Origin of the sequence: Streptomyces camelliae, from assembly GCF_027625935.1 — a bacterium.
Lineage (GTDB): Bacteria > Actinomycetota > Actinomycetes > Streptomycetales > Streptomycetaceae > Streptomyces > Streptomyces camelliae.
The window spans coordinates 57,121-518,493 of the sequence record NZ_CP115300.1 but is presented as its reverse complement, the minus strand read 5'-3'; the positions used below and the strand labels follow the sequence as shown (position 1 = coordinate 518,493).

Annotated in this window: 390 protein-coding genes and 50 pseudogenes (2 of these 440 cut by a window edge); 214 read left to right on the top strand and 226 right to left on the bottom strand. The window is 69.4% G+C overall.

Annotation, left to right across the window (positions count from 1 at the left end):
• Both O1G22_RS02465 and O1G22_RS02460 read right to left on the bottom strand, forming a co-directional pair.
• Window positions 1-496, bottom strand: the 5' portion of a protein-coding gene (locus O1G22_RS02465; RefSeq protein WP_270079744.1) for a response regulator transcription factor. It extends 173 nt beyond the left edge of the window; the window shows 496 of its 669 coding nt (coding positions 1-496); the start codon lies at window positions 494-496; the stop codon falls past the left edge of the window.
• Window positions 493-1,692: a sensor histidine kinase gene (locus O1G22_RS02460; protein WP_270079743.1), complete on the bottom strand. Its 1,200-nt coding sequence runs from the start codon at window positions 1,690-1,692 to the stop codon at window positions 493-495. Before O1G22_RS02460 ends, O1G22_RS02465 begins: the two co-directional genes overlap by 4 nt.
• Window positions 1,693-1,846: 154 nt before the next feature.
• Here O1G22_RS02460 and O1G22_RS02455 point away from each other — a divergent pair, with 154 nt between their 5' ends.
• Genes O1G22_RS02455 through O1G22_RS02445 form a run of 3 tightly spaced genes read left to right on the top strand, consistent with a single transcriptional unit; the run spans window position 1,847 to window position 5,096 of the window.
• Window positions 1,847-2,785 (top strand): ATP-binding cassette domain-containing protein, encoded by a 939-nt coding sequence (locus O1G22_RS02455; RefSeq protein WP_270079742.1) that lies wholly within the window; start codon window positions 1,847-1,849, stop codon window positions 2,783-2,785.
• Window positions 2,782-4,308: an ABC transporter permease subunit gene (locus tag O1G22_RS02450; protein WP_270079741.1), complete on the top strand. Its 1,527-nt coding sequence runs from the start codon at window positions 2,782-2,784 to the stop codon at window positions 4,306-4,308. Before O1G22_RS02455 ends, O1G22_RS02450 begins: the two co-directional genes overlap by 4 nt.
• Complete coding sequence (locus tag O1G22_RS02445) at window positions 4,305-5,096, top strand: ABC transporter permease subunit (RefSeq protein WP_270079740.1); 792 nt, start codon at window positions 4,305-4,307, stop codon at window positions 5,094-5,096. Before O1G22_RS02450 ends, O1G22_RS02445 begins: the two co-directional genes overlap by 4 nt.
• A gap of 544 nt (window positions 5,097-5,640) precedes the next feature.
• On the opposite strand, the gene O1G22_RS02440 is transcribed toward O1G22_RS02445, so the two are convergent.
• The gene (locus tag O1G22_RS02440; RefSeq protein ID WP_270086299.1) at window positions 5,641-5,925 is read right to left on the bottom strand and encodes a HEAT repeat domain-containing protein; all 285 of its coding nucleotides are present in this window, start codon (window positions 5,923-5,925) and stop codon (window positions 5,641-5,643) included.
• Between the two features lie 121 nt (window positions 5,926-6,046).
• The gene (locus O1G22_RS02435) at window positions 6,047-7,012 is read right to left on the bottom strand and encodes a DUF1152 domain-containing protein (protein WP_270079739.1); all 966 of its coding nucleotides are present in this window, start codon (window positions 7,010-7,012) and stop codon (window positions 6,047-6,049) included.
• A 668-nt stretch (window positions 7,013-7,680) separates the two neighbouring features.
• On the opposite strand from O1G22_RS02435, the gene O1G22_RS02430 reads away from it, so the two are divergent.
• Complete coding sequence (locus tag O1G22_RS02430) at window positions 7,681-8,088, top strand: winged helix-turn-helix transcriptional regulator (protein ID WP_270079738.1); 408 nt, start codon at window positions 7,681-7,683, stop codon at window positions 8,086-8,088.
• 256 nt (window positions 8,089-8,344) lie between these two features.
• Window positions 8,345-8,599 (top strand): helix-turn-helix domain-containing protein, encoded by a 255-nt coding sequence (locus tag O1G22_RS02425; RefSeq protein WP_270086298.1) that lies wholly within the window; start codon window positions 8,345-8,347, stop codon window positions 8,597-8,599.
• 29 nt (window positions 8,600-8,628) lie between these two features.
• Here the strand turns inward: O1G22_RS02425 and O1G22_RS02420 are convergent, their stop codons facing one another.
• A complete protein-coding gene (locus tag O1G22_RS02420) occupies window positions 8,629-9,819 on the bottom strand; it encodes a cytochrome P450 (RefSeq protein WP_270079737.1) in 1,191 nt (396 codons plus the stop codon).
• A 377-nt stretch (window positions 9,820-10,196) separates the two neighbouring features.
• The gene (locus O1G22_RS02415; protein WP_270079736.1) at window positions 10,197-11,267 is read right to left on the bottom strand and encodes an ABC transporter substrate-binding protein; all 1,071 of its coding nucleotides are present in this window, start codon (window positions 11,265-11,267) and stop codon (window positions 10,197-10,199) included.
• 664 nt (window positions 11,268-11,931) lie between these two features.
• On the opposite strand from O1G22_RS02415, the gene O1G22_RS02410 reads away from it, so the two are divergent.
• Window positions 11,932-12,888: a hypothetical protein gene (locus O1G22_RS02410; protein ID WP_270079735.1), complete on the top strand. Its 957-nt coding sequence runs from the start codon at window positions 11,932-11,934 to the stop codon at window positions 12,886-12,888.
• A gap of 9 nt (window positions 12,889-12,897) precedes the next feature.
• Here O1G22_RS02410 and O1G22_RS02405 read toward each other — a convergent pair.
• Window positions 12,898-13,787: pseudogene (locus O1G22_RS02405) on the bottom strand (ABC transporter substrate-binding protein); the annotation flags it as partial.
• Window positions 13,788-14,546: 759 nt separating this feature from the next.
• Here O1G22_RS02405 and O1G22_RS02395 point away from each other — a divergent pair.
• Window positions 14,547-14,813: a GNAT family N-acetyltransferase gene (locus O1G22_RS02395; protein ID WP_333492475.1), complete on the top strand. Its 267-nt coding sequence runs from the start codon at window positions 14,547-14,549 to the stop codon at window positions 14,811-14,813.
• Between the two features lie 250 nt (window positions 14,814-15,063).
• Here O1G22_RS02395 and O1G22_RS02390 read toward each other — a convergent pair whose 3' ends face one another.
• From O1G22_RS02390 to O1G22_RS02380, 3 genes are all read right to left on the bottom strand, one after another.
• Window positions 15,064-15,888: an MOSC domain-containing protein gene (locus O1G22_RS02390; RefSeq protein WP_270079734.1), complete on the bottom strand. Its 825-nt coding sequence runs from the start codon at window positions 15,886-15,888 to the stop codon at window positions 15,064-15,066.
• A 407-nt stretch (window positions 15,889-16,295) separates the two neighbouring features.
• Entirely contained in the window at window positions 16,296-16,805 is a 510-nt protein-coding gene (locus O1G22_RS02385) for a hypothetical protein (protein ID WP_270079733.1), read from the bottom strand.
• Window positions 16,792-16,965 (bottom strand): hypothetical protein, encoded by a 174-nt coding sequence (locus O1G22_RS02380; RefSeq protein ID WP_270079732.1) that lies wholly within the window; start codon window positions 16,963-16,965, stop codon window positions 16,792-16,794. The genes O1G22_RS02385 and O1G22_RS02380 overlap by 14 nt, the downstream gene beginning before the upstream one ends.
• Before the next feature lie 406 nt (window positions 16,966-17,371).
• On the opposite strand from O1G22_RS02380, the gene O1G22_RS02375 reads away from it, so the two are divergent.
• On the top strand, window positions 17,372-18,307 hold the full coding sequence (locus tag O1G22_RS02375) for a LysR family transcriptional regulator (RefSeq protein WP_270079731.1): 936 nt from the start codon (window positions 17,372-17,374) through the stop codon (window positions 18,305-18,307).
• A gap of 51 nt (window positions 18,308-18,358) precedes the next feature.
• Here the strand turns inward: O1G22_RS02375 and O1G22_RS02370 are convergent, their stop codons facing one another.
• Window positions 18,359-18,691: a hypothetical protein gene (locus tag O1G22_RS02370; protein WP_270079730.1), complete on the bottom strand. Its 333-nt coding sequence runs from the start codon at window positions 18,689-18,691 to the stop codon at window positions 18,359-18,361.
• Between the two features lie 332 nt (window positions 18,692-19,023).
• Between O1G22_RS02370 and O1G22_RS02365 the strand changes: the two genes are divergently transcribed.
• The gene (locus tag O1G22_RS02365; RefSeq protein WP_270079729.1) at window positions 19,024-19,371 is read left to right on the top strand and encodes a hypothetical protein; all 348 of its coding nucleotides are present in this window, start codon (window positions 19,024-19,026) and stop codon (window positions 19,369-19,371) included.
• Window positions 19,372-19,804: 433 nt separating this feature from the next.
• Here O1G22_RS02365 and O1G22_RS02360 read toward each other — a convergent pair whose 3' ends face one another.
• The 7 genes from O1G22_RS02360 to O1G22_RS02330 all read right to left on the bottom strand — a co-directional run bounded on the left by O1G22_RS02360 (window position 19,805) and on the right by O1G22_RS02330 (window position 31,242).
• Window positions 19,805-22,237, bottom strand: a complete 2,433-nt coding sequence (locus O1G22_RS02360) for a DUF3376 domain-containing protein (RefSeq protein ID WP_270079728.1) — start codon at window positions 22,235-22,237, stop codon at window positions 19,805-19,807.
• A gap of 236 nt (window positions 22,238-22,473) precedes the next feature.
• Window positions 22,474-22,995, bottom strand: coding sequence for a hypothetical protein (locus O1G22_RS02355; RefSeq protein WP_270079727.1), 522 nt, complete (start codon window positions 22,993-22,995; stop codon window positions 22,474-22,476).
• A 314-nt stretch (window positions 22,996-23,309) separates the two neighbouring features.
• A complete protein-coding gene (locus O1G22_RS02350; RefSeq protein WP_270079726.1) occupies window positions 23,310-24,476 on the bottom strand; it encodes a substrate-binding domain-containing protein in 1,167 nt (388 codons plus the stop codon).
• A gap of 69 nt (window positions 24,477-24,545) precedes the next feature.
• Entirely contained in the window at window positions 24,546-25,640 is a 1,095-nt protein-coding gene (locus tag O1G22_RS02345; RefSeq protein WP_270079725.1) for an ABC transporter permease, read from the bottom strand.
• Window positions 25,637-27,187 (bottom strand): sugar ABC transporter ATP-binding protein, encoded by a 1,551-nt coding sequence (locus O1G22_RS02340; RefSeq protein ID WP_428986310.1) that lies wholly within the window; start codon window positions 27,185-27,187, stop codon window positions 25,637-25,639. The genes O1G22_RS02345 and O1G22_RS02340 overlap by 4 nt, the downstream gene beginning before the upstream one ends.
• 127 nt (window positions 27,188-27,314) lie before the next feature.
• Entirely contained in the window at window positions 27,315-30,188 is a 2,874-nt protein-coding gene (locus O1G22_RS02335; RefSeq protein ID WP_270079723.1) for a SpoIIE family protein phosphatase, read from the bottom strand.
• An 85-nt stretch (window positions 30,189-30,273) separates the two neighbouring features.
• Window positions 30,274-31,242, bottom strand: a complete 969-nt coding sequence (locus tag O1G22_RS02330; protein ID WP_270079722.1) for a cyclase family protein — start codon at window positions 31,240-31,242, stop codon at window positions 30,274-30,276.
• A 250-nt stretch (window positions 31,243-31,492) separates the two neighbouring features.
• Here O1G22_RS02330 and O1G22_RS02325 point away from each other — a divergent pair, with 250 nt between their 5' ends.
• Both O1G22_RS02325 and O1G22_RS02320 read left to right on the top strand, forming a co-directional pair.
• Entirely contained in the window at window positions 31,493-32,743 is a 1,251-nt protein-coding gene (locus tag O1G22_RS02325; protein WP_270079721.1) for a PP2C family protein-serine/threonine phosphatase, read from the top strand.
• Window positions 32,744-32,879: 136 nt separating this feature from the next.
• Window positions 32,880-33,755: a PhzF family phenazine biosynthesis protein gene (locus tag O1G22_RS02320; RefSeq protein ID WP_270079720.1), complete on the top strand. Its 876-nt coding sequence runs from the start codon at window positions 32,880-32,882 to the stop codon at window positions 33,753-33,755.
• Here O1G22_RS02320 and O1G22_RS02315 read toward each other — a convergent pair.
• The gene (locus O1G22_RS02315) at window positions 33,748-34,410 is read right to left on the bottom strand and encodes a DUF1963 domain-containing protein (RefSeq protein WP_270079719.1); all 663 of its coding nucleotides are present in this window, start codon (window positions 34,408-34,410) and stop codon (window positions 33,748-33,750) included. The two genes, O1G22_RS02320 and O1G22_RS02315, sit on opposite strands and share 8 nt — an antisense overlap.
• A 202-nt stretch (window positions 34,411-34,612) precedes the next feature.
• On the opposite strand from O1G22_RS02315, the gene O1G22_RS02310 reads away from it, so the two are divergent.
• Complete coding sequence (locus O1G22_RS02310) at window positions 34,613-35,821, top strand: PP2C family protein-serine/threonine phosphatase (RefSeq protein ID WP_270079718.1); 1,209 nt, start codon at window positions 34,613-34,615, stop codon at window positions 35,819-35,821.
• Here the strand turns inward: O1G22_RS02310 and O1G22_RS02305 are convergent.
• Complete coding sequence (locus tag O1G22_RS02305) at window positions 35,806-36,519, bottom strand: AAA family ATPase (protein ID WP_270079717.1); 714 nt, start codon at window positions 36,517-36,519, stop codon at window positions 35,806-35,808. The two genes, O1G22_RS02310 and O1G22_RS02305, sit on opposite strands and share 16 nt — an antisense overlap.
• A gap of 348 nt (window positions 36,520-36,867) precedes the next feature.
• Here O1G22_RS02305 and O1G22_RS02300 point away from each other — a divergent pair, with 348 nt between their 5' ends.
• The 3 genes from O1G22_RS02300 (at window position 36,868) to O1G22_RS02290 (ending at window position 41,362) form a co-directional block, all read left to right on the top strand.
• Complete coding sequence (locus tag O1G22_RS02300) at window positions 36,868-38,550, top strand: serine/threonine-protein kinase (protein ID WP_428986473.1); 1,683 nt, start codon at window positions 36,868-36,870, stop codon at window positions 38,548-38,550.
• A 378-nt stretch (window positions 38,551-38,928) separates the two neighbouring features.
• Complete coding sequence (locus O1G22_RS02295) at window positions 38,929-40,152, top strand: glycoside hydrolase family 3 N-terminal domain-containing protein (RefSeq protein ID WP_270079715.1); 1,224 nt, start codon at window positions 38,929-38,931, stop codon at window positions 40,150-40,152.
• Between the two features lie 595 nt (window positions 40,153-40,747).
• Entirely contained in the window at window positions 40,748-41,362 is a 615-nt protein-coding gene (locus O1G22_RS02290) for a TetR/AcrR family transcriptional regulator (RefSeq protein ID WP_270079714.1), read from the top strand.
• Between the two features lie 39 nt (window positions 41,363-41,401).
• Here the strand turns inward: O1G22_RS02290 and O1G22_RS02285 are convergent, their stop codons facing one another.
• From O1G22_RS02285 to O1G22_RS02265, 5 genes and pseudogenes are all read right to left on the bottom strand, one after another.
• A complete protein-coding gene (locus O1G22_RS02285; RefSeq protein ID WP_270079713.1) occupies window positions 41,402-41,629 on the bottom strand; it encodes a hypothetical protein in 228 nt (75 codons plus the stop codon).
• A 142-nt stretch (window positions 41,630-41,771) separates the two neighbouring features.
• A pseudogene (locus tag O1G22_RS02280) lies at window positions 41,772-42,404 on the bottom strand (ABC transporter substrate-binding protein); the annotation flags it as partial.
• A gap of 257 nt (window positions 42,405-42,661) precedes the next feature.
• Entirely contained in the window at window positions 42,662-43,303 is a 642-nt protein-coding gene (locus O1G22_RS02275; RefSeq protein ID WP_270079712.1) for a histidine phosphatase family protein, read from the bottom strand.
• Between the two features lie 51 nt (window positions 43,304-43,354).
• Window positions 43,355-43,708: a DUF6002 family protein gene (locus O1G22_RS02270; RefSeq protein WP_270079711.1), complete on the bottom strand. Its 354-nt coding sequence runs from the start codon at window positions 43,706-43,708 to the stop codon at window positions 43,355-43,357.
• A 229-nt stretch (window positions 43,709-43,937) separates the two neighbouring features.
• Window positions 43,938-44,633 carry a type 1 glutamine amidotransferase domain-containing protein gene (locus O1G22_RS02265; protein WP_270079710.1) on the bottom strand — a complete coding sequence of 232 codons (696 nt, stop codon included), beginning with the start codon at window positions 44,631-44,633 and terminating at the stop codon, window positions 43,938-43,940.
• Window positions 44,634-44,817: 184 nt separating this feature from the next.
• On the opposite strand from O1G22_RS02265, the gene O1G22_RS02260 reads away from it, so the two are divergent.
• Window positions 44,818-45,765 carry a LysR family transcriptional regulator gene (locus tag O1G22_RS02260; RefSeq protein WP_428986309.1) on the top strand — a complete coding sequence of 316 codons (948 nt, stop codon included), beginning with the start codon at window positions 44,818-44,820 and terminating at the stop codon, window positions 45,763-45,765.
• A 63-nt stretch (window positions 45,766-45,828) separates the two neighbouring features.
• On the opposite strand, the gene O1G22_RS02255 is transcribed toward O1G22_RS02260, so the two are convergent.
• A complete protein-coding gene (locus tag O1G22_RS02255; protein WP_270079709.1) occupies window positions 45,829-47,250 on the bottom strand; it encodes a protein kinase domain-containing protein in 1,422 nt (473 codons plus the stop codon).
• Between the two features lie 12 nt (window positions 47,251-47,262).
• Here O1G22_RS02255 and O1G22_RS44715 point away from each other — a divergent pair, with 12 nt between their 5' ends.
• The 4 genes and pseudogenes from O1G22_RS44715 to O1G22_RS02235 all read left to right on the top strand — a co-directional run.
• Complete coding sequence (locus tag O1G22_RS44715; protein WP_428986308.1) at window positions 47,263-47,652, top strand: acyl carrier protein; 390 nt, start codon at window positions 47,263-47,265, stop codon at window positions 47,650-47,652.
• Between the two features lie 588 nt (window positions 47,653-48,240).
• Complete coding sequence (locus tag O1G22_RS02245; RefSeq protein ID WP_270079708.1) at window positions 48,241-48,690, top strand: DUF4395 domain-containing protein; 450 nt, start codon at window positions 48,241-48,243, stop codon at window positions 48,688-48,690.
• Between the two features lie 7 nt (window positions 48,691-48,697).
• The gene (locus tag O1G22_RS02240; RefSeq protein ID WP_270079707.1) at window positions 48,698-49,126 is read left to right on the top strand and encodes a thioredoxin family protein; all 429 of its coding nucleotides are present in this window, start codon (window positions 48,698-48,700) and stop codon (window positions 49,124-49,126) included.
• A gap of 306 nt (window positions 49,127-49,432) precedes the next feature.
• Window positions 49,433-50,000: pseudogene (locus O1G22_RS02235) on the top strand (transposase); the annotation flags it as partial.
• A 232-nt stretch (window positions 50,001-50,232) separates the two neighbouring features.
• Here the strand turns inward: O1G22_RS02235 and O1G22_RS02230 are convergent.
• Window positions 50,233-50,580: a cupin domain-containing protein gene (locus O1G22_RS02230; RefSeq protein WP_270086295.1), complete on the bottom strand. Its 348-nt coding sequence runs from the start codon at window positions 50,578-50,580 to the stop codon at window positions 50,233-50,235.
• Between O1G22_RS02230 and O1G22_RS02225 the strand changes: the two are divergent.
• Window positions 50,563-50,703, top strand: a pseudogene (locus O1G22_RS02225) (helix-turn-helix domain-containing protein); the annotation flags it as partial. The gene O1G22_RS02230 and the pseudogene O1G22_RS02225 sit on opposite strands and share 18 nt — an antisense overlap.
• Before the next feature lie 212 nt (window positions 50,704-50,915).
• Entirely contained in the window at window positions 50,916-51,863 is a 948-nt protein-coding gene (locus O1G22_RS02220; RefSeq protein ID WP_270079706.1) for a serine hydrolase, read from the top strand.
• A 550-nt stretch (window positions 51,864-52,413) separates the two neighbouring features.
• On the opposite strand, the gene ilvY is transcribed toward O1G22_RS02220, so the two are convergent.
• The gene (gene ilvY / locus O1G22_RS02215; RefSeq protein WP_270079705.1) at window positions 52,414-53,298 is read right to left on the bottom strand and encodes an HTH-type transcriptional activator IlvY; all 885 of its coding nucleotides are present in this window, start codon (window positions 53,296-53,298) and stop codon (window positions 52,414-52,416) included.
• Between the two features lie 74 nt (window positions 53,299-53,372).
• Here ilvY and O1G22_RS02210 point away from each other — a divergent pair, with 74 nt between their 5' ends.
• The 4 genes from O1G22_RS02210 to O1G22_RS02195 all read left to right on the top strand — a co-directional run bounded on the left by O1G22_RS02210 (window position 53,373) and on the right by O1G22_RS02195 (window position 58,395).
• Complete coding sequence (locus O1G22_RS02210) at window positions 53,373-54,089, top strand: class I SAM-dependent methyltransferase (protein WP_270079704.1); 717 nt, start codon at window positions 53,373-53,375, stop codon at window positions 54,087-54,089.
• Window positions 54,090-54,367: 278 nt separating this feature from the next.
• Window positions 54,368-55,162: a PIG-L deacetylase family protein gene (locus O1G22_RS02205; protein ID WP_270079703.1), complete on the top strand. Its 795-nt coding sequence runs from the start codon at window positions 54,368-54,370 to the stop codon at window positions 55,160-55,162.
• Between the two features lie 900 nt (window positions 55,163-56,062).
• Entirely contained in the window at window positions 56,063-56,683 is a 621-nt protein-coding gene (locus O1G22_RS02200; RefSeq protein ID WP_270079702.1) for a hypothetical protein, read from the top strand.
• A gap of 341 nt (window positions 56,684-57,024) precedes the next feature.
• Complete coding sequence (locus O1G22_RS02195; RefSeq protein WP_270079701.1) at window positions 57,025-58,395, top strand: (2,3-dihydroxybenzoyl)adenylate synthase; 1,371 nt, start codon at window positions 57,025-57,027, stop codon at window positions 58,393-58,395.
• A 465-nt stretch (window positions 58,396-58,860) separates the two neighbouring features.
• Here the strand turns inward: O1G22_RS02195 and O1G22_RS02190 are convergent, their stop codons facing one another.
• Both O1G22_RS02190 and O1G22_RS02185 read right to left on the bottom strand, forming a co-directional pair.
• Complete coding sequence (locus tag O1G22_RS02190) at window positions 58,861-59,973, bottom strand: acyltransferase family protein (RefSeq protein WP_270079700.1); 1,113 nt, start codon at window positions 59,971-59,973, stop codon at window positions 58,861-58,863.
• Between the two features lie 381 nt (window positions 59,974-60,354).
• Window positions 60,355-60,450: pseudogene (locus O1G22_RS02185) on the bottom strand (IS5/IS1182 family transposase); the annotation flags it as partial.
• Window positions 60,451-60,602: 152 nt separating this feature from the next.
• Here O1G22_RS02185 and O1G22_RS02180 point away from each other — a divergent pair.
• Window positions 60,603-61,841 (top strand): IS256 family transposase, encoded by a 1,239-nt coding sequence (locus tag O1G22_RS02180; RefSeq protein WP_270079380.1) that lies wholly within the window; start codon window positions 60,603-60,605, stop codon window positions 61,839-61,841.
• 619 nt (window positions 61,842-62,460) lie between these two features.
• Window positions 62,461-62,700, top strand: coding sequence for an aldolase/citrate lyase family protein (locus tag O1G22_RS02175; RefSeq protein WP_333492210.1), 240 nt, complete (start codon window positions 62,461-62,463; stop codon window positions 62,698-62,700).
• On the opposite strand, the gene O1G22_RS02170 is transcribed toward O1G22_RS02175, so the two are convergent.
• The 5 genes and pseudogenes from O1G22_RS02170 to O1G22_RS02155 all read right to left on the bottom strand — a co-directional run.
• Complete coding sequence (locus O1G22_RS02170) at window positions 62,642-62,971, bottom strand: putative quinol monooxygenase (RefSeq protein WP_270079698.1); 330 nt, start codon at window positions 62,969-62,971, stop codon at window positions 62,642-62,644. The two genes, O1G22_RS02175 and O1G22_RS02170, sit on opposite strands and share 59 nt — an antisense overlap.
• An 82-nt stretch (window positions 62,972-63,053) precedes the next feature.
• Window positions 63,054-63,632, bottom strand: a complete 579-nt coding sequence (locus O1G22_RS02165; protein ID WP_270079697.1) for a TetR/AcrR family transcriptional regulator — start codon at window positions 63,630-63,632, stop codon at window positions 63,054-63,056.
• 1,031 nt (window positions 63,633-64,663) lie between these two features.
• Window positions 64,664-68,734, bottom strand: a complete 4,071-nt coding sequence (locus O1G22_RS02160) for a beta-galactosidase (protein WP_428986307.1) — start codon at window positions 68,732-68,734, stop codon at window positions 64,664-64,666.
• Between the two features lie 755 nt (window positions 68,735-69,489).
• Window positions 69,490-69,588: pseudogene (locus tag O1G22_RS44475) on the bottom strand (helix-turn-helix domain-containing protein); the annotation flags it as partial.
• A 2-nt stretch (window positions 69,589-69,590) separates the two neighbouring features.
• A pseudogene (locus tag O1G22_RS02155) lies at window positions 69,591-70,073 on the bottom strand (SDR family NAD(P)-dependent oxidoreductase); the annotation flags it as partial.
• Window positions 70,074-70,079: 6 nt separating this feature from the next.
• Between O1G22_RS02155 and O1G22_RS02150 the strand changes: the two are divergent.
• Both O1G22_RS02150 and O1G22_RS02145 read left to right on the top strand, forming a co-directional pair.
• A pseudogene (locus O1G22_RS02150) lies at window positions 70,080-70,456 on the top strand (AraC family transcriptional regulator); the annotation flags it as partial.
• 764 nt (window positions 70,457-71,220) lie between these two features.
• Window positions 71,221-71,994 (top strand): polysaccharide deacetylase family protein, encoded by a 774-nt coding sequence (locus tag O1G22_RS02145; RefSeq protein WP_270079695.1) that lies wholly within the window; start codon window positions 71,221-71,223, stop codon window positions 71,992-71,994.
• Window positions 71,995-72,280: 286 nt separating this feature from the next.
• Here the strand turns inward: O1G22_RS02145 and O1G22_RS02140 are convergent, their stop codons facing one another.
• From O1G22_RS02140 to O1G22_RS02120, 5 genes are all read right to left on the bottom strand, one after another.
• A complete protein-coding gene (locus tag O1G22_RS02140) occupies window positions 72,281-72,412 on the bottom strand; it encodes a hypothetical protein (protein ID WP_270079694.1) in 132 nt (43 codons plus the stop codon).
• Window positions 72,413-72,526: 114 nt separating this feature from the next.
• On the bottom strand, window positions 72,527-72,718 hold the full coding sequence (locus O1G22_RS02135; RefSeq protein ID WP_270079693.1) for a helix-turn-helix domain-containing protein: 192 nt from the start codon (window positions 72,716-72,718) through the stop codon (window positions 72,527-72,529).
• 392 nt (window positions 72,719-73,110) lie between these two features.
• A complete protein-coding gene (locus tag O1G22_RS02130; RefSeq protein ID WP_270079692.1) occupies window positions 73,111-74,562 on the bottom strand; it encodes an amidase in 1,452 nt (483 codons plus the stop codon).
• Window positions 74,563-74,922: 360 nt separating this feature from the next.
• Window positions 74,923-75,588 (bottom strand): nitroreductase, encoded by a 666-nt coding sequence (locus O1G22_RS02125; protein WP_270079691.1) that lies wholly within the window; start codon window positions 75,586-75,588, stop codon window positions 74,923-74,925.
• A gap of 235 nt (window positions 75,589-75,823) precedes the next feature.
• A complete protein-coding gene (locus tag O1G22_RS02120) occupies window positions 75,824-77,035 on the bottom strand; it encodes a serine/threonine protein kinase (RefSeq protein WP_270086294.1) in 1,212 nt (403 codons plus the stop codon).
• 746 nt (window positions 77,036-77,781) lie between these two features.
• Between O1G22_RS02120 and O1G22_RS02115 the strand changes: the two genes are divergently transcribed.
• Window positions 77,782-78,090, top strand: a complete 309-nt coding sequence (locus O1G22_RS02115; protein ID WP_270079690.1) for a hypothetical protein — start codon at window positions 77,782-77,784, stop codon at window positions 78,088-78,090.
• 215 nt (window positions 78,091-78,305) lie between these two features.
• Window positions 78,306-79,490, top strand: a complete 1,185-nt coding sequence (locus O1G22_RS02110; RefSeq protein ID WP_270079689.1) for a beta-ketoacyl-[acyl-carrier-protein] synthase family protein — start codon at window positions 78,306-78,308, stop codon at window positions 79,488-79,490.
• A gap of 174 nt (window positions 79,491-79,664) precedes the next feature.
• Here O1G22_RS02110 and O1G22_RS02105 read toward each other — a convergent pair whose 3' ends face one another.
• The gene (locus tag O1G22_RS02105) at window positions 79,665-81,827 is read right to left on the bottom strand and encodes an ATP-binding SpoIIE family protein phosphatase (RefSeq protein ID WP_270079688.1); all 2,163 of its coding nucleotides are present in this window, start codon (window positions 81,825-81,827) and stop codon (window positions 79,665-79,667) included.
• Between the two features lie 752 nt (window positions 81,828-82,579).
• Window positions 82,580-82,846 carry a hypothetical protein gene (locus O1G22_RS02100; protein ID WP_270079687.1) on the bottom strand — a complete coding sequence of 89 codons (267 nt, stop codon included), beginning with the start codon at window positions 82,844-82,846 and terminating at the stop codon, window positions 82,580-82,582.
• A gap of 121 nt (window positions 82,847-82,967) precedes the next feature.
• On the opposite strand from O1G22_RS02100, the pseudogene O1G22_RS02095 reads away from it, so the two are divergent.
• Window positions 82,968-83,360, top strand: a pseudogene (locus O1G22_RS02095) (TetR/AcrR family transcriptional regulator); the annotation flags it as partial.
• 120 nt (window positions 83,361-83,480) lie between these two features.
• Here the strand turns inward: O1G22_RS02095 and O1G22_RS02090 are convergent.
• Complete coding sequence (locus tag O1G22_RS02090) at window positions 83,481-83,657, bottom strand: hypothetical protein (RefSeq protein WP_270079686.1); 177 nt, start codon at window positions 83,655-83,657, stop codon at window positions 83,481-83,483.
• A 331-nt stretch (window positions 83,658-83,988) separates the two neighbouring features.
• Between O1G22_RS02090 and O1G22_RS02085 the strand changes: the two genes are divergently transcribed.
• The 6 genes from O1G22_RS02085 (at window position 83,989) to O1G22_RS02060 (ending at window position 87,932) form a co-directional block, all read left to right on the top strand.
• A complete protein-coding gene (locus O1G22_RS02085; RefSeq protein WP_270079685.1) occupies window positions 83,989-84,423 on the top strand; it encodes a hypothetical protein in 435 nt (144 codons plus the stop codon).
• 71 nt (window positions 84,424-84,494) lie between these two features.
• Window positions 84,495-84,722, top strand: coding sequence for a hypothetical protein (locus O1G22_RS02080; RefSeq protein WP_270079684.1), 228 nt, complete (start codon window positions 84,495-84,497; stop codon window positions 84,720-84,722).
• Window positions 84,723-85,037: a hypothetical protein gene (locus O1G22_RS02075; RefSeq protein WP_270079683.1), complete on the top strand. Its 315-nt coding sequence runs from the start codon at window positions 84,723-84,725 to the stop codon at window positions 85,035-85,037. It begins immediately after the preceding gene.
• A gap of 70 nt (window positions 85,038-85,107) precedes the next feature.
• The gene (locus O1G22_RS02070) at window positions 85,108-86,640 is read left to right on the top strand and encodes an ISKra4 family transposase (protein WP_270079682.1); all 1,533 of its coding nucleotides are present in this window, start codon (window positions 85,108-85,110) and stop codon (window positions 86,638-86,640) included.
• 73 nt (window positions 86,641-86,713) lie between these two features.
• Window positions 86,714-87,562, top strand: coding sequence for an alpha/beta hydrolase (locus O1G22_RS02065; RefSeq protein WP_270079681.1), 849 nt, complete (start codon window positions 86,714-86,716; stop codon window positions 87,560-87,562).
• Complete coding sequence (locus O1G22_RS02060) at window positions 87,525-87,932, top strand: discoidin domain-containing protein (RefSeq protein ID WP_270079680.1); 408 nt, start codon at window positions 87,525-87,527, stop codon at window positions 87,930-87,932. The genes O1G22_RS02065 and O1G22_RS02060 overlap by 38 nt, the downstream gene beginning before the upstream one ends.
• 323 nt (window positions 87,933-88,255) lie before the next feature.
• On the opposite strand, the gene O1G22_RS02055 is transcribed toward O1G22_RS02060, so the two are convergent.
• The 3 genes from O1G22_RS02055 to O1G22_RS02045 all read right to left on the bottom strand — a co-directional run bounded on the left by O1G22_RS02055 (window position 88,256) and on the right by O1G22_RS02045 (window position 90,698).
• A complete protein-coding gene (locus O1G22_RS02055; RefSeq protein WP_270079679.1) occupies window positions 88,256-88,417 on the bottom strand; it encodes a hypothetical protein in 162 nt (53 codons plus the stop codon).
• A 488-nt stretch (window positions 88,418-88,905) separates the two neighbouring features.
• A complete protein-coding gene (locus O1G22_RS02050; RefSeq protein WP_270079678.1) occupies window positions 88,906-89,556 on the bottom strand; it encodes a hypothetical protein in 651 nt (216 codons plus the stop codon).
• A gap of 422 nt (window positions 89,557-89,978) precedes the next feature.
• Window positions 89,979-90,698 (bottom strand): hypothetical protein, encoded by a 720-nt coding sequence (locus O1G22_RS02045; protein ID WP_270079677.1) that lies wholly within the window; start codon window positions 90,696-90,698, stop codon window positions 89,979-89,981.
• A gap of 371 nt (window positions 90,699-91,069) precedes the next feature.
• Between O1G22_RS02045 and O1G22_RS02040 the strand changes: the two genes are divergently transcribed.
• Entirely contained in the window at window positions 91,070-91,558 is a 489-nt protein-coding gene (locus tag O1G22_RS02040; protein WP_270079676.1) for a DUF2269 domain-containing protein, read from the top strand.
• Between the two features lie 255 nt (window positions 91,559-91,813).
• Here the strand turns inward: O1G22_RS02040 and O1G22_RS02035 are convergent.
• Window positions 91,814-92,588: pseudogene (locus tag O1G22_RS02035) on the bottom strand (transposase); the annotation flags it as partial.
• A gap of 17 nt (window positions 92,589-92,605) precedes the next feature.
• Here O1G22_RS02035 and O1G22_RS02030 point away from each other — a divergent pair.
• Window positions 92,606-93,052 (top strand): glutaredoxin domain-containing protein, encoded by a 447-nt coding sequence (locus tag O1G22_RS02030; RefSeq protein WP_270079675.1) that lies wholly within the window; start codon window positions 92,606-92,608, stop codon window positions 93,050-93,052.
• 49 nt (window positions 93,053-93,101) lie between these two features.
• Here the strand turns inward: O1G22_RS02030 and O1G22_RS02025 are convergent, their stop codons facing one another.
• A complete protein-coding gene (locus O1G22_RS02025; protein ID WP_270079674.1) occupies window positions 93,102-95,084 on the bottom strand; it encodes a CASTOR/POLLUX-related putative ion channel in 1,983 nt (660 codons plus the stop codon).
• Window positions 95,085-96,008: 924 nt separating this feature from the next.
• On the opposite strand from O1G22_RS02025, the gene O1G22_RS02020 reads away from it, so the two are divergent.
• A complete protein-coding gene (locus O1G22_RS02020; RefSeq protein ID WP_270079673.1) occupies window positions 96,009-96,803 on the top strand; it encodes an SAM-dependent methyltransferase in 795 nt (264 codons plus the stop codon).
• A gap of 233 nt (window positions 96,804-97,036) precedes the next feature.
• On the opposite strand, the gene O1G22_RS02015 is transcribed toward O1G22_RS02020, so the two are convergent.
• Entirely contained in the window at window positions 97,037-97,969 is a 933-nt protein-coding gene (locus O1G22_RS02015) for a DUF6262 family protein (protein WP_270079672.1), read from the bottom strand.
• 29 nt (window positions 97,970-97,998) lie between these two features.
• On the opposite strand from O1G22_RS02015, the pseudogene O1G22_RS02010 reads away from it, so the two are divergent.
• Window positions 97,999-98,131 (top strand): annotated as a pseudogene (locus tag O1G22_RS02010) (2-phosphosulfolactate phosphatase); the annotation flags it as partial.
• Between the two features lie 14 nt (window positions 98,132-98,145).
• Here O1G22_RS02010 and O1G22_RS02005 read toward each other — a convergent pair.
• Window positions 98,146-98,871: an alpha/beta fold hydrolase gene (locus O1G22_RS02005; protein ID WP_270079671.1), complete on the bottom strand. Its 726-nt coding sequence runs from the start codon at window positions 98,869-98,871 to the stop codon at window positions 98,146-98,148.
• Window positions 98,872-99,025: 154 nt separating this feature from the next.
• Here O1G22_RS02005 and O1G22_RS02000 point away from each other — a divergent pair, with 154 nt between their 5' ends.
• The 10 genes from O1G22_RS02000 (at window position 99,026) to O1G22_RS01955 (ending at window position 112,397) form a co-directional block, all read left to right on the top strand.
• Window positions 99,026-99,832, top strand: a complete 807-nt coding sequence (locus O1G22_RS02000; protein ID WP_270079670.1) for a PaaX family transcriptional regulator — start codon at window positions 99,026-99,028, stop codon at window positions 99,830-99,832.
• 143 nt (window positions 99,833-99,975) lie between these two features.
• Window positions 99,976-101,043 carry a cupin domain-containing protein gene (locus O1G22_RS01995; protein WP_270079669.1) on the top strand — a complete coding sequence of 356 codons (1,068 nt, stop codon included), beginning with the start codon at window positions 99,976-99,978 and terminating at the stop codon, window positions 101,041-101,043.
• Window positions 101,040-101,873: a fumarylacetoacetate hydrolase family protein gene (locus O1G22_RS01990; protein WP_270079668.1), complete on the top strand. Its 834-nt coding sequence runs from the start codon at window positions 101,040-101,042 to the stop codon at window positions 101,871-101,873. Before O1G22_RS01995 ends, O1G22_RS01990 begins: the two co-directional genes overlap by 4 nt.
• A gap of 2 nt (window positions 101,874-101,875) precedes the next feature.
• On the top strand, window positions 101,876-103,486 hold the full coding sequence (locus O1G22_RS01985; RefSeq protein WP_270079667.1) for an FAD-dependent monooxygenase: 1,611 nt from the start codon (window positions 101,876-101,878) through the stop codon (window positions 103,484-103,486).
• Window positions 103,483-105,606 carry an acetate--CoA ligase family protein gene (locus O1G22_RS01980; RefSeq protein ID WP_270079666.1) on the top strand — a complete coding sequence of 708 codons (2,124 nt, stop codon included), beginning with the start codon at window positions 103,483-103,485 and terminating at the stop codon, window positions 105,604-105,606. Before O1G22_RS01985 ends, O1G22_RS01980 begins: the two co-directional genes overlap by 4 nt.
• Complete coding sequence (locus tag O1G22_RS01975) at window positions 105,587-107,257, top strand: (2,3-dihydroxybenzoyl)adenylate synthase (protein ID WP_270079665.1); 1,671 nt, start codon at window positions 105,587-105,589, stop codon at window positions 107,255-107,257. The genes O1G22_RS01980 and O1G22_RS01975 overlap by 20 nt, the downstream gene beginning before the upstream one ends.
• Entirely contained in the window at window positions 107,254-107,973 is a 720-nt protein-coding gene (locus O1G22_RS01970; RefSeq protein ID WP_270079664.1) for a maleylpyruvate isomerase family mycothiol-dependent enzyme, read from the top strand. Before O1G22_RS01975 ends, O1G22_RS01970 begins: the two co-directional genes overlap by 4 nt.
• 959 nt (window positions 107,974-108,932) lie before the next feature.
• Window positions 108,933-109,424, top strand: coding sequence for a beta-class carbonic anhydrase (locus O1G22_RS01965; RefSeq protein WP_270079663.1), 492 nt, complete (start codon window positions 108,933-108,935; stop codon window positions 109,422-109,424).
• 945 nt (window positions 109,425-110,369) lie between these two features.
• Complete coding sequence (locus O1G22_RS01960; RefSeq protein WP_270079662.1) at window positions 110,370-110,888, top strand: transglycosylase SLT domain-containing protein; 519 nt, start codon at window positions 110,370-110,372, stop codon at window positions 110,886-110,888.
• A gap of 639 nt (window positions 110,889-111,527) precedes the next feature.
• Complete coding sequence (locus tag O1G22_RS01955; RefSeq protein ID WP_270079661.1) at window positions 111,528-112,397, top strand: helix-turn-helix transcriptional regulator; 870 nt, start codon at window positions 111,528-111,530, stop codon at window positions 112,395-112,397.
• Between the two features lie 189 nt (window positions 112,398-112,586).
• Here O1G22_RS01955 and O1G22_RS44470 read toward each other — a convergent pair.
• From O1G22_RS44470 to O1G22_RS01920, 7 genes and pseudogenes are all read right to left on the bottom strand, one after another.
• A pseudogene (locus tag O1G22_RS44470) lies at window positions 112,587-112,799 on the bottom strand (IS630 family transposase); the annotation flags it as partial.
• A 164-nt stretch (window positions 112,800-112,963) separates the two neighbouring features.
• Complete coding sequence (locus O1G22_RS01945) at window positions 112,964-113,317, bottom strand: antibiotic biosynthesis monooxygenase family protein (protein WP_270079659.1); 354 nt, start codon at window positions 113,315-113,317, stop codon at window positions 112,964-112,966.
• Window positions 113,318-114,052: 735 nt separating this feature from the next.
• Window positions 114,053-115,093 carry a vWA domain-containing protein gene (locus O1G22_RS01940; protein WP_270079658.1) on the bottom strand — a complete coding sequence of 347 codons (1,041 nt, stop codon included), beginning with the start codon at window positions 115,091-115,093 and terminating at the stop codon, window positions 114,053-114,055.
• 413 nt (window positions 115,094-115,506) lie between these two features.
• Window positions 115,507-115,902, bottom strand: a complete 396-nt coding sequence (locus O1G22_RS01935; RefSeq protein WP_270079657.1) for a hypothetical protein — start codon at window positions 115,900-115,902, stop codon at window positions 115,507-115,509.
• A gap of 617 nt (window positions 115,903-116,519) precedes the next feature.
• Window positions 116,520-117,434, bottom strand: a complete 915-nt coding sequence (locus O1G22_RS01930; protein WP_270079656.1) for an RNA repair domain-containing protein — start codon at window positions 117,432-117,434, stop codon at window positions 116,520-116,522.
• Window positions 117,435-118,574: 1,140 nt separating this feature from the next.
• Entirely contained in the window at window positions 118,575-119,369 is a 795-nt protein-coding gene (locus O1G22_RS01925; RefSeq protein WP_270079655.1) for a DUF1259 domain-containing protein, read from the bottom strand.
• 1,210 nt (window positions 119,370-120,579) lie between these two features.
• A complete protein-coding gene (locus O1G22_RS01920) occupies window positions 120,580-121,242 on the bottom strand; it encodes an alpha/beta fold hydrolase (RefSeq protein WP_270079654.1) in 663 nt (220 codons plus the stop codon).
• 388 nt (window positions 121,243-121,630) lie between these two features.
• Here O1G22_RS01920 and O1G22_RS01915 point away from each other — a divergent pair, with 388 nt between their 5' ends.
• Both O1G22_RS01915 and O1G22_RS01910 read left to right on the top strand, forming a co-directional pair.
• Window positions 121,631-121,786, top strand: a complete 156-nt coding sequence (locus tag O1G22_RS01915) for a DUF6131 family protein (RefSeq protein WP_225102647.1) — start codon at window positions 121,631-121,633, stop codon at window positions 121,784-121,786.
• Between the two features lie 733 nt (window positions 121,787-122,519).
• Window positions 122,520-122,676, top strand: a pseudogene (locus tag O1G22_RS01910) (IS5/IS1182 family transposase); the annotation flags it as partial.
• Window positions 122,677-122,713: 37 nt separating this feature from the next.
• On the opposite strand, the gene O1G22_RS01905 reads toward O1G22_RS01910, so the two are convergent.
• The 12 genes from O1G22_RS01905 to O1G22_RS01850 form a co-directional block, all read right to left on the bottom strand.
• On the bottom strand, window positions 122,714-124,432 hold the full coding sequence (locus tag O1G22_RS01905; RefSeq protein ID WP_270079653.1) for a DEAD/DEAH box helicase: 1,719 nt from the start codon (window positions 124,430-124,432) through the stop codon (window positions 122,714-122,716).
• Window positions 124,433-124,518: 86 nt separating this feature from the next.
• Window positions 124,519-124,722, bottom strand: a complete 204-nt coding sequence (locus tag O1G22_RS01900; RefSeq protein WP_069778038.1) for a cold-shock protein — start codon at window positions 124,720-124,722, stop codon at window positions 124,519-124,521.
• 333 nt (window positions 124,723-125,055) lie between these two features.
• Window positions 125,056-126,180: a PP2C family protein-serine/threonine phosphatase gene (locus tag O1G22_RS01895; RefSeq protein WP_270079652.1), complete on the bottom strand. Its 1,125-nt coding sequence runs from the start codon at window positions 126,178-126,180 to the stop codon at window positions 125,056-125,058.
• Between the two features lie 383 nt (window positions 126,181-126,563).
• A complete protein-coding gene (locus O1G22_RS01890) occupies window positions 126,564-127,061 on the bottom strand; it encodes a hypothetical protein (protein ID WP_270079651.1) in 498 nt (165 codons plus the stop codon).
• 479 nt (window positions 127,062-127,540) lie between these two features.
• Window positions 127,541-128,059: a histidine phosphatase family protein gene (locus tag O1G22_RS01885; RefSeq protein ID WP_270079650.1), complete on the bottom strand. Its 519-nt coding sequence runs from the start codon at window positions 128,057-128,059 to the stop codon at window positions 127,541-127,543.
• A gap of 344 nt (window positions 128,060-128,403) precedes the next feature.
• The gene (locus tag O1G22_RS01880; protein ID WP_270079649.1) at window positions 128,404-128,982 is read right to left on the bottom strand and encodes a hypothetical protein; all 579 of its coding nucleotides are present in this window, start codon (window positions 128,980-128,982) and stop codon (window positions 128,404-128,406) included.
• A 213-nt stretch (window positions 128,983-129,195) separates the two neighbouring features.
• Window positions 129,196-130,107, bottom strand: a complete 912-nt coding sequence (locus tag O1G22_RS01875) for an NAD-dependent protein deacetylase (protein WP_270079648.1) — start codon at window positions 130,105-130,107, stop codon at window positions 129,196-129,198.
• 167 nt (window positions 130,108-130,274) lie between these two features.
• Window positions 130,275-130,430 (bottom strand): DUF6131 family protein, encoded by a 156-nt coding sequence (locus tag O1G22_RS01870; protein ID WP_270079647.1) that lies wholly within the window; start codon window positions 130,428-130,430, stop codon window positions 130,275-130,277.
• Window positions 130,431-130,533: 103 nt separating this feature from the next.
• Window positions 130,534-131,022, bottom strand: coding sequence for a hypothetical protein (locus tag O1G22_RS01865; protein ID WP_270079646.1), 489 nt, complete (start codon window positions 131,020-131,022; stop codon window positions 130,534-130,536).
• 38 nt (window positions 131,023-131,060) lie between these two features.
• Window positions 131,061-131,618, bottom strand: coding sequence for a hypothetical protein (locus O1G22_RS01860; protein WP_270079645.1), 558 nt, complete (start codon window positions 131,616-131,618; stop codon window positions 131,061-131,063).
• Between the two features lie 538 nt (window positions 131,619-132,156).
• Window positions 132,157-132,321, bottom strand: a complete 165-nt coding sequence (locus O1G22_RS01855; protein ID WP_270079644.1) for a hypothetical protein — start codon at window positions 132,319-132,321, stop codon at window positions 132,157-132,159.
• Between the two features lie 295 nt (window positions 132,322-132,616).
• Window positions 132,617-133,519: an FG-GAP repeat domain-containing protein gene (locus tag O1G22_RS01850; RefSeq protein ID WP_270079643.1), complete on the bottom strand. Its 903-nt coding sequence runs from the start codon at window positions 133,517-133,519 to the stop codon at window positions 132,617-132,619.
• Between the two features lie 737 nt (window positions 133,520-134,256).
• Here O1G22_RS01850 and O1G22_RS01845 point away from each other — a divergent pair.
• Window positions 134,257-134,427, top strand: a complete 171-nt coding sequence (locus O1G22_RS01845) for a hypothetical protein (RefSeq protein ID WP_270079642.1) — start codon at window positions 134,257-134,259, stop codon at window positions 134,425-134,427.
• Window positions 134,428-134,437: 10 nt separating this feature from the next.
• Here O1G22_RS01845 and O1G22_RS01840 read toward each other — a convergent pair whose 3' ends face one another.
• Window positions 134,438-134,845, bottom strand: coding sequence for a hypothetical protein (locus O1G22_RS01840; protein WP_270079641.1), 408 nt, complete (start codon window positions 134,843-134,845; stop codon window positions 134,438-134,440).
• Between the two features lie 437 nt (window positions 134,846-135,282).
• Complete coding sequence (locus tag O1G22_RS01835) at window positions 135,283-135,807, bottom strand: hypothetical protein (protein WP_270079640.1); 525 nt, start codon at window positions 135,805-135,807, stop codon at window positions 135,283-135,285.
• Window positions 135,808-136,204: 397 nt separating this feature from the next.
• Here O1G22_RS01835 and O1G22_RS01830 point away from each other — a divergent pair, with 397 nt between their 5' ends.
• From O1G22_RS01830 to O1G22_RS01820, 3 genes are all read left to right on the top strand, one after another.
• Entirely contained in the window at window positions 136,205-137,272 is a 1,068-nt protein-coding gene (locus O1G22_RS01830; protein WP_270079639.1) for a polysaccharide deacetylase family protein, read from the top strand.
• Between the two features lie 72 nt (window positions 137,273-137,344).
• Complete coding sequence (locus O1G22_RS01825) at window positions 137,345-137,497, top strand: hypothetical protein (RefSeq protein WP_270079638.1); 153 nt, start codon at window positions 137,345-137,347, stop codon at window positions 137,495-137,497.
• Window positions 137,498-137,916: 419 nt separating this feature from the next.
• On the top strand, window positions 137,917-139,125 hold the full coding sequence (locus O1G22_RS01820; protein ID WP_428986306.1) for an ABC transporter ATP-binding protein: 1,209 nt from the start codon (window positions 137,917-137,919) through the stop codon (window positions 139,123-139,125).
• A 1,060-nt stretch (window positions 139,126-140,185) separates the two neighbouring features.
• Here O1G22_RS01820 and O1G22_RS01815 read toward each other — a convergent pair.
• Window positions 140,186-141,325: a sensor histidine kinase gene (locus O1G22_RS01815; RefSeq protein ID WP_270079637.1), complete on the bottom strand. Its 1,140-nt coding sequence runs from the start codon at window positions 141,323-141,325 to the stop codon at window positions 140,186-140,188.
• Window positions 141,318-142,013 (bottom strand): response regulator transcription factor, encoded by a 696-nt coding sequence (locus tag O1G22_RS01810; protein ID WP_270079636.1) that lies wholly within the window; start codon window positions 142,011-142,013, stop codon window positions 141,318-141,320. Before O1G22_RS01810 ends, O1G22_RS01815 begins: the two co-directional genes overlap by 8 nt.
• A 144-nt stretch (window positions 142,014-142,157) precedes the next feature.
• Here O1G22_RS01810 and O1G22_RS01805 point away from each other — a divergent pair, with 144 nt between their 5' ends.
• Both O1G22_RS01805 and O1G22_RS01800 read left to right on the top strand, forming a co-directional pair.
• The gene (locus tag O1G22_RS01805; protein ID WP_270079635.1) at window positions 142,158-142,607 is read left to right on the top strand and encodes a M15 family metallopeptidase domain-containing protein; all 450 of its coding nucleotides are present in this window, start codon (window positions 142,158-142,160) and stop codon (window positions 142,605-142,607) included.
• A gap of 23 nt (window positions 142,608-142,630) precedes the next feature.
• Window positions 142,631-143,704, top strand: coding sequence for an endonuclease/exonuclease/phosphatase family protein (locus O1G22_RS01800; protein ID WP_270079634.1), 1,074 nt, complete (start codon window positions 142,631-142,633; stop codon window positions 143,702-143,704).
• A 573-nt stretch (window positions 143,705-144,277) separates the two neighbouring features.
• On the opposite strand, the gene O1G22_RS01795 is transcribed toward O1G22_RS01800, so the two are convergent.
• The 4 genes from O1G22_RS01795 to O1G22_RS44710 all read right to left on the bottom strand — a co-directional run bounded on the left by O1G22_RS01795 (window position 144,278) and on the right by O1G22_RS44710 (window position 147,753).
• Window positions 144,278-144,949: a pyridoxamine 5'-phosphate oxidase family protein gene (locus O1G22_RS01795; protein WP_225101811.1), complete on the bottom strand. Its 672-nt coding sequence runs from the start codon at window positions 144,947-144,949 to the stop codon at window positions 144,278-144,280.
• Window positions 144,946-146,241 (bottom strand): globin domain-containing protein, encoded by a 1,296-nt coding sequence (locus O1G22_RS01790; protein ID WP_270079633.1) that lies wholly within the window; start codon window positions 146,239-146,241, stop codon window positions 144,946-144,948. The genes O1G22_RS01795 and O1G22_RS01790 overlap by 4 nt, the downstream gene beginning before the upstream one ends.
• A 793-nt stretch (window positions 146,242-147,034) precedes the next feature.
• Window positions 147,035-147,421 (bottom strand): site-specific integrase, encoded by a 387-nt coding sequence (locus O1G22_RS01785; protein WP_270079632.1) that lies wholly within the window; start codon window positions 147,419-147,421, stop codon window positions 147,035-147,037.
• A 140-nt stretch (window positions 147,422-147,561) separates the two neighbouring features.
• Window positions 147,562-147,753 carry a hypothetical protein gene (locus tag O1G22_RS44710; protein WP_428986305.1) on the bottom strand — a complete coding sequence of 64 codons (192 nt, stop codon included), beginning with the start codon at window positions 147,751-147,753 and terminating at the stop codon, window positions 147,562-147,564.
• Between the two features lie 212 nt (window positions 147,754-147,965).
• Here O1G22_RS44710 and O1G22_RS01775 point away from each other — a divergent pair, with 212 nt between their 5' ends.
• Complete coding sequence (locus O1G22_RS01775) at window positions 147,966-149,192, top strand: LPXTG cell wall anchor domain-containing protein (protein WP_270079631.1); 1,227 nt, start codon at window positions 147,966-147,968, stop codon at window positions 149,190-149,192.
• 363 nt (window positions 149,193-149,555) lie between these two features.
• Here the strand turns inward: O1G22_RS01775 and O1G22_RS01770 are convergent, their stop codons facing one another.
• Both O1G22_RS01770 and O1G22_RS01765 read right to left on the bottom strand, forming a co-directional pair.
• Window positions 149,556-150,467 carry a hypothetical protein gene (locus O1G22_RS01770; RefSeq protein ID WP_270079630.1) on the bottom strand — a complete coding sequence of 304 codons (912 nt, stop codon included), beginning with the start codon at window positions 150,465-150,467 and terminating at the stop codon, window positions 149,556-149,558.
• Window positions 150,464-150,868 carry a hypothetical protein gene (locus O1G22_RS01765; RefSeq protein WP_270079629.1) on the bottom strand — a complete coding sequence of 135 codons (405 nt, stop codon included), beginning with the start codon at window positions 150,866-150,868 and terminating at the stop codon, window positions 150,464-150,466. The genes O1G22_RS01770 and O1G22_RS01765 overlap by 4 nt, the downstream gene beginning before the upstream one ends.
• A gap of 96 nt (window positions 150,869-150,964) precedes the next feature.
• Here O1G22_RS01765 and O1G22_RS01760 point away from each other — a divergent pair, with 96 nt between their 5' ends.
• Entirely contained in the window at window positions 150,965-154,315 is a 3,351-nt protein-coding gene (locus tag O1G22_RS01760) for a CHAT domain-containing protein (protein ID WP_270079628.1), read from the top strand.
• A 48-nt stretch (window positions 154,316-154,363) separates the two neighbouring features.
• Window positions 154,364-155,569 carry a tetratricopeptide repeat protein gene (locus O1G22_RS01755; protein ID WP_270079627.1) on the top strand — a complete coding sequence of 402 codons (1,206 nt, stop codon included), beginning with the start codon at window positions 154,364-154,366 and terminating at the stop codon, window positions 155,567-155,569.
• A gap of 141 nt (window positions 155,570-155,710) precedes the next feature.
• Here the strand turns inward: O1G22_RS01755 and O1G22_RS01750 are convergent, their stop codons facing one another.
• The 3 genes from O1G22_RS01750 to O1G22_RS44460 all read right to left on the bottom strand — a co-directional run bounded on the left by O1G22_RS01750 (window position 155,711) and on the right by O1G22_RS44460 (window position 157,131).
• On the bottom strand, window positions 155,711-155,956 hold the full coding sequence (locus O1G22_RS01750; RefSeq protein WP_270086693.1) for a hypothetical protein: 246 nt from the start codon (window positions 155,954-155,956) through the stop codon (window positions 155,711-155,713).
• A gap of 354 nt (window positions 155,957-156,310) precedes the next feature.
• Window positions 156,311-156,772: a lyase family protein gene (locus tag O1G22_RS44465; protein ID WP_333492474.1), complete on the bottom strand. Its 462-nt coding sequence runs from the start codon at window positions 156,770-156,772 to the stop codon at window positions 156,311-156,313.
• Window positions 156,739-157,131, bottom strand: a complete 393-nt coding sequence (locus O1G22_RS44460; protein WP_333492495.1) for a hypothetical protein — start codon at window positions 157,129-157,131, stop codon at window positions 156,739-156,741. Before O1G22_RS44460 ends, O1G22_RS44465 begins: the two co-directional genes overlap by 34 nt.
• 136 nt (window positions 157,132-157,267) lie before the next feature.
• Here O1G22_RS44460 and O1G22_RS01740 point away from each other — a divergent pair, with 136 nt between their 5' ends.
• The 3 genes from O1G22_RS01740 to O1G22_RS01730 are packed head-to-tail and all read left to right on the top strand — an operon-like array spanning window position 157,268 to window position 160,053.
• Window positions 157,268-158,614, top strand: a complete 1,347-nt coding sequence (locus O1G22_RS01740; protein ID WP_270079626.1) for a dicarboxylate/amino acid:cation symporter — start codon at window positions 157,268-157,270, stop codon at window positions 158,612-158,614.
• The gene (cuyB, locus tag O1G22_RS01735) at window positions 158,611-159,342 is read left to right on the top strand and encodes a cysteate racemase (protein ID WP_270079625.1); all 732 of its coding nucleotides are present in this window, start codon (window positions 158,611-158,613) and stop codon (window positions 159,340-159,342) included. The genes O1G22_RS01740 and cuyB overlap by 4 nt, the downstream gene beginning before the upstream one ends.
• 24 nt (window positions 159,343-159,366) lie before the next feature.
• A complete protein-coding gene (locus O1G22_RS01730) occupies window positions 159,367-160,053 on the top strand; it encodes a GntR family transcriptional regulator (protein WP_270079624.1) in 687 nt (228 codons plus the stop codon).
• 73 nt (window positions 160,054-160,126) lie between these two features.
• Here O1G22_RS01730 and O1G22_RS01725 read toward each other — a convergent pair whose 3' ends face one another.
• Window positions 160,127-161,107, bottom strand: coding sequence for an SMP-30/gluconolactonase/LRE family protein (locus O1G22_RS01725; RefSeq protein WP_270079623.1), 981 nt, complete (start codon window positions 161,105-161,107; stop codon window positions 160,127-160,129).
• A 168-nt stretch (window positions 161,108-161,275) separates the two neighbouring features.
• Between O1G22_RS01725 and O1G22_RS01720 the strand changes: the two genes are divergently transcribed.
• Window positions 161,276-161,716, top strand: a complete 441-nt coding sequence (locus O1G22_RS01720; protein WP_270086293.1) for a MarR family winged helix-turn-helix transcriptional regulator — start codon at window positions 161,276-161,278, stop codon at window positions 161,714-161,716.
• A 494-nt stretch (window positions 161,717-162,210) separates the two neighbouring features.
• On the opposite strand, the pseudogene O1G22_RS01710 reads toward O1G22_RS01720, so the two are convergent.
• Window positions 162,211-162,462 (bottom strand): annotated as a pseudogene (locus tag O1G22_RS01710) (transposase); the annotation flags it as partial.
• A gap of 131 nt (window positions 162,463-162,593) precedes the next feature.
• Between O1G22_RS01710 and O1G22_RS01705 the strand changes: the two are divergent.
• Window positions 162,594-162,848, top strand: a pseudogene (locus O1G22_RS01705) (transposase); the annotation flags it as partial.
• A 264-nt stretch (window positions 162,849-163,112) separates the two neighbouring features.
• Complete coding sequence (locus O1G22_RS01700; RefSeq protein ID WP_270079622.1) at window positions 163,113-163,736, top strand: hypothetical protein; 624 nt, start codon at window positions 163,113-163,115, stop codon at window positions 163,734-163,736.
• 296 nt (window positions 163,737-164,032) lie between these two features.
• On the opposite strand, the gene O1G22_RS01695 is transcribed toward O1G22_RS01700, so the two are convergent.
• From O1G22_RS01695 to O1G22_RS01680, 4 genes and pseudogenes are all read right to left on the bottom strand, one after another.
• A complete protein-coding gene (locus O1G22_RS01695; RefSeq protein WP_270079621.1) occupies window positions 164,033-164,461 on the bottom strand; it encodes a hypothetical protein in 429 nt (142 codons plus the stop codon).
• Window positions 164,462-165,035: 574 nt separating this feature from the next.
• Window positions 165,036-166,295 carry a PP2C family protein-serine/threonine phosphatase gene (locus O1G22_RS01690; RefSeq protein ID WP_270079620.1) on the bottom strand — a complete coding sequence of 420 codons (1,260 nt, stop codon included), beginning with the start codon at window positions 166,293-166,295 and terminating at the stop codon, window positions 165,036-165,038.
• Window positions 166,296-166,751: 456 nt separating this feature from the next.
• Window positions 166,752-167,329, bottom strand: a pseudogene (locus O1G22_RS01685) (carbonic anhydrase).
• Window positions 167,330-167,449: 120 nt separating this feature from the next.
• Window positions 167,450-167,752, bottom strand: coding sequence for a DsbA family protein (locus tag O1G22_RS01680; RefSeq protein ID WP_270079619.1), 303 nt, complete (start codon window positions 167,750-167,752; stop codon window positions 167,450-167,452).
• A gap of 30 nt (window positions 167,753-167,782) precedes the next feature.
• Here O1G22_RS01680 and O1G22_RS01675 point away from each other — a divergent pair.
• The 5 genes and pseudogenes from O1G22_RS01675 to O1G22_RS01650 all read left to right on the top strand — a co-directional run.
• Window positions 167,783-168,122, top strand: a pseudogene (locus O1G22_RS01675) (LLM class flavin-dependent oxidoreductase); the annotation flags it as partial.
• A 255-nt stretch (window positions 168,123-168,377) separates the two neighbouring features.
• Window positions 168,378-169,328, top strand: a pseudogene (locus O1G22_RS44705) (IS701 family transposase); the annotation flags it as partial.
• A gap of 170 nt (window positions 169,329-169,498) precedes the next feature.
• Window positions 169,499-170,743 (top strand): cytochrome P450 family protein, encoded by a 1,245-nt coding sequence (locus O1G22_RS01660; RefSeq protein WP_270079617.1) that lies wholly within the window; start codon window positions 169,499-169,501, stop codon window positions 170,741-170,743.
• A gap of 65 nt (window positions 170,744-170,808) precedes the next feature.
• A complete protein-coding gene (locus tag O1G22_RS01655; RefSeq protein ID WP_270079616.1) occupies window positions 170,809-170,961 on the top strand; it encodes a hypothetical protein in 153 nt (50 codons plus the stop codon).
• A gap of 416 nt (window positions 170,962-171,377) precedes the next feature.
• Window positions 171,378-171,911 (top strand): DinB family protein, encoded by a 534-nt coding sequence (locus tag O1G22_RS01650; RefSeq protein WP_270079615.1) that lies wholly within the window; start codon window positions 171,378-171,380, stop codon window positions 171,909-171,911.
• Between the two features lie 7 nt (window positions 171,912-171,918).
• Here the strand turns inward: O1G22_RS01650 and O1G22_RS01645 are convergent.
• Both O1G22_RS01645 and O1G22_RS01640 read right to left on the bottom strand, forming a co-directional pair.
• A pseudogene (locus O1G22_RS01645) lies at window positions 171,919-172,155 on the bottom strand (IS5/IS1182 family transposase); the annotation flags it as partial.
• Window positions 172,143-172,409: pseudogene (locus tag O1G22_RS01640) on the bottom strand (transposase); the annotation flags it as partial. The pseudogenes O1G22_RS01645 and O1G22_RS01640, both read right to left, overlap by 13 nt.
• Window positions 172,410-172,550: 141 nt before the next feature.
• On the opposite strand from O1G22_RS01640, the pseudogene O1G22_RS01635 reads away from it, so the two are divergent.
• The 3 genes and pseudogenes from O1G22_RS01635 to O1G22_RS01625 form a co-directional block, all read left to right on the top strand.
• Window positions 172,551-172,964 (top strand): annotated as a pseudogene (locus O1G22_RS01635) (transposase); the annotation flags it as partial.
• Window positions 172,965-173,475: 511 nt separating this feature from the next.
• Window positions 173,476-173,643 (top strand): hypothetical protein, encoded by a 168-nt coding sequence (locus tag O1G22_RS01630; protein WP_270079614.1) that lies wholly within the window; start codon window positions 173,476-173,478, stop codon window positions 173,641-173,643.
• A 57-nt stretch (window positions 173,644-173,700) separates the two neighbouring features.
• Window positions 173,701-173,952, top strand: coding sequence for a hypothetical protein (locus O1G22_RS01625; RefSeq protein ID WP_270079613.1), 252 nt, complete (start codon window positions 173,701-173,703; stop codon window positions 173,950-173,952).
• Window positions 173,953-174,258: 306 nt separating this feature from the next.
• Here the strand turns inward: O1G22_RS01625 and O1G22_RS01620 are convergent, their stop codons facing one another.
• On the bottom strand, window positions 174,259-174,393 hold the full coding sequence (locus O1G22_RS01620) for a hypothetical protein (RefSeq protein ID WP_270079612.1): 135 nt from the start codon (window positions 174,391-174,393) through the stop codon (window positions 174,259-174,261).
• 482 nt (window positions 174,394-174,875) lie between these two features.
• On the opposite strand from O1G22_RS01620, the pseudogene O1G22_RS01615 reads away from it, so the two are divergent.
• Window positions 174,876-174,995, top strand: a pseudogene (locus tag O1G22_RS01615) (restriction endonuclease); the annotation flags it as partial.
• 57 nt (window positions 174,996-175,052) lie between these two features.
• Here the strand turns inward: O1G22_RS01615 and O1G22_RS01610 are convergent.
• The 7 genes and pseudogenes from O1G22_RS01610 to O1G22_RS01580 form a co-directional block, all read right to left on the bottom strand.
• Complete coding sequence (locus tag O1G22_RS01610) at window positions 175,053-175,484, bottom strand: hypothetical protein (RefSeq protein ID WP_270079611.1); 432 nt, start codon at window positions 175,482-175,484, stop codon at window positions 175,053-175,055.
• Window positions 175,485-176,010: 526 nt separating this feature from the next.
• A pseudogene (locus O1G22_RS01605) lies at window positions 176,011-176,286 on the bottom strand (transposase); the annotation flags it as partial.
• 219 nt (window positions 176,287-176,505) lie between these two features.
• Window positions 176,506-177,195 carry a LysM peptidoglycan-binding domain-containing protein gene (locus O1G22_RS01600; RefSeq protein WP_270079609.1) on the bottom strand — a complete coding sequence of 230 codons (690 nt, stop codon included), beginning with the start codon at window positions 177,193-177,195 and terminating at the stop codon, window positions 176,506-176,508.
• A 767-nt stretch (window positions 177,196-177,962) separates the two neighbouring features.
• Window positions 177,963-178,805, bottom strand: a complete 843-nt coding sequence (locus tag O1G22_RS01595) for a transposase family protein (protein ID WP_428986304.1) — start codon at window positions 178,803-178,805, stop codon at window positions 177,963-177,965.
• A 226-nt stretch (window positions 178,806-179,031) separates the two neighbouring features.
• The gene (locus O1G22_RS01590; protein WP_270079607.1) at window positions 179,032-179,679 is read right to left on the bottom strand and encodes an NADPH-dependent F420 reductase; all 648 of its coding nucleotides are present in this window, start codon (window positions 179,677-179,679) and stop codon (window positions 179,032-179,034) included.
• A gap of 24 nt (window positions 179,680-179,703) precedes the next feature.
• Window positions 179,704-180,204: an MBL fold metallo-hydrolase gene (locus O1G22_RS01585; protein ID WP_270079606.1), complete on the bottom strand. Its 501-nt coding sequence runs from the start codon at window positions 180,202-180,204 to the stop codon at window positions 179,704-179,706.
• Window positions 180,201-180,479, bottom strand: coding sequence for an MBL fold metallo-hydrolase (locus O1G22_RS01580; RefSeq protein ID WP_270079605.1), 279 nt, complete (start codon window positions 180,477-180,479; stop codon window positions 180,201-180,203). Before O1G22_RS01580 ends, O1G22_RS01585 begins: the two co-directional genes overlap by 4 nt.
• A 169-nt stretch (window positions 180,480-180,648) precedes the next feature.
• Between O1G22_RS01580 and O1G22_RS01575 the strand changes: the two genes are divergently transcribed.
• Complete coding sequence (locus O1G22_RS01575; protein ID WP_270079604.1) at window positions 180,649-181,002, top strand: winged helix-turn-helix transcriptional regulator; 354 nt, start codon at window positions 180,649-180,651, stop codon at window positions 181,000-181,002.
• Between the two features lie 42 nt (window positions 181,003-181,044).
• Here the strand turns inward: O1G22_RS01575 and O1G22_RS01570 are convergent.
• Window positions 181,045-181,449: pseudogene (locus O1G22_RS01570) on the bottom strand (chorismate synthase); the annotation flags it as partial.
• A gap of 228 nt (window positions 181,450-181,677) precedes the next feature.
• Here O1G22_RS01570 and O1G22_RS01565 point away from each other — a divergent pair.
• Both O1G22_RS01565 and O1G22_RS44700 read left to right on the top strand, forming a co-directional pair.
• Entirely contained in the window at window positions 181,678-182,919 is a 1,242-nt protein-coding gene (locus O1G22_RS01565) for an IS110 family RNA-guided transposase (RefSeq protein ID WP_270086292.1), read from the top strand.
• Window positions 182,920-182,957: 38 nt separating this feature from the next.
• Window positions 182,958-183,054 (top strand): annotated as a pseudogene (locus tag O1G22_RS44700) (IS5/IS1182 family transposase); the annotation flags it as partial.
• Between the two features lie 28 nt (window positions 183,055-183,082).
• On the opposite strand, the gene O1G22_RS01560 reads toward O1G22_RS44700, so the two are convergent.
• Together O1G22_RS01560 and O1G22_RS01555 are read right to left on the bottom strand one after the other, a co-directional pair.
• Window positions 183,083-183,571, bottom strand: a complete 489-nt coding sequence (locus tag O1G22_RS01560) for a DUF5959 family protein (protein WP_270079603.1) — start codon at window positions 183,569-183,571, stop codon at window positions 183,083-183,085.
• Window positions 183,572-183,669: 98 nt separating this feature from the next.
• Window positions 183,670-184,545 (bottom strand): helix-turn-helix transcriptional regulator, encoded by an 876-nt coding sequence (locus tag O1G22_RS01555; RefSeq protein ID WP_270079602.1) that lies wholly within the window; start codon window positions 184,543-184,545, stop codon window positions 183,670-183,672.
• 138 nt (window positions 184,546-184,683) lie between these two features.
• Here O1G22_RS01555 and O1G22_RS01550 point away from each other — a divergent pair, with 138 nt between their 5' ends.
• Window positions 184,684-185,463 carry an NAD(P)H-dependent oxidoreductase gene (locus O1G22_RS01550; RefSeq protein ID WP_270079601.1) on the top strand — a complete coding sequence of 260 codons (780 nt, stop codon included), beginning with the start codon at window positions 184,684-184,686 and terminating at the stop codon, window positions 185,461-185,463.
• A 476-nt stretch (window positions 185,464-185,939) separates the two neighbouring features.
• Here the strand turns inward: O1G22_RS01550 and O1G22_RS01545 are convergent, their stop codons facing one another.
• Complete coding sequence (locus tag O1G22_RS01545) at window positions 185,940-186,182, bottom strand: hypothetical protein (RefSeq protein WP_270079600.1); 243 nt, start codon at window positions 186,180-186,182, stop codon at window positions 185,940-185,942.
• A gap of 18 nt (window positions 186,183-186,200) precedes the next feature.
• Between O1G22_RS01545 and O1G22_RS01540 the strand changes: the two genes are divergently transcribed.
• The 3 genes from O1G22_RS01540 (at window position 186,201) to O1G22_RS01530 (ending at window position 187,574) form a co-directional block, all read left to right on the top strand.
• Window positions 186,201-186,557: a hypothetical protein gene (locus tag O1G22_RS01540; protein WP_270079599.1), complete on the top strand. Its 357-nt coding sequence runs from the start codon at window positions 186,201-186,203 to the stop codon at window positions 186,555-186,557.
• Window positions 186,517-187,334, top strand: a protein-coding gene (locus O1G22_RS01535) for an IS5 family transposase (protein ID WP_270079598.1) whose coding sequence is annotated in 2 segments (ribosomal slippage) — window positions 186,517-186,868 and window positions 186,868-187,334 — 819 coding nt in all. Because the reading frame shifts where the segments join, the coding sequence is not laid out codon by codon here. The genes O1G22_RS01540 and O1G22_RS01535 overlap by 41 nt, the downstream gene beginning before the upstream one ends.
• 117 nt (window positions 187,335-187,451) lie before the next feature.
• A complete protein-coding gene (locus O1G22_RS01530; RefSeq protein ID WP_270079597.1) occupies window positions 187,452-187,574 on the top strand; it encodes a hypothetical protein in 123 nt (40 codons plus the stop codon).
• Between the two features lie 214 nt (window positions 187,575-187,788).
• On the opposite strand, the gene O1G22_RS01525 is transcribed toward O1G22_RS01530, so the two are convergent.
• Window positions 187,789-188,730, bottom strand: a complete 942-nt coding sequence (locus O1G22_RS01525) for a phosphotransferase family protein (protein ID WP_270079596.1) — start codon at window positions 188,728-188,730, stop codon at window positions 187,789-187,791.
• Between the two features lie 469 nt (window positions 188,731-189,199).
• Between O1G22_RS01525 and O1G22_RS01520 the strand changes: the two genes are divergently transcribed.
• A complete protein-coding gene (locus O1G22_RS01520) occupies window positions 189,200-189,922 on the top strand; it encodes a pentapeptide repeat-containing protein (protein WP_270079595.1) in 723 nt (240 codons plus the stop codon).
• A 90-nt stretch (window positions 189,923-190,012) separates the two neighbouring features.
• Here the strand turns inward: O1G22_RS01520 and O1G22_RS01515 are convergent, their stop codons facing one another.
• Window positions 190,013-190,414: a transposase family protein gene (locus O1G22_RS01515; RefSeq protein WP_270079594.1), complete on the bottom strand. Its 402-nt coding sequence runs from the start codon at window positions 190,412-190,414 to the stop codon at window positions 190,013-190,015.
• Entirely contained in the window at window positions 190,311-190,838 is a 528-nt protein-coding gene (locus tag O1G22_RS01510; protein WP_270079593.1) for a helix-turn-helix domain-containing protein, read from the bottom strand. Before O1G22_RS01510 ends, O1G22_RS01515 begins: the two co-directional genes overlap by 104 nt.
• 237 nt (window positions 190,839-191,075) lie before the next feature.
• Here O1G22_RS01510 and O1G22_RS01505 point away from each other — a divergent pair, with 237 nt between their 5' ends.
• The 3 genes from O1G22_RS01505 (at window position 191,076) to O1G22_RS01495 (ending at window position 194,561) form a co-directional block, all read left to right on the top strand.
• The gene (locus tag O1G22_RS01505) at window positions 191,076-191,438 is read left to right on the top strand and encodes a hypothetical protein (protein ID WP_270079592.1); all 363 of its coding nucleotides are present in this window, start codon (window positions 191,076-191,078) and stop codon (window positions 191,436-191,438) included.
• A gap of 160 nt (window positions 191,439-191,598) precedes the next feature.
• A complete protein-coding gene (locus tag O1G22_RS01500) occupies window positions 191,599-193,605 on the top strand; it encodes an AfsR/SARP family transcriptional regulator (RefSeq protein WP_270079591.1) in 2,007 nt (668 codons plus the stop codon).
• A gap of 815 nt (window positions 193,606-194,420) precedes the next feature.
• On the top strand, window positions 194,421-194,561 hold the full coding sequence (locus O1G22_RS01495) for a hypothetical protein (protein ID WP_270079590.1): 141 nt from the start codon (window positions 194,421-194,423) through the stop codon (window positions 194,559-194,561).
• 19 nt (window positions 194,562-194,580) lie between these two features.
• Here O1G22_RS01495 and O1G22_RS01490 read toward each other — a convergent pair whose 3' ends face one another.
• Both O1G22_RS01490 and O1G22_RS44455 read right to left on the bottom strand, forming a co-directional pair.
• The gene (locus tag O1G22_RS01490) at window positions 194,581-195,264 is read right to left on the bottom strand and encodes a hypothetical protein (RefSeq protein WP_270079589.1); all 684 of its coding nucleotides are present in this window, start codon (window positions 195,262-195,264) and stop codon (window positions 194,581-194,583) included.
• On the bottom strand, window positions 195,249-195,371 hold the full coding sequence (locus O1G22_RS44455) for a helix-turn-helix domain-containing protein (RefSeq protein WP_333492473.1): 123 nt from the start codon (window positions 195,369-195,371) through the stop codon (window positions 195,249-195,251). Before O1G22_RS44455 ends, O1G22_RS01490 begins: the two co-directional genes overlap by 16 nt.
• A 192-nt stretch (window positions 195,372-195,563) precedes the next feature.
• Here O1G22_RS44455 and O1G22_RS01485 point away from each other — a divergent pair, with 192 nt between their 5' ends.
• A complete protein-coding gene (locus tag O1G22_RS01485; RefSeq protein WP_270079588.1) occupies window positions 195,564-196,073 on the top strand; it encodes a hypothetical protein in 510 nt (169 codons plus the stop codon).
• A gap of 571 nt (window positions 196,074-196,644) precedes the next feature.
• Window positions 196,645-196,854, top strand: a complete 210-nt coding sequence (locus tag O1G22_RS01480; protein WP_270079587.1) for a hypothetical protein — start codon at window positions 196,645-196,647, stop codon at window positions 196,852-196,854.
• A 234-nt stretch (window positions 196,855-197,088) separates the two neighbouring features.
• Here the strand turns inward: O1G22_RS01480 and O1G22_RS01475 are convergent, their stop codons facing one another.
• Entirely contained in the window at window positions 197,089-198,327 is a 1,239-nt protein-coding gene (locus O1G22_RS01475) for an IS256 family transposase (protein ID WP_270079380.1), read from the bottom strand.
• A gap of 652 nt (window positions 198,328-198,979) precedes the next feature.
• Between O1G22_RS01475 and O1G22_RS01470 the strand changes: the two genes are divergently transcribed.
• From O1G22_RS01470 to O1G22_RS01370, 21 genes are all read left to right on the top strand, one after another.
• Window positions 198,980-200,458: a sugar transferase gene (locus O1G22_RS01470; RefSeq protein WP_270079586.1), complete on the top strand. Its 1,479-nt coding sequence runs from the start codon at window positions 198,980-198,982 to the stop codon at window positions 200,456-200,458.
• Between the two features lie 100 nt (window positions 200,459-200,558).
• On the top strand, window positions 200,559-201,884 hold the full coding sequence (locus O1G22_RS01465; RefSeq protein WP_270079585.1) for a nucleotide sugar dehydrogenase: 1,326 nt from the start codon (window positions 200,559-200,561) through the stop codon (window positions 201,882-201,884).
• Complete coding sequence (locus O1G22_RS01460) at window positions 201,874-203,139, top strand: glycosyltransferase family 4 protein (RefSeq protein ID WP_270079584.1); 1,266 nt, start codon at window positions 201,874-201,876, stop codon at window positions 203,137-203,139. Before O1G22_RS01465 ends, O1G22_RS01460 begins: the two co-directional genes overlap by 11 nt.
• The gene (locus tag O1G22_RS01455) at window positions 203,136-204,506 is read left to right on the top strand and encodes a Wzz/FepE/Etk N-terminal domain-containing protein (protein WP_270079583.1); all 1,371 of its coding nucleotides are present in this window, start codon (window positions 203,136-203,138) and stop codon (window positions 204,504-204,506) included. Before O1G22_RS01460 ends, O1G22_RS01455 begins: the two co-directional genes overlap by 4 nt.
• A complete protein-coding gene (locus tag O1G22_RS01450) occupies window positions 204,503-206,023 on the top strand; it encodes a Wzz/FepE/Etk N-terminal domain-containing protein (RefSeq protein WP_270079582.1) in 1,521 nt (506 codons plus the stop codon). Before O1G22_RS01455 ends, O1G22_RS01450 begins: the two co-directional genes overlap by 4 nt.
• 3 nt (window positions 206,024-206,026) lie before the next feature.
• Window positions 206,027-207,961, top strand: coding sequence for an asparagine synthase (glutamine-hydrolyzing) (asnB, locus tag O1G22_RS01445; protein ID WP_270079581.1), 1,935 nt, complete (start codon window positions 206,027-206,029; stop codon window positions 207,959-207,961).
• Window positions 207,962-207,980: 19 nt separating this feature from the next.
• Entirely contained in the window at window positions 207,981-210,167 is a 2,187-nt protein-coding gene (locus O1G22_RS01440; RefSeq protein WP_270079580.1) for a bi-domain-containing oxidoreductase, read from the top strand.
• Window positions 210,164-212,122: a heparinase II/III family protein gene (locus O1G22_RS01435; RefSeq protein WP_270079579.1), complete on the top strand. Its 1,959-nt coding sequence runs from the start codon at window positions 210,164-210,166 to the stop codon at window positions 212,120-212,122. The genes O1G22_RS01440 and O1G22_RS01435 overlap by 4 nt, the downstream gene beginning before the upstream one ends.
• 8 nt (window positions 212,123-212,130) lie before the next feature.
• Window positions 212,131-213,666, top strand: a complete 1,536-nt coding sequence (locus O1G22_RS01430) for a right-handed parallel beta-helix repeat-containing protein (protein ID WP_270079578.1) — start codon at window positions 212,131-212,133, stop codon at window positions 213,664-213,666.
• A gap of 1 nt (window position 213,667) precedes the next feature.
• Window positions 213,668-214,924, top strand: a complete 1,257-nt coding sequence (locus tag O1G22_RS01425; RefSeq protein WP_270079577.1) for an O-antigen ligase domain-containing protein — start codon at window positions 213,668-213,670, stop codon at window positions 214,922-214,924.
• 2 nt (window positions 214,925-214,926) lie between these two features.
• Window positions 214,927-216,135 (top strand): glycosyltransferase, encoded by a 1,209-nt coding sequence (locus tag O1G22_RS01420; RefSeq protein WP_270079576.1) that lies wholly within the window; start codon window positions 214,927-214,929, stop codon window positions 216,133-216,135.
• Window positions 216,132-217,367: a class I SAM-dependent methyltransferase gene (locus O1G22_RS01415; protein ID WP_270079575.1), complete on the top strand. Its 1,236-nt coding sequence runs from the start codon at window positions 216,132-216,134 to the stop codon at window positions 217,365-217,367. Before O1G22_RS01420 ends, O1G22_RS01415 begins: the two co-directional genes overlap by 4 nt.
• Complete coding sequence (locus O1G22_RS01410; RefSeq protein WP_270079574.1) at window positions 217,364-218,158, top strand: glycosyltransferase family protein; 795 nt, start codon at window positions 217,364-217,366, stop codon at window positions 218,156-218,158. Before O1G22_RS01415 ends, O1G22_RS01410 begins: the two co-directional genes overlap by 4 nt.
• Complete coding sequence (locus tag O1G22_RS01405) at window positions 218,155-218,802, top strand: PIG-L deacetylase family protein (protein ID WP_270079573.1); 648 nt, start codon at window positions 218,155-218,157, stop codon at window positions 218,800-218,802. Before O1G22_RS01410 ends, O1G22_RS01405 begins: the two co-directional genes overlap by 4 nt.
• Before the next feature lie 3 nt (window positions 218,803-218,805).
• Window positions 218,806-219,831 carry an NAD-dependent epimerase/dehydratase family protein gene (locus O1G22_RS01400; protein ID WP_270079572.1) on the top strand — a complete coding sequence of 342 codons (1,026 nt, stop codon included), beginning with the start codon at window positions 218,806-218,808 and terminating at the stop codon, window positions 219,829-219,831.
• A gap of 20 nt (window positions 219,832-219,851) precedes the next feature.
• A complete protein-coding gene (locus tag O1G22_RS01395; protein ID WP_270086291.1) occupies window positions 219,852-221,126 on the top strand; it encodes a DUF4910 domain-containing protein in 1,275 nt (424 codons plus the stop codon).
• 5 nt (window positions 221,127-221,131) lie between these two features.
• Window positions 221,132-222,421: an MATE family efflux transporter gene (locus O1G22_RS01390; protein WP_270079571.1), complete on the top strand. Its 1,290-nt coding sequence runs from the start codon at window positions 221,132-221,134 to the stop codon at window positions 222,419-222,421.
• Window positions 222,418-223,365, top strand: coding sequence for a glycosyltransferase family 2 protein (locus O1G22_RS01385; RefSeq protein WP_270079570.1), 948 nt, complete (start codon window positions 222,418-222,420; stop codon window positions 223,363-223,365). The genes O1G22_RS01390 and O1G22_RS01385 overlap by 4 nt, the downstream gene beginning before the upstream one ends.
• Window positions 223,362-224,582 carry a polysaccharide pyruvyl transferase family protein gene (locus O1G22_RS01380; RefSeq protein ID WP_270079569.1) on the top strand — a complete coding sequence of 407 codons (1,221 nt, stop codon included), beginning with the start codon at window positions 223,362-223,364 and terminating at the stop codon, window positions 224,580-224,582. Before O1G22_RS01385 ends, O1G22_RS01380 begins: the two co-directional genes overlap by 4 nt.
• On the top strand, window positions 224,579-225,130 hold the full coding sequence (locus O1G22_RS01375) for a dTDP-4-dehydrorhamnose 3,5-epimerase family protein (RefSeq protein WP_270079568.1): 552 nt from the start codon (window positions 224,579-224,581) through the stop codon (window positions 225,128-225,130). Before O1G22_RS01380 ends, O1G22_RS01375 begins: the two co-directional genes overlap by 4 nt.
• Before the next feature lie 7 nt (window positions 225,131-225,137).
• Window positions 225,138-226,481: a glutamate-1-semialdehyde 2,1-aminomutase gene (locus tag O1G22_RS01370; RefSeq protein WP_270079567.1), complete on the top strand. Its 1,344-nt coding sequence runs from the start codon at window positions 225,138-225,140 to the stop codon at window positions 226,479-226,481.
• Window positions 226,482-226,488: 7 nt separating this feature from the next.
• On the opposite strand, the gene O1G22_RS01365 is transcribed toward O1G22_RS01370, so the two are convergent.
• From O1G22_RS01365 to O1G22_RS01355, 3 genes are all read right to left on the bottom strand, one after another.
• Window positions 226,489-227,175, bottom strand: a complete 687-nt coding sequence (locus tag O1G22_RS01365; protein WP_270079566.1) for a phosphatase PAP2 family protein — start codon at window positions 227,173-227,175, stop codon at window positions 226,489-226,491.
• A 433-nt stretch (window positions 227,176-227,608) separates the two neighbouring features.
• Window positions 227,609-227,890 carry a hypothetical protein gene (locus tag O1G22_RS01360; protein WP_270079565.1) on the bottom strand — a complete coding sequence of 94 codons (282 nt, stop codon included), beginning with the start codon at window positions 227,888-227,890 and terminating at the stop codon, window positions 227,609-227,611.
• A 245-nt stretch (window positions 227,891-228,135) separates the two neighbouring features.
• Window positions 228,136-229,047: a LysR family transcriptional regulator gene (locus O1G22_RS01355; protein WP_270079564.1), complete on the bottom strand. Its 912-nt coding sequence runs from the start codon at window positions 229,045-229,047 to the stop codon at window positions 228,136-228,138.
• Window positions 229,048-229,194: 147 nt separating this feature from the next.
• On the opposite strand from O1G22_RS01355, the gene O1G22_RS01350 reads away from it, so the two are divergent.
• The 3 genes from O1G22_RS01350 to O1G22_RS01340 all read left to right on the top strand — a co-directional run bounded on the left by O1G22_RS01350 (window position 229,195) and on the right by O1G22_RS01340 (window position 232,013).
• Entirely contained in the window at window positions 229,195-230,313 is a 1,119-nt protein-coding gene (locus O1G22_RS01350) for a PrpF domain-containing protein (RefSeq protein WP_270079563.1), read from the top strand.
• Window positions 230,310-231,707 carry a C4-dicarboxylate transporter DctA gene (gene dctA, locus O1G22_RS01345; RefSeq protein ID WP_270079562.1) on the top strand — a complete coding sequence of 466 codons (1,398 nt, stop codon included), beginning with the start codon at window positions 230,310-230,312 and terminating at the stop codon, window positions 231,705-231,707. The genes O1G22_RS01350 and dctA overlap by 4 nt, the downstream gene beginning before the upstream one ends.
• 171 nt (window positions 231,708-231,878) lie before the next feature.
• The gene (locus tag O1G22_RS01340; RefSeq protein WP_270079561.1) at window positions 231,879-232,013 is read left to right on the top strand and encodes a hypothetical protein; all 135 of its coding nucleotides are present in this window, start codon (window positions 231,879-231,881) and stop codon (window positions 232,011-232,013) included.
• A 198-nt stretch (window positions 232,014-232,211) separates the two neighbouring features.
• On the opposite strand, the gene yicI is transcribed toward O1G22_RS01340, so the two are convergent.
• The 9 genes and pseudogenes from yicI to O1G22_RS01295 form a co-directional block, all read right to left on the bottom strand.
• Complete coding sequence (yicI, locus tag O1G22_RS01335; protein WP_270079560.1) at window positions 232,212-234,494, bottom strand: alpha-xylosidase; 2,283 nt, start codon at window positions 234,492-234,494, stop codon at window positions 232,212-232,214.
• Entirely contained in the window at window positions 234,491-235,906 is a 1,416-nt protein-coding gene (locus tag O1G22_RS01330; RefSeq protein ID WP_270079559.1) for a GH1 family beta-glucosidase, read from the bottom strand. Before O1G22_RS01330 ends, yicI begins: the two co-directional genes overlap by 4 nt.
• A gap of 215 nt (window positions 235,907-236,121) precedes the next feature.
• On the bottom strand, window positions 236,122-237,105 hold the full coding sequence (locus tag O1G22_RS01325) for an acetylxylan esterase (RefSeq protein WP_270079558.1): 984 nt from the start codon (window positions 237,103-237,105) through the stop codon (window positions 236,122-236,124).
• A gap of 133 nt (window positions 237,106-237,238) precedes the next feature.
• Window positions 237,239-237,475, bottom strand: coding sequence for a carbohydrate-binding protein (locus O1G22_RS01320; RefSeq protein WP_270079557.1), 237 nt, complete (start codon window positions 237,473-237,475; stop codon window positions 237,239-237,241).
• Between the two features lie 69 nt (window positions 237,476-237,544).
• Window positions 237,545-238,119 (bottom strand): annotated as a pseudogene (locus O1G22_RS01315) (beta-galactosidase); the annotation flags it as partial.
• Between the two features lie 129 nt (window positions 238,120-238,248).
• Window positions 238,249-238,968 carry a GH12 family glycosyl hydrolase domain-containing protein gene (locus tag O1G22_RS01310; RefSeq protein ID WP_270079556.1) on the bottom strand — a complete coding sequence of 240 codons (720 nt, stop codon included), beginning with the start codon at window positions 238,966-238,968 and terminating at the stop codon, window positions 238,249-238,251.
• A gap of 135 nt (window positions 238,969-239,103) precedes the next feature.
• On the bottom strand, window positions 239,104-241,446 hold the full coding sequence (locus tag O1G22_RS01305) for a sialidase family protein (RefSeq protein ID WP_270086290.1): 2,343 nt from the start codon (window positions 241,444-241,446) through the stop codon (window positions 239,104-239,106).
• 1,287 nt (window positions 241,447-242,733) lie between these two features.
• Window positions 242,734-243,495, bottom strand: a complete 762-nt coding sequence (locus O1G22_RS01300; protein WP_270079555.1) for an ABC transporter permease subunit — start codon at window positions 243,493-243,495, stop codon at window positions 242,734-242,736.
• Window positions 243,496-243,772: 277 nt separating this feature from the next.
• Window positions 243,773-245,260, bottom strand: coding sequence for an ABC transporter substrate-binding protein (locus O1G22_RS01295; RefSeq protein WP_270079554.1), 1,488 nt, complete (start codon window positions 245,258-245,260; stop codon window positions 243,773-243,775).
• A gap of 433 nt (window positions 245,261-245,693) precedes the next feature.
• Between O1G22_RS01295 and O1G22_RS01290 the strand changes: the two genes are divergently transcribed.
• Together O1G22_RS01290 and O1G22_RS01285 are read left to right on the top strand one after the other, a co-directional pair.
• Window positions 245,694-248,636 (top strand): glycoside hydrolase family 3 C-terminal domain-containing protein, encoded by a 2,943-nt coding sequence (locus tag O1G22_RS01290; protein WP_270079553.1) that lies wholly within the window; start codon window positions 245,694-245,696, stop codon window positions 248,634-248,636.
• 384 nt (window positions 248,637-249,020) lie between these two features.
• A complete protein-coding gene (locus tag O1G22_RS01285) occupies window positions 249,021-250,265 on the top strand; it encodes a condensation domain-containing protein (RefSeq protein ID WP_270079552.1) in 1,245 nt (414 codons plus the stop codon).
• 475 nt (window positions 250,266-250,740) lie between these two features.
• Here O1G22_RS01285 and O1G22_RS01275 read toward each other — a convergent pair whose 3' ends face one another.
• Window positions 250,741-251,535: an AraC family transcriptional regulator gene (locus O1G22_RS01275; RefSeq protein ID WP_270079551.1), complete on the bottom strand. Its 795-nt coding sequence runs from the start codon at window positions 251,533-251,535 to the stop codon at window positions 250,741-250,743.
• Between the two features lie 73 nt (window positions 251,536-251,608).
• Here O1G22_RS01275 and O1G22_RS01270 point away from each other — a divergent pair, with 73 nt between their 5' ends.
• Window positions 251,609-252,427: a phytanoyl-CoA dioxygenase family protein gene (locus O1G22_RS01270; protein WP_270086289.1), complete on the top strand. Its 819-nt coding sequence runs from the start codon at window positions 251,609-251,611 to the stop codon at window positions 252,425-252,427.
• On the top strand, window positions 252,424-252,699 hold the full coding sequence (locus tag O1G22_RS01265; RefSeq protein ID WP_270079550.1) for a hypothetical protein: 276 nt from the start codon (window positions 252,424-252,426) through the stop codon (window positions 252,697-252,699). The genes O1G22_RS01270 and O1G22_RS01265 overlap by 4 nt, the downstream gene beginning before the upstream one ends.
• Before the next feature lie 465 nt (window positions 252,700-253,164).
• On the opposite strand, the gene O1G22_RS01260 is transcribed toward O1G22_RS01265, so the two are convergent.
• The 3 genes from O1G22_RS01260 to O1G22_RS01250 form a co-directional block, all read right to left on the bottom strand.
• Window positions 253,165-253,950: a hypothetical protein gene (locus O1G22_RS01260; RefSeq protein WP_270079549.1), complete on the bottom strand. Its 786-nt coding sequence runs from the start codon at window positions 253,948-253,950 to the stop codon at window positions 253,165-253,167.
• On the bottom strand, window positions 253,947-254,477 hold the full coding sequence (locus O1G22_RS01255) for a SigE family RNA polymerase sigma factor (RefSeq protein ID WP_270079548.1): 531 nt from the start codon (window positions 254,475-254,477) through the stop codon (window positions 253,947-253,949). Before O1G22_RS01255 ends, O1G22_RS01260 begins: the two co-directional genes overlap by 4 nt.
• 146 nt (window positions 254,478-254,623) lie before the next feature.
• Window positions 254,624-255,592 (bottom strand): expansin EXLX1 family cellulose-binding protein, encoded by a 969-nt coding sequence (locus tag O1G22_RS01250; protein WP_270079547.1) that lies wholly within the window; start codon window positions 255,590-255,592, stop codon window positions 254,624-254,626.
• A 219-nt stretch (window positions 255,593-255,811) separates the two neighbouring features.
• Between O1G22_RS01250 and O1G22_RS01245 the strand changes: the two genes are divergently transcribed.
• Window positions 255,812-256,267 (top strand): VOC family protein, encoded by a 456-nt coding sequence (locus O1G22_RS01245; protein ID WP_270079546.1) that lies wholly within the window; start codon window positions 255,812-255,814, stop codon window positions 256,265-256,267.
• Between the two features lie 21 nt (window positions 256,268-256,288).
• Here the strand turns inward: O1G22_RS01245 and O1G22_RS01240 are convergent, their stop codons facing one another.
• Together O1G22_RS01240 and O1G22_RS01235 are read right to left on the bottom strand one after the other, a co-directional pair.
• Window positions 256,289-257,164, bottom strand: a complete 876-nt coding sequence (locus tag O1G22_RS01240) for an IS5 family transposase (RefSeq protein WP_270079545.1) — start codon at window positions 257,162-257,164, stop codon at window positions 256,289-256,291.
• A 45-nt stretch (window positions 257,165-257,209) separates the two neighbouring features.
• Window positions 257,210-257,458: a poly-gamma-glutamate hydrolase family protein gene (locus O1G22_RS01235; protein ID WP_270086288.1), complete on the bottom strand. Its 249-nt coding sequence runs from the start codon at window positions 257,456-257,458 to the stop codon at window positions 257,210-257,212.
• A gap of 362 nt (window positions 257,459-257,820) precedes the next feature.
• Between O1G22_RS01235 and O1G22_RS01230 the strand changes: the two genes are divergently transcribed.
• Entirely contained in the window at window positions 257,821-258,357 is a 537-nt protein-coding gene (locus O1G22_RS01230) for a DUF4240 domain-containing protein (protein ID WP_270079544.1), read from the top strand.
• A gap of 9 nt (window positions 258,358-258,366) precedes the next feature.
• Here O1G22_RS01230 and O1G22_RS44695 read toward each other — a convergent pair whose 3' ends face one another.
• Window positions 258,367-258,966 carry a transposase gene (locus tag O1G22_RS44695; RefSeq protein WP_270079543.1) on the bottom strand — a complete coding sequence of 200 codons (600 nt, stop codon included), beginning with the start codon at window positions 258,964-258,966 and terminating at the stop codon, window positions 258,367-258,369.
• A 4-nt stretch (window positions 258,967-258,970) separates the two neighbouring features.
• Complete coding sequence (locus O1G22_RS01220) at window positions 258,971-261,079, bottom strand: WD40 repeat domain-containing protein (RefSeq protein ID WP_225101932.1); 2,109 nt, start codon at window positions 261,077-261,079, stop codon at window positions 258,971-258,973.
• A 444-nt stretch (window positions 261,080-261,523) separates the two neighbouring features.
• Here O1G22_RS01220 and O1G22_RS01215 point away from each other — a divergent pair, with 444 nt between their 5' ends.
• The 4 genes from O1G22_RS01215 (at window position 261,524) to O1G22_RS01200 (ending at window position 266,880) form a co-directional block, all read left to right on the top strand.
• A complete protein-coding gene (locus O1G22_RS01215) occupies window positions 261,524-263,491 on the top strand; it encodes a WD40 repeat domain-containing protein (RefSeq protein WP_270079542.1) in 1,968 nt (655 codons plus the stop codon).
• A 409-nt stretch (window positions 263,492-263,900) separates the two neighbouring features.
• The gene (locus O1G22_RS01210; protein ID WP_270079541.1) at window positions 263,901-265,940 is read left to right on the top strand and encodes an outer membrane protein assembly factor BamB family protein; all 2,040 of its coding nucleotides are present in this window, start codon (window positions 263,901-263,903) and stop codon (window positions 265,938-265,940) included.
• A 117-nt stretch (window positions 265,941-266,057) separates the two neighbouring features.
• Window positions 266,058-266,249, top strand: a complete 192-nt coding sequence (locus O1G22_RS01205) for a transposase (RefSeq protein ID WP_270079540.1) — start codon at window positions 266,058-266,060, stop codon at window positions 266,247-266,249.
• Window positions 266,194-266,880: an IS5 family transposase gene (locus O1G22_RS01200; protein WP_270079539.1), complete on the top strand. Its 687-nt coding sequence runs from the start codon at window positions 266,194-266,196 to the stop codon at window positions 266,878-266,880. The genes O1G22_RS01205 and O1G22_RS01200 overlap by 56 nt, the downstream gene beginning before the upstream one ends.
• Here O1G22_RS01200 and O1G22_RS01195 read toward each other — a convergent pair.
• Together O1G22_RS01195 and O1G22_RS01190 are read right to left on the bottom strand one after the other, a co-directional pair.
• A protein-coding gene (locus O1G22_RS01195; RefSeq protein WP_270079538.1) for an IS5 family transposase occupies window positions 266,849-267,666 on the bottom strand; the annotation gives its coding sequence in 2 pieces (ribosomal slippage) (window positions 266,849-267,315 and window positions 267,315-267,666; 819 coding nt in all). The genes O1G22_RS01200 and O1G22_RS01195 overlap by 32 nt on opposite strands.
• Window positions 267,667-267,843: 177 nt before the next feature.
• Complete coding sequence (locus O1G22_RS01190; RefSeq protein ID WP_270079537.1) at window positions 267,844-268,299, bottom strand: VOC family protein; 456 nt, start codon at window positions 268,297-268,299, stop codon at window positions 267,844-267,846.
• A 133-nt stretch (window positions 268,300-268,432) separates the two neighbouring features.
• Here O1G22_RS01190 and O1G22_RS01185 point away from each other — a divergent pair, with 133 nt between their 5' ends.
• The 4 genes and pseudogenes from O1G22_RS01185 (at window position 268,433) to O1G22_RS01170 (ending at window position 271,848) form a co-directional block, all read left to right on the top strand.
• Window positions 268,433-270,226, top strand: coding sequence for an LPXTG cell wall anchor domain-containing protein (locus tag O1G22_RS01185; protein ID WP_270079536.1), 1,794 nt, complete (start codon window positions 268,433-268,435; stop codon window positions 270,224-270,226).
• 496 nt (window positions 270,227-270,722) lie between these two features.
• The gene (locus O1G22_RS01180; protein WP_270079535.1) at window positions 270,723-270,848 is read left to right on the top strand and encodes a hypothetical protein; all 126 of its coding nucleotides are present in this window, start codon (window positions 270,723-270,725) and stop codon (window positions 270,846-270,848) included.
• A 462-nt stretch (window positions 270,849-271,310) separates the two neighbouring features.
• Window positions 271,311-271,508 (top strand): annotated as a pseudogene (locus tag O1G22_RS01175) (fic family toxin-antitoxin system, toxin component); the annotation flags it as partial.
• Window positions 271,509-271,626: 118 nt separating this feature from the next.
• On the top strand, window positions 271,627-271,848 hold the full coding sequence (locus O1G22_RS01170) for a hypothetical protein (protein ID WP_270079534.1): 222 nt from the start codon (window positions 271,627-271,629) through the stop codon (window positions 271,846-271,848).
• Window positions 271,849-271,918: 70 nt separating this feature from the next.
• On the opposite strand, the gene O1G22_RS01165 is transcribed toward O1G22_RS01170, so the two are convergent.
• Window positions 271,919-272,497 carry a TetR/AcrR family transcriptional regulator gene (locus O1G22_RS01165; protein WP_270079533.1) on the bottom strand — a complete coding sequence of 193 codons (579 nt, stop codon included), beginning with the start codon at window positions 272,495-272,497 and terminating at the stop codon, window positions 271,919-271,921.
• 91 nt (window positions 272,498-272,588) lie between these two features.
• On the opposite strand from O1G22_RS01165, the gene O1G22_RS01160 reads away from it, so the two are divergent.
• Together O1G22_RS01160 and O1G22_RS01155 are read left to right on the top strand one after the other, a co-directional pair.
• Entirely contained in the window at window positions 272,589-273,035 is a 447-nt protein-coding gene (locus tag O1G22_RS01160; RefSeq protein ID WP_270079532.1) for a DUF1772 domain-containing protein, read from the top strand.
• Window positions 273,036-273,247: 212 nt separating this feature from the next.
• On the top strand, window positions 273,248-273,673 hold the full coding sequence (locus O1G22_RS01155) for a DUF4267 domain-containing protein (protein WP_270079531.1): 426 nt from the start codon (window positions 273,248-273,250) through the stop codon (window positions 273,671-273,673).
• A gap of 507 nt (window positions 273,674-274,180) precedes the next feature.
• On the opposite strand, the gene O1G22_RS01150 is transcribed toward O1G22_RS01155, so the two are convergent.
• The gene (locus O1G22_RS01150; RefSeq protein WP_270079530.1) at window positions 274,181-274,414 is read right to left on the bottom strand and encodes a hypothetical protein; all 234 of its coding nucleotides are present in this window, start codon (window positions 274,412-274,414) and stop codon (window positions 274,181-274,183) included.
• Window positions 274,415-275,039: 625 nt separating this feature from the next.
• Here O1G22_RS01150 and O1G22_RS01145 point away from each other — a divergent pair.
• Together O1G22_RS01145 and O1G22_RS01140 are read left to right on the top strand one after the other, a co-directional pair.
• On the top strand, window positions 275,040-275,834 hold the full coding sequence (locus tag O1G22_RS01145) for an NADP-dependent oxidoreductase (RefSeq protein WP_270079529.1): 795 nt from the start codon (window positions 275,040-275,042) through the stop codon (window positions 275,832-275,834).
• A 132-nt stretch (window positions 275,835-275,966) separates the two neighbouring features.
• On the top strand, window positions 275,967-276,128 hold the full coding sequence (locus O1G22_RS01140) for a hypothetical protein (RefSeq protein ID WP_270079528.1): 162 nt from the start codon (window positions 275,967-275,969) through the stop codon (window positions 276,126-276,128).
• A 417-nt stretch (window positions 276,129-276,545) separates the two neighbouring features.
• Here O1G22_RS01140 and O1G22_RS01135 read toward each other — a convergent pair whose 3' ends face one another.
• The gene (locus O1G22_RS01135; protein WP_270079527.1) at window positions 276,546-276,929 is read right to left on the bottom strand and encodes a GNAT family N-acetyltransferase; all 384 of its coding nucleotides are present in this window, start codon (window positions 276,927-276,929) and stop codon (window positions 276,546-276,548) included.
• 110 nt (window positions 276,930-277,039) lie between these two features.
• Here O1G22_RS01135 and O1G22_RS01130 point away from each other — a divergent pair, with 110 nt between their 5' ends.
• Together O1G22_RS01130 and O1G22_RS01125 are read left to right on the top strand one after the other, a co-directional pair.
• A complete protein-coding gene (locus tag O1G22_RS01130; RefSeq protein WP_270079526.1) occupies window positions 277,040-277,333 on the top strand; it encodes a hypothetical protein in 294 nt (97 codons plus the stop codon).
• A gap of 273 nt (window positions 277,334-277,606) precedes the next feature.
• A complete protein-coding gene (locus O1G22_RS01125) occupies window positions 277,607-278,269 on the top strand; it encodes a class I SAM-dependent methyltransferase (protein ID WP_270079525.1) in 663 nt (220 codons plus the stop codon).
• A gap of 205 nt (window positions 278,270-278,474) precedes the next feature.
• Here the strand turns inward: O1G22_RS01125 and O1G22_RS01120 are convergent, their stop codons facing one another.
• From O1G22_RS01120 to O1G22_RS01110, 4 genes and pseudogenes are all read right to left on the bottom strand, one after another.
• Entirely contained in the window at window positions 278,475-278,774 is a 300-nt protein-coding gene (locus tag O1G22_RS01120) for a Ku family protein (RefSeq protein WP_270079524.1), read from the bottom strand.
• Between the two features lie 43 nt (window positions 278,775-278,817).
• Window positions 278,818-279,198, bottom strand: a pseudogene (locus tag O1G22_RS44690) (Ku protein); the annotation flags it as partial.
• A 924-nt stretch (window positions 279,199-280,122) separates the two neighbouring features.
• A complete protein-coding gene (locus tag O1G22_RS01115) occupies window positions 280,123-281,397 on the bottom strand; it encodes a glycoside hydrolase family 6 protein (RefSeq protein WP_270079523.1) in 1,275 nt (424 codons plus the stop codon).
• A 168-nt stretch (window positions 281,398-281,565) separates the two neighbouring features.
• Complete coding sequence (locus tag O1G22_RS01110; protein ID WP_270079522.1) at window positions 281,566-282,531, bottom strand: glycoside hydrolase family 6 protein; 966 nt, start codon at window positions 282,529-282,531, stop codon at window positions 281,566-281,568.
• Between the two features lie 285 nt (window positions 282,532-282,816).
• On the opposite strand from O1G22_RS01110, the gene O1G22_RS01105 reads away from it, so the two are divergent.
• Window positions 282,817-283,830, top strand: coding sequence for a LacI family DNA-binding transcriptional regulator (locus O1G22_RS01105; RefSeq protein WP_270079521.1), 1,014 nt, complete (start codon window positions 282,817-282,819; stop codon window positions 283,828-283,830).
• A 9-nt stretch (window positions 283,831-283,839) separates the two neighbouring features.
• Window positions 283,840-284,095 (top strand): annotated as a pseudogene (locus tag O1G22_RS01100) (GntR family transcriptional regulator); the annotation flags it as partial.
• Here O1G22_RS01100 and O1G22_RS01095 read toward each other — a convergent pair.
• Together O1G22_RS01095 and O1G22_RS44440 are read right to left on the bottom strand one after the other, a co-directional pair.
• On the bottom strand, window positions 284,079-285,119 hold the full coding sequence (locus O1G22_RS01095) for a LacI family DNA-binding transcriptional regulator (RefSeq protein ID WP_270079520.1): 1,041 nt from the start codon (window positions 285,117-285,119) through the stop codon (window positions 284,079-284,081). The pseudogene O1G22_RS01100 and the gene O1G22_RS01095 sit on opposite strands and share 17 nt — an antisense overlap.
• 239 nt (window positions 285,120-285,358) lie before the next feature.
• Window positions 285,359-285,625 carry an RICIN domain-containing protein gene (locus tag O1G22_RS44440; protein WP_333492208.1) on the bottom strand — a complete coding sequence of 89 codons (267 nt, stop codon included), beginning with the start codon at window positions 285,623-285,625 and terminating at the stop codon, window positions 285,359-285,361.
• 976 nt (window positions 285,626-286,601) lie between these two features.
• Between O1G22_RS44440 and O1G22_RS01085 the strand changes: the two genes are divergently transcribed.
• From O1G22_RS01085 to O1G22_RS01030, 12 genes and pseudogenes are all read left to right on the top strand, one after another.
• A complete protein-coding gene (locus O1G22_RS01085) occupies window positions 286,602-288,098 on the top strand; it encodes an arabinofuranosidase catalytic domain-containing protein (protein WP_270079519.1) in 1,497 nt (498 codons plus the stop codon).
• Window positions 288,099-288,116: 18 nt separating this feature from the next.
• Window positions 288,117-288,668, top strand: coding sequence for an RICIN domain-containing protein (locus O1G22_RS01080; RefSeq protein ID WP_333492207.1), 552 nt, complete (start codon window positions 288,117-288,119; stop codon window positions 288,666-288,668).
• Window positions 288,669-288,724: 56 nt separating this feature from the next.
• Window positions 288,725-289,852, top strand: coding sequence for a ricin-type beta-trefoil lectin domain protein (locus O1G22_RS01075; RefSeq protein WP_270079518.1), 1,128 nt, complete (start codon window positions 288,725-288,727; stop codon window positions 289,850-289,852).
• A 71-nt stretch (window positions 289,853-289,923) separates the two neighbouring features.
• Window positions 289,924-291,390, top strand: a pseudogene (locus O1G22_RS01070) (glycoside hydrolase family 10 protein); the annotation flags it as partial.
• Between the two features lie 397 nt (window positions 291,391-291,787).
• Window positions 291,788-293,206 (top strand): arabinofuranosidase catalytic domain-containing protein, encoded by a 1,419-nt coding sequence (locus O1G22_RS01065; RefSeq protein ID WP_270086287.1) that lies wholly within the window; start codon window positions 291,788-291,790, stop codon window positions 293,204-293,206.
• A 43-nt stretch (window positions 293,207-293,249) separates the two neighbouring features.
• Complete coding sequence (locus O1G22_RS01060; RefSeq protein WP_270079517.1) at window positions 293,250-294,902, top strand: glycoside hydrolase family 27 protein; 1,653 nt, start codon at window positions 293,250-293,252, stop codon at window positions 294,900-294,902.
• A 70-nt stretch (window positions 294,903-294,972) separates the two neighbouring features.
• Window positions 294,973-296,520, top strand: a complete 1,548-nt coding sequence (locus O1G22_RS01055; RefSeq protein ID WP_270079516.1) for an arabinofuranosidase catalytic domain-containing protein — start codon at window positions 294,973-294,975, stop codon at window positions 296,518-296,520.
• 102 nt (window positions 296,521-296,622) lie between these two features.
• Window positions 296,623-298,455: an RICIN domain-containing protein gene (locus tag O1G22_RS01050; protein WP_270079515.1), complete on the top strand. Its 1,833-nt coding sequence runs from the start codon at window positions 296,623-296,625 to the stop codon at window positions 298,453-298,455.
• A gap of 54 nt (window positions 298,456-298,509) precedes the next feature.
• Window positions 298,510-300,918 (top strand): ricin-type beta-trefoil lectin domain protein, encoded by a 2,409-nt coding sequence (locus tag O1G22_RS01045; RefSeq protein ID WP_270079514.1) that lies wholly within the window; start codon window positions 298,510-298,512, stop codon window positions 300,916-300,918.
• A 52-nt stretch (window positions 300,919-300,970) separates the two neighbouring features.
• Entirely contained in the window at window positions 300,971-302,953 is a 1,983-nt protein-coding gene (locus O1G22_RS01040) for an alpha-L-fucosidase (protein WP_270079513.1), read from the top strand.
• A gap of 122 nt (window positions 302,954-303,075) precedes the next feature.
• Window positions 303,076-304,398 carry a ricin-type beta-trefoil lectin domain protein gene (locus O1G22_RS01035; RefSeq protein ID WP_270079512.1) on the top strand — a complete coding sequence of 441 codons (1,323 nt, stop codon included), beginning with the start codon at window positions 303,076-303,078 and terminating at the stop codon, window positions 304,396-304,398.
• Window positions 304,399-304,784: 386 nt separating this feature from the next.
• On the top strand, window positions 304,785-304,919 hold the full coding sequence (locus O1G22_RS01030; RefSeq protein WP_270079511.1) for a hypothetical protein: 135 nt from the start codon (window positions 304,785-304,787) through the stop codon (window positions 304,917-304,919).
• Window positions 304,920-305,175: 256 nt separating this feature from the next.
• Here the strand turns inward: O1G22_RS01030 and O1G22_RS01025 are convergent.
• The 4 genes and pseudogenes from O1G22_RS01025 to O1G22_RS44685 form a co-directional block, all read right to left on the bottom strand.
• A pseudogene (locus O1G22_RS01025) lies at window positions 305,176-306,539 on the bottom strand (ISL3 family transposase).
• 376 nt (window positions 306,540-306,915) lie between these two features.
• Window positions 306,916-308,331 carry a non-reducing end alpha-L-arabinofuranosidase family hydrolase gene (locus O1G22_RS01020; RefSeq protein WP_270079510.1) on the bottom strand — a complete coding sequence of 472 codons (1,416 nt, stop codon included), beginning with the start codon at window positions 308,329-308,331 and terminating at the stop codon, window positions 306,916-306,918.
• Window positions 308,332-308,950: 619 nt separating this feature from the next.
• The gene (locus O1G22_RS01015) at window positions 308,951-309,289 is read right to left on the bottom strand and encodes a hypothetical protein (RefSeq protein WP_270079509.1); all 339 of its coding nucleotides are present in this window, start codon (window positions 309,287-309,289) and stop codon (window positions 308,951-308,953) included.
• Window positions 309,290-309,397: 108 nt separating this feature from the next.
• Window positions 309,398-309,655 carry an integrase core domain-containing protein gene (locus tag O1G22_RS44685; RefSeq protein ID WP_428986472.1) on the bottom strand — a complete coding sequence of 86 codons (258 nt, stop codon included), beginning with the start codon at window positions 309,653-309,655 and terminating at the stop codon, window positions 309,398-309,400.
• 185 nt (window positions 309,656-309,840) lie between these two features.
• Here O1G22_RS44685 and O1G22_RS01005 point away from each other — a divergent pair.
• A pseudogene (locus O1G22_RS01005) lies at window positions 309,841-310,038 on the top strand (integrase core domain-containing protein); the annotation flags it as partial.
• A gap of 404 nt (window positions 310,039-310,442) precedes the next feature.
• Here O1G22_RS01005 and O1G22_RS01000 read toward each other — a convergent pair.
• From O1G22_RS01000 to O1G22_RS00975, 6 genes and pseudogenes are all read right to left on the bottom strand, one after another.
• Window positions 310,443-311,978 (bottom strand): glycoside hydrolase family 43 protein, encoded by a 1,536-nt coding sequence (locus tag O1G22_RS01000; protein WP_270079508.1) that lies wholly within the window; start codon window positions 311,976-311,978, stop codon window positions 310,443-310,445.
• A gap of 97 nt (window positions 311,979-312,075) precedes the next feature.
• Window positions 312,076-312,534: an acetylxylan esterase gene (locus tag O1G22_RS44435; RefSeq protein WP_333492206.1), complete on the bottom strand. Its 459-nt coding sequence runs from the start codon at window positions 312,532-312,534 to the stop codon at window positions 312,076-312,078.
• 64 nt (window positions 312,535-312,598) lie between these two features.
• Entirely contained in the window at window positions 312,599-312,892 is a 294-nt protein-coding gene (locus tag O1G22_RS00990; protein ID WP_270079507.1) for a transposase, read from the bottom strand.
• 100 nt (window positions 312,893-312,992) lie between these two features.
• A complete protein-coding gene (locus O1G22_RS00985; protein ID WP_270079506.1) occupies window positions 312,993-313,181 on the bottom strand; it encodes an N-acetyltransferase in 189 nt (62 codons plus the stop codon).
• Between the two features lie 513 nt (window positions 313,182-313,694).
• Window positions 313,695-315,388, bottom strand: a pseudogene (locus O1G22_RS00980) (ISAzo13 family transposase).
• A 278-nt stretch (window positions 315,389-315,666) separates the two neighbouring features.
• Window positions 315,667-316,515 (bottom strand): LysR family transcriptional regulator, encoded by an 849-nt coding sequence (locus O1G22_RS00975; RefSeq protein WP_270079505.1) that lies wholly within the window; start codon window positions 316,513-316,515, stop codon window positions 315,667-315,669.
• Window positions 316,516-316,613: 98 nt separating this feature from the next.
• On the opposite strand from O1G22_RS00975, the gene O1G22_RS00970 reads away from it, so the two are divergent.
• From O1G22_RS00970 to O1G22_RS00955, 4 genes and pseudogenes are all read left to right on the top strand, one after another.
• Window positions 316,614-317,357 carry an SDR family oxidoreductase gene (locus O1G22_RS00970; protein ID WP_270079504.1) on the top strand — a complete coding sequence of 248 codons (744 nt, stop codon included), beginning with the start codon at window positions 316,614-316,616 and terminating at the stop codon, window positions 317,355-317,357.
• Window positions 317,358-317,642: 285 nt separating this feature from the next.
• Window positions 317,643-317,759, top strand: a pseudogene (locus O1G22_RS00965) (IS5/IS1182 family transposase); the annotation flags it as partial.
• Between the two features lie 422 nt (window positions 317,760-318,181).
• Window positions 318,182-318,382 (top strand): site-specific integrase, encoded by a 201-nt coding sequence (locus O1G22_RS00960; RefSeq protein ID WP_270086692.1) that lies wholly within the window; start codon window positions 318,182-318,184, stop codon window positions 318,380-318,382.
• A gap of 191 nt (window positions 318,383-318,573) precedes the next feature.
• Window positions 318,574-318,708 (top strand): hypothetical protein, encoded by a 135-nt coding sequence (locus O1G22_RS00955; RefSeq protein WP_270079503.1) that lies wholly within the window; start codon window positions 318,574-318,576, stop codon window positions 318,706-318,708.
• Between the two features lie 259 nt (window positions 318,709-318,967).
• Here the strand turns inward: O1G22_RS00955 and O1G22_RS00950 are convergent, their stop codons facing one another.
• From O1G22_RS00950 to O1G22_RS00940, 3 genes are all read right to left on the bottom strand, one after another.
• Window positions 318,968-319,402: a DUF2267 domain-containing protein gene (locus tag O1G22_RS00950; RefSeq protein WP_428986303.1), complete on the bottom strand. Its 435-nt coding sequence runs from the start codon at window positions 319,400-319,402 to the stop codon at window positions 318,968-318,970.
• A gap of 68 nt (window positions 319,403-319,470) precedes the next feature.
• A complete protein-coding gene (locus tag O1G22_RS00945; protein ID WP_270079501.1) occupies window positions 319,471-319,866 on the bottom strand; it encodes a DUF2267 domain-containing protein in 396 nt (131 codons plus the stop codon).
• A 104-nt stretch (window positions 319,867-319,970) separates the two neighbouring features.
• Window positions 319,971-320,402: an Hsp20/alpha crystallin family protein gene (locus O1G22_RS00940; protein WP_270079500.1), complete on the bottom strand. Its 432-nt coding sequence runs from the start codon at window positions 320,400-320,402 to the stop codon at window positions 319,971-319,973.
• A gap of 128 nt (window positions 320,403-320,530) precedes the next feature.
• Between O1G22_RS00940 and O1G22_RS00935 the strand changes: the two genes are divergently transcribed.
• Window positions 320,531-321,187 carry a type III effector protein gene (locus O1G22_RS00935; RefSeq protein WP_270079499.1) on the top strand — a complete coding sequence of 219 codons (657 nt, stop codon included), beginning with the start codon at window positions 320,531-320,533 and terminating at the stop codon, window positions 321,185-321,187.
• Window positions 321,188-321,290: 103 nt separating this feature from the next.
• Here O1G22_RS00935 and O1G22_RS00930 read toward each other — a convergent pair whose 3' ends face one another.
• Window positions 321,291-322,118, bottom strand: a complete 828-nt coding sequence (locus tag O1G22_RS00930; protein WP_270079498.1) for a hypothetical protein — start codon at window positions 322,116-322,118, stop codon at window positions 321,291-321,293.
• Between the two features lie 277 nt (window positions 322,119-322,395).
• On the opposite strand from O1G22_RS00930, the gene O1G22_RS00925 reads away from it, so the two are divergent.
• Both O1G22_RS00925 and O1G22_RS00920 read left to right on the top strand, forming a co-directional pair.
• The gene (locus O1G22_RS00925) at window positions 322,396-322,890 is read left to right on the top strand and encodes a DUF6461 domain-containing protein (RefSeq protein ID WP_270079497.1); all 495 of its coding nucleotides are present in this window, start codon (window positions 322,396-322,398) and stop codon (window positions 322,888-322,890) included.
• 72 nt (window positions 322,891-322,962) lie between these two features.
• Complete coding sequence (locus O1G22_RS00920) at window positions 322,963-323,094, top strand: hypothetical protein (RefSeq protein ID WP_270079496.1); 132 nt, start codon at window positions 322,963-322,965, stop codon at window positions 323,092-323,094.
• A gap of 170 nt (window positions 323,095-323,264) precedes the next feature.
• Here the strand turns inward: O1G22_RS00920 and O1G22_RS00915 are convergent.
• The 3 genes and pseudogenes from O1G22_RS00915 to O1G22_RS00905 all read right to left on the bottom strand — a co-directional run.
• A pseudogene (locus O1G22_RS00915) lies at window positions 323,265-323,387 on the bottom strand (IS481 family transposase); the annotation flags it as partial.
• Window positions 323,388-323,395: 8 nt separating this feature from the next.
• Window positions 323,396-324,241, bottom strand: a complete 846-nt coding sequence (locus O1G22_RS00910) for a hypothetical protein (RefSeq protein WP_270079495.1) — start codon at window positions 324,239-324,241, stop codon at window positions 323,396-323,398.
• Window positions 324,242-324,828: 587 nt separating this feature from the next.
• Window positions 324,829-325,899, bottom strand: a complete 1,071-nt coding sequence (locus O1G22_RS00905) for an NAD-dependent epimerase/dehydratase family protein (RefSeq protein WP_270079494.1) — start codon at window positions 325,897-325,899, stop codon at window positions 324,829-324,831.
• Between the two features lie 162 nt (window positions 325,900-326,061).
• Between O1G22_RS00905 and O1G22_RS00900 the strand changes: the two genes are divergently transcribed.
• Window positions 326,062-326,958 (top strand): helix-turn-helix domain-containing protein, encoded by an 897-nt coding sequence (locus O1G22_RS00900; RefSeq protein ID WP_270079493.1) that lies wholly within the window; start codon window positions 326,062-326,064, stop codon window positions 326,956-326,958.
• 175 nt (window positions 326,959-327,133) lie between these two features.
• Here O1G22_RS00900 and O1G22_RS00895 read toward each other — a convergent pair whose 3' ends face one another.
• Window positions 327,134-328,084 carry a GlxA family transcriptional regulator gene (locus O1G22_RS00895; RefSeq protein ID WP_428986471.1) on the bottom strand — a complete coding sequence of 317 codons (951 nt, stop codon included), beginning with the start codon at window positions 328,082-328,084 and terminating at the stop codon, window positions 327,134-327,136.
• Between the two features lie 176 nt (window positions 328,085-328,260).
• Between O1G22_RS00895 and O1G22_RS00890 the strand changes: the two genes are divergently transcribed.
• Window positions 328,261-328,983, top strand: coding sequence for a DJ-1/PfpI family protein (locus O1G22_RS00890; RefSeq protein WP_270079491.1), 723 nt, complete (start codon window positions 328,261-328,263; stop codon window positions 328,981-328,983).
• Window positions 328,984-329,382: 399 nt separating this feature from the next.
• Here the strand turns inward: O1G22_RS00890 and O1G22_RS00885 are convergent, their stop codons facing one another.
• A complete protein-coding gene (locus O1G22_RS00885) occupies window positions 329,383-330,267 on the bottom strand; it encodes an SDR family oxidoreductase (protein WP_270079490.1) in 885 nt (294 codons plus the stop codon).
• Window positions 330,268-330,384: 117 nt separating this feature from the next.
• On the opposite strand from O1G22_RS00885, the gene O1G22_RS00880 reads away from it, so the two are divergent.
• The gene (locus O1G22_RS00880; protein ID WP_270079489.1) at window positions 330,385-330,960 is read left to right on the top strand and encodes a TetR/AcrR family transcriptional regulator; all 576 of its coding nucleotides are present in this window, start codon (window positions 330,385-330,387) and stop codon (window positions 330,958-330,960) included.
• Between the two features lie 100 nt (window positions 330,961-331,060).
• On the opposite strand, the gene O1G22_RS00875 is transcribed toward O1G22_RS00880, so the two are convergent.
• The 4 genes from O1G22_RS00875 to O1G22_RS00860 form a co-directional block, all read right to left on the bottom strand.
• Window positions 331,061-332,665, bottom strand: coding sequence for an alpha/beta hydrolase (locus tag O1G22_RS00875; RefSeq protein WP_270079488.1), 1,605 nt, complete (start codon window positions 332,663-332,665; stop codon window positions 331,061-331,063).
• A gap of 482 nt (window positions 332,666-333,147) precedes the next feature.
• Window positions 333,148-333,840 carry a response regulator gene (locus O1G22_RS00870; RefSeq protein WP_270079487.1) on the bottom strand — a complete coding sequence of 231 codons (693 nt, stop codon included), beginning with the start codon at window positions 333,838-333,840 and terminating at the stop codon, window positions 333,148-333,150.
• Window positions 333,837-335,048: a sensor histidine kinase gene (locus O1G22_RS00865; RefSeq protein WP_428986302.1), complete on the bottom strand. Its 1,212-nt coding sequence runs from the start codon at window positions 335,046-335,048 to the stop codon at window positions 333,837-333,839. The genes O1G22_RS00870 and O1G22_RS00865 overlap by 4 nt, the downstream gene beginning before the upstream one ends.
• A 388-nt stretch (window positions 335,049-335,436) precedes the next feature.
• Window positions 335,437-336,165, bottom strand: a complete 729-nt coding sequence (locus O1G22_RS00860) for a S8/S53 family peptidase (RefSeq protein ID WP_270079485.1) — start codon at window positions 336,163-336,165, stop codon at window positions 335,437-335,439.
• 127 nt (window positions 336,166-336,292) lie between these two features.
• Here O1G22_RS00860 and O1G22_RS00855 point away from each other — a divergent pair, with 127 nt between their 5' ends.
• Together O1G22_RS00855 and O1G22_RS00850 are read left to right on the top strand one after the other, a co-directional pair.
• Complete coding sequence (locus O1G22_RS00855) at window positions 336,293-337,246, top strand: IS481 family transposase (RefSeq protein WP_270079484.1); 954 nt, start codon at window positions 336,293-336,295, stop codon at window positions 337,244-337,246.
• 83 nt (window positions 337,247-337,329) lie between these two features.
• The gene (locus O1G22_RS00850; RefSeq protein WP_270079483.1) at window positions 337,330-338,451 is read left to right on the top strand and encodes an IS630 family transposase; all 1,122 of its coding nucleotides are present in this window, start codon (window positions 337,330-337,332) and stop codon (window positions 338,449-338,451) included.
• 72 nt (window positions 338,452-338,523) lie between these two features.
• On the opposite strand, the gene O1G22_RS00845 is transcribed toward O1G22_RS00850, so the two are convergent.
• From O1G22_RS00845 to O1G22_RS00830, 4 genes are all read right to left on the bottom strand, one after another.
• Window positions 338,524-338,901 carry a hypothetical protein gene (locus O1G22_RS00845; RefSeq protein WP_030825962.1) on the bottom strand — a complete coding sequence of 126 codons (378 nt, stop codon included), beginning with the start codon at window positions 338,899-338,901 and terminating at the stop codon, window positions 338,524-338,526.
• 79 nt (window positions 338,902-338,980) lie between these two features.
• Window positions 338,981-339,214 (bottom strand): hypothetical protein, encoded by a 234-nt coding sequence (locus tag O1G22_RS00840; protein WP_270079482.1) that lies wholly within the window; start codon window positions 339,212-339,214, stop codon window positions 338,981-338,983.
• Between the two features lie 167 nt (window positions 339,215-339,381).
• Window positions 339,382-339,708 (bottom strand): hypothetical protein, encoded by a 327-nt coding sequence (locus tag O1G22_RS00835; RefSeq protein ID WP_270079481.1) that lies wholly within the window; start codon window positions 339,706-339,708, stop codon window positions 339,382-339,384.
• Between the two features lie 26 nt (window positions 339,709-339,734).
• The gene (locus O1G22_RS00830) at window positions 339,735-340,298 is read right to left on the bottom strand and encodes a hypothetical protein (RefSeq protein ID WP_270079480.1); all 564 of its coding nucleotides are present in this window, start codon (window positions 340,296-340,298) and stop codon (window positions 339,735-339,737) included.
• Between the two features lie 211 nt (window positions 340,299-340,509).
• Here O1G22_RS00830 and O1G22_RS00825 point away from each other — a divergent pair, with 211 nt between their 5' ends.
• Entirely contained in the window at window positions 340,510-341,151 is a 642-nt protein-coding gene (locus tag O1G22_RS00825; protein WP_270079479.1) for a hypothetical protein, read from the top strand.
• Window positions 341,152-341,253: 102 nt separating this feature from the next.
• On the opposite strand, the gene O1G22_RS00820 is transcribed toward O1G22_RS00825, so the two are convergent.
• Together O1G22_RS00820 and O1G22_RS00815 are read right to left on the bottom strand one after the other, a co-directional pair.
• Window positions 341,254-341,406: a hypothetical protein gene (locus O1G22_RS00820; protein ID WP_270079478.1), complete on the bottom strand. Its 153-nt coding sequence runs from the start codon at window positions 341,404-341,406 to the stop codon at window positions 341,254-341,256.
• Window positions 341,403-342,191 (bottom strand): DUF3152 domain-containing protein, encoded by a 789-nt coding sequence (locus tag O1G22_RS00815; RefSeq protein WP_270079477.1) that lies wholly within the window; start codon window positions 342,189-342,191, stop codon window positions 341,403-341,405. The genes O1G22_RS00820 and O1G22_RS00815 overlap by 4 nt, the downstream gene beginning before the upstream one ends.
• A 412-nt stretch (window positions 342,192-342,603) precedes the next feature.
• On the opposite strand from O1G22_RS00815, the gene O1G22_RS00810 reads away from it, so the two are divergent.
• From O1G22_RS00810 to O1G22_RS00800, 3 genes are read left to right on the top strand one after another with little or no spacing between them, the layout of a single operon-like run.
• On the top strand, window positions 342,604-343,299 hold the full coding sequence (locus tag O1G22_RS00810) for a response regulator transcription factor (protein WP_270079476.1): 696 nt from the start codon (window positions 342,604-342,606) through the stop codon (window positions 343,297-343,299).
• 8 nt (window positions 343,300-343,307) lie between these two features.
• Window positions 343,308-344,831: a sensor histidine kinase gene (locus O1G22_RS00805; protein WP_270079475.1), complete on the top strand. Its 1,524-nt coding sequence runs from the start codon at window positions 343,308-343,310 to the stop codon at window positions 344,829-344,831.
• Window positions 344,828-345,361, top strand: coding sequence for a hypothetical protein (locus O1G22_RS00800; RefSeq protein WP_270079474.1), 534 nt, complete (start codon window positions 344,828-344,830; stop codon window positions 345,359-345,361). The genes O1G22_RS00805 and O1G22_RS00800 overlap by 4 nt, the downstream gene beginning before the upstream one ends.
• A 715-nt stretch (window positions 345,362-346,076) precedes the next feature.
• Here the strand turns inward: O1G22_RS00800 and O1G22_RS00795 are convergent.
• The 4 genes and pseudogenes from O1G22_RS00795 to O1G22_RS00780 form a co-directional block, all read right to left on the bottom strand.
• Complete coding sequence (locus tag O1G22_RS00795; RefSeq protein WP_270086286.1) at window positions 346,077-346,892, bottom strand: class I SAM-dependent methyltransferase; 816 nt, start codon at window positions 346,890-346,892, stop codon at window positions 346,077-346,079.
• Window positions 346,893-346,995: 103 nt separating this feature from the next.
• A pseudogene (locus O1G22_RS00790) lies at window positions 346,996-347,265 on the bottom strand (XdhC family protein); the annotation flags it as partial.
• A gap of 50 nt (window positions 347,266-347,315) precedes the next feature.
• Window positions 347,316-347,582 (bottom strand): annotated as a pseudogene (locus O1G22_RS00785) (transposase); the annotation flags it as partial.
• A gap of 116 nt (window positions 347,583-347,698) precedes the next feature.
• Complete coding sequence (locus tag O1G22_RS00780) at window positions 347,699-348,271, bottom strand: GNAT family N-acetyltransferase (RefSeq protein ID WP_270086285.1); 573 nt, start codon at window positions 348,269-348,271, stop codon at window positions 347,699-347,701.
• Window positions 348,272-348,508: 237 nt separating this feature from the next.
• Between O1G22_RS00780 and O1G22_RS00775 the strand changes: the two genes are divergently transcribed.
• A complete protein-coding gene (locus O1G22_RS00775) occupies window positions 348,509-349,036 on the top strand; it encodes a hypothetical protein (RefSeq protein ID WP_270079473.1) in 528 nt (175 codons plus the stop codon).
• A 942-nt stretch (window positions 349,037-349,978) separates the two neighbouring features.
• Here O1G22_RS00775 and O1G22_RS00770 read toward each other — a convergent pair.
• The 3 genes from O1G22_RS00770 to O1G22_RS00760 form a co-directional block, all read right to left on the bottom strand.
• The gene (locus O1G22_RS00770) at window positions 349,979-351,985 is read right to left on the bottom strand and encodes a DUF8189 domain-containing protein (RefSeq protein ID WP_270079472.1); all 2,007 of its coding nucleotides are present in this window, start codon (window positions 351,983-351,985) and stop codon (window positions 349,979-349,981) included.
• Window positions 351,986-352,159: 174 nt separating this feature from the next.
• Complete coding sequence (locus O1G22_RS00765) at window positions 352,160-352,429, bottom strand: hypothetical protein (protein WP_270079471.1); 270 nt, start codon at window positions 352,427-352,429, stop codon at window positions 352,160-352,162.
• A 7-nt stretch (window positions 352,430-352,436) separates the two neighbouring features.
• Complete coding sequence (locus O1G22_RS00760) at window positions 352,437-352,637, bottom strand: hypothetical protein (protein ID WP_270079470.1); 201 nt, start codon at window positions 352,635-352,637, stop codon at window positions 352,437-352,439.
• 277 nt (window positions 352,638-352,914) lie between these two features.
• Between O1G22_RS00760 and O1G22_RS00755 the strand changes: the two genes are divergently transcribed.
• Both O1G22_RS00755 and O1G22_RS00750 read left to right on the top strand, forming a co-directional pair.
• The gene (locus O1G22_RS00755; protein ID WP_270079469.1) at window positions 352,915-353,904 is read left to right on the top strand and encodes a helix-turn-helix transcriptional regulator; all 990 of its coding nucleotides are present in this window, start codon (window positions 352,915-352,917) and stop codon (window positions 353,902-353,904) included.
• A 183-nt stretch (window positions 353,905-354,087) separates the two neighbouring features.
• Window positions 354,088-354,808, top strand: a pseudogene (locus tag O1G22_RS00750) (IS5 family transposase); the annotation flags it as partial.
• On the opposite strand, the pseudogene O1G22_RS00745 reads toward O1G22_RS00750, so the two are convergent.
• From O1G22_RS00745 to O1G22_RS00730, 5 genes and pseudogenes are all read right to left on the bottom strand, one after another.
• Window positions 354,735-355,140, bottom strand: a pseudogene (locus O1G22_RS00745) (iron chaperone). The pseudogenes O1G22_RS00750 and O1G22_RS00745 overlap by 74 nt on opposite strands.
• 142 nt (window positions 355,141-355,282) lie before the next feature.
• A complete protein-coding gene (locus O1G22_RS00740) occupies window positions 355,283-355,966 on the bottom strand; it encodes a VOC family protein (RefSeq protein ID WP_270079467.1) in 684 nt (227 codons plus the stop codon).
• A pseudogene (locus O1G22_RS44430) lies at window positions 355,966-356,049 on the bottom strand (AraC family transcriptional regulator); the annotation flags it as partial. The pseudogene O1G22_RS44430 and the gene O1G22_RS00740, both read right to left, overlap by 1 nt.
• Before the next feature lie 45 nt (window positions 356,050-356,094).
• Window positions 356,095-356,385, bottom strand: coding sequence for a hypothetical protein (locus O1G22_RS00735; protein WP_270079466.1), 291 nt, complete (start codon window positions 356,383-356,385; stop codon window positions 356,095-356,097).
• Between the two features lie 645 nt (window positions 356,386-357,030).
• Window positions 357,031-357,435: an ATP-binding protein gene (locus tag O1G22_RS00730; protein WP_270079465.1), complete on the bottom strand. Its 405-nt coding sequence runs from the start codon at window positions 357,433-357,435 to the stop codon at window positions 357,031-357,033.
• Between the two features lie 357 nt (window positions 357,436-357,792).
• Between O1G22_RS00730 and O1G22_RS00725 the strand changes: the two genes are divergently transcribed.
• The 4 genes from O1G22_RS00725 (at window position 357,793) to O1G22_RS00710 (ending at window position 361,081) form a co-directional block, all read left to right on the top strand.
• Window positions 357,793-358,659, top strand: a complete 867-nt coding sequence (locus O1G22_RS00725; protein ID WP_270079464.1) for a helix-turn-helix domain-containing protein — start codon at window positions 357,793-357,795, stop codon at window positions 358,657-358,659.
• Between the two features lie 29 nt (window positions 358,660-358,688).
• A complete protein-coding gene (locus O1G22_RS00720) occupies window positions 358,689-358,907 on the top strand; it encodes a DUF397 domain-containing protein (protein ID WP_428986470.1) in 219 nt (72 codons plus the stop codon).
• Window positions 358,908-358,989: 82 nt separating this feature from the next.
• Window positions 358,990-359,805 carry an SAM-dependent methyltransferase gene (locus tag O1G22_RS00715; protein WP_270079462.1) on the top strand — a complete coding sequence of 272 codons (816 nt, stop codon included), beginning with the start codon at window positions 358,990-358,992 and terminating at the stop codon, window positions 359,803-359,805.
• Window positions 359,806-360,118: 313 nt separating this feature from the next.
• A complete protein-coding gene (locus tag O1G22_RS00710) occupies window positions 360,119-361,081 on the top strand; it encodes a phosphotransferase family protein (RefSeq protein ID WP_270079461.1) in 963 nt (320 codons plus the stop codon).
• Window positions 361,082-361,312: 231 nt separating this feature from the next.
• Here O1G22_RS00710 and O1G22_RS00705 read toward each other — a convergent pair whose 3' ends face one another.
• The 5 genes and pseudogenes from O1G22_RS00705 to O1G22_RS00685 form a co-directional block, all read right to left on the bottom strand.
• Window positions 361,313-362,047: a carbonic anhydrase gene (locus O1G22_RS00705; protein WP_270079460.1), complete on the bottom strand. Its 735-nt coding sequence runs from the start codon at window positions 362,045-362,047 to the stop codon at window positions 361,313-361,315.
• 407 nt (window positions 362,048-362,454) lie between these two features.
• Window positions 362,455-363,266: pseudogene (locus O1G22_RS00700) on the bottom strand (IS5 family transposase); the annotation flags it as partial.
• Window positions 363,267-363,281: 15 nt separating this feature from the next.
• On the bottom strand, window positions 363,282-363,518 hold the full coding sequence (locus tag O1G22_RS00695; RefSeq protein WP_270079459.1) for a DUF2283 domain-containing protein: 237 nt from the start codon (window positions 363,516-363,518) through the stop codon (window positions 363,282-363,284).
• Window positions 363,519-363,730: 212 nt separating this feature from the next.
• Window positions 363,731-364,870, bottom strand: a pseudogene (locus O1G22_RS00690) (IS1182 family transposase); the annotation flags it as partial.
• Window positions 364,871-365,004: 134 nt separating this feature from the next.
• Complete coding sequence (locus O1G22_RS00685; RefSeq protein WP_270079458.1) at window positions 365,005-365,502, bottom strand: nuclear transport factor 2 family protein; 498 nt, start codon at window positions 365,500-365,502, stop codon at window positions 365,005-365,007.
• A 220-nt stretch (window positions 365,503-365,722) separates the two neighbouring features.
• On the opposite strand from O1G22_RS00685, the pseudogene O1G22_RS00680 reads away from it, so the two are divergent.
• Window positions 365,723-366,034, top strand: a pseudogene (locus O1G22_RS00680) (transposase); the annotation flags it as partial.
• A gap of 478 nt (window positions 366,035-366,512) precedes the next feature.
• Here O1G22_RS00680 and O1G22_RS00675 read toward each other — a convergent pair.
• The 3 genes from O1G22_RS00675 to O1G22_RS00665 form a co-directional block, all read right to left on the bottom strand.
• On the bottom strand, window positions 366,513-367,025 hold the full coding sequence (locus O1G22_RS00675) for a nucleotidyltransferase domain-containing protein (RefSeq protein ID WP_270079457.1): 513 nt from the start codon (window positions 367,023-367,025) through the stop codon (window positions 366,513-366,515).
• A 68-nt stretch (window positions 367,026-367,093) separates the two neighbouring features.
• Window positions 367,094-367,894 carry an IS21-like element helper ATPase IstB gene (gene istB, locus O1G22_RS00670; protein WP_270086284.1) on the bottom strand — a complete coding sequence of 267 codons (801 nt, stop codon included), beginning with the start codon at window positions 367,892-367,894 and terminating at the stop codon, window positions 367,094-367,096.
• Between the two features lie 209 nt (window positions 367,895-368,103).
• Window positions 368,104-368,502, bottom strand: a complete 399-nt coding sequence (locus O1G22_RS00665; protein WP_270079456.1) for a VOC family protein — start codon at window positions 368,500-368,502, stop codon at window positions 368,104-368,106.
• 93 nt (window positions 368,503-368,595) lie between these two features.
• Between O1G22_RS00665 and O1G22_RS00660 the strand changes: the two genes are divergently transcribed.
• The gene (locus tag O1G22_RS00660; protein WP_270079455.1) at window positions 368,596-369,585 is read left to right on the top strand and encodes a helix-turn-helix transcriptional regulator; all 990 of its coding nucleotides are present in this window, start codon (window positions 368,596-368,598) and stop codon (window positions 369,583-369,585) included.
• 78 nt (window positions 369,586-369,663) lie between these two features.
• Here O1G22_RS00660 and O1G22_RS00655 read toward each other — a convergent pair whose 3' ends face one another.
• On the bottom strand, window positions 369,664-369,978 hold the full coding sequence (locus O1G22_RS00655) for a hypothetical protein (RefSeq protein WP_270079454.1): 315 nt from the start codon (window positions 369,976-369,978) through the stop codon (window positions 369,664-369,666).
• Between the two features lie 305 nt (window positions 369,979-370,283).
• On the opposite strand from O1G22_RS00655, the gene O1G22_RS00650 reads away from it, so the two are divergent.
• Complete coding sequence (locus O1G22_RS00650; RefSeq protein ID WP_270079453.1) at window positions 370,284-370,595, top strand: hypothetical protein; 312 nt, start codon at window positions 370,284-370,286, stop codon at window positions 370,593-370,595.
• 38 nt (window positions 370,596-370,633) lie between these two features.
• Here O1G22_RS00650 and O1G22_RS00645 read toward each other — a convergent pair whose 3' ends face one another.
• From O1G22_RS00645 to O1G22_RS00635, 3 genes are all read right to left on the bottom strand, one after another.
• Window positions 370,634-372,451: a hydroxysqualene dehydroxylase gene (locus O1G22_RS00645; protein ID WP_270079452.1), complete on the bottom strand. Its 1,818-nt coding sequence runs from the start codon at window positions 372,449-372,451 to the stop codon at window positions 370,634-370,636.
• 443 nt (window positions 372,452-372,894) lie between these two features.
• A complete protein-coding gene (locus O1G22_RS00640; RefSeq protein WP_270079451.1) occupies window positions 372,895-373,521 on the bottom strand; it encodes an HAD family acid phosphatase in 627 nt (208 codons plus the stop codon).
• 888 nt (window positions 373,522-374,409) lie between these two features.
• Window positions 374,410-374,703, bottom strand: a complete 294-nt coding sequence (locus O1G22_RS00635; protein ID WP_270079450.1) for a hypothetical protein — start codon at window positions 374,701-374,703, stop codon at window positions 374,410-374,412.
• Window positions 374,704-375,071: 368 nt separating this feature from the next.
• Here O1G22_RS00635 and O1G22_RS00625 point away from each other — a divergent pair, with 368 nt between their 5' ends.
• From O1G22_RS00625 to O1G22_RS00600, 6 genes are all read left to right on the top strand, one after another.
• Window positions 375,072-376,034 carry a transposase gene (locus tag O1G22_RS00625; RefSeq protein ID WP_270079448.1) on the top strand — a complete coding sequence of 321 codons (963 nt, stop codon included), beginning with the start codon at window positions 375,072-375,074 and terminating at the stop codon, window positions 376,032-376,034.
• 121 nt (window positions 376,035-376,155) lie between these two features.
• Entirely contained in the window at window positions 376,156-376,302 is a 147-nt protein-coding gene (locus tag O1G22_RS00620) for a hypothetical protein (protein WP_270079447.1), read from the top strand.
• Complete coding sequence (locus O1G22_RS00615; RefSeq protein WP_270079446.1) at window positions 376,299-376,607, top strand: hypothetical protein; 309 nt, start codon at window positions 376,299-376,301, stop codon at window positions 376,605-376,607. Before O1G22_RS00620 ends, O1G22_RS00615 begins: the two co-directional genes overlap by 4 nt.
• 229 nt (window positions 376,608-376,836) lie before the next feature.
• Window positions 376,837-377,352, top strand: coding sequence for a PadR family transcriptional regulator (locus tag O1G22_RS00610; RefSeq protein ID WP_270079445.1), 516 nt, complete (start codon window positions 376,837-376,839; stop codon window positions 377,350-377,352).
• Window positions 377,349-378,095, top strand: a complete 747-nt coding sequence (locus O1G22_RS00605) for an ABC transporter ATP-binding protein (RefSeq protein ID WP_270079444.1) — start codon at window positions 377,349-377,351, stop codon at window positions 378,093-378,095. The genes O1G22_RS00610 and O1G22_RS00605 overlap by 4 nt, the downstream gene beginning before the upstream one ends.
• A gap of 3 nt (window positions 378,096-378,098) precedes the next feature.
• Window positions 378,099-379,889, top strand: a complete 1,791-nt coding sequence (locus O1G22_RS00600; protein WP_270079443.1) for an ABC transporter permease — start codon at window positions 378,099-378,101, stop codon at window positions 379,887-379,889.
• A 1,105-nt stretch (window positions 379,890-380,994) separates the two neighbouring features.
• Here O1G22_RS00600 and O1G22_RS00595 read toward each other — a convergent pair.
• On the bottom strand, window positions 380,995-381,624 hold the full coding sequence (locus O1G22_RS00595; RefSeq protein ID WP_270079442.1) for a hypothetical protein: 630 nt from the start codon (window positions 381,622-381,624) through the stop codon (window positions 380,995-380,997).
• Window positions 381,625-382,116: 492 nt separating this feature from the next.
• Between O1G22_RS00595 and O1G22_RS00590 the strand changes: the two genes are divergently transcribed.
• Both O1G22_RS00590 and O1G22_RS00585 read left to right on the top strand, forming a co-directional pair.
• Entirely contained in the window at window positions 382,117-383,574 is a 1,458-nt protein-coding gene (locus tag O1G22_RS00590; protein ID WP_270079441.1) for a ricin-type beta-trefoil lectin domain protein, read from the top strand.
• Between the two features lie 27 nt (window positions 383,575-383,601).
• Window positions 383,602-384,431 (top strand): IS5 family transposase gene (locus O1G22_RS00585; RefSeq protein ID WP_428986469.1). Its coding sequence is split into 2 segments (ribosomal slippage): window positions 383,602-383,938 and window positions 383,938-384,431, totalling 831 coding nucleotides; the frame shifts between segments, so codons are not numbered across the junction.
• Window positions 384,432-384,735: 304 nt separating this feature from the next.
• Here the strand turns inward: O1G22_RS00585 and O1G22_RS00580 are convergent.
• The gene (locus O1G22_RS00580; protein WP_270079440.1) at window positions 384,736-386,265 is read right to left on the bottom strand and encodes an APC family permease; all 1,530 of its coding nucleotides are present in this window, start codon (window positions 386,263-386,265) and stop codon (window positions 384,736-384,738) included.
• Window positions 386,266-386,962: 697 nt separating this feature from the next.
• Between O1G22_RS00580 and O1G22_RS00575 the strand changes: the two genes are divergently transcribed.
• Window positions 386,963-387,226: a hypothetical protein gene (locus O1G22_RS00575; RefSeq protein WP_270079439.1), complete on the top strand. Its 264-nt coding sequence runs from the start codon at window positions 386,963-386,965 to the stop codon at window positions 387,224-387,226.
• A gap of 92 nt (window positions 387,227-387,318) precedes the next feature.
• Here O1G22_RS00575 and O1G22_RS00570 read toward each other — a convergent pair.
• Window positions 387,319-387,642, bottom strand: a pseudogene (locus O1G22_RS00570) (transposase); the annotation flags it as partial.
• Between O1G22_RS00570 and O1G22_RS00565 the strand changes: the two are divergent.
• Window positions 387,642-387,786: pseudogene (locus tag O1G22_RS00565) on the top strand (DinB family protein); the annotation flags it as partial. The pseudogenes O1G22_RS00570 and O1G22_RS00565 sit on opposite strands and share 1 nt — an antisense overlap.
• Before the next feature lie 356 nt (window positions 387,787-388,142).
• Window positions 388,143-388,835: a SpcZ gene (locus O1G22_RS00560; protein WP_270079438.1), complete on the top strand. Its 693-nt coding sequence runs from the start codon at window positions 388,143-388,145 to the stop codon at window positions 388,833-388,835.
• A gap of 31 nt (window positions 388,836-388,866) precedes the next feature.
• Here O1G22_RS00560 and O1G22_RS00555 read toward each other — a convergent pair whose 3' ends face one another.
• From O1G22_RS00555 to O1G22_RS00495, 13 genes are all read right to left on the bottom strand, one after another.
• Window positions 388,867-389,739, bottom strand: a complete 873-nt coding sequence (locus O1G22_RS00555) for a TauD/TfdA dioxygenase family protein (RefSeq protein WP_270079437.1) — start codon at window positions 389,737-389,739, stop codon at window positions 388,867-388,869.
• Window positions 389,740-389,758: 19 nt separating this feature from the next.
• Window positions 389,759-390,466 carry a hypothetical protein gene (locus O1G22_RS00550; protein ID WP_270079436.1) on the bottom strand — a complete coding sequence of 236 codons (708 nt, stop codon included), beginning with the start codon at window positions 390,464-390,466 and terminating at the stop codon, window positions 389,759-389,761.
• Window positions 390,429-391,469 (bottom strand): GSCFA domain-containing protein, encoded by a 1,041-nt coding sequence (locus tag O1G22_RS00545; protein WP_270079435.1) that lies wholly within the window; start codon window positions 391,467-391,469, stop codon window positions 390,429-390,431. Before O1G22_RS00545 ends, O1G22_RS00550 begins: the two co-directional genes overlap by 38 nt.
• Window positions 391,466-400,834 carry a non-ribosomal peptide synthetase gene (locus O1G22_RS00540; RefSeq protein WP_270086283.1) on the bottom strand — a complete coding sequence of 3,123 codons (9,369 nt, stop codon included), beginning with the start codon at window positions 400,832-400,834 and terminating at the stop codon, window positions 391,466-391,468. The genes O1G22_RS00545 and O1G22_RS00540 overlap by 4 nt, the downstream gene beginning before the upstream one ends.
• Window positions 400,834-404,733 carry a non-ribosomal peptide synthetase gene (locus tag O1G22_RS00535; RefSeq protein WP_428986301.1) on the bottom strand — a complete coding sequence of 1,300 codons (3,900 nt, stop codon included), beginning with the start codon at window positions 404,731-404,733 and terminating at the stop codon, window positions 400,834-400,836. Before O1G22_RS00535 ends, O1G22_RS00540 begins: the two co-directional genes overlap by 1 nt.
• Window positions 404,734-405,485: 752 nt before the next feature.
• Window positions 405,486-405,884: a hypothetical protein gene (locus O1G22_RS00530; RefSeq protein ID WP_270079433.1), complete on the bottom strand. Its 399-nt coding sequence runs from the start codon at window positions 405,882-405,884 to the stop codon at window positions 405,486-405,488.
• Window positions 405,885-407,094: 1,210 nt separating this feature from the next.
• Window positions 407,095-407,790, bottom strand: coding sequence for a TetR/AcrR family transcriptional regulator (locus tag O1G22_RS00525; RefSeq protein WP_270079432.1), 696 nt, complete (start codon window positions 407,788-407,790; stop codon window positions 407,095-407,097).
• Window positions 407,791-407,839: 49 nt separating this feature from the next.
• Window positions 407,840-409,504, bottom strand: a complete 1,665-nt coding sequence (locus tag O1G22_RS00520) for an allophanate hydrolase (RefSeq protein WP_270079431.1) — start codon at window positions 409,502-409,504, stop codon at window positions 407,840-407,842.
• A gap of 5 nt (window positions 409,505-409,509) precedes the next feature.
• Complete coding sequence (gene uca / locus O1G22_RS00515) at window positions 409,510-413,103, bottom strand: urea carboxylase (protein ID WP_270079430.1); 3,594 nt, start codon at window positions 413,101-413,103, stop codon at window positions 409,510-409,512.
• On the bottom strand, window positions 413,100-413,900 hold the full coding sequence (locus O1G22_RS00510; RefSeq protein ID WP_333492202.1) for an urea amidolyase associated protein UAAP2: 801 nt from the start codon (window positions 413,898-413,900) through the stop codon (window positions 413,100-413,102). The genes uca and O1G22_RS00510 overlap by 4 nt, the downstream gene beginning before the upstream one ends.
• 1 nt (window position 413,901) lies before the next feature.
• The gene (locus O1G22_RS00505) at window positions 413,902-414,813 is read right to left on the bottom strand and encodes an urea amidolyase associated protein UAAP1 (RefSeq protein ID WP_270079429.1); all 912 of its coding nucleotides are present in this window, start codon (window positions 414,811-414,813) and stop codon (window positions 413,902-413,904) included.
• Window positions 414,814-414,874: 61 nt separating this feature from the next.
• Window positions 414,875-416,479 carry an amino acid permease gene (locus O1G22_RS00500; protein ID WP_270079428.1) on the bottom strand — a complete coding sequence of 535 codons (1,605 nt, stop codon included), beginning with the start codon at window positions 416,477-416,479 and terminating at the stop codon, window positions 414,875-414,877.
• Window positions 416,480-416,834: 355 nt separating this feature from the next.
• Window positions 416,835-417,632, bottom strand: coding sequence for an alpha/beta fold hydrolase (locus tag O1G22_RS00495; RefSeq protein WP_270079427.1), 798 nt, complete (start codon window positions 417,630-417,632; stop codon window positions 416,835-416,837).
• A gap of 36 nt (window positions 417,633-417,668) precedes the next feature.
• On the opposite strand from O1G22_RS00495, the gene O1G22_RS00490 reads away from it, so the two are divergent.
• Window positions 417,669-418,289: a TetR/AcrR family transcriptional regulator gene (locus tag O1G22_RS00490; protein WP_270079426.1), complete on the top strand. Its 621-nt coding sequence runs from the start codon at window positions 417,669-417,671 to the stop codon at window positions 418,287-418,289.
• Window positions 418,290-418,708: 419 nt separating this feature from the next.
• Here O1G22_RS00490 and O1G22_RS00485 read toward each other — a convergent pair.
• Window positions 418,709-418,928 (bottom strand): annotated as a pseudogene (locus O1G22_RS00485) (helix-turn-helix domain-containing protein).
• 170 nt (window positions 418,929-419,098) lie between these two features.
• Between O1G22_RS00485 and O1G22_RS00480 the strand changes: the two are divergent.
• Both O1G22_RS00480 and O1G22_RS00475 read left to right on the top strand, forming a co-directional pair.
• Window positions 419,099-420,289, top strand: a complete 1,191-nt coding sequence (locus O1G22_RS00480; RefSeq protein ID WP_270079425.1) for an NAD(P)/FAD-dependent oxidoreductase — start codon at window positions 419,099-419,101, stop codon at window positions 420,287-420,289.
• 29 nt (window positions 420,290-420,318) lie between these two features.
• Window positions 420,319-421,272, top strand: a complete 954-nt coding sequence (locus tag O1G22_RS00475; RefSeq protein ID WP_270079424.1) for a sigma-70 family RNA polymerase sigma factor — start codon at window positions 420,319-420,321, stop codon at window positions 421,270-421,272.
• Window positions 421,273-421,405: 133 nt separating this feature from the next.
• Here the strand turns inward: O1G22_RS00475 and O1G22_RS00470 are convergent.
• From O1G22_RS00470 to O1G22_RS00460, 3 genes and pseudogenes are all read right to left on the bottom strand, one after another.
• Window positions 421,406-421,618 (bottom strand): annotated as a pseudogene (locus O1G22_RS00470) (IS110 family transposase); the annotation flags it as partial.
• 80 nt (window positions 421,619-421,698) lie between these two features.
• A pseudogene (locus O1G22_RS00465) lies at window positions 421,699-421,857 on the bottom strand (IS5/IS1182 family transposase); the annotation flags it as partial.
• A gap of 45 nt (window positions 421,858-421,902) precedes the next feature.
• Complete coding sequence (locus tag O1G22_RS00460; RefSeq protein WP_270079423.1) at window positions 421,903-422,802, bottom strand: alpha/beta fold hydrolase; 900 nt, start codon at window positions 422,800-422,802, stop codon at window positions 421,903-421,905.
• Window positions 422,803-422,859: 57 nt separating this feature from the next.
• Between O1G22_RS00460 and O1G22_RS00455 the strand changes: the two genes are divergently transcribed.
• The gene (locus O1G22_RS00455; protein ID WP_270079422.1) at window positions 422,860-423,465 is read left to right on the top strand and encodes a TetR/AcrR family transcriptional regulator; all 606 of its coding nucleotides are present in this window, start codon (window positions 422,860-422,862) and stop codon (window positions 423,463-423,465) included.
• A gap of 184 nt (window positions 423,466-423,649) precedes the next feature.
• On the opposite strand, the gene O1G22_RS00450 is transcribed toward O1G22_RS00455, so the two are convergent.
• Window positions 423,650-423,853 (bottom strand): hypothetical protein, encoded by a 204-nt coding sequence (locus O1G22_RS00450; RefSeq protein ID WP_270079421.1) that lies wholly within the window; start codon window positions 423,851-423,853, stop codon window positions 423,650-423,652.
• 29 nt (window positions 423,854-423,882) lie between these two features.
• On the bottom strand, window positions 423,883-424,185 hold the full coding sequence (locus O1G22_RS44680; RefSeq protein WP_428986300.1) for a transposase: 303 nt from the start codon (window positions 424,183-424,185) through the stop codon (window positions 423,883-423,885).
• A gap of 710 nt (window positions 424,186-424,895) precedes the next feature.
• On the opposite strand from O1G22_RS44680, the gene O1G22_RS00440 reads away from it, so the two are divergent.
• From O1G22_RS00440 to O1G22_RS00425, 5 genes and pseudogenes are all read left to right on the top strand, one after another.
• Window positions 424,896-426,194 carry a lipase family protein gene (locus O1G22_RS00440; RefSeq protein ID WP_270079419.1) on the top strand — a complete coding sequence of 433 codons (1,299 nt, stop codon included), beginning with the start codon at window positions 424,896-424,898 and terminating at the stop codon, window positions 426,192-426,194.
• A 773-nt stretch (window positions 426,195-426,967) separates the two neighbouring features.
• Window positions 426,968-427,210, top strand: a pseudogene (locus O1G22_RS44675) (transposase); the annotation flags it as partial.
• Between the two features lie 89 nt (window positions 427,211-427,299).
• Complete coding sequence (locus O1G22_RS00435; RefSeq protein WP_333492198.1) at window positions 427,300-427,755, top strand: site-specific integrase; 456 nt, start codon at window positions 427,300-427,302, stop codon at window positions 427,753-427,755.
• A 141-nt stretch (window positions 427,756-427,896) separates the two neighbouring features.
• Complete coding sequence (locus tag O1G22_RS00430) at window positions 427,897-428,049, top strand: hypothetical protein (RefSeq protein ID WP_270079418.1); 153 nt, start codon at window positions 427,897-427,899, stop codon at window positions 428,047-428,049.
• Between the two features lie 102 nt (window positions 428,050-428,151).
• Entirely contained in the window at window positions 428,152-428,682 is a 531-nt protein-coding gene (locus O1G22_RS00425) for a PIG-L deacetylase family protein (protein WP_270079417.1), read from the top strand.
• A gap of 596 nt (window positions 428,683-429,278) precedes the next feature.
• Here the strand turns inward: O1G22_RS00425 and O1G22_RS00420 are convergent.
• Window positions 429,279-430,232 (bottom strand): IS481 family transposase, encoded by a 954-nt coding sequence (locus tag O1G22_RS00420; protein WP_270079416.1) that lies wholly within the window; start codon window positions 430,230-430,232, stop codon window positions 429,279-429,281.
• Window positions 430,233-430,356: 124 nt separating this feature from the next.
• Entirely contained in the window at window positions 430,357-430,515 is a 159-nt protein-coding gene (locus O1G22_RS00415; protein WP_270079415.1) for a hypothetical protein, read from the bottom strand.
• A 229-nt stretch (window positions 430,516-430,744) separates the two neighbouring features.
• On the opposite strand from O1G22_RS00415, the gene O1G22_RS00410 reads away from it, so the two are divergent.
• Window positions 430,745-431,989 (top strand): pyridoxal phosphate-dependent aminotransferase, encoded by a 1,245-nt coding sequence (locus O1G22_RS00410; RefSeq protein WP_333492472.1) that lies wholly within the window; start codon window positions 430,745-430,747, stop codon window positions 431,987-431,989.
• A 55-nt stretch (window positions 431,990-432,044) separates the two neighbouring features.
• Here O1G22_RS00410 and O1G22_RS00405 read toward each other — a convergent pair whose 3' ends face one another.
• Window positions 432,045-432,944 (bottom strand): MurR/RpiR family transcriptional regulator, encoded by a 900-nt coding sequence (locus tag O1G22_RS00405; RefSeq protein ID WP_270079413.1) that lies wholly within the window; start codon window positions 432,942-432,944, stop codon window positions 432,045-432,047.
• A 43-nt stretch (window positions 432,945-432,987) separates the two neighbouring features.
• Entirely contained in the window at window positions 432,988-434,127 is a 1,140-nt protein-coding gene (locus tag O1G22_RS00400; protein WP_270079412.1) for a C45 family autoproteolytic acyltransferase/hydrolase, read from the bottom strand.
• Window positions 434,128-434,285: 158 nt separating this feature from the next.
• On the opposite strand from O1G22_RS00400, the gene O1G22_RS00395 reads away from it, so the two are divergent.
• The gene (locus tag O1G22_RS00395; protein ID WP_270079411.1) at window positions 434,286-435,701 is read left to right on the top strand and encodes an amino acid permease; all 1,416 of its coding nucleotides are present in this window, start codon (window positions 434,286-434,288) and stop codon (window positions 435,699-435,701) included.
• A 1,096-nt stretch (window positions 435,702-436,797) separates the two neighbouring features.
• Window positions 436,798-437,364 (top strand): dihydrofolate reductase family protein, encoded by a 567-nt coding sequence (locus O1G22_RS00390; protein WP_270079410.1) that lies wholly within the window; start codon window positions 436,798-436,800, stop codon window positions 437,362-437,364.
• Between the two features lie 174 nt (window positions 437,365-437,538).
• Here O1G22_RS00390 and O1G22_RS00385 read toward each other — a convergent pair whose 3' ends face one another.
• The 5 genes from O1G22_RS00385 to O1G22_RS00365 form a co-directional block, all read right to left on the bottom strand.
• Window positions 437,539-437,946, bottom strand: a complete 408-nt coding sequence (locus O1G22_RS00385) for a hypothetical protein (protein WP_333492197.1) — start codon at window positions 437,944-437,946, stop codon at window positions 437,539-437,541.
• Window positions 437,943-438,287 carry a hypothetical protein gene (locus tag O1G22_RS00380; RefSeq protein WP_270079409.1) on the bottom strand — a complete coding sequence of 115 codons (345 nt, stop codon included), beginning with the start codon at window positions 438,285-438,287 and terminating at the stop codon, window positions 437,943-437,945. The genes O1G22_RS00385 and O1G22_RS00380 overlap by 4 nt, the downstream gene beginning before the upstream one ends.
• Entirely contained in the window at window positions 438,284-438,772 is a 489-nt protein-coding gene (locus O1G22_RS00375) for an isoprenoid biosynthesis enzyme family protein (protein WP_270079408.1), read from the bottom strand. The genes O1G22_RS00380 and O1G22_RS00375 overlap by 4 nt, the downstream gene beginning before the upstream one ends.
• A 516-nt stretch (window positions 438,773-439,288) precedes the next feature.
• Window positions 439,289-439,780, bottom strand: coding sequence for an SRPBCC family protein (locus O1G22_RS00370; protein WP_270079407.1), 492 nt, complete (start codon window positions 439,778-439,780; stop codon window positions 439,289-439,291).
• Window positions 439,768-440,274 carry an RNA polymerase sigma factor gene (locus O1G22_RS00365; protein ID WP_270079406.1) on the bottom strand — a complete coding sequence of 169 codons (507 nt, stop codon included), beginning with the start codon at window positions 440,272-440,274 and terminating at the stop codon, window positions 439,768-439,770. Before O1G22_RS00365 ends, O1G22_RS00370 begins: the two co-directional genes overlap by 13 nt.
• 172 nt (window positions 440,275-440,446) lie before the next feature.
• On the opposite strand from O1G22_RS00365, the gene O1G22_RS00360 reads away from it, so the two are divergent.
• From O1G22_RS00360 to O1G22_RS00340, 5 genes are all read left to right on the top strand, one after another.
• Complete coding sequence (locus O1G22_RS00360; RefSeq protein WP_270079405.1) at window positions 440,447-440,947, top strand: DUF3995 domain-containing protein; 501 nt, start codon at window positions 440,447-440,449, stop codon at window positions 440,945-440,947.
• Window positions 440,948-442,054: 1,107 nt separating this feature from the next.
• Window positions 442,055-443,011, top strand: coding sequence for an alpha/beta fold hydrolase (locus O1G22_RS00355; protein WP_270079404.1), 957 nt, complete (start codon window positions 442,055-442,057; stop codon window positions 443,009-443,011).
• A gap of 73 nt (window positions 443,012-443,084) precedes the next feature.
• Window positions 443,085-443,234, top strand: a complete 150-nt coding sequence (locus O1G22_RS00350; protein WP_270079403.1) for an NAD(P)H-binding protein — start codon at window positions 443,085-443,087, stop codon at window positions 443,232-443,234.
• A gap of 630 nt (window positions 443,235-443,864) precedes the next feature.
• Window positions 443,865-444,080, top strand: a complete 216-nt coding sequence (locus tag O1G22_RS00345; RefSeq protein WP_270079402.1) for a hypothetical protein — start codon at window positions 443,865-443,867, stop codon at window positions 444,078-444,080.
• A gap of 3 nt (window positions 444,081-444,083) precedes the next feature.
• Entirely contained in the window at window positions 444,084-445,409 is a 1,326-nt protein-coding gene (locus O1G22_RS00340; protein ID WP_270079401.1) for a cytochrome P450, read from the top strand.
• A gap of 308 nt (window positions 445,410-445,717) precedes the next feature.
• On the opposite strand, the gene O1G22_RS00335 is transcribed toward O1G22_RS00340, so the two are convergent.
• A complete protein-coding gene (locus O1G22_RS00335) occupies window positions 445,718-446,224 on the bottom strand; it encodes an SMI1/KNR4 family protein (protein ID WP_270079400.1) in 507 nt (168 codons plus the stop codon).
• 534 nt (window positions 446,225-446,758) lie between these two features.
• Between O1G22_RS00335 and O1G22_RS00330 the strand changes: the two are divergent.
• A pseudogene (locus O1G22_RS00330) lies at window positions 446,759-447,175 on the top strand (transposase domain-containing protein); the annotation flags it as partial.
• Between the two features lie 359 nt (window positions 447,176-447,534).
• Here the strand turns inward: O1G22_RS00330 and O1G22_RS00325 are convergent.
• Window positions 447,535-448,518, bottom strand: a complete 984-nt coding sequence (locus O1G22_RS00325; protein ID WP_270086280.1) for a LacI family DNA-binding transcriptional regulator — start codon at window positions 448,516-448,518, stop codon at window positions 447,535-447,537.
• Window positions 448,519-448,927: 409 nt separating this feature from the next.
• Window positions 448,928-451,795, bottom strand: a complete 2,868-nt coding sequence (locus O1G22_RS00320; RefSeq protein ID WP_428986299.1) for a glycoside hydrolase family 3 C-terminal domain-containing protein — start codon at window positions 451,793-451,795, stop codon at window positions 448,928-448,930.
• Between the two features lie 197 nt (window positions 451,796-451,992).
• On the opposite strand from O1G22_RS00320, the gene O1G22_RS00315 reads away from it, so the two are divergent.
• The 8 genes from O1G22_RS00315 to O1G22_RS00280 form a co-directional block, all read left to right on the top strand.
• Window positions 451,993-453,675, top strand: a complete 1,683-nt coding sequence (locus O1G22_RS00315; protein ID WP_270079398.1) for a type 2 periplasmic-binding domain-containing protein — start codon at window positions 451,993-451,995, stop codon at window positions 453,673-453,675.
• Window positions 453,676-453,725: 50 nt separating this feature from the next.
• On the top strand, window positions 453,726-454,619 hold the full coding sequence (locus O1G22_RS00310; RefSeq protein WP_270079397.1) for an ABC transporter permease: 894 nt from the start codon (window positions 453,726-453,728) through the stop codon (window positions 454,617-454,619).
• Window positions 454,616-455,584, top strand: a complete 969-nt coding sequence (locus tag O1G22_RS00305; protein WP_270079396.1) for a carbohydrate ABC transporter permease — start codon at window positions 454,616-454,618, stop codon at window positions 455,582-455,584. The genes O1G22_RS00310 and O1G22_RS00305 overlap by 4 nt, the downstream gene beginning before the upstream one ends.
• A 112-nt stretch (window positions 455,585-455,696) precedes the next feature.
• A complete protein-coding gene (locus O1G22_RS00300) occupies window positions 455,697-456,719 on the top strand; it encodes a LacI family DNA-binding transcriptional regulator (RefSeq protein WP_270079395.1) in 1,023 nt (340 codons plus the stop codon).
• 183 nt (window positions 456,720-456,902) lie between these two features.
• The gene (locus O1G22_RS00295) at window positions 456,903-457,067 is read left to right on the top strand and encodes a hypothetical protein (protein WP_270086691.1); all 165 of its coding nucleotides are present in this window, start codon (window positions 456,903-456,905) and stop codon (window positions 457,065-457,067) included.
• Window positions 457,064-459,157, top strand: coding sequence for an alpha-galactosidase (locus O1G22_RS00290; protein WP_270079394.1), 2,094 nt, complete (start codon window positions 457,064-457,066; stop codon window positions 459,155-459,157). The genes O1G22_RS00295 and O1G22_RS00290 overlap by 4 nt, the downstream gene beginning before the upstream one ends.
• Before the next feature lie 172 nt (window positions 459,158-459,329).
• Complete coding sequence (locus tag O1G22_RS00285) at window positions 459,330-461,189, top strand: RICIN domain-containing protein (RefSeq protein WP_270079393.1); 1,860 nt, start codon at window positions 459,330-459,332, stop codon at window positions 461,187-461,189.
• 104 nt (window positions 461,190-461,293) lie between these two features.
• Window positions 461,294-461,373, top strand: partial view of a glycoside hydrolase family 43 protein gene (locus O1G22_RS00280; protein WP_270079392.1) — the start only. 1,420 nt of this gene lie beyond the right edge of the window; only the first 80 of its 1,500 coding nucleotides appear in the window; it begins with the start codon at window positions 461,294-461,296; its stop codon lies beyond the right edge, outside the window.

Genomic DNA, 461,373 nt, shown 5'->3' with positions numbered 1-461,373 from the left:
GGCTGGCCCGCAGCAGGGCAGCCAGGACCTCGAACTCCTTGACCGAGAGGCCGAGACGACGCCCGTCGCGGACGGCCGTGCGGTGCACAGGGTCGAGTTCGATGCCTGCGGCGCGGAGTGTGCGGGCGCGGGCGTACGGACGCCGGCGGACCAGTGACCGCAGGCGGAGCACGAGTTCGGGGAAGTGGAACGGCTTGACCAGGTAGTCGTCGGCGCCCAGACTCAGTCCGCCGACGCGATCGGCCGGCGCGTCCGCAGCGGTCAGCATCAGCACCATGGGGCGGTCGTCCCGGTCGGTGAACATCCGGCACAGCGTGTCGCCGTGCATCCCTGGCAGATCCCGGTCCAGGACGATCGCCTCGTACGCGGTGGCGTCCAGCTTGGCCGCGGCCTCCAAGCCGTCGTACGCGACATCCACCGCCATGCCCTGGTCCCGCAGACCCTCGACCAGCACGTCCGCGAGCGACCGGGCGTCTTCCACCACGAGCACCCTCATGCCGCGGCCTCGGCTCCGGCCGCTCGGGACAGGGTGACCGTGGCCCGCAGGCCGCCCTCGGCACGGGCCCGCAGGTCCAGGGTGCCACCGTGCGCGTCGACGACCGCCGCGACGATGGAGAGGCCGAGGCCCGACCCCGCGCCGCTGCCGCCGCCGGTCCGCTCGGCGCCGTGCCGGCGGAACGGGCGCGTCAGCTGGGCGGCCTCATCCTGTGTCAGCAACGGCCCTGCGTTCTCCACCACCAGCCGCACGTCCGTGCCCTCGGCGCTGGTGGCGACGCGGACCCAGCCGCCGGGCCGGTTGTGCCGTACCGCGTTGTCGATGAGATTGTCCGCCATCCTGCGCAACAGCGTCCGGCTGCCACACACCCACGCACCGGACCCGCTGCCGGCTTCGGTCTCCACGACGAGGTGCTTCGCGCAGGCCGTGGCGGCGCGGTCGGTGAGGGCATCAGCGGCGAGCACATCCAGGGCGACCTTCTCGCTGTCCGCGGGCGGCACTCCGTGCTGGGCGCGGGCCAGCATCAGGAATCCGTCCAGCAGCCGGTCCACCTGATCCAGCTCGGTCCCGACGCGGCGCGCCAGGGTGCGCGTCTGCTCCGGCACCGGGCCCGGTTTGGCGAGCGCGACGTCCACCGAGGCCCGCATGGTCGCCAACGGCGTGCGCAGTTCGTGCGAGGCATCGGCAACGAAGCGCCGCTGCGCGGCGAACGCCTGCTCCAGACGCTCCAGCAACGCGTCGATCGTGTCGCCGAGGGCCCTGAGTTCGTCGTGCGGGCCGGGGACGGCGAGGCGTTCATACAGGCTGTCGGCGGAGATACGACGGGTGGCCCCGGTCATCGCGCGCAGCGGACGCAGGACACGTCCGGCGGCGTACCAGCCCAGCCCGACCGACAGCATCCCCATCACCACCAGCCCGGCCGCCGAGCCGAGCAGCAGCTGGTCCACCTGCCGGTCGTGGGCCTGAGCGAGCTGGTGCTCCAGGCTGGCGATCCTCGCCTGGGCCGCGGCTGGGAGCGTGCCGGGCAGGCTGTCGGGCGCCGGGGCCGCCCGGTAGCTGCCGCCGGCCACCAGCCCGACCACCGTCAGCATCGTGACGGCCGAGGCCAGGAACAGTCCGGCGTACAGGGCGGTGAAACGCCAGCGGATGCCACGGCGGTGCACCGGACGTACGGGAAGCCCCAGTTCCGCTGCCATCGGTCCCCCTTCTCCCGCACTGTCGGCACTGTCGGCCTCAGGCTAGGCGACACGGCCTAACAGCGGCATGACAGCGGCCGTTCCGCCCGCGTTACGGCCTCGGGCGCACCGTGGTGGCCCCACAACGGTACGAGCGAGGGGTGGAGCGGCGAGGATGACGGACGATCCCGGGATCGAGGCCGAGGGCCTGCGTAAACGCTTCGGGGCGACGCAGGCGCTCGACGGCATGACCTTTACCGTCCGGCCGGGGCGGGTCACCGGATTCGTGGGCCCGAACGGTGCGGGCAAATCCACCACCATGCGGGTGGTGCTGGGCCTGGACGCCGCCGACCAGGGGAGGGCGCTGGTCGGCGGACGGCCGTACCGGACTCTCGGCAGCCCGCTGCGCCACCTGGGCTCCCTGCTGGACGCCGGCGCGCTGCAACCCGGCCGGACCGCCCGCAACCACCTGCTGTGGCTGGCCCATTCGCAGGGGCTTTCGGCCGGCCGGGTGGACCAGGTGCTCGAACAGGTGGGGCTCGCCCAGGCGGCACGGCGCCGGACGGGCGGCTTCTCGCTGGGGATGCGGCAGCGGCTCGGCATCGCGGCGGCGCTCCTCGGCGATCCGCCCGCGCTGATGCTGGACGAGCCGTTCAACGGGCTCGATCCCGAAGGAATCCGCTGGATCCGCGGCCTGCTCACCTCGTTGGCCGCGCAGGGCCGCACCGTGCTGGTGTCCAGCCATCTGATGAGCGAGCTGCAGGATGTCGCGGACCACCTCATCGTCGTCGGACGCGGCCGTGTGGTCACCGACACGGGTGTACGGGAGCTGCTCGCGAGCTTGTCCGCGGGCCGCGTCACGCTGCGCACCTCCGAGCCCGTCGCGGCGGCGCAGGTGCTGGCCCGCGTCGGCGCGGTGGTCCGAGGCACGGGAGCGGACGCACTCAGCGTCAGCGGTCTGACGGGCGAAGCCATCGTGGCCGTGCTGAACGCGGGCGGGGTGCCGTTCGCGGAACTGGCCACGCACCGCGCGAGCCTGGAGGAGGCGTACCTGGAGCTCACCCGCGACGACGTGCAGTACCGCGGCACCGGCGTCGAGGAGGCCGCGCGATGAGGCGGCTCGGGGCCCTGCACGCGGAGTGGACCAAGTTCCGTACTGTGCGGGGCTGGGTGCTCGGCACGGTCGGCGCGGCCACGGCTGCCCTACTGTTTCTGCTGGCCGGAACGACCTCCGCGAACCAGCACGCGCAGGACGCCGCCGCACTGCCGACCGGCCCCTCCGGCGAGGCGGTCAACGACAACTTCTACTTCGTGCACCAGGCTCTCACCGGCGACGGCAGCATCACCGTCTCCGTGACCGGCCTGACCGGCGTCCTCGCCCGCGAACCGGGACGGACCACGCCCGGACTCACCCCGTGGGCCAAGACCGGGATCCTCGTCAAGCAGAGCCTCGGGCAAGGCTCGCAGTACGCCGCGATGATGGTCACCGGCGCCCACGGCGTACGGATGCAGAACGACTTCACCCACGACCGGGCTGGTCTGCCGGGCCGTCCCTCCGCCGCCTCGCCGCGCTGGCTGCGCCTGGTCCGCGCCGGAACGAGAGTCACCGGCTACGACTCGACGGACGGCCTGCACTGGAGCGAGGTCGGCAGCGTGCGCCTGGCCGGCCTGGCCACCACTGTGCAGGTGGGCCTCTTCACCGCCTGCCCGGCAGCCGTGCAGACGAGCGGCTCACCAGGGGGTACCAGCCCGGCCGTCGCCAGCGGGAGGTTCGGCCGTGTGGCGGTGGGCGGTTCCTGGGCCCGCGGCGGCCGGCAACACGGCCGGCAGGACGGCTGGCATGGCGTGCAGGTGGGCGGCGACGCGGGCACCTCCGGCAGCTACGCGGACCACACCTCGGGCGGCTACAGACCGATCGGCGGCGGCTTCTCCGTCACGGGTGCCGGAGACATCGCCCCGGTGGTCGGCGGCCCCTCGCTCGGCCCCGCTTACACCATCGAGAACTTCCTCGTCGGTACGTTCGCCGGGCTGATCGTCCTGACAGTCGTGGCCGTGCAGTTCGTCACCGCCGAGTACCGACGGGGACTGATCGGCACCACTCTCGCCGCGACACCAGGACGCGAACGGGTCCTGGCCGCCAAGGCCGCCGTCGTCATGGCCGTCGCCTTCGCGGTCGGCGTGACCGTCGCCGCGGTCAGCATCCCGCTCGGACGGCAGCGCGCGCACGCCAGCCACTTCGTGGTCTTCACCGTGCCGCGCGCGGTGGAACTGCGCGCTGTTCTCGGCACCGGGCTCCTGCTGGCCACCAGCGCCGCCCTCGCCCTGGCGCTCGGCACCCTTCTGCGGCGCGGTGCCACAGCGATCACCACCGTCATCGTGACGACGGTGCTTCCCTATCTGCTCGCGGTCAGCGGAGTGCTGCCGGCCGCTCCGGCACAGTGGCTGCTCCGCCTCACCCCGGCGGCGGGCTTCGCCGTCCAGCAGACACTGCCGCACTACAGCCACGTGCTGAGTGTCTACACGCCCTCCTCCGGCTACTTCCCCCTCTCGCCCTGGGCCGGCTACGCCGTCCTCGCCGGCTGGACCGCCCTCGCCCTGGCGGCCGCGACCCTGCTGCTGCGCCGGAGGGACGTATGAGCGCCAACGGTCTGCGCCGAGCAGTCCACGCAGAGTGGACCAAACTCCGCACCGAGACGGGTCACGCGTGGCTGCTGCTGGGCCTCGTCGCCGTCACGGCGTCCGTGAGCGCGGCAGTGGTGGCGACCACCCGATGCCCCGCGCGCGGCTGCGGCACAGACCCGGTCAGGCTCAGCCTGACGGGCGTGACGCTGGGGCAGGCGATCGCCGCGGTCCTGGCCGTGCAGGTCATCGGACACGAGTACGGCACCGGCCTGATCCACACCACGCTCGCGGCGGTACCGCGACGCACCACCGTCCTTACGGCCAAAGCCGCCGTCCTGAGCGGGGCGGTATGCACCGCGGGGACACTCGCCGTCCTGGCATCCGCCCTCGCCGGTCGCCGCCTGCTGCCGGACAACGGCTTCACGCCCGCCCATGGCTACGCCGCCCTCTCCCTCGCAGACGGCCCGACCCTGCGGGCAGTCGCGGGCTCGGCGATCTACCTGGTCCTGGTCGCTCTGCTCGCCCTCGGCGTCGCCGCGGCGGTGCGGGACGCGGCGGCGGCGATGGGCGTCGTGCTCGGATTGCTGTACCTCTTCCCTCTCCTCAGCCACCTGGTCACCGACCCGCAGCTGCGGCGGCACCTCGCGCAGATCGGCCCGATGCCCGCGGGACTGGCCGTCCAAGCGACAACGGACCTGCGCCATCTCCCCATCGGACCCTGGGCGGGGCTCGGCGTACTCGCCCTGTGGGCGGCAGGCGCGCTGCTCATCGGCGGTACGGTGCTACGACTCCGCGACGCCTGAAGGAGCCACATCCCTTTTCCCTTCCGTATGGAATGCGACGACGCCCGGCACCCGACATGGGGCAAAGGCCCTTTGGTCTCGCGGGTCCGGAACCGGCTGAGACGGTTTCCGGCGACAGCTCCGGATCGCCCAGATGCTGTCGGACGAACGTCTCGATGCTCAGCAGCAACGCTCTTCGGCGCGAGTCGTCCGGCACCGCTCCGTCCGCTTCGAGGTGACGGGCGACCACCGAGGTCGGCACGTCCTGGGCAAGCACGCCCAGCCGGGGAAGGTCGTGGGCCGGTAGTCGGTGGAACCCGTCGAGGTCACGTCCGAGAGAAACCGGGCCGGCAGCCCCTCGAACCCCGCGCCTGCCGGCAACGGTCTCGCTCACCGACCACCCGCATGGGGTGCGTGCTGTTGACCCAGACCTCGGCCAGGGCGCACCGGCGGCGAAGGTGACGAACTCGGCCGGAAGCCGCCTACGGGCAGAGACAGGCGGTCGGACACCTTGACAGGTGGGACTACCCGCTGGTCGCGGGCGGAAGGGCCCGCTGGCAGATGGTCATGCCAGGCGCGAACCACCCCGCTTTCTTCCGCACCGCGGGGCTTGGATCGTTGGCCTGGGGGCCTCCAAGGCGGCCGAGGAGCGTGGATCGGAGGGGGCGAACGTGCCGACGAGTGCGGCAGCCCTGGCCCGGACATGCGGGTCGGGGTCGGAGACCAGGTGGTGAAGCGCGGGCTCCAGGAGGCGTTCCGGACCCGGTGCGCACGTGTCACCCTTGCACCGGTCGCAGGCCAGAGCGTGGAAGGCGGCGATCCTGACCCGGGCGTCGGGATCGTCCGCCATGGCGACGAGTTCGCCCATCGACTCGGTGTCGACCAGGTGATCGAGAAGGCGACCTCGGTCCCGACTCACGCGGGGGCTCCCGGCAAAGGGATTTCCACGTGGAGGATCCTCTTGGTCACGGTCAGTGCGGGAAGGCCCGAGGGGGCCGCTGTCGGGGCAGTTCCTCGCGGAAGTTGGAGATGGCGGTGCTGATCTGGCGCATCAAGACGGTGTGCTCCAGCCGGTCGAGGTAGAGGTTCGCGCGTGCCAGGACGGGCAGGTCGACGCAGAAGTACAGTCCCATGAGCGGGTTGACGAACAGTTCGCTGCCTCGGGTGCGTTCGGTGAACCGTACGTCGCCGAACTCTCCCCGTACGGCGGCGGCGACAGATCCCTGCACGATGCTGGGATGGCTGGCATGGCAGTCCTGGGCGTGGGCGACCGCGTCGAGGTAGGCGGCGCCCTCGGAGCTCTCGCGGGGCAGCGAGAACGCGCCGAGATAGCCGCCGGCGCGGTCCAGGCCGGCCAGATTCTCCAGCACCAGAGAGTGGTTGACACCGTGGTAGGCGTCCACCCCGAAGCCCACGCAGGCCACGAGCCGGTGCGGGATCTCCTCCAGCCCGGCGACGGCTGCCAGGCTGGCCATGTCCTCCTCCGGAGTGCCGAGTCCGTCTTCGTCCCCGTGCATCAGGATGTCGGTGCCGCCGTCCACCAGCACGACTGCATCCACCCCGCCGATGTGCTCCAACAGTGCCCGGTAGGCGGCCCGCAGCGGCTGGACGCCCGTACGGGGAAAGGCGTAGACGGTGTGGGGGAGTTCCTGCGAGCTCAGCCAGCGGGCGAGAGAGCGCTCGGGGAAGTAGTCCCCGCGCAACGGGGTGTCCGGGCTGATGGCGGCCACGTCTTCTGCGACCCAGGAGTCGAGGTCCAGGCCGTACAGGTCGGAGAAGGACAGGCTGGCCAGGTGGACCTCGGCTCCGGCCGACCGCAGCGCGAGGGCCACGGGCAGCCCGGAGTAGACGTCGAAGCCCCCGCCCGCACCGGCGACGAGGATCCGGCGTGCCTCGCGAAGGCGGGTGAAGAAGGCGGGCTCACGGAGGGAGAACATCGTCAGAACCTAACAAGGCCGCTCCGCCACCGAAACAGGAGGCCGAAGAACAGGCAGCGGTCGCCGTGCAGTTCGGCGGTCTTCGGGCGGGAGCTCAGCGACGGGCTTTCACCAGTGCGCACGAGGACATTGCCCATCGCATGCTCTCTGCTCTCCGTCGGCCTGAGTGCCATCACCCGGACTTCCGGCACACGCTGTGCCGGGTCTCGCAGCGCCAGGAGCTGCCGCCAGGAACAGGCTGCGCACCCCTGGCCTTCTTGCCCCGCGGTTGCGGGAGCAGAACCCGGGCGAATGCATCCGTGTCGATGGCGGAGACGGTCCCCTCCACGGGGCATGGATGAGCTGCGGCTGCGGAACCGCCGGCCGCTTTCCTCCTCGGGGGAGGGGAAGTGGCAGGAGCACAGGAACCGGATGCGTCGCCGGACTCGGCCTACGACATCGCGGACAGCCCACGCTTCTACCTTCTCACTGCCCTTCCCCTCATCGCGGCGTACTGCTGCGCCTTCTCGTCGGGCTTTCTCCTGGCCAGGCGCTTCTCCCGTGGTCGCGCCGCCGTCTGGTCCGCCGGACGGGAACCATCTGAGCGCCCACTGGGCCGGCGCGCGGGGGACGACGCTGTGCGTCGAAGACGTGGCTGGCTCGGATCGCCAGCAGCGGGCTGCGGCGGTGTGCCCGTGGACGACGCTCTCGCCCAGGACTGTCCGATCCGCGAGGTGCTCGACCGGGTCGGCGACAAGTGGAGCACTCTGATCGTCCTGCGGCTCGGGCAGCGCACCCACCGGTTCAACGAACTGCACCGCGAGATCGACGGAATCAGCCAGCGGATGCTGACCCTGACCCTGCGCGCGCTCGTCCGCGACGGCTTGGTCAGCCGCACCGCCTACCCGACCGTGCCACCACGCGTCGACTACGAACTCACCGAACTCGGCCGCTCACTGCTCACCCCGATCACCGCGCTCCACGAATGGGCAGTGGCACATAGGGACGACATCCGCCACGCCCGCGCCGGCCACGACCAGGCGGCCCATGCCCCCCATGCGGGGCCGAGCCCCGAACCGCTGGCGGCACACCCTTGATCCGGTCACCGTCGAGGCTGCGCAGCCGGCGCCAGAACGGCACCGGGAATACGCAGACCACCGGCGATCCGCCGAGCCGCACCGTGCCGCAGGAACGGCCGAAGACCGCGCGGTCGGACCGACCCCGCTCAACAGCACGTCAGCCGAGCGCGACCGCAGTCTTGTTGCGGCCGCCCGCGAGGCGATCGCTGAAGGAGACCCGGCCGCGGACACGCTGTTCGCGCCGGCTGCATTGCTCGGTGTCTCTCCCTAATGCCTGAGCCGGAGCCGGGCGTTTTCGCGTCAACTCGGTGTCTCGGTGTCTCGGTGTCTCAGTGTCTCGGTGACCGGTTACCGCCGCCGCGTCCGGATCGGCCGAGCCCTGGAACGCGTGGAGGCCGGCGAGACCAGCCTCAGCACCCTCGCCGCCGACCTCGGTTGCGCCGACCAGGCCCACCTCACCCGGACCATACGCCGGCACCTCGGCCATACACCGACCAGCCTGCGACGGCTGCTGACTCCCGCGCCGTGACCGCGACCTGACCCCTCTCTGGTTCGCGGTCACGCGTCCCAGGTGACCGGGAGGCTCTTCACCCCGTAGATGTCCGCGCTCTCCGGGCGCAGGCCGACTTCTTCGGCGGGTACGGCCAGGCGCAGCGTGGGGAAGCGGTTGACCAGCGCGGGGAACGCGACCCGCATCTCGACGCGGGCCAGCTGCTGACCCAGACACTGGTGGATGCCATGGCCGAAGGCCAGGTGCCCGCCGTCCTGCCTGCGCAGGTCGAGCACATGGGGATCGGCGAAGCGCTCGGGGTCGCGGTTGGCGGTGTTGTACGACAGGACGACCGTCGTACCCGCCTTGATGGTCTGGCCGCCCAACTCGACGTCCACCAGCGCCGTCCTCATGAACGTCTTGGCGACGCTCAGGTACCGCAGTAGTTCCTCCACGGCCCGGTCGGCGAGAGCGGGATCAGCGCGCAGCGCGGCCAGCTGCGCCGGGTTCTGCAGCAGCGCGAAGGTGCCCAGCGCCAGCATGTTCGCCGTGGTGTCGAACCCGGCCGCCAGCAGGATCAGGCCCATCCCCCTGAGCTCCTCATCCGTCAGATCGCTGTCGGTGAGGTCGCTGAGCACGTCGTCGGTGGGGTTCGCGCGCTTGGCGGCCACAAGCTCCGCGAGGTAGTGCTGGGTCGCGGTGTAGGCCGCTATCAGCTCCTCTTCGCTCGTCTCCCCGCCGAGGAACGCGTCGATCTGCTCCTGGAAGGAACCCCGGTCCTCATACGGCACTCCCAGCAGCTCACAGATGATGATGGCGGGGATGGGCTTGGCGAACGCGGTCACCAGGTCGGCCGGCGGCCCGGCCTTCTCCATCGCGTCCAGGCATTCGGCCGTGATCTGCTCGATGCGCTCGGTGAGCTGACGCATCCGCCGAACGGTGAACTTGCCCATCAGCGGTTTCCGATAGCGCATGTGCTGTGGCTCGTCCATCAGGAGGAACTCGCCGGGCGGCGCCGGAGGCACCTCGAAGTCGCCCACGTTCAGGAGTTCCTTGCGCGAGCTGAACCGAGAGTCGGCCAGGACCGACCTGACCAGGTCGTATCCGGTGATCAGCCAGCCGGGTCTTCCGCCAGGATGGGTGTAGCGGCTGATCGGGCCGTGCCGGCGGGCGTCGATGAGCTCTGTCGGCGGGTCGAAAGGGCAGCCGGACTGACGCGCCGTCGGCAGCGTCGTGACGGTGTGGAGGGAATCGCCCATGACCTTCCTCATCTCGCGATGGCAACGTGTTTAGCGCACCTCGAAAGCTACGTTGCATTCAAAATGACTGTCAATCGACCGAAATGCATTTTCCCAGGTAGTTGGCGGTAAATTGATGCAATGACGCTGAGCCCGAATGCAACGCGCCGTTGCAATGAATGGCGGCGAAGGCAATGCTGACGGCATGTCCGGAGGGCGGTTGACCCGCACCGACGAGATCTCCGGCCTCGTCATGCCGGACGGGTCCTGGCAAAACCCCTGTTACACCTGAGCATGAGCGCACGAGGCCGGCGGTTCACCGGAGTTCGCCGCCGGCCCGGGGAGGGTCGGCGCGGCTCCCCGGTCACGGCGAGGAGGCTGACCACGGCGGTCTCGTATCAGCCCGCCGCGTTCTTCACGAACTCCGTCGTGTACGTCTTGCTCAGGTCCACGTGGGCGTTCGCGATGTCGGGGTCGAACGCCCGGAGAACCTTCTCGACGGTTTCGGGGCCGTCCCCGGGCATCACGCCGTCGCGCGTGAACATGGGCAACGCGTGCTGTATCGCTGCGGCATAGACGATCCCATTGCCCTGGGCGTAGTCGGCGGGCATCTTGTCGGCGATCTCGGACGGCGAGTGCGACGACATCCACTTGAGGGTTTTCACGAAGGCGTTGGCCAGCTTCTGGACGATCTCCTTGTGGCTGTTCACCCACTCCGTTTGCATGTAGAGGCTGGACGAGGGGTACGAGCCGCCGAGCGCTTCCTCGGTCCCCTCGACCGTACGCATGTCGAGGAGTATCTGCCCCTCGCCCTTGTCGATGATCGACGCGACGGTCGGATCGGTCGTCATGCCGGCGTCGATGGTGCCCTTCCGGAGCGCTGAGGTGAACGTCGGGCCGGCGCCGACGGCGACACGCTTGAACTCGCTCAGCTTCACTCCGTTCTTGACCGCGAGGTACCGGGTGAGGAAGTCGGTCGAGGAACCGATGCCGGTGACGCCGAGCTTCTTGCCCTTGAAGTCCCTGGGCGAGGTGATGGCATCCGCTTCCCTGTCGGAGACCACCTCCACCTCACCGGGCGCCTCTGCGAACTGCACCACGGACTCCACGGCCTTGCCCTTCGCCTGGAGGTCGAGGGTGTGGTCGTAGAAGCCGACGACTCCCTGGACCTGGCCGGAGAGGAGCTGGGTATGGGCCTCGACACCGGCGGGCTCTTCCATGAGCTGGACGTCCAGACCTTCGTCCTTGAAGTAGCCGAGCTGCTGAGTGAGCACTGCGGGCAGGTAGATGATTTTGTTCAGGCCGCCGACCATGATCTTGACAGGCTCTCCCGTGCCCGTGCTGCCGCCGGTGTCGGGTGTGGAACCGGCCGACTCGTTGCCACAGGCGGTGAGCGATGACAGAGCGAGCAGGCCGGTGGCGAAGAGTGCCGAACATCTGGCGGTCTTCGATCTGGCGGTCTTGCGCATGGTGGTTCACGTCCTTGCGAGAAATTCGGGAGAGCGTGTCGGTCCGGGCGCGGCAGGAGACGAGAGCGGTGCCTCAAAGGCCGTTCGGCGTTCTGAGCCCCATGGCGTCCAACGAAGACTGCGGCGCCCGTCGAGAGGGAGCAGTGAAGATCAATGGCGGCAGCACAGGCGGAGGCAAGCGTTCCCTCCACCTTCGATATGCCGTGCCGGCGCGGGGGCGGGGGTCTGCCGGCCTTGGCCACGCACGGTAGTTCGAAGGTGACGCGTTTCTGTGCTCACGGCGGGACCCTAAGCGCGGAACGGACAGAACAGCAGCCCCCTTGACGAAGGACGCCACTTGTGCTCGTAAGAACGCCTTCTGCTCATTGTGCTCACGTGATGTCAGCACGGATCCGCCGTGTGCGCCGTGTCCGCCGGGGCTTCGGGGATCGACTGCTCGGCCCGGTTGACCTTGCCCGTGGGCAGGTGACGGGTGCCCCAGAGGTCGGCCGGCTGGGCGACGAGGAACAGGCCCCGGCCGCCCTCATCGCCTGGGTGCGGGTCACGGGCAGGGCGATGTCGTCGCGTTGCGGGGTCGTCGTCAGGGCATCCGGTACGGCGGTGCCTTTCATAACGATCTTGGCTCAGGTCTTGCGTGGATCCTCATCCCCTTTAGCCTCCCGCCATGGCTTTTCTTTCAGGTCGTCGCAGAAGATCCCGCCTTGCCCCGGAACTCGACGACCAGGAGCTGGGCAAGCTGATGAAGAACCTGCTGGCGACCACGAGGGCAAGCACGATCGGTATGACGGACATGTGCGTGGCGCAGATCTCCCGTCTGCTGGAGCGGGAACCGGACGACTGGGACCGTCGGGCGCACCGCATCGGCGTCCTGGCGGAGTTCCTGGCCGGATGGCGTCTGCCTCGCTCCTGGGCCATGCGCGAGCCACGCAACGCGAACGCACTCGTACTCTACGCATGGAGCGAGGTTGCCCGAGCTCGCTCGCAGGGGAGCCTGGAGGACGCGGCCGGGGTGATCGACAGCTGTCTGCGGGCCGCCGAGCTCACTCCGGAGGACCCCACCCCATGGGTCGTCGTTCTGAGGGCGGCGCGCCTGGAACGCTGGGAGCAGTCGCAGGTGTTCGGCGTATGGAACGAGGTGCTGGCGCGCGACCGCTGGAACCGTGAGGCCTACCTCAACATGCTGAGCTATCTCACCCCGGAGGAAGCGGGGTCTCGCCTCCAGGTGCTGGAGTTCGTGGACGCCCTGTGCGCTCGCATGCCCGCGAACGCGCCCTGCGCCGCGACGGAACTCACCGCCCAGGTCTTGCAGTACCACTCCGTCCTCGACCGGGGCGGCTTCGAAGCGCTGGTGGCCCGTAATCACTGGTCCCAGGCCACGACTGCCCAAGCCCTCGACCGTGTGGCCCACAACTGGGTTCAGCCGGGATTCCTCCGGCACGCGCGGGCACTCGCCGACCTCAACATCCTCGCCTACGCGCTGATGGCCGCCGACCGGCGTCAGGAAGCCCGCGCGGCCTTCGAGGCACTCGGCGGCATCGTCACCCATTGGCCCTGGCAGACCGGCGGTGACCCGCTGACCGAGTTCGAGCAGATGCAGCGAAAAGTGACCCGCAGCGGGTGATGTGCTCTCTCAGCCGGAGTGAAGGATCCGAAAGCGACCGGGTTCCGCCGGATTCCGATCAACGACTTGGACTGGTGTCCGAGCCCATGGCCAGACGCTGATGCCCGGTGTGCGGGAGAACTGGATCTGCCGGCGGGTGCCTTCGACTGCGACGCGCGGCCAGGTTGCGGCAGTGCGCGCCCGGTCCGCGCCGTGAGAACGCAGTGCATCGGCGAGGACGGCGACCGTGTCGTAGCCCTCGACGGCGACGAAGGCGGGCGCTGCGGTCAGCCGCTCGCGGAGGGCCGTCTCGACTCGTGCACCGAGTGGGTTGAGGCGCTCGGGCCGGTAGCGCAAGAACGGGATCGCGGCGCCGTCGTCGCCCAGCAGCGCCGCCCGTTCGGCGAACTCGGGTTGCCCGGCCGGAGCGTCGATCACGATCTCGGCGAGGTGCTGTTCGCGACGGACAGACGTGACGATCGACATTGCCGCTCCGGGTGGCCGACCAGAAGAAGGAGGCTGTCGCGCGATGGCGGACGAGTTCGCTGCACACCGCCGGGGCGGGCGAGCTCGCGCATGTCGGGTTCGATGACGGTGCCGCCGCGTGGAGCGAGGCGCTTCCGCAGGATGCGGGCCTCAGACGCCCAGTAGACACTCGGCTCGGCTGCCACGGCGATGCGACTGTGGCCCGCCGCCGAGAAGGAAGTCTGCGTGGATCCGCCAGCCGTGGGACTGGGCCGGGGCGAGGCGCGCGCGACCCATTGCGTCGGCTGTTCGGTGAGCGCGTCGAGCACCGCTGACGAGCGGAGGAACGGCAGGCCGAGGGCATCGGCCCTGGCGGCAACGTGCGCGAGCGACGACGCTGTGATATTCCCCCGCCAAGGCAGCCACGCCGAGCGAGCCACTTCGTCTACGGCCGCGCGGCCCTCTCCTGTTGGCGTCTCCGGAGTGACGATGCGGTTGCGGTCTGCCTGGATCGCTGAGTGAACGTCAGTGGCGCCGGGAGCAGCCGAGCCGGGAATGACCGGCTTCGGCGCCCGGAAAATGATTCGATGCCTTCGCGGCCCCCTGGCACAGCGGCGCACCATGGATGACTCCGAGCTCGTGACTGCGGCGGACGTGCAACTCATGCAGGGCCTGGCGCAGCGGGTTACCGCCGTCCGTCCCGACCCGGTGAACAGCGGCGCGTCGCTGGGAGAGCCGGCCTGGGTCTGGGGCAAGGGGCACGCAAGCGAGGGGGAGAGCTGGCTGCGTCGGCCGTGGTTCTCCGGTGACGTTCTGGTCGCGTGGGGCTGGGCCTGTCTGCCGCACCGGGTGAGACGGAGCGATGGGTCGGTGAAGGACGTCACCAGCCCCTCTCTGGCATATCACGCCCATCCCGACCACAGCGAGCTGGTGGAGGAGGTGATCGACCGGTACGACGGTGCGACGGTCGGCATCGAGCGCACCGTGGTGCCGAGCACCGCCGATGAGTTCGCCCTGGAGCGATGGGTGGCACACGGCTATGAGACCGATCCGGCCGGGCTCGGTGACACCGGTTCCTGGACACAATTCAATCAGCGGGACCTCGAAGGCGTGGAACGGCCGGTGCTGCCGACGGATTCCGATTCCGCACCACTGACCAGGCCGGGCTGCAGGCCGCGGTCCAGGCTCACCTGGTGGAGGCACCGGACGGAACGATGGCGGCATCGACGATCATGTGGCTCGACGAGGCGAACAGGACCACCCAATTCGAGCTGGCCGGAACACATCCCGACTACCGACGGCTCGGGCTGGGCAGGGCGACGCTGCTGCACGCGATGCATCTGGCGCAGGAGGCCGGGGCCCGGCACATGACGGTCGCTTGCCTGGGTGCACCAGGGCATCCCACAGCGCGCGGGCTGTACTGCAGCGTCGGCTTCAGGGAGTTCACACGAGACGCACCGCTCATCAAGTCCGGGGGCTAGGACCTGGGGTGGGTCCCTGCCACGGCGGCGAAGGCCCCGCGTCGGCGACCAGGACGGGGAGGCCGGTGGAATCACCGTCGTAGGTGACGACACAGTTGTCGGACTGCCGCCAGCCCGGCCACCAGCCCGGCCACCAGCCCGGCCGGCAGCCGGGACGCGTGCATGATCCGAACCGTGCATCTGACAGCGGAGGCCCGCTGGTCCGGGCATGGTCCTGAGACCGGGAGACCAGTTGCCGCACTGGGCCGGATCACCCGAACCTGACCGAGTCCCCCAGCTCGATCCGGCCCGGCCGCACCACCTGCGCATACACCCCGGCACAGGGCAGCGCGGCCGCCCCCGGCAGCGGCACGGTCCGATTCTCCCGGGACACCACCCGCAACGCCTCCGGATCCGGGGGAAGTTCACCGTGCGCCAGGGTCGGGACGGCGCAACGCGGGGTCGACGCAGTGACCCGCAGCCGCACGTGCGAGCCGATCAGCAACTCCCGGTCCAGCCAGTCGTTCTCGGCATAGCCGTCGGCCTCGTCAGTCCGGATCACCAGGTTGGGCCGGTACCGCTGCCACGCCACGCCCGTACGGCCCAGCGTGGCCGTGGTGATCAGGTGCACGGGCGCGAAGTCGAAGAACGTCCCGGTGGGCGCGCCCTGGCCGAAGCGGCTCACGGTGTAGGGCACGTCGGCCGTCGGCCCGGCGGCGAGCACCTCTTCGGGTACGGCCCGGTCGAGCTCACCCTGAACGGGAGGTTCGGCGATCAGCGCCACCTCCCGCCCGAACAGCCGGGACAGCGCCACCGAGACGTCCGAAGCGTCGGAAGCGTCCGAGACATCGACGGCATGCAGCCGCAGCCCCTCCGGCCCAGTGATCTCAACCCCGTCAGCGCCGGTAGCCGTCGACAGCTGAAGCAACTTCCGCCAACGACTCGGGTACTTGGCGCTGGCCACCTTGCCGGTCGCCAGATCCAGCAGGGCCAGCGCCCGGTCCCCGGCCAGTCCTCGCTCGGTCACCTCGGCGCGCGGGATTTCCTCTCCCAGCAGGGATTTCACCGGGTAGCGACACAGCAGTTCGATCTTCATCCCGCCATCCTGCCGGACGAGCCGCCATCGTGCCGGGCCGCACAGCGGTTGCTGGTTCTCGGGAGAACGGACGGCAGAGAGCCCTCAGGTGCGTAGGGGATCAGGTGGGTGAAAGCGAGCTGCGGCAGAGGCTCAGTGCAGTTGCGTGCGGGGTTCGGGCCGGTGCACGCCGCGTGGCCGGTAGCCGAGCGCGTCGGCCACGCCGACGAGGTCGGCCAAGTATCAGATGACGGCGAGCCACATCTCGGTGCCTTGGAGGCCGGGACGCGTCTGCGGGTCTCCGGCTGTGAGGGGGTGCGGCGCGCGAAAAGCGAAGCCTTGGCCGTCGACCCAATGGGTCGACGCGTCGCGGAGCAGTCGACCCGCCAGCGCGGTGACCTCGTTGGTCCGGTAGCCGGTGGTGCGGGTCAGCCACAAGGGGTGGGCGATGTCGAGGATATTGCAGGCGATCTGGCGGTCGCGGAGCGTGTAGCGCGGGTCCCGGGCGTGCGGAGCACGGAGTCGATGACACGCTCGGGATAGGGCACAGGCAGGCCGTACTGTGCGAACGTGCCTCGACTGGCCCGGTAGAACCCGTTCACAGCCGGCATCAGCCCGTCGGCGGGACTGCCCTTGCCCCACAGACCGGTGCGCGGGTCGGCATGAGCGAGCAGCCACCCGAACAGGGCCTCCAGCGCACCCGGCTGCCCACGCACTCCCTGCTGCCGGTTCCACATGATGGCGGTGCCCAGGGTGTCGACCCAGTCGCCGCTGTACCAGGGATTCTCCTGCCAGGGCAGACCTTCCAGATAGCCGATGACGTCACCGGCGGTGAGTGCGACGACGCCGACGAACGGGTGGGGAAAGACGCTGCCGAGCAGATCCAGGGCGTGCCCGACACACAGGAAGTGATAGCCGGTGTCGTCACTGAACGGCACCGCAGTCGCATCCGACGCCGTCGATGGTGCTGCTGAGCGTCTGCTGGAAGCGGCTTTGCCGGGCCCGGTCGTCGGCCGTGGCCTGCGTCCAGCAGTGCCACGGTGAGTAGTCGAACAGGGCGGGGCTGGAGGGCTCGCTGATGGCTGGGCGATCGTTCATGTCATCCGCTTCAGACGGTGTTGACTCAGGCGCTGCCGCTGTCCAGAGCGAGCGCGTGAATCCACGGCGGCATCACCAGGGGGCCCGGCGTGGTCATCGAAGAGGAATGAGCGGACTGATCATGCGGGTCCCGGGCCCACAGCCGCCATCGCTAGAGGGAAGTCCTCTTGAACGCCGCCCGGGAGACGATGCTGGAGGTGAGGCTGCGGAACGCGTCCTGAATGTCGTCGTGGACCTTCCAGCGGATGCGTCGCCGGCACGGCGGCGTTGGGATCGCGCGTCCCTCGGACGAGAGCGCGACCACCGCAGCGCAGTTGATCGAGGAGCGGACGTGGCAGCTGCTCGCGCAGCCCGCAACAGAGATCCGCGAGACACAACCAACGGTTGTGCCCATAGGGTGGTCGGTATGGACCTCGACACCGTCCGGACCTTCGTCGCCGTTGCCGAATCGGGACAGTTCCAGGAGGCCGCCGCGGAGCTGGCGGTCACCCAGCAGGCCGTCTCCAAGCGCATTGCCACGCTGGAACGCAGCCTCGGCGTGCGGCTGTTCACCCGCACGGCGCGCGGCGCCCAGCTGACCATCGACGGGCAGGCGTTCCTGCCCCACGCACGCGAACTGCTGCGCGTCGCCGAGCGCGCGGTCGCCTCCGTGCGCACCGGTCACCGTCCACTGCGCGTCGACGTGATCGCCTCGCGCGTCGCGCCATCGGGCCTGATGCGCGGCTTCCACCACGCGCACCCCGAGATCGACCTCGACGTGGTGATGCTGTTCGACGTCGAGACGGCCGTGGCCGCCCTCCGGTCCGGCGCGATCGACGCCTCCTTCCGCGCCGTCGCGATGCCTGGTCGGCCGCTACCCGAGGACATCGAGTCCCACCGGGTGCTCGACGAGCCGCACCAGCTCCTCACCGGCCCCGCTCACGCGCTGGCCCGCGCTCGGTCGGTGACCCTCGCCCAGCTCGCCGGGCACCGGATCTGGATGCCCGGCATCGTCCCCGGTACCGAGTGGGCCGCCTACTACGACGCCCTCGTCGCCGAATTCGGCCTCACCATCGAGGCCACCGGCCCCAACTTCGGCTCCGACGCACTCCTCGACACCGTCGCCGACACCCCGGCCCTGGCCACCTTCACGACCGAGCAAACCCGCCTCGTCTGGCCTGCCGGCCACGGTCTGCGCCGTATTCCGGTGACCGACCCGACGCCCGTCTACCCGCACTCGCTTCTCTGGCACCGGGACAACCCCCACCCGGCGCTGGCCACCCTCCGCGCGTATCTCGCCGCCACAGCGACCGGCCACGGCGCCGCCGGGACCTGGGTGCCGGACTGGGTGCTTCCGCGCTGAACCGTCCGCGGACACCGCACCGGCCTGCTTTCAGCCACCCCTCACCACTCATCAGTCCCAGGCGTTGAAGAGCACGCCACCCAACGTGGTGATGCCGTAGTAGCGAACTTCGCGCCACTCCGCCTTGGTGAGGACGGAGGTGTCGACGTCCGGGAGAGGCAGCGTGAGCAGTGCGCGATCGAGCACTTCAAAACCCAGGTCGGCGAAGGTGCGGGCCCACGGCGGAGGTGCGAGGAACTCCTCGGAGTACCAGTCCCGGCGTTCCTGGGCGAATGCGATCCACGGGTGGTAGGCGTGACACAGGATGACGGACTCCCCTGTGCCGACGATGACCGTTGCGGTGTGGAACGTCCGAGGGTACGCCTGCTCCTCCAGCTCGCCCACCTTGCCTCCGGCGGCGCGGGCGGCTGCGTGGAGCGCGGTGCGAAAGGCTCGAACGTCAGTCTTGGGAAGGGGTCCGTCCTTGCGGTGAATGAAGCCCGACGCTCCCCGCGGAAGCGTGAAGCCTGCGTCCTCGTCGTTGACCATGTGCTCATCCTGTCAGTGCTCTGACGGCGCTCTGGGGCCCAGGTGCGGGGTCGTCGCCCACAGCAGCAGGGCGGCGCAGCTGAAGGCCGTGTACAGGGCGGACACCCCTGTCCACCCAGCGGTGGCGTACGCCAGTGCCCGTGGTCCGCTGCGCGAGTCCGCGGTCGCTCCATCGGCCGGCGGCGCCCGTGGCTGCGGCTCCGGCCGCTCCGGCGAGCCCGAACGTGCCGATCGCGGTGTGCGTCAGCGACCAGGGCGGACTGCTGAGCGGCTGGACGACGCTGCTCCACAACGTGCTGAAGGCCGCGAAGACCAGCAGCGCCGGTCCGCCGCGGACCCGCAGGAGGGGTGCGGGCGAACAGGACGACAGTCGATGCCGGCAGACGCCGGTACGGCATGGCGACCGGCGTCGGCCGGTCGGCCGGCGGGGCGCGGCGCAGGAGCACGGCGAGCGTCGTGTCCACCATGGCCGACAAGAGGTGGACGGCGCGCCATCCGGCCAGGTCGGCCACCATGCCCGCCACCGTGCGGGCTAGGAGAATGCCGGGGATGACACCGCTTGTGACCGCGCCGACGACCCGGCCACGTAATGCCGGAGCGGTGCGGCGGGCGGCTGCGGCCACCATGGTCTGGGCTGGGCGACGACGGCGAGCGCACCGACCGCCGCGAGGGCAGCGAGCAGCGCCGTGGCCCCGGGCGCCAGAGCGACAGCCGACAGTGCCGCAGCGAGCAGGCCGAGCTGGAACGTGACCAGCAGGGGTTGGGCGAAGTAGCTACCAGGAATATGTGCTCACAGATCCGCTCCGGCGACGGGCGCCTCGTCGGCCCGGACGAGACCGTCGTCGAAAAGCTCGGCACTACGGACGGCGCCGACTGACTCGGCCTAACGCCACGGCACAGCCCCCGGGGCGGCCATCGCCTATTGTGCGCGCGGCCCTGCACGTTCCTGCTGTGCCGCCGACACTTGGCTCAGAGCCTGGTCAGCAGGGCGATGGCCGTGCCGACCAGGCCGATGGCCATGAAGCCGAGCACCGCCCCGGCGGCGAGGATCACCAGCACCAATGAGCGCAGCGTGGCCACGGCGGCCTTCACTGTCTCCGCCTTCACCCCCTTCGGGTCGTCGAGATAGGCGCGCCAGGCGGCTTGGCGGGTACGGCGGGTCAGCCACTGCGCCCACCAGGGGAGCCGCAGCAGGGCGAGCGCGGCGTCCAGGACTCCCTGCAGCGAGCGTGCGCCCGCCTCCGTGGCCGCGACCTCCTTGAGGAGCAGATGGTCCTGTGGCTGCTTGAGCTCTTCGAGGTTGCCGCGCATCCACTCCCGTGGCCGGGGACCGTCCTCGGGCGCTTCGGCCCGCAAGATGGCGTCGTGCAGCTCCGTTTCCCGGGAGCGTCTCTGCGCAGCGCTCAGGGGGAAGAGGCTCAGCAGATGATGGGCCGCGTCCAGGCGCCCCCACGCGAAGTCGGACCTGCGCCACGCGGCGCTGAAGAAGGCGCCGAAGTGCTGGAAGCGCACGCCGTAGAGCTTGCGGTCGCCGATGCCGGCGAACCGGTCCTCGTTGAACAGGGGACTGATGGCGTCGGGCCCCAGGCGCAGCAGGCGGAAGTCGGGCATCAGGCGCTCGACGAACTTCGACAGCGGAGCGTAGGCCCGGGTGACCACTTCCACCGTCAGATAGGCGGCGACGACGTCCTCGGACCGTTGCCACCCGCGCAGATCGGCTTCTACCAGGGCCGTGACGTAGATCTGTCCGGCAGCGCTGACGATGCCGGCGAGCTGTTGCGGGACACGCAGATCCGTGAACACGTCCTGGATGAGGCGGGCCGCTGTCTCGTCAGAGGTGTCGGTGCCCGGCGGATGGCGCAGTTGCAGTTGGGCGTCGACCGCCTCGAACATGGCGAGCACCTGGCGCGTGAGGTCGCTGATGGCCTCGGCGCCGCTGATCAGCGCCTGCTGCCGCTGCGGCGACGAGGCTTCGGCCAGGCGGTGGTGGAGGTGGTCGCTCATGCATCGCAGGGCACGTTCACAGGTGAGCAGCCCCCAGTGCCAGACGCCTCCGCTGTACGGATCGGTGATTTCCGTCCCGGCTGTCGTGGGCACCCAGTTGGCCCCCTGCTGCAACCCGGCCAGGATCGCTTCGACGCGGTTGGCGTCCGCTTCCGGCGTCGCGGCCAGGGAGATCACCGTCTCGGCGTCGGCGAGCTGCTTGCGGACGTCGTAGAGCACGGCCCGGGCGCGGTTGCGGCGGAATTCCGGCAGCAGTTCCTCCGCTCTTGATCGCAGCTGTTGCGCCAGAGCGGGGTCTTGGCCGGTGCGGGCGAACAGGTCGAGCTGGGTGTCGCGGATGCTGTTGCCCAGCTGGGTGCACAGCTCCTCGGCGCTCGACCGGAAGTCAGCCTCCTGCGGGTACCGGACGGCGTTCCACAGCACCTTCGACCAGGAGATCTCATCGCACCTGAGTCCGGCAGTGCTCTCCGGGCCGAGGCGGCCGGCGGACGGGACGATGAAGACGACCACGCGATCGACGGGAGCGTTGAGCCTGCGCTTGGTGATCGCCTCCAGGACGGGCTGGAACGGTGCGTTGTTGAGGACGCCGCCGTCGACGACACAGCTGGCGGGGTCGTCGTACCCGGACTTCGGAATCCGACGGTATTTGACCAAGGGCGCCTCGTTCACCGGCGAGAACGCCGCGGGGAAGCCGGCGGTCGCCCGTGCCGCCAGCACCAGCGCCGGAGTGTCGTCCTTCCCGAACTCGTCCAGCGGCTCGGTCCTGAACCCCCAGTCCCCGCCCTGCTTCGTGTAGGACACGGACTCCGGCTGATACTGGAAGCGGTAGAGGCGGCGATGGTCGCGTACGTCGAACGGGTTGCGGAAGCCGTCGGTGTACGAGCGCGAGCGCCCGTCCAGCGCGGTGGCCGTCATGAACAACGTCAGCTCCTGGCGCTGTTGCGTCCCGGACGTGCGTTCGCCGATGTGCTGCAGGACGTTGTCGATCTTCTCTTTGAAGGAGTCCCCGCTCAGCAGGCTGGTCGGTGATTTCGGCTCCAGCAGCTCCTCCAGCGCCGCGGACTTCTCCCATACGCTGCGCAGATCGGGCAGCCCTGCTCCACGGGCGAGGGCAGTGCCCAGGATCAGGCCGTTGAGCCCGCCTGCCGAGGTTCCCGCCACGATGTCGACCAGTACCTTGCGGCCGGCGGAACGGGTGATCGACCGCCAGATCCGGAACGCCGGCCGGTCGGCGTCGGGCACGGACTCCTCAGGGACGCCGCTGGACGCCCGGCACAGGAGGTCGAGTTCATGGGTGACCCCGCCCATCCACACCGCGAGGCTCACTCCGCCGTTCATCACCAGGGCCAGGCGGGTCTCCGGCTGTGGTGTGGGAGCGACATCGTTCTGGGCAGCCATGCGGGCAACATAAGACGTGGGAGAGCCGGTCACACTGCGGCGCGCGTCCGGATGCGCCCGTCGGACCCAGAGCTTCGCTCGGACGCGTGCACACCCCAGGAGGCCAAGGCCGGCGACGCCGGGTCGGCTGGATGCCATGGCTCGGTGTCGGAGAGAGGCCGGGGCCCGGATGAGAAGTGAGATCCCCGGCCCGATTCCGGTGGGCCGGGGTTTCTCGTGGTCGGGTCGGGTTGGGGTCAGCCGACGTCGTGCTGGCGTACGACGCGGAAGCTGGCGATGACGCCGTCTTCGATGTGGATGCCCTTGGGGGGGCATGCGCGCACGCCGAAGCTGGAGCTGTGGGGGCCGACGGTGGCGATCGGGGCGCCGTTGTCGCAGACGGCTCCGCGGAAGACCTCGACGGTCTTGTGGCTGTCGTTGCGGACGTTGACGGTTTTGGCGCCGAGGCCGCTGGCGATGGTGATGCAGTCGCCGGGGTGGGTGGAGTAGGAGCGTTCGTTGATGAAGATGCGGCCTTCTTCTTCGTGGTCCTCTCTGCCTTCGTTGCCGCGCCCTTCGTTGCCGCGTCCCTCGTTGCCCTTGCCGGAGCCGCCGCCGAAGGGGGCGGTCGCGGCGGGGGCGGTGACCGGGGCGGTGGCCGGTGCGGTCTGGGGTGTGGTGGGGGCGGAGGCGGCGGAGGCGTAGGTGATGCCGGTGGTGGCGAGGGCTGCCGCGGCTGATACCGCCGCGGTCACCATGGTGGAACGGGCGACGTTCATGTCGCTTCTCCTGTCTTGTGTCTCGGAGATGCCGGCTCGTCAGCCGGCTTGCGATCAAACGTACGCATAGCCGACACACCGGTCATATTAAATGACCTCGAAATGGCGCCGATCGGGGTATTTGTGGCCGTGCCTGCTGCTGGGTCGGGGTGTCAAGTTGCCTGTATTGAAGGGAGTTTGAGGGAGCATTGCTCCTTCTGGATGATCTGCTGATGCGTCCTCACCCGCTGGCGGCGGCGTGTCGCTGCAAACGCAGCGAGATGGTTCGTGTTATGGGACCGTGCTGTGGAGCAGAGCCGGACCGGGCGAGCGGCTCATCTGCCCCAGATCCTCCGGTACGCCTCCCGGTAGCCCGGCGGGTCCCAGGTCGTGGCTCCCGCGCTGTTGGCGGGCGTCGAGACGTGAACGGGGGCGACGTAGCCGCTGGCAGGACGACCGGAGAAGGCGCGGTTGAACTCGTCGATGATCTGCCAGCCCTGCTGCGACAGCGGCTCGGGAACGGTGGCGGCCTGGTACTGCTTGCTGTTGATGCGCTGGAAGGCGGACGGGTCGCCGTCGCCCGCACCGATGTTGAAAGGCGGGCCTGCGCCCGGTTTGCCGGCCGCGCGGAAGGCGGGGGCGGCGTCGGCGAAGTACAGGTCGTTGATGGCGACGGAATACGTCCACCCGCTCTGGAAGCGGGAGAGGAGCGAGGAGACCTCGCGCGGGGTGCGGCTGCTCGCGTCCGGGATCGGGATGTTCTCGTACGCGAGCAGCCGTACCCCGGAACAGGTGGCGAGCTCCTTCCTGATCAGCTCGGACTTGTTTCTCGCGAAGGGGATCGAGGCGTCGGTGATGAGCACGACCCCGGCCCGGCCGTTGGACTGCGAGATGATCCACCGTGCGCTGATGCCGGCCACGTCCTCGACCCGGGTGGTGACGTTGGTGAAGAGCGCGGGCCGCCTGCTGGGGCCGGGGGAGGCGACCGCGTGCCAGCCGATGAGCGGGATGCCGGCCGCGCCGGCCCGGTCGACCTGCTGCGAGGTCGAACCGGGATCGAAGCCGCCGATGACGATGCCAGAGGGCCTCAGGGTCACGGCCTCGCTCATGGCTGCCTGGATTCCGGCGGGGCTGCCGCCTCCGTCGATCACCCGGACGTTCCAGCCGATGACTCTCGCGGCCTCCCGCACGCCGTTCGCGACGCCTGCGACCCCGGGGTTGGTCATGGTCTGTGCCACATAGACGATCGTCTTGCCGGAGACCGCCGCCGGGCCGCCGGTCGGGCCGTTCCAGGCGGTGTCGGTCTGCTCCGCTCGGGCGACCGCGGCCCGGGCCTTGGTCTGGGCCGGGGGGCAGCCGCCCGGGCCCGTGGCGGACGCCGTGGGGCCGTGCGGCGAGCCGCGCTGACAGCCCGTCAACACGGTTGCCGTGGCCAGCAGGGCGATGGACACCGATCGGGCCGTGACGGCGGGGCGGGTGGCCTTGCGGTAGCTGCGGTGCACGGGAGCTCCTCGCGGAGGGACGAGCGTCAGGGGGCGGCCGAGGTTGCGGAGCCGGGCCCCTGGCGTGGGTCATGGAGCGGTGCCCGTGGTTCCGTCTCCGGGCGTCGACGGAGGCGGCTGCGGCGGTACGGCCGGTGCGTCGCGGGCCGCACCGGCCCCGGTGCTCAGCCGGCGGGCGGAGTAGCCGGCCAGGCCGACGGCGAGCAGCAGGGTGCCGCCGTAGAACAGGGGGATCGTCCAGAAGTCGGCGCCCATCTGTCCGATGCCGGTGAGGCCGACGGCGAGCACGGCGACGGCGACGACCGTGCCCAGGGCGTTGGGGCGGCCGGGTTTGATCGCGGTGGTGCCGAGGAGGGCGCCGGTGAAGGCGGGCAGCAGATAGTCGAGACCGACACTGGGATTGCCGATCTCCTGCTGAGCCGCCAGCAGCACACCGGCGAAGCCGACGATCAGCCCCGACGCGGCGAACGCGTAGACGGTGTACCTGCGGGTCGGGATGCCGACCAGATCGGCGGCGCGGGGATTGGCACCGATGACGTACAGGCACCGGCCGAGCGGCAGCCGCTCCAGCACCACCCAGAGAGCGACGGCGAGGGCGAGCACGTAGAAGGCGGGCAGCGGCAGGCCGAGGAACCTGGAGTCGTAGAGGCCGGTGAAGGCCGCCGGCAGACCCTGTGGGCCCGGGACGATCCGGCCGCCGCCGGTGACCCAGCCGGTCACGGCGTACAGCATGCTGCCGGTCCCGAGGGTGGCGATGAACGAGTCGATCCGGCCGAACTCGACGACCACACCGTTGAGGACGCCCACGACCGCCCCTCCGGCGATCACCACGAGGCAGGCCCAGGGCCAGGGCCATGCCCCGTCGACGACGAGATGCAGCACCATGACGTGCGCCAGGCCGAGACCGTAGCCGAGGGAGAGATCGAACGAGCCGGTCACGATGGGGACCATGGCGGCGAGTGCGAGGACGGCCGGGATCGACTGGGTGGACAGGATCGAGTCGACGGTGTCCCGTGTGGGAAACGTGTGCGGCAGTGTGAGGGAGAAGAACAGGAAGAGCAGAGCGGTGAGGACCAGCAGGCCGTAGGCGCCCACGAGGTGCCAGGCCGGGCCGCGTCCGTGCGGCCGGGAGCGGGGCGGGAAGGACGAGGGCGGGGCGGTCATGAGTCCGTGGTGGTTCCGGGGACCGGCGGGACGGCCGAGGCCGCCCGGGTGAGCCCCGCGACCGTGAGACCCGCTCCGCTCAGCTCGGTTGTGACGCATCCGCGGACGAATACCAGGGCACGGCGGCACACGCCCGCCACCTCCTCGAAGTCGGTCGAGACCAGCAGGACCGCGAGGCCGGCGGCCAGCGCCTCGTCGAGCAGGCGGTAGACGGCGGTCTTGGCTCCGACGTCCACGCTCGCGGTCGGCTCCTCCAGGATCAGCAGGCGCAGGTCCACCCGCAGGCACCGGCCGATCAGGACCTTCTGCTGGTTTCCGCCGGACAGGGCGGCGATGGGGGCCTCGCTGTCGCGGGGACGCACCGCGAACCGTTCGATCAGCTCCGTGGCCTGGGCGCGTTCGCGGCGGGGGCTGATCCAGTGCAGCGCGGGCATGTCTCCCGCACGAGGATTGGCCAGGAGGTTCTCGCGGACGGTCAGCCCGGCGGCGCAGCCCTCCCGCTGTCGGTCGCCGGGTACGAAGCCGACGCCGAGAGCGACGGCCTCGGCGACCGTGCCGGGTCGGTAGGGCCTGCCGCCGAGGAGCACCTGGCCGCCGAGGAGGGGCAGGGCGCCGGCGAGGGCGCGGCCCAGGTCCATGTGCCCGGCGCCCGAGAGGCCGACCAGGCCCAGGACCTCCCCGGCCCGGAGACGCAGGGTGACCGTTCCCGTGCCGGTGGTCCGTGCGCCGTCGAGGGTCAGGACGGCGGGGCCGCCTGCGGGGCCGGTGGCGGGGCGATGGCGGGCCGGTTCCTCGCCGACGATGTCGTGCACCAGCCGGGCGGGGCTGTGGCCCGCCAGCGGGCCGTGGCTGACGAGCCGGCCGTCGCGCAGAACGGCGAAGGTGTCGGCGACCTCGTAGACCTCGTCCAGACGGTGGGTGACGTAGAGGATGCCGTGTCCCTGGTCGCGCAGTGTGTGCAGGACGCGGAAGAGCCGGGCGCAGTCCGCGGCGGGGAGGCGGGCGGTCGGTTCGTCGAGGACGATGAGTCTCGCGCAGGCCGCCAGGGCCCGGCCGATGGCGACCAGGGAGCGCTCTGCCGGGCCGAGACCGGCGATCGGCGTGTCGGGATCGAGGTGTCCGGCGACGGCTTCCAGAGCCTCGGCGCAGCGCTCCCGGGTCCGCGGCCAGGAGATCAGCCCGGCGCGACGCGGATATCCGATGGTCAGGGCGAAGTTCTCGGCGATCGTCATCCACTCCACGAGTCCGAGGTCCTGGTGGATGAAGGACATGCTGCGGGAGGCGGCATGACTGCCGAGCGGATGCCCGTCCACCGTGATCCGGCCCGCGTCGGCAGGGTGGACGCCTGCCAGCACCTTGATGAGCGTGGACTTTCCGGCACCGTTGGGGCCGAGCAGGGCGAGGACGCTGCCGGCCCGGACGTCGAGGTCGACGCCGTCCAGAGCGAGGGTCCCGCCGAACCGCTTGGCGAGCCCGCGGATGCGGACCAGGGGGTCGGCCCCGACGTCCCTGACCGCGTTCGCAGAGGTGTCGGGAGGGTCGTGCACGGACATCTCCGGGGGTCGGCAGGGCGATTTCTTCCCGACTGTTCGCCAGTGATACTAGTGGATCACCTCATGGCATTCCGGATTTTTCGCCTTCTGTGACACCAACGGCTCAGCCGCGCCGATGGCCTCAGAGGCCGTCGAGCCCGCATTCGGCCCAGATGACCTTGCCCTGCGGGAGGTAGCGCGTACCCCAGCTCTGTGCCAGCTGGGCCACGAGGAACAGACCGCGGCCGCCCTCGTCGGTGGTGGCTGCCCGGCGCAGGTGCGGGGCGGTGTTGCTGGTGTCGGAGACCTCGCAGATCAGGGTGCGGTCGCGCAGCAGACGTACGTGGATGGGTCCGGAGCCATGACGGATGGCGTTGGTGACCAGCTCGCTCAGCACCAGTTCCGCGGCGAAGGAGGCCTCCTCGACTCCCCAGTCGGCCAGCTGCCGGAGGGCCGAGCCGCGCACCTCGCTGACGAGCGACGGGTCGGCGGGCAGGTCCCAGGCGGCGATCCGGTGGGGGTCCAGGGCGTGGGTACGGGCGACGAGCAGGGCGATGTCGTCACGGGCGTGGGCCGGCGCCACGGTGTCCAGGACCGCCTCACAGGTCTCCTCGGGTGAGCGTTCCGGGTGGGCCAGGGCGTCCCGGAGCTGGTCGAGGACCACGTCGACGTCGCGGTCCCGGTCCTCGAAGAGCCCGTCGGTGTAGAGGACCAGCTCGCTGCCCTCGGGGAGGTGGACCTCGGCGGCCTCGAAGGGCAGGCCCCCCAGGCCGAGCGGGGGCCCGGCGGGCAGGTCGGGGAAGGACACCGTGCCGTCGGGGCGGACCAGCGCGGGCGGCGGATGCCCGGCGCGCGCCATGACGCACTGCTGCGTGGTCGGGTCGTAGACGGCGTACAGGCAGGTCGCGCCGATGATGCCGGTTTCTCCCGCGTCGGGGTCCTCCCGGTCGAGGCGCCCCACCAGGTTGTCGAGGTGGGTGAGAACCTCGTCCGGGGGGTAGTCGAGTTCGGCGAAGCTGCGAGCGGCGGTGCGCAGCCGGCCCATGGTGGCGGCGGAGAGCATGCCGTGACCGACGACATCGCCGACCAGCAGGCCGACACGGGTGCCGGAGAGGGGGATGACGTCGTACCAGTCCCCGCCCACCTCGGACTCCGCGGGCAGGTAGCGGTGCGCCACCTCGACGGCGTCCTGGTCGGGCAGACCGTGCGGCAGCAGGCTGCGCTGCAGGGCCAGGACCATGGTGCGCTCCCGCGTGTAGCGCCGGGCGTTGTCGATGGACAGGGCGGCGCGGGTGGCGAGTTCCTGGGCGAGCGAACGGTCGTCGTCGCCGAAGGGCGCCGGGTCCTGCCCGCGGTAGAAGGCGGCCACGCCCAGGACGACGCCACGGGCGACCAGGGGGACCGCGATGAGGGAGTGGACGTGGGTCAGCAGCTCCTCGGTGTGCTCGGGGTCGTGGGCGAGCCAGCCCGCGGCGGTCTTCAGGTCCGGCTCCAGCACGGCCTGCCCGCTGGTCAGACAGCGGAGTTGCGGCGTGGTCGGGCCGTAGTCGACGCGTTTGCCGACCGGGTGGAAGGGACAGTCGTCGCGGATGCCGTGGACCACGGTCCGGTACAGGTCGGTGAACGGATCGGCGGCCTCCTCGCCGCGCGGTACGGCCTCGGGCAGATCGATGGTGACGAAGTCGGCCAGTCGCGGCACCGCCGTCTCGGCGAGTTCCTCGGCGGTGCGGCGCACGTCCAGGGTGGTGCCTATACGTGTGCTCGCGTCGCTCAGCAACTCCAGGCGGCGGCGCGCGGCGAGGGCGTACCGCCCCACGTGCGGCTCTCCCACCATCACGAGCCCTCGCGCCGGGGGCGGGGAGCCGGGGTGACCGCCCGCCGCGCCGCCTGGCCCGCCCGCCGATGCCTCGCTTGTGCCGGGCACGTCGGCTCGGCCGGGGACGAGGCCGGGCGCCACGGCGCGGGGAACGGCTCCGGACAGCGGGGCGGCGGGGACGATGGAGGCGGCGGGTTCGACGGGGAGGTGCAGCCCCTCCTCGGCCGACTGCGGGACGGTGGCCGACTGCGGGACGATGAGGGGTTCGTGCGGTGAGGGACCGGACAGAATGGCCTCGGTGACGAAGCCTTCCACCCCGGTGGCGCTCGTCATCGGGCGGCTCACCAGTGTGACCCGCCGGCCGTCGGACAGGGGGACTCGGACTGCGGCTCGTTGCGCGCAGGAGATCAGCTCGGCGGCCTTCTCCATCAGGATCTCCTGGTCACGCGGATGCAGCCCGAAGGCCAGTTCGCCGACACCGACGCTGTGGTGAGGGCCGGTGGCGGCTTCGGCGCCGGTGTCCAGGTACGCCCGCAGCAGGGCGCGCTCCCGTTCGGAACTCTGCCCCAGCAGCCGCCTCTCGATGGCGCGGGCCGCCCTGCATATCACGGTGGCCAGCGCAGGGTCCTCGGCGCTGCGCGGATATCCGAGGCACAGGACGCCCTCGATGCGGCCGCTGATCGGGTCGCGTACGGGAAGCGCGCGGCAGGCGTTTCCCTGCGAGCGCTCGGCGAAGTGCTCGGCGCCGTAGACCTGGATGAGCTGCCGCTCCGCCAGCGCGAGACCGATTCCGTTGGTGCCGGCGTACTGCTCGGCGAACACGAACCCGGGTACGCGCTGGAACGCCGGAAGGCTTCGGGCCAGGGACGCCTCTCCGAAGCGGCGCAGCAGGACCGTGCCGTTCGCATCGGCGACGGAGATGTTCATCTTGCTGCCGGCGAACCAGGACTGCAGCCGGTCGAGCACCGGCACGGCCGCCCGGACGATACGGGCGTCATCATCGAAGTCGGCCCGGTAGGGAGGGCCGGAATGGTCGGGCGAGAGCCCCAGGGCCCGGCAGCGCTGCCACGAGTTCGAGATGGGGGTGCGCACACAGGCTTCCACGGGCTCGCCCTCCAGGAAACGCTCACGCGAACGGGCGGGGCCTGTGCCGTCTGTCGCACGCCCTGTCGGTATCGCTTTCCCGTAGGGACGAACCACGCTTCGCCTCACTCGCGCCTGCAGGAGTCCGCTTAACCAAAACAATATGACATAGACGAGAAACAGGGACATTCGGCATCTATAGCTACAGAACGGCTACCGGATTGACGGGCGAGCCCGTGCCGCCCGGGACGTTCAGCGGCGCCACGACGAGCAGGAACTCATGCCGCCCCGCCTCCGCCGTCGCGGCCGACAGGGCCTCCAGATCGAGGTTGTCCAGCAGCGGCACCCCCATCGCAGCCAGGGCCAGGGCATGGACGGGCGAGTGCACGCCGTCGACAGGTGAGGGCCGTACGTCACTGTCGCCGTCACCACCGAGCAGCGCGATGCCGCGCTCGGCCAGCAGCGGTACGGCGTCCACGTGGAAGCCCGCGCTCGCCGCACCGGGGTCCCAGGCACCGAGCTCCCCACGGCGGCGGACGTGCCCGGAGCGCAGCAGCACCGCGTCGCCCTCGCCGATCGTCACATCGAGTGCGCTCTCCGCGGCGATGACGTCCTTCGCGCGCACCGCCTGCCCCGGCTCCAGCCAGCGGACCCCCAGGACCGCGGGCAGGTCGAGGAGAACCCCCCTCGTGACCAGCGGGCCGAGTGCCGACACCGCTCCGAAACGGGCACCTGCCGCGCCGACGAGGACCTTCGCCGTCCGGCCGTCGTAGAGCTGCCCCCGGTAGGCGACATGGCACAGGGCGTCGAGATGGGTGACGGCCTTGCCGTGGTAGTCGGCGGCGATGAAATCCTTGTGGGTGGAGGGCTCCGGGCTCTCCACGTCACCGAGATCGGTCATGTGGTGCAGAGCGGGCCTGGGGTTGTCCGGGCCGGGCAGGGTGTTCCAGGGCAGCCCGAGCGGGACGACCTTCCCGGCCCGCACCACGGCCGTGGCCCGCCGCACATGCTCCGCGGTCACCCGGTTCCAGGCACCGCGATCGGCCGGGGCCCAGCGGCCCCAGGTGCGGACCGTCTCGAAGAGCGCGTCGAACTCCCGACGGGAGACGGCCGGCCCGTTGTCGGCATCGGCCGGCCCGGGATCCGGACCCTCCGCGGAGCTCGGGCTCATCCGCACTCACCGTTCCCAGCGTCGACACGGCCCCGGGCGGGGCATCGCTCCGACGGCGGGACACCGCCCCGCGGGCCCGCCGACCCGGCTTCCCAGCTTGGCACGAGCTGCACCGGATCGCCGGTCCACGTTCGCCGGGCCTGCCCCTCGAAGGCCGAGGGGCTGGTCGGGATGGAGCGCGGTGGGCGCAGTCGCAGGACGGCCCGTAGATTGAGGATGAGGCCGTTGGGGCGGGAAGGGAGCGCCATCGGTGGCATCGCTGGTTGATCATGCGGCCTTGTTCGCCGCGACGCCGAGCCCCTATCTGGTGCTCGGTCCGGACCTGGTCATCGTGGATGTGAACCGGGCCTATCTGGCGGTCACCGGACGCACCCGGGAGGACCTGCTCGGCAGGCATGTCTTCAACGCGTTCCCGGACAACCCCGCCGACCCGGAGGCCGACGGGGTCCGCAATCTCGGCGCTTCCCTGCACCGGGTCCTCGCCACCCGCCAGGCCGACACGATGGCGCTGCAGAAGTACGACATCCCTGTGATGGGCCGGCCAGGGGTCTTCGAGGAGCGGTGGTGGTCCCCGGTGAACACCCCTGTGCTGGGCCCGGACGGGCAGGTGGACTACATCATCCACCGGGTCGAGGACGTCACCGAGTTCGTCAAGGCGTACCAGGCCGCCCACCCCGCCGGCGTCCGGGTGGGGGAGCGGCTGGAGGAGGCGCAGGTTCTGGAGGCGGAACTGTACGCACGAGCGCGGGAGCTGCAACGCCTGAACGAGGAACTGCGGCAGGCCCACACCCGCGAACGCGAGGTCGCCGTCACCCTGCAGGAAGCCATGCTCCACGCCCCCGACCTGGCCCACCACCGCGACATCGCGGTGCGTTATCTGCCCGCCACCGGCTCCCTCAATGTCTGCGGCGACTGGTACGACGTCGTCGACATCCCGCCCGACCGGCTCGCCGTCGCCGTCGGCGACGTCATCGGCCACGGCCTGGGGGCGGCCGCCGTCATGGGCATGCTCCGCAGTGCCCTGTCCGCCGCCATCCGCGCCCTGGAACGCCCGGCCCAGGCCCTGGAGGTTCTCGGCCTGTACGCCCGGTCCGTCGAGGGCGCGCTGGGCACCACCACCTTCAAAGGGGTCATCGACACGCGCAGCCGTCTGATCACCTACAGCAGTGCGGGCCACCCGCCGCCGGTGCTCGCCCACCCCGATGGCCGCTGCGAACTGCTGGACCAGGCCACCGACCCACCGCTGGGCGCCCGTCCGCAGCACGTCCCCCGCCCGCAGGCGAGCCTGCCGTACAAGCCCGGGGACACCCTCGTGCTCTACACCGACGGGCTCATCGAGCGGCGGGGCCAGGACATCGACGCCGGCCTCGACCAACTGATCGACGTGCTCAGCGAGTTCGGCCGTCTCGGCACCGAACAGCTCGCCGACACCATCCTGGCGCGCCTGGGCGTCGCCAGCGGCGGCCGGGACGACGTCGCACTGATCGTCGTACGGCTCTGACGAGGCAGCAGGTCCCGGCCAAGTCCTCTGCCACGGCCGTCGTCAGCGTGGCCGCGAACCCAGCGCAGGCCGGGGCGCGCCCCGCCTCCGCCTGCGTTCAGGAATACCCGCGGGCGAGCTCTGTGTTGCCGCGAACATGACGACAAATGCGCCGCGGCCCGAGGTACTGCGATACACCGCCTTCTCCGACAGCCCCGATGGTGGAAACCCCGCCGGTGTGGTTCTGGACGCCACTGCCCTGGACGACAGCGACATGCTGGCCATCGCCGCTGACCTGGGGTACTCGGAGTCGGCGTTTTTGACCCCGCCGCCGCAGGGCCTCGGCGGCCAGGAGGGCCGGGCGTACACCATCCGTTACTTCAGCCCCAAGGCCGAGGTGCCGTTCTGCGGCCACGCCACCGTTGCCACCGCCATCGCGCTCGCCGAGCGGACAGGCCCCGGCGAGCTGCTGTTCGCCACACGCGCCGGCACCGTGCCGGTGGAGGTGACCGAGGAGAACGGAACCGTCACGGCCACACTCACCAGTGTCGAGCCGCACATCGAAGAGATCGCCCAGGCCGACCTGGCGGAGGCACTCGCCGCGCTCGGCTGGCCGGCCACCGACCTCGACCCGGCCTTCCCGCCTCGCATCGCGTTCGCAGGCGCCCGCCACCTCGTTCTGGCAGCCGCGACACGCGCACGTCTCGCAGATCTCGCGTACGACTTCGAGCGTCTCGAAGCTCTGATGCACCGCCTGGATCTGACCACGGTTCAGTTGGTGTGGCGTGCGTCGGCCACCGTCTTCCATGTCCGTGACCCCTTCCCTGTCGGCGGCGTCGTCGAGGACCCCGCAACCGGTGCCGCGGCCGCCGCGTTCGGCGCGTATGCCCGTGAACTCCGCCTGGTTCCCGAGGACGCCGTCCTCACCCTGCATCAGGGCGAGGACCTCGGCCGTCCTGGCGAACTCACGGTGACACTGCGCACGGGTGACTCGCGCATCCGTGTCAGCGGCACGGGAACCGGTATCAGCTGAGGCGCCGAGGGGCCTTCGGCGTCAGCAACAGTGCCCGTTCGCCTCCGCCTTGCTGAAGTGGCCGGCCGTGAAGGCCTTCACCGGGATCCGAGAAATACAGGGTTCCGGCATCGCCCCGTCCCCATCCCAGCTCCGCGTCCTGCGCGAGCTGGAGCAGGTGGACGGCGGGGCCGTCGGAATCGCGACGGGTCACCCGACCCGTAAGAGGTGTCGGGCCGGCCGAAGGCGCGATGCCGGACGGCGGTGTTCCCGTCGATGTCGCCCATCGCGGTGAGGATGAGCGATGCCGCACCCCAGTCTCGTCCGGGTCGAAGTCGACGTCGGCGTCCTCGATGTCCCAGCAGTCCGGAAGCATGGTCACCTCGGTCGCGCGCAGCGGCCGTACCGGATAGCTCCGCGCCGGTTCGGGGGCGGCTCTCTTGACTGCCCGGGTGGCGGCCGCGGGAATCACGCGGCACGCCTCGGGCCCGGACAAGTCCAGCAGGCGGTACCGCTCGTACGGCACGTCCGGAACCAGGTGGAAGAAGTTGAGCAGGCCCGGCCGCGTCGGAAGCTCGGCCGCGAGCCCGGGGGCGAGGGCGTCGGTGTCGAGGACGGCGTGCGGGGACAGCGGGACGCCGTCGATTTCGGGCCAGGCGGTGCCTGGTTCGAGCAAGGCGGGCCCGCCGAAGCGCGGGAACGTGGGCCGACCTGGGCGCTTGCTCGCCCAGGAGCGTGCCGGCCTCGATGCCTGGGCGGACCGCGATGTCCCGGCGGCCGGCCGTCCGGACCAGCTGGTTGTGCCTGAGGTGAGACAGGACGGGCGCGGTGTGAGACTGGGCCCGGAAGGGGTGATACCTGTGTCGGACCCACCGCACATGTCCTCTGGTCCCGACACCACAGTCGAGCATCGGCTGGAAGAACTGATCACCGAGGCGCAGACGGCCCTCCCAGTCGAACTGCCCGCCCTGGCGAACCGGTGCGCCTCGGTGCTCGGACTGGACACCGCGCTGATCTACCTCGTCGACCTGCAGCAAAGGCTGCTCATCCCGCTGGACGAGGCCTTGCAGCCGCTGCAGGTGGACCACTCGTCGGCAGGCTGGGCGTACCGCACCGTCTCCCCGCGGGTCGTCGACGCCGACGACGGCGTGACCGTCTGGATACCTCTGATCGACGGTGCGGAGCGGCTGGGCGTGCTGGCCGTGCGGGCCGCCTCGCTCGACGAGGTACGGATGCGTCGTGGCCGGATGCTGGGCCATCTGTTCGCCATGCTGATCACCTCCAAGCGCGCCTACAGTGATTGGCTCGCCGCCCGCACCCGTACCGTGACCATGGGGTTGCCCGCCGAGATGCTGCGGGCTTTTCTGCCACCCCACACCATCAGCAGCAAAAGGTGCGTCTCGACCGCGGTCCTGGAACCGGCGTACGACATCGCCGGCGACGCGTTCGACCACTCGGTGGTCAAGAACGTGCTGCACACCATGATCCTCGACTCCATGGGGCACGATCTGGCCTCTGGTCTGAGCACGTCGGTCGCCATGGCGGCGGCACGGAACGCCCGCCGCGGCGGTGGCGGCCTGGCCGATGTCGTCGGCGCCGTCGACCAGGCGCTCGCCCAGTGGCTGCCCGACCACTTCTGTACCGGCGTGCTGTGCCGGCTCGATGCCGAGACCGGGATCCTCCGCTGGGTCAATTGCGGTCACCCCCCGCCGCTGCTGATCCGGGGCGAGCGAGTGCTTGCCGGGGCACTGGACAGTCCCCCGCAGCCGCCGATCGGCCTGGCCGGCCCACTCGCCCCGGCGCCCCGGCAGGTCCACGAGGCGACGCTGGCACCGGGTGACTGCGTCCTGCTCTACACCGACGGTGTCGTGGAGGCTCGCGACGCGGACGGTGCGGAGTTCGGCCTCGACCGGTTCACCGACTTCATCATCCGCTCCAACGCCGCCGGCCAGCGCCCTGCCGAGGTGCTGCGGCTGCTCATCCACGCCATCCTGGATTACCAGCGCAACCAACTGCGGGACGATGTGACCATCCTGCTCTTCGAATGGCGCCCGCAGCACCGGTTGAGCCGTCATCGTCTCCCATAGCCTCGAAGCAACCTTGCTGCGGTCTGGGCGGGGGTCTCGTCCAGGGTGTAGACCGTCCGTGTCGCGACGAGTCGGGTGCCGTTGTCGTCGAGCCAGTGGGCGAGGAAGTCATGTCCGTCGATGATCCAGGATCGGCCTTTGCTCGCCATGCAGCGTCGCCGTAGGACGCTGAGTGAGGTCCCACGGTCGGGGGAGGGCAGGAGCCGGATGACGTCTGGGCAGCAACTCAGTGCCGTGCGGACCGTGGCCAGCTGCTGGTGGCCGGTGTAGCTGGTATGGCCCGCGCCCAGGGCGATGATGGCTTCGCGGTGGTCGGCGACGGCACATGCCACGGCGTGTGCTCGGGCTGGTTCCCACTCGGCTTCGGCCGCGAGACGCCCGACGGCGGCGATGCGCTCGCGGAGTCTGGCGATGCTCCATCCCACCTGCGCGTAGTACTCGTCCGCAAGGGCGTCCAGATCGATGAACGGTCTTTGCGTCCTCGCCGCGATCTCCCGGCCGAGAGTGGTTTTTCCGGTGCCGGCCGGGCCGATCAGAACCATCCATGGTGCCTCGGTGGGCGTTCGTCGGCTCACGCGGCATTCCCTCGTTTCGTTGAAGCGGTCGACGCGGACCCCGGCGAGGACCAGGATGCAGGCTTTGGCGTCCTCCATGCGGAGGTTGAGGCGGATAGCGTCGGCCCACACGTGCGCCTCCACTCACGGGTCTGCTCGTCGACGCGCTTGTCCTTCCGCCTTGTGCAGGACAGTTCGGGACGAGATGGCCGACACGTCTGCGCTGCGCGGGCCGCAGGCGCAGTTCATGGACGACGTGTATGTCGCTGTTCAGTTCGGGTGTGTGGACTGGTCGCTGCCGCGTAGTTGTTCTGGCGCGTCGTAACGCGGATGGTGCCGGGTGGGCCTCGGCTACGATCTCCGCACACGAACGATCAAGGAACTGGGGGCATGATCGGCATGGCGGCGGACGCGGCAGGGGAACGGCTGGGGGCTGAAGACCCCCGGGAGATCGCGGGATACCGGCTGCTGGCGCGCATCGGCGAGGGCGGGATGGGCACCGTCTATCTCTCCCGCACCCGTGGCGGACAGCCCGTCGCGCTGAAGGTGATCCGGCGCGAATACGGCAGCGACCCCGGCTTCCGGCGCCGCTTCGAGCGGGAAGTCAAGGCCGCCCGCCGGGTGCAGGGCTACCACGTCGTCCCGGTGATCGACCACGACATCAGCGGTGAACGGCCCTGGCTGGCATCGGTGTTCATCCCCGGACGGCCCCTTCACGAGGCTATCGCGGCACACGGCCCGCTGCCGCAGCCCGCTGTCCTTCAGCTCATCGGCTGCGCCGCGAGGGCGCTGACCGCGATCCATTCGGCCGGCATCGTGCACCGGGACCTCAAGCCCAGCAACATCCTGCTGAGCTCCCAGGGGCCGTACGTCATCGACTTCGGCATCGCCCGCGCAGCCGACGCCACCCAACTCACGATATCCGGCGGTGTCATCGGTACCCCGCAGTTCATGTCTCCGGAGCACGCCCTCGGCGAGCCAGTCGGGCCGGCTACGGACGTGTTCTCGCTCGGCCTGATCGCCGCCGTCGCTGCGACCGGCCGCCACCCCTACGGCGAAGGCGGCGCCCTCACTCTCGCCGCGCAGATCGCCAACACCGCCATGCATCCGCCCCGCCTGGACGGCTACGACGACCTGCTCCGCCCGCTCCTCGAACGCTGCCTGGCCGCCGACCCGGACCAGCGCATCGGCACCGAGGAACTGGCCGCGCTCTGCGAACAGGCCGCAGGCCGCCGTCTGAACGACTTCACCGGCTGGCTGCCCGACCCACTCGCCGCGGACCTCGTCGCCCGCGAGCAGGCTGTCCTCTCCCTGCCCCCGGAGCCGACCGTCGTCGACCGTGACGCGCAGGGGCAGAGTGCGCAGGGCCCTGGTCCGGCAAGCTTTTCGTCGGCTGATACTGCGGGTGCGCACAACGCCGGCCCGGCCGGCACCGGCACCCAAGACCCCGGCCCGGTCGGCACGGACCCGGGGGCCGCCTCGGCCGCCGGGCCGCCCCCACCGCACGGGCCCACCTTCGCCGGCGCGTCGACCGTAGCCCCACCCCCGCCGGCGTACACGCCGCGACCCCCGGCTCCGGGGCGCCGTACGCCCACCGCGCTCGTGGTTGCCGGCGCTGCCGTCGCCGTTGTCCTCGCGGCCGGGACGACATGGACGCTGACCCGCTCGGGCGGCACGCACGACACGGCGGGCGACGACAAGCACACGGTGCAGCCCGCCCACTCGTCGACCGCGCCCAGCCCCACGTCAACCGACACCACGGACTCCGGGTACACCGCCCTGTTCACCGACCGGCCCTTCGCCCTGCGCTCCCCTGGGGAGGTCGCCGTCGTCGACGCCGATCTGGACATCCCGAAGGTGCACGGCGAGGAAGAGATCACATCGGGGAACGAGATCGAACTCGTCGATGTGTCGGGCGGGCGCTGGCGTTTCAAGACCGCCTGGGGCAGGAGTGCCGGAACCACCCCCGACCAGTGTCTCGAAGGTGCCCAGGGCGACGTCCTGCCCACCGAGATCGAGGCGAAGGACCTGCGCACGACCATCCCGGTCGGCACCGTCCTGTGCACCGAGACCAGCGACGGCAACCTGGCCATGCTCAAGGTCACCGGCATCACCAAGGGCATCGGCGCGCTGCCGGACTACGCCACCAAGCTCACCCTCTGGCAGAAGCGCTAGCACCCACCCGAACGGGGCGCCCCGAGCCGTACCGACCGGTCCGGGCGCCCCATCGTCGTACCGGCCCCGTTCGTGATCGCTACCGCATGGGGTCTTACTTCGTCGACGACGCAGTGGCCGGACATCAGCGCGGCGTACTTGACCGAGCCCTTGTGCCGTCGGGCACGTGCGGCGGCGTGTCCGCGACCCCGTGGGGCGGGCACATTCTCGATGGGGGAGTCCGTCCTTGCCGCTTCGGCGCGCCTTCGCACGGCGCGCGTAGTCGGGCTGTGCGGCGTAGCGTGTAGGGCGCAGCGGACCGGCCCGCCCCGTGGTGGCCCTATCCGTGGCCGGTTGATCGCGCCGCCCGTCCCATCCCGCGAGACAGGAGCGCCATCCATGACAGCACGCCTTCGCCGACCTGGCAGGGGCCGTTCGGCGGCCCTGCGTGCCGGTGTCCCGCTCGTCACCATGATGCTGGCCGCGGTCGGCTGCGGTGGACCGGCCGTCCAGGCGCACACCGGGCACCCGGCCCGCGCCGCAGCCGACCCCGTTCCGGCCACCTCCGCCCCCACCTGTGCAGACCGGGTCTACTCCGGTATGACCCAGGCCCAGCGCACTGGACAGCTCTTCATGGGCGGGATATCCGCGACCCGCCCCAGCACCACCGACCTGCGCACACTCCGCGACAATCACGTGGGCTCCGTCATGCTGACCGGGCGCGGCAGCGCAGGCACCGAGGCGACACGCAAGCTGGTCGACGGCTTCCGCGGCCAGGCGGACACGGTCTCCGGTCGGCGAGTGGGCCTGATGGTCGCCACGGACCAGGAGGGCGGCCAGGTACAGGTGCTGAGCGGCCCCGGTTTCTCGCCCATACCAGCCGCGCTGACCCAGGGCACCTGGCCGGCGTCGACGCTGCGCGCCCGGGCCGCGGACTGGGCGGCTCAGTTGAAGGCCGCCGGAGTGGACCTGAACCTGGCCCCCGTCGCGGACGTGGTCCCGGCTGACCTGGGGACGCGCAATGGTCCCATCGGGCACCATTACCGCGAGTACGGTCACACCCCCGACACCGTCGCCGTGCACAGCGAAGCGTTCGCCGCGGGGTTCGCACAAGCCCACGTGAAGACCACGCTCAAGCACTTTCCCGGGCTGGGCCGAGTGATCGGCAACACCGACACCACCGCGAACGTCGTGGACTCCGTGACGACCGCGTCCGATGCGTACCTGACGCCCTTCCGGTCCGGGATCAAGGCCGGTTCGCCGTTCGTGATGGTCTCCCTGGCCACCTACACCAAGATCGACGCACACCACCTGGCGGCCTTCTCGCCGACGGTCATCCGCACGCTGCTGCGCACCCAGCTCGGCTTCAAGGGCGTGGTCATCTCCGACGACCTCGGACAGGCCGTCGCCGTACGGTCCTTCACACCGGCCCAGCGAGCGGTCGACTTCCTCGCGGCAGGCGGCAACCTGATCCTCACGGTGAAACCGTCCACCGTACCGGCGATGGCACAGGCGGTCAGTGCCCGGATGCAGAAGGACGCCGCGTTCCGCGCCGACGTCGCCGACAGCGTGCACCGGATCCTCGCCGCGAAGGCCGACGCGGGACTGCTCAGCTGCGGCTGAACAGCACGACACCGGCCGACTGACGCCCAACGCCCTGGTTCACGGGGGAAGTTGCCCCATATTTGACGCCTGATGGAGGGTCTGCGCACGCCGATCCCGACCATGTCATCAAGACCACGGTCGTGCGCATGACCCTGGAAGGACTCATCGCGAAGGGCGTCGCCCGGCATCTCGAACGGGGGCATTCGGTGTACTCCATCCGTTCCTGCCCTCACCCTGTGCTTAGGTCCATGGGCCGAGTCCGGTTCGGGCTGGGGTCGGTCCCCGTTCCCGGGCTGTGCCGCTAGCGTTGGCGATCAGCCACGATCACACCCGTGACGCTCCGGGCCGGGCGGGCCTGTCCGACGTGCCCGGTGCGGTGGATGGCCCGGCCCTCCTGCCATGGATGTCCCCGAGGAGAGCGATGCCCGGCAGCGGTTACACCTACCTCTGCGAGTTCGACGCGATGAGTGCCGGCCGCATGGCTCCCGGTTCGATCTGCGCACCGGGCGCCCCTCGACCCGCCGGCGGCACGTCCCCTTCCCGTCCACCAGGTGCGGATCGACGACGCACGTGGGTACACACGCGTGGCACCGCGGAGTGAGCAGTGACGCAGATGCCGGATGATCCGACCCAGGAGCGGGTCGATGCCACCCGCAACCGTGCCCGGCTGCTGGAGGCGGCGGCGCGACTGGTGGCCGACCAGGGCGCCAAGCATGTGACGATGCATGAGGTCGCGCAGGAGGCGGGGGTCGGCAAGGGCACGCTCTTCCGCCGGTTCGGCGACCGCAACGGACTGCTGCTGGCACTGATCGACGACGTCGAGGCGGAATTCCATGAGGCGTACACCTTCGGTCCTCCTCCGCTCGGACCGGGAGCACCGGCGCGAGACCGGCTGACGGCGTTCGGCTGTGCCCTGATCGAGCGCATCGCCGACGACGCCGACCTGGGTCCCGCGCTGGGACGCCAGATCCCTTGCGATCGACGCCATGCCTCGCACTACGGCCAGGCCTTTCACCGCCACGTCTCGGCGCTCCTGCGGGAGGCGGGCGTCGAGGGTGATCACGACATGCTTGCCCACGCCATGCTCGCCTTCGTGAACCTGGAGACCGTGAACTACCTGCGTGGCGACTCCCAGGTCACCACCGCGCGCCTGCGGAGCACCTGGGCGGACCTGGTACGGCGGGTGACCGGAGCCGATGCGCACGACGGCCGGACAGCCGAACCATGATGACCCGGCCTCCACGGGCCGCGCCCCGGGACACCGCCGTCACAGCGGGAAGACGCGCACGGCGCCGCTCCCGCCCATGGCCTGCGCCTCTTCGGCATCATGGGCACAGCGGTGCACGACGACGTTGCCCAGATCCCTGGACAGCTGGGTGACGAGGGTGGTCACGCCCTGCTCCCAGTCGGCCGGGGCGGCGGCCGGCTGAACGACGATCAGCTCCAGCACGTCCGCAGGATGTGTCGCCGTCCCTTCGAGGACGGCGCCACTCAACGCGAGATGGTCCGGCGCCGGGCGGAGGTGGGCTCGCGCGTGCTCGCGGACCGTGTCGATGACGCGCTCACGCAGATCGGTCAGCTGACGCAGAGCGGCCCAGGCGATGTGGCCCGTGACGACACGTACGACCTCCCCCTTAGAGCGTGTAGAGGTAGAGGACCGCATCGTCGTCGTGCGGATACGACGAGGCGATCTTTCCCTTCCACTTCGGGTCGACCAGGTCGTACGCGTTGCGCGGTGCGTCCGGGCCCACGGCTTCCGTGCCGTACAGGAAGCTGAAGGCGATCGCTCCGGTGGCCACCCATGCGCCCTGCGGGTCCTTGAAGGCGTCGTAGACCTGGGAGAAACCGGCGGGTTTGTAGTGCAGCAGCCGGCCCTGCTGCTTCCAGCGGACGAAGTCCTGCAGGGTCTGCAGTTGTACGACGTCGGGGACGAGGGTGCCGGTGGCGAACTGGTTGTCGACGCGGACGTCGTGGTACTTGCTGTAGTCGACGATCAGCGTCAGATCGATGCCCGGGAAGCGGGCCTTGAACGCGGCCTTCGTCCCGTCCTGCTGGGTCGGGGTGTCGCCGCCGGCGTACACGACGAGCTTTCCGCCCTCCGCGAGAGCGGCCCGGTACAGCTCGTCGAGCGTCCGGGTCTCCTCGGGAGAGGCCGAGTGCCGGGATCCGGCGGCCGAGGCAGGGACCGCCGAGGCACCAAACGCACCGGCGCCGAGGGCGGCGCCGGCACCGGCGGCAAGGAGGTGTCGTCTGCTGGGAAGGCTGGGCATGCGAGGGGAGACCTCTCTGACGGGGGATGGCGGACAAGGCCCCGGCGCCCTGGGCCGTCGTCATATTGCCGCTGCCCGGTCAGGCTTCGCGTCGTCCCGTCGGAGAGGCAAGACCGGCGGGCGATGGAAGCCGCGTTCAACCGTTCGGTTGAATGGCCCCCGCCGGTCCGGAGCGGCCGGGACCGGCAGATCGGGCAGCAAGGAGCGCCGGCCCTGGTGCAGGAGCGAGGGGGACGGGCGGAGGGGACAAGTAGAAGTCAGCCGGCCGCGGCGGAGTCGAGATGGCGGGTGTCACCGAGGCTGACGACTTGGCGGTTGTGAAAGAAGTCGTCCTCGCACAGCGTGGTGATGCTGCCTGAAGGCGCCCGGAAACTGGCGTAACCGACCGCCTCGATCGGCATCCTGATCCAGGACGCCACGACGAATGTCAAGGAGCCGCCGTGCGTCACGATGATCTGGTGTGCACACGGACGCAGCAGGATCTCGTCCAGGGCTGCGTAGATGCGCCGCACCCACGCAGCCTTGGTCTCGGCACCCTCCACACCTTCGTCGTGTTCCAGCCGCTCCCCGACAGCCGGCGGCGGGACGAACCGCTGGTCCAGCCACTCCTGCGGCCTTCCCTCCGCCTCTCCGTAGGACTTCTCCCGCAGCCTGCGATCCAGGATCGGCTGCACGCCGAACAGCTCAGCAACCTCCATGGCAGTTCGCCGGGTGCGCCGCAGATCCGAGGAGAACAGCTCCACTTCGGCGCCGTCCGGCACCTGGGTCCGCAGTGCCTGGGCAATGGAGGCTGCCGCGCGGATGCCGGCCGGCGTCAGCTCTGCATCGTGCCATCCGCCGACGACTTCCTCGACGTGGTGTGTCGCCTGTGGATGGGTGACGACGTAAAGAGTGCGCATGAATTGCGTGCTCCTGCCTGTAAGTGGTCTCCGGCTTGATTCAGTCCGCAACTATGGAGGAGACGACTCGGCAACACGATCAAACGGGCCGGCTTTTCCTGTCCCCCGACGCTTCATCGTGGTTCCGGTCATCGCCATCACCAACGACCACTCCCGCAGCCTGCAGGGGTCTGCGGACAGTGCCAGGTAGGCGTCGGAGAGGAGGGCACGCACCTGCCCGTAGCGCGTGATGCACTCCTGGAGCGAGACGACGATCCCGCCTCCGCCCTGAGCGGCGATGACCGGATCCATCCGGGCCGAGGTGACGGGCCGCCGGGTGTAGAGGGTCGGGTCCAGGTGCTCGTCGGGGTCGTAGGTGGTCGCCGGGAAGTGCGGAAAGCCTGGCTTTGTACGTCCTTTGCTCAACACCCTTCGGGCCGTCATCCCGCAGCCGGCCGACCACCATCGGTCGTAGAGAAACGCGGATCACCTGAGATGGCGGGATGGGGCTGTCACACCGGCGCCTCCCGCTCACGGCGAGCGGGAGGCGGAGACTGATCCCTGGTCGTGGGCCGGGCATCGCGTCCATTGGACGCTCTCACCCGGCCTTTCCCACACGCTGTAGGTGGCCCGGTGGCTGCTGGCCTCGGCCGGTTCAGCCCAGCTTCTTCAGCAGCTCGGCGGCGAGCGGGGCGGAGGAGGAGGGGTTCTGCCCGGTGACCAGGTTGCGGTCGATGACCACGTGCGGCGCCCACGGCTCGCCGACCTGGACGTCGACGCCGGCCTCTTCGAGTCGCGTCTGGAGCAGCCACTTGGCCTTGTCGGCGAAGCCGGCCTGGGTTTCCTCGGCGTTGGTGAACGCGGCGACCTGGTACCCGGCGAAGGCATTGGATCCGTCGGCCTTGGTCGCCGCCAGGAGCGCAGCCGGGGCGTGGCAGACGACACCCAGAGGCTTGCCGGAGGCGAGGGTGTCGGTGAGGATCTTGCCCGAGGTGGCGTTGACGGCGAGGTCCTCCATCGGGCCGTGGCCGCCGGGGTAGAAGACGGCCTCGTAGTCGTCGAGGTGCACGTCCTCCAGTCTGATCGGGGTCTGGATCTCCGCCATGGACGCAAGGGCAGCGGCGATCTTGTCGGAGCCCTCCTGGCCGCCGTTGACCTCGGGGGCGAGGCTGCCCTTGTCGACGGTGGGGACGACGCCGCCCGGGGTGGCGACGACGATCTCGTGGCCGGCGGCCTTGAACGCCTCGTACGGGGACACGGCTTCCTCGGCCCAGAAGCCGGTGGGGTGCTTGGTGCCGTCGGCCAGCGTCCAGTGGTCGACGCCGGTCATCACGAAAAGGATCTTCGACATGGTGCATCCTTCGGGGGAGAGAGCCTGACTTCGCCGCCTCACTGAGGCTCTGGGCACAGATCGTCAGCGTGGCGACGCTCTTGAACGTAGGACGCCGGATCATTTGTTTCCAATGAAGACCCCTATGGCTGCCATTGGAACCTCTATGGGTGAGGATGTCATGGACGATCGCTAGATTCTCCATGTGAGCGATAGGAACTCTCATATCAAGAGCCCGGCTCCGCGCCCGGCCCCTGCTCCGCACCAACCCGATCTGAACCTGCTGCGCACGTTCCTCGCCGTGTACAGGTCGGGCTCGTTCACCGGCGCCGCTCAGCTGCTGGGGCTTTCTCAGCCCACGGTGACGACGCAGATGCGCACCTTGGAGCGGCAGACGGGGCGGGAGTTGTTCGAGCGGCTGCCGCGCGGGGTCGCGCCGACGGTGGTGGCGGACGAACTCGCGGCACGGGTCGCCCCGGGGCTCGACATGCTCGCCGCGGTCACCGGTCCGGACGCGATGGCGGGCCGGACGCCGGATCCGGTGCACATCGCGGGTCCCGCCGAGTTCCTGTGCACCGTCGTACTGCCGGCGCTGGCACCGCTGGTGGCCGACGGACTGCGGCTGCGGGTGGCGAGCGGGCTGACCGACGCGCTGCTCGACGAACTGCGGGCCGGCCGCCACGACCTGGTGATCTCCACGATCCGGCCCCGGGGCCGTACGCTGTCCGCGGTCCCCCTGGCGGACGAGGAGTTCGTCCTGGTGGCGGCACCCTCGTGGGCCGAACGGCTGAAGGAGCCGCTCGCCGTCGAGGGCCCCTCGGTCCTGCACCCGGTCCCGCTGATCACGTACGCGGAAGACCTCCCCATCGCTCGCCGCTATTGGCGACACGTCTTCGGCCGCAGGCTCTCCTGCCCCGCCGCCGTCACAGTGCCGGACCTGCGCGGCGTGAAGGCCGCCGTCGTGGCCGGCGCGGGCTTCACCGTGCTGCCCCGCTATCTGTGCACCGAGGAACTGGCCTCGGGCACCCTCGTACCGTTGTATGAACCCGACGACCCGCCGATCAACACCGGGTACCTGGTGCAGCGGCCGGGCGTCCCCGACAACCCCGACGTGAACCGGGTCCGCGACCACCTGCTGCACACGGCCCGTTAGAGATCGTTCTGCCGCACGCCTCCGATGTCGTCATGGCGGCGTCATGCCGGCGGATGACCCCCTTCAGCGCTGCCCTGTCCCGGCCCGGCGCCGCACGAGAGCGACAGCCTCCCACGACACGGTGGCAACGGCCACCAGCGACAGCAACAGATAGAAGACGAAGAGCTTGTGCAGGTCGTCGAGGAAGTACCAGATCGACGCGGTGGCAGTGAACCAGAAGGCGACCAGTGAGCCGACACCCCGGTGCCGGCTGCGCACCGCGCTGACGAGGCAGCAGCCGGCGGCGAGTGCGAGCAGGGCGGCGATGCCGACGTACGAGCTGTCCCACCCTATGTCGGCGCGCCGCACTTCGGAGTTGACCGCCACTGCCTCGGCCACCGGCCCCCAGCCCACCGCGCACGACAGGCGTGTCGACCACGGCAGCGCCACCACGCCCAAAACGCCGGCCGCGATGGCGACCCGGCCGAAGTGAGCGGTGTCCACCAGTTGGCCATGTGCGCACAGCAGCGACAGCAGGCATCCGAGCAGAGCCAGAGCGCTGTCGGCGGAGGGGCGGAGCGAGATACGGAACGTGTCCCGGAGAGTGGTTCGGTTGCCGGATCGCGTCGCCGAGAGCCCGGGCGTGGTGGCCTGGGCTGTCGGCATGGCGGCCTGTGTCAGGGCTTCGGCGAGGGCTGCGCGCATCTGCCCGGCATCGGCGAACCGCTCCTCCGGGTCCTTGCCCAGGGCGCGCAGGATCACCGCCTCCACCGCCGGTGGTATCTGCGGTCTCAGCCGGGAGACGGGCTCGGGTTCGGCGAACAGGTGTTGATGCATGACGGCGAAGGGCGATTCGCCACGGAACGGGGGCCGCCCGGTCAGCAGTTCGTGCAGCAGACACCCCATCGCGTACAGATCGGCCCGATGGTCGATCTCCGCCCCGTTGATCTGCTCGGGGGAAAGGTAGGCGGGAGTGCCGATCGCCGCACCGCTACCGGTGATGCGGGTGGCGGTCTCGGTGAACGCCTTGGCGATGCCGAAGTCGAGGACCTTCACGGTGTCGGGTCCGGTGAGCATGATGTTCGAGGGCTTGATGTCCCTGTGCACGATGCCGCGTTCGTGGCTGTGCTGCAGTGCGTCCAGGACCGCGCAGGCCGCGTTGATCGCTTCGGCGACGGGGAGCGGGCCGCCGCGCAGCGCCTCGGCGAGGGTGGCGCCCTGTACGTACTCCATGACCAGATAGGGCCGCGGGCCGTCGGGGTGCGGCTCCTCGCCGACGTCGTGGATGGTGGCCACTGCCGGATGGTTCAGCGCGGCGGCCGCGTGAGCCTCACGCCGGAAGCGGGCTCGCGACTGCGGATCGTGGGCCAGCTGCGAGGAGAGCAGCTTGACTGCGACGGTGCGGCGCAGCTGCCGGTCCACCCCCCGATGGACCGTTCCCATGCCGCCCTGCCCGAGCTTCTCGACCAGCTCGTACCGGCCGCTGAGGACCATATCCCGCCCCACTGAACGCCTCCTGTGAATCAGAACCCCGGCGCAGCTTACGGCGCGACCTGGACGGGCCGATCGCCGACGCCCCACCCTGGCGCGTCGCAGAGCAGGCCAGGTGCCCGTGCTCAAGACAGGGACTGGACGCGTCGCCCAGATCATCGTCATCACCGAGTCGCTGCAGTCGGCCGCTCGCGGAGACCACCCCGCACTCGTCCCAACAAGTTTCAGATACCGGCGGACCACATCGCCGAAGACGCGACGTCGGCCGATATCGGGCCGGACTCCCTGGCATTCGTCGAGCTCGCCCTCATCCTGGAGAAGAACCTCGACATCAAGATCAGCGACGAAGAACTGACAGATGCGCCGAGCCTCCATGGCATAGCGCCCCTGATGAAAGAGCGGAGCGCTATGGCCTGATGTCCGTATCCGAGGCAGCTGTCCCGTGCCTCGGACTGGTCACACCGGCCGGATTGACGAGACGCCGTCCTGGCCGGAAACTCGGCCAGCCGCCTGAGGCGTCCAAGGAGGCGTGGAAGAGCGCCGGAAGGGGTGTCTGCCCAGCTCATCGGCCTGTTGCGGGAGTTGGTGCGGCACACGGAGGGCCGGAACGTGCAGCCGTCGGCCTGCGTGATCGACACACAAAGCGTGAAGACCTCCACCAGCGCCCCTGCCGCGAGTCAGGGCACAGATGCGGACAAGAACGTTTCCACAATGAGGTTCGGAGCGTCGGCCCACACCGCCGGCGGGTACGGCACCGGGTCGTCCGCGTGCAGTTGTGCGGCGGCGTGGGGAAGGCCGGCCGCAACGCCTGGGGGCGGCCCGCGTGTCCGGCAGATGAGCAGTGATTGACCGTGGCGTGGCTGGCTGCTGCAATTGGCCGCATGTTCTCCGCAACGATCCTGGTGATCAGGGCGCACATCGACTTCGGTCGGGTGTGGTCCGCGGCGTGTCGCTGACCGCGCGCCCGCTTCGCCAGGATCCGTTCGTATCGTCCCGGAGTTCGCCATGCCCGACCCCACCCCCGGTGTGCCCGTCCGCGTCGACCCGCGTGGGCCGCGCTTTGCCGCCATGCTCACGACCCTTGTCCTGCTTCTGGTCCTGGTCACCGGCAGCGGCCTGCTGCTCGCGGCGCAGGCCGTCGTCTTCGCCCTTGGCGCGGTTGTGGGACTGCGCTGGTCCCCGTACGGCTGGCTCTACCGGCGGCTGGTGCGTCCCCGCCTCGGGCCGCCGCAAGAACTTGAGGACGAGCGGCCTCCACGGTTCGCGCAGGCGGTCGGCCTGGGCTTCGCGGTCGTCGGGGCGGCGGGTTACCTGTCCGGTGCCACCTGGCTCGGCATCGCCGCGAGTGCGGCGGCGCTCGCGGCGGCCTTTCTGAACGCGGCCTTCGGCTACTGCCTGGGCTGCGAGCTCTACCTGCTCGCGGTCCGCAGCCGGGCCCGGCTGAGCCAGGGGTGAGGTGGCCGTGAACGATCCGACCGCGCTGATCGTGGCCGCCGTCGTGCTGGTGGCCGCGACCGTCTTCGGGCTGGTCCGTGGCCGTCGTGACGGCAGGCTGCGCGACGGCGGCCGGGGCGACGCGCTGCGGTTGTCCTCCGGTGAGCTGGGTGCGGCACTCGGCGAGCGGGCGACGTTGGTGCAGTTCTCGACGGCCCTCTGCTCGACCTGCCCCGGCACCCGGCGTCTGCTGGCCGGCGTGGCCGCCCAGACGCCCGGCGTGCGCCATGTGGAGATCGACGCTGAGACGCGGCTCGACCTGGTCCGCCGCGTTGAGGTGATGCGCACGCCGACGGTGCTCGTGCTCGACCGCGCCGGTCGGGTCGTGCGGCGCGCCTCAGGGGCGCCGACGCGGGCCGACGTGGTGTCAGCGGTGGAGCTGGCCACGGCGGACTGAAAGACCATCTCGTTTTCCGGGGTTCCGCAGATGCGATGCGGCCTTGAGCGCCGCGGAAGGGCCGGGGCCTGCGTCGCCGAGGTCGGCCTGCACGGCTCTCTCTGGGGCCCCCGACCGTTGGCCGCGGAGTGTCTCGGAAGCCGACACGCGGTGGCCTGATTTCTCACTGCCGGTACGGGTGGTGGCCGTCGCCCCCTGAACAGGCACCGTCGTCAGGCAAGGCCAAAGCCTGTGTTCTTCAACCCGCCCGTCAGTATCGACTCAGTCCGCATCGACTCCTGCCCCGGAGAACGGCGGACCAGCCGAGGGTGGTGGCCGGCGCAGGCGCTGTCTGTCCATGAGCATGCGGTGGGTCTGTGGACGAAGGATGTGTGGCCGCACACGCCGGTGGTGCGGGTGAGGGGCCGTTGCTGGCGCCGCTGGTCGATCGCCGCCCTGTGCTGCTACAAGCCAGGCGAGACGTCCCGGCTGATCTGCCGGCCGGTGCCGCCACCGTAAGCACAAGGGCAAGAGACGCGACACCTTGGCCTGGAGCGCCTACCGCGACCTGGTCGTCCGCGCCCACATCCAGCTCCAGGCTTCCATGGTGCTGATCTGGGACAATCTCAACACCCACCGCGCCGCCGGGATGCGTGAGTACGCGGCCGCACACGACTGGCTGACCGTCGTCCAACTGCCTTCATATGCGGCGGACTTGAACACGGTCGAGGGCGTCCGGTGGTCGCTGTTACGGCGTGGCCCACTGGCCGGCACCGCCTTCACCGACGGCGAACACCTCGAACCCACCCTCCGCCGGGGCCTACGCCACATCCAGCTCCGCCCCGACCTGATCGGCGGCTGCCTGACAGGTACCGGACTCATACTCACTCAGCTGCCGACAACAACCCGAAGAAATCACCAGGTCCTGGATCGTCTTCGGCGGCGACGACTCCTTGATGAGCGTCCTGCTCGCCGAGGCGAAGTACTTCAGGGACGTGGCGACGATGGGGCTGTTGCAGAGGTTCAGACTCGGGACCGCCCCGGCACCTGCCAAGCCCCTCGTGGGCGCGCTGCGGCCGGGGCGCGGTTCCCGAACTGCCTGGAGGAGGCGGTCCGCGGGACAGGCCTCAGCCCTCCGGGTAGAAGAGGAACAGCGTGCAGCCGGTGGTGGTTGAGGGCACATGCCACGAGCCGGCCGGGGCGTGCAAGAACGTGCCGGCAGGGTAGTCGCGTGCTCCGTCGTTGAAGGTGCCGGCAACCACATAGACCTCCTCCGGGCCGGGCTCGTGGACGTCGCGGCGTGGCCAGGACGTGCCCGCCTCCATCTCCAGCACGTTGGCGTGCGCGCCGGCCGGTCCCCGCCACAGGGGACGCAGCCGGATCCCGGGGAACAACTCACGGACCGGGGATTCGTCGACAGAGACGGAGGTGTAACCCTCCTGCGCAAGGATCTCGGGGTGCTGGAGGAGACGGATCTGCCGGTCGAGGCGATCGCGACCCGCGTCGGCCTCACCTCTGCGGTCAACCTGCGCCGCCGCTTCCGCGCCCAGACAGGCACGACCCCGGGCGCCTACCGGCGAGCGTTCCGGGTCCCATGATTCGCCGGACCGGCCCTACGGCAGGCTGACGCCGAGCGTGGGACGTCGTCGCTTTGTTCACGGGTAGCGGGTTCCGGCACAGATCTTGGGGGCCGCCGCAGAGGGCCACTGAAGCAGGATCATCTTGCGGATCCGCGGCGGGGATGCGGGGCGAGGTTCGCCGTTGGCGAATCATCCTCGGGGCCGTGCGTCGGGCGGGTCATCGTGGCTGAATGATCGAGGACAGGTTGGAGCAGGTGTTCGCCGAGGCCGGATGCAAGGGCAGTGTGGCTGTTCTGGACATCGACGGTCAGGGCCGGGTGCTGTCCGGAGATACCGAATGGGTGGTTGCCGCGTCCACATTCAAGATCGTGGTGGCGTTGGAGCTGTTCTGTCAGGCTGCCGAGGGGAGCCTGGATCCGGCGGAGCGTGTTCGGCTCTCGCCGGCGCAGGCCACGCCGGGTGGTCAGGGGTTTTGCATCTTCGAGGACGAGGCCGAGGTCTCCTTGCGTGATATTGCCCGGATGATGCTCACCATCAGTGACAACACCGCAACCGACGTGTTGATCCGCCGGGTATCGCTGTCGCGCATCCATGCCCGATTGGCCGGCTTGGGTCTGGACCGGATCCGGTTGGTGGGCACGATCCGGCAGGAATTCGATGCCATTGGCCGCGATGCGGGTTTCGCGGGGTGGACGGAGATGGGACGCGCGATGCATCAAGCGGGTTCGCCGGCGGACGCTGAGCGCCTATGGGAGCGCGCACTGTCCGCTCCGTCCCTGCGGCCCGGCCGTATCACGAGCGCGACGGCCGGGCAGATGGCGACCTTGCTGAGGCTGATCTGGCGGGACGAGGCCGGTCCTGGTGATGCTTGCCGGGCGGTGCGGACCATCCTCGGCCAGCAGCGGCTGACCCGGAAGATTGCCGCCGGGTTCAGCGACGAGGTGCGGGTAGCAGCCAAATCGGGCACCGTTCCCGGTTGTGCAAGCAACGATGCGGGGGTTGTGCAGTACCCGGACGGTTCTCGTTTCGCGGTGGCGGTATTCACCCGACCGGCCGGACCCGGCCGCCGGACGCCACAGGCCGATTCCGTGATCGGTACAGCGGCCCGGTTGGCGGTCGAGCACCTCCGTCGGTATCCAGGAAGGCAGCAGACTCTCCCACCGGTAACCCCTGGGTGACGTGATGACGTGGACCTGGGCAGGGCTTGGGGAGTGGTCCGGTGCGGATCACCATGGTGTTCGACCACGAGAGGGACGACCATGACTTCTGGGACCGCAGCTGGCACGGTTTCGGCTGGAATGCCCGCGGCTCGGTCCCGCCGGGGGCCCGCGGGGGCCTGGACATGCGTCCTACGCTGCGCCCGCTCGTGAGCCAACTCAGGTCGCTCGGCCACGCGTTGGGGTTGATGCGTGCGTGATCGGCGCATGAGGACAGGGCCTGCCGTACAGCCCGGGGCCTCGGGCCGGTGAGCACCGGCAGGCCCCGTTGTCGCAGCTGTACTGCGTCGCCGACGCGGGCTCCGGCTCAGGTGCGTGCACCGCAGCCCTGACGATGGTCTCAAGGTCCTCGAAATCCGCTCAGGCCCACTGCGAGCCGTGAACGCAGCCCACCTCGTCGCCCTCGTCTGCGCCGACGCCCGCTTCGAACGCGGCCGACTCGTCCGACGTTCTGAAGCCCGTGCGGCATGAACGAGCGCAACCGACGCGCAGGCATCGGCCATGCCCCAGGCTAGTGCTGTGACCGCACAGCTTGACCGGCTCCTGTGGCAGCCCAGGCGGCGGCGACCAGGGGGCGGTGGAGATCAGTGCGCCGGATGCACGCCCCGATGGTGAGTTCGCCGGGACCGGACGGGGTGGGGACGAGGTGGAGCCGGTGTCGGATGCTGCAGTGCTGTAGGACGAGGTCGGGGATGATGCCGGTGCCGTAGTCGAGAGCGACCAGCGTGAGCAGGGCTTCGTGTCCGTCGGCCTCCGCGGCGATGCGGGGGGTGATGCTGATACGGCGGAACCACCGGTTGGCGATGTCTCGGACCAGGCCCTGTCCGGGGAGTACGAACGGCTCGTCGGCAGCAGGTAGTTGCACGCTTGAACGTGGTGGGTCGGTTCGGACGAGGACGAGCGGGGTGCGGGTGACGGGGCGGGCGAGGAGGGTGGCCGGAATCCGAGAGGGCAGGGCCGCGACGGCGAGGTCGGTCTCGCCGTCGTCGAGGAGCGCGAGGCCGGCTGCGGCGTCACCGGTCCGCACCGAGATCTGCACCCGGGGATGGGCGTCTCGCAGAGGTGCGAGCAGGTCGGGGAGCAGGCTCTGGCAAGCCGTGACCGAGGCGAATACCCGCAGTCGGCCGCCGAGTTGGTCCCTCGCGAGGTCGTTGTCGCAGTAGCGGTCCCACAGTTCCAGGGCATCTGTGACGTAGCGGCGAAAGCGGTGACCGTGCTCGGTCAGCGCGACACCGTGCGGGCCGCGGTCCAAAAGCCGGTGCCCGGTCGTGGCCTCCAGCCGCTGCACGGTACGGGACAACGTAGCGGGGCTTACGTGGCAGTCGGCCGCGGTCCGGGTGAAGCTCAGCGTGGCGGCGAGATGGAGGAAGAGCCGGTACTGGTCGTGTTCCTGCATCTTTCACCTTCCGGAACGCCATGCTGCGGATGTTGCGGTTGCCGCAGGGTCTGCCCGGACCCTACAAACGGGTCATGCCACGAAGCGACACCACCCACCCACGCCCCGCATGGTTCTTCCGCGAGTACGAGCCTGTCGGTATCGACCTGGGAAGCGCGGCTGCGGTGGCCTCCTACGACAGCAACCAGGGCACGGACCCGGACGTCGACGATGCGCTGCTCGACCGCCTCGGCGTCGTCGCGGGCACCCGCCTGGTCGACCTGGCCTGCGGCACCGGCTCGCTGGTGGTCCAGGCGGCGCGACGCGGGGCCGAGGCCCACGGCGTCGATGTCTCGGCGGAGATGCTCGCCTTCGCCCAGGCCAGGGCGGAGCGGGCCGATGCCGGTGCACACTGGCACCGGGCCGGGTTCTTGGACTACGCCCACCAGGCAGGACCCGCGGACGTGGTGACCACCAAGTCGGCCCTGCATCAGCTCCCGGACTTCTGGAAGCAGCAGGCGCTCCTCAACGCGGCCGGCATACTGCGGCCGGGCGGCACCTTTTACCTGTGGGACGTCATCTTCAGCTTCCCGCCCGACGACGCCGCAGAGCATCTGCAGCGGTGGATCGACACCGCAGGCCGACCCCAGGGCCGGGGCTTCACCCGGACGGACTTCGAGGCGCACGTTCGGGAGGAGTTCTCCACATACGCCTGGATCCTGGAGGGCATGCTGGAACGGGCCGGCTTCGACATCATCTCGCGTGCGTCCCGCACGCCGACGCACGGTGAATTTCTCTGCCGCCGCCGGTAGCTTCTTCAGCTGGTCCGGCCATGTCAGCGGTCACGTAATTCGGCTCTGTCGGAGATCTTGTGACGGAGCCGGTCTGAACTGGCATCAACTGGGTATGCGGTTAAGGGGATTAGGGTCGGTTACTGCCGCATTTGGCCGGTGTGGTAGTGGAATCGGTGGAGCGGGCCGCTGGTGTGGTCACGTTTCGTATCGCTCCGCCTCCGCTGGGGTCTGGCCGGTGGAGCATGTGCGAGGTGGGGTAGGAGACACCGATGAGTGCCATGGTCCAGGATGGGTCCATGGCAACCGTCTTGGCCTTTCACGCCCACCCGGACGACGAGGTGTTCCTAACAGGTGGCACGCTCGCGCGGGCCGCAGCCGAGGGACACCGCGTGGTGATCGTGGTCGCCACGGATGGCCTCATGGATGCCGTGCCGGAGGGCGGAGCGCCACGCCTGAGTGAACTGCGGGCGAGCGCGGCCGTGCTGGGCGTGACACGCGTCGTGCACCTGGGGTATGCGAGCAGCGGCCATGGTGCCGTGCTCTATCCGGATCCGCCGGATCGGGCACGCTTCGTGCGGGCAGATACGGAGGAGGCGGCCGAGCGGCTGGCCGCCGTCTTGCGCGAGGAAGACGCGGACTTGCTTATCAGCTACGACGCCAATGGCGGATACGGCCATCGTGACCACGTCAGGGTGCACGAAGTCGGCAAGCGTGCCGCCGAGCTGGCCGGGGTGCATCGGGTACTGGAGGCGACCATGCCGCGTGATGTCGTGGTTCGCCTGGTGAAGCTGGTCCGCCTGCTGAGGATCCCGTTCAGGTTCGACGCGGATGCGCTGCGCACCGCCTACAGTTCGCGCGCGGCCATCACCCACACCATTGATGTCCGACGGTTCGCCGGTCAGAAACAGGCGGCTCTTGCCGCCCACCGTTCGGAGGTATCAGGGACGGGCCGGCTTGCTCCCGTGATGAGGGTGCTGGTTCGTCTTCCGGCCCCTGTCTTCGGTTGGGTGTTCGGTCGGGAATGGTTCGTCGAGGCCCGGGCGACAGCCCCTTCCAAGGCCTTCGCTGACATCTTCCAGCCGGCCCCATAGCGTCGTGTTCGGCCGATGGGGCCTGCCCGGGCGGATCGGGAGATGAGACGACGCGCTGTCGGAGATCTTGTGACCGATGCACGGTCATGGGCTGTGAAGGCACCCCAGCGGCCCGCTCCACCGACTCCACTACCACACCGGCCAAATGTGGCAGCAACTGCCCCAAATCCCCTGAACCGCACACCGAGTTGATGCCCAACTCAGACCGGCTCCGTCACAAGATCTCCGACAGAGCCCGTAATTGGGCACGTCATCGGCGGGATGGTTCGGCGCTCACCGAACCATCGACGGAATCAGGGTGCCCGGGGACACCCTCGCCTCCACATCCGCCCGTCGATCCACAACTCGTGACAATTGCCCAGCTGTTGGCCGGGAGGACCGGCCTGCTTGGGGTTCTGCTGGTCACCGTCCCTGCTCGCGGCATTGGATACTCGATCCGTCATATGATCGGCTTGCGGCTCGGCCGTTGCCGTGCGCGCCCACCTCAGAAGGCAGATCCCAGCGTGTTCCAGGAAACCCCGATATTCAACCGCCTTGTCGCAGAGCGCGGTGATGTGCCGGCGCAGGCCCGTGGTGAAGCCGACCGCGTACGCCATGAGCTGGCGCAGGTCTTGCCCTCTGCTGCCTGGCCTGTCGCCCACGTGCTCCGGCAGCAGCCCCAACTGCCCGGCGGGAACATCTCTTCCGCCGTCTTGTGAGACGTGTTCGCGCAGGCGGTGGTTGTCGGGCGGCAGCCCGTGTCAGGGGCGGTCCGCCGTGAGCTCGCCGCCAGGCACGGCCGCGGACCGGGCGTTGTCCGTGCCCATTGTCATCATGTGGGTACGACTGCGGGCTTCGACCCGGGCCGACCGGGCGGGTACCGGGTTGGCGAGCGTCAGATGCGGGGGAGAGGTCAGCGGCGTGGGGATGTCCAGCTGGTGGGCGGTGGGAGCGCTGAGGGACGAGACGGTGACGGAGATCGCCTCGGTGGCGCTGTCCGCGATCAAGAAGATGGGGGAGCGCCCATCGGCACGGGAGGCCTGGTCGCGCTGGGAGAGGGATGCGGCCCGGGGCGGCGGTGCGGTGCCGCTGTCGCGGCCCGACGGCTACAGCACCGACGAGGCACTGCATCTGTACGGCATGGTCAACGCATCGCCCTTCGACGCCCTGGACGATTCGTGTGAGCTCCATGTCATGGAGCTGTGGGACAGATTCGACGAGGCTGTCGAGCCGTACATCACGTCCGTGCGCAAGGACAATCCGGTGGCAGCCCTGTTCCACGGTCTGGGCCCGCAGCGAGCCCGCATGCTGCCGGGCTGGGCGGGCGACGCCGTGCTGACCGCAGCCGAGGTGCGCGACCGCCTGGAGACCGTCGAGTCCGTCTTCGCTCTGTCCGCAGCGGAGCGGGCGCAGGTGCTGGGCCGCATCGAAGACTGGCTGGGGGACGAGGATTCCGCCGATGTCCTCGACCGCCCGCTGCGGGTGTGGCAACAGGCCGCCGCGGCCGGCCTGGGGCTGCTGTCCAGCCGAGTTTGGTTCTGACGGTGCTCTCCTGCCGGTTCCTCCGTCGGGGACGAGGGCGGGGCTGCCAGCCGGGTGTACGACGTCCATGTCCGCGATGTCCTGCCCAAGGGCGTGGCATGGGCGCCCTTCGCCGGGACCGTCTTCGGAACGAGGCAAGCGCACCGCCGAGCTACCGCGGCGATCCCAGGCCGTTGTTGGTCGACCACACCGCTGCACCAGGCCGATCCTCAGGTGATCCTCTACTGCCCGACACGGGAACGTATCCGGGACACTGACGATCTGCCGGCGCAGGTAGGACCGATTGCGCGGGACGAGTACGCACGGCCGGCGAAACACGCCACCAGGAAGGAGTCTGCACCATGCTGGACGGCTGTACCCCGCTCCTGCCCGAGACCATCGGCCGCTACTACGACCACGGTTACTACCAGGGCGTGGCCCTGCCCCAACTCCTCGCCGAGCACGCCCGCACGGACGGCACCCGCACCGCCCTCGTCCATGGCGATCGTCGCCTCACCTACCGCGAACTGAACCGCCGTGTCGACCGCGTGGCTGCCGGGTTCACGCTCCGTGGCATCCGCCCCGGCGACCGGGTCATCGTCCAGCTCCCGAATGTGCCCGAGTTCGTCATCACGGTCTACGCCCTCATGCGTGCCGGCGCCCTCCCCGTGTTCGCGCCCACCTCTCACCGTGCCGACGAGATCGGATACCTCGCCCACATCACGGAAGCCGCGGCATACATCGGCCCCAGCCTCCACCGTGGCTTCGACCATGCCAACATGGCCGCGGAGATCAGCCACGACCATCCGCGTCTGCGCCGTGCCTTCACCCTCGACGGTCCCGACGGCGCCCAAGGAGGCTTCGCCACATCTCCCAGCGGATGCCTGTTCTTCCCGCTCCGCTCGGTGGACGCTCCGAGCGACCCGGACCGCACGTACAACCCCAACGACGTCGCGTTCTTCATGGCGTCGGGCGCGAGCAAGTCCGTACCCAAGCTGGTCCCGCGCACGCACAACGACTACGCGTACCAGACCCGAGCCGCAGCCGAACTGATCGACCTCGGTCCCGAAGACGTCTACCTCGCGGCCCTCCCGGCCGAGTCCAACTTCACCTTCGGCTGTCCCGGCATCGTCGGCACCCTCGCCACCGGCGGCACCGTCGTGCTGATCGACACCGCCGGCCCCGCCGATGCCTTGCGCGTGATCGAGACCGAGAAGGTCACCGTCACCTCCCTCGTCCCCGCTGTCGCGCAACTGTGGCTGGACACCCTCCGCCACGGTCAGTACAGCCTCTCCAGCCTGCGCCTCATCCAGGTCGGCGGCGCACGCCTCCATCCCGAACTCGCGGCGCGCATCCAGCGGGCCTTCGGCTGCCGCCTCCAACAGATCTTCGGGATACCTGAGGGACTGCTCTCCCTCACCCGCCTCACCGACTCCGACGAGGTCATCCATCACACGCAGGGTCGCCCCCTCTCGCCCGGGGACGAGATTCGCATCACCGACCCGGACGGCACCGACGTACCGGCGGGCACTCCCGGTCAGCTCTGGACACGCGGCCCCTCCACCCTGCGCGGCTACTACAAGGCCCCCGACCAGAACACCCGCGCCTTCACTCCCGACGGCTTCTACAAGACCGATCACATCGCCCGCCTCACCGAAGACGACAACCTCGTCATCGAAGGCCGCACAGACGCGCACTCGGGCCCCCGTGAGCCCCGGCATTTCATCCGCTGAAGCCGTCATGAAGCGTCATGAAGCCGGACTGGCGCGCGGGTTCTGTCCTTGTCGGCTTCAGGGTGCGGGCAGCCTTCCGGAAACACGAACGGCTGCCCGGCAGTTGTGCAGCGTGGCGTAGGTGAGGGCGGAGCCATCGACCTCGACCGCCTCGGTGACCCCGTGCGGGGCTCGTGAAGCATCTCCTGGGTGTTCCCAATGCGCCCGCGTCGTGCTGGGGCGCATGCCATCGTGAAGCGTCCGGCCCGCTGCTCTCCCCCGTAGTTGCGGGCCGGACGCATGTTCATCTCGGACCACAGGAGCCTGGCGGAAGCGCACGACGCCCACCGCCACGACCTCGTCGACTTTGAGGCCGGCAGTGTTACCCGGGAGCTTCGGGACGACCTGCTGGAGACCGCCGCCCTTACGCACAGCAGGACGCGGTCCGCGCCCAGGCATGCCGAGAATGGACCGCCTCCGTCGCCGTCACCGGGGGAGTCCGGCCCCGGTGCGCAGGCGACCTCGGGGTAGGACTTCGATCAAAGATCTCCATGACCTGTTCCGCTTGAACGGTATCTCGAAGATCTTGGAAAAGAGCCATGCCCCGAGCACTGAAACCGGCAGGGCCACGATAAGAGTGAACCAGAATACGGGCAGGCCGGGCGAGACAAAATGCGGGGCCACTCGGCGAATTACGGTCATGACGATCGGCAGATGGATCAGGTAGAGACTGTAGGAGAAGCTGCCGAGGCTCCGAATGGGGCGCGTGGTCAGAAGCCGTACCAGGATGGCGGGTCTGCCGGTGGCAACTGCGGCGAGCAGCATTGCCATGGCGGGAGAGATGGCGAGATCGATCCAGAAGTAGTGGTTCACCGTCCAAACAGAACCCTGAATGACGCTGAGAGCCAGGACAGGCAGGGCGGCCAGGACAGCGAACCGTCCCCAGGGCAGGCTTCGAACTCTGTCAGACGCGACGACGATGCCTGCGCCTACCAGGCCTGCGACGAACACGGGAGCGAGATGTGGAGCGAGCCAGTTGTCGCCCTCCACGGGGGATGCGCCCGCTGCCATCAGGCCACGGGCGATCACTGGAAGTGTCACGCACGCGACCAGGACCGCCGCGCTCGACCTTCGCCGGATAAGGAGGAGAAGAGGGAAGAGGAGATAGAGTTCGGCTTCCACTCCGATCGACCAGAATGCGCCGTTCGGTGTCGGAGCGGTGAGGATGTCCTGTGCAACGAGGCCATACACCAGAATTGACGTTCCGGTAGGAGATCCGGAGTGCGAAGCCGGCACCAATGACCAGGAAATGGCCAGACTCATGGTGAGTGCTGCCCAATACGGAGGCAGGATGCGCCAGGCGCGACGGCTCAGAAACTGGCTGACACCACCCGACCGCCAGCCGTGACGCGCGGGAGAGATCGCCAGGGAGAAGCCCGACAGCACCAGGAAAAAGACGACGGCGAGGCGCCCGAACATCAGTCCTTCCAGCCATGGAGGTGCCGAACTGTCGGGATACCCCGGGAAGGTGTACAGCCAGCAGTGGAACAGGACCACATAGAGGGCAGCCAGGCCGCGGAGACCATCCAGGCCCAGCACTTGCCGACGGACGCGTGTTTCGCCCGTCGTAGCCTCCTGCCCTGTTGGAGTGGTCAAGTCGAGCGAACTGCCGACCGTACGACTCGAATCCACTGGAATCGTTCGATCCTTCCTCTGAGCCCACGATCTACCGTGCGCCGCCGACGACTTGGGAGGCGCAGCACCCAAGCGACCTGCGACATGCGTGTCCCCGCCGACCCGTTTCCCTGGCGGCACGGCGGGCGGCACAGTGCCACTCGCCGTGACTGGTACGTGGCATCCGGCTCAGAGGTTCAACAAACAGGCCGACATGGTCCTCATCCGGCCAGAGGGGGAGGGACCTGCGCTCATGCAGAGGGGAGTCCAGCTGGGCAGCTTTCCTGAGCACTGTCCCGTAAATGAATTGTGCTCCTCTTTCCAGGCTGGGAGGTCGGCCAGGCCGCGCTCGCGACGGTGCGGGATGACCAGGCCGGTGCCCCGGTATCCGCCATCGGCGATCACCCGCCAAGACATTTCAGGTTGCGTCCTGGGAAGTGGTGTACGGGTTCGACCTGATCCGGGGGTTTGCTCCCGCGTCGGGGTGACGCCCGCATAGATGAACGGCCACCGGCTGATCTTCGAGATGTCGAGTCACGAAGGAGATCAGCACGATGACCGCACCCGACAGTCTGCCCCTGCACGCCCTCGCGGAGGACAACCTCGCAGCGGCGAGTCCCGATCTGCTGCGCGCGATGGTCAAGACGTTCGCGGACGCGCTCATGTCCGCCGAGGCCGATGCCCTCTGCAATGCTGAATACGGGCAGGTCAGCGACGAGCGAGTCAACCATCGCAACGGGTATCGCCTTCGCGAGTGGGACACCCGCGCGGGCACCGTCGAACTCGCCGTTCCCAAGCTGCGTCAGGGCAGTTACTTCCCGCACTGGCTGCTGGAGCGTCGCCGCCGGGCTGAGCAGGCCCTCATCAGCGTGGTCGCCACCGCCTATCTGCTCGGCGTCTCCACCCGCCGAGTGGAGAAGCTCGCCGAGAGCCTGGGCGTCACCCAGCTGTCGAAGTCCCAGGTCAGCGCCATGGCCAAGCATCTCGACGAACAGGTCGCCGCGTTCCGCAACCGGCCCCTGGACGCCGGCCCCTACGCGTTCGTCTGGGTGGACGCGCTCACGCAGAAGGTTCGCGAGGGCGGCCGCATCATCAACGTCCACGCGCTGATCGCGGTCGGCGTCAACGCCGATGGGCACCGTGAGATTCTCGGCCTGGACGTGGCCACTGCCGAGGACGGCGCCGGCTGGCTGGCCTTCCTGCGCTCCCTGATCGCCCGCGGCCTATCGGGCGTCCAACTGGTCATCTCAGACGCGCACATGGGCCTGGTCAACGCGATCGGGGCCACCCTGCCCGGCGCGAGCTGGCAGCGATGTCGTACTCACTACGCCCGCGCGTTGCTGAGCCAGGTGCCCAAGTCGGCCCAGCCGTGGGTGGCCACGCTGCTGCGGACCGTCTTCGAACAACCCGACATCGATGCAGTCCAGTCCCAGATGCGGCACGTCCTGGACGCATTGGAGGCCAAGTTCCCCAAGGCGGCAGCCCACTTGGACGCCGCTCAGGGCGATGTGCTGGCGTTCACCGCGTTCCCGCGCGAGATCTGGCGGCAGATCTGGTCGAACAATCCGCAGGAACGGCTCAACAAGGAGATCCGCCGCCGCACCGACGTGGTCGGCATCTTCCCCGACCGCACCGCCCTGATCCGCCTGGTCGGCGCGGTGCTGGCCGAGCAGAACGACGAGTGGACCGAAGCCCGCCGCTACATGGGACTCGACCTGCTGGCCAAGGCCCGCCTCCACCCGATCGAGTCAGAAACCGACGACACAGTCATCCCGACGGAACTCACCGCATAGCCTCAAAGAAGAGATCACCGAGTGGCCGTCGATACACCACTCCCGCGGACGTGACCCCATTTCACCCCTTGATCAGCATCCGAGGCCGCCTCCCCTGGTCCTTACATCTCCCACCAGAGGTCGACATTCGCGTGGACCCGTTCGCGCAGGCAGCTTGAGTGTGAGTAGACCTGCTGCTGCATGCCACCGGCCCGCTCCGGGTCAACCGCACCAAGCTGGAGCTTGGTCGCTCCCGGGTCCTGCTCAAGATCGATGATCAGGAAACAGAAGCAGCAGGTGGGGTTTCGGTCCAACGGTGCACTCCCTCGCGGCCATCCCAACGGCACTCAGCGCACCGCCTCGCACACCCTACGGTGAGACAGGTGATCCGATTGCCGGACAGCCCTCAGGTCGTCATCGCTTGGCGTGCCAGAACATGCGGCAGGCAGCGCCGCTGGTCGGTGTCTCCCCGGTGCACGTGCAGACCGGCGTGGCCGTGGACACCCGTGGTGGCGGCGGCCCGTCCGGTTGCAGGGACCACAGATCGACGATCTTCATACGTCGAGTCCTCCGCACATGACCAACTGGCTCGCGATGACATTTCGCTGGATTTCGTTGGTGCCCTCGCCGACGATCACCAGTGGTGCGTCGGGGAGTAGCGCTTCGATGTCGGCGGCATCGCCACCGCCACACCCTGCTGTTCGTCCCCGGCAGCAGGCGCGACCGTTTCGACAAGGCGGCGTCGGCCGGCGCCGACCGGGTCGTCATCGATCTGCAGGACACCGTCGCGCCCGAGGACGAGGGCGACGCCCGGCACAGCGCTACCGCTTGGCTGGCTCAGGGCAACCGATGCCGGCGGTCGGCACCTTGGCGGCGATGACGTCCGTGGTCTCGATGACTGGTGGCACAGCGAAGTGCTCGGGATGGGCCGCCAACCGTGCGCGGCCTGCCTCCAGGTGGTCCTGGCGAGCGGCTTCGTCGGGGAAGGCATCGACGACGGCATAGGTGGTCGGGCCCAGGCGGAGGGCCATCCATACGACGGTGCCGGGCTCCGCCTCGACCTGTGGCAGGGCCGACTTCAGCTGTGCTTCGACGGCGGCCTGGTGGCCGGGCTTGGCCTCTATACGTACGAAGAATCCGATGTTGACCACGACTACCACCTCTGTGGTGTGGTGAGAGTGTGCCCGTTTCGCCACGGACTGGATGGTGTTTTCAGCAGGGGCTTGGACGGTGTTACAGCGCCGCGATAGCCGCGGCGACGATCCGCGTCAGGCGTTCGGGGCCGTCGGCGGTCCTGGCCAGCACATGCATGCCGAGGATGGTGGCCAGCAACCCGCTCGCGATCTCCTGCGGATCGCGGCGCGAGTCGATCTCCCCGGTGCGCAGGCCCTCCTCGACCGCCGCCAGCAGCGCGCCTTCAATCCGGTCGAACACGCCGCGGATTACGGCGGCTGCCTCCTCGCCTGCGCCGATCAGTTCGGCCGACGTGTTCACAGCCATACAGCCGCGTAGATACGGGTCCGTGAGATCGAACTGCGCCAGATCCCGCAGCGCGGTGCGCAGCTTGTCCTTGACCGACCCCGACCCCTGCAACCGCTCCGCCAATGCGGCCACCTGGGCGTCGCCGTACCGCCGCAGTGCGAGCAGGAAAAGCTGCCGCTTGCTCCCGAAGGCGTGATACAGGCTCCCCTTGCCGATACCCAGAGCGTCCACCAGGTCCTGCGGCGTGGTTGCGGCATACCCCTTGCGCCAGAAGACTTCCATAGCCTCGCCAACGGCGGCTTGTGGATCGAACTGCTTGGGCCTGCCCATGAGCGCTAGGCTAGCCAATTCTGTACTTCAGGGTCAAGAATCTGGGCTCACATGGGAGCGTGAGTCTCTCGGTAGCAAGAGGGCGCCGGGGGGATCCTCAGCGCCCAGCGGAGGTACGAGTTGCCGGCGCCGCAATCACCCCGTGGGTCACCGCCAGGGGTGCCGCTGTGACCCGTAGGACCTCATCGCGCCCCGAGCGGAGGTCGCCGCGCACGGTGTCATGGCTGATGAGGAGCGGCGTGTACGTCTTCGTCGGCGTGGAGGCGTTCACAGGCTCCGCAGCAGGGCCCGCGCCCCGGTCGGGGAGCCGGTCCGATGGCACGCGCCGTCGGTACGCATCGAGGTGGAGAAGGCGGCCTACGCGCCAGGTGAGCTGCCGGCAATGAACGGGACGGCTGCAATGGAGAACTGCACGCTGGGCTTAGGTGTCGTGTGACCGCCAAGGCGAGGTACATGCTCACCGCGAACCACTGCGCGGTCGACGTACCGGCGGGCAAACCGATCAGAGCCGGGGACCAGCACGACCAGTGGCAGGAGCCGATCAGCACAGCGTGGTTTACCTACAGCCCGTATGAATCGAGGCCCGTGCCCTGGGGGAAGCTTCACGGGCCGCCACGGTCCGAGACAAGCCTCGGCCCTCGCGTTCATCCCGACCCTCGGCGCCCGGGCCGCTGTTGTACGAACCAGGCGCCGGGATTCTGGCAGAGCGTGGCGAACGGCCTCGGATTTTGGAGCCGCTGTTCTGGTCTCGATGCCGCGACGGCCGAAGGAGTCCGTAGGAAGCCGACTGGGCAGCCGTCACCACCTGCTTCGCGTTTGCTCCACGGCGCCGTCGTCGACAACTGGCGTCCCCAGGACGGTCCCCCCTTGGGCTCCGCGTGTCCGGGTCCCTGAGGCGGAGACGGAGTGGGCTGGAGCACGCCGTTGGAGTTCTCCTTCGCGTCAGATCGCCGGGGCCGGCGGGACCCCCTTTGAACGCCTGCGACAGAAGATCCGGGACCCACTGTCGCAGGCGTCCGTCAGCTGCACATCTAGCCGCACGTCAGCGTCGGCATCGCCCAGTCTCCGTGGTCGTTGCCATTGCCGTCGCCGGCGTCACCGACCTTGAGGTCGACCACTTGGGCGCCGCTGACGTCGACGTCGATCGGCACCGCGGCCTGTTTGCCGCGGAGCGTCGGCGTGGTCACCAAGGTCTTTCCGTCGGCGATCACGGAGAACGTCACCGTTCCCGCACCGCCTGTCTCGTCGTCGACACCGACGTCCGCCGTCAACCGGGAGCACTGTCCGGCGAGGTAGAGCTCGACGTCGCTGACCGCATTGGTGCCCAGGCCCTTGGCGTAACCGACTCCGGCGATACTGATCGGACGGCCGTCTCCGGCCGCCTGTTCGCCGACGCTGGTGTCGCGCTCCACCGGACCCCACCCGTTGGTGGACGACAGGAACGGCAGGTCGCTCACAGCGCTCTTCCCGGCCGGCGGAGCCGACGGGATCCCGCCGACGATGCGCTCGTCACCGCCGGCGGCCTGCCGTCCGTTCTGCAGGTAGTGCACCGTGGCGGTGAGTGCCGAGGCGGAGGGCAGCTTCCCGGCCGGCGGCTGGACCTTCCAGGTGAAGGTGGCCGATTCGCCGGGTTGCACGCGCTTGACCGACGTGGGGCTCGTGGCGCTCACGCTCCAGCCATCGGGTACGGAGAGCGAGGCCGTCAGTTGGGATGCGGACGACCGGTCCTTCGGTACCCGCACCGTCGCCTCGGCCGTGAAGGCCTGTGCCGACTGAGCGGTGTCCGGCACGTCCAGGGTGACATCCGCTCCCGGACGCTTCGGCATCGCGTACGTCCGGTGGTCGTAGCGGGGGCTGGCGTTCTGCGTGACGCGCAGGGACGAGGCGTAGCTGCCGTAGTTGGTGAGCGAGACCTTGCCGAGCCCGCCGGTGCTGCCGTCCAGGTTCCACACGGCGATGGCGATGCTGTTCCGGCCGTTCGGATTCAGGATGCCGTTGGGCACCGGGAAGGTGTGCTGCGGGCCGAGGTAGTTGACGTAGTTGCCGACCTGCCAGCCGTTCACGAAGATCGTGGCACGGTACTTGCGTGACGGGTCGTCGGTGAACGTCAGGCCGAGCGAGGTGTCCTGACCGTGCGGCAGGTCCACGTTGACGTCGGTGCGGTACCAGGAGACCCCGGGACGGGTGTCGGTCGTCGGCAGGGACACCCGGTTCCAGTTCTCGTCGGGGTAACCCGGGAGGGACCAGCCGGCCCGTTCGCCGTACAGGCCGCCGGTCGAGAGCGGGCCGCGCACCGGGTCCTGCAGGTCCTCGCCACCCCGTACGCCCTGCAGTCGCCAGGTGACGGAGGTCAGCGGTGCCCCGACGAGGGAGGCGCTGGTGAGGCCGCGCGCGGTCTTGTTGCCGTTGGTCGAGTTGTAGTCCTCCTCATGCCCCATGTTCACGGTGAGCACGGAGATGACGTTGTCGCCCTTCGACTTCACCGAACCGGCCGGGAAGGTGAAGTCGGCGCTGCCTGTGGTGGAGCTGCCCAGGAAGGTGCCGCCCAGCCAAGCGGAGAACGCCTGCGCGTTTCCGCCGGAGTCCGAGACCAGGTGGATGCCGGTCTCCTTGCCGGTGGCGCGGAAGCGGCCGCGGTACCACGTGTTGCCGGTGTGGAACCCGTAGTCGTCCGCGTAGAGCACAGGCAGCGAGTTGATGCCGGAGACGCTGTTGGTGGTCGTCCTGTCGGCCACCTGCCAACTGGAGTCGTCGAAACCGGGGGTCGCTTCGGGGGACTCCTCGGCGTGCTTCCAGTTCGTCAGCGTCGGCAGGTGTACCGGCGCAGCCACCGGGATCTTCCCGGCGAGGCTTCCTGCGCCGGTGGCCTGGGTGTCCAATGCCTTGCCGTTCCAAGTGACATGGTCGGCGGAGGTGAACACCTCGATGTTCTTGTCATCGGCGTTGTCGCCGGTGAGCGCCACGGTGTGGCCGTCGTCCAGGCTGGTCGCCGTCCGCAGCAGGTGGGTGCCGCGCACCAGCACCGGGCCGGTCGCCGTGTCCTGACGCCAGAAGGTCTCCGCCGTGGCCTTGTCCCCGACGAGCAGCAGCAGCGGGCGCTTTCCGCCGCTGCTGATGCTGATGCGGATCAGGCCCTTGTGCGCGTAGTTCAGCCGCAGGTCACCGGTGGCCTCGTCCCACGTGGTCGTGAGCGTGCCGCCGCTGCTGGTCACGGTGGGCTTGGAGGAGTAGCGCAGCACGGTCTCGCCGTCGCTGTCCGAGTCTCCGTAGAGTACGGCGACGTCCCGGTTGCCGATGGTCGCGTGGGTCATGATCTCCGACGTCGAGTACTGCAGCTGTGAGTCCCCGAGCCGGTAGTTCGCCACGATCACGTGCGAGTCGCGCCCGTCTAGGGTGATCGCGGTCCCCGGCTGCTGCGGCACGACCGGGTACGTCGGCGTCGCGTTGGCGGCCGTCGGTACGTCGATGGCGTCGATGGACACGTAGTTGTCCGTGGACCCTGAGCTGTGGTTCCCGTTGACGACGATCTTCAGTGTGTGTGCTCCGGGCGTCAGCCCGGTCTTCTGGAAGATCACCGCCTGGTTCTCGCCGCCGGAGTCGTCGACCGTCGCGACCTTGGTGCCGTCGAGGAAGACGTCGGCGTAGCCGTGGTTGTTGGTCTTCGAGCCGATCCAGCGGATCGCGGTGCCGTCGAAGGGGACGGTGAGCGAGTCACCGGCCTTGTTGGAGAACGACTCGGTGTGCTTGTAGTCGCCGCCGGTGTAGCTCTGGTCGGCCACGTGCGACCACGAACCGGCGTACTGCAGCGCGGAGTCGGGGTCGTCCCAGGTGTAGGTGGTGTCCGCGGACGGCTGGGCGTTGAAGTCCAGCGAGATGTGGGTCTTGTCGACCGCCGTGGACGTGGAGTTCCCGTGCCGCAGGACGTGGAACTGGGTCTTGGTGTCGGGGTTCATCCGGGCGGTGTCGACGACCGCGGAGTCGTCGGGCGGCGTGGACCTGATCGCCTCGGTCTTGGTCAGCGGGTCGACCGACTGCGTGAAGTACCCGATCAGTTTGTCCTCGTAGTACTTCGGATCGAGCTGGCGGTTCTCGCGGATCGCGGCCCCGTAGTCGTACGACGTGTAGTTCTCCGGCATGCCCAGCCAGCCCCAGTTGGTGCCGCCGTAGGTCATGTAGAAGCTCTGCGCGGTGGCGCCGACGGCTATGTTCTGCTTGTAGAACACATTGGCGAACTGGTCGTTGATCAGCTGGGCGCACTTGTCGTAGCCCGGCCCGCCCCAGGGGTCGAAGGCGCCACCTTGGAACTCCGGCGAGTACAGCGGCTTGCCGGCTGGGTGGTCGTAGCTGATGTCGGGGACGCCGTTCCACTTCGAGGGGTTCGAGCAGTTGAAGCCCTGCGGGTAGGAGTCCGGTCCGTCGACGTCCAGGGCGCCGGTACCGGAGTTGAAGGTGCCGTTGTTGTTGCCGGTCAGCGGTACCGTGATGCCGTCGGCGCGGGCCTTGTCCTCCAGGTGCTTCATGTAGGAGCGGCCGGCGGCCGAGCCGTTGTAGTACTCGTTCTCGACCTGGTAGGCGATGACGGACCCGGTGCCGTTGGTCAGCTGGTGGCGGGCGATGATCCGGTCGATCTGGGTCAGCCACTCGTCCGCGTACTTCAGGAACTGAGGGTCGTCACTGCGGTTGTGCCCGGCCTTGGTGGTCATCCAGCCGGGCAGACCGCCGCTGTCGACCTCCGCGTTGATGTACGGTGCCGGGCGCGCGATCACGTAGAGCCCGGCCTCCTGGGCCATGTCGAGCAGCTTGTCGACGTCACGCACCCCGCTGAAGTCGTACACACCCGGCTTCGGCGAGTGGTATCCCCAGTCGAAGTACAACGAGGTGGAGTTGAACCCGGCGGCCTTCATCTTCTGGAAGATGTCGCGCCACAGGTCCGGACTCGGGAGCCGGAAGTAGTGGAACTCGCCGGACCACAGGTAGGTGCGCTTGCCGTCGACGAGGAACGAATAGCCGTCGAGACTCACCGTGTGCGCCCGCGGACTGGCGGCGGACGCGGTGGCGGGTGGCTGCCCGCCGACGTCCCGCGCCACGGCGGGCGCGGTCATGCCCGCGGCCAGGGCGACGGTCGCGGCCGTCGCGAGTACTGGCCTCCACCACCGACGGCGACCAGGTCTTGCAGCTTCTGAACCGAACCGATTACTCCGCACTGCGGCCTCCATACCGCCTGAGCAATCAACATCAAACAGACTCAGGCAAAGTCGAACAGTAAGGGGGCGCAAGGAGCAACACAATGGGGCGGGAGAAGACGGTCGAGGCGGCAGGGGAGGATTTAAAGCTGTACGCGCGGCTGACCCCTGACCACTCGTCACGGGACACGGTCACCGAACGGCACGGGTGGGGCGTGAGGTCACGAGGTGGCGGCGGAGACATCCCAGATGGTCACAGGTCTACGGCCTCGTCCCATCGGGCGAGGTCCACCGGCGAAGCGCAACCCCCGGCCGTGGCGCGAGCCGTCGGCGGCCTCGGCGCCGCGACCCTGGCAGGACACGCTGCTACGCAGCAAAACTCAGTGCCACCGATGCCGTTGAACCGTCGCTCGCCCGGCAGCGGACGGCGGCCACTGCACGTGCCTCGGCCTCCGCCTCGGCGGAGCGGCCGGCCTTGGGCAGGGCGGAGGCTCGGGCCAAGGGACCTCTCCTCTTCTGACCGGCGTCACTTCGGCCGCGAGGCCGGAAGAATTTCATGCCTGCGGTACAGGGATGCCGCGCACGCCCGTTCGACGCAGGCTGCAAGTCGGTCGGAGGCCTGTCGTTGCCGGCTCAAAGCCCCGAACCGCAGCTCCTCGATGAGATGGATCAGGGCTCGGATGGTTGCGACAGTCGCTGGGAGGCACTCCGACGATCCTCTTGAAGGCGACGCTGAGGGCACTTTCGGATCCGTATCCCACGGAGTGGGCGATGCAGTGTCGTCGTCGAGGCGGCGCTGCAGGCAGGGTGAGGACGTAGCCGGGTTGAGCGCGTGGCCGTGATTCCGTCGGCCGCCCGACGGCGGGCGCCTACCGCAAACAGGATGTCGGCGGACTTGGACTGCCCGTAGGCCGCCCGGGGCGGGCGGAGCCGGCGTCCCGCAGAGCCGGATGCAGGCCGGTGGCCAGAGCGAAGTGACCGAGGTGATGGGTGGCAAGCTGCAGCTCCCAGCTGGCCGGGGTGAGGACACGCGCGGGCAGGCCCATGATCCCGGCATTCGCGACGAGGCCGCAAGCTCCCGGACGAGAGGCTCGGCGGACTCCGGGCGGCGCGTCGCGATCGCGACCTGCGCACCAGCGGTGGCCAGAGCCCGGACGGTCTCAGCGCCGACGCCCGAGGTGCCGCCGGTGACCACGGCACGTCGGCGGGTGAGATCCACGCCATCGATCACCTCTCCGTATGGACCGGCACCCCGCATGCGCAGACGGTGAAATGGGCGCTGACCGCGATCGACCAGGAGCTGATGCACCGGCCGGTGGCCGCGACGCTGGTGGCAGAGCATCTCGCTGTCGTCATGCTCGTCCATCTGCTGCGTGTGCACCTCGCACGCGAGCCGCGTGCGGTGTCCGGGTGGCCGGCCGGCCTCGCAGATCCCCTGGTCACCACGGCACTGGCCTCCCTGCACCGCGATCCGGCGCATACCTGGACGGTGGCCGAACCGGCACGCGCCGCCGCGGTGTCCCGGTCCACTCTGGCCGCCCGCTTCAAGGCCACGGTCGGCCAGGGACCGCTGAATACCTCACACGCTTGCGCATCGAGCTCACAGCCCGGCAGCTACGGGAAGGCAGTGCAACACTCGCCTGTGATGGACAGCGAGGGGGAACATGAAGCCGCTGGCTCACTACAAAGATCCAGCCCAGGGTGCTGCCACCTCCTCCTGCTGGCCGCTCGCCCAGGAGGCAGCAGATCGGCTCTGGAGTACGGCATTGCCGCCCTCCGAATTGCTTGACCGACCCATGACTACTTTCGCGACCAGGCCAGCGTGGTCGGCCGCATTGACCACCCGGACCCGTAGGCCGAGACCCGACCTCGTCGAGGTATGACTCGCACCTCGGTCTGCGTTCTGCTGGGGTGTGACTTCGCCTCGCTCGACCGGGACGGCATCGACTGGGCCGCCTGCGAGGAGAACGTACGGTGGCTGAGGCAGAGGATCTTCAGGGGCGAGCATGAGATCCGTCGGTCGTCCAGGCGCCGGAGAACCGGGCCCGAGTGAAGAGCGCGCTGGAACCTGAGTGGAAGCACGGTTCGAGCCGAGATTCTACGGCTTCCGGCCCGGCGACAGGGTGCCACGACAGGTGCGGGCCGGGCGTGCACCCGGTGCCCCGACGAAGCGCAAGCGCACCAGGTCAGAGCAGCCCGGCTGCGTTCGTATCACCGTGGGACCGTCTGAGAGGAGCAGCCCGAGCCCGCGGCCAGCATTCGTCTCCGGTCACCGGAGAGTATCCATGCCGAAACACGCAGTCACCATGTATCGAGTTGTGACAAAAGCCCCAAATATCGGCGAATGCTTTGCTTCGGTCAGACATTCGGTCATCGTCGTGGGGACCCGTCGTCGCCATCCCTGAATGGCCAGCAATGCCAGGAGTAAGTACGGCATGCCGAATCCAGACTCCGTCCGCCTGTTGCGCCGTGCGGTTGTCGGCTGCACGATTGCCGTCTCATTCGCCTTGGCCGGCATCAGTACGAGCGCAAGCGCCGCATCTGACAACAGCGCGCACGCCACCCATGGCAACGCCCCGAGTGCCTCGATCGCCTACAGCACGGCGACGGGCGGCCGGACCGTGGCACTCACCTTCGACGACGGCCCAGGGACGGCCACCGGCCAAATCCTGGACTTGCTCGCGCAGTACCACGTCAAGGCGACCTTCTGCCAGATCGGCACACAGGCGGCCGCGAACCCCGCCCTGGTCAAGCGCATCATCGCCGACGGCCACCGGCTGTGTGACCACACCGTGGACCACCCCCAACCGATGCGCACCCTCCCGCACGACCGGCAGGTCCACGAGATCACCGCGGCCAAGGACATGATCAGCAAGGCTGGCGGGCCAGGCACCCAGATCAGGTGGTTTCGTGCCCCCGGCGGTGACTTCAGCCCCGATAACCGCCAGATAGCTGTGCAAGCCGGGCTACGCCCGCTGGGCTGGACCGTCGACACCCGTGACTGGTCGCGCCCCGGTGTCGCCTCGATCCTTGCCACCGCGAAGCAGGAACTGCGTCCCGGCGGCATCATCCTCATGCACGATGGCGGCGGCGACCGTAGCCAGACCGTAGCAGCTCTGCGCCAACTGCTTCCCTGGCTGACCGGGCAGGGCTACACGTTCAGCCTTCCCACAAGCTGACGCGGCTTCACCTTCCGTCGGCGAACTCGCCCAGCACGCACCGCCGGTGGGCCGTCGGGGATCGTCGTACCGCCCATCGGCCCAGACCACGCTCGGGTACGGTTCCGGGGCGTCCGTGTGCAGCTGCGCGGCGACGTCGGGAAGACCGGCCGCGAACGCCTCGGCCTCCTTGACCAGGTGGTGGAAGACCATCGTGCTGGGGAACTGGAGGTGGTGCGCTGCCTGCTGGAACAGGTTGAGGGCGGGGCGCAGGCAATAACCGGCCATTTCGCCGGGGGAGACGTCGTCATGGACCGAGCCCGCCGGTGCCCGCTCCGGTGATGATGCCGCGCACCAGGCCGTGCAATGGCCGCTGGAGCTGGACGACGTGCTGGTCCCGGTGGCCGAGGGCGGCGATCTCGCCGTCATCGCATCGCACGTGGGTGATGTGCGCGCACTCGCGCAGGACCGCTTCGAGCTCTTCCGCCGGCCCGTCGGCGTGCTCCCGGGCCTGGGCGAGCCGGGCCAGGCGCGCGGCGATGTGGCGTTCATGTCAGGCGATCAGGATCGACTGGACGTCCGGGAAGTACGTGTACAGCGTCGCGCGCCCGATCCCGGCTTCTTTCGCGATGTGTGACATCGTCACTCTCGCCAGGCCGTGCTCGGCCGCGAGCGCGACGGCGGTCTCCAGGACCGCGTCCACAACGTCGACGGCCTGTGCGTCGTGACCGCGCCGGGCGGGCAATGCTTCCTGCTCTCCTACCGCGACGAACCGCCCAACCGCTCCGGGCGAGTGCACCGGGTGACGACGCCCAATGGACCTTGGACGCTACCGCGGGCACGTTCACGCCGACGCCGACGCCGACGCCGACGCCGACGCCGACGCCGACGCCGACGCCGACGCCGACGCCGACGCCGACGCTGAGGAGGCCCTGTGGCGCCTCCAGGACAGGATCGCCGCACGGATCAAGGAGATCGGCCGACGCGACGGACTGCAGCGGCTCTGGCAGCGAGGCGGGACCGATACAGTCCCGCAGGTCGAGCGCGACACGGAAGAGGGACCCCTCAGCTGGAGCATCGCATCAACAACGGTTGCCTGGAGGCACTTCGTCCTCGACGGACGCCCGGTAGTACGCCCTACTTCGGTGCCTGGAAGCCGCCGATCTTCTGCTCAAGCAGTTCGGCCAGCCGCAGCGGGGTGCGATCCTCGAACATCGGACCGATGAGCTGCACTCCCACCGGCAGGCCCTCGGGGGACCGGCCCGCCGGTATGGCGGTGGCGGGTAGGCCGGGCATGGTGGCCAGACCGGCCCAGACGAGCTGGTCCAAGTACGGGTACTCGACGCCGTCGATGTCGATCCGGCGTTCCATCAGATCGGGGTTGTGGTCGTGCGGGAACGCGGGAGTGGGCGTGATGGGACACACCACGGCGTCGAACTCGGCGAAGAGCTGCCGCCAGCCGTGGCGGTGGAGCTCGCGACGGCTGTTCGCCTCGATCCAGTCGCGGTGGCTGAACACCATGCCGCGCAGCCGCACCGCATCGAGGCTCTGGTCGTCTGCGCTCAGTCCGGCGGCGAGGGTCCGCAGCTGCTCGTACGCTTCGACGGGAAAACGCGCAACGGAGCTCGAAAACAGCAACTGCATGTAGAGCACCGCGGCTTCGGTCAGATCGGGCATCAGCGGACTGTGCCGTTGGACGCGGGCGCCGCCGTCGACAAGCGCGTCGGCCACCCGGTTCACGCCCGCCCGCACAGCGGACCCGGTCGGAATGAGCGGATGCGTGTCGAGGACCAAGACCCGGAAGTCGCAGAGCCGTTCGTGGCGCGCGGGCGGCAGCGTCAAGTCGTGGGCCACACCGAGGGTGAGGGGGTCCGGTCCGGCCATGACGTCGAGCAGGAGCGTGAGGTCGCGGGCAGTGCGCGCCATCGGACCGACGACGGCGAGGTCAAGGTCGACCGGCAGTGCCGGCGCGGGCGGCGGGACCATACCGCGGTTCGCCGCCAGCCCGAGTGTCGGCTTGTGCGCGTAGACACCGCAGAAGTGTGCGGGGGTGCGCAACGAACCGCCGATGTCGGAACCGATGGACAGCGCGCCGAATCCGGATGCCAGGGCCGCCGCTGATCCGCCGGAGGATCCACCCGGCGTGCGACCGTGATCCCAGGGGTTGTTGGTGGTGCCGTAGATCTCGTTGAAGCTCTGAATGTCTTGCAGTCCCAGGGGCACATTGGTCTTACCGAGCACCACCGCGCCTGCGGCCTTGAGCCGCGACACCTGCACCGCGTCCTCGGCTGGCATGTAGTTCCGGTGCAGCGGAGTGCCCCAGGTCGTGGGCAGCCCGGCGATGTTGTAGGACTCCTTGACCGTCACCGGAATGCCGAGCAGCGGCCGGTCCTCACCGCGGGCGCGCGCCTGGTCGGCACCGCGCGCGGCGGCCCGTGCACGGTCGAAGTCCGGCACACAGATCGCGTTGATCGCCTTGTCGTCCCGCTCGATACGGGCGATCGCCTCTTCGGTCAGTTCCGCCGAGGTCACTTCACCGGCACGCAAAGCGGCCGCGAGTTTTTCGGCTGCCTGAAAGCTCCACTCCATGAATCAGACCGTACCGGCCCCTGGAACAGGCCATGAAATGCCGCTTCGCACAAGGAGTTCGGGAGACCTTTATCGGACACCCGCGCGTACTTCGTGAGGCTTCGAACCGACGTATGTCCGGTCAGCTTGATCAGCACCGGCATGGACGCGCCCTGCTCCGCAGCCCGGACCACACCCGTTGGGATGGCTCAACTGCACCTCCGCTCACGGTTGTTCGCGATGCTGGAAGGTGGCTCACTCGGGTTGTCCCGGCGGCGATCTCACGGAGCCCAGAACGCGCCGCGGTCGACTGCAACCTCGCCGGCTCGGTCCGCTGAGCTGTGGAGATGGTCTGTCCTGTGGATCTTGGCGACCACGCGCTCACACTCCGATGAAGCTCACTGTTTCCGCCATGTCCGCCCGCCCGGTACGCAGCCGTGGCACGCCTTCCTTCTCGAATCCCACCGAGACGCCGCAGTACAGTACGAGCCCGTCATCGGCTCCGACTGTCTGGCTGACGGTCTTGCGGTACATGGTCCACATCACCTGGGGGCAGCTGTGCAGCCCTTCCGCCCTCAGCAACAGCATGACCGTCTGCAAGTACATCCCCGCGTCCCCCCACTGCCCGGGCCCCATGGCCCGGTCGAGGTAGCAGAACAGGACGACCGGCGCCCCGAACGCCTCCGAGTTCAAGGCGGCGATCCGCTTGGGCCTGTCGGGGTCGTCGCGCTCGATTCCCAACGCCTGGTATCGCTGGGCGGCCGCGGCGGAAAAACGGTCCAGATACGGCGACGTCAGTTCGGCCGGGTACATCGGATACTCCCGGTCATCGCCCGGATCTCCCGCCAGTGCCCTGGCCGTCGCGCGCCTCTTCAGTTTGGCCAAGGGCTCGCCGGTCACCACATATACGTGCCACGGCTGGAGGTTCCCGCTCGACGGAGCCCGCGTCGCGGCAGCCAGCACTCGTTCTAGTATCTCTTTGGACACCGGCTCATCGCTGAACGCCCGCACAGCACGGCGACTGTCCACGGCCTCATACACATCCACGCTTTGCGTCCTCTCACTCCGCCGGGCCCTCTACCGTATGCAGCGTCAGTGCCGAGCATCACCACGCCCTGGACAGCGCCCTGACGATCAGCCCAGTCGTCGGCAGGACTGCAGGAGACAGAGGTGATCTGACGGGTACTCAGTGGGAACGGCTTCGGCCGCTCCTGCGGTGAGCAATGGGCGTGCGCGCCCTCCCCTGGTCTTCTTCGCCGGCTGTACGGAGGGGCTGTGCCGTCTATACGCGACAGCTGTCGATGTGGGTGACGTCGCGGAAGTCGGCGATGACGGGGCTGGCCATGGATTCGCGGTAGACGACGACGGCGCGGCCGTAGGGCCAGGTGATGTCGTTGTGGAAGTCTTGCTGGGCTTCGGAACAGCTGCCGAACATGAGGCCGCGGACGACGTCGGTCCAGTTGATGTCGTCGTGGTAGTCCTGCCCTTCGGGATACGTCCCTGGGCCGAAGGTGACGAACATGGTCCGGGCCTCGGGGTTGAAGGTCACGGTCATGCTGTCGCCCATGTACTGCTGTCCCCGAAGCACGGAGGCTGTGTCGTCGGTCAGCTGCTGGGCGGCCGTCTTCTCAGCCGGCGTGGCCGGCACTCGCGCGTTCACCCATTCGTCGATGGTGGGCTGCGCGTCGTCGCTGCGGGTGTATGCGGGGGAGGGAACAGCTACCTGTTGCGGGATCTGCGAGGCGGCCCGCTCTTCGGAGCGAGACGGAGTAGGGCCGTTTGATTGCGGGGTGGACCCCTGAACCGCAGCGGCAGCGGTGGCGGCTGTGGTCGTCCGGTTGGTCGGCGCTGGGCTCTTGCCTCGGGCGGCGCCGGATGACTGGGAGGCGGCCAGGGCACCGCCGACGCTGCCGAGGACGGCGGCCGCGGCGGCGACGGCCAGATAGAGCCGGATGTGGCTGGCGCGATGTGACGGGACAGGCCAAGCAGGCTCGTCTTCGGCCGCCAGGTCCCAGTGCAGGCTGACCAGATCGGATACCAGCGTAGGCTGCTGGCCGCTGGGCACGACGACGGCAGTTGTCTGGGCGGCGAGCAACTCGGTGCACTCACGTGCGAGCTCGGTGGCAGTCGGACGATCGGACGGCTCTTTGGCCAGGGCCTGCTCGACCAGACGTCGCAGGTCGGTCGGCACGCCTTCCAACTCCGGCTCACTCGACATGACGCGGAACGTCACAGCGTCTGCAGCGCCACTGCCGAAAGGAAGACGGCCGGTTGCGGCGTAGGCGACGAGAGCTCCCCAAGCGAACACGTCTCCTTCCGGGCCGACAGCGCCGGTGCGGTAGTGCTCGGGGCTGATCCAGCCCGGCGTGCCGGTCATCACGCCGGTGCGCGTGACGGAAGTACCGTCGAGCGCGTGGGCGATGCCGAAGTCCAGTACGTGCGGCCCCGACGGGGCGAGGATGACGTTCTGCGGCTTCACGTCCCGATGGACGATGCCCGCGGCGTGGACCGTGGAAAGTGCGGCCGCGGTACCGGCGGCTAGCGCGTACAGAGGGGGCTCCGGCCAGGCGACCGCTGACCGTCACATGCCGGTCGAGGGTGGGGCCGGGAACGAAGGCGTGGCAAGCCAGGGAACCTCAGCTTCGGTGTCGGCATCGCGGATCGGCACCGGACACGGACCCGTGACCCGCTGGGAGAGCTGTACTTCCCGCCGGAAGCGAGCACGGAACTCACCGTCTGCAGCCTGCGCTGGATGGACGACTTTGACGGCCATGCGCTCTCCCGCGGCATCGAGCGCGGCATACACCGTGCCCATACCGCCGGATCCAAGCCGTCCTACGACGCGGTAGTGACCTACGCGGCGCGGGTCGGCCTGCTGCACCGGCTGAACACGGCTGGACACGAATCTCCCCCTGGTGAGCAAGAGCGCAGTGGCCGAAGCGGTGGCCCACCGTGTCGGCTGCCGATCGCACCCTGAGCCCCCGGCTGTTCGCCGAACTGAACACGCAGCCAATGCTGTGCGAGCCACCAGGCCGAGCGAGCAGCGGCGCCGCCGCACGACGTACACGACCCCACTCGAACAAGCGGCGCCGATGCGCGGGGGGAGGGCTGGCAAGCCGGTGCACTCGGGGACGGCCCGGTCGGTCCGTTGCTGCCGTACGGCCGTGGCCGGCACCGCAGACGACGACACCGCACCACCATCCCCGACCCGCACGCGACCACCCGCCCGGACCTGGTCCTGTGCGACTTCCGGTCCGGCCCGAGCGCGGTGACGCCCGCTGGTGCGGCGACTTCATCTACGTTCCTACCGACGGTGGCCGGCTCTGCCTGGCCACCGTCAACGACATCGCCACCCGGCGGGGCCAGGCGGGGCGGCCCCCGGCCACCCGCGCACCGAGCCGGTCATCGAGGCGCTGCGGTCCGCCTGCCGCCGCCGACGCCGCCTCCGGGCCGGTGATCTTTCATTCCGCCCTCGGCTGCCGGTACACCGACCGTGAATTCGCCACCCTGGAAGCCGAGTTGGAAATCAGGCTGGCGGAACCGCTTTGAGGACCTCCTGTTTCGGCGGTGTGTGCAGTGTCACGCACTCAAAGAGTCGCCCAAGTTGTCTACATCACAGCGGAAATGTCCATTTAGCGTTCATGCTCGAAACAGATGCCGACTCCCGAAGTGGAGCCCATCGGCAACCTCTTGGGTGCGAAGTCCAAAGTGACCCAGGACACAGCACTCATGACATTCCTCCTCCCCTGGGAAGGTGCCCCGCTATGGCCGCTTACCTCTGTCCTCCTGCCGTGATACACGGCGAGCACGCCGTGGAGACCAGCCAAATCGTGGCGGAGGTGCGCGACCGGCACCCGCACGCGGCGTGGGCGCCGCGGATCGACGGCATCGCGGCCAGTACGGGCATCGAGACCCGCGGGTGGATGCTGCCGCTGGAGACCGTCGTCGCGCCGGGCAACGGCAGCGGCCTGCGGACTGTCGGCACCGGGGCCGCCCAAGATGCGCTGGCACGCGACGGGTTCACCCAGCAGGACGTGGACCGCGTGATCGCCGCACTTGAGTCGATACCCGGGCCGCAGACCGTCCAGGAGCGCACCGCGCCGGCCTGGGAGGCCGTGCAGTCCTACGGGGAGCGTGCGGCGCGCGGGGCCCTGCAGATCGCCGGGCTGGATGCCGCAGACATCGACTGCCTGATCACCAGTCACTCCACCACCCCGGCGCTGCCGGGTCTGGACATCGCCCTGGCCAACAAGCTTCAGCTCCGCAACGACGTGATGTTGCTGCCGGCCACGCAGTGGGCCTGTATAGCGGGAACGCGATCCCTGGCGCTGGCGGCGGATCTCGTGGCTGCGGACCCCGACCGGGTGGTCCTGGTCGTGATCGCGGAGGCGCTGAGCACGACCTACCAGCCCGCGGACCACACTCTTGAGTCCCTGATCGTCCGGTTGCTGTTTGCGGACACCGCGGTCGCCGCAGTGGTCACGGGCCGCCCGAGGCGCGAGTCGGTGCTGCGGCTGGACTCCGCCTGGCACCACACCCTGCCCGGCACCCAAGACCTGCACCGCCTGGAGACGCGGGCGGACGGCACCCACTTCGTGATGGACCGGCGCGGGCCGCGCGCCGTACAGGAGACCGTCACCGCGATGTGGGAGTGGCTGCGCGTCCGCTACCAGGACGACCCCGACTCCTGGCACCCCGACGTGCTGCTGGCGCACCCCGGCGGGACCCGGGTGCTGGAGTACATGGAACAGACGATGCCCGACGCGTGGCCGTCGGGGCTGCTGGACTACAGCCGGGACAGCTACACCAGCGGCAACCGCGGGGGCGCCGCCGTGTTCGACATCATGCGACGGGCGCACGACGCCGGGCAGAAGCCGGGCAGTCGCGCCGTCCTGTACGCGGCGGCACCGGGCCTCACCGCCACCGCCCTGGAAGGGGAGTGGCTGTAGCGCGAGCCCGCGCCACCCGTACCCGCGGACGGGCCGTCCGCATCACCGGTCACGCCACCGGTACCGCCGAGGCCACCGTCCGTTCCGTCGGTGACGCCGGGTGACGACGGGTACGCCGTCCGTACCCTCGCCGCGCTCCCATGCTGCCGGCCGCGCCCCCGCCCCGCAGTCGCGTCACCTGGCGACTTCCGCCCAGATCACCTTGCCGGTGTCCGTCCACCGCACCCCCCACCGCGTGGTGAGCCTGTGCACGATGTGCAGGCCACGACCGCCGTCGTCGAGGAGGCCGCCCGGGCTCAGACGTGGCCTGCCGTTGCCCGTGTCGCCCACCTCGCACAACAGGCCGCGACCGGACCTGATCAGCCGTACCGTGATGGGACCGGTGGCGAAGCGCACCGCGTTCGTGACCAGCTCGCTGACCAGCAGCAGCACGTTGTCCTGGGTGCCTTCCCTGGTGCGCCACTGCCGCAGCAGCGCGGAGACCTGCGCGCGGGCACGGGCGGGGGCGTCGTCGCGGGCGGGCAGCCGCCAGGTCGCGGTGTCGCCCTTGCGGTAGCCGATCATGCGCGCGAGCAGCAGGGTCACATCGTCGCGCTGGCGCGCGGGTGCCAGCGCGGAGGCGACGTGCCGTGCGGCCTGCTGCAGGGCGTCCCAGGGGTGCACCCTGGACAGGGTGTCCGCCAGCCTGCCGATTCCCTCGTCGATCGACACGGCCGGATCCTCCACCAGGCCGTCGGTGTAGAGAGCGAGCAGGGAGCCCGGGGGTGCGCCGAACGTGTGCACGTCGAACGGCTCCCGCAGCGCGAACTCGGCGCCCAGGCCGGGGTGAGGGCGGATCGCGAGCGGGCCCGCGTGCCCGTCCGGCGAGACCAGGACCGGGGGGAGGTGGCCGGCGCTGGACAGCGCCACATGATGGCTGACGGGGTCGTAGAGGGCGATGCAGCAGGTCGACCCGAGAGCGCTGTAGCCGGCCGCCAGCCCGGAATCCGCGTCGTCCAGCAGCGTCACGGTCTCGTCCAGGTGCTCCAGGACCTCGTCGGGCGCGAGCCCCGCAGACAGCAGCGCGCGGGCCTCCATGCTCAGCTGGCCCATGGTCGCCGCGGCTCCCAGGCCGTGCCCGACGACGTCACCGACCACCAGCGCGGTACGGCCGTCCGGCAGCGGAAAGCTGTTCACCCAGTCGCCGCCGACGCCCGCGCTGTCGGGCGTGGCGGGCTGGTAGACGCTGGCGATCTCGATCGTGTCGCCGCCGGTCCGGGGCAGCAGCCGGCGCTGCAGCGCCAGCACCTGCGTGTGCTCGCGCTGGTGCTGACGGGCCAGGTCGACGTGGTGGGCGGTCCTGGCCACCAGTTCCTGCAGGTCGAACAGCTCGCTGTCGCGGAAGGGGCAGTCCGCCCGCCGCCAGACCTCCGCCACGCCCAGCACGACGGGCGGCGTGCCGTCCAGGACGAGCGGTATGCACGCCACACCTGCCGACCGGTCACCGGGCACCAGGGCACGCATCACTCGCGGGCTGCCGAGCACCCGCTCGACCGCCTCCCGGTCGGGTATGACGATGGCCTGCGGTGCGTCGTCCCGCCGTACCGCCTGCGCCAGCAGGCGACTCGCGTCGCTGGGAAGATCGTCGCCCGGAGTCACGTAGCCCTCGGGCCATGCCCGGTCCGGCACCAGGGCCGCCCGCCGTAGCCGGATGCGCCCCTGTCCCTGCCCGGTGACTCCCTCGCCCGTCCACACGGCGAAGTCGAGGTCGACGGCGGCCACGTCTCCCCAAGCCAGCAGGGACTGTGCCAGCGACTGCGCGGTCTCGCCGATGTCCAGCGAGGTGCCGATCGCGGTCTCGGAGGCGTACAGGTGCAGCCTCGTGGCCATGGCGATCACGGAGACGGTGAGGCCCTCCTGGGGCACCGCGGCGGGCAGGATGCTCATCGAGACCACCAGCTCCGACCCGTCGCCGCGCCGCAGGCGCTGGATCCGCGCGACGTGTGCCTCACCGGTCTCCAGGACCTGCCGCAACCGTCGTGTGACTGTCGGTACGTCCCCGGGGGGCAGGAGATCGACGAAAGGACTCCCGGCCACGGCGTCCAGACCCGCGAATACGGGGGCGTCCAGATTGCAGCGGGTGATTCTCAGATCCCTGTCCAGGTTGACCGCGCCGAGAATCTGATCCTGACGGCCGGCCGCCGCGTTGTCGACTACGCGTTGGCGGGCGGTGCGGTCGCCCTGCGCGTCGGCAGGACCGGCGGCCGCTGCCGCCCCGCCGCGTGGGATGTAACGCCCCAGGGCGCTGCTGACCATGTCGAACGCCGAAGAGGACGAGTGCGAGGGTGTGGAGTCCATGCGGCTCTCTCGGCAATCCCCGGCGCAGTGCCGGGGCCGTACTCGGACTCGTGCGACGGGGCCCCGAGATCCCTGATCGCACACCTCATTGAATAACACCGGGGGTCGCTTCGCCCACACCAGCGCATCGCGGGGTGAACGCGGACAGTGAGGAACGCCGTGGTCGGCGGGGCCGTGCTCACCTTGCCGGGGGCCGTGGCCCGCCAGGATGCGACGACCTCCGCAGGACCACCGGGCGCCGGCGCCATCGGCTCCGGCAGCCTCGGGCCTGGATCTCCAGGAACAGGTGCGTGCCACTGACCTGGCTTTGTGCCCCGGGCAAGCGGACATTGAGGTGTGCCGTGGCTGTTTCTCGGCTGCGGTAGCCGGACAGCCACGACATCGTTCGCTCGATCTCCCACTTGCGAAGGCCCAACCGTTCGCTGGACTCCATGCTGCACCACCGCGTCCACCGTGTCCGGGCTGAGCGTCGAGCCCACGAGGAAGCGCTGGTACACGAGGGAGCTGATGGTGGTCATGGCGAACATCTCGGCCACGATGTCGGCGCCGTAGCCGTGCGTCGACGATCTGGGTCACGAGCGTCTGCCGCAGGTATTGCATGACGCCGTCGTTCTCAGCCCCGCCCAGGACGGTGGCGAGGACGGCTCCAGGCCTGGGCGCCGTCGAGTCGTTCGCCGAGCCGGCGCAGGCGTGGACCAGCTCGGCGAACGACTCGCCACGCGCCTGCGCCTGCGCCGGTGGCAGCGGCGGCATCATGCCCTCCAGCGCGGCCAGGCGGACACCGAACGGGTCGGGCCAGTGGCGGCATACCGCGTGGCCCGGCCGCCCCGGCTCGGGCGGCCACCGCCTGGTGCGTGACGGCCTTCGAGTCCGCCCTCGGTGAGCAGCTTGGTCGCCGCGGCCACCATGGCCTCCCGCCCGCTGCGCTCCATCATGTGCTCGCGCCGGGCCGCCCACCCCGCCCTCAGGGACTTCCGCTGCGGCTTCAACGGGATCGAGCAGCGGGAGCCGTCCGGCATCAAGGAGCTTCCCGCCCGATCAGGACTGCCTGATCCGTGGATGCGGCCACGGATCGGGCCGCGGCGCGGGTGCCAGAAGGGAGATGCCCGTTCTGCCATGTGCCTGCATCGAGGTTGTTCCGTGTCCCAGCCCGTAGGTCGCGTGCCGCAGCGACGCAACGCGCGGTCCAACCGGGCACCCTGGCCACCGCACGTCAGGAACTCGGACGCAACGCCGACATCACCCTGGAGCAGCTGGCTCGCGCCTCGCGCCTCCGGTGTCGTCAGGCGCACTCATTTCAGGCACTTTCCAGGACGGGCGGCGCTCCTGGAGGCGCTGGCCGAGGAGGCCGCTGAGGCTCTCCAGGCAGCCGTGGCGGTCGAAGCACCGGTGACGGAGCCGGCCGAGCGGGCGCTCGCGCACTTCTCCCTGTCGATATGGCTGGTGGGTGACCGCTACCGGATGCTCCTGGCGCTGGCCCATCGGCACCTGGGTGTGGCACGTGTCGACGAGATCCTCAAGCCCGCGCGTGTGGCGGGAGGCAGGCGAGGGCGTCGATGAGCCGTCGTAGGGGGGCTGGTCGGCATCTTGGCACGGCCGGGCCGAGGGTGCCTGTGCCACAACGCCGCGTTGGGGGACAGGCACTCGCTTCCGTCAGGTGGCCTCTGCGGCCCCGCCCTGTCGGACGCGGTCATGGAGGACCTGGCGGTGGGCGGCGTGGTCGTTGTCCGGGATGGGGGCGGGGCTGCCGGTGAGGGTGCATGACTCGTCGGTGCCGGTGTGCTGGGCGGTGACGTGCCCGCGCTTGCCTTCACCCAGGTCACCTCCCACTCTGGCCGGCTGATGGGCACGTCCTCGTCGACCACGACCACACTGTTCGCCGCCGACCTGAGCCGCCGACGCGTGACGAACGTCTTCCGCAACTCCGGTGAGCCGATGGCGACTTGGCGTCCGACGCGACTTCGGTTCGCACCCTTCGCGGCAACCTTGTGCCGCATCGCGACCACTTCACGGGGACCGGGTCGACACCGTCGTGTTGACCCGCCTGTCACAGTCATCGATCGAAGGACCACATCCCTTGACCACAAAACACCGAGGTCGCCACCACCCCTGTCGGCTCGCGGCGGTCAGCGGCGGGGCGGCGTTCGTTCTCCTGGGCGCGATGGCAGGCCTGGCCAACGCCTCAACGAGCGCGGCCACAACCAGCACCGCGGCTGCCAAGCCCCCCTACAACTTCGGCTCCGGCTACTCGGCCATCAACGGAACCTGCACCTCGGTCTCGGTGAACTGGACCCAGCCGGCCGCCACCTGCCGCGGCGGCGACCAGCAGACCGGATTCTGGGTCGGCCTCAGCGGAAGCGGCACCATCCCGGGCAGCTGGACATTCACCGGCGCGGGCCGGCTTGACGATGTCGCCCTGGGCAGGCCCGTTTCCAGCAACAGCAGCCTGGAGAACGGAGACTGGGGCCGGAGCCGGCTGACCGACGGCCTCCTGACCAGCGTGGCCGGCGTCAAGGAACACACCAGCGACGACTTCCCTTCCCCGGACCTCAGCACGAACCCCGTCGGGTGCGGTTCCTCTGAAGGGAAGGGTTGAGCTGGAGGAACGCTGAGCGGGGCTGTACTTGGGGCCGCTCGTCTCTACCGTGGTGGTGGAGGGGGTGGCGGATGGGTTCGCTGTTCGAGGAGTTGGAAGCACGCGAAGCAGCTGCCCGGGTTCGGGTGGAGGAGCTGGAAGCCGAGGTCGCCGAGCTGTCCGGGAAGCTGGAACTGGCACGGGAGAGCCTGGAGCGGTTGCGGATCGCGCGGGAGACGATCGCCGAGGTCCTCGCGGAGATGACCCCGGAGAAGTCGGCGGTCGCGGTGGATAGCGCCCGGCCGAGCGTGGGTGATTAAGTGGCGTCTGCGTATGCGGGGGCCGAGCGGCAGGTCATCGGGGTGCTGACGGTGCCGAACTGGCAGCCCGGGATGGGGACGGAGGTCCTGCTGCAGGTGTATCGGGACATCATGGAGGTGGTGGCGGACGCGCCGGGGCCGGTCCGCGCCAAGCAGATCGTGCCCAGGATCGGGCTGCCCGCCGATACGGGGAAGATCGAGGGCACCCGGTCGAAGTTGAAGCGGCTGGTGGAATGGGGCTGGCTGGACGAGGATGTCCCCGGCCTGTTCACCCCGGCCCGGCGCCGAGGTGGCGTTTCGCCCAACTCCCGTTAATAACAGGGCTCTTCCGCGCCTACATTCGAAGGTGCGACCCAATCGATGCTGGACGGGAAGAGCCCTGGAGATGACACCGTACGACACGCATGCCACCGCTGACCCCTTTGCTGACTCCCTCAGCGCCTTCGAGTCGCTGACCACCATCCTGTCGGGCAGCGATGCGGGCACGTGGACCCACACTGACCTGGAGGAATACCTCGACCTGGCGGGGCGGGAACTGCTTCGCCTGCTGCTGCAGGATCACCTCGACCTGCGCGCGATGCGGGAGGAGGAGCAGATGCGTTCCGGTGCCCGGCAGGTCGTGGTGGGGCCGGAAGGCCAGGTGCGGCCCTGGCGCGAAACCGGGCACCCGCGCTGGCTGGCCAGCGTGTTCGGAATGGTCCGGGTCACCCGGGTCGCCCACCGGGGCCAGGGTGTGAGCAACGTCCACCGTGCCGACGCTGTGCTGTCGCTGCCGGTGGGCCGGCACTCGACGGGATTACGACGGCTCGCGGTGACCGAAGCCGTCCGCGGCTCGTTCGACCAGGCCCACGATGCAGTGACACGCCGCTGCGGGAACGTGCTCGGCAAGCGCAGACTCGAAGAGCTCGTGGTCGCCGCCGCGGTCGACGTCGACAGCTTCTACCGGACCATGATCCCGGTCCCGTGCAGCCGCGAGATGCCACTGGTGGTCCAGGTGGACGGCAAGGGCGTGGTCGTGCGCCCGGCGGCCCTGCGGGAGGCGACCCGTCGGGCCGCCGAGAAAGCTGCCGGTGGCCACCGCGCTCGGCTCGCGCCGGGCGAGAAGCCGAACCGGGAGCGGATGGCGACCGTGGCCTGCGTCTTCGATACCCGTCCGGTACCCAGGCGCCCGCATGATGTGATCCACCCGCCCGGCGGCCGAAGCGGGGAACGCCCGGCCCGTCCGGGGCCGAGGGCACAGAGCAAGTGGTGCACTGCTTCGCTGGTCCGCCCACCCGAGCAGGTCATCGCCGATGCCTTCGACCAGGCCGAGGCTCGCGACCCGAAGCACCTGCGGCCATGGGTCGTCGTGGTCGACGGCGCCCGTCACCAGCTCGACCTGATCGCAGCTGAGACCGGCCGACGCGGCGTCACGGTCCACGTTCTGCTGGACTTCGTGCACGTTGCCGAGTACGTCTGGGCCGCCGCCCACGCCTTCCACAAACCCGGCACCACCGAGGCCGAGTCCTGGGCAGCCGGCCCTCTGACCTCGATCCTGGCAGGCCACGCCGCCCGGGTCGCCGCCGAGATGACCGGCCAGGCGGAGCGGGAGCACCTGCCGGCCTCCCGCCGCGAGTCCGTTGACGCCTGCGAACGCTACCTGACCGGGCATCTCGACCAGCTTCACTACGACACCGCGCTCAACAACGGGTGGCCGATCGCCACCGGCGCGGTGGAGGGTGCCTGCCGCCACCTGATCGCCGACCGCCTCGGCATCACCGGCGCCCGCTGGGGCCTTCCCGGAGCCGAAGCCGTCCTGCGACTGCGTGCCGTCGTCTCCAACGGCGACCTCGACCCCTACTGGCGATACCATGCCGCCCGCGAGCACGAACGCCTCTACCCCACCCCCGACCAGCGAACTTACGCCCTCACCTCTTGATCGCGGCCGTCGCTGCGAACAAACCGCACACAATCCCTTTGAGACGATCGGACAGCATCTCTAGGGTGCGGACGTGACCATCGAGCTGCCCTTTCGTCCGCTCCCCATCGACCAGCAAGACGTTCGCTACGCCTACGGGCCCGATTCGGATATACAGCCGGGCGTCCCCGCAGGCTCGACCGTGGAGTTCGACTGGTGCGAGAGTACGATCTACCCCGGCACCACGAGGCGGTACTGGGTTCACGTGCCCGCGCAATACGACCCCTGCGAACCCGCGTCGCTGATGGTGTTCCAGGACGGATGGTGGTACCTGGACCCGGACGGGGAGGTCCGCGGGGCCATCGTGTTGGACAACCTCATCCACCGTGGCGAGATCCCGGTCACTATCGGCGTCTTCGTCGATCCCGGCGTCCTCAAGAACGCCGAACAATCGAAGAACCGCAACGCCGAGTACGACGCGTTCGACGACCGTTACGTCACCTTTCTCCTGACTGAGATCATCCCCGAGGTCACACGGCGCTACTCGATCGCCGAGGACGCCGGCCAATGGGGCATCTGCGGTGGCAGCAGCGGCGGCAACTGCGCCTTCACGGCTGCGTGGATGCGCCCGGACAAGTTCCGGCGAGTCATCTGCTACCTCTCCAGCTTCACGCAGATGCCGAACGGAAACCCGTACCCTGCCCTGATCCCCAACGCCCCCCGCAAACCACTGCGCATCTTCATGCAAGCAGGCCACCGCGACCTCAACTGGAACGGGCCCGAAAGGAACTGGCTCGCCAGCAATCTGCGTGTGGCAGCCGCTCTCGCGGAAGCAGGCTACGACTTCCGTCTCGTCCTCGGCGACGGTGGCCACAGCCCCAACCACGGCGGAGTCCTACTCCCCGATGCGCTCCGCTGGCTATGGCGCTCAGCCACGACCTGACGAAACCTGCCCGAACGATCACTTCATCCGAGCTGCACCCAACCCCGTCTGGGTGGAGATCGACCTCGGCGCCGACACCGACCTCGATGCCGTACGCCTCTTCCCGCGGACCGACACACCGGCGGCCGACGGTGGCACGGCCGGCTTCCCGGTCGACTTCACGATCCAGACCCGCGCTGACGGCGCCACCTCCTACACCACCGTGCGCACCGTCACCGCCGAGCCCGACCCCGGCAGCGCAGCCCAGATTTACACCCTCACCTCAGCAACCGGCCGTTATGTGCGCCTGAAGGCCACGAAGCTCGGCAAGTCGGCCGCCGACGAGACCACCAAGTACCGCCTCCAGCTCGCCGAGATCCACGTCAGATGACCCGCTGTCTGGCACTGCCAGGGCCAGTGCAGGTGGGCGTAGGTAGGGGACGAAGCCGGGGGCGTCCCCTGCGTACCAGCTCTCCTCGGCCGGGATGGGGCGCAGCCAGAGGCCAGGTGCATGCATTCCAGCAGGTCGTGCTTGGCCAGGCAGGCGTCAAGAGACCGGACTTCACCCGCCTGCGAACGCTACGACAACAAAAGGGTGCTCCCACAGCCGCAAGACCTTTCACCATCCCGGCGGCCGGCGGCCGGCGAGTTCCTCCCGGGCGAGCTTGTCCGTGCTCTTCGTCCCGCCGCGTAGGTGTCCGTGGATCTCCAGCATCACCAGGCCGTGCATGTGCCCCAGAGCGAGCGCAACGGCGGCAGGGGGAGGCCGGGCAGGGCCGGGCGGACCTCGTCGAGGAGCGCGGAGTCGCAGTCGGACCACTGGAAGTCGCTGTCCGCCCGGGTGGCGAAGTAGCCGTAGATGGCGTTGGGGGTCATACCCATCCCGCGTGCGATGGCGTGCAGCGTGATCGCTGCGGGGCCCCCTCTCGGTCAGCGTCGCTGCTTTTGCGACCACGTGCTTTCCTGTGCCGATGTCGACCAGCCGGGGAGTCACCTGGTCCGACAGGCGCCGCACCACAACCCCGTATAACCGGCCGATTGGTTGCACGTGCCCTGGGCCCCGGGCCGGCCTCCTGGCGAGCGGGTTCCGCCCTTTCTCACCCGTTCGGGGGTGGGGAATCGCCGGGAGGGAAACGGGTGCCGAGGGTGCGGGGAGATGTGCCCGCGGGAGGCGTTCGGGGCGGATATCCCCAGGTGGGTCGGCCAATGGGAGGAAGGACGCCGGCCCGGGCGCCAGGGGTGTGACCTCTGGTGTCCGGGCCGGTGGTGCGTGCATGGCGCGTGGGTTGTCAGACAATGGGGTTGGGGTGTCCCCGGCCCGATTCCGGCGGGCCGGGGCCCCGTGTGGTGCTGTGGGTTTCGGGTCAGTCCCAGCCGCCCTCGCCGCCCCAGCCGCCCTCGCCGCGCTCGCCGCCCTCGCCGCGCTCGCCGCCCTCGCCACGCTCGCCGCGCTCGCCGCGTTCGTCGCAGACGACGCGGAAGCTGGCGACGACGCCTTCCTTGACGTGGACGGCCTTGGTGTGGAGGTCGTCGACGCCGAAGCTGGAGCTGTGGGGGCCGACGGTGGCGATGGGGGCGCCGTTGTCGCAGACCGCGCCGCGGAAGACCTCTACCCGCTTGTGGCTTTCGTTGCGGATGTTCAGGGTCTTGGCGCCCAGGCCGCTGACGACGGTGATGCAGTCACCGGGGTGGGCGGAGTAGGACCGCTCGTTGACCTCGATCCGGCCCTCCTCTCTGCGCTCCTCGTGGCCCCTGCCTTCCTCGCGCCGGCCTTCGTTGCCCTTGCCTTCGTTGCCCTTGCCCTGCCCTTCGTTGTTGTTGCCGTTGTTGTTGCTCTTGCCCTGTCCGGGGTCGCTGCTGAGGGGGGCTGCCGGGGCGGCGGCCGGGGCGGCAGCGGCCGGGACCGCCTGGGGTGCCTGGGCGGGGGCCGCCGAGGCGTAGGTGATGCCGGTCACGGCGAGCGCTGCGGCGGCTGAGACACCTGCGGTCACCATGGTGGAACGAGCGAGCTTCATGTCGCTTCTCCTGTCTGGATATCTCGGAGATGTCGGCTCGTCAGCCGACTGCGACCAAACGTACTCGCACCTGTCATATCGGTCATATCGAAAGACTCGCGACAGGGGGCCGATCGAGGTATTTACGGCTCTGCCTGCTGTCTCGTCAGGATGTGAAGCCCCTCGAAGACCAGGCATATTGAATGACCATTAGCCCTCCTGGATGATCTACTGACGCCTGCTCACCCCCTGTCGGCTGCGTGTCGCTACGAAAGCCACGACGGATTCGTGCTATGAGAGCGGCAGCGCCAAAGCCCGCTCGTCGTACAGCCCGGCACGAGATCGCAGGGTGGCGGTGACCCGGCCCCCCTGAGGTGTGCTTGTGCCGTAGGCCGGTGAATCCGTGCGGTGATGTGCGTCCTGGCCCGGGTCTTCGACGGACGCTACGGCTTGCCAGTACTGCTGAGATCATCCGCTCGCCGGCCGCGCCCCCACAACACCACGCTGAGGGCGACGAACCAGGCGAAGCCGAGGAAGCGGCCGACCGGGATGAACACAGAGCCGCCTTCGGCGACGAGCGAGCTCATCGACAGCACGCCGGCCGCCCCGATCATCATGCCGCTCCAGGCGACCCAAGCGGGCAGGGCGTGGATGGCGCGGCCTGTCGCGGCGACCAGGAAGACCGCCACGCCAAGGGCGGCGATGGCCGGGCCTGCACCGGTGATGAAGGACAGATCTGAGACGGCCCGATACGTGGACAGCTCCGCCCTGGAGCCGATCTGCGCCAGAACCCAGCTGGTACTCGCCGAGAGCAGAAGGAGCGCTCCGGCGACGGTGGCCAGCGCGCGGACCACGCCCGCCCGGACATCGCTGCCATACCTGCGTACGAACGAGGTCAGACAGGGGACGAACGCCAGCAGCGCGAGAGCGGACAGCCCCTGGAGCAGGCCGAGCATGCGGAAGAGATCCTCCAGCGTGGCTGGATCCTTCAGCCGGTAGGCCTGCACTTCGGCGTCGCTGGAGTACGGCGTTACCGTGCCGGACGGGCCCAGCGCCCCGGCGATGACGATACTGGCGACGAAGAACAAGGCGTACAGCACACCTGACAGGACGCCGAAGTCCCGGCGATGGGCGTTTGTGCGAGTGAGCGTGGCAGTGGTCACGGAGACGGACCCTCCCGAGGATTGTGGTGGCGACGGAGCGCAAGTCCTGGCCCCGGCGCCTTCACCCTCACAGAGCGGTTCTTGCCGGACGTCCCGCGCAGGAAGGCCGTCGACGTACTCCCGGGGGCGTACAGATCCTCCGGTGAACCGCTCGAAGCTACGACCGTACTCCCGCCGGAGCAGCGGGAGTTACTCCCACCGGCGGACGTTCCGGACGGTCGCGGGGAAGAGCCTGGCCGCGTACATGTGATCCCGACCTGATTGAGGCATACATGCCCCCTTCCGCCGAACCGTCGACGGTGACGAGGCCCGCCGGCCATGGCGCCCTACGGCGCTCAGGCCACCGGTTGCCTCAGAAGGCCCGTAAGAGCATGGTCGTCGTGCATGTGGTCGTTTCTGTCAGCTGGCTGGCCCTGATGCTCTGCCTGCTCACCCTCGCGACGACGGCGCTGGCGACGAACAACGCCGACACCCTGCGCACCGCCTACCGGGCGATGGGAATGCTGGGGGATGTTCTGATCATCCCGCTGAGCCTGCTCACGTTGGCCAGCGGTGTGGTGCTGGCGCTCGGCACGTCGTGGGGCCTGTTTCGGTACTACTGGGTCAGTGCCAAGTTCTGGCTGACCCTGGCGGCGACGGTGGCCTCGATTTTCGCCCTCACCGCCAGACTGCACGACGCGGTCGACGCCGTGGCCCGGCATCCTGTGGGCCCCATCTCAGCCATGGATCTGGGTTTCATCCGCTACAACATGGTGATCGTTCCGGCCGTCGCGCTCCTGCTGTATCTCGCCAACGTCATCCTGTCGGTCTTCAAGCCATGGGGCCGGCGGGCGGCCGCGCCGAGTGCAGGCGGACAGTAGTGACCGCAAGCCGAACGCGCCGCCGGACATGCAGCGCGCCAGCCGCACCTCGTGCGACGAGTACCCGACTGGGACGCCAGGCCCGCAGAGGAACCGCCCCTGGAGATGCCGCCCCCCGCCGACGGCGGTGTCTGGGTACGCATGCGCCTGTACTGCCACACCGACGATCCCGGCCCGGGCATCGGGGATCACGGAGAACGCCACCTGATCCAGCTCTGGCATGCACCCGTCACAGACCCCGTGCACCCTCCACGTGTCCGGCTCACCCCATATCTCCGGATCGGCGAAGCGGAACTCGTTGCCATGCTCCGGGGGTCGCCCGCCCTGCGGCGGGGAGATCCACGGAGCCGGGACCGGCTTGCGTATCACCCGGTCCGTGCGCTTCCGCCTGAGGACCGCCACCGGCAGTCTGCGCAGGAGGTGGGCCATACGCGGGGCGTCGTACCCGGGGTCGAAGACGATCAGGATGTCGCGATCGCCGAAGTGCCTGCGACCGATCTCGATCAGGTCGACGACCACGCGGCCCAGCTGGGCTGCGGTGACCTCGGCGACGTTGTCGGCCGGACCGAGACGGACGGCGTTCAGCAGCTGGCACCAGGAAGTCGGGCCTGATTCCAGGGCGGTGACGAACGAGCAGGGTCAGCCGGGCACAAACTGGTCCGAGGACCGGCCGCTGCGGCCGCAGACGTGACAGAAGAGACGGTACGGGCTGGTCGGTGCATCGGGGCGGAGTCAGTGGCCGATGTCGACCGCTAGGATCAGGCGCCCGTCGGCGGCCTGCGGCATGGGCAGCCCGGCCAGCACCTGGCGCAGCCGGGGCACGTCGACGTTCCCACTGTTCAAGGCGTCGTACACGGCGCTGTACCCGCGCCGGTGCTGGGACACCAGCGTCAGGTCCACCGGCGCCCTCACCGGACCGTCCGCGCACAGCAACGCGTCCATCAGCGCGAACCAGTTCGTCCCCGCGCGCGGACAGGCAGATCCGGCGAACCCAGGTGAGCGGCCCAGTTCGAAGACCATTCCGACTCACCGATAGCCTGCGTCACCATGATGCGCGCTTGGATCCTGCCGATGCTGCTTGCGCTGTGCGGCTCAGTCGCTGCGACTGGGCTGTTCTTCGGGGGGAGCCCCGGCACAGCCGCAGCACTCCTGCTGGTGTTCGTGCTGCTTGCAAGCGTGAACTCGCCGCTGATTTTCCCGCGGTCGATCGGTGGGCTGGAGGCACAACGCCGTAGCTCGGTCGACGGCCGACCGGTCGTCTTCTGGCGGCCGGGCTGCACGTACTGTCTGCGTCTGCGCATCCGGTTGGGCCGTAGCGCCCGCCAGTTGTATTGGGTCAACATCTGGCGTGACCCGGCTGGAGCGGCAGCGGTCAGGGCAGCCAACGACGGCAATGAGACCGTGCCGACTGTCGTCGTGGACGGCCAACCGCACACCAACCCCGATCCAGCATGGGTCCGCACAACAGCTCTCCCCAGGGTAAAGAAGCGATGAATCACGGTGGTGTTGTCCGCCGGGATGGAGCCCAAGATGCCCTGGGTGTTCAAGAAGGACCCGGTGCAGACGGTCCGTGACCGGGACTGAACGGCGGTACTGCCTCCGCGCCGCCCGTGCCGTGTCCGTCTCTGGCCGCGGGCATGTTGACGGCCGGGCGGCTGTCCTCGGCGAGTACCACGATGGCATCGTCCTCGCTCAGGGACAGCGGCGCGGTCTTGGCGGGATTGAGGAAGATGCCGTAGGTCGGAGGTTCATCGCTGCGCCGCGCGATCCGGTAGCCGATGGCTGTCTCTCCCTGTTGCCGGGCTGCCTCGATGACTGTTGCGAAGTTCGCTGGTGTTTCCGGGAAGACGTAATTGGTGGCCGGCTTGAGGTAGATCTCCGATCCCGCCGGATCGAAGAGATCGGTGAATACGGCGTAGAGGTGGCGGTCCTCGACGAGTTGGCTCAGCAGAAGGCTGATTATCTTGGTGCTGACGATGAAGTCGTCCGCCTTGGTGACCTGGGCGATCTCGCGGTTGGCGTCGTTGTTCATCTCGGTGACGATCGAGTACGGACTGCCGTACCGGATGGCGATGTCACGGAGGTGAAGCAGCGTCACCAAGGTGTCGTCATCGGCCTGTTCGGGGTCGATGTCGTCATCGGTCAGGACGATGATGTTGCGGTAGTTGTCCAGTCCCAGGGACTCCAGCGATGGCCGGAGGGTGGGTTCGCAGGGTTTGTAGCCCACTGCGAGGTTCTCCAAGTGCTCCTGGAGGTCGTTCTCGGGGCGTCGAGTCGCCGCGATGTCGATCAGCGATCCGGGCTCGACCAGGCAGTCCAGCAATGTGATGATCTTTGCCGAGCGGGAGTTCCAGCCGATCATGAGCGTGCGGTCGGGTGTCGGAGGCCGGCCGGGAGCGGAGGTGATCGCCGAGCCGACGATCGTGGGCCGGGCGTCTGCGAGCCGGATGAGCAGGTCGTCCTCGGCCAGGACGAGTACCTCGTCATCGCAGGCGATGACCGTGTTCATCGGCGGGTTGACCAGGGACACACCGTCCTTCCTGCGCAGGCCGACCGGGATGCCGAGGTCGAACCTGTTGAGCGCCTCCCCATACGTGGTGCCGGCCAGCCCGGTTACGGGATAGGGATACAACTCGTTGCCGACGAAGCTGAGCATTTCGTTGAAGACGGTGGACAGGCCCGTCTGCCGGTGCGACTGGACGATGAGGCGCACGGCGATGTCGTCGACGTCGATCACCAGGGCGTCCTCGCCGGCGGCGAGGCGGGCCGCCGCCAGATTGGTCGACCTCCGCACGGCCGCAACGATGTTCGGGCGCGGGCCGTTCCACGACCGGTTGCTCAGGAGCAGCAGAGTCTTGATGACATCGGTGTCCCCGTCGTCCCCGACGGGCGGCAGCACCATGATGGACTTGGCTGCGTCCAGGCTCACCAGTTCCAGATCCGCCCGATGAAGTGGGCTGCCGCAGCGGCAGATCACCCGCGTGCGTCCGGTGTCCGGGATCCTTCTGCGGATCTCGTCCTCCATCTCGACTTTGTCGCGCTCGGTGAGGATCACGACACACGAACGCCGCTCGCTCTGGTTGGCCTCGACCAACTCCGCGATCACTGTGAAGACTTGTTCCGACCAGCCGAGCACAACGGTGTGCCCGCGCTCGATCAGCCGGGACTTGCCCCGTCGCAGTTCGTGGATCCGGGCCTCCAGGCCGGTGGTCAGCACACCGATGAGTGCGCTGACGATGAAGATCCCGCCGACGGTCGCGGCCAGCATGAGACCGAGGAACAGCGGAGCTCCGGTATCCCCGCCCATCGTGCCGGGATCGAGCGTGCGCAGCAGGGTCATCCAGGCCACGCCCAGCCAGCCGCCGTGCTTCTCGGTGTCCTCGTCGGTGAACGCAACCACCAGACACGTCACCAGGACGATCAACACGACGGAGGCCAGAACCAGCCAGCCGATCAAGGCCTGCGTCCCTCGGTCCATCGTCCCGTCGAACCAGTACCGCAACCGCTCCCGCAGTCTCGCGCGCACTGCCGAAGACCTTCCCTCCGCTGCCGGTGGTCCTCCTCTGAACAGCGTCATCCCTACCGTCGACGCGATCATTTAATCGCGAGGACACAGGGGGTGCAGGGGACAGAGGGGGCGCAGAGGTGCGCAGAGCAGGGGATGAGTCGAACAATACCCGTTGTCACTGTCCTTTATCTGCCGAAGACTTCATCCTCAGAGCTCGTAACACGATCTTGTTGGGATGTCCTGGCCGCGCGTGACTGGTCCGATGCTTCCGCCGTTCGTGGCGGTGTGAGCACTCGGCCGTGGATCGTGGACGACGACTTGTGGGCGCTGATCGAACCGCTGCTGCCGCCCTGGCCCGAGCGGTCGCCGGGGCCACGGCCGGTGGCAGACCGACTCTGTCTCCAGGGCATCCTCTACGTCCTCTACGACGACATAGCCAACTGCCGCCGCTGGAGCTGGGGTTCGGCTCCGGACAGACCTGCTGGCGCCGCCTGGAGCGGTAGCAGCAGGCCGGGGTCTTCGACCAGCCGCACCGCATCCTGCTCGCCGAACCGAACGCGGCCGGCGAACTCGACTGGTCCCGCGCATGCGCGGACGGCTCCCACATCCGCGCGATCAAGGGGGTGCCAACACCGGTCCGCCGCCGGTCGGCCGGCGCAAGACGGCCATGGCGGCGGTATCAGGGAGTCGCGTGCCTCCACGGCTGTGGCCGGCAAGCGAGTGGTGCAACTGACAGGAACGGCGCGAGACAACCTCATGAAGATCTTTTGCTGAGGACGACCCCCCGATCGCCCGGACTCCAGCAACTCGACTCCGCGTGATTCGGGGCCCATTGACGATCGGCATGGCCGCATCGCCATTGAAGATCCAATCTTCAGGGGCGAAGGGCGCTACAAGCCTCTAAGTTGGGAAGCGACAACTGGCCAACCCGGGGAGCCCCCTGTGTCGATTGAACGCCCGCCCATCAACAGCAGCGTGCCGCACTCTGCCCGCATCTGGAACTACTGGCTGGGCGGCAAAGACTGCTACGAGATCGACCGGCAGGTCGGTGACCAGATCGCCGCGGCCAACCCGGGGATTCTCGACACTGCCCGGGCACAGCGGGCGTTCCTCGTTCGAGCGGTGGAGTACCTCGTCCGCGAAGCCGGCATCCGCCAGTTTCTCGACGTGGGCACCGGCCTGCCCACCGCGGACAACACCCACGAGGTCGCCCAGCGTCTGCTGCCCGAGGCGCGGATCGTCTATGTCGATCACGACCCGGTCGTCCTGGTGCACGCGGAGGCGCTGCTCACCAGCACACCCGAGGGCGTGACGGACTACATCGACGCCGATCTGCGCAACCCGGAGGGAATCCTCGAACAGGCCGCCAAGACACTGGACTTCACGCAGCCTGTGGCGTTGATCCTGCTGGGTATTGCGGCACACGTCACGGACGACTCTGTGTACGGCATCGTGGACCGGCTCGTCGACGCCCTGCCGTCCGGCAGCTACCTCGTGTTCTGCGACAGTACCGACGTCATCCACCCCGAGCAGCAGCGCGCCATGGTCGAGCAGTGGAACGAGGCGAGCGACAACCCTCGCGTCAACCGCAGCCCGGAACAACTCGCCCGATTCTTCGACGGCCTGGACCTGCTGGAGCCCGGCCTGGTTTCGACGTCTCGGTGGCGCTCCGCGTCGAATGGCACTGAAGAACCGGCTGAAGTCGACAACTTCGGTGGCGTGGCTCGCAAGCCGTAGCCCTGGCTGTGGCGGGGTGATGTGACATCGCACCGCCACAAGGCCGCCGCCGCTGAGGCGGCGGCCTGTGTCATGTCCGTGTTCGGCAGGGCCGTCGTCCTGCCGGAGCGGGCGCCCATCGGAAAAGCCTCAGCCAGGTCGTCCCCCGGTTTGATCGTGGGGAAGGGTTCCAGCGCTAACGCCGAGATCGACGAAATGATCACGTTGGTCTCCGGGGCCGAGGTGGGCGGAGGTCATGACGGTGCCTGTTCGAGATGCTGGGCTTCGAGGTCGGGTGCAGCGTGCGGTGTCCCTGAGTGAGCTTCTGGACGCGGCGCTTGAGATTGGTGTTCTCGGCACGAGCTGGTGGGCGGACTCGCCGGGGACCGCCTGTCAGGCGTCGCGGATCTGGCATTGAGTGCGCGCTCGCGCGAGGACGCCTCGATCGGCTCGTGCACGTCCTGGGCGTCCTGTACCTGCCGTTTGCGGTGGTCGGCCGTGGCCTGCTGGGCGAGTGCGCGAACCTCGGCGTTCTCGTAGAGCAACGTCGCGGAGACGCCGGCCCGCTCGGCGGCGGCCCGGACGGTCACCCGGCCGCGTTCGCCGCGGAGTTGATCGAGTGCCTTTTCGACCTGGGTGAGTTTGTCCCGGGTCTGCCGACGCCGGGCGGCGATGGCGGCCGCGGTGGAGGCAGGCGTCGATGTCACGCTGCCTCGCCTCCGTCGAGTTGGTGGTCTGGTCGGCCAGGTCCAGGGCCTGGAAAGCGGTGGCCCAGCCGTGGCCGAAGTAGTCCTGGGCCTGCGCAGGTCGAGGGCGAGGGTCTCCTCCAGTAGGTCGGCGGCCTCCACGGCCATCGCCGGGCCGTCGATCGCGTGGGCAGTGCACTCGAAGACCTCGTGCAGGTAGTCGGCGGTCGCGCTGTCGGGCGCACCCTCAGCGAGCATCCGCCACTGTTCGCGTCTGCGGTGCCCGTGGACGAGGCCGGCACCGGACAGCACGATGCCGGGCTCGGAGGCGCCGGGCAGGTGACCCAGAGAGCGGTGAGGGCGCTGTTCAGGCCGGGCGGGGGCCATCTCGTCGGAGATCTGCCCGAGGTAGTGCTTGACGTGGACGAGGTCGGCGCGGTTCTTGAGCAGGCGTGTTGTCGCGGACGAACCTTGCGACGCACGTAGCCGGAGGTGTCGCATTCCGAGACGATGTGATGCGGATCACCTTCAAAGGTGGTCTGCCCGCGCCCGGGTTCGACGCCGTCAACTCGCCGGGCCTGCTGCGGTCTCTTGACCTTGGCGGACGGACCGTTGTGCAGAAGACCACGGCAGGGACGGTCGGTGCCCTTGCCGTCAGGGAGACGTCGCCTGGGGGCCTACGCCTTGAGGAGTGCGGCGGTGAGTTCGTCGGGGCGGGTGAACTGTGCCTCGTGGGTGCCGGTGTACTCGATGACAGGGGTGTCCGGGCCGAGGCGGTGCGGGAAGCGGGGGGTCCAGCCGTACTCGCCCGGCGGCAGGGCCAGGTCCTCGGTGCCGACGACGTACGAGACGGGGACGCCGAGCGCGGCCGGGTCGATCGGGGTGACCGTCTCGGTGAAGTAGCGCAGAGGTTGGGGGACCAGCAGCCCGTGGACCAGGCGCTGGGTGCGCTCGTCGCCGTCCTGCATGAAGGCCGCTGTGAAGACCTCGTAGGGGAAGACGATGGTGTCGTTGCCGGACGCGGCGGCGAGCTGCCGGAACATGTCGGCGTAGTGCGGCGGGACCTCGTCCATCAGGGACCGCCCCTCCGCCGGGACGAACGCGCTCCAGTAGACGAGCTTGCGCAGGCGTGGCGCAAGGCGTGGGGCCGCCGCGGTGAGCGGGTAGCCGCCCCAGCTGTGCCCGACCAGGGTGACGTCCTGCAGCTCGTGCCGTTCGACGAGGTCGGCCACGAAGTCGCCGACGTCGGCCAGGCCGTACTGCCGCGGGTCGTCGCCGTCGGCGAGGCCGGGCAGGTCCGGGGCCAGGACGCGGTGACCGGCGGCGCGCAGCCGCTCGGCCACCAGTCGCCAGGTCCAGCCGCTGTGGCAGGCGCCGGATATGAGGACGAAGGTCTCTGTCATGGCGTCTCCTTCGATGCGAGGAGTGAGGCGAGAGCGACGCGAGAAGTGCCGCCTCGAAGACGGCCGTCGCATGGGTGAAATATCGGTCGCCTGTGAGACGATCGTCAAGAGGTTGACACGTATAGGGGGTCCGGCAGGGGCCCGGGAGGTGCTTGTGAAGCCGCGGTCACTGGTCTTCGACCTGTTCGGCGACTATCTGCGCTATCGGGGCGGCGACGTCCGGCTGCGCGCCCTGGTTGCACTGATGGACTGCTTCGAGATCCCCGAGAGCACCGTGCGAGTGGTCGCCGCCCGGATGCGCAAGGAGGGCTGGCTGGACAGCCGTCGTGACGGCAGGGAGACCGTCTATGCCCTCACGGACGCGTCCTGGCGGCTGCTCGACGAGGGCCGGGAGCGGATCTTCCGGCGCGCGCCCGGTCCGTGGGACGGCCAGTGGCACATGGTCATCTACTCGGTGCCCGAGGCCGACCGGGCGCTGCGGGAACAACTGCGCAAGAAGCTGTCCTGGCTGGGCTTCGGCCTGCTGTCGGCCTCTGTGTGGATCAGCCCGCACGACCGGGTCGCCGAGGTCAGGGAGAGCTTCGCCGACCAGCCCGCGGCGCGGATAGACGCGCTGCACGCCCGCTCCGAGGGGGCGGCGGCGGACCGGGACATGGCGGCCCGCTCCTGGGACCTGGCGGCCCTGAACAAGGAGTACACCGAGCTGCTCGACCGCTACCGGCCCCGCCTCGCCGGCTATCGCGCGGGTGGGCTGCGCGGCCGGGACGCGCTGGTCGAGCGCATGCGCCTGGTCCACGACTATCGCATGTTCCCCTTCCGGGATCCCGACCTGCCGCCCGAGTTGCTGCCTGAGGGCTGGGCCGGCCGGCTCGCCCACGAGATGTTCCTGGAGGCCCATGGGCTGCTGCGGGCGGAGGCGGAGGGGTATGTGGACGAGGTGCTCGGCGGTACCAGGGGCTGATCGGGGCGGTGTGACATGCGGTCCGGGTCGTACGAGCGCGACCCGGAGGGCTCTACCCGGAAGGAATGCGTTTCAAAATCTAGACGGCCGTAGTTTCAATGTCGTACGTTGGGCTCAGGTAATCCCGAAGGAGTGAGTCCGCCGTGACGATCACCGAGGAACGCGCCGCCCTGGAGCAGCTCTACGCCGACTTCGAGGGCGCGCATCTGGCACCGCTGTGGACCCAGCGCGAGGGTCTGATGACGGGGGTGCCGCAACCGGACGCCGTACCCGCCCTGTGGCGCTGGTCGGTGCTCCACCCGCTCGCCGCGCGCAGCGGTGACCTCGTCCCCGTCGGCCGGGGCGGTGAGCGCCGCGCCATCGCGCTGGCCAACCCGGGCCTGCCCGGCACGGCGTACGCCACCCCCACCCTGTGGGCCGCGATCCAGTACCTCGGCCCGGGTGAGGAGGCGCCCGCGCACCGGCACACCCAGACCGCGTTCCGCTTCGTGGTGGAGGGCGAGGGCGTGTGGACCAACGTGGAGGGCGACCCGGTGGCCATGCGTCGCGGCGACCTGCTGCTCACGCCTGGCATGCACTTCCATGAGCACCACAACACCACCGACCGGCCCATGGCCTGGATCGACGGCCTGGACATTCCGCTGGTCCGCCAACTCGACGCGGGATTCTTCGAGTTCGGCCCGGACCAGCTGGCCACCCGTGCCACCCCGGCAGCGTCCCGTAACGAGCGCCTGTGGGGTCACCCGGGCCTGCGTCCCGTCGGTGCCCCCGCCACGCCCTCCTCCCCGCTCATGGCGTACCGCTGGGAGCACACCGACGCGGCGCTCGCCGCCCAGCTGGAGCTGGAGGAAGAGGGCTACCCGGGCGTGGTCGAGCCCGGCCACGCGGTCGTACGGTTCACCGATCCCGCCACCGCGCGCGACGCCCTGTCCACCATCCGCACCGAGATGCACCGTCTGCGCCCCGGCACCCGCACCGCCACCACCCGGGTGGTCGGCTCCGCCGTCTGGCAGGTGTTCGACGGCACCGGCACGGTCGAGGTCGGCGACCGGCGCTACGACGTCGCCCAGGGCGATCTGTTCGCCGTTCCCTCCTGGGCGCCGGTCACGCTGACCACCGAAGACGGCCTGGACGCCTTCCGCTTCTCCGACGACCCCGTCTACGAGGCCATCGGCCTCGCCCGCACGCACCGAAAGGAGCCGTCCGCATGAGGCTCGCCACCATCCGCACCCCCGACGGCACCCGTGCCGTCCGCGTGGACGACTCCGCCGCCGTCGAGATCGGCGCTCACCCCGACCTGGGCGCACTGCTGCGCCGCCCCGACTGGCGCGCCGAGGCGGCCGCCGCGAACGGCCCCCGCCACGACCTGGCCGGCCTGGACTACGCGCCCCCCGTCCCGTCCCCCGAGAAGATCGTGTGCGTCGGGCTCAACTACCGTAACCACATCCTGGAGATGGGTCGGGAACTGCCCGAACACCCCACGCTGTTCGCCAAGTTCGCCCGCGCACAGGTCGGCGCATACGACCCGGTCGTGCTGCCCGCAGGCTCCGACGCGGTGGACTGGGAGGCCGAACTCGGCGTGTACATCGGCTCCGAAGTGCGGCACGCCACGCCCGACGAGGCTCGCGCCGCGATCGCCGGGTACACCGTCGTCAACGACGTCACCGCCCGCGACTTCCAGTACCGCTCGCCGCAGTGGCTGCAGGGCAAGACGTTCGAGGCCGGTACGCCGGTGGGGCCGTGGCTCGTGGTGACGGACGAGACGGATGAACAGCGGCCGTTGTCACAGGAATTGACCTGTATCGTCGACGGCGAGCTGATGCAGAAGGCCGACACCGGCGACCTGGTCTTCGACCCGGCGGCCCTGGTCGCGTACATCTCGCGGATCGTCACCCTCGCCCCCGGCGACCTGATCGCCACCGGCACCCCCGGCGGCGTCGGCCACGCCCGCAGGCCCCCGCGCTATCTGACCGAGGGCAGCGAGCTGGTGACCCGGATCGAGGGCGTCGGCGAGTGCCGCAACACCCTGGTGAGGGGCTGACCATGCGCATTGCTGTCGTCGGCGGAGGCCCGGGAGGGCTGTTCTTCGCCACCCTGGTCCGGCAGGCCGACCCGTCCGCCGAGGTGACCGTCTTCGAACGCAACCGGGCCGACGACGCGTTCGGCTTCGGCGTGGTGTTCTCCGACCGCACGCTCGCCGGCATCCACGACGCCGACCCCGTGCTCCGCCAGGCACTGGACGCGCACGGCCGGCACTGGGACGACATCGAGGTACGGCTCAAGGGCGAGCGCATCCGCTGCGGGGGCAACGGCATGGCCGCCCTTGTCCGCCGCACCCTCCTCGCCCTGCTCCAGGAGCGGGCCCGCGACCTGGGCGCGGACCTGCGCTTCGAGACCGAGACGAGCCTGGACGACCTGGCCGGCTACGACCTCGTGGTCGCGGCCGACGGCACGTCGTCGCGGATCCGCGAAGCCTTGGCCGAGCGTCTGGAGCCGGCCTTCGACACGGCGACGGCCAAGTTCATCTGGTTCGGCACGGACTACATGTTCGACGGACTCACCTTCGTCCACGAGCGTGGCCCCCACGGCGTCTTCGCCGTGCACGGATACCCGATCAGCGCGGACGTGAGCACGTTCATCGTCGAGACCGACGAGACGACCTGGCGGGCGGCGGGCCTGGACGCGTTCGACGTCAACCGACCGCCCGGCCCGAGCGACCTGGCCACCAAGGCGTACCTGGAGGAACTGTTCGCCGACCAGATCGACGGACGCCTGCTGCTGGTCAACAACTCCCGCTGGAGCAACTTCCGCACCCGCCGCACCCGCCACTGGTACGTCACCGAGCCCCGCCCGGTCGTCCTGCTCGGCGACGCCGCGCACACCGCACACTTCTCCGTCGGCTCCGGCACCAAGATGGCCATGGAGGACGCGATCGCCCTCTCGGCAGCCCTCACCAAGCACGCCGGCGACCTTCCGGCCGCCCTTGCCGCCTACGAGGCCGCCGCCCGGCCGTCGGTGGAGGCGATCCAGAACGCGGCCCGGCCGAGCCTCGGCTGGTGGGAGCACTTCGGCGCGTACCACGACGCCTTCGAGCCGTGGCAGTTCGCCTACCACTTCCTGTCCCGCAGCATCACCGACGGGCGACTGGCCAGGCGTGCGCCGGACTTCGTGCAGGCCAGCCATGATCGGTGGCGGGCCGCATACGGGGCCGAGCCGCTGTGCACCCCGCTCGACATCGGTGGCTGGCGGCTGCCGGGCCGGACCGTGGTGGTCGAGGCCGACGCCGAGGGCGTGGTGGCCCGTCCCGCGATCGGCGCCGGGACCGCTCTGCCTCTACGGGCGTCCGCGCCGAGTACCGGCACACTGTGGGGGGCACGGATCACCGCGCCCGCCGAGGTGTCCGCTCTCCCCGCCGCGCGCGAGGCGCTCGCGGCCCTGGCCGGGGCAGGCCCGGCGCTGGTCGCCGTGTGCGGCGGCAGCGCGTACACCCGCGCCCTCCTCACCGAACAGACCCGGCTGCGCCACCGGCTGCCCGCGCTGCTCGTCGACGACACGCTGGACCGCGACCGTGCGGTCACGGCGGTCCTGTCGGGGCGCACCGACCTGGTCGGCGGCGCCGCCGAGACCGTCGCGGAGTGGGAGGTGACCCGATGACGGCCATGGCATCGGCTGTGGCCTCCACGGCCTGTGAAGAAGCCACCACGCGCGACGGTCTCGGCGCGCTCTTCGCCCCCCGCGGCATCGCCGTCGTCGGCGCCTCTCGCGACCCGGCGAAACTGGGCGCCGCGCTGGCCCGCTCGGTCGCCGGGTTCTCCGGGCACATGGCGTTGGTCAACGCGCGCGACCCGGAGCCGGCCGCCGGGCTGTACGCCTCGGTCGCCGAGGCCGCCGAGCACGGCCCCGTCGATCTCGCCCTGATCTGTCTCCCGGCTGCCGCCTGCGCGGACGCCGTCGCCGAGGCCGCCAAGGCCGGGGCACGGGCCGTCGTGGTCTACGGCGGAGGGTTCGCCGAGGCCGGAGCGGACGGCGAGCGACACCAGCGGGAACTGTCCGAGGTCGTCGAACGCACCGGGATCCGGCTGCTCGGCCCGAACACCTCCGGGTTCCTCACCCCCGGCCTCACGGCGAGTTTCGTGCCGGGCGCGGCCGAGGTGCCCGCCGGCCGGATCGCTGTCGTAGCCGCCAGCGGAGGCGTGAATCACGCCCTGGCGTTCCTGCTCGGCGAGGCCGGGCACGGCGTGAGCCTCGCGGTCGGACTCGGCAACAGCGCGGACGTCACGACCGCCGACGTTCTCGACCACCTGGCCGACGACCCGCACACCGGCGCGGTCGCCCTGCACATCGAGTCCGTCGCCGACGGTCGGCGGCTGACCGAAGCGGTCGCCCGGCTCACCGCCACCCGCCCGGTCGTCGCGCTCGTCGTCGGCCGCCACGACGTCGGCGCCTTCGCCGCCTCCCACACCGGCGCGCTCGCCACCTCCTGGCGCACCACCCGCGCCGCTCTCGCCCAAGCGGGCGCCGTGCTGGTGGACGATGAACGCGAACTGGTCGACGCGGTCGGCGCGTTGTCGCTCGTACGGCTGCCTGCGGACGCCGACCCGGGAGTGGGCGTGGTGACCGCACAGGCCGGGCCGGGACTGCTCCTCCTCGACGAGCTGCGCGGGCGCCGCGCCGCCGTACCCGAGCTGACCGCGGGCATCCGGCGTGAGCTGGCCGACGTACTGCCACCGCTGACCTACCAGGCCAACCCGGTCGACACCGGTCGTCCCGGTCCCGGATTCGCCGCCGTTCTGAACGCGGTGGCCGCCGACCCGGCCGTGGACCTGATCGCCGGGTACGCGCTGCACGAGCCCGGCGCCTTCGACCTGGTCGAGGCCGTGGACGCGGTGCGGGGGAGTGTGCCGTTGGTCCTCGGGGTAGGCGGCGCGGGCGAGGACGTACGACGCGTGCGCCGCGCCCTTCTCGATCGGGGCGTACCAGTGGCCGCCGACCCGCACGGGCTCGCCGCCATGACTGGCGCGCTGCTCGCCGACGCGCGCGCCCGCAGCCGTACGACGGCGGCCCTCGCCGCTCCCGCGCGCGTGGACGTCGGCCCCGGCCCCTGGGACGAGGACCAGGCCAAGACGCTCCTCGCAGCGATCGGCGTGCCGACCATGCCCCGTCGGGCTTGCGCCGACCGCGACGAGGCCCACCGGGCGCTGGCCGAACTGCCCGGCCCGGTGGCGGTCAAGCTTCTGGACGCTGCCGTGCTGCACAAGACCGAGATCGGCGGGGTCCGGCTCGGCGTGCGCACGCCAGAGGAACTGGACGAAGCCCTGGACGCGATCGAGGCGGCGGGAGCACCCCGCTTCCTGGTGGAGTCCATGGCCCCGGCCGGCGTGGACCTGGTGGTCGGCGCCCGCCGGGACCCGGTCTTCGGCCCCGTCGTCCTGGCCGGCCTCGGCGGTACCACCGCCGAAGCGCTGGCGGACGTCGGCATCCGGCTCGCCCCGCTGAGCGCGGAGGAGGCTGCGACCATGCCCGCCGAGCTGGCCGGACACGTCCTCCTGGACGGCTGGCGCGGCGGTCCCGTACTGGACCGGGCCGCTCTCGGCGAGGTGGCGGCGGCCCTGGGCGACCTGCTCGCCGCCCATCCGGTACTCGCCGAGATCGAGATCAACCCGCTGCGGATCACCGCTCAGGGCCTCGTGGCGCTGGATGCTGTGTGTATCGCGGCTGAAACCACTGAGCCGTCGCAAGAAGAGGTGGTGACTGATGGCCGCACCCATCAGTGAGGGAACGGTTCCCTGGCCGAAGGCCGACGCCGACCGCTATACGACGGCCGGATACTGGGCGGGCCGCCCGCTGGGCGATCTGCTGCGCGAGAGCGCCGACCGCACACCGGACGCGACCGCGCTCGTCGACGGCCACCTCCGCCTGACCTACGCCGAACTGGCCGCCCGCGCCGATTCGTTGGCCCTGCGACTGCTCGGCCTCGGGCTGGTGCCCGGCGACCGGATCGTGGTCCAGTTGGCCAACGGCTGGGAGTTCACCGTCCTGACCTGGGCCTGCCTGCGCGCCGGGATCGTGCCGGTGATGGCCCTGCCCGCGCACCGCCGCCTCGAACTGGCCTACCTGGCCGCGCACTCCGAGGCCGCCGCCATCGCCGTACCCGACCGGCTGCGGGACTTCGACCACCAGGCGCTCGCACACGAGCTGGGCAAGGAAGCGCCGGGTCCGTGGCACGTCCTGGTCGCCGGTGACGACATCGCACCGGGGAGCCTGGACCTGCGCGCCCTGTGCACCCCCGGGGCGGACCCTGCCGCCGACCGGGCCGGACTCGACGCCCTCGCCCCCGCCGGCCGTGACGTGGCGGTCTTCCTGCTCTCCGGCGGCACCACCGGCCTGCCCAAACTGATCGCCCGCACCCATGACGACTACGCCTACAACGCGCGCGCGAGCGCCGAGGCAAGCGCGGTCGACCATGAGGCCGTCTACCTGGTGAGCCTGCCCGCCGGGCACAACTTCCCGCTGGCCTGCCCCGGCATCCTGGGCACCCTGCTGGCCGGCGGCCAGGTGGTGATGCTGCCCAGCCCGGAACCGGTGCGTGCCTTCGCCACGATCGCGGCCGAGGGGGTCACGCACACCGCCGTCGTCCCGGCCGTCGCCGGCCGCTGGCTGGAACACGCCGAGCAGCACGGGGCCGAGCAGCTGGGCAGCCTGCGCGTGCTGCAGGTCGGTGGCTCCCGGCTCGCCGACGAGCTGGCCCGCCGGGTGCGCCCCGTACTCGGTACGACACTCCAGCAGGTGTTCGGCATGGCCGAGGGCCTGCTCAACTTCACCCGCTTGGACGACCCCGAGGAGGTCATCTGCGCCACGCAGGGCCGCCCCATGTGCCGAGACGACGAGGTGCGGTTGGTCGACGAACTCGATCAGGACGTCCCCGAGGGCGAACCCGGTTCCCTCCTCACCCGCGGCCCCTACACCCCCCGCGGCTACTACCGCGCCGCCGAGCACAACAAGCGGGCGTTCACCGAGGACGGCTGGTACCGCAGCGGGGACATCTGCCGGCGCACGCCCGAGGGCAACCTTGTCGTTGAGGGCCGGGACAAGGACATGATCAACCGAGGCGGGGAGAAGGTGTCCGCGGAGGAGGTCGAGAACCTGGTCTACGAGCTCACCGACGTCGGTCAGGTGGCGGCCGTGGCAATGCCCGATGCCACCCTGGGTGAACGCGTCTGCCTCTACGTCGTCGCCGCACCGGGGCGCCCCGCCCCGACCCTGGAAGCGATCCGCGCCGCCATGGAGAAGGCCGGGGTGGCCCGCTTCAAGCTGCCCGAACACCTCGTGGCGGTGGAGGAGCTGGCGGCCACGAAGGTAGGCAAGATCGACAAGAAGGCGCTGCGCGCGGACATCGCGGCACGGATCGGGAACGGGACCCCATGACCACCCGGACCACTCGCCACGACCTCACGGTCACCGTGCCGTGGATGCGTGAGGGCACGGCCGTGCTGACGCGCGTGGCCGACGGCCTCACCGACGACGACCTCAGTGCCGCGAGCGCCCTCCCGGGCTGGACCCGCGCTCATGTCATCGGGCACGTGGCCCGCAACGCCGAGGCCCTGACCCGCCTGGCCACCTGGGCCCGCACCGGCGTCCCCAACCCGATGTACGCCAACCGCGGGCAACGCGCCGCCGAGATCGAGTCCTCGGCGACTCTCCCGCCCGAGGTCCTGCGGTCCCAGCTGACATCCACGGCGGCGGAACTGGGGGACGCGTTGGCCGCCCTCGACGCGACGACGTGGCAGGCGGAGGTCAGGAGCGCGTTGGGACGCACCGTCCCCGCCGCCCAGATCCCCTGGATGCGGGTGCGTGAGGTATGGCTGCACGCGATCGACCTGGCATCGGGAACGACCTTCGCGGACCTCCCCGCCCCCCTGACCGACGTCCTCCTCGACGACGTCACGGCCACCCTCTCCACCCGCCCCGTCTGCCCGGCCGTCCGTCTCGCCCCGACCGACCGGGACCGCACCTGGGACGTCGGCCCGACACCGGCCGAGCCCCGGGCCGTGATCGAGGCACCGGCGTCAGAACTACTGGCCTGGACGACCGGCCGCACACCCCGCCCTACCGCCCCGGTGACCCTGCCAACCTGGCTGTGACGCACCACGGCAGCGCACCTGCGCCGAAAGGGAGTCGGCTGCTCTCCTCCGCACTCGGCAGACCGCACCCTGCTGGACACTCCCTACGAGATACGTCGGCCGCCGCAGTGACCCAGCCACACGCGCCGGGGTGTGCTTCGAGGAGATGGGACGGGCCCACGCCCTCGTCGAGGAGTCCGGTGTGCTGATTCACCAGGCGGTCGGGGGTGCCGCGTTCCTGCCGCGAACCAGGCGAGGCGGCGTTCAGGCAGGACCAGTGGGTGGCGCTACGTTCATGGGTGCAGGTGCCGTGGGCGAGGGCCAGCGTGTCGATGACCTCTGGGCCGCGGCCGTGTTCCTCGGGTGTGCCCGTCCGTGCTCACGCGGGGCCGGGCCGCCGTCGCTGACCCAGACTCACACTCACCTGCGGACGTACGCCGGGCACAGGCGGAGCTCCGGCGGGCCCCACGCGTGTACGACTGCGTTCGTCACCATTTCGGACACCACCAGTACCGCAGCCTCGACCCCGTCCTGACCAGGCCCCGGTCAGCCAGGTGCGGCTCGGACCAGTCGGCGCGCCTGGCCGAGTGTCTCTGGGCTGTGGCCAAGGTGCCACACGCCGCCGATTGGAGGAACGGAGCTGCCATGTGCCTCTCCGTCACCCGCAGGGAAGTCACTGAACCGGAACAGGCGACGGGACCACACGCCGTCGTTGGTGCCTGGTGGTCGGCATGGTCGAGCAGCGCCGAGTGGGCGAAGAGCCTCGGGTGATGGCATGTGACCTGGATACCGGCCGAAAGCGTCGCTCCGTTTGCAGGCCCCGTCATCAGAGGGACGCTGAAAGAGCGAGATCCGCAGTGCAGGTGCACGGCACCCGATGGAGGTGTCAGTACGTGCAAGGCCATCCGGCCCTCGGACAACGGCTCCGCCTCCAGCGGCCCACCCACCGCCTCCGCCACCACGACCTTCGGGAAGCCCAGATGTCGGTCACCGACGAGTACCTGAAGAACAACGAGAGCTACGCCGCCGAGCGCTTCCCCGGCCCCCTTTCGGGCCCGCCCTCCAGCCATGTCGCCGTCGTCGCCTGCATGGACTCCCGCATGGACATCTACGCCATACTCGGCCTGCGACCGGGAGAGGCCAACGTCATCCGCAATGCCGGCGGAGTCGTCACCGACCAGGAGATCCGCTCGCTCGCCATCAGCCAGCGTCTCCTGGGAACCCGGGAGATCATCCTCATCCACCACACCGACTGCCCCCTCCTCAACATCACCGACGACACGTTCAAGGAGCAGATCCAGTCCGAGGCGGGAACGAGGCCGAGCTGGCCGGTCGAGACCTTCCCCGACCTGGCCGGAGACCTCCGGTGCTCCATGGCGCGGGTCAGGTTCAGCGCCTTCCTTCCCCACCGGGACGCCGTGCGAGGCTTCATCTACGACGTCACCACCGGCCGCCTCCAAGAAGTCACGTAGCGGCCCCGGACCAGGCGCTGCGCGGAAGGCAGTGCGGGCCTGGTCGGCGTCAACGCGCCCGTCCGCCCCGGCTTTCATTGTGTGGTGATCCGGAAGGACGAGCCCGAGGGCTATGCCGAGAACGCATGAGTGGACCGAGAGCTGTTGATCGGCCCGGAGCTGTGGCTACGGTCACCTCGTCGATCCCGCGCCGTGTCGTCCTGACTCTGGCGTACGACGAACTGCCACCGGATCCCGAGCGTCGCCTGTTATTGCCCGGGAGCTTCGGGCCGGGCCACTGCCGGGGTCGGCCGCCCTGCCGTGTGCCGGGGCGTATGCGCAGGTGTGCGGCCGGGCCGGATCGCGTTGAGAGATGCGGTCAGTTTTGGACGATCGACCTGGAATGGCGGCTCCACCTGCTCCACCTGCCGTAGCCGGAAGATATCGAAGCCACCCGCACGTCGGCCGGAGACGCGATCAGCCCGCCGTCCGGGGGCTCCTTCGACCACCGCCAGAGGTCCGGAAGGGCGGGCTGAGTGCACGCCGACCCACCCGCTCGGCATGGTCACGACACCGCCTCCTGGACCGGACGCAGGCCCCGAGAGTGCCCTCAGTCGGGCCGCCGCGCCTGCCTCCGGAGGGCCTGGAGGCGTGACGCCCCCCATAGGGCCCAGATCACATCCTATCCGGCATCGTAGATGAGGAACGCTCTGAGCTGGTCATAAACCTGCTATAAGTGCATATTTCCGACATTCCTCCGAAGTTGGATAGTACGTCACATCATTGCGCCCCAACCTGTCCGCCGCTAACTATGTCTGTCGTTGCCGGGAAGCCAGGCGACGGACCGAGCGGATCCCCGCCAGGTCCGCCCGCCCTCACCCGCAGCGCGGGGTTCCACCCCAGGCCGCCGCGAGCAGCGGTAGGCGTCGATGTTGTCCCCCACCGAAGGGTTCCTTTCGTATGACCATGACCACCCGCACCCGCATCGCTCGTCTGCGCAACCTGGGCCTCACCGCGATCGCCACCACCGGCGCCGCGGCCGCCGCCCTCACTCTGATGTCGACGAACGCGCAGGCCGCCGAAGCGACGCAGTCGCACGCCCCCACCGCGGTCACGGTCGCCGGGAACAACAGCCGCGCCACCTCCCAGCAGAAGACCGGCACCGCCGACAACCTCGACGGCTGGATCAAGCAGTCTCTGCAGATCATGAAGGCCAAGGGCATTCCCGGCAGCTACGAGGGCCTCAAGCGCAACATCATGCGCGAGTCCGGCGGCAACCCCACCGCTCAGAACAACTGGGACGTCAACGCTCAGAAGGGCACCCCCTCCAAGGGCCTGCTCCAGGTCATCGACCCCACCTTCAACGCCTACCACGTCTCCGGCACCGCTCACAGCGTCACCGACCCGGTGGCCAACATCACCGCGGCCGCCAACTACGCTGCCCACCGCTACGGTTCCATCGACAACGTCAACTCCGCCTACTGACCGTGGCCCACACGACCGTCGACACACTGCCGCTCCACGGGGCCGACGAGGTGCTCGGTGGATCACAGACGCAGCAGGGACAGGGCCGGCGCGAGCAAGAACACTTCAGCACCCGAAGGTTCGAACGCTCTGCTGCCGGGCCCCTGAAGGCAGTGCACGCACCGGCCTGAAAATGCAGATTCACGGTCGTCCGCGTCGTCGGGTGCCTGCCCAGCCGAGAGCAGCCGCCGACGGAGCTCGTCGTGAGGTGATGGCCAGGGCCGCAGAGACAGCGGCTGTCTGGCCCCGACAGCGGGCGAGGGGACGGGTGCCGATGCGGCAGACTTCAGAGGTGCCGTTCGCCGGGGGACAGGGGCCGACCGGCCACAGGGGCCGTCCAAGGCGGAGCGGCGAGGAGCGTGCTGTGCCCGATACGGACCACCGGACTGGCCGGGACGACGCCCAGGGACATATCCGGAGCGGCTTCTGGCCATCGGAGAGTGCGCTTGGCGCACCAGCTGACAGGCCGAGTCACGGACTGGAGCGCTGTATGCACCATGGTGACCCGCGGGCCCGCGTGGAAGTCGCGCCACTCGTGAACGCCATACGGCTGTCGGACCTGCTGTGCGCACGATCGCGGCCACGTGCCAAGCTGTGGGTGTGCACCGCGACCCGAGCCTGGACGCACTGGGGGCCTTCCTCAAGGCGCGCCGTGCCCAGCTGAGCCCCGGCGCGGCGGGCCTGCCCGACAACGGCGAGTCACGGCGTGTTCCCGGTCTGCGCCGTGAGGAAGTCGCCCGGCTGGCCTCGATCAGCACCGACTACTACACACGGCTGGAGCAGGGCCGCATCCCCGCTTCCGTAGCCGTCCTCGACGCTCTCGTCCAGGTGCTCCGCCTCGACGATGATCAGCGTGACTATCTGCTGACCCTCGCCGGAAAGACCGCTGTGCCCACGGTCGGCCGGAGCGACCGGCAGGTGGTACAGCCGAGACTGCAGCACCTGCTGGACGACCTCACCCTGACAGCGGGGTTCGTCATCGGGCGCAACACCGATCTTCTGGCATGGAACGCCATGGCCGCCGCCCTGGTGATGGACTTCGGGCGCATCCCTGAGCAGGAGCGCAACTATGTACGCCTGGTGTTCACCGACCCCGCTATCCGCGTGCTCTACAGGGACTGGGAGGACATGGCCCGAATGGCCCTGTCGCACCTGCGCATGGACAGCAGGCGCAACCCTCACGACCCCCTCCTGACGGCGCTCGTCGAAGAACTCTCCGCGCTGGATCCACAGTTCCGGCTGTGGTGGACCTCGCACGATGTCGCCGCGCGAGCCGGCGGTACCAGGCTGCTCCGTCACCCCGTGGTAGGCGACCTGACTCTGGAGCGGTCCACCTTCACCTGCGCCGAGGATCCCGAACAACAGCTCGTCGTGTGGACCGCGGAGCCCGGCAGCCGCACCTACGAGGCGCTGCGCGTCCTCACCTCGAAGACGGGCACGGCGACGGAAGGTCTCCACGGCGTCGCCTGACGCGAGCCCGTTCACGGCCCTGTCTCCGGGAACAGGCGCCGGGCGTTGGCCGTGGTCAGGGAACGCCACATGATTCCTGGCACCGGGGACCCGTCCGCGTCGATCGCCGCGATGCGGACGTCGGCCAGTGGGGGAGGGGCCAGCATTAGGCGCTGCCGAACAGCACGCGACCGGATCGACGAGCTCCCTGTCGGTGGTGAAGTTGTGGATCACGGCCCGGACCCGGTCCGCGCTGGTGAACGTCACTTCGTCGATCTTCGCCACCGTCATGCCCTGGGCGTACAGCAGCACTATCTGGGCCTGCCGCCAGGTCACCACCCAGCCGGTGCCCCTGCGGACGATCCGCAGCAGGCGTTTGCCCTCGTCGTCATCGATCTCGCGGACGCGTACTCGTTCTGCCACCCGGACAGCCTCGCGGGACGGCGCTTGCCGGACCAGGATCCGAACGGTGCGTCATGTCATGGCAGAACGAAGGTTCTCTGACGCGGCGCCAGCCAGATCGGGCTCGCGAGGGGCAGGCTGACCCGTTCGATGCGAGCTTTGTGGCGGAACGGTCGCTGAGGGACCTACGCTCGCCTGAACCCGTGGCTCCGTTCCACCTTCGCCACATGCAGTGTGTAGCTCTGGTACCACTCGGCTTGCCCGCGCTTTTGCGCTGCGCGGTGCTCGGCGTTGCTCCGCCATTCCGTGAGGGCGTCGGCGTCGCGGAAGTACCCGACGGTGATGCCCAGCCCGCCAGGAGTCTGCGCGTGGTCCATCCCCAGGAATCCGGGGACGTCCTTCACCAGGTCTTCCATGCGTGCATTGGTCTCGCTGTAGCCGCTCTGGTCCTGGGTTCGCACCGTAGTGAAGACAGCCACGTAGTAGGGGGGTTCGTAGGCTTCGACGGGCGCGACAGGCGCTTCCGAGTGATCGCTCATGGCGCCACCGTAAGGCGGGATGCGTCCTACGATCCAGCGTCTTTCCTGAACGGGATACATAAGGGATCCGGCTCTTGGCCAAAGCTGTCTGAGCTCTCCTCCAGCTCACTGAAACGGCCGCACGTCCACCGGCTCACAAAATGGCGCGAGGGACGAGGAACACCGGGGCGAACGCTGGCTGATGCGGCACCAGTCGTCGCTGACAAGCCAGCGGATGATGGTTGCGACCAGGCGATTGCATTTCTTCCTCCGTCCGTACGTAGCCGAAGGGCCGCGCCATGTGCACCAATACCCGGCGCAGAACGGCCTGGCACTCCGCGGGCGATCTGGTGATGTGATGGCCATCTCGGGCCGGACGCCGTCCTCCACGGGCCCAGAGCCACTAGCGCCGCATCAGGCAACGTTGGCCCAGTACCCACGTAGGGTGCTCGGGTGTCCCATCGGCTTGAGGTCAGTGCGTTGCCACGGGGCTCTCGATGGGCTGCGCAGTTGCAGTTTTGGGCTGGCGGCGCCCGCAGCTGTCAGGTAGCGGCTTTACGGGGCTGGGGCACGGCCGGTCAGGGGGTGGCGGTGTGGGTTTGGTCGGAGATGCGGGCAGCGCTGGGGCGATCGGTGTGGAGGCGGCGGCCTCAGTAACACGTACGCTTGTGCCGCACGCGCGCCCACAGCCGCCGACTCTTTCGCCGACGGAGCGCCGGACCGACGAGGCTTCGTGAACAGAGAGTTGACAAGGCGTCAGAGCATAAGAAGTATCCGCGTGTTCGGCACGAGCTTCCGGTTCACGCTGGTGCTCTGCACGAAGATCGTGAAGTCGTCGTTGTGGTCCGGCTTGACGCGAACTTCCACGTCCGGCAGGCCGAGCAGGGCTCGGGCCTCGGGCCCGGTGTACACCCGGTCCGTCTTCTTCTCCAGCACCGCTATCTGTTTCCGCGACTGGATCTTCTCGGACTTGCTCAGCTGATAGAAAGCACCGCCAGTACGGTAGGTGTGTCCGCATTCGGTGACCCAGTCCCGGATCGCCGCGTCACGAGTCACCGGGATCAGCTCGTACCGTGACGGATTCACCGGGGTGAGGCCGGCCGCCTTGATGGTGTCCTTGTTGACCGCCTCGGCACCCGTGGAGAACACCGCCCGCGATCCCCGGATGCCCCGGGTGCGACCCACCATGAATTTCTCGGTGGCCTGCTGGATAACCTGCCCGGCCTCCTCCAGACCCTGGGTACTCGTGGCGTCCCAGATGGCGATGTTGTCCTTCGGGAAGCCGCACTGCATGGCTTCGCGCTTGCCCATCTGGTCCGGCACAAGGACGGCCAGCGTCCAGTTGTCTTCCTGTGCCTCGATCATCCCGGCGACGGCCTCGACCAGTTCACGCGGATCCCCGGAAGGGGCATCCGGGCAGCGATGGCTTGCGTTCTCCTGCCCGTCGGTGAGTACGAACGTCAGGAAGCTGTGGTCGCCGTACAGTTGAGCCGTCTGCGCCAGCTCCCGCTGCGACTTCAGCGCGGCTGCCAGCAGAGCCGTCATTCCACCGACCCGATACAGCTGCTTCAGCGACGGCATGCGCAGCACGTCCTTGTCGTAAATGACGCACTCCACCCTGTCGGAGAAGACGTACACCGTGACGCGGGTTTCCTGGTCCAGTTCCCTGGATCGGCGGGCAAGATATGCGATCTGCTGGTCGGCGACCTCGACGACCTTACGGCTCAGATGCGACATGGACGAACTGGCATCCAGCACAAGGGCAACGTGATTGATGTAGTTCTGGCTTCCGGACATGACGAGCTCCCCCCCCAAGTTCGGGTCGATCGATGCTCCTACCGTCTCACGCACCACTGACAATCACTCTTGGTCATCGTGCCGCCGGAGGGTTGCCCAGGAGCAGCGCGGTCGGCGGCTTCGGCGGGCGGCTCGCTGACCATCACCATGTCCCGGATGCTGCGAGGCCGGCGGTCCCGGACACGGGGCAGGCGACCTCATCATCGCAAAGGCTGGCGAGTCGGCGTTTGGCACCCTGAAGGGCGCGTGCGGGGACGTCTCATGCGGCCGGCGACCGGTGGGATGCCGTCCATCAGCACAAGGTTCTGGGTCACGTCGTTGACGTTGGACGCGGTAGTGATCACCTGGAGCCGGATGCCTGCTGCCGACGCCGGCGTAATTCCCCAGCCTCTGGCCTGCTGCCCTGCGTCTGTTCATGACCTGATCCTGCTGACTGGCTTCTCCGGTGCAGAGCCCCTGGACTCAACACCGGAGGAAGACCAGATGCGAGTGGGTGAGGTCTGTCGGATGTCGGCACTCAGCAAGTCGCCGGGTGCGAAGAGGGCGGCGGCAACACGGAGTTGAGGTGGCAATGCCGACCACAGCGCGTTGAGGAGGTCGCCGCGGGGCTGAGCGGTGGTGCGGATCTCCGTGAAGGGGGCGCTGGTGGCGATCTCCTGTCCGTCGGAGCAGTAGGTCGGCATCAGCACTCCCTCGCCGGGCGTCAGATCGCTGACGTGCAGGGTGAGCCGTTCGCGGTGCGGTTCGCGGTGCTGCGTCGCGCGGCACCGAACCAAGCCTGGCCCGCCCTTGTGGTTGTCCGCGATCACGTGAGGCGGGGAGTGAAGATCGGCGGGTCCGGTTCGTAGTCCAGCCCGTCGAGGGCCTGGAGCGGAGCCAGTCCGCAGGCCAGTCGGTCGGCCACTGTGGAGACCAGCTCCCCGTTGCCGAAGACCAGCCGAGCATCGCTTTGACGGCGGCGACGTAGTGCCGGAGGTGGTCGTGTGCACGCGCGTCGGAGGGAGCAACGATCAGCTCGCCCGCGGGCGTGAGGTGCAGAGTGCGGGCCTGGGAGGCGGGGCTGCGTCCGGTGAGGAAGTAGGTACGAGTGTGGCGCCATCGTCGGCTGTTGATCTCGGCAAGGAAAGACACCAGGCCAGTGACCTGGGGTTTTGTGCGGCGCCAGGCACCTCCGGTGCGGTTTCGTGATCTGCCGGCGAGTTCGTCGGGGAACCGTCGTCGATTCCCCCGCCTTCGCGAGCGAGATGACCGGCCAGGAGGCCGTTGGCAACCCCACGCCGACGACGGTCGGGGCACCTTCGGCGGCAAGGCGACGGCCAACCACGGGGTGAATGCGTGACGCAGGTCAGCCGTCCATCACCAAGCCGGTGCCGACGAGGCATTCGTCGGCACGGCCGGCGGCGCTCTGGCTCACCTGGCTGTGGCCTCACCTGTCGGTGATCTCGGAGAGCCATGCCGTGTCCTCCGGGCCCGGCGCTTCTGGGCCGGGTTCGGGCAGCCAGCGGACCTCGCCCGTGCGCAGGGCGACGGTGGCACGTGGGCGCATCGGACCCTGGCCCCTGCGTGAGAGCAGGACGAGCTCCCAGACTGTCGCCGTCATGGTGTCGAGCCGGGCGGCGCAGTCGGCGCTGACCCGCTGCGGATCCCGGGTCCGGCCCAGGGAGAGATGTGGGGTGAAGTTCTTGGCGGGCCCACGACAACGCGGGAACCGCTGCTGCAGTAGGCGGTGCAGGTCCACCCACGGCGCCTCACCGGCTGCCGCCGGGTCGAGCCACACGGTGGAGTACGCCCTGTGCCGGAAGGTGCGCACCCCGTCCAGCCGGGCGGTGAATACCGGCGTCTCGGTCGTCGCCGCGGTGAGCAGCAGGGCGGCCCGCTCGAAGTCGGACTCCGGCACGAATCCGAAGAGCACATTGACGTGCGGTGGCCAGCGGTGGATCTGTGGATCGTAATCCCAGCGGATGTCCTGGACGGGCGGCCACAGCTCCGCGGGCGGGATCCAGGCCACCGCCGTGCGGGCCGTCGGGGACACGTTGAGGTCGCCGACGGGTTTGCCCCTGCCGGAGTCAGTGTCGAAGCTCAGGTCGGCTTGCGGGTCCCGTACCCGGCCGGCTTTCGATGCGTCGATGCGGTCCACACCCGTGGCCCGGTCCCAGACCACCTCGCCGTCCGCCTCGATGAACACGACCCTGTGCCACGGGATGTCGCCTCCGGGCACGAAGGAAGGCAGTGAGACGCGTTTGACGGCATCCCCGCGCTGGCTGATCCCCAGCACGAACCGGGCCGGGTCGAACCGCGGATCCCAGCGGACCCGGTGATAGATCTCGTCGCTGGTTCGCATCACGCCTCCTCTCCCGCCGTCATACCTCCTCCTCCAGGGTGCCTCCCACCTTGTCCTCGACGGTTGTTCATCGCGCACCGTGATCTATCGGGTTCGATACGTGATGGAGCTGGCGTACGCCGAAGGGAGTCGTCTCGTCAGAGTCGGCGATCGATGTGGGCGATGGGTGCAACGGGCGACCGTTCGCGGTGCCCTGATGAGGCCGACGGGAATCGTGGAACAGTTCGTTACTTTCCCAGGACGTGGTCTGGACGGAAACAGGCGCCGCGTTCATCACACGACTGTCGTCGTGCCGGGGCCGGATCAGTGCCGAGTGCTGCGTCAAGTCAGCTCTGTGTTTGCCTGACGAGTGATCCCACAGTTGGCGGTCGGCAGGGCCACAGGGCGAGCACTTCGATCCACGTATGATCACGCCGAGGTCGGTGAGGTAGATGACGGCTTTCGTGCCCGAGCGCTGCCGTAACCGCTCCAGCTGAGGGCTGCGCCGTGCTCCGTGCCGGGCTCGGGTGGCGTCGAGGCCGCAGGTGGTGTGGATGTGCGGGCGGAAGAAAGCGGGTACGGCCAGGGCTGCGGCGAGTCCGGTTCTCGGCAAAGCTGTCTTCTAGGACCTCACCACCTTCGCCATCATCCTGGTCATCTTCATGTGCCGTGTTGCGTCGGCCATTTCGGCCCGGGCGTAGTGGCTGTGCGGGTCCGTTGGGTCCTGCCCGGTCAGAGACCCAGTAGGAGATCCTGAATGCGGCGGCTGATTTGCTGCGCACGAGCGACGCCGATTGTTCGGTGTGCGCAAGCTCGCCGCAGCCTCGGGACTGATTCATCAAGCTCCTACCGCACTTCCGCAACGAAACCGAACTGCTGCGGGCGTCCGGCCTGACCGACGAGGAGATCCCGGCGCGCTACTGGGCGCCGACTCGAACGTTTCCCAGCCCTGGCCCACTTCGCCCGCGACGTCCGCCCCCTCGGCGCAGACCGCCGCGCCGCGTTCGAAAAGAGCCTCGCCTCCCAACTCGCCCAGATCGAGGCCGGAGCTCGTGGGAGATGGCGGTCGGCCTGGCTGAAGTGCGGAGATGGATCGGCATGCCGGTCCCGGCTGTGATGGCCTCGTGCTCGGCCCGTGCCGCCTCGGCGCCACGATGCCTGTCAGGCATTGGCGGCGAGATTGGTGGCCGCGGCGGCTGTCCGAAGGGTTCGCGCCAGGGATACGGCATCGTCGACGGCCCAGAGGTGGAGGTAAAAGAGCCGGGGGTTGTCGCTCAGAGAGTGATTGTGCAGCTCGACGACGCTGATGCCGCCGTGCCGCAGAGCCTTGATGACCCCCTGGACCTCGCCTGCGATCATGACGAAGTCCCCGCTCACCGCGGCATGGCCGTTCCCCAGGGAGCGGAAGGTGAAGGAGGTCGTCACCCCCATGGCAGGCGGCACCACGCAGTTGTCGTCGCTGATGGTCTCCTTGCGGGCGAAGGAGAAGCGGTAGCCGTCCTCGCTCACGCCCTTCGCATTGAGCGCGGCGTCGATCGCCGCGGTGTCGAGGCCGGCCGGAGGGGTCCTGTCGGGGGCCTGGGGTGCGGGCGTGGCGGTGGCGTCCAGGCAGGCTCGCATGGCGGAGGCCAGGGCCGCCGGATCGGTGGAGACTCCCCGGACATGCGTCCACCACAGGGTGGGACGGTGGGTGAGCAGATGTTTGTGGATCGCGCACTGTTCCAGGCCGTGCGCCTGGACGGCGTCGGTGACTCGCTGCAGCTCGGCCTCGGTTGCGACTACGTCGCCCATGAGCATCGTGCGGCCGTCGGGGTAGCGGGCGAACGCCGCGTACGACGCCTGCATCAGACCGCTGACGCCGTACGAGGACAGGTTCAGGTCGGAGCGGGGAAACGTGGCGCGGTAGACGATACCGTCCGCGCCCAACTGCCCGGCTCCGTCCAGTTCCCTGGCCACGGGGTGCCAGTCTGCCGGGCTCGTCACGAGGGGGTAATGCGGCTCCTCGGGGACTGCACCGCGGGTGTCCCGCGCGCGGGTCAGGGCCTGTGCCGCGGGAGCCTCGGTCAGAGTGGAGGCCAGTGCGCTGCCCGTGAGGAGCAAACCGCGCCGCGATGTCTGAAGAGTGCTGCAGTCTGGGTTCACGCGCCGTCCCCTTGGTCTCCGGTTGGATTGTTCGGGTCAGACCGGCATAGCGGTTTTCGTCGCCCGAGTGTGGGCGGCACGACCGAGTTTCGCCTGGTCGTGGGAGATCGGGGTACGGCGTTCTCCGCCCTCGTCGGGGGCGTCGGTGCACAGCACTGTGGTCCGTGTCCCGGAGCGCCCGGCCCGTATGCTGCCTGCCCCCGAGGCAGCTCTTCACCAGCGAGAAACGCCGACACCACGGCCTCTGACTCATAGCGGCACTGTCTCGGATCAGGTGTGTCTCCCAGCTCCTTTCCCACACGCTCAAGCGGCTCGGGGAAGGCCTGCTCACCCGGGGGATGCCGACTGCCGGCCTCGACGTCCGCGTACGGCACGGCCCCTCGGCGGGCGACGCGGTGCTCGCGGGCACAACCGATGCGGACGGTTGGCTGACCGACCGTGCGGTCGGCTCACTGCCCCGAGTCGCTGGAGGCGCTCGTGGCACACGGCTGCGGATCCGGCCACGACGGCACCACCGATCACAACACTGCGCTGGCCTCCGGCAGCCATCGACAGGCGCGCCCGTTGGCCGACGCGGGCCCGCAACATAGGTAGGGCGGAGCTGGGGGACGAGGGAGCGCGCGTGCGTCCGGCTTCGCGCCCGCCTCGCGCCACACCCCGTTCCCGGTTCGCGTGCCATGACGGTGATGCCGCCGCCGTCGAACTCACCACACGCGCGGAGCGCCGCACCAAGTGTGGCCTCATCGGGTACGGCGGCCTGGGGAAGCCCCGGCCAACCTGGCTCAGCCGCACCGGGCGCGAGCTGCGGCTCCACGGCTGCCTCAAGACGTGCTCCCGCGACAGTGGCCAGGTCGCGGAGGCGAACACGACGGTGACGACGCCCGACCTGTCACCGGACACCGTGGTCTCCCGCCGCGCCGGGCGACGCTGGGTCACCACGCCGTGCGAGGCTGCGCCGCGGATCCGTCCCCGACGGCGTACAGCGGGTTCCGAACACCGGGCTCGACAACCCGAGCACCGCCGGTCAGAGCAGTGGGAAGGGCTCTGTCCCGTAGCACTCAGCGGGCAAGGGGTCCGGGCGGCCGTCGGGATCGAGGAGATGAGCGACGATGCCCGCGGCAGTGTGATGCCAGAACCGGTGGCGCCGGAGCATCGCGTGGTCACCGTGGCGCACCACGGCCATTGCCGTCCGGGCCGCCGTGCCCCGCGCCCGGCGCACGTAGTCGGCCGAGTCGTCGGGAGAGGTTGTCCGGTCCCGTTCGCCGTGCAGGACCACGATATGACGGCCCGCCATGTGGTGCACCGGCTCGCCCGGCGGCCACCAGGGCGCGAGCCCGAGCACCGCGTACACGTGAGGGTGGTCCGCGGCACGCAAGGCGGCCCTCGCCCCCATGGAGTGTCCGACGAGGACCGTGGGCACAGGACCGGCCAGCGCGGCGAGTTGGTGCAGCGCCTCGTGGGTGTCCGTCACCGGGTCGGCCCGGGTGCCGTTCCAGCCGCGCACGCGGTAGCGCACCTGGGCGAGCAGGACGTCGTTGTGCGGCCGCGCGGTCGTGATCGCCCGCTGGAAGGGCACCATGCGCAGTGGCGCGAGATGCCAGGGGCGCGAGGGGCTGACGCTGGTCTCGGAGCCACCGTGCAACAGCACCACGGCGGCCCGTGGGCGTGCCGGGAGCAACCGTGGCACGAGAGCATCCCCGGGTGCGGGGAGGGCCGGGCTGACGTCATGGTGCACGCTCGGCACTCCCTCTCGCTCCGCGGACCCCGGATGCGTCCTGGCACCAGTGCGCCCGCCGGAGTCCTCCCGCAAAGACCGGGGCGTTGCGCACATCGTTGGCGACAATCTATCCCGGCCAGGTGCCTGCCATAGTGGCCGTTCGACAGATCACCACGTCCCACGAAACGTGATCACCAATGAACAAGATCCACTTTCGCAACAGACCCTAGAGGGTGCGGCAGCCCTGCCCACATGTCGATGGCTCGGTCGAGCACGCTCCCGAGTTTCCTCACCGCTGACGGGTGAGGCCGTTGGTTCGGGGAACCCGCACAGCGACTGAGAACGCAGGAGGCACATCATGATCGCCCTTGGCATCATTCTGCTGATCGTCGGTTTCCTCACCGGTATATCGATCCTGTGGACGATCGGGATCATCTTGACCGTGCTCGGCGTCGTGCTGTGGCTCCTCGGAACCATGGGTCACGCTGTGGCCGGCCGACGTCACTATTGGTGATATGGCGGTGTCCAGTGCCGGTACACCGGCACCGCCGAGGGTGTGAGAATTCCCAGCCAATTGACCGGGAGTTGTACATCGCCATGCCGCGTGGATCGCCGGGGACCGAACTCTACGGCGGCAGCCCGAGGCTGCGGACAGCGCTGGCAGGTGGCGGGTGGAGGAGATCTTCCAGAGCGGGGAGGGGCCGGCTGTGCTCGATGAGCACCGAGTCCGCTGCTATGCCTCTCGGGCCCGCCCCGGACGCGCTGCTGCCACTGTCCTGCAACCAGACAGCGCCTGTTCACCGCACGGATCGTCCGACCCATTCACGACGTGGCCCACCGGCTCGGCCGGTCCGACTGGCGGCGCCACCGTCAAGCCCGAGCCCATGACGGAAGCGAAGAAGCGCGCTGCCACCTCCTTGCAGACAGCCGGAACGATGGTGTGGTTCAGCGTGATGGACATGCTCCACCTCTCAGATCTCGACCGGCTGCGACAGAACGCCATGCAGGCATACGTCGACAAGGTGGCGCACTCCCAGGTGGATTCGCGGACTCGCATTCCGCCAGCGGGCTGCCGGCCCCGACGAACAACAGACCCAGGAAGATCAATGCTGCCTGCTCCGCAGACACCCGCAGTGACTCCCGCTCAGGTTCGAAGAGTTCGGCCAGTGCTTCTCGCACAGGCAGGGAACCGGGCCCCTCGCGATGCGGTTCTCCGCCGGAGCAGCTGGACTGGTGCCGGGCAGGACGTCCCGCTCGCGGTGTCGCGGACCGGCGGCAACCGCAACGGCGCAACCCAGCTGCTGCCGCCTGCTGCGGGACAAGGTCCCGGCCGTGGCCGGCGTCGTCGGCCGGCCCGGACGCCGGCCCGACATGCTGTTCGCGGACCGTGGCCATGACCACGATCACACGCCGACACATCCAACGCCTTTGTCAGGGCCTCTCAGGTGGCAGACGTTCGGCGGCCGGAGCTGCGACCGCCGGTCGCTGTAGCCCCGCCCGAGGCCGGGCCGGCCGCCGTCCGTCGGCCGGATCCGCGGACAGCCTTGCCGAGGCCGGTGCCGGTCGCCGTACCGGCTGCGGACTCGCGGCCGGAGCTGCGGCCGCCGACGTTGACGGTACTGCCGGTGGCCCCGGAGGATCCCGCCCGGCGGGCAGAACCGCGCCTGCTGGTTGGGGAGGCGCCGTCAGACGCCGTCGTCCCGGCCGCGGCCCGGCGGCCCGAGCCCTGACTTCCTGTCCTGGTGGCAGCACCTGTCGGCGCTTTGCCCTCACCGCCGTTTCGGCGGCGGCGGCTTGATCGCCTGTCGGGCTTGGTGCCGGTCTTCCGGCCAGGGGCAGGCGCCTTCGGTGTCGCCGGCTGGGGGAGCTCGATGGTGACGGCCACGCCAGAGGGCTCGCGGGCGCCGGTGATGGTGGCCAGATGCGCATCGCTCGACGTGACGCGGGCCGTCCGGGGGCGGATGCCCGCGTCAGACATGAGCCGGGTGACGTCGTGCTTCTGGGCGGGCAGGACCAGCGTCACCACGCTGCCGGAGCCGCCGGCGCGGGCTGTGCGGCCGCCCCGGTGGAGGTAGTCCTTGTGGTCGGTGGGGGGATCGACGTTCACGACGAGGTCGAGGTCGTCGATGTGTATGCCCCGGGCCGCGACGTTCGTCGCCACCAGCGCGGTCACCTGGCCGTTCCTGAACTGTTCCAGGGTGCGATTGCGCTGCGGCTGGGAGCGGCCTCCGTGCAGTGCCGCCGCGCGGACACCGACGGCCAGGAGCCGCTTGGCGAGCCGGTCGGCGGATCTCTTGGTGTCCAGGAAGAGGATGACCCGTCCGTCACGGGCCGCGATGCGCGTGGTGACGGCCTTCTTGTCGGTCTCGTCCTGGACGTGGAGCACGTGGTGCTCCATGGTGGCCACCGCTCCCGCCGTGGGGTCCACGGAGTGGACCACGGGGTCGGTCAGGAACCGCTGCACCAGGCGATCGATGTTGCGATCGAGGGTGGCCGAGAAGAGCATGCGCTGTCCGTCGGGCCGTACATGCTGGATCAGCCTGGTGATCTGCGGCAGGAAGCCCATGTCCGTCATCTGGTCGGCTTCGTCCAGCACCGTGATGCGTACCTGGCCGAGTATGCAGTCGCCGCGTTCCACGAGGTCGTTGAGCCTGCCCGGTGTCGCCACGACCACGTCGGCGCCGCGCCGTAGCGCGCCGGCCTGCTTGGTGATGGACAGCCCGCCGACCACGGTCGCCAGCCGGAGGTTCACCGCGGTCGCGTAGGGGGTCAGAGCATCTGTCACCTGCTGGGCGAGTTCACGAGTGGGCACCAGCACGAGGGCGAGGGGTGCCTTGGGCTCCGCGCGGAGTCCGGCCGTGCGGGCCAGGAGCGCCAGCCCGAACGCGAGGGTCTTGCCGGAGCCGGTGCGTCCCCGTCCCAGCAGGTCACGGCCGGCGAGAGAGTTGGGCAGCGTGGCGGCCTGGATGGGGAACGGGGTGGTCACGCCGTGCGCGGTGAGAGTCTTCAGCAGCGCCGCGGGCATGTCCAGAGCGGCGAAGTCCTCAACGGCGGGAAGTGCGGGTGTCGTGATTACCGGCATCCGGAAATCACGCGGTGACGACGCGGACGATGGATGTGACGAGGCGCGCCGGTTCGGCTTCTGGGGCCTGCGGGACATGCAGTTGTCTGCCTTCCTGGAAACAGCACAAACCGGGGTCCGCACCATCACGGTGCGGACCCCGGTGAGCGGATACGCGCCCGGGATCAGGCGGGGATGATGTTCTCCGCCTGCGGACCCTTCTGGCCCTGCGTGACGTCGAAGGAGACCCGCTGGCCCTCCTGGAGCTCACGGAAGCCCTGGGTCGCGATGTTCGAGTAGTGGGCGAAGACGTCGGGACCGCCGCCGTCCTGCGCGATGAAGCCGAAACCCTTTTCGGCGTTGAACCACTTCACGGTTCCCTGTGCCATGACCTTCTCCTTCTGTAGGCAGAGGCCCCATCCGGAGACGCCGGAAAAACGAATAATGCGCCTGAAGGAGAAACATTCCCGTCAGGCGCACATAGGTTCATGGGTACCACAACTGCAACCCCGGAACCGTAGCACAGCTTGGTGACCCGTGGTGGATCACCGAGGCGTTTTCCGGGGTGCCTCATCAGAGTCTCCCGATGATCGTTGCGTTCACCGGGTCGTACGCCGCGAGGAGGCGGCCGACCCCCAGGATGCCCTGGAGGTCGACGTCGGGATGGGCCGGCTCGATCTGCTTGCGGGCGTCTGGCGAACCTGCGCAGGCCAGAGCCTGCCTCAGGCTCGGTGGCTCGGGCGCCGCTGGGCGACGAGGACAGCGATGTCGTCGTCGAGCTCCCCGCTGCTGTAGACGATCAGGTCGCGGTGAAGATGGTCGAGGAGCTGGTGAGGCGCCTCGCCGTTCCATGAGCGCATGCGTTCGGCGAGGGGGTAGAAGGCGCCGGAGCGGTCGCGGGTCTCAGTGACTCCGTCGGTGTAGAGCAGGAGCTGGTCTCCGGCCTGGAAGGGGGTGAGGTCGACGTGGTAGCCGTCGCTCGCCAGCATGCCCAGGTTGAGCGGCGGCGAGGGAGCAGTGGGCTGCAGCTCCCGGACTTCGCCGCGGTGCAGCAGCAACGGGGGAGGGTGGCCGCAGGTGACGGTGCGGACGACCGGTTCATCGTCCGGGATCTCGGCGAGGAGAGCGGTGATGAAGCGTTCAGCGATCTCCGAGCCCGGCACCCCCGGATACTGGGAAGCGTGGCGGCGCATGCTCGTCTCCAGGCGGCACGCGAGGTGAGGCAGATCAGGCGCGTCGTGGGCGGCCTCGCGAAAGGCACTGAGCAGCAGCGCGGCCGTCTGGATCGCGAGCAGGCCCTTACCGCGTACATCGCCGATGAGCAGCCGTACGCCGTGCGGGGTGTGTATCGCTTCGTACAGGTCGCCGCCGATCCGGGCTTCCGCCGCGGCAGCCAGGTACAGGCTCTCCAGCGTGACGTGCCCAAGGTGTCGCGGTACTGGATGCAGCACCGCCAGCTGGGCGGTTTCGGCTACGGAGCGGACCTGAACCAGCTGATGGGCGCGTCGGCCGAGCAGGCGGTTGAAGAAGACGGCGAATACCGCGATCGCCACGAGGCTGGCCAGCTCGGAGTAGGCGGTCGGGTCGCGCAGTCCATGGAAGTCCACCATCAGGCCGACGAAGATGGCGCACCCGCCCACTCCGATGAGCACGGTCCCCCACAGGGGCAGTAGCGCGGCGGCAGAAACCATGGCCGTGGCGAGAAAAGCGTCCGGCCTGACAGCGCTGGGTGTGAAAAGGCCGACGAACAGGCCGATGAGCAGCAGCAGAGCGGGCAGCACGGTCAGCAGCCTGCCCCGCGCACCAGCGCCGCGCGTGACTCCGCATTCCTCAAGAGAGCTCGCCACCGTGCCGCTCCCCAAGGTCGCACAGGTCGAGCGGCAGCCCAGGTCGGACGGCCAGGCCACCGATTTGGGTAATTTTATCGCCATTGCGGCAGCTCGCCTCATGTGCAGCTGACCGACGGCAAGCAGGATCGCTACTATGCGTGACGCTCCGGCGACCTGTGGAAGAAGGGTGCGACACAGCTGATGCTGTCCGGCCGGAAGTCACTGGCACCAGGCTGAACGCAGGCGCCGACACTCCGCTGCCGAAGGATGTGTCTGGGCGTGCGCCTTGTGCCTAGTCCGGCGGTCGGTACTCGTGCGCGGATGGTCCGACAACGCTCGCAGACGGATCCCCGGCCCGATTCCGGCGGGCCGGGGAGCCGTGTCATGCATCCGATTTCGGATCAGTCCTCGTGGTACTGGACGGCGCGGAAGCTGGCGATGACGCCGTCTTCGATGTCGATGTCGTCGGCGTGGCCGGGGTGGACACCGAAGCTGGAGCTGTGGGGGCCGACGGTGGCGATGGGAGCGCCGTTGTCGCAGACCGCTCCGCGGAAGATCTCGATGCTCTTGTGGCTCTCGTTGCGGATGTTGAGGGTCTTGGCGCCGAGACCGCTGACGACGGTGATGCAGTCACCGGGGTGGGGGGAGTACGACCGCTCGTTGATCTCGATCCGGCCTTCCTCCTCGTGATGCTCCCTGCCTTCGTTGCCTCTGCCTTCGTTGCCCTTGCCCTGTCCGGAGTCGCCGCCCTGGGGAGCTGCGGCGGCAGCGGGCGGGGCCGTCTGCGGCACCGAGGCGGGGGCGGAGGCGGCGGCCGAGGCGTACGTGATGCCGGTGGCGGCAAGCGCTGCGGCGGCCGAAACGGCCGCGGTCACCATGGTGGAACGGGCGACGTTCATGTCGCTTTCTCCTGTCTTGTGTCTCGCCAGATGCCGACTCGTCAGCCGACTCGCGATCAAACGTACTCATTAGCCGTCATATCAGTCATATCGAAAGACTGTTGTAGGGCGCCGATCGGGGTATATGTGGCGCTTCTTGCCGCTTGAGCGGAACGTCAAATCGCCACGAATAAAGGAATATTGAAAGGCGATTAGTCCTACCGGTTGATCTACTGACGCCCCATCACCCCGTGCCGGAGCGTGTCGCTGTGAAGGCCACGAGATGACTCGTGTTACGAGGCCGGCTGTTTGCAAGCCCACTTGCCACATGGCCGGCACGAGATCGCGCATTGGCCGCCGCGCACGCTCGGCAGTCGAATGCCCCAGGTTCCGTCGGCGGCCACCCGCTCGCCGCACCTGATCGTGACAAGTACCGCTCCGGCTCTCGCCGCCCCGGCCGGTGTTCCAGATCGTTGCTGTAGGTGATCCCTGAGGGTGCGTCAGAACGCTTCTGTCCATGAGGGGCAGTGCCAGGTGCAGGTGCAGCCGCCCCCTTCGATGAGGAATGGATGCACGTGGGGCAGGGCTGTGCCCCAGAGCGCGGCTGCGAGGGTGCAGAGCCGGCCGCGTGCGACGGACAGGCCGGCGTCATGGCCGATCACAGCGGCGGTCTCGCTCCCGTGTTCCTCGGCGATGGATTGGAAGACCCTGGCCGTGCGGGCCGTGGACTCGTATCCGGTCTCACAGTCTGCGAACTGTCGCGCCAGGTCGTTGTCGATGATCCAGGAGCGGAGCGCGTCGGCGGTCTGTCGTCGGACGGCCGGACGGTTGCTTCCCCTGTGCCGTGCGCGCAGGGCATTGCCGGAGCGGACGGCGTCGATCGACTTGTCGGCCAGAGCCCGGGCCGCGAGGGCGGCTTGCTCGTGGCCTCGCTCGGCCAGCGGAGCGTTCGGCCGGCCCGGCGACCTTGCCCGTGACGTTCCCCGACTCGCCGCGCCGCAGGCACCCCACCCGGACATGCCCGCTCATGATTCCACCAGCGTGAACGCCATCGCCAAGGCGGCAGCCGGGCTGCCCACCCCCCCGGGCGACCTTGGTTCGTTGCTTGACCGTGGACGACGTCGCGGTCGGAGAGGCCCCGGTCGACAAGCCATGCAAGGAGAGCGGCGGCGGCACTTCACAGATCTTCGGCGACCTGCGGCACCAGGCGGCCGGATCTTCGATGAGAATCGCTGCTGCTCGCCGGTCGCCTCGACGACGCGGCGGCGGAGCGCCAGGGTCGTTGCCCCTGGCCGCGAATGGACAGGGCTCGGCGTGCCGGAAGCGCTTGTGCGTTCTCTTGAGGGGCGGGTCCGTGAGGTGTCTAACCGGGGTCCTCCGTCATGAACTCGGTGACCAACTCCGCCGGGTTGGCTGCTGAGGTCAGCCGGAACATCGCGTCCGGGTCGAACATGTCGTACAGAATCACGGGGACCGGTCGTCCCAGTACCTCCACGATCCGGCCACTGTCGTGGAGGCGCCGAGCCGCCGCGACGCACACGTCGTAGAACTCGTCGGCCAGCCGCTCGTAGCGATCGCCAGGCTCATCATCGTCCTCGTACCAGAGCCCCCGAGACTCCGCCTCCCGCCGGTGCGAGTGCGCACTCTCCGGATCGCGCCCCACGATCCTCACTCCTTCAAGCCCCGTCTGCGGGAAGAACGCATAGCTCCAGCGCGCCTCCCAGGCATCCGACGCCTTCTCCGCCGACACCGCGGCGTCAGCCTCGGTCGTGTAGCCGATCGCCACATACGGAAACCGCGGGTCCTGATCGACGCTGTCGATACGGAACGTCACCGCGTAGATCCCGCAGTCCGCTGGAAACTCCCCGACGGCCTCATCGGCGGCCCGTTCCACATGTTCCCGAAACGACATATGACCTCCCTCAACCGGGTCGGTGATCATAATTTGCCGTCCGATTCGCCCTCATGCCGCGCCCGGCACCACCGACGGCGCCCCTCTGCTTCGGGGACCTGGCACTGGTGAGCTGTTCTCTTCCATCCTGCGCAGCGGTGGCCCGTGCGGTTTGGGCAACGGGAGGAAACCGGTTCGCCTCGGCCCAGCCACCCGGCTCGCCGCGTGCGCGGGCGTGGTGAACTCCGGTGACGTCCCGGCATGTCACGGCTCCACCGAGGTTGCCGTCGGTCCCTCGACGGGGATGTCCAGCCGGCCGGCCACGGTGGTGAGAGCCGTTCCCAGGGGGAGGGCGACCCGGGTGACCGCGTGCCGGTCGCCCCGGGTCGGGTCCCGGTTGACGATCAACACCGGCTTTCCGGCCTGGGCCGCCTGACGGACGAACCGGAGCCCGGACATCACCGTCAGTGAAGAGCCCAGCACCAACAGCGATGTCGCTTCCCGGACCAGCTCGCGGCAGTACTCAACCCGCTGTGACGGAACGGCTTCGCCGAAGAACACCACGTCCGGTTTGAGGATGCCTCCGCAGATCGAGCAGGGCACCACGCGGAAGTCCCCGACCTGTTCGTCGGTGAGGTCGGCGTCACCGTCCGGGTTGATTCCGGCGGCCACCGGCTCGAAGCCGGCATTGGTCTCCTCCAGCCGTCGGGCGAGTTCACGGCGCGGGCTGAAGGCGCCGCAGGAAAGGCAGACGACCCGGTCCAGGCTTCCGTGGAGCTCCACGACGCCCTTGCTGCCAGAGGCCTGGTGCAGGCCGTCGACGTTCTGGGTGATGACACCCGAGAGCAGGCCGTGCCGCCCGAACGCGGCCACGGCACGGTGCCCGGCGTTGGGGCGGGCCCGGCCGAAGGTCCGCCAGCCGAGGTGGCTGCGTGCCCAGTACCGGCGCCGGGCCTGGGCGCTTCCGATGAAGTCCGGGTAGGTCATAGGGGTGTGCCGGCTCAGGCTCCCGCCCTCGCCCCGGTAGTCAGGGATGCCCGACTCCGTGGAGATGCCCGCCCCGCTGAGCACCAGCACACCCCCGCTGCTCAGCACATTGGCGACCGGCGCCAGATCCGTGGTGCCCGGCGGCAGCTCCTCGGTAGGGGTCCAGCTCAGAGTGGGACGCATGCGCATGCCGCCAGGGTACGGAACATGGCGCCGTCAGTTGCTCTCGCCGATCCCCGAGATGGGGCATCGTGCCGGTGTGCCGAACTGGTCTCTGTGGCCTCTCCTGACGTGGCCCGTTGCCGGACAGGTGGTGCGGAAGAGTGCTGCTGCTCGCCGGGCGACCGGGCGGTGGTCTACCAGTAGTGGCGGCGGCCGCCGACGGCGTGGCCGACGGAGCCGAGGAGGAACAGGACGGCTCCGATGACGAGCAGGATGATGCCGATCGTCCACAGGATGCCGATGTGCAGGACGAATCCGACGATGAGCAGGATGACGCCAAGCGCGATCACGGCGCTCTTCTTTCTCTCTGGCCGGAGTACGGCCGCTGATGGCGAGGCAGGCCGGCGGTCGTCGCCTGGGCTCTGCCTTCGTGGTGGTTCGCAGGTGGGTTCTTCAGGTGGTGAGCAGGCGGTTGAAGAACGAGCGGTAGTGGCGCAGAGCCGTGCGCAGGGCTTCGGTATCGGCCTGCCCGCCTCGGCTCCACTGTTCTTCGAGCGCCTTTTTGTGCTCGTCGAACGTCGTGGCGAGCGTCTGCATGACGCTGGCGACCAGGCTGTCCGCGGCTTGAACCGCTTCATGGGGATCGTCGACGAAGGTGTTCTGGATCTTCTCCCAGCGTTCGCGGAAGCTCTCCTCGTCCTGAGCAGTCAGCAGTTGCGGCATCTTGTCTGCGTTCTCGGTCCCCGTTCCCGCCTCCTCCTTCGCCGCAGTGGATTGCGTGGTGCGGGAGGCGATGTCATCGGTCGCGTCCGTGCTCTCGTCGCTCTCACCCTCCCCCGGGTAGACGGGGGCGCTCGGTTCTGAGGCGTTGTCGTGAGGCTTTGCGAGGTCCTCTGTGGACAGGCCGCTGTCAGGTGTGTGCGGTATGTCGTCGCGTTGCATGTCTCCTCCGCGTCCGATCGGTTTCGGCTGCCCGTAGGTCAGGCCGGGGCGTGGCGGGTCTGGCCGCCGTCGGAGAGAAGTTCGTCGAACAGTGCCCGGTAGTGCACCATGGCGTTGCGCAGCTGTTCGGTGGTGGCCTTGTGACTCTCACTGAGCGTGTCGATCTCGTGGGCGGCCCGGTAGTGGCCGAGGGCACGGCTGTGCTCCACAGAAAGATCCTTGAGCTGCTGGTCGTAGCTCTCGGTGGGGTAGCCCCGGTCCTGCATCAGTGAGGTCACCAGCCGGTCCGCGTCGTGTACGGCGTCCTCCGGCCGGTCCACGAACTCGTGCTGCACGTTGTCCCAGTCCCGGCTGTAGCGCTCGCGGAGACGGTCGGGCAGGGGCTTGATGTCGAGCTTGTCGTGCCGCTTCTCGCGTGCGCTGAGCTCGCGCTCGGCGGCGAGTCGGCTGTCGGCGCCCTCGACCGTGCGTTCGTACTCCGGACCGTAGCGCTCGCGCAGGGAGCGGTGTCGTGCGAAGAGGGCCAGGCCTGCGGCGATCAGAATGACGACAACCGCGACGGGGATGACGATCGCCAGAAGCGTGCCGGTGGACATCGGACCGACCTCCTAGTAAATATCCAATATTTTCCGTGTTCCCGTTTTGCGCAAAAAACTCCTGCTTGAAGGAAAAGTAGGTTCCCGCAATACCACCCTGACCAACCACATCCGGGTGCCGGCGGCATCGTCGCGCCGCCCAGGAGATCATCGCGGCAAGATCCTGCGCCATCCGGCCGAGGCCCGGCCTGACGGTGGCGCCCCTTGTGTCGATGCTGCTCAGGGACGAGGACGGGCGCCAGGCTCCGGCCGCCACGCCCGCTCCCGTCCGTGAGGAGCAGCTCCCGTCCGTGAGGGGCAGGCAGTCCCGCAGTTTCCCGTTGACGACGGCCGCCACGCGCCTAGCCGATGTCGTCCTGGCCCCCGGACCATCGCCGGGAACCGTCGGACAGTCTCGGATGAAGTCTGTGGCGCGGGACCGAGGATCCGTGCGCTGCGGCCTCTCGCCCGCTCTCACCGCTCACCCCTCGGTGGCGTCGACCTCCCGCATGCGGACGCAGTACGCCCATCGTCCACGACCCCAGGGTGGGGCAGGCGATCAAGCCGTACAGCCACGAGTACAGCGTCCCCGAGGGGTGGATCTGCGGTGGACGAGCCGCAGGCCGTACGGCCCGCGTTCGAGGCGCTCGGCCTCGGCCCGGCCGATGCCGACCTGGTGGTGGCCGCCATCGTCGAGCAGATCGTCGAGCCAGACGCTGCTCACCGACCCGCTGTACGTGGGCAACCAGCACCAGCGGGGTGCGCGGGGACGAGCACGCCGCGTTCGTCGCCGCGTACGTGGACACCGTGCGGGACCTGTTCCCACGCCCCTGCTGCACTGGGGGACTTCAGTGCCGGCAACGGCCGCAGGCTGCTCGCGACGTACGGCGAGAAGGGCTGCACGTTCAACGACGACATGCGAGGCACCGGCGTCATCACCAGGCGACCAGCACAGTTCGGAGCCACAGAGAAGCGCTCGCGGATCCGCGCAGGGGCCTGTGTCAGTCCCTGAGAGGGTGTCAGAAGAGGTCGCGGTACTGGTTGAAGCCGGTGCCGATCCTGACTCGGGACCTGAAGGGCGCGGCCGCCTTGCCCGTCCCCTTGTACAGCCACAGGTTGCCCTTGGGGTCGCGGGCGAGCAGGTCGCTGTGGCCGTCGCCGTCGACGTCCCCCGTGGCCACCAGTTTGTTGAACTGGTTCCAGCCGGGACCCGCCTTCACGGGGGACGCGAACGGCTTCCGCAGATCGCCCGTGCCCTTGTACAGCCACAGGACACCCTGCTTGTCGCGGGCTACGATGTCCGGCTTGCCGTCGCCGGTCAGATCGCCCTGGCCGGTGATCTGGGTGAACCGGTTCCAGCCGAGGCCGACCTTGACGCGCGGTGCCAGCGAGCCGTCCGCCTTGGTCTGGAAGCGCCAGAGGACGCCCTGACTGTCGCGGGCCAGCAGGTCGGGGTGCTTGGCGCCGCCCAGAGTGCCGGGGGAGAAGACGACGTTGTACCGACCCCAGCCGCCGGCCACCTTCTTGAGGCGCCCGTTGCGCCAGAGATTCAGCGTGCCGTCGTCCATGACGTGGTACGCGCCGTCCTGATAGCCGGTCAGATCGGGGTCGATCGACACCCCGTACGTGAAGTGCGGCCAGACGTAGGCGCCCGACCGGTCGTCGAACCCGCCCTTCCCGTCGGGCATATAGGCGTACATCTGGCCCGACGGCAGGATCCCGGAGAGGAAGAAGAACGGCGCGGCCGGGGTGGGTTTGTGCTGCCCGGCTGTGGCGGCGCTCCGGGCGACGTTCTTGGCCGGACCGGTCGTCGCAGGGGTGTCGGCCAGAGCGGTGCCGGCCGTAGCGCCGACCAGGGCGACGGCGATCGCCGAGGTGACGAGACGCGACAGGGCGCGTACACGCCGGGAAGACTGGGCCACGTATGACTCCATGAGGTATGCGGAATCAGGCGGTGCGCTCTGCATAGGTGTGGAGAGCACCCGCACCATTGTCCGGATCTTTGCACACCTGTCCCAGTGGTTTTGCGGTTGGGGTTCGGAATGCGAAATTCCGCCCAGACGGCACCGCGGAAGGGCCACAACTGCCTATGAATTGCGGCCCTTGTCCTGTGGCCGAAAAGGCCTCTGCGGGACGCTTCTGCTGCTGGTGCAGCGGCACCCCGACCGGCGTTTTCCGGTGCCGATACTGAGCCTCCTCCGGCTCGGAGAACCCCCGCCCCTGGTGTTCGCACCGCTCGCGGAACTCTTGTTCCGCTGAATCGACAGCCGGGCCAACATGAACACCGCGAACAGCCATGCTTTCCACCGGCTGTTCCCGGGGCGCCGAGCAGGGCCACCGCTCCATGTCGGTGGGCCGGGGCAGGTATCGGCTCGTTGTCGGCGGTGATCGGTGATCGGTGATCGGTGATCGGTGATCGGTGATCAGTCGACGGCTGCCGGGACATTGGAGCTGGTTGGTGCCGGCGACCAACGGCACTGGCCACCAGCATCGCACCGTCCCGACGTACTGGAACGGCGCTCCCGGAGTGACGTGCCCGCTGTTCACCCAGCGGTCCACGATCAGGAAGGAAGCCCCCCATTCGGCATCCACGACTGCAACGGACAACTCGCCCCAACACGCCTCAGGTTCTGATCAACAGGATCACTGAGAAGGATCGATGAGTCACGAGAGCAGCGCCACGGCATGGTCACCCGCGTGTGGCGTGACGGCGACAGGCGTCGGCCTCATCCTGCCCTCGATCTCCGGCGCCGTCGAAGGACGCGTCCACCGGAGCAAGATGGTCAAGCGCCAGATGTACGGCCGCGCGGGCTTCGAACTCCACCGCTGAAGTTCACCGGTCAGCGGAGCCCGTCCGTCGCCTCGGGCCGGGGCTCCATGCCCGAGTCGTCGTCCACCTGGTCTTCCTCGCACCAACCACGTCGGTCGAGCCATGTCCCCCGCCACTCGGTAAAGCTGGGTGAGTCAACGAACCATGCTGTGGAGGAGTCCTCACCGTCGATCGCGTTCGGCTCGAAGAGCATGGACGGTGCCGTCGGCGCTTTGGCGTCACTCAGCGTGACCATCTCGCGGAAGTGATGCCGCTGGTGATATTCACTCCATCGAGTGAATATCGCCAGCGGCATCCAAAAGTTGAGCCCGAACCGATTGGAGTGAACGAAGCCATTGCGGGATGTCTCCGAGGCCATCGAGTCGGGCAGATCGAGGTGGACGGTCACGCCGACCGGGCCGGGGACGGTGTCGACCACCTCGTGGGCAACGGGTGAGCAATGGCTGGGCTCGTCCAGGACGGCGATCGTAGTCGGCCAGGAGCAGGTGGCAGGCGAAGGTGAGGGCACCGCCGGGGGCGCGGGCTTCGTCGAAACGTGTGATGCGGCGGGTGGAATCGCCGTCATGGATGACGCCCTGACACAGAGCGCGCAGGTCCTGCCCGGCGCGCTCGTGCAGCATCACCGTCCGGTGCACCGCACGTGGACCCGACACCGGGTCGGTCAGGGCCTGGACCCGGCCCAGCTCGCGGAACTGCTCGGTGATCCGGCAGCGGGAGGCCTCGCGGTCGATGCGGGGGGTAGACGCCTGCCTGCCGGCGACCGGGAAAAGACGCGGGCGAGGCGTATGGTCGGCCGGTGGCCTTCGCGAAGGTGGGTCGTGGCGGGCGAATCAGCCGCACCCGAGGCCGAGGCGGTCAGCCGTCGGTGGCTTTGTCCTCCGGGCCGGCCGTGTCCCCGATGGCGACGCGCAGGTCGTGCATGCCTTGCAGGACGTCGATGAGGGCTTCTTCCGCCCCGCTCAGAGCACGTCGCGTTCCCTGCGCATCGCCGCGCTCCGCGTGCAGCTGGGCGCCGAGCGTGTACACCGCTGTCATCACGGCGCCGAAAGCGGCCTCCCGGCCGGGTGGCAGTTCTTGCGCCTCGGGTTGGGAGATCTGCACCGCGGCGCGCTGCAGCCGGTTCGTCACGACGTTGACCGCGAGACCAGGATCCGCTCCCACCTGTTCATCCCAGCCGAGCAACGTCTCAAGGACGTCCTCGATCTCCGCTTCCTCGGTCAGCCGGGTCGCGGCGGTGATCTCAAGCTCCGTCTTCGCCAGAAGACTCCCCAGCAGCCGCAGGCGGTCTTCTTCCTGCGGCCCCGAGGGCCGCTTCTTGGGGTCTGCCACCGGCTCGGCACCCAGAGCAGCCAACGCTGCATAGATCTGCTCAGCGCTCACCGGGCTCCCGCTACTGTTGCTCACGCATTCAGCTTCACTCAGCGAAGGCGGACCCGCCCGCCCAGACACCTTCCAGTCCCAGTCGACTTCCGCCACCCGGACCAGCGCCTGGCCGAGCAGATCGACAAGCTCGCCGATGCCTGCTGACCCCAGCAGCCCGAGCCGGTGCTGCTTCGCTTCAGAGAGTACGGGTCGGCCCGCCCCCAGCGGGATGCTTCACACCCCGGCCGGCCTGCTGCCCTGGCCGCGCGTCATCTCGAAGCCAAGGCCTCACAGGACTCCGCCGGACAGGGCGCGGCGCCGGCCCCGCGTCCGTGAACCATCCCCTGCCTGATACGGCCGACACGATCAGCTCGCGCACGGGCGTATGGGCCACGCTTCCCGGTCGGGACGCTGGATGGCCTTCACGGTCGGCCGTGTGGCCGGCCATCCCGGCTCCTTTGGAAAGGAAGGCCTGTGTTCCGTGCCTCCCGCTCGCCGATGCCGTCATGGGCATATCCTCAAGGAGCTGCGTCGATTGTCCGATGGTGGGGGCATGGAATCACGTGGTCGGGCCGCGTTGGGCCGTGTCGTATCCCGCCGTCTGCTCCTTGCCTCCGGTGCGCAGTACACGGTCCTGCGGGCGGTGCTGTCCGAGGTTCCGCCGAGGCTGGCTACAGGGGCATCGCCATCGTCAGGTGTGACGGCCGGCGATGCGGGGCTGGTGTCCTTGTTCGGGTCGGAGAACCGTGTGATCCGTACGCGGGAGCGGGTAGTCGCGGTGACGTTCAACGCGGCGTGGAACGATGCTGGACTGGACCGGATCCTCGGTGAGCTGGCCCGCCGGCACGCGCCTGCCACCTTCTTCCTGACCGGCGATTTCGCCGACCGCTACCCCCGGGTGGTGAAGCGGATCGCGGCCGGGGGTCATGGGTTGGGCAACCACTCCTACAGCCACCCCTACTTCAAAGACCTGACCGTCCCGGGGAGGGTCCGGGAGGTCCGCGCGGCTGAGCGGGCCCTGAGAGCGGCGGGGGCGGGCAGAGCGCTGACCCCGTTCTTTCGGTTTCCCTACAGTGAGACCAGCCCTGCCCAGGTCAGGGAGGTCAACGCACTCGGATTCGCGGACATCGAATTCACCACCGACACCAACGGGTGGAAGGGCACCGGTGGCGGGATGACCGTGGTCCGTGCCTTGCGTAGGGCGCTGGACGCCCTGCGGCCGGGGGCGATCCTTCAGATGCACGTCGGCGCGTCAGGGGGCGGCACCGACGTGATCGATGCCCGGGCTCTGCCGCGGATTCTCGATGCCGTTGTCTCCCGCGGCTACCGGATTATCGACTTGCGCACGCTGCTCTTCCCTTCTTCCCTGACCGCACCCCCGTTGCGTTGGACCAGCGAGGTGCTCGCGTCCTCGCTGCACGCCGCATGCATCCACACCCGGCACCCTCCTCTGCGTGGCGAGAGCCACCGGATACGCGGCTGACCCGCCCCGGACCGACGTGCCGGCCGGACCGGAACGGGGGCGGCCCGGGGCACCGGCCATGAGCCTGACCACGTGTCTGGCCGTACAGCACTCACCCTCGACCACCCGCCGCAGCGCCGCACACTCGTCGACGGCCGGCTCCAGCAGATCAGCCTGGACGCTGGCCTGGCTGGCATGGAGCAGGCGCTGGAGCGGCTCCACGCCATGTCTCCGCCCTCGTCGTAGCGCCCGTGGGTAGGAGCAGTAGCTCAACTGCTGGGTCGGACTGGATCGTGCCCGGAACCACTGCCCGTCCGACGTTTCCAGGCCCCGCGCATCCCGATCGCGGAGAGCTGCTGCACCCGCTCCGCGACAGGCTCGCGGCGAGTTCGTCGCCGAGGAGGGCATAAAGCCGTGGTGGAAGGGCTCCTGAAACGGTGTTCTGTCCCTCCGAGTCCGGGCCCGATTGAGGCATCACCTTCAGCACGCGCCGTGACGCGGACCGGGAGGCGGTGAAGCCAATGGGCAAGTCCGGGTCGAGCGCCGAGAACAGCGCCTTCATGATCGCCGCCAGACCGTGGCGGTAGCCCGGCAGGTCTCTGGCTCCGCAGCCGGCCGGCGGCATCGGCCCAAGCGCCACTTCCGGGCGCCAGGCTCGTCCAGCCATGACCCCCGATTCAGTGCGCTGGTACATCGTGGACAAGGAAACAGCCGACCAGGTCCGCGCCGGAACCATGGCCCCCTTCCTCCTCGGCCTGTACCGGAAGATCGGCGCCCGCGTGGACACCATCACCGACCGCGCCATCAACCGAGGAGGCCGCTACCAATTCCTCGGCGCCCTCGCGGGAGGCGCCGGATCCCTCATCGTCTGGAGCGCGCTCGCGACAGTCCTGGCGACCGGCCACATGACCGTAGCCTCCGCCGGAACCGCGGTGTTCGCCCTGCGCACCGTCGGCTCGTCCCTGCGCGGCCTCGTCGGCTACGGCACCCAGCTCTTCCGCACCGGCTTGTACTTCGACGACTGGGTCGACTTCATCGAGGAGGCCGGCGGCCACCGCATGAACGGTGGAACCCGGTCGCCCGCCTCCCCGAACACCGTCAAGACGGAGGACCTCGCCTACACCTATCCCGGTGCCGACAAGCCCGCACTGGACGGCGTCACCCTGGAGGTCCGCCGTGGCGAAGTCCTCGCCCTGGTCGGCGAGAACGGATCCGGCAAGACCACACTGTCCAAACTCCTGTCCGGCCTGTACCTGCCCACCCGGGGCCGCGTCACTTGGGACGGCCGCGACACCAGCGATTTCGACCCCCACGCCTTGTGGCAGCAGACCGCCGTCGTCCCCCAGGACTTCGCTCACTGGCCCCTCACGGCCCGTGAGAACATCACACTCGGGCAGCCCCACGGCGGCGACCACACCGTCCACCAGGCCGCCGAACGCGCCGGAGCCCACGAAGTCGTCGAAAGCCTCCGAAGCGGCCTGGACACCCTGCTCGCCCGTGAATGGTTCGGCGGCGTCGAACTCTCCGGCGGACAGTGGCAGCGCATCGCCATCGCCCGGGCCTTCCGCCGCCGAGCCGGCCTTCTGGTCATGGACGAACCGACCAGTGCTCTCGACGCCCGTGCCGAGCACAGGATCTTCACCGGCCTCCGCGAAGTCGCCGAAGACCGTGCCGTCGTCCTTGTGACTCACCGGCTCGCCAACGTGGCCATCGCCGACAAGATCGTGGTCCTGGACCACGGCCGCATCACCCAGACCGGAACCTTCGAAGAACTCACCACCACACCCGGCCTGTTCCGCGAACTCTGGCTCCTGCAGAACGACCGCGCCATCCCCACCCAGCGTGCCGACGCGGAGAAGGAGCAGCCGGCATGACCTCGAACTGGATGACCTGGACACTCAACCCATCACGACCCTGAAACCGAGGCGCGGCGGGCTCCGGCAGTCGATCCGGCGCCCGTCCGTTGTTGCGCCGGTTCTGGTCTTGCCGGGCCAGTCCAAGAAGACTCTTCGGCTCTGTCGGCGTACACGCTTTCGACTTCGTCATCAGGCATGCCGCAGACCTTGACCTTTGCGAGCGTGACCGTGAACAAGCCGTTGTGAGTACCAGATGGAACTGCGGCGCGAGGCCGACCTGGAGATCAATTGAGCCTACCGTCCATCGGCTCTTCACGTATCTGCGCACAGTCGAGCGCCAAAACTGTCCTACGTCGGAGTCGACTCCGATATCTTCGAGCGGCATTGGCCGCGCGACGACGGTGAAAGCAAGACGCACGCGCTCGTTACCGACTCCTCGGGAATGCCCAGGAGGGTCGGTCCGGAGGCCTACATCAACCGTCGGGGGATGTTCCTGGACTCGGCCATGTCCGGTGACACGCACTCCGAGTTCCTGCTTGCCGCGCTCGAAGAACCTACTTGCTGAGAGGCGAAACCTTGCGGGCCTTCGAGGAGTCCTGGAAGACGGAACCGGGGGAGTCCCAGGATGCCGAACCGTCCTAATTGAGCCCGACGCTGTCGGAATGAACAAAGCACCGGGATGACTTCCGACACGCGCTGCAGGATCCGTGTCACACCCGTCGAGCCGTACGGCATCCTGCTCCCGGCTTGTTACCCGCTCAGCGTCTTCTGGACTGGGCGCCCTTGATCGACCGTCCCAAGGCGACGGCGCCGAGCCGAGTAGGTTCGGTATCCAGTGACCGTTGTTGCACGGGGTCGTCAGTCCATCTATGGGGATGGCCGGCGGTTCCTGCTGGGACCCGATGGCGGCCGGATCTGCGCACCACGATGCTGGCCGGGCTCATGCGCGATCCCGGGGCAGTCGGCCTGGACTCGCTGCCGGCGGAGATCGCCAAGCTGAACGGCGTACGCATGCCCGGGCCGGCCGAGAGGATGTTCGCTGACTGTCGGGAGAAGCTGGTGGCCGCGTGGCGGCGTATCAATTCCCCGGTCCGTCACCTCCCGGTGTGCGGGGGGGGGGGGGGGGGGGGGGGGGGAGTTCCACAGTGATGCGGAGCCCGCCGGCAGGGCGGGGGATGAGGGTGAGTGTTCCGTCGTGTGCGTGGGTGATGGTTTTGACGATGGCCAGGCCGAGGCCGACGCCGGCGTGATCGGTGTGCAGGCGTTCGGTGCCGCGCTGGAATGGTTCGGTGAGTGTCGAGGCCAGCTGGGGGGCGACCTGCTCGCCGGTGTTCTCGACAGTGAGCACCACGGTCTTGGGACGGACGCTGGTATGCACCCACACGCTGCCCCCTTCGGGCAGGTTGTGGACGATCGCGTTGTGCACGAGGTTCATGGTCAGCTGCAGCAGGAGCGCCGGTGATCCGAGTGTGGGGGTGATGTCGCCGCTGGTCTCGACAGTGACGCCGTGCTTCTCCGCGAGGGGGAGAAGTGTCTCGGTGGCTTCTTCCGCCATGAGGGACAGGTCGACGCGTTCTCGGGCGAAGGACCGCCGCTCGGCTCGGCTGAGCAGGAGCAGTGCCTCGGTGAGGTCGATCGCTCGGGCGTTGACGGCGTGGAGGCGGTCGATGACTTCGCCCGTGTCGCACGTCGGGTCGGTGCGGGCCACGTCGAGAAGTGTCTTCGAGATGGCCAGCGGGGTGCGCAGCTCGTGAGAGGCGTTGGCTGCGAATCTCTGCTGCTCGGCAACGTGTGCTTCGAGCCGCGCGAGCATTGTGTCGAAGGCGTCGGCGAGTTCGCGGAACTCGTCCTTGCGGCCCGGTAGTTGGATCCGGTGGGAGAGCGATCCGCTCGTGGCCCTACGGGTGGCGTCCGTGATGCGGGTCAGTGGGGCGAGCATGCGGCTGGCGAGAAGCCACCCTCCTCCGAGGCCGAACACCAGCAGAAACGCCAGTACGGCGGCTGCTCTCGGAGCGAAAACGTGCAGGAGGTTGGACCGGATGGGGAAAACACCATGAGTGGTGCCGGTGGAGCCGGGGATGATGAGCGCACGGTCGGGGACGTAACGCAGGAGGAATACCCACACCGCCGCGAGTAGCAGGGCGCCGGCAAGCATGAGGAATCCGGCGTAGCTCAGGGTGAGTTTGACGCGAACGCTCAGACCAGGGGCCCTATCCACGGTCTGTTCCCTCGCGTCCGGCCTGTGGCGGCGTGTCGATGCGGTAGCCGACGCCTGGCACCGTGCCGATGATCCAGGGTTCGCCGAGCCGTTTGCGCAGTGCCGAGACGGTGATGCGCACGGCGTTGGTGAACGGGTCGGCGTTCTCATCCCACGCCCGCTCCAGCAGCTCTTCGGCGCTGACGACACCGCCTTCGGCGGCGACGAGGACTTCGAGCACAGCGAACTGTTTCCTGGTCAGCGCGACGTAGCGGCCGTCGCGGTATACCTCTCTGCGGAACGGGTCCAGTCGCAGCCCCGCGATCTCTCGTACGGGGGGCCTGTTGTGGGCGCGTCTGCGGTCGAGTGCTCTGAGCCTGAGTACGAGTTCTTGGAGTTCGAAGGGTTTCGTGAGGTAGTCGTCGGCGCCGAGCCCGAACCCGGAAGCCTTGTCGTCGAGCCGGTCGGCCGCGGTGAGCATGAGGATCGGCATTCCGCTGCCAGAGGCGACGATGCGTTTGGCGATCTCGTCACCGGACGGACCGGGGATGTCGCGGTCGAGGACGGCGATGTCGTAGGCGTTGATGTTCAGCAGTTCCAGAGCCGTGCCACCGTCACCAGCGATGTCGGCCGCGATCGCCTCCAGGCGTAGGCCGTCGCGGATGGCTTCCGCCAGATACGGTTCGTCCTCGACGATCAACACACGCATGCCACCAAGGCTACGAGTCGGCACCTATCGTCAGCCTATCGAAATCCGCAAACGTGTCGGCAACACGGCGCTGCCTTGACTGTCGGCATGAAGCGAACCCCACCATCACCCCGAGCAAGGAACGGCCGGATTCGGTGGCTCGTGGTGGTCAGCCTGATCGTCGTCACAGCAGTGATCACCGCAGCCCTCAGCTCCCAGGTGCCGAAGCCTTCGTCCACCGCGGCCTTCTTGCTCTCCTCGGCCGCATTGCCCTCGACGTTCTCCTCGGCCGCATCACCACATGCGTCTCGCGGTGAGCACCGTGGTACGCCGGGCAAGGCTGACGGTGTCGTCCCCGACGGCGTGACGGTCTTCGACGATGCGCCGGAACACCGGAATCAGCTGCCACGTAAGGCGGACGCCACGTACGGGTCCGGAGACGAGGCCGCCCGATGGGTCGCCACCGCGGCGACTGCGACAGTGTGGCTGTCCCAGCGCGGCGCCGAATACGGGCTGTGCCAGATCGACAAGAACGAACTGCGCCCCCGAGCGACCGATCGTCGCCGTCCGCGTATGTATGCCGGCCCCGCACAGGACCCGAGGACGCAGCAGTGACCGGAAGTGAACGAGGACAGACGATGACGCAGGTGGACACGGCGGAGACCGGGCAGGAAGGCGCCGGCCGCCGCGACACCGGCTTCGCTGCCCGGCGGGCGCGCATCCGACGGGCAGTCCGCATCGCCACCCGGCCGGGACCCTGGAAGCGCGGCCCGGTTCTTGCGGCGCTGGCGCTGCTGCTCGGCCTGCTCATGCTGCTGCACCCGCAGATCACGGACCGCGGGGGCCTCGGCAGCCTGGTGGAGACCTTCCTGCCGTGGTTCGGGCTGTTCATTCCGGTGCTGCTGGCCGGGGCGCTATGGCGCCGCTCCGCCTCCGCGGTGGTGGCGCTATTGCTGCCGGTCATGGTGTGGCTGAGCCTCTTCGGCGGGCTGCTCAGCGACAAGTCCCACCCTCGCAGCGACCTCACCGTGGCCAGCCACAACGTCGACGCCGACAACCCCGACCCGGCCGGCACCGCACGTGACCTGGCCGCCTCCGGTGCGGACGTACTGGCCCTGGAGGAGATCACCCCGCAGGCGAAGCCGCTGTACGAGAAGGGTCTGGCGAAGGAGTATCCGTACCACACGGTGCTGGGAACGGTCGGGCTGTGGAGCAAGCTGCCGCTGTCGGACACCCAGCCGATCGACATCGTGGACTACGGACCGCTGGCGGACACCAAGCCGGGCGACAAAAAGGTGGCCGCGAACCGAGCGCTGCGCACCACGGTGGCTACGGACCACGGGCCGCTGACGATGTATGTGGCCCACCTGGGGTCTGTACGGGTGAATCCCAAGTCGGGCTTTTGGACGGCCTCGCGCGACATAGGCGTGCAGGCGCTCGGCAAGGCTATCGCCGCCGACCCGAGTAAGCGGATGGTGCTGCTCGGCGACCTGAACGGCACCATGGACGACCGCGCGTTCAACGGCATCACCTCACAGATGCACTCGGCCCAGGAGGCGGCCGGGAACGGCTTCGGCTTCACCTGGCCGGCACATTTCCCGGTGGTGCGGATCGACCAGATCCTGGTCCACGGCGTGGAGCCGACCAGCTCATGGGTGCTGCCGGCCACCGGCAGCGACCACCTGCCGGTGGCGGCCGGAATCAGCTGGTGAACACCGCGCAAAGGCTGGCGCTCCACCCGCCGCAGACCGCACTTGCCCTCGTCAACACGCTGATGATGTGGCATGGCTGTCGCGTCGCTTATTGATCTTGGTTGGGTCTGCTGTTGCTCAGTTGGGCTGAGCTGGTTGTCTGTGCTGCGCAGTGAGCTGAGCATGATGGTGTCTTTGCGCAGGGTGGTTGGCCCGTCTGACGGTACGAGGTCTGGGCGAGGGTGGGGCGGTTGAGGCAGGAGGCGGTGGCCTCACCGGGCAGCGGCCTTGCGTGCAGTGTGCGCCGGGTCGCGCGGCCGTGGGGTTGCCGGCCCGTGCCGGGAGTGGAAGGCGGGTCCGGGTCAGGTGTGTCATCCGCTGGTGGACCGGGTGCGGCGGCGGGCCGGGGTACGGGGCCGGTAGTGCTCCTCGGCGCGGTGGTCCAGCGCGATGCTGTCCAGCAGCGGTTGGGTGATGCGTTCGCTGGAGTCAGGTCGTTCGCGATGCGGGGTCAGCGCGCGGACCCTGCGGCCGCATGCGGGTGAGCCGAGGCGCTTGGGGTCAGGTGTCGCAGGAGCGGCGAGATGATCGGATTCAGTGGCGGAGCCGCAAGCGGTGTCGCCATGAGGTGCGGCCGGTGTCGGCATCTCCCGCGTCGGGGGCCTGGTGAGAAGGAGAGGACTCCGTGAAGTAGGCGCTGTCCTTGGGACGGTTGCGGTCCGTGGTCGGGCGGGGGCGCGGAGCCGGCTCCAGGTGGGGGATGTGCTTGGAGCAGTGGACGTAGGCTTCCTCGACGGTGAGGTGGACCCACAGGTGGGGTTGGCGCCCGGGCGCGGTGTCGGTCGGCAGATGCGGGTACCACGCGCGGAGGTCGCGGTCGGTGTACAGCTTCACTGTGCCATTGACGTGCAGCCCTATGTGATCATGAGTGAAGTCCATGAACAGCATGCCGAGGTGGGGGTTCTCGGTCATGTTGCCCGCACTGGCCAGGACACCGTTGCCCCGGTATTCGGGGTAGGTCAGAGTGCGGTCGTCGAGGGCGACGCAGAATCCTGGCGGCCCGGAGCGGAAGCTGCTGTCGCAGGCTCCTCGGGAGTCGGCGGTCGACAGGAACATCATGGTCTGCCGGGCTATGAACTCCCGCATGGCGGGCGTCAGGTAGGGATGTACCTGACGGTCGTAGAAGTCGGCCGCTCGGTCAGTGGTGCCGAGCTGCTGCTGCAGCAGTCGTTCACCGAAGGAGCCGGTCGTCTCGGGGCTGTTCACAGCTGGTCGGTCTCCTCTTCAGACGGGGGCGGCCCCAGAGGGGCGGTCAGGACGGGGACGTCCCAGGGGTCGTAGTGGATGTGATGAGGCGGGACACCGTGACGTCGCAGGGCCTGCACGGCTTCGTCGAGCATCTGCGGTGGGCCGCACAGGTACGCCTCGTGCCGGTAAAAGGGGCCGAATTCCGCCAGTACCTCGGGCAGCGTGCCCTCCAGTCCCGCGATGCGCTCGTGGGAGACCGCGGCCCGGACGCGGAGCCAGTGGTAGCGCTGGGACATGCGCAGCATGTCATCGAGCCCGTACAGTTCGTCCGCCGTTCTGGCGCCGATGAACAGACTGACCTCCCGAGCGTCACCGACGCCGTTCCGGGCCGCCTGCTCGATCAGGGCGCGTATCGGAGCCAGGCCGGTGCCGCCGGCGACGAAGAGCAGGTCCCGTCCGGCGGTCGGACGCAGCACCATATCGCCTTCCGGCGGGCCCAGCCGGACGGGGTCTCCCGGACGGGCGTGGTGGACCAGCGCGTTGCTGACCGTGCCTCCGGGCACCGCACGGACGTGGAAGGTCAGCTGGGAGTTGGGCCGTGGGGCGTGCGCGGGGGAGTAATGCCGCCACAGCCTCGGCGCCCAGGGCGTCTCGATGCTCACGTACTGGCCCGCCACGAAGGGGTACGGCAGCTGTGGCTGGACGGTAAGCTCAGCGATTCCGTGTCCGCAGTGCACGTGCTGGACGATGTGGGCGTTCCACACGGCCGGCCGGTGACGCGCGTCCTCCTCGGCGGCGCGGACCATCACGTCCGCGGCAGCCGTGTAGGCACGCTGCCAAGCCGCCGCCAACTCCGCGGTCCAGGCCGGGCCCGCGTAGTGGGAGAGGGCGTGCAGCAGGCACTCGCCGACGGCCGGGTAATGAGAGCTTTGCGTGCCGAACTTACGGTGGCCACGCCCCAGACGGGAGCAGAGCGCGATGAGGTTACCGGGGTCGTCGACCAGTTCCACGATGCGCAGCAGAGCGCGGACCAGACGTTCCCGCTGGACGTCGAGTTCGGCCGGGAACAAGTTCCTGACCTGTGGATAACGCGCGAAGAGGATGTCGTAGAAGTACACGGCCAGCTCGGCGACGTGAGGTGCGACAATCGCCAGGCTGGCTCGCACCAGCGCGACGTCCTCAGCACTGACAGGGGACTGGGCGGGTGCGGCGTGATGGGCCACCGGGGCGGGGACCGGGCCGGCTGGGGCGGCCCTGTGCGATCCGTCCGCCAGCCCCTGCGGCGTGTCCGGGTGCCGGGTGTGCTGCATGGACCGGAATCTGCCCGTCACCGTTGATCCCAGGCGTGTTCCGTCGCCGACGTCACACTGGCGTGAAGGCAGAGCCTCTCCTCCAGCTCCGTGGTGCGCGCAAGGTGTGCCGGCTGAGTCCGAATCACTGCGAGACGGAATCGTCCACCCACGCCGCTCGCTCGTTTCCGCGCGGAGAGGACGACATCCAGCCTGGACGAGTTGCGGAACTCGCTCGGGACCATCCCCGGCGTCGGCCGACGCCGAGCAGAGCCGGTCCGGGCCGTGGATGTCTGCTGCAGGGGATGGCTCCCGGGACGGACTTCACCAAGGTGCGGCCTGGGTGCGACATGCGTCATACCAGTGCGCTGGCGAGCGCTGCACATGGAACACACGTACCTTTCTCTCACCACGTCGGCGCGCTCGGCAGGAGCAGGGCGACGTCGTCGTCGGGCGCTGGGCCGAAGCTGCCGAGAGCCCCCGCGCGTGTGCGAAGAGGTCCTGTGCCGACAGCCCGGCTGCCTGGACGGGCAACCGCCAGGCGCCCGTCACCCTAGCGTTCGCGGGTGTCGACATGTTTTCTGGGATCCCGTTGAACAGGTTCACGGGGTTACCGGGCGGGAGGGTGCCCGCGGTTCATCCCCAGCCCGGGCGGGGCTCCGACGCACGTTCACGGGAGCGACTCCGTACCGAGCCGGGGGACGTAGGCACGACGGCGAGCTACTTGACACGCGGGCGATTCCCCAGGTCAGCGGAGACCGGCCACTGCGATAGCCGAGTTGCTGCTGGCGTTCGTTCAGCCCGTCGACCAGGTTCAGGTCCGTCCCGAGCCTCGGGGTGTGCTGGACGAACCTGCTGGCGGCGAGTCACGTTGGTGCGGCGACAGCACCTCGCCCGGCCGCAGCCCACCGTCCAGCATCAGCAGAAACACAGCCAGGTCACGCAGCCGCTTCAGACTCCCGATGAGCTGCTCCAGCACTGCCTCGTCCACCGGACGCGGCAGCCGCCTCGGCTGCTTGACCGACACCGTGCGGCGCGTCGGCTGCTGAGGGCTCGCGCGGCCCACGAACGGCTGGTGCCGGTCCGGTACCTGAGCGAGCGCCGGGTCAAGCCGCTTCTGCATCGCCGAGTCACCGTCGTACCCCTCGGCGACCACCGTCCAGTCGTAGAAGTTGGAAACGGCGGCCAGGATTCGGTTCACCGTCGCCGCGTCAGCAGGCTGCCCGGCGCCTGCGGGGCGCCGATCACGATCGTCAGGGCCAGTTGCTGGGCGGGTCGACGCGACGGCGCCCGCCTGAGGAACGCCGGCAGGTGCAAGGCGTCCGGGTCGCGGAACTCCCGTCAGGTCATCCCCTCGGCAGCGAGAAAGGTGAACAGGCGCCGCAGGTCGTAGTCGTACGCGCAAGCGGCGAGCCACCCGCTGTCGGCGAGCGCGGCTTCGCCGTCCCCGACCAGCCCGGCCTGCGGCCGCGGACCCTGGTCGACGTGTTCGGCTACGCGGCCGCGGAGGGGATCAAGCTGCGGTTCGATCAATTATCGGACGGCTCACCTCGCGAAAGCGCGAGGCCAGTCCGTCGGTTGTCGGAGACAGCCGCAGCAAGCTCGATTCCTTCGGTGACAGAACTGTCACACGGCAGAGCACAACTGGCTGCCGGGCCCTTGGGTCCAACTGTGCGTGACGACGGCACACTGCCCGCCGCCACCGAGCGCGGCGACACTGCGCGACACGCACCCGGGGGGATACGTTGAACACGCTTGCACACAAGGTCCGTTCGTCGGTCACGGTGTCGGGGACGGCCCTGCTGCTGGCCGCCGCGGGCTTCGGCCTCGCGCCGACCGCTTCCGCCGGCGAACCGCAGCCGCCGACGCTGGCGGTCGCCACCGCCGCGCCCGCGGAGGTCGGACTGGCCGGCCTGCCGGTTGCCTTCACCACCAAGGTCTCCAACACCGGCGCGTACGACACCTCGTCGGCGCGGCTGATCTACCGGATCGACGGGGGAGCCGGCCTGCCGTCGAACGCCGTCAGCCTGCAGTACCGGCTCAGCGGCACGGCGTGGAAGACGGTGCCGCTGACGTACGCCGACGAGAAGTTCTCCGGCGAGATACCCGAGACCTTCCCGCTCGCCGCGGGCCGGTCCCGCACCGTGCAGCTGCGGATCGGGGTACCCATGGGCACCCCGCACAACGGTGACAGCAACGGCGGCACCCAGCGGCTGAAGCTGACCACTCTCGTCTCCTACGGCTCCTCCGGAGCAGCCACCGGCACCGACGACGACACCATCAAGGTCGACGGCCTCAGCACCGGGCTGTCCGGCGTCCCTGCTACCGTGACCGCCGGCGGCTCCGCCGTCAGCTTCGAGGCCACGGTGACCAACCCCACCGCGTCGAGGTACGAGAACGTCACGGACACGCTGATCACCAACAGGTACGCCTCCGTGCAGGTGCTGCGCTCCGGGACCTGGAAGACCCTCAAACCCCTCACCTCGAACGCCGAGGCCGATGTGTACGGGTTCGACGTGATCGGCAAGGACGCCTCCCTCGCCGCGCACAGCAGCACGGTCGCCAAGGTCCGGGTGACCTACCGCAAGGACACGCCCACCGGGAAGGCCACTGTGCAGCCCTGTGTATTCGTCAACGAGGGGTCGATACCGTTCCGCGGCACCACCTCCTGCGGAGACCGCGCGACCTTGACGGTGCTCGCGGCGGGTTCCACCGGATCCAACCCGGGCACGCCCGTCCCGAGCCCGACGGCCTCCGCGACCCCGGCCCCCTCCGGCTCGCCGTCCACCTCGGCCGAGGCCCCGTCCGCGACCTCGGGCACGACCTCCGGCACGTCCGGGGCGAGCTCGCAGCTGGCCAAGACCGGAAGCAGCGGGACGTCCACGATCGCCGCGGCGGCCGGCGCCTTCCTCCTGGCCGGAGCCGGGGCACTGGGCGTCGTGGGCCTGCGCCGCCGCCGCACGCGGGCCTGACCCAGGAAGCAGCGCAGGCACCCCCCGTCCAGCCAGGACGGGGGGCGCCTCTGCTCGGCCGGCCGCCTGAACGGCTCAGCGAGGACAGCCGGTGAATGTCAGTCCGACCGAGTAGGACAGCCAACGGCCACCCTGGGTGGGCCGGTTCGGCATCGCCCCATCCGACAGGAAGCTGCACGAGAGCGGCCGGTACCGCGACACGGCCATGTCAGTGGTGATCGGCGATCCGATCCCGTGCACCGCGGTCGCCGTCAGCATCACGCACCTACGGGTCAACCGGTTCGAGGGAGCAAAGCGCCTCGGCCCCGTCGACGCTGCGGCCATGCTCCGGGTGGACCGGGCCCTGCGCGCCGTTCAAGACCTCTAGGCGACGCCCTTGTTCAGCACGCGCGTCATCTCCGTGCCCACCTCCTGGGTGAGGCCGCTGTCGCACGGGATGCCGAGGGCCAGGGCGAGGTCCTTGCCGTGCAGGTCGGTCAGTGCTTCGGCGAGGTCGGCGAAGGCGGAGGCGGCGGAGCGGCCCCGGGGGACCGCGGTGGCGGCGGCCAGCACGCCGATGACCGCGGCGGGCCACCAGCAGGCGCCGAGCAGGAGATAGGCGACGGCCCAGGCGTGCAGACGGCAGGCCGAGGTGAAGGCGGTACGCGCGGTGGAGAGTTCTTGGCGGGTGCCGTCCGGGGCGAGCAGCCACAGGTGGGGCCAGGCGGCGGTGAGGTTGAGGCGGTAGGCGCGCCAGACGCGGTGTTCGGGGGCGGTGATGCGGTCGCCGGCCCAGAACGGGTAGCGGGGCACGGCGAACGCGATGCGGGCGCGGGCGGCATAGTGGCGTTCGGCGGCCTCGGTGAGCGGACCGGCGTCGTCGGCGCCGGCGATCGTGGCGCGTCCGGCGGCCACCAGGGCGGCGCGGTAGGCGCTGTCGGCGGCCTCCCAGCGGCGTCGGCGACGGGCCGTCAGCCGACGGGTGACGGGCCCGCGCGTATCGGTGAGCCAGGCCCTCTCCCACCACGTGCCCACCGCCTGGACGCCGACTCCGACGGCCGCGGAACCGGCCAGGACGGCGATCGCGGCGACCGCGACGCCGCCCGGGCTGTGGGCGCCCGGGGCGGCGGCCAGGGCGTCGAGCCGGGCGCGCAGCCGTCCGGGTTCGTTCCAGTGGCGCTGGCCGAGGGTGATGGCGCAGGCGAGCGCTGCCAGGTAGATCAGACCGGGGATCGCCAGCAGCGACATCCAGCGTTCGGCGAGCCGCCCGCCGAGCGTGTTGAGGAAGGCGGTCACGGCCGCAGGGTGATCTCGCGCAGCGGCTGCTCGAAGACACGGCATCGCGGCGGCCGGTCTGCGTCGGCGGCGGGCGCCTCGACGCGTGCGCAGTGGCCCAGGGGGCAGGCGAGCACATACAGCGGCGGGTGGCCGTGGCCGGCGCCCGGGAGGCGCTCGTACGAGCCGGGGGTGGTCCGGTAGGAGCCGAGGCCGGCGCTGTGCCCGGCGGCGAGGAGTAGCTCCTCCACCTCGTCGAAGGAGTCCTCCAGTTCCTCCGGCGGACGGCTGGCGCGCACCTCGGCGAGGATGTGGTCGACGAGTCCGCGCATACGGGCGTCCGCGGTCAGCTCGGCCGGCGTCGCCGTCAGCCTGCGGCACAGTTCCCCGAGTCGCTCGTGGCCCGGTCCGGATTCCACCACCACTGCCTCCCTCCGCTGTGCGGTCAGCATAACGACCGTGCGGTTGCGGGCAGTTGGATATCGTAAGGCGTCATCACGGCATACGGGGGGCCGGACATGTCGTACGAGGAGCGGACCGCTTCGCCGGATCCGACGGATGCGGCCAACGCGCACCTGGACCACTGGTGGCGCACGCACGATCGCCGGGATCTGGACCGGGCGGTCGAGTGGTACCGGGCCGCCCTGCGCGAGGCGCCGGACGAACGCGGCCGTCGCAGCTCCTCGGCGAATCTGCGGGTGGGCCTGTGGCTCCGCTGGTCGGCGTTCAGCGACGACCACGACCGGGACGAGCTGATCGCGCTGTGCGGCGAGGCGACGACCGAGGACGATGCGGCGGAGCAGGACCTGCTCTTCCTCGGGGTCGCGCTGGGCCGACGTTTCGACGACGAGCGGCGCCGGGAGGACCTGGACCGGGCGATCGGGGCGCTGCGCCGGACCGTGGCCGTCCCGCCGGACCGCAGCCACAACCGGGCGATGGCACTGGACTCCCTCGGCCAGGCGCTCGTCATCCGGTTCGAGCACGCGGGCGACCCGTGCGACCTGGCGGAGGCGGAGCGCGCGTTCCGGGGTTCGCTGAGCCACCTCCCGCCCGGCGCCCCGGAACGCCCGTCGGTCATGGACGGTCTCGCGCTGGCCCGCGAACACGCCTTCGACCGGACAGGAGACCCGGAGACTCTGATCGAAGGGCTCGAACTGCGGCGTGCGGCACTGGCGGAGAGCCCGCCGGGGGCGCGGTACCGCGCTTCCGTGCTGAACGGTCTCGGTGCGGCGCTGCGCACGTGGGTGGAGGTCTCGCCCGACGAGTCCGCGGTCGACGAACTGCTCCGTGTCACCAGGACGGCCCTGGCGGAGGCCCCAGGGCGGACCGACGCCCCGGCGCGGCTGACCGCGCAGACCAGTCTGGGCGTGGCACTGAGGCTGGCCGCCGAGAACGGCGGGGGTACGGCGCTGCTGCACGAGGCGGTGGACCTGCTGCGCGCCGCGGTCCGGCACACACCCCCAGGCGGCCGGGACAGACGGCTGAGACTGAACAGCCTGGGCAACGCCCTGCACCGGCTCGGAGAGCGGACGGGCGACGCGGCCTTGCTGGACGAGGCCATCGAGGCGCTGCGGGAGGCCCTGGCCGACGGCCGGCCCGACCAGCCCTTCCTGCTGGCGAACGCCGTTTCCACCCAGGTGGCGAACCTCGCGGTCGCCCTGCGCGAGCGCTACCACCAGACCGGGGACCTCGCCGCCCTGCGCGAGGCCGCCGAGCTGGCCCGGCAGTCCGTCCGGTCCTGCGACCTGCCGCTGGAATCCACGAGCCATCTGGCCAACCTCGGGGTGGTCCTCCAGACCTGGTACAACCGGACCGGGGACACCTCGGCGGCGGCCGAGGCCGTCACGGTAGCCCGTGAGGTGCTGGCCCGCACCCCGGAGGACAGCCCGCACTGGACCGGCCGGGCGAACCACCTCGCCAACGCCCTGTACGAGCGGTACCGCGCGGCCGGTGACCCGGCCGACCTGGAGGAGGGGATCGCGCTGCAGACACGGGCCGTCGACGCGACGGCGTACGGCGACCCGAGTCTGCCCGTGCTGCTGCACAACCTCGGCAAGGCGCTGCTCACGAAGGCGGAAGCCCGGGAGGATCCGGCCGTGCTGGACCAGGCGGTGACCACGCTCGGCCGGGCGGTGTGGGCGCCCGACGAGAACGAGGCCGAGCACGCCAACCATCTGCAGACGTACGCGAGCGCCCTGCGCACCCTGCACGACGTCGCCGGTGATCCGGGCGTGCTGCTGGCGGCCGAGGATGCCTACCGGCAGGTCGCCCGGATCGCCGCCCTCCCGGCCGGCCGGCGGATCGGGGCGGCCCGCGACTGGGGCGCGGCCGCGGCGGACGCCGGCCGCTGGGAGGAGGCGCTGCGGGGATATCGGCTGGCCGTGGAGCTGCTGCCGTTCGGCGTCACGCGGCGGCTCGCGCGCAGCGACCAGGAGCACCGGCTCACGGGTGTCCACGGGCTGGCCGCCGACGCGGCGGCGTGTGCCGTCCACGCCGGGGAGCCGGAACGGGCCGTTCTGCTGCTGGAGCAGGGCCGGGGCGTGCTGCTCGGGCAGGCCATCGCCTTGCGTGGCGACTGGGAGCGCCTGCGCGGCGCCCACCCGGAGGCGGCCGGGCTCTTCCTTCGGTTACGGGACCGGATCGACGAGCTGGACGCGGTGGACGAGCAGCAGGACGGGGAGCAGCAGGACGACGAACGGCACCGGCTGGCCGCCCAGTGGGAAGGACTCGTCACCCACATCCGCACCCTGCCCGGCTTCGCCGACTTCCTCGCGGCACCGGCCCTCGGCAGCCTGCTGGCCTGCGCCGACAGAGGACCGGTGGTGCTCGCGTACTGCAGCCGGTATCGCAGCGACGCGCTGGTCCTGAGGCCGGACGGAGTGCAAGTGGTGCCGCTGCCGCAGGTCACCCCGGCGACGGTGGCCCACCAGGTGGCCCGGCTGGACGACGCCCTCACGGCGGCCACCGACCCGGCTGGGGAACAACGGGCCCAGCGGACGCTCGGCGAGGTGCTGGGCTGGGCGTGGGACCACGTCGCCGAACCCGTTCTCGCCCGCCTCGGCCTGCTCGGCCCGCCGTCCGGCGACGACTGGCCCCGGCTGTGGTGGTCGCCGGGCGGCGCGCTCTCGGCGCTGCCGTTGCACGCGGCCGGCCATCACGACGGACACCGCGCCGTCCTGGACCGGGTGATCTCCTCCTACACACCGACCGTACGCGCGCTGGCGTACGCCCGGGCGCGGGCCGCGGGGCCGGTGCCACCGGGCCGACTGCTGGCAGTGGCACAGCCGGAGACGCCAGGCGCGCGGCCGTTGCACGGTGCCCGGCGGGAGGTCGCGGAGCTGGCGAAACTCCTGCCGTGCGATCTGGTCACCGGCCCTGACGCGACACTCGCCCGGGTGGTGCGGGCCCTGCCCGAGCACCCTTACGCGCACTTCGCCTGCCACGGGGTGAGCGATCCGGACGATCCGTCGAACGCCCGCCTGCTCGTCCACGACCATCAACGAGCGCCGCTGACGGTACGGCAGATCTCCCGGCTGGACCTGCCGGGGGCGCGGCTCGCGGTCCTGTCGGCCTGCGAGACCGCGCGGGGCGCGCAACGGCTGGCGGACGAGTCCATCCACATCACCTCCGCGTTCCTGATCGCCGGATACCCGCACGCCATCGGAACCCTCTGGCCGGTGCACGACGCGGTGGCCGTCCGGGTGGCCAGGAGCCTGTACCGCCGCCTGCGCGAGGGCCGCTCCGCCGACTCCCCGGGCCTCGACACCGGGCGGAGCGCCGTCGCCCTGCACCACGCCGTCCGGGAGTGCCGTGCCGCCTTCCCCCGCACTCCCAGCCTGTGGGCCGCCCATGTGCACTCCGGGCCCTGACGAACCACCGGTATCTGCTGATACCCGATCGAAGGGAGCTGATCCGACATGGCCCGATGGTGGCGTGACCGTTCGAGGACTCCGGACGACCCGCCCGACCCCGACCCCGGCCGTGAGCCCGGCCGTGCGACCGAGCCCGACCCCGGCCCCGAGGCGGATCCGGAGTCGGAGTTTGCGCCAGCGGCCGAGTTGGTCGCCACGCTGACCGGCCCGGACGGGACCGAGAACGAGGTCGCCCGGGTCCCCGTCCCCGCCGACCAGCACTTCGGCCTGATCGCCAACGCCAAACTGCAGCGTCTCGGGCCGGACCACCCCGAGACGCTGGCCGCCTTCCGCGACTACGCCCGGGTTCTCGGGCGGGTGAAGGGGCGCCGCGAGGAGGCCCGGGAGCGGCTGACGGAAGTGGTGCGGGCGCAGGCGCGGGTGCTGGGCTACGCGCACGCGGACACCCTCACGACCGCCGCCGACCTGGCCGCGCTGCTGCAGACGACGGGCGAGCTCGGTGCTGCGGAGGAGGTGTGGCGGAGTGTGTGGACCAACCGAGCGGAGCTGCTGGGCCGCGATCATCCCGACACGCTCGCCGGCGCGGTCCGTCTCGCCGAGGTGCTGGAGGACCTGCGGCGCGTGCCGGAGGCCACCGCGCTGCGCAGGGACGTTCTGGAACGCCGCAGGCACACGTTCGGACCGGACCACCCCGACACACTGTCCGCCGCCAACGGCCACGCGATCTCCCTGATCAAGGCGGGTCGGTGGCAGGAGGCCGAACGGGAACTGCGGGAGCTGATCGTCCGTCTGGAGCGCCAGAGCGAACGCGATGAAGAAGCCCTGCTCACCGCACGGGGCAACCTCGGCGCCGCCCTGGTCCGGCTCGGCCGCCTGGAGGAGGCGCAAGCGGTGCTGCGCACCGTCCTGGCCGAGTACGAGCACGCCCGGGGCCGGGATCACCAGGACGCTCTCATGGTCCGCAACAACCTCGCCGCCGTGCTCCACGCCATGGGACGCTACGCGGAAGCCGTGCCCCTGCTGCGCGAGGTCGAGGCCAGCAAGGTCCGGCAGTGCGGCGACACCCACCCCGACACCCTCCACGCCCGGGACAACCTGGCGAACGTCCTGACGGACGCCGGGCAACGGCAGGAGGCGGCTCAACTGCTGCAAAGCTGCCTCGACGGCTACCGCCGGGTGTTCGGCCCCGGCCACCCGCTGGTCCGCAAGACCGCCGAGCGCCTCGACTGGATCCGCGACAACCCCGCCTAGCCAAGGGCTCGCAGGGAATCAAGGTGTTGCTTCGCGTGATGCGGCTCGTGGTCAACTCGCTGTGACGTTCAGGGTGTTGTTCAGGATCACCACCGTGGTCCTGGCCCGCACCGATCTGGCCGAGCGCCGGATCCTGCATGCCTATGCGGTCTGGCACCATATGCGCCGGCTCCGCCGACGCATCGGCAACGACCACCCCACCCGGCTCCAGATCTGAACGTGCGCTGCCACGTCACCGCGGCCGACGACTTCCTTGAGGTCGTCGAAGGTCAGTCCCTCCTCGTCGCGCATGCGGGCCAGAGCATCCTTGAATGCGTTGACGAGACGAACCGCGCGAGGATGGATCAGTGCCGGGTCGACGTAGGACGGGTCGGTGGACGTGGTCATGCTGGGCTTCTCCTTGGGGTAAAGCTCGCAGATGCGGACATCGGTCGGCCTGGCGCGAGAACCTGGACGGCTGGTCGACCGTAAGTCGGCGGTGTCCCGGCGGCCCTCGCCGAGTTGGCAGTCCCAACTGACCCGAGCGTCCCGGCGGTTCCACAGCGGCACATCGTCGTAGGCGCGCGTCGACGGTGTGCAGGCGGTCGTAGAGTTCGGGGACGCCCAGATACTGAACGCAGCGGGTTGCCAGGGTGTCGCAGGCCGCGCGCAGGTGGCTCAGGGAGCGCAGAAAGCTGTAGGGGATGACGGGTTCGAAGGCGTTGAGCTGGAGCTGTCCCGCCTCGGCAGCCATGGTGACGGTCAGGTCGTTGGTGGCCTCGATGCGGTCGCCCGCGGGCCGGACGGGTCGCCGCTGATCTCGGCGAGATACGCGCAGGCGAGTGCGGCGTAGCGGGGGTGGCCGTTGATGTCCGTGCCGATGGCCGTGTCACCGAGGTGGGACTCCGGCAGCAGGGCGGCGGCCTCGGTCAGGCGCTGGCGGTCGTCCTCGATCATGACGGCATAGGTGGTGAACTTCTGGCCCAGCGTCATGGGGACGGCGTCCTGCAGTTGTGTACGACCCATTTTCAGCACGCCGCTGAACTCCGCCGCCTTCTCGGTGAATGCCGTGGCCAGGGTGCCCAGGGAGCCGCCGAGTCGGCGAGGTGAGGTGACCAGGGCCAGGCGGACGGCGGTGGGGTAGACGTCGTTGGTGCTCTGGCCGGGGTTGACGTGGTCGAGCGGGTGGATCACTTCGTAGCGGCCGCGGGGGTGGCCGAGGATCTCCAGTGCCCGGTTGGCGGTGACCTCGTTGGCGTTTTCCTGTCCGTGGAGGTGCCGGGCCCGCCCTGGACTGGGTCGACGACGAACTGCTTCCTCAGCCGTCCGGCGCGGCTCTCCCTGTACGTGCTGATGATCGCCCGGGCGAGGACCGGCGGCAGCAGGCCCAGCCCGCGGTTGGCCTGCGCGGCCGCCTGCTTGACGGCGGCCAGTGACGTGATCAGGTCGGGGAACCGGGCGATGGGCGCTCCTGATCGCGAAGTTCTCCACGGCCCGCACGGGGTGTGCACCCCGGAGTAGGCGTCGGCCGGGACCTCCTTGTCTCCCACCAGGTCGTGCTCCACGCGGGTGGCCTGCGCCATCTGCTGCTCCTCGTCACTGCCGCCCGGCCAAGGGCCGGGATGCCGGTGCGGGGCCCCTTGACAGGCCACCGCCTGCGAGGCCAGTGTTATCCGCCAACATGCAGAACGCAATATATTGCATATGGCAGGAGGTCTCATGGACACCACCATCCACCCCAGCCCGGCCGGCGAAGACGCCCCACCCGCCGGGCCGTCAGGTTTCTGGCGGCGATGTCTGAAGATGCCGATCGGCATCCAGTCGGTCGTCGCCGTCGGCCTCGGAGCACTCATTGGATCCCTCGCCCCGTCCGCGGGCGAGCAGATGAAGATCCTCGGAGACGTCTTCCTCAACCTGGTGCAGGTCGTCGTCCTGCCCCTGGTCTTCCCGCTCATCGTGCTGGGCATCGCCCGCATGGAGTCGGTCAAGAAGGTCGGCCGGATCGCAGGCAAGGCCATCCTCTACTTCGAACTCGTCACCACCGTCATCCTGCTGATCGCGGTGGGCCTGGCCAGACTCACGGGCATCGGCAAGGGCGCCCCCGTCCACTCGGTCGACGCCAAGGACCTGAACGGCCTGAGCAAGGGCATCGACTTCCACGAACTCGTCCTGCACGCCTTCCCGAAGAACATCTTCGCCGCGTTCGGCGAGGGCAACCTGCTCGGCGCGATCGTCTTCGCCCTCCTCGTGGGCGTCGCGATGGCCGCGATCGGAGAGAAGTCCGAGCCCTTCGCCTCCGTGCTGGAATCCGTCGCCTCGGTGATGTTCAAGGTCGTCGGCTACGTCATCCGCATTGCGCCGCTGGGCGTGCTCGGCTTCATCTCCTACGACGTCGCCCACTACGGCTTCGGCAACCTGCGCAGCCTGCTGGGCTTCATCGCCGTCGTCTACGCCGGCCTGGTCATCGTGGTCGGCGTGCTCTTCCCGCTCATCGCCGCGGTCTACCGCATCCGCTACGTCGAACTGCTGAAGTCGATCGGGGGACTGGCCGGGATCGCCTTCGTCACCCGCAGCTCCGAGTCGGTGCTGGCCCCGCTGATGGGCAAGCTCGAAGCGTTCGGCGTCAGCCGGTCGACGACCTCGTTCGTCGTCCCGCTCGGCTACTCCTTCAACACCGACGGCTCCGTCCTCTACCAGGCCGCGGCCCTCGTCTTCCTCGCCAATGCCTACGGCGCCGACACGTCCTTGCCCGCCCTGCTGCTCATGGTCGGCGTGCTGGTGATCCTCTCCAAGGGCATGGCCGGGGTCGCCTCGGCCTCCATCGTGGTCCTCATCGCCGCCGGCAACTCCATCGGCCTGCCCGCCGAAGGCATCGCTCTGCTCCTCGGCGTGGACTTCATCGTCGACATGGCCCGCACCGGCGTGAACGTCATCGGCAACTCGCTCGCCGCCGTCGTCGTCGACAGCTCCGAGAACCGGCGCGAAGCCAAACGCGTCAGCCGCGAAACCCCCCACACCCCGGCCGAGCCCGAGACCGCGGCCCTGCAGAAGGAACCCGCACCGTGACCACCCCCACCACCGAGATCATCGGCATCCTCGGCGGCATGGGCCCGGCAGCCACCGCCGACTTCTACGCCAAGCTCGTCGCGACCACCCCCGGCTCCAGCGACCAGGACCACCTCCGTACGGTCATCTGGTCCGACCCCACCATCCCCGACCGCACCGAGGCCCTGCTCGGTGACGGCCCCGACCCCACCCCCTGGCTCCTCGACGGCAGCCGTGTCCTGCGCCAGGCCGGCGCCACCGTCATCGCCATCCCGTGCAACACGGCCCATGCCTTCGTCCCGCGCATCGAAGAACATGTCGGCCTGCCCATCGTCCACATGATCGGCGAAGCCGCCCGGCACCTGAGCACCATGAGCCCGCGCATCCACACCGCCGGACTGCTCGCCACCACCGGCACCGTCCGCGCAGGCCTGTACCAGGAGTGGCTGGACCGTTTCGGAATCCGCCTTGTCCTGCCCGAAGGTGCCAGCCAGGACCGAGAGGTCATGACCGCCATCCGAGCCGTGAAAGCCGGCACCGGCGACGATACGACGACCGCGCTGCTGGTCCGCGCTGCGCAGCGCCTGACCGAGCAGGGCGCGCAGGCGGTGATAGCCGGCTGCACCGAAATCCCGCTCGGACTTCCCGCGGAGGCCGTGGACGTCCCCGTCATCGACCCGGCGCTCGTCCTGGCCCAGGCGCTGGTCCGTCGGGCCACGACTGAAGGCAGCACCCCACAGGACGAGTGAAAGCGGCGATGTACTGTACACAATATGTCACTTGACCGCCCTGTCTCCCGCCGTCTCCTCAGCGACGAGGTGTTCCATCGCCTGCGCGACTCCATCGTGCGTGGCGAACTCGTTCCCGGCGAGAAGGTCAAGGACGGGGAGCTCGCCGAGCGCCTCGGCCTCAGCCGCACACCGGTGCGCGAGGCGCTCGCCCGGCTCGCCGACATCGGCCTGGTCGAGGCCAAGCCTGGCGTCTACACCCGTATCACCACCCTCAATCGCCGCGATGTGGAGAAGACCCTGGCCGTCCTGCGCTCCCTCGACCAGCTGGCCATCGAGACCGCCGTGCCGGCCATGACCGGGCAGGACCTGCGGCGCATGCGCGAGGCCAACCGCGACTTCGAGCGGGCCGTCGCCGCCAACGACACCGACGCCGCCCTCGCCGCCGACGACCGCTTCCACGCCGTGCCGATCATGGCGGCCGACAACCCCGTACTGAGCCGGATCGTCGAGCAGTTGCATCCGCAGATCCACCGCATTCTGTACCGCAAGTTCTCCACGTTGCTGGGCGGACGCAACACCATCGAGCACCACGACCAGCTCGTGGAGGTCTGCGCCACCGGTGACGCCCGAGCTGCCGCCGAACTCTCCGGACGGCACTGGTCCGAACTCGGCGGACACATCAACAAGCTCTTCGACACCAACCAGTTCGCCGAGACGGCCGCAGGTTAGGACGCCATTTCGGCTGCCCCGTGGAAGCCGTCGATCTCGCCGGTGGTGAAGCCTGGTCGGTGAGGCGTGGCGATCACAACCCCGTCACCCGAGCCACCGTGAACGGTCGGGTAGGCGTCCCCGGGCCCAGGGGGCCGCCCTTGTCGAACTGGGAGCGGACGACCAGAAGGCCGTGGGGGGTGTGGGCCAGGGTGGTGGGGATCTGGAGGGCCGGGTCGGTCAGGGTGTGGGTCAGGTAGGCCTCGGTGCCGGTCGGGGACAGGTGCCAGCGGGACAGGGTGTTGATCGCGTTCTGGGCGGCCCACAGGGTGCGGTGGGAAAGGATCAGGCCGTCGCCGTGGGTCAAGTCGCCGCCGTACAGGGTGACTTGGCGGACCGAGTCGTCGCGCGTGTCGATCCGGTACAGACCGCCGCCGGTCATGTCGACCACGAACAGCAGGCGTCCGGTGGGGTCGGCGGCGATGCCGTTCAGGGTGTAGGCGTCCGGGCCGTGCGACGGGACCGAGCCGCTCAGGTCGTAGCGTGCCCTCAGTGGTGCGCGGGTGCCGCGGGTCACCTCTGCGGGGGTGATCCGGTAGACCACCGGACGCACGCTGTCGGTGGCGTACACCGTGCCGTCCCGGGTGATCACGAGGTCGTTCAGGAAGCGCGCTTCGCCCTCCGGTACCTCGAAGCGGGCCAGCAGGGAGCGGTCGCGCAGGTCGTAGACGTCGATCCCGGTGGTGTGGTCGATGACCCACAGGCGGCCCGCCCGGTCGGCCTTCAGCCCGTTGGCCGTCGTACGGCCGTCCGTGCCCGCCGGCAGGAAGACCTCTGCCGCGCGGCTGCCGGCCGGGGCCCGGTAGACGGCGCCGGTCGTGAAGGAACCGACATACGCGTCGCCCGTGCGCGGGTCGAGTGCGATGCCCTCGGGGTAGGGACGGTCGTCGGGGAGGGTGAAGGCCGTGGAGATGCGGGGGGCGTCGGTGGCCGCGCTCGCCCCGGGGGCGGCCACGGCGACGGCTGCTGCGGCCGCTCCGGTCAGGAACGTACGGCGGTGGATCGAACGGGACATGGACACGGCAGTGCCTCTCGGTCGAGGTGTGAACTCTGTGATGAGTGGTGATGAGTGCAACCGTAGATTAGAACTCTAATCTTCAGCAATGCATTAATCATCGTTCGTGTATTTACCTTCGGTCGCGTACGACGAGTCGAGGCGTACTAATCTGGGCCGGTGACCTCCATGCCCGTCTCCGAGCGCCTCGGCTCCCACCTCAAGCGGGCCGAGCAGGCCCTCAACGCGACCAAGACGGCGGTCCTGAAACCGGCGGGGCTGACCGTGCCCCAGTACGCCGCGCTGGTCCACCTTTCCGAGAACCCCGGGATCTCCGCGGCAGCCTTGGCCCGGCTGTGCGGTGTCACTCCGCCGACGATGAACACGGTCCTGAAGAATCTCCAGGACCGTGGCCTGATCGTGCGCAGCCCGCACGAGTGGCACCGCAACGTCCTGGAGACCCGTCTCACGAACGAGGGCCGTGCCGTCATGACCGAGGCCGACAGCGCCGCCGTACGCGTCGAGCGGGCCCTCGCCGCCGAGTTCACCGATGCCGAGCGGGACGCTCTGACCGGGTTGCTCGCCCGCTGTGTCAGCGTCCTGGAGGAACAGCGCCCGGGAAGCTCCTGACGGCTTCCGGCGCCGGATCCGCCACCCAGCCCGCCATCAGCACCAGCCGGGACTCGCGGTCGACGGCGAGGAAGCCGAAGGCAGCGCACCGCCGCACCGAGCGCACCGAACCGGGCCAGCGCCGACTGGCGGGCCTGGCCGACGGCGAGCGGGACATCGCCGATGCCGGGAAAGTCGGATGTGCTCATGAGTGTCTTTGAAGTGATCCGCGACCTGCCCGGCATCCGGACCGTTCGTGACCGCTCGCGTGATCGAAGACCCGGAAACTGGCGTCGAGCAGTTGTCAATACGCGTGGATGAGCCGGCCTGGGTACGGCTTGTTTCGTTGGTCGGCCGTGAGGTTGCTCGGTTCCTCACCGCGATACCGCATCCATCGGTATCTGTGCTGGAACACCTCGTAGTCGGCGCTCGGGTCGAGTTCGGCATGGTGTCCCAGTTCGGTCTGCTCTGCTGCGGTGAGCTGGAATCTGGGGAGGCTGCCCGGGGACACCAGGGTGGGATCCGGTGATCGCCCGCCGGCGGGCCTGGGCGGACTCGAAGAGCTTGAACACCTTCGCGAGGGCTGCAGCCGGGCTTCCGGCCCCGCGGGTGACCTTGGTCCGCAGCTTGGCTGTGGAGAACGTCGACTCGATCGGGTTCGTGGCCCGCAGAGGGATCCAGTGCTCGGCAGGGAAGTGGTAGTACGCCAGCAGGTGGTCCAGGTCATCGGTGATCTTCGCGGCGACTTTGGGGCACTTTGTTCCGTAGTGGGGGCACCACCATGCCTCTCAGGTCCGCTGCACGGCGGTGGACGGCCAGTTCCGCCTCCAGTTCCGCGATCTGTCGTCGTGCAACAAGTTCGTGCGGGTAACTGCGGGGCAGGGAAGCCTTCTTAAGTGTCTGGAGCATCATCTGGTCCAACAATCCGCAAGAACGGCTGAACAAGGAGATCAGGCGTCGCACGGACATGGTCGGCATCGTCCCCGACCGTACCGCCCTGATCCGCCTGGTCGGCGCTGTCCTGGCCGAGCAGAACGACGAGTGGACCGAAGCCCGCCGATACATGGGACTCGACCTGCTGGCCAAGGCCCGCCTCCACCCGATCGAGTCGCAAACCGACGAGACCGTCCTGCCCACCGAACTCACCGCATAGCCTCAAGGAAGAGATCACCGAGTGGCCGTCGATACACCACTCCAGCGGACGTGACCTTTGCCCGCGGTCCCCTCTGACCAGGCTCGGCATTCTGAAACGATCAGTTGAACGCTGAATGCCTCAGGTGGACAGTGCTCCAGGTGGCGGCACGGCGCTGCTGCGTTCGAGGGGTGCAGTGCGACCGCTCGGTCGAAGGTGCGAGAAAGGCCGGGTACCCCTTGCGAGGATCCCGGCCCAACCATTCCTTCCCTGGAGATCGTCGCCATGTCTCGACATCCACGCTCGCCGGTGTCCCGGTTCAGGCCTGCCAAGCCGGTCGCCACCGCCTTCCTGGCGCTGGGCCTGACCACCACCCTGCTCGGGGGTGTCGCGCGAGCCGATATCCCCGGCGCCAACGGGGTCTACACCGGCTGCTACTCCCGCACCAATGGCGTGCTCAGGCTCATCGACTTCGAGGCCGGCCAGCGGTGCCGGTCGGGCGAGACCACGGTGACGTGGAACCAGACCGGTCCTCAGGGTCCGGCCGGACCAGCCGGACCGGCGGGCCCGGTGGGACCAGCCGGACCCCAGGGCCCGGCGGGTGCGCCCGCGACGAAACTCTTCGCCTTCGTGCAACGCGACGGCACACTTGTGGCGGAACGGTCCAGCGGCGCGACATCCGTGACCGTGGTCTCCGACGGGTTCTACCGGGTCGTCTTCGACCGGGACATCAGCAAGTGCGTCTTCACCGCCACGACAGAACCCATCGGATCCGAGTTCGGGATCTTCAGGGGGTACGCCAACACCTTCCACGACGACAGCCACCCGAACGAAGTCTCCGTCCTGACCACCAACAGCGGCGGCCAGACCCTGGGATTCGACTTCAACCTCGCGGTGTTCTGCCCGTAGGACAGAAAGCCCAGGACTCGGGCGCTGAGCACCGAGCCCTCTTTACAAGGAAGGGATGGGAGGGCCCAACGCGCCCTCCCACCCGCGAAGCCGCCATCGTCGCGTACGTCGACCGTATCCCCGACACGGGGCCCCGGCCGCCGCGCGGATTGTCGACGGCCCGGGCCTGGAAGGACACCTCGTGTCGGCGCCGGGAGAGGTTCTCCGTCCGGGTTCGCTTCACCCGACGGAGTAGGAGTTCACCTGCCCCGGGAGGCGCGAGGCCCTGGGGGTAGGTGGCTAGGCGTACTGCCCTCCTACAGGACGGCGACTGTCTCCTCGTCGCTGTACCTGAAGCCGTCGTTGTCGAAGTAGAAGACGGTGACCTTGACCTTGTCCCCCTTGTCGAAGTGCGAGCCTGCGGCCGGGCGCATGGTCACCAGCGCGACATGGTCGTTGTAGTCGCAGACCAGATGGTCCTTCTTGACGGTGCCCGCAGCGATGGACTGGTCGTGGGGGCTGTGGTTGAGCGTCGTCGCGTTGGCCACGAGTTCGTGGTCTATGCCGATGTCGCAGGAGTAGGTGACCTTCACCTGCAGGCCGGGGGTGTGCAGCGACACCTTGTCGATGGACAGCAGGTTGGCCTTGGCCGCCGCCGAAGGCGCGGTCGCCAGAGCGCCGGCACCGATCAGAAGAACGGTGGCTGCGGTTCCCACGACGCGTCGGCGGAGAGTGGATGACGTCATCTTGGTTTCTTCTTTCCCCCTTGCGCGGTCACCCTTGGTCGAGGCGTGGAGATATCTCCAACTAAGTGGGTAACTGCGGCAGTTGGTCAATTCGACCTGGATGTTACGTGATCTTCGAGTGCTTCCGGTAGCGGATTGCCGATGGCGCCTCGTGAGGAACGCCGCACCCTGCCGGATGAACCATTCCCGGCTCGACATCGTCCGCAGCGGGGCACCGATGAGTACGGTCGCTCTCCTGGGCTGGTCCGACGACGTCCGTATCGTGCCAGGCGGGGACGGGACTTGAAGCTGGTCAGTCGGCTGCCGACGTGGTTCGGCGCTGCCGTCGGAGGAGCGCCGTGTGGGTGCTTGCCGCTGCCGACGCCGATCGGGGGGCTTCGCCGCGGGAAGGCCCCCTCAGCAAGGCTCCACCGAATGCAACCGCGGGACAGCGCCTCCAGCGACTTGATCAAGCAGTGCCTCCGCGCTCGCAACAGCCACCCTCGGGCACGAACCCCTGACGTTGCGCTGACAGACCGTACAGGACAAGGCACTCTCCCAAGTGGCATGCACACCGGCGACGACATCGGCCTGATCAGTACGGTCGGGTCGTTCGGTCCAGGCGGACGACGACGATGGCGATGTCGTCGTCGGCGCCGCTGGCGAGGCCCAGGCGGGAGAGAAGGGCGTCGGCGAGGTGTTCGGCGCCGAACTCGGTGCAGGTGGCGAGCGTCGAGGTCAGGCGGGTCAGGCCGGCGTCGATGTCCTCACCGCGGCGTTCGATCAGGCCGTCGGTGTAGAGGATGAGGGTGTCGCCAGGGTTGTAGGGCGTGTTGGCCTGGGGGCGGGGGACGTGTTCGGGGCGGGCGCCCAGCGGTGGGTCGGTGGCCCGGTCGAGCAGCTCGCAGGAGCCGTCCGGGTGCAGCAGGACGGGCGGGGGGTGGCCGGCGCTGCTGTAGATGAGCAGTTGGCTGTGGCAGTCGACAAGGACCTGGACGGCGGTGGCGGCCAGTGCTCCCTCGACCGAGCGGGCGTAGAGCCCCAGGACCTCCAGTGCTTGGGCGGGGCCGTGGACGGTGCGGGTGGCGGCGCTCAGCGCGCTGCGGAGCCTGCCCATGACGGTGGCGGCCATCAGCCCGTGGCCGACCACGTCGCCGACCGCGACGGTGAAGCGGTCCGCGGGCAGGTCGACCGCGTCGTACCAGTCGCCGCACACGTTCAGTGACCCGGTCGCGGGCAGGTAGCGCACGGCGATGTTCGGGTGCCGGGCCAGGTCCGGGGAGTGGAGCATGGCTTCTTGCAGGGCGACGGCGATGCGCCGTTCACGGGCGTGGGCCTGCCGCAGTTCCTCGTTCAGCTGCTGCAGCTGCCGCGCCCGGACGTACAGCTCGGCTTCCATGGCCGCCTCCCGGCCGGGGCTGACCGACGGCAGGTGCGCGGTGCGGCGGGCGCGGACGACGTCGGTCATGTCCTCGGACCGGTGGATGATCCAGGCGACCTTACCGCCCGGGCCGAGGACAGGCACGTTGATCGCGCTCCACCACCGCTCCTTGAACACCTCAGGGTTGCCGGCGACCGGGATGTCGTACTTCTGCAACGCCATGTGATCGGTCTGGCCGGAGGACAGGACACGGTGCAGTGAGGTTTTCAGCGTCGCCACCCCGTCGGCCTCCGCGTCGGCGGGGTTGTCCGGGAAGGCGTCGAAGAGGTACTGCCCGAGCAGCTCGGCCCGGCGCCGTCCGGTCACCTCGCAGAAGGCCCGGTTGGCATCGGCGATCACCAGGTCCGTGCTGAGCACCAGGCACGGGCTCGGAAGGGCTGCGAACACCCCTGTGTAGTCGATCTTCGGTGTCACACGCATTGCCTGCCAGTCGCTCACTCTTCAATCTACGAAAGGTCCAGCTCCCGCGCCCGCCGAGCTCGCCCGTGGGCAGCGGGTGGCACCTCTGCCCCGCGGCGATGGCGCCGGGCGGTGTGCGACGGCGTCGCGGGAAGGGGCTTATGCGTGGATGGGCGGTGCGGACAGTCGGATGTGGGCCGGACAGCTGTGCAGCGCACCAGAGGCGCATCCGGTGGGCGCCCAGGCAGGCCCCCCGAACGGCGTCGGTGCCTGGGCCCACCGCCTCCTGAGCCCGACGAAATGGAGACGCCCTGACCCGCCGGTGCCTGGGGCAGTCGGCACCTGGCCGACGGTGAGGCGGCGCGTGAACCCGTGTGATCATGGTCGTCGCCGGTCCTTGACGTGCACCTGGCATTGCGATGGTGACCGCACGTACCAATACATGACGCTGAGCGGCCACCGCCGGGGCGATCAGGATGCGGCGGGGACCGCATCCAGGCCGTGTGAGGCGACGAGCTGTGCACTGCCGCCGGCCCAGCGGTAGCACAGGCCCACCACGGCGGCGTGCCCGGCTGGGGCCTGACAGGCGAGTACCCGGGAGCGGTCCGGGAGCAGGTCGGCGGTGTGCCGTATGTGCTCGGTGAGGACTCCTCGGACTCGACCTGTCCGGCGGCCAGAGCTGCCAGCACGCTTGGGGGGACTCGCTCGACGACGTCACGGACGTATCCGGCTGGTGTCATGCCGTTCTCCAGGGCGGCGCAGGCTGCGCCGACCGCGCCGCACGAGTCGTGACCGAGGACCGCGGCCAGCGGGCAGCCCCGCACGTCCACGCCGTACTCGATGCTGCCCAGCACCTCCGCACCCACCACATGGCCTGCGGTGCGCACCACGAAAAGGTCGCCCAGACCGCGGTCGAAGATGATCTCGGCGGCCAGCCGGGAGTCGGAACACCCGAACAGCACGGCGAAGGGCTGCCGGGCCGGTGCGGTCTCGGCGCGGCGGGTGGCGTCCTGGTCGGGGTGCTCGGGGGCGCCCGCGACGAAGCGCAACCCTCCGACACAGTCCGCTGGCCATCAGTCACCGACAACGGCGGCACCTTCGGACCTGACGACGCATACCGCACCAAACGACGAGTCGCCGACTCGGATCACTGGAGGTGGAGCTCATTCTCATGCTCTCGTCGCGGATTTACCCTTCCAGGTGCGGTCGAGTGCGCTGAGGAACGCCTCGACCGGCTGAGCACCGGACATGGCGTACTGCCCGTCGAAGACGAAGAACGGGACGCCGGTGATGCCGAGGTGTCCGGCCTGTCGGACATCGGCGTCGGCGTCGGCGTCGAACGCGTCACTGTCCAGCGCCTCGCGGGCGGCGGCCCGGTCGAGTCCGATCTCCGCGGCCAGGCCGACGAGGACGTCGTGGCCGCCGACGTTGACTCCATCGGTGAAGTAGGCGCGGAAGAGCCGCTGGACCATGTCGTGCTGTCGGCCCTGGCTCTCGGCGAAGTGGATCAGCCGGTGTGCGGCGGTGACGTCACCTCGACCCCCGCCACCGGCAGGCCGCCGACCGAGCAGGAGCGTCTGAAGGCGATGGTCGCGATCGCCGTCAAGGCCGAACAGGTCGGTCTCGACGTCTTCGCGACCGGCGAGCACCACAACCCGCTGTACGGCTCCTCCTCGCCGACCACCCTGCTGTCCCACATCGCCGCGAAGACCAGCCGGATCATCCTGTCCACCTCGACGACCCTCATCACCACCAGCGACCCGGTTCAAGGTCGCCGAGGACTACGCGGTACTCCAGCACCTCGCCGACGGGCGCCTCGACCTGATGCTTAGCCGCGGCAACCCCGCCGGCAAGCACGAAGGATTCCCATGACGCCGGCACTCCGGACAACGCCATCCGTAGGACCCCACAGCCGCTGGCCGAACCCGCTCTCGACGCCGTGTCGTTGACCGCCTTGCGGACCCTGGCTTCGCCGCGTGCGGCGAGTTGATGCCCGTTACCGGTAGTTCGTCAAATCCGGCGGTGGTGTGGGTTGACAGCAGGTCGGATTGGCCGTAGGCCGGTGATAGGAGTCAACTGCTTTGCTGGGGGCTGCAGATGACCGCTCGCCGTGCCTGTCCGCCTGCGCCGGGGCCGTTGGAGGAGTACGCAACCCGGTTCGACGATCTCCTCTTCAGCCTGGCACAGCGGCAGGGTTTTCGTGGGTGTCCGACCGGGCTGCTGGCGCCGCGGGAGCGGAAGAAGACCATCATCTGTCTGGCAGGGGCGGAGCCGGTGGCGGGCGCGGGGATGCCGGGGGTGCAGTGGTTGCAGTTCTTCTTGTCCGAGTCTCCCTGGGGGTCGAGCAGGTCAACGACCGGCGGCTTGAGCTGCCGCGCGAGCAGCGGGCAACGGCTCCGCACGAGGGTGGGGTCATCGGGATCGACGACTCCGGGGACCGCAAGGACGGCCCGGCGACCGGGCACGTGGGCCGGCGGTGGCTGGGCCGGTTGGGCAAGATGGACAACGGCATCGTCACGGTGACCACGGTGTGGACCGACGGTCACGTGAACTACCCGCTGGACGCGACTCCTTACACCCCCCGCCCACCACGTGGCCCGCGGCCGTTCCGCCCCGGCCTTCCGCACGAACCCGCCGCTGGCCACCGCTCTCGCGGCCCGCAGGAAGGAGGCGGGCTTCGACCGCCGGGCGGCGGTCGCCGACTGCACCTACTCGGTCAGTGACGGCCGGTGCCTCGCGCTATGCGAGGCCGGGCTGGCTTACGTGGTGGCTGTCAAGCCTCGCAACGGTGTCTGGGCCCCGGCCGACCAGCCTCACACCCGCATCGACGCCGGACACGCCCTGGCCTGGAAGGATGCCAGGCGTCCCGGCGACTGGACACCCGGGGCCTGTCACGTCCGCGACGGGCACACCGAGTCCTGGTGGGCCGCCGATGCCAGCCTGGGCGGCTACGGCCCCGACCCACCTCGCCGCCTGATCGTGGCCACCACCGACCTGACATGGAGCGCCGCGTCCCACGCCTGCCCCGCTCAGCCCCCGGCCCACCTCATCGCCCAGGTGGCCATCGAGCAGATCCTCGACGCCCTCCCCGAAATGGAACTGTGCCTCCCCGCCGGCCACCTCACCTACCGACCCGGCCCCTTCCATGGTTCCCTGACCGGCCTGCCGGTCCACTTCGCCCCGTCGCCGCGCCTCACTCTGACCTACGGAGAACCGACATGGACCGCACCCTGCCCCTTGTCCTCGACCCCACCGGCCGTGCCCGCGCGACCGAGGAAGCCGCTCTCCACGCCGCTGGTCCCGCCACCCTCGTGGACATCCTCGGCGTGGCCGCCTGGTCGGTCAGCGACCCGGGCGTCCTCAAAAGTCTCCTGAACGATCCCCGGGTGTCCAAGGACGCCAGCAAGCACTGGCCGGCGTTCATCAGCGGCGAGGTCGCCGAGACGTGGCCCCTGGCTCTGTGGGTCGGCGTGGACAACATGTTCACCGCCTACGGAGACAACCACCGGCGGCTGAGGCGTCTCGTCAGCAAGGCGTTCACCGCCCGACGCACCGTCGAGATGGTGCCGCGCATCGAACAGATCACGGACCGCCTCATTCAGCAGATGGACCTGGCCGAGCCCGGCGAGGTCGTCGAACTGCGCGAGGCCTTCGCCTTCCCCCTTCCTATCCAGGTCATCGGCGTCCTCATGGGTCTGCCACAGGACGTGTGGCCCCGCTTCCGGACGGTGGTCGACGGAGTCTTCGACACCACTCTCAGCAGCGAAGAAGCCCGTGCCAATACCGTGGCCCTGTACGGCATTCTCACCGAACTGGTCGCAGCTAAGCGGGCCGCCCCCGGCGAGGACATGACGTCGGCGCTCATCGACGTACGCGACGACGAGGGCGACGGTTCCGTTCTCACGGAGCAGGAGCTCCTGGACACGCTGCTCCTGGTCATCAGCGCAGGCTACGAGACGACCGTCAATCTGCTCGATCAATCCGTCAGCGCGCTGCTCACCAGCCCTGACCAGATCGCTCACGTCCGCGCGGGGCGCGCGTCGTGGGACGACGTGATCGAGGAGTCCCTCCGCTACGCGGCGCCCATCAGCCACCTGCCGCTTCGGTACGCGGTCGAGGACATCTCCCTCCCGGACGGGATCGTGATCCGCCAGGGCGAGGCGATCCTTGCCTCGTACGGCGCCGCCGGCCGCCATCCGAACCTGCACGGAGCCACCGCGGGAGCGTTCGACGTCATGCGAGAGGACAAGCAGCATCTCGCTTTCGGACATGGCGCGCACTTCTGCCTCGGTGCTCCACTCGCCCGCGCCGAAGCGCGGTCCGCGCTCCCCGCCCTCTTCAACGCCTTCCCGGACATGGCCCTCGCCGTGCCGCACGAGGAGCTTGAGCCGGTGGCGAGCCTCCTGGTCAACGGGCATCGCACAGTGCCCGTGCAGCTGCGGCCTATGCGCCGACCCGGCTGACGCAGAGTGCTGCGGCGCTCCGCCTCGTTGAGGCCCGCACCACGAACCCGGCCGGCGCGGACGTCATGGGATACACGGCGGCCGTCATGGCGCACTGCCCCTACCTCGCGCCTTCCGTCGCCCGGGAGTTGACCGGCTGGACGGTATACGAGGCGGCCGGGGAGGTCCCGGACGTCAAGGCCGAGACGTTCTGGGCCCGGCCGGGTCCAGGCGGCTGAATGGCTGCACCCCTTCACCAGCCGTTCGTACGGAGTGTTCGTGTGCGAGAACACCGCGGTCCTGGGCGCCGTGGCAGAGGTCATGCAGTTGCCGCACCGGGCGTTGAAGATCCTGTACGGGTCGGTCGGGCTGATGGCCGGCAAGTTCGCAGCCGGGGAAGTGCGCACCGACCGGAGCGGGCGGTGGACCCCCGCGCTGCCGATGACGTTCCCGCCCGTGCGGGGGGCCGTCCGGCGCCGGGATCCCAGAACCCGACTACCTAAGAGGCCGCGCAGATAGGCGTGATGGGGCACCCCAGGGGCAAGGCAGGGACGGGTCCTGGTGATCATGGAGTTGCGACGCTCTGTGATCACTTGGAGGCTGTGCCTGCGCTGACATCGCGAAGCTGCCCTCCTGACGCGCATAGACTGCCCGCATGTCGAACGCAGGCCCGATGGCTGATTCGCTGGAGCGCCAATGGCCGTCCACGTCGGCGGATGACGAACTCCGTCTGCAGTGGGAGTTCCTTTCTTTCCTGCGCACCACCGTCGTCAACAAGATCGCTGGCCTGGACACCGGCCAGGCGGCGGCCACCCCGCTGCCGACATCTCCGTTCATGAGCCTGGCCGGAGTGGTCAAGCACCTCACAGCAGTAGAGCGCTTTTGGATGTCGATCGTTGGAGGCGGATCAGACCTGCCGCCCCTGTGGGAGGCACAAGACGTCAACGCGGACTGGCAACTGCACGAGAGCGACACCCCGTCCGGCATCGTCGCCGCCTACAGGGCAGAGTGGTCCCGGTCGGAGCAGGCACTGGCCCACAAGACCGCCGACGACCGCGCAACACGGAGCGTCAGCGGCAAGGAGTACACCGTGCGATGGCTGCTCAGCCACGTCATCCAGGAGACGGCTCGTCATGTCGGCCACATGGACCTGCTCCGCGAGATGGCTGACGGCGCGCGCGGTGAATGAGTGAGGCTCACGGTCGTCGGCACGGGCGGTTGTCCCAGCGGTGGGTCGTCCATGACCGCCGGATCAGACTGCGCACGATGATCACAGCGTCGGCGAGATCGAAGAAGGCGTCGACGACGATCGCGCGCCGCTCGTAGCAGCGGGCAAGGCGGTGGAAGGCGTTCTGCCAGGCGTGCGTGCGCTCGACATGCCATCGCTGACTGGCCTGGATCGGCGCCTTCTCGCCCTTGTGCGCGATGCGACCAGGGACTGCAGCCGGGTGAGGACCCGGTGCCAGGTGCCATCTCGCTGCCAGCGGCGGAACAGGTCGTAGATCCGACCCCACGGTCCGTACTCGACGGGCACGTCCCGCCACGGCACACCGGTCCTGACCCTGAACCGTATGCCGTCGATCAGCCGCCGCCGAGGCCAGACGGGCGGCCGCCCCGCCTTCATCCCCCTCGGCAACAACGGCTCCAACACCGCCCACTGCTCGTCCGTGAGATCTGCCCGCGCCATGAACCGTGATCATTCATAGCTCAAGATCCACTTTCGATACACGGCCTAGATCAGATGCCCTCCATCTGATCGTTTCAGAATGAGCTGAGCTGTGGGTCTTGTGCTCGGCGATCTTGGTCGGCAGGGTGTCCGGGGGTACGTCCGGGGCGGTTGTGTGTTCCTGACCGAACAGCGCTTGCTGGGCGTCATGTATGTGATGCGGACCGGTGTCGCCTGGCATGACGTTCCCACGGAGAGTGTGGGCTGCTCCGGTGTGACGGTCTGGCGCCGGCTGCGGGACTGGACCGAGGTCGGTGTCTGGCCCCGCCTGCACGCCACCCTGCTGGGCGAGCTGCGCCGCGCCGACCTGCTGGACCTGAACGACTGTCCTGCGGGGACGCCCTCGGCGCAAGCCCCCGGCGACTGTACGCCGACCGGGGCTATGACTTCGACAAGTGCCGCCGCCTGCTGTGGAAACGCGGCATCAAACCCGTGATCGCCCGACGCGGTGCCGCCCACGGCTCCGGACTGGGCAAGGTCCGCTGGGTAGTCGAGCGCGCCTTCGCCTGGCTTCACCAGTGCTGGGAGGACATGGCCACCGTGAACTTCACAGGGCAGCACTCCCAAACCATTACCTACAACTGTGCGGGTACTGGCGTCCACGACTTCCGCACGTACATCAATTCGCAGCATGCCGACGGCAGCTACGAGTTCCACGCGTCCAACCACATCAGCGCGAACTGCGGCTGACATCGTGCGCTTCGCGTCTTACGACGCGTGAGAGGAGATCCGTGCTCACCGCCTCCGCCGCTGCTCCGCGCGGTGCTGTCGTCACGACCGCCGCACTGCTGGCCTTGTCTACGGCTTCTGCCGCTGCTTCGGCCTCCCCAAGGGCCCCCGTGCCGGCATCGGCCGAGGACGTCGCGGTATGCACCGCCCAGATCGACAACCCGCACTTCTCCAACGGTACGTGCCCGCGGTCAATCTCCGGGTCTGGGCGACCCTGGGCTACGTCCCCGGTGGCTCGCCCGGTCATCAGGCGCAGGGGCCGCCGGGCGCTGCCGCGACTTCCGACCAGACCCAGACCGTGCCGACGAATGGACAGCAGGTCACGTACTACACGCCGGTGCTGGACGACCCCAAGAAGATCACTGCGGCGGGTACGTACGTCGGCTCGGTGACCTTCCAGATCGTCTCCCCGGCCCTCGGCACCGTGGGTCACGGGCAAGGAAACTACGTCTACGTACAGAGGTGAGCGGTCTGCAGCAGGTCACTCCGGCGCCGGCGGTCGATGGCCGCTACGGTGGCTGCCATGGCCGACGCTGAGCACTGGGTACCGGACGCCAGAACCCTCCTGTGGTGCTTCGGCCGAGCCGACGAACACAGAGTGATGCCCGCGATCCGGGACGATGTGGGGCGCCGTGCCGCAGAGCTGGAGCCCGGCTCGGACGCGTACTGGTTGCTGGTCTCCGAGGCCGCGATCGAGGCGGTGCTGTACGACCTGCTGGAGCGTGCCAAGGCAGAGGGCACTGTCTTCGGCCACCAGCCGCCCCCCTCCACCTGACGCCAGACCTACCGCAGGAGCGGGCGCCTGGTGGAGGGTGTTCCGTGGTGGAGACGACCTTCTCGCCAGCGCCGTCGGCGCGCCGGGGGATCGGCCGATCGCCCAGCGTCTGGACACCATTGAACGAGTTCGCTCTCGCTGGCACGCAGGGCGTCGATCCGGACGCCATCTGAATCGGCTGATCTTCCTGAAGGCTGCGGGACGGCTTCCGTGTCCCCCCAGCTGCTACTGGTTGTTGTGGAGACGGTACTGGCGGGTGGTGACGAGCGTGCGTCATCGGGTGCGGGTGGCCTGTTCGCCATCCAGTCACTGCGGTGCCGTGCGGTCGGCGGGAAGGGGGAGGCCGGCCATGAAGGACGCGATGCCGATGTAGCAGGCGTAGTCATGACCTCCACCCTCGAACTCGCCATCGCGTTCCACCAGGCCGTCCTCGACGACCACGACGAACTCGCCGCCACACTCTCCCAGCTGCGCGAACAGACCCAGAAGGGGGATTTCGTCGTCGGCCTGGCAGGGGTCATAGAAGGCGACCGTGAGGGTGCGCAGGGCTTGGTTGTGTGCGGCTGCCCCGGCGACGCTGTGCTGTTCGGCTTCGGTGAGCCCGCCGAGGTAGGCGATGGTCGCGTGTTCTCCCCTGCAGCCACCGCAGGTCGTCCAGGACGCGCCGGTGGCCCCCTTCCCAACCGAGAGTCTGGGCGGCGGTGTGTGCCGTGCCGCGGTAGGCCTTGGCCCGGTCGTACAAGGCCATCACTTCGAGTCCGGCGGGCAGGAGGCGGATGTCGTCGAGTACGGCGATGAGCCGGGCGACGGTGCGGGCGCGGTGTTCGTGCTGGCGCCGGGTGAGAGTGCTGAGGTGTTCGACCAGGGTGTCGGCGGCCGTATCCAGATGATCGCCGGGTCGGGCGGGGCAATGGGTTCCAGAAGGAGCCGGCGACCTGGGCGCGGGCGTGAAGGCCACCGACCCCTACGGGCGGCTGCGGGTGATCCAGTGCACACACCGTCGCAACGGCTCGGCCGGCTCCGCGGTCGGAGCCGGACCTGATCGTCGTTTCGTCGCTCGACTCGCGCGAGTCCGCAGCGCGCTGTGCGGCTGAGCTGCCTTACCGGTGCACGGATCTCGGCGACCGCGGCCCCTGCGGCCAAGTGCCCGAGAGACGTGCGGCCTCGGCGGCCACCCAATCCAGAAACACATCTGCCAGATCAGAAAGAGATCTTCCTTCGCCGAGAAGGACGAAGCGGCAGTCGAGATGGTCTCCCGGATTGTGGGGGTTCAGGATGCCGCAACGAAGACCCGCACGGTCGATCTGGCCGCCCAAGCAGGTGCTGATCATGTTGCGCACGGGGACCACCAGGCTCGTCCACACCAGCAGGCCGTCTGTCCAGAGGACGTCGGCGGGGAAGTCCACGTAAAAGTCTTCAGGTTCCGGCGCCCCACTGGGCCAGCTCGTGACGCGGGCCGCCAGGTGCTCGACCACTGGCCGCCAGTCCTCGCCGAACTCCCAGTCCGTGAGGTACTCGTCGAACGCGCTCATCGGGCCAGTGAATCACCGTCGGGTGCCGCGCCCATACCCAGGCCGGCTGGTACCTCTACGCCCTGGCCTGTGCCCTCGTCGAGGCCGACCGCGCCCAGAGCCATGGTCCAGAGTTGTGGGCGAGCTGAATTCGACGCCTGCTCTGCTACATCTCCTGGAACTCGACCATCCTCGACGGACGCGTGGTGCGCTCACATGGTAGGAAGCCTGGCCGGCCAGGAGGCCACCAGCAAGGAGGCGCTCACCGAGTCACAGGCGACCAGCCCGAGTTGGTCGCTCGAAAAGCGTTCGTAGCCCGTCGTCCAGCGGCGCCGTCCTCGACGACGTGTGGTGCGAGCGCCTCCTTGCGCCTGTCCGACGGAAGTGTTCGCGCGTGGGGCAGCGACTGGGGGCGCATCGAGCACCGCGCCGCCGGTCCCCGGCCTGATCGACCTGCTCGTCGCGTCACCGGTCACTCCTGCGCTCACGGCCTGGTCGAGCAAGGCGGTGCCGGCGGTGTTGTGATCACGAGGGACGGGTCCTCTCATCGGCGGGCTCTCTCCCGTACCCGGCCGCGCAGGAGTTCCTGGATCCGTTGGTCGAGGCCGTCCTGGCGCCACAGCGCGACGTAGTAGAACACCGCCGACCAGGCCGGCAGGTCATGGGGTAGGCAGCGCCACTGGCAGCCCTTCCGGCTCTGGTAGAAGATCGCGTTGACGACCTCCCACAGACCACAGGACCCGGGACCACCGGTCGCCGACCGCGCCACCCGGCCCTGCTTCCAGGCCGTGATCAGTACCACGATCGAGCGATCACGAACCAGGGAAGACCGGACTTAACTTCCATTGAGGGATGTGTGATTCGGGACGCGGCCCGGTGCTGCCGGGAAGGTATGCGGCAGGGCCTCTTACTGGGGCTGCTCGGATGTGTTGGGGAAAGATCGGCATTCAAGCCCGGGGCTTTTTGCCACTGCAATGCGCAGCGACGGTGATGTTGATGTGCCGCTGCGCATTGCTGACCGGGACGTGGCGGGAATTGCCTGTCAGTAGGCGCTGTTGACGTTGTCGATGGAGCCGTAGCGGTGGTAGGCGTAGTTGCAGGCGGCGGTGATGTTGGCGACGGGGTCGTAGATGTTCGACGAGGTGCCGGGTACGTGGTAGGCGTTGAACGTCGGCTGGATCACCTGCAGCAGGCCGATGGAGGGGTGGCCGGCGGCGGCGTTGGAGTCCCAGTTGTTGACGGCGTTGGGGTTGCCGGAGGACTCCCGGATGATGTTGCGGTGGATGCCGTTGTAGGTCCCGGGGATGCCGTTCTGCGCCATGATCGCCAGCGCGTGCCTGATCCAGCCGTCCAGGTTGTTGGCGTAGGTCTGGCCGCTGGAGGGCGGCGTGCTGGACGGCGCCGGGGCGGAGGAGGCCGGGGTGGCGGGGGTCGATCCGGTGGGCAGGGTCAGGGCCTGTCCCGGCTGGATGCTGTAGGGGCTGGAGATGTGGTTGGCCGTTGCGATGGCCTGCCAGCCGCCCGGCACGTGCAGGGTCCGGGCGATCGAGGCGAGGTGGTCGCCGGGCTGGACCGTGTAGACGGTCGGCGTGCTGGCGGCAGGAGCGGCCTCGGCGGTCTGGGCCGCCCCGAGCGCGGCCGAGCAGGCCAGGGCGAACATGCCGGCGGTGGTGGCGCCACCGGCGAGGAACCGGCGCGCCCGGGAGGGGCGCTTGCGGGCGTGGAGAGGCATGGAGCGGTCCTTTTTCCGGGAATTGCATCACCCGCAGATGCCGGTTTCCCTCGGCAAACTGCACCGCATTTGTCGGGCGGTGCGCTGCGGTGGAGACATTCTTAGCCGCGAGGGGAATATTGCGGCAATTCCCCTGTTTACTAACTCGGCTAGTTGTTTCCCGGTGTCGAGGGGTGCCGATGGGTAGGCATTCAGGGAGTTAAGGACCGTGTCAGGCACTAGGGAGCTTCGTAAGTGAATTGGGTCACGCGCCTTCGAGTGAAGCGACTCACGACTTAAATCGCGCCTTAACGGGACTTTCCGATATATGGGACCAAATCGGACATTATTCCGTGTGTCTCCGCCCGGTGTGGTGGCCGGTGGCCGGTCCGATGGGTGTTCAACCGACGCGTTGTCTTGCGAGGTATGCAGGTGGTGGACGGGGGCGAGGTGCGGGAGTGGACCATCGCCCTCGGGTCAGCTCGTTCTGAGGGAAGTCCGGTTTCCCCGGTGGGGTCGGTCTTGCCAGTCCAGTTGTGCTTCGGGGATGCCGATGGAGCGGCCATGGGCCTGTGCCGCGTGGCGACCTTCGGCCTGTCCGCGGGGTGGCGGAAGACCTCCAGGGAAGATCACGAATGCCTCGGCGGCCGTGTCGTAGTTGACGTACCTGCCTCTCAGCGGCGGCCTGTCCGACTCACGTGCCACCTGATGCCTTGAGACCAGACCTAACGACGATGTTCGCATGTGAGTTTGGGACGTGTTGGCCTGGCGGGTCGCCGGTTAGGTGATCAGCGGCGGGCGGCCAGGTCAGAGGCCAGGCTTGCGACGGCGTCGATGATCTGGGCCAGGTGCTCCCGCTTGCCGTGGTAGCGCTTGAGGACCCTCCAGGTCTTCGTCTCGGCGATGGCATGCTCGACGCAGATCCGCTCCGACGACTGATGTCGTCGCTCGCGCTCGTGGGTGGCGGTCTCCTCTGCGGTAGGGCCCTTGCCGGGCTTGGGCGGCGGGACCACGATCCGTTGCGGGGCGAGCCCGGCCAGGCCCCAGTAGCCGGAGTCCATGGATCGTTCGACCTGGGGGAACTGGGTGAGCAGGTCCTCGATTCCTTCAGTCTTGAGTGCGGTTTGGTCGTGCATCCGGCCCTGCCGGTGGGCGCCGACCCACAGCGGGCGGCCCTCGCTGTCGGAAGCGACGGTGCATTTATGGGTGTTCTGCCGCCGCTTGCCTGAGACGAATCGGCGCCGTCCGGGCTGGTGGGCTGTGGGTCGGCGGACCTGGATCTCGGTGCCGTCCCACCGCAGGCGCACGCCTTCGGCCTGGGCGTAGGCGAAGACATCGGCCAGAGTGCGCAGGCGAGCCCCGATGGGGGTGGCGCAGCCGCGGGCGGCCGGCAGCGGCCGGATCTCGCCGATGGCCTTGGTCACGGTGCAGCGGTCGACGTCGAACAGCTCTGCCAGGGCCGCGTGGGTGAGGTCCAGCCGCAGGTACGCGAGGGTGACCAGCACCCGGTCGACGAAGACCAGCTCGTACCGGCGGCCCGCACCAGCGGCCCGACGGCGTTCACCCTGACGTCGCTCGTGCAGGCGACCCTCGCGCTGAGCTGACCACGGGGCGGCCAACTCCTCGATCAAAACGCCAAGATGGGCACGGGACAGGCCCGTGAAGGCGGAGTGAGACAAGGCCGTACGGGCTCATTGAGACGACATATCCCATGAACCCGTACGGCCCTACCCACGTCACGGATGCCTTGGCGGCCGACCGAAGGGACGGGAGTCACCTTGGATCCGTCCTTGCGCTTGGCGACGATCGGTCCTCAGCCGACCCCGAACCCTGGGGTGTGCCCGAGACTTGCGCGGGCTATGCGGTGACGACCGAGATGTTGAAGTCCACAGGGCCAAGGACCCCGTACAGCCGCAGCCACAGCGGCATGAGCAGTTCCGTCGCACGGGCGCTGGACAGATCCCCGAGGTCTGTGATCTGGGCGGAGGCCCAGCCGAAGGACCGCAGAAGAGCTGCCACCTCAGCCTTGGCGTGCTCGTCGTTGCCGCTGAGGAAGACGTTGTGGTGGCCGGGGACCCGGCTGGGCTCGACCATGACCGTATTGTTCATCGTGTTGAGGGTCTTGACGATTCGCGTTTCAGGGAACGCCTTTTGGAGTTGCTCGGCGAGGCTGCCGCCGTCCGGAGTGACGACCTTGGGCGGGAACCCGCTGGAGAAGTCAAGTGCGTTGGACACGTCGACAAGCACCTTGCCGCGGAGATTGTCGGCACCCGCGGCTTCCAGCACGGCGAGTGAGACCAGGCCGCCAGTCGCGTTCACCACCAGTTCGGCAGCGCCGGCCGCGTCGGCGAAGGTGCCATGCGCGCCGCCGTTGTCCGCGGCCCACTGCTTGGCTTCGGCGTTGTCCGCCGTCCTGGAGCCGATCGTGACTTCATGCCCCAGGGAGGCGAGCTTGGTGGCGAGCCTTCGCCCGACCTCACCCGTGCCCAGTACCGCGATCTTCATGTGTTCGTTCCCTCTCGTGCGAAATCACTGTGCGGCTGTGGCCAGTTCAGCGGCTGCAGCGTCGGCGCCCAGGCCAATCATCCAGGTCAGCGGCGCGTCCGGGAGGAATTCCTGCATCGTGCGCTCCAGCTCGGCCCTGGCCGCGTCATCGAGGGTGAGCCGACCACCAGCGATCCGGCGTACCACCTCCCGGTAGAACAGCAGGTACTGGCGCTGTGCGGCGAACAACTCCGGCCCACCCGGCGCTCCGTGTCCTGGGAACAGCAGGGTGACCTCGGCCAGCTCACCGCTCAGCTGGTCCAGGACATCCAGCCACTGAGCACCGTGCCCGTCTGCCGTGTAGGAGTGGACGGCGTGGAAGGCGAGGTCGCCGATGAAGGCGACCGGTCGCCCATCGACCGGCTGGACCAGGAAGATGCTGTCGGCGTGGCTCTCCGCCGCCCCGAGCTCCCTGGCCGTGTACGTCACGCCGTCCAGGACGACCTGGCCACGATCGGCCAACTCGACGGTCGGGTACGTGGTCACCGTCGGCCACTGGTCACCGTAGACGGTCCCCACTGTGCGCGCTTGGCGTCGGCGATTTCCCCGATCGTCTTGGCAACCCCCGCGGTCGCGTAGACCGGGACGTCCCGGCGGTCGGCGACCAGGGCATGCACGCCGTTGAAGTGGTCGGGGTGGGCGTGGGTGACGAACACGCCGAGCAGCGGCTTGTCCAGCGCCACCAGGCGCGCCTCCAGCGCGGCGATGTCGGAGTTGAGCAGGCTGGTGTCCACCACGACGACACCCTGAGCGGTCTCCACCAGGTAAGGAGTTCACGTACAGTCCGGCCTCACCGGCGGTGTGCGTATGGATGGTCAGGTCGGACATCTGGTTCCCCGGATTCGGTTGGGCAGCTGATGTACGGGACCGTAGGCGGATACCGTCGTGCGCGGAAGTACGCACCATTTGGTGCCTGTCCAAGGGGGCCCGATGGAACCTGACGTGTTCGACCCGAACTGCGGCTCACGGGAGGTACTCGACCTGATCGCCGACAAATGGAGCGCCCTGATCCTGTATGCGCTGCGAGGTCGTACCCTCCGCCACGCCGAACTGCGACGAGCCATCGGCGGGATCAGCCAGAAGATGCTCACCCAGACGCTGCGCTCCCTGGAAACCGACGGGCTCGTCCGACGGGTCGCGTTCCCCGTCGTACCGCCCCACGTCGAGTACTCACTCACCGCTCTCGGAGAGTCCCTTTCCCCGCTGCTGACCGAAGTGTGCCGGTGGGCCGAAAACTACCTTGCCGACATCCAGGCTGCCCGCGCCGTCAGCGCACAGGGATAGCGCGAATTCCATCGGCGCCCCTCACCGGAGCCACCTCCAACTTCAACTGCGAACATCCTCGTAAGGTGTCGGACGTGCCCGAGCGTGGCCCTGGCCGACGGAGCACGACCGGCCCGCGATCAGCGCCGGGTCTCGCCGGCGCCACGCGAAGCTTCCGCTCGCCCTCCCGTCCGAGACCGCGTCGGCCAGCACCAGCGCGACCATGGCCTCGGCGACGATGCCGGCGGCTACCACTGCGGAGACGTCGGAGCGCTGGTGGTGCACCTGTGCCGCCTCGCCGCTGCTCACGTCGACCGTCTTCAGGGCGCGCAGCACGGTCGCGATCGGCTTCATCGCGGCCCGCGCGCGCAGCAGTTCGCCCGTGGACAGACCGCCCTCGGTGCCGCCGGACCGGCCCGAGGCCCGTCGGATGCCCTCGTCCGTCTTCACGATTTCGTCGTGCGCCTGCAACCGAGTCGAGGATGTTCGTGGTCTGAGCCGTTCGCGAGGAACACCTCCCAGCTCACCGGGAGCCTTCAAGCTCCTGAAAAGACAGAGGACCTGGGTAGCTGGGGTCACGAACGGCTAATCGGATGCTGGGCCGTCAGAGCCCTTCCATGAGGGAGTCGCGTGCCTGCACGGCTGTGGGCCAGCAAGCGCGAGGGGCAACTGACAGGAAGGGCGCGAGACAACCTCATGAGCATCTTCTGCGGTATCGACTGGGCCGGCGACCACCATGACGTCGCCCTCGTCGACGCTGACGGCAGGCTGGTCGCCCGGGCCAGGATCGCCGACGACGCCACCGGCCTCCAGCAACTGCTGGACCTCCTGGCCGAACACGGGGACACCCCGGAAACCCGCATACCGGCGGCCATCGAGACATCCCGAGGACTGTTGGTGGCCTGCCTGCGAGCCACCGGATGCCCCGTCTATGCGATCAATCCGATGGCAGCGTCCCGTTACCGTGATCGCCACACCATCGCACGCAAGAAGTCAGACCACCTCGGTGCCATGGTCCTCGCCAATATCTTGCGCACCGACGCCGCAGCGCACCGAACGCTGCCTGCCGACACCGAACTCGCCCAGGCCATCGCCGTCTTGGCTCGCGCCCAGCAAGACGCCGTCTGGGACCGCACCCAGGCTGCCAACAAACTCCGGTCCCACCTACGCGAATACTTCCCCGGCTACCTCGCCGCCGTCCAGCCGATCCCCGGCGGCCTGTGCTCATCCGTCGCCCGCGCGCTGCTGGCAGCCGCACCCACCCCGGCCCGCGCCGTCCGGCTGACCAAGACCCAGCTGCGGGCCGCACTGAAGAAGGCCGGACGCCAACGCGGGATCGAGGCCGAGGTCACGCGCCTGCACGCGGTCCTACGCGCCCCTCAAATGCGCCAACTCCTGCTGGTCGAAAACGCGATGGCCCACCAGGCCCTGACACTGCTGCGGAAGCTGGACGCCGCCTGCACCCGCGCGGACGGGCTCGCCGAGGCTGCGGTGGAGGCTTTTGAGGCACACCCGGACGCCGACATCATCACCAGCTTCCCAGGACTCGGCTCCCTCACCGGCGCCCGTGTGCTCGCCGAGATCGGAGACGACCGATCCCGCTTTGCCGATGCCAGGGCCCTCAAGTCCTACGCCGGAGCTGCACCGGTGACCCGGGCATCCGGCAAGAGCGTTTCCGTCAAGGCCCGCCGGATCAAGAACCAGCGTCTCGCTGCCGCCGGCTACGTCTGGGCATTCGCTTCCCTGACGGTCTCAAAGGGCGCCAGGGCCCACTACGACCGCAGACGTATCAATGGCGACCGACACATCGCAGCCATGCGCAATCTCTTCAACCGCATGATCGGGTGCCTGCACCACTGCCTCGACAAGCACGTCCGCTACGACGAAGCCATCGCCTTCCCCACCCGCCCCGAACCCATCCTCATTGCCGCAGCTTGACCGCTTAACCCCATCGGATGTCTGATCACCGACGCACCGGCATCCCGCTCGCCGTCACCCTGACCGGCGGCAACCGCAACGACGTCAACGCGGCTCATTCCGCATCCACGAAGCCTTCCTGATTCTCGGATGCGCCCTCATCTGCTGGCGGCGACTTGTCTCCCTACCCTGACAGCATCGGAACCCAGTGATCCATCACCTGGCGCAGACGCTGGCGATGATCAGCAATCCAGTCGTCCGGCGGGACGAGCGGGACCCGCACGGTCACCATGGACCCGGACTCGTCCTCCACTACCACCTCCGGGCAGTCACGCTCGCCTGTGAGCTGGACGAAGATGGACGGCCCGCTGCTCATCTCCATCCAGGCCACGTCTTCGCCGGCGTCAAGCCGGTCCAGTGCATCGGCCCAGCTCTCCAACCTCGCAACGTACAGCGCCAGGTCGATACGGCCGGACACGAAGGGCGTCTTGACGACGATCTCCGCGTCGAGCCCGGCGGTCCACCTGGGGCTACGCCCCAGAACGTTGACCGAGACGCTGCTGCCCTCGTCATCAGCGAGCGAGATGAGCTCCCTCGGGGGACTGTCGCCCATGGCTGCCCTTTCGTCGGAGAGTACCGAGCGATCCTCGCCCGACCTGAGGCCGTCCTTCATCTCATTTTGTTCGGAGTTCCAAGCGAGCTCACCAGTGTCACGCAATAGGCCAGCAGGATCGTGACCAGCCGCACAGTGGTCCGGGGACCGGAAAACCGTCAGTGCTGAGGCGTTCCGGGCTGTGGGTACTCGCGTACCTGGGCGTTCACTGTGGGATGCGTGTCACCGCTGTCTGTGCCCAGGCCTGCGAGCAGGCGCAGCCCGTCCTTGGCGGGGCTGCCGGGGGCCGCGGACAGCACGAGTAGCTCGATGCCTGATTCATCCGGTAGTGCGAAGTTCTCCTGGTGCAGTTCCAGCAGTCCGACCAGCGGGTGCCGGTACGCCTTGCGTCCATGTGTGCGGGCGCGCACGTCCGCGCGGGCCCACAGGCGGCGAAAGCGCTCGCTGCCCATCGCCAGCTCGCCGATGAGCGAGGCCAGCTGGGGGTCCTCGGGGTATTTCCCGGCGGCCAGGCGCAGGTGCCCGACCACGTCGAGGGTGCATTTCTCCCAGTCCGCGTAAAGACCGCGCTCGGCCTCCTCAAGGAAGATGTGCCGGGCGGTGTTCAGGCCCGGCATCGGCCGGCCGAAGAGGAGCCCGGCGAGCCGGTTCCCGGCGAGCACGTCCAGGCGGTGGTCCATGATCAGCGCGGGTGCGTCGGCGACCAGGTCGAGGACGCGCAGCAGTTCCGGCCGAACCCGCCCGCCCGGCGTCTTCGCGCGGCGGCGGCGCTGCCGGGCGAGCCGGTCGAGGTGCCCGCGTTCGGTCTCGTCGAGGCCGAGGACGCGGGCGAGCGCGTCGAGGACCTGCTCGGAGGGCTGGGTCGCGCGGCCCTGCTCCAGGCGTACGTAGTAGTCGACGCTGACTCCGGACAGGTGCGCGACCTCTTCGCGGCGCAGCCCTTCGACCCGGCGGCGGCTGTCGGTGGGGATGCCGACGGCCGCCGGGTCGACCCGGGAACGCCGGGTCCGAAGGAAGCCCGCAAGATCGTCCATGCCCCCAGTATGGCCCCGGTGGCGCCCGTGAAGGTGGTCCTGCTTATACCAGGAAGTCCCCTCCGACGGAAGAGGCGTCCCTGAACGCCGGACGCCGCGGCGCCCAGGATCGAAGGCACCCGATCCGAAGGAGTTCCCATGAAGACGCTGATCGTCTATGCCCACCCGGAGCCGAAGTCGCTCAACGGCTCGCTGAAGGACCTCGCAGTGTCCACATTGGAGAGGGCCGGTCACGAGGTACGGGTGAGCGATCTGTACGCGATGAACTGGAAGGCGGTCGTGGACGCTGCGGACTACGGCCCTGACGCCTCAAGTCCGCTGAAGGTCGCCCTGGACTCGGGCCGGGCCTTCGACGCCGGGACGCTCACCCCGGACGTCCTCGCTGAGCAGGAGAAGCTGCTGTGGGCCGACACGATCATCTTCCAGTTCCCGCTGTGGTGGTACACGATGCCCGCGATCCTCAAAGGCTGGGTGGACCGGGTGTTCACCTACCACTTCGCGTACGGCGTCGGCGAGCACAGCGACACCAAATACGGCGAGCGCTTCGGCGAAGGCACCCTCGCGGGCAGGAAGGCTCTGCTGTCGGTGACCGCCGGCGGCCCGGAGTCGCATTACGCCCCTCGCGGGATCAACGGCCCCATCGACGATCTGCTGTTCCCGATCCACCACGGCATCCTCTACTACCCGGGCATCGAGGTGCTGCCCCCGTTCGTGCTGTACGGCACCGACCGGATGACCGGCGAGGACTACTCGAACGTTGCCAAGGCCTGGGAGCAGCGCCTGCTCACCTTGGAGTCGACCGAGCCGATCGCATTCCGGCGGCAGAACTTCGGCGACTACGAGATCCCGTCGCTGCACCTGAAGGAGGGACTGGAGCCCGCGGGCTCCACGGGTTTCGGGCTGCATGTTCGCAGCTGACCGCCGACGCCGAACAGGACGAGCTGGGGGTGCGAACCCGAGGAGCAGCCCGAGGGTCGTGGCGGCAGTGGTCGCCGCCACGACCAGGACAACGCCTGTCATCAGGGCGAGGTAACCGGAGGTCAAACGGCTCGAAGTGCGACTTCTGGACGTGGCGCCGCGGCCGCAAAGGGGAACTCCGGCCCGCCCGGCACTGGGCAGAATCCGCCCGCCGTCCCACACCCGAAAGGCGCGCCACCACGGCGTGTGGAGCACTGGAAAGCTTTCCGTAAAGCCTCTGCCGTACCGCTGAGACTCCACTGCCTGGAGGGCCCGATGCGCACCAGACCGCCCAACGAGGCGCGAGGACGAGATCTTCAGAGGTTCAAAATCGTCAGAGGTTCAAAGATGGGTTCTTACCGCCCCGCTGACTGGGCGGCTTCTGCGGCCCGCCGCAGAGAGATGATCTCCGGGCCCGCTCGGAGACCGTGGCCCGCTCAGAAGTCGTAGCAGACGTAGGCGCCCTCGGACCTGCGGGCGATCCGGTCCGAGCCCCAGCAGGGGAGCATCGGCACAACGCGGTACAGGGTGGTGCCACCGGCCAGCAGGACAAGAGCGGCGCGCACTGCGGTCACGATCCGCATGGCGGTCATGCGCCGTACGAGCCACCAAGCCCCGGCGACCGCAAGCGTCCTCAGCCCCAGCATGACGGCCGATATGGGGGCGGTGTTTTTCTGCATGCCGGGAGAGCGGCCTGGATGCGCGGCGTGTTGGACGGCGGCGAAGGCGAAGAAGAACAGCAGCAGTCCCAGCAGCAACAGTCCAACGGAGGCGACCCCGCGGCCGACGGCCCGGCCCAGAGCTGGGGCCTGACCTTCGAGGGATTCGAGGTACGGCTGCGTGAGCGGAATCCGGACACATTCGTCCGTATCGATGACGAAGGAGACGGACCGGTCCGCGGGGCATCGATGATCTTCGGGATCACTTTCGACGACGAGACCTTGGAAGGCTTAGAGGTCCTAACAGAAGTGGTTGATCATGTGACTGTTGGTCTATCCGCTCGTTGGTCTGCTCGTGGGGAATCGTCAGTCGCGGCCGTGGATCGTGTCGGATGAACTGTGGGCCCTGGTCGAGCCGTTGCTGCCCAAGTCGGGGCCGAAGCTGGTCGAGGGACGGCCGAGGGTGCCGGACCGGCGGGCATTGTGCGGGATCCTGTTCGTGCTGCACACCGGCATTCAGTGGGAGTACCTGCCACAGGAGCTGGGCTTCGGTTCGGGCATGACCTGCTGGCGGCGGCTGGCCGCGTGGAACGAGGCCGGGGTGTGGGACCAGCTGCATGTGCTGCTGTTGAAGAAGCTGCGGTCGGCGAAGAAGCTGGACTGGTCGCGGGCGGTGATCGACTCCTCCCATGTGCGGGCGGCCCGCAGGGGCCCAAAAGCGGTCCCAGCCCGGTCGACCGCGCACGGCCGGGCAGCAAGCACCACGTCGTCACCGACGGCCAGGGCATCCCGCTCGCGGTGTCGCTGACCGGCGGCAACCGCAACGACGTCACCCAGCTTCTGCCCCTGCTCGACAAGATCCCCCCTGTCGCCGGGGTTGTCGGCCGGCCCCGCCGCCGACCCGACGCACTGCTCGCCGACCGCGGCTACGACCACGACAAGTACCGGCGCCTGCTGTGGCAGCGCGGCATCCGTCCCGTGATCGCGAGGCGAGGCCAGCCACACGGCTCCGGCCTGGGCATCTTCCGGTATGTCGTCGAGCGGACGATCGCCTGGCTGCACGGCTTCCGACGCCTGCGCATCCGGTGGGAGCGCCGGGACGACATCCATGAAGCCTTCCTCGGGCTCGCTACATGTCTCATCACCTACCGACACGTCCAACGCATTTGTTAGGACCTCTTAGCCAGCCTGGAACCCGAGGGCGTGTCCGTCCGGGAGTGCAACGCCCACATGGCGGCCCGGGTCGCCCTGTGGCTCCGGAACAACGTGGCACCGGCTGACGTTCCCGTCATGTCCAACACGGACTGGGGAATCGAGGAAGGTCTGGAACCCATCCTCGTCCCCGACGCCACTCGTCCCCGGATCGTGGCAGCGCTCGTGCAGCACGTCGAGGAGATCGGCGGCCTCGACTGACCGTGCCTCCCAACCGGTGGCCGCAGACGCGCTCACCAGCGGGTCCTGACTGGTGCCCGGCGTTGAACATGCCGACAAAGGCGGTGTTCACGATGCCGATGAACTCTGACGGCGACGCCCCACCAGTGGGTGCTCCGGCGGGGCTGTCCTCGGCAAGGTGTCGTTTTCTTCGGCGAGGTGTCGGTGGGTCAGAACCTGTATCCAATACCCAAGATCATGCCGTCATCCGCCGGATGTCGCTGGCGATGCCCTCCAGCGGCGCCCTGTTGCCGATGGAGGCGAACCAGTCCCACAGCTCCAGAGCGTGGTAGAGGCGGTAGAGGCCGACCCGCTCGCTCCAGTCGGCAGGCAGCGTGCCGTAGCCGTCGCAAAGCGCTTCGCGCTTGTCCTGGTCGCCGTGGACGGAGTAGTAGTCGGTCTTGGCCAGGTCCATCAGTGGATCCGCGGCGATCGCGTTCTCCACGTCGATGAAGCCGCTGACCTGCCATCCGCTGCCGTCCCCAGCGACCAGGACGTTGCCCTCGTGGAAGTCGTTGTGACACAGCACGGCATGCCGACACGCGCCGAGCAGCTCGGCCTGCCCGGCGACCTTCGCTTCGATGGCCGTCGCGAGCGCCGCATCGCCCCCGTGTTCGTCGTACTCCCTGAGTTTCTTGTGGAACTGCCGTGTCATGTAGGCGGTGTTCGTCGGTTCGGGATCCAGAACCTGCGTGGTGAGGTATCCGTAGGCGCCCTGCGGGATCTGGTGGACTGCAGCCATGCAGCTTCCGATCTGGCGGTAGATCTCCCGCAGCGATGCCCTGTCGAGGGCGTGGCTGACGGCGGACAACGGCTGGCCCCTGAGCATCGTCATCACCGTGTAGCAGCGGCCGAGCGCGTTGTCGGCGTCCCCATGGTGCAACACTGCAGGCACCGGCCCGACACGGTGCTGCTGAAGCAGCTGGTAGACGTAGATCTCCTTCTCCTGTTTCCACCGCCATCGATCGTCATAGATCTTGATGACGACCGGCTCGGCCGCCCCGACGAACCGGATCTCGAAGATCGTGCTCAGCTCCCCGCCCGTGCGTAGAACGGTCTCCCCGACGGACTCGGTGGGAAGGACGGGGTGCAGGAGTTCCTCGGCCATCGCCGGCGGCAGCGCTGTGGTAGCGGACACGCTGAAACCGTATGTGAGCCTGGGCGGACGTCGCGAGCGAAATATGGACGGTGTGGAGAGCGTCGGCGGGGGACTCCAGGGCATGCCTCTTCAACAGCAGGTTTTCAGTCGCCGATCACTTCACTCACGGCGGCCCGGGCGGCTGTCTCATCGGCAAGGTGTCGCCGCCAATGAACACCCGGACCCTGTAGACATGCGTCCGAATCCGTCGGCACACAGCATGCTTCCTGGACCAGTACGAGATCCACCGGTCAAAGTCCTGGCGAACCCTCGGCAGTTGACCTAATCGGAGTATTGGAGATCCGGGCAGGGATCTCTGCACGCGTTGGGGCGCTGAGTTGATTCAACTATGTAGTTGCCGTGGCAACTTCCACGTCGCGTTGCGATCAAGGGCCGCCAGGTGTACAGAGAAGAGAGGGGGTATTACAGTCTGCAATTTCAGACGTTTGCAGGCAAGTGGAGGATCGATGTGACTTCCACCGGCCCATGGCAGTGGCTTCTGATCTGCACACTTCTGGTACTCGGTTGCCTCTTCGCAATCGACGCCTGGAGGCTTGCCGTCCATCAGACCGAAAAGGGTTCCAGAATCGGCGTCCTCTCGGCTCTCGGCGGAGGCCTCATCACTGGTCTCTCGGTGGGACTCGCGACCCTGAACCTGCAGATGTCTTTCGAGGCGACCACGAAGTACGCGACGTGGAAGGCGGACGTCGAGGCCGCCACCAGCATCCCGGGCTTCTCACCGGGGCATCGTGACATCCGAGGCATCAACTTCAGCGGAAAGAGCCTCCATGATGCCGACTTCACTCATGAAGATCTGCATGGTATGCAGTTCCGGGATGCCGACCTGACGGGTGCAGTGTTCGACGGAGCCGACCTGCAGGGGGTGAACTTCGTAGGCGCAGATCTTGAGTCGACCAGCTTCATGGATTCCAATTTGAAGAACGCACTCTTGCAGAGCGCGGATCTGACCCACGCAGCGGTCAACGGTTCCGCACCGCAGAATTATGCGGGAGTGCAAGTTAATGGACGTACTTGTTGGCCTAAAAATGTCGACCGAGAAATACTCAAGACGGTTACGGTGAAACCTTTTTGGGAGCGGGACGATACGATTCTCACGCCACAGCAGGAACAGAAGGAGGACGGAGTAAGAGGTGGTGAGATAGCTCCTCGATGCCATTTGGCGGAGCGGTGACTGAGTCGCCGCCTGACGAGCTCGTGCGCGGTAGGCGGTGAGACGTCGAGGACTTCGGTAGGGGCGGTGTTCACCTCTGCTGAGTCGAGATCAGGTCTGTGGCCTGCTGATGAGACAGGAGGCCGGCGATGGCCTGGACGTGTCACTCGTGTGCTCACGGTGATCCAGATGGCGGGCGAGGGCCCGCCAGTTCTTGAGATGGGCGATGCCGTGCTCGACCCGGATGCGTCGCGAGGAGTGCGCTTTGCGCTGTCGCTCGTGCATCTCTTCGTACCAGTCAGGGGCGTTCTTCTCGAACTTGCGGTGCGGTGGTGTCACCACGAGCCCGCCGGTCTGTGCCCCCAGGCCCTGGTGGCCGGCATCGGCGAGGATCTCCACTGTGGGCCCGTCAGAGAGGAGCCTGACCAGCCCTAACCGGCGGGCGTGCGTGATGTCCGCGCAGCTGCCGGGCTTGGCCCTCCCGGTCCGTGACCACCATGTTCTTGACGGCATTCTGTGTGTTCTTGCCGCAGATGAACTTGTCCTGGTCCTTGTGTCCGGTGGCCGGCCGCCGGACCCGGATCTTGGTGCCGACGATGATGCCGGTCTTCCCGGTGGTGCCGAGACGGTCCACGACCTTGGCCAGAGTCTGAAGACGAACACCTGGGCTGACAGAGCATCCCCGCTCTGCAAGCAGGGGCCGCACCTCGCTGATGGCCCGGGTGATGGTGGAGCGGTCCACGCCGAACCAGCGGGCCAGCACGTCATGAGTGGACCCGCGGCGGAGATGCACAAGCGTGGCGAGCAGCCGGTCGATGAACACCAGCTGGTGCTTCGCGCCGGCGCCCACGGCTCGCTTGCGTGGCCGGGAAGCAAGCCTGGCCTGGTGCCGCTCATGCCACAACGGGCCTATCTCCGGGACGAGTTCAGCGATCACACACCGGCCGACTGACCTGTGATCCTTCGGTCGCTGATGATCGCTGCACGAGTCGCGTTCCCCACCACACACCTACGATCAACGATCGAGGACGCGACGTCTCACCGCCTACCATGCACGAGCTCGTTAGGGCGCCGTTGGTCGCACGATAGGCCTCGGCACGGAAGGCGATAGGCCGAGCCCCAAGAATCTTGGGAGCCCGGCGGCCACTCGGGCCGCAGGCCGGAAGGAGCAGAAATGCCTCGCAAGGGTTTCGTCCGGGTCGGCGCGCTGGCAGTGGCCGCCTCCGCAATGGTGCTCGCCGCACCGGGCCTAGCCAACGCCAGCGTGGCCCCGGTCACGGTGACGGCTGACGCAGCTTGCCAGGCCTTGGAGTTCACCAGGATCGAATCGGGTCACGACCACATGTACGTGGACCCGACGGTCGACCAGAGCTCGTGCCTCTATGTGATCTGGGACAACAACGCCGGCCGCGCGGCCTACTCGTCGATGTCGCCCGCCGGCAACCAGGGCGACATCTACGACGGCCCCGGCCAGAACCTCCAGGTCGAGGTACTCGACGAGGCCAACGGCCTCACCGGCTGGGGCCCCGCCAACTGACCTCTGCCGGCGGCCTGCGGCCCACCGCAGCCCGAGGCCGGGCCCGGTGTGCCGCCGCCGGTCCGGTGATGGCGTCGGCATCGTTCGTGACCTGTCGTCACCGCCGTGAACCGGATAGGCTCGCCCAAGGTGTGTCCATGACACTGACGGGGGGCCGTCGTTGATCTTCGGCATCTTGGGACCGCTGCTGGTCGAGGACAGTCAAGGGCCACGGACACTCGCCGCCCCCAAGCAGCGAACCCTCCTCGCGTCGCTACTCCTACGGCCGAACCAGGCCGTCCCTGTCGCGGATCTTCTGGACCGTCTTTGGGGCGATCAGCATCCGGCCAGCGCGACAGCGACGCTGCACAACCACATCGCCCGGCTGAGGCGTTCGCTCGGCGAGGAGGCCGGTGCCCGGGTCCGGACCCGGGCACCGGGTTACCTCGTGGAGATCCTGAACGACCAGGAGCTGGACCTGGCTTCTTTCCGCGCACTGCACACCGCCGCGGCGACTACGGCCCAGGACGGCGACTACGACAGGGCAGCCGCCCTGCTGCGCCAAGCCCTTGGACTGTGGCGCGGGAACGCCCTGAGCGACGTGCCCGCCACCGCGGCGCACAGCCAGGAGAGGGCGCAGCTCGACGAGCTGCGACTTGTCGTCTGGCAGCAGCGCATCGAGTACGACCTGGAGAGCGGGGTCGGCGAAGCCCTGATCCCCGAGCTGCGGGAGTTACTGGCCGCACGCCCCTTCCAGGAGAGCTTGTACGGCCAGCTCATGCGCGCGCTCTACCGGTCGGGGCGGCAGGCCGACGCCTTGGGCGTGTTCCGGGAGGCGCGCACCGCGTTGCTGGACGAGCTGGGCGTCGAACCGGGCCCCGCGCTCCAGCAGCTCCACGAGAGCCTGCTGCGGCAGGACCCCGGCCTGGCACAGAACCAGCCGGCCCGACTCCGGCCCCCGCAGCCCCACTCCCGTGCTGAGCCACCGCGCGCGCCCTTCCAACTTCCGCCTGGTGTCACGGACTTCACCGGGCGCCAAGAGGAGTCCGCGGCCCTGATCGCCGAGCTCACCGCCGATGGCGGCCACGGCCCCCGGATCGCTGCGGTGTCAGGGCAGGCCGGCAGCGGCAAGACCGAGCTTGCGCTGCAGGCAGCATGGCGACTGCGCGACACCTTCGCCGACGGCGTGCTCTTCGCCGACCTGCAGGGTCAGCAGAGCCGATCAGCGGACCCCGCCGACGTGCTGGCCGCCTTCGCCCGCGCCCTGGGCGCGGAGAGGAGCGCGATCCCAGCCGAACGGGAGGCATGCGCGGCCCTCTATCACAGCCTCGCTGCGGGGCGCCGGCTACTGGTGGTACTGGACAACGCCGCCGGCAGCTCGCAGGTGCGCCCGCTGCTTCCCGGCCCGGGCAGCGCCGTCCTGGTCACCAGCAGGCGCCGGCTCACGGGCCTCGCTGGGGCCCGCCCGTTCGACCTGGGCCTCCTCTCACAGTCCGAAGCCGCCGACCTGTTCAGGAAGGTCGCCGGACGTGGGTACGACGAGCCGGACGCCGTCGCCGCGATCACGGCCCGGTGTGGCTACCTGCCGCTGGCGCTACGCATCGCCGGGGCCAGGCTGGCCGCCCGACCAGCCTGGAGCGTGCAGGAGATCGCCGAACGGCTCGCCGACCGCCGCCACCGGATGGACGAGCTGCGGGCCGAGGACATGGACGTACGGGCCAGCCTCATGCTCAGCTATGCGGCGCTGCCCGGGCCGAATGCCCGCGCCTTCCGACTGCTGGCGCTCGCGAACGCGGCGACGCTGCCGCTGTCCGTCGCCTCCGCGATGCTCGATCTGCCGCAGCGTCGCGCTGAGCAGATCCTCGAAGAGCTGGTCGACGCGCATCTGCTGACTTGCCCTCGGCAGGGTTCCTACGGCTTCCACGACCTTCCGAGGCTGTTCGGCACGGAGCGGGCCGCCGCCACCGAGACGGCGCAGGAGCGGCTGGCGGCCCTGCGCCGCGGGGCCCGCGCCGCCCGCCGATCCGCCGGCGGGCCGGCGGATCCCGCGCTCGCCGCGCTGCGCCGCGTCATCGACGACCTCGCCGCCAGCACGTACGCGATCGGCGAGCCCCTCGATCATGGCCTCGCCGCCCGCCGCTACGCGATGTCCGACGAACGCCGCGCCCTGCACGGCACCGTCCTCTGACCGCTGTGATTCCGGGGTTGGTAGTTGGTGTGTTGGCTGGGGTGTTGGGTGTTTTCTGATAACGGTGCGGGGCGTTCTGCGGGTTGGTGATGACGCGGCGGGGGTGTCCGGCCGGGTTGTTCGGGGTTCATTGAGAACGCTGCGGTGTGTCGGTGTTTCTGTCGGGGGTCTAAAGGATCCGGGCGTGTTCGGGCTGGTCGGGGGTTTGGTCTGGCGTGTTGTCGGCCGTCCTCGGGGTGGGATGGCGGCGGGAGCACGGGTTGATGCTCGCGCGTCGGCCTGGTCGTGGGGGTGGTCAGAAGGGCGGGGCGTCCGTGAAGCCTCCGGTCCATGGGTCGGTGCTGGGGCTGGTGGTGTCGTCTGCGGTTTGCAGGGCGGTGGGGTGGTCCTGGTGCTGGGTGAGGTCGGGGTGTTCGGCCAGGGGGAGAGCGGTGATGAGGGCGGCATCGCGTACCGCCGCGTCGGTGTGGTCGAGGAAGGGGGGGCAACGGCCTTGTAGGCCTGAGCAACGCGTCGTGACCTTCGGTACGGCCCTGCACGCACTGGACCCCGCCACCCGCAGCACCACGGTACCGGCTTCATAAAGTGGCGGGACGAACTCCCCGACCCACGCCCCAGACCCGTACGCCATCCTCAGGGGGTAGCTGGAAGACCCGTGTCATCCCAGATTGGATCTGCGCTCCACTCGTCTCTGAGTCGGGCGTACTGCTTTCGTACGACCGCCCTCGCCGCCCGCAGGCACTCAGGCCTCCGCGAAGTGCCGGACGGACATCGGCGGGCGTGAGCTCGGGACGAGGTCGGTACCACCTTGCGGGGTGCCGCCGACGTCCGGCACTGTCACGGGTGACGTCGACCCCGACTTCCACGACCAACTCCGGCCGGACAAGGGTGACGTGGAGGGTCTCGCGGGTGCCCCACCCCACCCGGCGGAGAAGGTCCAGCCCGTCCAGGGGTGATCGGCTTCGGATGGGATGATCAGTGGGGCCAGGGCCCGGCCGGCGGCGTGGGGGAGCGACGTGCTGCGCCCGATGGAGCGCAGGCGCCCGCCGGTGTCGTACCGACCCAGCAGCAGCGTAGGGGCTCCGCCGGAGAGTCGGTGACCGCACCAACGATGGCATCCTCGGTGGGACCTTGTGCTTGCACCAACCGCGCACGCAGTTCGGCGACCTCCGGGCCCGACATGTCGACTTCCAGCGTGTCGCTGCTGGTGTCGCTGTTCCCGGCGTGCCACGCCCCGTCCTTGCGGACATCCTTGCAGGCGTAGGCGATCGGACGGGCCACTGCCGCCGTGCGAGGCGAAGCGGTCGGGCTCTGGCCGTGGACCGCCGTCAGAACCGCCACGGCGATCGCCGCTCCCGCCAGGGCCGATGCCGCAGCGGTCAGGTACAGCATCGGACGTGTCACGGGCCGCTGAACAGGGCCTGCCGTAACGGTCATGTGCAGCGGTTCGTGGCCCGACGCACCGTGGTCCCCGACGGAATCCCGGTCCGGTACCCCGCGCTCCTCATCGGTGTCCGAAAGCGGCCGGTCTCGTTGCCAGGAATCGGCTGCCGTCTCATGGAGCGCCATCAGCAGTGCCGGATCGGTGCCGGTGACCGCCGCCAGCGCCTCGACCGCCGCCTTCGGCGGCATCAGGCGGCCGCTCAGTATCGTTCCCACGAGGACGCGCTGTAACCCGTCCGTGCGGCGAGCCTGGGCAGACTCAGACCACTGTCGTCCTTGAGCCGACGCAATGGCCCGACGAACTCCACCACGACCGGGTCCATGCCACCGGGCAGTTCCTTCCATCGCGCCATACCCCGCCCCATTCCCTCCCAAGAGGCCCCCGTGCTTCAGCCGGAGATCGTAGCCGGGCCAGGTGGCCGGAACTTGCCTTGCGCTTCTGGGAGAAGCTCCCGAGCACGTATCGCAGTGAAACCCACTCGACCTGCTCAACCCACTGACGAGATCATGGGCAGATGCCGTCGACCGAACCAGCCGCCCGCGAGCTTCAGGACCGTGCCGTTCTCTGGAGCATGGGCGAGATCCGCGCAGCCGAGGTCGTCGCTGCTGCCTGTGATGCACTCGTTGCCGGCCTCGACAGTCCTGCCCTGCGGATCTTGGCGGCGTGCACACGCGCGGAGGCGGATTACGACGTCCCCGACCTCCTCCCTCCGGCACTCGACGAACTGGGCCTCACCTTCTACTCAGCGGACAGTGTTGCCGGACAAGAAGCCGCCACACGAGCACTTGCCGCTCGGATGGTGGCTGGCGAGCTGACGCCACGCGAGCTGGCCTTCCGGATCCACCAGCGCTTCGGGCACGAGCTGCCACTGGCCGAGCGACTCGTCGACCTGGACGACGAGTACGACGTCCTCGAATACGGCGATAGAACACCGGCACAGGTCGACGCCGATGTCACGGCCGAAGCTCTTCGGCTTGCACAGCATCCTCGTGTTCCTGCCGAACCCACGGATGCACCGACCTGAAGCGGACCGGTGGGCCCGTGGGTTCCGGCTGAAGAGCCTTCGGCTTCTTTGAACCCACGGGGATCAGGGCCCTGTTCTGGTATCAGCTACGGCGAACGGACATGTAGCGCCGGGTAATGCTCGGGGCTGGACCCAGCGAGAGGACCAGTGATGCAGCTGTGAGGACGCTTCATGCCGTCCGGCTCCTACCGTTGGAGCGGGGGCGTCACGCGTAGTTGCGCAGTTCGGGCCCCATCTCGCCCAGGGGCGGCGGGGGCCTGTACAGACGTAGAGACGTAGACGTGGCCACCCCATTCGACGTTGTGCACGCCGTAGGGGTTGGAGAGGGTGGCGGCCACGCGGACGTCCCCCGAATTCGAGCTGATGCCGTACGTCCAGACCGCGCTGGAGGGGCGGCAGTACCGGCAGCACGATCACGGCGAGCAGCGCAGCCGAGACGGCGGTTCCGACCAACAAGCCGCGCAGCTGGTCCGGGCGGGAGCGCAGCCACCCGTCGAGTCCCACGCCCCGGCCGCCAGCAGGAACACGTACAGGCCACCCAGCAGAGCTGGCGGCAGCACGGGCGGACGAGATGGACGCCGACACCGTCAACCGGGAGCTGTCCATCGCAGGCGACGACAACCGCCGACGCAGCAACGGCGATCGCTACCACGCAGCCCTCCGCGACCCGTTCAACCGCATGCTTGGCCAACTCCATCACTGCCTGGCACGTCACGAGAAGTTCGACGAAACCATCGCCTTCCACCAGCCGACGTGTTCCCCACTCGCGGCAGCCGCTTGACCGGGTAGCAGCATGGGGTGTCTTGTCGGCCAGGACCGCATCTGGCGTCGTGGCGGTGGCCGCCGATCCGTCTGGACGCCCCCAAACGGCCGCGGCCCGTCTGGGCGGGCTCCGGCGGTGTGCTGGTGAGCGCGCACGATCGTGGAGTCGACGGCGACGATCCGGTCGGCAGTGCCGGGGTCACGTCCGCGGGAGTGGTGTATCGACGGCCACTCGGTGATCTCTTCTTTGAGGCTATGCGGTGAGTTCCGTCGGGATGACTGTGTCGTCGGTTTCTGACTCGATCGGGTGGAGGCGGGCCTTGGCCAGCAGGTCGAGTCCCATGTAGCGGCGGGCTTCGGTCCACTCGTCGTTCTGCTCGGCCAGCACCGCGCCGACCAGGCGGATCAGGGCGGTGCGGTCGGGGAAGATGCCGACCACGTCGGTGCGGCGGCGGATCTCCTTGTTGAGCCGTTCCTGCGGATTGTTCGACCAGATCTGCCGCCAGATCTCGCGCGGGAACGCGGTGAACGCCAGCACATCGCCCTGAGCGGCGTCCAAGTGGGCTGCCGCCTTGGGGAACTTGGCCTCCAATGCGTCCAGGACGTGCCGCATCTGGGACTGGACTGCATCGATGTCGGGTTGTTCGAAGACGGTCCGCAGCAGCGTGGCCACCCACGGCTGGGCCGACTTGGGCACCTGGCTCAGCAACGCGCGGGCGTAGTGAGTACGACATCGCTGCCAGCTCGCGCCGGGCAGGGTGGCCCCGATCGCGTTGACCAGGCCCATGTGCGCGTCTGAGATGACCAGTTGGACGCCCGATAGGCCGCGGGCGATCAGGGAGCGCAGGAAGGCCAGCCAGCCGGCGCCGTCCTCGGCAGTGGCCACGTCCAGGCCGAGAATCTCACGGTGCCCATCGGCGTTGACGCCGACCGCGATCAGCGCGTGGACGTTGATGATGCGGCCGCCCTCGCGAACCTTCTGCGTGAGCGCGTCCACCCAGACGAACGCGTAGGGGCCGGCGTCCAGGGGCCGGTTGCGGAACGCGGCGACCTGTTCGTCGAGATGCTTGGCCATGGCGCTGACCTGGGACTTCGACAGCTGGGTGACGCCCAGGCTCTCGGCGAGCTTCTCCACTCGGCGGGTGGAGACGCCGAGCAGATAGGCGGTGGCGACCACGCTGATGAGGGCCTGCTCAGCCCGGCGGCGACGCTCCAGCAGCCAGTGCGGGAAGTAACTGCCCTGACGCAGCTTGGGAACGGCGAGTTCGACGGTGCCCGCGCGGGTGTCCCACTCGCGAAGGCGATACCCGTTGCGATGGTTGACTCGCTCGTCGCTGACCTGCCCGTATTCAGCATTGCAGAGGGCATCGGCCTCGGCGGACATGAGCGCGTCCGCGAACGTCTTGACCATCGCGCGCAGCAGATCGGGACTCGCCGCTGCGAGGTTGTCCTCCGCGAGGGCGTGCAGGGGCAGACTGTCGGGTGCGGTCATCGTGCTGATCTCCTTCGTGACTCGACATCTCGAAGATCAGCCGGTGGCCGTTCATCTATGCGGGCGTCACCCCGACGCGGGAGCAAACCCCCGGATCAGGTCGAACCCGTACACCACTTCCCAGGACGCAACCAGTGCCGGGAAGCCTCGGGATTGCCGGTGCCGGCAGCCTGGGGAACTCCCTCATCACAGGTCACAAGCGCCTCCTCCGTCACCGGGGCACCCGCAGGCGGTCACCCATCCATGAACCCGGCTTCAAATCTTGAGCACGAATTCCACACATCCCTCTCTCCAGACGGGCCCTGATGGTCTAGATTGACCGTGCTTCGCATGCTGGGACACGAGGCGACAAATGATGATCTATGGGTCCTGCGATACAGACGGCCAGCTGCCGCGTCTCTGGCGCCGGACGTGGGGGTGATCAATTCGTGGAGCCCGAGTGGGGTTTTGGGTGCGGGGAGTACCCGAGGTTTCGACGGGTTCACATGCAGTTCGAGGGTCTGGCAGGCCATGCGAGTCAGCTGCGGCCAGGGCGGGTTGTTCAAGTGGCGCTGAAGTAGCCGGGATGTCATGCGCCGGGGGACTGGGGGGTCTCCTGCGGGAGGAACGGTGTCAGGCGATCACGTCCAATCACTGAGGACCGGGGGGTTCTGTGCGACAGGGGGGACTAGTCGGCCCTTTTTCGTCGGCGCGCGGGCGTCTGGCGAACGGGGCAATCAGCCGGCCCGCGAACGACTGGGAGCAGCTGTACCGCCGTATCGTGATCACCAGCGATACCGTGGCCACCGCCTTGGTGGTGGCGGCGATCGGCAACTTCTTCGGGGCACGGGACGCGGCCAACTGGCACGAGAAATGGGGAATTCTCGCATTCGGCACCGAGCTGCTGGTGCTGGGAGCGCTTGCGGTGAGCCGGTCGTGGGCTCCGGCCGTGCTCGGCCAGGGCGCCGAGGAATTCCGTCGGCTCGGACGCGCACTGTTCGCGGCGACCGTCGTACTGGCACTCGGCGGGATCGCCCTCACCTCGCGCAACATCAAGCTCTGGATCTTCGTCGCGATCCCCGCGATCGCGCTCGTCACCATGACCGCGCGGTATCTGCTCCGCCTCTGGCTGCACAAACAGCGCAAGGAAGGCCGGTGCCTGAGACCGGTGCTCGCTGCCGGGAGCCCGGCCACCGTGCGCGACCTGATCACCCGGACCCGCAAGTTTCCGCACATCGGCTGGCGAGTGGAGGCGGTGTGCACGACGGACGGTCGCGGGCTCGATGGTGACCAACTGGACGGAGTGCCGGTCGTCGGTCAACTGGCGGACGTCGCCAAGCACGTCCGCCACGACGGTTACCGCGTCGTCGCGGTCACACCGGACCCGCACTGGACGCCGGACCGGCTGCAGCGGCTGGCCTGGAACCTCGAAGGCAGCGATGCCGAGATGGTCGTGGCCCCGGTGCTGATGGAGGTGGCCGGCCCGCGGCTGCACGTCGACGCGGTGCTCGGGATACCGCTGCTGCGGGTCAGCATGCCGGCCTTCACCGGGGGCCGCCGGGCGATCAAGGGGGTCGTCGACCGGGTGGGCGCGGCGGTCCTGCTGATGCTGTTCGCGCCGCTGATGGTGTTCGTCGCGCTGCTTGTGCTGGTGGACAGCCGGGGCGGGGCCTTCTACCGTCAGCGCAGAGTCGGCAAGGACGGCCGCGAGTTCACCATTCTCAAATTCCGTACCATGATCGCCGGGGCTCACGGGGCACGTGCCGAGCTCGCCGAGCGCAACGAGGGCGCAGGGCTGCTGTTCAAGGTCCGCCGGGATCCGCGGGTGACCCGGGTGGGAGCAGTGCTGCGCCGGTACTCGATCGACGAACTCCCGCAGCTTTTCAACGTACTTACCGGATCGATGTCGCTCGTCGGTCCGCGGCCTCCGCTACCGGAAGAGTGCGCCGCGTACGACCCGGACATCCGGCGGCGGCTGCTGGTCAAGCCCGGGCTCACCGGCCTGTGGCAGATCAGCGGACGCAGCGACCTGCCGTGGGAGGAGGCGGTCCGCCTCGACCTGCGGTACGTGGAGGACTGGTCGCTCGCCCTCGACACAGTGATCTTGTGGAAGACGATGCGTGCCGTGCTCCATGGGCAGGGGGCCTACTGATGGGTGAGGGGCGTCGTCCGGCCGACGCGCGGATCGCAGGTCACAAGGGCCTGCACAGGGGGAGCACAGGCCACAAGGGCCTGCCTGGGGGGAGAGACACATGAGAGTGAGCGTTTTCGGGCTCGGCTACGTGGGCTGCGTATCGGCCGCGTGCCTGGCCAGCATGGGACACGAGGTCATCGGGGTGGACGTGAACCAGGTGAAAGTCGACCTGGTCAACGACGGCAAGGCCCCGGTGGTCGAGGAGCGGATCGGCGAGCTCATCGCCGAGGTCGTGCGGACCGGAGCGCTGCGCGCCACAGGCGACGTCCGCGAGGCGATCATGGACAGCGAGGTGTCGCTGGTCTGCGTGGGCACGCCGTCGGAGCCCAACGGCAGCCTGTGCACGACATACTTGGAGCGGGTCACCGAGCAGATCGGCACCGCGCTGGCCGAGGGGGCCAAGCAAGGGGGCCGGCACACGGTCGTGTTCCGCAGCACCATGCTCCCGGGCACCTGCCTGAACCTGCTGGTACCGATCCTGGAGAAGAACGTCGGCGGCACGGCCGGGGTGGAGATCGGGGTCGTGGTCAACCCGGAGTTCCTGCGCGAGGGCACGAGCGTGCGGGACTTCTTCGACCCGCCCAAGACCGTCATCGGCGAGCTCGACCCGGCAAGCGGCGACGCGGTGATGGCGCTGTACGACGGCCTGCCCGGCGAGGTGTTCCGGGTGCCGGTCCCGACGGCCGAGGCGATCAAGTACGCGGACAACGCGTTCCACGGCCTCAAGATCGGCTTCGCGAACGAGCTGGGCGCGGTGTACCAGGCGCTCGGGGTGGACTCGCACCAGGTGATGGACGTGTTCCTGGCCGACCGCAAGCTGAACATCAGTCCCGCCTACCTGCGGCCCGGCTTCGCCTTCGGAGGCTCCTGCCTGCCCAAGGACCTGCGCAGCCTGGTCCACGCGGCACAGCGGGCCGACGTCTCCATACCCATCCTCTCCCACGTGCTGTCCTCCAACTCCGACCATCTGCAGCGCGCGGTGGACCTGGTCGAGCGCGCCGGCAAACGCCAGGTGGGCCTGTTCGGGCTGTCCTTCAAACCCGGCACCGACGACCTCCGCGAGAGCCCGCTCGTCGAGCTGGCGGAGAGGCTCTTCGGCAAGGGGTACGACCTCAAGATCTACGACGCCAACGTGAGCCTCTCCCGGCTGCTCGGCGCGAACCGCGAGTACATCGAGAACCGGCTGCCGCACCTCGCGCAGCTGCTCGCGGACTCCGTCGGCGAGGTGCTCCAGCACGCCGAGGTATGCCTGGTCGGGACCAGGGACCCGGCCGTGCTGTCGGCGCTGCCCCATGGCGGAGAACCGGTGATCGTCGACCTTGTCCGCCTTCCCGACGCCGAGGCGCGCCGAACCGAACCGGGGTACATGGGCCTTGCTTGGTAACGCAACCAGCGGCGACGGGGCGAACCGGCGCGCGCTGATCCTGGTGGAGAACCTGTCGGTGCCGTTCGACCGGCGGGTGTGGCAGGAGTGCACGACGCTGCGCGACGCGGGCTGGACGGTACACGTCATCTGTCCGCAGGGGACCAAGCGCGACACGGAGCCGGAGGCGGAGATCGACGGGGTGCGGATCCACCGCTACCCGTTGCGCGCGGCCACCGGAGGGCCGGCCGGCTACGTGAGGGAATACGGATCGGCGTTGTGGCACACGGCCCGGCTGGCCCGCAAGGTCGGCCCGGTCGACGTGGTCCACGCCTGCAACCCGCCCGACCTGCTGTTCCTGCCGGCACTGTGGCTGAAGCGGCGCGGCGCGCGGTTCGTCTTCGACCAGCACGACCTGGTACCCGAGCTGTACCTTTCCCGGTTCGACCGCGGCGAGGATCTGCTCTACCGCGCCGTGTGCGCGCTGGAAAAGCGGACCTACCGAGCCGCGGACGTCGTCCTCGCCACGAACGAGAGCTACCGGGACGTCGCGCTGCGCCGTGGCGGTCGGCGGCCCGAGGACGTCTTCGTGGTGCGCAGCGCACCCCAGACCGACCGGTTCCAACCGGTGCCGCCCGAGCCGGAGTTGAAGCGCGGCAAGCCTTATCTGCTGTGCTACCTCGGCGTCATGGGCCCTCAGGACGGCGTCGACTACGCCTTGAGGGCCCTCGCGAAGCTGCGCGACGAGCACGGGCGCACCGACTGGCATGCGGTGTTCGTCGGCTCCGGTGACGCCTTCGACGCGATGGTGGAGATGTCCCGGCGGCTCAGGCTCGGTGAGCAGGTGCAGTTCACCGGGCGCATTCCGGATGCCGACCTGGTGCGCTATCTGTCCACCGCGGACGTGTGTCTTTCCCCCGACCCGCGCAATCCGCTCAACGACGTGTCGACCATGAACAAGGTCCTTGAGTACATGGCGATGGGTCGGCCGATCGTCTCGTTCGACCTGAAGGAGGCGCGCGTCTCCGCCGGTGACGCCGCCGTCTACGCGCCCGCCAACGACGAGGCCCGATTCGCCGAGCTCATCGCGCTGCTCCTGGACGATCCCGAGAAACGGGCCCGGATGGGCAAGATCGGCCAGGAGCGGATCAGCGGGCCGCTCTCCTGGCAGAACTCGCAAGCGTCGCTGCTCGCCGCCTACGCCGCCGCCTGCCGTGACCACACTCCGGTGTCGGCGGGCGACCCGGTCCGGACAGGGAAGAGGCAGCGCAGTTGAGCGAGGACACGATACGCCTGGTCACCATCGGGCGGATATTCCGTCGGCGCTGGCGGCTTCTCGCCGTCCTCGCCGTCGTGGGCGCGCTCGTCGGCTACGGCGTCTCGGTGGTTTTTCCGCCGCGGTACACGACGTCGGCATCGGTCCTGCTGCCCGGGCAGTGGGAAGAACGCGAGCTGCTGACCCAGGTGGACGTAGCGACCAGTTCGACGGTGGTCGACAGCGCGGCCGCCACGCTCGGCTGGAAGGGTGTCAGCGGCGCCGACCTGCGGGATCGGGTAACCGCCAAGGCCGCCGACGGGAACATCATCAAGATCTCCGGTACGGCCGACACCCCGGAGCGCGCACAGCAGCTCTCCGATGAAGTGGCGCGGCAATTCGTCGGGTTCGCCGCGCGGATCGCAGGCGGCGGCACCGACTCCGCAGCAGCCACGGAGTCCGATGCGCTGCGGAAGAAGGTCGAGGAGACCAACCGCCGCATCACCGACCTGGCCAAGGCGGCCGATCCGGGGCGGACCGTGGAGAGCGTGCAGGCCCGTACCGCGCTTGAGAACCTGCGCACCTCGCTGGAGGAGGCCATGAAGAAGCTGGACGAGGCCGGCCCGGCGACCAACAAGGCAGGCATGGTCGTCATGGGGCCGGCCGCCCGGCCGACCGGCGAGGCGCCGCCGACGAGGATGCAGCTCGTCGTCGCCGGGGCGCTGCTGTTCTTCCTGCTCGCGGTCATCGGCCATCTCGTCGCCGCACGGATGAATCGCCGACTGCGCACCGAACCGGAGATCGCCGCGGCGCTGGGCTCGGCGCTGCTGGGCACCGTCGACGTGCCCGATGAACGGCACGGCGGGCACCAGCCGGAAGACGGTGGCCCACGAGCCTGGATCCGCCGACTCCTCGGCGTCGACACCCGGTGGGACCTGCCGGCCCCGCAGAGGTCCGACGACGAGGCCGTCAGACGGCTCCGCTACCGGCGGGTGTGCGCTCACCTGCGGGACCAACTGCCGTCCCCCCGGCGGCTGCTGGTGGTCGTACCGGACGGCGACGAGATCGCCCGCCGGGCCGCCGGACAGCTCGCCGCCGAGGCCAAGAGCGATCCGCAGCTGCGGGTGGTGGAAGTTTCGATGGACCGGCCGATCGTGCCGGATCGCGCCACCGAGTCCGGTGCCCTGGTCGTCCTCAGCGCGGGCAGCTGGACCGCGGAGGAGCTCGCCGGCATCGCCGGGGCGTGTGCGGACGGCAGGCATGAGGTCGTCGGCATCGTCGTCGCCGGCACGGTCCGCGCCCGTGACACGCGGTCTGCCGGCCGGCTCCCGGATGACGCCACTCTCGCGCTCGCGGTGCACGGCCATGCGAGGGGAGGTTCAGCGTGACGACGAGCACGACTTCCGAGTCGTCGGCCGCCACTCCGCTCATCGACCTGCAGGCGCTGGTGGTGGCGGTGCGCAGGCGCCGCCGCCTCTGGTACGCCATGGCGCTCCTCGGCCTGCTGGCCGGCGGCGCGCTGGCGGTCCTGATGCCGCCGAGGCCGACCGCGGTGACCAAAGTGCTGGTCGCGCACGCGGAGGACCAGCCGAACGACACCGGAACGCTGATCCGCACCGACGTCCAGCTGCTGCAGACCACGCGGATCGCCGACAAGGCCCTGCAGTCCCTCAAGTCCCCGGTGAAACCTGAGGACTTCATGCGGGACTACAAGGGTGCCGGCCTGACCAACAACCTGCTGCAGATCACCGTGACAGGGGACAGCGACGCGCAAGCGGTGGCCCGCGCCAAGGCGCTGGCCGACGCGTTCGTCGCGGATCATGTCCAACGGATGCAGGAAACCGCGCAGGCCGAGGCCAAGGCCCTGCTCGACCAGCGTGACCGCATGCGGGACGAGCTCGCCCAGGTCAACAAGGAGATCGGAGACCGATCGCCGGACAGCAACCCGAAAGCGGCGGCGAGCATCGAGTCGCTCTTCGCCCGCAGGGCCGAACTCAACTCGCGCATCTCCGATTTCGACCAGCGCGCCGCGGACGCGCGCACCGGCACGCCCCAGGTCATCGCCGGCACGCAGATCGTGGACGCCCCGCGCGCGGTGCGCCACTCCCTGCCCAAGGCCGCTGTCACCGACGCCGCGATCGGGCTCGTCCTCGGACTCGTCCTCGGGCTCGCGCTGGCCGCCGTCGGCACGGTGGTGGCGGACCGCCCCGTGCTGCGCCGGGACATCGCGGCGAACCTGGGCGCCTCGGTCATCGCGGAGCTGCCCCGCCGGTCGGGCCGGCTGTGGCAGCGCCGACGGACCCGGGTGACACGCGAACGGCTCACCGCGACCCTGGTCCGCACCACGCGTGACTCCGCGGAACCGGTGTCGCTGCTGGAACTGGGCTGTGCGCACAGCACGAGCCTGATCGCCCTGGACCTCGCCAGGGCTATGGCGGCGGAGGGGCCGGTGACCGTCGTCGACGGTTTGCCCGGCCCGCAGCTTGCAGGCCGGCGCCCGAAGCCGGGAGACCCGACCGTGGTCAGCGGCGAGCGTGCCGCGACCGCGTCGCCCGAGGGGCGCCGGATCGGCGTCGGCTCGGTGGCGCCCGGCACGGCGTGGACCGACCTCCAGTACCTCGGAACCCAGACCGTGCTCGTGGTGCGTGCCGGCCACGGCAGCGCCGCATGGCTGCACACCGTGGCGCGACAGCTCGCGGACCAGAGCATTCCGGTGATCGGTGTGGTGCTGATCGATCCCGATCCGCGCGACCGGACCGACGGCACATTGTGGGACGGGCTGCACACAGCGCTGCGCGGCCGTGCCGAGCGGCCGGCCCGGCAGAACGGGACGAGCCAGCCGCGGACGGAGCGGCAGCCGATGTGGGCCGCACGCGTCCCGGGCAACGACCAGGAGGCGCGGTAGGACATGTGTGGCATCGCAGGCACGTACCGGTGGCCGGACGGAAAGGCCGTGACCGACCGGCTCACCGACACCCTCGCCCACCGCGGTCCGGACGGGGCGGGCCGATACAGCCACCCCGCCGGTGACGGCGACGTGCACCTCGGGCACCGCCGGCTGGCCATCATCGACCTGTCCGAGACCGGCGCCCAGCCGATGGTCTCGGACGGCCTCGCCCTGACGTACAACGGCGAGCTGTACAACGCGCCGGAGCTGCGTGCCGAACTGGCAGCCGCCGGGGTGCGCTTCCGCGGTACCTCCGACACCGAGGTACTCCTTGAGGCCTGGCGGCGCTGGGGCACGGACTGCCTGCCCCGGCTGCGCGGCATGTTCGCGTTCGGCATCTTCGACGAGCGAACCGGTGACCTGGTGCTCGCCCGCGACCAGCTCGGCATCAAGCCGCTGTTTCTGCTCCGGCGCGGCGAGGGCCTGGTGTTCGCCTCGGAGCTCAAGGCGCTCGCCGCCGCGACCGGCCGGTCGCTGCAGGTGGACCATGCGGCGCTGGTGGCCTCGCTGCTGTACTACTGGGTGCCGGACTCACGGTGCGTGTTCCACGAAGCGGAGAAGCTGCCGCCGGGGAGCTGGCTGCGGTGCCGGCCCGACGGCCGGGTGGAGCGCGGCCGGTTCTGGAACCTGAAGGACGTCGCCGCCGAGGGCCGGGAGCGGGCCCGGGCCGGCGAGCAGCCGGACCTGGCCGCCATCGTCGAGGAGTCGACTCGGCGCCACCTGCTCTCCGACGTACCCGTGGCGACCTTCCTGTCCGGCGGCCTCGACTCCAGCTACCTGACCGCACTGGCGGCCCGCCGGCAACCAGGGATCTCCGCTTACACGATCGGGTTCCGCGCCGAGGACGCCAAGTTCGAGGCGATGCCGGACGACCTGCGCCATGCCCGGCAGGTGGCCGAGCGGTTCGGCGTCGATCTGCACGAGATCGAGATCGCCCCGAACGTGCTCGACCTGCTGCCGCAGATGACGTACCACCTGGACGAGCCGATCGGCGACCCCGCCGCGATCAACACCTACCTGATCTGCTCGGCCGCACGAGAGGCCGGGGTCAAGGTGATGCTCTCGGGGATGGGCGCCGACGAGCTGTTCGCCGGTTATCGCAAGCACCTGGCCAACCTGATCGCCCTGCGCTACCAGCGCCTCCCGCGGTCCCTGCGGCGCGGCCTGTCCGGGGCCGTGGACAGGCTGCCGGTCGCCACGTCCCGCCGGGGCTACCGATCGGTGCGCTTCGCGAAGCGGTTCCTCTCCTTCGCCGACCTGCCCGAGGAGACCGCCTTCCGGCGCAGCTACACCATGTACGACCAGGACGAGCTGCTCGCCCTGGTCGATCCGGACCTGGCCGGGACGGTCGAGGACGTGCTGACCGAACATGCGGACGTCTACCAGGACAACGACCTCGACGACTTCGTCAACCGCATGTGCCTGACCGATGCCCGGATGTTCCTGCCGGGCCTGAACCTCACGTACACGGACCGGTCCAGCATGGCCGCGTCGACCGAGGTGCGGGTGCCGTACGTGGACGTCGAGGTGGTCAAGGCGGCGTTCGCCGTGCCCGGCGACCGCAAGATCGTCGGACGGCAGGGCAAGGCCGTCCTCAAGGAGGCGGCCACCTCGATCCTGCCCCGGGAGATCGTGTACCGGCCCAAGGGCCTGTTCAGCGCCCCGCTGCGGGCCTGGATGAGCCGGGATCTGGCACCGCTGGTGCGCGAGGTGGTCAACGACGGCGAGCTGGTCCGTTCCGGGATCCTGCGCCGCGACGCGCTGGCGCGGATGGTCGCCGAGGACGCCGCCGGGCAGCGGGACTTCTCCAAGCATCTGTGGCACGTACTGACCGTCGAGTACTGGTATCGCGACGCGACCTCTGGGTCCGGCCAGAGCACTCGGTTGACGGCTTAGGAATTTCAGAGGAGTTCGGGTGAAGCAGGTTGTACAGAACTACAAGACCGGCGAGCTGGCGATGCTCGACGTTCCGGTGCCGGGGTGCAAGCCGGGCGGTGTGCTGGTCCGCAGCGCCTACTCGCTGATCTCCACCGGGACCGAGCTCATGAAGGTGTCCGAGGCCGGCATGTCGATGCTGGGCAAGGCCCGCTCCCGGCCGGACCAGGTGGCCAAGGTCATGCAGAGCGTGGCCACCAACGGGGTGCCCGCCACCTACCGCAAGGTGATGGGCAAGCTGGACTCCTACACGCCGCTGGGCTACTCGCTGTGCGGGGTCGTCGAGCAGGTCGGCGCCGGGATCGACGACGTGAAGGCCGGCGACCTCGTGGCCTGCGCCGGCAACGAGCACGCGCTGCACGCCGAGCTGAACTGGGTGCCGAAGAACCTCTACACCCCGGTGCCCGACGGCCTCGCGCCGCAGCACGCGGCCTTCGGCACCGTCGGGTCGATCGCGCTGCAGGGCGTCCGCCAGGGCGAGTCACAGCTGGGCGAAGTGGCCCTGGTCATCGGCCTCGGGCTGATCGGGCAGCTGGTGGTACAGCTCCTCACCGCCTCGGGAGTCCGCGTCATCGGGGCCGACCCCGACCCGGTGCGCTGCGAGCTGGCGGAGCGCCTGGGTGCCGCGGCCTGCGGCGATCCCGCGTCGGCGGCCGTGGAGACTGCCGTCGCCGAACTCACCGGCGGTCACGGCGTGGACCAGGTGTACCTGGCCGCCGGCGGCGGCAGTAACCAGCCCGTCGAGCTGGCCGCCCGCCTCTGCCGCGACCGCGGCCGGGTCGTCGACATCGGCAAGTGCCGCCTGGACCTGCCGTGGAACGCGTACTACGAGAAAGAGCTCGACGTCCGGTTCTCCCGCAGTTACGGCCCCGGGCGCTACGACCCGGAGTACGAGCTGGAGGGACGTGATTACCCGATCGGCTACGTGCGCTGGACCGAGCGCCGCAACCTGGCGTGCTTCCTCGATCTCCTCGCCCGCGGCAGCGTCGACGTGGAGCCCTTGGTCTCCCACGTCAGCGACTTCGACGACGCGGTCGAGACGTACCAGCGCCTGAAGGACGGCGAGTTGAAGGCCGTGGCCGTGCTGTTCCGGTACCCGGGACAGGGGGAGGACACGGGGGAGGCGGCGGCCCCGGCGGTGGCCGTGCCCGCGGTGAACGTGAAGCCGAGTCCGGCCCGCGCCACCAGGACGCCGGTGCGGCTCGCGTTCGTCGGCGCGGGGAACTACGCGACGTCGATGCTGCTGCCGCACCTGGCACAGCGCGACGGCGTCGAGTTGTCGACGGTCGTCACCACGACGGCGCTGTCCGCGGCCAACGCGCAGCGGAAGTTCGGCTTCGCGGAAGCGACCACCGACCTCGACGCCGTGCTCGGCGACAAGTCCATCGACGCGGTGTTCGTGGTCACCCGGCACAGCTCGCACGCCGAACTGACCCGAAGAGCACTGCTGGCCGGCAAGACCGTTTTCGTGGAGAAGCCCCTGGCCCTCAACGAGGACGAGCTGGCCGACGTGCTCGCGGCGGTGGAGAAGTCCGGCAACGACCGGCTGCAGGTGGGCTTCAACCGCCGCTTCGCACCGCTTCTGCAGGAGGCCCGCCGGCGCTTCGGCGCCCGGAGCGGTCCGGCGAGCCTGCGCTACCTGGTCAACGCGGGCCGGCTGCAGCACGGCAGCTGGTACCTCCAACAGGGCACCGAGGGCTCGCGTTTCGCCGGCGAGGGCGGCCACTTCATCGACACGGCGAGCTGGCTGCTGGAGGCCGACCCGGTCTCGGTGTACGCGGTCGCCCCGTCCGGCAACGAGGACCTGCAGGTCGTGCTGCGCTACCCGGACGGGTCCACCGCCACCATCAGCTACGTCACCACCGGCGCGCCCGGCTTCCCCAAGGAGACGCTGGACCTCGTCGCGGACGGCAAGGTGCTGCGACTCGACGACTTCGTCCGTGCCGCTGTTTACGATGACCGCCGCAAGCGGTGGGTCAGTTCGCGGCTTCCCAAGGCCCGGGACAAGGGCCAGAACGCCGAACTGGCCGCGTTCATCAAGGCCGTGCGGACCGGCGGGCCGATGCCGGTGCCGATTCAGTCGCTGGTCGCCACCACGGCGGCCACCCTCGCCGTGCAGGCCGGCCTGGCCGGCGGAGCGCCGGTGACGCTGGAGCGGGCGCGATGACCATGAGCGCGGGCTGGTACCTGCGGCGACTGTCCCGGATGGGACCACAGGAGGTCGCGGGCCGGATGGGCGACGCGGTGCGCAGACGCCGGTGGCGGTCCGCGCGGCCGGACGGTCCGAGCGTGACCGGCGCCAGGTTCACCGCGGTGCTGCCCGCCGGGACGATCGCCGCAGTGTCACCGGACGCCACGAAACGCCTCATCGCCGAGGCGGACCGGCTGATGTACGGACACGCCGAGTACTTCGGGGTGGTCCGCGACGACCTGGCCGACCCGGACTGGTGGTGCGACCCGAAGACCGGGCGCCGGGCTCCGTGGGGCTACGCCTTCGACGTGCCGTACCGGAACGAGGACGCGGTCGGGGACATCAAGCAGATCTGGGAGCTGTCCCGGCATCAGTACCTCACCCAGCTCGCCGCCGCCTACGCGCTCACCGGGAACGAGCGGTACGCCGAGCGAGTCGCCGAGCACCTGCGGTCGTGGTGGGCGGCCAACCCACCGCTGCGCGGCGTGCACTGGATCAGCGGCATCGAACTGGGCATCAGGCTGCTGTCCTGGGTGTGGATCCGCCGGCTGCTCGAAGGCTGGCCCGGCGCGGCCGGGCTGTTCGAGGGCAACCCGGTGGCGCTGAACCAGATCTGGCACCACCAGCGCTGGCTGGCCGCCTTCCCCAGCCGGGGGTCTTCGGCGAACAACCACGCCATCGCCGAGGCCGCCGGGCAGTTCGCCGCGGCCTGCGCGTTCGGCTGGTTCCCCGCCTCGGCGCGTTGGCGAGGCGACGCGCTGCGGTCGCTGGAGCGGCATCTGCGAAGCAACACCTTCGCCTCCGGCCTCAACCGCGAGCTGGCCACCGAGTATCACGGACTGGTGCTGGAGCTCGGCCTGGCCGCGGTGGCCGAGGCGGATGCCGCAGGCGTGCCGGTCCCCGCGTCGATCCGGCTGCTGCTGCTGCGGATGATCGACGCGCTCGCCGCCATCGTGGACAGCCGGCTGCGGCCACCGCGCCAGGGGGACGCGGACGACGGGCACGGTCTGGTCGTGGACGGCGCGGGCACCAACCGCTGGGCCTCGCTGCTGGCCACCGGGGACGCCGTGTTCGGGCGACTCGCCTGGTGGCCGGAGGCGACCGGAACCGATGTGCGCACCCCGCTGCTTGCCGCGCTCATCCGGCCGTACGCGAAAGAGGGCACCGCACCGGCCGTGACCCGCCCGGCAAGCCGACCGGCTCATTTCGCCGACGCGGGCCTCACCATCCTGCGCGGTCCCGGGGAGATCTGGTGCCGCTGCGACGGCGGCCCGCACGGCTTCCTGTCCATCGCCGCGCACGCCCACGCGGACGCGCTGTCCGTGGAGGTCCGGCACGACGGGGTCGACGTCCTCGCCGACCCGGGGACGTTCTGCTATCACGGGCAGCCCCAGTGGCGGCAGTACTTCCGGTCGACCCTCGGCCACAACACCCTGCAGCTGGACGGCAGCGACCAGTCCGTCTCCGGCGGCCCGTTCCTGTGGACCCGGCATGCCCACAGCCGCGTCCTGGCCGCGGACACATCCGACGAGGGAGTGGCCCGCTGGTGCGCCGAGCACGACGGTTACCAGCGCTCCGTGCACCGCCGCCGGGTGGAGCTGACCACCGCGAGCCAGGAGCTGAGGGTGGTTGACGAGGTGAGCGGTCCGCGCCGGGCCGTGCACCTGGCGTTCCACCTCGGCCCGGCGATCGCCGCGGACCTGGTGGGGAACCGGGCAGTGCTCACCTGGATCCGGGACGGCGAGGGTCGTTCCGCGGTGCTCGACCTGCCCGGGGAGCTGTCCTGGCGGGCGCATCGCGGCGAGACCGAACCACCGTTGGGCTGGTACTCCGCGGGATTCGGGCGCAAGGAACCCACCACAACGCTGGTCGGCACCGGCTTCGCCGACGGCGCGGAGAGCTTCACCACCGTGCTCAGGTTCCGCGGCTAGGGGGGCGCGTGGGGATCAAGAGGCGGCACTGGGCGTTGGCGGCGGCATCGCTGGCCCTGCTGGTGGCGACCGGCTGTGACGGGACGTCGGACGCCCCGGCAGCGGGGCCGACCGCTGCCGCGTCCACGTCCACGTCCGCGGCCCGATCCGTGGCCCGGGTGTGCGCCAAGCCCGCGGCCGGGCCGGCGAAGGCGCCGGCGGGCGCGGTGACGGTCGACCCGGCTGTGGTCGGTGACCTGGCTGCGAAGACCAAGAGCAGCCCCCCGCACACCGAGTTCTGGCTTCGACCGGGCAAGCACAGGCTCGACCCGGACCGCTACGCCCAGGTCATCCCCAAGGAGGGGGACCGCTACCTCGGTGCGCCGGGCGCGGTGCTCGACGGCCGGAAGAACAACCAGTACGCGTTCGGGGGCACCGCCCGCAACGTCACCATCCGCTACCTGACCGTGCAAGGTTTCGTGGCGCCGCCGGACGAGGGCGTGGTCAACCATGACTCGGCCGACGGGTGGGTGATCGAGCACGCGACGATCCAGTACAACTCCGGTGCCGGGCTCATGGCCGGTGCCCGTCAGCAGGTCCGCGCCAGCTGCCTGCGTGACAACGGTCAGTACGGCATGAACGCATACAAGGCCACCGGCCGTATCAGCGGCCTGGTGGTCGAGGGCAACGAGATCGTGGGCAACAACACCGGCGACTGGGAGCGGCGGCGGAAGGGCTGCGGCTGTACCGGAGGCATCAAGTTCTGGGCCGTCAACGGCGCCGACGTACGCGGCAACTGGGTGCACGACAACCGCGGAACAGGGTTGTGGGCGGACACCAACAACAACGACTTCCGCATCGAGGACAACGTGCTGGAGGCCAACGACGGTGCCGCGCTGATCTACGAGACCAGCTACAACGCGGTCATCCGGAACAACACGATCCGGCGGAACAACTGGGTCGAGGGCCGCAGGTACGCCGACAGCGGCGACAACTTCCCGTACGCGACCGTCTACCTTTCCGAGTCCGGCGGCGAACCACGGATCCGAGCCCGCACGGACAAGATCGAGATCTACGGGAACGTGCTGGAGAACAACTGGTCCGGGATCACCCTGTGGGAGAACGCCGACCGGTTCTGCAACAGCCCGGCCAACACCTCGTCCGGTGACTGCACGTTGCTGGTGAAGAACACCGACCGCTGCGCGGAGCCGGCGATCGCCAAGCCACCGCTCTACGCCGACTGCCGATGGAAGACCCAGCGGGTGGACATCCACGACAACCGCTTCGTGCTCGACAAGTCCGTCGTCAAGTGCACGGAGAAGTGCGACCGCATGGCGGTGCTGGCCAACTACGGCACGTATCCGGACTGGTCGCCGTACCAGGGCGAGAAGGTGGCTGAGGCGATCACCCACAGGCAGGACAACCGCTGGCACGACAACGTCTACCTCGGACCGTGGCAGTTCGTCGCCTACGACCCGAGCCGGGTGCTCGACTTCGAGCAGTGGCAGGGCACGGATTACCGGCAGGACGCGGGCAGCACCTTCGACCCACGGGCCGGTGGTTGAGATGGGCAGGGACCACACGCCGAAGATCGTCGGGACAGTCTGGGGGCTGCTGGTCCTCAACACGCTCGGCTCCGCCGGGGCGAAGACCATCATTCCGCTGCCCCGCTCCCTCATCCAGATGGTCACCATGGGCGCCCTGGTCGCCGCGTTCGCCCTGGCGCTCGTGGTCAATCTCCGGCTGCGCATCCGAGCCAGCGCCTACGTGCTCCTGCTCACCCTGCTGCTGGTATCGAGCGTGATCTCCAGCGCGCACCTGGAGTCCGGTTTCGGCGCGCTGTTCCGCTGCTTCCGGCTGGCTCTCTTCGTCGGCACGCTGTGGCTGCTCACCCGCTGGTGGGACGGCAGCCTGACGTTCGTACGGCACCACATCCGGATGTACTTCGCGGTGCTCGGATCGGTGGCCGCCGGCCTGGTCATCTCGCCGGGCGCGGCCCTGCCCGACCTCTACGGCGGACGCCTTGTCGGCGCGTTGTGGCCGCTCACCCCGCCGCAGATCGGGCAGTACGCAGCGGTGATCATCGGGCTCACCGTGCTGCTCGTCCTGGACCGGCGGACCGACAGGGCCGGCGCGGCGGTGGTGATCGTGCCGTCACTCGTCCTGCTCGCGCTGACCCATACCCGGACGGCCACGCTCGGCCTGCTCATCGGGCTGGCGTTGGCGATCGGCTCGCTCCTCCTGACCAGCAAAGCCGCCCGGCGGTTCTTCACCTGGACCGTGCTGTGCGCCGCGGTGGCCGCGGTGGGGTTCGCCTCCGCGCTCCAGGCGTGGTTCCTGCGCGGACAGAGCCAGGAGAACTTCTCCAGCCTCACCGGTCGGGCCAAGGTGTGGGACGCCCTGCTGGCCGCGCCCCGGTCGACCTCGGAGAAAGTGTTCGGCGTGGGCCTGGGCGACAAGTCGTTCGGCGGGCTGCCGATCGACAACAGCTGGCTGGCCGTCTACAACGAGCAGGGTCTGATCGGCGTCACCCTCGTCGCGGCGATCATCATCGTGCTCGGCGGCGTCGCGTTGCTGCGGCCACCGTCGCTGCAGAGGGCCTGCGCGATCTTCCTGATCAGCTACTGCGCGATCGCCTCGTACACCGAGGCCGGTCTTGGCGACGCCTCGCCGTATCTGCTCCATCTGGCCCTGGCCGCCTCGCTGCTGGCGGCACCTGCCGCGGCCGCTGACCTCTCGACGCCCGAAGTCCCTCGGCTTTCGACGCGCGAAGTCCCTCGACAACACATCCTGCGACGGGCCCGAAGACCGGAGGTGACCTGAGCATGCATGTCCTCGTGGTGCACAACCGCTACGCCTCGGCGCAGCCGAGCGGGGAGAACAAGGTCGTCGACCAGGAGGTGGAGCTGCTGCGCGCGGCCGGCCACCGGGTCGAGGTGTTCGAGCGGCGCAGCGACGACATCGCTGCCCGGTCCCTCCTTGCCAAGGCCGCGATGCCGCTGCTGGTGCCGTGGAACCCGGCGGTCCGCGCGGAACTCGCCACCCGGCTTCGCACCGAGCGGCCGGACGTGGTGCACGTCCACAACGTCTTCCCGCTCCTGTCGCCCGCAGTGCTGGCCGCCTGCGCCGACGCCGGCGTGCCCGCCGTCGCCACGCTGCACAACTACACCCAGGTCTGCCCGCCCGGCACTCTGCAGCGGGACGGCCGGCCGTGCGCCGAGTGCGTCGGCTCCGCACCACTGCCCGCCGTCCGGCACGGCTGCTACCGGAGTTCCCGGCTTGCGACGGTGCCGCTCGCGGTCAGCCTGTCGGTCAACCGGCGGCGCTGGTGGTCCGGCGTGGAACGGTTCTTCTGCATTTCCGCGGCGCAGCGCGACGTGCTGGTGCGGTCAGGCATGCCGGCCGAGCGGCTGGCGGTGAAGCACAACTTCGTGCCCGACCCGGGCACGTGCCGAGTCGGCGCCGGCGAGCATCTGCTCTATCTCGGCCGGCTCGCGGAGGCCAAGGGCGTACGCCTGCTCATGGCCGCGTGGGACGAGATCGCCGCGGACGGTGGTGTGGGCGTGCCGCTCGTGATCGCCGGCGCGGGGCCGCTGGAGCCCGAGGTGACCGCCTGGGCGGCGAGCCGGGACGACGTGCGCTACGTCGGCCTGTACGACACGGCGGAGTGCCGGAAGGCCCTCGCGCGATCGGTCGCCGTGGTGGCTCCCTCGACATGGCTGGAGGCGTTCGGGCTGGTGGTCGTGGAGGCGATGGCGGTGGGGGTACCGGTCGTCGCCGCCGGTCACGGCGCCTTCGTCGAACTCGTCGAGGACGGGGTGACCGGCCTGCTGCACCGGCCGGGCGAGCCCGCCTCGCTCGCGTCCTGCATACGCCGGATCGCGGCCGAGCCGGGCCGCAACCGGGAGATGGGCCAGGCGGCCCGGCGCCGTTACGAGCAGGGCTTCAGCCCGGCCGTCGGCCTTGAGCGCCTGGTGGAGGAGTACCGCACCGCGATCGCGGGTCGGACGGAATCAATGGGGGGCAGTAAGTGACACGATGCCGACTCTGCGGCTCGGAGACGCTGGCGAGCGTCGTCGATCTCGGGGCGACACCACCGTGCGAGAGCTTTCTCGCCGCGGACCAACTGGACGAGCCGGAACCGACTTACCCGCTGCACCTGCGGGTCTGCACCGACTGCTGGCTCGCGCAGATCCCGCCGCTGATCACGCCGGAGGAGACGTTCAAGGAGTACGCGTACTTCTCCTCGTACTCGACCTCTTGGGTGGAGCACGCGCGGACATTCGTCGCCGACGCCGTGCAGCGGGTGGGTCTCGGCGCCGACGCCTTCGTCGTCGAGGTCGCGAGCAACGACGGGTACCTGCTGCGGCATGTGGTGGACCGCGGGATCCGCTGCCTCGGCATCGAGCCGTCCGTGAACGTCGGCGCCGCGGCACGGGAGGCGGGGGTGCCCACGCTCACGGAGTTCCTGAGCCCGGACACCGGCTCGGCCGTCCGCGCCGAGCACGGCCCGGCGGATCTGGTCGTGGCCAACAACGTGTACGCGCACATCCCCGACGTGGTCGGGTTCACCCAGGGGCTGCGCGCCCTGGTCGCCGACGACGGCTGGGTCTCCATAGAGGTGCAGCACCTGCTGACCCTGATCGAGGAGAACCAGTACGACACCGTCTACCACGAGCACTTCCAGTACTACACGGTCGCCTCCGCGATCCGAGCCCTGGCGAGCGGAGGACTCACGCTCGTGGACGTCGAGTTGCTGCCCACGCACGGCGGCTCCATCCGGCTGTGGGCCCGGCCGGCCGAGGTGGCCGGCGAGCCGACACAGCGGGTGGCCGACGTGCTGGGCCGGGAGAAGGCCGCCGGGCTGCAGGAGCTGTCCGGATACACCGAGTTCTCCGCCCGGGTGGCCAAGGTGCGCCGGGACCTGCTGCGGTTCCTCATCGAGGCGGCCGAGCGCGGTGAGACGGTCGTCGGCTACGGCGCCCCGGGCAAGGGCAACACCCTGCTCAACCACTGCGGCATCCGGCCCGACCTGCTCCCGTACACGGTCGACCGCAACCCCTACAAGCACGGCAGGTTCACCCCGGGCACCCGCATCCCGATCCTGCCGCCCGAGCAGATAGCCGCCGACAGACCGGACTACGTCCTCGTCCTCCCGTGGAACCTGCGGGCCGAGCTGGTCGAGCAGCTGTCCTTCGTGCACGACTGGGGCGGCCGGCTGGTCTTTCCCATCCCGGAACTGAGCATTGTCGAGGTCAAGCGATGAAGGTCGTACTGTTCTGCGGCGGTTACGGGATGCGGATGCGGAGCGGCGCCGCAGACGACGTGCCCAAGCCGATGGCGATGGTCGGCCCCAGGCCGCTGATCTGGCACGTGATGCGGTACTACGCGCACTTCGGGCACACGGAGTTCATCCTGTGCCTCGGGTACGGGGCTCACCACATCAAGGACTTCTTCCTCAACTACGAGGAGACGACGTCCAACGACTTCGTACTGCGCAATGGGCGGACCGAGCTGCTGTCCACCGACATCGCGGACTGGACGATCACGTTCGTGCAGACCGGCATCGAGTCACCGATCGGCGAGCGGCTGCGCCGGGTGCGGCACCACCTCGACGGCGACGAGATGTTCCTCGCCAACTACGCCGACGTGCTCACCGACGCCCCCCTGCCGGAGATGATCGAGAACTTCGCCCGGCGCGACGCCGGGGCGTCGATGATGGTGGTGCCGCCGCAGTCCTCGTTCCACTGCGTGGACCTGGGCGAGGACGGCCTGGTGGGGGGCATCACCGCGGTGAGCGAACTGCCGCTGTGGGAGAACGGCGGCTACTTCGTTCTCCGCCAGGAGGTCTTCGAGCACATCCCGGAGAACGGGGACCTGGTCGCTGACGGATGCGCCCAACTGGCCAAGCGCGGGCGGCTGGTGGCGCACCAGCACCGCGGCTTCTGGAAGCCGACCGACACCGTGAAGGAGCGAGCCGCGCTCGACGAGGCCTACGCCCGGGGCGACCGCCCGTGGGCTGTGTGGGAACAGGACAGCGCGGCGGTGAGCGCGTGATCCGGCTCGGGGCCGGGCGTCTGCACCGGATCGTCGCGGTGGCCGCGCACTGCGACGACATCGCCATCGGCGCCGGCGGCACCCTGCTGACGCTGTGCCGCGCGCGGCCGGGTGTCCGCGTCGACGCGCTGGTGCTCTCCGGCGGCGGCAGCGAGCGCGAGCAGGAGGAGCAGGCCGCGCTCGCCGCCTTCTGCCCGGGCGCCGACCTGCGGCTGACCGTGCACAAGCTGCCGGACGGCCGGCTGCCCGCGCACTGGGAGGAGGCCAAGGCCGCGGTCGAGGAGCTGCGCGCGCAGACCGAGCCGGAGCTCGTACTGGCCCCGCGCACCGATGACGCTCACCAGGACCATCGCGGCCTGGCGAAGCTGATACCCACCGCATTCCGCGACCACATGGTCCTCGGCTACGAGATCGTCAAGTGGGACGGCGACCTGGGCCGTCCGTCGGCGTACCAGCCGCTGTCACCGGAGATCGCCGAACAGAAGGTACGGCTGCTGCAGGAGCACTACCCCTCGCAGCGACACCGGCCCTGGTACGACCGCGAGGCCTTCCTCGGCCTTGCCCGGATCCGCGGCATCGAATGCCACGAGCGCTATGCCGAGGCGTTCGCCGTCACCAAACTCACGCTCAACCTGGGGGATTGAACCTTGCGCGTACTACTGACCGGACACCAGGGCTACCTGGGCACCGTCATGGCCCCGGTACTCACGGCCGCCGGGCACGAAGTCGTCGGCCTCGACGCCGGCCTGTTCGCCGACTGCGTCCTCGGCCCGACACCCGCGGACCCGCCGGGGCACCGGGTGGACCTGCGCGACGTCACGTCCGAACACGTGGCCGGGGTGGACGCCGTGATCCACCTGGCCGCCCTGTCCAACGACCCGCTGGGCTCGCTGGCGCCGGAGCTCACCTACGACATCAACCACCACGCGTCCGTGCGGCTCGCCCGGCTGGCCCGCGACGCCGGAGTACGGCGCTTCCTGTACGCGTCGACCTGCTCGGTCTACGGCGCCGCCGGCGGCGGCGACCTGGTGACCGAGGACGCCCCGCTGCGCCCGGTGACGCCGTACGCGGAGTCCAAGGTGCGGGTGGAGGACGACCTGCACGCGCTGGCCGACGACGACTTCACCCCGGTGTTCATGCGCAACGCCACCGCCTTCGGCTACTCCCCCCGGCTGCGCGCCGACATCGTGCTGAACAACCTGGTGGGCCACGCCCTCCTGTCCGGCGAGGTCCTGGTGCTCTCCGACGGCACCCCATGGCGCCCGCTGGTGCACGCCGCCGACATCGCGCGCGCCTTCACGGCCGCGCTGGTCGCGCCGCGGGAAGCGGTGCACGACCGGGCGTTCAACATCGGCAGCGAGACCAACAACGTCACGGTCGCCGAGATCGCCGAGCAGGTCGCCGAGGCGGTGTCCGGCGCGAAGGTGGTGATCACCGGGGAGACCGGTGCCGATCCGCGCTCGTACCGGGTGGACTTCTCCCGGTTCCGCGCCGCGGTGCCCGGTTTCGACTGCGAGTGGACGGTGAAGCAGGGCGCCCTCGAACTCGCCGACGCCTACCGGGAACACGGGCTGACCCGGGAGGACTTCGACCGACGCTTCACCCGCCTCGCCGTGCTGCGCGCGGCGTCCGACGCCGGCACCGTCGACGACACCCTGCGGCGGCGCGGATGACCGCGGCCGGCGAACAGCCGATGACCTCGGCCGGCGACGCGATGTACGCGCTGGTGAAGCGGCTGTACCCGCTGTGCCGCAGCATCACCGGAGACGGTGTGCGCGCCACCCTGGACATCGTCGGCGAGTACATCCCGCTGCAGGTGTACGAGGTGCCGACCGGGACACAGGTGCTCGACTGGACGGTGCCGCAGGAGTGGAACATCCGCGACGCGTACATCGCCGACACCGCCGGCCACCGGGTCGTCGACTTCGCCGCGTCCAGCCTGCACGTGCTCGGCTACAGCGTGCCGGTGTCGGCGACCATGCCGCTGGCCGAGCTGCGGGATCACCTGCACACCCTGCCGGACCACCCGTCCTGGGTGCCGTACCGCACGAGTTACTACAAGCCGGAGTGGGGGTTCTGCCTGGCCCAGGAGACCCTCGACGCAATGCCGGACGGCGACTACGAGGTCCGCATCGACTCCACGCTCGCCGACGGCCACCTCACCTACGCCGAGCACGTGGTTCCCGGGCAGGTCCCCGACGAGGTGATCGTCTCCTGCCATGTCTGCCACCCGTCGCTGGCCAACGACAACCTGGCCGGCATCGCGGTGGCGACGTTCCTGGCCCGGGCGCTGGCACAGCAGACGCCGTACTACACCTACCGGTTCCTGTTCGCGCCCGGCACCATCGGGGCGATCACCTGGCTGGCCCGCAACGCGGAGCGGGTGGACCGCGTCAAGCACGGCCTCGTGCTGGCCTGCGCCGGAGACCCGGGCCGGTTGACGTACAAGCAGAGCAGACGCGGCGACGCGGAGATCGACCGGGTGATGCGACACGTGCTGACCGCCTCCGAACGCCCGCACCATGTCGCCGAGTTCACTCCGTACGGCTACGACGAGCGGCAGTTCTGCTCGCCCGGGTTCAATCTCGGCGTGGGCTCGCTCACCCGGACCCCGTACGCCGGCTACCCCGAGTACCACACCTCGGCGGACAACCTGGACTTCGTCTCCCCGGAGGCGATGGCGGACACCCTCGCGGTCTGCCGCGAGGCATTCGCCGTCCTCGACCGCAACCGGACGTACCTCAACCTCAGCCCCTACGGCGAACCGCAGCTGGGCCGGCGCGGGCTGTACGACGCGCTCGGCGGCCGCAGCGACACCAAGCAGGCCCAGATGGCGATGCTCTGGGTGCTCAACCTCTCCGACGGCGAGCACAGTCTGCTGGACGTCGCCGAGCGGTCCGGACTGCCGTTCGACACCGTCGCCGCAGCGGCCGACGCCCTGCACGGCGCCGGGCTGATCAAAGCGTGACGCCGATGACCATCGAGGGCGAGAAGACGACTACACCGGCCGGATCCGCCAAGCGGGCCCTGCTCGGCCGGCTGTCCTGGGGGCTGGCCGACCAGGCGGCCTCCAGCATGTCCAACTTCGCGGTGGGCATCTATGTGGCCCGCTCGCTGGGGGTGACCGCGTTCGGCGTGTTCAGCCTCGCGTGGGTGACCTACGGCGTGGTGCTCAACGTCTCCCGCGGCCTGTCCACCGACCCGCTCGTGGTGCGCTTCAGCGGTGTGTCGGACGCGTCCTGGCGCGGCGCGGTGGCCCGGTCGACGGGTACCGCACTCGGCGTGGGCACCGCCATCGGCGCGGTGTGTCTGCTGGCCGGGCTCGGTCTCGGGGGCCGGTTGGGGCCCGCGTTCGCCTGCCTCGGCGTCATGCTCCCAGGGCTGCTGCTGCAGGACGCCTGGCGGTTCGGGTTCTTCGCCGCCGGCAACGGGCGGAAGGCGTTCGTCAACGACGTCGTGTGGGGTGTTGCGCTCGTCCCCGCCATGGTCGTCGCCGCCCATGTGGGCAGCGTGGCCGCCTTCGTGCTCGCCTGGGGCGCATCTGCCGCCGTGGCCGCCGCGTACGGCTGCCTCCAGTCCGGCATTCGGCCCCGGATGGCAGAAGCACGCGGGTGGCTTCGCGAACAGCGCGATCTCGGCTACCGGTACCTGGTCGAGAACGTCAGTCTCAGCGGCGCGAGCCAACTGCGGGCGTACGGCCTCGGCGCGATCGTCGGGGTCGGCGCGGTGGGCGCGGTGCGGGGCGCCGAGCTTCTGATGGGCCCGTTCCTCGCCGTACTGATGGGCCTGTCGCTGGTCACCGTCCCGGAGGCGGCACGCGTACTGCGCCAGGCCCCGCACCGCCTCGGCGCGTTCTGCCTCCGGCTGGGCGGCGGACAGGCCGCCGCCGCGCTCCTGTGGGGCGGGGCCCTGCTGCTGATGCCCGACCGGCTCGGCGACCTCGCGCTCGGTGATGTCTGGCACTCCTCCTCGCATCTCATCGTGGCGATCACCTTCAGTGTCGCGGGCGCGGGCCTCGGCACCGGCGCGGCGGCCGGGCTGCGCGCGCTCGGCGCGGCTCGGCGCAGCCTGCGCTGCCAGCTGTTCGCCTCCGCCTGCTACGTCGGCGGCGGGCTCGGCGGCGCTGCCCTGGCCGCCACGGTCGGCTCGGCCTGGGGTGTCGCCGCCGCGACCGTCGGCGGCTCGGCCGTGTGGTGGCTGCAACTGCGGTCGGCCCTGCGTGAGCGCGACCACAACTCCGTTCCCGAAGTGAGGACCGCATGACCGACCGACCCAGGCTGAGCATCGGCCTGCCCGTGTACAACGGCGAGGAGTACCTCGCCGAGTCGCTCGACGCCCTGCTCGGGCAGACCTACGAGGACTTCGAGCTGGTCATCTCCGACAACGCCTCGACCGACGGGACCGAGGACATCTGCCGCAAGTACGCCGCTCAGGACTCCCGCATCCGCTACATCCGGCTGCCCCGGAACGTCGGCGCCACGCCGAACCACAACTACGTGTTCACCCAGTGCCGCGGCGAGCTGTTCAAGTGGGCCTCCCACGACGACCTTTACGGCCGCGACCTGCTGCGGCGCTGCGTGGAGGCGCTGGACGAGCGGCCCGACGTGATCCTCGCGCACGCCGACCAGGCCGTCATCGATGGCGACGGCCAGGTGAAGGTCCCCTACGAGTACACGCTCGCCACCGACTCGCCGCATTCGCCGGAGCGCTTCCGCAGTCTGCTGTTCGAGCCGGGCGGCGACGACTTCTACGGGGTGATGCGGGCCGACATGCTGCGCCGGGTGAAGCCGCTCGACAGCTACCACCACGCGGACCGCACGTTCGTCGCCGAGATCACCCTGCACGGGCCCTTCCACCAGGTGCCGGAGCTGCTGTACTTCCGCCGCGACCACCCCGCCCGTGCCGAGCGCGCGAACCCGTCCAAGCGCTCCCGGTGCGTCAATCTGGACCCGCGCCGGGCAGGCCCGCTGCACCCGACGCCCCGGCTGCTCGCCGAGTACATCTGGGGCTTCACCTCGGCGATTCGGCGGGCGCCGTTGTCCCCGGACGACCGGCGGGCGTGCTACCGCCACCTGGCCGCGTGGATGACCAGCCGGGTCCGGCCGGGAGCCGGCGAGCGGGTCGAGGACCGCGACCCGGTCGACCCGGGCCTGCTCACCGTCTCCGTCGACGCCCTTGTCGCGGGCCGTGAGGGGCGACGGGCATGAAGACGACACCACGTGTGGGGGTGTTCGGCCTGCTCGGCTCCGGCAACCTCGGCAACGACGGCTCGCTGGAGGCCGTGCTCAGGTACCTGCGCGCCGAGCACCCGGAGGCGGTCGTGGACGCCCTGTGCGGCGGACCCGAGGCCGTGACGACCCGGTTCGGGATCCCCGCCACGCGGCTGCACTGGAACCGCGCGGAGTACCGGACGGCGTCACGTGCGGGCGCGATCACGGCGAAGGGTCTGGGCAAACTCGTCGACGTCTTCCGCACCGCCGCCTGGGTGCGCCGGCACGACGTGGTGATCGTGCCGGGCATGGGCGTCCTGGAGGCCACGCTGCCGCTGCGGCCGTGGGGCTTCCCGTACTCGCTGTTCCTGCTCTGCTTGACCGGCCGGCTGTTCGGCACCCGGGTCGCGTTGGTCAGCGTCGGCGCCGCGACCATCGGCAACCGGCCGACCCGGGCCCTGGTGCGCTGGTCGGCGCGGCTGGCCGCGTACCGGTCGTACCGGGACGCCCAGTCCCGGGACGCGATGCGGGCGATGGGCGTGGACACCGCGCGCGACGAGGTCTACCCGGACCTCGCGTTCTCCCTGCCGACGTCGCCGGCGAGCGCCCCCTCGGGCTCGCCGGGCCTGGTCTGCGTCGGCGTCATGGACTTCCACGGCGGCAACGACGACCGCGCCCGGGCCGATGAGATATACCGGCGCTACCTCGACGGGACGATCCGGTTCGTCCGCGCGCTGGTCGAGGAGGGCAGGCCGGTCCGGCTGCTCACCGGCGACGAATGCGATGCGACGGTGGTCGCCGCGATCCTCGATGCGGTGGACTCGCCGCTGGTCACCGCTGCCGAGCCGGAGTCACTGGCCGACCTGATGAAGGAGATGGCGGCTGCGGACACCGTGGTAGCGATCCGCTACCACAACCTGATCTGCGCGCTGAAGACCGGTACGCCGGTGCTCGCCCTCTGCTATGCGGCGAAAAGCGACGCGCTCATGGACCGGATGGGCCTTGGCGCGTACTGCCACCCGGCCCGCGACGTGGACGCCGACCGGCTGCTTGAGCAGTTCCGGGCGCTGGAGAAGCGATCGCCCGAGCTGCGGCAGACCCTCTCCGAGCGGAACCTGGCCGCCGCCCGGCAACTTGAGGACCAGTTCACTGCCTTGACCACGGCCCTGTTCCCGGCGACCGACCACGCCCACGCCCCGCGGGAGACTCCATGAAAGCGACCGAAGTCCCGGAGATCGCCGGCGCGTACCTGTTCGAGCCGACGCCGTACGCCGACGAACGCGGCTTCTTCTGCCGCACCTTCGACGCCGACGTGGTCCGCTCGGTGGGCCTCGACCCGCACGCCTTCGTCCAGGACAGCGTGTCCCGCTCGGTCCGGGGCGTGCTGCGCGGCCTGCACCTGCGCTCCGGCGCCGGCGAGGCCAAGCTGGTGCGGTGCTCGTACGGGAGGGTCTTCGACGTCGTCGTGGACCTGCGCCCGGACTCGCCGACGTACCTGGACCGGGCCTTCTTCGAGCTGTCCGGCGGGACACAGGCGACCCTGTACATCCCGGCGGGGTGCGCGCACGGCTTCCAGGCGTTGACCGAAACAGCTGACACCTCGTACCGGATCGACCGCCCGCACGATCCTGCCGAGGACGTGACGATCGCCTTCGACGACCCGGAGCTTGCCATTCCCTGGCCGCTGCCGGTCACATCGATGTCCCAGCGGGACCGGGAGGCGCCGAGCCTCTCCGAGGTTTTGAAGCGAAAGGAGACGTGAGGTCGGCGTGGACACCGAAGACACCGAAGAGAGCGCGGAGTTCCTCCTGCCCCGGTCGCGGATGGCGAACGAGCGGCTGCACGCCATGATCCCCGGGGGCGCCCACACCTACGCGAAGGGCGACGACCAGTACCCCGAGAACCTGGCCCCGGTCATCAGCCACGGCCGCGGTGCCCACGTGTGGGACGTCGACGGCAACCGCTACGTCGAGTACGGCTCCGGCCTGCGGTCGGTCAGCCTCGGCCACGCCCACCCGCGCGTGATCGAGGCCGTGCGGCGGGAACTCGACCGCGGCAGCAACTTCGTCCGGCCGTCCATCGTGGAGGTCGAGGCCGCGGAACGCTTCCTGGCCACGGTGCCGACCGCCGAGATGGTGAAGTTCGCGAAGAACGGCTCCGACGTCACCACCGCCGCGGTGCGCCTCGCCCGCGCCGTCACCGGGCGCCCACGGGTGGCCATCTGCGGCGATCATCCGTTCTTCTCCGTCGACGACTGGTTCATCGGCACCACGCCGATGTCCGCCGGCATTCCGGCGGCGATCACCGAGCTCACCGTGTCCTTCCCTTACGGGGACCTGGCCGCCACGGAGGAGCTGCTCACCCGGCACCAGGACGAGGTCGCCTGCCTGATCCTCGAACCCGCCTCCCACACCGAGCCGCCGCCCGGGTATCTCGCCGGCCTGCGCGAGCTGGCCGACCGGCACGGCTGCGTGCTGATCTTCGATGAGATGATCACCGGCTTCCGCTGGTCCGAGGCGGGCGCCCAGGGCCTGTACGGCGTCGTCCCCGACCTCTCCACGTTCGGCAAGGCGCTGGGCAATGGGTTCGCCGTCTCCGCGCTGGCCGGGCGCCGCGAACTGATGGAGCGGGGCGGGCTGCGTCACTCCGGCGACCGGGTGTTCCTGCTGTCCACCACGCACGGTGCGGAAACGCACTCCCTGGCAGCCGCGATGGCCGTGCAGACCACCTACGTCGAGGAGGGCGTCACCGCGCGGCTGCACGCCCTCGGCGACAGGTTGGCCGCCGGTGTCCGCGAGGCCACGGCCGGAATGGGCGTCGGCGACCACATCGTCTTCCGGGGCCGGGCCAGCAACCTGGTCTTCGCCACCCTTGACGAGCATGGGCAGCCGTCACAGCAGTACCGCACGCTGTTCCTGCGCCGGCTCCTCGCGGGCGGGGTGCTCGCCCCGTCGTTCGTGGTGAGCAGCGCCCTCACCGACGCCGACATCGACCACACCGTCGACGTGGTGGCCCAGGCATGTGCGGTGTACCGGAAGGCACTGGACGCCGCCGACCCGACCCCCTGGCTGGCCGGACGACCCGTGAAGCCCGTGTTCCGCCGCTTGGCGTGACGCGACGTCAGCGACGCTCCCGCCGACCGGCGTCGGCCATCCGATCGACCCACCGGTCAGCAGTGCGATCGACCAGCCATGCGGTCGCCGGTATCACCGCCAGCGCGGTGCACCAGCCACCGAGGACGTCGGTCGGGTAGTGCGCGCCCAGGGCGACCTGCGCCCAGCCCATCGCGGCTCCGGCCACCAGCGCCGCGGCGAGCACGAGTGACGTGCCGGCCGTCCTGCCGAGGCCGAGCCGGCCCGTCGCGAGCAGTGCCGCCATGAGGGCGAGCGCGGTGAAGAAGGCGGTGTGCCCGCTCGGGTAGGACAGGTTGCCGTCGCCGTGGATGGTGCGTCCCACCAGGTGCTTGAGCAGCGTCGCCGTCCCCACCGTCACGCCGACCCCGACAACGACGAGCAACGCCACGCGAGGACGCCGAAGCAACAGGCACCCCGCCACGGTGGCCACGATCAGCATCGCCGAGCCGGCGGGCTCCCCCAAGAAGTCCAAGGCCAGAGCGACGTACCGCCACGGCGGCCGCACACTGTCCGCCGTCGGCTGGATGATCCACCTGTCCACCCTGCTGGGCTCGCTGTGGCCGGCGTACAGGACCCCGAGCACGACGACTACCAGCGCGGCGAGGGCCGCGATCAACCCGAGCCGCACGCGGAGCGACGGGGGCAGCACCGCAGGCGCCGACCGGCCGGTCACACGCCCACCGCGTCCGGTCGACCTGCGAAAGCCCGCACTTCATTGCTGCACTCGACCGCGCCGCAACCCGCTGCCCGCTGGGCTGGGCCGACTTCCAGGTCCGCTCCTGCCAGGCGATCCAACATGAGCCCCCTGTCGTGTCCGACCGTAACCGCCCCGCAGACAGCCTCTGCTTGTCAGCCTAACGAACAATCCGCAGAGACATACGAGCAGTGCCAAAACAACTCCGGCGGAGCGAATCGGGGTGAGTTACCGCGGGAGGTCGCTGATTCGGCGGCCAGAGGATGCGGCGGGCGGCCGCCCGCCATGTGCTGTCGGCTCCGGCTCGTGACTCTCCCGCGCGGACGAGGCCGGTCTCAGAGGGCGTTTGAAGTAGGCGGATTGTTCCTGATGCCCTAGTGCGTTCCTTGCCGGGTAGGGGTGGTCTCGTCCGTTATACGCCTGGTGAGGTTGTCGACCGAAGCTGGCTGTCCAGCAGGCGTACCCGCCTGCGGTGGTCGCTGTCCTGGGCGCCGCCGCCCACGGCATACCGCCCCAGGACCAGAGCGACAGCGGTGACGAGAGTGAGGCCGGTGACGGCCGCGGCGGCACCGTCGGCCAGGGCGAGCAGCACCTCGGCCGCGACCGCGACGGTGTTCAGCACGGCCAGCGAGTGCCGTACCGATCCGGGCGCCCGTGGCACGGAGCCGACGAAGGCCCGGATCCGTGTGGGCACCTTCACAAGACACCCGCCACGGCTTCAGGCCCTAACGCCCGCGAGTGCACACCGTCGGCGATCTCGGCGAGAGCCGCCGCAGCCCGGTCGCGGTGGCCGTCGTCCATCGGGTGCGTGGAGTAACGCGCCTCGTCTTGGAAACCAAGCCGAGCCAGCCCAACGACCACGCCGTTCCGCCTACGAAACCCAAAACCCCCGACTGTTACTGAGCACGACGGTTGCATGGTCGGTGGGCAGGTCCGGTGTCAGTGTCGGGGCGTCCGGGCCGCGGCGGTGTCGTGGAGGAGTCGGGCGAAGGTCTGGGCGGCGGGGGTGAGGGAGTGGTCGGCCATGCGAACCAGGAGGATGCGGCGGATGGGGGCCGGCGGCTGGAGGGGCAGGACGTGGACGCCGGGTCGGATGCCTTCCAGGGCCAGGGTGGGGGCGAGGGCGACGCCGATGCCGGCGGCGACCATGGCCTGGGCTTCCTGGTAGTCGTGCGCCTCGTAGGCGATGTGGGGCTCGAAGCCGACGGCGCGGCAGCCGCGGACAAGGGCTTCGGCCACCGGGTGATGGTCGGCGCGGGTGATCCAAGGGTCGTGTGCGAAGTCGGCGAGTGAGGCGGCGTCGCGGCCGGCGAGTGGATGGTGGTCGCTGACGAGAAGGGCCGGCGGGTCATCGAGGAGTGGGGTGACGACGATGTCCTCCCGGTCGATTCGGCTCCAGTCGTAGTCCCACATCAGCGACATTTCGATCTCCCGGTTCTCCAGCATCGTCCAGAGCCCGGCGATGCGGGCGCTGCGGACGGTCAGCCGTACGTCGGGGTGGGCATCGCGGAAGGCGATCACCGCCTGCGGGAGGAGCGAGGCCCCGACAGTGGGGAAGGTGCCGATGCGTAGCGTGCCCGCGCGCAGGCCGGCGTAGTCGGCGAGTTCGTTTTCCGCAGCCTGCAGTTCGCGTTCGATCCGTTGCCCTCGTTCGGCCAGCGCCCGTCCGGCGTCGGTGAGGGTGACGCCCCGGGCGTGGCGTTCCAGCAGGGGCTGGCCTGCCTCCGTTTCCAGGCGGCTGATCTGCTGCGATACCGCTGACGGGGTGTAGTTGAGGGCGCGGGCTGTCGCGGTCACCGAGCCGCGCCGTGCGACCTCCGTGAACAGCAGGATGCGCCGGACGTCGAGCATGCCGCCACCTCCAGCGTTCACTTCATCTTAATAGCCATGCAGATTTCCGAGATTGTACTTCACGCTGCCGTAACCCACCGTGGAGGACACCACGCACGGCAAAGACCGTCGGTGGACTTCCCCTTCCCTGGCTGTGAGGAGTCGGTTGTGCTGCGTCTGCAGGGCGAGATGATCCGCGGAGGAACCAGCAAGTGCTGGATCTTCGACCACCGCGACGTGGCCGCCACGGGCGTGGACGTCGATGCCCTCCTGCTCGCCGCCTTCAACGCCGCCGACCCCCGCCAGATCGATGGCGTGGGCGGCGCTTCCTCCACCACCTCCAAGGCCGCCGTCGTACAGGCGTCAACCCAACCCGGTGTGGATGTCGAGTACGCGTTCGCGCAGGTCGGGATCGGCGACGAGCGCGTGGAGTGGGCCAGCAACTGCGGCAACTGCGCCACCGCCGTGGCCCTGTACGCCGTCCACCACGATCTCGTGACGATCACGTCGGACACCGCCACGGTCCGCATGCTCAACGTCAACACCGGGGCCCGCCTCACCGGCACGATCCCCACCCCCGCGGGCGTGGCCCCGGAGGAGGGCACGGCCGTGGTCCCGGGTACCTCGGCGCCTGGCGTGCCAGTCCTGCTCGGGTTCCAGGACCCGGCGGGCTCGACGACCGGCCGCGCTCTGCCGACCGGCCGGGCACTGGACGAGCTGACCGGCCCGGACGGTCCCGTCGAGGCATCCCTGGTGGACGCCGGCGCGCCGGCCGCGCTGTTCGAGGCCAAGGCGTTCGGCCTCGACGGCACGGAATCCCTCACCGCGTTCGCCACCGCAGTTCCCGCGCTGACACTGCTGCGCCGCCAGGCAGCGCTGGCCATGGGCCTGGCCCGCGAGGGCGATCCGGTCAGCCACGCGGTGCCGAAGGTGGGCATCGTCGCCCGGCCCGCGCCCTATCGCACCACACAGGGCACACTCGTCAACCAGGACGAGTACGACCTGGCCGTGCGCATGGTCTCCATGCACGCCCCGCACCCGGCGATCGGCCTGACCTCCGCCGTGGCCCTGGCCACGGCCGCCGCCACCCCTGGCACCCTCGCCCATCGCGTAGCCCGGCAGACCGCCGACGGCACGCTGCGCCTGGGCACCCCCGCCGGCGTGGTCACCACCCAAGCCGTCCCCGCACCGGACGGCGCGTCCCCCACGGTGCTGCTGCACCGCGCCGCCCGGCGTATCGCCCGAGCCGAACTCCTCGTTCCCGTCCTGGAAGGACGCCCCGCATGAGCCGCAACGACGCCGCCCCGGGTACCGTCACCGCACCACCGGGCCGCATCCGCCGGATGTTGTCCCACCTCTACATCCAGTGCCTGATCGCCGTCCTCCTCGGCGCCGCCGTGGGCGGGCTGTGGCCGTCCGTCGGCGCTGATCTCAAACCGCTCGGCGACGGCTTCATCGCACTGGTGAAGATGTTCATCGCACCGATCATCTTCTGCACGGTCGTCCACGGCATCGCCTCCATGGGCAACGCGCGCGCGGTCGGCCGCGTGAGCCTGAAGGCACTGCTCTACTTCGAGGTGCTGACCACCGTGGCCATGGTGATCGGCCTGGTCGTCGTCAACGTCGTCAAGCCGGGCAGCGGTCTGCACATCGACCTCTCGACCCTGTCCACCAAGGCCCTGCCGCCGGAGGCGACCACGGCCCACGAGGGCTTCGCCGAGTTCCTCCTCGCCATCATCCCGGCCACCCTGGTCAGCGCCCTGACCGGCAACGAGATCCTGCCGGTGCTGCTGGTGTCGGTGCTGTTCGGCTTCGGCCTGAACGCCAGCGGAGAGGCCGGCCTGAGCATCGCCCGGGGCGTCGAGAAGTTCTCCACGGTCCTGTTCACGCTCATCCGCTGGATCATGCGGCTGGCCCCCATCGGCGCGTTCGGCTCCATGGCCTTCACCATCGGCCACTACGGCCTGGGCACCCTGCGCCACCTGGCCCTGCTGGTCGGCTCGTTCTGGCTGACCGCCCTCTTCTTCGTCCTGGTCGTCCTCGGGACCGTGATGCGCCTGAACGGACTGCGGCTGCTGCCCTTCCTGCGCTACATCAAGGAAGAGCTGCTGATCGTCCTGGGCACCTCCTCCACCGAGCCCGTCCTGCCGCGCATGATGGCCAAGCTCCAGCACGTGGGCGCCTCGAAACCGGTCGTCGGCATCACGCTGCCCGCCGGGTACTCCTTCAATCTCGACGGCACCGCCATCTACCTGACCATGGGCTCGGTCTTCCTCGCACAGGCCCTCGGCATCGACCTCAGCCTCACCCAGCAGCTGGCCATGCTCGCCGTCATGCTGCTCACCTCCAAGGGCGCCGCAGGCGTCACCGGCTCCGGCTTCATCGCCCTGGCCGCCACTCTCAGCGCCGTCCCACACGTTCCCGTCGCCGCCCTCGCGCTGATCTTCGGTGTCGACCGGTTCATGTCCGAAGCCCGCGCCCTGACCAGCCTGGTCGGCAATGGCGTCGCCACCCTGGCCGTCGCCCGCTGGGAAGGGGAGCTGGACGTGGACCGCGCCAGGGCCGTCCTGGGCGGCGAGATTCCCTACGCCCCCACCCCCGCTCACTCCGCGGTGCCGGCCGAGCCCGATCCGAAGGAGACGTCCGCACCAACCCGTGACCCCGTTCCCGCCGCAAGCTGACGTCGCATGAGAGGGCCGGCCCGGAGCAGACGCTCAGGACCTGCCCTCCCACGTCTCACCAGGACGTCGTACTCGCCGTCCGGCCTGATCAGGAACGTCCGGCCCTCCGGTACGCCCAGTCCTCCAACCCGCTGATCAAGTTCGGCGAACGCCGCGCAGAAGGTGCATCAGGTGGCCAGGGATGCGGAACCGGACCTTCATGGACTGATCACGGCCCGCATGGGTGAACTGGAACCGCTGACAGAGAAGGTGAGCCAGCAGCTTCAAGAGGTGCGCGATTCGCCGGTCATGGTCAAGCAGATCTGAGGTGAGCTGGGGATGTTCAAAGGGCCTGCGGGCCGTAAAGCCGATACCCCGGCGGGGGTTGACAAACCCACCACACACCAGTCCCGTGACCAGCGAATTCAAGATGGTGGATGTTCATTGAGTGGAGCGGCGAACGGCCACTGAGGTGGTTCCTCTGCACTCCCGCTGGGCGAACATGGGAACCACCTCAGTGCTCCGTCAACGCGGGTACGGCAGGTCGGCTTCCAGGGTGCCGGCCGGGCTCGTGTGGAGGGTTCCGTCCGGTCCGCCGAGCCGGAGCTGCCAGGAGTGGGGGCTGTTGGTGGTGACCCGGAGGCGGTCGCCGTCGCGGCGCAGCTGGAAGCGCGCCGTCTCACCCGGTCCGTCGGCGCGCGGGATCACCAGCGTGTGTTCCGCGCCGTCGGCGAAGGCGTGGACCCTCAGCTCGACTCCGTCGGCCCAGGCCGAGACGGGGTGCTGGTCGTCGGCGGCGAAGGGGATGACGGAGTCGGGGCGGGCGAGCAGCGGCAGGGTGTGGAAGCCGTGGTGTTCGCGTACCCAGCGGGGGCCGGTGACCTGGACCCCGGTCAGGATGTTGGTCCACGTGCCCTCGGGCACGTAGTACTCGACCGTGCCGTCGTCGGTGAAGACGGGGGCGACGAGCAGGTCGTCGCCGAGCATGTACTGACGGTCGAGTGCCGCCGCGCCCGGGTCGTCGGGGAATTCCAGGACCATGGCCCGCATCACCGGGACGCCGGTGGTGTGGGCTTGCTGGGCGGCGCGCTGGAGGTAGGGGGCGAGGCGGTGTTTGAGGAGGGTGAACGCGCGGGTGACCTCGACGGCTTCCTCGCCGTAGTGCCACGGGACGCGGTAGGACTTGCTGCCGTGCAGTCGGCTGTGCGAGGAGAGCAGGCCGAATTGCACCCAGCGCTTGAAGACCGTCGGGGTGGGAGTGCCCTCGAAGCCGCCGATGTCGTGGCTCCAGAAGCCGAACCCGGACAGGCCGAGGGAGAGCCCGCCGCGCAGTGACTCGGCCATGGCGTTGAAGTGGGAGCCGCAGTCCCCGCCCCAGTGCACGGGGTACTGCTGGCCCCCGGCGGTGGCCGAGCGGGCGAACAGCATCGCCTCGCCCTCGCCGCGCTCCTCGCGCAGGAGGTCGAAGACAGCCTGGTTGTAGAGGTGGGTGTAGTAGTTGTGCATCCGCTCCGGGGCGGAGCCGTCGTGCCAGACGACGTCGGTGGGAACGCGTTCGCCGAAGTCGGTCTTGAAGCAGTCCACACCCTGCGCGAGGAGTCTGCGCAGTTTGCCGGTGTACCAGTCACGGGCGGCGGGGTTGGTGAAGTCGACCAGGGCCATGCCCGGTTGCCACAGGTCCCACTGCCACACGCTGCCGTCGGCGCGGCGCACCAGGTAGCCCTCACGCATGCCCTCCTCGAACAGCGGCGACTTCTGGGCGATGTACGGGTTGATCCAGGCGCAGACGCGCAGTCCCCGCTGCCTCAGCCGGGCCAGCATGCCTTCCGGGTCGGGGAAGGTCTCGGGGTCCCACGCGAAGTCGGACCACTGGTAGGCACGCATCCAGAAGCAGTCGAAGTGGAAGACGCTCAGCGGGATCCCGTGCTCGGCCATGCCGTCGATGAAGCGGCCCACCGTGGCCTCGTCGTAGTCGGTGGTGAAGGACGTGGTCAGCCACAGGCCCAGCGCCCAGGCCGGCGGCAGGGCCGGGCGTCCGGTGAGCGCGGTGTAGCGCTCCAGGATCTGCTTCGGGGTCGGGCCGTGGACGACGAAGTACTCCAGTGACTGGTCCTCGACACTGAACTGCACCTGGCCGACCGATTCGGAGCCGACCTCGTAGCTGACCTTTCCGGGGTGGTTGACGAAGAGGCCGTACCCACGGTTGGTCAGGTGGAACGGGACGTTCTTGTAGGCCTGTTCACTGCTGGTGCCGCCGTCGGCCTGCCAGATGTCCACCGTCTGCCCGTTCTTGACGAACGGGGTGAAGCGTTCCCCCAGGCCGTAGACCAGTTCTCCCACCCCCAACGCCAGCTGGGCGAGCATGTGGTGGCGGCCTTCGGCGTCGGTGACGAACCCCGTGCCGCGCTCACCGGCGGAGGTCAGCATGCGTCCGCCGGCGGTGAACTCCAGCCGCCACGGCTGTTCCGTGTCCACGCGCAGCGTCAGTTCGCCGGAGACCAGCTCCAGCACCGCCCCGTCCCGGCGCACCTTGCCGGTGTCCGCTCCGGCGCCGGGCAACGCGAACTCCGGTCCCCGGCGCACCGATCCGGCGTGGTGGGTCGTCCGCACACCGATGACCCCTTCGGCCGGAGACCAGCACTCCACGGTCAGCAGCGGGCTGTTGAGGGTGTCACCGCGCCGGGTCACGTGTTTCACGGGCGCGTACAGGGTCATCCGGTGGTCGTCGGCGCGGACGTCGGCGACCTCGGTGGCATAGCGGGCCGTGCAGCCGGGGCGCATGAGCCAGTAGCCGTCCGTGAACTTCATCGGGCAGGTTCCTCCGTGCGCGCGCGGTGCGCGGTGATCAGACCCCGGTACCAGTGGTAGCTGTCCTTGGGGGTGCGGGTCAGGGTGGCGTAGTCGACGTGGACCAGGCCGAAGCGCTGGTCGTAGCCGCGTGCCCACTCGAAGTTGTCCAGCAGCGACCAGGCGTGGTAGCCGCGTACGTCCACCCCGGCGGCGATGGCGTCGGCCACGGCGGTGAGGTGGTCGGCGAGGTAGCCGACACGGTCGCCGTCGTGGACCCGGCCGTCGGGTGCGATGATGTCGGCCTCCGCCGAGCCGTTCTCCGTGATCCAGATCGGCGGCGACTGCGGGTAGCGGACATGGACGTCGCAGAGCAGCTCGGTGAGGGCGGACGGGACGACCGGCCAGCCCATGGTGGTGTGCCGGGTGCCGTACGGGTCCAGCTCGGCCACGCCGATGTCCACAGCGGTGCGCTGCTCGGGGTCGGCCACGCGATGCGGCGCGGCGGCCACGGTGGTGGGCCGGTAGAAGTTGATGCCGAGGAAGTCCAGCGGGGCACCGATCAGGTCCAGGTCGCCCGGCAGCCGCCAGGCACCGTCGGCGAGCCCGGCCCAGGTCTCGGCCTCGTGCGCGGGATAGCGTCCGGCAAGGAGCGGTTCCGTCCAGATGTCGTTGTGCAGAGTCTCGGCGCGCAGGCGGGCGGCGCGGTCAGCGGGCCGGTCGGAGGCGGCGTGGATGCGGTCCAGGTTGAGGGTGATCCCGACGTCCCGGGCACCTGCGGCACGCAGCTCGCACACCGCGAGGCCGTGAGCGACCAACAGATGGTGTGCGGCCGCCAGCGCGCCACGGCCCTCCTCGGCCCCCGGCGCGTGCCGCCCCTCGGCGTAGCCCACGAAGGCCGAGCAGTACGGCTCGTTGAGCGTGATCCAGCGGTCCACCCGATCGCCGTACCGGTCGGCGGCGAGGGCCGCGTACTCCGCGAACGCCTCGGCGGTCTCCCGTACGCGCCAGCCTCCTCGGTCCTCCAGCGCCTGTGGCAGGTCCCAGTGGTAGAGGGTGACGGTGGGAGCGATGCCGGCGGCCAGCAGCTCGTCGATCAGACGGTCGTAGAAGTCCAGACCCCTGGCGTTGACCGGGCCGGTGCCCTGAGGCAGCAGGCGGGGCCAGGCGATCGAGAAGCGGTAGGTGTCGACGCCGAGCTCGCGTAGCAGGGCGACGTCCTCGCGGTAGCGGTGGTAGTGGTCGCAGGCGGTGTCGCCCGTGGCGCCCGCGAGCGTGCGCCCGGGGGTGTGGCTGAAGATGTCCCAGATGGACGGGCCACGCCCGTCCTCGTCGTGGGCACCCTCGATCTGGTAGGCCGCGGTGGCGGCGCCGAAGCGGAACCCGGCGGGCAACGTCGGGAAGGGCGGGGAACTCACGTGGGGACACCTCATGGGTCTCGTCGAAGTCGTGGCTGGTACCGGCTCGTGGGTAGCCGGCGAACATGCCACCGGCGCACGGCGGCGGAGGCGGCCCGGGCGGAGTGCTGCTCCGTGTGTGCGGCGGGGCCGCTTGGGTGACGCCCTGGCGGCGTCCGCTTCAGCAGCCGCTCGTGATCGGGCGATACGGTCGATCCCCGAACGGAAACGGGTGGCTCGCGGTGCGCGGGTCACTGCTCGGGTGCGAGCCCGCGCTCGGCCAGCCAGCCCAGTTGGACGGGTGGGTTGGAGCCGCAACCGCCGCCGTGGTCAGCGAACGGCCAGACGGTCATGGTCCGGTCCTGGCCCGCGTAGTGGTTGAAGGCGGCATACACGGTGGAGGGCGGGCAGATCGGGTCCATCAGGCCGACGCTGAACAAGGCCGGTGCGGTGGCCCGCTGGGCGAAGTGGACGCCGTCGAAGTAGTCGAGGGTGGCGAAGGTCGGCTCCACGCGGTGGCGGCTGTGCCAGCGCAGGTACTTGGCGATTTCCGGGTAGGGGCCCTCGCCGGTGATCTGGACGGCGCGGCGGAAGTGGCACAGGAACGGCACGTCGGGCATCACCGCCGCCACCCTGTCCCCCAGGAGTCCAGCGGCGGCGAGGGCCAGGCCGCCGCCCTGGCTGCCGCCCGCGACCACGATCCGGCGGGCGTCGAGGCCGGGAAGTTCCGCGACGGCGTCCACCGCCCGCGCGCAGTCGGTGATCAGGCGCCGGTAGTAGTAGTTCTCGGGCGAGTCGATGCCGCGGGTCATGAATCCCTCGGCCCACTGCGTGCCGTCGCCCTGGGTCCGGTCCGGGGTTTCGTGGCCCTGGCCGCGGCTGTCGACGACGAGTTGGGCGTAGCCGGCGGCGGACCAGAAGAGGTGGTCGGTGGGCACGCCGCGGCCGCCGCTGTAGCCGATGTAGGTGACGACGACGGGCAGCGGGCCTTCGGCTCCGCGCGGACGGAGCAGCCAGGCGGCCACCGGTTCGCCGTTCCAGCCGGGGAAGCGCAGGTCGTCCACCTCGACGGTGCGCAGCCGGAACCGGTCGGTGACGCGCTCGGCCTTCACCGCTCCGCCCTGTGATCGGGCGTCGTCGAGGGTGCGCTGCCAGAACGCGTCGAAGTCGTGCGGCGCGGTCGACACCGGTCGGTAGCCGACGAGTTCGTCATGGCCGAAGTCGGTGAGAGGCATGGGGACTTCCTCCGGATGGAGAGACGGTGAAGCGGCGGGGTGATGAAACATGAACAACACAAGGACTCCTGGGAATTGGGTGGCCGTGGTCACCACCGGAGGACGAGCGGCCGCCGGTCGGGGAGGCGGACGCTCAGCCGTTCGCCCGGTTGGAGTCGAAGCGGAACGCTGCGAGGTGGATGCGGCCGTGGAGGACCAGGGTCAGGTCGTGCAGGCCGGCTTCGACGCCGGACGGCTGCGTGGCGACCGCGGTCCAGGCGTACTGGTCGCCGGTGGCCGGCACCACGATCCGCGCCGGCTTCCGTTCGCCGCCCGCAGCTCCACGCTCGCCCTCGCCCGCAGCGTCGCCCTCGCGGGCGACCTCGGCCACGAACCGGACCGCTCCGGTCAGGTCGGCGGCGAGCCCGGCACGGACGGACTGACCATCTCATGTGTCCCTCCAGAAGGCCGTTCCCCACGCCTCGTTGAGGGCGTCCAGCGAGCCGTGGCGGGCGCGCAGCCACACCCGGAAGGCGGCGGCCGTGTGGTCGCAGTAGCAGAGCGTGCCGTATTCGTTGTGGACGTGCCACAGCGCGAGGGCGGGGTGGTCGCCGTACCGTCCGCCAGGGCCGAGGCGATCCGCCGGGCGGCGCTGCGGTAGGCGGGCGCGGCCAGGCAGTAGGTGTCGCGGCTGCCGTGGGTGAGGCGGGTGCCGTCGGGGGTGACCGGCAGTGCGTCGGGGTGGGCCAAGGTGAACCAGGGCGGCGGGGAGGCCGTCGGAGTGGCGAGGCCGACGGCCACGCCGTTCGCGTGCAGACGGTCGATGTGGGCGTCGAGCCAGGCGAAGTCGTAGCGCCCCTCCTCCGGTTCGAGCAGCGCCCAGGAGAAGACACCCACGGTGGCCAGGTTGGCCCTGGCCCGGCGCATGAGTTCGTCGTCCTCCTTCCAGACCGGTTCGTCCCACTGCTCGGGGTTGTAGTCCCCGCCGAAGGCGAGCCCGCCCAGGCGGCCGGTGATACTGCGGATGGTGGTCATGACGGTGCCTTCGTACGGAGGGTTCGTGCGCTGCTTCCGGGCCCGCCCGACTCTCCGTACGGAGAGTCGGGCGGTGCTTCCGGGCAGAGGGCGGTCGGTCACTGGTCCGCCTTTCGGTTTGTCGCGGCGTCAGAAGCCCGCGACGCCCCAGGAGGTGGCGGTGTAGTTGCCCGGCCCGAACTCCCAGCCGGCCATGATGCTGTTGAGGTACTGGTCGTTGGTGTAGTAGCCCCTGTCGATGCCCCAGTTGAAGAACGGGGTGAGGCTGCCGGACCACCAGCCGGACCTGCTCGTGTCCAGGTAGCTGATGGTGTGGCTGACGCCGTCCGGCCAGTTGTACTCGTAGATGTTCCAGGTACGGCCGCCGAGGCTGACGTTGGTCGCGGTCGGGATCGCGTTGCCGCTCGCGTCGTAGGCGTTGGCCAGCGGCTTGGTGTTGGACCAGTCGAGCCAGATCATCAGTTCGTTGTGGGAGTTGCGGTTGGTGGGCCCGGCCGTCGGGTCGATGAAGATGTCGTACGTGGCGTCGTAGTACGAGCCGGAGTTCGGGGACGACGACTGGCTGAACCACGTCGTGTTGTTGGCGCCGATGGCGCTGAGCTTTTTGGGGAGCGTGGTCACCGGGGACGTCCAGCCCCAGTCCGTGCCGTCGACCATGGCGACGAAGCCGGTGCCTGTCGAGGAGTTCACACCCCAGGAGTTGTCGTTGCTGTACCACGTCGAGGCGCTGCCGCCGGTCGCGTAGTACTTGAACCAGTACGTCGACGAGGCTGCCGCTGCCGAGTTCGGCAGGGTGAAGACGAGAGCCAGAGCCGCGAGCAGTGCGGCCCAGCCGAGACGGAATTTCATCAGCCCTCCGGAATGTGTGCTGAGTGGGGGGACCACACAGGAGAGGAGAAGTCGGTCGTCCTGCCGTGGCGGCAGGGCCACGTCGGTCTCCCCTCGGGACGGCAGGTGCGGAGCGAGGCGACCGGGAGTCGGATCTCACTGCGGGTCGCCGTAGATGACTCCGCGTCCGTTCGTCCCGAAGTAGACGCGACCGTAGACCCGGGGGTCTCCAGTCATGGTCTGGCCGGTCCAGGCGTACTGGTGCCGGTCGTCGTTGATGCGGACCCAGGTCCGGCCCGCGTCGTCGGACCGGAAGATGCCGCGCACGCCGCCGATCTTGGAGCTGGTGTAGACGGCGGGATAGGTCGCACCGGGCGCTGCCTTGCCGAATCCGACGACATCGCCCTGGTCCACCGCGTCGAACCTGGTGAAGGACGTTCCGGAGTCGGTCGAGCGCCACAGCCCGTACGGTGTGGGGGTGGTGGGCTTAGCGGTGCCGCCGGCGAGCCAGATGTCGCCCTCGTGGCCCGGTACCGGCTTGAACCGGACGTTTCCGGCGGTGGGCAGACCGGTGGCCGCCGTGGCCTTGAAGCTCTTGCCGCCGTCCGTGCTGAGGTAGAAGACGCCGGAGTCGTAGGCGTAGAACTTCGCGGGGTTCACCCGGTCGGAGCGCACGGCGGCCCCGGCCGGCAGCCCCTTCGAAGCCGTCCAGGTGGCTCCGTGGTCGTCGGACCAGCTGACCGGCGCTCCGGCTGGTGACCAAACGATGCGCCTGCCGTCGGCGCTGATGGCGACGGCCTGGTCTTCGACGCCGGCCCCGGTGACGCCGGACGGCTCACTGCCCGACGGCGTCCAGGTGGCGCCGCTGTCGGTGGAGATGGCGAAGTGCTGGGTCCAGCCGCTGGTGGGGTTGCCGACTCGCACGAGGGTGTGGGGCGCCAGCTCCGCGTAGTCCAGGGCAGGGGTGATGTAGAAGGTCGGGCTGTCGTACATCTTCGACGCCTTGCGGAAATCCGTGTGCCGGAAGCCGCCGACATCGCCCAGGCCGGAGAAGAGGTGCGCTGCACCGGCGGACGGGCTGATCACACAGAGGGCAGAGGTTTCCTCCAGGCCCTGGGCCCGTACGGACAGGTGCACCGTGCCGCCGCGGTCCCAGTCGGTCAGGTTGTTCGCGCCGTAGATCGTCGCGCCGGTTCCGTACATGAAATGGTCGGAGTCGAAGGGGTCGATCTGGACGGACTCCATCATCCAGCCCAGCTTGGGGGCCATCTCGGGCAGCGACGGCGAGGCATTCCAGGTCAGCCAGGGGGCGGCAGAGATGTCGAGGTCGTAGCGCAGGGTGCGCTCGGAATTCGTGCCCAGGTCCCACGCGCGGGTCCAGCTCGCGCCGCCGTCGGTGGAGCGGAAGAGGAGACAGTCGGGGTACCACTTGACCTGGGTGGACACCATCAGGGTGTCCGGGTTCTGCCGGTCGATGGTCAGGCCGCTGTAACCGTAGGTGTCGTCGGTGCTGGTGGAGGGGACCGGGCTGATGCGGGTCCAGGTGTCGGTGGCGGTGTCCAGCTTCCACACGTCGCCCTTGGAGCCGTCGTAGGGGCCGGCGGTGTTGCTGGTCGCCAGGTACAGGTAGCCGCCGACGTGGTCGAAGACCGCGTGGTGCGGGATGAAGCCGGTGGGCTGCCCGGGGACGCGTTCCCAGGTCGCTCCCGCGTCGGTCGACCGGTACAGGATGTTGTCCTTGTCGGCGACGGTGACGTAGAGGGTCCGGGTGGCCCTGCCCGCTCTGCCGGTGCGCTTGTCGAAGACGACTTGCAGCACGCCCAGGTTGTCGCCGTTGGGGCCGTTGGTGTCGTTGGGGTCGGGGACGAAGTTGCCCGGGTTGGGGAAGCTGGTCACCTTCGCGAAGGTCTTGCCGTAGTCGGTGCTGCGCCACAGCCCGTTGCCCCCGCGCACTCCCAGGTAGAGGATCCTGTTGCGGTTGGGGTCGATCACCAGCCGCTCGCCGATGCCCCGGCCGGGCATGTTGCCGCCCAGCCGGAACGGCAGGGGAGTGGTCTTCCAGGTGCGGCCGCGGTCGGTCGACCGCAGGATCGCCGCCATGCTCGGGTCCCAGTCGGGTATGGGGTAGGTGCCCGCCGCCAGGTAGACGCGGTCGGGGTCGACCTCGTCGGTGGCGATGCTGATGATGCCGGTGTGTCCGTACTCGTCCCAGCCGATCCAGTCGGTGAGGGGGAGCCACCGCTGGGACGACATGTCGAGGCGGTAGGCGCCGCCGATGTCGGTACGGGCGTAGACCAGTCCGGGTTCGCTCTGGTTGAAGATGATGCCGGTGACGAAGCCGCCGCCGACTATCTCCGCGTTGCGGAAGGTGTAGGGCGTGTGCTGGGCCGTCCCGGCCGTACGGGCGGAGGCAGCGGAGGGAGCGAGCACAGGGAGCGCGGCCGCGGCCGCGCCGGCCGCCAGCAGTCCTCGGCGGGAGAGGTGCGGGGCATGGGTCATGACGGGTCCTTGCCTTTCGGGTGCGGGTCTGTACGGGGCCTGCGCACAAGCAGCAGTTCCCATCGGCTCTGGTGTGGTCGGGGAGGGGGCGGATGGTGTCAGCCCGTCCGGGCCGACCGGCTCCTCGGTGAGCGGGTCGTGGCCGCGAAAACGGCCTCGCGCCCGAACTTCCGGGGGTCGAGCACTGGGTGGCGCGGGGCGGCGGGATCTGTTGCCAGGAGCCGTGGCGCCGGCTCCGGAAGGCGCTTGCGCAGGCCTTGTCCAGCGCGTCGAGGCTGCCGTACCGGTGGCGCAGCCAGAGTCGGGAGACCGCCGGGGCGTTCGGTGACGTGGTGAATCATGTGCGTCCCCCTGGCCCTTGATCGCGCCGGTGAGCATGCCCTTCGCCAGATGCTTCCGAAGCAAGGGGAAGGCGACGACGGGGAGCAGCGTCAGCACGACCACCGCCATCTGGAGCGACAGCGGAGCCGTCAGCGATTTTCCGTCGCCGAAGCCGGAGTTGGTCTGGCCGGGCATGTTGAAGCCGAGGCTGACGTACTGGTACAGCACGTACTGCAACGGCCATTTCCTGCTGTCGAGCGGCATGTAGAGCATGACGTTGAAAAAGGAGTTCCAGTAGCCGACGGCGTAGAACAGCGTGACCACCGCGGTGACCGCGCGCGACGTGGGCAGGACCACCGACCACAGGCTGCGCCACTCGCCGGCGCCGTCCATCCGTGCGGCGTCGATGAGTTCCGTGGCCGTGCCGGAGTAGAAGGCGCGCAGCACGATGATGTTGAACACCCTCACCGCGCTCGGCACGATCAGCGCCCAGTACTGGTCGTATCCGCCGAGTCCCACGACCACCAGGTAGCTGGGGATCAGCCCGGCACTGACGAACATGGTGACGATGAGCAGCATCAGGATCGTACAGTGGCCCAGCGATCCCCTGCGGGAGAGCCCGTAGGCGCACAGCACCGAGACCACCATCGAGAACAGGGTGCCCACGACGATGATGCCGAGGCTCACCACCAGTGCCCGGGCGACCGGGCCGCCGTGCAGGATCGTGTCGTAGGCGTTCAGGGTCAGATCGCGCGGTACGAGGACCATGCCCCCGGCCTCGTTGATCGCCGCCTGGGTGGACAGGCTGGTGATCACCACGGACCACAGCGGAACCAGGATGGCGAGCAGGATGACGACGAGGACGGCCGACTTGCCGGCCTGAACCGGCGACGGACGGCGGCTCCTCCCACACCGGGCGGGCGGGGTTGCGGCGGCGGGCAGCCGTGGCGGCTGCGGTGAGCATGGTCATCGGCGGTACAGTCCGTCCTCGCCCAGGGCGTGTGCGAGCTTGTTGGCGCCCCACAGCAGGAGCAGGGAGATGATGCTCTTGAAGATGCCCGCTGCCACGCCGTAGCCGTAGTTGTTGGTGGCGATGCCGTAGTAGTAGGAGAAGGTGTCGAGGACGTCGGCCGTGTCGTGCCCGACCGCCGCTCGCTGGATGAGCAGTTGCTCGAATCCCACGCTGAGGATGTTGCCGAGGCGCAGCACCAGCATCAGAACGGCGACCGCGCGGATGCCCGGCAGCGTGATGTGCCACAGCCGGCGCCAGCGGCCCGCGCCGTCCACGGCCGCCGCCTCGTAGAGGTTCTGGTCGATCGCGGCGAGCAAAGAGTTCAGCAGCAGCGCGAGCATGATCGGCACCGGGAAGAAGAGCACCAGCTGGACGAGGCTGAGTTCCGGGGTGTTCTTCAGTGCCTGCCAGAAGAGGGGATCGCCGAACAACTGGCGGAAGTTGTCGAGTCCGACGCAGCCGCTGTCGATCACGCCGACCAGCGGGTCGTAGTAATTGAAGGCGACGACGTTCCTGAGGATCGGCACGTAGTTGAAGACCAGCAGCAGGACGACGACCGGCAGGGTCATCAGGATCAGGGACTTGTCGCGGCGCAGCCGCATCCTGAAGGTGAGCTTCGGGGCGGCGTCAGCCGGGGCCGCCCGGCGCCCGGCGGCTTTGCGCCGCGGCTCGTGCTGCGGGCTGTCCGGGCTGACGTCGACGACTGTGGTGTGCACCCATCCTCCTGGGTTCGGCTCGTTCCGCCCGGGTCGCGGTCTGCGCCGCGCCGGCGGCCCGGTCACAGCGCGCTTCACCGCTACTGGTTGGTGCCGTACTTGGCGCGGACCGAGTCCTGATACCAGCCCACCAGCCGGTCGCCGCCGTTGCGCCGCCAGGTGCTGACCGCCTCCTGGAAGGCCGAGACCGGCTTGAGCCCGTGGATGACGGAGATGATGGTGTCCTCGACGGCCTGCGCCGTGTCCGCGGCGTTGTACCGGGCCGGGACGGTGACGTTCAGGTTCCAGAAGACCGGCTTGACCGCGAACGGCGCGGTGGCCCTGAGCCAGGCGCACTGCTCCTTGGTGATCTCCGGTAACCCGGGGTGTTCACCGTGTTCGGGTACGCGACCAGGAAGGGATACGTGGCCTGCTGGACGTTCTGCTGCCCGGTGGACGTCGCGACGGGAACCTCCGTGACCAGGTTGTAGTCCACGCCTTTGACGCCGTAGATGGTCATCGTGTACTCGGCCGAACCCCACGGCGCGGCCAGGTAGTCGGCCACGGAGAGCAACTCCCGTATCTGGCTCGGCTTCAGGCACGCGTTGAGACAGCTCACGTACCCGGTTCCCGGGCCGATGTAGACGTAAGGCTTGGAGTGGCCCTCCGCCGCGAAGACCGGCAGCAGGCTGCGCCGGTACTTCTTGTTCGCCGCCTGCCCCGACTGGGCGTCGCCGACACTCCAGGCACCTATGCCGTCGCCCACGATGAGGGTCTTGCCGGCGTAGAACCGGGTCTTCTGGTCATGGACGTTGCCGGCCAGCGCGTCCGGGCTCATCAAGCCGGACTTCGCCAGCTTGTAGTGCCAGGCGAGGGCCTCAAGGATCTCCGGTGTCTGGTACTTGTGGACCAGTTTGCCGCCGTCCACCCGGAACTTCTGCGGCACACCGAACGCGCCGCTGAAGTACGTCCAGATGTCGTCGAACGCCCAGCGCCCCGCCTTGGCGTCGGTGACTTCCCTGTCGACGCGCATCAGATCGTCCGCGGACTTGATGTCGGCGGCGTCGATGCCGTGGTCCTGGAACACGTCCTTCCGGTAGAAGATGACCTGGCTGAAGCTCGTGCCGCTGGTGAAACACGGGATGCCGTAGAGCTTGTTCTCCCAGGCGCCCGACATCCAGCCACTGCTGGGGATGGCCGCCAGGTTGGGGTACTCCTTGACCTTGTCGCCCGACAGGTAGGGCATCAGGTCGGCCAGGTGCCGGCCCACCAGCCCACCGGTCTGGGCCTGCCCGTTCATCCAGGTCGGGATCTGCACCCAGTCCGGGAGGTTGTCGGAGGCGGAGAGGGTGGCCAGGGCCTGGCCGTAGGTGTTCCCGTTGGCGGGCTGCATCTTGATCGTGGTGCCCAACGCCTGGGACATGGCCTGGTAGTACTGATTGTCGGCGGGCGGGATGGTGCCCCACAGCGGCGTGGCGGACGTGTAGTGACCGCCCTTGCCCGGGGTCTTCTTCACTGTGGTGACCGGCTCGGCGGGAAAAGTGAGGTAACCCGGCTCCGTGGCCGCTCCGTTGGGGAGTCTGACGGACGCGATGTCCGGCTTGGCGACCGTGCTGGGCACATAGGCGGGCAGCGCGGCGGCGAGGCCCTTCTTGCTGCTGGTGCCGCCCTTGCCGGCGCCGGAGCCGCTGCCGCCGCAGGCGGCGAGCAGCGGTGAGAGAGAGACGGCGCCCGCTACGCCGGCGGCCGTTCGCACGACGGCTCGGCGGTTCATCTCGATGCTCATGCCGTTGCGGCCCTTCGTTTTCGGGGAACCGACCGGTGGACGGGCCGACACTGCGTCGTCCGGTGGCCTGATGTCGGGAGGGCGGAGGAATCCCAGTCGATGCGCTTCGACGCTTCGGCGACACTAAGGCCGTGTTTCCGGGCGCGACAACGGGCCGCCCAGGTCACTTTCCGGTAACAGGCACGGTCAAGGTGGCGTGTGACCTTGCCCGCTGTGCCTCAGCGAGCTGCTCTCCCAGGTGAGCTCCCAGAGAGACGCCAACGCTGGAAACGGCTTGCGGCGACTAGGCGACCTGTGATTGACACACGACTCAGCGTCATGCAACTGTCGAAGCGCTTCGACTGCGCGACCTGTGATCGAGGAAAGCCGTACGCCGCCCGGGCCCGCAGTCGCCCGTGCTTCCCATGCCTTCTCCTTGTAAGGGACATCTCAGGTGAGTACCGCCACTACACGCCCCGAGCCGCCCATCGCCGACCTGCCGTTCCGTGACCCCGCGCTACCCCTCGCACAGCGAGTCGACGACCTGATCTCCCGGCTGACGCTCGACGAGCGCATCGAGTTGCTCTACCAGTACTCACCCGGAGTCCCCCGCCTCGGGCTGGCCCCCTTCAAAACTGGCACCGAAGGGCTGCACGGCGTGGCCTGGCTGGGGCCGGCCACCGTGTTCCCGCAGGCGATAGGCCTGGGAGCCACCTGGGACGAGGAACTGCTGCACGAGGTCGCCACGGCCGTCGGCACCGAGACCCGCGCCTTCCACCAGCGCCCCGCCGCCGACGGCCACCGGCACAGCCTCCAGGTCTGGGCCCCCGTGGTGAACCTGCTGCGCGACCCCCGCTGGGGCCGCAACGAGGAGGGGTACGCGGAGGATCCGCTGCTCACCGGCCGCCTCTCCGTCAGCTTCTGCCGCGGGCTGGCCGGTGACCACCCGGTCTATCTGCGCACGGCACCGCTCCTGAAGCACTTCCTCGCCTACAACAACGAGGACGAGCGCGACACCACCTCCTCCGTGGTGCCGCCCCGGGTGCTGCACGAGTACGACCTCGCCGCCTTCCGCCCGGCGATCGTGTCCGGCGCCGCAACCGGTGTCATGCCGGCCTACAACCTCATCAACGGCCGCCCCTGCCATGTCAGCCCGCTGATCGAGACCGAGGTACGGCGCTGGGCCGAGCCCACCGGCCACGAACTGTTCGTCTGCAGCGACGCCGGAGCCGTGACCAACCTGGTCGAATCGGAGCACTACTTCGACGACCACCCCACCTCCCACGCGGCGGCGGTACGCGCCGGCGTCGACAGCATCACCGAACAGCGCGAGGACGGCGGCATCACCCTCGGCAGACTCCGTACGGCGGTCGACCGCGGGCTGCTCACCGAGGCCGACGTCGACCGCGCTGTGCGACGCCACCTGTCGATCCGCTTCCGCCTCGGCGAGTTCGATCCGGACCTCGACCCCTACGCCGGCATCCGCGACGACGTCGTGGACAGCCCCGCACACCGTGCGCTCGCGCTGCGCGCCTCCACGGAGTCGGTGGTGCTGCTGAAGAACGACGGCGCACTGCCGCTGTCACCGGCCCCCGGCCGACGCGTAGCGCTCGTCGGTCCGCTGGCGGACACCCTGTTCGAGGACTGGTACAGCGGCACCATGCCGTACCGGATCACCATCGCCACCGGCCTGGGGGCGGCGCTGGAGGAGCGCGGCGCCGAAGCGGTCCGCGCGGAGGGAGTCGACCGGATCACGCTGCGCGCCGCCTCCACCGGAGGCCTCCTGCGCGTGCCGGCGCTCGACCCCGGCGGGCCCATGGTGGCCGGTGCTCCCTCGGACGAGCAGGAGGCGGGCGACAACGCCTGCCACGACCTGTTCGACTGGGGCGAAGGCGTGCTGACTCTCCGCAACGCGCGCACGGAACGCTTCGTCACCCTCAAGGACGGCGACCTCACCCTCGCCGCCGACCAGACGCAACCGAACGGCTGGTTCGTCCACGAGACCTTCCAGCTGGAACCTCAGCCGGACGGCACGGAACTGCTGCGCAACATCAGCAACGGCCGATACGCCGCCGTGGACCCCGCCACCGGCCGCGTCACCCTGTCTGCCGAAGCCCCCGAGAAGGCGGAACGCTGGCGACGAACCGTCGTCAGGGACGGAATCGCCGAAGCCGTCGCGGCCGCCGCCTCCGCGGACGTCGCCGTGGTCGTCCTCGGAAACGACCCGCACATCAACGGCCGCGAGACCGAGGACCGTACGGGCACTTCGCTGCCGCCCGCGCAGGAAGCCCTGCTGCGCGCCGTCGCCACCGAGCGCCCCGAGTCGGTGCTGGTCGTGATGAGCAGCTACCCGTACGCCGTCGACTGGGCGGACGAGCACCTGCCCGCCGTGGTGTGGACCTCCCACGGCGGGCAGGAGACGGGCCGGGCACTCGCCGCGATCCTGCTCGGCGAGGCCGAGCCCTCCGGACGGCTCCCACAGACCTGGTACCGCGGCGACGACCCGCTGCCCGGCCGCCTCGACTACGACATCATCAGCGCCGGCTGGACGTACCAGTACCACGACACCGCACCGCTGTACCCCTTCGGGCACGGCCTGTCCTACACCACCTTCGCCTACTCCGACCTGCGGCTGTCCGCCCGGGAAGCGGCGCAGGACGACACCCTGACCGTGAGCGTCGAGCTCACCAACACCGGAGGGCGCACGGGCACCGAGACCGTGCAGCTCTACACCCGCGCGCTCGCCGCCCGCCATCGCGCGCCCAGGCGCAGGCTGACGGACTTCCGCAAGGTCTCCCTCGCCCCCGGTGAACGACGGCGGCTGGAGTTCGACATGCCCGTCGCGGCCTTGGCCCATTGGTCCGTCTCAGCCGGTGCCTTCGCCGTGGAACCGGGACAGCACGAGATCCTGATCGGGCACTCGGCCGAAGCCATCGCCCTGACAGCGCCCCTCACCGTGACGGGGCCGGCCCTCCCCGCACGCAGCCTCATCGGCGGACGACTGGAGGCCGTCGACTTCGACGAGTGCGTGGGCGGCACGCTCGTGGACGCCACCCGGGAGAAGGGCGAGGCGGTCACGCCGGCAACCGGTGACATCCACTGCCGACTGTGCTACGGCTCGGTCGACCTGGGCAGCCCGGCAGACGGGCCGCGCGTCATCACAGCCGAGGTGTCCTGCGCGACGCCGGAGGACGCGACCGTCGAGGTCTACGTCGACGGCGGTCCCGGTACCGGCACCTTGCTCGCCGGCCTCCACGTCCCCGCCGGCACCGACGCCCGGTACGACTGGCGCACGGTCAGCGCACCGATGCCCGCGGAGGTGACCGGGGTGCATGAACTGCATCTCGTTCTGCGGGGCGGTGTCCACCTGGCCGCGATCGCCGGCGAGACACGGTAGGCACCGGTGGGACGCGGTGAGAAAACGGTCCGCCGCCGCGTTCCACCCTTCCGAGCATTGACGCACGCGCTCCGCGCGGATCAATCTTCTGCCTGAAGATGGGGGGCCCGTGCTCCGGCCGCGTCGTCGTACCGCCGGACGGCATGGAGGATCGGGGCCTGCACGCCGTCCGGTCGGCGAACTTGCCGCGCGCCCTGCGCGAGAAGTGGCGCGCCGCCGACGTACCGGAGGAGGGCCGAAGCGGGTATGCGACAGATCGCACGCCATGACGTCGTCTTCATCGCCGGCACCGCCGGAGAGCATGAACTGACCTGGTCGCAGAGGGCCCATGGACGCGAAGGATGCCACCCCCATCTCCACGGACCCCGCAACAGGAACCAACGGATGGGGCGGGCACTGGACGGCGCACCCGACATGGCCGCGGTGCTGCATGCCTTCGCCGTGGTCATGGCCCAGTTCGAGGCGCTGCGCACGCTGTATCCGCGTAACGCGGACGAGCACCCACGCGCGGTTGTCGTGGCTTCCGGGGTGCTCCAGGTCGACGAGTACGCCTCCGACGCTCCGCCGACCTACGACGAGCTGAGCGCCCTCACCCTCCGACTGGCCGAGCCCGGATTCGCCCCGGACGACCTGCCGTTGCGGGCCGCCGTCGTCACCGTGGATGGCAGACCCATCCACATCGCACTGTCATTGCACCACTTCTCGGCGGACACGACGGCCGCCCGGATCGTGGCCGAACACATAGCCCGACTGGCCCTCGATCCGGGCGCCGACCTCGGTTCGGGGTGGCAGCCGCGGCAGATCGCGAGCTTCGAGGCCAGTCCCTCGGGGCTGCGGCACGCCCATCGTGTCGACACCCATGACCGGGCGATGCTCCGTCAGTCCGTCATGCCCGAACTCCAGGTGCACGCGAGCCACAGGGACGCCGTCTACAACTTCGTGTGCCTCGACTCGGCGGCGGTCGCGCTCGCGGCAGCCGGTCTGGCGAAGCAGTACCGGACATCCATGGCCGCCGTCCTGCAAGCCGCATACGCGTGCACGCTCGCCGAGCACCTCGGCATCGAGAAGTGCGTGTTCAACACCGCGATGGCCAACCGGCAGACCACCTTCGCCCGCGGGGCCGTGGCTCATATCGCCGGCAGGGCCCTCGTTCCAGTCGATACGTCCTTGGGCAGCGACCGGTTCCCGGCGCTGTGCCGGGCCGTCGACGCGACACTCGTCAGATCCTCCTCCGTCAGCCTGCGGGAGCCCGACCGCTACGCCAGGTCCCTGGACGAGGTCTCCGCCGAACTGGGCCGCTCCGCAGACAATCCGTACGTGGTGAACATCCTCCCCATAGCGCCCCGCACGCTGATCCGGGCGCGCGCGGAGAGGACACCGCAGGACTTCGAGCGAGCCATGGCATCCAGCCGTTACGGACGATTCCCCAAACCCGTCGACCCGTACTCCGGAAAGCTCTCCTTCATTGTGTGGGACATGTCCGAGACGGCCGGAATCAGTCTCGGGACGGATGCGACATCGTTCGACGCGACGGATCTCGAACAGATACTGCGGTCCTTCGAGAGGAGGCTGGTCGGGGCCGCGATCGGCGGTCACGCAGCACGGAGCGGCTCCTTCGCCGGTGCGTAGAGAAGCGGCGGGGTGCGGATGGTCGACATCGAGATCCGGATCGGCCTGGTGGAACCGGGTCGGATCGGGGCCGGTGCTCTGCCGGTCGATCACCGAGACGGCCCGGGGCGGGGAGTGACGTCCCCACCCCTCCCGCCCGTGCCGGTTCCCGACGGCGCGCCGTCGGCATCGGAACGGCAGCCTTGCCCGCGACGACGGTGTTGCTGCGCATGCCGATGCACTCCACCGTCATAGTGACCGTGTCTCCGGGGGACAGCGCAGGCCCGTGTCTCCGAGGGACAGCGGAGGCGGATCCAGCCGCCCCCTGCGGCCCCAGAACTCGGCGCGGCACCCGTGCCGCAGGTACCGGAGCCGAGGACGTCTCCGAGCCGAACCTCGGTGCCTCGGGGGCGTACGGGGACATCTCCTCGATCGAGGGTCCACGGCATGTGGGCGAGGCTGTCCCGGCCTGAGGTGCAGCTGTCTTCCGACACCCTTACGGTCCTGGGCCGTCCAGCCCCGCAGGGGCAGCCGCACGTACGTCACGCGGGCTCGCGCCGAGTTCACGGCGGCACGCTTTGTTGAAGGCTTGGAGATCGGCGATGCCCACGGACGCGGCGATGGCGGTGATGGACAGAGTGGAGGACAACAGGAGGTGGCGGGCGCGTTGAAGGCGGCGATGCCGGATGTACGAAACAACTGTGAGGCCGGTTTCGGCACGGAACACGCGCGTCAGGTGTGTGTGGGAGATTCCGACGGCGCGCGCGACGTCCGGTACGGACAACGGGCCGGCCAGGTGTTCCTCGACGTAGGCCTGGGCGGCTGCCACGAACGGGTGGCGGCGCCCGGCTCCATCGTCCCTCGGCAACTCGGCGATGCGCCACAGAGCGGTCCAGACCTCGGCCGAGGCTCGCGGGGGAGAAGTCGGCATGGCTGTCACGGCGTGTCGGAGCAGATCGGCCAGGCGTGTGCTCTCGGCCGCGGCGTCCTGCATCACCGGAACCGCCCGGGCGGTTCCGCCGTCGTGCAGCCGCAGATGGATGTAGAAATGCTCCGACCTGCCCCGGTAGTGAAAGTGCACCTCCGTGTTCGGCGGCACCAGGCTGACGTGGCCGGGGCGTATGGGGTGGACCGACTGCCCGAGGGACAGAGCACCCTCGTAGTTGTAGAGGTGCAGCTGCCACAGGTCGGGCAGCCGGAAGACGTCGTGGGCGGTGGAGACGCCGTGCACCCCGATGCCTGCATTGACCACGGTGGGCGCCTCGTCGAGCCGTACTGTCGCGTGTTTCATGGGGATGGAAAATTACCAGCACTGGACGATTTCAGCCCACGACCGATCCGGACAGGGCACGTACGTTCGTCGCATGCCAACCAGCAAGCAACTCCTGACATCGGTTCAGGTGGCGCGCTTCGTCGCGCAGGGATTTCTGCGTCTGGACGGGGTGGTGCCGGAGCAGATCAATGAACGGGCCATCGCGGCCTTGACCGAGGGCCTGCCGGAAGTGTCCTACGGCACTCCGCTGGGCGGGGCGTTCGCGCAGGACACCTTCGTCCGCGAACTGCTCACCCTCCCGGTCGTCGCAGGCGCTGTCGAGAGTCTGGTCGGCCCCGAGCCGACCGTCGACCACCATGCGGTTCATGTGCGCGAGCCGTACGAGGGACAAGCGCAGCCCCTCCACGGAGACGCGATCATCGATGTGCGGCCGGATGCGTTCGACATCCAGCTCATGTACTACCCGCACGAGGTGACCGCCGAGATGGGCGGCACGCTCAGTGTGCCCGGAAGCCATCTGCGCAGGATCAACGAGACGGACGTCGGCCGTGTCCAGAACCTCAGGGGGCAGACCCGTCTGACCTGCCCGGCAGGCACGGTTGTTCTCGTGCACCATGGCATCTGGCACAGTGGCCGCCGCAACGACACCGCGGGCCGTCGCTACATGTACAAACTCCGCCTCAACCCGACCGTGCCGCAGGTGCGTCTCTGGGATGTCTCCGACCTGCACGACCCTGCGGTGGCCGCGGAACTCAATACGTCCTTCCCCTGGTACGAGTGGGCCACGGGCCGACTGGAGATCTACAACCGGGTCCTGCTGTGGCGGGCCCTGACCGGTGACGACTCGTTCGACATCGACTACTGGGTCACGCGTGTGAGCAATCGGCCGACCTTGAGGAGTCACGCATGAGGCAGCAGGTTCTGGTTCTCTATCTCGCGACGTCGGCGCTGGACTCCGACGTCGTGGGCTGGTCCCGCTACGACGGGACCGGCCGGACCCGTCCGACGACCGGTGACAGCGACGAGCCGCCCTACGCCACCGGGCTTGCCGCGCTGCACGACGGGTGGCGCATGTTCCAGGCCTCCCAACTGCTGCCGCCTCAGCCCGGTCACGAGTATGACGTCTCCTTCCTCAAACACGAGTTCTTCTTCGAGAAGCTGGAGGACAGCTCTCGCCCTTGACCCGGTGCTGGAACTGCTGCTCCTGTCGGGTGGGGGTGTAGCCGTAGCGGGCGTTGAGTTCCTGTTGACGACGTTTCCGCAGGGGCCTCTGCGCCGTGGTGCAGTACCCCTGCGCAGCATTGATCATCATCCGCCGTGAGCGGCAGGGACGGGAGCAGCCATCAGGCGTTCGCCGCCGCCGGCGTTCGCCGTGCCGTGCTTCGCGGCGGACGGGAAGCGGTCAAGGCGGAAAAAGTGCGGCCACTGCCGGGCGCTGCACCGGCCAGGGTCGGCGTGCGGGCATTCGGCGTGCGTGCGGCCTGGGCGACCAGCGGTACAGCAGCACCCGCGGCGGCGACGACCACGCACTACGCCGAGGGGACCAACGTCGGCCCGGCCGCTGGACCCCGTACCAGCAGCTCGGGTACTTGTTCTCCTGTCGAGCTGTGCGGCAAGGGAACTCGTCGCCTTGCCGCACAGCGGCGTTCACCGGGTCGGGACGAACCCTCCCCGGACCGACGCGGAGCCGCCCGAACCCTGCGCGTCGACGCGGTAGCCGTCGCCTGAGGCACTGCGCTTGCCGGTGCCGTTGTTGAACTGGGCGGCAAACTCATAGCTCCCGGCCGGCACGGTCAGGCCCGGCTTGAGGACCCAGCGGTAGACCAGCGTGCCGCCGGCCTCCTGGGCGGTGACGGTGAAGTCACCACTCGGCAGGGTCTGCCAGGTACCGGTGTTCTGCACCCCGCCGGTCTGCACGAACCGCATCTCGATCGTGAGCGAGGTGAGCGGCTGGGTCGTCTTGAGGACGAGGTTGCTCTGCGTCCAGTAGACGGTGCTGCGCGGGTCCACCGAGCCGGCCGACCACAGCGGCCCGTTCCGGCTCTCGCCGGCGGACGGTGATGGACTGGTCGCCGGCGGAGTCGGGCGCGCGCTGCCCGGGGTGGTGGCCGGGGCCGGCGCGACAGGGGTGGGGCGGGCCGATGTCGGTGGCCGGGAGGTGGCGTCCGGGGACGGGGTGGCAGGCACGGTCACGGTGGCCGACGGCGACGATTTCGCGACGATGGCGGCGACGGCGAGGCCGCCGGTCGCCAGGATGCCGGCGGCGGCGAGCCCGGCGAGCGCGACCCTGGTCCCGGACCTCGCGAACGGCCGCGCGCGGTGACGGACGGCGGGGCCGGCCACGCCGCGTTGCACCCGGGCCAGCATCCTCGCGCGGTCGGGCCGGTGGGCTTCGGCGGCCTCACGCAGCCGACGGGCGATCTCCTCGTTCACCGGTTCCTCCTCCCTGCCATCAGGTCCCCGGCCGCTCGTGCGCCCAGTATCCTTTGCAGTTCGGCCATTCCCTTCGAGGTCTGGCTCTTCACCGTGCCGACCGAGATGCCCAGCGCCACGGCCGTGTCCTTCTCCGACAGGTCGAAGGCGTGCCGCAGCACCACGCAGGCACGCTTGCGGAACGGCAGCCGGGCGAGCGCCGCGCGGACGTCCAGCACGGCCGCCGTGTCCGGCCCCTCCACCTTCTCGGGGCTGCGGGACCAGAACAGCGTGATCCTCAGTCGCTCGCGCACCGCGCTGCGGATCCGCCCCCGCGCCAGGTTGGCCACCACACCGCGGGCGTAGGCCAGCGGGTGGTCGGCCTGCCGCAACCGGTCCCAGCGCTGCCACAGGGCGACCAGGGCATCCGCCGCAAGGTCGTCCGCCGCGTCGGCCTCGCCGGTCAGCAGGTATGCCAGACGGGCGAGTTCGGCATAGTGGCGTTCGAAGAATTCGTGGAACTCCGCGGACGCGTCATCGAGGACCATCCCCCGGTCGCCCTCTCCTGGCAATGACGTGCACGTTGGTTGCACGTTTAACAACAACGGGGAGCGCAGCCTAACAGTGCCCAGCCCGGGATTCGAACAGCGGTCGTGCTCGGTCGCGGGCCGGTGAAGGCTGACCGGCGGGCTGGTCAATGCCGGGCGAACTGGACGCCGGTCAGCTGCGCGACGTCCGGCCGCACGGCGATGCCATCGACGGTCAGCCGCTCCCCGTAGATGTCCGTGATCCTGAGCGCCCCGCCGCAGCCGGTGCCATCGGCGGACAGGAAGTAGTTGTAGTCGGTGCGGGGCAGCCGCCGCCAGCCGCCGGCGGCCCGCACCTCCAGCGCGGCCACCGGGTTCCGGTGGCCGATCACCTGGATCCCGCACCACCACTTGGTGGACCCGATCTTGTACCGGACGGCGATCGTGCCCGGCAGGTCCGGGCTCAGCAGCGACCAGGTGATCGGGAGCCGCCCCACCGACAGGTCTGCGAGCTTGGCGAACGCCTGTCGGCTGAGGTCGAGTTGCCCCGGCGCGCAGGGCCACGGGCATTCGTTGACGATCCGTACCGTGATGGTGGCTCCGCCGGCCGCGCGGACCAGCACGTAGGCCCCGCACGCCTTGGCCGATTCGTAGTCGGTGACGTTCATCGCCGCGACCATCAGGTCGTCGGAAGGCCCGTACAGGCAGGAGCCGCTGCCGTCACCAGCGGCGTAGGCGGTAGCGACCCCCTGGTAGCTGACGGCCGGTCTGATCCGTCCGGCCAGGGCCGCGGCCCTGGAGCTCGCGGGCGCGGTACTGGTGGCCGAGGCCGTCGCAGTGGCCGAGACCGATGGCGACGGCGTGGCCGAGGCCGGGATCGTCGTACTGGCCGAGGCCGTCGGCTGCACCGTCGCACCCGCACCGCCGCCCGCCGCAGACCCGGCACCGGACGGGGCGGCCGCCCGCACGCCCGCGGCAGACGCGTCGGCTGCCCTTCCGGCACCGGTTCCGCTCCCGGTGAGGACGGTCAGGGCCAGGCACGCCAGCACACCGACGACCAGTAGCCCCAAGGGAATGCCCGTGACCAGTCCGCGCCTGCGCCACGGTTGCGGCGCGGCGTGCTTCGTTGCCCTCATGCCCGTCCATCCGGTAGTTCGACTCAGCCTTCCGGCTCCCAGTTGCCGCAGGAGACGAGAAGGTTGCCGCCCCGACGCTGATTTCTCGGCGACCAGTGCACCGCACGAAAGGGATCCGAAGAACATCGGATACGGCGGCAACCTTTCCCTCCCGAGCGGCCACCTAGGCCGTGTATCGAAAGTGGATCGTCTGTCAGTCCTGCCTGGGATGCTCCGAGCATGGAGATGACAGTGCAGCTGACGATCGACTGCTCCGATCCGCAGAGAATGGTGACTTTCTGGGCCGAGGCCCTGGGCTACGTGCCTGAGCCTCCGCCGGGCGGGCACGCCACGTGGCGTGCTTACTGGGCGGCGGTAGGGGTGCCCGAGGCAGAGTTGCCGGCCGGTGCCGGGGATATTCCGGAGTCGATCATCGATCCCGCGGGACGTGGACCGAGGGTGTGGTTCCAGCAGGTTCCGGAGCCGAAGGTCGCCAAGAACCGGTGGCACTTCGACCTGAAGGTCGGTGGGGGCCGTGACGTCCCACTGGACGTCCGCACACAGCGAGTCAGGGCTACGGTGGAACGGCTGGTCAAAGCCGGTGCCACCGTGCTGCGGATCAAGGATGAGCAGGACATGGGGCTCTACGCCGCCGCCATGCAGGACCCTGAGGGCAACGAATTCGACGTCGTCTGAGGGCCGTTGCGACGGTGCTGGTCACAGCCACTCGTTCACGGCTGCGACCAGCACAGTCGCCTCGTAGCGGACGGAGAGCTTGTCGTACCTCGTGGCCACTGCCCTGTGCCTTTTAAGTCGGTTGATCCCGCACTCGACCGCATGGCGCTCGCGGTAGTCGGCCGGGTCGAAAAGCGGTGGCCGGCCGCCGCGGGAGCCGCGCTTCTGGCGGTTGCGCGCCTGGTCGGCCTTGTCCGGGATGGTGCAGCGGATCCCGCGGCGGCGCAGGTAGGCGCGGTTTTTGCGGGAGGCATACGCCTTGTCAGCACGCACCCGATCGGGGCGGATGCGTGGCCGGCCCGGCCCGATGCGGGGCACACGGACCTTCTCCAGCACGGGTTCGAACTGCGGCGAGTCTCCACGCTGCCCTGCCGTCACCACGATCGACATGGGCTTCTGACCCTGCTCAACTGCCAGGTGGAGCTTGGTGGTGAACCCGCCGCGCGACCTTCCCAGCCCATGATCACGGGGCTCGGTGAAGATGCCGCCCGGTGGTTCCTTCTGCAGGTCGCCCTGCTTGCGGGCCCCGGCCGCATGCTGATGGGCGCGGCAGACCGTGGAGTCGACGCTCAGGTCCCATGTGATCGCACCCTTCGCGTCGGCCAGGGACTGGAGCCGGGTGAGGAGCCGCTGCCAAGTGCCGTTCCGCTGCCATCGGCGGAACAGGTCATAGACCCGGCCCCACGGTCCATACACGGCGGGGACATCCCGCCACGGAACACCGGTTCGGACCCGGAACCGTATGCCGTCGATCAACTGCCTCCGAGGCCAGACGGGCGGCCGACCCGCCTTCCTGCTCTTCGGCAACAACGGCTCCAGCACCGCCCACTGCTCGTCCGTGAGATCTCCCCGACCCATGAACCGTGATCATTCACGGTCCAAGATCCACTTTCGATACACGGCCTAGCGGGAGTCGAGGCCGAGTTCGTGGTTCTTGATCGCCTCGCGGACGGCGCTCACGAAGCTGTTCCAGAAGTGGTCGGCGTAGGGGCTGTCCGGGCTCGGCACGCCGGCTGTCGTCCTGCGCCTGGCCGCGCTGGAGAAGTCACCGAACATCGCCGTGCGCAGCGCGGTGGACAGTTCCATCTGGGCGTCGGCGCCGGTGCGGGTGCGGGTGCGGTTGACGATGTTGGCCGGGTCGTTGCCGTAGATGGGGTCGGTGCCCCTCGCGGAGTCGGTTGATGAGGAGGCCCTGGCAGTACGCAGGGACGCCCAGGTCCTCGGGAATCTCCCCTCGAAGACGCTGGAGGTGCTGTGGGATGCCGGGGCGGATTACCTGCCGAGCTTCGAGCGGCTCGGTGGAGGGAGCGGAGTGGACGCGGACGGTCGTCGACCTGTGTGACGCGCGGCTCTCGGCGAAGGCGGAGGTACGACGCTCACAGGGCAGGAGCACAGACTCTTCGATGAACTGGTCGCCTTTCCGGCCCCGAGCCTGGAGGCGGAGCAGGTGGCAGCGTGATCTCCAACCGTCGGGATCGCTGGGCTGTCAGTACCAGGTGGCATGCTCCGCCACCATGAACAAACAGCAGTTCTGGGAGCTCATCGCGGCAGCCCGCGACCAGGTGATCAACCCGCACGAGAGCGAATCGGTCGCTCGCGAGGCAACCTCGCTGCTGGCCGTCCGGCCAGCCGAGGAGATCGTCGCGGCTCAACAGGTGTTGTGGGACCTGATGGCTGAGTCCTACACCAACCCGCTGTGGGCTGCTGCCTACGTCATCAACGGCGGATGCTCAGACGACGGCTTCGACTACTTCCGCAGCTGGCTGATCGCTCAGGGGCGTGAGGTCTTCGATCGCGTCGTCGCTGATCCTGATGCCCTCGCAGAACTGCCCGTCGTGCAAGCCTCCGTGGCCGACGGCCTCGACCTGGAGGGTGAGGACGTCCTGGGCATCGCCTGGGACGCACACGTCACGGCGACCGGTGATCAGCTCCCTGCAGACGCATTTACCATCCGCTACCCGCAACTGGACCCTGCCTGGGCCTTCGATTTCGACGACTCAGACGAGATGGCGCGCCGTCTGCCGCGTCTGGCTGCCCTCTACCTGGACTAAGCTTGATCATTAACCTCGCTGCTGTTTCAGGCGGACATGTTCGGTGAGGGTTTCGATTCGTTTCACGGTCTTCCCGGGCTCGTGACGTGGGGGTGACCGGCGGTTCTTCGAGCCGGGTGGGTGTCCGGGTCCGGGCTTGGAGGGCCTGGGCACGCTGGCGGGGCGGGTGGTCTTCACGCGGAGGTGGCGGAACCCCCGGCGGACTCGGGCCGGGTGAGCCGACGTGGCTCGCTGGGCCGTCAGGTGAGCGAAGAGGCGCTCGACGATCCACCGGTTGGGCAGCACTACGAAGCCACGCATGTCGTCGCTGCCTTTGACGATCGCCAGGACCAGCGCGAGCGTGGCCAGGCAGTGCTCGACGAGGCTGCCGGTGTAGCCGCCGTCGGCCCAGAGCAGTTCCAGCCGGTGGTGCACATCGGTGACCTGCCCGAGCAGCACCTGGGCAGCGGTGTGGTCGCCGGTGTCCGCGGCGGTGACCATCACGCCCAGCAGCAGGCCGACGGTGTCGACCACGACATGCTGCTTGCGGCCGTTGATCAGCTTGCCGCCATTGAAGCCCTGGCTGTCCGCGTCGATGACGGCGTCCGTACGATCAGAGGTTGAGAACACGCTCTCAGCGGCGATGGGTCAGGACCGCTATGTCCGCGCCGAAACCGACCACCAGCCGCCCGTCGGGCGCCACCGTCAGTCCCCTGATACGGGAAGGAAAGGCGTACGTACCGATCTGCTGCCCCGTGCTTGCGTCCCACATCCACACGGTTCGGTCGCCGCCGGCGACGACGACAGGGCGACCGTCCAGCGTGCCGGTCGCCCCCGCACGCACCTCACTGGTGTGTCCCGTCAGCGGCGGTGCCAGCAGTTCGCCCGTGGCCAGGTCCCAGAGATGGACTCCTTCTGCCCTGAGGCTGGTGAGAATGACGCTGCGGCCTTCGAGCGTCTCCAGGGCCAGGGCGCCTCGTTGCCGCGGCTGCACTCCGATCCATTGGCTCGCGGTCAGGTCCCAGACACGGCCTTCCCCGGTCACAGCGACGAAGCGGCCATCGACTACCCCGAAGAACTCGATGAAGGAGCTGGTGTACTCACTGGTCGACCGTCCGTGCAGCTCTTCCCGGGTGGTCAGGTCCCATATCCGCACCGTCTTGTAGCCGTCGCCGCGCGTGAGGAGGGTGGGCCGTCCGTCCACCGTCCCCGCCGTCAGCAGATCCACGGCAATGGTATGGCCGGTCAGGGGCTCACCGAGCTGTCCCTTGCCGCCGAGGTCCCAGATCCGCACTCCCGCGTCCGAGCCGCCGGTGACGATGACGCAACTGCCGTCCACGACGGCCGTGGTGACCCCTGTCACGGAGCCGGCATGACCAGTCAGCCAGCTACCCGTCTCCTTTTCACCGTCGAGGTCCCAGATCCGAACCGATCTGTCGTCGCCACCGGTGACCGCGAGGTGACGCCTGTTCACCACCGCCGTCGCCGTTCCCCGCACAGCCGCCTCGTGACCCGTCAGCGACGGCCGCAGCTGCCGGAGGGTGGACAGATCCCACACCTCGACCGGCCCATGGGCGTACCCGACGAGGGCGGCGGGGCGGTCGTGGAGCACCCTCACGGCCGCCGTTTCCACGAAGGCCGCAACAGGCTCACCGACCTGCTCGCGCGTGGCCAGGTTCCAGACGTGCACCTCGTAGGCGTTGGCGCTGACGGCCATCGGGCACTCGGACGCCGGATCTGTCACCAGAAAGTGCGCCCTGGCGTTGAGGTCCAGACTGGCGCAGTGCCCTGTCTCCCCGTCGCCGTCACTGCCGCCTTCCGCCGTCCGGTTGTACGCCTGGTCCGCGAACACAGGAGGCTCGTCGTGACGGTCGCCCAGGGCGCCGAACTCCCGTCCCGTGATCAGGTCCCACACTCGGACGTTTTCCTCCCCCGTGATCAGGTCCGTCGCCCCAAGTTCTGTGGAGTGGCTGGTGACAGCGACGGGGCGGCCGTCCAGCACCGCCGTCGCCAGAGCGGACACAAAGCCGGTGTGTATGGTCAACGGCTCACTGTGCTGGGAGAGGGTGGCCAGATCCCACACTCTCACCACGTCGTCGATGCAGGCGCCGACCACGACCGGTCGACCCTCGACCAGTCCCGCGGCCAGCAATTTCACCCAGGAGTCATCGTCGGCGGAGCACGTACCGACCAGTTCTCCCCGCGCCAAGTCCCAGACCCGCATCGTTCGGTCGAAGCCGCCGGTGACAGCGACAGGACGACCGTCCAGCACCGCCGTCGCCAGCGCACGTACGTCGCCGGTGTGAGCGGACACGGCCTTGCCGTATCGGCTGCCCGTGGCCAGATCCCACGCGTGCAGCGTGCCGTCCTCGCAACCGGCGACAGCGATACCACGGCCCTCCACGACCACGGTCGCCAAGACGCCCACCTTGGCCGGCACCGGCAACGCGTACCGCAGCCGGGAGTCCAAGTCGCTGCCCGTCGCCCACTGCACGACCCAGGGGTCATCCATCTCTTGGCGGACTGCAACCTGGGCGATGTTTCTTGCCAGCTCTCGGTTCCCGTACCGGGCGGCGTCCAGCGCCAGTACTTGCCGCCGCACCCCCGCACTGGCGTCACGGTGCACATGCCCCGACGTCCGGTACACAGCAGCCGCCAGGATCTCCTCCTGCCCGGCAGCGCCGTCCAGGCCCGCGAGGACCAGCTCCGGGTCTCCGTGCACCAGCCATCCAGGATCGGTCAACCGGCCACCTGCCGCCGCAACTTCGCGGTCCGGACCGCTGCTTGAGAGTTCACCAGACATAACCGGCATGGTAACCATGCCACCCTCGTCAACGGTCCGGGCACACACGCCGAAGGAACGTCCCGCAGCAACATACGCACTTCCACGCACACCCCCGCCGACGCGGCCCGATGCGACCAGAATGCCAGGTACACGGTCTCCTCGGGGCCCAGACCCAGGGCCGATCGGCTCGTGCACGACGAGCTTCGAAGATTGCTGCGCGGGGCCGGCGGACTCGGTTCGGGCCAAGGGCTCGTCGATCGGATGACGAACCGAGCGAAAGGCTGCCGGACACCAAGCCGCCTCCTGATTGTCAGTGCCGCCTGCGAGACTCGTTCCATGATTCCGAAGCTGCCTTTGGACAGCCCTCGTTGGCGTGGCTTTGACGGTGTGAAGGTCGAGGAGATGCAGGTACTCCTGGCGCAGTTGGCCTCCGCGGCTGCCACCGGGGGCGGCGACGCGTGGCGCCGTACCTGGACGGACCTGTCCGGCGGCCTGATGGATGACGGAGTCGTCGCCGACGGGGCCTATGCGGCCCTGCCGCATCTCGTCGAGGCGGCAGCGGTCCTGCCTCCGGGACAGACCGTGGACTTCTGGGTGGACCTCGGGTTCATGGTGACCGCCGATTACCGGCCCCCCGTCCCGGCCGATCTTGAGGAGGGGTTCGGCGCCGCACTGCGGCTGGCCGAGCGGGCGGCCACCCGAAGCCTCCTCGCCGCTGGTACTCCCGGGCAGGTCTGCGCCCAACTCGCCCTCTCCTGCGTGGCCTTGGCCAGCCACCCCATGGGCGAGGTGCTGGGGCAGTTCCCGGATCTCGGGGACAGCGGCCTGCTGTTGTCGTGTCCCGCTTGCGGAAGCGACACGGAGATCCCCGACTTCTTCGTGGACCCGGCGCGTGCGCCCCTCAAGGCTCCACTGCTGCCCAGCCCCGCCCCTGTCCGGGAGGAAGGGCATCCGTGGGGCGAGGTCGCCGCGGCATTGCGGGAGGAGGCGCTGGGGGAGGGCTGGGAACCCTTCCTGCAGGTGGCACGCGACGTCGCGGTGAGGGGGGTGTCTCCCGAAACACCAGGACAGGCCGTCCTGTGCCTGGTCGCCGGGATGGTTGCGGTCAGGGGCACCCCACAGCGGGCCGCAGGGAAATTGGCCCGCCGACTGATGTCGCTCACCGGGCACTTCCGGTGCTGGGACTGCGAGCGGACGTGGACGATCGCGGACGGCCTGGTGGAGAACCCGGACGGTGCGCTTCCCCAACACGGTCCGGCTGGTGCGCGGACGGACTTTGACGGGTCGACTGCCGCAGCGGAATCAGCGGCGGCCGGACAACCCAGCCGAGCGGCGACCCGATTCCGGCAGGAAGACAACGCGGTGGTCGCGGCCGACGGCACACCCTGGGGTCGTATATCGGTGTTCTCCGATTCCGTGCCCGGTTCGTTGGGGGGTGTCTACGCCCTGGCGGTGGTGTCCCGCCCCGGTGGGCCGAACCTCGTGGCCGGCGCCGGGAACAAGGGCGTGGTGTGCCTGTGGGACGTGACCGACGGCCGGCTCGTCCACGACCCGCTCCCAGGACATCCTGACGCCGTCCGCTCGATGACCACCCTGCTCCTGCCCGACGGCCGCGTCCTTCTGGCAAGCGGAGGCGACAGCGGGACGATCGCCATGTGGAACCCCCTCACCGGGCAGCCGGTTCGCGAACCTGCCGGCGACTGGCCCGGCGGGGTGACCGAAATGTGCACCGCTGTCGTCCCCGACGGCCACACCCTGCTCGTCACCGCCACCCCCAAAGGCGCCGTCCGGATGTGGGAACCGGACAGCGGTGAGTGCGTCAGGCGCCTCAACCCCTACGGCAGTCCGATCCAGTCGGTCACCGCCGTCCCGATCTCCGCCGACCACACGCTGATCGCGGCCGCGGACACCGCGGGCCGCGTTCACGTGTGGGATCCAGCCGTCGACGACCCCTGGGACCGCGGCGCGGCCGTGCAACTGAGCGCACGCGCGCTCGCCGATGCCGACCACCGGGTGGCGGCCGTGGAGGCTGTCTGGACACCCGACCGAACCCTGCTGGCCACAGCAGACAACCTCGGGGTCGTCATGCTCTGGGATCTCTCCACCGGTACCCCCGTAGGCGATGGTCTGCCCAGCTCCACAGGCACCGCCGGCCCGCCGCTCATCACCGCCGCCACCCAGCACGGCGGTCGCACGGTCCTGATCACCGGCACCCGTCACGGTCACCGGCTGCGGGTGTGGGAACCACAGACCGGCGCAGTGCAGCACATCTCCTTGGACGTGTCGCTCACCTGCCTGGCCACCGCGGGCGCGGACCTGATCGTCGGACATGACCGCGGAGTCCTCAGCCTCCCGCTCGGCAGGCAGTGAACATGTTCGGCCACCACCCCGTCCCACCCGTCGCGCGGGGTAACGAGACGGACAGGCGAGAACCTGCACGACGTGCGCGACAGAGCGGCCCGTGGCCGCAACCCTGCAGCCGGTGCCGCCCGCACGGTCGTCCGGCGGCGGGCGGACAAGCCGCGCCGACCGAAGGACGCCGTTCAACAGCCGGCGTGCCAGGAGTTCACCGTCCGCCCCGGTCACGGCCGCTGCCGGAACCCGGGTGCGACGAGCCCGATCGCAGCCAACGCCCGGTGTGGCCAGGTGGATTCACGGTTGCGCGCCTCAAAAACGACATGTCAGAGTTCGGTGCATTGTCGGCTTCCGCAGTGTCGTCACCCGCACGGCGTCAAGCCAACGCCACAGGGCGGACGGTGCAGTGCAGGGAGGGGAAGCGATGACTGGTGTCGAGGTGAGCGACAGAACGCTGTGGAGAGTGCCGGGCGGGGGCGTGCTCTACCACACGCCGGCGATGGCCGACGGCGCCGTCTACGTCCGTGACGAGTTGTTCGATCTGGCAGCAATCGACGCGGATACCGGACAGCGACGCTGGACACTGCACGTCGACGCCGGGATCGAAACATCGCCGGCGGCGGGCGACGGCGGTGTGTACTTCGCCGACACCGTCGGCTGTCTGACGGCGGTGGATGCCGCGAGTGGCGCGGTGCGGTGGAAGTGGAGAGCGGGCCGGTCGAAGATGTCGGCGCCGACGGTGGCCGACCACATCGTGTACTCCGTGTCGCACGACGGCAGGATGTGGGCGGTGGACGGGCTCACCGGCCAACCGGTGTGGAACGTCAAGGTGGCGGACCACCGCACCTCCAACAATCCACCGCCGGCAGTGTCCCAGAGGTTGCTGTACGCGGCCGTGGGAGGCCGCCTGCTGGCCCTGGACACAGCCACCGGAAGCAGGCGATGGGACATCCTCCCCTCCGGCGGCGTGCGGCAGTCGCCGACAGTGACCGGCGGCAGCGTGTATGTGGGCAACGACGAAGGCCTGCTCGCGATGGACGCCGCGACGGGCCAGGAACGCTGGCGGCTGTCCCCCGGAGGAGCGGTGTGGGCGAGCCCCGCAGTGGACGAGGGCATCGCGGTCGTCGGTGTCGTCGGCTGGTATCTGATCGCAGTGGACACCGGGACCGGTCGGGAGAGGTGGCGGCTGAAGACCCGCGGTGAGATCCACGCGACGCCGGCGATCGCCGACGGCACGGTGTACGCGGGCAGCCACGACGGGCGCCTGTGGGCCGTGGACGCGGCCACCGGCGAGACACACTGGAAGGTCAGGACCACCAGGCCGGTGCACTCCACGCCGTTGGTGAGCGGCGGCACGGTGTACATCGACAGCCTCGATGAGCACCTCTACGCCGTACGGGCCCATCGGCAAGGTGAAGCACCCGCCGAGGATCACCGCGCCGCATCCGCCCGTCCGACACCGACGAACGCCCCTTCGGAATCCAGCTCGGCTCCGATCAGCGGCACCGTGCGCTGGCAGGTGCACGCCCGTAACGCGGGAGCTTTCACCGTAGCCGTCGCCGACGGCGTCGTGTACCAGCCCAGCCACCGTGACCTGCTGGCGTTGGACGCCGCCACCGGCCAGGAACGGTGGCGCCTGACGTCCGCCCTCCCGTTCCACTCGTCACCGTTGGTCGTCGACGCCACTCTGTACATCCGCAACGGGAAACACCTGTGGGCCGTGGAAACGGGCACCGGACACGTGCGGTGGAAGCGTGCGACTGACTACGCGGGAGATACCCGGCCGGCGGTGACCGACGGCACGGTGTACCTGGCCGTCGGCGACGGAATGTGGGCGGTGGACGCGGCCACCGGCCGCAGGCGGTGGAAGCAGCGGCTCAGGTCGCGCTACCCGCGCTCCTACGAGGAGTTCACGTCCCCCGCGGTGGCCGACGGCCGGGTCTACGTCTCTCACCCCCGTGACTCCCTGTGGGCGGTGGACGCCGCTACGGGAAGCAAGCTCTGGCAGGTGAAGACCTACGCCTCGCCCTACACCGCACCGGTGGTGGCCGACGGCACCGTCTACGCCGGCCGTGATCATGGCCTGGTCGCGCTGGACGCCGCCACTGGTGAACAGCGGTGGCAGCGGCGCTTCGGCAGTCCGACGTGGTCCACGCCCGCGGTCGTCGACGGGACCGTGTACATGGGCAGCAACGGCTGGTACCTGTGGGCCGTGGACGCGGCCACCGGGGAGGAACGCTGGAAGCAGGAGACCGGACGCGCCCGTGAGTCGTCGGCGGCGGTGGCGGACGGGACCGTGTACATCGGTAGCGAGGACCAGTCGCTCTGGGCGGTGGACGCGGTCACGGGCGAGGAACGCTGGCGTCTGCAGACCGGTGGGGAGGTGCGTGCGACGCCCGTGGTGGCGGACGGGACTGTGTATGTCGGCAGCAAGGACGATTTCCTGTACGCGATTCACACCTGACGCCCCGCGTCCCCTTCCCCCACGGGAAACGCTCACTCGCAGGACGGGGAAAGATCTTCAGCCCTCCGCTAGGCCGTGTATCGAAAGTGGATCTTGGACCGTGAATGATCACGGTTCATGGGTCGGGGAGATCTCACGGACGAGCAGTGGGCGGTGCTGGAGCCGTTGTTGCCGAAGAGCAGGAAGGCGGGTCGGCCGCCCGTCTGGCCTCGGAGGCAGTTGATCGACGGCATACGGTTCCGGGTCCGAACCGGTGTTTCCGTGGCGGGATGTCCCCGCCGTGTATGGACCGTGGGGCCGGGTCTATGACCTGTTCCGCCGATGGCAGCGGAACGGCACTTGGCAGCGGCTCCTCACCCGGCTCCAGTCCCTGGCCGACGCGAAGGGTGCGATCACATGGGACCTGAGCGTCGACTCCACGGTCTGCCGCGCCCATCAGCATGCGGCCGGGGCCCGCAAGCAGGGCGACCTGCAGAAGGAACCACCGGGCGGCATCTTCACCGAGCCCCGTGATCATGGGCTGGGAAGGTCGCGCGGCGGGTTCACCACCAAGCTCCACCTGGCAGTTGAGCAGGGTCAGAAGCCCATGTCGATCGTGGTGACGGCAGGGCAGCGTGGAGACTCGCCGCAGTTCGAACCCGTGCTGGAGAAGGTCCGTGTGCCCCGCATCGGGCCGGGCCGGCCACGCATCCGCCCCGATCGGGTGCGTGCTGACAAGGCGTATGCCTCCCGCAAAAACCGCGTCTACCTGCGCCGCCGCGGGATCCGCTGCACCATCCCGGACAAGGCCGACCAGGCGCGCAACCGCCAGAAGCGCGGCTCCCGCGGCGGCCGGCCACCGCTTTTCGACCCGGCCGACTACCGCGAGCGCCATGCGGTCGAGTGCGGGATCAACCGACTTAGAGGTCCTAACAAATGCGTTGGACGTGTCGGTAGGTGATGAGACATGTAGCGAGCCCGAGGAAGGCTTCATGGATGTCGTCCCGGCGCTCCCACCGGATGCGCAGGAGTCGGAAGCCGTGCAGCCAGGCGATCGTCCGCTCGACGACATACCGGAAGATGCCCAGGCCGGAGCCGTGTGGCTGGCCTCGCCTCGCGATCACGGGACGGATGCCGCGCTGCCACAGCAGGCGCCGGTACTTGTCGTGGTCGTAGCCGCGGTCGGCGAGCAGTGCGTCGGGTCGGCGGCGGGGCCGGCCGACAACCCCGGCGACAGGGGGGATCTTGTCGAGCAGGGGCAGAAGCTGGGTGACGTCGTTGCGGTTGCCGCCGGTCAGCGACACCGCGAGCGGGATGCCCTGGCCGTCGGTGACGACGTGGTGCTTGCTGCCCGGCCGTGCGCGGTCGACCGGGCTGGGACCGCTTTTGGGCCCCTGCGGGCCGCCCGCACATGGGAGGAGTCGATCACCGCCCGCGACCAGTCCAGCTTCTTCGCCGACCGCAGCTTCTTCAACAGCAGCACATGCAGCTGGTCCCACACCCCGGCCTCGTTCCACGCGGCCAGCCGCCGCCAGCAGGTCATGCCCGAACCGAAGCCCAGCTCCTGTGGCAGGTACTCCCACTGAATGCCGGTGTGCAGCACGAACAGGATCCCGCACAATGCCCGCCGGTCCGGCACCCTCGGCCGTCCCTCGACCAGCTTCGGCCCCGGCTTGGGCAGCAACGGCTCGACCAGGGCCCACAGTTCATCCGACACGATCCACGGCCGCGACTGACGATTCCCCACGAGCAGACCAACGAGCGGATAGACCAACAGTCACATGATCAACCACTTCTGTTAGGACCTCTTAAAAGGCACAGGGCAGTGGCCACGAGGTACGACAAGCTCTCCGTCCGCTACGAGGCGACTGTGCTGGTCGCAGCCGTGAACGAGTGGCTGTGACCAGCACCGTCGCAACGGCCCTCAGACGACGTCGAATTCGTTGCCCTCAGGGTCCTGCATGGCGGCGGCGTAGAGCCCCATGTCCTGCTCATCCTTGATCCGCAGCACGGTGGCACCGGCTTTGACCAGCCGTTCCACCGTAGCCCTGACTCGCTGTGTGCGGACGTCCAGTGGGACGTCACGGCCCCCACCGACCTTCAGGTCGAAGTGCCACCGGTTCTTGGCGACCTTCGGCTCCGGAACCTGCTGGAACCACACCCTCGGTCCACGTCCCGCGGGATCGATGATCGACTCCGGAATATCCCCGGCACCGGCCGGCAACTCTGCCTCGGGCACCCCTACCGCCGCCCGGTAAGCACGCCACGTGGCGTGCCCGCCCGGCGGAGGCTCAGGCACGTAGCCCAGGGCCTCGGCCCAGAAAGTCACCATTCTCTGCGGATCGGAGCAGTCGATCGTCAGCTGCACTGTCATCTCCATGCTCGGAGCATCCCAGGCAGGACTGACAGACGATCCACTTTCGATACACGGCCTAGGGGCGCACCAACCACGGCGGGCGCAGTCAGCTGCGCCACCGCCACCCGCAGCCACACACTCCGATCGGGAGCCACACGTGTCACCTGACGACCCGACAACCACCGAGCAGTCGATGCCTCGGGGCCGTACGCACCGCCGTAACCGAACGCGCCGCCGCATTGTCGCGGTCGCGGTCGCGGTACTCGTGGCCGGCGCCGGCGCCGGTGCCCTGGCACTCAGCGCGAACGCCGCGCCGAGCGTCGACATCACGGTGGATGCCGGTACCTCCCTGGGCACGGTGCCCAGCACTGCTGTCGGCCTCAACACGGCCGTCTACGACCCGAACATGAACGACGCCACGGCGTCATCGCTGATGAAGGCCGCCGGAGTCCGGCAGCTGCGCTTCCCCGGCGGCTCGTACGCGGACGCCTACCACTGGAAGACCCACACCCTCACCGACGGCGGCTGGGTCGCGCCCGGCACCGACTTCGACCACTTCATGGCCTCCGCGAAGAGGGTCGGCGCCCAGCCGATCATCACCGCGAACTACGGGTCCGGCACACCGCAGGAGGCCGCCGACTGGGTCAAGTACGCCAACGTCGACAAGGGCTACGGCGTGAAGTACTGGGAGATCGGCAACGAGGTCTCCGGTAACGGGTACTACGGCAGCAAATGGGAGGTCGACAACCACGCCGACAAGAGCCCCACGGCGTACGCGAACAACCTGGTCGCCTACGCGAAGGCCATGAAGGCCGTGGACCCGAAGGTGAAGATCGGAGCGGTGCTCAACACCCCCGGCTACTGGCCGGACGCGGTGAAGGCTCCCGGCGACAACGCCGACTGGAACCACACCGTGCTCTCCATCGCGGGCAAGTCGATCGACTTCGTGATCATCCACTGGTACCCGGGCGGCACCGGCACGGCCGACCTGCTGAACACCCCCGCCAAGATCGCCGGTGCCACTTCCGCGGTGCGCTCGCTGGTCAACACCTACGCGGGTGCCCACGCCGCTTCGGTCGGGATCGCGGTCACCGAGACCGACAGCTCCATGTCGCCGGCCCTCACCAGCCAGGCCGCGGCCCTGTTCGCGTCGGACACGTACATGAGCTGGCTCGAACACGGCGCCGTCAGCGCCGACTGGTGGGACCTGCACAACGGCATGGGCACAGCACCCACCACCGTCAACGGCGAGACCGACTACCTTGACCAGGGCGTGCTCTCCAGCGGAAAGTGCGTCGGCGGGAAATGCGAACCGGCGCGTGAGACGCCCTTCCCCACGTACTGTGGCATCCGCTCGCTGACCGCACTCGCGCAGCCCGGCGACACCATGGTCAAGGCGTCCTCGGCCAACCCGGCGGTCGCCGTGCACGCGGTGCGGAGCAGCAACGGCGGCCTGAACGTCATGCTGATCAACAAGAACCCGCAGAACGCGGCGCAGGTGTCGCTCTCCTACGCCGGATACACCCCGGCCCCAGGGACGGTCAGGACCGTTTCGTACACCAAGGGCGGCACCGCCCTGACCACGGCGACTCGGGGAACAGCGGCCGCACAGACACTGCCCCCGTACTCGATCACGACTCTCCAGCTGAAGCCCTCGTCTGCGACCGTCGGCAATGGCATCCCGTCACCTGCCCCCACTCCGACCGCCGCCACGCCGACGCCCGCTGCGCCGGTTGCCTCCGCCGCAGGCACGATCGGCACCCGAGCGCAGGCGACGGCGGCCGGCGCACCCATCGTCCGGGCGGACCGGAACAGCACGGGCGGCGACCTGGCGGCCACCGGGATGAGCAACGCAGTCACCTACAGCGCCGCCGGCGGCCTGCTGGCCCTCGCTGCAGGCTCCGTGCTGGTGCTTCGCCAACGCCGCAGCAGGACTTCGCACGGCGGGTGAACCCGCCGCGCCGGCGGCCGGTGTCGACGGCACCAGGAAACTGGGCGCGGCGATGACCTTCCTACGCGACCATCTGCGCTGAGCAGCGTGTGCTTGTAGTGGATCGGCTTCGGCTCGTACCTCGTACGGGACTTCCGGTTGTGGGGGTCGAGAGGGGCAAGGCACGTGTGGAGGCCGAGAGGCGCAAGGCACGGTTCCAGGTCGTTCACCCGGCCTGGATCCTGGCTCGGGCGATGCTTCCGTCGCCGTGGTCCACGGAGCGGACGGCGTCGGACCAGCCTGAGGCTCGGGCCTCCAAGCCGCCGGTCGTCCGTCCGCGGCTGCGGTCACCTGCCCGTCGTTCGCAGGCGACCCGGATGTCGTCCGGCTGACCGTATGGTCGTCATTCCCATGTCAGGATGTCCTGTGCCGTCGCAGCAGCTTCAGCAGCACCCGCTCCTACGCCGCCGAAGTCTCCGCCGCGCACAGCCTGGCCCGCGACCCCGCCTCCGCGGGCATGCGCGACGCGAAGATCAGCGAGGCCGGCGGACTGGGGCAGGCCGCCTTCGGCGAGACGGTCCAGGTGCTGCAACCGGCACAGAACGTGGCCTACGTGGTGTGGCGCGGGGGCTCCGGCATCTGAGTACTCACCGTCGCGGAGGCCGGCGGCAAGGCACAAGGCACGGATCGGCTCGCAGAGGTGGCCCGGAAGATCACCCCCGGCTTCCCGGCTGACTCCGCAGACCGCTCGAAGCTGAGTTGCCGCTGCAGGACAGCAAGCTGGTGTCGCAGCGCCAGGATTTCCGCGTCCCTGTCACGGTCGGACATCGGCAGCGGCCGTAGCGCGGTGAAGGCATACGTGACGGTCATACAGGCCCGGGCGAAGTGGCACAACAACCGATCCTGCCGCAGTCGGCGATCATCCCCCCAGCCAGGGTGACCTGCACAGATGCAATAATCGGCGCGCTCAGCCCGGCTGATCGGTGAGGTCCTGCTGGTCCTACCCACCGTATATGGGAGCGGCGTTCCGGAGATGATTTGAGGTGAGTCTCTGACCTGCGGCTTCGCAATTGTCCGCAAGGCCCAGCTCGACGACGGCCGCCCCCTCGGCCGCTGCCGCTGGCTGGAGCGCTCCAACATGGCCGTCGCCGCCGCGACCGGCGTCATGTACCTGGAGGCCTCCGGCATCCCGGCCAAACCCACCCGTGAGGACGCGATCGCACTGCGCGACCTGCTGCGGGATCCCGGCTGCACCGCCACGAGGATCGCTGCCCAGATACGCGCCTGGCCACAAGCCACCTGACCCGCATCAACGCCACCTCGCCACTCACCCGACGATGCAGAGCGCTGCTGCTGGACGTGGAGCCGCAGAGGGGTTGACTCGATCATGAGCCGGAGCGCGTGACCGGGAGGACACCGCCATGACCCGCTCCTACAACGGGACGTACCGCACCCTGCTCGCACTGGCGGTGAACCTGGACATTCGACGGCGCCTGGAAGAGGGCGCCGTCGATGCCCATGCCGCGGCCGCGATGCACGCCGTACGCTTCGCCGCGGCCATCCTCCATCGCGGCTTCCGGGGCGGGTGCCCGTCTGGGGTGCGGGACCCGGCGGTCTGCGGCTGCGTCATGGGGCGTGGGTGACCAGAGGCGATGCCGCGGGCAGGCGGCGGGGTCCGAGGGCCGCGGTTGCGTGTCCGCCGGGATGGTGTGTTCAGAGCACGGCGAGGCGGTCCACCAGCAGTTCCACCCTCTGCTCGGTGTCCTCCGGCGGCAGCCGTCCCGTCCGGGTCAGGGTCGCGATCCCGTGCAGGGACGCCCAGAACACCTCGGTGAACAGCCCCGGGTGGACGCCGTCCCCGGCGACCTCGCCGAGGCACTCCAGCAGGGCGGCGAAGGCGTCCTTGAGAGGTTCCGGGGTGTCCTCCTGTGCGTACGCCAGGCCGCCGTCGAGCTGGAACAGGGCGTCGTAGACCGCCGGGTTGCGCTCGGCGAATTCGAGGTAGCCGCGGGCGAGGGCGGTGACCCGGGCGCGCGGGCCGTCCGCGGCCGCGGTCGCGGCCCGCACCGCGACGGCCAGCTCGGCGGCGCCCTGGAGGGCGACGGCGCCGATGATCTCTCGTTTGCCGCGGAAGTGGCTGTAGAGGACGGGCTGGCTGTATTCGATGCGCTCGGCGAGCCGGCGCGTGGTGACCGCGTCCCAGCCCTGCTGCTCGGCGAGTTCGCGGGCCGTTGCCACGATGAGGCGCTCCCGGCTCGCCCGCTCGCGCTCCTTGCGTTCCTGTACCGACATGGGTCGATCCTAGCACCGCTAGACAATCAAGCGGCAGTAGTACTAGCGTTGCCCCATCGGCTAGCAATGCTAGATCCCAGGAGGGGGCATCATGCTCAGCGCACTTGAGGTGTTCACCATCGTGGTCGTCGGCGTGATGGTGGGGGTGGAGTTCTCCGTCCTCTTCGTCATGAACCGGATCCTCAACGCACTCCCCGGCGACGCCGCCCAGCTCGGCCACGCCCACGGGGGCCGGATGCTCGGCGCCGTGATGCCGTTCTGGTACATCGGCTCACTCGCCCTCGCCGCGGTCTGGGCCGTCGCCGGATGGCACCACCACGGCACCGGCCTCGTCGTCACCGCCGCCGGACTGCTGCTCCTCAGCGTGGTGATGTCGCTCCTGCTGCTCGTCCCGATCAACAACCGGAACAAGACGTGGACCCCGGAGAACCGGCCCGCGGACTGGAAGGAGCAGCTGAAGCGCTGGGAGCGCTGGCACTACGTCCGCGTCGCCGTCATCATCGGCGCCTTCACCCTGCTGGTCGCCGCCCTCACCTGATACCCAAGCTGCCCCGACATGCTGCCCCGGCACGCGCTGGTTCGCCCCAGCATGTCGACAGCTTTCGCTCCGTCGGGGTGAGCCCGGCAGTGCGATCCCGACGAGCTACGCCCCTCGATCAGCCGCGTTCGCGCGGCCTGATCAGGCCCTGCACGACTCGGCAGACTCCACGAAGCTCACCAAGTTGGCGAAGACTCGCAAGGAGAAGAACAATGTCGCTGAAAAAGATCAACACCGTCCTGGCCGCCGCCTTCATCCTCTTCATTCTCTGGTTCGGGACGGAGTTCATCCTGAGCCCGGAGACGACGGCGCCGGGCTTCGGCCTGCCGAGCTGGCCGTCCGGCGACGGCGGCGGCTTCCTGATCATCAAGGGAATCCGTGACGTCGTCCTGGCCCTGGTCCTGGGCGTCCTGCTGGTGACGGGCCACCGTCGGGCGCTGGGCTGGGTGCTGCTGGTGGAGGCCTTCGCCGCGTACGGCGACATGGCCACCGTGCTGGCCCACCACGGCTCCGTGGCTACCGCGCTCGGCGTCCACTGCCTGACCGCGACACTGATGGTGGTCAACGGCCTGCTGATGATGCGCGAGACCCGCAAGGTCGCGGCCGCTCCGGTAAAGCCCGCCCCGCAGCCCGCCTGACGCCGCCTTGGCGCGTGTCGGTATTCGCCTGTCAGTCGTTTGGTGTCCGGGGTTGGTGTGTTCTCACGGAGCGGTTGGATGTCCCGTCTCCGCTGATGTGGTCCGTGTTTCAAGTGATCTGGTCCGATTCGCCTCTTGTCTCGGGTGATCGGGTTCAGCGGCAGAGCTTCGTGATCGTGTCATCGAAGTCGGGGAACTCTCGTGTGGCCTGTTCAATCACGGAAGCTGCCGGTGCGCGGTGGTCCGGTGCGAATCGTTCCGCGATGGTCGTCAGTTCACGATTGGAGTGTGGAGCCCGGTCGGGCTCGTACGAGGTGGCTGCCTCCCAAGGGCCGAAGCCGCCGGCCAGCAACCACAAGAAGGCGCCCACGTCGCGCGCGAGGACGCCGGTCTCCCCTTCGGAGCCGAGGAAGACGACAGGCTGCTCGACCAGTGCCCGGCCTGGGCGGACCAGCCAGTCCCGGAGGTGTTGTTTCAGGCGGACCGTGGGTCGGCTTCCTGGTCTCGCTACCAGTCGCAGTTCGTACCGGTGGGCGGTACGTCGTCGAGGGCGGAGCGGAGCCGTTCCTTGCTGTACCAGGTGCCCCATTTGGACGAGCGCCCGCTCGGCCTGGCCGAAATTCTTCTCGGGACGGGTACCGCCGCTCCCGTGAGTCCGGGAGCCGTCAGGGCGATGGCCGCGCCCAAGAACAACAGGCCGACAGGCATGAAGAGCAGGGGAATCGTTATGAGCCAGCCCATCCTCCAGGACGTCCTCGACCCGATAAAGGCGCAGAACAGCACCATCAGAGGTGCGTAGACGTAGAGGAAGACGAATCCGATGACAAAACCTGCACCCACCGTGCGCCTCCTCGGGACATCTGCCGTGCGAGCGATGGCAGTTCTCTCTGCGAATGCCCGCAGTGGGCTCGCTGCGCAGTCCGACACCGGAAGCATCCCTTCACAGTGCAGACAGGCAAGCCGGCCCATTGGTAGGGCGAGCAGGTCGCAGCGCCTGTTCGAGGCGGGTCCGTACGCCCTGACCCGACCCAAGGTCCAGGTGCAGATCTATTCCACGATTGGCCCAGTCGGTCACTCTGCAAATGGACCACATGTCCGGTCCACTGGCTGCATAGGTTCGACACCGATGCGGCTGACACCACGAGCGACCTGTGTAGGGGATCTTGAGGTCGACACTGGTGCCTGTTTTGGGTCTCCGGCCTGTACCTGCCGGTCGGCCGGACTGAGCGAGAGGACGAAGATCTGCTGTGAAGGCGTGCGGAGTGTCCGGGGCCGAGAAGGAAGTCGTCCTGCTGGAGTTGCCCGAACCGTCGTCTCCGGGGCCCGGTCAGATCCTGGTGTCGGTCGAGGCGGCCGGGGTCGGCCCGTGGGACGAACTGCTGAACGGCGCTGGCTGGGACGTGGGGCTGCGCCCCCGGCGGCGCTGGGAGTGGAGGGCGCGGGCAAGGTGCTGGCCGTCGGCGCGGGTGTCACCGGGTTTGCCGTGGGCGACCGGGTGCTCGCACACGAGGCCCCGCTGCCCGGGGGAAGCGGCTTCTGGGCCGAACGCGTTCTGGTCAACGCGGATCATGCGGCAGCCTGCCCACCCGGGCTGGACGCCGTGCACGCGGCGGCGCTGCCGGTCAACGGGCTCACCGCGTTGCAGGCCCTGGAGAAGCTGGGCCTCGGCCGAGGGCAGCGGCTCCTGATCACCAACGGAGGCGGGGCCACCGGAGCCCTGTCCGTCCAGCTCGCCGCGGCCAGGGGTATCGAGGTGACCGCGACCGCGTCTGCTGCCGCCGCAGAGCGCCTGCTCGGTCTGGGAGCGACGGAGGTCGTCGACCACCACGATGCGAACTGGCCGGCCCAGGTACGCGGCGGGTTCGACGCCGCCCTCATCATCGCCACCGGCGCGGCGGGCGCCGCCCTGCCTTTGGTGCGAGACGGCGGCCGACTGTGCTCCCTGACCTCGGACGCGCCTGCGGAGGAACGAGGCATCACGAGTTGGGACCTCTACGTCGAGCCCAACGCCACGCAGCTTCTCCGGCTGGCGGAGCAGGCCGCCGCGGGAACCTTGAAACTCGCACCGGGACCCCTGCCGCTGAGCGAAGGACCGGCTGCGTTCGCCCGCGTGGTTACCGGACGGGCCGGCGGAAAGAAGATCGTGCTCACCCGAGCATGACCCGACCGGGCACCGCCCGCTCCCGACGCTGGGCCGCAGTGCCCGCGCGAATTCACTCCTGGCCCGTACGTCACCTGCCTGGCGCTGGGCGCTACCGGTGCCCTCTTCACCCGGGGCGGGGACCGTAAGGTCATGGCATCGGGCGCCGACGGCGCGGACATCAAGCAGCGGATCAACCGGGCAATCCACCCGCCGGTCGACGACGCTCAGCAGACCCTGGCCGCCGCCGACCGCGTCTACATCGAACTTCCCTTCTTCCCCCGCGACGAGGAGAGCCCCACACCCGTCGCATGAATCCCCCAGGACGTGGCGGCCCGCCGGACCGTCGCGTCCCCGACTCCCCTCATCGAGCCTGATCGCCGTCAGGCTCGATCAAGGTCATGTTCGAATACGTATGTGCGCCGGCGCTGTCGGAAGTGATGAACAACTGCTGATCTCGTGAACAGAGCCAACGCCACCGCCTCCACCGGACGCCGCGCCCCACAGTGGTCCTGCCGCTGGCCCGGATGTCCCTACCGGCGCACATCTGCCTCAGCCCCGCGGCCACCGACAACGCGTGCGAGCACGAGGACCGCATCGCGCCCGCCCACATCAAGGGGCCCGCCGACAAGCCGCTCAAGGTCGGCGAGACCGTGCACCCTCTGGGACCACCAGCCAGAGGACGACTGACCAGAAGCAAGACCAATCTCACCGGGATCTCCTGTACCTCAACTACTCACACCCGAAGAGGCCCACGAGTTCATGCAAACTGAAGCGTTCTCGGTGGGAACTCAAGGGTCCGTCATCATGCTCCACAGAGTTGGTTCCGTGGGTTCGAGTCCGAGTCGCGGCTATGCCGTTCCTAGGTCCCTGGACGGGCAAGACGAGGGTCGTCAACGTGGCCGGCATCAAGTGCTTCCCGATCCCTGTGCCCTCGACCTTGGGCATCGCGTAAAGCGTGCCGATTTCCGCGACGGCAGGGGCCTCCTGGGATGGGCCGAAACCTGCGAATCCGACGATGCCCGCTTCGGTTTCGGCTACCAGTACTCCCGACGATGGCCATTTCAGGCTGTATTCCCTGCTGGCCAGGTGTGGGGTAGAGCCGCTGGTGCTCACGGGTGACGTCGTAGATGACGTCGGGGAAGTCGTTGTAGCCGGTCGACCCGGGCTCGGCGAGCGTCGTCCGAGACGCGCATGGGAATCCTTGCAGTGACAGGATCGGTGCTATGGGCACCGAGACTGGTTGGGTGTACCGGGTGTTCGAGCCGCACGGCTCGGAGGGATGGCGCCCCTACGGCAGCGACCCTGAACGGTGGCGGGGTACGATCACAGCCGATGATTCGGGCGAGGGCGCCCGTTACGTCGTCGCCCTCGTGGTCACCGACCTGATGAGCGAGTGGAAGGTGCGCGGCTTTCCGCGGGCGAAGCACGTGCGGGTCTTCCTCTGGCGCGGCGAGGAGGGCGACGAGGCGGACGCGGACATCATCGTGGAGGTCCGGCCGAGGATCCAGGCTGAGTGACCGCCGACCGGCACATCCGCGCACAGGCGGGATATCGGCCCGGGGCATGGGATAGGTCGAGACCGCGGTGGCCAACTTTCTCTGAGAAATATGGCCAACCACAGTTGAGCACCGGCCCATCACCAGCAGACTTCCCGTCGTCTCCGGCCAGCTATCGCTGGAGGTCACACCTGTTCGAACAGTGCGGTGTGATCGAGCACGACAGTTGGCCAGTAACGTGATCAGCAACGTCCGTGGCGTGCGGGACCGAGCTGACCTGGGAGAAGAGGATCCGTGGCGGAGGAGAAGGACCTGGGTGAGGCCCAGCGCGTGCACTGGCAGGACACGTACGCCGCTCATCCGGGGATGTACGGCGAGCATCCGTCCGCGCCCGCCGTCCACGCCGCCCGCGTGTTCCACGCGTCTGGAGCGAGGGACGTACTGGAACTCGGTGCCGGTCATGGCCGTGACGCACTCTTTCTCGCCCGCGAGGGCTTCACGGTGCAGGCCACCGACTTCAGTGCCACCGGCCTTGAGCAGCTGCGCGCTGCCGCCCGGGCCCAAGGCGCCGCCGAGCGGGTGACGACCCTCGTGCACGACGTCCGGGACCCGCTGCCCCTGTCGGACGCCTCGGTGGACGCGGTCTTCGCGCACATGCTGCTATGCATGGCGCTGTCCACCTCGGAGATCCACACCCTTGTCGGCGAGGTGCGCCGCGTGCTGCGACCAGGGGGAGTATTCGTCTACACGGTGCGTCACACCGGCGACGCCCACTACGGCGCCGGCACCGCGCACAGCGACGACATCTGGGAGCACGGAGGCTTCGCCGTGCACTTCTTCCCGCGCGACCTGGTCAACGCGCTCGCTGAAGGGTGGGTCCTGGAAGAAGTCTTCGCCTTCGAGGAGGGAGACCTCCCCCGCCGCCTGTGGCGCATCACCCAGACGCTCCCTCGGTGAGCTCGGGCCTGGCAAACTAGCGTGCTCAAGGTGGCCAACTGGCGCGTGCTCAGTCACGTGCGTGCCCGTCCTACCCCGGCCCCGCACGCTGGAGACTGGCTCGTCCTCAGCCTGGACGGGGTCCGACAGCAGATCGCCGCGCCGATCAGGTCGAGGCAATGCATGCTGCGCGGCCGGGACGCGGCAGGTGGGCAGCAACGCGCGGCTAGCCCTCGTCGCGGGCGGCCTTCGCCTTGCCGACGGACTCGCGAAGAGCTGCCATCAAGTCCACAACCCTCGTCGGTCGCGCTGGTTCCGGCGTCTCGGGCAACTCCAGGTGCTCGCGCTTCGCCTTGATGACCGCCTCCACCGCCTCCCGGTAGTGGTCACGGAACTCGCCACCCTCCACCTCGTCCACCGTCAGCGCTTCGATGAGCCGGTCGGCTTCTTCCAGTTCCTCCTCGGTGACTGTGGCCGGAGCGGCCCGCGCACTCGCAGCAGCACAAGCCGCTCGCGGCCGTGCCATGCCATCCTTGCGACCGCCAGGCGCGAGGACCGGCCAGCGCGCGCTGGAGCAGTATGTACGCCTTGACCGCGACCTGGCTCTCCGGCCGCACGTAGTGGCCGGGCCCGATCCGCATCGGGTCGACTGAGGTCATAGACACGAAGCCCTCGATCTCGATCGCTCGGGCCGTCGGCAACGGCAGGTGGGACAGGTCCTCGTCTGTAACCGGGATGACCCGGCCGTCGGCCAGCTCGTACCCGCGGCCGATTTCTGACGAGGTGATCGGTCGATCTTCTATCTGGCACCGGTACTGGTTACGCACCAGGCCCATGTCCGTGGGGTGGATGCGCCGGAAGTGGACGGAACGATCTTGGGTAGCGGAGACCATGGTCACCGGCAGCGTGACCAGACCAAAAGAGATGGCCCCCGACCATAGCGCCGGCATCATGGACCTCCGCGGCAGCTCCGACCACCACCAGCCTACGGACGGCACAGGCGGCACACGAGTGACGTCATTGTCAGTGGCAGCGCCCTGATGGGGCGCGTGACGATGACGAACTATGCGCTGCCCCGCGGTAGCGCGCCCTTCTGACAGCCCTCTCCCGCATGCGCGCGCATGATCCACGTGTTGCACCGCCGGTGGCACTTCACCGTCAACGGCGTCGCGTCATCCGCCCACGCCGGCGGCCGGGGCAGAACGATTGGGCTTCTCGCCGAACTGAGCGCCGACCCCGTCCGGTACAGCCCGTCCAGGGGTTACGTTGCTGACTGCTCTGCTCGGGGCTGCCACGGTCCTGTCGATGGCATGGCTGACTTTCCTGGTAGGCGCGGTCGCACTGTGGGGTGCGGCGGAAGGGGCGGCCGTCGGGGGTCTTCTCACGGGGTACGCGGCGGGCGTGGCCGGCGGTGCCGCACTGCTCGCCGCGCTCGACTTTGTGCCCGGGGTGCGTCGCATGACGCCGGCCGGACGTCGGCTGTTGCTGACTGCGGTGGCGTGCCCTGTCCCACTCGTTGACGGTGTGCATGGACAGCAGCAGGCGGCACGGGTAGACCAGGGACACGGTGTCCCGGCACGGTCGTTGGTTTTCGACACACAATCCCAACATCCGCCGGGGGCACCGCAGTTACGCTCCCAGCCGCTGTGCGCTCCCGGTCACGGGCGGGCGGTGAACTTCCCGTGGGGCCGTTTGCGTAGCCGGCCGCGCTCGGCCAGCTTCCTCATCTTCCCGGCAGCGGTTCCAGCTTGCCCCGCACCCCGGCGTCGCTGAACCAGTTCTCACTCTTCTTCCAGGACCGGCTCAACGCCAGGTGAACCCCAAGGACTTACACAAAGTCACTGACACGTCCCGTGCGGGGCGCCCGACCGGGCTCAGGGGTTGAACGTCAGTCGCGGTACCGCGTTGCGGGCCAGTGCGTGGGCCTGGTCGGGCCACCAGGCGCCGGCGGGCGGGTCGACGATGCCGTACTCGGGGTCGATCGTGCCGCCGGTGCTCCGCGTGCAGCTACCGTCGGATTCACCGGGGGTCTTGATCCACAGGTAGGCGTCGACGAGTGGGACGCCGGTGTCGGCGGTGGGGCGTGGGCCGAGACCGCGGCCGGGCGCGTTGCACCAGACCTCCGGGTCCCCGCTGTACTTGCCCGGCGGCGGGGTCCAGGCGCCCCGACCGTTGCGGCTGGTGTCGATCACGAAGTGGCGCAGCTCGTCGGTCGGCGGGGTGCCCACGTTCTGGTCGAACCAGGCGTCGGTCCACCGCCAGGTGGTGGGGTCCGTGGGGGAGACGGCGTCGCCGGGGGCGCCGTCGTTGGGGGCGGCGGACGAGTAGTACTGGCTGGCGCACCAGTCGGTGTGCCCGCGCGCCTGCTCGGGGCCCTCGGTGGCGTACCAGAGGCACTTGGCGATCCAGGTGCCGTATCTGGCGTTGTGGTCGGTGGGGTGGTTGTTGGACACGTTCAGGGCGAATCCGTCACCGTACTGGACCCCGGCGTCCTGCAGTCGCTGGGCGATGTCACCGACAGACCGCCACTGTACGTTGCCGGCGTCCAGGTACACCGCGGTGCGCGGCCGGGCTTTCAGGGTCTTGACGGCGTATGCGAGGTCGGCGATGCGGGCGGCCGTGAGTTCGCCGGTCGGGTCGGTGGTGGGCCCGCAGTCCCGGGGAAGGTTGGCCAGGCCGTCGGGTTCCACGACGATCACCGCGTCGTCGTCGCCGACGCCGGTGGCGAAGGCGTCGATCCACTGGCGGTAGGCGGCGGAGGATGCAGCCCCGCCGCTTGAGTACTGGGAGCAGTCCCGGCCGGGTATGTCGTAGGCGACCAGGACGGGGGTCCGGCCGACGGTCCGGGCCCGGTGGACGAGCTTGTGCACCTTGACGCGTACCTCGTCGGGCGTACCCTCGGTGAACCATTCGGCCTGCGGCCAGCTCGCGAGTCTGGCCATGTTCGTGGCGTCCTCGATGTCGCCGTTCCTGAAGTCGACGAGGGCCTGTTTCGCCGCCTTGCTGTGCGGGTCAACATAGAACTTCGTGGCCGGGGTGATCACGTCCTGCGTGGGCGTGGCCTGAGCCTGTGTCGCGGTGAAGGCGGCGCACAGGGCGAGCGCCGCGATGACGGCGGCCGCGCGGCGCCGGGGGCTGTGTGACTTCATGGCTGCTCCTGGGCGGTGGATGGATGGGGGAGCGTCTGTCAACGGGGCGGGCTGTCGACCGCCTGAGTGGAAGGCGGTGCGCGGTGGACCCGGCCGGGCTGTGGCGGACGGCGCCCGTGGCCGTGTGGCGGGGCAGGGTCGGACGCACAAGGTCAAAGTGATCCGGGATCAGTAGCCGTAGATCATCTTGTAGGCGACCTCGGGGAGGAACTGTCCCGCCGAGGAGCCGGCTCCGACGCCGCAGTTGCCGTCGGACTCGCCCGGGGTCTTGATCCACAGGAGCATCTCGGCGCCTCCGCCCATCTGGGTCGGGGTGCCGATGCGGCGGCCCGAGGGGTTGCACCACTGGCCGTTGGAGCCGTTGCCGTTGCGGCTGGTGTCCACGACGAACGGCTTGGTGTAGCCGTAGCGGGTCCGCAACTCGCTGTTGACGGCGCCGGCGTAGGCGATGTTCTCGGCCGTGGTGTAGTAGTTCGAGATGTTGAGCGAGAAGCCGTGGGCTTGGCGGAGGCCGGCTTCGTGGAGGCGCTGGGCCATGGTCGCCGGGCTCGCCCAGCCCGGGTTGCCGGCGTCGAGGTAGACCCAGGTGTCGGGCGCCCGGCGGTTGAACTGCGTGAGGGCGCCGGTGATCATGCCTTCGCGTTCGGCTATCTGAGCCTGGGTCATGCAGCCGTAGTCCGCGAGGGAGTCCGGTTCGAGGAGGACGACTGCCGGGCGGTCGGCGATACCGCCGGCGAACTGGGCGATCCAGCTCGCGTAGGCGGACGGCGAGGCGGCTCCGCCGGCAGAGTGTCCGCCGCAGTAGTCGCGGTTGTAGATGTTGTACGCGACGAGGAGGGGCAGCTTGTGCCGGGAGGCCGCCGCGCCCGCGTAGGAGCCCGTGGCGGTGCCGATGGTGCCGCTCCAGGAGCCGAACCAGTGGGCCATCGGGGTGTCGGCGATGGAGGCGTTGATCGCGGACGCCCGGCCGTCGCCGGGGTTGGCGGCCACCCACCGTTTCGCGCTGGAGTCGGGGTCCACATAGAACCCGCTGGTCATGGTGGTCGGGTCGGCTGCGTGGGCGGACGGTGCGACGGCGAGCGCCAGCGGCAGGGCGAAGAACGAGGCCACGAGGGCGCGGAGTCTGTGGCGCATGGCTGTACCTCGGTTTCCTGACAGGATGCGCCGCCCGCTCTCGTCCGGAAGCGTGCGACGCGCTGAGGAAGTACGGTTTATATATGGGAGCGCTCCCATTTGGAAGCGCTCCCAAGCGGTCGGGGGAGTTGGGATGTGGCCGGTATCCTGTGATGAGCTGTTCCAGCTGTCAAGGGAGTCGTGCAATCCTCCCTTCACATGGCGGAAAAGAGACTCTGAGTCTCATAATTGGAAGCGGTACCAGCCTGCTTGCCGTTCCGGCCGAGAGGGAGAGGCACACGGTTCATGGCAGAAGATGCGCCACGTCGGCAGTCGACGCTCGACGAGGTGGCCGAACGTGCCGGCGTCTCCCGCTCGGTGGCCTCCCGCGTCCTCAACAACGCCCCGCACGTCAGCCGCGCCAAACGCGAGGCGGTCGAACGGGCCGTCCGGCAGCTCGGTTACGTCCCCAATCCGACCGCCCGCGCTCTGGCCACCCGCCAGACGGGAGTGGCCGCCCTGGTCGTCGCGGGGGAGGAGCCGTCCATCTTCGCGGATCCGTTCTTCGCCCGGGTGATCGTGGGGGCGTCGGCCGCTCTGGAGGAGGCCGACCTGCACCTGATGCTGTGCCTGGCGGCCTCCGACCGGGGCCGCAAGCGGGTGGAGAGCCTCCTTCGGTCCAAGGGCGCCGACGGCGTCATGCTGATGGCACTGCGCGAGGACGATCCGCTGGCTCGTATGGCCGAGGAGGCGGACATGCCCGTCGTCTTCGGTGGACGCCCGGTCGGTTCGGCTCCCCGGTGGTACGTGGACGTCGACAACGTCGGCGGAGCGCGCGAGGCCACCGAGCACCTGCTCTCGCGTGGCCGGACTCGCGTGGCGGCGATCTGCGGGCGCCTGGACACCGAGGTCGGGCACGCCCGGTACCGCGGCTACCGGGACGCCGTGCTGGCAGCCGGCCTGGACCCGTACCCGCCGCAGGAGGGGGACTTCACCGAGCCCAGTGGAGCCGCCGCCATGGCCGCAATGCTGGCCGAACACCCTGAAGTGGACGGGGTGTTCGCCGCCAACGACAACATGGGGGCGGGAGCGCTGCGCACCTTGCGTGCGGCCGGCCGGCTGGTCCCCGACGACGTCGCGGTGGTCGGCTTCGACGATCTGGCCGTCGCCCAGGTCGCCGATCCGCCGCTCACCACCGTCCATCAGCCCATAAGGGCTCTCGGACGGGAGATGGCGCGCATGCTCGTCGCGCTCATCAACGGACAGGAACCTACGCCGCTGATCCTGCCCACTCGCCTGATCACCCGCTCCAGCTCCTGACGGCCGCGCGACGCCCTCCTCGTCAGCGCCGTACGGGATGCACGACGACTGCAGAGGCAGTCGAGCGCGATCGGGATCCACGACACGCTCGGCGGAGGCACCGAGCTGGCGGTCGAGGAGCATGAGGCGATCTACCAGGCCATTCGTGACAGCCAGCCCGATGAGGCGGCCCACGCCAGGCCGACACGCCTCGACAGGACGCTGGAGGATTACCGGGCGGAAGAACCAGCGGCGTCTGTTCGCCCGATTCAGCGCACGCGATTGACCCGCGACGACCGGCCGGTGGGTGCGGCGGCTGTACTGGAGCGCAGCGAGATCGGGGGCGTCAACAAGATGTGCCGGGGCGGGGTGTCCGGCGTGGCGATGCGTTCCACCAGCAGGGAAACGGCCTGCTCTCCCATGTCCTGGGCCGGTACGTCCGCTGCTGTGAGCGGCGGACGGAAGTCTTCGGCCCAGATCCTGGCCGCGACTCCGGTGACGGAGAAGTCGTACGGCACTTCGAGGCCGCTGTCCGCCAGCGCGCGCTCGATGCCGGGCAGTGCAGCCTCGTTGATGGTGGTGACAGCGGTGAGATCCGGATGGCTGCGCAGGAGCGCTTCGACGCATTCCTGGCCGGAGCGGGCATCGTCCCCGCACGGCACCTCGATGCCGTCAAGACCCCGTTCCGTCACGGCCGCCTCGAAACCCTCACTGGCCCTGCGCGCGGGACCGTAACCAGCCGAGATGAGTTCCCTGGAACGCGTGACCAGAGCTACCCGGCGGTGCCCCAGATCGGCGAGATGCCGCACGCAGTGCTGGACCAAGCCGGCGTAGTCGACGTCGATCCAGGACATCCGGTGGTCGTCGGCCGTGCGTCCGATGCCGACGAAGGGCAGCCCCGCGGCCTGCAGACGACCCACACGCGGATCCTCCAGGCGGATCTCCATCAGAATGACGCCGTCCACCCGGCCCTCGGAGACCAACCGCTCGAAGGAACGGTCGTGACCCTCGCCGGACGGGGACAGCAGCACGTCGAGATCGACCCGGGCGGCGGCGTCGACCACGCTGGCGACGAAGTCCAGTTGCATGTGGGTGAGCCTGTTGCCGGCCGGTGGTATGACGAGACCGATCGTCCGGGTCCGGCCCTCCTTGAGTGCCCTCGCGGTGGCGTTGGGGCGATATCCCAATTCGTTGATCACGTCTTGGATGCGTCTGCGGGTGCTGGTTGAGACCGGTCGCTTGCCGCTGAGCGCGTACGACACCGTGCTGCGTGACACGCCGGCGCGCCGAGCGATCTCCCCGATGTTCATACAGCTCCTCAAGCACTTACCCGCAGGGCGCCAGGGTACCTGGCGCGAAACATTTCGCGAGGGGGCGGGAAGGGTGTGGGGTGGAGCTTCGGTCGGGGTTGGCGGGCCGCTGGGACTCGCCACCGAAGCGGTTCGTGTGACCGCTCGACTCAGCCGGTGCTGTGGCCGACGGCGAACGCCTTCGGCTCTTGATCAGCCGCAGCCCGCCTTTGCGTGCCGCGGATGTGCCGGTGCGGTGGTCATCCGAACATCCATTGCTGGTTGGATCTGCCGTTGCAGGACAACAGTTGTACGGGGCTGCCGTCGGCGGTGGCGGCGCCTGTCAGGTCCAGGCACAGGCCGGACCGGGCGCTGGTGACGGTGCCGTTCGCGTCGAGGTCCCGCGTCGGCCCCGGCGCCCGCACCGCACGCAGCACACCCGTACCGCTGGGCGGCGTGGCGGGCCGAAGGTACGCACGGGCACTTGCGCGATAGAGCGAGATGTCGGTGGGGTCGGGTAGAGACACTGGGTGTAGTGGGTGTCGTTGTCGACGAAGGTTTCGAGCCAGGGGAGCAGGACCTTCATCCCGGTGCCGGATCACTGCGGCTGTGCGGCGCAAGGGTGATGAGTCCGCGGCGGTGAGCCGGCGTACGGCGCCGCAGCCGCCCGAGGGACCGGTCTCAAGCGGTGCTGGACGAGCGCCCTGGCCCTCACGGCGCTCACAGCCGTCTGGGCGTCATGAAGGCACAGGCGGACGAAGAGTGTCCGAGTGCCGTGAGCCTGCGGGGAATGACGTCGGGCCAGGGACCGTCCCGTGGTTACGCGATGCACGCCTTGCGCAAGCTGCGGTGCGAACCGGTTCCACGCAAGCGCTTCGACGAAGGAGGTTACGACCGGAGGAGTGCGGGGTCAATGGCGTGCCGCGAGGCCAAGCCAGGTGCCGACGGCGGGGCGGCGCTCCGCCGCTTCGGCCGGTGCAGTCGGAGCCGGTCGCCCGGCATCCGGGTTTGGTGGCTGCGTTCCTGTTCACCAGCAGCATGGCAGGTCATCCAGGTGATCCCGGGACCGGTCGGCGGGCATACCCGCGCGCCCCACCGGCCCGCGCGGCCGGCGGACACGCCAGCACCAGCCGGCCACGATGTGGGGCGCGCGCGGACGCGTCGGCCGGCCATGACCCGTTGCAATCAAGCCGTCGAATCGATTCCGCGACAAGGTTTGTGACAGACGCTCCAACACCCTTGACAGCGCCGCGAAGTCGGTAGCACCGTCTCCCCCCGAAACCTCTCTGCAATCTCGCTGCAAAGACAGCACATTCAAGCGCTTCCGGATGCGCCGACGCCACCAACACCAAACCCGACCGGGTTGCGTCGGCACGGTGGGGAGATCAGATGGGCACCGTACGTGCAAGACGCCAGCTGCTGTCCGGCCGCGGTGGCGTCCGGTTGTTACTCGCGGCGGTACGACGCCGCGGCAGGCGGGAAAGCGCGCCGGATCAGGCACACATGCCTCCGCCGGCAAGCTCGCCCCGCTCTCGGCGCCCTCGGCGGACCACGCTCGCCCGGGTGGGGGCCGCGGCCGCGCTCGTCGCCGGAACTCTGATCGGCGGCACGGCCGCGGCCGGCACAGCGCGGGCCGCCACCTCCGGGCCGTGTGACATCTACGCGGCGGGCGGTACGCCCTGTGTGGCGGCGCACAGCACGACGCGAGCGCTGTACGCCTCGTACGACGGGCCGCTTTACCAGGTCCGGCGCGGCTCGGACAACACCACCCGGGACATCGGCGTCCTGGGCGCGGGCGGGTACGCCGACGCCGCCGCCCAGGACTCGTTCTGCTCGGGGACGACGTGCCTGATCACGATCGTCTACGACCAGTCGGGCCGCGGCAACAACCTCACCCAGGCGCCCGCGGGCGGCGCCGCGGGTGGGCCCGACAACCTCGCGAACGCGACCGCCGCGCCCACCACGGTGGGCGGCCACAAGGCCTACGGCGTCTTCGTGGCGCCCGGCACCGGTTACCGGAACAACCACACCAACGGCATCGCCACCGGGGACAGCCCCGAGGGCATGTACGCGATCTTCGACGGCACGCACTACAACGGCGGCTGCTGCTTCGACTACGGCAACGCCGAGACGAACAGCAACGACGACGGCAACGGCACCATGGAGGCCATCTACTTCGGCAACATCAGGGTCTGGGGTTACGGTTCGGGCAACGGCCCGTGGATCATGGCCGACCTGGAGAACGGGCTTTTCTCCGGAGTCAATCAGCACTACAACGCGGGCGATCCGACCATCAACTACCGGTACACGACCGCCATCATCAAGGGTGGGGCGAACCACTGGGCGATCCGTGGCGGCAACGCGCAGTCCGGCGGGCTGTCCACCTTCTACGACGGGCCCCGTCCCAACGTCTCGGGCTACAACCCGATGCGCAAGCAGGGGGCCATCATCCTGGGCACCGGCGGCGACAACAGCAAGGGCGCCCAAGGCACCTTCTACGAAGGGGTGATGACCTCCGGCTACCCGTCGGACGCCACCGAGAACGCCGTCCAGGCCAACATCACCGCGGCCGGATACAGTAATTCGTCTTCCGGGGGCGGGACGAGCACCGGCGCGCTGCACGCGGTGGGCGCGGGCAAGTGCCTGGACGTGCCGAACTCGTCCACCACGGCCGGCACACAGCTGCAGATCTGGGACTGCAACGGCGGCGCCAACCAGACCTGGACCCGCACGTCGGCCAAGCAGCTGACCGTCTACAGCGGCAGCAGCCAGATGTGCCTGGACGCGTACGACAACCGGACGTCCGCCGGCACCAAGGTGGTGACCTGGCCGTGCAACGGCGGCGCCAACCAGCAATGGCAGCTGAACTCCGACGGCACCGTCACCGGAATCCAGTCCGGACTCTGCCTCGACGTCACCGGCGCCTCCATGGCCAACGGCGCCCTCGCGGAGCTGTGGCCGTGCAACGGCGGAGACAACCAGCGATGGAGCCTCAACTGACCTGGACGGAACCGGTTCGTGGCCGGCAACGGCGGCAACACGTACGAGGCCACCGGTCCTCCGCACAACAATGTCCTCACCGGCAACGTCCTGGTCAGCGGCACCAACCGGCCGCAGGGCGCGCAGCAGGAGATCCAGCAGGCAGGTGTCCGGGCGTCGGGCGGCGGCGGTGGCTTCCCCACCGGCTACCACCAGTTGGTGATGGGGAGTGACAGTCTGTGCCTGGACGTGCACGGCAACTCCGGCAGCGGAAGCAACCAGCAGTTCGAGTTCATGCCGGTCTCGTGCGGCTATGGGCAACTGCGGGCGCAGAACTCCGGACACGTCGTGGCGGTGTCGGGCGGCTCCACGGCCGCCGGTACGCCCGACATCGTGCAGCAGGCCCCGGACGGAACGGCCGGCAGTCTGTGGCTGCCGGTACGCCACTCCGACGGCTCGTACTCCTTCCAGAACAAGAACAGCGGCCTGTGCCTTGACGTCTACGGCGCCGGCAGCAACCCCGGCCGGCAACCGGACCAGTGGCCCCGCAAGAACACGGCCGGCAGCAACCAGGACTTCACCCTGCGCTGACCGGCCCGCGCCCTCATGCACCCCCGCCCACTGTCCCGCACCAGTGAGGAACACAGATGAAGAAGTACTCGGCACTCCTTGCCGCCGGGCTGACGGCCGCGCTCGGCGCCGGCACCGCCTTGCCCGCGGCGGCCGCCACCGGGTCACCGGCCGCCGCCGCGCCCACCGCCCTGCGGCTGATGCCGTTGGGAGACTCGATCACCTGGGGCGTCGGCAGCCCGTCCGGGAACGGCTACCGGGGCTTCCTGTGGAACCGGTTGGCGGGCGAGGGGCATGCCCTGGACTTCGTGGGGTCGGGCCGCAACGGCACGATGTCCGACCCGGACAACGAAGGCCACTCCGGCTGGCATATCGACCAGATAGCCGGCATCGCGGACTCCGTGCTGGCCCGGTACCGGCCCAACGTGATCACCCTGGAGATCGGCACGAATGATCTGAACGGCGGCTCTCAGGCCGATCCAGCCGCCGAACGGCTCCATGCGCTCATCGACCAGATCACGGCCGACGCCCCTGACGCGACCGTCCTCGTCGGCACCGTGATCGTCTCCACCAGCAGCACCGAGGAGGCCACCCGGCCCGCGTTCAACGCCAAGCTGCCCGGCATCGTCCAGGCCGAGCAGGCTGCCGGCAAGCATGTACGACTGGTGGACATGAGCGCTCTGACCACCGCGGACCTGTCCGACCCGTTACACCCCAACGACAACGGTTACAGCAAAATGGCGGACGCCTTCAACGCCGGAGTCCAGGCCGCCGACGCGGCAGGTTGGATCAAGCCGCCGGTTCCGACGGGCGGTGAGGTGCGCTCCGGAATCGTGGGAAAGTGCCTGGACGTCAACGGCGGCAACAGCGCCAACGGGACGGCCGTCGACATCGCGGGCTGCAACGGTTCCCAGGCTCAGCAGTGGTCCGCGCACTCCGACAGCACCCTCCGGGCCTACGGCAAGTGTCTTGACGCCACCGGCCTTGGCACCGCCAACGGCACCGGGATCGAGCTCTGGGACTGCAACGGCGGCAGCAACCAGCAATGGCAGGCGTACAACGGCGGTTACCGCAACCCGGCCTCCGGCCGCTGCCTCGACGATCCCCGCGCATCCACCACCGACGGCACGCAACTGATCCTTTGGGACTGCAACGGCGGAGCCAACCAGCAGTGGAGCGCACTGCCGGTCAGCTCGGCTTTGTGACCAGCCCGACCCCGGCACCGGCTTGTGGTCGGTGTCCGAATTCCCCCCACACACAAGGAGAACGATCCGTCATGTCCTGGCTTAATGAAGAGCCCCGTCCGCGCAAGGCCCTGGCTTTGACCGCCGTACTGGCAGCAGGCACGGCACTGGCTCTGGCCGGCCCGGCGAACCCCGCCGCCCATGCGGCCTCCGGCACGCTGGGCGCGGCAGCGGCTGACACCGGCCGCTATTTCGGTACGGCCGTGGCCGCCGGAAAGCTCGGCGACTCGACGTACTCCACCATTCTCGACCGGGAATTCAACATGATCACCCCGGAGAACGAGATGAAGTGGGACACCACCGAACCCTCCCGCGGCAACTTCAATTTCGGTCCCGCCGACCAGATCGTCAACCATGCCACCGCGCACGGGCAGCGGATGCGCGGCCACACGCTCGTCTGGCATTCCCAACTGCCCGGCTGGGTCAGCTCCATCACCGATGCGAACACCCTGCGCAGCGTGATGGACAACCACATCACCACCGAGATGAACCACTACAAGGGCAAGATCTACGCCTGGGACGTGGTCAACGAGGCGTTCGCCGACGGAGGCAGCGGCCAGCACCGCAGTTCGGTGTTCCAGAACGTGCTGGGCAACGGCTTCATCGAGGAGGCCTTCCGCACCGCGCGGTCGGCCGACCCGTCGGCCAAGCTCTGCTACAACGACTACAACATAGAGAACTGGTCGGACGCCAAGACCCAGGGTGTCTACAACATGGTGCGCGACTTCAGGTCCCGCGGTGTGCCTATCGACTGCGTCGGCTTCCAGTCACATTTCGGAACCGGCGGCCCGCCGGCCAGCTTCCAGACCACTCTGTCGAACTTCGCCGCGCTCGGCGTGGACGTCCAGATCACCGAGCTGGACATCGCGCAGGCACCGGCGACGGCGTACGCGAACACCGTGAAGGCGTGCATGAACGTCGCCCGCTGCACCGGTATCACGGTGTGGGGGATCAGGGACAGCGACTCGTGGCGCACGGGGGAGAACCCGCTGCTTTTCGACGCGGGCGGGAACAAGAAGCCGGCCTATGACGCGGCCCTGTCCGCGCTGGGCGGCGGCACGGGGAACTCGGGTGGCATCGTCTCCGGAACGGTGTACTCGCTGACCAACGCGGCCTCCGGCCGGGTGCTGGACGTTCCGGGCGGGCAGACCGCGAACGGCACGCCGCTGCAGGTCTGGGATGCCAACGGCGGCGCGAACCAGCAGTGGCGGGCGAGCCAGAACGGCGATGGCTCCTACACCCTGACCAATGTCGGCAGCGGACGGGTCCTGGACGAGCCGGGTGGCCAGACGGGCAACGGCACACGGATGGAGATCTGGGACGCCAACGGCGGTGCGAACCAGCACTGGCGGGCGAGCCGGAACGGCGACGGTTCGTACACCCTGACCAACGCGGCCTCCGGCCGGGCGCTGGAAGTCCCGGCCGGGCAGAGTGCCAACGGCAGCCCCGTCCAGATCTGGGACTCCAACGGCGGCGCCAACCAGCACTGGAACCTCAGGTGAGGTGATCGGGGACCAACACCCGCGTCCGGCACGGCCGCCGTCGCCGGACGCGGGTTTCGGCATGCCCTCACAACTGTCTGACCAGGGCCAAAACATGGGATGGATCCTGCCTTGAATCGCCAGGACAGGTCTATTGACAGGGAGATGAGGCTGTGGGATCACTATGCGTCATGGGATGTCTGAGTGTTCCCTGTGGGCGCTCCAGGGCGCGCTGACGGGAGCGGTCGACGCCCCTTCCGAACACCTTCGGACAGGCACGGCACTCTCCGTCCCCTTTCCCCCGCAGATCCGAGGACACAGAATGCAGCCTCTATCCGCTCCGCCCTGCCGCCCTGCGGCTCGTGCCCCACGCTTACGGGCGGCCGCGGCCGTATGCGTGACGGCTCTGCTGGCCATGCTGCTGGCGGCCGCGCCGACCTGGTCGGCGCCTGCGTCCGCAGCAGCCCTGGTGAGCTCGGTGTCGGGGAGGTGCCTGGACGTCAAGGGCGACGTCGACACATCGGGCACAGCGCTGGAGATCTGGGACTGCAACGACCAGGCCAACCAGGCGTTCCAGTTCACGTCGGCGGGTGAGCTGCGGACGATGAACGGCACCCGGTGCGTGGACGCCTACGACAGCCGGACGGCTCCCGGAGCCCCGGTGGTCATCCGGCCGTGCGACGGGCGGTCGAGCCAGGTGTGGCGACAGAACTCCGACGGGTCCGTCACCGGTGCCGCCTCCGGATTCTGCCTGGACGTCAGCGGCGCGGGCACCGCCGACGGCACCGCGGTCATCCTGTGGACCTGCAACGGCCAGAGCAACCAGAAGTGGACGACGTCGACACCCTCGCCTCCGCCCCCGGCCGGCGGGTCGGGCCCGTGCGACCTCTACGCCGCGGGAGATACGCCCTGCGTGGCGGCGCACAGCACGGTGCGAGCGCTCTACGGCTCGTACAACGGCCCCCTGTACCAGGTCAGGCGCGCCTCGGACAACGCCACCAAGGACATCGGCGTACTGGTGCCGGGCGGCTTCGCCGACGCGGCGACACAGGACTCGTTCTGCGCGGGCACCACCTGCGTGATCACCGCCGTCCGCGACCAGTCAGGACACGGCAACGACCTGTGGTACCAAGGCTCGGCCCAGGTTCCGGGTTCGAGTCAGAGCAGCCCCGCGAAGGCGACCTCCGAGTCGCTGACCGCCGGGGGCACCAAGGCGTACTCGCTGTACATCAACCCCGGAAACAGCTACTGGCGGGACGGCCATCTGACGGGCGTGCCGACCGGTGCCGCACCCGAAGGGGCGTACATGGTGACCAGCGGCACCCATGTCAACGGCGGCTGCTGCTTCGACTACGGCAACAGCGAGACGACTCGGACGGCCGACGCCGCCGGGGCGATGGACGCGATCAACTTCGGTACCGAGTGCTGGTTCGGCGGCTGCTCGGGAAGCGGTCCCTGGGTGCAGGCCGATCTCGAATGGGGCCTGTACTCCGGAGGCAGCAAGTCCTGGAACCCCGAACAGCGGGCTTTCCCGGGCAAGTTCGTCACCGCGATGCTGAAGAACAACGGCACGTCGAGGTTGGCCCTCAAAGGCGGCAACGCCCAGTCGGGCGGCCTGACCACCCTGTGGGACGGCGGGCTTCCCGGCGGATACAGCCCCATGAAGAAACAAGGGGCCATCGTCCTGGGCAGCGGCGGCGACTGCTGCAAGCCCGGCGGCGGCGCCAACCTGAGCGCCGGCACCTTCTACGAGGGAGCCATCGTCGCCGGCTACCCCTCCGACGCGACCGACAACGCGGTGCAGGCCAACGTCACCGCCGCCGGCTACCGCTGAACCCCTGCCATATTCCCCAACTCGCCCCAGGAGTCGATGACCTATGCCCACAACCCGTTCGAGAGCCAGGCGTCTTCGGCCGCTGTCCCAGCTGCTGTCCCTGCGCAGAACCCTGGCGCTCACCTTCTCGGCCGTGCTGCTCACCGCGTCGGCCCCCCTCCTCTCCCTCGGCACGGCGCAGCCCGCCGCGGCGCTCGGCAACGGGCTCGCGCCGACGCCGCAGATGGGTTTCAACGACTGGAACGCGTACGGCTGCAACGTCTCCGAGTCGCTGATCAAGGCCACGGCCCAGGCGATGCACACCAACGGCATGCAGGCGGCGGGCTATTCATACGTCAACATCGACGACTGCTGGATGACCCATGACCGCGACTCCGGCGGCCATCTGGTGCCGGACCCGGCCAAGTTCCCCGACGGCATCAAGGGCACCGCCGACTACGTGCACTCGCTGGGGCTCAAGCTGGGGATCTACGAGGACGCGGGCACCGCGACCTGTGCGGGATTCCCGGGCAGCCTCGGGCACGAGACCACCGACGCGCAGTCGTTCGCGTCGTGGGGCGTCGACTACCTGAAGTACGACAACTGCAACAACACCGGCGTGCCGGCGCGGACCCGGTACACCGCGATGCGGGACGCGCTGGCGGCCACCGGCCGGCCGATCCTGTACAGCCTGTGCAACTGGGGCCAGGAGAACGTGTGGACCTGGGGCGCGGACGTGGGCAACAGCTGGCGCACCACCGGCGACATCAGCCCGAACTTCTCCAGCATGCTGTCGATCTTCCACAGCAACGTCGGACTGGCCTCCTACGCCGGACCCGGCCACTGGAACGACCCGGACATGCTGGAGGTCGGCAACGGCTCGATGACGGCCACCGAGAGCCGCAGTGAGTTCAGTCTGTGGGCGGAGATGGCCGCGCCGCTGATCGCGGGGACCAACATCCCCTCGGCCAGTGCTGACACCTTGTCTGTCCTGACCAACTCCCGGGTGATCGCGGTCGACCAGGACCCGCTCGGCAAACAGGGGACCATGGTGTCCTCCTCGGGCGGCCTTGACGTGCTGGCCAAGCCGCTGGCCAACGGGGATGTGTCGGTGGCGCTGTTCAACGAGACGGGCTCCACGGCGACCATCACCACCACCGCGGCCGCGATCGGAAAGACCGGGGCGTCCGCCTACACCCTGACCGACCTGTGGTCGGGCGCGTCCTCGACCACCTCCGGCACGATCAGTGCCTCGGTACCGGCGCACGGGACGGTGATGTACCGGGTCGCCGGCGGCACCAGCGGCGGCGGAGGCACCGGCGTGACCGGTGAGCTGCACGCGGTCGGCGCGGGCAAGTGCCTGGACGTACCGAACTCCACCACGACCGCCGGTACCCAGGTGGAGATCTGGAGCTGCAACGGCGGCGCCAACCAGACCTGGACTCACACCGCCTCCGACCAGCTCACGGTCTACTCCGGCAGTGGCCAGATGTGCCTGGACGCCTACAACAACCAGACCACGCCGGGGACGAAGGTGGAGATCTGGCCATGCAACGGCCAGAGCAACCAGCAGTGGTCGCTGAACTCCAACGGCACGATCACCGGTGTCCAGTCCGGCCTGTGCCTGGACGTCACGGGAGGGGCCACGGCTGACGGAACCCTCGCCGAGCTCTGGACCTGCAACGGCGGCAGCGGTCAGCGCTGGACGCTGGGATGACTCGCCGCTCCCTCGGCACGGGCAGCTTCGGTGCCGCCAGTGCGGCGGTACCGCCACAGAGGAGGTCTCCATGCCCGGATCAGCGACGGATCGCCGACGAGCGCGATTCCCGGCCCTGCTCCTGATCGCCCTGGCGATGGCCCTGGCCGCGTTGGGCACACCGGCGTCCGCCACATCCCCGCGGACCGGCACACCGGCCGCGGTCCACCAGGCCGCCCCGCGGGTGAACGCCCCCGCGGCCGACACGTCGCTTCCCTGCGACATCTATGCCGCGGGCGGCACGCCGTGCGTGACGGCGCACTCCACGACCAGGGCGCTCTTCGCGGCGTACAACGGGCCGCTGTACCAGATCCAGCGGTCCTCCGACCACAGCTACCGCGACATCGGACTGCTGAGCGCCGGCGGGTACGCCGACGCCGCGTCCCAGGTGTCGTTCTGCGCGGGCACGTCGTGCACGATCACGAAGATCTACGACCAGACCGCCAGGCACAACGACCTGCCGATCTCCTGGGGCGGCTACTGGAAGGGGCCAGGTCCCAACGCGGCCGACGTCGGAGCGGACGCCATGGCCCTGCCCGTGACCGCGGCCGGTCACCAGGTCTACGGCGTCAAGGTCACCCCCGGTGTCGGTTACCGGATCGACCACGCGAGCGGCGTGGCCACCGGCGCCCAGCCCGAAGGCATCTACATGGTGACCTCGTCGAACTACACGAACCAGTGGTGCTGCTTCGACTACGGCAGCGGTGAGAACTCCCACACCGACACCGGCAACGCCACCATGAACGCCATCTACTGGGGCAACGCCTGCTGGTTCGGTGGCTGCACCGGCAGCGGCCCATGGGTCGAGGCCGACCTGGAGAACGGAATGTTCCACACCAACACCGGCTCCAACAAGGAACCGAACAACCAGGGCGTCCACCACCCGTTCGTCAGCGCCTGGCTGAAGAACAACGGCACCAGCAACTTCACGCTCAAATACGGCAACGGTGCCAGTGGCGGCCTGACCACCACCTTCTCCGGCCCGCTGCCGAACGGCTACTCACCGATGAAGGTCGACAGTTCGGTCCTGCTCGGCACCGGGGGCGACAACAGCCCCAACGGGGTCGGCGAGTTCTTCGAGGGCGCGATGACCGCGGGCTTCCCCTCCGACGCCACTGAGAACGCCGTCCAGGCCAGCATCACGGCCGCCGGCTACGGGACGGGCAGCAGTGGCGGCGGCGGTACGAGCGGTGCGCTGCACGCCGTGGGTGCGGGCAAGTGCCTGGAGGCACCGGTCAGTTCCTCGACACCGGGTACGCAGACGCAGATCCGGGACTGCACCGGCGCGGCGAACCAGACCTGGTCGCAGACCTCCTCCCACGAGCTGGCCGTCTCCGTCGGCGGCAGCCGCCTGTGCCTGGACGCCTCCGGCCAGGGCACCAGCTCCGGTACCAAGGTCATCACCTGGACCTGCAACGGCCAGAGCAACCAGCAGTGGACGCTCAACGCCGACGGCAGTGTCACGGGCGCCCAGTCCGGCCTGTGCCTGGACGTGACCGGCGCCGCCACCGCCAACGGCACCCCCGTACAGCTGTGGACCTGCAACGGCCAGTCCAACCAGAAGTGGTCCATGAGCTGACTCGTCCAGGGACCTCGCGCCCGACTCCGGGGCGGCATCCGACCGCCGCCCCGGCAGGTCGCCACGCCGCAGCGCAGCGGCGCCCAACCGCAGGAGGATCGGATGAGGAGCAGAGCGAGACCCCGCCGCCCGGCACTGGTGGTCGGCATGGTCCTGGCGCTCGTGCTGGCGCTGCTGTCGACGGCCCCGAGTCAGGCCGCCTCGGCCACGTCGCTGAGCGTGGACCTGGCGTCCACGCGCGGGCCGTCGACCGGCGTGGGGGAGGGGTTCCTCTATGGCATCAGCGAAGACGGCAGCCGGCCCGTGGACCAGTACCTCCAGCCGCTGGGGATCAACGCGTTCCGCGGCGGCGGATGGTTCTCCGGCGGCTGGATCAAGGACGGCTACCAGTACGGCTCGGCCACCCGGGCCGACCTCGACTCGATCATCGCGCAGGCGAAGCGGCTCACCCGTCCGCCGTACCACGCCCAGTACCAGGTGTTGGTCAGCGACATCTACGGCGCGAACGGCGGCCAGCCGTCGAACACGAGGTACCCGTGCGACAACGGCGACTGCTCGAACTGGATCAGCTTCATCGACTCCACGGTGGGCGCGCTCCAGGGCTCGGGCCTGACGTTCTCCTACGACATCTGGAACGAGCCGGACATCTCCGTCTTCTGGACCCGGGGTGTCAACAGCGCCCAGTACTTCAAGATGTGGGACACCGCCTACCGGGAGATCCGGCGCATCGCGCCCGGCGCGCAGATCGTGGGACCGTCCCTGGCGTTCACCCCGCAGCGCAACCCGGGTGAATGGCAGGCCTGGCTCGCGCACGTGAAGGCCGCCGGGACGGTTCCGGACATGATCACCAACCACAACGAGGGCGACGTCGACGACCCTGTCACCGTCGCCCAGAGCCTCCGCAACGCCCTGAGCTCGGCGGGCATCGGCCCGTTGCCGCTGTCCTCGAACGAGTACCAGCCGGCCGACCGGCAGACCGCCGGGGTGACGGCCTGGTACCTGGCGCGGTTCGCGCAGTCCGGCTACACCAACGCGATGCGCGGCAACTGGGTCTGCTGCGTCTCCCCCAACCTGACAGGAGTCCTCACCCAGAGCGGGAGCAGCTGGCAGCCGACCGGCAACTGGTGGGCGCTTCGCGACTACGCCGACATGACCGGCACCCTCGTCGACACCTCCGGCCAGGTCGGCTCGACGGCGATCGCGGCCTCCGAGGACTCCGTCAACCAACGTGCGGTGGCCGTCATCGGCGACTCGAACGGCTACACCGGCGCCGCGTCCGTGACCTTCAACGGGCTGGCGTCCCTGCCCTGGCTGACGAATGCCGGAAGCGTGCACGTCACCGTCCACCGCATCCCGGACCAGGCGCCGCTGGGTGCACCGCAGACCGTCTACGACCAGAACGTGAGCGCCTCGGGCGGCTCGATCACCGTGCCGTTCACGTTCCAGGCCGCACACGACGCCTTCGCCGTCTATCTGACCCCGGGCTCGTCCAGCAGCGGCGGTTACCCGGACGGCTACCACCAACTCGTCGTCGCCAACAGCAACTTGTGTCTGGACGTGTACGGCAACTCCGGCAGCGCGGGCGCCGCGATCGACCAGTGGACCTGCAACGGGCAGGGCAACCAGCAGTTCCAGTTCGTTCCGGCCTCGGGCGGTTACGGCGAACTGCGCGCCCAGAGCTCGGGGTTGGACGTCGCGGTCGCCGGGAGCTCCACGGCGGCGGGCGCCCCGGACATCGTCCAGCAGGCCCCCGGCGCGGCGGCCAACGGCCTGTGGCTGCCGGTGCGCCGGTCCGACGGCTCCTACGCGTTCCAGAACCGCAACAGCGGCCTGTGCCTGGACGTCTACGGCGCCGGCAGCAATGCGGGCCAACAGCTGGACCAGTGGCAGTGCAAGAACGCGCCGGGCACCAACCAGGACTTCGTCGTCCGCTGAACCGTCCGCCGGCCGCACCGGCGGCGGACACCCCGACCTGCGAAAGGAACCACCGTGTCAGCATGCAGACGGCTGCTGCGGCGCCTGCGCGCCTCGACGGCCGTGCTCGCGGGCCTCGTCCTGGCGGTCGGCGGCCTCCTGGGCACAGCCGCCGCTCCGGCCCAAGCCGCCACCTCTATCACCATCAACGGCGCATCCGGCGGACGGACCTTCGACGGCGTCGGCGCGATCAGCGGCGGAGGCGGCAACAGCAGACTCCTCACCGACTACCCCGAGCCCCAGCGCGGCCAGATCCTCGACTACCTCTTCAAGCCCGGCTACGGCGCCTCCCTGCAGATCCTCAAGGCCGAGGTCGGCGGGGACACCAACTCCACCTCGGGAGCCGAGCCCAGTCACCAGCACACCCGCTCCGACCTGAACTGCGACCGGGGCTACGAGTGGTGGCTGATGGAGCAGGCCAAGGCCCGCAACCCGAACATCAAGCTGTACGGGCTCGCGTGGGGCGCCCCGGGCTGGATCGGCGGCGGGAACTTCTGGTCCACCGACATGATCAACTACCTGATCTCATGGCTCGGTTGTGCCAAACAGCACGGGCTGACCATCGATTACCTCGGCGGATGGAACGAGCGAGGCTACAACGTCTCGTGGTACGAGCAGCTGCGCAGCGCGCTCAACACCAACGGCTACGGCAGCGTCAAGATCGTGGCGGCCGACTCGGACTGGGCCGTGGCGAACGACGTCAACTCCAACCAGACGTTCGCCGCCGCCGTGAGCGTCATCGGCACCCACTACCCCTGCGGTTACCGTTCCTCCCAGTCCAACTGCTCGGTGCCCTCGGCCGCCACGTCGTCCGGCAAGCCATTGTGGGCGAGCGAGAACGGCTCCGACGACTACAACGGTGGAGCGCCGGCCATGGCCCGCGGCATCAACCGCGGATACATCGACGGCCGCATGACCGCGTACCTCAACTGGCCGGTGGTCGCCGCGATCACACCGAACCTGCCCTATCCCACCATGGGGCTCGCGCTGGCCTCGCAGCCGTGGTCGGGACACTACGCGATCGGCAAGAACACCTGGGTGATGGCGCACACCAGCCAGTTCACCGCCCCCGGGTGGCACTACCTCGACTCCTCCAGCGGCTACATCGGCGGCAACCGCAACAACGGCAGCTATGTCTCGCTGAAGTCCACCGACAACTCCGACTACTCCACGGTCATCGAGACGATGGACGCCGGCAGCGCCCAGACGCTGAACTTCAATGTCACCGGAGGGCTGACCACCGGAACCGTCCACGTCTGGTCGACGGACGTCAACTCCGCCAATCCCGCCGACTACTTCGTGCACACCACGGACCTCACCCCGTCCGGCGGCGGTTTCAGCCTGACCGTACAGCCCCACCACCTCTACACCCTGACCACCACGACGGGTCAGGGCAAGGGCACCGCCACCGCTCCCGCTCAGGGGGCGATGAGCCTGCCGTACAGCGACTCCTTCGACGGCTACACCTCCGGCAGCGAGGCGAAATACCTCATGGACTGGCAGGGCGCCTTCGAGGTGACGGGCTGCGGCGGCGGCCGCAGTGGCAAGTGCGTACGCCAGATGAGCCCGCAGAAACCGATCACCTGGGACGCGCTGTCCGACCCCCACGCCCTGCTCGGTGACGTGGGCTGGGGCAACTACACCGTCTCGTCCGACGTGCTGCTCGAACAGCCCGGCTACGCGGAGCTGATCGGCCGTGCGAACGGGCAGGACTACACCAGCACGGGCCAGCTCAACGCCTACCACCTGCGGGTGAGCGACACCGGGGCCTGGTCGATCCTGAACTCGGGCACCAGCGGCAACGTCTCCACCCTGGCCCGCGGCACGGTCGCGGCGCTGGGCACCAACCGGTGGCACACGCTGACACTCGCCTTCTCCGGCACGACCCTCACCGCCGTCATCGACGGTTCCACGGTCGGCTCCGTGAGCGACCGCACCTGGGCCGTAGGGCAGGTCGGCTACGCGACCAGCCAGGGCGAGACGGCACAGTTCGACAACCTCTCCCTCACTCCCGGCAGCGGGGGATCCGGCGGCGGCACGGTCGGCTCGATCGTCGGCGTCGGCTCCAGCCGGTGCGTGGACGTGCCCAACCAGTCGCAGACCTCCGGCACCCAGGTCGAGCTGTGGGACTGCAACGGCGGCGCCAACCAGCAGTGGACCAGCACCTCGGCCGGTGAACTGCGGGTCTACGGCAGCGCCTGCCTGGACGCCGCGAGTGGTGGTACCAGCCCCGGCACCAAGGTCGACATCTGGTCCTGTGACGGCAGCGCGAACCAGCAGTGGAAGCTCAACGCCGACGGCACGATCACCGGTGTCCGGTCCGGCCTGTGCCTGGACGCCACCGGTGCGGGAACGGCCAACGGCACCCTGCTGGAGCTGTGGACCTGCACCGGCCCCGACAACCAGAAGTGGACGCGCAACTGATCCGGTGACGGACGAGAACACCCACCCCCTCAACGACGCTGAGAGGCTCCGCATGACTTCCTCCCCCCTCCCGATCAGCCGGCGCCGACTACTGGGGGCGACCGGCGCCGCCGCGGCCTTCGGCCTGCTGCGGTTCGCCCCCGAGGCCGCCGCGACCGACGGCCCCTCCAGCTACACCGCGAGCTGGCCCTCCGTGGACCAGCACCCCCCGGCCCCGGCCTGGTTCAAGGACGCCAAGTTCGGCATCTACTACCACTGGGGCGTCTTCAGCGTCCCCGCGTTCGGCAACGAGTGGTATCCGCGCAACATGTACATCGGCGGTTCCAACGAGAACAAGCACCACATCGCCACCTACGGCGACCCCTCGGTGTGGCCGTACAACAACTTCATCGATGGCGCCCGTGACAAGGCCGGCAACTTCGTGCAGTTCGCTCCCAAGTTGGCTTCCCAGGGCGGTCATTGGGATCCGGACGCCTGGGCCCGGCTGTTCAAGGCCGCGGGCGCCAGATTCGCCGGCCCGGTCGCCGAGCACCACGACGGCTTCTCCATGTGGAACAGCCGCGCCAACCCGTGGAACTCGGTCCAGCGCGGCCCCCGACTCGACCTCGTCGGGCTGCACGCCCAGGCCATACGCGGGCAGGGCCTGAAGTTCATGGCCTCTCTCCACCACGCCTACCACTTCAACGGCTACTACGACCATGTGCCGTCCCAGTCGGACCCGGCCTTGCGCGTCCTCTTCGCCCAGCAGGGCTCGGCGGCGGAGAACAAGCTCTGGTACGACAAGCTGATCGAGGTCATCGACGGCTACCAGCCGGACCTGGTCTGGCAGGACTTCGACCTGAACCTGGTGCAGGAGTCCTACCGGCTGCAGTTCCTCGCGCACTACTACAACCAGGCGGTCTCCTGGAACAAGGACGTGGTTGCGACCTACAAGGACGGGCTCGACAACAAGGGCGAGGTCTTCGACTTCGAGCGCGGCGGCCCGGCAGGACTGCTCACCCCGTACTGGCTGACCGACGACAGCATCTCCTCCTCCAGCTGGTGCTACACGGTGGGCATCGGCTACTACTCCACGCAGGCTCTGCTGCACTCGCTGGTAGACCGGGTGAGCAAGGGCGGCACCATGCTCCTCAACATCGCCCCGATGGCCGACGGCACCATTCCCTCCGGACAGCAGTCGATCCTGCTCGACATGGGGGACTGGCTCGGGCGCTTCGGAGAGGCGATCTACGGCACCCGCTCCTGGAGCAGTTACGGCGAGGGCCCCACCAAGATGGGCGGAGGCTCGTTCAGCGGACCGGTGGCCGGCAAACCGCAGGACATCCGGTTCACCCGCACCCAGGACAACAAGGTCCTCTACGCCACCGCGCTGGGCTGGCAGGGCGGAACCATGACCATCACGACGCTGAACTCGAACCAGGTCAACCTGAGCAGCCTGACGGGAGTCAAGCTGCTGAACAACACCGCCGGCACCTACATCGACCTGCCCGCACCGATCCAGGACGCTTCCGGCCTGCACCTCACCATGCCCTCGTCCAACCCGCCGTTCAACGCCCTGGCGTACACGGTCAAGCTCACCTTCTCCGGTGAGATCCCCGTCCTGGGCGCACCGGGCGGCTCCACGACCTGGGTGAAGATCGCCAACGCGACCAGCGGACTGGTGCTCGACAGCGGAGGCAACGTCGCTTCCGGCTCCGACCTCAAGCAGTGGAACTACGACGGCAGCACCAACCTGCAGTGGCAACTGATCGACCTCGGCAACGGCTACTACCGGATCATGAACCGTACCAACGGCATGGCAGCCGACAGCTGGGGCAACTCCGCCAACGGCGCTCCCGCCCGTCAGGAGGCGTGGAACGGCGGCAACAACCAGCAGTGGTCGCTCAACAGCCTCGGCGGCAGCCTCTACCAGATCGTCAATCGGGGCACCGGCACCGCCCTTGACGGCAGCGGCAGCACCACCGTCGGCTCCACCACGGTGATGTGGACGCCGAACTCCAGCACCAACAACGAATGGACAATCACCGCCGTCTGACCCCCCGGCCTCATTCGTCGCGGTGTCACCGCCGGACACAGCACCCGTCCCCAACCGGCCGGCGCTCAATGCCCATCGCCCGACTACGGAAGAAGGAATGTATGAAACGCAAACCGCTCTTAATGTCCATCGTGGCCGCGATACTTCTCGTGCTGACGGCTGCGGGCACCTCGTTCAGCAGCGGTTTCGGCGCGCCCGCGTCGGCCACGACCACCGGCGCCCTCAGTCCGACCGCCGGCTGCGGCAAGGCCCCCACGCTGACGAGTGGCACACACACGATCCAGAGCGGCGGCCAGACGCGCAGCTACATCCTGCGGGTCCCCGCCGGCTACGACAGCAACCACCCCTACCGGCTGATCTTCGGCTTCCACTGGCGGGGCGGCACGGCGAACGACGTCGACTCGGGCGGAACGGACGGGTACAACTGGTCCTACTACGGCCTGCGACGCCTGGCGGACAACGCGAACAACAGCACGATCTTCGTCGCACCCCAGGGCAACGGCAACGGCTGGGCCAACCCCGGCGGCCAGGACGTGGCCTTCGTCGACGCCATGGTCAACCAGATCGAAGCAGGTCTGTGCGTCGACACCACGCAGTTGTTCTCCGCCGGCTTCAGCTACGGCGGCGCGATGTCGTACGCCCTCGCCTGCTCCCGGGCGACGGTCTTCCGCGCGGTCGCGGTGTACTCCGGCGCGAACCTCAGCGGGTGCAACGGCGGCACTCAGCCCATCGCCTACATGGGGCTGCACGGCCTCAGGGACAACGTGCTGCCCATCCAGTCGGGACGAGACCTGCGCGACACCTTCGTCCGGAACAACGGCTGCACCCCGCAGAACCCGCCCGAGCCAGCGTACGGAAGCCTGACGCACATCATCACCACCTACTCAGGATGCAAGTCCGGATACCCCGTGGTCTGGGCCGCGTTCGACGGAGCGGGCCACGACCCCGGTCCGATAGACGGATCCACCGGTGACGGCTGGCGCACCTGGACGTCGGCAGCGGTGTGGCAGTTCTTCACGCAGTTCGGCTCGAACCAGCCGCCACCGCCGCCGCCCTCCGGCAACCAGGAGATCGTCGGCCAGCAGTCGGGGCGCTGCCTCGACATCAACAACTCCACCACGGCCAACGGCACGCAGGCACAGCTGTGGGACTGCAACGGCGGCTCCAACCAACGGTGGACACACTCCGCCGGAAAGCAGCTGGTCGTCTACGGCAACAAGTGCCTGGGCACCGGCCAGGCCGCGGGCAACGGCACCGCGGCGGCCATCTGGGACTGCAGTGGGCAGGCGGATCAGCAGTGGAACATCAATCCCGACGGCACGATCACAGCCGTGCAGTCGGGGCTCTGCCTGGACGCCAGCGGCCAGGCGACCGCCAACGGGACGAAAGTCCAGCTGTGGAGTTGCACGGGTGGTGCGAACCAGCACTGGCGCCTGCAGAACTGACACACCGGGGCCAGGCCTGCACGGCACCGTGCGGGCCTGGCCCCGCAGAGCTCGACGCACGCCAAGCCGGATCCGCGCAGGCGCCATGCGGCGCTTCTGACGCGGGAGCAGCGGCATTCGGGACTGGTGCCGACCATCCGGGATCGTTGCAGTCCTGCGTCTCCGCTCCTCGTACGCCCAACTCCCGCGTGGACTTGCTGCGCAACCGAACACCGACCCGGTCGACGTGCACAGGTCCGCCGTTCCGCTACCGCGAACGCCCGTGCCCGCAGGTGACGTTCGCCGACCAGGTCGACGGGCTGACCTTCCGGCACGTGCGGCGACGCGCCGGGCTGCAGGGGTACTCGAACGGCCAGCGGTGATGCTGGCGCCACGGCACCATCCTGGTGGACATCGACACCCGGCGGCCCATCGATCTGCTGCCCGACCTGGCCACCGCGACGGTCGCCCGGTGGCTTGCCGAGCATCCCGGCGACGCGCGCTGCATGAGTCGCTCCGTGCCGACCGGGCGGCATTCGTGAACGAGCAGGAACAAGCGGTGGCCCACGGGCAGCCCGCCCCAGAAAGGGCTACGGACCCGTCCTCCGTGCGGAAAGCGCACGCCGCGCTGGGCGCCCGGGCGCCAGGGCGGTGATCACCACGTTGGGAGGAGCGGGCGCGATCATCACCGATACGGGCAGCATCACGGTCGCTATCTCGGCCATCCCTCATTCCTGGCCGGGGTCTGTCCAATCATCAACGGCCCTGTCTCACATTCGGTGGTGACGGAGCGTGCCGCTATCCGAGGAGGATGCGGTGGCGAAGAAGGCTGAAGCCTGCTCGTCCGTGCATCTGGCGCGCGATCCGTTTGGTCTTGGTGTTGATGCCCTCGGTGGGGCCGTTGCTGTATGAAAGTGTGCGCACGGCGATCACGGCGTCGCGGTCTCGGTCCAGGCCTCGGGCGAAGGCGTGCAGATGGGGCAGGGCGGCTGCGCGGACCTGGGCGATCCAGCGTGAGAGCCCGTCGGTATTTCCTGCGCGACGCGTCACGAGTTCGGTGACGTTGCAGGAGGTTCAGGCAGCCGGTGAACCCGAGGGCTTTGATCTCTTCGAAGAGGTGCTTGACGGGGACGGCGGGGTCCTCGGCGCGGCGTTTGCGCAGGTGTTCGCGGTAGGGGTCGACGAGCCTGGCGCGGTACTTGGGGACGCGGAGCATCCGCTCGGGCCGGTCGGCTCGGGCGTGGCGTTTGACGGTGTTCAGGGCCAGTTGCGGTCGGCGGGCGCATTCGAGCAGGCCCACGCCCTGGTCGGGCAGGCCGTGGAACTGGTGCCGGCGTTCCAGGGTGGTCTGTGTTCGGGGACCGGCGTTACCGGGGGCGTCGAGTACGGTGACCCAGCAGGTGCTGTGTGCCTTCACCTTGCTCAGGGCGGCTTCGCACAGGTTGTGCCACACATGCCGGCGGTCGCTGACCTGCACCGCATCGGGCAGGGCGCTGCGGATGGCCTCGGCGTAGGTCGTGGAGCCGTCACGGCGCACGGCCTCGATGCCCGGATGCTCGCGCAGCCGCGCCTCCAGCGTGTCGGCTGTGCGGCCGGGCAACACATCGATGCGCTCATGGGTCTCGGTGTCGATCACCACAGTGGCACAGCGGTGCCGCCGGCGCAGAGCGAAGTCATCGATGCCGATCACGCGTGGCACCCGCGGTGGCGACGGGATGCGCAGCAGAGTGCGCAGGGTCGTGTGACGAGACAGGCCCATCGCGAGTATCGCCGGCAACCGTGCCCCCGCCCGGCCCGCCAACTCCTTGACCGCAGCCTTGACCTGCCTGGTCAGACGGGCAGTGCGGCGCGCCGGTGACGCTCCAGCACCCCGGGCACCTGTGCGCGGAAGGTGCGGCAGCAGCCGAGCGTGGGACCCACCAGCTGCCGCACCCGCACACGGACCACCACTCGGCGGTCATCGACCGGCACGTCGGCCACCGTCCGCAGCTGATAGCCGTGCACCCGCGCCGACGGCGCCCCGCACACCGGACAGACCGCGGGCGTCCCGCGGAGTCCGTGCCCGCACCACGATCCGCTTACCCGCGTCGGGCCACATCCTCTATGACCAGCGGGGACAGACCCGAAAATGCCGTCTGCGCAAGCTCGTTGACCTCCTTCACACGAGTGTCAACGACCCTCACGACTCTCCGTCAGCACCAAATGTGAGACAGGGCCAGTGACCGTACAGTCCCCATTTCGGCGGGGTGCCGATGTCAATAGATCGAGGGCACACAGGGAAACTGAAGCGGTTGGTGGAGAAGGAACAAGGCAGTTTTGGCTGGCATCCCCGAAGTTGGAGAGACGACCGCCTCTACATCACCGGCAGCCGCTGGGGACTAGACGGTGCCGAAGCCGAGAGGAACCCCAGCCGACGCACGGCTGGGGTTCCTTGAGGCGGTGAGTATCGGTCAGCAGGTGCAGTTGCCCCCGCCGTAAACCGCGTGTCTGCGCGCCGGCAGGATGGCACCCGATCGCGATCACCGTGGATCAGGCGGGTCAGTGCTGCAGGGTGAGGACACCCGGCCGCCAGGGCAGTTGGTCGTAGGGGCCGGTCGCGGTGGGGGACTTGCCCTGATAGAGGAACTGCAGGTTGCAGGGGTCGATGGTCATGGTCTGGTCGGGGTTGTTGCGGACCAGGTCACCGTGGCTGATGTCGTTGGTCCAGGTGGCACCGCTGTTGGCCTTGCCCGCGAAGGGGTTGCTCTCGCTGGCGGCCTGCGGGGTCCAGGAACCGTTCAGGCTGGTGGCGGTGAAGGAGCGGAAGTAGCGCTGCTCGTTCGCGCCCCGAGCCTCGACGATCATGAGGTACTGGTTCTGGCCTTGCACCTTGTAGACCTGCGGCGCCTCGAACAGGTTCTTCACCGTGTCGCTCATGACCGTCGTGTAGGACGAGCCGAAGTTGCCCGGGAAGTTCCCGATCGGCATGCTCGCCCGGTAGATGTTGCCGTTGTCACCGGCGAAGAACAGGTACATGTTCTGGTCGTCGGCGATCAGGGTCTGGTCGATCGGGGCGGAGTTGGGGACGCTGCCGGTGAACAGCGGCTGCGGCGCGGACCAGCCGTTGGGGTTGGTGGGGTCGCTCGACGTGCGGTAGACGAAGGGCGACGCGCCCCACTGGGACGCCAGCACCCAGATCTTCTTGGGCGCGAAGTAGAACAGCGTGGGCGCCACCGCGGACTGGCTCATCCCGGTCTGGCCGGCCGACGCCATGTCCGACCAGTTCGTGAAGGGACTGAACGCCATCGAGCCGTACCCCGATCCCGACATGTTCGACGCGTAGACCAGGTGCTTGCCATTGTACACCACGTTGGTGAAGTCCTTGAGCGAGACCCACCCGTTCGCCGGCTGCGCCAGCGCACCCGTCGACGTCCACCGGTATGTCGATGGAAGAGAACACGTGCCGCCCGGCGTCCCGGACAGGCCGGTCCACTTCTGGTTGCTGCCGCCGTTGCACGTCCAGATCTCCACTGCCGTGCTGTTGGCCGTACCGGAGCCCGTAACGTCCAGGCACAGCCCGGACTCCACGCCGACGATCGTGCCGTCGGAGTTCACGCGCCACTGCTGGTTCGCACCGCCGCTACAGGTCCAGATCTGCACCCGGGTACCGGCCGCCGTGGCGTGGCCCGGAACATCCAGGCACTTGTTTCCGTACACGGTCAGCTGGTTGTTGTCCGTCAATGTCCACTGCTGGTTGGTCCCGCCCGAGCAGTCCCAGATCTGCAGGTACGTGCCGTCGGTCTGGCTGGCGTTCGGTACATCGAGGCACCGGCCAGAACCAACACCGCGCAAGGCGCCGCTGGTGGCAGCCTGAGCCGGGTTGGCCACGAGCGTAGCTGCCAACACGAGCAGGGCCGCAACCGCAGCGGCGAACACCATAGACAGATGTCTGCGGCTGAAACTTCGTCTGCGCATGGGGACAGACCTCATAATCCTTGAGTAAGCGGTTCCGGTTGGCCCCATCAGAGGCTGTCCGGACTGTCGATGTGGTGCGGTTCGTGGCGGTGCGTGGGCACCGGGCTGACCCCTACGGCCTCCCGGTCTGATCGTCGTGAGCCTGTTCCAGGGCCCCTCGGCGGCGGTGGTGGTGTAGAGGTACGTCCCGGTGAAGTCGATCTGGCCGAGCCAGCAGAAGGTCCTGCTGCTCGGGCGGCAGGTCGGCGACGACGCCCGGATGCCCCGTTCGTAGCCGCGGCCACCTGCGAGATCACCGGGTTCGTGGAGGCCGTTGTGGTCGCCAGGGACGTACCGGGGTGGGAGCGGCTGCAGCTGCGGCACAGGAGGCGCCCGTCGGCGGGAGAACCGCGCCGGTGGCGACGCCGGCGGTGGCCGCCAGCCCGCGATGACGGGAGGCTCCATTGATGAGACCATGACATATGCATCGTGCGGCATGCCCCTTGCGGCTCGGTCGTTTGCGGTGGGCGTGACCCGGAGGTGCTCTGCTCTGCGGGTGGAGCGGCTCTGGCGTGTTCGTTGGGTCGAACAAGGATCGAAGTGTCGAGCAACTTGGATGATAGGAAACCGAGGAACGGCGTCAATACCTTTCGCATGATTCGGTGGCAACTCCGAAACGTTCGAAGTGAATGAAACGCCGCAGGCCAAGCCCATCGAATGGCCGGGCTGCGCGGGTGGCCAGCCCTTTGGCTCCGGACCGGGGCCGGCTTTGCGGACGGTGTTGACACGGCCGGTCGCCTATATCCACGATGCTCGGGTACACATCCGGCAGTACGTCCGTCGTGAGCCCGTCCCGCCAGTGCGGCACCAAGACCGCCCCCACCACCCGTAGTTCGGGCTCCACCTGCGTCTCCGGCACCACTGGCTCCTGCCCGCTCGCAGCCTCGGCCAGGTCCTGCCCGGACAGCTCGGCGAACACCTCTGCCACTGTCTCGCGCGTCATCCGAAGACGCGACCAGACCTCCCGCTCACCCTGTGGGGCTCGGAAAGTGATCGAGCCTTTCACCGTGATCGTGGACACCGGTTGTCATAGAGCGATGGCCAGCGTAGTTGATCTCTGTTCGAAGACGGCCGGGGCGAGGTAGCCGATCGTGGAGTGCCTGCGCTGTTGGTTGTAGAAGCCGAGCGAGCGAAAGACCGCGAGCCGCGCGGCCCGTTCGGTCGGCCGGCCGCGCCGGCTGGGCAGGGCCTCCCGCTTCAGCGAGGCGAAGAACGACTCCGCGCCGCGTTGTCCGCCGAAGTGCCGACCGCGCCCATGGAACGGCGGATCCCGGCCCGGCGACAGACGTCAGAGAATGCCTTCGAGCAGTACTGCCTGGACTCAACCGGTCGTCGCAACACCGGCTTCCCGGACTGATAGTAGATGTTCGTTGAGGGCTTCGGCGGGTGTCTTCCAACCGAGGGTCTTGCGGGGCCTGTTGTTGAGTGCCAGTGCAACAGCCTCGACGCGTTGACATCGATAGGGGCATCAATGACCTCGCCGAGTCGTTCTTCCAGGGCCTCAAGCGCGAGTTGCTCCACGGCCGCCGCTGGACCTCCAAGGCACAGACCCGGCGCGAGCTGTTCCGCTGGCTGTCGTAGTACAACCAGCGCCGTCGCCACTTCGCGCTCGGCTACCTCACACCAGCAGAGTTCGAACAACAACTGATCACGACACGTACGCTGTGACTCGTCGCATGAAACCCGGTGTCCACTCACGGATCAGCCTCAGTCGGCGGCAGGTCCGCCGATGCCGGCGGCGAGTACCTGGAGATCATCGCCTTCTTCGCGACCTCGGGAGCGGCGATGCGCTGCCAAGAGGTCTGCCAGCACCTTAGTCTGGGGACCGCGCCGCGGCACGTCGAGGGGATGCGCTCGAAGCCGAAGCGGCTGGCGGAGCGCGGGACCCTGGCCGAGCCTTCGTCCGGCTGTTCGGGGTCGACGGCAGGAAGCAGGGGTGGTGAGCGTGGCGAGGCCGTCCGACGGTGGGCTCGCGGAGTACGTCGGCCACTCCCTTTGACGGGCGGTCTCGCGGCATGCCGCGCGCGACGCCCGCACGGACGCAGGTGTCGCACGCGGCCGAAGGCCGAGCGTCAAGCGGAGGGCGCCGATGCCGGGGTGTACTCGAACCAGTCGAAGGCGACCGCGCCCTCGGTGGCGTACATGCCGATAACGCGGCCGGTGAAGCCGCAGGCGACCTCGGTGGACAGGTAGCGCCCGTCCAGTTCGGCGAGTGGCTGGGCGTCCGGGGCGTCGGGGTCGCCGAGCCAGAAGACGACGGTGTCAGGGCCGGTGGTTCCGCCATCGGTGAGTTCGGGCGACGCGGGCACAAGGTCGGACGTGCGGATCGTGACGGTGAGGGTCAGCGGTCCGGACGGGACCGGTCGGCCGGCCACGATCTGGCGCAGCGGACCGATCCGGGCGACGACGCAGGCCTCACCGTTCCCGACCTCCAGTTCGTAGTGGTGGGCTTCGTCCAGGCGCACGCTGAGGCCGCCGCGTCCCGTACCCGGGTCGATCACAGCGGTGACGCGGCAGTCGTGGTGTTGCTGGCGGCGGCCGACGAAGGTGTACCCGGGGCGGTCGAGGGTGGCGCCGGTGGCTCTGAGGGCCAGCCAGCCAGGGCGCTCGGTGAGCGACCAGGAGCCCTCTGGGCGGGTGAATGGCGAGACCCAGTGCTGCGCGAGAGCGGACTCGTTGAAGTCGTCGCGGGCGGGCAGGGGCGGAACGGGGTGCCAGGCACCGCCCGGGGCCGCGTGACTCTCGGGAACAGGCGCGACGACGGGCCAGCCGTCCTCGTCCCACTCCACAGGGGTCAGGAACGTCTCGCGACCGAGCACGTGCACGTCGGGTGTGAAGCCGCGGGGCCGGACGCCGAGCAGCACCATCCACCAGCTGCCGTCGGTAGCCTCCACCAGGTCGGCGTGGCCGGTGTTCTGGATGGAGCGGCCGGTACCGCTGTGGGACAGCAGGGGGTTGGCGGGTGCGCCTTCCCAGGGGCCGCGCGGCGAGCGGCCGCGGGCGATGGACACGCTGTGGCCGCGTTCGGTGCCGCCTTCCGCGATCAGCAGGTACCACCAGTCGCCGATGCGGTAGAGGTGCGGCGCCTCGGGGTACTTGAGGCCGCTGCCCGACCAGGTGGCAAAGGGCCCCTCCAGCACCTCCCCCTTGACCGGGTCGATCCTGGCCATGTTGATGCCGCCTGCGGGCCCGGAGAAGGCACACCAGCAGGTGCCGTCCTCCTCCCAGGCCAGATCGGGGTCGATCCCGGTCAGGGCGATCCACACCGGGTCGCTCCACGGTCCCTCGGGCCGCTCGGCCGAGACGACGAAGTTGCCGCCGCCGTCGATGTTGGTGTTGATGACCCAGTAACGGCCGTCGTGGTAGCGGATCGTGGGGGCGTAGAGGCCGCCGGACGCCTTCGCACCAGGGAGAGGCAGCGGCAGTTGCTCGGGCCGGTCGAGCACGTTGCCGATCTGTTCCCAGTGCACGAGGTCCTTGCTGTGGAAGAGCGGCAGCCCGGGGAAGTACTCGAAGCTGGAGCACACCAGGTAGTAGTCGTCACCGACCCGGCACACGCTCGGATCGGGGTGGAACCCGCTGATCACGGGGTTGTCGTACGTACGCACAGAATGTGTTCCTTTCCGGCCGCCCGGCGTCGTGGAGCGAGTCCAGGAGGTGCCGTGACTGCTGGTCGCAGGTTCACCGAATTGAGTTGAGTCCGTGTCAGTTCGCAATGCTGATCAGCGCGCTGCGGCTGGAGGGGGCGGCCCCTCCAGCCCGAGCCCTGCCCGCGCCTGTCCATCTGGAGATGGGCGTACTCGGCGGCCCGCCGAGCAGGTTCTCCAGCACATGCCCCCGTCCACCGCCACAACCGACGTACTTCACGACCGCCGGAAGCGGTTCGGTCGCCGTCCCCGGCAGGCGCAGCCACCCCTTGACCGGCTCCCCGCCGAAGGTGCTCCACCAGCCGTTGTCCCGGCAGATCCGCCGGGCGGTCCGCTCAGCCATAGGCTCACCGGCGGCGCGGGCCTCGTCGAGCAGGAACCGGTGACCGAACTCGGGATCGTCGCGATGCGCGTCGAACAGGGCATTGGCCCGATACGCCTCGACCAGCTCGGCGGCGCTGACCGGGCAGGCCAGCCACCGGTAGTAGGGCTGGCGGCCAGCCCCAGCACCCGGCACGTCACCGCCACCGGCACCCGGCAAGAGGCATCGGCGGCGGCCAGCTCGCGGACGAGCGGGTACATCATTTTGCCGGCAGGTTCGCCTGCGACAGATACGCCGCAGCCCTCCTGAGCACCTCCTTCTCCTGCTCCAGCAGCCGGATCCGCTTCCGGGCCCCGCGCAACTCGGCCGACTCACCCGACGCCGTCACGGGCCTGGCGCCCTCGTCGGAGTCGGCGCGGCGCAGCCACTTCGACAGCGTGATCGGGTGGACGCCGAAGTCGGCGGCGATTTGCTCCAGCGTGACGCCGGGCTCGCGATTGCGCGAGACCCGCACGACGTCCTCGCGGAACTCCTTCGGATACGACTTGGGCACTGCAACATCCTTCCAGGCCGCCTCTCAGCGAGCCAGGTCAGGTGTCGCCCAACTCTGCGGCAATCCCCTTGTCCCCTGGACGGACAGGATGCCGAGCGGGTTAGCCAAGTGGGCGGCGGTAGCGCAACTTGTTGAGAGAGGCCCCACCGGTGGTGTCTTCCACGGCTGCGCCGTCTGCGCGCCAGCCGGCAGTTTCGTAGAAGCGCCGGGCGCGACGATTGTCTTCCAGTACCCACAAGGTGGCTTGCGTGTACTCGGCCTGTCCGAGAGTCGTCAGCGTGGCCAGCATCAAGTGCTTCCCGATCCCAGTGCCCCAGACCTCGCGCGTCGTGTAAGAGTGCCGATTTCCGCGACGGCAGGGGCCTCTTGGGATGGGCCGAAACCTGCGAATCCGACGATGCCCGCTTCGGTTTCGGCTACCAGTACTCCCGACGATGGCCATCGTGTCTGCGCGATGCGTGTCTTCCACACGGACTCTTCGCGGCTTGGGTCCATGGCGTCGAGGTAGTGCTGGGGGACGAGGCCGGCAAAGGCCGTCTGCCAGGAGCGCACGTAGACACCGGCGACCGCTGATGCGTCATCAGGCCATGCCTGTCGAGTCTGCAAGGCCGTCATTCTTCAAGTTCCGTCAATCCGGGCCAAGTTCTCCTTCCCGAGGGCGATGCCGAGTGCTCGGCTGCCTGTTCCGGTAGTGCGCGTGCGGAGTCCGCGTAACGCATCGCGGTCTTCTCGCCGAGCCCGAAGACCTCCGCGAGGTGGAGTGGGTCGGGGCCTTTGACCATGGCTAAGGGCGTGCAGATCTTTAACTCGTCGTCTTGACCTTGGTCTGGGTGGAGTCGGGAGCGAGGAACGTCGCGACGTCGGCTGGTGTGCGGAGGCGGGCGGTAGAAGCGTTGATGTGGTGGCCGTGTGCTTCCAGTAGCGGGCGGACCTCCTGTTTCGCGCGGCTGATGGTCATGGCGGTGACGCCGAAGAGTTGGCCGAGGAGGTCCATGGTCGCGAGTTTGCGCAGGTGGAGCACGGTTACCAGGATCCTGTCGGCTGGGGTGAGTTTGGCTTTGGCACCTGTGCCAGGGGCTACCAGGCACTCGTGACCGCGACGTGTGCGGAGCACTTGCTCGCGTTGAACCTCCAGCGCTGGAGTCAGCGCGTCGATGAGCTCGCTGAGCTGCTGACGGGTCATCCCGGTCAGTTCCGGGTCCTGCAGCGAACGCCACGTGAGGCGAGGCGGTCTGCCCGCCGGGGCCTGGTCCGACGTGCTGTCGGTCGTCGCCGCTTCCATCGGATGCTGGGGGTGGAGGGTGTAGTTCCAGTTGCCGTGGAAGCGGTGGCGGGTGATCGGCAGAGAGGCGATCTCGTCGTCGCTGACCTGGATGCCGGTGGGGTACGGGTTGGTGTCGAGTTCCGCGTGCACGGTCAGACCGGTCTTGGTGGTGGTCGCCGCGATGCTCTCGACGATGACTTCGTGGCTGGTCAGGGGCCTGCCGCGCCAGTTCATGGTGATGTGGGAGAACAGCCGGTGCTCGATCCGGTTCCACTTCGAAGTCCCGGGAGGCAGGTGGCAGACGGTGATCGTGAGGCCGGACTCAGCGGCGAACCGGGCGAGTTCGGTCTTCCACGTGCGGGTGCGATACCCATTGGAGCCGCCGGCATCGGCGGTGATCAGCAGCCGGCCGGCCGTCGGATAGGTGGCCCGCCCGGCTCCGTTCCACCAACGGCGGATCGACTCGACGGCGAACGCGGCGGTGTCATGGTCGGTGCCGACGTTGACCCAGCCGGTGTTCGCGGCGACGTCGTAGATGCCGTAAGGCACCGCCCTGCCCAGCACGCGGTCCGGGAAGACTTGGGTGTCGACCCGCACCGGCTCGCCTCTCGGCTCCCATTCACGGCCGTTGTTCTTGAACGGGCCGATCAGCTCCTTCTTCTTCGTGTCCACACTGATCACCGGAGCACCGCCGTCCTGGTGGTCGCGGGCCTGCCCGTTGAGGTAGTGGAATTGTGCGTCCCGGTCGGGGTGCTGCTTGCCTTCCAGCGTCTTGGCATTGCTCTGCAGGCTGCAGCCCTCGTCGCGCAGCAGGTCGCCCACCGTGTCCGCGGAGATCCTGTGGCCCTGCCGGGTCAGCTGCTCGGCCAGCTCGCGGGTGGATTTGGTGGTCCAGCGCAGCGGCGACATGGGATCTCCGCGGACACGGTGGGCTCGACCAGTGTGAGGAGTGCCTCCCGAACGGCTGGGTTCCGGTCGACGACGCGTTTGCGGCCGGCGCCGGGCCGACGGACGCGGCCCAACGGCGCCCCTCCGGAGTCGAGTTCCCGCACTCCGGCAGACACAGTGGCCTCACGGACACCGGCGGCACGAGCGACCGCTCTGATCCCGCCGTGGCCGAGGGACTGGGCCTCCGCCCCTATCAGCAGGCGACGCTGCCGCTCGTCGAGGTGCGGCAGAATCGCCTCGAACTTGGCTGCCAGCATGGTCCGTTGCCTATCCAACCCGCTCATGCCAGACCAACGAACCACCATGCAGAAAGCCACGAGAGAAGATCTGCACGCCCTGAGAACGCCTAGCACAGTGAGGTGATCGGTCCTGGTGGTGAGCCGAGGCGCGATAGGTGTCACCAAGACAGGCTTGTTGTCACTCCGCGTCGGAGCCTGGCTGTGGTTCCGGCGACGCCGGTGCAGGCCAGTCACCTCGTACCGCACGATGTGTCGGGAGCTGATGGCAGACCGGACGCTGTGCCCGAAATCCAACTCTGTGTCCTGGCGTTCACCGCCGTCGGTCACAGGGCAGTGGCGGCGCGGACCAGCCCCGCGACCGCCGTGGAGCGGCTGTGCGGTGGCCAGGCGATGACCGTGGTGACGTGGGGGGCGTCGGGGACCGGTACGGCGGTGAGGTCCTCGCGCAGGCCGGTGCGGCCCGACTCCGGCACGACCGCGCAGGCGCGGCCGAGGGCGATGAGCTGGGTGAGTTGCGTGTGGTCGCGCACCTGCGGTCCGGGGCCGTCCGGGAAGGTGCCGTCAGGGCGAGGCCAGCGGGGCAGGGGCAGGTCGGGAAGGTCGGTGACCTCGGCGAGCCGCACGTGGGGGCGGGCGCTGAGAGGGTGGCCCGCCGGGAGGATCGCGACCTGACCCTCGGAGCGCAGGTCCTCGGTGTCGAAGCCGGCCGTGTCGTCGAATGGCCGATGCAGCAGGGCTACGTCGGCCCGGCCGTCGTGCAGCAACCGTGCCTGCTCGCCCGGTCCGCACAGCACGACGTCCACGGCGACGGCGCCGGGCTCGGCGGCGTAGGCGTCGAGGAGTTTCGCCAGCAGTTCACCGGAGGCGCCCGCCTTCGCGGCCAAGACCACGGCGGGGCGGCCGGTCGCCGCGAGGGCGGCCCGGCGGGTGCGCCGTTCGGCGGCCTCGACGGCGGCCAGCGCCGCCCGCGCCTCCCGCAGCAGCACCGCCCCTGCCACGGTCAGGGCGACACCCCGGCTGCCGCGCTCCAGCAGGAGGGTGCCCAGGCGCCGTTCGAGCCCGCCGATCGCCCGCGACAGCGGGGGTTGGGCGATCCCGAGCCGCTGCGCGGCCCGGCCGAAGTGCAGCTCTTCGGCGACCGCGACGAAGTACCGCAGCTCACGTGTCTCCACCCCGCCAGCCTAACGGCCAGGAGCGATACCCGGGCGGTATCGCCGTCCACCCAGTCGGTCTTGGACGCCCTGCCCGGCGGGGGAGAAGTATCGATGTCATGAGTGAGACGAACACCGTGAACCACCACAAGGTCGCGCTGGTGACCGGGGCCAACAAGGGCATCGGGTACGAGATCGCCGCCGGGCTCGGCGCCCTCGGCTGGTCCGTCGGAATCGGCGCGCGGAACGAGGAGCGGCGCGAGGCCGCTGTGGACAAGCTGCGCACGGCAGGAGCCGACGCGTTCGGCGTGCCGCTGGATGTGACCGACGACGCCAGCGTGACAGCGGCGGCTCGGCTGATGGAGGAGCGGGCCGGGCGGCTCGACGCGCTCGTCAACAATGCGGGGATCACCGGCGGCGGACCGCAGGAGCCCACCACGGTCGACGTGAACCGGGTACGGGCGGCCGTGGAGACCAACGTGATCGGCGTCATCCGCGTCACCAACGCCCTGCTCCCTCTGCTGCGCCGCTCGCCGTCGCCGCGGATTGTGAACGTCTCCAGCAGCGTCGGCTCCCTCACACTCCAGACCACGCCTGGCGCCGAGACGGGCCCCATCTCTATCGCCTACGCTCCGTCGAAGACGTTCCTCAACGCCGTCACCGTGCAGTACGCCAAGGAACTGGCCGACACCCACATCCTGATCAACGCCGTCTGCCCCGGCTTCACGGCGACCGACCTCAACGGCTTCCGGGGAGTGCGCACCCCCCAGCAGGGCGCAGCCGCCGCGATCCGGCTGGCCACCGTATCGGCCGACGGGCCGACGGGCCGCTTCTTCGACGACGAGGGAGAGGTGCCCTGGTGACGCGCTTCCGGTTCGCGCCACCCCGGGGAGATGGCGCATGCGCGTCCTCGTGACCGGCGCCGTCACGCTATGTCGGTACGGCCGTCGAGCCCGAGCCGCCGGCGGACCACGAGGTGAGGGATCGAAAGGCACCGAGCGTCTGTGACAAGTAGCCTGCCTTCCAGGTGACAACCAGGCTGCTTCGGCCCGGCCCTTCTGCCAGCCTTGTCGGCTCCGCCGGTGACAACTATCGAGCCTCGGCACAGGTGGCCGTGTCCGGTCGGCGAGTTCGGCGTTGTCCGGGGCATGGGGGCTTCGCCGTGGATCGTGTCGGACGACGTGTGGGGGCGGATCGAGCTGCTCCTGCCGAAGCGGGAGAGGCGGTTCAGGTACCCGGGCCGCAAGCCGGTCCCGGAGCGGCAGGTGCCGGTCCCCACCGCCGCCCGGCTCCGCTCCGGCCGGGGCTGCCCCGGAGTCCGCCCGCTCACCGGCGCCGCTGCGAGCCGTCGCCTGGGCCTGCCCCGACACCCGCACCGGCGCCGGGACAGGGCGCTCACCCTGACCGGCTTCCACTACGCCAGCCGTAGCCAGGACCCGGCCGGGCTGCTCACCGGCGACGTCACCCTGCACCCGCGCGGCCTGGTCGTCGCGGTGCTCACCAGTAAGACCAAGTACTTGGTGCGCAACGCCAAGATTCGGTACGCTGATGTTCCCGAGATCTGCCCGGTGCGGGCCTGGACCGCCTACCGCACCCGCCTGGCCGCCGAGTACGGCCGGCAGTGGGCCGACCCGTCGACGCCGGCGTTCGTCGGCATCGGCAGGTGGGGCCACGTCACACCGGCGACATGGGACCGGACTCCGTCACCCGCGCCATCAAGCGGATCTCCGCCCGGGCCGGGGTGCCCATCGCCTCGACCGGGCACTGCATGCGCATCGGCCTGGCCTCCGTCGCCTGGCGCAATGGCCGCGACGGCATCGCCAGCGCCGACCAGGGAGGCTGGGCCTGCCGCTCCCGCTCGATGCTCGGCTACATGCAGAATCGGTGACGGCTGGGACGACAACGCCTCCGCCGACCTGGCCTGACACGCAGATCAGCCCCGATCGGACCCATTGGAACCAACAGGTTGACTGGGGCTGACGTGTACTGACCGGATCACCACCTGGCCCGCGGCTGCGAGATGTGCCGGGGGTGGGGGACCGTGATCAGTGATGAGGGACGTCAAGAACTGTGCCCGGAATGCCGGACGGGGTGCGCCAGGCTGACGGGCCGGTCCCGGACCGGATCCGGGCCGGGATGAAACGGCAGAACCGTGAGACGCTGCGCTGGCACCGGCGGTTCGGCGAGGACGGGGACCCGCTGTCCGACGAGTGATCATGCTGCCTGCGCGAGCGGGGGCGGTGTCACCACTCGCGCAGGCCTGCGCGCCTTTCGCCGGGTGAGGCGCCGGAAGGCTGCCCACTTGTGTGGTTCATAGTGAGCGAAGTTCTCCCGCTCAGCGCCGGTGGGACCACGTTGCGGCCTGGCCGCGTCAGCATGATGCCAGCGTGACGCGCGGTGCGGTCTTTGCAGCCCAAGCACGCGTCACGGGTCACCGGCGTGCTGTGGCGCCGGAAAGGCCCGGCCCGGGCATCTATGCGGCTTGGATGAGTTCGGCACGGCCGAACAAGAGCGCGTAGCCGGTGGGAAGCTGGCGCAGGATCCGGGTGAGGAGATCGAGGCCTGCCAGGGCTGCGACGACACAGAGGACGGATCCGGTGTCCCAGCGGGTGGTGGCCAGACTGGCGCCGGTGCGGGAGGCGAGGTCTTTGACGAAGGCCCAGCCGGTCAGCGGCTGGGTGTCGGGGATCTGGGCGGTGAAGATGCGTGCGGCTTCGAAGGGAAGGCGGGCGGCCAGTTCGACGCGTTCGTCGCCGGTCAGCTGGCGTCCCAGTCCGGCGAGGACGAGGCGGACGGCTTCCTCGGCCTTCTCCCGGGTGGGGTAGGCACCGTCGTAGCGGACCTTTTCCAGCATCTGCTCGTACGCCCTGCCGTAGGGCTGCTGGAGCGGCGCGCTCTGGTCGGACATCACTGCGGTGGTTGCCTTTCTGTCACCAGGGTCGTGGTGGCCTGTGTGCGGTCATCGGGGGTGGGTGGTCAGGTGGGCTGGGGACGGCCGAACAGGAGGTCGTAGCCCACAGGGAGCTGGAGCAGGATCTGTTTGAGGAGGTCGTCGTCGGCGGCGTCGGCGACCGTGGAGAGGACGGCGCTGACGTCCCAGGCCGCGGTCTGTTCGGTGGCGCCCTCGATCCAGGCCGCGGTCGCACGCACGAACCGCTCCGGGGGCAGCGGCTCGGCGCTCTGCAGCGGGTTGAGCAGGATCAGGGCGAAGTCTTCCGGCAGACGTGCCGCCAGCTGGGCGCGTACCTCGCCGACCAGATGTGCGCCCAGCAGGGCGAGCACCACGCGGGCCGCGCGTCCGGCTTCCTGCAGAGTGTCGTACTCGCCGCGTTCCTTCACATGGTCGAGGAACGCTTCGCGTCGCACCGTCATGTCGGCCGCCACCCTTCCTCGGTCCACGGGGGCGCGGAGGACGGGCGAGAGGGGGAGATCAGATACCCGTCCTCCGCCGCTGGTCAGCCCTCATCGGGTCCGGCTCAGCCGGAGATCTCCTTGCGGCCGGATCCGACGCCGATGGCGATCTTGCGGGGCTTGGCGCGCTCGGTGATCGGGATGCGCAGGGTGAGCACGCCTGCGTCGTAGTCGGCCTGGATGTGCTCGGTGTCCAGGGTGTCGGCGAGCACGATCTGGCGGGAGAAGACGCCCAGCGGCCGTTCCGACAGTTCCATCTGCACGTCGTCGGCCTTCGTCGCGGGCCGGCGCTCAGCCTTGACGGTCAGCATGTTCCGTTCGACGTCGATGTCGATCGCGTCCGCGGTGACGCCGGGGATGTCGAAGGCCACCACGTACTGGTCATCCTCGCGGTAGGCGTCCATCGGCATCGGGGACGGCCGCGACCAGGTGCCCGGGCCCAGCAGCTGCTGCGCCAGCCGGTCCAGCTCACGGAAGGGGTCAGTGCGCATCAACATCGTGAAAACACCTCCAGCAGGTTCGGGCAGTCGCTGCCAATGCGCCTCACTGACACCGTTGTAACATGTCATCCAATGGATGACAAACATGGGTGTCATCCAAAGGATGACTAACGAGGGAGGCGCCCATGACCCCGACCGACCAGCCGGCATCGTCCAGCGCCGACACACCAAGCCCGGCGTCATTCCTCGCCGCCGCGGCAGCCCTTCACGCCATAAACGACGCCCTGCAGTCCGCCCGGCACGATGTCCCCGGCACTGCCGGGACTCACGACGTCGGCCCGGAGCAGGCCCTGGCCTCTCTTCTACTGTTGCGACAGGTCCGCGAGCAGCTCGCCGGATGGGAAACCGGCCTGATCGAAACCGCCCGCCAGGCGGGTGCCAGCTGGGCGGACCTCGCCCACCCCCTCGGCGTCGCCAGCCGCCAAGCCGCCGAACGCCGCTACCTGAGGGGCCGGCCCGGCCCCGCCGGAACCACCGGCGAACAACGCGTCCAGGCCACCCGCGAACGCCGCGCCGCCGAACGCACCACCGCCACCTGGGCCCGCCGCAACGCAGCCGACCTGCGCCGCATCGCCGGCCAGATCACCGCCCTCACCGACCTGCCCACCGCGGCCCGCAACCCGCTCTCCCAGCTCCACGCGGCCCTCGCCCACGACGACCCCGCCGTCCTCATCCATCCCCTCAACGCCACCCGCCCCCACCTCACCCCCGCCCACCCCGACCTCGCCGCCCAGCTCGATGCCCTGACGAAATCCGCCACGAACCCGGCAGCCCCCGACTGACTGGATTTCGCAGAGTGAAAAGACTCGTGGTGCAGCGCCACCATCAGCTCCAGGCCAGTGACGGCCGTGGTGCCGCGCGGCGTCATCACCCGGGTGCGCGACGTCAGGACGCGTGCGAGGCACTGCCCGTCGTCCTGGTGACCGCTCCGTGGTCTTGCGCGCAGTCGGTGATGGTGTGGGAGGACTGCGCTCTGCCCTGGGTGATGTATGCCTCGGCCGACACGCAGCCAGTGCGGGTGGACAGCAGGTTGCCCCAGGAGTTGGGCCGCTGGTTGCCGGAGAAGGAGGAGGGGGCGGTGGCCCCGTCACCCTGACGGTGGGCGACGATGTGCACGGACCACCGGCTGGAGTTCGGGCCGTACACGTACCCCCAGCTGGCGTCGCACCGGTGTGAGTGGAAGAGCACGAGATAGCTGTAGGGCGATCCGCCGGGGAAGGACATGGGGCGCCGGTCGACTTCCTCCTCGTCCACCCGGCAGCCGTCGGCGTACGGGTCCTCGCCATCGCGGACTGCTATCGGTGTCGGCGAGGTGGACGCTGCTGATGTCGCGGACGGAGCGGCGACGAACCTGCTGCTCGCCGGGGATGGCGGGCTGGAGGTCTGGTCGGTGTGGTGGGAGCTGGCGAAGATGAGCGCGATGATGGCGCCGATGGCCAGGATGAGTGGGACGGCGCTGAGCTTGACGATCGGGCGTCCCCGCCGGGAGAGGATTTTGTCCAGCTCGGCGGTGCGTTGATCGAGGCGGGCGGTGAGGGCGGTGGGCAGCCACTGTCCGGCCTGAAGGGTCCCGGCGCACACGTCGATGATCTGGTCGGGGGTTGGCCGGTGGTCGGGGTTCTTGTCCAGGCAGCGGCGGATCGGATCGCGCAGATTGTTGTCTTTGCAGGCCAGGGCGGCCGGGTCGGGGTCCGCGTGGCGGATGCGGTCCATCACGTCGGGGTGGAGCCGTCGCCGACGACCCGCCCTTTCGCAGTCGCTTCGCCGCCGAGGTCACCGCGGCCCGCCGCGGACAAGATCAACACTTGGATGCAGTCGTACCCGGACGACTACCGCTCAGCGGTTGCGGCGAAGTCGAGTACTGATCACTGAGTTGGCCAGTTCCACGACCAGCGGGCCGGCTCCTGTGCCTGGCGCTGACCGGCTGCCGCTGTCTCCGACGGCGGGCGGTTGCACGTACATGTCAGTGGGTTCCTCTACGGTGCCCGGTATGACGCATTGGATACACGGCCCGCTCCCGCACCACGAGGAGACCAACGTCGTCTTTTTCCGGGGGATGTCTTTGGATGCGCTCACGCGAGGACTCCTCAGCCTGCGGCGAATGCCACTCGCGTACGGCAAGGGAACCGACTGGGGAGTGGTGATGCACAACATGCTCAGCTGGGACGCCGACGACTATGGCGCTACCGCATACGGGAGGCTTTGCCCAGACGGCGGCGAGCTCGTCGTCTTCGAGACGGAGCCGTGCACCGTGAAGGCCCACCGCCCCTGGTTCAGCTACTACCGCGACGGGGGCCTGATAACCCACTTCATCTTCGAGAGTCCGTACGACCGCGGAGGTGAGGAGCCCGACCTGCTGTTGCCCGTTCTCACGGCGGCGAATCTGGTCGGGCCACAGGCGGATCTTGACGGGGGTGACATCGAGGAGCGGATCGTTGAGGCGATCACCGATTTCTTCTCTTTGCCCGAACTCGAAATGCCATGACCGAGAGCACTGAACGGGCCCAGTGATGTGGGCCCGTGGTTCGGGTACGAGGCAGGGCGGGAGGGGCTGCCCATGCCGAGGATCCTGCGTGTGGAGTTGACGTCGGACCAGGAACGCGAGGTGCGTGAGCGGCTGCGGGCACGTGATCTCGCTCCGGGCACCAGGCTGTGTCTGGAGTGCATACGGCTGATGGGCGGGGTCTGACCGTGCCCGGGGTGGCTGACCTGCTCGAATGCAACGCGGTCACCGTGCGGGGTGCGGTCCACCGTTTCGTGGCCGGTGGCTTTGACGCGCCTGTGGACGCCCCGCGGTCGGGCTGCCCTGCCTCAGTCACACTCGACGAGTTCACCGTGCCGACGGTAGCGATTGACTCATTTCGACGCGCACGCGCGGGAGATGCCCGTTTCGGCCGCCACGTGGGCGATCGGGCGGTGCCGACAATGCTGCACGAGTCGCAGCCTGCCCTCGGGGGAAAGCGGAGCATTGCGGTGAAGCACAGCAGTTCCTAATAGGACTCCGTTAGGTCTGTCTTGATCTTGGTGTTGTGCGTGTTCTGCTGGGCAGGGGCTTCACCACGCTCGGGGACACCCGCCGCGCCCGGGAGGGGCAGCAGCGCGCCTTGGAGCTGTCCGCGCCGACCAGCACCATGACCCGCACCCTGCTGAACATCGACGCGGCGGCGTGCTCCCATCACGACGGCGACACCGAGCAGGCGTGCTGTCGTACGGTCGCCGTCCTGACAGCGCTGCCCGCGGACTACCGCACCGGCCTGGTCCGCCGCCGCGCCCAGGACCTGTACGAGGCGATCCCCGCGCAGCATCACCGCGAGCGCGCTGTACGGGAACTGCGCGACGTCGTGGCCGGCTGAGAACGAAGGCTTCCACAGCGGGCGGGCCTGGCCGGTCCCGGCACAGTGACAGCAGCGTCCCTCTCCGGGCGCGCGGCCCTCGCCGATGGTGCCGATGGCTTCCCGCAGGAGCCGGGTGAGGCCTGCGACGTGGGCGGTGTGCAGCGGCAGTTCCTGCCGTACGCCGATCATGAGCTCCAGCGCGACGTCGGGCACGAGATCGTACTCGCCGAGCCCGCCGTCCCCGGCGAGGCGGCGCGACACCGTTTCGATCACGTCGTGAAGGCGGCGCACCGGCTCATCCTCGAACAGTTCCACCCGCGCCGAGCGGAGGATGTCGTTCGGATCCGCGACCGACAACCGTGCCGACGGCCGCTCGAACGGCACGCTGAGGCCGACCGGCTCGGGATGGGCTGCGTGGAGACGGGCCATCGCGTGCCACAGATCTCCCGGGTCGCCGTGCCTGAACGGCACGTCCTTGTGCTGCTGCCTGTTGAGCCTCATGGCTGCCTTCCGGTTGATGACGTCGGAATACCTGAGTACGCCGTGGCCGGGGCGCAGTGCGCGCCGTGGCCCTCGTCATCCCGCCCGGTGGCGCGGCAACTTCGGGAGCCGTCCCGCCGGGCGGCCCGGACGGCCGACGGCACACATGTCGCCGGGGCACGGTGGGGCCTGCTGCCTCGCCAGTGGTCAGGGGCGGGGCTACCTGGTGCTGACCCCGGTGAGTTCCACGTCTTCGGGAACATGACTCCCGAAGCGGGCGATGGCCTCGACAATGCTGCCGGGAGAGACCTGGTGATCGCGGGTGAGGTGCCCGGCCGTACACTGCCAGCTCCTCCAGCAAGGCCATGCGCCGCGGCGAGGAGGTCCGCAGCCTGCTCAAGGACCTGACCCATCGGGTGTGGTGGATGCCCTCGCCGGAGTAGACCGTCGCCGACATTCCCGACGCCCCCAGCTGGGACTTCCGTCTGTTCCAGCCCGTGCCGATGGGGCCGTGCTGAGCCTCGCGCTGTCGGTGGAGTGGCCTGCCGGGTCGAAGAGCCTGGCCCGCGCCGCCTGGCTGCGGGAAGAAGCGGGTTGCACGGGGGGCGTCACGCCATGACAAGGCCCTGGTCGACCATGCTTTGACCGGCTGCTACGACGGCGTTGAGGCTTCGGCGGGGCTTCCACCCCAGGATGTCGCGCGCCTTGTCGGTGGAGAAGCGGCGGGCATAGCCCAGGTCGTGAACGGCCGAGCGCAGCGCAGGGTTGGTGGCGGCGCTGGCCCGCACGGTCTCATCGGGGATGCCCTCGGTGGGAACGCGAGCTGCGGCCTGGTCGAGATGGGTTCGCAGCATGTCGGCGATCTCAGCCATTTTCAGCGCGGGGCTGCTGCCCAGGAGGAGCCGCTGCCCGGCGGCCCCGGGCGCGGTTGCGGCGGTGACGTGAGCTGCAGCGATGTCGCGCACGTCGACCACGGGGTAGTACAGGTTCAACAGTCCGGGCATCTGCCCGGTGAGGAGTCGCTGGACAACGCGGTTGGCTCCGGAAACCTCCGCACTCAGCACAGGGCCCATCACGGCGACCGGGAGCAGTGTGGTCAACTCCATTTCGCCGCCGTCCTCGGCGACGAAGTCCCAGGCCGCACGCTCGGCGAGCGTCTTGCTGCGCCCGTAAGCGTCGGTACCGGGGCCGTCCAGGACGGTCCAGTCCTCCTCCGTGAAGACGCGGTCGTCGTGCGGGTGCCCCCAGGCGACCGCATGGAACGCCGAGGTGAGGACCACACGTGCCACGTTCGCGTCGCGTGCCGCCCGCAGCACCCGCAACGTGCCCTCGCGAGCGGGGGCGATGACCTCTTCCTCGTTCTCGACGTGTCCTGGCATGACCGGTGAGGCCACGTGGATGACACGGTCGATACCGTCGAGAGCCTGGGGCCAGCCCTCCTCACGTGTCAGATCAGCGGCGACGAACTCAAGACGGTCACCGACTGTCATACCAGCCTCACTCAGAGAGGCGCGCACTGCCTTCTCCCGGTCCAGGGACCGGACGGTGGACCGCACCTGATGCCCCCGGGCCAGGGCCTCAAGCACGACATGCCCGCCGATGAAACCTGAGCCCCCGGTCACCAGGATGTGTTGTTGGGACATCTCACGCACTCCTTGCCATCGAAGCTGCCCGGCCACTGGGCCGAAGCACCGTGGCCGGCTGCCGCGCCAGGGTTGATCCTCTTGCGGCTCTCGTCCGGCGAGCATGAGGGTGCGCGGGGAGGCACTACCAGTGTCCTCCCGACACTGGTAGTGCCAGGGACAGGCAGGGCACCCGGCTGGCGGCTTACGCTGGTGGCCATGGACAGGGAGCCGAACCTGCTGGGCGAGTACCTTCGTGCACGCCGCGAACTTGTCACCCCCGAGCAGGCCGGAATCCCGGTCCTTGGTCAACGGCGCGTCCCGGGCCTGCGCCGGGAGGAGGTCGCCATGCTCGCGGGCATCAGCGCCGAGTACTACCTGCGTCTCGAACAGGGCCGCGACCGCAACCCCTCGGTCCAGGTGCTGCAGGCCATCGCGCGGGTGTTGCACTTGGATGACGACACCTATCTCCTCAGCCTCGTGGACGGCAGACCGCGACGCAGGAATCGACGCCCGCGGCGCGAAGTCGTGCCGCCCAGCACGGCCCGCCTGGTCGAGACCCTCGACCTGCCGGCGTTCGTCGAGGGCCGCTACCTCGACGTACTGGTCGCAAACCCGCTGGCTACCGCCTTCTCGCCCCGTCTGACGACAGGACGCAACCGGCTCAGGGACCTCTTCCTCGACCAGGCCGAGGCGGCGATGTTCCCCGCATGGGAACAAACCACCGCCGGTCTGGTTGCGAGCTTCCGCAACTCGGTCGGCACCGATGCCGATGACCCACGCGTGATCGAGCTGGTCGGGGAGCTCTCAGTAGCCAGCCCGCACTTCCGCCAGCTATGGGCCCGCCACGATGCCGGGAACCGGCGCACCACCGCTAGCATCACCTTCGCTCATCCCCAGCTCGGCGCTATCACCCTGGACCGCGAGAAACTGCTGGTCAACGGGACCGACGGCATCATGCTCGTCATCTACCACCCGGAGCCCGGCTCCGAAAGCGCCGACAAGCTCAGCCTCCTCGCTTCAGCGTCGCTGCAGTCCGCCACGCCCGGAGCGACCCGGGCCACGTCTGATTCAGCCTGGCTCAGTCGACCACCTGCCGCCGGCAGCAGCGACTGACCCTCCCCTCCCCACGTCCTCGACAGCGTCGTACGTATGATCCCCATACGCCGAGGCCCCGGCCTCACCGAGTGGCATTGTTCACGAGTTCCGGTTCTGGCTCGCTTTGCCGATGCATCAACGAGTGCAGATACGCCGCGTGACATGCAGCGAGGACTTTTCGAGCGGCACAGGGTCAGGATGTGCTGCCGTGGATGGCCCGGTGCTGGCTGGGTGTCGTGCCGTACCGGTCCAGGAACGCCTGCCGCAGGGTCTCGGTGGAGCGAAAGCCGCACCGCCGGGCAACGGCGGAGAGCGGCAGTTCCGAGCTGACCAGGAGGTGGGATGCCGCCTCGGTGCGCGCGGTCCGGACGAAGCGAGCGGGCGTTTGCCCGAGGTGGTCGAGGAAGAGCCTTGTCAGGTGGCGCTCGCTCACTCCGGCCCGCTCGGCGAGTGCGGGTACGCCCAGGTCATGGTCCAGCGCGGCGGTGATGTGCTCGACGACCTGCTGGACGGTGCGGTGCCCGGGCACGGGCGCCGCGACGAACATGCTGATCTGTGCCTGGTTTCCGGGACGCTGGAGGTAGGTCACCATCATGCGGGCGACCGAGCGGGCCAGCGCCGGCCCGTGGTCCTCCTCGACGAACGCGAGGGTGAGGTCAAGGGCGCTGGTGACGCCGGCGGCTGTGCTGATCCGGCCGTCGCGGATGTACAGCGGGGCGGGATCCACGTCGATCTCCGGGTGCCGGGCGGCCAGTTCGCCGGCGATGGACCAGTGGGTGGTCGCCCGCCGACCATCCAGCAGCCCCGCCTCCGCCAGCACACTTGCCCCCGTGCACACCGACGCCACCCGTCGGCTGACCTTCGCCAGGCGCCGCACATGTTCGACGAACCGGGCGTTGCCAGCCGCGGCCCGGTGACCGCGCCCGCCTACGATGATCAGGCTGTCCGCCGGCCCCCGGATCTTCTCCAGGGCCGCCTGACTCGCCAGCACCAGCCCGGAAGCGCAGCGCACCGGACGGCCCTCGGGCGTGGCCAGACGGGCCTCGTAGGGCGGGCTCGCGCCCTGCCGGTTGGCCGTGTCGAGGACGCTGGTCACGCAGCTGATCTCAAGGAGCTCGGCGTCGTCGTACGCCGCGATGACCATGCGGCGGCCTGGTGTCGTCATGCCTTCCGACTGTGCCCGGCCGGTCTGAAAGACAGGCATCGCAGGAATTCAGACGCCGCGGTCCTGTTGCTCTCGTCCTCCTCCGCAACGGCACACACAGTGGTAGTGCAGTTCTTCCGCCCCAGCAGGTCGGCCCAGCTACCAGGAGCATCCCCATGACCGAATCCTCGACGCCCCAGCACGAAACCCCCGTGAAGACCATCGCCTTTGTCCAGTACCCGGGCCTCACCCCGCTCGACATCGTCGGCCCGCTGCAGGTCTTCAGCCTGCTGGCCCAGCTCGCCCCCGGTTATGCCACGGTCGTGGTCGGCGAGCGGATCGAACCGATGGCCACCGACACCCCGCTGTCCCTGGTGCCCAGCCACACCTTCGACACCATGCCCGATCCGCACGTGCTCATCGTGCCCGGCGGCTCGGTCCCCACTGTCGCCGCGATGGCCGACGAGAAGCTGCTGGACAGGCTGCGCACCGCGGCCGCGCGGTCGCAGATCACCGGCTCCGTGTGCACCGGCTCCCTGCTGCTCGGCGCAGCCGGACTCCTGGAAGGACGCCAGGCCAACACGCACTGGATGTACCGCAGCCTGCTCGCCAAGTTCGGGGCGATCCCCGTGAACGAGCGCTGGGTCAAGGACGGGAACGTCATCACCGCCGCCGGAGTGTCGGCCGGTATCGACATGGCCCTCCACCTGGTCGGCGAACTCGCCGGCCAGGATGTCGCGCGCAAGGTCCAGTTGTTCGTCGAGTACGACCCCGAGCCCCCCTTCGGTCCGATCGACTGGGAGGCCGCCGACCCCGCCCAGTACGCGCCCCGTCTTCGGCAGCGTCTTCATCAGGCCCTCACTGACCATCCCGCGCTCCTGGCACGTCTGACCGCTTGAAGGCGGGGCATCGTGGCGGAGTCAGGCTCCTCGATGTCGACGTGTCAGCCATGCGCCGTGAGGCCCACGCCTCGCGCGCCGTGCTGAATACTCCGACTGCCTGAGCAATGCCTTCGTGTGAGGACTTTGTCGCTCCAAGCGGCTGCCCGACCCCCTCATCCGAGACGTGGTCCGGCTTGGTGAGCAGGTCAGCGTCTTCGTCGTACTCCAGGCACCTCTCGTCGAGCCTGCCGTTCAGCACTGTTTGCGAAGATCTCCTGGGTGACCGCAAATCGGTTGCATGCGGGCAGTAGCGGCCTACCCCGGGCCGTGCTCCCGGCGTATCAGAGTCGGGTCTTAGGCCGCCCCCGGCCCGATGCGGCGGGGTACCGACGCGCCGGGCCTCGGGCGGTGCGGGCGTCAGTTCCGGGCGAAGTAGTGGCCGTTGTCGAGGTCGGCGATCAGGCCGGGGTGGACCGGCTCCCAGCCGAGCAGTTGCCGGGTGGCCGCGTTGGACATCGTGAGGTCGAGTGCCGCGAACGGGAATCCCGTGAAGTGCTCCGCCGCCCTCTCGGCCGGGATGCTGACGGCCGGGACGCCGAGGTGCCGGCCGATGGCCTCGGCGATCTCGCGCACCTGGACACCCTCCTCGGTCGCGGCGTGCAGCTGCGAGCCGGCCGGGGCCTTCTCCACCGCGAGGCGGAAGAGCCGGCCCACGTCGAGCGTGTGGCCGGCGGGCCAACGGTTGGCGCCGTCGCCGACGAAACCGGACACGCCCGTGGCGCGGGCGATGCCGATCAGCTTCGGGATGAAGCCGTTCCGGTCACGCGAGCTGTGCGTGACCGGCGGGACGGCGACGAGCACGGTCCGCACGCCGCGCTCGGCGAGTCCGGCGATCTCCTGAGCGACGGCGGTACGGGGGTTGGCGTGGACGGCCGCGTCCCGCCGCGGGTCGCCGGTGGGCGTCAGGCCAATGCCGATGAGGGCCTTGCCCGTGCCGGCCAGGGCCTCGCCGAAGACGCGCACCACCGCCAAGTCGTCGGCCACGGCGTCGGCAAAGCGCCCGGAGGCGATGGCGTCGTGCTTGAAGCCGAGGTGGACGACTCCGTCCGCGTCGGCCGCGGCCTTGCGCAGGACGTCCAGGTCGTCGAGGTCACCGCGGACCACCTCGGCGCCCAGGTCCTGGACGGCGGCGGCGGAGGCGTCGGACCGTGCGAGGCCCACGGCCTGGTGTCCGGCCTGGACGAGCTCGGGGATGACCGCGGAGGCGATGTGCCCGCTGGCGCCGGTGACGAAGACACGCATGGAGTTCTCCCAGGGCAAGGTGGGGGCGCCACGTTCGGCCGCCGCCCAGTGACGTTACTTAGTACCGTCACGATAGTCGAAGTGACGGAACCAAGTAACATCACCTAGGCTTGGGGCATGCCGCGATGGGAACCGAACGCGCAGCAACGGCTGATGCGCGCCGCACTCGACCTGTTCACCGAGAAGGGCTACGACGCCACCACGGTCAACGAGATCGCCGACCGTGCCGGTCTGACCAAGACCACGTTCTTCCGGCACTTCTCCGACAAGCGAGAGGTCCTCTTCGCCGGCCAGGACATCCATCGCCGACTCCTCGCGCAGGCGATCAACGCCGCGCCCGAGGCGGCGACGCCGCTCGATGCGGTCCGCGAGGCAATCGGCGCCCTCGCGGCCGTCTTCACCGACGACCGGCGCGAGTTCGCCGCCAGGCTGCGCCCGATCGTCGCCGACCACCTCGAACTGCGAGAACGTGCCGCACTCAAACGCACCGGCCTCGTCGAGACCCTGGCCAAGGCACTGGAGGAACGCGGCGTGCCCGACCTCACCGCCGACCTTGCCGCCGACCTCGGCATGCGCGCCTTCGACAACGCCTTCGACCAATGGGTCGTCCCGGCCAACGAGCGGTCTCTCACCGACCTCGCTCGCCGCGCCTTCGACGAACTCCGCGCCGCGATGGCCTTCCTCCACGGCTGAAGGTCTCGGGTCGCCGACTCGGTCGGCGGCAGGCCTCGGCTCGTCGAGAGGCATCGCCTCTGGCCGTCAGCCGGACAGGGAAACACCGCGTTCCGGCGGGTTACTTCTGGGTGACGTCGGTGCAGTAGACGTCCTTGTCCGGCAGGTGGCCGGTGGTCAGGAAGCCGACGGTGGCCTTGTCGGCGCAGGCGGAGCCTTCGTTGTAGACGTAGTGCCCGCCGTTGTCGACGCCGACGAAGGCGGAGCCGTCTCCGAGGGCCTCGTGCAGGCCGACGCCGCTTTCCCACGGCGTGGCGTTGTCCCGGCGGTTCTGGAGGATCAGGGTGTTGCGCGGGCCGCCGGGCACGACCTTGACCGTCGCCTCAGCCGGCTTGTCCCAGTAGGCGCATGCCCAGATGTTGGCGGGCATGCCCGCGGTGAGCGGCCACATCTTGCGGTCGGCGGCGGTGCGGGTGGCGTAGCCGTCGACGTCGTGCGGCCATTCGGCGTCGCCGCAGGTGAGAGCCATGAACATGGTGGCCTGGTTGTCCGCGGGGATGCCCGGGGACGTCGGTGTGTCGGCGAACACCTCCTTGAGAACGGAGGTGTCGGCGGCCGTGGTGCTGCCGTGGGCCAGGTCGTCGGCGGCCTTCCAGAAGTTGGCGAGCACGGGAAGCGTGTTGTTGTGCAGAAGCAGGGCGTAGGTCATGTTCCGCAGCAGCGCCCCGTCCAGCGACACCGATGCGCCGGGAATCGCTGCGGGCGTGCGGTCGAGCCGGTCGGCGAGGGCGAGGTAGGTGTGGGTCACCTGCGCGACGTTCGTGCCCAGCTTGAGGGTGCTGTCCTGGGCCGCGGCGACGCGGGCGGCGTCGGGGAACCGGTCGGCCATGCCCTTGCCCCAGGTGTCGGCGACCTGGTTGGCCCATACCTTGGTGGGGTCGACGTTGCCTTCCAGGATCATCCGGTCGGTGTGGTTCTGGAAGAGGGAGCGGTAGACGGCGCCGAGGTAGGTGCCGTAGGACTGGCCCCAGTAGGAGATCTTCTTCTCACCGAGTGCCTGGCGGATGCGGTCCATGTCGCGGGCGGTGTTGGCGGTGTTGTAGTACCGCAGGTTCTTGCCCACTGTGTCGGCGCACTGTTTGGCGTCGGCCTTGGCGATGGCCACGTTCTTGGTGATCGAGCCGTCCGCAGCGGGATAGGGGAAGATCCCGGTCACGGTGGGGTCCTTCAGACCGCAGCTCTGCGGGGTGCTGTGTTCGACGCCGCGCGGGTCGAAGCCGATCAGGTCGTAACGGTCCAGCACGGACTTCGGCAGGGTGGACGCCATGGTTCCGGGCATGTCGAGACCGCCCAGGGCCGGCCCGCCGGGGTTCAGCAGCAGGACGCCATGTCGCTTCCCGGGCTTGGCGGTGGACAGCCGGGAGACCGCCACGTCGATCTTCGTGCCGCCCGGGTTCTGGTAGTCCAGCGGGACCGTCAACGTCCCGCAGGCCAGGTGAGGGTTACGGGTCTGTCCGTCGGCCAGTGCCGGGCACTTGCCCCAGGTGATCTTGACGGCGCCCGCGGTCTCGTCGGTGCTGGCGGAGACCTTGGCCGTTTGCGCGCCCTGGGCGTCGGCACCACACGCGGCCAGTGCGGTCCCTGCCACCGTGGAAACCAGCAGAGTCGCGGCGAGTCGGCGGCCTCTGGGGAAACCGTGCTTCGCGTAACTGCGTGTCGTGGTCATGGCGTTGTCCTTAGCTACTCCGCTGGCTGGCCGGCATGGTCCGGCCGTTTGTTGATGGTTCGAGTCAACAAGAGGCCACCGGTGGCACGCGTCACCGCGGAGAGGACAAATCAGGTAGCTCGCTCGGGGGATCCTGGGCGACCCCGAGAACGGAGCGGCCACCGTGGGCGTATCGGATCAGATGTGGACGCGGACCGAGCCGCTGCTGCCAGCTTGCCGCGCCGCACGGATCACCCGAGGCACAAGCGTCCAACCGGACAGTGCTGTCGGGCATCCTGCTTCGTGCCGGCATTCCACGGGTGGCCGGAACGACGCGGGTGGCCCGGTCGTGGTGGACCAGAGAGCCGCGCAGGGCGGGGAGCATGCCGACCGGGCGAGCCGGTCCATGGTCCGGATACCACCTCGGCGGGGTGGTCGGCCAGGAAGGAGCGCGGCCGTGGCCGCGTTTTCCGGCCCCGGCCGGGGGCACAGGGCCGTCAGGCTCAGTCGCCGCCCGCCGCCAACCCCGCCCGGTACGCCAGGACCACCGCCTGGACGCGGTCGCGGAGGTCCAGTTTGGTCAGGATGCGGGAGACGTAGGTTTTCACGGTCTCGTGGCTGATGACCAGTTCGGTGGCGATTTCGGCGTTCGACAGGCCCTCGCTGATGAGGAGGAGGACCTCGTGCTCGCGGGGGGTGAGGACTTTGAGGCGCTCGCGCTCGGGGGACGCGGGGGTGGCGGAGGGGCGTACGCGTTCGGCGAAGCGGCCGATCAGGGTGCGGGTGACGGCAGGGGCCAGGAGGGAATCGCCGCGGGCGACGACGCGTACCGCGTTGATCAGCTCGGGCGGTGGGGCGTCCTTCAGCAGGAAGCCGCTGGCACCGGCGCGCAGGGCCTCGTACACGTACTCGTCGACGTTGAAGGTCGTCACGACGAGGATCCTGGCGGGGCTGGCGGAGTCGGGGCCCGCCAGGCGGCGGGTGGCCTCGATTCCGTCGAGCAGGGGCATGCGGATGTCCATGACGACGACGTCCGGCTTCAGCTCCTGCGCGCTGCGGATCGCCGCTCGGCCGTCCACGGCCTCGCCCACGACCTCCATGTCGGGCTGGGCGGAGAGGATCGTGACGAACCCGGCACGAACCAGGGCCTGGTCCTCGCAGACCAGCACCCGGATCGCAGTGGGCGGAACACTCACGCGGCACCTCCTGAGGGGATGCGGGCGTGCACGCGGAATCCGCCGTCCGGGCGGGGCCCCGCCGCGAACTCGCCGCCCAGCATCTCCACCCGTTCCCGCAGCCCGGTCAGGCCCCTGCCTCCCGAGACGTGCGGGCCGCCGCCCAGCAGGGCTGCGGACGTGGGTGCGTCGTCGGCCGTCCCGGCGGTGGTGACCTCGACGTCCGTCCAGTCGGGGCTGTGTGCGAGCCGTACCAGCGTCTGCCGGCCCGCGGCGTACTTCACGGCGTTCGTCAGGGATTCCTGCACGACGCGATACGCCGTGAGCTGGGCACCTACGGCCATGGTCGGCTGCTCTCCGTCCTCGACCAGCTCGATCGGCTGGCCGCCCGCTCGTGTCTGCTCCACCAGATCAGGCACCCGGCCCGGCATCGGCGCCCGCTCCCGCAGTGCCGCATCACCGGTCGCCTCCAGCACGCCGAGCAGGAACCGGAGCTCGGCCAGCGCGCGGCGGCCGGTGCCGCTGATGGCGTCGAGGGCGTCGTGGAGGCGGTCCGGCGACTCGGTCAGGTACTGCGCCGCACCTGCCTGCACCACCATCGCGGTCACATGGTGGGTCACCACGTCGTGCAACTCCCCGGCCAGACGGCTGCGTTCCGCCGCGATGGCCATCTGCGCGGACAGGCGCCGACGCTCGGCCTCCTGCGCCCGCCGCCCGCGTACCTGGACGCCCAGACCCCACACCACCGCCAGGACCATGTAATACAGCAGGTAGTCGGTCAGGCCCTCGGGCGAGCCCAGCACGTGCAGGACGACGCCGAAGACCACATACCCGCTCGTCGCCGCCAGCGGTACGACCCGCCGGAGGCGGTCCTGGTGGGCACCCACGGAGTACAGCGCGACGTACAGCCCCAGACTGCCGAAGCTCGGCGGGCAGCCCAGGCACTCGTACACCGCGAACGAGGCCCCCACCACCGCGAGGCAGGCGGCCGGCCAGCGGGTGCGCACCGCAAGCGGCAGAGTCTGCCCCAGGGACAGCAGCACACTCGCGACCGAGGCGCCGTGGGTGGGAAGGTCGCCGAACTGCACCCCGAACCGCGACAGCGGCGCCGCGAACGACAGCACCGTGAAGACAAGCGCGACCCCACAATCCCTGGTGGCAGCAGAGCGCGATCCCCACCACCGCGACAGCACGCGAAGCCGGGCGGCCGCGGCGGCCACCGGGTCCATGCGTGCGGAGGGGCCTCTGGCCTGCGCGCGCGCCGATGGCGCGGGGGATGCCGAGCCCGATGGTTCACGCGCTGCTTGGTCTTGCGTCATCATCATCCACGATCCCGTACGTCCGGCGCTGAGCGGCATGAAGACCGGGCCGTGGTCCGCTGTCCGCCCGCCCGTGAGTACGACCTGTTCGGTATCCGCACCATACGGCACTGCGGGCCGGACAGTCGTCCCCCGGGAGAGGACAGCCCGGTAGCTCGCTCGGGGGATGCGCGGAGACGGCACGTGCCCACCCGCCGGTGACGATGCACAAGGGTCGCGACCCGTAGCTTTCCGGCATCGAAGGCGCAGACCACCCACCGGGAGCGGGCCCTGCGGAGGAAGCCCTGTCGTCCGACCATCACCAGTCACCGATGCAATTCGCCAACGGGATCCTCCAGGCCGGACCGGCCGAGAAGAACACCAGACGGCCGGTGCGGTGGGCGACGTCGGCGTGGGTGCGTCTGCCAGAGGCATCGCTGTCCAGGCAGGAGCCACCGACGGCGTGCTGCATGGTCGACACCGTGGAGCGCCTCGGGCCGGCCCTCACCTTTGCTGAGGCCGGACAACGAGATGGGGAGACATCGGCGGCGCGTGGTGTTCGATGTTCATGAGAAACCACAAGCGGAGTTGCGTGGGGGCCGACGTACCCACCGTGGAGGTCCGTCCGGCGGTGTCCACGCACGCTGGGCCGGAGCTTCGGCATGGCGTACGCGCACACCGCCAGACATACGCCGCTGCCCGCCCCGGCCCAGGCGGTCTCCTGCCGGCCGCGGTCGTTGTCGGCATGGGTGAGCGAGGTGCCGCCCACGGCGATGACGCTTGAGTACGCCGCCGGAAAGGTTGGGACGGTGTAGCCGGATTCTCCGGAGGAGGCGACCACCGCCACGCCAGGGTGGCCGTAATTCTTGGCGTAGGCGGTCGTGTCGTGCGCTTCGGTACCGCCGTAGCTGTTGGACACCTCGGTGGCGCCCAGGGCGACGGCGGTGTCCACCGCGGTGGCCAGGTGCGCCAGTTCGGGGTCGTCTGCCTTGACCAGCAGGATGTGGCACTGTGGGCAGGCGGCGGAGGCCATCTCCAGGTCGAGCACTAGTTGTTCTGTCCGGGGAGGTTGTGGACGGGTGAGCCAGGTCTCGGCTGAGGGATCTTGAACGGGTGAGGGCCTTCCGGGTTCGGTGTGGATTGCGACATCTGCACCGAGCACCGAGAAGGCCCTCTTGCCTCACCGTAATGCACCCCTGACCGAGACCGGTCGCCTGCGTCCGGCCCGCTGCGTCGTCGAGGACGGCTGGACCCTGCGCCGGGCTGCCGAACGTTTCCAGGTCTCCCCGACCACCGCCCAACGCTGGGCCGACCGCTACCGGGCGTTCGGCGAGGCAGGCATGGCCGACCGTTCCAGCCGCCCGCGCACCAGCCCCCGCCAGACCCCGACCCGTACCGAACGGCGCATCATCAAGGTCCGCCTCCTGCGCCGCTGGGGGCCGGCCCGCATCGCGCACCTGCTCCGACTGGTGCCCTCGACGGTGCACCGCGTGCTGACCCGCTACCGACTGGCCCGCCTGACGCATCTGGACCGGGCAACGGGCCGTGTCATACGCCGCTACGAGCGCCAACGGCCCGGCGAACTGGTGCACGTGGACATCAAGAAGCTCGGCAACATCCCCGACGGCGGCGGACACAAGGTGCTGGGCCGGCAGGCCGGCCGCAAAACCCGTTCCGCAAGCGGCTACAGCTACCTCCACACCGCCGTCGACGACCACTCCCGCCTCGCCTACAGCGAGATCCACACCGACGAGAAGAAGGAGACCGCCACCGCGTTCTGGACCCGCGCCCAAACGTTCTTCGCCCAGGCCGGGGTCACCGTCGAACGGGTCCTGACCGACAACGGAGCGTGCTACCGCTCCCGGGACTGGCGCGACGTGCTGGCAGCGGCCGGGATCGCCCACAAGCGAACCCGGCCCTACCGGCCCCAGACGAACGGCAAGGTGGAACGCTTCAACCGCACCCTGCTCGAGGAGTGGGCCTACGCCCGCCCCTACCACTCGGAGACCGAACGACGCGAGGCGTTCCCCGGCTGGCTGCACACCTACAATCACCACCGCGGCCACACCGCGCTGAAAGGGCAACCACCCGCCAGCCGCGTCCCCAACCTCACGGGTCAGTACAACTAGTGCTGTGACCGCGTAGGCTCACCGGGTTGGCGGTCGTGGCGGTTGGATGTGCGGCGACGTCCGATCCGATCGCTGGAGGCCCGGTGGCCGAGCCTGTCCGTGTACACAGACTGACCGACCAGGAGGGGCAGAAGCTGCAGCAGATCATGCGCAGGGGCAGCACGAGTTCGGTGCGCCACCGGCGCGCGATGATGCTGCTCGCCTCGGCGGGCGGGAGCCGGGTGCCGGTGATCGCCCAGCTGGTCCAGGCCGATGAGGACACCGTGCGCGATGTGATCCACCGCTTCAACGAGATCGGCCTGGCCTGCATGGACCCTCGGTGGGCGGGAGGCCGTCCCCGCCTAATCAGTCGTGAGGACGAGGACTTCGTCATCCGGACGGCCACCACTCGCCCCACCAGGCTCGGCCAGCCCTTCACCCGCTGGCCGATCCGCAAGCTCGCCGCCTACCTGCGGAAAGTGCACGGCCGCGTCATCCGCATCGGCCGTGAAGCCTTACGGTGCCTGCTGCGGCGCCGCGGCATCACCTTCCAGCGCACCAAGACATGGAAGGAGGCGCCCGACCCTGATCGCGAAGCCAAGCTCGACCGGATCGAGCAGGTTCTGGACCGCTTCCCGGACCGGGTCTTCGCCTTCGACGAGTTCGGGCCCCTGGGGATCCGGCCCACCGCGGGCTCCTGCTGGGCGAAACAGGGCAAGCCAAACCGGCTGCCGGCGACCTACCGCCGCACCCACGGCGTCACCTACTTCCACGGCTGCTACTCCGTGGGCGACGACCGCCTGTGGGTCGTCAACCGCCGCCGCAAGGGCACCGCCAACACCCTGGCCGCGCTCAAGTCGATCCGCGCCGCCCGGCCCGACGGCGCCCCGATCTACATCATCCTGGACAACCTCTCCGCCCACACCGGCGCGGACATCCGCCGCTGGGCGAAGAAGAACAAGGTCGAGCTGTGCTTCACCCCGACCTACGCTTCCTGGGCCAATCCGATCGAGGCCCACTTCGGCCCGCTGCGGCAGTTCACCCTGGCCAACTCCCACCACCGCAGCCACCCCGCACAGACCCGGGCACTGCACCGCTACCTGCGCCGGCGCAATACCAACGCCCGCCACCCCGACGTACTCACCGCCCAACGCAAGGAACGCGCCCGCGTCCGCAGCGAGAAGGGCATCCGCTGGGGCGGACGCCCCCTCAACACCGCAGCCTGACCAACCGCGAACCGTAGCCCCCGAGCGCCGAAGGGGGCAAGTTCAGGAGAAGGCCAGCGACAGAAGGACGACTCAGGAGGCGGACGGTTCGATCTCCCCCGCAAAGACGATGACCTGGTCGATGAGGCTCCGCCGCAGATGGACGACGTCCGTTCCCGCCAGGCGGGGACCTCCATCCGGCGTGGTGAAGACCCACTGGTACCGGGCCCACTCGTCAGGCATGTCCACCGCCGAGCAGCGCACCATCGTGCCGGTCCCCGCCGGGTGGCGCCGGATGTCCAGCACGAACCGCTCGACCGCCGCGATTCCTTCGCTGCGACCCAACGGCCCCCAGAAGACCACGTCTGAGGTCAGAGCCTGGGAGAGCAGGGCAGTCACATAGCTGTCGTCCGAGGCGTTGAACGCGGAGATGAACGTGTCGATCGCGGAGCGTGCAATCTCTTCCTGCATGCCCCAGTAATACCAGCCGTTGCGTGTGCTCGTCCCGCGAGCCACCTTCCGATCACGGTGAACCATCCCGGTCACAGCACTAGACGGCCATGTCGGCCTCGGCGGTCGGATCGTCGTAGGCGTCGACCAGGGCGATGGTCTGGCCCTCGCCACCAGTCGACGGCAGACGGTAGGCCGCGCAGGTCCGCCGGGCCGTAGCCCTGGGGCAGCGCGGTGTCGGCGGCGGTGGTATCGGCGCGGATCTTGGCGGCCCTGGCCGGTCCGCGAACTCCCATGCCGCCGTGGACGTCGGGTGCGGACGAGGGCGAGGCACCGGGCCTGCCCGGCTGGGGCGGTGGCGCAGGCACGCTCGACATGCGGGTGCGCCGTGGTGGTGCGGGCCGCCTGGGCGGTGCCGGCGGCGGGGATCGTGAGGGCGACGAGCACTGCGGTCACTGCGGCCCGGGCGCTGCGTATCTGGCGGGGGATCCGAGGATCGTTCTACTGGATTTCCTGGTCGGGGCGGGGTGTGGTCATGACGTGCTGGCCGCGACGGTGCAGGCGTGCGTGATGGTCTTGGTGAGCCCGTTGCCATCGGTGTCGGTGTCGGTGTCGGTGGCGGTGACGCGGATCGCGGGGCTGGGTGCCGCGTGCGGAGTCCGGGTTGGTCCAGCGGACGCGGTAGTGGCCCTTGGAACCGTGCAGGACGGTGTTCTGCCAGGTCTGGCCGCCGTCGAAGGAGACCTGCACCGAAGTGGAGGCGATCGCCGCCCATGAACCGGCTCCGTCGAAGGTGTCGAAGGTCACGTGAGCGATGTCCAGGCCCATGCTCTGAGTGGTCCGGTGACTGGTGTTCAGGTCGTTCGCGGCCAGGTGGAAGCGCGCGGTGAGCAGCGGACCAGGCAGGACGTGGCCGGCGACTGCCCTTCGCAGGTGAACGGGTCCGGCAGGAGAGAGTCGGTGTCACTCGCCGAGGGCAGGCCGAAGGTCAGCTCGGTGTGGGCGGTGGTGGATTGGCTGAGGGTGGTGTCGCCGCTGTAGTCCTGGTCGACGACCATGCGGTACCGGGCGCCCGGCGCCGCTTGGCCGTCGACGTTGACCGCCGTGTTGCCGGGCTCGTCGTCCAGCAGCGTGCCGTCCCGGTACAGCTGGGTCTGGAAGGCGTGCGGCTGTTCGTCGTAGATGCTGATGCCGCCGTTGTGGTCGGGTTCGCTCTCGGTCGTGGTGAGGAAGACCAGCAGATTGCCGTCCGCCAGGCAGGCGGAGCAGCCCGAGTCGCCGAACGGGCCGGTCGTGTACTGCCCCAGGCCCAAGCCGATCGGACCGCGGGCCCAGTCCTGCGTGTAGGTGCGGCCCGCGGCGAAGGCGCGGTCACCCGAGTTGAAGGCGAGGCTCGTGCCGGGAAAGGACTGTTGCATCCAGACGCCACCGTTGGTTCGATCCCGGCCGGATCACCCAGATCGCCGCCGCGGCCCTCGTCCTGCTCCAGCTCGAATACGACCGAACCATCTGACTGATGGTCCTGTCTCACTGAAGTTTGGTCACGTCTCATCGACGTGAGCGAGTACCCCCACCCACATGAGTATGCGTACTCACGTGCAGGGGGAGGCTTGACCGGAGACTGTGCGCATGACACGAATCCCTGCTTTGATCAGCACATTCGCCCGCTCCTCGCGCCGCCCGCGGGTCACCCTCGTGATAACCGCCCTTGCTGCGCTGACACTTGGCGCGTGCGGCACCGAGAAGACGAACGCCGGCGGAGAGCACACCAAGCACGCTGACGCCGTCGGAGGCCGGCCCGACGCGGCCTTCGCGGCGATGCTGGACAAGATCGCGCAGTCGTGTCCCCCGAGCGCCCCGCCAGAGGCGCCGCCGACCGGTCCGGCGGAGACACTGCCGGCGGGTTCGGTGGAGACACCGCCGAGCGACGCGATCGAGCCCATCGCCCCCACGGCGGGGCCGGAAGTGGAGTTGAACGCTCGCGACTGGTGTGCGGGCGCCCTTCATGAAGAGCGCATCACCCGGGCGCTGTGGGATCTAGCGGAACCTACCCCCACCAAGGTCAGGGCGATCCTGAACGACCTCGGCTATGCCGACGAGCGCATCCACGACCTCAAGCAGTCCGGTGCGACCACGCGGTTCTTCCTCGACCTGCGGGACAAGGGTGGACGGCTCTGCCTGGAGGGCTCGGCAGCCGGCGATAACACCGTCGTCGACAAGTGCGTAGCCCCCGCGACCGGCCCGTTCAGGGCTGGAGAGGGGAAGCAGTGACCACCAGCTTGGTGTTGTCGGCGTGCATCGCTGCGGCCCTCAACCGAGTACTCAACCTTCAGCGAGACAAAATGCAATCCGTCTGGCTCCGCTGAGATTCGCTCAAGGTTCAGCGCGACCGATCGAGCCGCCGATGGCGTCGGTACGCGCCCAGGTGGCGGCGATGTAGTCGGCGGTGGCCGGGCGAGGTGTGGCGGCGGTGACCTGCGCGGTGGCCGTACGGGCGTCCAGGTCCGCGGTGGTCGCGCCGGTCACGGCCCGGTGATGAGCCGGCCCTGGTCGTCATAGGGCCAGCCGTTGATCACGCAACCGTGCAGGCCCTTGATCTGCTGCATCATCACAGGAGCGGGCCTGCCGGGACCGGGGCAGCCGACGTGGTTGTGACCCAGCCGATGGCCGACTTCGTGGTTGACAGCCAGGGCGTGGTAGAGGTCGGGCTTGCCCTTGTAGTACGGGGTGAGCAGCAGCCAGCGTTTGACGTTGATGACCACGTCGTCGCCACCGCTGCAGTTGACCCACCCTCCGGTATCCAGGCCGTACTTGGCACAGAGGGTGTCGGTGGTGCCGGGCGAGGCGAGATGGACGGTGAAGTCCACCGGGCCGGTGGACACGCGTTGGAAGGACCACTGGCCGCCCGCAGCCCAGCCGTGCACGGTGTCGTCCAGCACGGTGTCGACCTGCCGCGCGAATTTTTCGGGGTCCTGGCCCAGGCCGCCCTCGACATCCACCGCGTAGCGCAGCAGTCGGCCGTGGCCGAAGACCTCGGTGCCGCCGGCGGCCCGGACGAAGTCGCCGTTGCCGCGCTCGGGGAACCACGCCGATGACGACGCCGACGCGGACGACGAAGCAGAGGGCGGCACCGGGTGCGTCGACGAGGACGCGGACGGTGACGCGGGGTGCGAGGCGCTGTGCACCGGCGTGACGGCAGGCGTCGGCACGGTGGCGGCCCCGTGCCGGACGACGGCACCGGAAGGGTCGCTGTGATACATCGCCATGCCGGTGCACACCAGGAACGCGGCGACGGCGCCCAGTCCCAGCACGCCGTTGCGGTGGGTATGTCGCCGACGCCGTCGAGCACGGGACCGGCGCCGGGACGCGACGTGGGCTGCGGACCGCGGGCCTGGGTTCTGCTCTGACATGGGCGGCTTCCTTCTGTGATTCGCGGGACACTGGGGCTGGGAGGGCGCAGGGCCCCGGCGGCAGGGTGGGGGATCCCGTGCCACCGGGGAGCCGGGGAGGTTCACGGCCCGTCATCACAGGGCGCCGCTCCGTTGCCCCGTACGGCAGTCGCGCGAAGACAGGGCCTGGTCGATGTGCTCACGGCGGTTCACACTGGCCCGGTTATGTGATCGAACCCGGCCAGGAATATGACCGAACCGCAACAGCCTCAGCTATGTGATCATCGCGTAACAGTGCTGGGGCCGACCGGTGACCGTCGCCGATACTGAGCGCATGCCTCGTGTCCTGCTCATCGAAGACGATCCCGCTGTCCGCGAAGGCGCCCGGCTGGCCCTGCGCCGTCAGGGGCACGAGGTCGCGGCGGCCGAGACCGGGGAAGAGGGGCTGGGCCGGTTGCGGTCGTTCCGGCCTGATGTCGTGGTGCTCGATCTGATGCTGCCCGGCGTGAGCGGGCTGGAGGTGTGCCGCCGGATCCGTGCGGACAGCCAGGTGCCGATCATCATGGTGACCGCCATGGGCGACGACGTGGACATCGTGGTCGGACTCGAAACCGGAGCGGACGACTACGTGGTCAAACCCGTCCAGGCCCGGGTCCTGGAGGCCAGGATCCGCGCCGTACTGCGCCGCGTCGAAGCAGCGCCGTCCCCCGACGGCGGTGTTCCGGCCGCCGAAACGTACGGCGAGCTCCGCATCGACCGGGCCGGGCTCACCGTCACCTGCCGGGGCGCCGCGGTCCCGCTGGCCCCGTCCGAACTGCGGCTGCTGCTGACGCTGTCCGCCGCCCCCGGCCGGGTGTTCAGCCGCCAGCAGCTCCTTCAGGCCGTCTGGGAGCACAGCTACCACGGCGACGCCCGGCTGGTGGACGCCTGCGTCAAACGGCTGCGGACCAAGATCGGCGAGCCCTCGCGGCAGCCGCGCTACATCCAGACCGTCCGGGGCTTCGGCTACCGGTTCGACAGCCCCCGGTGACGGCGCCGTTGTCCCCACGCACGTCCCTGCCCCGCCGACGGCTGCTCCGCCTTCCGCTGCCGAGCGGCCTGCGCGTCAGACTGGTGGTGGCCTTCGGCCTGGTGGCTGTCGTCGCCGCCCTGTCCACCGGGGCCCTGACATTCCGTGAGGCGCGCACCGGCATCCTCCAGCAGAGCCAGGACACCGTCATACGCCTGCTGCGCGACCGGGTCGACACCCTCGCACCCGACCTGGCCTTCCCACCTGCCCAACGGGACCTGTCCTCCTTCGCCACCGAGGTCGCTCAGGGCGATCCCGCACGGAGGTGGCGGGTGCTGGTCACCTATCACGGTTTGAGCGCCACCTCGATACCGCAGGATCCGTTCACCGAGCCGACGCCTGCCCTGCGCAGGGCCGCGACCACCCAGACGCCGACCGTCTTCCAGCGAGTGACGGTCGGTGGCCGCTCCTCCCTGGTCGTCGGTATGCCGGTCGCGTTCACCGCGTTGCACGGCGAGCGCAGGGCCACAGGGCTCACGGTCTTCCTGACAGTGCCTCAGAGTGCTGAGCAGACCTACGTCCAGGCCCTGGTCGCGGCCGTGGAGCGGGCGACTGTACCAGCCCTGGGTCTGGCCGTGCTGTTCGCACTGCTGGCTGCGCAGGGTGTGCTGCGCCCCGTACGGGAACTGCGCCACGCCACCCGGCGCATCGCCGAGGGCCGACTCGACACCCGTCTCGCCGTCAACGGCACCGACGAACTCGCCGACCTGTCACACACCTTCAACGAGACCGCCGCCGCCCTGGAGGAATCGGTCGCCGAACTGCGCCGCATGGAGGCCAAGGCCCGCCGCTTCGCCGCGGACGTCTCCCACGAACTGCGCACCCCGCTGGCGGCCATGTCGGTCGTCACCGACATCCTCGACGAGGACGCCGCCGGACTCGACCCGGACACCGCCGCCGCCGTGCGGCTGATCAGCAAGGAGACCGCCAACCTGGCGCGTCTGGTGGAGGACCTCATGGAGATCTCCCGCTTCGACGCCGGCGCCGCCGCCCTGCACCTGGACGAGATCGACCTCGCGGAGTCGGTCCAGCGCACCCTCTCGTCCCGGGCCTGGCAGGACTCCGTGGCCACCCGGCTCCCCCCGCCCGGGGCGCTCCGGGGCCGGGTCGACCCCCGCCGGCTCGATGTGATCGTCGCCAACCTGGTGGGGAACGCCCTGCGCCACGGAGCTTCCCCCATTCGGCTCTCCCTGCACGAACACCAGCGGTTTGCCCCGGGGGGTACGGACGGGACGGAACGGTGGGCGGTGATCGAGGTGCTGGACAGCGGACCCGGTATTCCCGAGACCGTCCTGCCACACATTTTCGACCGCTTCTACAAGTCCGACACCGCCCGCACCCGCACCGAGGGCAGCGGCCTGGGCCTCGCCATCACCGCCGAGAACGTGCGCCTCCACGGCGGCACCATCCGCGCGGCCAACCACCCCGGCGGCGGCGCTCTCCTCACCGCTGAACTCCCCCTGCTCGAGCCCGAGAAGGAGGACCGGTCATGAAGTGGGTCATGCTGCTCGCCGCGACTCTGCTGCTGTCGGGTTGCGGCATCCCCGCGACCGGTGTGGTCCAGTCCGGCGACCCTGCCACCGGTGTCCGGCCCATCGCGCTGCTCTACTTCATCGCCGACGACCGCCTGGTCCCCGTCTACCGGGGGATCAGCGATCCGGTCGACGTACCCATGGCCGTAGAACTCCTGCTGACCGGTCCGGACGCATCGGAGCGGCGGCGCGGTCTGACGACCGCCCTCACCCGCATCCCCACCCCGGCGATCAGCGCGAACGGCGCCCGGGTATCGCTTCAGCTGCCTACGGGCACCGAACCGCTGCCACCGATCGCCGCCCGGCAACTGATCTGCACGGCCGCCGCGGCACGTCTGGCCGACCACCCGGACACCGCGGCGACAGGAGTGACCGTATTTGTGACCGGACCCGACGGGCAGCGCACACAGGGCACGAGCCACAGCTGCTCCATCGTCCCCAGCCCGCGGTTCGTCGCCCCTCCTGCCGAAACCACGCAGCCTCCTGGCTGAGGAAATCCAGCAGCCGGCGCCGGGTCAGCTCGGCTGTGCCCGGGGCGTGGCCGGGGAGACACGGTCGTGGCGAAGTGGCCGGCGGTCCGCCAAGACCGTCGCGACACGAGAGACCACCGCCCCGCGGTCCCCGGCAGGCCGGCGGACTGCCGGGGCCAAGCTCCGTCATCCGGGCGCCGGCCCGGCCCGCGAGCGCAAGACCGACCGACACCAGCATCGACCGCAGCCGCTCGGTCCGTCGCCCGAACCTGCGGGTGAGACCGGGTACTTGCTCGGCGAGGGTCATGCGCTGGCAGGATTCCTCCTCGCAGACGAACCTCCGCACCCGCAACGACACCACGACGAACTTGCCCGCCGTCGGCAAATCACGAGGAAATGGCAAGTAGAAGCCGTGAATTCACCCCCGACCAGCACCCGCGCCCCGAACCGGCCGCCCCGGGGTCGTACGGGCCACGACCCGGACGACCGTGTCGATCACCTCGACCGATTCCACCCACACGCCTGGACCGAGGAAAACAGCAGCTCGTTCAACTGCGGCAGCACTTCGTTCACGGCGAAGGACTGTTGACCACACCACCATCCAACCAGGCGATTTTTCGGGCGAACTTCAGTGGTTGTAGACGCTCGGTGCGCGCATGGCTGGCTGGCCGCGCATGAACCTGATCCACTCATCAGGCCCCCTTGGAATCGATCATCTAGGGAGCCGGGAGGCGCTCTACCGGCGGACCGCCGAGATCAGTCCGCCGGGCCGCTCCTCGCGCTGCGGCGGGGTGCTGATCGGGCGGCCATAGGCGGCAGCGCACTCGCGCAGGGTGTGGCTGCTGGCCTCCCAGCCGTGCCCGGCCAGCCAGCCCACCGGGTCGTCGGGCATCTCCGAAACCCACATGGACGCCGCCGATCCCGGCACGGCGTCCGCGCCGAAGCGCTCGATCACGCCGCGCGAGCCCAACGTCAGCCCCATCCGACTGCCTGCCGCCGACTGCGCGCTGATCCGGGTCAGCAGCAGCTCCACCGCGTCCTCGGGCAGATAGATCAGCAGTCCTTCGGCGATCCACACGGTCGGCACGGCCGGATCGTGCCCTGCGGCGGCCAGCGCGCCTGGCCAGTCCTCACGCAGATCCACCGCGACGGTGATCCGCTCGCAGCGTGCGACGGCCCGCTCCTGGCGCAGCACCGAAGCCTTGAAGTCCAGTGGCGCGGCGGTGTCGACCTCGAACAGCCGGGTGCCCTCGGGCCAGTCCATCCGGAAGGCCCGGCTGTCCATGCCGGCGCCGAGCAGCACGACCTGCCGGACCCCGGACGCGGAGGCCTGCTGCAACAGGTCGTCGAGAAACTTCGTCCTGATGACGATGGAGAACGACACGGCCAGCCGGCGGCGTCGCGCTGCCTCGTCATCGGGCAGCGGCGGCGAGGAGGGCCACAGGCCGCCGGCGGTGGCGAAGGCCTGTGCCAGTGGGTCGCGGAACAACGCGTTCACCCGCTCGGTCTCCAGCGCCCGCACCCTGGCCACCCCCACCGCCGTGGCCCACACTCCCGACGGCTGCACCCGCTCCTGCTCATCAGTCACTACGCCAGCCTAGATGATCGATTCCAAGGGGGTCTGATGAGTGGAGCCAGGTTCATGCGCGGCAGCCAGTCATGCCGACCGCGAAGGCGTCCTCGTGGCTGTAGCCGAAGCGTTGCAGGACGCTCTCGCCGTCCTGCAGTACCTGTTGGCACAGCTCGTTAACCGTTCCTTCCACGCAGCCGCCGGAGACCGACCCGATGGCCTCGCCGTCGCTGTCGACGGCGAGTGCCGCCCCGGGGCCGCGTGGGGCGCTGCCGCTGACGGCCACGACGGTGGCGACGGCGAACGTGCGGCCCTCGGCCATCCAGCGGCTCAACTCCTCGGCGAGGTCAAGCACGTGGGGCCCCCGCCGTCAGGGATGCGGTCGGGACGGATCGGCAGGTGACGTTGGCGTACGCCGGGCGCGTGCCGGACGGCGTTGGCGATGGTCGCGGCCTGGACCTGCCGCAGCAGGCGTTCCCAGGTGCCGTCGGCCGACCACAGCCGGTGGCGTCCATACACGGTCATCCACGGCCCGAACCGTTCGGGCAGATCCCGCCACTGCACCCCGGTTCGCACTCTGTGAAGGATCCCGTCGATCACCTGCCGGTGATCCCGCCACCGACCACAACGCCCGTTGCTGACCGGCGGGAACGGCCGCAGCCGTTCCCACATGCATACGCCTGAGAAGAAGGCATGTAACCCTTCGTCCGGTTCGTCGATGTGTGTGGATGAGGCGCAGCGATCAGTGGTTTGGGGCGTGGCCGATACCGGGTGCCGAGCGACGGAACTCAGTGGGTGGGAACCGGCTCGGATGACGGCCGCCACTCCCGCCTGAGCAGCCCGTAGACCCACGAGTCAGAGACCTCGCCGTTGACGACGCAGTCTTCCCGCAACGTCCCTTCACGCACGAAGCCGAGCTTCTCCAGCACGCGGGCAGATGCCACGTTGCGCGTATCGGTCTCAGCTTGAACGCGATTTAGGTCCAGCATGTCGAATGCCCACCCCAGCAAAGCGCGCGAGGCCTCGGTCGCGTAGCCGTGGCCCCACGCTGCATCGTCGAAGCAGTAGCCGAGCGACGCGCTGCGGTAGTCCGGATTCCACCGGTTCAGGCTGCACCAGCCGATGAACGCCCCGTCGGCGACGCGATCCACGGCCAGCCGCGCCCCGGTGCCCTCCCGTGCCATCTGTCGGCAAGCCGTGATGAACTTCTCGGCGCGCACGCGTTGGCTCCACGGTGGCGCGTCCCAGTAGCGCAGTACGTAGGCGCTGCTGTGCAGTGCGAAGAGGGCGTTCGCATCCGCGTCTTCGAAGGCACGCAGTCGAAGGCGCGCGGTGCGCAACGACGGGGTGGGCAGCGACATGCTCATGGTCCCTCCCCTGATCGGTGGCCGATCAATCAGACATCCGATGCGGGTCACTCGCAATGCGTTTTCTCGGCGGGCCGGCAGAACGACGTGTCCGCTCAGCCTCTGGGTACACGACCAGCTACGCCGGCCCCCTCCACGCCTCCACGGGACCCGTCGGGCTGAAGCCGTTCAAGAGGCACCTCACGCTGGAGACGACCGTGATGGACCGGCAGCTGCGCGGCCTGGGAGAAGGTGCGCGCGGGCGCCGACCTGTCCCTGCGCGCCGACCTCGCCCTGACCGCCCTGGCCGACGTGAAGCGCTGGCCCGTCGCCCAGAGCCAGGAGATTGTCCTCATCCCGCACGCGATGTGGAGCAACGCCCTCATCCAGCTCGACGCCGGCGCTTTTGTCGACGTCCTCATCCCCACCACCACTGTTGAGGCCCGGGCCACAGCCGCTCGCCGCATCCGCGAGGCCAAGGCCGCAATCCGTGACCAGCGCTACGAGCACGCCGTAGCCCTCGCACGAGCAGCCCTCGATCCCGTGCGCGAGACCTGCAACATCAAGAGGCTCCACGACCAGGCGGTGCAGAGGAAGGCCGGGAACCGGGACCAGGAGGAGCGCTGGGCGGTGCTCACCCAGAGCGCCTACGCCCTCTTCAGCGGAGCCCGCACGACGACGCGGGTACGACCGGGAACTTCACCTGGAACCGCGCTGACGCCGTCGCGGCACGTCGCCACCGCCGCCGGCCTTCTCGCCCGGCTGGAAGACCTGCCGTAGTGACCCACGTCGTACAAGGCGTTGGCCAGGCTCCGTACTTCCTGGCCAACGTCCTGGCCCGACGGGGCCGCCAACAGTCCCTGCGGGAGGTCGGCCGGGGTGAGCGGATGCGGGTGCGGGTCGTCGGCTGCGCGCCTCCCGCGCGGATCGCGTCCGCGAACGGTGCCTGAAGGCGCCGCGCGGCCCGGGCCTGAGGCCGATCTCCGCGACGCGTTCCCAGCCGGTCAGCAGGTCCGAGCCCGGCCGCCAGGTCCACAGCGGCCACGGTCGGCATGCGGTGCCTCTTGGCCGCCGCCACCTGCTCCACCCTGATGTGCTGCTCGCAATCGGTGGCGCCGATCGCCGACCCTGCGACGGTCGAGAACCAGCTCGTGCACCAGCAGCGGCCGGAACGAACGGCTCTGCTCCGCCCGCTGCCTTCTCAGGCACGTGAGGTACACGAGCACGGGACAGTCGTCCGGGAGGCGCTGGCGGTCGCCCGAGCAGGCCGCGGAGCGGGCGCGCGCCGGGCGGGGGAGGACGCCGCCGCCAGTTCCGGTTGCGGTGTGGGTGCCGCAGCAGGGGGGGCAGGTGGAGGACGCGCGAGCGACGGTGGGCACCGAAGCCGCCAAGACCGGTCGCGTGAGGGGACCATTCGCGCGGAACGGCGGGAGCTGTCCGAGGGAGGGGTGGCTGGTGGCCATGGCGGCCAGGTAGGCGTACGCGTCGTAGCCGCGCGTGGCGGGCCGCGAGGGCGTCGAGGTCGAGGCCGTCGCGCAGAGCACGGGCTCTGCGCCGGGGCCCGGAGGGCGCGGGGGCGTCAGCTTCGGGAGAGTTCCCGGCCTCGCCACCGAAACGACCTGTAGAAACGCCGTGTCCTGCGGCTCCCGGGTCGGGAGCCGCAGGACACGGGGAGGGGGCTCGGCCAGCGATCATGTGTGCGGCGGCGCCGGAGTTGATGGATCAGGACCCGATCAGCGTCCAGTATGCGTTGACCTCGGCCCAGTTCGACCAGCCGCCTCCGCTGCTCTGGGTGTAGCCCATGTGGCCGCCGCTACCGAGCGCGAAGACCGTGTTCTGGGTGGTGTCCGGGTCGTAGGTCGCAGTGGGGTCGCCGGCGAAGTTGTTCCAGTACGCGTTGACCTCGGCCCAGTTCGACCAGCTGGCTCCGTCGTTGCTGCTCTGGGTGTAGCCGATCTTGCCGTCGCCGCCGCGCGCGAGCAGCGAGATCGTCTTCGTGCCGGCGTTGTACACCGGGTGGGGGTCGCCGGCGAAGTTGTTCCAGTATGCGTTGACCTCGGCCCAGTTCGACCAGCTGGCTCCGTCGTTGCTGCTCTGGGTGTAGCCGATCTTGCCGTCCCCGCCGCGCGCGAAGACCGTCATCTGGTGGGTGTCCGGGTTGAGGACCACGTGGGGGTCGCCGGCGAAGTTGTTCCAGTATGCGTTGACCTCGGCCCAGTTCGACCAGCTGGCTCCGTCGTTGCTGCTCTGGGTGTAACCGATCTTGCCATCCCCGCCGCGGGCGAACACCGTCATCCGCTTGGTGGTGGGGTTGTAGATCACGTGGGGGTCGCCGGCGAAGTTGTTCCAGTATGCGTTGACCTCGGCCCAGTTCGACCAGCTCGCGCCGGCGTTGCTGCTCTGGGTGTAGCCGATCTTGCCATCTCCGCCACGTGCGAACACGGTGACCTTCTTGGTGTCGGGGTTGTACACGGCCGAGGCGTCGCCCTTGAAGTTGCTCCAGTAGGCGTTCACCTGGGTCCAGTTCGACCAGCTGGCACCGTTGTTGCTGCTCGTGCTGATGCCCATGGCGCCGTTGGCCGACCCGCGGGCGAAGAGCATCGTGATCTTGGCGTCCGGGTCGTACACCGCGTCGGGTGTGCCCTGCAGCGTCCAGTACGCGTTGGCCTCGGTCCAGTTGCTCCAGCTTGCTCCGCCGTTTGTGGTCTTGGTGAGGCCGAGGTGGCCGCCGGACCCGAGGCCGAACAGGGTCATCGTCTTGGTGTCAGGGTTGTACACCGACCAGGTGCTGTCCGAGGTGTTGCCGTTGCCGACCGTGACGGTGACCGGTCCATAGGTGTGGTTCTGTCCGTCGATCTCGTTCGCGTTCACCGAGATGGTGTAGGTGCCGTTGGGCAGGCCGGTGGTGTTCCAGGCCTGCGCGTAGTTGTTCGCGCCGGTGCCGCCGTTGATCGTCTGGGTGCCGCTCGGTCCGGTAATGGTGTAGCTCAGGGAGTTGATGACGCCCTGGGAGCTGGCGACGGCGGTGAGATTCACCGTACCGGAGACGGTCTGGCCGGACGCGAGGGCTGCGCCGTTGGCGTCGATGGTGACGTTGAAATTCGCCGGGATGGCGGGAGCGAGGTTGTTGGAGCGCAGCAGTTCGAACGAGGAGGGGGCGTAGCCGTCGATACTGTCGTCGTGGATGTTGGCGGGATACTCGCCGGTGGGGACGCCGGGATTGTCCTCAGCGATGTAGGTGAAGTCGCCGTTGGCCTGGTTGGTCCAGCCGGCGAAGAGGTTGATGTGCTTGCCGGGCACGGCGAGGGCGTCGCCGGGCTGGAGCTGGGACCAGCTGGTGAGCTTGGTGCTGTAGGTGGAGGAGTCGATGCCGGGCGAGGGCGTGGTCACGACCGGGCTGCTGGTGAGCTGCCACGCCATGTCGACCAGGCCGCCGCAGTCGGTGCGGTAGGGGCCGCCGACCTCACTGTCCGAGAACGACTGGGACTGGTCGTAGCTGACCCGGTGACTGACCCAGTCTCTGGCGCGCTGGACCATCTGGGCGCCGGTCAGCTTCTGGCCGACCCCGGTGCCGAGCGTGCCCGTGGAGGTCGGTGTCTCGGTCCCGCTGTTGTCGTACGTGCCGGTGTCCGCGGAGGCGGGCGCCACCGCGCACAGGCCGGCGACGACCGCGGTCGCGGTCACGAGGGCAAGGCGGGAAAGGGCGCGAGCGGGGCTGGGCTTGGACATGGGTGTTCCCCCGAATCGTGGTGAAGGTGAGGTGTGGCGTTACCGTCGTCGGCGGTGCGGCAAGAGGCGCGGGACAAAGGACACCGGGTTGTCCCGAGTGAGGAATTCGTGTCCAGGGAGTTCTGACACGATGCCCAGCGAAAGGCTTCAGCGGGATTTGCTGGGCGTGCGCGTTCACTGCGGAGGTGTCGCGGTCCAGCCGGGGAGGGAGGCAAGGAGGTGGTCGATCGCGGCTGCGGTCTGCGGGGCGCCGCCGGTTCCGCTTCCGTCGCCGCTGAAGAAGAGGCCGAGATCTACTCCGCTGGCCCGGGGCCGGGTCCGGATGTGTTCGATGCCGGAGCGGGGATCCAGGTGGGCCCACAGGGTGTCCAGGACGCGCTCGGCGTCGGCCGAGCTGGGCTGGGGCAGGTCGGGGCGGGTGAGGACGAGGTGGACGAGGTGCATGGCTCTCCTAGTCCCAGCCGATGCCGTCCGCCTGCGACGGTGTCGCCGCGGAGGTGACAGGGGTGCCTGCTGCCGCTGCCGAAGTGGGGGCCTGGTCCCATCCGATGCCGGCGCCGAGGGTTCTTGTCGAGGCGGTGGTGGCGGCTGCCCCGAACGCGGGAGTGGCGACGAGCACGGCAATCACTACGGTGCGAACGATTTTCGACATGACAGGCCCCCGGATCCATTTCTGAATGGGATTCTTGGATTTGATGGTCCGTCGCCGGACGATCTGTCTGTCCGGCGCGTTGAGAAAACAATGCCCTGCGGTTCGGGCCCGGGGGAACGGGGTCAGCTGGGCACCAAGCTGCCCGGCACCTTGGTGCCTGCCCCGAGCGTACGATGCCGTTCGCCCGCCAGGCGTTGCGCGGTCGGCCGGGCACTGAGAGGATCATCGGCTGCACGGTGGTCTGCAGGCGTCACGACGCACGGGGGGTGCGGTAATCATGGTGCTCGGTGTTCTGGGGCTGGAACCGGTGGTCGAGACGGTGTACGCGGCTTTGCTGCGGCATCCGCGGTCGAACTTGTCCGACCTCCAGGCCGTCACAGGCCTGACGGAACAAGAAGTCCGCGCAGCCCTGGACGAACTGGCCGACCGCGCGTTCGTGCGCCCATCGCGGGACATCCCAGGGGGCTTGCGTGTCGTCAGCCCGCAAGTAGCCCTCGATCTGATGGTCCGCCGACAGGAAGCGGATCTGGCGCGCCGGGCCCAGGAACTGGCCGCGAGCAAGGCCGCAGCCGCCGAAGCCGTCGCGGCATTCGGCGCGCTCGCCCCCAACACGCCCGTGAACGGTGCGGAACGCCTGGTGGGGATGGACGCCATCGAGGGCAAACTGGAGTTCCTCGCCAAGGAACTGCAGCGCGAGTGCCTGTCGGTGATGCCGGGCGGCGCCCAGTCCCAGGCCAGCCTGGACGCCTCACGCCCACTGGACGCCGATGCGCTCGGCCGCGGCATCGCGATCCTCACGCTCTACCAGGAAAGCGTCCGCAACGACCAGGCTACACACGACTACGCGCACTGGCTGACCAAGAACGGCGGAGAGGTCCGCACCGCGCCGCTGCTACCACCCCGCATGCTGATCTTCGACCGCGAAACCGCGATCGTCCCCATCGACCCCGCCGACACCAGGGCCGGCGCGCTGTGCACCCGCGAGCCGGGGATCGTCGCCTCGCTCGTCGCCGTCTACGAACAGGCCTGGGCGACCGCCGTCCCCCTCGGCGCCGCAACCACCCGAGACACCGGCACCGGCCTCACACCCGCCGAACGTGAACTGCTCACCCTCCTGGCCCGCGGCATGACCGACGAAGCCGCCGCCAAACGACTCGGCATCGGACTGCGCACCGTCCGCCGCCAAATGGCCACCCTCATGGAACGCCTCGGCGCCAGCAGCCGCTTCGAGGCAGGTCTCAAAGCCGCCCAACGCGGCTGGCTGTAAACGGCAACCAGGAGACGACCGGCATCGGTATCGGGGCTCGGCGGGACTGCGCCAGTACAGCAGGGTGCCCGCGATAACTCAGTGGGTGTTCTGCGAGTGTCCGGCGGTTCTCGTTGCGCTTGAGTATGGTTTGTCCGGTTCCTGGACTTCGCGGTCGGCTGGTGGCGCGGTCTGCTGGGGAGCGTGAGCGGGCGCCAGCCGTACCCGAGTGATCTGGCGGATGAGGCATGGGAGCTGATCTGGCCGGTCATCGCGGCCTGGAAGGCGAGGCATCCCTCGGTTCAGTGGGCACGAAGGCCAGTACGCGATGCGGGAGATCGTCAACGCGATCCTCTACCAGGCCCGGACCGGCTGCCAGTGGCACTACCCCCCGCACGACCTGCCGCCCAAGAGCGCGGTGTACTACTACTCCGCCTTCTGGCGCGACGACGGCACCGCCGAGACCATCCACGACCTGCTGCGCTGGCAGGCCCGCGAAATGTGCAAGCGGCACGAGGATCGCACCGCCGTCGTCCTGGACTCGCAGACGGTGCGGGCCTCGGCGAACGCGCCGAAGGACATGACCGGGCTGGATCCTGGCAAGAAGAGCCCGGGCCGCAAGCGGGGCATCGCCACCGACGCCCTCGGCCTGATCATCGCCGTGCTCGTGGTCGCCGCGAGCATGCACGACAACGCGATCGGTATCGCCCTGCTGGACAATGTCGCCGCCACCGCACCCACGGTGACCAAGAGCTGGGTGGACGCCGGGTTCAAGCAGGCTGTGGTTGAGCACGGCGCCCGCCTCGGCATCGACGTGGAGATCGTCCAACGCGGTTCCGGGGCAAGAGGGTTCACCCCGGAACCCAAGAGATGGGTAGTGGAGCAGGCGTTCGGCACCCTCCTGCTGCACCGCAGGCTCGCGCGGGGTAGGCGGACGGCCACATGGCGCCGTCGTCGAGTGCTGCCTGGTCGCTGAAGCCGAGCGTGGCATACCTCGACTTGAACTTCTGCGCGCTCTGGAAGGGGCAGATGACCTTGCCCTCTCTGGCGTACGCGGGCATCCCGTATCAGAGCTTGGGCGTGAGGTCCGGAGCGACGGCTTTGACGATGGCGTGGATCCGCTCGGCGAGCACCCGGTTTGCCTCCGGCATCTCGGCGATCTTCGCTAGCACATCCGGCTCCGCTGCCGCCGTCCTTTTCCGCCCGCGAACCGCGCCGCGTCGCCGTCTTCTTCTGCTCCTGCGCGTGCTCCCTCATCGCGGCCCACTCCTCGGCGGTGCATCCGTTGTACTGCTCGGCGGCCGTGCCGGAGTTGTCGGCGGACGACTTCGTGTGCCGCACGGAAGGTTTCCTCTCGTACAGGGATGCGGCGGGGTGGAGTGGGAGTGCGGGGCTGGGGTCAGGACAGCGCAGGCGCCGTGGACGGCGCGGGGGTGATCGGCGAGGTGGCCTCCCAGGCGAATCCGTCCGGGTCGGTGAAGGGGCCGGTCGTGTTGCCGAGGAGGATGCGGTGCGAGCCGGTGCCGTCGGCGGGGACGCCGAGGTCCTTGGCCAGGCTGCGGCGCTTGTACAGCGCCAGCTTGACGGGGCTGGACTCGTCGGAGGTGAACTCGGCGTACTTGCCGCCGAAGCTCCTGGCCACGGTCAGGCCCCGGTCGACGTAGAACTGCTTGCTGGCCTTCACCTCCTCGACGCCGAGCAGGAGGACGATCTCGTCGATCTCACGGGTGGCCGGGCCGGTGTCCTTCTTCGCCGAGGTCGCGACCTTCCAGATCGTCCCGTCCGGCGCCTGGACGACGCCGCCGTAGCCCCACAGCGACTTCGCGGCGGGCTTCAGCACCGTGGCGCCGGCGTCCGTGGCGGCGTCGACGAAGCTGTCGACGGTGGCCGGCCGGGACACCGTGAGAGCCAGGGTGAAGCCGCGGAATCCGGTGGAGGGTGCCTCGGACGCCCGCAGGCGTATGCGCGTGTCCACTCCGAAGGCGGTGTAGAAGCGGCGGGCGGCCTCGGGATCGGCCACCTCAAGGGTGACGGATGCGATGGACGTGTGGGATGCGGTGGAAGTGGTGATTGCCATGACCATCACGCTAGGGGCCGCCCGGCGACCGGGGCTTCTCGATTCCTGACGGGCCTTGTCACTTGCTTCGCCACACACGCCGGCACCCCCCAACCGTGATCGCAGAGCCCGCATCGTGGACTGCGCCCACACCGTCAGCATGGTCGGCCGCCATAGTCGACCGGCCGGTACCGAGTGAACATCGAGCCGTACGTGGCGAGCGCGGCGTCGCGCTCCAGGAGCGGGTAGCCGAGGAGCTTTTCGACGATGCGGTGCTCGGCGAGGATGCGCTCGGTCTGCTGGAGCAGCACGGTGTGGCCCGATTCGGTCAGGTGTACCCCGTTGCTCCACAGGTTGACCGGGCTGTCCTTGTCGTTCGCGAGGGCCAGCTGCCGGGTGGAGGGACCCCCGAGATTCCGACACCTGGACGTTGGACGTTTCGGCATCCGGGGGAAGTGATCCAAGGTGACAAAGCGGGAGACTTATCCCGAAGAGTTCAAGTGGGATGCGGTGGATCTGGTGCGCTCCTCGATGCCAAGGGCGCCCAGGTGTACCAGACGCGCACGCCGTGGTCGTGGAGCCAGGCGGTCTCGCGGTTCCGGAGTTCATGCGCGGACTCCGGGGCAATGGCGCTGGGCCAGCGGACGAGTACCGCAGTGACGTGGCCTGTCTGTACCAGCTGTCTCACACGCCGCCACCCTCTGCGCTGGCCCGGGTCGGGCTCACCGTACGTGTCGGTGACGACCTCGGCGATCGCCAGTCCGCGCTCCCGGGCGAACGCGTGGCCTTCTGTCCGCGCGCACTGCGTGGCCGGCCCGGGCGCGCTCGGGGCTCGGTCGGCGCATACGTACAGCACGACAGGAGAAGCGATTTCGCCGTGGGGGGTCATGAGCGCCTTCTGTAGATGGATCGAGGAGAAGGGATTCCCCGCAGCGCGAAGGGGACGTAGCGGGGCTGTGCGGTGCCGACTGCGTCTCTGCCGTTGGACGGGCAACTGGTCCGGTGCACAGCCGGCCGGTCCTGGCCGCGCTGCATCCGGGCTGTCGCTGCCGGGCGAGCGCCATATTCGGCGCGGACCGGTGCCCACGGCATCAGGGGTAGGCCGTCAACTCTGCCCAGACAACCTTTCCTTCGGTGCGTGTCGAGCATGCGGAGCCCCAGCGGTCGGCGAGTTGCTGGACGAGGAACAGGCCCCGCCCGCTCTCCTCGCCGAGGCCGGCGCGGTGCTCGGGCGGGCAGACCGGGGTGCGGCCGTCGTCATGGAGTTCGATACGCAGGCGCCGTTCGTCGCCGGTCAGCGTGAGGCCACACAGGACATGACTGCTGTCGGTGTGGAGTACGACGTTCGTGGTCAGCTCGGAGACCAGCAGCACCGCGTCGCAGCAGGTATCGCCGGGCACCTTCCAGGCACGGAGCCGGTCGCGCACGGTGTCGCGGGCGGATCTCACGCTGGTGCGCAGGGCGGGCAGGCCGAACCAGCACTCCCGACGAGACACGGTCGTGGCTAAGGCGGGGGCTGGGGGCGTGGGCAGAGTCACGGATGTCGCCTTCCAGAGCCTTCTCGGGGCGGGCGCGGTGTGGGGATGCGGGCCCCAGCTTGAGTGGTGAGAGGCGTATGACGAGGCAGGCGCCCTGCGGTGGGGTGCCGACGACGGCATCAGCATCGCGTGTCCCGTCCAGGGCGGATGCTGTGTCAGAGCTGTGACTTGACCGCTCACAGGTCAACTATGCGCGTGATCGCGCTCACACTGCAACCGACTCCCTGATAATTTCAGCAGCGCGGGTATCACCTTGGCGTTGACACCAAGTCACTGCCAGAATGGAGTTGTTGATGGCCCCTCAGGAGGGTGGGCGTGAGCGAAGCCCGTTCCAGCACCAGCGCACCGACAGTCCTGCGTATGATCCTCGGCCGTCGGCTGCAGGACATGCGGCTCGACGCCGGTGCCTCGCTGGAGGACGCGGCAAAAGCTCTGCGCGTGAAGACCCTGACGATCCGCCGGCTGGAAAAGGCCGAGGTCGCGCTGAAGCCTCTCTACGTGGAGAAGCTCCTGGAGACCTACGGGGCGGACCGCCAGGTGATCGACGAGTTCGTCGACCTGGCCGAGCAGGCCAACCAGCCCGGCTGGTGGCACTCCTACCGCGACGCCGTCCCCAGCTGGTTCACCGCCTACGTCAGCCTGGAGACCAGCGCCAAGACCCTGCGCACCTATGAACCCCAGTACGTCACCGGCCTTCTGCAGACCCCTGACTACGCCCGCGCCGTACTGCGCGGCGGATTGCCGCACGGCAGCGAGGAGGAGCTCGCGCGCCGCGTGGAGCTGCGGCTACGCCGCCAGAGCCTGCTGGAGCGGGAGGATGCCCCCACGTTGTGGGTGGTCATGGAGGAAGCCGTCCTGCACCGGGCAGTGGGCAGCCCCGACGTGATGCGGGAGCAGATCGAGCGGCTTCTGGACGTGTCCGAGCTCGCGCACATCAGCGTCGACGTCGTGCCCTTCACCGCGGGTGCGCATGTCGGGGCATGCGCGCCCTTCACGTATTTCCGGTTCGAGGAACCCGAGCTGCCCGACATCGTCTACAGCGAACTCCTGTCCGCCTCCGTCTACCTGGACCAGCGCGCGGACGTCGTCGCCCATCTTGAGGCGCATTCCCGTATGGCGCTGCTGACGTCGTCCGAGGACAGCAGAGCGCTCTTGAACCGCATGCGCAAGGAGTACTCGTGACATTCACCGACGAGGGCGTCTACAACGGAATGCCGGCCCGCGACCTTGGGGAACAGGGCTGGGAGCGGCCCTGGAGTGGACCGAACGGCGGTCAATGCGTCGAGGCGAAACTACTCGCCGACGGCCGCGTGGCCGTGCGGCAGTCGACCGACCCGGCAGGGCCGGCGCTGATCTACTCGCCGGAGGAGATCGCCGCTTTCGTCCGCGGGGTCAAAGAGGGCCTGGCCGATCACTTGACCGCCGGGTGAACCGGCGGCAGACATGAGGGACGACGACACCGGTCCCGCTCCTGGCCTGCGGGCCGACAGACACACGCGTGAAAGGGAGAACATGACCAGCAGGCAGGCCGGCCGGGATCTCGACACGAGCAAGGCGCACTCAGCCCGGATGTACGACTATTTCCTGGGCGGCAAGGACCACTTCGAGATCGACAAGGAGGCGGCCCTGGTCGCCGCCGAAGCCCACCCCGGCATCTACGTGACCGCCCGCGAGAACCGGGCGTTCATGCACCGGGCCACCCGGGTCCTGGCGCAGGAGTACGGCATCCGCCAATGGCTCGACATCGGCACGGGCATCCCGACCGAGCCCAACCTGCACCAGGTCGCCCAGTCCGTCGCGCTCGATGCCCGCGTCGTGTACGCCGACAACGACCCCCTCGTCCTGAAGTACGCCGAGCGCCTCATGCGCAGCACGACGCAGGGACGCACGGCCTACATCGAAGCCGACGTCACCGACCCCGATGCACTGATGAGCGCCGTGGAAGCCTCGGAAGCCCTGGACTTCGACCAGCCCATCGCCCTCTCCCTCAACGCGCTCATGCACTTCATCACCGACCCGCACGATCCGTACGCCATCGTCCGCCGGCTGCTCGACCCGCTCCCGGCTGGCAGCGCCCTCGCCATGAACCACTGCACGCCTGACTTCGACCCCGTCACCTGGAACAAGGTCGCGGAGGTCTACACCAAGGCCGGGTCTCCGGTGCAGTTCCGTTCGCACAGTGACGTCCGCCGCTTCTTCGACGGACTCGACCTGATCGACCCCGGCATCGTCTGCTGCCACCGCTGGCGGCCCGCCGGACCCGCCGACGGAACGGAGCCCACGGACGCCCAGATCAGCCTGTTGGCGGGTGTAGGCATCAAACGCTGAGCCGGACGTTCATGCAGCTTTGCTGCTTTTGATGGCTGTCGCGGGGTTCGGTCTGTCGTGCTTTCCGATGGAGTGCTCGCGTGCACGGTGCTTGTTCTTCATGCCGGCTGGCAGATGCGGGGCCTGCGGTGGTGAGTTTCGGTGCGCCGGCCGGCTGGGGGGCTTTCCTGTGGAGGCAGCGAAATCCTCGACGGGTATGTGCGGTCTGAGGCGCTCTTGACGTGCGGGCCGATCCCAGGGTTTACGGAGGTCTTCTGGGAGAGGGCGGCGAAGGCTTTTGCGCAAGCCGCCGTCCGAATGGTGAGGTGGCACGGTGACCAACCATGATGAGGAGGCGGCTGTCCGACCGAGGACCCTGGCCTGGGTGAGCCGGCACCTGATGGTCGGCGAACGGGTCGTCAAAGCCGAGGCGCTGCACGGCGGCATCACCGCCGAAATGTGGAGGCTGACCGTCAGCACACGGGACGGAGGCACCCGTGGCCTAGTCCTGCGGAGCTTCGTCGACTCACGCTGCGCAAGGCACGCCGCGGACTGGCTGAGCCGGGAGGCCGACGCCCTGACCCTGCTCACGGGGACCGGTGTGCCGGCTCCTGGGCTGGTCGCGGTTGATCCGACCGCAGCTCACTGCGAGTATCCATCGCTCCTGATGACCCATCTGGCGGGCCGGACGGTCCTCGACAATGAGGGATTGGAGGCGCGCGTTCCCCTGCTGGCCCGTCAACTCGTGACGATCCACGCGGTACGTCCCGTTGAGCCGCTCCGGGAGTATGTGGCGTTGACGACCGCTGACACCGTTGTGGTTCCGACGGGCGCTGACGCGACGGCATGGGCTGCGGCGATCGACGTGATCCGCAAGCTCGCGCCGCCCTATGAAGGGCGATTCCTGCACCGGGACTTCCAGCCCGGCAACGTGCTGTTCGACGAGCGGCTCTCACAGTCGGCCGGTGCCCGGATTACCGGCGTCGTCGACTGGGCAGGGGCCTCCTGGGGCCCGGCGGATCTCGATGTGGCGCACTGCTCGACCAATTTCGCGCTGCTGCACGGCCCGGCGTGGGGTCTGCGGTTCGCCGAGGCGTACGAGGAGGCCGGCGGGGTGCTGGCCGCGGCCCCGAGCGAGCGGCTGTATTGGCAGGTGCGGGACGCGCTGGCGTGCTCAGAAGAAGTGCAGCAGGTGGCGCAGCGATGGCGGGAGGCAGGGAGGGTCGAGCTGACGACGCGTGTCGTGGAGGAACGGCTGGACGCCTATGTCACCGCCTTGATGGACGCAGTGGGCTGAGCCAAAGCAGCCCAGGACCCAGGCCCGGCAGCGAGCACCGGGCCCAGCGGCCGTGTCCGGCAGCGGAGCCGATCGAGCTCTCTCACCGGTACGCCCCCGAATCGAACGACATTCTCACGTTCCGTGACCGGTCCCCAAGATCTGTGCCAGAGCCGAGTTTCGACAGCATCGTGCCGTACTCGCAGTCCGCGTCCGCCAGTACCTCGTCGGCCATTCGACTCGTCCAACCGCTCAGGAGGGCGCGCCGGCCAGGATTTCCACCTTGCCGGTGTCGAGCGAGTAGTAGGCGCCGACCACGGCGAGGGCGCCCTTTCCCACGAGTGGGGCCAGGTCCTGGTTGGATCGCAGATCGGCCGCGGTCAACTTGACCTGGGCGCGGGCCATGGTCTCGACCGGGTCGGCGCCACCCTCCCGGACAGCCTGCTTGTACGCCGGCTGCAGGGCCTTGACGATCGCCTGCAGGTTGCCGGGCAGCGGTTTGCCGTCACGAAGGGACGTGTACGCCGACTTGACGGCGCCGCAGCGCTGATGCCCGAGGACCACGATGAGCGGGGTGTCACTCGTCATAGGCCCGTACTCGACAGAGCCAGTGACCACCGGGCCGACCGCCTCCCCACCGGTGCGCATCACGTACAGGTCACCCAGGCCGGTATCGAAGAGGAGCTCAGGCGGCACTCGGGAGTCGATACACGAGAGGATCGCCCCAAAAGGCTCCTGCTCCTGGGCCACGAGTTGACGCCGGTTCGGATCCCGGTCGGGGTGTTGAAGGTCTCCGCTCACCCAGCGCTTGTTGCCTTCCATCAGCCGCGCGAGTGCCGTGGCGGGCGTGGTGGGCCGCGCTTCCGGCGAAGCGCTGGTCGCCGACGAGGCGGCCCTCGTCGATGAGCACCCCGCGAGCGCGACGGCGGCGCCCGCAAGTCCGCTGGCAAGCAGCGATCTACGATCCGGACGTCCGGCTCTGTCCATCAGTCAGTTCCCCTCGATGCCGCTCAGACACGTCCCTGCGCCTTGACCAGGCCAATGGTCCAGCGTGGTATGGGTGCCTTCGCAGCAGACACAAGCGGGCGCGGGCTACATTGCTCCGGACAGCCCACAGAACCAGCTCGGGCGGCGGCGCGAACCTCTGATGCCGAGACCCGCCCGCCCGACTGGAATGTTGACGGCCGGGTGCTGTCCGTTCTCGTGAACATCAACCTCGACCCGATCCGGATACCTCCCGAGACGATGAACAACCGCCGTCGAAAACTCACGAACCAAGCCAGGCGCAGCATTCGCACGGCCGCGGACAGTTCTCGTACAGGGTTCGCATCATGCCCGCGAACTGCTGGGGCCGGGCGGCCTCGCAGCTGGCGCAGTGGTACTGGTGGAACCAGGCGCGAGCCGGTGTTGCGCTTTTTGTAGCGCTCTTTGTCGAAGCCAGGTGGCCTGCCGCCGGAGCTGCCGCGTCTGACGCGGTGGGCCGCTTGGTCGGCCTTCTCCGGGATGACGTGCCGGATCGACCGTTTCCGTAGGTGGCGGCGGGTTCGGCGGTTGCTGTAGCCCTTGTCCGCACTGACGCTGTCGGGCTTCGTGCGAGGCTGGCCGATGGTCAGCCGGGGAACGCGGATCTTGTCCATGACCGACTCGAATTGGGTACAGTCGGCCCGCTGACCAGGTGTGATGACCAGCGACAGCGCCCGGCAGCGGCCGTCCGCGCTCAGATGGAGCTTGGTGGTGAAGCCGCCACGCGAGCGGCCGAGCGCTTCACCTCCCGCGCCACCTCCGCCGCAGGCCGATCAGCTCGGCCCAGATCCGAGCGGTCCTGACCTTTTGTGCTGATCCCCTTTTGGCGGGCGGCGGCGCGTTGCGAGCCCCGGCGGCATGATGGTGTGCGCGCACGGTCATGGAGTCGACGGAGATGTCCCAGTCGATGTCGCCGGCCGCGTCCGCCTCGGCCTGGACCTGCTGCAGCAGGCCGCTCCCAGGTACCGTCCGCCGACCAGCGGCGATGCCTCTCATGCACCGTCTTCCATGGCCCGTACCGACCCGGCAGATCCCGCCACTGCACACCGGCCCGAATGCGGTACAACACCCCGTTGACCACTTGCCGATGGTCCCGCCACCTGCCGCAACGACGATTGCTCACGGGCAGAAGCGGCTTGAGCCGCTCCCACTGGGCATCCGTCAGATCGCCCCTACTCACCATGGTCATGCCAACGACTCATGTGCTCGGCAGATCCGGCTCACGGTCGATCCTCTCGGCAGCGCCCAGCAGATCGGGATGCAGCCGGCGTCTGGCACTGAACAGTTCGATGCCCAGCAGCCGTCCGTCCGAGTCGTAGTCGAGTATCGCCGTGTTGTCCTCGACGGGCACCTGCCGCACGGCCTCTCCCAGGCCAATCTTGTCGACGAGGTAGATGTACGCCATGTCTGCCGAGGCGTCGTATTCAACCCGCATCGCCGGCCCTCCCCGTCGTTCGCCGACCTGGGGCGTCAGGTCCGGCGTCTACCACAAGCCTACTGACGCCGAAGATCGCCAGGACAGTGCCTAACACCAGCCCAGGAAGATCACCATCGCGGCCGGGGTGGTCGAGGTGAAGGCCAATCGGGTGAACGACAAGCGCGTTGACGAGGCCACGGGCGAGCGCAAGCGGTTCTCCTCCGCGATCCCTCGTGGGTGAGGCGGCCGGTGGCCATGAAGGTGTCGGTTCCGCAGGCGAGTTGGCGGTCCCGGGCGGCTTCGAGGTTGGTCTCGGAGCAGTAGCCGGCGTCGCCCAGGGCCTGCTTGGGGTGGGTGCCGGTATTCGCCGCGGACTGCTCCAGCATGGTGGTGTAGTTCAGCGCGTCCGAGGCGTTGGTCGTGACGTCGGCGGCGGTGATGACCTGGTGTGCCTCGTCGACGACGGCCTGGGCGTTGTAGGCCTGGATGTAAGCGCCGTCGCCGTTCTTCATGATCCGCGAGTCGGGGTCGGTGAAGTTGGCCTGGGCCTTCGGCTTCGGGCGGCCCTTGGCGGCGGCCTTCTCACCGGCATCGGTGACGGCCTGCTCGTCGGCTGTGCCCTTGCGCTGCTGGCGGCGGCGCTCGATGTCCTCGGCGTGGCGGCGGGCCTTGTTCGCGGCTTCGGCCTCGATCTGGGCGCGGGCTGTCTGCAGTCTGGCGAGGCGCTTCTCGCGTCGGTCGAGTGCGGCGGGCAGGTCGGTGTCCTTGCCGTCGGGGCCGAAGGCCTGGTCCTCGGCGGTATCGGTGGCCTCAGCGTCGGCGAGCAGAGCGGCGGCTCCGGCCTCCAACGCGGCGATCTCGGCTTCGATCCGTTCCTCCTTGTCGACCAGACGGCCGTAGCTCATCGCCTTGTGCTTGGAGGCGTTCGCTTCGAGCTTGGTGCCGTCCAGGGCGACGCTGCCCATCTTGACCATGCCGAGCTTGGCCGCGAGGTGCAGCGACTGGGTGAACAGGTCGGCCAGGGCGCCCAGGTGGCGGCGACGGAACCGGGCAATCGAGCGGAAGTCCGGGGCCTGGTCGGAGGCCAGGAACCGGAACGCCACATCGTCGGCGCATTTGCGCTCGATCGCCCGGGAGGAGCGGACACCGGTGGTGTAGCCGTAGATCAGCAAGCGCACCATCAGCCGGGGGTCATAGGGCGGGTAGCCACGTTTCTCGGTGTAATCGGCCCGGATCGGGAAGAGGTCGAGTACCTCGTCGACCAGGTCCGCGACGAACCGGGCGAGGTGGTCCTCGGGCAGCCAGTCGTTCAGTGACGGCGGCAGCAGCAGGACTTGGTGCGGGTCGAACGCCCGGAACGTCTTGCCCACCGCCGCCGGACGGCCCTGTCGCCGCTTCGCCTCGATCGGCTCGACCTCGAACAGCCCATTCCCATCGCGCATACCGGCATCATCCGGCACGAAAGATCACGAGACACAGGCGGATTACTTGTTACTGGGAGCGCCTACCGTGGGTGCAAGGCTTCGGCTACCGCGATGGTGTCCCAGTAGAACGGGTGTATCTCGGTAATGAGTCCGTCTTTGACAGTGATCAGTTGCATGACCGAGGTGTCCAGGATCCGACCGGTGGCGCGGGCCTGCAGGCGGCCGCGGTTCAGTACAACGACGACGTCTCCATCGACCACGAATCGCTGCTCCAAGAATTCCAACGACTGCCACGCCTCGCTCATCGCGGCCATGAACTCCTCGATGCCGCGCGGCCCGCGCCAAGTGCCCCCGTAGGGCAACCCAGGTGCCTGGTACATCACCACCTCAGGATCGAGACACCCAGCGAGTCCGTCGAAGCTGGCCTTGCCCATACCTCCGGCGGCAATGTAGGCCGCTTCGGCCGCGTAGAACTCCTGCAGTACGGCCAAGGCGTCGCCTCGTGCGCGCACGCCTGTGCGCGGCCCAGTCGCCGACACCGCGATCGGGCCCGAATTCATCGTGTTTTCTGCGGTCATCAGCCCATGGTGACGATCCAACGGGAAGGACGCTGGCGAGAATCGGACATCGCGTCCTGAGCGTCATCGTCACGGTCAGCTCAGGAGATCCTGCTGGCGGCCCTGCAGCGGCCAGGGCACCCACCGTACGTATCGGCAGACACAGATCACCACCATGCCCACGGCAGGAAACAGCACCGCCCGACGACCGGCCACGCCCATTACCGACCCACGCTCCTAGGTGTACGTGTGGGCCGACAGCATCCACCTCAACGTCCGTCTGGAGGAGGCCAAAGCCTGCGTCCTGGTGCTCATCGGGGTCCGCGCTGACGGCTCCAAGGAACCGGTCGCGCTCAAGGACGGCTACCGCGAGTCCGCCGAATAGCGGGCCGACCTGATGCTCGACTGCCCCCGCCGGGGCATGCGCGCCCCAGTCCTGGCGGTCGGCGACGGCGCCCTGGGCTTCTGGAAGGCCCTGGCCGAGGTGTTCCCCGAAACTCGCGAGCCAAGGTGCTGGGTTCACAAAATGGCCAATGTCAGCTTCACCAGGCCTTGAGTAGGCCGTTCTCCCCGACCAGGCCGAGTCCCTCGCTGCGGGCCCGGTTCACCAGCTGCTCGGCCGGCTCCCGGTCCAGCTCGGTCAGTCTCGCCAACTCGGCCCCCGTACGTACGATGTTCGAACTCTAGGGGGGACGCTCGTCCTTGCTGCCCATCCATGATCCTTCCCGGCGCAGAGCCCACATCTCATCCCAGACAGGTCACACCGGGGCGGGCATATATAAACTTCAGGACAGTCCCGTGCCTGGACGCGATGACCGTACGGGGGAATCAGAGGCGCCGCGTAACACACCTCAACCGGCCGGTGAAAATGGCGGTCCGTGATGTCTCAGAGTCATTGGTTTCGTAACCGAGAATGGACACCGCATGTCAGCGAGTTTGGACATCGCTGGGCCGATGCGGGACCGCGAAATGTCGGTGAGAGATGACACCGCGTTTGGTGGGTCTGTGTCATCGGTGACGATTCCCGCTTCCTACTGACGGGTGATGCCGCTGTAGGGATGGGGGAGTTCGACACCGAAGCGGTCGTGCAACTGGAGCATGTCCTGGCGGTTCTTTGCGGACGGCTCATAGTTCAGGTGGCAGTGGACTTGGGTCATAGCGTCGACGCAGCAGACCCCTCGCCCGCCGATGACGCCTCTGACAGGAGGTGGGTAATGGAAGGTGTCGCCGTCCGGGAGGGCCTGGTCTCCTCCGCCGTCAGGGGTCGGCGTGATGGGGTGGAGATCAACCTCGCGGCCGTTGTCATCGGCGAGTGCCAGTGCGGTCGGCAGCCAGTCCCGCAGCACCACGCGGTAGCCGCTGTCGGCGAGGGCTGATCGGACCGCGGAAATCTCGGGGAGGAGCACAACAAGATCCAGGTCGGAGTGCTGCCGCGTCGCCTGCTGTGGGAGAGCATCGATGCCCCAACCACCGTCGACCCAGGCGGTGAGCCCGGCCTCTTCCAGGACAGACAGCACCTCGTGGACATCCTGCATGCTCATCATGGTCACCAGGATGTCCGCTCGATGAGGGAAGGACGAACGATTTCCGTGGCCAGGGGACACTGCTCCTGTCAGCCGACCCTGGCGTCCTGTTCGGCGGCTCGGGCTCGGGTGCTGGCAAGGCCGTAGGATTCGGTGCCGGTCTGGATGATGTTGCCGCCGAACGTCAAGCGGTCGACGATTGCCGCACAAAGTCGAGGGTCGGTAAAGCTCTTTGTCCAGCCACCAAAACTCTCGTTCGAGGCGATGGCCACGCTGTTCTTCTCTTCCCGCTCAGTGAGAACCTGGAAGAGCAACTCGGCGCCTCTGCGGTCGAGTTCCATGTATCCGAGCTCGTCGATGCACAAGAGATCGACACGTCCGTAGCGGGCGATGGTCTTGCTCAGCAGCTTCTCGTCCGCTGCCTCGACCAGCTCGTTGACGAGCTTGGTCGCGAGCGTGTAGCGGACTCGGAAACCGGCCACTGCGGCCTCGGTGCCCAGCGCGATCAGCAGATGGGACTTGCCGGTGCCCGAGTCTCCGATCCGACAAAGAGGCAGTCCCTTCTCGACCCATTCGCAGGTCGCGAGGGTGTGGATGACCGCCGGGTCGACGTTGGGATTCGCCTCGAAAGCGAAAGCCCTCAGGGACTTGTCGCGTGGAAAACATGCGGCCTTGATCCGCCGTTCAGAGCGTCGACGGGCCCGGTCATCGCACTCGGCCAACAGCAGCTCGGCAAGGAACCTCAGATAGGACATCTGGTCACGGGACACCGACTCCGCGAGCTCACCGAACTGGCCGCGGATGGTCGGCAGCCGCAGCAGGCGGCATGCCTGGTCGATGCCCGCGTCGGTGGCCTGCTCAGTCAGCCCACGGTGACGCTTGAAGGCGATGCTCTGTCTCCCTCACGTGCGATGCGGTCGGTCTGCTGCGGTGGTCGCAGCAGCGTCCGGCGTTGATCCTCAGACACAGGCGCAGACGTCCTTCTAGGGGCAACGGTGCGTTCCGATGTGCCCTGCTGGTGGCGTTCCTGGACTGGGCGGCCGCGTTCACCGGGAGCCCTGGGGTCTCGGGGCTCCCGTTTGAGCGGCTGTGCGCGGCGTCAGCGTGCGAACTTTTCGATGGCCGCCTGGGTGACGGGAGTGAAGAAGTTGACGAGGTTGCCGTCGGGGTCACGGAACAACAGCGACCGGTTGCCCCAGGGCATCGTGGTGGGCTCGGTGACGAAGTCGGTGACGAAACCGGTCAGGTTCTGGTGAACGCTGTCCACGTCGTCGACGAGGAACTCGGTGATCACGCTGTGGTTGTCCGCCGGGCGGGCAGAGCCCGGGGCGAACAGCGGGACGGTGCGGGTGCCGGCGATCGCGAGGGTGGCGACCGCGGTCTTGAGTTCGGCGAAGTCCTCGGTGGCCCACGTCGCCCGCGCCCCTGTGGCTCGCTCGTAGAACTCGACGAGGCGCGCTACGTCGCTGGTGATGATGCGGATCGAAACGAAGTCCATGGAGATCTCCTTGGCTGTGCTGGAGGCGTGCACGTCGCAGACTAGGAGAAATAGTGGACAGAATCGGTCCTGTATTCGCGTTAGGCTGCGAACATGCCTCGACCCACCGGCCGCGTGCTGACACTCCTGGAGCTACTGCAGTCGGGCGGCACCCGGACGGTGGCCGAACTCGCCGACCGGCTCGGCGTCGAAGGGCGCACCGTGCGGCGGTATGTGGACCAGCTGATCGACCTGGATGTGCCCGTGGAATCGGTGCGCGGCCGCTACGGCGGGTACCGGCTCGCCCCCGGGTACCGCTTGCCTCCGCTCATGCTCAGCGACGACGAGGCGCTGGCCGTTCTGCTCGGCCTGGTCGCCGGCCGCCGAGCAGGGTTGACGACGACGCAGCGCACGGCGAGCGAGACGGCATCGGCGAAGATCCGGCGGGTGCTGCCCAAGCACATCGCCCGCAGGCTCGACACACTCCTGGAGGCCGTCGCCTTCACGGATCAGCCCGATGATTTCGACACCCCGGACGCCGAGGTCCTGCTCACCATCGCCGATGCGGTGCGCCACCGCCGACCGGTCTCGATCCGCTACACCGACCGCGACGGACGGCGCAGCGAACGCACGCTGCACGCGTACGGGATCGTCGCCCACGCGGGCCGGTGGTACGTCGCTGGCCAGGACGCCCAGATCGGCAAGGACCGAACCTTCCGGCTCGATCGCATCGCAGACGCACGAACCCTGCCCGGCTCATTCGAAGCGCCCGCGGGTCCCGATCCGGCACATCGCCTGTTGTCAGCCTTCGCCACGGCCGAGTACCGGCACGAGGTGACCTTGCGGATCCACGGGACGGTTGAGCAGATCCGCGCCCACCTTCCCGCCAGCGTCGCGAACCTGGAGGAGTACGCGCCCGGGGCAGGCGAGGACCGGGCGACCGAGCGTTGGCTGCGCGTCGAGCTGCGCGTGGAGCGGCTCGACTGGTTGCCTCCGGTACTCGCCTCACTCGACCGGCCGTTCGTCATCGAGCGCCCCGATGAACTGCGCGACTTCGTCATCGCGCTCGCCGATCGCTTCGCGTCCTACGCTCGCCAAGCCTGACCGCGAGGAACCAATGTCACGCGATGGCACAGCTAGATTTCGTCACTCAATTCTCAACGAGACCCGGGGGCACCGATGTTACGGGCGGGCGACGAAGCGGCCGTCGGGCAGTCTGCGCAGCCAACCCCGCCCGGCGAGCTTGGACAGCTTCCCGCGCAGCGGTTCCAGCCTGCGGCGGATGCCGGTGTCCAGTCCGAGTGCCTCGCCGACCTGCCGCGTCATCACCGGCCCACCCGCCGAGCGGACTGCGGCGAGGATCCGCTGGTGCTCGCCCGGCAGCGCGGTCTCCTCCACGCCGAGGCCGCGGTGCGGGACCAGCAGCACCGCATGCCCGCCGACCTGGGCCGACGTTTGAGCGGCGACGGCCGACTCCTGGGCGAGCTGCTCGCGCATTCGCGTCAGGACCCGTACAGCGAGCGAGTTCGTCCCGCTCGGCCCGCACCTCCTCCAACTGCATGACCAGCTGCCCCTCCAGCTGGTCCAGCTCCGCGTGCCGCCTGGCGATCCGTTCCAGCGCATGCCGGGATCCGCCATGGCCGCGAGAGTAGAAACGGCGTGCCCACCGGCGGGCCGAAACCCGGGTAGCCGCCCTGACAGACGATCTACCCGTCAGACTGCCGCCCACGAACAGGGCCAGTCCACCGTACAACCCGCACGCCAGCCACCCTGAACAGCAACTTCACGATGCCCAACGCTCCGTGGACTGCGGCCGTCTTCTCGAAGTCGGCGATGATGTCGGCCGTGTCGCGATCGCGTGCCTGGGCGAGCCAGGCGGTCAGCCGCGCCGCTGCCACCCCGGCGCCGATCGCGAGCATGTCGAGCGGGCGTTCCGGGTGCCGGGATACCCGGTGGTGCCGGTCCTGTCCGTCGTCGCCTGCGGCTACCCGCTCTACGAACTGCCGCTGGACACCTGCCTGCTCTTCGGCGGGGGCTGGCGCTGGTCGTCTACCTGCTCCACAGCCGCCGCAACTCGCGGCTGGAGACGGCCGATGGCTCGCGGGCTCGGGTGAACACCCCGCGTGACAGGACGTTGAGCGGCCCTTCCGGCTCACCCCAGGTCGAAGGTGTTGGGCAGACCCAGCCGGTAGCGCACCTCGTCGATCCGCTTCAGGGGCTCCATCTCCGGCGGCCGGTACAGCTCCCACACACGGCACCGCTCGGCGTCCGAACGGTCCGCGTCGAGCAGGGCGTTGACGGCTCGCCGTGCGGACTCGTTGGCGCCTTCCATGGTCGCGAGGTCGACGTCGGTGCGGACGTAGTCGCCCGCGAGGAAGAAGTTCGGGATCGCCGTCCGCGCCGAAGGGCGATGGTAGAGCGTCCCCGTCGGGTGGATGAGGAGCTGTTCGCGGTTGTGCGGGTCAGGGCCGCCCAGGCCCGTCACGGCCGGGTCCATGAACCAGCCGAGGCGGTCCTCGTCCCTGAGCGTGGTCTTGCCCGCCTCGTTCAGCCCGTCCTTCAGCTGCGCCCACAGCTCGGCGACGATCTCGTCCCTGGTGCACTCCTTGGCCGTCTTGCCGTACAGGATGCCGGGCTTGTCCCACTCCGAGATGATCGCGGAGAGGCAGTCGTGGGCCCGCCCGTCGCCGTAGTCGCGGGAGAAGTCCCGTACGTCCCAGAACTGCGCCTGGCCGACGGCCGTCACCGACCAGGGGGAGTCGAGGCAGTTGATGTGGCCGTGCACGACAGGTGTGGGCGTGCGCAGATAGAACATCACGCCGGTCATCCAGTCCGTCTTCAGCGCGTCGCACCGGCCGAGCTGCGGGTCGGCGGCGCGCAGGGCCCTGCCCCAGGTGGCGCGGGCGTGCTCGACGGGCATCGCGGAGACACAGTGGTCGGCGGTCACCGTGCGCTCGTGGCCGCCGTCGCGGGCCGCGACCCGGACCCCGGTCACCTGCCCGCCCTCATACCCGACCTCCAGGACCTGGGTCCCGGTGACGAATTCGACGCCGAGGGAGCGAAGATGCGCCTCCCAGGGGTCGATCCAGGCCTCGCTCGTGGGGGCGTTCAGGACGCGGTCGATGTCGGCGTCGCCGTCCAGCCCACGGCTGAGCAGGCCCCACAGGATCAGGGCCTCGATGATGACGCGGCCGACCGTCCTGGTCGACGCCACCTCGGCGCGGGTGGCGACGAGGTTGCGGGTCTGCCCGATGCCGAGGAGCGTCTGGTACTCCCTGCTCATCTCGCCCGCGCGGATGAAGTCCCACCAGGCGACCTTCTCCCACTGGCCCTCGCGGCGGGCGTCGCAACTGGTGAGGTGGACGAGGAGACGGTCGGCGAAGTAGGCCGCCTCGTGGGCGGGCAGCCGAGTGCCCACATCCAGGACGGACAGGACCTGGTCGCGGATCCAGGACGCGGTGATGTCGCCGGGCGCCGGCGGGGTCGTGACCCGGCGCAGCGGGAAGTGCAGGTCCGGGCGGCCCGAGCCGCGCGCGAACAACTCCTCGGTGGCGTTGCGGAGGTTGCCGTGGACGCCACCGGCGTTGCCGGGGAAGGGAATACGGCGCATCGTGTCCGGCAGGTTCCGGTAAAAGCCGGGGAAGAAGCGGAAGCCGTGCTCGCCGGGCAAGGGCCCCCGTCCGCCGGCGGCCGTGCCGGGGACGTCCATCGAGCGGGCCTTGCCGCCGAGGGTGTCGTAGTACTCGTAGACGGTGACGGCGTAGCCGCGTTCGGCGAGCTCATGGGCGGCGCTGAGCCCGGAGACCCCGCCGCCGAGGACTGCAACGCGCCGACGGGACGGCGTGGCAGCGGCGGCCCGCGCTACGGGCCCTAACGCGGTCGCGCCGACCGCGCCGCCGGCGGCCGTGAGGAAACGTCTGCGGGAATGCCCGACGGCCGGCTGCGACTGCCGCGCGTGTTCTGTTGTCATGACTCCAGGAGGGTAGGGAGGGTCCCGCGAGCCCGGAAGCGTGTCTCCCGTCCTCCACAGCATCCTCACCATCACAGACTCCGCCTCCACCCCCGCCGAAGGACACGAGGAGCATGGACGCCGGGCTCGGCGGCCTCATGCTCGCCCCAGTCCTGAACGTCCACGGCACGCCTGCCTCGAAACAGCAGACTTGATGGAGGAGTTCCGTGGCCTCATCCTGGCGGGCCGCCAGGTACTGCGGATCCATGTGCCGACCACCTCGCGGGAGCGGATCTTCTCCGCCGTCATCGGCGCCACAGGCAACGCCTGACTCGATGGCGTCCCTTCTCGTGTCACGAGCCCCTTCGTCGGCATGCTGCCGACCGGATGCGGCAGTTCCCGCCGGGCGATCCGGGCGATCCGGGCTCACGTCCACAGGCAGCCGCAGGCCCGGATCGCTCGATTCAGTCGAGCAGGCCGTTGTAGTCGGGCAGCTTGAACACGGTCTGAGCGTAACCTCCGTTCAGGTCCGTCGAGTTGTTGCCGATGTTGGCGACGATGGTGTAACCGTCGCTGGTCAGGTTCTTGCGGACCATGGTCTTGAAATCCTGGATCGGCTGGGTGAGCCAGTACAGGTCACGGGAGTAAAGGCCGTCGACGGGGTAGCCGACCTCGTCCAGGTTGTAGCTGGTGGCGGCATTGATCAGCTCGGGGCGAGCGCTGATGAAGAAGACCTTGGCGCCGTGTGCGTGGGCGTACTTGGCCAGCGCCAGCACCTGCGGGGTGGCCGGGGTCGGGTAGCCGCCCTTGTAGTACGACTCCAGCGCCGTGTTGTCGATGTCCAGCACGATCGCCGGCTGCTCGCCCGAGGGAACCTGGGCGAGAGCAGACGCGAGGTAGGTCTGCGCCTGATCTGTGACCGCGGTGACGTCAGCCAGCCATTGATCGTACGAGGGAGCTGTGGTGGCCGCAGCCTCGACAGTGCTGCTGCTGGCCACAGTTGCGGCGCCGGCCGGGGCAGCGATGCCCGTGGCGAGCGCCGCGGCCAGTGCCGCCACGGCAACGGCACGGGCAGGGTGAGTGATGTGCATGACAAATACCCTTCCAATGCAGGGGTAAGGGCGTTACGCGAGCTGGGCGTGTGATTCTGGTGGATTCTGAAGATCTTTGGCGAACCCCCGGTAACCATGACTCGTCCAACTCCACGCACGCAAGGGACAACCAGGCCAACCAGGCACACCAGCCCCGGCTGAGAAAGGGTCAGCAGAATGAAATACCCGAACGAAACCACTCAGGAGGCGTTCAGGGCCGCCGGTATGTCTCTGTCTCTTGTCAAACTGCCTGGCCAGAGAGGGACTTGGCTCTTCGTTCGTCGGCGGACGGCGTCATGGTGCGCGCGAGGCGCTGCTGCTCGTGCCGGTGACTGTGCCGTGGTCTTGCAGGCAGTCGGTGATCGTGTGTGAGGGCTGCGCCCTGCCTTCGGTGTTGGAGGCCTTCGCCCATACGCAGCCGGTGCGGGTGGAGAGCACGTTGCCCCAGGAGTTCGGGTGTTGGTCGCCGGAGAAGGCGGAGGAGTGGCGGCTTGGTCGCCTTTCCGGTGGGCGACGATGTGCCAAGCCCACTTGCTGGAGTTCGGACCGTAGACGTAACCCCAGCTGGCGGCGCAGCGCTGGGAGTGGAACAGCACCAGGAAGCCGTAGGGCGATCCGCCGGGGAAGGGCACGGGGCGCCGGTCGACTTCCTGCTCGTCCGGCCCGCAGTGGTCGGAGTAGGGATCGTCGCCGTCACGGACCGATATCGGTGGCGGCGAGGCTGTCGCCGCGGACGTCGTGGGAGCGAGGAGAGTACTGCTGGTCGAAGGCGGCGGGCTGGAGTTGTGGCCAGTGTCGTGAGAGTTGGCGATCATGGTGTCGACGGTCGTGCAATTGGTTCTGGCCGCGATTGCGTGATTGTGTGGACGCACGCCGTCGCTCTTGAACTCACCGCCTCCGGCCCGACACCGTCTCGGGGTGATGAGCCGGACCCGTGATCGCCGTCCAGCACAACTTGCAGAAGATCATGTCGTTGTCCTCAACGAAGGCGAGATCCGCAGGCTGATCTGGCACGGCCTTGGCCACCGCGAAGTCGATGGGCGCCTCCAAGTGGCACACCAGGTCGCCCTTGGCCCGCCAAAACGGGTCTGTCCCAGAGCTATGCGGCCACGGACGGAAGCTGTTGCCAGTCCGGACGAGCGCCTCGACCAGGTCGTGCATGTGTTGCTGCGTATGGGCCATGGCCACAGTCTGCACCGGCTGTCCCGGACCGTGAGGTGTGTGGAGCTAACGAGCTTGCCCTTTCACGGAACTGATGCCGTTGGTGATCTTCACTCGGAGAGGTGAAGATCACCAACAGTACCGATTCCGTGAATCTCCAGCTCATGCCCGAAGCAGAATGCGGGTGCGGAGGAGACGAGACGAGGCCCGGCCGTACATGGCCCGCTTGATCGTCTTGATTCGGTTGACGTGGCCCTCGACGATGCCCGAGCTCCACGGCAAGGTGAGGCCGGCGGTGACGGTTTGCGAGTCGAGGCACAGGCACTGTGCGAAAGAACGGAGGGGGTCGGTGCGTTGCGTTCGGCCTCGCGGATCCACTCCAACAACTGGTGACCGCGTCGGTGTTGGAGCAGGTCATGGAAGGTGCGGGCGAGATCGCAGGCCCGGGCGATATCGGGACATGCGAGCCGAGCGGCCAGGAGCTGCTCTTCTTCTGGGGGCCGCAGGGTGCCGTGGGGCAGCATGATCCACGTGGTGATCTTGCGCGAGCTGGGGATGGCGCCGCGGGCGGGTTTCACGGTGCCGGTGCGCAGGCCGGCGACGTAGCGGCGCACCGGCAGATCGCTGCCCTGGTAGCCGCGTTGTCGGATCTCCCGGAAGAGGTCGGTCGGGCTGGTCACGCCGCTGGTGAACTGCTCGGTCAGGTACGCGGTGTACGGCTCCAGCGCCCCTTTGGGACGACCATGCTGGCCTCCGCCCGCGATCGCCGCCCCAACGGTGTCCTGGAGCCGTTCAAGGCATATCTCAATGCCCGCTTCACCGAGGCGCAAGGCCAGGTCAGCGGCACCCGGCTGTTCCTGGAGATCCAGGCTCGCGGCTACCGCGGCAGCCGCCAGGTCGTCCGCAAACACCTCGCCGGCCTCCGCGCGGGCACCGCCGAACCGATCCGGGCCGACATCCCGAGCCCTCGCAAGATCACCTCGTGGATCATGCGGCCCCGGGAGACGCTCACCGAAAGCCAGGACGAGCGCCTCCTTCAGGTCCGGCTCGCCTGCCCGGACATCACCCGGGCCTGCGACCTCGTCCGGGCCTTCACAGATCTGGTGCGTCACCGGCGCGGATTCCTGCTGCTGGAGTGGATCCGCCAGGCCGAACAGGACGCACCGAAGCCGATGCAGGGCTTCGCCGGCTTCCTCCACCAGGACCTCGACGCCGTCACTGCCGGATTCACGCTGCCGTGGAGTTCCGGTGCTGTCGAAGGGAACGTGAACCGCGTCAAAACGCTCAAGCGAGCCATGTATGGCCGGGCCTCGTGCAGCCTCCTCCGGACCCGCATCCTGATCCGCCCATGAGATGGTGAGGCCGCACGCAAGGGGCGTGCACCCACGGACTCCAGAGGACTCCTGCATGCCTGAGCGTGGTCTCGACTCATCCTGGCTGCATGATGCGTGGTGTCAACAGGTTTCACAAGGCGTGAGCCAGCTGATGGAAACCTTCGAGGAGACGCGCGGCTACCCCGCGGGGGACAACGAGGTGGCGCTGGCCGACGATGAGACGCGGGCTGCGGTCACCCTCCTGACGAACCACCGGCCGGAGCCCTGCTGTCGCTCTTCGCCGTGATCGACAGCGTGTCTCTGCCCGACATCGGCAACGGGTACTTCATCCACCCGCCCTCTACCGTGACTGCGTACCTGGACGAGTACGGCGCGGTTCCCCTCAAGAATGGCGATCATGGAATCGTCTTCGGGAGCGACGGCGGTGGCAATCTCTTCGCTCTCGCGGCCAACGGCACGGTCCACAAGTCCAGGACTGCATCCTGGAACGACGAGTTCTATGCCGTGGCCGCCAGTCTGCGCGACTTCCTTGAGCAACTTCACGATGTCATTGATCAGTTCGCCGCCACGGGCCACCCCGGGGCTCTCTGAACTTCACGCACCGCCTGGCCGCACGCGTCCTTCGTGGGTTCACGGAACTGCGGCCAGAGCCTTGAAAATCCCCGGGTTCGCTCCTGGTCCCCGCTTGGTTGTCGGCCTCGTCAATGGGGCTGGCAGGGCGTTGCGGCTCCGGGCTTTGGGCTGCTGCGTCGCAGAGCCGGTTGACGTAGCCAGGGGATAACCGTTAGACCTATCCGCTAGGTGCGGAGGGGGGTGAGGGATGCAGGACGCGTTGCTGGCGATGCTGGTCAAGGAGCCGGCCCACGGGTATGCCCTGCGTGCCCGGCTGCAGGCGGCGCTGGGGCCGCTGGGTGCGGCGATGAACCCGGGTCAGGTGTACGTCACCTTGTCGCGGCTGGAGAAGGCCGGCCTTGTGGCATGCACGGACGCCGCGGAGCCGGCTGACCGCAAGGTCTACGAGGCCACCGCCGCCGGCCGGGAACGCGTGACGCGGTGGCTCGCGGGGGCGGGGTGGCCGAAGCCGGATCTGGCCGGGTTCCACCTGAAGCTCGTCGCCGCTGCCGCCAGTGGTCTCGCTGATCCGGTGGATCTTGTGGCTGTGCAGCGCCGGGAGTTGATGCGTCGGCTGCGTGACGCTCAGCGGGCGGCCCTGGAAGAGCCCGGCGATGAGGTGTCCGCGCTGCTGCTGGAGGGGATCGTGCTGCGGCTGGAGGCGGATCTGCGCTGGCTGGAGGCGTGCGAGCGGATGTGGCGTGGGAACAGGGAGGGTGCATGACCGGGGATGCGAGCGGCGCCTGGCTGCTGCAGGCGCGTGGGGTGTCCAGGGGGCACGGCGAGGGTGAAAGTCTGGTGCGGGCGGTCGACGACGTCGACCTGGAGGTCCGTGCGGGTCAGAGCGTGGCCGTGATGGGTCCGAGCGGTTGCGGCAAGTCCACGCTGCTGAACCTTCTTGGCGGTATGGACCGCCCGACCCGCGGGGAGATCTGGCTGGCCGGTCACCGCCTGGACGTGCTCGGCGAACGGGCTCTGGCCCGGCTGCGCCGTCGGCACGTCGGCTTCGTCTTCCAGTCCTTCCATCTCATGGACGAACTGTCCGCGGTGGAGAACGTGGAGTTCCCGGCGCTGCTCGCCGGGTGGGGACGCCGTCGGGCCCGCCGTCGGGCCGTCGAGCTGCTGGAGCAGGTCGGGTTGGGCGACCGGGCGAGCCACCTCCCGTCGGCGCTGTCCGGGGGACAGCGCCAGCGGGTCGCGATCGCACGCGCACTCGCCAACACGCCCTCGCTCATCCTGGCCGACGAGCCGACCGGCAACCTGGACAGCTTGGCGACGCGCGAGGTGCTCCGCCTCTTTCAGGATCTGCGCGTCGCCGGGCAGACGCTGGTGATGGTCACGCACGATCCGCGGATCGCCGCCACCGCCGACCGGCTGATCACCATGCACGACGGAACCTTCGTCGACGACACCGCCTTTCCGCAAGCCCGGACCCCGGCCGCTTCGCTGATCGACCTGGAGGGGTGAGCGATGGGCCGCCTCATCCTGATAGCCCGCCTCGCCCTGCGCGGCCTGCGCCGCCACTTGCTTCAGTCCCTGATTCTGGTTTCGGCCGTGACCGCCGCCTGCGGCGCCGTGGCGCTCGGGATGACGCTGCGCGACGCGGCGGGACAGTCCTACGCGCAGATCCGGGCCGCGACCGACGGGCCGGACGTGATGGCCATGCCGATCGGCACCGGAGACACAGCCCTGCACGACCTGACTCCGCTGTTCGACCTGCCGGGGATCGCTGCGCACAGCGGGCCCTACCCCGTCGCCTTCCCCATGGTCCAGGCGCACGGGCTGACCGTGCAGGCCGTCGTGGAGGGACGCGCCACGACACCGGACGTCATCGACCACCCGCAGCTGACCCAGGGCAGCTGGGTGCGTCCCGGAGGAGCGGTGGTCGAACGCGCCTTCGCTCTCGCGCTCGGACTGCACACCGGAGAGCACCTCACCGTCGCCGGGCGGACCTTCACGGTCACCGGCATCGCCCTCACCGCTGCCGCCGGGCCCTACCCGAGCGCCGAGTGGTCCCCTCAGGGAGGCGGTCCCGCCCAGAGCGCCGGCTTGCTCTGGCTCACCCAGGCCGACCTGCGCAGCCTCGCCTCACCCCAGCTGCCGCTGTCCTACACCGCGAACTTGAAGCTGGCCGAGCCGCAGCACGCCGAGGCATTCGCGAACTCCCCGTCCGTGCAGGCCGTCCGGGTGAACGTGCGCGCCTGGCAGGACTTCGCTCGGGACAACGCCGACGGTCTGCGCCCCGTGCACGACGCCGTCACGGTCGGCAGCTGGCTCCTGGTAAGCCTCGCCCTTGCCGGGGCGAGCGCTCTGGTCGCAGGCCGCATGGCCGAACAGACCCGCAGGGTCGGGCTGTTCAAGGCGGTCGGCGCCACCCCGGGCCTGGTGGCCGCGGCGCTGCTGACCGAGTACTTGGCTGTGGCCCTGGCTGCGGGCGTGGTCGGTCTGGCCCTGGGATGCCTGCTCGCGCCCGCGCTCAGCGACCCCGGCGGCGGGCTGCTCGACACGGCATTCGCCGCCCCCTCGGCAGGTACCGTCGTGGCGGTCGCCGTCACCGCGCTCGCGATCTCCGCCGGCGCAGCGATCGGTCCCGCGTGGCGGGCCGCCCGCACCAGCACCGCCCACGCACTCGCCGATCCAGCCCGCGCACCCGGGCAGCATTCCGCGCTCGCCGCAGGCGCCGCTTGGCTGCCCGTCCCGCTCATGCTCGGACTGCGCCTCGCCGCCCGTCGTCCACGCCGTGCACTCCTCACCGCGGCCAGCACCTTCACCGTCACCACCGGGCTCTCCGCGATACTGACCTTCCAGGCCCAACCGCCGTTCCGGCTCGACCTGGGCGCATCCACCCTGCCCGATCCGAGGTTTGTGCTGACCCACCACATCGTTCAGGGCGTCATCGTCGCCGTGATCGTGCTGGCCGTGGTCAACGCCGCCGCCACCGCCTGGAATGCTGCCCTCGATGCAAGACGTCCCCTGGCCGTCGCCCGCACGCTGGGCGCTACTCCGGGGCAGGTCACCACGGGACTGATCGCGGCTCAGTTGCTGCCGGCCCTGCCCGCGGCCGCGATCGGCGTTCCGGCCGGCATGGGTCTGTACGCGCTCCTGCAGGTCGGCCCCGATGCCGTGATCCTGCCCTCCTCCGCGCAGACCGCGTGCATGGTCACAGCGACGCTCCTCGGTCTCGCAGCGCTGACCGCGGCCCCGGCCCGCCTCGGCGCCCGCCAACCCGTCCACAAGGCCCTGCACAGCGAGCAGAACTGACGCCTCACGCACCATCCATCCGCCGACCAACTCACCCGCGGGCGGGGAACCGGTGTAAGCAGGTCTGGCCATCGGCAGGGCGAGTGGTGGGGATTTTTCAAATAGCGCCAACAGCATGGGAGCTTGGCCGGTGTGATCGGCACACTGGATGCGGTAGCGGGCGCGTGACAGGATCAGAGTGTGACTGATCATGGTGAGCTGTCCCTGCGATCCGGAGGAAAGTCCTTACGCGTAGCGATCGCGGTGTCCGCACTGTCGGCGATTGCCGCAGGGGCTGCGGCCGGACTCGGAGTTGCGCAGGCCGAAAAGTGGGGGATCCTCTCCGGAACCATCTGTGTGGCGACCGTTGTGGGCGCTGCCTGCGTGGCCTCGGCCGCCTTGTGCCAGCGCATCCACTGCGCGTCGTAGTCGTCGCCGGCCAGGCCTGCGAGCTTCGGGCGCTCTGCTTCGGCGGATCGTTCCAGCGTGATCAAGTCATCGGGCCCTCTGTCACGGGCGGATTCTGGATTGTGGACCCAGCCGGCTTGCTCTCGGGGCTACCGGCCGATCGGGTACAGCCGGCTGCCTTCGGCCGTACGTCACGCGGGTGCAGTTGCCGGCGCCGTCTTTCAACGCGTGGCACGACGGCTGAGACGTGGAGGTGTGCTGCCCATGCCCCGGTCGCTGTCTGCTCAGGTCTGCGGTGCGGCTGTGGATCGGGCGGCACCCTCGGATACCCGGCGTCTTTGCGGACGTGGCCGGCAGGGCCGGGGCGGTCGGCGGTCGGCGGGCTCAGCGGGTTGGTTGCAGGTGTTGTGGGTCGTGGGTCGGTTTTCTGGTGCGTGTCCGATGTCTTGTCTCACCCGTTCGGGGGTGGGGAATCGCCGGGAGGGGTGCGGGTGGTGTGGGTGTGGGGAGATGTGCCCGCGGGAAGCGTTCGGGGCGGTTATCCCCAGGTGGGTCGGCCGATGGAGGGAAGGACGCCGGCCCGGGCGCCAGGGGTGTGACCTCTGGTGTCCGGGCCGGTGGTGCGTGCATGGCGCGTGGGTTGTCAGACAATGGGGTTGGGGTGTCCCCGGCCCGATTCCGGCGGGCCGGGGCCCCGTGTGGTGCTGTGGGCTTCGGGTCAGTCCCAGCCGCCCTCGCCGCCCCAGCCGCCCTCGCCACGCTCGCCGCCCTCGCCGCCCTCGCCGCGCTCGCCGCGCTCACCGCGCTCGTCGCAGACGACGCGGAAGCTGGCGACGATGCCGTCCTTGACGTGGATGGCCTTGGTGTGGAGGTCGTCGACGCCGAAGCTGGAGCTGTGGGGGCCGACGGTGGCGATGGGGGCGCCGTTGTCGCAGACCGCGCCGCGGAAGACCTCTACCCGCTTGTGGCTTTCGTTGCGGATGTTCAGGGTCTTGGCGCCCAGGCCGCTGACGACGGTGATGCAGTCACCGGGGTGGGCGGAGTAGGACCGCTCGTTGACCTCGATCCGGCCCTCCTCGTGGCGCCTGCCTTCCTCGCGCCGGCCTTCGTTGCCCTTGCCTTCGTTGCCCTTGCCCTGCCCTTCGTTGTTGTTGCCGTTGTTGTTGTTCTTGCCCTGTCCGGGGTCGTTGCTGAGGGGGGCTGCCGGGGCGGCGGCCGGGGCGGCGGCGGCCTGGGCGGCCTGGGGTGCCTGGGCGGGGGCCGCCGAGGCGTAGGTGATGCCGGTCACGGCGAGCGCCGCGGCGGCCGAGACACCTGCGGTCACCATGGTGGAACGAGCGAGCTTCATGTCGCTTCTCCTGTCTGGATATCTCGGAGATGTCGGCTCGTCAGCCGACTGCGACCAAACCTACTCACAGCTGTCATATCAGTCATATCGGAAGATGAGCGGCATGGAGCCGATCGGGGTATATAGGGCCCCGTCTCCCCTTCGACCGGGACATGAAGTGGCCGAGAAAAAAGGCCTATTGAATGCCTGTTGGTCCTTCCGGATGATCTGCTGACGCCCCTTCACCCCTTGCCGACCGTGTGTCGCTGCGAAATCCATGAACTGATCCGTGTTAAAGGATCGGCTGTGTCAAAGGCGTGAGTGATGCGCATCATGACCCCGGGCACGCACGCCGGATGTCGACTACGGCTACACCCAGCAGGGCAACCTGGACGGCATCGGCGGCTTCATCACCACGGCCAACACACCCGACTACCTCGACACCGCCGTCCACGCGGCCCTGCCTCGTACTGGCAGACCTACAGCTACGACCTGCTCGGCAACCGCACAAGCATGGTCGACCACGACACCACCGGCAACGCGCTCAACGACACCACCCAGACCACCGCCTACACCGGCACCGACGGCACCGCCACGGCCACCCTGCCCAATCAGGCCGGCACCACCACCAGCAGCAACCCGACCACGGGCACGGCGACCGGGACGCCGAGCTACACGGACACCGGCTACACGCCTAACAAGAACGCCGGCAACACCATGAGCCGGAAGGTCTCCACCACCAGCCCGCTCATCTCGGCGCTGACCACCAGCACAGGCAAGAAACTGTGCGTCGACGACGCGACGTCGTCCACCACCGACGGCAACAAGATCCAGATCTACACCTGCAACGGCACCAGCGCCCAGAACTGGACGATAGGCACGGACGGCACCATCCGCGGCATCGGCGGCAAGTGCCTGGACGTCGCCAGCAGCGGCACCGCCAACGGCACCAAGATCGACCTGTACACCTGCAACGGCACCGGTGCCCAGCAGTGGAAGGCCGCGGCCAACGGCTCGCTGGTCAACCCCCAGTCCGGCAAGTGCCTGGACGACCCGTCCAGCTCCACCACGACCGGCACCCAGTTGCAGATCTGGACGTGTAACGGAACCCAGGCCCAGACCTGGAACCCGGTCGCCTCCGGCAGCAAGATCCCGGCCGGCCAGACCCAGACCCTCACCTACGACCCCGAAGGCCGCACCGCAACTGTCACCACTTCCTCGGGCACCAGCAACACCACCAGCAGCTACCTCTACGACGCCGATGGCAACCTGCTGGAGCAGACCAGCAGCACCGGCGGCACCGACAAGACCCGCATCCTGTATCTGTTCGGCGGCACCGAACAGATCACCCTGAACGTCTCCGCCAAGACCTGGACCGGCCTGCGCTACTACTCAGGCCCCGACGGCACAACGGTCACACGCTCCAGCACCGGCACGGTCAGCTACCAGATCGCCAACCTCCAGGGCACAGCGACGACGGCCGTCGACGCCGGCACCCTGGCAGCCACCCGCCGCTCCTACGACCCCTACGGCAACCCTCGCGGCACCAAGCCCGCCACGTGGGTCTCCGCCGACGAGAACCACGGCTACCTCGGCCAACCCACGGACACCACCACCGGCCTCGACCTCCTGGGCGCCCGCAACTACGACCCCAACCTCGGCCGCTTCCTCGCCCCCGACCCGGTCTTCGAAGCCGGCGACCCCAGCCAGATGGGCGGCTACACCTACGCCGGTGACAACCCCTCCACCAGATCCGACCCCAGCGGCCTCTTCCTGCCGATTCTCGACGGAGGCGGCGGCACACCCAGCACCAACAGCAACATCGACAGCGGCTCCATCCGCCCGCACCCTCCACCACACCGGCGCCTCCTATGGCGCCGACCCAGGGCTCCACACAGACCCCGACACCGACCCTCGGTGAAACCCCTTGCCAGCCTAAGGACTTCGGCACTAGGTCGTGTCTTTAATTGATCTTGAGTGGTGGATCATGGTCGGGTGATACGTCGCCATGAACTGTCCGATGAGGAGTGGGAGTTCCTCCGTCCGCTGCTGCCCGAGTCCTTGCGCGGGCGGAAGCGGTTGGACGATCGAACCGTGCTCAACGGGATCGTGTGGAAGTTCCGGACGGGCACGGCCTGGCGGGACGTGCCTGAGCGGTACGGCCCCTGGCATACGCTGCACACCCGCTTTCGCCGGTGGGCCCTGGACGGAACCTTCGAGCGGATGCTCGAGGCCGCCCAGGCCCGGGCGGACGCGGCCGGAGAGGTCGACTGGCTGGTGTCGGTCGACTCCACCGTTGTCCGTGCCCACCAGCATGCCGCCGGGGCCCGGAAAGGGGGCGCTGCAGCCCGGCACTCGGACGCTCCCGGGGCGGCCTGACCAGCAAGGTTCACCTGGCCTGCGATGCCTTCGGGCGTCCACTCGCGTTCGTGCTCACGGGCGGCAGCACCAACGACTGCACCCAGTTCACCACCGTGATGGAGGCGATCCGGGTTCCTCGCATGGGCCCGGGCCGTCCCCGGGCGCGGCCCACCCACGTGCTGGGCGACAAGGGCTACAGCTCCCGCGCGATACGGACCTGGCTGGGACGCCACGGCATCAGCCACACCATCCCCGAGCGGGCCGACCAGATCCGCAACCGGCTCCGGCGCGGCAGCCGAGGCGGCCGCCCGCCGACCTTCGACAAGCAGCTCTACAAGCAGCGCAACGTCGTGGAACGGTGCTTCAACCGCCTCAAGCAGTGGCGCGGCATCGCGACCCGCTACGACAAGACGGCCGAGTCCTACCAGGCAGCTGTCGCCCTCGCCTCGCTCCTGATGTGGGCGTGACATTTGAAGACAACTCCTGGTCGTAGTCGTATTGAACGACATAGTGAAGCTGCATGTCAGGGCCGTTACGGTGTCCGCTGCGGCTCCTTTTTGTGTCGTTCCCCGGAAGGTCGTGCTGGATTTCGCGGGATGTCCTGACGTCTTGTCACTTTCGTTCGCGCAGGACACGGCCTTGGTGACGGCGTAGCCTCAAGAACCGGAAGATCGTGCCATCGGCCGGTCCCGCGACGGACCGACCACGAAGGTCCGCCTCGCGGCACGCGGACGGCCTTGTACCGACCCTGGCCGACGAGGTCCCGGAATGCTACTCCCCGGTGGCAGGTGCGGTGCGGGTCGGTCGGCCCAGCACCCAGAAGAGCACGCCGAGGAGCATAAATGCGACGAGCGGGACGGCCTCCGTCAGCAGGTACCTCCAGCGCTCGCCGTAACTCCAGCCGGCCGGCGCGTAGCCGGAGCCGAACCAGTGGTCGCCGAGTCCCGGGGCGACCAGCTGCACGCTGGCGAACAGGATGAGCAGGGTGAGCACCGTGCTGATGGTGCGGGGGATGGGTGCCCTGTAGGGGCGGGGGAAGTCCGGAGCCTTGCGGCGCAGTACGGCGAGCGCCGGGAAGATGCCCAGGTAGCTGACGAGGGTGGTGGAGACGGCGAGGCCGAGGACGGCGCCGAAGAGCTTGCCGGCGCTGCCGCCCGTCAGTTGGTGGGCCAGGACGAGGACGGTCGTGGAGACCGCACCGCTGAGGATGTTGACCCGTAGGGGGGTGCCGAACCGGCTGGAGATGACGCCGAGGAACCGGGGTGCCGTGCCGTCGTAGCCGGAGACGGCGAGGGCACGGTCGGATCCCATGATCCACGTGACTCCGGAGGACAGCACCGTGAGGATGAACATGATCGCGGCGAGGTCTCCGAGCAGGCGGCCGGCGCCGCTGAGCGTGGCTGTGCCGTCGGCGGCGACATGGCCGCCGTACACAGTGAAGACCTGCCGGATGGCGTCGACGAAACCGCCGAGACCGGTGATGGCCTTGACCGGCAGGACGAGCAGGATGCCGAGGATCGGCAGCGCGTACAGCAGCACGGCGAGGCCGGCGCTGCGGAAGATGGCGAACGGCACGTCCTTCTGGGCGTCGGTCATCTCGTCGCCGGCGGTGTTGGGCAGCTCGAAACCGACGTAGTTGAACATCAGGACAGGTACCAGTCCGACGAATCCCGCGTAGGTCGGGGAGAAGTCGCCGACACCGAATCCATGCAGGCCGTGTCGGATGCCGTACACCACGACGGTGACGGTGAACAGTCCGAGGAGGATGAAACGGCTCCAGGCGCCGATGGTGGGAATCCACTTGCCGACGTCGAAGGAAAGGATCGCGGCGAGCACGCCCACCCAGACGAACACGAGCGTGAAGGCGTAGAAGGCCGGGGTGCTCAGGTTCTTCCCGTCGTTGAAGAAGGTGGTGTAGGCAGTGGCGGCGGACACGGAGAGCGTGCCGCCCAGCCACACCGGATTGGTGATCCAGTACAGGAAGTTGTTGACGGCACCGGCGAGCCGCCCGAAGGCCCGGCTGGTCCAGATGTAGGGACCGCCCTCATCGGGGAACGCGGCTCCCAGTTCGGCGGTGAGCAGTGCAGACGGCACGAAGAACACCGCGGCCAGCACGATGAGCCAGGTGAACGCTTCAGCACCCTTCGAGGCGACGGTGCCGATGGTGTCCACGCCGACGATGGTGCACAGGAGGAAGAACAGGATGTCGAAGCGGCCGAAGTGCTTGCGCAGCTTCTGCCGCTCCGCGAGAGCTGCTGCCGGCGTGTCGGCAGGCTCGGAGGTTATCTGACCAGCGGCCACCGGGAGCTCCTGCGTGCGTGTGGAAGGGGCGGGATGCGGCCAATGATCAGACGTACCTCAAAAGCACACAAGTGTTCATGTCTAACTCTTGACCATCACCTATCCACCCGAAATGCGACGGAAACCGCACCGAAACATGGGAATGGAGGCAGGGACCTCTTCGCCGAGCGGAGGTCGATCCGCTGCGCGCCGGTTGACGACCAGCGCTGCGCTTCCGCATGGTGTCACCCCGTGGCCGAGACCTGGATGGCGTTCCGCCGGGTGGTGTAGCCGATCAAGGCACCGGAATCCGGAGGTCGGCGACGGTGGTTCGGGGGGTGTCGAACGGGTGCCTGCGTGGGGCGGTCCGCATGCCGGACCGACGCTGCATCGTGTCCTGGAACACGTTCGGGGTCGGCTCCGTTGCCGTGCCCGCTGCTGGATCCGTGCTGGATTTCCTGACGTCTCGTCATCTGTGGCCATCCCTGGTTGTCCGCGCCTTTGCTGGATAGGTGCTGGATAGAACTGACCGGTCGGGTCGCGTCTTTTCTAGTGGTGTAGCCGATCAACGGGACGTTGTGTTGGTGGTGTTGGGTAGCGTGGGGGCTCGTTCGAGGAGCTCAGGGGGCTTACCTATCGCGGTGACCAGGCCGTTGATGTGGTCTGAGCGGCGCTCCGCCGGAGGTTGGGTCTTGCCAGGCCGGCCCAGCCCGCGAAGGTGATCACCTTGGTCGACCGGGCACTTTTTGTCTGCGAGAGCTTGGCTGACGGCGATGGCACCGTGGTTCAGCCTGACCCGCGGAATCCCGAACTCCTGGATGATCTGCTGGTCGGGTTTCCCGACCCCGACGACCCGGATGACGATGAGATCGACGACCTCGTGTGGAGCGTGAGCCCTGACGCAAACGAGCATCGGTTGATCCTCTGCGTCGGCTGGTCCCGGGCCCATGACTTCTCTCGTGCGGTCTTCGCCCTTGCGTAAAAGCACGGCCTGACCTGCTTTGACCCGCAGCGCAACGAGGTCCACAACCGATCGACGTCCTGAGGGGCGCGTGCCCCTTGTGGCGTATCGGGTCAATCGGCTGTCGTGCTGGTGGTGTTGGGCAGTACGGGGGCGCTTTCTGCGATCCACTCGTCGTGCAGTTCGAAGAGCACGGCGGTGACCAGGCGCAGGAGCGCGTCGTCGTCGGGGAAGACCTGGACGAGGTCGGTGCGGCGCTTGACCTCGCGGTTGATTCGCTCCAGCGGGTCGGTGGACTGGACCTTCTTCCAATGTCGCTCGGGGAATGCCGCGAAGGCGGTCAGGTCGTCGGCGACGGTGTCGAGCTGGGTGCGGACCGCGTCGGCGGTGGGCTGGGCGAAGATCGTGCGGATCGTGGCGGCGGCCATCTCGGCCGCTTCCGCCGACGGTGGGTCCCGAGCGGTTTCCTGGAGGGCATCGTCCTGCACGTCAACGGGGAGCTGATCCATGACGGCGCCGAGATTTCCCTGCTGCGCGACCTCTACCGCTGGCAGGACGCAGCCGTACCGCGCCGAATATGACTTTCCGGTGGGAGACCACCCCACGGCACCGCCCTCGATGCGGACGCGGAGGTAGAAGCCGATACGCTGCTTCACCTGGGAAGTGCCTCCTGCGGTTGCGGGAACAAGGACCTCGACGAGTCGTTCTTCCAGGGGTTCAAGCGCGAGTTGCTCCACGGAAGGCGCTGGACCTCGACGGGCACAGCCTCGGCTGGAGCTGTTCCGCCGGCTTACTGCAACCGGCGCCGTCGGCATTCCACATCACGTACGCTGTCACTCGTCGCATGAAACCCGGTGTCCACTCCCGGGATCAACCCCAACGGCTCTTCACCCAACCTTGGTTCCAGGGATGGGGCCCACGCGTTCTGGAGGCTGCGATGACGACCGAACCGGATGCCCTGCCCGAGGCCCTTCAGCCCGTGTCGGTACCGAGCTGGCTGGACCAAGTCCGCGAGGTGCTCGCCGAACCGGCGGCCGTCCACGACGGATGGGGGCACTCCGTGGCCGGGGTGCCCTTCGCCGCGGTCCACCACTGGCATGCCGGTGCGGTGGCGGATCTCATCGCTGAGGCAGTAGCCCGGCACGTTGCGGACGCTGCCCCGCACGACGCCCTGCGCGCCGTACACGCGCGCGCGGCAGCCGGCGAACCGATCGCTGAGGACGTGTGGTCGGCGGTGCTGGAGCCGGCGTTGCGCGAGGTGTACCGGATGGCCTATCCCCGCCTGCGGGTGCACGCGCGGGCGTCGTCGGCCGCGGCCTCCTTCGCGCGCTCGCGCGGCTGGTCCGCGGACGAGGCCGACCGCTATGGCGAGACCTACGCGCGCATGAACACGGAGGTGAGCGATCGCGTGCACGCGGAGGCGAACGCCATTGCGAACGCCGCCGCGTACGCAGGTGCCTTCGCTGCCGGGGATGCCCAGGAGTACGCCCGCGCCTGGCCGTTCGCCGTGGTGCGGGCCTGGATCGCCGCGTACGCGGGACCGGACGGCACTGCGGGGCCGGCGGCCGAGGAGGCCCGGGTGCTCCTTCGGGACGGCCTCGCCGACGCGGTGAGGCGCGCCACCCCGTGAGCAGGCGACGACGCCTCACCGGATCGTGCCGTCAGCCCTTGACGGGGCCGCCGTTGATGGCGACGCGCTGGCCGTAGCGGGCGTAGGGGTAGTAGTCGTACGTCGCGTGGTGCTGGACGCAGCGGTTGTCCCAGAAGACGAGGGTGCCCGGGGTCCAGCGCACGCGGCAGTGCAGGACCGGTCTGCGGGCGACGATGTCGAAGAGCATGTCGAGGAGGGCCTGGCTCTCCTGGGCGGAGAGCTGCGGGATGCGGCTGGTGTAGGCCTTGTTGACGTAGAGCAGCTTGCGGTCGGTCTCGGGGTGCCGGGCGACGAGCGGGTGTTCGCTCTTGGGGATGACGTAGTCCGCGGGCGGGGTGTAGCCCGCCAGGGCCTGGGCGCCGTCGTGGATGGCGGTGAGCGGGTCCAGCAGGGAGCGCATGGCCGGCGAGAGCATCTCGTAGGCGAGGTGCATGTTGGCGAAGAGAGTGTCGCCGCCGCAGCCCGGCTCGGGGATCTCGGTGATGTAGAGCATCGACCCGAGCGACGGTTCCGCGTCGGCGGTGCCGTCGGCGTGCCAGCCGTTGCCCGCCACGTTCGCGGCGGCCGACGTCGTGCGGATCTCCAGGATGTAGGGGTCGCCCTCGGGTGGCGGCGGGTTGACGGGACGCAGCTCGCCGAAGACGCCGGCGAAACGCTTGTGGTCCTCGGCGTTGATCGTCTGGCCGTGGAAGACGAGGACGTGGTGGTCGAGGAAGGCGGTGCGTATCTCGTCCAGTTGCTCGGCCGGGATCTCCTTGGACAGGTCCACGCCCGAGACCTCCGCGCCCAGCACGGGGGTGATCCGCTCGACCGTGAGGGTGCGGTAGGGGTACACGGGACGCGTGGTCACCGCTTCCAGTGCTTCGCGTTCGTATCGCTCCATGACGTCCTCCAGAGGGGGGTTACAGGCCTCGGTCGAGCAGTTCGGAGAGGATGATGCGGCCGAAGGCGAGGTTGCCGTGGATCTCGTCGTCGGCCTCGCACAGCTCGGGGCGTTGCAGTCCGTCCGGACCGGTGGTCCGGTGGCGCAGGTCCACGATCTCGACCCCGAGGTCTGTCACGGCCAGCCGGATGCTTTCCTGCGCGGCCATGAACACCGCCGGATCGGACTGGCCGGGGACCCGCTGCGGCGGCATCACCGCGAGGACACGCAGCCCGAGGCCTACGGCGTGTGCGTAGAAGGCGAGGGCGTCCCGCACGGCGGCGCGCACGATGGCGTCGAACAGGGGTCCGGCGAGGAAACCCGGCACGACGGTACCCGCGCGGTCGCGGTAGAGGTCCCAGTTCTCCCGCAGCGCGACGAAGTGCGCGCAGAAACCGAACGTCGCGACCAGCGGGACGCCCAGCCCGGCGAGTGCGTCGACGCCGAGTTCCTTGAGGAAGCGACGGTAGTGTTCCTCGGCCTCGTCGGCGCGGAAGACGACGTCGGGGCCGCCGGGGGTGTCGCGGGGGGTGAAGAAGCTGTCGGTGAACTCCCGGCCGGCGCCGATGGGGCCGCCCTGGAACGGGATGCCCGCGTTCCGGGCCGCTCGGCCGATCGGTCCGGCGTGGGAGTCGCCGAGCAGCAGGAACCTAGCGGGGGCTGTAGTAGTCAAGGACGGCGTCCTCACAGGCGGCATCTGTCGAACGGACGGTGGTGTCGCGGGCGGAGTGCGGTTGCGTGGGGCGGTGGTGGAGACCGGCCACGAAGTGCCGCATCACGAAGTCGACTCCCTCGGGGGTCACGGTGCGCTGGTTCGGGCCGAAGAACCTGCCGCCGAAGACCGGGCCGGTGATGAGTTCGTAGGACGGGAAGTAGTCCACGTCCGGTTCTTCCAGGGTGAGTTGCCCGGCGACCGCGCGCAGCACGGACTTGGTGTAGCCGTTGGCGGGGAGCGCGTGACCGCCGGTGGCGGTCGCGGTCAGCGGCTGCGGTGACACCGTCAGCAGGATGCGCAGACCGTGGTTGACCCGGCGCGCCATCGCGATCGCCTCGGTCATGTCCCGGTGCGCCTCGGCGAAGGTGAAGTTGTGCAGGGTGTACCGCTCGGCGTCGAAGGTGCCGCGCACGGTGCCCGGGCAGGTGGGGTGCACGGTGCCCTCAGTGGTGTCGCGCCATGCCTCCGTCAGTCCCATGGTGAAGACCAGGCAGCTCGCCGTGGTGACGGCGGTACGGATGGCGGCCAGGGTGACCTCACGTGCCCGCAGCATCTCGGCCGGGGAGGCGAAGCCGTCGGGTTCGATCGCGGGGCGGAACGGGTCGACGTAGCGGTCGCCGTCGGACCAGGCCTCCTCGGGCGGCTGCGCGTGGCCGAGGGCCCACGACAACCACTGGCGCAGCACGGCGGGGGTATAGATGTTGCCGGTGCGGAAGGAGAAGGCGCCGTAGCCGCGGTCCTGGCGCTGCTGCCGGGTCAGGCCGGGCGGGGCGGGTTCGGCGTCCAGCCAGTTCATGCCCGAGTCCAGCAGGGCCCTGCCGATCTGCGCGGCGAAGCAGGAGCCCGCGGTGACCACCGGGTCGTCCTGGCCGAGGGCGAACTTGGGTGTCCAGACGTCCTCGATGTCCAGTGGTTCGGGCTCGGCGACCGCGGGCCGCCAGAACGACCTGACGGGCAGGGACTGGTAGGGGTTCACTGGGCGCGCTCCGATTCTTGCTCGCGGCGGGACCGTGCACCGGCGGCCGGGTCCGACAGCGTTGCCGTGATGGTCTCGGTCACCGTGTGGACATGGGGTGGCGCGACGATGCCGTAGTGGTCGGTGGGCAGGGACCGCCGTACGGCGGAAGGGGGCAGGCAGGCACTCCACTGCCGGTCCGTCTCCTGCGGGTCGCCGGGTGCGGGCACACCCGCTGCGGGCTGTTCGGCCAGCCACAGGAATGTGGGGACTGAGGCGAGCGGCCGCACCCGGTGCTCGCCCATACTGCGCAGGTTCGCCCGGCAGCAGCGGGCCAGCCTCGCGGCGTACGCCTGCGCGTGTTCTGCCGGCACCGGCGAGGCGCCGGTGCCGAGTTCGGCGGCGAACACCTGCTCCAGGTGGGTCTCGTCGTAGGCGGCGACCAGCGCCTCCGCCCGCGGCGGCGGCGGGTCCAGCAGGTAGAGGGCCTCCAGCGGCTGCCCGGCCGACTCGGCCAGGCCGGCCATCTCCATGGCCACCCGGGCGCCGTAGGACCATCCGGCCAGGTACAGCCGGTGGCCGGAGCCGCCGAAGCGGTCGCGCAGTGCCGCGTCGTAGTGTCGGGCGCGTTCGGCCAGCGACCATGCGGGCATCCCGGCGTCGCGAAGTGCTGGATCGGCGATGAGGCACACGGTCGGTGCGGGCCCGAGCGCCGCCGCCAGCGGCCGGTACGCCTGGATGTCGCCGCCCACGGGATGCACCAGGCACAGGACGGCGGATCCGGTTCCCTCCTGCCAGATGTCGAGGACGACCCGGGAAGCGGTGTTCCCGGTCGCCCCGGCGGTGGGCCCGGCGGGGGAGAGGGCCGCCTCGATGTGTTTGAGGATCTCGGTGAGGCTGACCCGGTGGCTGAAGGCGGCCAGGTCGAATGCGACGCCGTAGTCGTCCTCGATCCGGGCGATCAGGCTGAGCAGGGTCAGCGAGTCGGCGCCGAGGTCGTACAGGGAGTCGTCCGGGTCCAGTTCGTCCACGCCCAGCAGGTCCCGGACCACGCGGGCCATGGCGCCGGCTCGTGCCTCGGCACCGTCCGGGTCCGAGGGCCGGCCCTCGCCGTCCGCGTCGTACGCCGGACCCGACGGCGCGCCGAGCGGTTCCGGCCGGCCGTCGGCGCAGGTGGCGTAGAACGCGCGGGAGACATCGATGTCGGTGGTGGAGACGAGGAGCTGCGGCAGTTGCAGGGCCAGGGCGTGGGCGAAGACCGCCTTGCCCTCCTCGACCGTCAGACCGACGGCCAGGTGGGCCTGGTGGCGGCTGTCCTCGGCCAGGACCCGGGTCGCCATTCCGGTCTCGCGCCAGATGTCCCAGTCGATGCCGATCCGGACGGTCGTCTCCGTCTCTGTGGCACGGTGGTGGGCGAAGCCGTCGAGAAGGCTCGCGCCGGCCGCGTAGTCGCTCTGGCCGACGCCGCCGAGCAGGGCGGACATCGAGGAGCAGTAGACCGCGACCTCCGGGTGGAAGGCCTCGATCAGCTGTTCCACGACGAGTGCGCCGTTCTCCCGGGCCGCGGCGGCGTCGCGCATCGTGGTGGCGTCGCGTCGTACGAGCAGCCCGCCGCATCCGAGGCCGGCCGCGTGGATCACGCCGTCCAGCCGCTGTGTGTGTCCGGCAACGGCGGCCGTCACCTCGTGCACGGGCGTGGCCGCCAGGTCCGCTGCGACGAGGCCGACGCGATCGGTCCAACGGGCCAGCTCCGAGGGCAGTCGCGGATTCCTCGACAGCAGCAGGACCCGGCCGCCGGTGTGCTCCAGCAGCCAGGCGGCGATGGCGCGGCCTATGCCGCCGGTGCCGCCCAGTACCAGATGGACGGTGTCCGCGCCGGACAGCGGGAGCCGTGTGCCGGACGGCGCCGGCACGGGCGTGATGCCCGGTCGCCACCAGTAGCCCTGCCGGAGCGCGAGCTGCCGGGGCAGTGCGGGGCCGTCGGCAGGTCCGGCTCGGCGTGCTTCGGCGACCGCCGAGGCCACGTGTCCGGCCCAGCGGGTGAGGACGCCGTCGGGCAGGTCCAGCCAGTGGCCGTCCAGGGCACCCTCCTGGGGGGCGACCTCGACGGGCCCGGCGAGGAGCGCCAGTTCGGGCCTGTCCACCGCTCCGCCCACGGGCCGGGCGCCGTACGACAGCCACCACACGCGCGGGGAGCCGGTCCGCCCGGACAGCGCCCGGGCCAGGGCCGCGGTGGTGTCCAGGCAGGCGTGGCGGGCGTGTTCCAAGGTGCCGGGACCGACCGGCCCCGTCACGTCCAGGGGCAGCGCGTGCACCCACTCCGCGTCGGCCAGGCCGTCGCCGGCGCCGCCCTCGGACAGCGCGTCGAGCAGCAGGCGCAGGGACGCCGGGTCGGCCGGGTCGGCCTCGAAGGCGTCGGGTCCCCTGCGGGCGAAGGTGCCGGACGGGTGTACCCGCACCACCCGCGACGCCACGGCCGCGAACGGTGCGAACGCTGTCTGCGGCGTGCTCGCGGCGGCCACGATGACGACGATGGACGCGCGGCCGGCCGGTGCGGCGGTGCCCGTGGTGGTGGCACGGCGCTGCCGGACCCAGTGCGGTTGGTGCAGCCAGTCGGACTGCGGCAGCCGCTGGGGTCCCGCGGCCGCGGCCTCGGGCGCGCGGTCGAAGTCGTAGTGCGCGAGTGCGAAGGACGGGGGCGGGAAGTCCCAGGGCGCCGGCGCCGGGCCCGGTCGCCAGGCCACGGGCCTTCCGGCGGTCCAGTCCTCGGCGATGTCCTGTGCCGTGCGGCCGGCGGCCGGAACCGTCGCGGCGTCCGGGTCCGCGATGCCGTGCGGGACCTCTCCCGCGGCCACCGCGCGCAGCCAGCGCACCGCGGCCGCGGCGTCCGCGACGGGTGCCGCCGTCCGCAGGCGGCGGGCCGCACGTCCGGCCTGCAGGTGGCGCAGCACCGACTCGTGGTGTTCCGGCCGGAGTTGGAGGTAGTCGGCGATCCGGGCGGCGTCGGCGGCGAGGGCGTCCGTGCTGGAGGCGGAGAGCACCAGGCACCCGGGTACGTCGCCGGGTGCGGAGGCGCCGGTCCCGGTGTCCTGTTCCACGACGACGTGGGCGTTGGTGCCGCCGATCCCGAAGCTGCTGACCGCGGCCACCCGTTCGCGTCCCCCGGGCCAGGGCGTGGCCCGGGTCGGGACATGGAAGGGGGCGGGGTCGGGTCCGATCTCCGGGTTGAAGGCGCGGAAGTTGATGGTGGGCGGGACGGTGCCGTGGTGCACGGCGAGGACGGCGCGCACGAGGCCCACCACGCCTGCGGCCGCGCCCATGTGGCCGAGCTGGCTCTTGACCGAGCCGAGTGCGCAGCGACCGGACTCGCTCACACCGAACGCCTGGCGGAGCGCGCTGACTTCGATGGGGTCGCCCAGCCGGGTGCCGGTTCCGTGCGCCTCGACGTAGCCGAGGTCCGCACCAGTGCGTCCGGCGCGGGCCAGGGCGGTGCGGATCACCTCGCGCTGCCCGGCCAGGGACGGCGCGGTGTAACTCATCTTGGCCGCACCGTCGTTGTTGATCGCGGAACCTGTGATCACCGCGTAGACGGTGTCGCCGTCACGCCGTGCCTGCCGCAGCGGTTTGAGGACCACGACGCCGACACCGCTCGCGCCGACCGTCCCGGTCGCGTCGTCGCTGAAGGGCCGGCAGTCGCCGTCCGCGGAGAAGATGTGCTGCGGGCGGTAGCGGTAGCCGCCGGTCAGCCCCGGGTCGACGAGCACCCCTCCGGCAAGCATCACCTCGGCCTCGCCCTGCCGGAGCATGCCGGCCGCGAGGTGCACGGCGACCAGAGAGCTGGAGCACGCCGTCTGGGCGCTGAAGGCGGGACCGGTCAGCCCGAGGTGATAGGCCACCTTGGTGGCCAGGAAGTCCTTCTCGTGGTGCAGGGCGAGCTGGAAGCCGTCGGGCAGCCGGCCGGGGTCCGCCTCGCGCAGCATGGACTGGAAGTAGGTGCTCTCCCCGGCGCCGGCCACCAGTCCCACGCGCATGGTGGACGTGTCCGCGACGCCGGCGTGGGCCAGGGCCTGCACACAGGCCATCAGCAAGTGGCGCTGCTGGGGGTCCATCAGGCGCGCTTCCTGGGGGCTGATGCCGAAGTGGCCCGGGTCGAAGCCGAGCATCCCGTCGAGCGTGCTGTGCGCGCCGATGACGCCCTCCGGGGCGTCGACCCGGCGGATGCCGGTGCCGCCGGAGACCACCAGGTCCCAGAAGGCCGCCAGGTCCGGGGCGCCGGGCACTCGCACCGCCATGCCGACGACCGCGATCGGTTCGCCGGCCACCGGGGCTCGGCCGTCCCGCACGGCCGGCGCGGCAGGTGTCCGGCGGTCGCGGTGGTGGTCGTCACCGGCGAGGTGGCGGGCCAGGGAGCGGACGGTGACGTGCTCGAACAGGTCCGCGACGCCGAAGCGCAGACCGAGTTCCGTGGTGCAGCGCAGATGGAAGCGCATGAGAACGAGGCTGGAGGCACCCGCCTCGAAGAAGGTCTGGTCCGGTTCGATCGTCGCCCCGGTGACCTCCTCGAAGGCGGCGGTGAGCCGCTCCTCCTCGGCCGACAGCCAGGTGCGGGCGGGCGCCGAACGGCACAGCTCCTTGCCCGGCGCCCGAAGCGCCGCCTTCCGGTCCAGCTTGCCGCTGGGCGTGCGCGGCAGCCTTTCCAGCATGCGGTAACGGTCCACGCGCACGTAGGAGGGCAGCAGAGCGGAGAGATGCGCGGTCAGGTCGTCGGCGGACGCCGGCTGACCGCGGAACTCCAGGCAGGCCGTCAGCCGGTCGCCGTCACGCGCGACGACGGCGCTGACCACCGCCGGATGGCGCAGCAGGGCCGCTTCCACGGAACCGAGTTCCAGCCGGTGCCCGCTCAGCTTGATCTGCTGGTCGTCGCGGCCCGCGTAATGCAACAGGCCCTCGCGGTCGAACCAGGCCCGGTCCCCGCTGCGGTAGAACAGGCCCTCGCCGGGCACCTCGACGAAGCGGGTGTCGTCGACAGCGGGTTCGTCGAGGTAGCAGCGGGTGGTCATGGTGCCGCCGATCAGCAGCTCGCCGGTGCACCCGGGCGGAACCGGGTCGCCCTGGGCATCCACCACGCGCAGGTCGGCGCCGGCCACCGGGCGCCCGATGGCGGGCCGCTCGGGCCACTGACCCGGATCGCCCTCCAGGCACAGGGCACTGACCACGTGCGTCTCGGTCGGCCCGTAGTGGTTGAACAGGCGGGCGCCGGGCAGTCCGGCGAACCAGCGGCGGATGGTGTCGGTGCACACCAGCTGCTCGCCCGCGGTGACCACCTCACGCAGCCGGGAGGGGAACCTGCCCAGGCGGACCCCGTACTCGGCGAGCAGTTGCAGGGCCACGTAGGGCATGAAGATCCGCTCGGTCCCCGCGGACTCCAGCCGCTCCAGCAGCGCGGGGGCGTCCTGACGCCACTCGGGGCGTATGAGCTGCAGGCTGCCGCCGGTGCACAGAGTCCCGAAGATCTCCTGGAACGACACGTCGAAGGCCAGCATCGAGAACTGCTGGGTGACCGCCGGGGCGGTCAGGCCCCCGGAGAGGGACTGCCACCGGATCAGATCGCACAGCGTGCGGTCGTGGACCTGGACGCCCTTGGGAACGCCGGTGGAGCCTGAGGTGAACAGTGTGTACAGCGGCCGGGTGCCGTCGTGCGTGCGTGCGTCGTACGGCTCCGTCGCCCCGGCGTCCGGCCGCGGCGCCGGGTCCGTCAGGGCCACGAGGTGACGGTCCACGCCGTAGGCGAGCAGCGTGTCCAGTGCCGGCGCGGCGTCGGGCGTGACCAGGACGCACAGCGGGTCGACCCGCTCCAGGACGTGGCGCAGCACCTCGACCGGGTAGGAGGGGTCGAGGGGGACGGTGGTGACGTTCAGCCGCGCCAGCGCCAGCAGGGCCACCACGTGCTCGGCGGACGGGTCCAGGTACAGGGCTGCCCGGCAGGGGCTGCCGTCCGCCGGGATCGGGTAGCGGTCGGCCAGGTCGGCGGCGAGGACCGCGGCGCGGGCGTCCAGCTCCGCGTAGCTCAGGGTGTCCCCGTCGGCGGTGACCACGGCCGGGGCGTTTGGGGTGCGGGCAACCTGCCGTGCGAAGCCCTCGGCGATCGTGGTGAAGCCCGGTTCCGGGGCGGCCCCGCGCCCGTGCTCCGGCAGGGACCGACGGTACGGCGCGACCAGCTCCCGCGCGGTGGAGCGGCCACCGGAGGCGAGCGCGTCCACGCCCCGCCGCAACAGGTCGGCCATCGCCTCGACGGCCTGGTCCGTGAAGCGGTCCTCGGCGTACTCCCACAGCACGTCGAGGCCGTCGGGGTGCTCGACGACGGAGACCGTCAGCGGGCACTTGGCCTCGGGCGCGGCCCACCACAGGGGGCGCTGGACGCAGCCGGGCAGCCGCAGCGCCCCGAAGTCGGTGTTCTCCAGAACGAACAGGACATCGAACGGGGTGCCGTCGCCGACAGCCTCCCAGCCGGTCAGCACGTCCGCGAGTGCCACGTCCTGGCGTCGCAGCACCTCCCCCGTGCCGGCCCCGGTGCGGGCGAGCTGCGAGCGCAGGTCCTCACCGGGCGCGACGGTCACGGGCAGCAGCACGGTGTTCGCCAGCATGCCCACGCTGTCCTCGAACTCGCGTACCGGGCGGCCCGCGACGGGGGCGGCGATGCGCGGGCGGACCAGGCCGGTCACGCCGTACAGGCTCCAGGAGAACACGCCCAGCAGCACCTGGAAGCGGGTCAGCCCGAGTTCGGCGCAGAGCCGGTCCACTGCGGCCCGGCGCACGACGTCGAGGGAGGTCTGCAGCAGCCGTGCCCGCGGTGCCGGATGCACGTCCTCGGCGGGCAGCGGTTCCTGGGGCTCCTCCAGGTCCTGGTAGTACACCAGGAGTTCGCCGCGCTGTGCCTGGTAGGCCGCCGTGGCGAACCAGTCGCTCTGCCAGGCGGCGAAGTCCAGCGGGTTCGGCGCGGATGCCGTCTTCCGGTCGGCGTCGCCGTCGCCGTCGTCGCCACCGCTGTCGGTGTCGGCGTCTGTGGTCTCGGCGTAGGCGGCGGACAGGTCCTGGAGCAGGACGCTCAGCGACCAGCCGTCGACGGCGATGTGGTGCAGGTGCAGCAGAAGCGTTCCGCCGCCCTCGCGCGGCAGCCAGCAGGCACGCAGCATGCGGGGTACGGCGAGGTCGAACGGCTCGACGAAGAAGTTGTCGGCGAAGGCGTGCGCTTCCTCCTCGTCCCATGCCTGCAGCGTGCCCTGATCGTGCCAGGGGTCGTACGGTTCGCCGACCGTCTGCCGGAGTCCCTCGACCCCGGGAGCGAAGCCCGTGCGCAGGGCCGCGTGGCGTGCCACCAGGGACCGCAACGCCCGCCGGAGGGCAGCGGTGTCGACGGGTCCGTCCACGCGGAACGCCTGATGGACGGAGTACGCCCGGGAGCCTGGGGCGCGGCGCTGCAACAGCCACAGCCGCTGCTGCTCGCTCGTGGCGGCTGCCGAGAGGGCGCCGGTGATCACCGGCACCGGACAGGTGCTCTTCTCGCCGGGGCGGCCCGCGGTGACGGCCTGGGCGATTGCGGCCAGGTCCCCGTCGAGGACGGCCGCCTGCGTCAGGTCGCGGCCCCACCGCCGCCGGACGGCGAAGCAGAACCGCAGAGCCTTCAACGAGTCGCCGCCCGCGGCGATCCACCGGTCGCCGAGCCCGAGGCCGGTCGTCCCCAGGATCTCCTCGGCCAGCTCCAGGACCTCGCGCGCCGCTCCCGTCGCCGACGGTCCGTGGGAGGCGGCCGGCCGCCAGGGCCGGTCGGCCTGCTCCAGCAGCGCGGCCTGGTCCACCTTTCCGTTGGCGTTGAGTGGCAGCTCCGTCAAGAGATGCATCTGGTGCGGCCGCATGTAGGCGGGCAGGTGGGCCGCGAGGTGGCTGTCGAACTCCTCGTAGGACAGCTCCCGTTGCAGGACGACGAACGCCAGCAGTTCGTTCGGCCCCTCCTGACCCGCGCGGCGTGTGCACACATAGGCCCGCCGGACCGCCGGGTGGGCCAAAATCTGCCGTTCCACCTCACCGGGCTCGATCCGGAAGCCGCGGACCTTGACCTGGCGGTCGGTCCGTCCGACGTACTCCACCAGGCCCTCGTCGTCGGCTCGTACGAGGTCACCGGTGCGGTAGTACCGCTCCTCGCCGCCGTCGAGCCATGCGAGCCGCACGAAGCGCCGCTCGGTCTCCTCGGGGAGGTTGCGGTACCCGACCGCGAGTCCGGCGCCGCTCAGCAGGAGTTCGGCGACCTCGCCGGGTGCAGCGATCCTCTTCTGGCCCGGTACGACCAGAACAGCACCGGTCTGCGGCAGGGGCCGGCCGATCGGCACCACGTCACCGGCGAAGTCCCGCGGGATCGGGTGGCACAGGGCGAAGGTGGCGGACTCCGTCGGCCCGTAGACGTTGAACAGGCGGGTGCCGCTGTCGGGGTTGTCCCGGTACCAGCGGCGCATCACCCGGGGGTCGACCCGCTCACCGCCCACCAGAACCTCGCCGGCCGCGGCGAAGCAGTCCGGCACGGCCGTGACCACCGCGTTGAACAGCGCGGTCGTGATGAAGACGGTGTCCACCCGCTCACGCCGCAGCGCCGCGGCGAGCCGTTCGGGGGTCTGCACGTCCCCCTCGCGCAGGATCACACAGCAGCCACCCGACAGCAGGGGGGTCCAGACCTCGAAACTCAGCGCGTCGAACGCCGGATTGGCCAGACAGGCATAGCGCAGACCGGGCTCGACCCGGATGTAGCCGGGCCGCGCCAGCCGCATGACTCCGGCGTCGCGGACCTCGACGCCCTTGGGCCGTCCGGTCGTTCCGGAGGTGTAGAACAGGAAGGACACCTCGGACGCCTCGCCGACGGCGGCCGGCGCGGGCACCGTGTCCACGGCCTCCGGGATTTGGGTCAGCAGGGTGTCCACGCTGATCGCCTTCACGCCCCGCACAAGCTCGGGGATGCTCTCGGGATCGGCGTACACCAGGGCGGCCGCCCCGGAATCCTCCAGGATGAAACGACGGCGTCCGATCGGGCTCTGTGTGTCCAGCGGCACCACCTGGGCACCCAGCCGCAGAATGCCCAGCATCACGCAGACCAGACGCCAGGAGCGCGGCAGCGCCACCGCCACGGCCTGTCCGGGAGTCACGCCCTGGCGGTCCAGCGCCTCGGCCACGGCGGCGGCCGCGGCTTCCAACGCCGCGTAGTCCAGCCGTACGTCGCCGTCGGCCACCGCTTCCGCCCGGGGGGTGCGCAGGGCCTGGCGGTGTATCTCCAGCGCGAGCCCGACCGGTGCACCCGGGTCCTCGGTCACGCCGGCGGGGGACGTCTCGACGCGCGGTTTCATCATTCCTCCGAAGCGCGGGAAAGGGCCGGGCGCTCCGTCACGGCCGCGACGGGGCCGGTTGCCAGCCGGTCCAGTTCGGCGGCGAGGACGGCGGCGACGCGTGGCAGCTCGTCGCTCTCCAACATGTCCCAGTGACCGCAGGCCACCGGCTCGACCAGGAATCCGCCGGTGACGCGGCGCCGCCAGAAGGCGCGCAGGCGGTCGGCCGCGTCGGCGCCGTCCTCGTCGTCCACGGCTGTCGCCTGCATCAGCACGACACGGGCGGGCGATTCGGGTACGGCGTAGTCGCGCGCCGTCTCGCGATGGTGGTTGTACACGGTCAGGTACCGAGCCACCTGGTCGTCGTCGATGCCCGGGTACATGCCGTTGAAGCGCACCAGCTTCTCCCGGAACTCCGCCATGCCGACCGGCTCGGTAGCCGCGGGCCGCTCCGCGTCCTCCGCGCCGTGGGTGTCGAGCAGGACCACGCTCACCCTCTCGTGCCCGGCCGCCACCAGGAGGCGGCCCATCTCATACGCGATCAGGCCGCCGTAGGAGAGCCCGCACAGCAGCAGTGCCTCGTCCGGGCGGGGATCGACGAGCCGCAGATACTCCCGGGCCATCGCCTCGACACCGGGCAGGGTGGACTCGCCGGGGTTGATGCCGGGCGCCTGGAGTCCCACCACGCCGACCTCGTCGGGAAGCGCCGTGGACAGCGGCAGGTAGCAGAACGCGGTGCCGCCGGCCGGGTGCACGCACACCACGCGCTGTCGGCCGTCGCCGGCGCGGAACTCCACCAGGCTGTCGAGTTCCGCCGGCTGTCGGGGCTCGGCCCCGTCGCTGCGCACCCGCTCGGCGAGCGCCTCGATGGTGGGGTGCAGCATGACGTCCCGGACCGGCAGCGTCACGCCGAGTTCGTCCTGGACGGCGGACGCCATCTTGATCGCCGAGATCGACGTGCCGCCGAGTTCGAAGAAGTTGTCGCCGATCCCGACGTCCGGGTGCAGCAGCACGCGCCGCCAGATCCGGTACAGCGCCATCTCGACGTGGTCGCGGGGCGCGGCCGTGTTGACCCGCCCGGAGCGGGCCCCCGCCGTGGCGCGCAGCACTGCCGTCCGGTCCACCTTGCCGTTGCGGTTCAACGGAAGCCGCGGGAACTCGGCCACCACGCCGGGGATCATGTAGTCCGGCAGGCGGTCCTTGAGGGCCGCGCGCCACTCGTACGGCGTCCGCGTCGCTCCGGCGTCACATCCCACACCGGCGACCAGGTGGGGGCCGCCGGGTGTGTCGCGGTCGGCCAGTACCACGGCCTCCCGCACACCGGGCACCGCCAGGAGTGCTGACTCGACCTCGCCGGGTTCGATACGGAAGCCGCGCAGCTTGAGCTGGTCGTCTCGACGGCCGACGTACTCGGCGTTGCCGTCCGGCAGCCAGCGCGCCAGGTCGCCGGTGCGGTAGACGCGTTCACCGGGCACGAAGGGGTCGGGGAGGAAGCGCTCGTCGGTGAGGTCCGGCCGGTTCAGGTATCCGCGGGCCAGGCTCGCTCCGCCGAGGTAGACCTCACCGGTGACCCCCACGGGTACCGGGCGCATGCGGTCGTCGAGCAGGTACAGGCGGGTGCCGCGCAGCGGCCGGCCGATGGGGCACGAGCGCTCGTACGGCCGCGGGTCGGTGTAGGCGGTCGAGTAGAGCGTGGCCTCGGTCGGGCCGTAGCCGAAGCAGATGCGAAGACCTGGCAGCAGCTCGCGCATGCGGTGCAGGGCGCGCTCGGGCAGTGACTCCACTCCGGTGAGGAGTTGACGCAGGCTCAGCCCGGCCAGTCGCGCGGCCGGATCCTCGTCGATCCACAGCACGTAGGAGGGGGGAAGGAAAGCCTGGGTGACCTTGTGTTCACGCAGCCAGTCCATGAGGGCCGCCGGGTCGCCCCGCAGCTCGCCGGGAACCATGTGGAGCACGGCCCCGGTGGTCAGCGGCATGAGAAGTTCGTGCACCGACGCGTCGAAGCCGATGCTCGACCAGGCCGAGGACGCCTCACCGCGGGCGTCTCCCATGAGTTCACGCCAGTGGTCGAAGAGATTGACCACGCTGCCGTGCGTCACCGCAACGCCCTTGGGACGGCCGGTCGACCCCGACGTGTAGATGACGTAGGCGAGCCGGGTCGGGTCCGCGTCGATGGCCGGCACGGCGTCATGCGTTCCCTCGGCCTCCACCTTCTCCAGGTTCTCCCACCGCAGCCGGTCGTCGCCCCCGGCGTCCGCCTGGTCGGTCAGCACGAGTGCCGGTGCGGCGTCGCTCACCATGGCGGTGAGCCGTTCGGAGGGCTGTCCGGGGTCCAGGGGCAGGTAGGCGGCGCCGGCCTTGAGGATGCCGAGCACGCCTACCACGAGTTCGGCCGTGCGCCCGGCGTGCAGGGCCACCACGTGGTCGGGCCGGACACCGCGCGCGATCAGTGCGTCGGCGAGCCGGTTGGTCCGGCGGTCCAGCGTCGCGTAGTCCAGTTGCGTCTCCCTGGTCACCACCGCGGGCTGTCCCGGCCGTTCCCGCACCTGGGTCGCGAACCGCTCCAGCAGGCCTGCGGGTGCCGTCACGGTCACGGCGGGCCCCGCGCTGAAGGTGGCGAGGAGTTCGCGCTGCTCGTCCTCGTCCAGCAGCGTCAGATCGGCGATCCCGGCTTCCGGGCGTTCGGTCATCAGGCGCAGCACGCGCAGGAACTGGCGTACGTACCGTTCGACGGTCGTCCGGTCGAAGAGCGCCATCGCGTAGTCGATCTCGCCGGTGAGGTGCCGGCCCTCGTCGGCCAGGGCCAGGACCATGTCGAACTTCGCCGGGACGTGGGCCGCGTCCTCCCGCGGTTCCACCTGCACGCCCGGGAGTTCTAGTTCCCTCCGCATGGAGGGGACCCAGGCGAACATGGTCTGAAACAGTGCCGTGTACGCGGGGCTCCGCGGCGGGTTGACCAGTTCCACGACCCGCTCGAAGGGCAGGTCGACGTGCTTGAGGGCGTCGCGGATCCGCTGGTTCACCTGCTTGAGGGCACTGCTGACGCTGAGGGAACCGGACAGGTCCACGCGCAGGGCGAGGGTGTTGACGAAAAGGCCGATCAGGCCTTCGACGTCCCCGCGACGGCGGTTCGACGTCGGGGCGCCGACCACGATGTCGTCCTGTCCGGAGAGCCGCGACAACAGCACCGACCAGCCGGTCATGACGGTCGCGTACAGGGAGACAGCGTTGTCAGCGGCGAGGTCGCGCAGGGCCTGCGTCAGTTCCTCGTCCACGGTCACGGGCACCCGGTCGCCCTGGAAGACCTGCTCGGGCGGGCGGGGCCGGTCGGTGGGCAGGGAGAGCACGGCCGGAGCACCGGCCAGCCTGTTGGTCCAGTAGTCGGCGTGCCCGGCGGGCTCTTCCCCCGACATCCAGTCCCACTGCCAGCGGGTGTAGTCGCTGTACTGCCATGTCAGTTCCGGCAGCGCCGGGTCCCGCCCCTCCTGGAGTGCGGTGTACACCAGGCCCAGTTCCCGCAACAGCAGCGAGCGGGACCAGCCGTCGAAGACGAGGTGGTGAGCCGTCAGGAGCAGGACGTGGTAGTCCGCTTCGAGCGCCACGAGACGGCCGCGCACCATGGACTCCTTGCCCAGGCGGAACGGGGTGCCTTCCACCTCCTGCCGTATCCGCGCGAACCGCTCGGCCGCGTCCGGCACTCCGGTCAGATCCTCGAAGGCCACCGGGAACCCGGTCTCCGGCGGATCGACGACCTGGAGCGCCGAGCCGCCGGAGGGCACCAGCCGGGTGCGCAGGCCCTCGTGTCGGGCCGCGAGCAGGTGCAGCGCCTGGAAGAGCAGGTCCCGGTCCAGCGGCCCCCGGATGTCGAAGGGCATCGGCTCGTTGTAGGCGGCGCTGGCGTCTCCGTCCATGCGCGCCATGACCCATAACCGCTCCTGCGCCAGTGACAGGGGCGCGGGAGATGTTCCTTCGTCGGAGTGATGGGTGACTGTGGTGTGGAGGAAGGACACGAATTACCCTTCACGAGAAAAGAACGCAGCGGAATCGGATCCCGCGTTTCCGAAGGATCGAGGTTTCAGGCAAAGGTGCGCGAATACACCCGACATGTCTGTTCCCGAAGGATCTGGCACGGCGTCCGGAATGTGCGCGGAGAAGAAATGCGTGCAGGGTCTCCAGCGAGGCTTGCACTGCGGCCGATAGGCGAAGTGACGTGGTTAACGTCGGTATTCAGCCGAGGTGTCGAACATGAGTGGCCGACTACCGGGGATCTCGAACCGATATCCGTGCCGGTTCACCGGCGTCTTGCGTGATCCGTGAATGTCGCCATTTCTAATGGAAACTCCACAAAAGTGCGTCAGGTGCATAGGGGAGAGCGGTTAAAGAGGCGTCTATTTTGCTGGACCGTCTCTACTCTTGCCTCATTTCCGCAAATATTAAATGCACGCTGCTTGAATGGTCAACTGTGACCCATGTCACATTCTTTTGGCGGTAGATTGCCGTGTGTGCGCGAACGAGCGATGTCGACACATTGGCCGTAAAACTGTCCGGATGCACTTTTGGGCACCGTTGATGCCCAAACAGACATCAGTTCTCGATGTCACGGGCCTGGTGCGCGGAAGTAGTGTATTTGGCGACGGAATCAGCGAACCGACCGCGACCGTTACCCAGGCGCTCACCGCAGTGAGCATTCCAATGCTTCCCGGTGATCGGAAACCCCCTGATAGGCCCTCTGGACCTGCCTCACCACCCCTGCGACACGGAGCCGGGCCATGGCGACCTCACACGCATCGGCCTGGTTCTCGATGCCCCGCCAGCACCGGTCCTGCCACCACAAGATCGTGGACACGAGACGTCGGCGGTCGGACAACTCGTAGCCGTCGCCGATCAGTCTCATACGCCGGGCTACTTCCTCGACGTCGGTGACCGAAGGGCCCAGATCGAGGTACTGCCAGCAGACATGAGCGATATCGTGGATCCGCCCGCCCGGCGCAGCAAGGTCCCAGTCGATGAACGCCGCCGGCCGAAGCTCACCACTGCATAGCTGATAGAGGTTCCCATGCCACATGGCCATCGAGGTAACTGAGGGTTTCACGGCCCTCGTTGTCCAAACCGAGATACCGCGGAGCACCACTCCAGCCACTGGCTTCCAGCAAAATCAGCAGATCACTCACGAACTTCGTGTGACCCGAGGCTGGACGGCGCACCGTGTCTCCGACACGAACGACCGCATTGATGAAACCTCCGGGCAAGGACGACTCGGGCATCCGCCCACCTTGCCTGATCGCTCCCTCCAACGCTCAATGACTTGTCCGGCACTCGATCCGCGCCCGAGACAACTTCGCCAGATGATCTACTACTCAGACTGCCCCTCACGACCAGCGCGAGCACGCCGACAGACGAGCACACCAGCACGCGTCACATCTGTTCAGCCGCCGGTTCACGGTGCAGCATGAACAAGACCGCCCACGCCCGCCCTTTCCCGCGGGAATCAACGCGATCCGGTCGAGGCCGCCGGCACGGCCTTTGCTTCCCCCACAGCGTGGCCAGAAAGGCGCCGCCGGCGAGCGGCGCAGTACAGAAAGACGCCGCAGGCAGCAGGTATGGGCCCGGGCCCTGCAGCGGGGAACTGCACGGCCTGCGGGCTCGGGGCCGGTTTCCCGGGCGCCGCGCGGCCCGAGGGCGGTGGCGAGCACGTCGGCACTCGTCCGGGCGGTCGGGTCGAACAGGACCGACTTGCCGACGCCGGGCTCCCCGACGACGAGGGCACCGCCGGCGCCCTCTCCCCCCGCCGGGGGCCGACGAGGTCGCCGAGCCGGAGCATTTCCTCGGCCCCACGACCGGACGGTGCCGGGGGGAAGACCGGCGCACCAGGCCGACCGGGAGTCACCGGGATTCTGGATCGCCCAGCTCAGCGCGGCCATGGCGCAGGCCGACGGGTTTCCGTAGTCCTTGGAGATCACCTCCGAGGCCGAGGCCGTTCCAGCGCCCGCGCACATGAGGCCGGTGCCCGCGGCCGCCGCGGCGCAGAACAGCTTCACCTTGTGCATGGCATCGGCTCCTGAGGTGAGTGGTGGCCGGGACCAGAAGGAGCATGGCTGGGGGCCCGCTGCCCATGCCGCGCTCGGCCCGGAATGCTCCGGCGGGAAGACGGGTGTGCCCTTACGGCCCGTTCGGACGGCGGCGCCGGCCATTCCTGCCTTGTTCTGGGCCGGAGACCGCGCCCCCGGGTGCGGCGGGAGGATCGCCGGTGCAGTGATCGCCCGGTGCGGCGATCGCGCTCGTCAAGACGTCGGCCGGTCCGAACCGCTCAGCAGCGCCGCCGCCCCGCCCCTCGCCCGGGCCACGGCCCGCTCGTCGAGGCCGCACAGCCGCAGGCACGACGACGCGATGGCGTCCGTGTCGGCCGGATCCGGCTCGCGGGAGCGGCGTATCTGGATGACGACCTCGACCAGCTGGATCAGCAGCTCGCCGATCCGTTCGGCGGGCATGCTCCGGGTGACGTCCTCGGGCGCCGCCAGGGCGCCGAGCGCGCCGTAGCCCGCCTGGAGCCGGCCCCGCTCCGCGCGGAAGGCGTCGAACCGTTCGGCCCGCACCTCCGGCAGCAGATAGAGCGTGCCGATGTTGTAGCTGGTGCGGGAGAGGGTGCGCACGTCCATCGCGGCCACCGCGTAGAGCGCGGCGGCCGGGTCGATCCGTTCGGGCACCAGCGCCTGGATGCGCTCCACCATCCGCAGACTCGGCCGTACGGACGTGGCCAGCAGCTCGGCGAGGATGTCCTCCTTGGTGGCGAAGTGGTAGTACAGCGAGGCCTGCCGGATGCCGACGCGCTCGGCGATCATCCGGGTGCTGGTGCCGGCGACCCCGCGTTCGACGAAGAGCGCCCCGGCGGCGTCGAGTATCTGTTCCCGCGCGGAGGTGCCGGGATCGGACGGCGGCGTGTGCCGGGGCCTGCCTTGGCGGGGACGCGTCGTCGTCATGGCCCCATCCTGCCACCCCGGTGTCAGGCGCCCGCGCCGCCGCCTTCGCTCATGTGGCGGCCGTGTAGGCTCGCCAGCCGCCGAAGCGGGTGATGTCGGGCGCGCCCTCAACGGCGTACGGCTCGGCGAGGAAGCCGCTGACCCGCCGCCCGTCGGCCAGTTCCACGGTGCCGATGGTCATCGGCGGGGGAACGGCAGCGGTGAACGTCCCGAACCCGGCCGCCGGAAGCCGCCAGACCTCGCCCTCGACGCCCTGCCCCGTACCGCCTGCCGCTTCCCCGGTGACGCGGACCAGACCCGGCTTGGGCGGCTCGGTCGGCAGGGCGTACAGCCGGTAGCCGGCGGCCGTGCGCGCCGGGCCCACCAGGGTGCCGCCCGCCTGTACCACCTGGGCGTTGAGCGGCTGTCCGGTGAGGTGGGCGCCGACCACGAACAGGTCCAGCGACGGGTCGGCGAACCGCTCGGCCAGGGCGGCCAGCGTGCGGTCGGAGAAGGCCGGCCCGGTGAACATCACACCGAACGGCAGGCCGTCCACGAACCCCGCGGGCACGGCGAGCGAGGCGCAGTCCAGCAGGTTCGCGAAGTTGGTGAAGCGGCCCAGCCGGGCGTTGGCCCCGACCGGGTCGGCCGCCACCTGAGCGAGGGTGGGGTGCCAGGTGGTGGTCGGGGTCAGCAGCGCCGTACAGCCTCCGAGAAGGACGCGTCCGGCGGCGCCCAGCGCGGCCAGGCGCGCGGTGTCGGCGGCCCAGTCGGCGGCCGTCTTCTCCCGGCCGGCCAGCACGAGCGAGGCGACGGTCGGATCGAGGTCCGTGCCGATCAGGTCGCGGTGCTTCTCCAGATGCGCGCCGACGGCTGCGTACCGCTCGGCGACGAACGCGCCCCCGTACAGCAGCTCCGCGGCCTTCAGCAGCGGCGTGACGTCGGCCTCGACGATCTCCGCCCCGGTGCTCGCCAGCCGGGCGACCGCGGCGTCGAAGGCCTCGCGCCAGCCGTCGGCCAGGCCCTGAAGGTGCTCCGGGGCCGGGACGGCGATCCGAGGGCGCGCGGGAGGCGGCGGGAGCGGGGTCCCGGTGCGGGAGAGCGGGTCGGCCGGGTCCGGGCCCTCGATCAGCTCCGCCGCCGTACGGGCGAGTCGCAGGTCGCGGGCGAAGACGGTGACGCAGTCGAGGGTGTAGCAGGCGGGGACCACACCGGTCACCGGCACCAGGCCCTTGGTCGGCTTGACGCCGACGATGCCGTTGAGGGCGGCGGGCACCCGCCCCGAGCCGGCCGTGTCGGTGCCGAGCGCGAGGTCGGCGATGCCCAGCGCGACCGCGACGGCCGAGCCGGAGGACGAGCCGCCCGAGATGCGGTCCGGGTGCCAGGCGTTGCGCACCGCACCGTAGGGGCTGCGGGTGCCGACGAGGCCGGTGGCGAACTGGTCCAGGTTGGTCTTGCCGAGCACCACCGCGCCGGCCGCGCGCAGCCGCGCGACCGCGGGCGCGTCGGCCCGCGGGACGTACGCGTACGACGGCGCGCCCGCGGTCGTGGGCAGCCCGGCCACGTCGATGTTGTCCTTGACGGCGGCCACCAGGCCGGCCAGCGGCAGCGCGGGGTCGATCCCGGCCGCCTCGTCGAGCACCTCCTCGCGCGGCCTGAGGTGGATCCAGATCTCGGGCCGGTCGGCGCTCTTGACGCGGTCGTAGGCGGCTGCCACACGTGCGGCCGGTGTCATGGCACTCATGCTCGCACCGCCGCGAGGATCTGGCCGGGTGCGACCTGTTCGCCGGGCCTGACGTAGATCGCCAGCAGGGTTCCGGCGGCGGGGGTTTGTATCTTCGACTCCATCTTCATCGCTTCCAGGGAGAGGATCGGATCGCCGTCGGCCATGGTGGCGCCGGGTTCGGCGGTGATCTGCCAGACGGTGGCGGTGAACGGCGCGGTGACCGGGACCGCGCCGTCCGGGACGGTGACGGTGGCGGCGGCCGTCGCGGGTTCCGGGTCGTCGTCGCGGTCGAACTCGCCCGCGGCCCGCCAGCGCCGCTTCTCGGCCTCGAACGCGGCGCTCTGCCGCTGCCTGAAGGCCGCGATCGAGTCGGCCTCGGCGGCCAGGAAGGCGTGGTGCTCGGCGATCGAGAAGGTGCCTTCCTCGACCGGGAAGTCACCGCGGCCGGCGTCGGTCTCGGCGCGCAGTTCGAGCAGTTCCTCCGCCGTGACGGGATACCACTCGATGCGGTCGAAGAAGCGCAGCGCCCAGGGGGAGTCCTGGAACAGGCCACCCCTGCGGAATCGGTTCCAGACCTGCACGGTGCGGCCGACGAACTGGTATCCGCCGGGGCCCTCCATGCCGTAGACGCACAGGTAGGCGCCGCCGATGCCGACGGAGTTCTCCGCGGTCCAGGTCCGGGCCGGGTTGTACTTGGTGGTCACCAGGCGGTGGCGTGGGTCGAGCGGGGTGGCCACGGGGGCGCCGAGGTACACGTCGCCGAGCCCGAGCACCAGGTAGGAGGCGTCGAAGACGGTGCGGTAGACGTCGTCGGCGCTCTCCAGGCCGTTGATACGGCGGATGAACTCGATGTTCCACGGGCACCAGGGGGCGTCGTCGCGCACCCCGGCCATGTACCGCTCGATGGCCAGCCGGGTCGCCGGGTCGTCCCAGCTGAGCGGCAGCCGCACCGTGCGGGAGGGCACCACCAGCTCGTTGCTGGGCGGGACCTCATCCTCCAGTTCACGCAGCAGGGCCGTCAGGTCACGGGCCCGCAGCCGGCGGGCGTCGGTGTGGATCTGGAGGGAGCGGATGCCCGGGGTGACGTCCACGATGCCGTCGGGTGCATGCGCGGCCAGGGTCTCCTGCAGGGCGTGCACCCGCATGCGCAGACCGAGGTCGAGCACCATGGGACCGTACTCGACCAGGACGTTGTCGTCGCCGTCCCGGCGGTAGGTGACAGCCGGCCGGGCGTCGGTGGCCTCCAGACGGCCCAGCACGCCGTCGTCACCGTCACCGCCCGCGCTGGTCAGCGCGGGGGAGGCACGGCGGGCGTCGAGGCCGGCCGCGTCGGCCTCTGCGACCGGTACGAAGCGGACGGTGTCGCCCGGCCGGACCTGGCCGAGCTTCCACAGGTCACCGCTGGCGACCACGGCGGGGCACACGAACCCGCCGAGGGACGGCCCGTCGGGCCCCAGGACGATCGGGGTGTCCCCGGTGAAGTCCAGCGCGCCCACCGCGTACGGGGTGTCGTGGATGTTCGAGGGGTGCAGTCCGGCCTCGCCGCCGTCCTGGCGAGCCCACCGGGGTTTCGGCCCGATCAGGCGGATGCCGGTGCGGGCAGAGTTGTGGTGCACCTGGTAGTCGGTGGCGTAGAGGGTGTCGATGTCCTCGCGGGTGAAGAACTCGGGTGCCGCGTGCGGGCCTTCGGTCACACCGATCCGCCAGTGCGAGACGATCGCGGGCTGCCGCCCGGCCGGGGTGGGGCGGCCGCCTGCGGCCCGGGCGGTCCCGGGCCGCAGGACGTCCCCGGCGCGCAGTGCCCGCCCGCCGTGCCCGCCGAAACCGCCGAGGGTGAACGTCGAGGCGCTGCCCAGGTACGCGGGCACGTCGATCCCGCCTCGGACGGCCACGTAACTGCGCAGGCCGGGCCCCTGGCAGGGGCCGAGCACCAGGGTGGCGCCGGCCGGCACCGGCACCGGTTCCCACCGGGCCGCCGGCGTGCCGTCCACCGTCACCGGGACAGGGGCGCCGGTGACGGCGACCACGGTGGCGTGCGAGAAGCGCAGGGTCAGCCCGCCCGCGGTGACCTCCAGGCCGGGCGCCGTCCGCGGGTTGCCGACGGCCAGGTTGGCCTCGGCGAACGAGACGGCGTCGAACGGCCCGCTCGGCGGCACGCCCACGTGCCAGTGGCCGAGCCGACCGGGCAGGTCCTGCACGGTGGTCAGTGCCCCCGGCACCAGCACGTCGATGCGCGGCTCGGGGTCGCGGGCGGTGTCGAGCGTGCCGGTGCTGTGCACCACCCCGCGCACCTCGCCCCGCACGGTCAGCTCGCGCAGCAGGCCCAGGTTGGTCACGATGCCGTCGACCCGGCTCGCGGCCAGGGCCCGGCCGAGCAGGTCGAACGCGGCGTCGCGGGTGGGGCCCTTGGAGATCACCTTGGCCAGCATGGGGTCGTAGTACGGCGACACCTCCAGGCCGGTCTCGGCGAAGCCGTCGACGCGGACGCCGGGCATGGCGTCCGCACCCTCGCCGGGGAAGACCGCCCGGGTGATCAGACCCGAGGAGGGCAGCGAGTCCTTGCCTGGGTCCTCGGCGTAGACGCGGGCCTCCACGGCGTGCCCGGCGGGTGCCCACTCCCGCTCGAACACGGCGTCGTCGACCTCGCCGTCCCGGGCCAGCAGCAGCATGAGTTCGACGAGGTCGACGCCGTACGCCTCCTCCGTCACCGGGTGTTCGACCTGGAGGCGGGTGTTGACCTCCAGGAAGGCGGCCTCCTCGCGCACCGGGTCGTAGACGAACTCCACGGTGCCCGCGCCCCGGTAGCCGACCGAGGCGAGCAGCCGGCGCGAGGAGTCGTGCAGCAGCGCGCGCACCCGAGCGGGCAGCGCCGGGGCGGGGGCCTCCTCGATCACCTTCTGGTTGCGGCGCTGCAACGAGCAGTCCCGGTCGCCGAGTACGGCGATCCGGCCGGTGCCGTCGCCGAAGACCTGCACTTCCACATGGCGGGCGGGGCGCACCAGGCGCTCCAGGAATACCCCGCCGGAGCCGAAGTTGGACTCCGCGAGCGCCGCGACGCGGGCGAATGCCTCGCGTACCTCGCCGGCCGTGGCGCAGGCCTGCATGCCGATGCCGCCGCCGCCACCGGTGGCCTTGACCATCACGGGCAGCCCGATCGAGGAGGCCGCGGTGACGGCCTCCTCGGCACTCGCGAGCAGTTCCGTTCCGGCCAGCAGCGGCACTCCGGCCGCCTTCGCCAGGGCGCGCGCGGTGTGCTTCTCGCCGAAGGCGGTGATCTGGTCGGCGGTGGGCCCGGCGAACCTGAGGCCCGCCTCCTCCACGGCACGGGCGAAGGCGGTGTTCTCGGAGAGGAAGCCGTACCCGGGGTGGATGATGCCCGCGCCCCGGGCGAGAGCGGCGTCGATGATCGCCTCGCCGCGCAGGTACGACTCGCGGGCCGGCGCCGGTCCGAGGCGGACCGCGTGGTCGGCCTCGCGGACGTGCGGCGCGGCCCGGTCGGCGTCTGAGAAGACGGCGACGGTGGCGAGCCCCATCCTGCGGGCGGTACGGATCACGCGGCGGGCTATCTCACCGCGGTTGGCGACGAGTACGGCGGTGGGACGGGTCACGCGGTTCCCTCCGGAGTGCCGGCGGCCCGCGCGGAGCGTGCTTCGTCGGCCGCCGGTGCCGGGTCCACGACGAGCATCCGCAGCGGGGTCGGGTTGAAGTCGTTGCACGGGTTGTTCATCTGCGGGCAGTTGGACACCAGCACCAGGACGTCCGTCTCGGCGCGCACCGCGACCCGGCGGCCCGGCGCCGACATGCCGTCCACGATGCCCAGCGCGCCGTCCGCCTCGACGGGCACGTTCATGAACCAGTTGAGGTTGGAGACGAGGTCCCGCACCCCGAGACCGCGTCGGCCGGCCTCCGCGAGGAAGTTCTCCCGGCAGCCGTGCTGGAACATCACGTGGTGGCCGTAGCGCAGGGTGTTGGACTCTTTGCCGCAGGCGCCGCCGATGGTGTCCTGGCGGTCGATCTCGTCGGCGACGACGGTCATCAGCGCGCGGCCCTCGTTGCTGCGCAGCACGGTGCCGGTGCGCACATAGGTGTTGCCCTGCCAGGCCAGGGTGTCGGGGACGCTGTAGCGCTCCTCGGGATCGTCGGCGTCGTACAGGAGGCAGTCGGCCGACTGGTTGCCGCCGACATCGACGATCGTCAGGACGTGCCCCTTGCGCACCACCGCCGACCAGGGGGCGTTGGGGGCCACCGTCTCGTCGAGGACGACGGTGCCCTCGACCAGGCTCGCTCCCCGGTCCAGGCGGGAGTCCTCCGCGTACACCGCGCCGACCGGGACGGTGGAGGCGACGGTGCCGCCCGAGACGGTCGGGCAGGTGACCGGTGTGTTCCCGCTCGGTGTGGTCGCCATGTCACAGCCCCCGTGCTTCGCAGTAGTCGACGGTGTTCAGGTACGCCCGGTGCAGTTCCGGCGTGGCGGTGAAGCGCGGCTCGCCGGGGCCGGTCGGGGTGCCGCGCCAGGCGTGCACCCGCAGCGGGCCGACGACGTACTCCGGGCGCGGGTCCAGCGGGTGGACGACGTTGGCGACCAGCACCAACAGGGGCATTTCCGCGACGAGTTCGACATGTGTGCCCGGTCCGGCGCTGCCCTGCCAGCCGAGGGTGCCGTCCGCCTCGACGCGCACGCCCTGGAAGAAGGACACGCCGGGCGGCAGGTCGCGCCGGCCCAGACCGTGCTTGGCGGCCGCCTTGAGGAAGAGCCCACGCCCGGACGGAGACGGTCCCTCGGGCCGGGCGTCACCGTACTTGCGCTCGTTCCAGGCGTCGGTGGTGGTGCCGCAGAAGGCGTCGTGCCGGCCGGAGGAGTCGGCGCTGACGACGGCCAGGACCCGGCCGTCCCCGGACAGCAATGGATGGTTCTCGCCCAGGTAGGCCTGCCAGGGCACCTTCTGGGTGTCGGCGACGTTGAGCCGCTCGACCGGTTCCAGGGCGTTGTAGAGCAGCAGGTGGGCGCAGGCGTCGCCGGTCGGGTCGTCGAACCGCAGCCGGGTGCCGCGGGCGAGCACCTTGTGCGTGTAGCCGCCGGGCGCCACCGTCTCCGCCCACACCAGGGTGGCCGGGTCCACCCCCGGCGGGCGGTGCGGGCTGCCGGACGCCGGAAGGTACGGCATCCACTCCCCGGACCGCCCGCCCTGGGCACGGGCGTCGTGCCGGGCGCTGCGGACACTGTCGGTCAGATGCAGATCACGGGCGCGGGCGGAAACCCGCCCGTTGCGGTGGCTGCCGTGCGGCGCGCCGGCCGTCGGACTCTGCGCGGTGGTCATGATGCTCCCGTCGTCCCTTCGTCGGTGCGTGGTCGGTACCGCTGTCCGCGTCGCCGGACCCTCAGGCGGGCTCGGCGACGGCCTCGGCCTCGCGGGGCGGCTCGGTGTGCGTGTGCGGCACGTGCCGCAGCTCGATACGGCGGTGCAGCCGGCGGGCCAGGAAGTAGCCGGCACCGGCGGCGAGGCTGAGCCCGATGAACAGCAGGGCGCTCCAACGCAGCCACCAGGTACCGCCGGTGAGGTCGTAGATCTCCGTGCGCGGCCAGACCAGGTTGACGGTCATCCCGGCCTGGTAGAGCACCGCGACCGCGTTGACCGCCACTCCCCACCGGCCCAGCGAGAACAGGGGCCGCCCGGTCTCGTCGACGCCCGCCGGCAGCCCGCCGGCGGCCCGCTGCCGGATCCGGCCGACCAGCAGCGGCAGCGTCACACCGAGATAGGCCAGGTACAGCAGGGCGATGCAGAGGCTGGAGAGCGCGGTGAAGATCGCCGCCTGACCGATGTTCACGACGAGCGCGGCGGCGGCCGCGACACCCACCACGATCGACGTGGTGACCGGTGTGCCCGTGCGGGCCGAGACCTTCGCGAGGCGCCGGTGGAACGGAAGGGCGCCCTCGCGCGCCATGGAGTACATCATCCGCGCCCCGGAGGTCTGCACGGCCAGGGTGCAGGCGAACACCGCGACGGCCACACAGCACAGCAGCAGCCGGCCCACGACCGCGCCGAGCCGGTCGGTGAGCACCCAGGACAGTCCGCCCGCGGCCAGCTTCCCGTCGGTCAGGCTGCCCGCCGCCATCAGCCCCGACAGGATCAGCAGCGCCCCGCCGACGCCCGAGGTGATCAGGGCCCGCAGGATGGTACGGGGGGTGGTACGGCGCGGGCTGTGGGTCTCCTCCGCCAGCTCGCCCGCCGAGTCGAAGCCGACCATGACGTACGCCGCCATCAGGGAGGAGGCCAGAAAGGCCCCGGCATAGCCGCCGTGTCCGGCCCAGCCGGTGTGGTGGAGCACCACCTGCGGCCCCCGCTCGGGAAGGAAGAACAGCGCCAGCACCAGGGCGATCACGCCGATGATCTCGACGGTGACGCCGAAGCTGGTGGCGGCGGCCATCTGACGGATGCCCAGGATGTTCACCACCGTGGTGACCGCCAGCAGCAGACAGCCCAGCAGGACCGCGTTCCGCGCGCCGGTCGGGGAGCCGACCGACGGATCGGCGCCCGGTCCGCCGACGATCTGGAACCCCGACCAGATGCCCGGCAGGACCGCCTGCGCGGCGATCGCCGCCGCCGCGACGGTGAGGATCTGACCGATGACCATGATCCAGCCGACGAACCAGCCCGCCGTGGTGCCGGCCAGCCGGCTCGACCACTGGTAGATGGCCCCGGATATCGGCCAGCGTGCCGCCAGTTCGGCGAAACAGAGCGCGACCAGCAACTGCCCGGCGAAGACGAGCGGCCACGTCCAGAAGAACGATGCGCCGCCGAGGCCGAAGCCGAGCCCGAACAACTGGAAGACGGTGGTGAGGATCGACACGAAGGAGAAGCCGGCGGCGAAGGAGGCGAAGCCGCCCACTCCGCGGCGGAGTTCCTGCTGGTAGCCGAGGGGAGCGGTCCTGGTCGTGGCGCCGCCGTGCGGACTGTGCCCGGGGGGAATCTGGGGCCGGCTCATCACCGCACCTCCGATCGGTCGACGAATACCTGTCGCTTGACAGGTATGGCGATCGTCGGCCGGACCTGTCTCCCGCCCGGGTCGCAGGGGTTAACTTCGTGTATCCGCAGCCACGAAAGGGCCCACCCCAGGGGGTCTGGGGTGGGCCCTTTCGTGGCTGCGGCGGGCCGGCGATCAGTGGGCTCTACCTTCTTGATCGGGTTGATCGAGGTGGGGTCACCCAGGGGTGTTGGGTGTGGCTTTCAGCGGGCTGCCGTCTCGTGGCTTCTCTCGCTTCGCCGCAGGCGTGACACGCATCGCTCGACGAGTCGCCTGCGGCCCTCAATGGAGAGAGGTGCGTTGGCATGGGTGCCCATCAGATGGCGGCGAGGTTGTTGAGCAGGTGTCCAAGCTCTGCCGGCGCCTGAATGTGGGCCAGGTGGCCCTGGCCGGGGAGTTCGTGGATTCCGGCGTGAGCGACGTGCTGCCGCACGTTGTCGAACGACGTTCCGTAGGGGGCTGTTCCGCGGTTGCACTGGCCGATGATCAGGTCGACTTGATCTGCCTGTCGCGCCATCACATCCGGAGGCGGCGCCGCGTTGAGCGCGCCGAGTTCGGCGTACAGCGGTCCGCTCAAGCGACGCAAGATCGCCCAACCGTAATGATCGGCCCGGAGATCCTCGACATGCGCAGCGGAGAAGCCGGAGATCTGCCGGTTGACGATCTCGACGCAGCGATCCCAGTCTGCAGTCTCCTCTGCCATCTTCAGGTCCGGCAGTGCATGGCGTCCGAATGGCTGCATCACCGGCTCGTAGGCGATCACCTGGGGAATCGGGCGATCGTTGGCGGCCAGCAAGGTGATCAAGCCGCCGTAGCTCCAGCCGAAGAGAGCCCTCGTGCTGTCGAACTCGTCAAGGACCACGCCGAGGTCCTCAACCTCTGTCTGCAGTGAGTACGAGTTGGTCAACGGCCCCGAGGAAGCACGCCCCCGACGGTTTACGACTACCACTGAGGGCCAGGCGTCGATGGTGCCCGCAACACGGCGCCACGTATGCGCATCACTCATCACGCCCGGAACGACGACGAGGCTCGGGGCATCCGGCTCGCCGTACACATCGACCGTGACCCAGCTGTCCCCGCCGACCGACAGCTTCTTCTGAATCGTTCGCTCCATAAATCTATTATGGAGCGAACGATCTACAATGCAAGCGTGACCGAACGCAACCGTGGACGCCCCCGAGCCTTCGACCGCGACCGTGCGGTCCTTGACGCCGCTCGCCTCTTCTGGCGACGCGGCTACTCCGGCACCTCGACCCGCACCCTGACCGCGGCCCTCGGGCTTTCCACCTCCAGCCTCTACGCCGCCTTCGGCAGCAAGGCCGGACTGTTCGAGGAAGCGGTGCGGACCTACGCCGAGCGTTACCGCGAGATCTACCAGCAGGCTGTCGGCGAGAAGGACATCCAGACGGTCATCGAACGCATCCTCACCGACTCGGTCCACGAGTTCACCCAGCCAAGCGACACGCATCCCGGATGTCTCATCAGCAGCGCCGTGATGACCGACAGCACGAGCACGCTCGATACCAGCGCCTACATCGCCGAACTGCACAGCTCGAACGAGCAGGCCCTCCTCGTGCGCATCGAACGAGCGATCCAGGACGGGGAACTAGCCGCAGGCACCAACGCAGCAGTCCTGACCGGGCTCATCCAATCCATCTGGCACGGATTGTCAGTGCGATCCAACGTCGACACAGCTCGCGAGGACCTGCTCGCGACGGCACAACTTGCTCACCAGCTGATCTGCCAACAACTCACGTCACCAACGTCCTGACCCGCAACACCTAGGTAGCCGAGCGCATCCGCCGCTACGGCGAGTACTCCACCCACGAACTCGTCCTTGAGCCCGAGGCGGACACGCTGCTGTTACAGCAGGTCCTCGCCAAAACGGCCTGGGAGAAGAAGCTCACCGATGAGAACCGGCGCGGCATGACCGCCCTGTTCTGGTCCAACGCCAACCCGTACGTACGACGCCTTCCGCCTGGACATGAACGCCTGGCTCGACCTGAGACCGGTTGCCGCCCCGCCCCCGCACATCTGCTGGCGCCACACCGACCGATCACGCACGAAGACACGATGAGGTACGTCCGGGCTTCATTGACCAGGCGCCCGATCCCCGAGCTGGCCTCGCAAGGTCTCATACAGATACGGAGAAACCGTCGCCGCGTCGCAGGTCTCGGTGGCCCGTGGCCATCACGAGCCCGCGGAGTCCGCCGGCTCCCAGCGCAGCAGTCCGTCGGGCTGGCAGTCGAGGTGTTCGCAGCAGCTCAAGGGTGGTGAAGCGGACGGCCTTGGCGCGGCCATTCTTGAGCACGGTCAGGTTGGCAGGTGTGATGCCGACGCGTTCGGCGAGTTCACCCACGGACATCTTCCGCCTGGCGAGCACGACGTCGGTGTCGACGGTGATCGGCATCAGATCACCTCGTTCAGCTCGGCATGCATGTGCGCCGCGTCGGCGTCGTGAGCATCGTCGGGCGGCGCTCCTGCCGCTCTGTGACCCACGCCATATGTGGCTCCTGTCAGGAATCGGGGCGCTGTTCCGCTCAACTCACGCAAGACCAGGCGAACCGACAGGAGCAGCACATGAAGCATCGCATCGTCGTCCTCGGCGCCGGCTATGCCGGGGCCTACGTGGCCGGGTCGCTGGCCCGCCGGCTGTCCCCGGCGGACACCGACATCACCGTGGTCAACGCCGTGCCGGACTTCGTCCAGCGACTGAGGCTGCACCAGCTCGCGGCCGGCCAGGACATCGAGGCTCCACAGCTCACCGACGTCTTCGCGGGCACGGGGATACGGCTGCGCCTGGCCCGAGTCACCGCCGTCGACCCCGAGCGCCAGGTCGTCGCCGTGGCTGACGCCGACGGCGGCGGCGAGCTCGGCTACGACACGCTTGTCTACGCGCTCGGCAGCCACGGCGACGTCGACGCCGTCCGCGGCGCGGCCGAGTACGCCTTCGACGTTGCCGGCCGGCCCTCGGCGCTGCGGCTGCGCGAGCGCCTGGACAGCGTGGGCGATGGCGGGCATGTGGTGGTCGTCGGTGACGGGTTGACCGGCATCGAGACCGTCACCGAGATCGCCGAATCCCGGCCCGGCCTGTCGGTGGCGCTGGTCGCCCGCGGCGAGCTGGGCGCCCGGCTCTCCGCCGGGGCCCGCAGCCACCTGCGCCGGGTCTGCGACCGGCTGGGTGTCACCGTCTGGGAGCACACCGAGGTCGAAGCCGTCGAAGCGGCGCGGGTGCTGTGCGCCGACGGCACCGCCCTGGCGTCCGACGCGACCGTGTGGACGGCCGGGTTCGCGGTCAGCCCCATCGCCGCCGCCGGCGGGCTGGAGGTCACCGAGAACGGTCGGATCGTCGTCGATCGCACCATGCGGTCGATCTCGCACCCGAACGTCTACGCCGTCGGCGACAGCGCCTACGCCATCGGCGACAACGGTCGGCCGCTGCCGATGTCCTGCGCCTCGGCCGGCTACACCGGCATGCAGGCCACGGCCGCGATCGTGGGACGCCTGACCGGCCGCAAGATCCCGAACACCAAGCTGGTCTACACGTACAACCACATCAGCCTCGGGCGGCGGGACGCGATCCTGCAGATGGTCGACCACGAAGGGCAGGCAAAGCCGAAGCACATGGGCGGCCGGAAGCCCGCACGGATCAAGTCGGGCATCCTCAAGATGTCGCTGTGGGCCACCTCCCACCCCACCTTCGGCATGCCCAAGCGCAAGCGCCGCCTGGCCGTCGCGCCAGATGCGTCCGCCGAGAAGGCGTTCGCGTAGCCGACCAGAGCCTACCTAGGGTGTTCCGCGTGGACAGCACCGCCACTGACCGCTTCGACACCAGTCGGTTCGAGGCCAGCCGGAACCGGCTGGCCTCGCTGGCGTACCGGCTGCTGGGCTCCGCCACCGACGCCGAGGACGCCGTGCAGGATGCATTCCTGCACTGGCAGGCCGCCGAGCGGCAGCGGATCAAGGTGCCGGAAGCATGGCTGACCAAGGTCGTCACCAACCTGTGCCTCGACCGGCTCCGCTCGGCACAAGCCCGCCGCGAACGCACCTGCGGCGCCTGGCTGCCCGAACCGCTCCTCGACGGCGACCCGATGCTCGGCCCGGCCGACACGTTCGAGCAGCGCGAATCGGTCTCCCTGGCCGTGCTGACGCTCATGGAGCGCCTGTCACCCGTCGAGCGGGCCGTGTACGTCCTGCGTGAAGCGTTCTCCTACAGTCACGCCGAGATCGCCGGGATCCTCGACATCGCCGAGTCCGCGAGTCAGCAGCACCTCCACCGGGCCCGGCGCCGCATCACCGCCGCACGTCGCGGCGGTGGGGAAGTCGACCGGGCATCCGCCCGCAGGATCGTCGAGGAATTCCTCGCCGCTGCCTCCTCGGGCCGGACCGAACGGCTGGTGGCGCTGCTCACCGACGACGCGACCGCGATCTCCGACGGCGCCGGCCTGACCGAGAGGCTGCTGCAGTACGACACTGCGCAGCGCATCGCCGCCGTCGCACGAGCCGGCTTCAAACCCACAGCCGCGAAGCGGCGACTTGCCGGCGGGAGGTCCGCCGTCCACTACGCGCTCGTCAACGGTGCCCCCGCCATCCTCTTCGTGCCCGGCGACCAGGTCGTCGGCGCCGTGACGTTCGACATCACAGATGGCAAGATCGCAACCGTGCGCGGCATCGCCGCCCCTACCCGTCTCACCCGCCTCACCGAAGCCTGGCGGCAGCGCGAACCGGACACGCCGCTCATCACCCAGTGGTGACCCGACGCCGGCCGCGGCCAGGCGCAGCACCCCGGCTGACCGACCGACCAGGCAGCACGGAGCACAACGACATTCCCATGTGCCAATGCCGGGTGCGCCCGCGTTTCATAGCCAGTCCACCTGCGTCGATCGCGAGGAGCGCGATGGCCAGCGCAGCTCCACCGTCGGCCAGGTCGATGCCCCAGGTCACTTCATCGCCCAGGGCCAGGACCTCAGCGAGTAGTTCGAGGAGTTCGGGCTCGTCGTCGGTGACGCGTCGGGACAGCAGCCGGTGGTCGCTCTCGTCGATCGTGACGCAGTGGTGGTGGGTCTTGCCTGCGTCGATGCCGGCCCAGATCGCGGCCAAGTTGTGCCTCCGTACGGTGTGCTGCTGGTTCCTCCCGACGGACGACCTCGCTGTCGATTCCCTACGAGCTCGTAACAGGATCACGAGCGGTTTTTCTTGAGGCGTCGCCCGCAGATGAGGCTGCAGGCCAGCGAGATGAACGCGTCGTGGAGTTCGGTTCGGCGTTCCCAGCGGACGGCGAGGCGTTTGAACTGGTGGAGGAGGGCGAAGGTCTGCTCGACGACGTAGCGGAGTTTGTAAAGCTCCGCCTGTCGTTCGCGAAGTTGAGCCGAGTGACGTGCCTGCTACCGGTTGACCGCGAGGAAGTCCTCCAGGATTTCGGCAAACCGCGCCGGCTGCTCCTCGGCCGGGTAATGACCGCAGTCGTCGAGGACGACCTCCGTGACGTTGTCGGCCGCCAGCCGCATCGTCTGGGCGGCATTCGCGCCGCTCCACAGCGCGCCGCCGACGGCGAGCACCGGCAGCGTCAGCCGGGTCTTGCTGCGCTGCTCGTTCTGCGCGATCGTCTCGTCCAGCGCCCGGTAGTACGCGAAACTCGCCCGCAGCGCGCGGGGATCCGCGGTGATCGCGTCGACGTAGACGTCCACGGCGTACGCGGGGATCGCGGTCCGTGTGGCGGCCTTGGTGGCGAACTGCCAGCCGAAGAAGAGCCGCTCCCGTCCCCGGACCAGTTCCTCGTTGAGGTCGGTGAGCCGGTTGAAACCGAACTGCCAGAGCTTCAGGTTGAGTTCGCCCGGGCCGAAGAACGGCGGGGACGGCGTGAGACCGGGGATCATCGCTTCGAGGATGGCGAGCCGGCCCACCCGCTCGGGGTGATCGGCGGCGAGGGCGTATCCGGTCCACGTGCCGATGTCGTGGCCGACCACGTCGAACCGGTCGTGCCCGAGCGCGGCCATCAACGCAACCAGATCGGCGGCCAGCGTGCCGGCGTCGTACCCGTCGTCGGGCTTGTCGGAGAGCCCGGACCCGCGCGAGTCGACGGCAACGACGGTGTGCTCACGGGCGAGCGCGGGCATCACCTCGCGCCAGGCGTACCAGGTCTGGGGCCACCCGCCGACCAGCAGCAGCGCCGGGCCGTCCCCACCGGTGACCGCGTGCAGCCGCACCCCGTTCGCTTCCACGAGCCGGCTGGTGAAGAGGTCGAGGAACCCGTCAGGCAGCCGCAGGGAACTCAAGTTCGTCATGCCGACGACCCTACCCATCTTTGAACGATCAGTACAAGATGTGTAGGCTGAGGGACCATGGCAGGCCGCAAGCAATTCGATGTGGACGAAGCGCTACGACGCGCGATGCACGTCTTCTGGCGCTGGGGGTATTCGGAGGCCTCGATCGATCGCCTGACCGAGGGCACGGGCCTGGGCCGCGGCTCGCTCTACGGCACCTTCGGCGACAAGAGCGCCCTCTTCCGCAAAAGCCTCCAGCGGTACGCGCAGACGTACCACCCGCTGTACGAGCAGGCACTGTCCGGCCCCCACCCGAGCCCGAGCACCGTCGTGGCCGCCTATCTGCAGGTCGCCCTGAACCGCATCGCCGACCCGACGGTCCCGGACGGCTGCCTGCTCACGGTGTCGGCAACGCAGTTCCCGGCCCTCGACACGGAGGGCCGGGCGATGGTCCGCGCCATGATCGACGGTCTGCGGACGAGGCTGGAGCAAGCGTTGCTGGCAGCGGGGGCGGGTGATCAGGAGGCAGCAGAGCTGGCGTTGTGCACGCTGGCAACGAGCAAATCTCTGGCGGTGCTGAGCCGCGCCGGCTTCTCGGGCGACGACCTGGCAACCGTCGCAGCAGCCGCCGCCAAGAATGCCGAGGCTCCACCGAATCGACCGGCCGAACCGTCGGGGCCGTGACAGACGGGAACGGCTCCGTCGCCAATGGTTGTGCAGAGGCCCTGAGGCAGCCGGCGGCTCGGCAGGGAGTGACTCGACACAGCCCTCATGGGGGCTGAGCCGACCCGGGCGGCGAGATTGCCCCACCGGGGGAAGAAGCCGACCTGAGCCGCCTCGGACTTCGGGCTCTTGGAGCTCGTAAGGGTCATGGGCGGGCCTTCTTGAGGCGTCGCCAGCAGATGAGGCCGCATGCCAGGGAGATGAAGGCGTCGTGGAGTTCGAGGCGTCGTTCCCATCGGATGGCGAGGCGTCTGAACTGGTGAAGGAGGGCGAGGGTCTGCTCGACGACGAAGCGGAGTTTGCCCAGGCCCTTGATGTCCGGGGCGCCCTTGCGGGAGATGACCGGCATGATCCGGCGTGTGCGCAGTTCACGGCGGACTACCCGGGAGTCGTACGCCTTGTCGCCCAGGATCGACTCGGGCGTCGACGGCGCCGGCCCGGACGCCCGGCCACCGGCGGGATGCCGTCGACGAAGGCGAGAGTCTGCGTGATGTCGTTTACGTTCGCCGCAGTCGTGATGACGTGGAGCGGAGTGCACTTCCCGTCACAGATCAGATGGTGTTTGCTGCCAGCCTTCCGCCGGTCGACCGGCGACGGACCGGTCGCGGCTCCCCTTTTTTTTGGCGCGGACGTGGGAGCCGTCCACGCACACGCGGGTCCAGTCGAGTTCGCCGGCCGCATTCAGCTCCGAGAGCAAGATGCGGTGCAACCTGTCGAAGACGCCTGCCTGCTGCCAGCGATCCAGGCCGCCACCGGCTTCGGCCCCGGAGACCGCTCAGGCCAAGGCGGCAGCAACGGCTCGATCAGCACCCCGCTGCCGCGGTGCCCCGTCCAGAGGCTGCACTTCGAGCGGCCTGAACCCGGTTACGTCGACTTGATGACGGGCGCTGTCTGTCAGTCGTGCTGGTCGCGGTCAGCGGCGATGCTCTTGTAGGTCGCCCCGGGCGTGGACTCGTACAGGGCCACCGCATCGGCCTTGAACTCGTCCGAGTGGTCCCTCATCGCCATCGGCGGTGTTCTCGCTTCCTCCGGATCAAGCAGATCCAGTATCAGCGTGTCCACCACTCAGGGGGAGGCCCCGGTTCTCATGGCGCGGGCGTGGACATCAACCACATCACCATGCGGCCGACGGACAGCTGGGCTGATGCGGCGCCCTCCGCACGCCCATCCCGGCGCTTGCCCGAGCCGCAACCGCTGGGACAACCGTCCCGCCCCCTGACGACGCCTTGGGTGATCCATCGCCGGCCGGTCCTGACCAACAGCCTCCCGGGGGGTTCGCCCCACCCGGCTCTCCCCACCCCGGTCGGGGGAGCAGCCTCATGGGCTCAAGGAGCCGGGAACGGAAGAGTGATGTCCTGTCAGCAGCCCTTTCCGAAAGAGCGGATCAGACGATGCCACTCAGCAGCCGACGAGACGTCTCCACCCAATCCACCCGCCCCTTCCGGTCCCCTCGCCGCAGCCGCGCTCGTGCGGCCCTGGTCGCCGCGGTCTGCCTGTCCGTCGCGGCCGGCACCGCGGCCCCGGCCTTGGCCACCGGGCCGGCGCGCGTCGCGGGACCGCAGCGCGGCACGCTGGTCTCCGCCGTCGAACTGGAGGGCATGGACGTCGCCCAGGCCACCGCGTACGTCAAGGACATCGGCTTTGTGGCCCCGGACGCCGCGAAGAACGGTGTCGACGTCTACCGCATCACCTACCGGACGATCACCGCGACCGGTCGGCCGACCGTCGCCAGCGGCTTGGTCACGCTTCCGCGTGCCGCTTCCGGCCATGGTCCTCGACGGCTCAGTACCGTCTCGTACACCCATGGCACCCTCGCCTACCGGGGTGGCGCCGGGTCGGTCGCCGACGGTGCGGACCGTGCGGTGACGGTGATGTTCGCCGGTGCGGGTTTCGCCGCCGTCGCCCCGGATTACCTGGGCCTGGGACTCGGCACCGGACCGCACCCCTACATGGACATCGGTTCAGAGACCACGGCCTCGGTCGACATGCTGAAGGCCGCACGCGCCTTCGAGGCCGAGAAGGGGGTGATCGCGGACGGAAAGGTCATGGTCACCGGCTTCTCCCAGGGTGCTGCCGCCGCGATGGGCCTGGGCCGGGCCCTGCAGCGCGAGGCCGTCCCGGGCCTGCGACTGACGGCGCTGGCCCCCGTGAGCGGACCGTACGACCTCAGCGGCGCCGAGATCCCCGCCGCCTTCGACGGCCGGCTGGCACCGCGGACCGCGACCTTCTACCTCGCCTATGTGATCACCGCCTGGAACCGGCTGCACCCCCTCTACAGCTCGGCCGCCGAGGCCTTCCGGGCTCCTTACGCGAACACCGTGCCCGGCCTCTTCGACGGCAGCCACCCCGACGAGGAGATCGCGGCCGGGCTCCCGGGTACCCCGGAGGAACTGCTCACCCCGCGGTTCATCGAGCGCCTGAAGCACCCCAGGGGGGTGCTCGCACGCATCCTGCGCACCGATGACGCCGTGTGCACCGACTGGGCTCCGCACGCCCCCGTCCGCCTCTACGACGGCAACCTGGACACTGACGTCGCCCTCGCCAACACGCTGTCCTGCCGGCATGCTCTGGCGGCCAACGGAGTCGACGCGCCGGTCGTCAACGCCGGAAACGTCGACCACACGGGGTCGGCGCTGGTCTCGTACCCGAAGATCCTGCAGTGGTTCAGGGGGTTGACGAACCGCCGGTGAACCGGGACCAGGCGGCCCTGTCGGCTGCATGGCCGCCGCCGTCTGTTGCGCAGGCCGCGGTGGTCGGCCGACCTCCTGCCCGCGCCCGCAGCCGCGAACTCGCCTCCGGCAAGAAAGACTGACCCGACGCCGGGGGCGACGGCTCAGCCGGCCACCCGCCCCCGTACACGTACGAGCCCGTCCAGGCAGTGCGCCGCCTGGTCGAACGGGTCCAGACCGGGCCAACCGCCAGCTGACGAGAGCCTTGAACCAGCGCGAATGACCTCATGGCCATCCGAGGAACAGCCCCGGTGTCACGGGCAGCAAGGTCGAGAAACGGGCCCGGTACGTCGCGGTGACCCCGGAGAATGCACGTGTCTTGCAGCGCGAACTCAGCTGCTGCGAGAGCCGACTTGCAGCCGCCCGTCCCAGCCGCCCTGACTCAGCCCGGCAAATCGTGAGGCACGATGAGATCGCCGAGTTCCTCACCAGCAACAGCATCCCGGCGGTCGCCGCGTGAGCGCGCTGGTCACGCCCGAGACCTCGGTCCGCAGACAACGAGATACTCCTGGCTTGCTGGAACAACAGCACTACCTCGGCGACTGGCCAGCCGGTGAGCGCATTGCCGAGCATGGCCTGGTGAACGCCGTTGCCTTCGAGGCGGCCGCCATCCGAAAGCGTGTCAACGACTGGCCCGACGGCAGGGTGTGTCAATTTGACGGCCCTGTCTCACATTCGGTGGTGACTGAACCGTTCCGACTTCTTTGCCGCTCAGTGGTGAGCCAGCAGAGAGGATGGGACACGTGCCCGAGAAGATTGACACAGCCCTTCGTAGCCAGGCCGTGCGGCTGGTGACAGAGCACCGCTCGGAGTACTCCTCGGAGCGCGCACTGCACGTCCAGGTCGCCGCATCGCTCGGTGTCTCCCGGGAGTCCGTGCGGCGCTGGGTGATGCAGCACGAAATCGACGCAGGCCAGGTCTCGGGTGTGAGCACGGACGAGCGCGAGGAGCTGCGCAGGCTGCGGGCGGAGAACAAGCGCCTTCGCGAGGTCAACGAGGTGCTGAAGTCCGCGACGATTTTCTTCGCGGGGGAGTTCGACCCCCGAAACCGCACGAGGGTGCGCCCGTGCACGTGCGGCGTCGGCCGAACGCCCACCGGGCGTGGTCGAAGTCGAAACGGGAGTGGGTGCAACCGCTGGACGTCCTCGTGGTGCAGGCGTTCGATCAGTATGTCGATGAGCGTCTGGAGAGGCTCGGAGCAGGGGGCAGTGACTTCCTACTGGTGAACTTGTTCGGCGCCCCGCTGGGCGCGCCGATGTCCCCGGCGGCGATGGGAGAGCTGTTCGACCGCCTGTCGGAGAGGGCGAAGCTGGAGCGGAAGGTCGGGCCGCACATGGCCCGGCGTGCGTTCGGCAGCAATGTCGCTGACGCCGACGGCAGTTGGGACGAGGTGCGGATGCTGCTGGGCCAGGAGCATCCCGGATCGGTCGCGCCCTATGTGATCCCGGACCGCAGCCGGGTGCGTGAGGCCGTCGAGCGGGTTGCTTCGCCGCGGGAGCTGTCCGGGCGAGGCGTGCGATGACGGCGCCGGCGACGGTCACCGCCGCACCAGTGCTGGACGAGGACCCGCGGACCCGGCAGATCATCCAGGCCCTGGATCCTGAGTTTCTGCGGATCGTGCGGTGGGACTGGGACCTGCGGGTGACCGCACCACCGCCAGCGGGTGGAGTGCCTGAAGCTGTTGATGGAGGACTTCCTGGGCCACCCCGCAGTCATCCCGCGTGAGAGCCCCGGGAGTTGCGAGGTGGAGGTCTGCTACCGGCTGCACGACTACGAGACCTCCCGTTACGGCAAGGCACACTCGCTGTGTGGCTGAAGCACGCCCGCCGACGCGGGGAGGTCACGGACGAGGAGGCGTGGCGGCGCATGGCGCCCGCGGTCCACGCCGACCGGGAGCTGCGTCTGCGGGGCCTGCCGCGTGGTGATCGTGGTCGCCACGGATGGCCTCATGGATGCCGTGCCGGAGGGCGGAGCGCCACGCCTGAGTGAACTGCGGGCGAGCGCGGCCGTGCTGGGTGTGACACGCGTCGTGCACCTGGGGTATGCGAGCAACGGCCATGGTGCCGTGCTCTATCCGGATCCGCCGGATCGGGCACGCTTCGTGCGGGCAGATACGGAGGAGGCGGCCGAGCGGCTGGCCGCCGTCTTGCGCGAGGAAGACGCGGACTTGCTTATCAGCTACGACGCCAATGGCGGATACGGCCATCGTGACCACGTCAGGGTGCACGAAGTCGGCAAGCGTGCCGCCGAGCTGGCCGGGGTGCATCGGGTACTGGAGGCGACCATGCCGCGTGATGTCGTGGTTCGCCTGGTGAAGCCGGTCCGCCTGCTGAGGATCCCGTTCAGGTTCGACGCGGATGCGCTGCGCACCGCCTACAGTTCGCGCCCCACATCCCCGGCCCGGTCACGCTGCCCGAGTGGCCTCCTGGCCCGCCGCCCACTGCTGTAGATCGAGGTCTTCGGCGGACTGTGCGGCGAGCCGAGCCATGACCCACAACCGGGTGTCGGGCAGCTGCTCACGTGGCTTACCGACATCTAGGGACCGCACCTTCGTGAGCACTGGTTGCTGCGAGGATGGTGTTTTCCGTACGCGGTGAGCACTGCTGGTGGGTGCGGATCATGAGCAGAACGTCCGAGCGGGCTGCCATGGGTGGTCGCTCTGCGTAACACCTGTCTTCGGCCTTCCGCCGGAAGGACAGCGAGGTTGCGCGGATGGTGCGTCGTGCGTCAGGCACGGCTCAGCGATCGGACAGTCCACCCGGCCGCGCGCCAGGTCTCGGTGCTGAGGGTGGCGTGGCCGTCGATGCCCTTCGGGCTCGCTGCGCGGGAGGCAAGCTGGTGCGGGTCGACGTGGGGGGAACTGCGGCCACTCAGTCAGGTGCAGCAGCAGGTCGGCGTCCGCGAGGGCGGGTGAGTCGCGGATGTGCTTCCCGCGCTGCGCGGTCGGTGTCGACTCCGGTGCGCTGGATGATCGAGTGGGCGACCGCGAGAATGGACCTCGATGAAGGACACACGCCGGTGTTTGACGTCACGCTCGGCCACGGCCTAGCTGTACTGACCCGTGAGGTTGGGGACGCGGCTGGCGGGTGGTTGCCCTTTCAGCGCGGTGTGGCCGCGGTGGTGATTGTAGGTGTGCAGCCAGCCGGGGAACGCCTCGCGTCGTTCGGTCTCCGAGTGGTAGGGGCGGGCGTAGGCCCACTCCTCGAGCAGGGTGCGGTTGAAGCGTTCCACCTTGCCGTTCGTCTGGGGCCGGTAGGGCCGGGTTCGCTTGTGGGCGATCCCGGCCGCTGCCAGCACGTCGCGCCAGTCCCGGGAGCGGTAGCACGCTCCGTTGTCGGTCAGGACCCGTTCGACGGTGACCCCGGCCTGGGCGAAGAACGTTTGGGCGCGGGTCCAGAACGCGGTGGCGGTCTCCTTCTTCTCGTCGGTGTGGATCTCGCTGTAGGCGAGGCGGGAGTGGTCGTCGACGGCGGTGTGGAGGTAGCTGTAGCCGCTTGCGGAACGGGTTTTGCGGCCGGCCTGCCGGCCCAGCACCTTGTGTCCGCCGCCGTCGGGGATGTTGCCGAGCTTCTTGATGTCCACGTGCACCAGTTCGCCGGGCCGTTGGCGCTCGTAGCGGCGTATGACACGGCCCGTTGCCCGGTCCAGATGCGTCAGGCGGGCCAGTCGGTAGCGGGTCAGCACGCGGTGCACCGTCGAGGGCACCAGTCGGAGCAGGTGCGCGATGCGGGCCGGCCCCCAGCGGCGCAGGAGGCGGACCTTGATGATGCGCCGTTCGGTACGGGTCGGGGTCTGGCGGGGGCTGGTGCGCGGGCGGCTGGAACGGTCGGCCATGCCTGCCTCGCCGAACGCCCGGTAGCGGTCGGCCCAGCGTTGGGCGGTGGTCGGGGAGACCTGGAAACGTTCGGCAGCCCGGCGCAGGGTCCAGCCGTCCTCGACGACGCAGCGGGCCGGACGCAGGCGACCGGTCTCGGTCAGGGGTGCATTACGGTGAGGCAAGAGGGCCTTCTCGGTGCTCGGTGCAGATGTCGCAATCCACACCGAACCCGGAAGGCCCTCACCCGTTCAAGATCCCTCAGCCGAGACCTGGCTCACCCGTCCACAACCTCCCCGGACAGAACAACTAGCCCTGGAGAACCCGCAGCAGTTGGTATGCCGTCAGGTAGGCGCCGATCTCCTGCTCCACGCCGCGCGGGCTGTGTGAGCGCACGACCCGGCCCGCGCCGTGCTGGGTGAACTTCAAGGCCAGGTACGTCGATTCGATCCCCGCTTGCGCGCGCACCAGATCGCCGGCTTCTAGGTGGGGAAGCAGCCGTGTCCAGCAGCGTGGTCGCGAAGCGGTGCAGCGCAGGGGTTCCGCACTCCGCCAGCGTCATCAGATGGATCTCCGCGAACCCGGAGTGGCCCCGGCCTCGCGCTTGATGCAAATAAATTTGCATGTACTCTTATTTGTGCAGTCGTGCTTGCACTGCCCGTGTCGATCCCTGTAAGGAGAGTGGGGCGCCGTGACCATGCATTCGGCGACCTTGGCCATCAACGAGACACTGCGGGCTCGCCGGGCGGCGGGGGAGAGGGTGTTGCACCTGGGGTTCGGTGAGGCGGGGCTGCCGGTGCCGGATTCGGTCGCCCAGGTGTTGTCGGCGGCGGCCGGGCGCAACGGATACGGGGCCGTCGTCGGGTCGCGGGAGGTCCGCGAGGCCGCTGCCGGGTGGTTCGGCAGGCGCGGAGTGGAGACCGGAGCCGAGCAAGTGCTGTTCGCCCCCGGCAGCAAGGCGTTGCTGTTCGCGCTGCTCGCCGCGCTGCCGGGGGACGTGGTGCTGCCGTGCCCGGCGTGGGTCAGCTACGCGGCCCAGACAGCGCTGGTGGGCAAGAAGACCATCAGCGTGCCGGTGCCGGCGGAGGCGGGCGGCGTTCCGGATCCGGAGCTGCTGGAGCAGGCGCTGGCCGACGCGCGCGCGGCCGGGGCGAACCCCGGTGTCCTGGTGGTGACGGTGCCGGACAATCCCACGGGGACGATCGCCCGCGAGGAACACCTGCGTGCGGTCTGCGAGATCGCCGAGCGGCATGGTCTGGCAGTGGTCTGCGACGAGATCTACGCCGAGCTGTGCCACTTCGGCAAGGCTCCCAGCGCCCTCGGCTACCTGCCCGAACGCACCGTGGTCACCAGCGGGTTGAGCAAGTCGATGGCTCTGGGCGGTTGGCGTATCGGATTCGCCCGGGTGCCGTCGGGTCCCTGGGGTGAGCGGCTGATGCGCGAGCTTGTCGGGGTGGCCAGCGAGGTGTGGTCCAGCCTGGCCGCGCCGATGCAGGCCGCCGCCACGCACATCCTGCAGGAGCCGCCCGAGGTGCTGGACCACATCGATGCCGCTCGTGGGCTGCATGCGACGGTCGCGGCGGCGGTGTACGAGCAGTTCACGGCGGCCGGTGCGGTCTGCCGCCGTCCCGAGGCGGGCTTCTACCTCTACCCGGACTTCGAGCCGGTGCGGCCCATCCTCGCCGCCCGGGGCATCGACACCGGTGCGGGGCTGGCCGCAGCCCTGCTGGAGGAGCACGGGGTCGGTGTGCTCGCCGGTGAGGCGTTCGGGGACGCGGCTGGCGGACTGCGCGCCAGGGTGGCTACCAGCCTGCTGTACGGGGAGTCCGAGGCGGAGCGCTGGGCGGCGTTGCGCAGCGGCGACCCGCTGCGGCTGCCGTGGATCGCGGCCTCCCTGGAGCACCTGCGCGGTGCGCTCGCCGCACTGACGGCACGGGGCTGAGGCCTGCGGGCGCCGGGCGGCCCGCACGGGTGTCGTGCGGCACCGGCCCGGCGGCTCACGGCTGGGGCGTGTCCGGGGCGTAGGCGCCGAACTCCTCCAGCAGTTCTTCTTCCTGCAGCAACGTCGAACGCACCTGGTGCCCGCGCAGTTGGGCGACCCCGGTGGCGAGCGCCTGGACCAGCGCGGTGAACGCGGTCAGCGAGCGCAGCACCGACGGGCTGGAGGCGTCCACGAAGAAGACCTGCTCGGCCGAGGACGCCAGCGGCGAGGAGGGGTTGTCGGTCAGCGCCACGCAGCGGGCACCGCGCGCCCGGGCCCAGGCCGCGGCCCGCACCGTCTCCGCGCTGTAGCGGCGGATCGCGATGGTCACGAAGCAGTCGCCCTCCCGGACCCGGCGCAGGTCGTCGGTGAGCGTGCCCGTGCCCAGCGTGACGGTTTCCACGTCCTCGCGCAGCATCCGCAGCAGGTAGCCGAGCAGATACGCCGGAGCGTGGCACTTGCGCAGGCCCATGACGTGGACGCGGGGGGCCTCGGCCAGCGCCTTGACGGCGGCCTCCCAGGTGTCGGGGTCGATCCGGGCGAAGGTACGGGCGAGGTTGGCCCCTTCCACCGCGGCCGCCTGCTGAAGCAGGTTTCCGCCGTCGGCCCCCAGCTGCTCCAGGTTGTCGTAGCGGCGCAGCAGGTGCACCTGTTCGCGCAGGTGTTCCCGGCACAGTCTGGTCAGCCCGGGGTAGCCATCGAGGCCGAGGCTGGTGGCGAAGCGCACCACGGTGGCCTCGTTGACGCCGACGGCGGACGCCAGCTCCGAGATGGTCATGAACGCCACGCCTTCCGGGTCGGCCATGACACGGTCGGCCAGGAGCCGCTGGGAGCGGGTCAGCGGCGTCGCCGGGTTGTGGAGGGTGGCGACGAGCTCGTCGTAGGTCTGCGGAGGTCGCCGCGATGCTGTGGCCATGCGAGGAATTCTCTCTCGAAACGGCCGTACCGGGGCTACGGGGTCACCCGGTGGCGGCGCCGGCACGCCCGTGTGCGAAGTCCGACAGCGCCATCTCGGCGGTCTTCCCGGCCGGTCCGCACACCGTGATCCGGTCGTCGGTGAGGTCGGCCACCACTGAGCACAGAGTCATCAGCGGGTCGGTGCCTGCGGCCGTGCGGTGTACCCCGTGGGGCAGCGGCGCCGCGGTGAGGATGTCCAGGAACCACTGCGCGCCGGGGTCGTCGGCAGGGACGGCCAGAGTGCTCAGGGCCTTGCCGCGGGCGACGCTCTCCTCGAACTGGCCCAGGCTGCGGGCCGCCCGCGCGCCGTCGTTCGCGGCCGGGGCGGCGGTGGGCGCGTCCGCCGGGTCGGGCAGGTGGCGCAGGTGGTTGGTGTGCCAGTGCAGGGGGTGGTGGGCCGGGTCGGCCTCCACCACGGCGGTGCGCCCGGCGGCGCTCTCCACGACGACGACCCGGCCCTCGGCACGGTCGCCGATCGTGTAGGCGAAGCCGCCGGCGCTCGGGCGGGCGCGCAGGTGGTCGACGGCCGCGTCCAGGGTCGGAGCCTGCTGCAGGGCGCGGGCGACGAAGTGTCGTCCCGGGGCGTCGGCCGGACGAGCGGCCTGGATGTGGTTGATGCCCCAGACCAGGCCGTGGCCGGTGGCCGTGAAGGTGTTGGCGGGCAGGAAGCCCGGATACCACTGGACCGTCACCGGCACGTCCCCGTCGACGAGCAGGGTGAGCAGCATCAGCCGGCCGTCGAGGGCGGGCGCCCCGTCCTCGTTGTGCGCAACGTAGGAACGCGTCCGGCGCCAGCCGAGGTCCGTGCAGCCGGTGCCGTCGTCGACCCCGAGGTCGCCGCGGAGGTTGGCCAGCAGCAGGTCGTGGAAGTCCGCTCCGGCGCCGGCGGCGAGGGCGCGCAGCTCGGCCAGCTGCCGACCGTACGCGGCGTGCGTGGCGTCGAGCACTCGGCGGACCCGGATCCGCCCCCGCTCGGTCGCCGCCCAACCGTGCAGCGCGGAGCGTTCGGGCAGGGCGTCCTGGACCGCGTGGACATCGGCGCGGGCGGCCTGGCCGAGGGCTCGGAACACTTCCGTCCGCTCCCCGGAGACGACCAGCCACCGCAGCCCGGCGAGTTCCTGCTCACGGATCTCTGTCCCCATCTTCCGACCTCCTGCCGGTTGGGCTGCGCCGACCGCTTCCGGCCGGGCGCGCCTGCCGTGAACGCGTGACGTAAATTTAATTGCAACGCTACTACATCATGCAATTTGAGTTGCATAACCTGTTGCTCCCGTCCCTCCTCCCAAGGTCAGGAGCCCCAGTGAAACCTTCGGCTCACACGAACGCCTCTGCCCGACTGCGCGGTGCGCTGGGCAACCGGCAGATGTCCATGATCGCGATTGGCGGCGTCATCGGCGCCGGGCTCTTCGTCGGCAGCGGCAGCGCCGTCCGCCAGGCCGGACCTGCCGTACTGGTGGCCTACGCCGCCATCGGCGCCCTGGCCGTTCTGGTGATGCGCATGCTGGCCGAGATGGCGGTCGCCCAGCCGGAGACCGGTTCCTTCTCCAGCTACGCCGGCCGCGAGCTGGGCCCCTGGGCCGGGCTGTCGGTGGGATGGCTGTACGCCTACCAGTGGTGCATCACCGTCGGATTCGAAGCCATCGCCGGTGCGGCCGTCGCCCACCACATGCTGCCCGCCATACCCACCTGGCTGGCCGCCCTCGTCCTCATGGTCGCGTTGATCGCGGTCAACTTCGCCCGCGTCGAGTCCTTCGGCACCTTCGAGTTCTGGTTCGCCATGATCAAGGTGGCGGCGATCATCGCCTTCCTGCTCATCGGACTCGCCGCCGTCCTCGGCGCACTCCCGAACACCAGCGCCCCCGGGACCACCAACCTCCTCGGCCACGGCGGCTTCGCCCCCAACGGCTGGCTGGCCGTGCTCCAGGCATCGCTGGTCGTCTTCTTCTCCTACTTCGGCACCGAAGTCGTCACCATCGCCGCTGGTGAGGCCAAGGATCCCGCCCAGGCCGTGCGGCGCGGCATCAACAGCGTCGTCTGGCGCATCCTGCTCTTCTACATCGGCTCGATCACCATCGTGGTGATGCTGCTGCCCTGGAACTCCACCGCAGTCACCGACAGCCCCTACGTCGCCGTCCTGAGCCACCTCGGCGTCCCCTTCGCCGGCACCGCGATGAACTTCATCGTGCTCACCGCCGTCCTGTCCTGTCTGAACTCCGGTATCTACTCCTCCTCCCGGATGCTCCACTCCCTGGCCGAACGAGGCGAAGCCCCAGCGCTGTTCGCCCGCACCACCCGGCTCGGCGTGCCCGCACCGGCTGTCCTCGCCGCTTCCAGCATCGGTCTGCTCACCGTCGTGGCCAACTACTTCCTGCCCACCACGGCCGTCTACCAGTTCCTGCTCGACTCCTCCGGCGCCGTCGCCGTCGTGGTCTACCTGTGCATCACGGTCACCCACCTGCGCGGGCGTGCCCGGCTGATGCGGGAGCGGCCCGAAGCTCTCACCGTCCGCATGTGGGCCTACCCCTGGCTGAGCCTGCTCGTCCTCGCGGCACTCCTGGCGATCATCGCCGGCATGGCGGCCGACTCCGGAAGTCGGCGATCGCTCCTGCTGACGCTCCTGGTCACCGCCGTCGCCGTCGTCGCCGGACTGATCACCCAGCGGGCCCGACACCCGAAGAACGCTGCCGAACCGGTTCACTCACGCACTCTCGTCTGACCACGACCTCCCGCCGAACAACACGCGAACGAAAGGACTCCACCGCAGCGGACAGGGCGCTGCACTCAGCCGCGCAGGCCGTGACGGCAATCCCGACGGAGCCGCAGCGTCCGGTAGGCGACTTTGGCCCGCGCGGCATCCGTGCCGTCCTCATCCAAGCCCTGGACGCCCGGGGCTCCACCGGCCTGCGCGTCGTGTCCAACAGCGGCGGGCCGGCCACCGCGCCGGCCCCGAGCTCGCTCAGTGCCCTTGCTGTACGTCGAGTAGTCGGAGCAGCTGACGAACCTCGTCGACCAGCTCCTGCCCCTTGGGCGTGGTTCTCAGCGGCCTTCGCCAGGGGACCAGAACATGGAAGCCGACGGGGACGCACAGCGCAAACCGGAAGATCGCTAACATTCGACAAGTGGCAACACTGAACGTTACTGCTGCCCATGATCACGCGGAAATGCTCGAACGGTGCTCATGATCACGCGGAAGTGCTCGCGAAACCGCGGAACCTAGAGCACTCCGGGGTTTGCTGGTATCGCCGTTACTGGGACAACTCGCCCGGGGCCCGGTTCGGCTGGTACTGGCCCGACCCGCAGCGGCAAGGTGGCATCCAATCGTTCCTGCCCCGGCCCGTCGGCGTGGGTGGATGACGCGACGCCGTCGACGGTGAAGTGCCACCGGCGGTGCATGACGTGGATCATGGGCGCGCATGCGGGAGAGGGTTGTCAGAGGGGCGGCTACCGCGGGTCAGCGCAGAGTTCGTCATCGTCACGCGCCCCATCAGGGCGCTGCCACTGACAATGACGTCGCTCGCGTGTCGCCTGTGGCGTCCGTAGGCTGTGTAGGGTCTCGCTGCTCGTGACATGTCGATCTTGCGTGATCTGGGCGTTCTTGGCTGTCTCACGGCCTTGTCACCCATGATCAGTCTCAAATCGTGGCATTTCCTCGCGAGGGCAAGGTCGAGATCAGGCGGCTTGCCCGCGTCGGCTGAGTGCACCACGTTGAGCCCCGAGCACGCGGACTACCTTCGAGCCCAGATCGCGCACCGATGAGTTTTCCGCGCCGCGCTGGTCTATACGCCGGACACCCACGGACGGAAGGCTGGGTCATGCGGAAACTGATCTACGGCATGAACCTGACCGTTGACGGCTACATCGCCGCGGCCGGCGACGACATCGGCTGGAGCGGACCGCCGAGCGACGAGCTGTTTCAGTGGTGGCTCGACCACGAGCAGGCGAGTGGCCTGTCGCTGTATGGGCGCAAGCTGTGGGAGACGATGAGCTCCTACTGGCCGACCGGCGACCAGCAGCCGGGCGCCACCCCGGCGGAGATCGAGTTCGCGCGGAACTGGCGGGACACGCCGAAGGTGGTGTTCTCCTCGACGATCGACAAGGTCGACTGGAACACCCGCCTGTTCACCGGCGACGCGATCGCCGAGATCACCCGGCTCAAGGCCGAGGACGGCGGCCCGATGAACATCGGCGGCGCAACGCTCGCCGGGGCGGCCATGCGCGCCGGGCTGATCGACGAGTACGTGATCGCCGTCCATCCGGTCCTGGTGGGCGGCGGCACGCCGTTCTTCACCGCGCTGGACAGCTGGGTGAACCTGAACCTGGTGGAGACGCGGACGTTTCCCGGCGGCGTGGTCCTGACCAGGTACGAGACGAGGCGCTGAGCAGCTGTCCCGTCTCATTAGATCTTGCAGGGGCGAGGCTGATGACCTGCGGGGCGACAGGTTCAACCGCGACTTGCTGGGGGCAGTGACGAGTCGTTGCGAAGATGCGTGGGCGGTGCGGTGGGCGTGTCTCATGGATCCTGGCGACGGCGATGCCGCCTGAGCAAGACCTTGTCAGGTTGGCGAGACGCTTGACAGCCGGTCTCGCATTGAAGATGGCACTTTCTTGGTCGGAAGCCGCAGCGGTGGACGTGGTCGGGAAGAGAGGCGCCGTTGACGATCCTGAAGCTCACCGCGGGCGGTCGACCAAACGATCTCGAACTCGTCGACCGTCAACGACTGCGGGTCGTGCCCTTCCCACTCGGAGATGGGTGGTTCTGCGGTCAGACCGTAGCCGCTCTCGTATTCAGCTGACCGACCGTCTCCTTGGGCTTCTTGCCACTCGGCCAGCGAGGCAGCGGTCAGAGCCTTGTTTCCGGGCTCCTGCAACTCGACTTGCCGGATCACATAGCCATCTGCGTCCAACTCGAAGCAGAACCAGACGGCTTCCTCGTCCCAGAAGCAGCGAACCCAGCGTGTCACGGGTGCACCGCGTCGAAGGGCTCATCGTGCCATCGCCATCCGGCGGTGCCGTCGTCGTGGATGTGCAGCATGAACTCGGCGACCGGGCCGCCGTCGGGAAACGTCAGGGTGAGCGCACTGCGGATCTGGGTGTAGCAGGCGTCGGCCCGCTCCCAGTCCTCCTCGTCGGCAGCTCGCTCTTGCTCACTGAAGAGGGGACGGAACTCTTCAAAACCAGGAAGTGTCTCGACTTCGGCGTGCGTCCAGGGCATATCGGCGCCGGTTACGGTCAGCCGGGCAATCTCCTGGTCGCCGTGGTGGAGCCGCCAGATACTGCCGGTGGTCAGGTTCGGGTTGGTCATATCCCCATGATGGCGATCAGCACTGACAGACGGGGCGATGTCTGCTGGATTGAAACAAGCCACCAGTGCTGCGGCGTCCTGACAGAGGTCTCCTGCCACAGCGCCGACAACGCCCGGAGTACGACAGAGCTGCCCTTTTCATCCTGGGCCACGCCGCCATCCAGCACACGGTGTAGTTCGGCAATCACGGCGGCACACGCCTCCGGCCGGTCCCCTTGATCGTCCTCATCGAGCTGGTCGTCGATCCGGAAGCACAACGCCAGCCACCGGCAACCAAGGGTGAGCAGGGAGAGGCTGGCGCGTGGCCACACATGCGCCCCAGACAGGTCGGCACCTGTGGCACGTAATCTGGCGCGCGCCCGTTCGGTGGGCACCAAACCCATGAGTTCCGCCCACTCCCGCATCGCCTGCGACGCCTCTGCCAGGTGAGGGTTGCACTCCATCGGGAACGGCGCATGGAACTCCGGCATCCGGAACTCAACCATGTATCTCCCCATAATTCAGGGCGCCGTTAACGAGCGGCACACCACGAGCTCAGTGTCGTGCGCAGAGTCGCTACACGCGCGAACGGGGCCGACGCTGACGATGACGACGGCGGTCGCAACTCTCACAAGCATTCCTTTGGCAGAGCAAGATCAAAAACAGGCCACAAGGTCCCGGACGATGGCGAATGGCACGTCGGTGACGGGTGCTGTGCGGGCGGGAGCGGATGCGGCGAGCGTCGCCCTCCTGGTCCCACTGCTCGATCGGCAGCACCTGGTCCCCCTCGTCGTGCAGAGCACAACCAGGGTCCCGAAGCAAGCACCGGGGTGTTCTCGAAACTCAGCGACGTCACTCTCTCGTAGAAGCAGGTGTTCTCGCAGCTGAGCAACAGGCGTTCTTGGTACTCGCCTACAAAGCCAGGCGCGCCAACCTCAAAGGGGCGGGACTGCGTGGCGATGCGGCTCGAACGCTGCAGGGTGGTCACCTCTTATGGTGGTGGCCGCCCTGCAGCGTCTCTGCTACTCCGCGTCGAGGAGGGCGGCGAACCGCGCCAGGGGGTTCCCGGTGAACGGGCGCAGCGCGGGGGCGAGGAGGCGTGCGCCGGGGAAGCGCAGGCCGCCGAGGAAGGCGAAGCGGGTCGTACGGTCGGTCTCGGGGCGGGCTGCCATTCCGCCGAGGACGAGGCGGCTCTGCATCAGGCACCAGCCGGGGGCGAGGTCGATGGCGAAGGTCGCACGGAGCCGGGTGTGGCCGTGGATCCGGGCCTGGAGCGGAGCACCGGTCGACTCGGGGGTGAGGAGACTGACCGTGCGGACATCGGGGATCCAGAGTGGCATCGTGCGTTCCAGGTCCTGGGCGAGCGACCAGACCCGCTCGAACGGTGTGTCGAGAACGGCCTCGCTGATCCGCGCCGCTCCGGGCGTGGTCGCGGCGATCACGTGCAGGCGGCGGACCGGGTCGAAGTCGGCGACGGGCCACTGCGGCATCGGGGTCTCGGTCACTGCTGCCATGCCTTTCGGAAGCTGAGTCGGGCCCGGGAGAGCCGGGACTTGACCGTCCCGGGCGCGACCGCGAGCAGTGTCGCGGTCTGCCGTTCGTCCAGTCCTTCCAGGTCGCGCAGGAGCAGCACGGCGCGGTGCTCTGGGGAGAGCCGGGACAGCACGTCGCCGATGTCCGCGGCGAGTTGGGGATCGCCGGGCGCGGGGAGTTCGCCGAGCTCGGCCGGTTGCGAGCGCGCCGTGCGGGTGGCGTACCGCACCGCCTCCCGCACGGCGATGGCCCGGACCCAGCCGAACAGTGCGTCAGGTTCCCGGAGTTGGCGGAGCTTGCGGAAGACCACGATGAGTGCCTCCTGGGTCGCGTCCGCGCCGTCGTCCAGCGCGATCGGGCCGCAGAGCCGGCGGACGTACGGGGTGATCTGGTCCAGCAGCCGACCGACCGCGAGTTGGTCGCCGCCCTGGGCGGCCCGAACCAGCTCGGCCAGGTCGGGCGGTGGCTCCTGCATGGCGCTTTCTCCGTCGATCGGTGACAGGGGTTCCGTGGATGGAGGCCTCGACACGGCGAAAGGTTCCCTGCGATTTCCGCCCGGCCGCAGTGTTCCTCGTCACAGGAACGGATCGGCGGGCAGGGTGCTCCTTCGGGTGTCCAAGCATCCTGACACTCCGTGAGGTGACGACATGAAGCCGGTGAAGTCAGCGAACACCCGCAGCAAGGCCACCGCGATCGGCGCGGTGCTGGCGGCGGACGGTCTGATCCACCTGTACTGGGCCACCGGGCGGACCTGGCCGGTGCACAGCACCGCCCGGCTCTCGCAGCTGGTGCTCAACACCCAAGTGCCGTTCACCCCGCAAGGGCTGGTCCCGCTCGCGGGACTGCTTTTCTCGGGCGCGACGCTGGTGCTGGTCCACGGCGGACGGCTGCCGGCCCTGGCCCCTCGGCTGCCCGCCGTGCTGCCGCGCTGGGGGAGCCGCGCGGTGGCCGCCGGACTGCTGGCCCGCGGCGCGGTCGGACTGGTCTGGGTGACGGGGGCCTGGGCGGACCCTGGCGGCACGTTCTACTGGCTCAACCTGCTGCTCTACACCCCGGTGTGTCTGCTGCTGGGCCGGGCGGCCTGGCAGGTCTCAGCGGCGGGCGCGCAGGCAGGTGAGGTAAGGCGGGCGCGGCGTCTACGAGCCTGAGCGTCCGATGGCGGCACCGCCGCTGCGCAAGAAGGCGGCCCGGCCGACTTCCCGCGTTGTGGCGCGAGCGGCCGCAGCGCGGGCGGGTGGGGCAGGGGTATCCCAGTGTCCTGATTCAGCCCTGCCGCTTGCCTGATGCCGCTCTACGGAGGTTCGTTGAGGGGCGTTGATCAGGCAGCCTTGAGCGGGATGCGGGGACCTCACAGGCGGGGCTCTGGCTTTCGCCCAGGCGTGACGGAATCCGCTGTCTCGGCGCTGCACGATCTGCACGGTGATTCGAATCCCGGCGTGAAAGTGGACGCCGAGGTCGCCCTGGTCGGCCCAGATGTGCTACAGACGTGGGAAAGCCCCCGCTGTTTGGCAGAGCAGGACTTCGGCGCTGTCCCGGTCATCGACGTTGGCCGGGCTCACGCACGCCAACAGGACGTATCCGAGGGTGTCGACGAGCAAGCGGCGCTTGGCGCTGTGTACTTTCTTGCCGCCGTCGCAGCCAGGCAGGCCACCCCGTTCGGTGGCTGGCTGTCCGCGTTGCCCGCGCTCGGGGTCGGATCCGGACGCAGCTGCAGCCGGCGCGCGTTTCCGCAGGGCGGTGTGCATGCTCTCCCACAGGCCGTCGCGTCGCTACTGGCGCCAGTAGAGGTACGTCGGCTGTCATGGAGGCAGGTCGTGGAGCGGCCCCCAGGCAGAGCGGGCCCGTAGCCACTACGCGAGTACATTGAGCGTTTTCCAACTTGAAGTTGCTGGTCACGAGGCTGGTGTGGATCGCGGCGGGGGTACTTGTGCTGGTCGGGTCATAATCGATTGCAGGTGATCGTCCGTCGTGTGGCCGGTTCACCGGAATCGCGTCGGCGGCCGTCGATCGCCTCGTAGGCTCCGCGGGGATGGTCGGTACGGGGAGGGCTGCTCATAGCGGATGTGCTCGTGTGGGCGATGCGGCGGCGGGTGGTCGATACACCGCCACCACAACGGCGGCCAAACGCCCAGCGACGGCCGGGACGTTCGGCGGCCATGCCGAGACCGCGGCTCCTGCCATGGGGGATGTCATGACACGGAGTGCTGTCTCGTCTAACGGGCGAACGCACACCCCGACCAAGGAGCGACACCCCGATGAAGCTGCGTGCCGGTCTTGCCCTCGCGGGTGCAGCGGTCGCCATGCCCGTCCTGCTCCACCGAAAACGCGGCGAGACGATCACCATGGATGCCCGCGCCAGGCGGGATGCGCCAGGATCCTTCGTCCGGCTCCGCCGCAGCATGACACACGTCATGGTGGATGGGCCCGAGTCAGGAGAGCCGATCCTGTTCGTTCAGGGAGCGACCCTGTCGCTGTGGGTGTGGGACGGACTGTTCGAACGGCTGGCTCGGGCCGGGTACCGGACAATCCGTTTCGACCGGTACGGCATCGACTTCAGTGACCGTCCCGACACCGGCTACGACCAGGCACTGTTCGAGGAACAGATGACCGACCTGCTGGGGGTGCTCGGCGTCGACCGCCCGGTGACGCTCGTCGCGCTGGCGTTCGGCGGCCCGATCACGGCCGGGTTCGCCGTGCACCATCCCGAGCGGGGAGCAGGCGTGTGCCTGGTCTCCCCGGACGGGTTCGCGACCCCGCTCAACCTCGGGCTGCGTCTGTCCATGTCGCCCGGGATCGGTGGGCCGTTCTTCCGGCTGACCGGAAACCGGGCATTGGAGTCACGCCTGCCCGGCCACTCCCGCGACCCGCGCGTGGTCGCCCGCGTCCAGGCGAGTCTGCTGCCGGAACTGCGCTACCGGGGTTTCAAACGCAGCCTGCTGTCCGCGCTCCGCAACGTCCCGATCCACGGCGCCGAGTACCTGTACCGGCTCCTGGACACGCGGGACATTCCCGTCCAGGTGGTGTGGGGGCGCCAGGACCCCATCACCCCGATGCCGCCGGACGAGGTCCTGCGCACCGTCTTCTCCCACGCCGACCTGCGCCCGCTCGACGGCGTGGGACACCTGCCGCACCACGAGCGCCCCGACGACACCGCCGCGATCACCCTGGACTTCCTGCACGATGCGGTCGCTGACCGCCGCACTGTTCTGTGAACCGGGTCACAGCCGATCATGGGACGCCAGGCTGCCCCGTCTCTTATATGTCAGCACGACGATCGGAGACGTCATGAAGATCTTCATTGCCGGCGCAACCGGAGCCGTCGGCAGCCGGCTTGTGCCCCAGCTCGTGGCGCACGGCCATGAGGTCGTCGGCACGACCCGCTCGGCTGCCAAGACAGGTGCGCTGCGTGCGCTCGGTGCCGAACCCGAATCGTGACCCACTCTTGACCTGCGGCGATGCGGAATGTCGGCGCAAATCACCTCAGTTCGATACCGGTGGGAACCGCCCGATGGCGCCTCGATGTCGCTCGGTGCTCTCGCGGGAGCACGGCCCTGTGAGGGTGTCCGTGCTCCCGATGGCGGTGAGTGGAGAAGTCGACTTCCGGCATGCGCCCACAGGCCTGACGGGGATCACGGGCCTGGAGGAGTTGCTGTCTCTTCCGACTGTCGTCAACGTGACCAGCGGTGCCGGCCTTGTGGGTCAGCCGGGACGCTGCCGTGGGGGAGCGCGGTGCGGGTGCCGACGGCGGCTCTGTGGAGGGTTCCGGGGTCAAGGGGCTGGCGTCCTCGGCGGCGTCCTGCTGCTCCAGCTCCGAGGCCGAGCGGTAGGGCCAGATGGCCGCGTGTTCGAAGGCCGACAGCGGCTCGGTGATGCGCAGCCGGATCAGGTTCGGGCGGAAGGCGCAAGGCGTCGCCCACCGTCCGCGCCCAACCGGCAGGGGTCGGTGCCTGTCGAGTCAAGTCACGAGAACTCGGGACATGCCCCGAGCGGCTGGAGCCCGGTGAATAGAGGGCAAACGCCCGGGCCGACGGACGGTCCGAGCGATGGCTCGAAAGGAGAAAAATCATGGCTGCCCTGACTTCTCTGCGCAGGATCGCGATCGTCGCCGTCTCGGCCTTTGCGGCGCTGATCGGTGCCGGATCGGCTTTCGCGGCATCGGGCACCGCTTCGCTGGCCGGTGATCCCTCGGGCGCCAAGGTCGTGCACAGCAGCTCGGTGAGAAGCATGCTCGGCCGCAGCGCGCCATCGTACTGCTACGACCGCTACTGCCCCAGGAGGTGACCCGTGGCGGCGGCTTCCGTCCCTCCCCGCCTCGCAGGGCACGGGCTGGGCAACAGGCGTGCCTTCGAGCGGGACCGACTGGGTTTTCTGCTGCACCAACGGCAGTACGGGGACCTGGTCCCCGTCGACGACACTCTCTGCGTGGTCAACACGCCCGCGTTGGTGGAACAGGTGCTCAGGAACACCAATGGCACCTACAGCATCACGCGGGACCTGCTGGGTGAGGAGATCGACGGAAGCCGCGCCTCGGAAGGCCTCGCACAGTGGATGCGCGCCCGTCACCTCGCCGGACGTGGAGTGAACCGCAGCGGTCTGCGCGCCGCCGGGGACCACCTGGCGGCGGTCGTGGCCCGGCACGCCGAGGCGTGGCGGGAGGCGGGAGACATCGACGCGATCATCGCGTTGGAGGACCTCAGTGTCCGCCTCATCACCGAATTTTGCCTGGGCCCTGACCCCGGCCAGGTTCCGATGCTGGTCGCCCGGTTCCAGGACACACGCCTGCCCGGCAGGGTGCCCTGGCCAGGCTGGGCACCCGACCTGCGCAGACGGCGCTTGCACCGTGTGGAGCGGGAACTGGCCGCGGAGACGTCCCGCCTGATCGAGGCGCGCAGGAGACGGCCCGGGGGCTCTGCTTCGGTGGTCGCGGATCTGCTGAACGACGCGTGCGACCAGGGTGCGCTCACCCACCAGGGCGCGGTCAGCGTCGTCGTGTCCACTTTGTTCGCCGCGCACGAGACCACCGCTGCCGCGCTGGCATGGCTGCTGCTGTTGCTGGACCGGCACCCGCACGTGCGCCGGCAGGTCGTCGACGAGGTCGACCGGGAGTTGGACGGGCGGCTGCCGACGGCAAGCGATCTGCCGCGGCTGGCGGTCATCGGGGCGGTTGTGAAAGAGACACTGCGGCTGTACCCGCCGCTGTGGTACCTGGAGCGGACGGTTGCCGAACCCACCGAACTCGGCGGCCACCGGTTGCATCCCGGCCAGCGAGTCGCCCTCAGCCCGTTCGCGCTGCACCGCGATGCGCGCCTGTACGACCAGCCCTCCACGTTCCGCCCCGCCCGCTGGACCGACCGCCCCGCATCAACGCGGCTGCCCGCATACGCGTACCTGCCCTTTGGCGGCGGACCCAGGATGTGCCTGGGTGCGCACTTCGCAACAGTGGCGATGACGATCGCCACCGCCATCCTCACCTCCCGCTACCAGGTCACCCAGTCAGCCGACTGCACACCCACCTTCGACACCCGCACCATCCTGCAGCCCCGCGGCCTGATGCTGAATGTCACCGACCGCGCTCCGCTCCGCGCGCAGCACCTGCCGGCCGAGACCTAGTGCCGCCCGGGCCGAGGGTGCCCTGTGCTCCGGGCGCCGACCGGCGCTCCGTGCCGGTCCGACTTCGCTGTCACGGCCTTACGGATCATCAACCTTCCCTACGTTCTTCCCCGGGACAGGGCGAGCCCTCCAACGCCGAGCGCCAAAGTGGCCGACTGAAGCACTCATTGGCCGACTGAGGCGCTCAGTTGTCCTGTGTCAGCGAAAGTTGAGCGCGTGCCATCCGGGTTTGAGTGGCTTGGGTCGCTCACCCGTGATGTGACTTGCATCGATGGTCAGCGGGTTGGACCTCACGGCGTGATGCGCGTTCATGGGGTCTTCAGCCAATCGGTGTACCAGGCGCGAAAGCCGGGACTCACCGGTGCGAAGCCGCCCCAGTCCGGATCGATCAGCCAGACCTCCCCGGCTCGCGGACCGTTCAGGACCAGCCGGAAGAAGCTGCCACAGCCCAATTCGGCCAGCATGAGCGTGCCCCGGGTCAGCACGTCGGTCGGTGCGCCGATCCGGCCGGGCAGGGGTTCGGCGAGTGGGAACGGTTCGGCGAGTCGGCCCAGCAGCCGATCTTCGCGCCACTCGCTGTCCACGGCCCACCCCTCGCCGGCCTCAGGGCGGGGGACGGTCAACGGCATCAACCCGTGGCAGGGACCGGCGGGGCCGTCGCCCACCTCCGCGACGAAGGACCGGTACTCCATCGGCAGATCGATGCCGTGGCACTCCTCGAACCCTCGGATCTGCGCCTCCGGCAGCCGAGGCGCCAACTCGTACCGGTGCGTGTCCGCCCCAGAGCGCTCCCGCCCTGGGTCTCGTGCTGCCATCTCCCGAATCTGTGCGCGCACGCCGTCTTCGTCCCAGCTCTCCATCCAGCGACCGTAGCAAGGACACCTGCACCCAATCCGTCGCCCCGCCAGGCGCTACAGGAGAGTGCGGGCCGCGCCATGAGACACGGCCCGCAAATCAGCTTGTCTGACCACTGGCGCTTGTACGGGCCGCGATCGGGCTCGGGTCACGGTCTGAGCTCCGACGGTGATCCGGCGGGGTTTCCCCCCTACCCCTCGGCATCATCCGAGAGCGGAAGATCTTTCAGGGGAGGAAGAGTCAGTAGCGTTTCCGGGCTGATGGCATCAGGGTTGCTGATCTTGTTCACCTTCGCGATACCCCGCCAGACTTCCTCCTTGCCGTACGTCTTGAAGGCCCAATGCCACGAAGTCAACGCCGCAGCCGTCAAGTCAAGGGCGGTTGCAGGGTGGGTTGTTCTGGAGGCGTAGGGTGGGATCCCCTGGTAGGAGGAAGTCGACCAAGACGTTCCTGATCAGGGGATCCCGTTGTCGAGCCAGTCTGCCACTTGCACCATGACGCGTACTACGACCGTTGCTGCGGGCGCCTTCGCACCCGGTCACCTTGGCGGACTGACTCAGCACATACCATTTGAGCTCGTCGATGATGTGCTCGAAGAGACCAGGGGCGTCCAGGCTCGTGTCCGTACGCTTCCGTCCCGGGTGGGCATCTACTTCGTCCTGGCGCTCGATCTGTTCCCGGCTCTGGGATACCGACGCGTCTGGGACAAGCTCGTGGCCGGCCTGTCGGGCCTCGACCTGCGTATTCCCTCGGAAGCTGCCCTACGACAACTGCGCCGGCGCCTGGGCCCGGAACCGCTGAGAGCGCTGTTCGACGTTCTCGCGGTGCCGCTGGCACGGCCATCAACACCCGGTGTCCGCTACCGACGCTGGCGGACCGTGGCCTTCGACGGCTGCAGTTCCTTCAAGGCCGGACTGGTCTTGCTCCGCTGTGGTGAGCTCCGCCGAGCCTTCTGGGGTTGGTCGGTGCAGGACTGGGCGGATCTGATCGACTCAAGTGGGGCCGAGTTCCGACGTGCATGGGGCGGTCAGATCGGGCCCGACGTCCGGCAATTCGTGATCGTTTTCGCCTACCTGCTCGGCGAGTTCACGGCCTTCGACCGGCTCGGCCGCTTCAGCGAATCCACCCCGAACCGGCGCGACACCTGAACCTCGAACCAAACAACCTCGCTGGGACAAAACGCTCTTTCACCCGGGATTAAATCGTTCCGGTTTTGATGGTGACTCTAGATCTCCTGGCCAACTGGCCCCGCGGTCCGGCGGCGGAGCCATCAGTCCTTCGGTGGCGCCGTGCTCTCCCGTACGGTGAGGGTCGTCGCGATCTCCAGCCCGGTCTGGGGTGCCTGCTCACCGCGGCCGAGGGTCAGTGCGAGTTCGGTCGCCGCGATGGCCATCTCGGTCAGCGGCTGGTGGACGGTGGTCAAGGGCGGGTCCACCCAGGAGACCGCCGGCAGGTCGTCGAAGCCGACCACGCTCAGGTCCTCGGGGATGCACAGGCCGGCTTCGCGCGCGGCCTGGTAGACCCCGAGCGCCAGGAGGTCGTTCGCGGCGAAGATCGCGGTGGGGCGGTCGGGCCGGGACAGCAGGTCGCGCGCCGCGGTGTAGCCGTCCTCCCGGGTGAGCTTGGCGTGGACCACGAGGTCCGGATCGGCCGGCAGACCGGCGGCCTGCAACGCCGAGCGGTAGCCGTCCAGCCGGGCAACGCAGCACAGCACGTCCTGCGGTCCGCTGATCATCGCGATGCGGCGATGGCCCAGCTCGGTCAGGTGGCGGGTCGCGGCCCGGCCGCCGGACCAGTTGGTGGCGCCGACGAAGGGGACGTCGTCCGGCAGTTCACGGGTCGGATCGAAGACGACGAACGGAATGCCCTTCGCCTGGAGCTGCTCGCGCTCGGCCTCGGAGAGCTGCGCCACCGACAGCACGCAGTTCGGGCGGCGGGCCACGGTGTCGTCCCAGGCTGGAGTGGGTGAGTCGTGCAGGCCGAAGCGCGAGACCATCAGCCCCACGCGGTGCTTGCTGGCCACCCGCTCCACGCCCCGGATGATCTCCACGGCCCACATGCTCTCCAGCTCGCGGAACACCAGCTCCACCACGTTGTTGCGATTGGCCCCCGAAAGCTTGCGGTAGCCGTACCGGTCGATCAGCTCCTCGACGCGGGCACGGGTGCCGGGCGACACCCCCGACTTGCCGTTGAGCACCTTCGAGACGGTCGGAACCGATACGCCCGCCGACTCGGCGATGTAGGCGATCGTCACCGGCCGGGAGGAGTCACCCCCGGGGCGTTCGCCACCATCCGCGAGTCCTTCCGCTGCGTCGTCAGCCAAAGCCGCCTTCCGATCCTTCGCGTCCTCGCCGCCCTCCATGGTCGGCCGAGCGACCGGCAGCCCTGCCCGACGTGTGCGGCACCTTTGCGGTTGCCGCACAGCCGGACCAGGCACCGGCCCGCCTCATATTAGCTCTCTCCGCCCGCAAGCGACGAAACTTTCTGCGGTAGCCCAACGCGGCTTGCCTCGCCGGAGGCCGGGATCGCGCCGCAGGATGCGTGCGGTGGCAGCAGCACGATCCGGTGCATGACCAGCGAGCAAGCCGGCGCCACGGTCGGGCCCGGTCGTTCCCGGGGCGGCGCGGGCGCGGCCCGCCCCTCGGGGGGCGGGCCACCCGGTCTCAGTCCGCGACTGCGTGGGGTGAGGCGCAGCGGAAGGCGGCCAGCCGGAAGTCCCCGTGCAGGGTGAGGTGCAGGTCGTGCACGCCGTTCAGCGGTGCGGGGAACTCCTGGGTGACGGTCGTCCACGTGTAGCGGCTGCCGGTGATCGGTACGGGGAGGGCCGCGAGGAGGCGTTCGTCGGCCCTGAGTTCCAAGAGAGCCTCGCCCGGCCCGGTGTCCGCGCGCGCGACCTCGGCTTCCAGGCGGACCGCGGAGGTCAGGTCGGCGGAGCGGAAGAGGGCGGTGGCGGGTCTTGTGGGGTCCGTGGGGGTGATCGCGTCGCCGGTGGTGCGGGTGGCGTCGACGAGTGTGAGGTTCTCGTAGTCGTCGAAGTCGGCGGCCCAGGTGCGATGATCGACAACTGCCCGTGGTCCGGGAGCGGTTCCGGTGACGGTGAGGGGCGCGGTGAGGACGACGTCCTCGGCGGACCGGGCGATGAGGACCTCGTACGTGCCCGGGTCGGTGGTGAAGGCTCCGGTGGTGACGTCCCAGTGGGCGAGCTGTTCGGCGGTCAGGTGGAAGGTGACCCCATGGCTTTCGCCCGGGGCGAGCCGGACCTTGGCAAAGTCGGCGAGCCGTAGCCGGGGCGCCTCATAGCGGGCGTCCGTCGCGCGGACGTAGAGCTGGACGACTTCGCTTCCGGGGCGGGTGCCGGTGTCAGTGAGGGTGACCGAGATGTCGACCGTGCCGTCGGGGTCGATGGACGCTGCGGACAGGCGCAGGTCGTGGTAGGTGAAGTCGGTGTAGGACAGGCCGTGGCCGAAGGGGTAGAGAGGTGGGGTGCGGTGGTACTGGTAGGTCCAGCCGGCTTTGACGATGTCGTAGTCGAGTGGGTGGGGGAGTTCGTCCTCGCCCCGGTACCAGGTCTGGGGCAGGCGCCCGGAGGGGTCGGTTTCGCCGAGCAGGACGGCGGCCAGCCCGTGGCCGGCCTCCTGTCCCGCGTGTGAGGTCCACAGTACGGCGGGCAGGTGCGTGTCGGCCCAGTCCAGGGCGTAGGGGTAGCTGCTCATGACGACCAGCGCGGTCTGGGGGCGGACGGCGGCGACCGCCCGCAGCAGCTCCTGCTGTCCTTCGGGCAGTGCGGTGTTCGCGCGGTCCTGGGTCTCGCGGCCGCCGATCAGGGGGTGGTTGCCGAGGACGACGACGGCGACGTCGGCGCTCTGGGCGGCGGTCCGTGCTTCGGCGATGCCGTCGCGGAGCAGTTCGCGGTGGAAGGTTTCGGCGGCCTGCGGGGTCTCGGCCGTCATCCTCACCGCGCCGTCGGCGGGGTCGATGGCGGCGTAGCGGCCGGTGAGGACGTTGCGCAGCAGCACGGCGTCGGGGCCGCCGGCAGGGTCTGGTTCCAGGCGGAACGTTTCGTGGATGAACCAGGACTTGAGCTGTTGCTGGTCGGCTTCCAGGTGGCCGTCGTCCTTGACGCTCAGGTAGCGGCCGGTGTCGGCATCGCGCAGTGTCAGTGCGCCTTCGCCCCAGTCAGTGGTGTCGAAGGCGGTCTTGCCGAGCAGTTCGCCGGTGGTGCGCGAGCGCAGGGCGATGCGGTCGCAGCCCTCGACCCGGACCACGTGTCCGCCCTGATCGGCGAGTGCTGCTTCCAGCCCTGCGGCGGCAGTGACCTGGTAGGGCAGAGTGCCGCTGTACCAGTCCTCGCACAGGGTGTCGGACAGCGGGCCGATGACGGTGATCGTCGGGGTGCGGACTGCGTCCAGGGGCAGCAGTCCGTCGTTCTTGAGCAGCACCACCGACTCGGTCGCGGCGAGCCGGGCCAGCTCGCGGTGGCGGGGGTGGTCGATGACGTCGGGGCCGATGCCGGCGTACGGATCGAGGTGCTGGTCGAACTCGCCGAGCCGGAAACGCAGTTCGAGTTGCCGCCGTACGGCGCGGTCGACGTCGTCCTCGTCGATCAGGGATCGCTCGATGGCCTGGCGCAGCCAGCCGATGACGGTGGCGCTGTCCTGTTCGTGGTCGGTGAAGCTGTCGATGCCGGCCTTGAGGGCTGCGGCGAAGGCCTGGGGGTGGTCGTCGAAGTAGTGCTCGGGGTCGACGAGGTTGCAGGGTGCTTCGGCGTCGCTGACCACGAACAGCTCGTGGCCGGTGGAGACGGCCCAGCGCCGTAGTTCGTCCTCGATGAGCGGGCTGACGTGGCACGGGCGGCCGTTGACCAGGTTGTAGGCGGCCATGGCACCGGTGGCCGCGCCGGATGCGACGACGGGCCGGAACGCGGCCAGGTCGTATTCGTGCAGTACGCGCGGGCGCAGCCCGGAGGAGGTGGTACAGCGGTCGTCCTCGTTGTTGTAGGCGAGGAAGTGCTTGAGGACGGGGGCGACGCGCAGGTAGTGCGGGTGGTCGCCGGCCAGGCCCTGGCAGTAGGCAGTACCCAGCCGCGCGGTGTGCACGGGGTCTTCGGAGTAGCCCTCCTCGTTGCGGCCCCAGCGCGGGTCGCGCAGCGGGTTCACCACCGGGGCCCACGCCTGCAGGCTGTTGGTGCCCGGGCCGGAGGCGGGCGGGCGGTGGTGGTGGAAGGCGCGCAGCTCGACCGAGACGGCTTCGGCAACCCGGAGCACCAGTTCCTCGTCCCAGGTCGCGCCCAGCCCAACCGCCTGCGGGAAGACGGTCGCCTCGCCCAGCCAGGCCACGCCGTGCAGCGCCTCGGTCCCGGTGCGGAACGCCGAGACGCCCAGACGCGGCACCGCGGGAGCGTACTGGTGCAGCATCGCGAGCTTTTCGTCGAGGGTGAGTCGTTCGAGCAAGTCGCCGACGCGCGTCCGCAAGGACAGCGCCGGATCCTGGAACGGAAAGTTTTCGACAGCGGAGAGGGATGGTGGACTCACGCAGCTGACCCCTAGCAAGTGGCATGGAACAGAAGTCGAAGCGCATCGACGCTGCCACGCGGCTGTTCGGGCTGTCAACGAAAGCGAAAAGGGTTTTTTGCTTTTGTTTCTCCTCTTGTCTGGCGGGAGAACGGTCGATACGGTCCCGCCAATCGTCTAAGCGCTTCGACGCTTCACAGGGGAAGGGCCGCCTCCACATGAGCAGTCAGCTGAATCGCAGAACCTTCGTCAGTGCGGCCGCGTCGGTCGCGGGAGCCGCCGCGATGGCGCCGCTGCTGTCCGCCTGCGGAGGCGGCTCGCACCAGAAGACCGGTGCGAACACCAAGACGGGTCTGAAGGCGGCGCTGCCGGCCTACGTGCCCAGCACGGCCGTGAAGCCGGACATCCCGTCCGTGTCGGGTGGCGGCAACGGGGCGGCGACCGACCCGGCGTTCCTGCGCTACCCCACTGACCAGGTCGCGACGGTCTCCGGAGTACCGGGCAAGGGCGGCAGCTACACCGCGGTCACCCCGTTGTGGGGGACCGTCCCCCCCGCGGGGAACTCCTTCTATCAGGCCATGAACAAGGCCCTCGGCGTCGACCTCGCCGTCAAGCCGGCCGATGGCAACAACTACAACACCATCGTCCCCACCATGACCGCCGCGCGCCGCCTGCCCGACTGGATCCAGCTGCCGGCCTGGTGGAACAACGCCTTCAACACCGGCGAACTGGCCGGGACCCAACTCGCGGACCTCACCCCCTACCTGGCCGGCGACAAGGTCAAGAAGTACCCGAACCTCGCCGCCCTGCCCACCGGCGCCTGGCAGACCTGCGCGTGGGGCGACAAGATCTACGGAATCCCCTGCGTCTCCACCAACTTCTCGCTCGCCGGCGCCATCTTCTACCGCCGTGACAGCCTGGAGGCCAAGGGGATCACCGCGGACCAGGTCAAGTCCGCCGACGACATGTGGAACTTGGGCAAGGAGCTGACCGACGCCAAGCGCGGTGTGTGGGCCTTCGACGATGTGTGGACCTACCTCTCCCTCTTCTGGGGCGTGCCGGCGCAGTGGAAGCTGGTGGACGGCAAGCTGGTCCACAAGTACGAGCTGCCGGAGTTCCTGGAGGCCATGGACTGGCACTACCGCCTGGCGAAGTCCGGCTTCATGCACCCCGACGCCCTGGCGGGGAACAACGCCGGCCAGGGCACCCGGTTCTACTCCGGGAAGGTGCTGATCGCCGGCGGGGGCCTCGGCGCGTGGAACCTTGCCGACTACCAGTCGGGCACCGCCGCGGACAAGAACTACCGCCGCGGCTCGTTCAACGTCTTCGCCGCCGACGGCAAGAGCACCCCGAGCATCTTCCTGGGTCCTTCCGCCAGCATGATCAGCTACCTGAACAAGCGCCTGAAGCCGGCCCAGATCGAGGAACTGCTGTCGGTGGCCAACTACCTGGCCGCGCCCTACGGCACGCGCGAGTACACCATGGTCAACTACGGTGTCGAGGGCGTCCACTACACGATGAACAACGGTGTGCCGACGGCGACCAAGGAGGGCCAGAAGTTCGTCCAGGCGACCACCTACCCCTTCCTGGCCTCGCCGACCTCCGTGATCAGCAACCAGGGCGCCGACATCGTCACCAAGGACTACACCGCCTGGGCGGCCGCGAACGTGAAGTACGGGTACAAGCCGCTGTTCTGGAACGTGAACATCAGCATGTCGCAGTCGCTGGCGACTGCCGCCGCCGCGCAGTCGGTGGAGGACACCATCAAGGACTGCTACCACGGCAAGAAGAAGGTCTCCGACGTCCAGGCGGCCATCTCCAGCTGGAAGTCCAGCGGTGGTGACCGCCTGACGCGCTGGATGACCACGAACGTCCTGGACAAGGTCGGGACCGGCCAGTGAGCGTCCAGCAGTCGCAGGACACGGGACGCCCTGTGCGGCTGAACTGGCGGATGAGGATACGGCGCGACAAGACGCTGCTCATGATGACCGTGCCCTCGATCGCGCTGCTGCTGGTCTTCAACTACGCGCCGCTGTTCGGCCTGGCGACCGCGTTCCAGGACTACGACCCGCTGATCGGGGTCTGGCACAGCCAGTGGGTGGGATTCGACCAGTTCCGCCAGCTGTTCCACGACCCGCAGTTCTGGGACTCGCTGAAGAACACGATCTACCTCAGTTTCGTCCAGCTGATCCTGTTCTTCCCGATCCCCATCGTGCTGGCCCTGCTGCTGAACACGGTGCTCAGCATGCGGGTGCGCAACTTCATCCAGTCCGTGGTCTACCTGCCGCACTTCTTCTCGTGGGTGCTCACGATCACCATCTTCCAGCAGATGCTCGGCGGCGCGGGCCTGCTCAACCAGTACCTGCGCTCGCACGACATGAGCACGTGGGACATCATGACCAACCCGCACACTTTCGCCCTGCTGGTCACCGGCCAGGCGGTGTGGAAGGAGGCCGGCTGGGGGATCATCGTCTTCCTGGCCGCACTGGCCGGCATCAACAGCGAGCTGTACGAGGCCGCCGCAGCCGACGGCGCGGGGCGCTGGCGGCGGATGTGGCACATCACCCTGCCCGGCATGCGCGGAGTGATCGTGCTGATGCTGGTCCTGCGGCTGGGCAACGCGCTGTCGGTGGGCTTCGAGCAGTTCCTGGTCCAGCGTGACGCGGTGGGCCACTCGTCCGCGGACGTGCTGGACACCTTCTCCTTCTACTACGGCATCACCACCAACAACTACAGCTACGGAGCGGCTGCCGGGCTGTTCAAGAGCGTGATCTCACTGCTGCTCATCTGGGGTGCCAACAAGCTGGCGCACGCCTTCGGCGAAGACGGGTTGTACCGCAAATGACCAACACACTCACCATCAGCCCCACCCGCGCCGGAGCGGCGGCTCAGGCCCGCCACAGCAGGGCCGGATCGGCACGCCCGCCGTGGGAGGAACAGCCCACCGTCGTCGGACGGACCGTCAAGGGACTGACCCTGACCGGGGTCGTCGCGGTGGTGTTGGTCCCCATCTGGATCATCTTGGTGACCAGCTTTTCCACTCCCGGGGCGATCAACCGGGCCGGAGGCCTGGTGATCTGGCCGGACGGCCTGACCGTGGAGCCGTACCGCGAGATGCTCTCCGACCCGACCGTGCGGACCTCGCTGCTGGTGAGCCTGGGCATCACCCTGATCGGCACCGCGGTCTCGATGGCCGTGTCGGTCATGTGCGCCTACGGCCTGTCCCGGCCCCGCTCCTTCGCACACCGCTTCCTGCTGTTGCTGCTGATCGTCACGATGTTCGTCAACGGCGGCCTGATCCCCACCTTCCTGGTCGTCACCGACCTCGGCGGCTACGGCAAGTACTGGGCACTGATCCTGCCCAGCGCGGTCTCGGTGTTCAACATCCTGGTCCTGCGCGCCTTCTACTCCGAGACCTCCGGCGAGCTCATCGACGCGGCCCGGCTCGACGGCGCAGGCGACTGGCGGATCCTGTGGTCCGTCGTCCTGCCCACCTCGCGCGCCGTGACCGCCGTGGTCGCCCTCTTCTACGCAGTGGGCTACTGGAACGCCTTCTTCAACGTGATGCTCTACATGCCCACCGACAGCCAGAAGTGGCCGCTGCAGTACGTCCTGCTCACCTACGTCAACCGCGGTGTCGGCCTGCCTGGCTCGGTCAACGCCGGCTTCGGCAGCGTCCACGCCCAAACCGCACCGCTGTCCCTGCAGATGGCGGTCGTGGTACTGACCCTGGTCCCGCTCCTGATCGTCTACCCGTTCGTCCAGAAGCACTTCCGCACCGGCGTGCTGACCGGCGCGATCAAGGGCTGACGTGATCGGCCGCCGTGCCACCCCGCAGACCGGAAGCGGCTCCGCGCGCCCAACCCCGCCGCGTGGCAGGGGCCGCTTCCCACATCCGAGGAAATGGGAGCAGGACACCACGATGGTGACCATCGCCGACGTAGCCCGGCATGCCGGCGTGTCGACCAGCACGGTCAGCTACGTCTTCAGCGGCAAGCGCACGATCTCCGCCGCGACCCGGCGCCGTGTCGAGCGTTCCGTCATCGAACTCGGCTACCACCCCAACGCCGGTGCCAGAGCGCTGGCCGGACGCCGCTCGTATGTCCTGGCCCTGGTCGTGCCGCTGCGCACCGACGTCTACGTCCCGATCATGATGGAGATCGCCATCTCCGTCACCATCCAGGCCCGCAGGCACGGCTACGACACCCTGCTGATCACCAACGGCGAAGGCCCCGAAGGCGTGCAACGGGTCGCCGCCAGCGGACTGGCCGACGGGGTGATCCTCATGGACGTCCAACTCGACGACGCCCGCATCCCCCTCGTCCGCGGCCGGCGCACCCAGGCCGCCCTGATCGGCCTGCCCGACGACCCCAGCGGCCTCTCCTGCGTCGACCACGACTTCGCCACCGCCGGCGCACTGTGCGCGGACCACCTCGCCAACCTCGGCCACCACGAGATCGCCTTCATCGGCTACGGCCCGGGCATCTACCAGCGCCACGCCGCATACGCCGAGCGCACCCTGGCCGGATTCCGCGAACGAGCCGCGCAACGCGGCCTGCGCTTCCTGCACCGCCCTTGCGAGGGCACCTACGAAAGCACGGCCGGGACCTTCACCCGCATCCTCGGCGACCGGCCCGGCACCACCGGCTTCGTCGTGCAGAACGAGGCGGCGATCGGACCCCTGCTCATCCTGCTGCGAACCAGCGGACGCACCGTCCCCGAGGACGCCTCCGTCGTCGCCCTGTGCCCGGCACACCTGGCCGAACAGTACGTGCCGACCCTCACCGCCGTGACCGGCCCGGCCAGGAAACTCGGCCAAGTGGCCGTCGAACAGCTCCTGCGCCGGATGACCGCGGCCGAACGCGGCGAACAACCGCCCGACGAACGTGTCCTGTTGACACCGACCCTGACCGTCGGCCAGAGCACCGGCCCCGCGCCGCGGTAGCACCGGCACCGGCCCGAACCCGGCCCACCGCACCCGCGCGGTGCCGGTCGAGCGCGCCCGCGGCAGCAAGCTTTGCCCGGCCCCGGACTTGAGGAGAAGCCCTGTATGTCCCCGCACTTTCACGACCTTCACCCCCCAGTGGGACCAGGGGCTCCCGCTGTCCCGCCTGCACGCCCGCACGGCTTGCGCGGCCCCGAGCGGACGCCCGAGCCGGCGATGACCGGCCTGGACAACGAGGTCTGGTCGTACGGCGAGGAGGCGTACCCGATCCCGCGCCACTACCTGCACGTGCGCGAGCGGCCGCCTGTCCGCGACGCCGCGGATGCCGGGGCGGAGGTGGCGCTGTGACCGCCACGCCGACCCACCAGACCCTCAGCTGGGGCCACGACACGTTGCGGCTCGACCTGCGCATTGCCGCCGACGGCACCACCCGACTCGGCCTGGGCGCGCCCTCCGACCCGTCCTGGGACGGCGCGCTGCCGCTGGTCGAGGTCACCGCCACCGGCCACGGCCGGTTCTGGTCCAGCCACCGCCTGGTGGACAGCACCCTCGGCACGCGGCTGCGGCATCGCGCGCACCACGTCACCCGCGAGGGCGGGTGGCATGTGCTCACCGTCGCGCTTCACGACCCGGACACCGGGCTGGTCGCCGAGGTGGTGTACCGGTCCCCGGACGGCGTGCCGGCCCTGCGCGCCGAGGTGACGCTGCGCAACGAGGGCGCCGGCATCCTGCACCTCGAATCGGTGACCTCGCTGGCCCTCGGCGGCATCACCGACGTCGACCTGGACACCGCCGACGTGTGGTGGGCCGACAACGACTGGCTCGCCGAGCTCCGCTGGCAGCGCCGGCCGCTGCGGGCGGCGCTGCCCCAGCTCAGCGGGCGGGTCCGGTACGGGTACGGCAAGGGCTCGTTCGCGCTGGCCGGGCAGGGTACCTGGTCCAGCTGCGGACACCTGCCGATGGGCGCGCTGTCCGATCGCGCGTCCGGCCGCGCCTGGGTGTGGCAGGTCGAGCACAACGGCGGCGGCTGGCGCTGGGACTGCGGCGAACGGCACGACACCGCCTACCTGGCGCTGTCCGGCCCCACCGACGGCGACCACGGCTGGCGGCACCCGCTGGAACCGGGCGGCGAGTTCCGCGCGGTGCCGGTGTCGGTGGCGTTCGGCGACCGGCTGGACGACGCGTTCGGCGCGCTGACCCGCTACCGCCGCGCGAGCCGCCGCCCGCACCCGGACCACGAGAACCTTCCGGTGATCTTCAACGACTACATGAACTGCCTGATGGGCGACCCGACCACCGAGAAGCTGCTGCCGCTGGTGGACGCCGCCGCGGACGCCGGCGCGGAGTACTTCGTGATCGACGCCGGCTGGTACGACGACAGCGCCGGCTGGTGGGACAGCGTCGGCGAGTGGGAGCCGTCCACCACCCGGTTCCCCGGTCCGCGCGGCATCCACGAGGTGCTGGACCAGATCCGCGAGCGCGGCATGGTGCCCGGCCTGTGGCTGGAGCCCGAGGTGGTCGGGGTGCGCAGCCCGATCGCCACCGCGCTGCCGGACGAGGCGTTCTTCCGCCGCGACGGCGTGCGGGTGGTGGAGACCGGGCGGTACCAGCTCGACCTCCGGCACCCGGCCGCCCGCGCCCACCTGGACGCCGTGGTGGACCGACTGGTCGGCGACTGGGGCGTCGGCTACCTGAAACTGGACCACAACATCGACGCCGGCACCGGAACCTCCGGTCACCCCGCCGAGGTCCCGGCCGCCGGGGCGCTCGGCCACCACCGGGCGCACCTGGCCTGGCTGGACGGCGTGCTGGACCGCCACCCGCACCTGGTGCTGGAGGACTGCGCGTCCGGCGGCATGCGCGCGGACCACGCGTTGCTGTCCCGTATGCAACTGCTGTCCACCAGCGACCAGCAGAACCTGCTGCTCTACGCGCCGATCGCGGCTGCCGCGCCGACCGCCGTCACCCCCGAGCAGGGTGCCGTGTGGGCCTACCCGCAGCCCGACGACACCCCGGACGAGGTGGCGTTCACGCTGGTGAGCGCGCTGCTCGGGCGGATCCACCTGTCCGGACAGCTGGCCGGCCTGGGACCGGAGGCGCGCGCCCTGGTGCACCAGGCGGTGGCGGTCTACCGCGACCTGCGCACCGACCTGCCGGGCGCGCTGCCGATATGGCCGCTGGGCCTGCCGGGCTGGGACGACCCCTGGGCGGCGCTGGCCCTGCGCACCCCGACCACCACCTATCTGACCGCGTGGCGCCGACCCGGCGCCGACCCGACCACCACCCTGCACCTGCCGCACCTGCTGGACACCCCGGCAGTCGCGACACCGGTCTTCCCCGCCAACACCCGCGCCACCACCGCCTGGAACCCCGGTACGGCGGAACTCACGCTGACCCTGCCCACGGCCCCGTCGGCCGTCCTGCTCCGCCTGAGCTGACTCGCGCCCACCCCTGAACCGACCAGCGCCCACCCCACGGGGCCGCCCCACAGTGCGATGAGGGCTCCACCCCCACCCCTGCCTGCCGTGCCTGAGCGCACGGCTGGAAACCCGCCGTTCCGCAGACGGGAGCACCACATCCCTGCCCGAACACGACCCAATGGAGGGTTTCGTGAAACGGTTCCTGCGCGCCGGACGCGATCGCCTGCTCGCCCTGGCCGCCGCTACGACGTTCACCGCCGCCGCCCTGTCCGTCGGCGCGTTCACCGCCGCCGCCCCGGCCGCCGCCGCCACCTCCGCGACGGTGACGGTCGACAGCACCCACTGGCTGGCGAACTACTCGTCCACCACCCCCGGCCTGAACACCCAGGTCTACGACGCCAACATGAACCGCTCGGACATCCCCGGCCTGCTCAACAACGCCGGTATCGGGATGATGCGCTACCCGGGCGGCAGCTACGCCGACGTCTACCACTGGCAGACCAACACCGCCGACGGCAACTACGTCGCCCCGAACACCGACTTCGACACGTTCATGGGTACCGTCCGGGCGGCGAACACACAGCCGATCATCACCGCGGACTACGGGTCGGGCACGCCGCAGGAGGCGGCGGACTGGGTGCGGTACGCCAACATCACCAAGGGCTACGGCGTCAAGTACTGGGAGATCGGCAACGAGATCCCCGGCAACGGCGAGTACGGCGCGCAATGGGAGACGGACAAGCACTCCAGCCACAGCGCCACCACCTACGCCACCAACCTCCTGCAGTTCGTCTCGGCGATGAAGGCGGTCGACCCCAGCATCAAGATCGGGGCGGTACTCACCACACCCGGTAGCTGGCCCGACGGCATCGTCGGCCCCGGCGACACCCAGGACTGGAACCACACGGTCCTGTCGATCGCCGGTCCGAAGATCGACTTCGTGATCGTGCACGACTACCCGACCAGCACCAGCGAAGCCGACCTGCTGGCCAAGCCGCAGACCAACGTGCCGACCATGGCCGGCACGGTGCGGTCGCTGATCAACCAGTACGCCGGCAGCAACGCGCCGAACGTGAGCATCGCCATCACCGAGACGAACGTCGACAAGTACAAGGACACCGCCCCGAACGGGCTGTTCGCCCCGGACCAGATGCTGACCTGGGCGGAGCACGGCGCGTTCACCGTCGACTACTGGGCCATGCACAACGGCACCGACTGCTCCCACGTGACCACAGTGGACGGTGCCACCGACTACGACGAAGGGGGCGTGCTGGCCAGCGGCCCGTCCTGCGAGCCGGCGCTGGACACCCCGTTCGCGCCCTACTACGGCATCTCGATGATCAGCAAGCTGGCCCAGTCCGGCGACTCACTGATCCAGGCCAGCAGTTCCACCTCGCTGATCTCCGCGCACGCGGTGCACCGCGGCAACGGCGACGTGAACGTCATGCTGATCAACAAGGACCCGAACAACAGCACCACGGTGTCCCTGTCCTACAACGGGTTCACACCGTCCTCGGCCGCCCCGACCGTGTACACCTACCTGAAGAACGGCACCTCGATCACGTCGTCCACCAGCGGCTCCGCCACCGCCCAGACCGTCCCCGCGTACTCGGTGGTCGTGGTGCAGATGCACCCGAGCGGCGGCGGCAGCACCGGCGCGCTGCACGCGGTCGGTGCGGGCAAGTGCCTGGACATCAACAACAGCACCACCACCGCCGGCACGCAGGCCCAGATCTGGGACTGCAACGGCGGTACGGCCCAGGCCCTGACGCGCACCTCCGCCAAGGAGTTCCGCCTCTACGCCAACACCTCCACGCCGATGTGTCTGGACGACTACGGCAAGGGCACGACCAACGGCACCGCCGCCGTGATCTGGCAGTGCAACGGCGGCACCAACCAGCAGTGGAACGTCAACTCCAACGGCACGATCACCAACGTGCTGACGGGGCTGTGCCTGGACGTGAACGGGTACGGCACCGCGAACGGCACCAAGGTGCAGCTCTGGGCCTGCGGCTCGAACCAGAGCAACCAGCAGTGGACGTTCGGCTGACACGAGTCCGCTGAACCGCGCCGGGCGGCCCGGCACCTCGCCGGGCCGCCCCTCCCGTCGAACGACGACCAGAACAGGGCCAGCTGCCCTGGAGAGGAACGAGTGTGCCCGACCAGCACCAGGCCACCGCCGTCAGCAATCCGATCATCCCCGGGTTCCACCCCGACCCCACGGTGTGCCGGGT

Bases quoted from the DNA above. Each gene is read 5' to 3' on its own strand.
- O1G22_RS01755 (WP_270079627.1), top strand. From the start codon at position 154,364: ATGGCCCGATGGTGGCGTGACCGTTCGAGGACTCCGGACGACCCGCCC.
- O1G22_RS00480 (WP_270079425.1), top strand. From the start codon at position 419,099: ATGAAGCATCGCATCGTCGTCCTCGGCGCCGGCTATGCCGGGGCCTAC.
- O1G22_RS01035 (WP_270079512.1), top strand. From the start codon at position 303,076: ATGTCCATCGTGGCCGCGATACTTCTCGTGCTGACGGCTGCGGGCACC.
- O1G22_RS01830 (WP_270079639.1), top strand. From the start codon at position 136,205: ATGGCCTTCACGGTCGGCCGTGTGGCCGGCCATCCCGGCTCCTTTGGA.
- O1G22_RS02015 (WP_270079672.1), bottom strand. From the start codon at position 97,969: ATGCGACACCTCCGGCTACGTGCGTCGCAAGGTTCGTCCGCGACAACA.
- O1G22_RS01040 (WP_270079513.1), top strand. From the start codon at position 300,971: ATGACTTCCTCCCCCCTCCCGATCAGCCGGCGCCGACTACTGGGGGCG.
- O1G22_RS01410 (WP_270079574.1), top strand. From the start codon at position 217,364: ATGAAGGTCGTACTGTTCTGCGGCGGTTACGGGATGCGGATGCGGAGC.
- O1G22_RS01050 (WP_270079515.1), top strand. From the start codon at position 296,623: ATGAGGAGCAGAGCGAGACCCCGCCGCCCGGCACTGGTGGTCGGCATG.
- O1G22_RS00455 (WP_270079422.1), top strand. From the start codon at position 422,860: ATGGCAGGCCGCAAGCAATTCGATGTGGACGAAGCGCTACGACGCGCG.
- dctA (WP_270079562.1), top strand. From the start codon at position 230,310: ATGAGCCGCAACGACGCCGCCCCGGGTACCGTCACCGCACCACCGGGC.
- O1G22_RS02040 (WP_270079676.1), top strand. From the start codon at position 91,070: ATGGTCGTCGTGCATGTGGTCGTTTCTGTCAGCTGGCTGGCCCTGATG.
- O1G22_RS01915 (WP_225102647.1), top strand. From the start codon at position 121,631: ATGATCGCCCTTGGCATCATTCTGCTGATCGTCGGTTTCCTCACCGGT.
- O1G22_RS01600 (WP_270079609.1), bottom strand. From the start codon at position 177,195: ATGCCTCTCCACGCCCGCAAGCGCCCCTCCCGGGCGCGCCGGTTCCTC.
- O1G22_RS00645 (WP_270079452.1), bottom strand. From the start codon at position 372,451: ATGACAACAGAACACGCGCGGCAGTCGCAGCCGGCCGTCGGGCATTCC.
- O1G22_RS00760 (WP_270079470.1), bottom strand. From the start codon at position 352,637: ATGTCGAAAATCGTTCGCACCGTAGTGATTGCCGTGCTCGTCGCCACT.
- O1G22_RS00875 (WP_270079488.1), bottom strand. From the start codon at position 332,665: ATGACCACGACACGCAGTTACGCGAAGCACGGTTTCCCCAGAGGCCGC.
- O1G22_RS00410 (WP_333492472.1), top strand. From the start codon at position 430,745: ATGCATTCGGCGACCTTGGCCATCAACGAGACACTGCGGGCTCGCCGG.
- O1G22_RS02375 (WP_270079731.1), top strand. From the start codon at position 17,372: ATGGACCTCGACACCGTCCGGACCTTCGTCGCCGTTGCCGAATCGGGA.
- O1G22_RS02050 (WP_270079678.1), bottom strand. From the start codon at position 89,556: ATGAAGCTCGCTCGTTCCACCATGGTGACCGCAGGTGTCTCAGCCGCC.
- O1G22_RS00770 (WP_270079472.1), bottom strand. From the start codon at position 351,985: ATGTCCAAGCCCAGCCCCGCTCGCGCCCTTTCCCGCCTTGCCCTCGTG.
- O1G22_RS01945 (WP_270079659.1), bottom strand. From the start codon at position 113,317: ATGAGCGATCACTCGGAAGCGCCTGTCGCGCCCGTCGAAGCCTACGAA.
- O1G22_RS01310 (WP_270079556.1), bottom strand. From the start codon at position 238,968: ATGAAATTCCGTCTCGGCTGGGCCGCACTGCTCGCGGCTCTGGCTCTC.
- O1G22_RS01700 (WP_270079622.1), top strand. From the start codon at position 163,113: ATGTCTCGACATCCACGCTCGCCGGTGTCCCGGTTCAGGCCTGCCAAG.
- O1G22_RS00595 (WP_270079442.1), bottom strand. From the start codon at position 381,624: ATGAAGCTCGCTCGTTCCACCATGGTGACCGCAGGTGTCTCGGCCGCC.
- O1G22_RS00640 (WP_270079451.1), bottom strand. From the start codon at position 373,521: ATGCACATCACTCACCCTGCCCGTGCCGTTGCCGTGGCGGCACTGGCC.
- O1G22_RS02245 (WP_270079708.1), top strand. From the start codon at position 48,241: ATGCCCGACCCCACCCCCGGTGTGCCCGTCCGCGTCGACCCGCGTGGG.
- O1G22_RS01970 (WP_270079664.1), top strand. From the start codon at position 107,254: ATGACCACCCGGACCACTCGCCACGACCTCACGGTCACCGTGCCGTGG.
- O1G22_RS00405 (WP_270079413.1), bottom strand. From the start codon at position 432,944: ATGGCCACAGCATCGCGGCGACCTCCGCAGACCTACGACGAGCTCGTC.
- O1G22_RS02130 (WP_270079692.1), bottom strand. From the start codon at position 74,562: ATGGAGTGGAGCTTTCAGGCAGCCGAAAAACTCGCGGCCGCTTTGCGT.
- O1G22_RS01610 (WP_270079611.1), bottom strand. From the start codon at position 175,484: ATGAGCGCGTTCGACGAGTACCTCACGGACTGGGAGTTCGGCGAGGAC.
- O1G22_RS00660 (WP_270079455.1), top strand. From the start codon at position 368,596: ATGCCTCGACCCACCGGCCGCGTGCTGACACTCCTGGAGCTACTGCAG.
- O1G22_RS00895 (WP_428986471.1), bottom strand. From the start codon at position 328,084: ATGGTCATCGCGGCGTACGACGACGCCGAGCTCCTTGAGATCAGCTGC.
- O1G22_RS01465 (WP_270079585.1), top strand. From the start codon at position 200,559: ATGAGAGTGAGCGTTTTCGGGCTCGGCTACGTGGGCTGCGTATCGGCC.
- O1G22_RS02355 (WP_270079727.1), bottom strand. From the start codon at position 22,995: ATGAACGTCGCCCGTTCCACCATGGTGACCGCGGCGGTATCAGCCGCG.
- O1G22_RS01065 (WP_270086287.1), top strand. From the start codon at position 291,788: ATGCTGCTGGCGGCCGCGCCGACCTGGTCGGCGCCTGCGTCCGCAGCA.
- O1G22_RS01660 (WP_270079617.1), top strand. From the start codon at position 169,499: ATGGACCGCACCCTGCCCCTTGTCCTCGACCCCACCGGCCGTGCCCGC.
- O1G22_RS00925 (WP_270079497.1), top strand. From the start codon at position 322,396: ATGACGCATTGGATACACGGCCCGCTCCCGCACCACGAGGAGACCAAC.
- O1G22_RS01305 (WP_270086290.1), bottom strand. From the start codon at position 241,446: ATGACCCATGCCCCGCACCTCTCCCGCCGAGGACTGCTGGCGGCCGGC.
- O1G22_RS00735 (WP_270079466.1), bottom strand. From the start codon at position 356,385: ATGCCGAAACGTCCAACGTCCAGGTGTCGGAATCTCGGGGGTCCCTCC.
- O1G22_RS01880 (WP_270079649.1), bottom strand. From the start codon at position 128,982: ATGATCACCGACCCGGTTGAGGGAGGTCATATGTCGTTTCGGGAACAT.
- O1G22_RS00390 (WP_270079410.1), top strand. From the start codon at position 436,798: ATGCGGAAACTGATCTACGGCATGAACCTGACCGTTGACGGCTACATC.
- O1G22_RS01380 (WP_270079569.1), top strand. From the start codon at position 223,362: ATGAAGACGACACCACGTGTGGGGGTGTTCGGCCTGCTCGGCTCCGGC.
- O1G22_RS02160 (WP_428986307.1), bottom strand. From the start codon at position 68,734: ATGACCGCGCCCGCCGTGGCGCGGGACGTCGGCGGGCAGCCACCCGCC.
- O1G22_RS00755 (WP_270079469.1), top strand. From the start codon at position 352,915: ATGGTGCTCGGTGTTCTGGGGCTGGAACCGGTGGTCGAGACGGTGTAC.
- O1G22_RS02360 (WP_270079728.1), bottom strand. From the start codon at position 22,237: ATGGCTGCCCAGAACGATGTCGCTCCCACACCACAGCCGGAGACCCGC.
- O1G22_RS00705 (WP_270079460.1), bottom strand. From the start codon at position 362,047: ATGGACAGAGCCGGACGTCCGGATCGTAGATCGCTGCTTGCCAGCGGA.
- O1G22_RS00845 (WP_030825962.1), bottom strand. From the start codon at position 338,901: ATGCAGGAAGAGATTGCACGCTCCGCGATCGACACGTTCATCTCCGCG.
- O1G22_RS01900 (WP_069778038.1), bottom strand. From the start codon at position 124,722: ATGGCACAGGGAACCGTGAAGTGGTTCAACGCCGAAAAGGGTTTCGGC.
- O1G22_RS01720 (WP_270086293.1), top strand. From the start codon at position 161,276: ATGCCCGTCTCCGAGCGCCTCGGCTCCCACCTCAAGCGGGCCGAGCAG.
- O1G22_RS01565 (WP_270086292.1), top strand. From the start codon at position 181,678: ATGAGCATCTTCTGCGGTATCGACTGGGCCGGCGACCACCATGACGTC.
- O1G22_RS00375 (WP_270079408.1), bottom strand. From the start codon at position 438,772: ATGGTTGAGTTCCGGATGCCGGAGTTCCATGCGCCGTTCCCGATGGAG.
- O1G22_RS01255 (WP_270079548.1), bottom strand. From the start codon at position 254,477: ATGGTCCTCGATGACGCGTCCGCGGAGTTCCACGAATTCTTCGAACGC.
- O1G22_RS01295 (WP_270079554.1), bottom strand. From the start codon at position 245,260: ATGAGCATCGAGATGAACCGCCGAGCCGTCGTGCGAACGGCCGCCGGC.
- O1G22_RS01800 (WP_270079634.1), top strand. From the start codon at position 142,631: ATGACGCAGGTGGACACGGCGGAGACCGGGCAGGAAGGCGCCGGCCGC.
- O1G22_RS02005 (WP_270079671.1), bottom strand. From the start codon at position 98,871: ATGACAGAGACCTTCGTCCTCATATCCGGCGCCTGCCACAGCGGCTGG.
- O1G22_RS00780 (WP_270086285.1), bottom strand. From the start codon at position 348,271: ATGTCGCTGCCCACCCCGTCGTTGCGCACCGCGCGCCTTCGACTGCGT.
- O1G22_RS01205 (WP_270079540.1), top strand. From the start codon at position 266,058: ATGGGTCGGGGAGATCTCACGGACGAGCAGTGGGCGGTGCTGGAGCCG.
- O1G22_RS00555 (WP_270079437.1), bottom strand. From the start codon at position 389,739: ATGGAGCGATACGAACGCGAAGCACTGGAAGCGGTGACCACGCGTCCC.
- O1G22_RS02410 (WP_270079735.1), top strand. From the start codon at position 11,932: ATGGCTTTTCTTTCAGGTCGTCGCAGAAGATCCCGCCTTGCCCCGGAA.
- O1G22_RS01975 (WP_270079665.1), top strand. From the start codon at position 105,587: ATGGCCGCACCCATCAGTGAGGGAACGGTTCCCTGGCCGAAGGCCGAC.
- O1G22_RS02180 (WP_270079380.1), top strand. From the start codon at position 60,603: ATGACCGCACCCGACAGTCTGCCCCTGCACGCCCTCGCGGAGGACAAC.
- O1G22_RS01475 (WP_270079380.1), bottom strand. From the start codon at position 198,327: ATGACCGCACCCGACAGTCTGCCCCTGCACGCCCTCGCGGAGGACAAC.
- O1G22_RS01110 (WP_270079522.1), bottom strand. From the start codon at position 282,531: ATGCGCCACAGACTCCGCGCCCTCGTGGCCTCGTTCTTCGCCCTGCCG.
- O1G22_RS00540 (WP_270086283.1), bottom strand. From the start codon at position 400,834: ATGAAACCGCGCGTCGAGACGTCCCCCGCCGGCGTGACCGAGGACCCG.
- O1G22_RS01960 (WP_270079662.1), top strand. From the start codon at position 110,370: ATGACCACCCGCACCCGCATCGCTCGTCTGCGCAACCTGGGCCTCACC.
- O1G22_RS44680 (WP_428986300.1), bottom strand. From the start codon at position 424,185: ATGCGGCCGGCGAACTCGACTGGACCCGCGTGTGCGTGGACGGCTCCC.
- O1G22_RS01210 (WP_270079541.1), top strand. From the start codon at position 263,901: ATGACTGGTGTCGAGGTGAGCGACAGAACGCTGTGGAGAGTGCCGGGC.
- O1G22_RS02395 (WP_333492475.1), top strand. From the start codon at position 14,547: ATGGCGGCATCGACGATCATGTGGCTCGACGAGGCGAACAGGACCACC.
- O1G22_RS00945 (WP_270079501.1), bottom strand. From the start codon at position 319,866: ATGACGGTGCGACGCGAAGCGTTCCTCGACCATGTGAAGGAACGCGGC.
- O1G22_RS00520 (WP_270079431.1), bottom strand. From the start codon at position 409,504: ATGACACCGGCCGCACGTGTGGCAGCCGCCTACGACCGCGTCAAGAGC.
- O1G22_RS02460 (WP_270079743.1), bottom strand. From the start codon at position 1,692: ATGGCAGCGGAACTGGGGCTTCCCGTACGTCCGGTGCACCGCCGTGGC.
- O1G22_RS01230 (WP_270079544.1), top strand. From the start codon at position 257,821: ATGAACAAACAGCAGTTCTGGGAGCTCATCGCGGCAGCCCGCGACCAG.
- O1G22_RS01555 (WP_270079602.1), bottom strand. From the start codon at position 184,545: ATGGACGATCTTGCGGGCTTCCTTCGGACCCGGCGTTCCCGGGTCGAC.
- yicI (WP_270079560.1), bottom strand. From the start codon at position 234,494: ATGAAGTTCACGGACGGCTACTGGCTCATGCGCCCCGGCTGCACGGCC.
- O1G22_RS01140 (WP_270079528.1), top strand. From the start codon at position 275,967: ATGGCATCGGGCGCCGACGGCGCGGACATCAAGCAGCGGATCAACCGG.
- O1G22_RS00930 (WP_270079498.1), bottom strand. From the start codon at position 322,118: ATGGACCGCATCCGCCACGCGGACCCCGACCCGGCCGCCCTGGCCTGC.
- O1G22_RS01160 (WP_270079532.1), top strand. From the start codon at position 272,589: ATGCTCAGCGCACTTGAGGTGTTCACCATCGTGGTCGTCGGCGTGATG.
- O1G22_RS01020 (WP_270079510.1), bottom strand. From the start codon at position 308,331: ATGCGCAGACGAAGTTTCAGCCGCAGACATCTGTCTATGGTGTTCGCC.
- O1G22_RS01480 (WP_270079587.1), top strand. From the start codon at position 196,645: ATGGACGCCGACACCGTCAACCGGGAGCTGTCCATCGCAGGCGACGAC.
- O1G22_RS01560 (WP_270079603.1), bottom strand. From the start codon at position 183,571: ATGAAGGACGGCCTCAGGTCGGGCGAGGATCGCTCGGTACTCTCCGAC.
- O1G22_RS01530 (WP_270079597.1), top strand. From the start codon at position 187,452: ATGTCCAACACGGACTGGGGAATCGAGGAAGGTCTGGAACCCATCCTC.
- O1G22_RS01130 (WP_270079526.1), top strand. From the start codon at position 277,040: ATGGGCACCGAGACTGGTTGGGTGTACCGGGTGTTCGAGCCGCACGGC.
- O1G22_RS02310 (WP_270079718.1), top strand. From the start codon at position 34,613: ATGTCCTCTGGTCCCGACACCACAGTCGAGCATCGGCTGGAAGAACTG.
- O1G22_RS01075 (WP_270079518.1), top strand. From the start codon at position 288,725: ATGAAGAAGTACTCGGCACTCCTTGCCGCCGGGCTGACGGCCGCGCTC.
- O1G22_RS00695 (WP_270079459.1), bottom strand. From the start codon at position 363,518: ATGCGGGTTGAATACGACGCCTCGGCAGACATGGCGTACATCTACCTC.
- O1G22_RS02330 (WP_270079722.1), bottom strand. From the start codon at position 31,242: ATGAGCCCGAGCTCCGCGGAGGGTCCGGATCCCGGGCCGGCCGATGCC.
- O1G22_RS01810 (WP_270079636.1), bottom strand. From the start codon at position 142,013: ATGCGTGTGTTGATCGTCGAGGACGAACCGTATCTGGCGGAAGCCATC.
- O1G22_RS00665 (WP_270079456.1), bottom strand. From the start codon at position 368,502: ATGGACTTCGTTTCGATCCGCATCATCACCAGCGACGTAGCGCGCCTC.
- O1G22_RS00305 (WP_270079396.1), top strand. From the start codon at position 454,616: ATGACCAACACACTCACCATCAGCCCCACCCGCGCCGGAGCGGCGGCT.
- O1G22_RS00360 (WP_270079405.1), top strand. From the start codon at position 440,447: ATGAAGCCGGTGAAGTCAGCGAACACCCGCAGCAAGGCCACCGCGATC.
- O1G22_RS00675 (WP_270079457.1), bottom strand. From the start codon at position 367,025: ATGATGAGCATGCAGGATGTCCACGAGGTGCTGTCTGTCCTGGAAGAG.
- O1G22_RS01540 (WP_270079599.1), top strand. From the start codon at position 186,201: ATGCGCGGCGTGTTGGACGGCGGCGAAGGCGAAGAAGAACAGCAGCAG.
- O1G22_RS01985 (WP_270079667.1), top strand. From the start codon at position 101,876: ATGCGCATTGCTGTCGTCGGCGGAGGCCCGGGAGGGCTGTTCTTCGCC.
- O1G22_RS00810 (WP_270079476.1), top strand. From the start codon at position 342,604: ATGCCTCGTGTCCTGCTCATCGAAGACGATCCCGCTGTCCGCGAAGGC.
- O1G22_RS02210 (WP_270079704.1), top strand. From the start codon at position 53,373: ATGCCACGAAGCGACACCACCCACCCACGCCCCGCATGGTTCTTCCGC.
- O1G22_RS01285 (WP_270079552.1), top strand. From the start codon at position 249,021: ATGGGGCGGGCACTGGACGGCGCACCCGACATGGCCGCGGTGCTGCAT.
- O1G22_RS00830 (WP_270079480.1), bottom strand. From the start codon at position 340,298: ATGCAACAGTCCTTTCCCGGCACGAGCCTCGCCTTCAACTCGGGTGAC.
- O1G22_RS00525 (WP_270079432.1), bottom strand. From the start codon at position 407,790: ATGACGACGACGCGTCCCCGCCAAGGCAGGCCCCGGCACACGCCGCCG.
- O1G22_RS00460 (WP_270079423.1), bottom strand. From the start codon at position 422,802: ATGACGAACTTGAGTTCCCTGCGGCTGCCTGACGGGTTCCTCGACCTC.
- asnB (WP_270079581.1), top strand. From the start codon at position 206,027: ATGTGTGGCATCGCAGGCACGTACCGGTGGCCGGACGGAAAGGCCGTG.
- O1G22_RS02220 (WP_270079706.1), top strand. From the start codon at position 50,916: ATGATCGAGGACAGGTTGGAGCAGGTGTTCGCCGAGGCCGGATGCAAG.
- O1G22_RS00865 (WP_428986302.1), bottom strand. From the start codon at position 335,048: ATGGACCCGGTGGCCGCCGCGGCCGCCCGGCTTCGCGTGCTGTCGCGG.
- O1G22_RS02275 (WP_270079712.1), bottom strand. From the start codon at position 43,303: ATGCGCACTCTTTACGTCGTCACCCATCCACAGGCGACACACCACGTC.
- O1G22_RS01485 (WP_270079588.1), top strand. From the start codon at position 195,564: ATGCCGTCGACCGAACCAGCCGCCCGCGAGCTTCAGGACCGTGCCGTT.
- O1G22_RS01890 (WP_270079651.1), bottom strand. From the start codon at position 127,061: ATGAACGTCGCCCGTTCCACCATGGTGACCGCGGCCGTTTCGGCCGCC.
- O1G22_RS01215 (WP_270079542.1), top strand. From the start codon at position 261,524: ATGCAGGTACTCCTGGCGCAGTTGGCCTCCGCGGCTGCCACCGGGGGC.
- O1G22_RS01930 (WP_270079656.1), bottom strand. From the start codon at position 117,434: ATGCGAACCAGCGACGAGATCTATCACCGGGTCCGCTGGGATCCGCGG.
- O1G22_RS00450 (WP_270079421.1), bottom strand. From the start codon at position 423,853: ATGCCGGTCATCTCCCGCAAGGGCGCCCCGGACATCAAGGGCCTGGGC.
- O1G22_RS01875 (WP_270079648.1), bottom strand. From the start codon at position 130,107: ATGCGCATGCGTCCCACTCTGAGCTGGACCCCTACCGAGGAGCTGCCG.
- O1G22_RS02030 (WP_270079675.1), top strand. From the start codon at position 92,606: ATGATGCGCGCTTGGATCCTGCCGATGCTGCTTGCGCTGTGCGGCTCA.
- O1G22_RS00315 (WP_270079398.1), top strand. From the start codon at position 451,993: ATGAGCAGTCAGCTGAATCGCAGAACCTTCGTCAGTGCGGCCGCGTCG.
- O1G22_RS00960 (WP_270086692.1), top strand. From the start codon at position 318,182: ATGGGACCGGACTCCGTCACCCGCGCCATCAAGCGGATCTCCGCCCGG.
- O1G22_RS01760 (WP_270079628.1), top strand. From the start codon at position 150,965: ATGTCGTACGAGGAGCGGACCGCTTCGCCGGATCCGACGGATGCGGCC.
- O1G22_RS01355 (WP_270079564.1), bottom strand. From the start codon at position 229,047: ATGCTCGACGTCCGGCGCATCCTGCTGTTCACGGAGGTCGCACGGCGC.
- O1G22_RS01865 (WP_270079646.1), bottom strand. From the start codon at position 131,022: ATGCAACGCGACGACATACCGCACACACCTGACAGCGGCCTGTCCACA.
- O1G22_RS02100 (WP_270079687.1), bottom strand. From the start codon at position 82,846: ATGCCGGACGGCTCCCGCTGCTCGATCCCGTTGAAGCCGCAGCGGAAG.
- O1G22_RS00535 (WP_428986301.1), bottom strand. From the start codon at position 404,733: ATGGCGCGCATGGACGGAGACGCCAGCGCCGCCTACAACGAGCCGATG.
- O1G22_RS01545 (WP_270079600.1), bottom strand. From the start codon at position 186,182: ATGCAGAAAAACACCGCCCCCATATCGGCCGTCATGCTGGGGCTGAGG.
- O1G22_RS00365 (WP_270079406.1), bottom strand. From the start codon at position 440,274: ATGCAGGAGCCACCGCCCGACCTGGCCGAGCTGGTTCGGGCCGCCCAG.
- O1G22_RS02435 (WP_270079739.1), bottom strand. From the start codon at position 7,012: ATGTTCTCCCTCCGTGAGCCCGCCTTCTTCACCCGCCTTCGCGAGGCA.
- O1G22_RS01845 (WP_270079642.1), top strand. From the start codon at position 134,257: ATGAGTCACGAGAGCAGCGCCACGGCATGGTCACCCGCGTGTGGCGTG.
- O1G22_RS00955 (WP_270079503.1), top strand. From the start codon at position 318,574: ATGCCGGACGGGGTGCGCCAGGCTGACGGGCCGGTCCCGGACCGGATC.
- O1G22_RS01115 (WP_270079523.1), bottom strand. From the start codon at position 281,397: ATGAAGTCACACAGCCCCCGGCGCCGCGCGGCCGCCGTCATCGCGGCG.
- O1G22_RS02450 (WP_270079741.1), top strand. From the start codon at position 2,782: ATGAGGCGGCTCGGGGCCCTGCACGCGGAGTGGACCAAGTTCCGTACT.
- O1G22_RS00380 (WP_270079409.1), bottom strand. From the start codon at position 438,287: ATGACCAACCCGAACCTGACCACCGGCAGTATCTGGCGGCTCCACCAC.
- O1G22_RS01860 (WP_270079645.1), bottom strand. From the start codon at position 131,618: ATGTCCACCGGCACGCTTCTGGCGATCGTCATCCCCGTCGCGGTTGTC.
- O1G22_RS01575 (WP_270079604.1), top strand. From the start codon at position 180,649: ATGGAACCTGACGTGTTCGACCCGAACTGCGGCTCACGGGAGGTACTC.
- O1G22_RS02445 (WP_270079740.1), top strand. From the start codon at position 4,305: ATGAGCGCCAACGGTCTGCGCCGAGCAGTCCACGCAGAGTGGACCAAA.
- O1G22_RS02390 (WP_270079734.1), bottom strand. From the start codon at position 15,888: ATGAAGATCGAACTGCTGTGTCGCTACCCGGTGAAATCCCTGCTGGGA.
- O1G22_RS00950 (WP_428986303.1), bottom strand. From the start codon at position 319,402: ATGTCCGACCAGAGCGCGCCGCTCCAGCAGCCCTACGGCAGGGCGTAC.
- O1G22_RS01730 (WP_270079624.1), top strand. From the start codon at position 159,367: ATGTCACTTGACCGCCCTGTCTCCCGCCGTCTCCTCAGCGACGAGGTG.
- O1G22_RS01680 (WP_270079619.1), bottom strand. From the start codon at position 167,752: ATGGTCCAGCGGCTCTTCCGCGCCTACTTCACCGATGGAGTCAACGTC.
- O1G22_RS01905 (WP_270079653.1), bottom strand. From the start codon at position 124,432: ATGTCCCGCAGGCCCCAGAAGCCGAACCGGCGCGCCTCGTCACATCCA.
- O1G22_RS01120 (WP_270079524.1), bottom strand. From the start codon at position 278,774: ATGGCACGGCCGCGAGCGGCTTGTGCTGCTGCGAGTGCGCGGGCCGCT.
- O1G22_RS01170 (WP_270079534.1), top strand. From the start codon at position 271,627: ATGACCCGCTCCTACAACGGGACGTACCGCACCCTGCTCGCACTGGCG.
- O1G22_RS01725 (WP_270079623.1), bottom strand. From the start codon at position 161,107: ATGTCCCGTTCGATCCACCGCCGTACGTTCCTGACCGGAGCGGCCGCA.
- O1G22_RS00560 (WP_270079438.1), top strand. From the start codon at position 388,143: ATGACGACCGAACCGGATGCCCTGCCCGAGGCCCTTCAGCCCGTGTCG.
- O1G22_RS01275 (WP_270079551.1), bottom strand. From the start codon at position 251,535: ATGAAACACGCGACAGTACGGCTCGACGAGGCGCCCACCGTGGTCAAT.
- O1G22_RS00910 (WP_270079495.1), bottom strand. From the start codon at position 324,241: ATGAGGCTCAACAGGCAGCAGCACAAGGACGTGCCGTTCAGGCACGGC.
- O1G22_RS00800 (WP_270079474.1), top strand. From the start codon at position 344,828: ATGAAGTGGGTCATGCTGCTCGCCGCGACTCTGCTGCTGTCGGGTTGC.
- O1G22_RS02055 (WP_270079679.1), bottom strand. From the start codon at position 88,417: ATGACCCCCAACGCCATCTACGGCTACTTCGCCACCCGGGCGGACAGC.
- O1G22_RS01980 (WP_270079666.1), top strand. From the start codon at position 103,483: ATGACGGCCATGGCATCGGCTGTGGCCTCCACGGCCTGTGAAGAAGCC.
- O1G22_RS02080 (WP_270079684.1), top strand. From the start codon at position 84,495: ATGGGTTCGCTGTTCGAGGAGTTGGAAGCACGCGAAGCAGCTGCCCGG.
- O1G22_RS02320 (WP_270079720.1), top strand. From the start codon at position 32,880: ATGACGACAAATGCGCCGCGGCCCGAGGTACTGCGATACACCGCCTTC.
- O1G22_RS01590 (WP_270079607.1), bottom strand. From the start codon at position 179,679: ATGAAGATCGCGGTACTGGGCACGGGTGAGGTCGGGCGAAGGCTCGCC.
- O1G22_RS01965 (WP_270079663.1), top strand. From the start codon at position 108,933: ATGTCGGTCACCGACGAGTACCTGAAGAACAACGAGAGCTACGCCGCC.
- O1G22_RS00970 (WP_270079504.1), top strand. From the start codon at position 316,614: ATGAGTGAGACGAACACCGTGAACCACCACAAGGTCGCGCTGGTGACC.
- O1G22_RS01750 (WP_270086693.1), bottom strand. From the start codon at position 155,956: ATGACCACGTCCACCGACCCGTCCTACGTCGACCCGGCACTGATCCAT.
- O1G22_RS00900 (WP_270079493.1), top strand. From the start codon at position 326,062: ATGGACAGGGAGCCGAACCTGCTGGGCGAGTACCTTCGTGCACGCCGC.
- O1G22_RS01390 (WP_270079571.1), top strand. From the start codon at position 221,132: ATGACCATCGAGGGCGAGAAGACGACTACACCGGCCGGATCCGCCAAG.
- ilvY (WP_270079705.1), bottom strand. From the start codon at position 53,298: ATGCAGGAACACGACCAGTACCGGCTCTTCCTCCATCTCGCCGCCACG.
- O1G22_RS01740 (WP_270079626.1), top strand. From the start codon at position 157,268: ATGGACACCACCATCCACCCCAGCCCGGCCGGCGAAGACGCCCCACCC.
- O1G22_RS01425 (WP_270079577.1), top strand. From the start codon at position 213,668: ATGGGCAGGGACCACACGCCGAAGATCGTCGGGACAGTCTGGGGGCTG.
- O1G22_RS00935 (WP_270079499.1), top strand. From the start codon at position 320,531: ATGACCCCGACCGACCAGCCGGCATCGTCCAGCGCCGACACACCAAGC.
- O1G22_RS00345 (WP_270079402.1), top strand. From the start codon at position 443,865: ATGGCTGCCCTGACTTCTCTGCGCAGGATCGCGATCGTCGCCGTCTCG.
- O1G22_RS01505 (WP_270079592.1), top strand. From the start codon at position 191,076: ATGCCTCGCAAGGGTTTCGTCCGGGTCGGCGCGCTGGCAGTGGCCGCC.
- O1G22_RS01515 (WP_270079594.1), bottom strand. From the start codon at position 190,414: ATGCCGTCAAGAACATGGTGGTCACGGACCGGGAGGGCCAAGCCCGGC.
- O1G22_RS00720 (WP_428986470.1), top strand. From the start codon at position 358,689: ATGCCGGCCCGCGACCTTGGGGAACAGGGCTGGGAGCGGCCCTGGAGT.
- O1G22_RS00985 (WP_270079506.1), bottom strand. From the start codon at position 313,181: ATGCTGGCCACGCTGACGACTCTCGGACAGGCCGAGTACACGCAAGCC.
- O1G22_RS00835 (WP_270079481.1), bottom strand. From the start codon at position 339,708: ATGGGCCTGGACATCGCTCACGTGACCTTCGACACCTTCGACGGAGCC.
- O1G22_RS02455 (WP_270079742.1), top strand. From the start codon at position 1,847: ATGACGGACGATCCCGGGATCGAGGCCGAGGGCCTGCGTAAACGCTTC.
- O1G22_RS02165 (WP_270079697.1), bottom strand. From the start codon at position 63,632: ATGGGCAGGCCCAAGCAGTTCGATCCACAAGCCGCCGTTGGCGAGGCT.
- O1G22_RS02295 (WP_270079715.1), top strand. From the start codon at position 38,929: ATGACAGCACGCCTTCGCCGACCTGGCAGGGGCCGTTCGGCGGCCCTG.
- O1G22_RS01150 (WP_270079530.1), bottom strand. From the start codon at position 274,414: ATGGGCTGGCTCATAACGATTCCCCTGCTCTTCATGCCTGTCGGCCTG.
- O1G22_RS02195 (WP_270079701.1), top strand. From the start codon at position 57,025: ATGCTGGACGGCTGTACCCCGCTCCTGCCCGAGACCATCGGCCGCTAC.
- O1G22_RS01105 (WP_270079521.1), top strand. From the start codon at position 282,817: ATGGCAGAAGATGCGCCACGTCGGCAGTCGACGCTCGACGAGGTGGCC.
- O1G22_RS00655 (WP_270079454.1), bottom strand. From the start codon at position 369,978: ATGCGCGAGCAGCTCGCCCAGGAGTCGGCCGTCGCCGCTCAAACGTCG.
- O1G22_RS00635 (WP_270079450.1), bottom strand. From the start codon at position 374,703: ATGGCCCATACGCAGCAACACATGCACGACCTGGTCGAGGCGCTCGTC.
- O1G22_RS01550 (WP_270079601.1), top strand. From the start codon at position 184,684: ATGAAGACGCTGATCGTCTATGCCCACCCGGAGCCGAAGTCGCTCAAC.
- O1G22_RS02205 (WP_270079703.1), top strand. From the start codon at position 54,368: ATGGCAACCGTCTTGGCCTTTCACGCCCACCCGGACGACGAGGTGTTC.
- O1G22_RS01650 (WP_270079615.1), top strand. From the start codon at position 171,378: ATGTCGAACGCAGGCCCGATGGCTGATTCGCTGGAGCGCCAATGGCCG.
- O1G22_RS00740 (WP_270079467.1), bottom strand. From the start codon at position 355,966: ATGGTCATGGCAATCACCACTTCCACCGCATCCCACACGTCCATCGCA.
- O1G22_RS02300 (WP_428986473.1), top strand. From the start codon at position 36,868: ATGGGCACCGTCTATCTCTCCCGCACCCGTGGCGGACAGCCCGTCGCG.
- O1G22_RS00300 (WP_270079395.1), top strand. From the start codon at position 455,697: ATGGTGACCATCGCCGACGTAGCCCGGCATGCCGGCGTGTCGACCAGC.
- O1G22_RS00350 (WP_270079403.1), top strand. From the start codon at position 443,085: ATGAAGATCTTCATTGCCGGCGCAACCGGAGCCGTCGGCAGCCGGCTT.
- O1G22_RS00495 (WP_270079427.1), bottom strand. From the start codon at position 417,632: ATGGAGCGAACGATTCAGAAGAAGCTGTCGGTCGGCGGGGACAGCTGG.
- O1G22_RS00335 (WP_270079400.1), bottom strand. From the start codon at position 446,224: ATGGCAGCACGAGACCCAGGGCGGGAGCGCTCTGGGGCGGACACGCAC.
- O1G22_RS01990 (WP_270079668.1), top strand. From the start codon at position 101,040: ATGAGGCTCGCCACCATCCGCACCCCCGACGGCACCCGTGCCGTCCGC.
- O1G22_RS00400 (WP_270079412.1), bottom strand. From the start codon at position 434,127: ATGGGGACAGAGATCCGTGAGCAGGAACTCGCCGGGCTGCGGTGGCTG.
- O1G22_RS00590 (WP_270079441.1), top strand. From the start codon at position 382,117: ATGGTCGACCACGACACCACCGGCAACGCGCTCAACGACACCACCCAG.
- O1G22_RS02380 (WP_270079732.1), bottom strand. From the start codon at position 16,965: ATGAACGATCGCCCAGCCATCAGCGAGCCCTCCAGCCCCGCCCTGTTC.
- O1G22_RS02420 (WP_270079737.1), bottom strand. From the start codon at position 9,819: ATGGGCGATTCCCTCCACACCGTCACGACGCTGCCGACGGCGCGTCAG.
- O1G22_RS00940 (WP_270079500.1), bottom strand. From the start codon at position 320,402: ATGTTGATGCGCACTGACCCCTTCCGTGAGCTGGACCGGCTGGCGCAG.
- O1G22_RS00310 (WP_270079397.1), top strand. From the start codon at position 453,726: ATGAGGATACGGCGCGACAAGACGCTGCTCATGATGACCGTGCCCTCG.
- O1G22_RS00885 (WP_270079490.1), bottom strand. From the start codon at position 330,267: ATGCGTGTCTTCGTCACCGGCGCCAGCGGGCACATCGCCTCCGCGGTC.
- O1G22_RS01625 (WP_270079613.1), top strand. From the start codon at position 173,701: ATGGCCGACGCTGAGCACTGGGTACCGGACGCCAGAACCCTCCTGTGG.
- O1G22_RS01325 (WP_270079558.1), bottom strand. From the start codon at position 237,105: ATGCCTCTCACCGACTTCGGCCATGACGAACTCGTCGGCTACCGACCG.
- O1G22_RS02145 (WP_270079695.1), top strand. From the start codon at position 71,221: ATGGCCAGCAATGCCAGGAGTAAGTACGGCATGCCGAATCCAGACTCC.
- O1G22_RS00605 (WP_270079444.1), top strand. From the start codon at position 377,349: ATGACCGGGGATGCGAGCGGCGCCTGGCTGCTGCAGGCGCGTGGGGTG.
- O1G22_RS02110 (WP_270079689.1), top strand. From the start codon at position 78,306: ATGGCCGCTTACCTCTGTCCTCCTGCCGTGATACACGGCGAGCACGCC.
- O1G22_RS01155 (WP_270079531.1), top strand. From the start codon at position 273,248: ATGTCGCTGAAAAAGATCAACACCGTCCTGGCCGCCGCCTTCATCCTC.
- O1G22_RS00685 (WP_270079458.1), bottom strand. From the start codon at position 365,502: ATGACCGCAGAAAACACGATGAATTCGGGCCCGATCGCGGTGTCGGCG.
- O1G22_RS00500 (WP_270079428.1), bottom strand. From the start codon at position 416,479: ATGAGCCGGCCCCAGATTCCCCCCGGGCACAGTCCGCACGGCGGCGCC.
- O1G22_RS01095 (WP_270079520.1), bottom strand. From the start codon at position 285,119: ATGAACATCGGGGAGATCGCTCGGCGCGCCGGCGTGTCACGCAGCACG.
- O1G22_RS00880 (WP_270079489.1), top strand. From the start codon at position 330,385: ATGCCGCGATGGGAACCGAACGCGCAGCAACGGCTGATGCGCGCCGCA.
- O1G22_RS00825 (WP_270079479.1), top strand. From the start codon at position 340,510: ATGACACGAATCCCTGCTTTGATCAGCACATTCGCCCGCTCCTCGCGC.
- O1G22_RS01055 (WP_270079516.1), top strand. From the start codon at position 294,973: ATGCCCGGATCAGCGACGGATCGCCGACGAGCGCGATTCCCGGCCCTG.
- O1G22_RS00355 (WP_270079404.1), top strand. From the start codon at position 442,055: ATGAAGCTGCGTGCCGGTCTTGCCCTCGCGGGTGCAGCGGTCGCCATG.
- O1G22_RS01190 (WP_270079537.1), bottom strand. From the start codon at position 268,299: ATGGAGATGACAGTGCAGCTGACGATCGACTGCTCCGATCCGCAGAGA.
- O1G22_RS01820 (WP_428986306.1), top strand. From the start codon at position 137,917: ATGACCCCCGATTCAGTGCGCTGGTACATCGTGGACAAGGAAACAGCC.
- O1G22_RS01060 (WP_270079517.1), top strand. From the start codon at position 293,250: ATGCCCACAACCCGTTCGAGAGCCAGGCGTCTTCGGCCGCTGTCCCAG.
- O1G22_RS01250 (WP_270079547.1), bottom strand. From the start codon at position 255,592: ATGAGGGCAACGAAGCACGCCGCGCCGCAACCGTGGCGCAGGCGCGGA.
- O1G22_RS01330 (WP_270079559.1), bottom strand. From the start codon at position 235,906: ATGAGGTGTCCCCACGTGAGTTCCCCGCCCTTCCCGACGTTGCCCGCC.
- O1G22_RS01085 (WP_270079519.1), top strand. From the start codon at position 286,602: ATGCCTCCGCCGGCAAGCTCGCCCCGCTCTCGGCGCCCTCGGCGGACC.
- O1G22_RS02345 (WP_270079725.1), bottom strand. From the start codon at position 25,640: ATGACCGCCCCGCCCTCGTCCTTCCCGCCCCGCTCCCGGCCGCACGGA.
- O1G22_RS01270 (WP_270086289.1), top strand. From the start codon at position 251,609: ATGCCAACCAGCAAGCAACTCCTGACATCGGTTCAGGTGGCGCGCTTC.
- O1G22_RS01885 (WP_270079650.1), bottom strand. From the start codon at position 128,059: ATGTCCGGGTGGGGTGCCTGCGGCGCGGCGAGTCGGGGAACGTCACGG.
- O1G22_RS00765 (WP_270079471.1), bottom strand. From the start codon at position 352,429: ATGCACCTCGTCCACCTCGTCCTCACCCGCCCCGACCTGCCCCAGCCC.
- O1G22_RS01265 (WP_270079550.1), top strand. From the start codon at position 252,424: ATGAGGCAGCAGGTTCTGGTTCTCTATCTCGCGACGTCGGCGCTGGAC.
- O1G22_RS01790 (WP_270079633.1), bottom strand. From the start codon at position 146,241: ATGCAGCACACCCGGCACCCGGACACGCCGCAGGGGCTGGCGGACGGA.
- O1G22_RS02060 (WP_270079680.1), top strand. From the start codon at position 87,525: ATGCGCTCCGCTGGCTATGGCGCTCAGCCACGACCTGACGAAACCTGC.
- O1G22_RS44460 (WP_333492495.1), bottom strand. From the start codon at position 157,131: ATGGCGCAGGCCACCCGCGTGGAGCACGACCTGGTGGGAGACAAGGAG.
- O1G22_RS02415 (WP_270079736.1), bottom strand. From the start codon at position 11,267: ATGCGCAAGACCGCCAGATCGAAGACCGCCAGATGTTCGGCACTCTTC.
- O1G22_RS02070 (WP_270079682.1), top strand. From the start codon at position 85,108: ATGACACCGTACGACACGCATGCCACCGCTGACCCCTTTGCTGACTCC.
- O1G22_RS00510 (WP_333492202.1), bottom strand. From the start codon at position 413,900: ATGGCGACCACACCGAGCGGGAACACACCGGTCACCTGCCCGACCGTC.
- O1G22_RS00890 (WP_270079491.1), top strand. From the start codon at position 328,261: ATGACCGAATCCTCGACGCCCCAGCACGAAACCCCCGTGAAGACCATC.
- O1G22_RS00530 (WP_270079433.1), bottom strand. From the start codon at position 405,884: ATGGCCATGTGGCATGGGAACCTCTATCAGCTATGCAGTGGTGAGCTT.
- O1G22_RS00440 (WP_270079419.1), top strand. From the start codon at position 424,896: ATGCCACTCAGCAGCCGACGAGACGTCTCCACCCAATCCACCCGCCCC.
- O1G22_RS00600 (WP_270079443.1), top strand. From the start codon at position 378,099: ATGGGCCGCCTCATCCTGATAGCCCGCCTCGCCCTGCGCGGCCTGCGC.
- O1G22_RS01245 (WP_270079546.1), top strand. From the start codon at position 255,812: ATGGAGATGACAGTGCAGCTGACGATCGACTGCTCCGATCCGCAGAGA.
- O1G22_RS01375 (WP_270079568.1), top strand. From the start codon at position 224,579: ATGAAAGCGACCGAAGTCCCGGAGATCGCCGGCGCGTACCTGTTCGAG.
- O1G22_RS01395 (WP_270086291.1), top strand. From the start codon at position 219,852: ATGACCTCGGCCGGCGACGCGATGTACGCGCTGGTGAAGCGGCTGTAC.
- O1G22_RS02265 (WP_270079710.1), bottom strand. From the start codon at position 44,633: ATGTCGAAGATCCTTTTCGTGATGACCGGCGTCGACCACTGGACGCTG.
- O1G22_RS02105 (WP_270079688.1), bottom strand. From the start codon at position 81,827: ATGGACTCCACACCCTCGCACTCGTCCTCTTCGGCGTTCGACATGGTC.
- O1G22_RS02085 (WP_270079685.1), top strand. From the start codon at position 83,989: ATGGCAGGCCTGGCCAACGCCTCAACGAGCGCGGCCACAACCAGCACC.
- O1G22_RS01940 (WP_270079658.1), bottom strand. From the start codon at position 115,093: ATGTCCGGAAGCCAGAACTACATCAATCACGTTGCCCTTGTGCTGGAT.
- O1G22_RS01420 (WP_270079576.1), top strand. From the start codon at position 214,927: ATGCATGTCCTCGTGGTGCACAACCGCTACGCCTCGGCGCAGCCGAGC.
- O1G22_RS01180 (WP_270079535.1), top strand. From the start codon at position 270,723: ATGCGCGACGCGAAGATCAGCGAGGCCGGCGGACTGGGGCAGGCCGCC.
- O1G22_RS44455 (WP_333492473.1), bottom strand. From the start codon at position 195,371: ATGGACCCGGTCGTGGTGGAGTTCGTCGGGCCATTGCGTCGGCTCAAG.
- O1G22_RS00920 (WP_270079496.1), top strand. From the start codon at position 322,963: ATGCCGAGGATCCTGCGTGTGGAGTTGACGTCGGACCAGGAACGCGAG.
- O1G22_RS02290 (WP_270079714.1), top strand. From the start codon at position 40,748: ATGCCGGATGATCCGACCCAGGAGCGGGTCGATGCCACCCGCAACCGT.
- O1G22_RS00505 (WP_270079429.1), bottom strand. From the start codon at position 414,813: ATGACCACCGCGCAGAGTCCGACGGCCGGCGCGCCGCACGGCAGCCAC.
- O1G22_RS00370 (WP_270079407.1), bottom strand. From the start codon at position 439,780: ATGGCAGCAGTGACCGAGACCCCGATGCCGCAGTGGCCCGTCGCCGAC.
- O1G22_RS00610 (WP_270079445.1), top strand. From the start codon at position 376,837: ATGCAGGACGCGTTGCTGGCGATGCTGGTCAAGGAGCCGGCCCACGGG.
- O1G22_RS01165 (WP_270079533.1), bottom strand. From the start codon at position 272,497: ATGTCGGTACAGGAACGCAAGGAGCGCGAGCGGGCGAGCCGGGAGCGC.
- O1G22_RS00715 (WP_270079462.1), top strand. From the start codon at position 358,990: ATGACCAGCAGGCAGGCCGGCCGGGATCTCGACACGAGCAAGGCGCAC.
- O1G22_RS01240 (WP_270079545.1), bottom strand. From the start codon at position 257,164: ATGGGTCGGGGAGATCTCACGGACGAGCAGTGGGCGGTGCTGGAGCCG.
- O1G22_RS01655 (WP_270079616.1), top strand. From the start codon at position 170,809: ATGGGATACACGGCGGCCGTCATGGCGCACTGCCCCTACCTCGCGCCT.
- O1G22_RS01435 (WP_270079579.1), top strand. From the start codon at position 210,164: ATGACCATGAGCGCGGGCTGGTACCTGCGGCGACTGTCCCGGATGGGA.
- O1G22_RS02440 (WP_270086299.1), bottom strand. From the start codon at position 5,925: ATGGCGGACGATCCCGACGCCCGGGTCAGGATCGCCGCCTTCCACGCT.
- O1G22_RS01695 (WP_270079621.1), bottom strand. From the start codon at position 164,461: ATGACGTCATCCACTCTCCGCCGACGCGTCGTGGGAACCGCAGCCACC.
- O1G22_RS01385 (WP_270079570.1), top strand. From the start codon at position 222,418: ATGACCGACCGACCCAGGCTGAGCATCGGCCTGCCCGTGTACAACGGC.